We start from the raw sequence: 461,373 nt of genomic DNA, 5'->3' as shown, positions 1-461,373 counted from the left end.
TGCTATGCAAGGGGTGTAATACTCATGAAGCCATTCACCGCTATAATCGGCCTCTTCAGCCTTAGAAAAGTAATTAATGAGTTGTTCTGTCGTGGGATTGAAAAGCTGACACCACTTAGCATACCCATCTTTATCTTCAGCAAGTCCATCATAATGACCACTCTCAATCACCTCAATATGTTCTACTTGCCTGGCCTGAATAACCAGCGAAGAAGATAATAAAACAAAAATCAATGTTATTTTTATTCCCATTTTGCTGTGCTCGCTTCGGTTGTGTTTTTCCTTCCAATATCAGGATGTCGGTGAACCTCAGTCATGGGCACTTGAAATTGACGAGTCAGCTCTGACACCAGCCATTTAAGGGATCGATTTTGTTCATCAGTGACAGATTCGAAAACTTTTTTATTCTCAGGCCCAACAGCCATTCCAACGATTTCAATGCCTATACTGTCAGTATTATTTGGGAACCGGTCAGGGAAGTTCTTCCCTCTCTCTATATTGGATATTTCTTGAGAAATCTCTCTTTCCCAAAATCTTTGGGTATGTAATGCCAATAAGCGCACTTCAGTCGGTTGGCATACTTTTTGTAAAAAACATTTTGACTGCACCAGACCAACATGCCAGGTCATTTTGAATAACGAAGCCGTTTGATAAACCTTGCCATCCTTGTCGATCAAAAAATGTGCACCGTTGGCCGATTTGTTGCCATAACTGTTAAAGGTGCTTTGAGCTGTCGGACTGGCAGTTTGATGCACCACAATACCATTAACGCTATCGAGGCTTCCCCGCTCAATCGTTTTAAATATTTTCCGCTCAATGCGATCATCATAAATATAACCATCTTCATCGATATACATTTTATACTCCTTTATAAATGTACTAAATAATCGCGTTAGCTTTAATGTCATAACCCATCGCTACCACACCCAGTTTATTTCCTTCTGCACTCTGTGGTACGTATTCGAATTTCACTCTTGAAAAACTGAGACCTACTTTCTCTATTGGTATTGGCATGTGGACCATGCCAATCGGCTCGATACAAGTAATAATCAGTTCTTGCAATGTTATTTTTAAGAAGTCTAATGGAGAACCACCGGCTTTTCTGACGGTCAGAATAGCCTCCGGGATATGTTTTCCCGCCAGGCAATATTGAATGAGAGTGGTCGAGGATTTATCAATGTAATGTTTGAAATATAAATCGTGTACGGTTGATTTACCTGCACCTCCGCCACTTCCCGAGTGCATATTCGCGGGCTGGGCGACTGACCAGTTCCATCTTAAAACCTCGATTTCCCCTTTATGAGAATAATCAAGTGATTCGCCCTCAATACCATTGATTTTGATAAACATATCCTGAGCCATACATCCTCCTTGTGGTGGGCATCCGGTTATAACGTGAATCTTTCCTCTGTTTGGGTGCTGCGCGCATAACCTGACAGGCCCCATAACGAAATGGGGACCCTATCAGTTATCTGTGGCAACGTCAGTCATGGTTTTGCCTGGAATATCAGAAGTTCTGGTGCGATCGCATTCAGGAGTGCGGTCGGGTTTTCCCGGCGGAAAAGGCGGTCATACTCACCCCGGCGAACACCAGAGCCAGACCTGTCATAAACAGCCCTGATAGCGAGGTACCCAGAAAGACCACCGATGCCAGCGCGCCAATCAATGGTACGCCCAGCGTAAAGCTGGACATGGCAAACACGCTGATGCGCCGCCCGTGTTCAGACGAGATGACAAAGCAGACTGAGGTGGCAACCGGGCCAATAAAGAACAGCAGCCAGAGAAGGCCGGAGCTGAAATGGATCGCCTCAACGGGGCCATCAAGTAAACGGGCAAAGAAAATCAGTGGAATGGTGGCAATCAGCATTTGCCAGGGGGCCAGTGATAGCGGCGTTGCCGTCCACTTATGGTGCTTCACATGGATAATCACCAGTGACCACGAGATGGCACCGGTAATCAGAAACGCACAGCCCATCACGGCGCCAGGTGCGGACCAGTTCATTTCCAGCGGAGAGCAGATCAGCCCGATACCCACCAGCCCGGTTAACAGCGCAATGATCTGAATGAAAGATGGCGTATGGCGCAACAGCAGCCAGGAAGAGAGGATCCCCCACAGCGGCGTGGTATACGCCAGCAGTACTGCATGGCTGGTATCAGTGTATTGCATGGCGATCATCCCTAATCCGGTGAAGACCACCATCTGGAAAATGCCGATGCTAAGGATCACGGGCATATCGCTTTTGGCCGGCAGTTTCAGCTCTTTTTTAACCGCGACAAACAGAAACAGACAGGCTCCGGCGCTGCCGAAACGGATCGCCGCAAGCCATAACGGCGGCACATCGTTAAGCGCCATCTTGGTGGCAGGCCAGCTAAGCCCCCATAAAACCACCATCACCAGCAGCCACAAAACCGTGGTTTTCATTGAATGCTGCCCGGCATTCTGTACGGCTGTTTTCACGTTACTCATCATCATCACTCACTGTGCATCGATGTGATGATTTTATTTTCCCGTTACAGGAAAAGCTGTTCTAATTACCCGCCATAACGCTGAAAAAAGAAACGGTTTCCGTCAAAAACACAATTTGCAGGTAAAATATGCCCCAAGACACGATTGAACTGGATGAAACCAGTCTGCGCATACTGGATCTGTTGCAGCAAAATGCGGATATCAGCAACGCTGAGCTGGCGGAACGCGTGGGCCTGTCCACCTCCCCCTGCTGGCGCAGAGTCACGGAAATGAAGGAAAAAGGCGTATTAAGAGGCGCGGTGATGCTGGCCGATCCGCTGAGCCTTGGCCTGGCGGTGAACGTCTTTGTGCATGTCTCGCTGAAGCAGCAGGATAAAGTGTCACTGCGGCATTTCACCGATGCCATCAGCGAACGCCCGGAGGTCATGGAGTGCTATCTGATGACCGGGGAGTCGGATTTTCTGCTGCGGGTGGTGGTGGAAAATCTGCAAAAATATCAGTTGCTGATGATGGATTGCCTGACGCAGATAGAGAGCGTATCCAGTATTCGTTCCAGCTTCGCCTTAAGCCAGGTGAAATACACCACCGCCCTGCCAACGCAGCATCTCAGAACGTCACCAGGGCGATCGGCGGCGTCTTCTCGTTAAGGGGGCTTGATAACCTGGTCGCGCATAAGTCAGAGGTTCCCCAGTACCAAGAAAGTCGAATTTTCTTCGTACTGACGTTAAAATGGGCGGAAAATCGCCCCTTTTAACGTCCTGTTTTATTCCGTGAGACGAAATGTTTTACGCCACTCACTCGGGCTGACGCCGAATTTTTCGCGAAACAATTGTCGAAAGGTCACAGCGGACTGAAATCCTACCTGCCCGGCCACCTGTTCTACAGGCATCGCCAGCGTTTCAAGGAGTTCCTGGCTACGATAGAGTCGCGCCACGGTTAGCCATTCGACCACGGACATACCGGTGGCTTTATTAAAATGCCGGGTTAACGTCCTGCGGCTCATTGACGCCCTGTTAGCCAAAGAATCAAGATCGTGGGGTAACTGAAGGTTCCTTTGCATATAGTCGAGTAGCATATTCATTCTGTTATCTGTCGTATTGTGCGGGATTGACTGTTCAATGAACTGAGCCTGGCCACCGTCACGATGCGGAGGCGTCACCATTCTCCTTGCGATCTGATTCGCGATCTGGCTTCCCAAACGCTGCCGAATAACGTGCAGGCAACAGTCCAACGCGGCAGCGGTCCCTGCAGAAGTGATCAGGCCGTCGTCTTCCACATAAAGCGCATTCACATTCAAATGAACGTTCGGGAATAATGTGCGGAAAATCGCTTCATATTCCCAGTGTGTCGCGGCCTGGCGCCCATCAAGCAGCCCGGCATAAGCCAGTACAAACGTCCCCAGACATAATCCCACAATCTGGCTGCCCCCTGCTCTCGCCTTGACCAGGGCATCAAGCAACGGCTGCGGCGGGCGTTGCTCAACCTGGTTCCAGAAAGGCACGATAACAATATCCACCTGCGCCAGCGCATCAAACCCGTGGTCCGCCTGGATTGCGGTTGCTTCTTTTGACCAGATGAGTCCCGGCGTCTCGGCACAGATAAGGCGTGTAAACAGCGTGTCATCTGTCGTGGCATCCCCAAACAGAATCAGTGGAACTGACACGTGAAAGGTGCTGAACCCTTCAGTAACAACAATCGCAACCGATGCCACAGACATACAACACTCCCGGACTGATTTGAGGATATTAGAACGTGACTGACTCTCCGTCTGCAGGTGCGCTGACAAAATCCTCCAGATGATTAATCCGTGCATACTCCAGCAACGCCTGGCGAGTCACCAGGCAATGATTGATGGCTTCCATATGGGTAGCAACAATCTGGGCTTCTGGCAGCACAAGATGGGCTTTCAGGACATCTTCTTTACCGAAGATAATCGAACCATATCCCAGAACATGCGCCCAGCCCGTGTTCATTATCACCACGCCGGGCAGATATTTACGCATATTATCCTCAACGGCATCGATCCAGATGGAGTCACCCACCAGATAAAGTGATTTCTCATCCGGGTGCTGAAACACAATCCCACTGGACTCTCCCAGCCGCTCTGCTAATTGAGGGTTGGCATAAGCTTCATCAGACCCATGCTGGCAGCGGGTCTTGATGAGCGATATGTCGCCAAACTGACTGGTTTCAGCCAGCACCACCAGGTTACTGAACCCTTGCGATCGCAGAAGCTGTTCATCACTGTCATTTTGCACAAAAATCAGCTTCTCTTTTGGAATGAGCGCCACGGCCGCTTCGTCCCAATGATCCTGATGCGTATGCGTGACAATGATGGCGTCAACGTCCAGCAATACTGGCACATCGAAGGGCAGCTCAACCATCGGATTACGGATTTCTGAGCGGACAGTACCTGGAAACCCCGGCCATGCCTCTTTTTTGGATAGCATGGGATCGATTAGAAACGTCTTTCCTGCATAAACAATCCGTTGAGTCGCATTGCGTACCTGAGTAATTTTCATCGTTATTTACCTTAATGTTATGCCTGTTGGCAGTGTCGGTGCTTAACCTGGCCCGAAAAAAATTATCGATGATATCAGGACAGTCAGCGATCCCCCTTCAGGCCATATTGCGATGGGATCGGGTCAACACCACTGTCAAACCACTGATCTAACGACAAACACACACCGTGTTTCAGGTGGTGTCAAAAAAATAACAATGATTCTATAAAAGAAAATGATTATCATAATCATTAGTATTGAACTTTAGCTACGCCACCCTGTCTCGGGGCCATCTGGCCCGTGACTGACCGATAAAAAAATGGCCACGCTTTTTGTTATTCCCTATTTCGCACAAGGAAAAACCATGTCTTCCCGCACCTTCTCATCCCACACCAGGGGAAAGGGCTCGCCTCTGCGCGTGCCGGGCCAAAAAACGACGTTGTCCGTTTCACTGCTGGCGCTGATGATCCATGCGCTGGTTAACCCGGCCATGGCGCAGGAAGCCGCCTCCCCGCAGGAAATGGTGGTGGATGCCACGGCAGATGACACCGCCGCCAGCGAGAAGCAGGATTACACGGTCAAAACCACCCGCGCCGGCACCAAAATGCTGATGACCCCGCGCGATGTCCCGCAGTCATTAAGCGTCGTCACCGAGCAGCGGATGCTGGATCAGAATCTGCAAACCGTGGGCGAGGTGCTGGATAACACCACCGGGATCGCCACCCAGCTGGTCGATAGCGAACGCTCCTCCTACTTCTCTCGCGGTTTCCAGATCACCAATTACACCTTCGATGATATCCCTACGTCAGCGGCAGATAACTGGAACTACGGCGATGCCGGAGAAGACACCGCCATCTATGACCGCATCGAAGTCGTGCGCGGTGCAACCGGGCTGATGAGCGGTGCGGGCAGCCCGTCGGCGTCGGTCAATATGGTACGCAAACATGCCGACAGCAAGACCGTGACCGGCAATCTGAGCGCCAGCTATGGCCGCTGGAACACCCAGCGTTACGTGGCCGACCTCTCTGCCCCGCTGAATGAAGAAGGCACCGTGCGTGGCCGCGTTATCGCCGGTTATCAGGATCAGGACGGCTGGCTGGATCGCTACCATAAAAGCAAAAAGTTCCTCTACGGCGTGCTGGATGCCGATGTGACCGACAACACCACGGTGTCGCTCGGCTACGACTATCAGGAGAGCAACACCGGCAACCCGACCTGGGGTGGATTGCCGACCTGGTACAGCAACGGTTCGCGCACCCATTACAGCCGCAACCTCAATCCGTCAGCCGACTGGACGCGTTACAGCCTCGACTCGCGTAAGGTTTTTGCCAACGTCAAACATGACTTTGATAATGGCTGGACCTTCCGCGTCAATGCCACGCACGCTGAGCAGACTTTTGCTGACAAGCTGCTGTATGTGATGGAGTTCCCCGATGCAGTGACCGGGACCGGGGTCAGCGGCTATGGCAGTCTGGATCGCGGTAAGCGCACGCAGGAATCCATTGATACCTATGCCAGCGGTCCGTTTGAACTGCTGGGGCGTAACCATGAGTTGATGGCAGGCGTCAGCTACAGCCGCCAGCATAACCAGACCTACAGCGTGGACGGTGCGCTGGATTATGCGCAGATGGGCAGTTTTGATAATAACTGGAACGGCAACGTTCAGGAGCCCGAATGGGGTGACTGGTATCTGAATGCCGATGACGTGATCCGCCAGAAATCGGCCTACACCGCCGCGCGCTTCTCGCTGGCCGACCCACTGTCGCTGATCCTCGGCGCACGTTACACCCAGTGGAGCACCGTTGGCAGCAGTGGCAACATGAACAAAAATAACATCACGCCATACGGTGGCCTGGTGTATGACATCGATGACACCTGGTCGGCTTACGCCAGCTACACCTCGATCTTCCAGCCACAGACCTACCGCAGTACTGATGGTGCTTATCTGTCGCCAGTGACCGGGAAAAACTATGAAACCGGCCTGAAGTCTGACTGGTTTGATGGGCGTCTGACCGCCACCTTTGCGGTATTCCGTATTGAGCAGGAGAACGTGGGTCAGGAACTCAGCGGCACGTTTGTGAATGGCTCCAGCGAGCAGGCGTATGTTGCGGCTAAAGGCGCGGTCAGTAAAGGCGCGGAGTTTGAGCTGAACGGTGCCGTCACCGACAACCTGCAAATGACCTTCGGGGCAACGCGCTATGTGGCGCGAGATACCTCCGGCCGCTTTAACAGCAATATGCCGCAGACCTCATTTAAACTCTTCTCCCGCTACCGTTTACCGATGTTGCAGGACCTGACCATCGGCGGCGGGCTTAACTGGCAGAACCGCACCTTCCAGGACGCCACCGGCCCGGATGGTGAAGTGCAGCGCGTCTACCAGGGCAGCTATCCACTGGCCAACCTGTTTGCCCGCTACCAGTTCACCAAACAATTGGCGGTACAGGCCAACGTCGATAACCTCTTTGACCGCTCTTATTACTCATGGGGCAGCGATTATGTGGTTTACGGCGAACCGCGTAGCTACTCGGTCAACCTGTCGTACGCCTTCTGATAAAAAAAGCCCCGGCACGATGCCGGGGCTGATCATACAGACAAGGCGATTACTGCATAAATGTCTGGTAATTCTCCGGTGTAACCAGCCGGAACGGGATCATCACTTCATCCTGCACCTTCTCTCCCCTGGCAACACTGGCCGCCATATCTACCGCCTGATACGCCTGGGCTTTAGCATCCTGGAAAACCGTTACTGAAAGCAGCCCGCTTTTAATCGACTGCAAACCGTTAGGGCCGCCATCGGTTCCCCCCACCAGAATGTCCTTACCGATTTTGATGCCATTGCTTTTCAGCGCCATCGCGGCGCCAATCGCCATTTCATCTGCATTAGAAGAAAGGATATCGATTTTACGTCCGGAGAGTATCCAGTTGTTCATCAGATTCATGCCATCCTCGCGCATCCATTTGGCGGTATCTTCCACCACCACATGCATGTTCGGATGCTGAGCAATCACCTCTTTGGCGCCCTGTGTGCGAAAACGCGTGGCATCATTACTGAGCAGTCCTTTCATAATGGCAACATTCACCTCCTTTTTATCCTTCACCTTTTCCGCCAGATACTGCATTTGCAGGCGTCCTGCCTCAATTTCATCACTACCGGTATAGCTGATCCCGTTGCCCAGTGTCGAATCACCCGGTTTACGGTTCAGATAAATGAGTGGGATTTTTGCCGCGCGCGCCGCTTCAGAGATGTTTTTTGTGCCCTGGGTATCCACCGGGTTCACGATAATCACGCTAACCTTCTGGTTAATAAAACTCTGCACCTGGGTAAGCTGTTTATCTACCGCACCCTGAGCATCTTCATACTGCACACTGAGTTCGGGATGTGTTTTCGCCCGCTCGCTGATATAACCACGCAGGCGTGAGAGAAAAACATCATCCATTTGCGCCATGCTTACGCCAACGCGTGTTTCGGAAAAAGCGGGAGGGACAACAGTTAACAATGCGATAAAGGCAATGAGTGCTTTTTTCATATTATTTTCCATACTTGTAGGGTCAGGATTTTATAATAAGCCAAAGTAAATTGGCTTATTTACGGGTCATCCCTGCCATCGGTATACGGCTCATCATTATCGAAATACAGGCTGGGGAATTTATTATTCATGCCGATTGCACATTACGTTACAGCGTAATCCAGCGCTGTTCGCGGGAAGATCGCACCGCGGTATCAATGATCTTCTGAATTTCCCAGGCATCGCGGAAATCCGGGCCACTGACGGCTTGCCCCGCGACTGCACGCAAAAACTCTGCGATTTCGATGGTCTTGAGATCGTTAAAGCCCAACTGATGACCCGGTGCGGGGCAAAACGCACCATAAGGAGCATGTTGAGGCCCGGCCTCAATTTTCTGGAAGCCACGATGTTTACCTTCGCTGTTGGTGCTGTAAAAATGCAGCTCATTGAAGCGTTCTTGGGTAAAATGCAGCGCCCCTCGGGTGCCATAAATCTCAAATCCCAGCTGCATATTGCGTCCGGTGGCGACCCAGCTGGCTTCAATGCTGCCTTTACATCCACGAGCGAATTCCACGGTGAGCCGTGCAATATCGTCTACTTCCACCTGCCGCAGCCCTTGTGCACCATTCAGAATCGGCCGCTGTTTAATCACCGTTTCCAGGTCAGCTTGCACAGCCACCACCGGGCCAAGCAGATAGCGCGCCATCGCCACAATATGGCTGCCGAGGTCAGCCACTGCACCGGCACCGCCTGCCGGATCAAGACGCCATGACCACGGCGTTAACGGTGACGCCATAAAGTCTTCCGCATGGAGCCCCCGGAAGCTGACGATATCCCCCAGTTCACCACTATCAATCATGGTGCGCGCCAGCTTAATCATTGGGTTTTTCAAATAGTTAAAACCGACCTGCGTCACCACCCCCTGCGCTTCGGCTGCCTGCGTCATGATGCGCGCATCGTCGCTGTTTGGGGCGATAGGCTTTTCACAATGCACATGTTTACCCGCTTTTATCGCGGCCAGCGCCTGCTCCAGATGGAAACGGTTTGGCGTGGTAATCGATATCACGTCAATATCCGGGTCGTTAATCAGCGACTGCCAGTCATCTGTCGCACGTCGGAAACCAAACCGTCTGGCGGCATTTTCAGCCGCTTCCTTATCAATATCGGCCACCGCAATCAGTTCTGGCGTCACTTCATCCGGTAAAATCGCGGCGGCGGCGCGGTAGGCCAGCGCGTGTGACAACCCCATAAACCCGGTACCAATAATGCCAATGCCAATTTTTTTCATCGGTTCATTCTCCTGAGGGAACATTAATCAACGCTGACCGGCAGCCCGGTTTCAGCAGAACGCTGCGCACACTCGGCAAGTTTCAGCGCCCGCACACCGTCATACGGCGTCACCGGGATCGCCTGATTGCCCTGCACTACCTGAATAAAGGTGTCCATTTCATGGCGGTAGGCATCTGCGTAACGTTCAAGGAAGAAATTCACCAGCGGCACCCGGGCTTCGGTCACCTCGCCCGTATAACGCCGTACGCTGGTGGCACGCATATTGTCGTTCAGCAACATACCGGCTGAACCGTACACCTCCAGCCGCTGATCGTGGCCGTACACCGCCTGGCGGCTACAGTTGATATGGCACTGCTTGCCTGAGGCGGTAGTCATCTGCACCATGCAGGTGTCGAAATCATTAAACTCCGCCAGCGCCGGATTCAGCAGACGGCTGCCTGTGGCATAGACACTCACAGGCTCTTCTCCGAGCAGCCAGCGTGCCATATCAAAATCGTGGATCACCATGTCACGGAAAATACCGCCGGAGTGGCGCAGATAGTCGACAGGAGCAAAACCAGGATCGCGGCTGGTAATGATCACCTGCTGCAACTCACCCACTTCGCCACGGGCAATTGCCTGACGGATTTGCTGTGCACTGGCATCGAAACGGCGGTTAAATGCCACCATTACAGGCACTTTAAGCTGGGCAAGTTCATCGCAGGCGCGCTGTGCGCGGGAGAGGTCCAGATCCACTGGTTTTTCACATAACACGGCCTTGCCATTGCGTGCGGCTGCCAGCATTAAATCAACGTGCGTATCAGTCGGTGTTGCAATAACCACCGCATCGATATCGTTATCATTAATTAACGCCAACGGATCTTTCACCGCGCGCGCGCCTGTTAATTTCGCCAGTTGAACAGCATTGTCTAAATAAGGATCGGCAATCGCAATCAGCGTTGCCTGCGGGTTAGCAGCAATATTGGCGGCATGGATTTTCCCAATGCGGCCCGCACCTAATACGGCTATTTTTAGCATGTGATATTCCTGTAGGGTAACGTTGTTTATTCTCTTTATTATTTACGGTTAAATCGCATCTGCTTTATTAATTTTTCGGTGATTCACAATCAGATTTTCTTCCAGCGTGCCATTAAAGTAATGAATAATATTATTCACCGCCGATACCGACATGCGCATGGCCGCTTCCTGCGTTAATCCCGCCGAATGAGGGCTGAGGATCAGACGATCGCTTCCCAGCAGCAGGGGAGAATCCGGCGCGGGGGGTTCCTGACTAAATACATCCAGCCCTGCCCCCGCCAGCGTTTCATTTTTTAACGCCTCAACCAGCGCTCGTTCATCGATAATTCCGCCGCGTGCCGTGTTGATCACAATGGCATTCGGTTTCAGCAGTGCCAGCTCGGTGCGTCCCAGCAGCGGCTTACTGTCGCTCAAAGGCAGATGTACCGTCAGGGCATCGGCCATTTTCAAACCGTCGGTCAGCTCTTCCGCGCGCTGAACATTGAGCGCACTAAAGGTTTCTGCGGCAACAAACGGGTCCCATGCCACCACGTGCATATTAAAACAGCCCGCCAGCCGCGCCACTTCGCGACCAATACGACCAAAGCCCAATACCAGCAGCGTGCGGCCGGATAACTCAATGGCAGAGAAGCTGTTGCGGCAGTTCCAGTTCCCACTGCGGATGCCAGCATCATACACGCGCACCTGTTTCGCCACCGCCAGCAGCAGAGCCAGGGTGTGTTCCGCCACCGACAGCGAGTTAACATCGCCCACGATAGTCAACGGAATACCGCGCTGGTTCAGTGCGGTCACATCGACCGCGTCATAACCCACACCGTGACGTGACACCACCTGCAAGTTGACGCCCTGTGCAATTTCTTTGGCGGTCAGCGGCTGGGTGCGTAACAGCAGCGCATCGGCTTGGGCGATAAACGGTGCGTAGCTGGCCGTGCTCACTTCCTCCACCAGATCCCAGGTAAACCCGGGGGTATTTTTCAGGATGGTGAGTCCTGCTTCGTGGATCTTTCCGGCAATCAGGACATGGGGCATCTCAATATCCTCCTTCAGGCTGGTCCATTGTGGCGCTTGCCGCCCCTGTTAGCTGGCGAAACTGCCCGACACTGGCGGTAGCCGCTGAACGCAGCAGTTGCACATCATTCGATACCGTGACGAGGTCAAATCCCCACTGCGCCGCCCGTGCAGCATATTCCGGGCTGCCGTTGTGCAACCCGGCCCGAATCCCGGCGCGGTGCGCGCAGTCGAGGATCTGTTTCAGGGTGCTGACGATCTCCTCTTCTTCGCGATCAAACCCGGTGCGGTACTTGCGACCGGTCAGCCCCAGGGTTAAATCAGCAGGGCCAATATAGATGCCATCCAGCCCCGGCGTATTCACGATCGCCTCGATGTTTTTCACTGCGTCAGCCGTTTCGATCATCGCAAAGCACAGCACTTCGTTATCCGCATGCTGGCCGTAGTCCTGCCCGGCGGAAAAGGTCACACGCGTTGGGCCAAAGCTGCGCGCACCCAGCGGTGGGTAACGCACGCAGGAGACCAGCTGCCGCGCCTCCTCCGCGTTATTGATCATCGGGCAAATAATGCCGTAAGCCCCGGCATCCAGCGCTTTCATAATGTCACCGGGCGACAGCCAGGGAACGCGGACCATCGGCGTAACGCCGCTGGCGCGCATCGCCTGCAACATAGTGGTGGCGGTTTCATAGCCCACCAGCCCGTGCTGGATATCAATCGTCACAGAGTCATAACCCTGCGCCGCCATGATTTCAGCGGTAAACGGACTGGCGACCGACAGCCAGCCGTTGAGCACCGTGTGCCCCTCTGACCATAAGCGTTTTACGTTGTTGGCAATCATTGCGGTTTCCTTACAGGACCACCTGCGTCAGTTTGACAGTCATATATTCGTAAATCCCTTCGCTGCCCCCTTCACTGCCCATTCCGCTGGCTTTGATGCCACCGAAGGGCACATCGGCGGAGGCCAGTGCAAAGCTGTTAATGCCGACCATGCCCGCCTGTAACTGCTCAGACACGCGGCGAATGCGTGCCGCATCGCGGGTAAAGGCATAAGCGGAGAGCGCATAATCGCTGCGATTCACCCGCTCCAGCACCTCGGCTTCATCGCTGAAAGTGGTGATGGCGGCAATCGGGCCAAAGTTCTCTTCTGCCAGCGCCAGCGCATCGTCCGACACATCGGCCAGCACCGTTGGGGCAAAATAGAATCCCGGAGCATCCGTTAAACGGTGGCCGCCCGTGACCACGCGAGCCCCCTTCTGCCGCGCATCCTCAACGATTTTTTCAATCGCGTTCAGGCGGCGCTGGTTAATCAGCGGCCCCATCTCACTGCCCTGATCCTGACCGTAGCCAACCTTGATCGCGACGGCACGCCTGGCAAAGCCCTCAATAAAGGCCTCCGCTACCGAGTGATGGACATAGAAACGATCCGGCGTTACGCAGACCTGGCCACAGTTGGCAAACTTGGTCGGCACCGCCATATCCAGTGCTTTTTCGATATCAGCATCGTCAAAGACGATCATCGGCGCGTTGCCGCCCAGCTCCATGCTCAGGCGCTTAATGGTGGCCGCAGAGTCGCGGATCATCTGCTGACCAATAGCGGTCGATCCGGTCAGCGTCACTTTGCGCACAACCGGGGAATCAATCAGTGGCTGGTAAGTATTGGCGGTGACACCCACCACCATATTCACCACGCCTGCCGGCATCGCCGCCTTTTGCAGGCAGGTCATGATCAGGCTGGCACAGCCCGGCACTTCGCTGGAGGGGCGCAGCACCACGCTGCAACCCGCCGCAAGTGCAGGCGCAACCTTGCGCGCAATCAGTACCACCGGGAAGTTCCACGCGGTAAAGGCCGCCACCACGCCAACGCCCTGATGGGACACTTCACAGCGCCCACCCGACACACGACTTTCCACTATGCGACCATACACGCGGCGCGCCTCCTCGGCGTACCAGGTGAACTGATCAATCGCCAACGTCCATTCACGGCTGGCCTGCGCCAGCGGCTTACCGCTTTCCAGAGAGATAATCAGCGCGGCCTGTTCACGCACCTGTTCCATCTCAGTTGCCACCCGGTGCAGTGCGCTGGCACGGTCCCAGGCGGAAAGTTGTTGCCACAGCGGCAGTGCAGCCTGAGCACTGGCGATGGCATCCAGTGTGTCCTGTTGTGAAGCCCCCCGGATCTCCCCGAGCTTTTCATTACGGCCGGGATCGGTCACCACGATGGTTTCAGCTCCCTGGCCCTGACGCCAGACGCCATTAATAAACTGCCCATAGTTTTCGTACATCTTGCGCTTCCTGTTTGCTGAAGGTGTTGCAATTACTACAACCTCGCAATAAAAATTGCAAAGACTTTATTCTGCACAATTCCTGTTGCCGCGCATCGGTGGATTGGTTTTTATTTCATTGAAAAATAACAACTTAATTTGGATATAAAACGTTTTACTCACCCTAAAAGAGCCGATGGAATGAAAAATCCAAATGTTGATTATCTGAAACAGATCACGCTTTTCGCTATTGGCATTGCAACGGAAATTGAATTGCAATTTTAGTTGCGTTAGCCTGATGGCAGGATAAGCAGATGTGAATGTAAGGGCATGACGTTATGGCGAGTCGCAAAGAAACCTCCCGCAAGGATTCTCCTCCTCCTCATCGTAATTACGAGCAGGTGGTGAATGACATTACTGAGCGCTACCCGCAGCTGTCCGATCGTTTTCAGCAGGTTGCCCGCTTTATTACCCAAAACCCTAACGCCGTGGCGCTGGAGTCCATCAACGCCATCGCGGCAAAGTGCGAACTGCACCCTTCCACGCTGGTGCGTTTTGCTCAGCAGTTTGGTTACAGCGGGTTCAAACAGATGCAGTCGGTGTTCCAGACGCGGCTGGCAACCACCGCACCTGGCTACAACGAGCGTATCGTCGCGCTGGAAAACGACCTGCAAAAGAACGATCAGCAAGGCAGCCTTGGCTTCTTGCAGAACCTGGTGGTGCGCGATATCGCCACATTACAGGGGATGCTGGAAGGGATTGCCGCCAGCGATCTGGACCGCAGTGCACAGCTGCTCAGTCGGGCAGAAACCATCTTTATTGCCGGGCAGCTGCGCTCCGAACCGGTGGCGATCCTGCTGCGTTATCTCCTGACCATGCTGAACCGTAAGGTGATCCTGCTGGATACGCCGGGTGGGCTGGCGCCGCATATGGCGATGAACATGACGCATCGCGATGTGCTGGTGGCCGTCTCCTTCCGTCATTACGCCCAGGAAGTGGTGAAGATCAGCGAGATCGCCGAGCAGAAAGACGTGCCGACCATCGCCATCACCGACAGCGTGCTGTCACCGCTGGCACGAAATGCGAACGTGCTGTTTACCATTCCTGAAGAGGAATACAGCTTCTCGCGCTCGCTGGCCGCCCCGGTGTGCCTGGTGCAATGCATCGCGCTGGCGCTGGCCGCCGCCCTGCACCCGGAAGAAGAGCAACCCCGTATTGAAACACTAACCGAACGTACTCAGCGGTCGGCGTTGAAATAAACTGACCCTCTCTGCGGAAGGCGGCCTTCGTGCTCCTTCCGGCCGGGATCAGCACGATCTTTTTTTGCAAAAAAAATTGCTTAAATATAATTATAGCAACGTAAATTCCAAAACCAGCCTGTTTTCCAGGCCCTACAGCAGGTAGAAATTATGTCGACGACGCGTTGTACCACCGCGCAGGCTGTGGTTCGTTACCTCAGCAACCAGTTTATTGAAGTTGATGGCGAGGAAGTCCCGCTGTTTCCCGGGGTATTCGGCATCTTTGGCCACGGCAACGTCACCTGTCTGGGTGAAGCGCTGGAAAGCGTGCAGGATGTGCTGCCGACGTGGCGCGGCCAGAATGAACAATCCATGGCCTTTGCCGCTGCGGGGTTTGCCAAAGCCCGTCTGCGCCAGCAGATCATGGTGGTGACCGCCTCAATTGGCCCCGGCACAACCAACCTGCTGACCGCCGCCGGAGTGGCGCACGTCAGTCGCCTGCCGTTTTTGATGATCTGCGGTGATGCTTTCGCCCGTCGTCATCCCGACCCGGTGATGCAGCAGATTGAACACTTCAACGACCCGACGCAGACCGTCAATGATGCGTTTAAAGCGGTGACCCGCTACTGGGATCGCATCACCTGGCCTGAACAGATCCTCTCCTCCCTGCCGCAGGCGGTCGCCACCATGCTCGACCCCGGCGACTGCGGCCCGGCATTTATCGGCCTGTGCCAGGACGTGCAGGAGATAGCGTATGATTATCCTGACGCGTTCTTCGCCCGCCGGGTGCATGTGATCCCGCGTCCACGCCCGGATCAGCAGCGGCTGCAACAGGCCGTAGAGCTGCTCTCGCAGGCAAAACGCCCGCTGATTATCTCCGGCGGCGGTGTGCGCTATTCCCGTGCGGAAGCCGAACTGGAAGCCTTCGCACTGGCGCGGGGGATCCCGGTAGTGGAAACCATCGCCGGAAAAGGCACCTTCAGTCATGATCACCCGCTGAATATCGGCCCGGTGGGGATTCTTGGCTCCACCTCGGCCAACGCGCTGGCGGCAAAAGCTGACGTGGTGATTGCCATCGGTACTCGCCTGATGGACTTCGTGACCGGTTCCTGGACGGTATTTGCCGATGATGCTCGCTTTATCGCGCTGAATGCCGCCCGCTTCGATGCCAATAAGCACCTTTCTCTGCCGCTGGTGGCGGATGCGCGTGAAGGTCTGCGCGAACTGCATGCCGCACTGGGCAACTACCGCGCCGACGCGGGCTGGCTGGAAAGCGGTCAGACTGCCTTTGCAGCCTGGAATCAGCTGATTGCCGAACGCCAGCAGCGCACGGTGAAGGAAGGCGTCCCGAGCTATGCGCAGGTAGTGGGCGTGGTGAATGAGCGTGCGGCCGCAGAAGATTACGTGATCAGTGCGGCGGGTGGCCTGCCGGGTGAGTTGGTGAAAGGCTGGAAAGTGAAAAATCCCGGTACCTTTGACTGTGAGTTTGGTTTCTCCTGTATGGGTTACGAGATCTCCGCAGGTTGGGGCGTCGCCATGATGGAGCAGCCACGTGATGTGTTTGTGCTGATCGGTGACGGCACCTACATGATGATGAATTCCGACGTCTATTCCAGCGTGCTCTCCGGCCACAAAATGATCCTGCTGGTCTGCGATAACGGCGGCTATGCGGTGATCAACCGCCTGCAAAATGCCAAAGGCGGCGCCTCCTTTAATAACCTGCTGAAAGACTGCCGGGTGACCGAACCCTTCCACGTTGATTTCGTTGCTCATGCGCAGGCAATGGGCGCACTGGCGCGTAAAGTCAGCAGCCTGGACGAACTCTCCGATGCCGTGGACTGGGCGAAATCCAATGACCGCACCACGGTGATCTGCATTGACACGCATCCGCACCAGTGGACGCCGGGCGATGCCTGGTGGGATGTCGGCGTGCCCGAAGTCAGCGCACGGGAAAGCGTTAACGAAGCGCGCCGTGAACACGAAGCCGGACGTAAAAAACAGCGTATTGGTATTTAACTGATTCAGGAAGCGACAACATGAAGCTGCACGCTCAACTTGGTATTGCCCCGATTGCCTGGTCCAACGACGATCTGCCGCAGTTAGGCGGAGACACCCCGCTCTCCGTCTGCCTTGCGGAGAGCCACCAGGCCGGATTCTCCGGCGTGGAAACCGGCGGAAAATTCCCGCGCACCAGCGCTGAACTGCTGCCACAGCTGGCGGAACACCAGCTGCAACTGGTGTCGGGCTGGTATTCCGGCACCCTGCTGGATAACGACCTCGCCAGCGAGATTCAGAAGGTCACCCCGCAACTTGAGCTGTTTAAAACCTGCGGTGCCGCCTGCCTGGTGTACGGTGAAACCGCTGGCACCATTCAGAACCAGCAGCATATCCCGCTGAGTCAACGCCGCAGGCTGAGCGATGACGAGATCAAGGAATATGGTGCGCGACTGACCCTGTTTGCCCGCTACTGTGAAGATTTCGGCGTTCCGCTGGCCTTCCATCACCATATGGGTACCGCGATTGAAGATGAGCGCGATATTGATTTGCTGATGGCCGCCACCGGGCCGGAGGTCGGGCTGCTGTTTGACTCCGGGCATCTGGTGTTTGCTGGGGTTGACCCGCTCAGCATCCTGAAAAAACACGGCCAGCGCATTAACCATGTGCACACCAAAGATATTCGCGCCGATGTTCGCGCCTCGCTGGACTGGAACCGTGACTCCTTCCTGGATGCGGTGCTGAAAGGGGTTTACACCGTTCCCGGCGACGGCTGCATTAATTTTGACGCGCTGATTGCCGAGCTGGCACGCATCGGCTATCAGGGATGGTTCGTGGTCGAAGCCGAGCAGGACCCCGCCCTTGCCCCGCCGCTGGAGTACGCCATCATCGGCTTTAACAGCCTGAAGAAATCACTTAACGCTGCCGGTTATCACCTGCATGCAGGAGAAAACGTATGACTCATTCGCTTAATGGGCATATTGCCGTAATCACGAGCGGCTACGACAACACGCCTGCCCCGGCCAATCCGCTGTAACCTTCAGTTGCAGCCAGCTCCGCGCTGGCTGCCGTTAATGGAGCCTGACGTTTCGTTATGATGAATGTTGATAAAATGAAAGATATCACCGAGTTTTATCAGGAACTGCTGATGGTAATTCATGCTGCCATCGGCAGCTCGCTTTCCCGCCAGGAGGAGGAGAAAAAAGCGATGATCAACCGCTGGCTGGCAAAAGCAGGCCGCGCACGCCACTGTCGGGCGCACCGTAAAAACGAAATCATCATCATGTTCGACGAGGTCGAAACGCATTCACTCAAGACCCTTGAACGCCGGGTCAGAACATTGCATGAGAACTGCGTGGTTATACTGGAAGAGATTGGCTGACGCGGTTGATCAGTTTTTTTTAGAGAAAAAAATCCTGACAGTACCGACTGCAACGATGGTTAAAAGACTACTTAAAAACCAATAATCCGGCACAACAAAATAATAAAAAACAAACAAGAAAATAACCACCATATTCACGATAAAATCAGATGCCGTATCCTTTAAGAAATATAACAATATTTTCATTTTTATTTATTTCCTTTTTTGCGGGCCGTTAAAATAGAAAAAATAAAAATGGAAATAAAAAATGAAAAAACAACCAGAAGAATAACCAACGAATCAAAAGATGTTTTAAACCCTAAAAACCCCACTTCATCTAATAGGTGAATAAAAAAATCGGCAGTCGAAAACCTAAATGATAATTCAAATGCAACTATAGAAACAATAGCAAAAATAACGAAAAATAATATAACCTTCAAAATCCATTTTCTCAAAAAAAAATCCCTCGTGATACAGTTAGTGTTAAAGCATTTTTATCATGGTAAAGGAAAACCAGCAATGAGTATATCATCAACATTACAATCCCGGAGCACATCAGAAAGAGATGCTGCATTAGCGCTTGAGAAAGCAGTTAAGGGAGTAAATCGCAGTAGTCATGTGACCTTAGAGGATGTTAAACGTGGAGTAGAAAGGGCTTCATGGTATAGCTCATGCCTTTTCGATAAATATGCCAATGTATGCTCTGAACTAAAAAAATAAGATGCCAGGCTTATCAAGTCAGCTTTTGAAATATACAAAAGAAAAGATATTATTGCAGATATGATGGAAATGTATATCGGCGAAGAACTTAAAAACATAGGGAGTGACAAGGTAAAATTACTTGATATAAAACTAACAAAAGCGCTCGCATGGTATTCCAGCGGAAAACTAACCAAGACAGCAATGGCCAGCAGTCTGTCAATGCTAATCATTAACTCCGCAGGGTTTAAATATGACATTAGCATTAAAATAAAAAAATACTCACTTGTCATAGTTACCGCGGCTTCTTTTTATGGAAAAGTTCAGATGGCCGCACAGAGCGCGAGAAGATTAAGAGAATTATCACCTTCCCTGTATAATGCTTTATATATAAACAACATGGAAATGCTCTACTTCCTTGTGAGTGATAAAATAGACAGGGCATTAATAAAGTCAATGGGTTTACGCGGAGAAGACAGATTTATCTCTATAATTAAATATTTGATAAGTTCATAACTGCGGTCGCTATTCCCGTTTCCCAACCCGCGCCTTATCAGCGCGGTAACAATCGATGCGATGAATCCTTATAACCGACGTGAACACAGTGTGACAGGATGGTGTTATCCGCGCCAATGCGCCCTGTCACCGTCATTAAGGAGTGCCTGTGTCTGCTATCGAATCCCTGGCCGAAGCCACTGAATTTTATGTTAACTCCCCGGAACACTTCGATCCGCTGCCGCGACCGTCACAGCCTGCGCATATCATTACCAGTGATGCTGAAGCGATTGCTGTCGCGGAACGGCTGGCGCAGCAGTTTGCACCGGGGGCTGCCCGCCGCGACCGTGACGGTATTTTACCGGTGGCCGAGCTGGACGCGTTCTCCCAAAGCGGCCTGTGGGGCATCAATATTCCACGGGAATACGGCGGCGCAGGTGTTTCCTATGCCACGGTCGCGAAGGTGATTGCCATTATCTCCGCTGCGGACTCGGCGCTGGGGCAGATCCCGCAAAATCACCTGGCGGGTGTTGCCCATCTGCTGGAGGACGGAACGGAAAGCCAGAAGCAGACGCTGCTGGCAGGCGTGTTATCGGGACTACGCTGGGGCAACGCGTTCTCCGAAAAAGGCACCGCCACGGTGGCCGATTTCAAAACAACAGTGCGTCCGCATAACGGTGAACTGGTGGTGAATGGCGAGAAGTTCTACGCCACGGGCGCGTTGCTGGCGCATCTGGTGCATACCGTGGCGGTAGATGAAGAAGGTCGCGCCAATCTGGTGGTACTGGATCGCGATGCTGCGGGCCTGACAGTGATCAACAACTGGTCGAGCTTTGGCCAGCGCACTACTGCGTCCGGCACCGTGCTGCTGGACAATGTTCATGCACCGCAGGAACGACTGATTCCCGTCTGGCAGGCATTTGAACGCCCAACTGCCGCTGGCCCGATTTCTCAAATTATTCAGGCGGCGGTGGATACGGGGATTGCACGCGGTACGCTGGCCGATACACTGGCCTTTGTGCGCGAGAAATCACGCCCGTGGATCGACAGCGGCCAGGAACGCGCCAGCGATGATCCCTTTACCATTGCTGCCATCGGCGACCTGCAAATCCGTCTGCATGCCGCCGAAGCGCTGCTGTGGCGCGCCGGAGAGCTGATCGACGTTGCTGTCACCACACCCAGTGAAGAAACGGTGGCCGCCGCTACCGTCGCCACAGCCGAAGCCAAAGTGCTGTCCACCGAGATCGCCATTCTTGCGGGTAACAAGCTGTTTGAACTGGCCGGCACGCGCTCCACGCTGGCGGAATATCAGCTTGACCGCCACTGGCGCAATGCCCGCACGCACACGCTGCACGATCCAGTGCGCTGGAAGTATTTCCATGTCGGGAACTACTATCTGAACGGCGTTAACCCACCGCGCCATGCGTGGAGTTAATGCAGAAAAAAGCCCGCATCAGCGCTGAGGTATCCCCACAAAAATGAATGGCTTCCCGTCTGGCGTCAGGCCTGGGGCTGGCGGTGGTTTATGCCATTGCCCGGGCACACGGAGGCACCGCACGCTGCCTGCGCAGTCGGCTTGGCGGAACCTGTATGCAGATTATGCTTCCGGCGAGTGGGAAATAGAGATGCAGGCCAACGGGGTCACCTCCCTGGCCTGAATCAGCGACTACCAGTTGCCGTAAGGGTATTTTTTTCCTTTGATAAAATCTTTTATGTCTTCGTCGTAACCATAAGAAAAATCGCTTTTAGTTATTCCTTTGCAAATATCTAATTTATCCCCGGATAACGTCTTCAGCACTGACGGCGTTATACGGTAGTTATGCTCGAAACCGATACCATTCACCCAGACGGCCACCTTCCCTTCTGGGGCCAGCCCAATCTGTACACTGTCGTAATACGCAGCCTTACCAAGATAGTCCTTGTGTACGCTGGGTTTGCGCATTTTATCCACTATGTCCCAGGGGAAAGTCAGATGGGTTTCATAGACCTTTTTATCAATCACTGAATCCCAGCAAAAAATAATATGCTTAGGCGGTTTTTCAACGTGATTCCAGTGTCCACCTGGTGCCCGCGAACTGTCGTTCCACTCATCGATAACATCATCCATATCTGGGGTGCTGTTAAGCGTATTAAACTGGTAAACCGTACCGGCGGCATCCTGGACTACGACAAAGGTCACCAGGGCAGGCAACGCTTTGGGCGTGAAAAAGTTGAATTTCCACTCTTTTGGCTCCGTGTTTTGAGTCGCCTTGTTGGGTTCTCCTGCCCCCTGGCAGGCCGTCAGGATCAATAGCGAAAGCAGCCCTGCGATACGTTTTATTTCCATATTTAGTTCCCGTCCTTGCGCTAAAAATTACCAGACACCATACGGATACACTTTGTCCTTAATAAATTCTTTTGTATTTTCTCCGTATTCATAACCGTTTGAAAAACGTGTTATCCCTTTGCAAATCTCTAATTTTTCCCCGGAGAGCGTTTTCAGGACAGACGGGGTGACACGATAATTAGGCTCAAATCCTACCCCCCTTAGCCAGATAGCCACCTTCCCCTCCGGCGCCAGCCCAATCTGGATATTGTCGTAATACGCCGTTTTGCCAAGATAGTTTTTATATACGCTCGGCCTGTGCATTTTATCTACTACTTCCCAGGGGAAAGTCAGATGGGTTTCATAGACCTTTTTATCAATCACAGAGTCCCAGCAAAAAATAATATGCTTGGGCGGTTTTTCAACGTGATTCCAGTGTCCGCCAGGTGCCCGCGAAATGTCGTTCCACTCACCGATGACCTTATCCAGATCCGGGGTGTTGTTGAGCGTATTAAATTGATAAACGGTGCCAACCGCATCCTGGACCACGACAAAGGTCACCAGGGCAGGCAACGCTTTGGGTGTAAAAAAGTTAAATTTCCACTCTTTTGGTTCCGTGTTTTGAGTCGCTTTGTTGAGTTGTCCTGCTCCCTGGCAGGCCGTCAGGATCAATAGCGAAAGCAGCCCGGCAATACGTTTTATTTCCATATTCTGTTCCCGTCCATATCGTAAATCGTCCGTTGCCAGCGTTCATCCGGCCGGTTAGTAAAAGTCACCAGTTTCGCGGGCTTCACCGCCCCGGTGATCCTTCCCTGAGTGTCCCGTATCACGCTGTTCCAGTTGGCCGAGCAGTGAAGGTATTTTCCCGCCAGCGCAGTAATTTGCCCGGTGGTATACTCGCTGACCAATTGACCATTGCGGACAGCGCGGCCCATCATAATCGCTTTTTTATACAACTCTTTTAGTTCGGTCGGTAATGAAAGGTTGTCATCTTTAGGTAGTATGGGTTCAAACACCACCCCCGCATCCTGCGCGGCGTCGATCATCACCCGTAGCGCCACCTTTGACCAGTCATTGCGCGTCGGGCGCTCAAGAATTAGCGCGGCACCGCTGCGTTTTTGCAGCATACCATAGCGGTCGGCGGGCATTCGGTCGTCATGCCAGGCTCTGAGTTTAATCACGTTACCCTCAAGCAGCGGCGCTATGGCCGGATAACGCGTCATGATCCCCAACTGTGCCCTGGCATGACGATACGTTGCGGTCTCCTTATCAGAAACACAAGCCTGAACCGTTTCAAACTGCGGGCGCGTAAGGAAGCAGGCTTCGTACTCGTCGGGATTATACCCGCCGCCAATATCCGAGTGCGCCCCGGGCAACACCAGCTCCGGCCACGCGGGCTTTACGCTGTTCAGCGCAAAGTTAAAACGGCACTCGTGCTGTGCGGTGATATGGAAGACCTTCTCCGCCACGCCGGGACGCAGCGCGATATTCACCTCTCCGGTATCCGCGCTGTGCGGGTTAAAACCGTTAACCGGCGTACCGATCCCCGCCACGGTATCAAATATCCCCAGAAAACGGGTTTTACCGCCGGGTTTACCAGTGAGTTTAACTTCACCCACTCCGGCTTTAATCGCTGCCACAATGGCATCATCCTGCTCGAACACCCGGTTGGCAAAATGCCGCGCCGCCGCTGCCCCCCGGCTAAAACCGAAAATATCAAACTGTAATTCTTTGATAATACAATCTTTGGCTTCAGGGAATCTGAAAAGATAATCCTCGATACCCGTTACCAGCAACGCCACCGCCTTATCGGTTTTACTGGCTACGCCAGTGTTACCTCTACCGGTTCCCATCCCGTAAGAGCTGTCACCCTTTCCGCTTTCTGTACCAATTCCTTCGATATAAATGGCACTCTGTCCATGTCCGGTATCGGTGGTAATTTTCTGGTTATACAGCGTATTCAGCCAATACACATTGGTGTAATAACCAAGATAACTTCCTGCGGCAATACCGCTATGACTCCGTTTCAGCCTTACGCACTGAGATAACGTAGATTCGGCATCCCCGTCACTCATGCCATAATGCTCGCCTGCACAGGCATTCTGACGGTCAGCACTGTTATCCGCATTATTCCCCGTCCCATCAAAAAACACCCCGATCGTCAGCGTGATTTCGCGCCTCCTTGTCTTCGCGGACTGGGCGTGTTGTTGCGGTACGTCTGCCTGAGAGGGAGCAAACAGGGGGATATCAATCGGCGCAACGGGTTTTCGTTGCGTTACGCTGGCGGGTTCTTTGCCGTAACCGTCAGGAATGGAGGAAATAAATGTCGCCCCGCAGGGGCAGGAACTGACGCTGTCGAGCGTACCGGCCAGCGGCATCCCGCCCACCCTGATTTTGCCCGGCCCGCTGATGATGCTGTACGTCATACCGGGGTTCTTACCGCAGGAGACCAGACTGCCCTCCCGCGGAAGCTCCGCGCCACGCAGAAAGACGGTCGAGTGACCGCTCAGTATTTCCCCACCGCAGCTGGTTTTATCGCCGACGCGAAGAAAATAGCCCTTTGCCATATGCTGTCCTTAGCCCGTTTACGTTGAACATAAAATGTGCGAAGGACAACTTAACCAAAAGTTTTCTGAGAAGAAATACGCGTACCGCTAACACAGACGTCTTTTTTTTACGATTTATCGCCTGTAACGCTGTCCCGCACCAAACAGCCTTTCGCGCAGGGTCAGCGGCTGCGCAGGTCGGGGTGCAACGCGTCCGCGGGCTTTCAGCTCCGGTATCACATAGCGGGCAAAATCCTCAAAGCTGCCGGGACTGATGGCATAGCCGATGTTAAAACCGTCCACGCCCGATGCCGCGGCAAACTGTTCCAACTGGTCGGCCACCGACTGCGGGCCGCCCACCAGCGTGGGATGCAGCCCCCCAATCCCGATGTAGTGTGCCGCTTCACGCAGTGTCCACTGTCGGCCACCGTCAATACGCGTCAGGCTGGCGAGCGCCGAGCGGCAGGCGTCAGTTTCGATATATTCCAGCGGGCGATCAGGATCGTAGTCGGCCCAGTCCACCCCCGTCCAGGCGGAGAACAGCGCCAGCGCCGCTTCTTTACTGATGTAACGCTGAAAATCGGCATAGCGTGCCTGGGCCTGTGTGTCATCCGGCCCGGTCACCACGGTGACGGCGGCAATAAAGCGCAGGGCATCGGGATGCCGCCCCTGCTCCACCGCCAGCTGGCGAATGGTGGCAATATCATGACGAATGGCCTCCGGCGTCAGCCCGGCCATAAAGATCACCTCGGCGTTGGCGGCGGCAAACAGGCTACCGCGTGCGGAGGTACCCGCCTGAAACAGCACCGGGGTACGCTGCGGGCTGGGTTCGCTGAGATGCGCATCCGGCACCTGGTAGTAACGGCCCTGGTGACGAATGGGGTGAACTTTATGCGGATGGCTGTAAACCCCGGCCTGCTTGTCACGGACGACGGCATCCTCCTCCCACGAGCCTTCCCACAGTTTGCAGGCAACATCGACAAACTCCTGCGCACGATCGTAGCGCTCGTCATGAGGGATCTGCTGCGTCAGGCCGAGATTGCGCGCGGCGGAGTCCAACATTGAGGTGACAATATTCCACGCCACCCGCCCGTTGCTGAGATGGTCCAGGGTGGTGAATTTCCGCGCCAGCAGATAAGGATGTTCGTAGGTGGTGGAAACGGTCACGCCAAAACCCAGATGCCGGGTGGCGGCCGCCAGCGCGGAGACCAGCAGCAGCGGATCGTTAACCGGCATCTGGGCGGCACCGCGCAGCGCCGCATGGGGCTGCTGCTGATAAACATCCAGCTGCCCCAGCGCATCCGCAAGAAACAGCGCATCGAACCCCGCCTCGTCCAGCAGCTGCGCGATCTCCACCCAGTAGCGGATATCGGTGTAGCGTGATGCCTGATCCTCTGGATGACGCCACAGCCCGGCAGAGATATGCCCGACCACATTCATCATAAAACCAAACAGGATCAGCGGCGGCTTCGGAGCACTCATCATACCCCTCCGCGCTGGCGACGGTTCAGCGCTCCGGCGGCCAGCACCACGAAGATCAGCACCCCGGTCGCCACCTGCTGCCAGTAAAAGTTCCAGCCGATCAACAGTAACCCGTTGGCGACAAAGCTGAGCAGGACAACGCCAAGCAAGGTGCCCGGCACGCTGGGCCGCCGCGAGCGGGAGAAGGTGCTGCCAATAAAGGCCGCGCCGATGGCATTCAACAGATAGGCATTGCCCGACAACGACACCCAGGCTTTCACATTCGATGCCAGCATCAGTCCCACCAGACCAGCGGTGACGGCGCTGATCACAAAGGCCAGCGTGATCAGCCGTTTGGTATGGATACCCGAATAGTGCGCCACGCTACTCTGGCTGCCGAAGACGTTCAGCGCCCGGCCATGACGGCTGCGCTGCAACAGCAGATGTAAACCTGTCGCCAGCAGCGCAACGACCCACAGCGGCAGCGGAATACCCAGCCAGCTGCCGTGGCTGATCGCCGAGAAGCCCGGTGGCAGCACCTGGCTCAGCAGGTAGATCGGCTGACCGCCGTTCGATGCCAACTGCTGCACGCTCTGACCGATAAACAGCGTACCCAGCGTGGCCAGAAAGGGTTCCACTCCGAGTACCGCAATCAGAAATGCGTTAAACAATCCCACGCAAAGTGCCGCCAGCAACGCCGCGCCAATCGCCAGCGGCAGCCCGACCTGATGCAGCACCAGCGTCACCAGTACCAGGCAGGAAAAATCGATCGCGGTACCGACAGAGAGATCGACCGCGCCCATCGAAGCCACCACCGTCATCGCCAGGGCGACAATCGCCAGCGGTGCAACGTTATTCAGCAGCACGCTTTCGATATTGCTCAGGGTGAAGAAACCGGGTGCCGTCAGGCTGAACAGCAGCAGTAACAGGGCAAAGGCCAGCAGCATCAACAGGCTGAGCAGGTTGCCGCCTGCCCTTGCCGCCACAGGACGTACAGTTAACTCAGACACGGATTTTTCTCCTTTGCTGGCGCTGGCGCAGCAGTGCGGTCAGTGAGACCACCGAGAGGATCAGCACCCCTTCCACACCGTTAATCCAGTAGCTGGACACATTAATTAACTGGAAACCGTTGGCAATCAGGCTGAGGAACAGCACGCTGACCAGGGTTCCGGCCACGGTCGGCACCAGACGCCGTGAAAACACCACGCCCAGCAGCACAGCGGCAATCACCATCAGCAGGTTATCGCCCGCCCCCGGCGAACTGCCGCTGAGCACGGTCACTGAACCGAAAGCGGCTAATGCCGACGCTACGCCACAAAGCACATAGCTGGCAGCGATATAGCGCCACACGACCAGGCCATTTGCTCGCGCCGCCAGGGGATGGCTGCCCACTGCCTGTAAGCGCAGCCCGAAGCGGGTGCTGTGTGTCAACAGAATTGCCAGCAGCGCCAGCAGGGCAAAGGCCCAGGCCAGCCAGGGCAACGTCAGCGGCCCGGCGGCCAGCAGAGCATCAAACAGCGGCCCACTGACCGGAATGGTGGAGTTCTGCGTCAGCACCATCTCAAGCCCGATGGCGATATTCATGGTGGTCAGCGTTGCCAGCAGCGGCAGAATACGCAGCCACACTACCGCCAGTGCATTCAGCGCCCCAAGAGCGGCACCGCTTAACAGCGCCAGGCCCAGCGCCACTGCCAGGGAATGGCCTGCCGCCAGCTGCGTGGCAAACACCGCCGCACTCAGCCCCATATTGGCCGCCACCGACAGGTCAATGCCGCCAGTGAGTGAGTGGCTGCCGCCGCCGGTCAGCACCAGCGTCAGACCAAAGGCCAGCGTTCCGGTCACGGCGGCCTGTTGCAGCACGTTACCCAGATTACCGACGGTGAGAAAAATCGGTGACAACACGGCAAACACGGCCAGCACCGCAATAATGATCAGCAGTGCACCGCCCTGCAGCCACTGAGCGGCCTGCCCGGATGCCGGTGCCGCAGAGGCAGGCGGGGTCAGCACGGCGTCTTGTGACGTGAGTTCTGTCATGCGGCAGCTCCTTTCGTCAGGTCCTGCGCTGCACCCGAAGCCCAGGCGAGGATGTCATGATGGTCGGCGGAAGCAGTGTCCAGCGTTTTGACCAGTTGCCCGCGTGCAAGTACCAGAATACGGTCACACAAGGACTGCAGCTCCAGCAGGTCCGTTGAGAAGACGATCACCAGTGCCCCCTGCGCAACCAGCTGTTGCAGCGCCTGATAGATCTCGGTTTTTGCGCCAATATCGACCCCGACCGTCGGTTCATCAAGCAGGTAGAGCTGTGCATCGGTATTCAGCCATTTCGCCAGCACCACCTTCTGCTGGTTGCCCCCGGAGAGCGACCGCAGCGGTGCCTCCGCACCCGGCGTGCGGATACCGAGTTGCTGAATATTGCCCGCGACCAGCGCCCTCTCGCGCCCGCGATCGATAAACAGCCGCCGGACCAGGCTTTTCAGTGAAGTCAGCGCAATATTCTCCCGCACGCTTAAATCAGGTGCGATGCCGTTGGCACGGCGATCTTCCGGTACAAACGCAATGCCCTGCTGCACCGCCTGATGGGGTGAACGTGGCAACAGGGGCCGATCGTTCAAGGTGATGCTGCCGCTCAGGCCACTCTCCAGCCCAAACAGTGAGCGCACCAGCGCTTTACCGCCGGACCCCAGCAGCCCGGTGACGCCGATAATCTCGCCGCGTTGCGCACTGAAGCTGACATCACTGAAACGCCCCGGAGCCGACAGATTGTCCACGCGCAGTAGCGTCTGTTCACGACGCGTTGACGTCGGCCGGGACTGGGTTTGCAGCGCATCGCCGAGCATATCGTGGATCAGCTTCGGGCCGGTGACCTCGCTGACCTGATGCTGTGCCACGTTTTGCCCGTCACGTAATACGCTGACCTGCTGGCACAACTCGGTGATTTCATCGAGGTAGTGTGAAACGTACAGCACCGCCAGCCCCTGGCCGCGCAGCGTGCGGATAGCGCGAAACAGTGCGTCCACTTCATGACGGGCCAGCGCCGCCGTGGGTTCGTCAAACACCAGTACGCGCGGCGAATGCCGCAGCGCACGGGTGATCTGCACAATTTGTTGTTCTGCCACGCTGAGGTCGGCAATCAGGCTGTCCGGATTGATCTCCAACGCGAAATGCTGGCGGATCGCCCGGCGCGCAATATGGCGCAGGCGACGACGATTCAGCAGCCGCACGCCGGGATAAATCGGCTCCTCGCCCAGCAGCAGCGTTTCCGCCACCGTCAGGCTGGGGGCCAGCAGGCGCTCCTGATGCACAATCTCAATGCCCAGCGCCTGCGCCCTGCCCGGCGAATCAATGCGCACCGGCTGACCGTCGAAGCGGATCTCTCCGCCATCGGCGGGTTGCAGTCCGCCGAGGATCTTGATGAGCGTCGATTTTCCCGCCCCGTTATGGCCAATGAGGCCGTGAATCTCCCCCGGCGCGAGGCTGAGAGACACCCCGCGCAGGGCCGGTACGCCGTCAAAGGCTTTATCAATCTGATGCAGCGCTAACAGCGGCGGTTTATTTGGCATCGCTCTGACCCAGCGTTTTCTGCACCTCGGCGGCGTTCTCTTTGGTCACTACCAGCGAAGGCACATAGGTTGCTGGCGGCAGGTTGCGATCCCCCGCCAGATAACGTGCGGCGTTTTGTACGGCGGTTTTACCAATCAGGTAAGGCTGCTGGGCCACCACAGCCGCTGCGCTGGATTTTGGGTCTTTCACCAGCGACACCACATCCGGGCTGCCGTCGACGGCATAGGTTTTAATCTCACTGCGCCCGGCGGCATCCACTGCCTGCGTGGCACCAATCTGTGGTACATCCCAGGCGGCCCAGATCGCCTGTACCGAGCCTTTTGGATATTTATTTAACAGCTGGCTGATTTGTGAATAAGCATCCTGCACGGTATTCGGGATCACATCGCGCAATTCCGGTTCAATGATTTTAATTTTCGGATACCATTTCAGTACCGCTTTTAACTGGTCGTAACGCATTGCCACCACCGGCACGCCATAAAAGCCGTTAAATACCAGGATATTTCCTTCGCCGCGCAGATCGTTAACCAGTTTCAGCGCCAGCTGTTCACCAATATAAAAGTTATCTGAGGTGGTGACGTTAATACTGGAGGGGCTGGCGGTGTCCACAGTAAACAGCGGAATACCCGCGGCGCGGATTTTTTTCAGCCAGGGTTCAAGGACCGACGCGGTGCCGAGGGTTTCAATAATGGCATCCGGCTTTTGTGCGATAAGCGTTTGAATCTGAGAGATTTGCTGCGCCTCTTTACGCCCGCCATCCAGCGCAATTGGCGTGCCTCCCAGGCGTTTCACTTCATCAATCTGACCCTGATAGGCCTTCAGATCCCAGTAGTGATCGGTGCCCGCCACGGTAATGCCTATACGTTTCCCTTTTAATGACGGCACATCGGCATCATTATTTTCTGCCTGTGCCGGCAAGGCCATGAATATCGCCGAAGCGACCAGCGCGGCCAGTGAGGCTTTAATCAGTGAGAAGGTTTTTGTCTTATTATTCTTAGCCATTTTTGTAGTATTCCTGTCAGATGAATTAATGCCAAAGTAGCACAGTCATCTGAGAGGAATAATGCCGATTTCGACTAAGAATCCGGCATCTTTGGTTATTAAGAAAAACTGAACTAAAGATGATGTAGGGGTCGATCATCTTTTCCGATCGACCCGTGCTGCAGATTTGCACCCAACGGGCTGACCGAAACAGATGATCGACCACGACAAATAATGGATCAACGGTGATTCAATCGCCGCGATAACCGGTCGCCGCACAGCTGTAATACCGTCACCAGCGCCACCAGCACCACAATCACCGTCAGCATCACCTGCGAGTCAAAGCGTTGGTAACCGTAACGATACGCCAGATCCCCTAACCCGCCGGCGCCAATCGCCCCGGCCATCGCTGAGGCATTGATCATCGTGACCAGCGTAATGGTAAATCCGCTGACAATCCCCGGACGCGCCTCCGGCAGCAGCACGTGCCAGATAATATGCCGCCGATGAAAACCCATCGCCTGTGCCGCTTCCACCAGCCCTTTATCCACTTCACGCAGGCTAACCTCCGCGATGCGGGCAAAAAATGGCGTGGCCGCCAGCGTCAGCGGCACCACGGCAGCCCACACGCCATACGAGGTGCCAACCACCATGCGGGTAAAAGGGATCAAGGCGACCATCAGGATCAGAAACGGCACCGAACGGAACAGATTCACCACCCAGCCCAGCAGGCGGTTGAGCAGCGGGTTGGCAAACAGGTTATTGCGGTCGGTGATCACCAGCACCACCGCCAGCGGCAGGCCCAGTAGCAGCGCCGCCAGTGAAGACACCCCGACCATCATTAACGTATCCAGCAATCCCTGCCATAAACGATCAATCTGCAGTGACATAGCCCAGTACCTCCACACGGTCGGCTAACGATTCAAGTGAGCTGGCGTCAAACGGCGCAGGCCCGGCCGGTTTCAGTAAGATCATCTGACCAATCTGCCGATCCTGCACCCACTCCAGCGCACTCTGTATCAACTGCGTTTCACTGCCCACGAGGGCGATAATCGCCGCCAGCTGCGGCAGCGCGCCCTCTCCGGTCCAGGTCAGGCGCAGCAGCGCCCGGTCATTCGCACTGCTGAGTTGCGGACGCAGACGATCGGCCAGCGCGGCAGGCAGCGCATACTGTTGCGGGCTGAGCAATATCTGCGTTGTCGGTTGCTGCGGATCGCCGTAAACCTGCCAGACCGGGCCTTGCTCAATCACCTGGCCCTGCTCCAGCACTGCCACCTGATGACAGAGATCGTGGATCACGTTCATCTCATGGGTTATCAGCACAATAGTGATGCCCTGCTGCTGGTTAATCTCGCGCAGCAGCGCCAGAATCGAGGCGGTGGTTTCCGGGTCGAGCGCCGAGGTGGCCTCGTCGCACAGCAGCAACTGGGGTTCATGCACCAGCGCACGGGCAATCCCCACGCGCTGCTTCTGCCCGCCGGAAAGTTGGGCGGGCCAGGCATGCTGGCGATCCTCCAGCCCGACCAGTTTGAGCAGCGCATCCACTTTTTGCTGGCGCACCCGCGCGTCAACCCCGGCGACTTTTAACGGCAGCTCAATGTTCTCGCGCACCGTTTTCGCCGACAGCAGGTTGAAATGCTGAAAGATCATCCCTGTACCCCGCCGCCAGTTGACCAGTTCGCTGTCGCTCAGACGGCCGATATCCACCCCATCCACCACCACGCTGCCTGCCGTCGGGTTTTCCAGCCGGTTAAGGCAGCGGATCAGTGAGGATTTCCCGGCACCGCTGCGGCCAATAATGCCGAAAATGGTGCCACGCGGAATATGCAGATTGATGTTATGCAGGGCATCGGTTTGCTGCCCGGCATAGCGCTTAAACAGGCCGTCGATGGCCACATGCGCCGCCCCCGACGAATGGGAAACGGCGGCGCTCTGCTCGGCACTGTCCGGCCAGGTCAGGCTGACCATGATTATTGCTTCCAGCCTGGCTGATAGAGCTTGCCGTAGAATTTATCCAGGCTGGCGCGTACCGCCGGGGAATGCTGATAGATATCAACAAACTTTTTCAGACGCGGGTCATCCTGGTGGCCGTCGCGGATAACAAACTGGATCACATACTCCGGGTTTTCCAGCCCGTCGAACAGCAGGGCATTATTCGGATCAATCACCCCGGAGGCGCGCAGATAGTGCGGATAGCCCTGTGCCAGGTCCACTTCTTCCAGTGAACGCGAGAGCTGCACGGCTTCCACTTCAATAATCTTCAGATGCTTCGGGTTCTTGACGATGTCATCAACGGTCGACTTCAGTCCCGCGCCCGGTTTGAGGGTAATCAGCCCGGATTTTTGCAGCAGTAGCAGGCCGCGCCCGCCGTTAATCGGGTCATTCGCAATCGCCACGGTGCCACCATCGGGGATCTGGCTGATAGCGGTATGTTTTTTAGAGTAAAGGCCGACATTATTGATGATCGCCGGGGCGTATTTCACCAGGTGGAAACCGCCCTGCTGATTGGCGTTATCCAGGAACGGCTGATGCTGGAACAGGTTCACATCAATGTCGCCGTTTTCCAGGCTGACGTTGGGCGCCGTCCAGTCGCTGAACTCGATCAGATCCACCGTCAGCCCCTGCTTTTTCGCCTCTTCAACGGCGGTTTCCAGCGGCGGTGCAAACGCAGCGGTGGTGCCGACTTTCAGCGGCCCGCTGTAGTCGGCGGCATGGGCGCTCGCGGTAGTGCTTAACAGTGCCGTCAGCACCAGGGTGTTCAGTAATTTCATTTTTTTATCCTTATGTTCCCGGAGGGTTCAGGCATCACGACGCCAGCGCGCCGCCGGGTGGCGAGCGGGCAGACGATCGTGGCTGAACAGTTTGTGACGCAATGTGCCTGGCTGATACGCGGTCTTATAGCGGCCTCGCTGCTGTAATTCCGGCACCACCAGATCAATAAAATCGATATAACTCTGTGGATTGACGATGCGCGTCAGGTTAAAACCGTCGATGCCCGCCTCATCCATCCAGCGGATCAGTGCGTCGGCTACCTGTGACGGATTGCCGACAATCAGCGGGTAACGCCCGCCCAGGGCGTGCTGCTCCAGCAGGCGACGACGCGTCCAGCCGCTAAAGGTTTTACTTACCGACTCAATGGCGCGCCCCGATCCGCTGTGGATCGGTTCGTCTAACGAAAAGGCCGCGAGATCAAGACCGATCGAACTGGAGAAATGGGCGATCCCCGCTTCCGGGCTGGCATAGCGCAGATACTCCTGATGTTTTTCCTGCGCCTCTTTCTCGCTGGGTGCCACGATCACCGATACCCCCATAAACACTTTCAGATCGTCGGCTTCGCGCCCGGCCCCGACCGCGGCCTGACGCAACCGATCGACCTGGCTGCGCATGGCGGCCGGAGTGCTGCCATTAACAAAGCTGCACTCCGCGTGGCGGGCGGCAAAGCGAATGCCGCGATCGGAGCTTCCTGCCTGGAACAGCAGCGGCGTGCGCTGTGGGGAAGGCGAACTGAGGTGATAGCCTTCCACCTGGTAATACTCGCCGTGATGACGCACCGGGTAGATTTTGGCCGCATCGGCATATAACCGCCGCTGACGATCCGCCACCACGGCATCGTCCTGCCAGCTCCCTTCCCACAGCTGATAGCTGACATCAAGAAACTCGTCAGCCTGATCGTAGCGCTGATCGTGCCCGAGCAGCTGAATCTGCCCCATCGCCCGCGCAGCGCTGTCGAGGTAACCGGTGACGATATTCCAGCCCACCCGCCCCCCGGTCAGGTGGTCGAGGGTGGAGAAACGGCGGGCAAATGGATACGGCGCTTCATAGCTCAGGTTGGCGGTGAGACCAAAACCGAGATGTTCGGTCACGCTGGCCATGCCGGAGACCAGCATCAGCGGATCGTTGACCGGAAGCTGGATGGATTCGCTGGCCGTCAGGCCAATCCCCTGCTGGTAAACGTCGTACACACCGAGAATATCGGCGATGAACAGCCCGTCGAACAGCCCGCGCTCCAGAGTGCGCGCCAGATCCAGCCAGTAGCGCAGATCGTTAAATTCGGTGGAGCGGTCAAGCGGATGAGTCCACATGCCGTGATGAATATGCCCTACGCAGTTCATATTGAAGGCGTTAAGCAGGATTTTTTTCGGTTGGCTCATAGGGTTCCCCGGCGTGGCGGTAGCACATCGTTCAGCACGTAGTTGCCAATGGCCGGATATTTCCAGCGCACCGGATCGTGCAATGTATGGGTGCGGGCGTTGCGCCAGTGGCGATCCAGATTGTGCTCGCGCAGCGCCGAGCGCGTGCCGGAGAGCTCAAACAACAGGTTGGACGCTTCCAGCGCTCGTTCAGTGGTCCAGGCTTTTACTGTCGCTACCGCAATCGAGGCCTCGGCCACCGTGCGCTCACTAACCTGATGGCGTGCGGCATCTACCGCATCGCCAGCGTCGGCCAGCAGTGCGTCTCCGGCCTGTAAACGCGGGGCCAGTTGTCCAACCCGGTCAATGGTCAGCGGGTCCTGCCCGGCATGATCGACCCCGGCATCCGGCCACGGACGCGCACGGGTATTGATAAAGTTCAGCATGTCGTTAAAGGCGGCGCGGGCAATGCCCTGTTCAATCGCCGCATGGAGGATTTGTGCGAACGGCCCAAGGCGGGTGGGCCGATCAAAGGCGCTCTGGAACGGGATAATATCCTCAGCATCCACCGCCACCGTGGCAAACTGCACCGACCCGCTGCCAGTAGTGCGCTGACCAAAGCCCGACCAGTCGTCGGTCACGGTGATGCCGGGCTGATGGCGCGGCACAAACACCAGTTGCTCTTTACCGTCTTCCCCGCGCGCGGCGGTGGGAATGCGGTCGGCAAACAGTGCCCCCGTAGCGTAAAACTTCTGGCCGTTAAGCTGCCAGCCGTCACCCTGCGGCAATACCGAGGTGCTGCGCTGGTGGGCGGCGGCAGAACTGAACTCGGCCAGTGCATTGCCAAGATGCACGCCATCGAGCACTTCCTGATAAAAACGCTGTTGCTGCGCGGCGTTGCCGTTCAGGCGCAGCACTTCCAGCGCATAAAAGTGGTTCTGCGGCACCTGACCAATCGCGGCATCTGCTTCGCTGATCATGGCGATCACCTGCGCCAGCACGGCGGTGGACACATCTGCTCCACCCAATTCCCCGGGCACGGTGATCGCCCCCAGCCCGGAGGAAAACAGCGCCCGCAGAGGCGCGACAGGCAGTTCACGCTCGCGGTCACGGCGTGCGGCACCGCTGCGGAAATCCTGCGCCAGCTGCTGCGCAACGTCTATCGCCTGCGCGGCGCTGGTGATACGGCTGGCCTGCTGTTTTGGTTTCACCTGGCTGAGAGGCATAAAGGGCTCCTTAAATCCAGGCATGACGCACCGGAAGCTGACCGTTGAGGTAGTAATTACCGATGGCGTGAAACTTCCAGCGGAGCGGATCGTGCAGGGTATGGGTGCGTGCATTGCGCCAGTGGCGGTCAAGGCCATGCTCGCTGAGCGTGGCGCGACTGCCGCCCCACTCCAGCAGCTTTTCGCTGGCCTTAAGCGCAATCTCGGTGGTCAGTACTTTGGCTTCGGCTACCGCAATAGAAGCCAGCGCGGCGGTCCGGGCATCCAGTTGGGCGGGGTCGATGTTATCCAGCGTGCTGGCCGCGCGGCGCAGCAGGGATTCCGCCGCGACCAGTTCAATAAACACCCGGCCCACATCGGCCTGTAAATGGGGATCGTCAGCGTTTCGCTCTACCCCGGCATCCACCCACGGGCGCGAATGGCGGCGAATAAATTCGCAGCCCTCATCAAAGGCCCCCCGGCCAATTCCGGCATCGATGGCCGCCTGTAACAGCTGCGAGACCGGGCCACGCAGTGACGGTTTGTCGCCCGCTGGCATCGGGATCACCAGTGCGGCATCCACCCGCACCGCATCGAGATGGATTGTTCCGCTGGCGGTGGTGCGCTGACCCATGCCGGACCAGTCATCGACAATCTCCAGACCGACCGATTTGCGCGGCATAAAGGCCATCACCGCCTGCCCGTCATCATTCAATGCGGTGGTAACGATAATGTCGGCGAACAGTGCGCCGGTGGAGTAGAACTTGCTGCCGGTCAGACGCAGGCCATCCGGCCCCTGGACCAGGCGAGCCGTCACTTCACGGGTATGCCGGGTATTTTTTTCCGGGCCGCCGTTGCCGAGGCGCTGCCCCTGCACCACGGCGCTGAAAATAGTCTGCTGTTGGGCGGGCGTGCCTTCATCAAGCAGCAACTGGATGAGGGCGAAATGGTTTTGCGGGATCTGCCCCAGCGAGGGGTCCACGGCCGAGATAATGCGGAACACCTCTGCCAGCGTGCGGTACGACAGTCCGCCGCCACCAAAAGCGCGGGGCACAGAAATACTGCCCAGTCCGCTGCGGCTGAACAGCGCCAACGCTTCCAGCGGATAGATGCGGTCCCGGTCGCGGGCCACCACATCTATCCGGGCGAGATCGGCAACCGCCTGTGCGGCCTGGATCGCCTGTTCGTGACTGAGGATCACTGCCGCTGTTTTATTCTGGCCGGTAGTACTCGCTGATTGGCTCATGATGTCCCTTAATTAACAGGCAAATAAATGCCAGATGGCGCAGGCCATCAGCAAAGAGATTTTTCAGATTTCATTAATATAATCAGAGCGATAATATGAAGTAAAGCGTCGTACTTATGACAAATATGACGTTGGATTGCTGATATTTAGCTATAGCGGTTTTATTTAAAAATAATAATGGGCGCGGTTAATTTATAACGGTGTTAATTATTGGCAATATAAAATTGCCGAACTCTATGGGCGATCACGGTGGGATCCCCGGTTATATTCCCTGGCTGAACGTTCGGCGTCAGGTCCGGGGCCAGTTTGAGCACGCCGGATCGGCAAAAAACGCATCCATGCGGGCCTCGGCACGCGACGTCCTGTCGCGTGACGTCCGGCTTACCTCAAGCTGGCCCCATCCCCGCAGAACCGTTACTCGCTGTGAGTTTAAAACCTCCACGGCATCGCGATCTAATGTAGGGGTCGATCATCTTTTCCGATCAACCCGTGCTGATGACGGGCATCAGGCGGCAATCTGGACGTTTTCCCCGATGATGGTATTATCCCTGCGCCGCCAAAACTTCAATGGAGTCAAGCATGTCCACACTGCGTTTACTGTTATCGGATTCCTGGGACCCGTGGTTTAACCTGGCCGTGGAAGAGTCTATTTTCCGCCAGATGCCAGCGACGCAGCGGGTGCTGTTTTTGTGGCGCAATGCCGAAACGGTGGTGATTGGCCGTTCGCAGAATCCGTGGAAAGAGTGCAATACGCGGCGTATGGAAGAAGACGGCATCCGCCTGGCGCGACGCAGCAGCGGCGGTGGCGCGGTGTTTCATGATCTCGGTAACTGCTGCTTTACTTTTATGGCCGGGAAGCCGGAATACGATAAAAGCGTGTCCACCGGGATTATTCTGCGGGCGCTGGCGTCGTTGGGTATTCAGGCTGAAGCCTCAGGACGAAACGATCTGGTGGTGAATACCGCCGACGGCGTGCGTAAAATCTCCGGTTCTGCCTACCATGAAACCCACGATCGCGGTTTTCATCACGGTACTATTCTGCGCGATGCGGACCTCTCGCGCCTGGCCGATTACCTCAACCCTGACATCAAGAAATTGCAGGCCAAAGGCATTACTTCCGTGCGCTCGCGCGTGGCGAATCTGGAAGAGCTGGTGCCGGGGATTACCTTTGAAGCGATTTGCAGCGCAGTAACGGCGGCGTTTTTCGACCATTTTGGCGAAGAATGCCAGCCCGAACATATCTCCCCGACCTCCCTGCCCGACCTGCCAGGTTTTGAGGCGCAGTTTGCCAAACAGAGCAGCTGGCAGTGGAATTTTGGCCAGGCACCGCAGTTCCAGCACCTGCTGGATACCCGTTTTAGCTGGGGTGGCGTGGAAATCCACGTCGATGTTGAGCGCGGCAAGGTCAGCCGCTGCCAGATTTTCAGCGACAGCCTGAACCTGGCGCCGCTGGAGAAACTGGCGGAACTGCTGCCCGGCACCGAATATCGCCCGGAGGCGCTGGCCGCTAAGGTGGCACGGCTGAGGGAGGCGTTCCCTCAGCAAGAGGTGGAGCTGACGGAGCTGGAGCAGTGGCTGGCGGAGAGTGTGCGATGATGACCGCATTGGCAGGCCAGTTGACAAAAGCAGAAGATCAGCCCGAAGTCATTATCCTGCCTACTGGCATTGCAATAAGTAAATGGTAAGTGGAAAACACATCATGTTTAAAATTATTCTGGTCATAATTATTGTATTAGTACTCTTTCCTTTTTGGATTTTGGCGTTCTTCCTTGTCAAGAACAGTGTTCTGCCAACTTGGGAAAGTGGGAATCTGTCTGATTGGATGAGCACTATATGTAATTTAGTTATGGCATTGTCCGCAGTCTATGCGGCTTTCAAAGCAAAAAAATGGTTCAAAGAAAAAACACTTCTCAATACTTTGGATTCCGCCCATGTTTTTGCTCTAAAATTCGACAGTTTGTTATAGGAAATAAATGAAGAAATATTCAACGATGTACTAATACGAGCAGACCTCCATTTTAGATCTAAAAAACATAGAGATAGCCAAAAAACAGCAGAATTGTTAGCGACACTTAAATTAGAGGAGGAAAAATCAGCATCAACGCAATTATCTTATTACGCTAAAATTAACAACACCAAGATAAGACTTGAACGATATAACATATTAACCAGTGAACATCTCAATCGTCTTTTTGATGAAATAATGAAAGCAAGAAAAGAATATTTAAATGAACATAATGATTACATTTCTGATTTAACCAAAGTTGTATTGTCGGGAGATCAAAATCCTGACTCTATTTCGACGGACAAACTAAATATGAAAATGAATAAACTTGCTGCGTTATTCGAAAATGAACTCGTAAAAATAGATATTAATAGTGATTATACTTTCAAAATGTAGAAAGGTATAAGCTCATCCTTTAATCTAGCTCACAAGCGCGGAGCAGCATAATGCACAGCGCACAAAGGTTGACCTCTGAGGTTTCCCCACAAAACATGACCCGCATTCCCCGTAATTGACGAGCTTATTTTTACACCAGCCAGTGATGCTTACCTGAGCCGTGACGATGGCCCAGCTCAATACAACCTCAATCCCAAATCAATCCGCTGACATCGTCATGCCGTGGCGGTTTTAAAACTTACAGCGAGCAACCGTTCTTTGGGGATGGGGCCAGTTTTAGGTAAGCCGGACGTCACGCGGCAGGGACGCCGCGTGCCGAGGCCCGCAGGGATGCGGATTTTGCCGATCCGGCGTGCTCAAACTGGCCTCAGACCGGAAGCCAAACTGTCAGCCACAAAAAATGACAGGAACGCCCTCATAGGTCGACCTTCTTCGATCCACCTTTTTCCCGACAGTCATGTCAACGGCACTGGCCGACCCTAAAAAACGTCGGTAGCAACAGATGATGAATTCCGCATAAGCTAATGATTTAAAATTGTTTAGTCTCCCGCCTCGTTTCTCCTATGCTTCGCCTCTTCCTTATTTTTTCACGGCTGATGATAACGTCGGCCGTGTCCGTCTTCAACCTGACGACGCCACCGATGAACAACACACAGTATGGATATCCGTTCACTTCCTTTTGATCAGAACATCAACGGCTGGGCGGCGCAGTTGCCCCCCCTTCCGCGCCTGCCCGCGCTGAACCGTTCCATTCAGGCAGACTGGCTGGTGATCGGTGCCGGCTACGCCGGGCTGGCTTTCGCCCGACGTATTGCCGAGCTGCGCCCGCATCAGCAGGTGGTGGTGATTGATGCCGTTGATATTGCGGATAATGCGTCTGCACGCAACTCCGGCTTTATGATCGATTTACCGCACAATGTCGGCAGTTCAACGGAAGAGCTGGCGCACGCGCAGACCTATCGCCGCCTGCTGCAGTTTGGCGTCAGCCAGCTAAAAAAAACCGTCCAGACCCATAACATTGACTGTCACTGGAGCAATACGGGCAAATATCACTGCGCCGTTACTCCCCAGTTTGACAGGCTGATTGATGCCTACTGCGCCGAACTGAACCGGCTTGATGAACCCCATAAGGTGATGGAAAAAGCTGAGCTTGCTTCACTGCTGGGCACCGATTTTTATCGCCGCGCGGTTTACACGCCTAACTGCATTCTCGTCAACCCCGCCGCGCTGGTGCGGGGCCTGGCGACATCGTTGCCTGACAACGTCACGATCTACCCCAACACCCCGGCGCTGAACATCGATACCCACAGCGGTATTCGCGTGCAAACGCCGCACGGTGACATTCAGGCATCGCAGTTGATGCTGGGCATGAACGGGGCGATTCGCGGCTTGTTGCCGGGCAAAAGTAACGTCTTCGCCATGGCAACCTTCGCCACCCTGACAGAACCCCTCACTACCGCGCAGCGCCAGCGCCTGGGGGATATTCAGCCCTGGGGCCTGACGCCGATGAATGCGCTGGCGGGTGCCACCTTACGTTACACCCACGATCACCGTTTCCTGATCCGTGAACACGTCAATTTCACCCCAGGCCTGACCACCAGTGCGCGTGAAACCGGCCTGCATGCTCGCCGTCATCAAGCGTTGTTCAATCGACTCTATCCGCAACTCAGTGATGTTGCGATGAACTGGAGCTGGTCGGGAATGATTGGGATTACGGGGAATGGCGCCCCGGTCTGGGGCAAGGTCGCGCCCCATATTTATGCGTCGGCAGGGTGTAACGGTGCGGGGATCTCCAAACAGAGTGCCTTTGGGCACCTGCTGGCGGAATACGCCTTGCAGCAGGACCATCCGCTGCTCAGCGACATGGCCTCAGTGGGTCTTGCCAACTGGCTGCCGCCGCGCCCGGTTCTGGATATCGGCGTAAAAGGTTATCTGGCACGCGAGCGCTGGAAAGCGCGCAGTGAATGTTAATGCCAACATCATCATCAGCGGGTTTCGGCCCCTTCTTAAGGTTATCTTATGACGCACTCATTTAATCGACGGGATTTTATTAAAGCATCGCTGGCCGCCAGCGTCGTGGCCAGTGGCTTATCGCTGACGCTCACGGCCCGTGCGGCAGAGACTACGGTCAAAAAAGGCGGACACCTCAAACTGGGCATCGACGGGGCCGCCACCACGGATCAACTGGATCCGGCAAGCTGGATCAGTGCTTATATGATGGTGGTGGGCTGTGCCTGGGGCGATACGCTCATTCGCACCGATGCCAAAACGGGCAAAGCGCTGCCCGGACTGGCAGAATCCTGGGAGGCCAGCGATAAATCAACGCGCTGGCTGTTTACCCTGCGCAAGGGCGTGCTGTTCCATAACGGCCAGTCGTTAACGGCAGACGATGTGGTAAAGACGATTGAACGTCACCGCGATGCCAAATTCCGCTCTGGCGTTATTGCCTATCTCTCCGCGATTAAAAGCGTCACCGCACAGGGCGATAAAATTGAGATCGTCCTGAGCGAGAGTAACGTCGATTTCCCGCTGGTGCTGTCATTGTGGAATTTACAAATTCAGCCGGACGGCGGCTTTGACAATCCGAACGCCGGTATTGGCACCGGTCCTTACCGTCTGGTGAAGTTTGAGCCGGGCGTGTATGCGCAGCTGGAGAAAAACCCACACGACTGGGATGCCGAACGTGGTCATGTCGACAGTGCGGAAGTGATTGCCATTAATGATGCTTCGGCACGTGTTGCGGCCCTTTCCACCGGTAAGGTCCATTTTATCAGCAGCCTGAACCCGAAAATTGTTGCGCTGCTGCAACGCGGCCCCGTCACGCTGTATAACACGCCAGGGCGCGGACATTACACCCTGCCGATGATGGTTGACCAGGCGCCGTTCAGCAATAATGACCTGCGCCTGGCGCTGAAATATGCCATCGACCGCGAGCAAATTTTACAGCGTGTGCTGGGCGGCTACGGTTCACTCGGCAATGATTTCCCGGTCAATGCAGCCTATCCGCTGTTCCCGTCAGAGATCCCGCAGCGCACTTATGATCCTGATAAAGCGGCGTTTCATTTTAAAAAGTCCGGTTATAGCGGCCCGATTGTTCTCGATACCGCTGAAGGCGTCTTCCCGGGTGCTGTCGATGCCGCCACGCTATTTCAGTTAAGCGCACAGAAAGCCGGGATTAAGCTGGATATTCGCCGCCAGCCCGACGACGGTTACTGGAACAATGTCTGGCGCAGCAAGCCGTTTTGCGTCTCTTCCTGGGGCACACGACTTACTCAGGATTTAATTTATTCGCTGGAGCTGGGCCCGACGTCAGCCAGTAATGAAACCCATTTTGCCAACCCGCAATTTGCCAGCCTGCTGAAACTGGCGCGTGGCGAAGAGGATGAAGCTAAACGTCGCGCGCTCTATCACGATATCGCGCTGATTGTCCGCGATGAGGGCGGCACCCTGCTGCCGGTGTTTAATAACTATCTGAACGCCAGTAGCAACCGTCTGCAAGGTTATGTGGAGGATGTTGGCAACGATCTCTCCAATGGCCATGTGATTTCACGCGTGTGGCTGACGAGTTAAGGGAAACGTATGCTGTTTGACCGCTTGCACGGCATCCGGATCCCGGGGTTCAGCCATCCACTGGCACAGGCGCTTGGCCAGCGGGTGCTCATTGCCCTGCTGCTACTGTGGAGTGTGTCCGTACTAATATTTCTGTCTATCAATGCCTTACCCGGCGACTTTGCGGCGGCCTCTGCCGGGCAAAATGCCTCCCCGGAAGCCATGGCGGCCATTCGTCAAAGCCTTGGGCTGGATCAGCCGATGGTAATACGCTATTTCAGCTGGGTAACACAGCTGTTGCAGGGAGATTTGGGCATTTCCTGGGGCAGTCATCAGCCGGTCGGCACCTTGCTCTGGCCCCGTCTAATCAACTCATTGTCACTGGCCGGCGGCGCGATGCTGCTGGCAGTGCCAGTAGCACTGGGTGGTGGACTTCTGGCAGTGAGATACCTGCATCGCTTACCCGATCGGGTGCTGCAGTGGCTGAGTTTAGTGACGTTGTCACTACCAGAGTTCTTTATTGGCTACCTGCTGATTGAAGCCGTGGTAGTGCAGGCCGGGCTGACCACATTCCCTTCAACGCTTTACGATGATATGACCTTTTCTCAGCGCTTTTCCGCCATGATCCTGCCAATGTGCACGCTGGCGCTGTCGGTGCTGGCTCATCTGTTAAGGTCGACGCGCAGCGCGCTGTTGCAGTTAACCGATACACCGTGGATGGAGACGGCTCGGCTCAAGGGGCTTGCTCCTCTGCGCATTCTGCTGAAGCATGCCGCCCCCAATGCCATTGCGCCGGTGGTGACGGTGATTGCTATCAATCTGGCCGCACTGATTGTCGGTGCCATGATTGTTGAGGTGATCTTCGTCTATCCCGGCATGGGCCAATATATGGTCGATGCGGTAACGGTACGCGATATCCCGGTGGTACAGGCCTGTGGCCTGGTCTTTGCCAGCCTTTATATTGTGATCAACTTACTGGTGGATGGCATTGTCCTTTTCACCAATCCCCGCCTGAGGTATCCACGATGAAGACGCCAGGCTCACTGCCGGGCACGGTGATAGCGATCTTTGTGCTCGCCCTGTTACTGACGGCGGCACTGATTGCCCCCTGGCTGGCACCGTATGACGGGTCGGCGATTACTGGCGATCTGTGGCAACCGATGAGCGCTCAGCACTGGCTGGGTACCGATAATCTTGGGCGCGATCTCTTTTCCCGTCTGCTGTACGGCACGCGCTTAACGCTGCTGTTTGCCTTCGCCATTGCTCTGCTGGCGATGATAGCAGGCACCTTAATCAGTTTTCTCGCGGTCAGTCTCGGTGGACGCATGGAGCAGGTAATTTCGCGCATCAACGATCTGTTTATGTCTCTGCCGTCGCTGATCCTTTCACTGGTGGCGCTGGCCGTATTACCCCAGGAGAACCTCACGCTGATTGTGGTACTGGCGGCGATTGAAGCCACCCGCGTCTATCGTCTGGGGTATGCGCTGGCGAAACAGATTTCAGCGATGGAGTATATGGAAGCGACGTTACTGGCTGGCGAGTCTCACCGCTGGCGCATCTTTCATGAAATGTTACCCAATGCCTGGGTGCCACTGCTCACCGAGTTCGGCGTGCGTTTTGGCTACTGCGTGCTGTTTGTTTCCACGCTCTCCTTCCTTGGGCTGGGGGTTCAGCCGCCAGCCGCCGACTGGGGCAGCATTGTGCGTGAAAATCGTGACGGCATACTGTTTGGCGTCAGCGCCGCATTCTATCCGGCCATCGCCATTGCCCTGTTGGTGATTTCCACCAATCTGGTAGTCGATGCGCTGAGTCGTTACTGGCAACGCCAGGCAGGTGGACAATGATGCACGCACCGTTGCTTAAACTTGAAGGTCTGCAGGTCACCCATCAGGGCCGTACCGTGATTGACAACATCTCGTTCAGCCTGGCGCGCGGCGAAGTGCTGGGGTTAATTGGCGAATCCGGTGCCGGTAAATCGACGCTCGGTCTGGCGATTATGGGGTACTACCGCGGGGAGTTAACCCCGGTTGCTGGCACCCTGACTTACGAGCAGCAGCGTCTGGATGCGCGCGATACGGTGCGACTGGCGCGCCTGCGCGGCAAGCATATTGGCTATGTGGCACAGTCGGCCAGCGCGGCGTTTAATCCGGCGCTGACGCTGGGTGAACAAATTGTCGAAGCCGCCTGTTATCACGGATTACTGACCGCTGACCAGGCCCGTCAGCGCATGCTGCAACTGCTGACGCTGCTCGATTTACCGCAGCCCGCACAGTTTGCCAGACGCTATCCGCATCAGGTTTCCGGCGGTCAGCTACAGCGCGCCATGACGGTGATGGCACTCTGCCCCGATCCTGACATTGTGGTGTTCGATGAACCCACCACCGCGCTGGATGTGACCACTCAGCGGGACGTTCTCAAGGCGATCCGCCACGCGGTGCGCCAGACGCATACGGCAGCGTTGTATATTTCGCATGATATCGCCGTGGTCAATCAGATCGCCGACCATCTGCTGGTGTTACGTGACGGGAAAATGATTGAGGCCGGTACACCAGCCCAACTGGTCTCTGCGGCGGTGCATCCCTACACCCGGGCGTTGTTAGCAGCGACACATCCCTCACCGCCCGCCCCCGTGAGTACAACGCCAGCATTGTTACAGGTCAGCGCGTTAACGGTGGGATACGGCGAAGGCGCACCGGTGATCAACGATCTCTCGCTCAGCTTACAGCGTGGGCGTACGCTGGCGCTGGTCGGCGAATCCGGGTCGGGAAAATCGACGCTGGCCCGCACGCTGGCGGGGTTGCAGCAGCCCTCGACGGGGATTCTCTCCTTTGCGGGATCGCCTCTTGATTTCAACTGTCGCCGACGCACTGTGCAACAATTGCAGAAAATTCAGTATCTTTATCAGCATCCCGATACCTCGCTGAATCCGCGCCAGCGGGTACGCGATCTGATCGGACGTCCGCTGGCACGAACGCAGGGTTTACGCGGTGCGGCACGCACTGCCCGTATCGATCAGCTCCTGCGCCAGGTTGAGCTTGATCCGGCATTCGCCAGTCGCTTTCCGGCGCAGCTTTCAGGGGGGCAGAAACAGCGCGTCGCCATTGCCCGTGCCCTTGCCTGTCAACCGGACATCTTAATCTGTGATGAACCGACTTCTGCGCTGGATCCCCTGGTGGCACAAGAGATCCTCGCTCTGTTTCGTCGCTTGCAGCAGGACCAGGGCCTGACGCTGCTGTTTATCACCCATGATATGGCGATTGTTCGCGCCATCGCCCATCAGGTTGCCGTGATGTATCGCGGTAACATTGTGCGTCAGGGCGACCGGGAGCAGGTGCTGAATCCCCCTTTCGATAGTTATACCGGGCAGCTGTTGCGCGCTGAACCTTCGGCACATCCGGGTTGGCTGGATGAGACGGAAGATGACTGTTTTACGACGACATTAAAGGATGCTGTGCTATGAAAAATGAAGCGATCGTTCAGCGTGCCCGCACGCTGTTTAATGAGGCGCTGGTCTGGGATGGTCACTCCGGTTTTATGCCGGACCCGGCTGCTGATTTAAATAATCTTCAGCGATGGCGCAATGCAGGCGTCCACTATCTTTCGGTGGATGTCGGATTTGATGTTTTGCCCTGGACGCAGACGGTTGAAAATCTGGCGGTTTTCAGGCACTGGATCCTCGATCACAGCGATGATTATCTGCTGGTCGAGCGCCCTGAAGATATTCTCCGCGCCCGTCGCGAAGGTCGGCTGGGGATTACCTTTGATATCGAGGGCATGAACGCCCTGAATGGCCGCGTAGAGATGGTGGAATTTTATCATCGGCTGGGTGTTCGCCAGATGTTATTCGCCTATAACCGCAATAATCTGGCCGGAGGCGGCTGTCACGATGAGGATATCGGGCTGACTGCTTTTGGCCGCGAAGTGATTGATGAAATGAACCGGCTCGGGATGTTTGTCGACGTTTCGCATTGCAGTTATCGCACCAGCATGGAAGCAATGGAATATTCGCAGCAGCCAGTGATTTTCTCACATTCCAATCCTCGCCAGCTCACGCCACACGGTCGCAATATCACCGATGAACAGATCCTTGCCTGCGTCAAAACCGGCGGCCTGATTGGCGTTAACGGCATCGGCGGCTTTTTAGGCTGTGACCAGCCGGATGCTGCCCGTTTCGCCGACCATATCGACTATCTGTTGAATCTGGCCGGGCCTCGTCACGTCGGCATTGCACTAGACTACGCCTTTCCGGTAGGCAGCTTCAGTGTGGAAGAGATACTCGCTAATCATGCTGAATACTGGCCAGCGGAAGAGTACCAGGGTGGACATGGTTATGTCGCCCCGGAGGCATTGTTTGACGTCACTGCGGAGTTACTGGCACGCGGTCACAGCGAGAAAAGCGTGAAAGCGGTACTGGGGGAGAACTTCCTGCGTCTGGCCCACGAGATCTGGAAATAAGATCACAAGGCCCACGGACAGGTCCTGATACGCTTATCGGGCCTGTCCGTTTTGACTTAATGTCTTCTGTCGATTTTTTGCACGATCTTATCACCGCACCACTGGATCCCGCAGACCAGTACAATCAGCACGACAATTACCGCCATCATCACGGAGGTTTCAAAGCGCTGATAGCCGTAGCGGATAGCCAGATCGCCCAGCCCGCCCGCACCGATGGCTCCGGCCATGGCCGAGGCACCGACTAGCGCCACCAGCGTCACCACAAAGCCGGACAGCAGACCGGGTAACGCTTCCGGGATCAACACATCCCAGACAATCCGCAGTTTGCTGGCACCCATCGCCCGCACCGCATCAATCAGCCCGCGATCAACATCTCGCAGTGACACTTCCGCCACACGCGCAAAGTACGGCGTCGCGGTGATCGAAAGCGGTACGATGGCCGCCCAGGTTCCCAGCGACGTGCCGACTAAAAAGCGGGTGAAGGGGATCAACGCCACCAGTAAGATGATAAACGGCAGAGAGCGGAAACTGTTGACGATCAGGCCAAGTGAGCGATTGATGCCCCGGTGCTGGGCAATACCGCCGGGGCTGGTCATCACCAGAATTAACCCCAACGGCAGACCCGCGATCAGCGAGAATAGCCCGGAAACGGCGGTCATCAGCACCGTTTCGCCAACAGCATTAATCAGTAGGTCAATCATTACTGGCGACATAGCCCATTATCTCCACCTGAGCCTGCTGCTGACGCAGCCAGGCAATAACCTGTTGTTGATCCGCACGATTCTGCGCGGGAACGGAGATAAAGAAACGTACCACCGCATAGTGCTGAATGTGGTCAACGCCACCCTGCAATAAACGAAACTTTCCAGGAAATTCCGCCGCAAAACGGGTGATCAACTCCCCTTCGGCTTTCTCTCCGGCAAAGTGCACGCTGAAGATGGCATCGCCATCCGGCTCACTATTCAGGCTGGCGCTGAGATTCTCCGGTAACTGCGGCAGTAATCCGCGTAATAACGTGCGGGTGAGTTCAGACTGCGGATGGGCAAACACCTGCCACACCGGGCCTTGTTCAATAATTTCGCCACCATCAATTACCGCTACCCGGTGCGCCACCGACTTGATCACTTCCATCTCGTGGGTAATGAGCAAAATGGTGATGCCCAGTTGCTGATTCAGCGATTTCAGCAATGCCAGAATGGATCGCGTTGTCTCCGGGTCCAGCGCGGAGGTGGCTTCATCACACAGCAGTAATGCCGGGTTGGCCGCCAGCGCGCGCGCAATCCCGACACGCTGCTTTTGCCCACCCGATAACGCGGCGGGATAGTGATCGGCTTTGTCTTCCAGACCCACCAGTTTCAACAACTCCGCCACCCGCCGTGTGCGTTGGGCTTTGTCCATTCCGGCGATTTTGAGAGGTAACGCGACGTTTTGCGCAGCGGTTTTGGCCGACAAAAGATTGAAGTGCTGAAACACCATACCCACCCGGCTACGTACCGACTGGAGCTGTTTCTCATTTAAATTATTAATCGCCCGGCCTTCAATTTCAATCACGCCCGCATCGGGGCGTTCCAGGCCATTCAGGCAGCGGATCAGCGTGGACTTTCCTGCACCACTGCGGCCAATAATGCCGAGAATTTCGCCTTTGTTCACCATCAGAGAGACGTCGCGCAGCGCATGGGTTTCCCCAAACTGGCGTGATACGCCTTGCAGGCGCACCACGCTCAGGTTGTCACGGCTGGCGTGCACTCTCTCCTGCTCCGCCTCAGCAACATCCCGCATGACGGCGTTGAAAGGCACCTCAGTGCCTGCAAATAACGTCATGATATTGTCCTTACCAGGCGGTAATGCCCGTGCCTTTATAGACATGATCAAAGACTTTTTTAACGTCATCATTCTGATACGACGCCACCAGTGTTTTCACCCACGGTGCATTCACGTTCTCTTTTTTTACGGCAATAAAATTATTGTACGGGTTACCTTTAACGTTTTCCTGAGCAATACGATCTTCTTTTGTCAGGCCGCTTTTTAATGCCCAGTCAGTATTGACTACGGCAGCATCCAGATCAGGCACGGAACGGCCAATAATACCGGAATCGAGTTCTTTAATTTTAATATGGTGCGGGTTCTCAGTGATATCGGCAATGGTGGCAAAAATCCCGGCCCCCGGTTTTAATTTTATGACCCCTTCACGCTGTAAAAGATTCAGACCACGCGCTTCGTTCGCCGGATCATTTGGCACACCAATGACTGCCCCGTCTTTCAGTTCGCTCAATGATTTGACCTTTTTAGAATAAAGACCAATCGGCCAGACGGCGGTGTCACCCACGCGTACCACATCGTAATGATTGACCTTGATCTGGTTATCGAGGAAGGGCTGATGCTGGAAAGCATTGGCATCGACTTCGCCGTTTTGTAGCGCTTCATTGGGCTGGTTGTAGTCATTGAAGACCACGGTTTTCACCGTCAATCCTTTGCTGGCAGCCTGTTTGATCACTTCACGCCAGACGTCTTCATCTTCACCGCTGATGATGCCGACTTTGACCGTGGTTTTGTCCGCGGCCTGCGCCAGGGAGAACGGTGCCAGCGCCGCGCCCGCTAACAGGAAAACGCCCGCAGTGGTAAACAGAGTACGGTGTAATTTATTTTTGGCATACGCCAGGCATGTGTGCATAAGAGTGTCCTGAAATAAGTTATTTGCTGCCGTTTTTGGCAGATAGCGGCAGTATACTGAGTTATTTATTTTTGCATTATGCTTTATAAGCAAATGCTATTTATAAAATGTCGCAACGCTATTTAATAGTATTTAAATTTGTTTTTAATCGATGGGGTTTAATAATGGTTATGCAGCTAACTATATTTATTGAGTGTGAGGCGAGGGTTCGTCTACTCAGGTAAAAAAGGTCGACCGGAAAAGAGGGTCGACCTCTACGGGATTGTGCTCATTTCGGGATTTGTTGTAGTGGCCGACCTTTTTTCCGGTCGGCCACTGTTTAGGTCGCCATTTGTTTAGGTCGGCCAGCGCCACAGCCCAGGATATTAAACGCCCATCACCACCACACATTGCCCTGCCCGCACCGATGACCCCGGTTCCACGCGGATGGACTCAATCACCCCACTGACTGGCGCCAGCAGCGGGATCTCCATTTTCATCGCTTCGATAATCACCAGCACATCACCTTGCGTGACACTGTCACCCACTGCGCACTTCACCTGCCACAGATTGCCAGCGATCGCGCTCTCTACAGCGAGTTTTCCCTCAGGCAGTACTGCGTCCTCGGTCACCTCCACCACCACTTCCTGGCTGTCAAAATGCGCCTGACCGCTGGCGATCCAGCGCTCGCGCTCGGCATTAAACGCCGAATGCTGATGCTGACGGAAATCGCTGATGCCCGTCGCCTGCTCCGCCAGGAACTGCTGATAATCGGCCAGCGCCAGCTCGGTCTGCTCAATACGCAGCGGGTAGCGACCCAGCGGGAAATCACGGCGGATGCGCAGCAGCTCTTCCGATGACACCGGGTAAAACTTAATCTGATCAAAGAAGCGCAGCAGCCAGGGTTTGCCACCAAAGTCGGCGACCTCGCGGTAGCGGTTCCACATCTGCAACGTTCGCCCAACAAACTGATAGCCCCCCGGCCCTTCCATACCGTATACGCACAGATAGGCCCCGCCGATACCCACCGAGTTCTCCGCCGTCCAGGTGCGTGCCGGGTTGTATTTGGTGGTGACCAGGCGATGACGCGGATCGAGCGGCGTAGCCACCGGTGCACCGAGGTACACATCCCCCAGCCCCATCACAAGGTAGTTGGCGGCAAACACCGTGTTGAATACGGCATCGATGTCCGGCAGATCGTTAATGCGGCGGATGAACTCCAGATTGCTCGGGCACCAGGGCGCGTCACGGCGTACCGTGGTCATGTATTTATCAATCGCCAGCTGACAGGCCGGATCATCCCAGGAGAGCGGCAGCCAGACCACGCGGGAAGGTACGCGCAAATCCTCCTGACTGCTTACCGACTGCCACAAGTCCCGAACTATCGTCAGCAGTTCCTCCTGCGGCAGTACGTCCGGCTGATAGTGGATTTGCAGTGAGCGGATACCGGGCGTCAGGTCGATCATCGCCGGATGGGTAAGCGCCTCCAGCGCCTGCATCAGCGCATGACCGCGAAAACGCAGCACCAGGTCCAGCTCCGGGGCACCAATCTCCAGCAGCAGATGAGTATCCCCGGAGAGCCGGGCTACCAGGCGACGATCGCCCTCGCCGATATCCAGCACCACCGGGGAGAGCAGCGCTGAGGCCTGCCAGACCGCTTCCACCGGGGCGAGCTGTTGCAGTTCGGTATGACGTGCAGCGTTCAGCTGGCGCGCTGTGGTGATATTTACCGGAACAAAGCGCAGACGGTCGCCCGCTTTAAGCTGGCCCACCTGCCACAGGTCGGCCTCGATGATGGTGACCGGGCAGACAAAACCGCCGAGGCTTGGGCCATCCGGGCCGAGAATAACCGGCATATCCCCGGTAAAGTCGACCGCGCCCACCGCATACGGGTTGTCGTGAATATTGGAGGGATGCAGCCCGGCCTCGCCGCCGCTGTCACGCACCCACTCCGGTTTCGGGCCAATCAGGCGCACCCCGGTGCGGCTGGAGTTAAAGTGTACTTCCCAGTCGGTGGCAAAGAAGGTGTCGATATAGCCAGGGGTGAAATATTCCGGTGCCGCATGGGGTCCGTAGATCACTCGCAGCGTACGGATGGCGGGCAGCGCCGGGGTCAGTGCCGCAGGCAGCGTTACACCTGCCGAGCTATCGCTGAGTTCGGCAAGGTGCAGCACGTCCCCGGTGCGCAAAGCCCGGCCCGCGTGGCCACCAAACTGGCCAAGGGTAAAGGTACTTTTGCTGCCCAGATAATCCGGCACCGCGATGCCGCCGCGCAGGCAGAGGTAGCTGCGTACTCCGGCTCCGTCGATGGCGCCCAGCGTTAAGGTAGCACCCGCCGGGATCAGGAAACTCTGGTTCATCGGCAGCGCCTTGCCATCCAGCGTAATCGGCAGCGTTGCACCACACACCACCGCCACGCTGGCGGTGTTAAAGCGCAGCGTCGGGCCGCTCAGGGTGATCTCGAGCGCAGCCGCATCGGCGGCGTTGTTCAGCAGGCGATTGCCGAAGCGCAATGCACGATCATCCATCGGCCCGGACGGCGGCACACCAACCGCCCAGTACCCCAGGCGACCGGGGAAATCCTGCACCGTAGTCTGGGTTCCGGCGCTCATCACCTCAACGGTGGTGGCCTGATAGTGCAAGGCATCCAGAAAGCGCGTCCAGGGTTCTCCGCTGGCAAATGGCGCGGCGTGCAGGATCTGTTGCAGGTACTGACGGTTGACCTCCACGCCGTACAGACGCGTATCGTTCAGTGCGCTGTCCAGCGCGGCGATGGCCTGTTCGCGGGTGGCGCAGCAGGTGATGATTTTCGCCAGCAGCGGATCGAAGAACGCCGGAACGTCGCAGCCGGACTCCACCCAGGTATCAATACGCAGTGCTTCGCCGTCGGCAGGCGGGAAACTGACGTCGGTGAGCAGCCCAGGTGAAGGCTGGAACTGGCGGCCCGGATCTTCCGCATAGACACGGGCCTGAATGGCATGACCTGAAGGTGACAATGTCACGGAAAGTTCCTTCAGCGGCGGCAGCGTGCCTGCGGCCAGCGCAATCATCCAGTGCACCAGATCCACGCCCCAAACCTGTTCGGTCACGCCGTGCTCCACCTGTAACCGGGTATTCACCTCCAGGAACCAGAACTGTTGTAAAGCGCTGTCGTAGACAAACTCCACCGTGCCTGCGCTGCGGTAGTTCACCGCTTTTGCCAGTTTGATGGCGGCGCTGCACAGCGCTTCCGCCATGCCGTCAGGCAGGTTCGGTGCCGGGGTTTCTTCAATCACTTTCTGGTTGCGGCGCTGCACGGAGCAGTCGCGCACGCCGAGGGCAATCACTTCGCCCTCTCCGTCACCGAAAATCTGCACTTCCAGATGGCGCGCACGTGCGATGTATTTTTCGATAAACACGCCGGAATCGCTGAAGTTGTTCTGACCAAGACGCTTCACCGCATCAAATGCCTGACTCAACCCGTCAGCATCGTGACAAACGCGCATACCGATGCCGCCTCCGCCAGCAGTGCTTTTTAGCATCACCGGGTAACCCACCTGCTGCGCGGCCGTCAGCGCGGCGTCAACATCCGCCAGCAGATCGGTGCCTTCCAGCAGCGGGATTTGCTGCTGTTTCGCCAGTGCGCGTGCCGTATGTTTTAAGCCGAACAGCCTGAGTTGTTGTGTCGTGGGGCCAACAAAGGCAATGCCTGCCGCGTCACAGGCCTCGGCAAAGGCCGCGTTTTCCGAAAGAAAACCGTAGCCGGGATGGATCGCCTGCGCGCCACTTTCCTTTGCTGCGGCAATGATTTTTTCCACTACCAGATAGGTTTGCGCCGCCGGACCATCGCCCAGGCTGATGGCCTCATCGGCATCGCGAATATGCAGGCTGGTGGCATCCGCTTCGGAGAAGACCGCCACGCCAGTAACGTCCATCGCACGCAGCGTACGCAAAATACGGCACGCAATCGCGCCACGATTAGCAATCAGCAGTTTTGTAAACATAGAGGCAGACTCACATCAGGGCGGGCCGTCCCGCCAGAATCCTGGCCGCCTGAGGTCGTCCTCAGGGGAAAATGCGTTATCTCAGCTGCGTGTCAGCAATCAGTTCCACACCAGTACTTCGGCGGCGGTGGGGTTCCAGCCGTTACAGGGGTTATTCAGCTGCGGGCAGTTGGAGATCAGGACAATCACGTCGCATTCGGCGCGCAGCTCCACGTATTTCCCGGCGGCAGAGATCCCGTCTTCAAACGTCAGGCCGCCCTCAGGCGTCACCGGTACATTCATAAAGAAGTTAATGTTGGCAGTGATATCGCGCTTGTTCAGCCGCCCGTCGTGCAGGCAGGCGCAGAGGAAGTTATCGCGGCAGCTGTGCATATAGCGCGTATCGGCGTGATAGCGCACGGTGTTACTTTCCTGCGCACAGGCTCCGCCAAGCGTATCGTGGCGGCCACAGGTGTCGGCAACAAGGGTCAGCAGCGGGTTGCCGAGGTTGGAATAAAGCACGCTGCCGCAGGTCAGATAGGCATTGTTTTGACGGCGTAACGTGCGCTGGGCGTCATAGCGCTCACGCGGGCTGGCGGCGCGGTAAAACAGCGTATCCACCGCCTGGTTACCTTCCAGATCGTGCAGGCGCACCGTCTGGCCTTTTTTTACCTCAAACAGGAACGGCTCTCCCGCCGGGATCGTGTGGCGATAGACCGCATCGGCAGGGTTTTTGTCACTGGTGGTTAACGTCATCGGGTGGCTCCTTATACGACAAAGCGCTCAATATTCTGGAAGGCGCGCAGATTTTCCGGGCGCGAGGTTTTGCACAGCGTCAGCCCTGCCGGATCGCTGGCAGGCATCAGCGCAAGCCGTACCGGACGTGGCGTGTATTCCTGGTTTGGGTCCATCGGGTGCGGCAGCGCAGTCAGCACCACCAGGATATCCATCGGCGCATACAGCTCTACCACGCTGCCGGGGGCGGAGTGCTGCGGATGGAAGGTGAATGCGCCCTGCTCATCTACCGTCACTTTGCTGAACAGATTGAGCACCATGTGCAGATCTTCGAGGTTGAGATTCCATTTACCCATCTCGATCAGCAGGTTATCCATCCCGTTGCGATGGAAACCATTGCGCCGTTCCTGATAGCGCCCCTGACCGTATTTTTCCGCCACTTCCTCCGCGTTCAACACGCCACCGAAGCTGTCGTGCCAGCCACAGGTGTCAGTGACGATGGCCGCCAGCACGCGGCCCATATCGGAGTAGAGGCAGTGCCCTGCGCCCAGCCGCGCGGTGTGTTGCCCTTTCAACGTGTCCGGCAGGTTCAGCCGCTCGCTTTTCTCATGGGCGTTAAACAGCATCAGGCTGACATTGGCGCCCCCCTCGATGTCCGTCAAACGCAGGCTCTGCCCCTGTTTCACCACAAACGAGGTATGACCGCCGCCGGGTAACGTTTCTTCATAGGGATGTGTCATGTGAAATCTCCGGGTTAAATGATTGTGCTGCCAGTGCCGGGTACGGGATCACCACACCCGGCTGCTGACGCTGCCGCAGGCGAGTTTCATTCAGCGGCAAATCGTAGGTCACGCGCGCTCCCCATGCGTTGGGCTCATGGGGGTCGATGCGGACTTTGTCGAACACCAGCAGGCGGGTGCCGAGGTTGAAGCCTTCTGACAGGTCGTGGGTGACCATAAACACCGTCAGCTGAGTTTCCTGCCACAGCGAGAGCAGCAGACTGTGCATATCCTTGCGAATGCCGGGATCGAGCGCGCCGAACGGTTCATCCAGCAACAGAATGCGCGGGCGCATAATAAAGGCCTGGGCGATCGCCAGCCGCTGTTGCATGCCGCCGGAGAGCTGGGCCGGATACTTCTCCAGTGCATGCCCCAGTCCAACCCGCTCCAGCATCTCAGCGGCCTGTTCACGTGCCGCTTTTTTACGCCGTCCAAACAGACGCCCGAGAAACGCTGCCTGCGGCAGTTCCAGCCCGATGGCGACGTTATCCAGCACATTCAGATGGGGGAACACGGAGTAGCGCTGAAACACGACGCCACGGCTGGCGTCCGGCTCTGGCGTCAGCGGCTGGCCTTCCAGCAGGATGGTGCCTCGACTCGGTTTCTCCTGGCCCAGTAGCAGGCGCAGAAACGTCGATTTCCCGCAGCCAGAGGCCCCGACCATGGTGCAGAACTCCCCTTCGTTAATGCTCAGGTTGAGGTTCTCCAGCACCACGTGGTTGCCGTACTCCTGCCAGATATGGTTGATATCGATAAAACTCATGATTTTTCTCCCTGTGCCCAGGGGAAGCACAGCCGGTTAAGGTGGCGCAGCCCGAGGTCCATCAGCCACGCCAGCAGCGTGATCCAGATGACGTACGGCAGAATGACGTCCATTGCCATGTACCTGCGCACCAGGAAGATGCGGTAGCCCAGCCCGGCGGTGGATGAGATGGCTTCTGCGGAGATCAGGAACAGCCAGGCCGATCCCAGCAGCAGGCGCAGTGAGGTCAGCAGCCGGGTTAACAGCTGCGGTAAGACCACCCGCAGCACCACTGTCCAGCTGTTGGCCCCGAGGGTCTGCGCCTTAATCAGGATCTCCACCGGAATTTCCCGCGCCCGCTGCTCAAGGTCACGCGCGAGCATGGGTGTAATCCCAATGACGATCAGCATAATTTTCGACAGTTCATCGAGGCCGAAGACGATAAACAGCACCGGGAGGATGGCCAGCGGCGGGACCATTGAGAACACCGTCATAAACGACGACAGCGGCGATCGCCACATCGGGAAAACCCCGGACGCAATACCGAAGCACAGCCCCAGCAGTGAGGCGATGCCCAGCCCGATCAGCAGCCTGCCGAGACTGACGGCGGTGTCCATCCACAACAGGTATTCGCCACTGCGTTTGTCCGGGGTAAACGCCATGCGCCACACCGCATCGGCCATCTGCCCCAGTCCCGGTAACAGCTTGTCGTGGGGGTTGGCCTCCAGTCGCACAGTTGAACCGATAAAGTACGCGGCGATCACCAGTACAAAGGGCAGCAGAATCAGCATCAGGTGCAGGCCCTTTTCAGGGTGTCGATTAATTTGCCGCATCGTTTGGCCTCCTCAGAGTGATGTTCACAGCGTACCGGCAGCCGCCATCTTCAGATAGCTGTCGTCGAAGCGCAGTTTGATATTGCTGTTGTCGCCCAGGGTCACGTTGCCGGGGAAGCTCATGCCGATGAAATCCGCACTCTGCGCGCCATCGCCGAGCAGGCCTTTTTCAAAGGAGAAGTTCGCCACACGCTGCATGGTTTTCGCCAGTTCGGCATCGGTGACAAACTTCAGGTTGTCGGCCGGGGTGTAAAACAGATGGGTGGTTTTGAGCTGGGCCTGATAGCCGCTGAGATCGGTACCGGAGGCGACGGCCATCGCGCTCAGCGCGTCTTTATCGCCCGCTTTCATCTGCGCCATCATTTCATACCAGGCACCCGTCAGTGCTTTACCCAGTGCCGGGTTATCTTTCAGTACTGCGCTGTTCACCACCATCATGTCGATCAGCTCGCCGGGCACCTGTGAAGACTCAAACACTTCGCTGGTGTTGGGGGTGTTTTTGATCACCGACAGCTGCGGGTTCCAGGCGACAGCGGCCTGCACGCCCTTGGTGGCGAAAGCAGAGACAATATCGGCATCCGAGGTGTTAACCACCGTAACGTCTTTTTCCTGCAATCCGGCTTTTTCCAGGCCGCGTACCAGCAGGTAATGCGATACCGACAGCTCAGGCAGATAGACCTTCATGCCTTTCAGGTCGTTCAGCGTTTTGCCTTTCCCCTTCAGCACCACACCGTCGTTGCCTTCGGAATAGCTGCCCAGGATCAGCGCGGTGGAGTCCACGCCACCGGCGGCGGGAATGGTCAGCGCATCCATATTGGTCATCGTGCAGCCGTCAAACTGTCCGGCGGTGTACTGATTGATGGATTCGATATAGTCGTTGAGCTGAGTGACGTGGATTTTAATGCCGTATTTCACCGCCCACTTATCGATGATGCCGGAAGAGGCAATCTGGCCCCATGGCATCCAGCCTGCGTAAATGGTCCAGCAGACATTGAACTCTTTCTTAGGGGCGGCCTGGGTAGGAACGCTAACCAGCGCGGTGACGCTGAGAAGGCAAATGCTGAGGATGTGGGAAAATTTCATTGTAACCTCGGTGTTGGCGGATAATACGGGGCAGCGCTACACCAGTGGTGTTGCTGTCTCCCGGGCTTTTATCCCGCCGTGTAACCCCAACCGAGGTCGCCAGCTCTCGGACCAGTCATCCACGTCGTGGACCGGAACCCTAGCCTGCTATTGTGTTCAGTGATCGGTATAACGCTGCTGCTTGGAAAAGATAAAGCAAGAGTTATGCCAGGAGGGTTTTCACTGCAAAACAAGAGGTTATTAATAACGCGTGAACGCTCACGTTCGTTTATGGGGCATCATTTTCTGGCAGACTGCATCAGAAGTGTGCATCCCGATACTGACACCCGGTCATCACTTCCCGTTAAAACAATGCATTGTCGGTAACGGTTTGCCTGTCTACCCTTGCAGTACGCTGTTTTATTCATCATAAGGTGCTGAGAACCATGACACAGTCTGAATCTGTCCGCAGAAAGGCGCTGATTGCCGGTGCCGTCGGCAACTTTATCGAGTGGTATGAGTTTGCCGTGTATGGCTTTCTCGCCACGGTGATTGCCCGTAACTTTTTTACCTTACAGGGCGAATCTGAACTGACCGGGATCATCCTCACCTGGGCCTCCTTCGCTATTGCCTTTTTCTTCCGGCCGCTGGGGGCGATTGTTTTTGGTCGCATCGGCGACAGAATTGGCCGGAAACCCACGCTGATCGCGGTGCTGATACTGATGACGCTGGCGACAGCGGCGATAGGCCTGGTGCCTGTTTATGCCTCTGTCGGTCTGGCTGCTCCACTGATTATTACTCTATTGCGCATTCTTCAGGGCCTGTTTGCCGGGGGTGAGTACGGCGGCGCCGTGTCACTGATGACCGAGTTTGCGCCAAAAGGGAAAAGAGGGTTATACGGTGCATGGCAGTCGTTGACCGTGGCCTTTGGCCTGCTGGCCGGGGCGGCGATGGTGGCGGTGCTGACGGCCACCCTGAGCAGTGAGGCGCTGCACAGCTGGGGCTGGCGCATTCCCTTCCTGACGGCGCTGCCGCTGGGGCTGGTGGCGCTCTGGCTGCGGATGCAGCTGGAAGAAACGCCCACCTTCAGCAAGGCCAGCATTGAGCACCGCGCGCCAGACGGCGGGCTGGTGTTCCGGGTGATCCTGCTGGGTATTGGCCGGGTAATGGTGTGGTCAGCGGCGGGCTACACCTATCTGGTGGTGATGCCAACCTATTTACAGTCAGTGTTGCATACCGGGCTGAATCAGGCGCTGGTGATTGCCGTGCTCTCCAATATCGGCTTTGCCCTGACGATTTTACCCGCCGGGATACTCAGCGATCGCCTCGGTCGTCGTAACGTGATGGTGTTTGCCAGCGTGATGTTACTGATTTTCGCCTGGCCTTTGCTGAAGGTATTGCAGATGCCCGATATCGGCTTGTGGGTGAAGTGCCTGGTGGTGCTGTTTGCCGGAGGGCTGGTGGGACTGCTGGCCGGGCCGGGGCCTGCGATGTTGTCTGAGATGTTCCCAACTCGGGTGCGCTATACCGGACTGGGGCTGGCCTATTCGCTCTCCAATGCAATCTTCTCCGGTTGCGCCGGGTTGATTATCAGCGGCTTGATCAAGCAGACCGGCAACAACGACATCCCGGCATTTTATGTGATGGCGACTGCGGTGATCAGCATCGCTGCGCTGATGACACTGCGGGGGGACGATCACCGGCGAGAGCTGGATGAGTGACTGATGGGCAGATTTTTTTGATGGCGCCACGGAAGGAACTCCGGGGGTGCCATCCAGCCCATCTCTCCTCTGGAAATATCATGATAATGACGCTGACCGGTTTCAAACGTTTTACTGATTACTTATCTTTAAGAAACCACCTGAATAGTTTTTTCTTTTCAAACAAAACACATAGCAGGATAAAACCATAGCCAGCCAACCCTGAAATGAACATCAATAATACCCGGAGAGGGTTAGTTTCGTACCAGGCATAAAACATCAATATAAAAATAAAAGTCATAACGGCAAGTGAAAACGTAACTTTCAAGAAAGATGAGACGAAAATAAACGGCATAACAGCATATTGCATATAAAACTTAACAAATCCCAAAGTCACACCTCGGCTTCGCGGCCGATAATGTTCCATATACCACTGATACCCCAGTTGATGGACGACAACGACAACCAGGCAGCCAGTCAGTGAGAAAAGAATTTTAAAAGCGAGGATTTTGTTTTTTCCAGTGACTAAATTCATATTTCCATTTCCATTTTTTCTCACCCTGCCCTCAGTCCGATAATGCCGCCGCCGGGACAATATGCACGCCTTTCCGTGGTGTCAGCGCCGCGTCCAGCAGCGCACGCGCAATATTCTGTGCTGGATTCAGGCGCATCCGTTTTGGCAGCAGCGGCCCCGCCACCCGCAGGAAGCTCATCATCAGTGCCTCCATCGTCCGCGCTTCCTCACGCTCTCCGCCAATCAGGCCCGGGCGCACCAGCGTCAGTGAATCAAACCCGAGCTGCGCAAGATCGCGCTCCAGCTCCCCTTTGACCCGATTGTAAAAAAAGCGCGACGCGATAGAAGCACCGGTAGCCGAGTTCAGTACACAGGTCTGAACACCCTGCGCTTTTGCCTGACGCGCAATCGCCAGCGGGTAATGGTAATCAACCCGCTTAAATGCCTCACGCGTTTGTGCCTTTTTCATGGTGGTACCTAACGTGCAGACCATTGCATCGGCCTGCCACCAGGGTTCGTTCCACGGCAGGCTGTCAAAATTGACCACCGGGGCCAGCAGTTTAGGATGTGCAGGCAGCGCCCGCCGTACCGGAGCCACTACCGATGTGACGCGTTCATCTTGCAGTGCCAGGCGTAAAACCTGTCCGCCTACCAGTCCCGTTGCTCCTGCCAGCAATAACTTCATTTTATGCTTCCCCGGCCAGACGTCCGATAGCCGGATCCACCGGCGTATCGCCGTCGGTCAGTTCGATAAGCTTGTGCGACACCTGCGGCTGTTCAACCAGCGCCACCAGCGCGGCGGCGACGTTATCGCGCGATATATTCCCGTAAGGGATCGCCAGCCCGGCATTCACGCGGCCCGTTCCGGCCTCGTCAGTCAGCGTGCCAGGGCGCAGGATCACCCAGTCAAGGTCGCTGGCGGCCAGATGGACATCGGCCTGTTTCTTCACTGCCATGTAATATTCAAAGGTCTCTGAAATTGTCTTAGCGCGCCCGGCTTCAGGAAAAGCGGACACCAGCAGAAAACGTGAAACGCCCGCCTGCTGCGCCGCCGCCACGGCCAGCTCCAGTCCTTTACCATCAATGGCCTGCGTGGTTTCCTTCCCTCCTTTCCCCCCCGCACCGGCGGTAAATATCACGCTGTCGCAGCCGCGCAGTAACTCGCTGAGCCCGGCCACGGTCAGCCGTGTCAGGTCCCCCGGCGCGCTTTGGGCACCGAGCTTTTGCAGTTCTTCACCCTGTTCGGGATGGCGGTGAAGTGCCACCGGCTGATGCCCGCGCTGTGCCAGCTGGCTGACCAGACGGCGGCCCACATTGCCTGCCGCACCAATAATAAATACCTTACTCATTGCGATCTCCAGATCATGAACCAGCCTCAATCTTAGCTGATTGATTGTGACTCGCCTCGCACTTCGCAGCAATGCCACAGGAAAGTATAAAAGTAATCGATTACATTGTGCGTGAGATTAATTGTAATCGATTACTTTATGAAGGGGTCTGACGATGGTTTCTTCCGTTGAGCATGCAGGCGTTGCGGGCAGTAAACAGGTTTTACTGGTGCCACGCCTGGCATTAATGATGTTTTTACAGTTCTTTATCTGGGGCACCTGGTCGGTGACGCTGGGCCTGGTGATGACCCAACATAACCTTGGGACGATCATTGGCGATGCCTTCTCCGCCGGGCCGATTGCCTCGATCCTCTCGCCGTTTGTCCTGGGGATGATCGTTGACCGTTTCTTCCCCTCGCAGAAAGTGATGGCGCTGCTGCATCTGGCGGGTGCTGTGATCCTGTGGTTTGTGCCCGGCGCGCTGGAAGCACAAAACGGTTCGCTGCTGATTGTGCTGCTGTTCGCTTATACGCTGTGCTACATGCCGACGCTGGCACTCACCAACAATATTGCGTTTCACAGTCTGAGCAACAGTGAGAAAAGTTTCCCTGTGGTGCGTGTGTTCGGCACCATCGGCTGGATTGTTGCCGGGATCTGCATTGGCGTCAGTGGGATTTCCGCCAGCGTGATGATCTTCCAGCTGGCTGCCGCCTGTTCGGTGCTGCTGGCTGCCTACAGCCTGACGCTGCCGCACACCCCTGCTCCGGCCAAAGGCCTGCCGTTCCGGGTACGGGACCTGTTCTGTGCGGATGCCTTCAGCCTGCTGAAGCAGAGTCACTTCCTGATTTTCGCTCTCTGCGCCACGCTGATCTCTATCCCGCTGGGCACCTATTACGCCTTTACCGCCACCTTCCTTGCCGATGTCGGTATCCAGGATGTCAGCAGCGCGATGTCCTTCGGTCAGATGTCGGAAATCGTCTTTATGCTGATTATCCCGCTGCTGTTCCGCCGGCTGGGGGTGAAATACATGCTGCTGATCGGCATGGTGGCGTGGTTCGTGCGCTACATGCTGTTTGCTTATGGCGTGAGCGATGAAGCGCGCTGGCTGTTGTACGCCGGGATCCTGCTGCACGGGGTCTGCTACGACTTCTTCTTTGTCATCGGTTTTATCTACACCGACCGCGTGGCCGGCACCCAGGTGAAAGGCCAGGCGCAGAGCCTGATTGTGATGTTCACCTACGGCATCGGCATGCTGCTGGGTTCGCAAATCTCCGGCGCGCTGTACAACCATCTGTTCACGGCGGGGAGCCCGCATGCACTGAGTGACTGGACGACGTTCTGGTTAATCCCGGCCGTTGCCGCGCTGGTGATCGCCGTGATCTTCCTGTTCTCGTTCCGCTACAAAGAACAGCGTTAATTTTTACCCTTCAGGAGAATGCAATGAAGACATTAAAAGGCCCGGGTTTGTTCCTGTCACAGTTTATCGGCCAGGATGCGCCCTTTAATACGCTGGATAACCTCGCACAGTGGGCGGCGGATTTAGGTTTCAAGGCGTTGCAGATCCCCTGTAATCACCCGCACATTTTCGATGTGGAAAAAGCGGCGAACAGCCAGAGCTATTGCGATGATATTCGTGAACGCCTGGCGGCATACGGGCTGACGATCAGCGAGCTGTCCACCCATCTGGAAGGTCAGCTGATTGCCGTGCACCCCGCCTATGACGAAGCGTTTAACGATTTTGCCCCGGAGGCGGTTCGTCATGATCCCCGCGCCCGCCAGCAGTGGGCCACTGGGGTACTGATGCAGGCGGCGCAGGCGTCTGCCCGCCTGGGGCTGACGGCGCACGCCACCTTTTCCGGGGCGCTGGCCTGGCCCTATTTCTATCCGTGGCCACCGCGTAAAGCCGCACTGATTGATACCGCGTTCAGCGAGCTGGCCGTGCGCTGGAAGCCGATCCTCGACGTTTTCGACCATCACGGAGTGGACGTCTGCTACGAGCTGCATCCGTCAGAAGATCTGCACGATGGCATCAGTTTTGAGCGTTTCCTCGCCGCAGTGGACCACCATCCGCGCTGCAATATCCTGTTTGATCCCAGCCATATGCTGCTGCAACAGATGGATTATCTGGCCTTTATCGATATTTATCACAGCAGAATTAAAGCTTTTCACGTCAAGGATGCGGAGTTTACCCCATCAGGGCGCAGCGGCGTTTATGGCGGCTACCAGACATGGATTGAGCGCGCCGGGCGCTTCCGTTCACCTGGCGACGGGCAGATCGATTTCAAGGCCATTTTCAGCAAACTGGCGCAGTACGGCTATGACGGCTGGGCGGTGCTGGAGTGGGAGTGCTGCCTGAAAGACGCCGCCACGGGCGCCCGCGAAGGGGCCCAGTTTATTGCTCAGAATATTATTCCGGTCGCCGACCGCGCGTTTGATGATTTCGCCGCTACCGGCGAGTCCGATACCGCCATTCGTTCGATGCTGGGCATCACAGGAGTCAACTCACATGATTAAAGTGGGCATTGTCGGGTCGGGCTTCATTGGCCCGGCGCATATTGAGGCGATCCGTCGCCTTGGTTTCGTTGAGGTGGTCGCACTGTGCGACAGTTCACTGGTGGTAGCGCAGGAGAAAGCACAGCAGTACAACGTGCCTTTTGCCTATGGCGATGTGGCCGAACTGCTCCAGCATCCGGGGCTGTCGGTGGTGCACAACTGCACGCCAAACCATCTGCATGCGGCAATCAACCGGCAGATTCTGCTGGCGGGAAAACACGTCTTCTCCGAGAAGCCACTCTGTATGACGGCCGCCGAAGCACACGAACTGGTGACGCTGGCAGAACAGGCGGGCGTGGTGCATGCGGTGAGTTTTGTCTATCGACAGTTCGCGATGGTGCAGCAGGCGGCCAGTATGATCCGTCATCAGCAGGCTGGGCGTATTTTTGCGGTTCACGGCAGCTATTTACAGGACTGGATGCTGCATGACACGGACTTTAACTGGCGCATTCTGCCGGATAAAGGCGGCGTGTCGCGCACCGTGGCGGATATTGGTTCGCACTGGTGCGATACCCTGCAATTTGTCACCGGGCGTAAAATCAGCGCCGTTATGGCGGATTTCGCCATCGTTCATCCAAGCCGGAAAGCCAGCCTTAGCGGCGGCAGCACCTTCACCTCGGGCAAGGCAGCGGAAGACTATCAGAAGGTGGCGGTGGAAACCGAAGATTTTGCTTCTGTCCTGCTGCGTTTCGACGACGGCAGCAAAGGCAGCATGACGGTATCGCAGGTCAGCGCCGGACGTAAAAATCGCCTGGCGTTTGAGATCAACGCCAGCAAACTCTCCCTGGGCTGGGATCAGGAAGCCCCGCAAACGTTATGGCTTGGCCAGCGCGACGGGCCGAATCAGCGTCTGTCGGACGACCCCTCTTTGCTGAACACGGATGTCGCCGCGACGGCGCATTTCCCCGGTGGGCATATCGAAGGCTGGCCAGATGCCTTTAAAAACATGATGCTTAACTTCTACCGTTACATTCAGGCGGGCAAGCAGCCGGGCACCGATGTCGGCAACTTTGCCACCTTCCACGATGGCGCGAATATCATGTTCATTATTGACGCGATGGTTCAAAGCCATCAACAGCAGCGCTGGATCACCGTCCAGGACTGACGCTCTCCCGGTCACGGTTTCCCGTGGCCGTTCATCCGTTGAATTCAGCCCTTTCCCGAAGTGTGTTACCCTGTTTTTTCAATAGTCAACATGGTCAACATGGTCAGCAGGAAGGCTTATCAGGATGTCGATCCAAAAAATTGCCCGCCTCGCCGGGGTGTCTGTCGCCACGGTATCACGCGTGATGAACAACCTCGGCTCGGTGAAACCGCAGAATCGGGAGCGCGTGCTCAACGCAATCAAAGAGAGTAACTATCAGCCGAATCTGCTCGCCAGACAACTGCGTACTGCACGCAGTAATATGCTGCTGGTGATGGTGTCGAATATTGCCAACCCGTTCTGTGCCGACGTGGTAAAGGGCATTGAAGCCGAAGCGGAGCGCAACGGCTACCGCATTTTGTTGTGCAACTCCGGCTCCGATATCGCCCGCTCCCAGTCCAGCCTGAGACTGCTTTCCGGCAAGATGGTTGACGGCGTGATCACGATGGATGCCCTTTCCGCCCTGCCTGAGCTGACCACCCTGATTGGTGATTCACCGTGGGTGCAGTGTGCGGAGTACGACGAGGCATCTGCGGTATCGAGCGTGGGCATTGATGATCATCAGGCATCCCGCTTTGTCGCCGGAGAGTTTATCCGCCGCGAACGTCAGCATCTGGCGATGATTAATCACGATCTTACGTATAAATACGCTAAACAGCGTGAACAGGGCTACCGCGCGGTGCTGGAAGAACAGCATCTCGCGCCTCCCGCCGTGGAATACGCCAGTGAGTTAAGCTATCAGGCAGGGAAAGAGGCCATGACTCGCCTGCTGCAACAGTCACCGCGTCCTGATGCGGTGTTCGCCGTCTCCGATACGCTGGCCGCCGGGGCTATCCGTGCGCTGGATGAAGCCGGTCTGCGGGTGCCGCAGGATGTGGCGGTAATGGGATTTGATGGCACGGAGCTGGGGCATATGACCTCGCCGCCGTTGTCGACGATTGAGCTGCCCTCACAGGACATTGGCCGTGAGGCGGTGAGTTTGCTGCTGAAGAAGATTAATGACCCGCTAAGCCCGGCGCAGAAGACCACGTTGCAGTGGCGGTATGTGGCGCGGGGATCGTAAGCGGGAATGCGTCTGCCTGTCTGCCTGTCTGCCTGTCTGCCTGTCTGCCTGTCTGCCGTTGCAGGGGCTGGCCTTCTGTTTCGGTCAGCCCGAAAGGCCAGGTCAACGTCTTAAGGTCAAGGTCAACGGCGTTTCGCTTTCCCACTTCGTGGGCGAAGCGACCTAAGGGCGGCAGTCGCCCCGCCCTTAGGGATCCGGGCTTGCGGCAGGCGCATCGCCCGCGTAGCGGGTGCCTTCGCAAGCGTTGCTCACCCACGGACCGCTCGTGGCGGTACATCCCTGTCCCGGCACGACCTTTCACCGCCGTCCTGGCGGTGAATCCTGGTTCACATCGCTTCCTCAGCGCTGCTTAATTGCCGCTCAAACATCAACAGCCAGGTCAAAATCAAAAAAAAGACAACAGACCAAATACAAAAACCCTTTTTGGTCTTATTTAGTTTTTTGTCTTTTTTAATTTTTAGATTTTGACCTGGGTTTTGACGTTGAGTCGGCAATTAAGCCTCGCCGAAGGAGAGCGGATTTCCAGGACGAGCCAACAGGACGTTGGCGAGAGGGAGTGCCGGGACAGGGATGTCACGTCACACCCGCTCCGGCCGGAAAGTCGATTGACTGAGGGAACCCGCTGTAAGCGGGCGATGCGCCTGCCGCAAGCCCGGGTCCCCAGGGGGGTGGCGATTGACCACCCTGGGTCGCTCAGCCCGCGCAGCGGGAAAGCGAAACGCCCTTGACCTGGAACTTGACCTTAAGACGTTGACGTTGACCTTAAGACGGTAGCTATAAATAATAAAAACTACTTCTCCAGCGGAGACAGCGCCCCCACCAGATACTGATTCGCCTGACGGATAATCGACTGCGGATCCTTCGGCAAATCATGCTCTACAATAAACCAGCGCGTATCGGCTTTCACCGCTGCGGGCAGTACCTCGTTCCACGCCAGCAGACCTTCCCCCGCCGGGGCAAAATTCATCTCGTCGTTACGAATGCCGATACCGGCATTATCCTTGGCATGAATGGCGTAAATACGCCCCTGATATTTCTTCAGCAGACGCACTGGATCCTGACCGCCGCGTGATACCCATGCCACATCGAGTTCAATTTGCAGGTTTGCTGGTGTGCTGTTATCAAATAGAATTTCCAGCGCGGTCTTACCACCATACTTTTTCATTTCGAAGTCATGGTTATGGTAAGCCAGCACCATGCCCTGCTTTCTCACCTGACTGCCGAGCGCATCCAGCTCGTGCGCCAGCTTTTTCCAGCCTGCGGCAGAGTCCGGGCGATCCGGGATTTGCAGGTACGGCACCACCAGCACCTTATTGCCCACCGCTTTATTAAACGCGATGATTTCAGCGGCGTTGCTGCGCAAATCGGCGAGCTGAACATGGTCAGATGTGACCTTAAGCTGATATTTCTCCAGCAGCGTTTTCATCTCATCGGCGCTGACGCCCTGCGTCCCCACCAGCTCCACCGCGCTGAACCCTGATGTCTGCGCCACCGCAAATTGCTGCTCCAGCGTACCCACGTTTCTCAACGTGTACATTTGCAGCGCGAGATGCTTTTTGGCTGCGGCGTCATCGGCCAGCACAGGATGAATCGCGCCCAGCGTCAGTGCGCCAATGAATAACGTAGAAGTCACTGCTTTTACCAGCTTCATAACGGTTCCTTAGTGGTCAGTAATCGGAATGTCAGTCTCTTTTCTTTGTGTAATCGATTACTTTATCTATTAACCATTTTGTAATCGATTACTTATGCTAACGAGTATTCTCATAACAGAGCAAGTGGCACCGGTTGCAGACCGCTAAATTAGACGGGATTTATGAAGCAGATCACAGATAATGCGGAGCCAAACCCTGTTCAGCTCCGCATTCAACAGCAGATTAGAGGTGTTTCTTCAGCAGATCGGCCAGCGCCGTCATACCTTTGATGATCTTCTCATCACTGTGGGTGGAATAGCTGAAGCGGGCAAAATTGTCACGCTGCACGGTCGGGAAGAACGTTGCGCCCGGCACCCAGACCACTTTGGCTTCCGGCACCGCGTGTTCCAGCATAAATTTCGCCGTATCAAACCCGTCCGGGAACTCCATCCAGGTAAACAGGCCACCGTCAGGATCGGTCCAGCTGATCCCCTGCGGGAATTCGCTTCTGACCACCGAGAGCATGGTTTCCTTTTTACGCAAATACTGCGCTTTGATGGTCTGGATATGGTCATCAATATTGTGTCTTTCCAGATACATCGACACCGCCGCCATATTCAGCGTGCTGCACTGCGTATCGGCGGCCAGCTTCAGCAGCCCCAGCTTTTCAGTGATCTCAGCAGAAGCCACCGACCAGCCCAGGCGCAGACCCGGTGCGAGGATCTTCGAGAAGCTACCGAAGTAGATCACCCGTCCTTCCGTATCCATGCTTTTCAGCGTGGCGACTTTGTCGCCCTGGTAACGCACTTCGCGGTACGGCGAATCTTCGAGGATAATAAAGTCATACTGATTCGCCAGCTGGATCAGATGCTGACGGCGTGCCAGTGACAGGGTGATCCCGGTTGGGTTATGGAAGTCCGGCACGGTATACAGCAGCTTAATCCGCTGCCCGGCCTTGAGTTTTTCTTCCAGCACCTCGGTCATCAGCCCCTGCTCATCCATCGGGATGGCCAGATAATCTGGCTGGCAGGTATTAAAGGCGATCAGCGCCCCTAGGAAGGTGGGTGCTTCGGTAGCCACCAGGTCGCCAGGGTTGATCAGCAGTCTGGCCGCCAGATCCAGCCCCTGCTGGCTTCCCTGCAGGATCAGAACATTGTCTTCTTCACAAACGATGCCGTCTGCTGCCATACGCTGCGCGATCTGCTGACGCAGCCTGGGCATCCCGGTGGAATGGGTGTATTGCAGAGATACTTCGCCAGGCCCTGACAGCAGTTCAGCAAAAATATCCTGCAATGCCTTTGCCGGGAACAGGCTCGAATCCGGGTAACCGCCGCCGAATGAAATAATCGACGGATCTGCACCGAACTGGAGCAGTTGCCTGATTGCCGAAGGCTTCACGCCCTCCATTCTGTCAGCGTAACGCGTGGTCATGTTCCGTATTCTCTTTATTGGTATTGGGCTGGAAATCACGTTATGAGAAATTGGCATAAGCTGTCAATTAATTAACTTTTTATTTCAATCTGATGCCGGCGTTTAACACGCAATATTCCAAAAGTTTAGCCGTGACCGGCATCAGGATCGCTTTCCAGCTTCTGCCTGCGTCTTAAATGCGGGAACAGCGTCATCCAAAGCCCCACCACCACCAGCGTGCCGACACCGCCCAGCACCGCAGCGGGAACTGCCCCCATCAGCGCGGCCAGCATCCCGGACTCAAACTCGCCAAGCTGGTTTGAGGTGTTAATAAAGATACTGTTCACCGCATTGACGCGGCCACGCATATCATCAGGGGTATCCAGCTGCACCAGCGCCCCACGGATCACCATGCTGACCATATCAAACCCACCCAGCGCGGCCAGTGCCAGCAGCGAGAGCCATAGCTGGCTGGAGAGTGCAAAAATCAGCGTGGCGACGCCAAATCCAGCCACCGAACCAAACATGATCATGCCGACGTTTTTCTCCAGCTTGTTACGGCTGAGCCAGATACCGACCAGCAGCGCACCCACTGACGGCGCACCGCGCAGCATTCCCAGTCCCCAGGGGCCGGTATGCAGAATATCTTTGGCGAAAATCGGCAGCAGCGCGGTCGCACCACCCAGCAGCACGGCAAAAAGATCGAGGGAAATCACCCCCAGCACATCGCGCCGCTCACGGATAAACTTCACCCCGGCAAACAGCGTCTTGATATTGGCGGGCAGGCGCGGCTGCGGCGCACGAATAAAGCGGATGTAAGCAATCATCACAATCGACAGCAGATAGAACGCAGCGGCCACGCTGTACACCACATCCGGCCCGGCAACATACAGCAGCCCGCCCAGCGTAGGACCAATAATCACCGCACTTTGCCCGCTAACGGCCGCCGCCGCCGTGGCGCGTGCCAGCATCGCAGGCGGCACCAGCGAAGGCAGCATTGACTGCATCGCCGGGCCTTCAATGGCTTTTGCCACAGAGATCAGGAACACCAGCCCCCACAGCGCGTTTTTATCCGACCACTGATAGAACGTCAGCAGGATCAGCGCCAGCAGCGCGCCCCACTCCAGCACCTGCCCGAACAGCACAATCCGGCGACGGTCGTACTGATCCGCCAGATGCCCGGCCGGTAATGCCAGCAGCACCGAGGGCAGAAACTGCATCAGACCGATCATCCCCAGCGCCATTGCACTGTTAGTGATGGCATAGATTTGCCAGCTCACCGCCACCGAGAACATCTGGAAACCGAATGAGGAGAAGGTTCGTGCCAGCCAGAAGCGCACGAACGAAGGATGGCGCAGCAACGATTCATTGCTGTCCAGTTGGAGGTGATTCGACGTCATTAACTATCCCTACCTGCAAGTGCTCCAGCCAGCGCAGGACTGGCAGACAGCTTTATTCGTTTTATTGTTATCCCGGTGAAGCCCGGGTATCAACTTGATTATGCCAGAGAAATCCGGCGCGACATGGCGTTAATTGTTACAGACTTAGTACATTTTGTTATTCAAATTATTTGACAGTTATCGACAATAAATTCCGATTTTAGTTTATTATTAGCAGGCGTAGTATTTATCACATCGAGACAGAACGTCTCAACTTACATAAAATACTCTGAGGAATTAACCATGAAATCCATCAAAACTTTCGTAGCAGTTGCCGCTCTTTCACTGATCTCTTTCGGTAGCTTTGCACAGAGCGTGACCGCCACTGGCTCTACCCTGTCGGCCGCTGAAGCGCAGATTGCCGCTCAGGCACAGCAGACAGGCAGCAGCTACAAAATCATCGAGGCCAACTTCAACAACGGCGTGCATATGACCGCCGAACTGACTAAATAAGTCACGCACCACTGAATTAAGCCCATAAAAAAGCCCCTTTCGGGGCTTTTTGTCGTTATTAAGGTGACACTGTCACGCTTTCGTTACCACCAGTTTCTGCAACACCTTCAGTTGGGCCACGGCTTCCTGCATGGCATCAATACCGGAGGTCATCTCGCTCAGTTTGTCCAGATTTTCGCTGATGCTTTTACGCTCATTGGCCGTCTGGCTGCTCATCTCCGCAATGGCGTTAGCCGCGTCGATACTCTCCTGCGCCATCTGCCTGGCACTTTCTACCGTATCCACCGCGACCTTTCTGATGTGCAAAATGGTACTGACGGCATCGCTGATGCTGTGTGAGGTGGCATCAGCCTGATCTTTCGATGACTGTGCCAGACGGCGCACTTCGCTTGCCACCACGGCAAAACCGCGCCCAGCTTCCCCGGCGCGTGCGGCTTCCACTGCGGCATTCAGCGCCAGAATATTGGTCTGGAAGGCAATATTGCTGATGCCGCTGTTAATCGTGGTAATGCCGGAAGAGATGGTTTCCAGCTCATCCAGCCCGGCGCTGAGCTGGTGCTGGGCCTGCTGGCTGTGCAGCGCGGCATCACTGATGGAGCGGATATTATTTTCCGCCGCCTTCAGCGCATCGCTCTGACTGCGGGTGGCATTTTCCAGCAACGGTAGCGATTTCATCAACGGGTCCAGCTTTTGCTGATACTCCACCACCTGGTTCACAATGCGCGTTTGCAACGTATTCAGCGCTTCCCAGCGACGCAGCGCGCGCTGGGCATAATGGCTGGCGTACGCGGCATACTGCACCGGGAAGTTACGCATCGCATCGGACGGACGGTTAAAGAACGCCAGTGCCGACAGCGTCTGGTTAATCGGAACACCGAGGATTTCACCGAAACTGGAGAACCCGGCAGACGGGATCCCGCTGAAGAAGTGCGACTGCGGCAGGCGGGCCTGATTACCGACGCGGCGCAGAACGCAGTCGTTCAGCAGCATGGCTGCGGGCTGGCCGTATTGTGCGGTGAACGTCTCCCAGTCGGTGCGCGTGGCGCTGGCAAAATCGGTCTCTTTCAACAGATGCAGACGGTCACCAAACTCCAGATCGCAGAAGAACTGAATGCGGTCCGGCAAGATTTTAGCGATGGAGCGAATAAAGAACTCCTCCTCCACTTTTACGGCAAACGTCAGCCCCTGAAGACGGGCCTGTAAATCAGCGGGAGCGCACTGCAAACGTGCGCACAGGGCTTCAATCACATTATGCTGACGGCCCTGGGCATCAAACAGCGACGAGAGGGTGCGTGCCACGGGATCGGCTTCGGCCACCAGCCAGCTCTGCTGAGTGGGCTCAAAGTTCTGGCTTTTAAACGGCGCAAACGACTTTCCTTCCGCCATCTGGCAAAAGACGATCACCGCCTTGCCCTGCAATATCCGCCCGCCATTGCCAATCCAGGTGCCGTCGAAATCCAGCGTTCCGCCCGCAGAGCCGCCAATCGCCAGGCACGGGAAACGCCCTGACGCGTACCAGGCCTGCATCAGGAACCCTTCGGAAGCGGATAAGCCATCACAGAAAATGAGCGCAAAGGTACGATCGGCCGAGAGCGGCATATTCACCACAACCCGCTCCAGCTCGTGCTGGATCGCGCTCACGCGCTGCTGGGCGGTCTGCGTATCCTGCACATGCAGGTCGACTTCATGCACTTCATGCCGGGCGATCAGAGATTCCGGCAGCCAGAGCCAGCTCCCCTGCTGGCTTGCGCCATCACAATAGGTGCTCTGCCCGCGACCGCTGCACAATGCACCGTTGGAAGAGAGGGTCACCACGCTGCGGCGCGTACCGTTAAGGCTCTGCCACGCCTGACTGACACGGCTGAATTCCGCAAAAGGGGGAACAAAACTTAACAGCAGACCCGCGCTGTTACGGCTCAACCCCAGCGCATTCATACTCACCGGGGGTTGGCTGGAATCAAAGACACCCGCGCGCGGCTGACTGCCGCTTCTTTTCAGCCGGGCGGCCGTGTTCCAGAAAGAAGATTGACTCATTGTTGCCTACTTAAGTGCTGACGATAGTTTATTGATCTACGTAATCCGTCACAGGTGATGCGGCAGAACGGCGATGTTACCTCCGCTGCCATGCGGGGGAGTTATCGGCACAAGGAGGGAAAAGTCTTAACGGCAAGGGTAACAAAGGATGACAGGACGGCAGCCTCGCCGCCGCCCCGTTGAGGTGGGATCAGGGGCGTGCAGCGCTACCGTCCGGCAGACGCGCATTGGTCCAGTCCGGCAGGCCACCGCTCACCGGATATCGTTTCGCTTTTTCTTCATCAATATCAATGCCCAGCCCCGGACGGTCGCTGAGATAAGCGTAACCGCGATCGATTTCCGGGCATCCCGGGAACACCTCCGTCAACGCATCATTCATCGGGGTATATTCCTGAATTCCCAGATTGGTCACGCTCATATCCAGGTGCATATTGGCCGCCACGCCAACCGGAGAAATATCGCCAGGGCCGTGCCATGCGGTGCGCACGCCGTGCAGCTCGGCGTAGGTCGCCAGCTTTTTCGCCGGGGTAATGCCGCCAATGGTGCTGACGTGACAGCGAATAAAGTCGATCAGTTGCTGCTGGATCAGCGGCTTCCACTCATTGATATTTGTGAAGAGTTCACCCATCGAAATCGGCGTACTGCTCTGTGCCCGGATCATTTTCAGCCAGTCGAGATTTTCCGGTGCCACCGGATCTTCCAGGAAGAACAGCTGATATGGCTCAAGGCTTTTCGCCATCTGCACAGAGGCAATCGGCGCGATACGCTCGTGCACATCATGAATAAATTCAACGCCGAAACCCAGCTTATTGCGCAAATGGTCAAACAGACGCGGCACCGCGCGCGCGTAGGCATCGGGGTCGAAGTAGATCCCCGGCGTCTGGCTGCGTGGTGACACCTTCGGCTGAATATTCCGTGCTTTGGCCAGCTTCCCGGCAATCAGCCGCAGATCGTCGGTACCTGCGCCGCCGTACATTCCCATCTGGCAACGCACATATTGGTAGCCCTCTTCCATCCGCGCCCGTATGTTGTCTTCCACTTCCACCTCGTCAGCCCCGTCGCAATGACGGTAGAGCGGAATGGCATCACGACATTTTCCGCCGAGCAGTTGATACACCGGCAGACCCGCGACTTTGCCTTTAATGTCCCACAGCGCCATATCAATCCCGGACAGCGCGTTGTTCATCACCGGACCACTACGCCAGTAGCCGCTGACCGCCGCCGACTGCCAGATATCTTCAATACGCAGCGGATCTTTGCCCAGCAAGAATGGACGCATGTAGTTTTCGATAGCGGCTTCCACGGCGAATATGCGCTGGGTAAAGGTGGCGCAGCCCAGTCCGTACAGGCCAGGCTGGTTGGTTTCAACTTTGACCACGACCAGATCGATGCCGCCCGGTGCGGTCAGCAGGGTTCTGATATTGGTTATTTTCAACGTTTCCATAAATGTCTCCAAATCACCGCAATGATGTATGATGTCCTACAAGTGTAAGATTTAAAAAAGCCCCGGCTAAGAGGCTTTATGCGGGCGCTTATTTCTCGCCGGATTTCACTCCCTCGATGGCGTTGACGTTATGCGCCATCGCACTGTTCAGCGTATCGCTGGCGGTGGCCGCATCGCGGTTTTTCAGCGCCATAAACACTTTAATGTGCGCTTCCACGCTCTCCAGTGTAATGCCCAGCACCCGGTTCAGCTCTTCCAGGTAGTGGATGTAGATGTTTTTTAGCGACTCCATCACATGGATAAACACCTTGTTATGGGACGCTTTTACAATGGCCAGGTGAAAATCGTAGTCAGCCTGCGAGTATTTTTTGTAGTCGTCTTTACTCACCAGCATCCGATTCAGCGCCTGTTCCAGTCGCTGAATATCTTCATCGTTGGCATTCACCACCGCCAGATCCATACAGCGAAACTCGACGGTTTGGCGGAAAACCCGCATATCATCAAACTCTTCCTGTGACAGATGCAGGATCGGCTGATTGTCGCTGAATGCCCCGTAGCGCGCCACGTCCCGCGTGACATAGGTGCCCTTCCCCTGATGGGTGATGACCACGCCGAGGTCGCGTAACTTCTGCACGGCACTGCGCACGCTGACGCGGCTAACGTTAAAGGTGGCGGTCAGCTCTGCCTCTGATGGCAATTTGCAGCCCGGTTCCCACACGCCATCCTGAATATTTTGCTTCATCTGTTCGTAAATCAAATTCACGACATTGTGCTTTTGCACGCTTTCCAGAGTCACCGGCTTCCTCTCTTCATAACCTGTCCTACAAGCTGGATCTAGTTTTAACATTGTCCCACCATAATTGGCAAGGCGTTGGTGATAAATAATTAAGCCGCTGTTTTTAATGAATTTAGGTTGTTTTAGGCTAAAAAGTTACGCCGATGTTGTGACATGGCCGACATTTTTATTATCAGTTTATTGCCGATTTCCGCGCCATCACGTAGATCTTATCCCACAACTTGTTAGTCATGTTACATATAACGTTATCCGGAGCCATTATGTCTTCCCTCTTCTCTCTTCACGGTAAAACAGCACTGATCACTGGATCAACCCGCGGCCTTGGGCTGGCGTATGCCCAGGGACTCGCGGCGGCCGGGGCATCAGTGATCGTTAATGGCACACAGCAAGAGCATCTGCAAAACGCCCTCGACACGCTGGCGTCTCAGGGTGCTCAGGCCAGAGGTTTTCTGTTTAATGTGGCCGATGAAACCGCCGTCGAAGCGATGTTCAGTCAGCTCGACCAGGAGCAGGTCGCGGTGGATATCGTGATCAATAACGCCGGGATTCAGTTTCGTAAACCGATGCTGGAACTGGCACTCAGCGACTGGCAGCGCGTGCTGGATATCAATCTCACCAGCGCCTTTATTGTCTCACGCGCAGCGGCCACGCGAATGGTGGCGCGCAACCAGGGCGGCAAGATTATCAATATCGGATCGCTCACCAGCGAAGCGGCCCGCGCCACCGTCGCCCCTTACACCGCGGCCAAGGGCGGCATCAAGCTGCTGACAAAATCAATGGCGGCGGAGTGGGCGCAATACAACATCCAGACCAATGGCATTGGCCCGGGCTACATCCTCACCGATATGAATCAGGCGCTGGTGGAGAACAAAGAGTTTGACCAGTGGGTGCGCAGCAGTAATCCATCTGGCCGCTGGGGCCTGCCGGAAGAGTTGATCGGCACCGCCGTGTACCTCTCCTCTTCCGCGTCCAACTACGTTAACGGCCAGATGATTTACGTCGATGGCGGCTGGCTCGCCACACTGTAGCGGCACCTTACCCGGAGTTGAGCGTTAAGACTCAACCCATCCTTACAACAGAGGTCAGCAATATGAATCAGGCAATTGCAGGGGCATTACCCACCCGTCGCTGGGGGAAACTGATCCCCATTGCGTTTATTACCTACAGCCTCGCCTATCTCGACCGTGCCAATTACGGCTTCGGTGCGGCGGCGGGTCTGGCGGAGGATCTGAATATCACGCCGGGTATCTCTTCCCTGCTCGGCGCACTGTTTTTTCTCGGCTACTTTTTCTTCCAGGTGCCCGGTGGCATTTATGCGGAAAAACACTCCGCCAAACGGCTGATCTTCTGGAGCCTGATCCTCTGGGGGGCACTTGCTACCGCCACTGGGATGGTGCACAGCGTGTTAGCGCTGGCAGTAATCCGCTTCCTGCTGGGCGTGGCCGAAAGCGTGGTCATGCCCGCCATGCTGATTTTTCTCAGTCACTGGTTTACCCGCGAAGAGCGCTCAAAAGCCAACACTTTCTTATTCCTCGGTAACCCGATCACGGTGCTGTGGATGTCCATTCTCTCCGGCTATCTGGTTAACGCCTTTGGCTGGCGTGGGATGTTTATTATCGAAGGCGTACCCGCCATTCTATGGGCCGGGATCTGGTGGCTGGTATACGCCGACCGTCCGCGCGATGCAAAATGGCTGAATGATGCGGAAAAACGCGCCATCGAACAGGCGCTGGCGGCTGAGCAACAGGCAATCAAGCCGGTGAAAAACTACCGTGAAGCCTTCCGTTCACCGAAGGTGCTGGCACTGGCGTTTATTCACTTCTTCTGGAACATCGGCATGTACGGCTTCATTATGTGGCTGCCGTCAATGTTGAAAACCGCCTCCGGCATGGGCATTGTCGCCACGGGCTGGCTCTCCGCAGCCCCTTACCTGCTGGCCGTACCGCTGATGCTCACTGCCTCGTGGTTCTCGGATAAATATCAGCAACGTAAAGCGATTGTGCTGGTGTTTCTCGGCCTGGGTGCCGTGTGCTTTATCGCCTCATTCACGCTGGGTGCCACCCACTTCTGGCTCTCCTGGGGACTGCTGGTGATTGCCGGGGGGGCGATGTACACCCCGTACGGTCCATTCTTTGCGGCGATTCCTGAGATGATCCCACGTAACGTGGTCGCCGGAGCGATGTCCTTTGTGGTCTGTTTTGGCGCACTCGGCTCCTTCGTGGGTGCCTGGATCGTCGGCTACCTCAATGGCCTGACCGGAAGCCCGGCGGCCTCCTACATCTTTATGGGCGGTTCGCTGGTCGTCGCCGTGCTGCTGGCGGCACTGACCACGTTCAGTAGCCTCTCCCCGTCATCAGGCGCTGCCCTGCCTGCCGCGAAGGGGGCTGAATGACTGTCAAACCCACCCGTTCACGCCTGTCGATCCTGCTGATGCTGTTTGTGGTCACGGCAATAAACTACATGGACCGCGCCAATTTGTCGGTGGCCGGTTCCCATATTCAGGGCGAGTTCGCCCTGACACCCACTCAGCTTGGTCTGCTGTTTTCAATGTTTACCTGGTTCTACGCCATGAGCCAGATCCCGGTGGGTTATATTCTTGACCGCGTCGGATCGCGCATTCTCTACGGTAGCGCTATTGTGCTGTGGAGCCTGTTCACCTTCGTGATGGGGTTTGCTTCGCATCATCTGTTTGCCACCGCCAGCGCCTCATTCGCCATGCTGCTGGTTTGCCGGGCGCTGATCGGCGTAGCGGAAGCGCCGTCGTTCCCTTCCAATACCAAGATCATTGCCACCTGGTTCCCGGACCATGAACGCGCCCGTGCCACCGCGTTCTACTCCAGTGCGCAATATATTGGCCTGGCGCTGCTGACGCCCCTGCTCTCCTTTATTGTCGCGGAATACGGCTGGGAAATGTCATTTTATCTCTCCGGCGCTATCGGCATTGTGTTCGGCATCTACTGGCTGATTGCCTATCGCGACCCGCAGCACAGCAAAACGGTGAATCAGGCTGAGCTGGATTACATTCGCGATGGCGGCGGCTATGGTTCACAGAATCAGCAGGGCAGCAGCGGCAAGGTGAACTGGGCCAGCGTGAAGCATATCCTGCGCCAGCGCACAGTATGGGGACTGTTTATCGCACAGTTCGCCGCCTCATCCACCCTCTACTTCTTCCTCACCTGGTTTATCGTTTATCTGGAGAAAGGGCTGGGACTGTCAATTGCTAAGGCCGGGATCGGCGCGATGTTCCCCTATCTGATGGCGATGGCAGGTGTACTGTGCGGCGGCACCTTAAGCGATATGCTGCTGAAAAAAGGCTACTCGCGCACCTTTGCCCGCAAGCTGCCGGTCATGTCCGGTTTACTGGTGACCACCTCCATCGCACTGGTCAACTTCTTCCAGGACAGCCCGACGATTGCTATTGCCATTTTGTCAGTGGCGTTCTTCGCCAACGCCTTCTCTAACCTCGGTTGGGTGGTGTGCAGTGATGTTATCCCGCGCCATCTGATTGGCACGCTCGGCGGTTTCCTCAATATCTTTGGCAACCTGTCGGGGATTATCAGCCCGATTGTGATCGGAGTGATCCTCGAACGCACCCATAACTTCCAGTACGCCATGTGGTACATCGCCGCCGTGGCGCTGATGGGCTTCCTGGCGTACCTGTTCCTGGTCGGCAAAATCGACGTGATTGCGTTGCCGGATGACGACACACCATCCACTAAACCGGTCAACACACTGAGGGAAAATCATGCAGAACAGTAAAGCGATCCTGGCCAGCGTCGTCAGCGCGGCGCATCAAGTCAGTAATGAAACCCGTTCACTGACGTGGGACGATCATCAGGTGCTGGTGAAGGTTGAACGCGGCGGCATTTGTGGTTCCGATATCCACTATTACCAACACGGCCGCGCAGGCATGTCGGTCCTCAAACAGCCGCTGATCATGGGGCATGAGTTTGTCGGCCGCATTGAACAGGCCCCCTTAGACAGTGGCCTGCACGCCGGGCAATGTGTGGCGATCAATCCGTCGCAGCCCTGCAATCGCTGCGTGCTGTGCCTGGAGGGTAAGCAGAACCTGTGCCGCACGATGAAATTTATGGGCAGCGCGCAGTTCTTCCCGCATGTGAACGGCGGCTTTGCCAGCTATGTGGCGGTCAGCCCCGCACAGTGCATCCCTTTCTCCGACCATGTGGATCCTAAAGTGGTGGCTTTTGCCGAACCGCTGGCAGTCGCGCTGCATGCCATTCATCAGGCCGGCGATCTGGTGGGAAAAAAAGTGCTGGTGACCGGCTCTGGCCCCATCGGCTGCCTGGTGATTGCGGCGGCTTTTGCCGCTGGCGCCGGAGAAATTGTTGCCACCGATATGAGCGCCCGCTGCCGCGAGCTGGCACTGGAGATGGGCGCAACGCGCGCCATTGACCCGACGGATACCGCCTTGACGGCAGGCTGGCAGGAGGATGGCGGCTATTTCGATCTGTGCTTCGAGGCCTCTGGCGCCCCGGCGGCGATTGCTTCCACCGTCGGTTTCACGCGCCCTAAAGGGCGCATTGTGCAGTTGGGCATGGGGGCAGCCTCGCTGGACTTCCCGCTCGGCCCGCTGCTGGTGAAGGAGATTATGCTGGCAGGATCGTTCCGCTTTATCGATGAGTTCCGCCTGGCGGTGCAATGGCTGGAGAGCGGCCGTATCAATCCCCTGCCCCTGCTCTCTGCCGAGTTCCCACAGCAGCAAATTGTCGAGGCGCTGGAGATGGCCGCCGATAAATCCCGGGCGGCTAAAGTTCAGGTGGTATTTGCCTGATGCCACGGGCGGCCCTCACCACTTCACCAATAGACATGTTGGGTTCTTATCTGACGTATTGACGCATTCTAATGGGATTGGCGGGAAATGGGATGGAGAAAGTTGTTGACTAGGTAGAACGATCGTTCTACTCTCATCTCATGAATAAGAAGCCAACAGATACCCGAGAAAAAATTCTCACTACCGCCGAGCATTTGATCTATCGGAACGGGATTCATGCCACAGGGATGGACCTCCTGGTCAAGACCTCAGGCGTAGCAAGAAAAAGTATTTACCGCCATTTCGCGACCAAGGATGACGTGGCAGCAGCCGCGTTGAAAGAACGAGATGAACGCTGGATGCACTGGTTCAGAACGGAATCGGATAAAGGTGATACTCCTCAGGAACGCATTTTGATGATGTTCGGTGTGCTCAGGGGCTGGTTTGAGTCGGAAGGTTTTCGTGGCTGTGCATTTATCAATACCGCCGGAGAAGTGGGTGATCATCACCACCCCGTTCGTCAGATAGCAAAACTGCATAAACAAAAACTACTGGATTACACGCTCGAACTCACTGAGCAATTAAACATTGAGCAACCCGCCGTTCTGGCCAGGCAGTTGCTGATTCTTATAGAGGGCGCTATCACTATGTCCTATGTGATGGGCGATTGCAGCGCCGCCGACAGTGCAAGGGACGTTGCGAAACATTTGCTGGAACAGGTCTCTCCTTAGTTCCTGAGTACCTAAAACGGTTTCTACTGATCTATCCATATTTACGGGAGGCTTTATCATGTCCGATACACACACTCGCCCGCCACTTCCTCCGTTCACATGCGAATCCGCGACGGAGAAAGTTCGGCTCGCCGAAGATGGCTGGAACAGTCGCGATGCCGAAAAAGTATCGCTGGCGTACTCACTGGAAACCCAATGGCGTAATCGAACCGAGTTCGCAAATAATCGTGAAGAAGCCAAAGCATTCCTCACTCGTAAGTGGAAAAAAGAACTTGAGTATCGTCTCATTAAAGAGTTGTGGGCATTTGATAGCAACCGAATCGCTGTCCGGTACGCTTATGAATGGCGTGATGATTCAGGTAACTGGTTCCGTTCTTACGGGAATGAAAACTGGGAATTTGAAGCAGATGGCCTGATGCTCCGTCGCTTCGCCTGTATCAATGACATGCCGATTAAGGAAAGTGAACGCAAGTTCCACTGGCCTCTGGGACGTCGCCCGGATGACCATCCGGGTCTGTCAGCGTTGGGTCTGTAAATTCGAAAAGCCCACGACGACTGTCTTCGCCGGGGCTTTTTCTCAACTCAAAAGGCATATCAATTAAACCTGTCACATATGCCCTCTGCATTGATGGGCAGCCAAGTGCCATGGGCGGACACGACTTACATACCGGAGCGATAGCAAATAAGCTTTTGTCACAACCCCCGAGAGTTTCAATTTCATACGGGCAAAAAACATTATATTCTTATCAATCCTCTGGCACCGCCCAGTCGCTTAGCTACGGCACCGTCCATCGCTATGCTATTGATTAACAATCACGAGGTTGATCATGCAGCATCTTGTCAGATTTGATCGTATAGCCGCCGTATTACCTGTTAAATTATCCCTCAGCCAGACTTTTGAATTTTTCTTTTAAGATAATATTCACTCGCAAGATAAAGAGTGACAGCAATGAAGGTTATGCTCCCGCCCAGTAACGTGTATCGGGTTGGCAGTTCGCTGACAAATAGCCAGACCCAGAAGGGGCCCAGCACGATGTCGACCTGGGCAATCAAGCTCGCCTCTGCCGAGGCGACATACCGGCTTCCAACCATAAACAGCAGATAACTCAAACTTTGAGTGGCAAGCGCAAAAACCAGCAGCCATCCCATATCCTTCAGACCAGGAAGGGGAAGACCGCGAGGCATCATGATAAAACAGAATGCGCCACAAAGTGCGCAGGCCAGGGCAGTTACGGCTGGCAGGTTCATCTCTGGCCACTTGCCTGACATCACTATGCTTGCAGCAAAGCCCGCCGTCATCGTCAGAGCCAACAGATTACCCTGGATGTCGCCCGGCCCCACCGCAGAGGTGGCCATCAGGATGACACCCGACAGGCTCACCACCGCAGCCAGTAGCGCACGTTTTGTGATTTTTTCCCGGAGCATGAGCCAGCCAAACCCCATAGCAAAGAAAGGAATGGTGGCATAGACCGTCATCACACCGGCCACGCTGGTCAGTTTCAACGCCGCCACGTAACAAAACATTGATGAAGCCATAACCGCAGCGGTTATCAAGCCTGGTAACCCTAAATCGCGCCGGAATGAAAAGTGGCGCAGGTTACCGCACACCGCCAGTAACAGGCCAAGTGACAGGAAAGCAAACAGGGAGCGCCAGGCGACCATAGCCCAGGTGTTCATATCGAGTTGTCTCACGAAAATACCTGCCGTGCTCCACAGAATGGCTGATGAAAACACCATAATGAGTCCCGACGCGCGCGGTGTAATGGCTTTCCAGGGTGGCATGGTCTTTCCTCTGTCTGTGCAACGGTGAATGCTTATTTTGCCTCATTTACGGACATGAGAGCAGCAACGCTTTATAACCGCAATCTGACTCCGTGCGAACGCCTGAAAGCCTGGCTTATGAGACACAGGGAATATATTGAACATCATCCTGATATGCCTCTTGAATGCGGTTCTGGCAACCCGTCAATCCAGAAACCTTAAAACGACGGATGATACTCATGACACATGCCCTTCAGGGGGCTTCGCGCGCATCCAGACGCAATTGCAAAAAGGTCAGGTCCAGCCATCTGCCAAATTTGCTCCCGACCTCAGAAACACGGCCTGCTTCGGAGAAGCCCAGTTTTTTGTGTAGCGCGATGGATGCCGTGTTTTCAGACTCAATCCCTGCCACCATGACATGCTTACCCTGCTCTGTCGCCAGTCTGACGAGTTCCTGCATCAGCACTGTGCCTGCCCCCTTTCCACGGGCACTTTTATGAACATAGACAGAGTGCTCAACGGTATGTCTGTAACCGTCCCAGGGACGCCAGTCACCATATGAAGCATATCCCTGCACGATATCGGTTTCATCCACCACCACGACGACAGGAAAACCGGCATCATGCCGGTCATTAAGCCACTTAATCCGGTTTAGCGGATCGACGGTTTTTTCATTCCAGATCGCGGTGGTGTTCAGTACCGCGTCGTTATAAATTTCCGCGATCATTTCAGCGTCACTTTCTCGGGCAGAACGAATAAGCATGGTAGACACCCCTCTTGTCATTCACTAAAGTAGATGAATCGTACACTATTGTAGTTATCCACTATGTCAGATGAAATGTCCAATAAAGAAGACAGCCTTAATGCACGCATCGGTCAGAAAGTGCGGCAGGAAAGAGAAATCAGAGGATGGTCGCTCACGGAGCTGGCTGAGAGTTCCGGCGTCTCGCGCGCCATGATCCATAAAATAGAACGCGGAGAAAGCAGCCCCACAGCGACGCTGCTGGCACGACTTTCAGGCGCATTCGATATGTCAATGTCGCATCTCATTGCCCTGACAGAAGTACGTCCGGGTACGCTGGTCACGTTTGAAAATCAGCCTGTCTGGCAGGATCCCGAAACCGGTTATGTTCGCCGCCACGTATCACCGGGTCATATTCCTGTCGACCTGGTCAGCATCGATCTTCCGGCCCATACTGCGGTGCCCATGCCGGCCATTGCCTACCTTTCCCGGCATCAGCTCATATGGGTGCTCGAAGGCAGGCTGACGTTTGAAGAAGGCACGCATACATTTAAAATGTCCACGGGGGATTGTCTGGAGGTAGGCGATCCGGCTGATTGTGTTTTCAAAAATGAGACTGATGAGATATGCCGATATGCGGTGGTGGTGCTAAAGCCTGCCTGAACAGAACCCATTGAGCACCACAGCGGTTTAATGACACACTCATCAAATTCATACCGTAAACAGAGGCAGGGAAAGTATGAGGGAGCTTGCACCCGTTGGCATCACCGGCATGCCGTCACGGACGGCAGAGTATCTTTGCCGACAGATCGCACGCCTGGTGAGAGGAGGAAGCCTGACCCCGGAGACCTGCCAGCGTATCTATACTTTTTGTGGAATCAGACCGTCAGATGCTCAGTGGCGTCAGTTTCTTATTCCGGTTCTTTCCTGTCTGGGATTATTGTCGCTGGTTGCCGGAGCGGTGTTCTTTGTTGCCTGGAACTGGGCCTGGCTGCCGAAAATGGCGAAATTTGCCCTGGCCGAGCTGTTGATCGTCGCGCTGGCGGCGGTGGTCTGGTGGCGCTGGTACAGCACGCTGGCACGCAGCGCATTGCTGGCGACAGGGTTAAGCTTCGGCGCCCTGTTTGCACTGTATGGACAGATTTATCAGACCGGTGCTGACAGCTGGGAGCTATTCCGGGCCTGGTTATGCGTTCTTCTGCCGCTGGCGCTGATTGCCCGGCAAAACAGCCTGTGGTTTTGCAGCTGGCTGGTCGCTAACCTGGCGTTCCAGCTCTATTACAACACGCTGCCGACGTCACTGCTGGATCTCGCCGTGTCTGACAGTTTCACCAGGCTCCCGTCGGTTATGCTCCACGGGTATCTGGCGGTGCTGGCAGCCTGCCTGATTGTCAGGGAAGCGCTGGCCTGGCGGGCGATAACGCATCACCCCGAGAGCTGGCTGGCAAGCCGCTGGTTCTCGCGAGTCATGGCGGGATTTTTACTGCTGCTGCTGACCGGCATCGTGGCCGGGAACCTCTCTGACTGGGGCGGCGATATTCCCCTTCCTTATATCACGGGCGGCTGGGTGATCGCCCTGCTGGCAGGTTATTACCTGTACCGTTACCGCTATCAGGATCTCTGCATACTGACGCTGGGCATCGCCAGCCTGACCGTTGTTGGCTGTGCGCTAATCATGCAGTTATTTCTTTCAGCCTACGATACGGGTGATCTGTTTTTGACCGGCGCCCTGATGGCATTCTGGGTGGTGGTAAATGGTTCGATCCTGCTGAAGTGGCAACGCAAACTGGTTGATAAAGGGCCGATCGATCGGGTTCCGGCCAGGCTGACCTTACTGACAGACACGTTGCGTCAGCAGGGTTTGCTGAGCGCCTTGCAGGTTGAAGAAATTCAGCAACACGGTCACGCGTCCGACCTGCCCTGGTATCTGAGGCTGGCGCTAAGCGTCGGAGGCTGGGTCGCAGCGGTCATCATTCTGTTACTGATGATACTGATGCTCTATGTCGCTGATCTGCTCGAAGACCCGAATGCTGCCACCCTTATTATTCCTTCGCTGCTGCTCGCCGCCATTGCGCATGTCCTGTTAAGCAGTCAGCGTGACGGTCATAATCACCTCGGACTGGCATGGGCGATTGCGGCAACGTGCGGGCTGATATCCGGCGTTCTGCTGCAAATTCAGAGCAATGATGTCAGCTTTATTATGCTGAGTTCACTCACTGCATTGCCGATCCTGGCCGCGATGGCGGTGGCTATGCCCAACCGCACTTATCGGTTTATGGCCATCACTGCCCTGACCTTTTTTCTGGTGCTGGCGGGCCATTCTCTGGCCCGGCTTTACCTGTCCCCGACGGGGGGACACCTTGCTGTGTCCGTACTGGTGGCGGCGGTCGTATTTTTGTGGCTGTGGACTGTCAGTCATCAGTTGAGGTTACAGGCAGGAACGTATGCTGAGGCGTTACATCCGCTGCTGTATGGCATCCCGGGGGGGCTGATATTGCTGAGTTTCCTCGGGATAAACGCGGCCTATCTCACGGATTTCTTCTGGGAAGAATCGCAATTTTCCACGCTTCAGTCTGCAACAGGCACAGGGATCGCGGCAGGTTTAGTGTTGAGTGCGCTCTTTCAGAAAAAAAGCAGCCGGCTGCTATTTTCGATCATCACACTGCCCGCTGCGCTTATCTGCGGGGCTGCCGCCCTCTATGCACCGGGTATTGGGCTGGGACTGTGGTTAATTCTGATGGCGCGTTATCAGGGAAGTCTGGGGTTACTGGTGGTAAGTGGCGGTTTCATGGTGCTGTATGTTATTGGCTGGTATTACTTCCTGGAGGTCATTCTGCTGCAGAAATCCCTGCTGCTGCTGGTCAGCGGTCTGGTTTTACTGGGGCTGGCGTGGGGAGTCAAAAAAGTATTACCCGCACAGATCGGAGGTGCAAGTGAGAATGCATAAACAGAGCCGATGGCTGGTTGGCGCTCTGGTAGCGCTGGCGCTGGTGGCCGTCAATGTCAGCATCTGGCAAAAAGAGCAGTTGCTGAAGCAAGGCGTGATCATGATTTTACCCCTTGCCCCGGTTGACCCGCGCTCCCTGATGCAGGGTGATTACATGGCGCTCAATTATGCCCTTACCCGCCCTCTGGAGCTGACGTTATATCAACAGGCTGAGTCCTGCGGTGCGACCCTGTCAGCGCCATGCCTGCCGACCAGCGGAACCCTGATTGTTGACCTTGATGCTCAGCGTCATGCGACTCAGGCCCGCTTTGATCAGGGTGAGCCTTTGCAGCCGAATCAGCTTCGGGTGAAATACCATCAGCATGACGGCTCGCTGACCGTCGGCACCAATGCCTGGTTCTTTCAGGAAGGCCATGGCGAGCGTTTTGCGCAGGCACGTTACGGAGCATTCCGGGTGGGGAGTGATGGTACGGCACTCCTGACGGATCTGCTTGATGAGCAGGGTAAGGCGATTCAGCCTTAACGATGCGAGACACTCACTGGCCTGCCCACAAAAAAACTGACGGCCGCCTTAATGTCCTTCGACTATGCAGAGGATGTCGTGCCTGAAGCCTGTTTTTTGATCAAACCTCGCGCCGAAAAATTCAAGCGGGTACGCCGCATGAAATATAGCCACTCAGACGTAGAGAAAATTATGCCGAAAATTATTGACGACAACTGGGTTAGGGAATCTACGATATCAGCAATATTTAGTAGTATAGTGGGTTCATTGCTGGTTTTAATCTATCTTTCCTGGGGAAATAGCAGCACATCCGCATCGGGTCTCATTTTAACTTATTTGTTCATCGTCATGACAAGTATTATTGGGACCACGATAGGTTCATTAATAATCGGCATGCCATTAGCCATGATTGCAAAGCGATTTTATCCTGATGCTTCCTTAAAGGGGAGCTTTTTTATCGTGTTCTCTACCCTCTTCATGTGGCTGGTTGTACTGGCATGGCCAGTTACCCGGATATTTGAAACGCCTTATTCGGATGTTTTGCTTTTAAGCCCCTATGCTTTCTGTTCAGCTGCCGCACTGACTTATCTGGTTTACTGGAATTGATACGCATGGCATAAATCAGGTTCGAGGTACAAGGACCGTTAAAAAAATAGGCTAGTAGCGTCGTTTTTCGTCCAGATAAAAATAAATAGTTACCTGATGTTTACAAGGCACTTTTACTGTCCATTTTTCGCTCAACGCTGCCCTTTGTCATCACGGGCAGCTCAGTGCCAGGAGCGGACGTTATGCTAATCAGTGATGAGATGATCTGGCCGGATATTACGTTTAGCCAGTTTCTTTTGCAGAATGATCACGATGATTGGGAACCCTGATGCGGAAATTGCACATACCGCCAACAACGTATTCAGATTTTGGGGTGCGATGCCGTAATCGGGTAATAGAAAAGCAGACAGGAAAAATGCGACGGTGGTAATCAGATACATTATCGATGTCTGTAATGAAGAAAATCCAGCGCGTTGCCTGTCATCAGGATACTGAATAGACACTGCCGAAGATGAAACCAGACGGCTGTATGATGCACCGAGAAATAAAGTAATAAACAACGCCGCATGCTGATAGCCCATGAATGGTAATAACAGACTCAATATAAAGACTATCGTTGACCCTGTCGCCAGAATCAAAGCAGAAAAACGCAAGGTTAACACGCCTGTCATTTTTGTGGACAAGTAACCTGTAACCCCCCCGCCGAAGAACAACCAGGGCAAAAGGTCTTGCGAAGCGCCCAACTGCTGTGTCAGTAAGGGCACCATAACTGGAATAACCAGCATTGGACTAAACTGTACAAGCGCATTACTGGAGGCGAACAGCAAAGTATCCACATCGATAGGTTGCGCGTGGAGCCTGTCTAAAGAGACGGGTTCGTGGGGGATGATGGATACAATCAATGGCAACGCCAACAAACACAGAATGCTTATTAACCACAAAGCGACATGCCAACCATAATGCGTACACAAGAATAATATAGTGGGCATTCCTACAATGCTTACCATCGAAAATGACGCAATTACCGTCGCCAACATTTTCCCGCGCACGTTAGTCGGCGCGTTATTTATCAAGATACTGATACCCACCCCCATTGTCGTACCGCCAACCAATCCTGCACAGAATCGTAGCGTAAGCAGAAGACTAAAACTGGAGGTAAATGTCGCAAAAAGCGTCAGTAGGCCTAAGAGTGCCATATTGGCGATTAAAAAATGTTTCTTATTGAAACGATCAATCCAGTAAAAGGCGATTACTCCCGAAATGACAGCACCCGATGTGTACATACCGGATACATAGCCGGAGAATGATACGGGAACGGCGAAATCTGCCGCCATAAAAGCAAAAACAGGATTGAACATCATATATTCCAGCGCATTCGTGAACTGGATAAAAGCCATTACAAAGGCTATCCGCATAAGGGCTTTATGATTAAACATCTGTGTGACCTGTGGCATAGCAAGCAACCTGTAGTTGAAAGATATCCGAGTTTAACTGCTATCATTGTTGTTCATTAGATGGTAAAAATGGCATTGATTGTTATCATATGTGGGATAGTTAATGCGTTCAGCTCTTGATTTTAATACCCTGAAAGTGTTCATTACTGTGGTTGAAAGAGAAAGTTTTGTTAGGGCAGCGAAAGTCCTTGAAATGCCGACATCAAATGTGAGTCGTTGTATTTCTCAGTTAGAAGAAAAACTGAATCTTCAGCTCATTGAACGCAGTACCCGACATATGAAACTCACCCAGGCGGGGCACTTACTCTATATCCGGGCAAAACCATTACTGGAGGCCCTGGAGCAAACTGAGACAGAATTAACCTTGAGGCAGATGCAATTCAAGGGTCCACTACGTCTCTGTATCCCCAATGAAGTCGGTCCTGCATTACTGGGTTCTGTTATTGCCGATTTTGCCTGCCAGTATCCGGACCTGGAGATCAGCTGCGTCACAAATTTGTCAGGTTTCGAATCCCTGCGAGATGATCTGGATTTAGCGATCATTATTACCCGTGGTCAGATGGATGACAGTGACTACATAGCCCGTCATCTGGTGACTATCCCTTGCACCATTGTCGCAGCCCCCTCCGTCATTCAGCGTTATGGCACCCCTACCCAGATCCAGCAATTTGAAGAATTACCCTGTATTACAACAGTAAGTGCACTGAAGGGTGCACCCTGGCAGTTTGTCAATAAAAAGGGGGGATTCGAGACAATCAAGGTTAAAGCGCATTATCGGGTAAACAGTGGAGAGATGGCAGGACGAGCGGCGGTATCAGGTGTCGGTTTTGCCATTCTATCGAAACAAGCCTGCCAGCCCTACATTAACGATGGACGGTTAATTGAGATTGCGTGTGAACAATCGGCAGCCCCATTGCAATTGTTTGCACTTTATTCAGATCGACGTTACTTGCCCGCTAAAACACGAGCGCTCATTGATTACATGCATCAGAAATTGAGTGATATATCATGACCAGTTCATTATTTAACAGTCCCGGTGCGATTGCACTCATGCAGTTTGATGATGGCAGAGCTATCGAGTTCAGAATGAGCGGTAGATAAAGGGTCGGTAGGCAGGATGAATATGGTCTGTCACCTTCGTTAAAGAAGATTTTGCGACCGCACCGTAAAGTTTCTCAAGCTCATGACTGTCCGTAATTCGCATGTTTTCATCAACCATCTCATTCACCTCCGCTGTTTTCTGCTAAAAGCAGAACTTGTACTCTCAAAGGACTCGTGGCCGGGCATTATGAACGCTTGTTATGTTTACTTTTGACTGTAGTTGTAGATATCAGGCCGGGCAATCGCCCACGCGTAGTTTTTCTGATCGCGCTGACTGATATGAAGAGTGAACCGTTAGCGCTCAGGCATAACTTCCGCTCCTCGCTCTCCGCTGCCCTTCAAGCCTTACCCTCGGCATCCAGGTGACAGGAGCGGCCGTTGTCGCTATAAGTGATGAATTACGGGATCAGGCTGTGCAGAGAAAAAACAATAAGCAACATTCCGCCGGCAATGTTGACGTATTTTTTGAGCATTGTTGGGTTGGCTTTTTTAACTGAAAAGATCAGTGTTTGACTGACGGCGTAAAGCCAAATGCACATAACCACGACATGTACTGACGCCAGTGTCAGATAGTTGCAAACGCCTCCCTGTATCCCTGCGAACTGCGAAACGACAGTCAGATAGAAAATAATGGCTTTAGGATTCAAAACATTGGCTATCCAGGCCTCTCTTAACGTCACAGAATGCTTTGCATCAGCAAACCCTCCTGGATTTGCCCTTATGCCGTTGCGAATGAGCATCACCCCTAACCAAAGCAGATAGGCGGTACCAAAAACGTTCAACACAGCAAAAGTTTCTGGAGACGAGATGAGCACAGCGGTTATCCCAAGGCCTATTAGAACTGCATGGGTGTAAATGCCCAAAGCCGTTCCGGCAAGAGTCCTGAACAATCCTCTTTGACCGCCTGCCAGGGCACCACTCATAACAAGAGTGAAGCTTGCTCCGGGGGACAGTGCAACAGGGAGTAACGCTGGCATAAAGCCAAGAAGGTTTATATCCATAGATTTTTGTTAGTCATTGACGCTCTAGTGTATTGCCCGTCAAGGCGCTTTGGAGATGTTATATTTCAACCTATCCTTGGCGTATTGGGTGCTCAGTTGGCACTGCTCTGTGCCAAAGCATGATCTTGCGGCCTGCGATAGCGGCCAGACGGCAAATGTTTAACGCCCTTCAATAGCCCTTCTTCAGATATCACCACGGCTAACCTCGACATCTTATCCTACTCTAAGTAGCAACCAGAACCTTTGCTTCTCGCTCACCGCGGACCTTAATGTTTCCGAGACCGTTCACCGTGTCAGGAGCGGGTGTTGCTTACATTGCGATAGGCTAATTTATGGGAAGCCTCCAGGCTGTGTTTCATAAGGATTCATGTATAATCTTTACCAAAACAAGGAGATGAGAATGTATATCAAATCTGGGGCGTTGTTAATCGTAGCACTCATCCCATTGACATCGGTTGCAGCAAAAGGAGATTTTGATTTTTCGGTCTCAGGGGAAAATACTTCCTTCGACTCTGGATGTGTAGAGTCCATTCAATATGTTGAGACGGATGAAGTGGATAATGAGAATATAATCATGAAATTCACCGATGAATGTGGGAAGAAATTATCGATCCTGACCCGACAGAACATCGGCAAGCAGATGACCATCGCCTATAACGGTAACAAACTTACATCCGCTGTGATTGCCTCGCGCCTGAGCACTCGTTTCAGAATCTCTGCAAAGGAAATACCAAGGGTCCTGTTGATGAAAATATTTAATGATTATGAAACAGTTATTAATTGACTGGGACAGAGTGGAAAACAAATAATTGAGCTCACGACCTTCCTCACTCAACGAATACTCTACTTTAGGCGGAACATCACCCGCATCGAAAAACGTATTCTTTGGCCATGCATGAACCGCGTGGCCAGAAGAGAGGTAAGTTGTGACGGATATCACATGCATTTTCAGCCCTGAGGGGCGCCTGGGGTATCTGAGGGTACATCCGGCACCTCAAGCACCTCGCCGGTGGTGTAGAAATGTCCGCCGGCGATGTAGTGCAGGCTTCGCCAGTCTGAAGAGGCGTGCTCAAACTGCCAGTGTCCGTCCCTGAAAATGCGCGTGTCAGCCCACGCAGCCTTGATTTCGCCAATAAACAAATCATAGGCCTGCTGGTTATGCTCTTCGGGGATAAGCTCGCAGTAAAGCCAGGCGGCGCACCCTGCAACCAGTGGCGCATCTACGTCAGGAAGGTGAAAAAGCGTCACGCCTGAACGGGCCAGTTTGTCCTTATCGCTGAACAGGGATTGTGAGCCCAGATGATGTACCAGCGGAGCCTGTGATGCGATCGGTACCTGAATCATAAAGTGCCCGCTCTGCTCAATCAGCGCGCGGGTGAAGGTCGCCTTATCAAGGACAACGGTCAATCGCGCAGGCCCATAATCCAGCGCACAAACCCATGACGCAGCCATGACATTTTCCGTTCCGTCATGCTGCGCCGAAACCAGCGTTGTCGGGCCATGATTAATCAGACGATATGCCTTTGCCAGTTCAACAGGCTGGATGTAATCGTTCATTTTCAGACGGTCTCCTCAGGATTCACTGTTGCTGTAGATAATCGGCCAGGCTGTTATGCCCTGACATGATGAGATGCATAACGACGTCTTCCATCTTTTGCGTTTCATCGCGCGAGCGGGCTTCAAAACTGGCCTGCCACACGATCACCGTTTCCTCTTTTCCCGTCAGCGGAGTCAGGCTCACCGTACGTAAGGCTGAGCTGGCCAGTGCCAGCTTCAGCACATGGCTACCGACGAGTCCGGTAGTGCTTGCAGGCTGCATCAGTGATGCTTGATGGAATCGATATCAGGGTGCGACGTGGGTGTGGTAAATCTTGCTGACCACGGTCCAGCTGCCATTCACCTTCAGGAGATTGAAAAAGTCGGTGAAGCGAAAGCCTGAAATGTCATCGGTATCAATGCGTGCGCTGGCTGCGGTTCCGACGATATCCACGCGTACGATAGCGGCCTTCGCCTCAGGAGAGGGACGGAAATCGCGGTCAATAACGTCGAACAACCCCTGAATGGGGCCACCGGTGAGGTTACCGTCACCATCAGCGCCAAAAATGGTGGCCTGTTCACTAAAGGCGGGCTTCATGATCTCGCTCTTAGCCTGTTTACCGCCTTCGTTGTACTGATTAAGTACAGCCACAATGGCGTTGTAATCCTGCACGTAAGTTATTTCGCTCATCTTCTTTCTCCGTAGTGATAAACCGGGTATCCGTTCAGATACCCGTCTTTTGCCTGATGCATCGCTGCAGCAGATAAAGGAGCACCAGAATCAGCACGGTGACGTTCACGTGCCGGCCCTCTTTTTGTAGTGCCCACTAAGTAATGTTATTATTGTATAGTGATCACTATGCAAAGTGTCAAGCAATAGATTGAGAACCCAGAAATGAAAACGCCAGGTGTAAACACAGCCAGCGGAAAGCCCAAGGGCAGACCGAGAAGTTTTGATCGTGATAAAGCCCTGCTCCGCGCACTGGATATCTTCTGGCGAAAAGGATTTGAGCCAGCATCGGTCGCCGAGCTATGCGAAGCGATGGAGATCAATCCGCCCAGCCTCTACTCCGCCTTCGGTAACAAAGCGAAACTGTTTATGGAAGCCGTGAGCTATTACGAAAAGGTTTACTGGAAAGCGACCTGGGAACGGCTTGAAGAGGTAGAGAATATTCACCAGGCCATTGATAATTTCTTCAGTGAATCGGCCGATATTCTGCTGTCACCCTCCGCGCCGTGTGGTTGCATGGTGGTGCTTGCGGCCATCAATGTTTCGCAGGAGTCCGCCGATGTTGTTAAGGCGGTCAGCGTGCTCAGGCAGGAAGGCAAAGATCTCTTCGATAAGCGACTCACCAGGGCTGTACGGGAAAAGCAGCTGCCGGCAGACACCAATACCGCCGCGCTGGCGACCGTTCTCAACACATTGCTGGAAGGGATGTCAATTGAAGCTAAAGACGGCGCGACGCTGCGGAGCCTCAAAACAACCGGACAGTATGCCACCGGGCTGCTGCCGGCTAACAAAAGATGATCGCACAAAATGCTACTCACAAAACTAGACGACTGGTCAGTTTTTAATTTACAGTAACCGTACTATGAAAAAACAAGCGACTAACGTGCGTCAGCACATCATTGATGTGGCCAGAACGCTGATTACTCACAAAGGCTACAGCGCCGTCGGCCTGGCTGAAATTGTTAAAGCCGCCGGGATCCCCAAAGGATCGTTTTATTACTACTTCCAGTCCAAGGAAGAGTTTGCTCAGGCGCTGTTAGAGCACTATTTCAGCAACTACCTTATTCAGGTGGATGAACAACTGCGTGGTGCCGAACTCGCCCGCGAGCGGCTGCTGCGTTATTTTTCCTTCTGGAAAACGACACAGGGTGCCGACCTGCCGGAAAGTAAGTGCCTTGTCGTTAAGCTTGGCGCAGAAGTGTGCGACCAATATGACAGCATGCGAAGTGTACTGGCGAGAGGAACCCTCGACATCGTGGCGAGAATTTCGGCATGCATTCTTCAGGGCCAGCAGGATGGCTCATTATCTGGTGATGATGATGCAGAAGATCTCGCTGAAGAGCTCTACCAGCTCTGGCTGGGTGCTTCACTAATGGCAAAAATTCACGACCCGGATACGTCATTCGACAAAGCAATGAATGCGACCAAGCGGCTGCTCAGATAGCCGCATTTTTTTTACCAATTAACTAGACGACTGGTCAACTACTTGGAGTATTTATGACTGATAACACCACCCGTACCGATTTATTTTCACCCGTTGCCATGGGGAAACTTCAGCTGTCGAATCGTATTGTCATGGCGCCGGTAACCCGCAGCCGTTATGGCGAAGAGGGTATTCCTGATGAACTGCATGCGACTTACTATGCGCAGCGTGCCAGCGCTGGCCTGATTATTTCAGAAGCGACCAACATCTCTGCTCAGGGCCGTGGCTATGCGGCTACGCCTGGGATCTGGAGTGAAGAACAGGTTGCAGGCTGGAAGAAAGTCACCGATGCCGTTCATGCTGAAGGCGGAAAAATTGTCTGCCAGCTCTGGCATGTGGGCCGTTTCTCCAGCGTTGAGCTACAGCCTGATGGGCAACGTCCGGTGGCCCCGTCGGCCATCAAAGCTGAAGGTCAGACCTACACCGTTAACGGCTTTGTTCCGGTTTCCACGCCGCGCGCGCTCGAAACAGACGAAATTCCCGGCATTATCGAGCAGTACAAGCATGCGGCAGAAAACGCCCTGCGCGCCGGGTTTGACGGTGTTGAAGTGCACTCTGCCAACAGTTACCTGCTCGATCAGTTCCTGCGCGATTCCACTAACCACCGTACCGATGCCTGGGGCGGCTCAATTGAAAACCGTGCCCGTCTGACGCTGGAAGTGACGAAAGCTATCGTCAACATCTGGGGCAATGAGCGCGTTGGCATCCGCCTGTCACCGGTGACCCCTGATGCGGGTAACACGCCACCGGACAGTAACGTGATGGCGATGTATGGCTATCTGATCCAGCAGCTGAATCGCTTTAATCTGGCGTATCTGCACTTTGTTGAGGGGGCAACGGCAACCTCGCGTGAAGTACCTGTTGATGTGGATATGGATGCGCTGAGCGCCCAGTTCGACGGCCCGTTCATCGGTAACAACAACTATGACCTGGAGATGGCCATCAGTCGTCGTCATGCCGGGATCATTGATGCCGTCGCCTTCGGCCGCCTGTTTATTTCCAACCCGGACCTGGTGAAGCGCCTGCGTTATGGTGCCGAACTGACCATCGCGCCGAAAGAAGCCTATTACGGCGGTGGCGCGAAGGGCTACACCGACTGGCCAGAAGCGAATCATTGATAAACATTGATGGCGGGTATTCGTCCCGCCCCTGAACGTCATCGTCAATGATCTTATCGTTTCGCCAGCTAAGCAATAAATGGTAAAGGTGATATTAAGAAAAGTTCCTGATTTTCTCGATGCCCTACTGTGGCGCTACAGCGTTATTCCTGAACCCTGTGCGCCATGCTTGCTTAGCGTCAGCAAAGTTTTCCCGTAGCATCCCCCCTACCCGCGCGTGCCAGCATGCTCTCAGCCCGCCCGTCGCAATCCACGAAGTAGCAGGTTCAGCGCGGTAATGCCTTGTGTCAGCCGCGTATTGCTCTCATCACCCTCGGCAATCCAGAATGCCGCTTCTGCCAGGCTACCGTAAATCAGCGAAGCCAGTCCCTCAGGGTCGACGTCGTCTACGACACCTTGCTGAATCAGATTGCGAATCAGGCCGCGCATGGATTCCACGCAATGACGCTGCGATTCAGGTGAAGAACCGCCCAGCACCGCTTTGGCATCACGCAGCACAATGCGCTGAAATTCAGGTTCCAGCGCCATCTCAAGGTAAGCCCGACAGCGGTTGCAAAAGCCCTCCCACGGATCATTGGCATGAGTGGAAATCGCGTGCAGACGCTGATCCATCTCATCATCAATCTGCTCCACCACTGCCACCAGCAATCCTTTCTTGTCACCAAAGTGATGATAAAGCGCGCCACGGGTCAACCCTGCCTGCGCAGTCAGATCATCCATTGAGGTATCAGCGTAGCCATATTCACAAAAAACCCTTCGGGCAGTGGCTAACAATGTGGCTCTTGTCTCTTCCATCTCAGCACGGGTGCGGCGAACCATAATTTACTCCTTACATACGACATGAATGATTATTTACAAACACCCCGTATGAATATAGGATTGGATTCATACGCGTTGTATGTATTGTCGCTGTGTCACCTCGTTGTGGCAAGCAAATGCTACCGGAGATGATGATGGCTAATCTGTATCGAGACCTTTTTACTGCCTCTGGCACGGCACATTTTGCCGTTGCGGGCCTGTTAGCGCGCATCCCGTTGCCGATGGCCGGCATCGGAATTATCACGCTATTTTCGCAGCAGTACGGAGGCTATGCGCTGGCGGGAGCCATTTCCGCGACCTTTGTTCTGACCTACGCCCTGCTGTCACCGCAGATCTCAAGATACGTGGATCGCTATGGGCAGCACCGCGTTTTGCCTGCGGCTACGGCTATCAGTGTCGCGGGTTTTGTTCTCCTCATCGCCTGTTCCTTGTGGAGTGTAGCCAGCTGGGCTCTGTTTTTTGGTGCATTTCTGGCGGGGTTTATGCCCAGTATATCGGCCATGGTACGGGCACGCTGGACGGCGCTGTACCGGGGCCAGCCGCGTTTGCAGACAGCCTATTCGCTTGAAACGGTGCTCGATGAGCTGACGTTTATTGTTGGCCCGCCCCTCTCGATTGGCCTTTCCATCGCGCTGTTTCCCCAGGCGGGTCTGCTGCTCACGGCACTGTTGCTGTTTTCAGGCGTGTTTGCACTGGTGATACAGCGCGGAACGGAACCTCCGATCATGGCGGTCTCCTGCTGCAAAACGGGCTCAGGTTCGGTCATCCGGATGACCAGCGTGCGGCTGTTGGCGCTGCTGATGGTGGCGATGGGCGTTATCGTCGGCACGATTGATATCGTGAGTGTCGCCTGGGCCGAAGCGCTGGGGCACCCGGCGGCGGCCAGCCTGGTGTTATCAGCCTATGCCGTGGGTTCGTGTGTGTCCGGGTTGCTGTATGGCTCACTCAAGCTGAAAACCCCCCTCCATCGGCTGTTGTGGCTGGGCGGGCTGGCCACTGCAACAACCACTGTCCCACTGATACTGGTCACCCATCTTACCGCGCTGGCGGCCGCCGTCCTGGTGGCGGGCCTCTTTTTCGCCCCAACCCTGATCGTGGCCATGTCGCTCGTTGAACGTCAGGTTTCTGAAAGTCAGTTAACAGAAGGCATGACCTGGCTGCTGGCCGGGCTGAATGTGGGCGTTGCGCTGGGCGCCGCCCTCGCGGGTCAGGTGGTTGATAACAGTGGATCACCCGCTGGATTCTACGTCGCCGTAGGTGCCGGAGTCCTTGTACTGCTCATGGCACTGTTAAGTCATTTAACCCTGCACAAGCAGGATAATCGCGCCTGAGTTCGGTGCATTCTTTAGGATCTGAATGATGAATACATTTTCTACCATGGACTCTGTTCGCCACACCTGGACGGCAGTGATCGCGGTCGGTCTGGCGACGTTCTCTGTTGTCACAACAGAAATGCTGCCGGTGGGGTTGCTGACATCCATTGCCGGCACACTCAGCATTACGACAGGAAGCGCAGGTCTGATGATTTCCCTGCCAGCACTGCTGGCCGCTTTGTTCGCGCCATTCGTCGTCATTGCATCGGGTGGAATAGATCGCCGATGGATACTGTGTGGCCTGCTGGCATTGCTGGTTGTGGCAAACCTTGCCTCCGCGCTGGCCCCTGACCTGATCGTCATGCTCGCAGCCCGGATGCTGGTTGGCTTCTGCATGGGGGGAATATGGGCAATCGCCGGCGGGCTTGCCTCGCGTCTGGTCCCGGAGAAGGCGATTGGCCTGGCCACCTCCATTATCTTCGGCGGTGTTGCTGCTGCATCAGTATTGGGCGTGCCCCTGGGGGCATTTATTGGCGATATCATCGGCTGGCGCTGGGCATTTGGCATCATGGCCATTTTCAGCGCACTGGTGCTGGCATTCCATCTTGCGGTCATTCCGGCGTTGCCCGTTACGGGTTCGGCTAACCTTAGCCATTTCATCGCCCTGCTTGGCAACCGCAAAATACAAACCGGTCTGTTCCTGACGTTATTACTCGTAACAAGCCATTTCGTGGCCTTTACCTTTGTACGCCCACTACTGATCTCAGTGTCAGGATTTGATACCCAGTGGATAGGTGCCATCTTGTTGGCCTACGGTATCGCCGGTATTGGCGGTAATTTTCTGGCAGGTATCACCGCAGCGCGCTATACGGCATTCACCCTGACTGCGATTGCGACAGGGCTGGTGTTAACGCCGTTACTGTTCATTGTCGCCGGGCAATCGGTCACAGGGGGTAGCAGTGTCCTCATCTTCTGGGGGCTGGCTTACGGTGGGCTTTCGGTGGGACTAATGACCTGGATGATGAAAGCCGCACCCCGTGCCGTGGAGATCGCCGCTGCGCTTTATGTCGGGGTTTTCAATACAGGAATTGCGCTGGGGTCGTGGAGCGGGGGCCAGATCGTCGACAGGTTGGCCCTGACAGATACACTCTGGCTGGCCTGTGGCTTAGCGACTGTCGCCTTAATTTTGGCAGTCGCTGCTGGCATGAATAGAGGGGAGACACGATGAGAGTGACCCCCCATTCATTTTCCGGTCAGGCAATACGGTATCCCTCACCCGCCTTAAACACCCTGGCAAATCCCGTACTGTCTAAGTGCATTCCGGCGATAAGCAGATTTTCTCTTACCGCCTGAGCCATGATTTTTTCCCGTGTTTCTCTGGCCTGAAGGGGGTCACAGTCAAAGACAATTGAAACGTCGGGGCGTGCTGACTGGATATGGGGGAAATGGACGATGTCTCCCCAAATCAATAAGCATTCATCGCCTGAAGTGATGCGAAAACCCGTATGCCCTGGCGTGTGACCCGGCAACCATTCCGGAAGAATGCCCTCAGCCACCTCGCCCTTACCAATCAGGCGCACTTTACGGGCATAGGCGTCTAACGTTCGGCGGGCCAGATCAAAATTGCGCTGCCCACGTTCATTCGCCATTTTTCGTTTTTCATCATCCTGCCAGTATCTCGCTTCAAGCGGATGGAGATGAAGTTCTGCCTGATTAAATACCGGTTGCCCTTCAGCATCCAACAGACCCCCAATATGGTCAGGATGACCGTGCGTCAGTAATACGGTATCCACGTCATCGGGGCTGACGCCAGCAGTAGCAAGCGTCTCTTTAAGCTGCCCGCCGACGTTGTTCAGACCTCCCGCACCAGCATCGACCAGGAGGGTCCGTCCCCTGCCCTGAATAAGGTACCCGTTGATATGGATATTGCCGGGTTCAGCGATCCGGGCGTTATGCTGAATAGCCGCCGCTTCTGCGGTCTCAATACCTGACAGTAACTCCAGGCTCGCTGACATCGTGCCATCGCTGAGGGCTGTCACCCAAAAATCCCCAATCTGACGGCATGGTAATGACGGATTGCTCATAGTGACCTCGGCATGAATAAATAACAGGTGCTCATTAGCCTGCTTAGTGACTTTTACTCATCCTACAAGCCGCCAGTTCGGTAATAAATCGATATTTACTCAACCATTAGTGACATTATATCACTGACAGTTCATCACCCTTTTTGGAGAAGGTCATATTCATGCGCAGAAAAATTCCCAGCAGTGCTTCACTTCAGGCATTTGAGGCCGCCGCCAGGCACGGTAATTTTGCGCGGGCCGCAGAGGAATTGTCATTAACGGAAGGCGCCATCAGCCGTCAGATTGCCCGCCTGGAGTCTCTGCTCGATTGCAGACTGTTTGACCGTACGGGAACCCGGGTAAAGCTCAATCCAGTGGGGGCTCGCTATGCCCATCACGTGCGGCAAATACTGGAACGGCTCGAACGCGATACTCAGTACGTTATGGGAATGCCCGAAGGCAGCAGAACGCTGGAAATTGCCGTCCTGCCGACGTTTTGCAGCCGCTGGCTTATCCCCCGCCTCAGTGGCTTCCAGTCTTTATACCCGGACATCACCTTGAATATCGCGGCCAGAACCGATCCCTTCATTCTCACCGGGAGTGGCTTTGACGCAGCCATTCATTTTGAGCATCCGGCATGGGCAGGCATGCGTATGAACGTTCTCTTTGAGGAGAAACTGGTGCCGGCGTGCCATCCCGACCTGTTAACAGACGAGGATATCTTTAGTCAGTTGAATACTCTGCCCCGGATTCACCGACGGCAGAATCCGGAAGCGTGGCCTCATTATGCCGGGCAAAGCGGGATCGTCCTTGATAACCCGGCTCAGGGTGTCCGCTATGACCTTCATGAAATGGCGATAGCGGCTGTATTAGCAGGACAAGGGGTCGCCATGGTGCCTCGCATCTATATCGAAAAAGAGCTTAACAGCGGGTCGCTTGTTGCGCCCTGGCCGCAATCAGAACAACTGAGAAAGACATTTTGTTTAGTCAAATCGGTTGAAACCGCAGTCAATGAATCTGCATTGCACGATTTTGAGCACTGGTTGCAGGCAGAATCATTGCTGATGACATAATGGTGGGCAGCTTTGTGCCGGGAGTAGACATAATCTCACATCAAAAAGAGAGGGGCGGCACAGGACAATAGTTGAAAAGATGTGTTACTAATTCGGCATAACACATTGATAGTATAGACTTTATAAAATATGTGGGTTACGTGGCAATTCATCAGAATGTATTGAGCATCTTTGCGCTTATGTTGGTCAATTAATGGCACAATCCGTCTGAAATGCTCACTTGCACAGTGCAATTCAAGCGCTGCACGATCCGGCCATTCCTCTATAAAAATGAAATGCCCCGGATCCTTTTCATCGATATACAGATCATAAGCGATGCAAAGAGGTTCCTTTTTTGTGGCCGATATTAGCTCACGGTACAAAGGCATAACTTTTTCAACCCCATCAGGTTTTATAAAATCTTCGGCAATGACTTTCAGCATTACAACCTCTAAAGATAAAAAGAATATACATAAAATGGCGAAAAAAATGTTTTGGAAAAATAGCTCAGCGCTGCGCCTGAGAAATATCAAAAATCATTATCCAACATAACTGTTTCTATCCATCCTTGTGTTCGCTTCTCGCTGATAGCCGCCAGTCCCATCCTACCACTATATCAGGCGTTTTCTTAACACCGACCCACCGGAAAGATGTCAATCCCACAGGAGATCGCCGTCGTGGTTTAAAAACCACCGCGAGCACCAAGCTGGCCTTAGCCCGGTTGCCAATGATGTCAGCAACACCTGCCGTTGACCTGAGTCAGTGTGCAGACCATCACGCACAGATTGGCCCATTTTGTTATGGTTCCGACGAGCAAACATGCGTGGTATCTGCCTTTATGCATAGCCCTCTTTCCGTAATGGCATACGTGGATTACGCTGAGAGTAAAACCCCAACGGAGTCACATCATGCCACTCTTTATTGCGTTACTGGTTGCCCTGCTCACTCCCGGCACCCACGCTATTGCCGCCCGTGACAACAGCGCCTGCCAGCAAAGCTGCTATGTGCAGAACAGCCGCTGCGATCGGGATAAAAACAGTGGCTGTAGCGGCGCATTGCAACGCTGCGTGCAGGCGTGCCAGAACACAAAGTAACCTTTCTGGAGGGCTGACTTAGAGTAAACGGCTGCGTTGGCGGTATTGTTCAAATTCTGGATAACGTGATAATGAACGATCCTTGAGTCGCATATTCCTGATAAAGAAAATGCACCATCCTGCCAGGACGATAAAAGGTAACCCGTGCATTGCCAGTAATGAGAACGACAGATAAATAAAAATCTCACCCAGATAGTTTGGATTCCGGCTGTAGGCGAATAACCCCTCTGTAATTAACCCTTTCTTTAATTTTAACGTATAAAACTTCTGTGCATCACTGACATAGTGTAAATAAATACCCGTAATGTAGAGTGCCAACACCAGGCAAACCAGCCACGGTGGCGCGATAACATGACGGCTGATGAGCAGATACGGCGTGGCATAATAAGCCGCCAGAGGGACAAAAATGAATAACCATCCTGCCCATGCAGGAGGGATCTGCCTGGCAAAACGCTGATCGGGAAACGTCGCTTCCTTCACCAGCCATAAGACTGAATAGGTTCCGTGCAATGCCAGATAAATATACGCGGTCATTGAATCATTCTGGTAAAACCACATCAGAAAAATAATCACGGGTATGACCAGAGCTTTATGTAAGTTAATAAAAAAAAGAGTGTTCATCAGATAGATCCTATCAAAGGATGGAATAAAACGGCTGAGATAAAGCCTTAATCTTGTCGGCGACAAGATGAAATTTACACTCTATCTTGTCACTGTCAAGATATTCTGATTAAATGGCATCCTACTGACCAGGGGGTAATGATGACGTTATCGAAGGCGAAGAAGGCATACCACCACGGTGATTTACGCACCACCCTGATGAATGCCGCACTGGAGATTGTTGAAAAGGAAGGCGTTGAGATGCTCTCTCTGCGCGCATGTGCACGAAAAGCAGACGTGTCACATGCCGCACCTGCTCACCATTTTGGCAATATGACGGGCCTGCTTCATGAACTGGCAGCAGAAGGCTATCACCGCTTAACCCGGCACATGCGCGAACCTGCACAGCATCGGGCGGATGATGCTCTGTTGAATGCCGGGGTGGGCTATATTCGATTTGCCGTCAATCACCCCGGGCTTTTTCGCGTCATGACCCGGATGAAAGCCAGTGAGGGCGCTTCACAGAAACTCCTTGATGAAAGCACTCAGGCGTTAGAATTACTGCGCTCTGCCCTGCAGGCATCCTATCTGGCAGAACACAATGTGCCGCTGAGCGAATCTCTTCTCGCCATCAGAACCGATCTTGCCTGGTGCACGGTTCACGGCTATGCGCATCTGCATATTGAAGGGATGAGCGAAAAGCTGGCATCCGGGCAGCCTGAAATCCTGCTTCAACAGCTCAGAATTGCCTTACTCGCTAAAGCGGAATAACCGGCCTTTACCCCGCTAGCCATGTTCTTTACTGAGCGGGATCACCAGCGGTGTACCGTAGAATGGATCATCGATAATGCGGCAGTTCAGGTCAAACACGTTTTTTACCAACGCTTCACTGAGGATCGCCTGCGGCGCCCCTGCCGCCACCACGCCGCGCTGATGCACAGCGACCAGATGGTCTGCATAACGACAGGCCAGATTGAGGTCGTGGAGTACCATCACAATCGTTTTATTCTGCTGGCGATTCAGGTCACGCAGCAGATCCAGCACCTCAATCTGGTGGGCAACATCAAGAAAGGTCGTCGGCTCATCCAGCAGCAAAATATCGGTGCCCTGAGCCAGCGTCATGGCAATCCACACCCGCTGGCGCTGCCCACCCGACAGCGCCTCAACCGGGCGATCGGCCAGCCCCGCAACATGGGTAGCGTGCAGAGCGGCATTAACCTCGGCTTCATCCCGGGCTGACCACTGCTGCAACCAGTTCTGCCAGGGGTAACGCCCCAGGCTCACCAGCTGGCGCACGTTAATGCCTTCCGGGGCTACCGGGTTCTGCGGCAGGATCGCCAGCTCACGGGCCACCGCAACGGTCGACTGCTGCTGAATATCCTGACCGTTGACGCGGACCGATCCGGACTGCGGCTTCAGAAGGCGCGCGAATGATCGCAGCAACGTGCTTTTTCCGCTGCCGTTGCTGCCGATCAGCACCGTGATTTTCCCCTGCGGCAGGTCAATATCCAGACCGTCAATAATGGTCTGATTATGGTAACTCAGGGTCAGATCGCGGGCGGCAATGGCCGTCATAGTTCAGCTTCCTTAGTGACGTTGGGTGATCAGCAGAGTTAAAAAGAACGGTGTGCCGAGTACCGCGACAAAAATCCCGGCAGGCAGATCGGCGGGCAGAAACAGCACGCGGCCGATCAGATCGGCCAGTATCAGCACCATGGCACCGACCATCGCACTCATCAGCGCCTGCCCGGCAAATCCGGCGGCAACCAGACGCTTGCCGATATGCGGGGCAATCAGCCCGACAAACGCCATCGCCCCGCCCCAGGCAATCGCCACGCCCGCCAGCGCCACGCTCACCAGTAACAGCCCGCCGCGCTGCCACTGCACGCGCACGCCAATGCCGCCTGCCAGCCCCTCATCCAGCTGTTGCACCATTACCTGACGGGCCAGCCAGATCAATAAGGGCAGGATCGCCAGCAGCCACTGCGCCAGGGCAACGGCCTGCGACCAGGTGGCACCGTATACGCTGCCGGTCAGCCAGACGTAGGCCGATAGCGTGGTGGTCAGCGGGCTGAACACCAGGATCAGCGTGGTCACCGCCCCGAGCAGCGCCGACACACCCACGCCGATCAGCACCAGTCGCAGCGGTGATGCCCCCTGCTTCCAGGCCAGCAGCCAGACGCTGGCGGTGGCCAGCCCGGCACCCGCAATAACCGCCAGCGGCAACAGACTGTCGCCCAGCGTCATACTGAAGAAGGCCAGGTAGATCACGGCGGCCGTCCCGGCACCGCTGGTGATCCCCAGGAGATCGGGCGAGGCTAACGGATTGCGAATAATGTTTTGCAGGATCAGACCCGATACCGCCAGTGCCCCACCCACCAGCCCCGCCAGTACGATGCGCGGCAGGCGGAGCTGCTGCACAATAAATGTCAGCCCGCCGGAGTCATCGCTAAACAGCAAGCGCAACACGGTTGTGGGTGACATTGTCACTTTTCCCTGCGTCAGCGACAGCAGCATCACCAGCAGCAGAATACCCAACGCCAGCAACAGTCGTGACACGGTGTTCAGATTGATCTGGCGTGAAAAAGCGCCCCAGCGTAGCGCGATAATTTTATCCATAGCGCCCTCCACGCCGCGCCAGCCAGATAAAGAAAGGCGCACCAAACAGCGCGGTCATCACCCCCACCGGCACCTCCTGGGGCAGGATCACCACGCGGGCCAGGATATCGGCCAACAGCAACAGTAATCCGCCTCCCAGCGCGCAGCCTGGCAACAGCCAGCGATGATCGATGGAGAGGCCTTTGCGTACCATATGCGGCACCACCAGGCCGATAAAACCAATGCTGCCGGCCAGCGCCACGGCGCTCCCTGCCAGCAGCACAATCAGCCCCGCCAGCAGCAGGCGAACAGGCCCGGCACGCTGGCCCAGCGCGGTGGCTATATCGTCCCCGGCATTCAGCACGTTCACCTGCCCGGCAAACAGGAGCGTCACCGCCAGCCCAACAGCGCTGAGCGTCAGGATCGGCCATGCAGCAGCCAGTTCACGCTCACTGAGCGATCCGGCCAGCCAGAACAGCAGCGTATCCAGCCCCTGCTGGTCGATCACCAGCATCGCCTGGCTAAAAGCGGTAAACAACGCGGTGATCGATGCCCCGGCCAGCACAATGCGCAGCGGATTAAGACGTCCACGCCCGGCCGTACCGATCAGCCACACCAGCGTTCCCGCCACGGCAGCGCCGGCAAAGGCGCACCAGACCAACGCGTTGAGGGAAGCCAGTGAGAATACGGCGCTGCACAGGATAATACAGAAGGTGGCTCCGGCATTGATGCCGAACAGGCCAGGTGACGCCAGTGGGTTGCGCGTCAGCGCCTGCATCAGCGCGCCCGCAACGGCCAGACTGGCCCCCACGGCCAGCGCCATCAGCGTACGCGGCAATCGGGAGGTGGTCACCAGAATATGCTGGAGGTTCATACTATCGTGCCGGGTCAGCGCCGCCAGCACCTGCGGCAGTGATATCCAGTTGGCCCCGGCCATCAGGCTGAGCAACACGGCCATCAGGAGCAGCAGCGCCAGGATGCACAGTTTTATCGCTGGCGTCATGTTGGCTGCCCCACAATCAGCAGGCGTTCGATATCTTCCAGCACCGCATTCGCGGCGATAATCCCGCCGGAGAGTACCCAGGTCACGCTGTCCACCTGCCACACCTGGTGGTGTTGCGGCGCCTGCATCTGTTTCCAGAGTGGATGACTGACCAGCGCACGGTAGTTATCCCGCACCACGGACTTTTCCGCGTGCAGCATGACAAAAAACAGATCGGCATTGACCACCGGCAGGCTTTCGCGGCCGCTGAGTTTGATCGACACACCTGTTGCCTGGCGTGCGGCCTCATTCCAGTGAAAGCCGAGTTCGCTGAGGATCATGCCGGGAAAACTCTGCGGCAGATAGCTACGCAGATGGTCCGCACGGATATCCAGCACGGAGACCGTCAGCGGCCAGCGTGCTGCATAGTGCTGTTCCAGTAACTGACGCAGGCGATTAACGCGCTGTTGCCAGCGGAGTAGCAACGCGGCAGCTATCTGCTGACGATTGACCGCCCGGCCCACCGCCTCAACGGTCTGCTTAAATTCGTAGACGTTATCGAGCATCACCAGCGGCGCGATCTGCTTCAGCAGCGGCGCGATCGCCTGGTGGCGAAAGCGCGAGGCAATAATCACATCTGGCCGCAGCAGCACGATATCTTCAAGGCTGGGCTGGGTTTCCAGCCCGACGTGCGGCACACCGTTTAATGCCGTGCGCAGATAGCGGTAGGTGGGCTTTTCACTCCAGGAATCCACCACGGCGCAGGGGGTAATCCCCAGCGCCACGAGGGCATCGGTCGCCCCCTGAAACAGGGTGATCACGCGCAAGGATGCGGTGCCCTGCGCCCTGAGCGGCAACAGCGCACTGGCGGCCAATATGCCAAGGCCTAGTCGCAGCACCCTGCGGCGGTCATTATGGGTGACATCAGAAATCAACGTTGTATCCCAGCGTCACCGTACGGCCACGGCCGGAGAAGTAGCGGTCCGGCTCCACCAGGGCACTCTGCGAATAATAGGTGATGTACTGCTTATCAAACAGGTTAGAGATTGCCAGGTTGACCCGTCCACGCGGCAGTTTATAGCCTACGGCGGCATCCACCAGCGCGTAACCGCTGAAGTCTTTATCCTCTTCATCAAACTCGCGGCTTAACGCCCAGTTGGCCTGAATAAAGGAGCTCCACTGCGGCGTCCAGTTCGCCGACCAGCTGGCAATAATGCGGTCCGGTGAAACATTCAGACCATCGAGTTTGGCATCCAGGCTACCGTTTTCATCACTGTCATAGCGGCCGCGCATATGCGAATAGCTGAGTTTCAGGCGGTGATCATCATTGACCGCATAACCCAGGGTGCCTTCGAAGCCGTCGATTTCGGTTTTCTCACGGCGCGTTACGTAGACATCCCCCACGCGGTCAACACGGCTACCCAGCTTTGAGCGGGACTGGTAGTAGCTCAGTTCAAAATCAAACGGCTGCTGATCGATACGGAAACCGTATTCGGTATTCTCGGTCACAATCGGTTGCAGGTTCAGGAAGGTCCCTGCACTCATCCCCGGCTGGTTAATGCCGCGCAGCACACGGCCGACATCCGGCATGGCAAAGCCCTGAGAGTAGTTGGCAAACAGGCTGAGTGGCTCAACGGGCGTCCATACCGCGCCAACGTTATACAGCGTTTTATCGAAACTCGGTTTCCCGCCGCCGACCGTCACACTGTTGGCGCTGGCGATGGTCTGGTAGCTGTCGATATCCAGGCGTGCATATTCATAGCGCACGCCACCGGACAGTTTGAGTGAGTCCACGGGGGCGACTTCAAGCTGCACAAACGGCGACAGATCGGTGTATTTAATTTCCGGTACATAGGTGCGATGCGTGCCCCACAGATCCTGCTTCGACTGGTCGAACAGCGTATCGAAGCCCAGGGTGACTTTCAGGTAGTCGTCCCAGATATCGTCTTTGGTCAGCGCCATTTTGGTGCCGTACTTGGTGGTGACCGCGCGCGACTGATCGTACAGGGTGCCCACCGGGGCAATGTTGGCATCCTGGAAGGAGCCGGACAGCGTTGATCCGAACAGGGCTTCATACTGCTGGTAATACGCCAGCGCCGACAGTTTCATACCGGCCAGATTGTAGTTGTCGTAGGTTATCGCCGTGCTCCAGACCTCATTATGTGGCGCTTCGCCTTCCGGCGTGCCCTTGATCGAGGTGGTCGGGATGCCGCGTTCGCGGTCGCCGGTGACGCTGAGATAATCATTTTTGCCTTTGAGCTGGTAGTAGCTGGCGCTGAGCTGAATGCGCTGATCGTCATCCAGCCAGTAACCGACTTTGCCTAACAGATCATAAGCGCGGGAGTTCATCAGATCGCCCTGGGTGTTATCCACTCCCACCGGGCGGTTATTGCCATCCAGATACAGCCCCTGATCTTCATAGCTTACCGAGAACAGGTAATCGAGATAATCTTCGCGCCCGTCAACGCCATAGGTGGTTTTGTACCCCATGGTGTCGCCTTTGAGCTGCGAAGTCGGAGACGAGGCCTCCACGCCAAAATGCTGATTAAAGGTACCCGGCTCCGGCCGTTTGGTGATCAGGTTAATCACCCCACCCGCGGCGCCGATGCCGTTGCTGGCGTTGGCACCGTGGATCACCTCAATGCGTTCGATCATTGAGGCATCAATGGTGTGCATTTCGCGCCCGGTAGGACGCAGCGGGTTCGACTGGGGAATACCATCAATCATCACCAGCGGGATGCGGCCGCGCAGGGTTTCGCCGCTGCCGCTCATTTTCTGACGGCTGGGGGAAAACGACGGTAACAGGTTGCTTAAAATCTGTGAGGTATCAGAGGTGATCTGCCGCTGCTGTTCAATCTGCTGTTGGGTAATGATGGTGATGACCTGCGGGGAATCTTTCTTCTCACTGGCGGTACGGCTGGCGCTGACCACCATATCTCCCCCGCTATCGGCTGTTTCTTCAGCATAAAGTGGCCCTGCCATTAATAACGGCATCAGCGAACATAGCGCCCTGACTTTCATCTCACGATCCTTTTTACCTGGAGGAAAACCCGCATTGATGCAGGTTAAATGTGCCAAAGGGCACCAGTGGGAATGCGAATGCGATTATTATCATTATCATTTACGGTAACAATAGGCATAATTAGACATTCTTCCTTACATATTCCTTACACCAAAAGTGAAAAGCTGCTTTAATTTGACTTAACAGACTGATGAAAAACAGAAAATATCGGTTTTCGCCTCTGCTGATGCGTCTCTGAACGAACGCTGTTTTTTGCCGATAAATGTGACGCAGATCACCTTCAACCGTCTCAAAAAAACAGCTCAGGCGCGTAAACAGGTCCAAAAAATGCCGTGCGAATTTCCAGAACACGTATTTATGAATTTTTTTCATCACTTCTATACACCAGACGTTATCAATCGTATGGCGATAATCCCCTATGATGGACAGATATCAATGTAGAGGAAAAATGATGATCGAGATTATTAAACACGGCAGTAAACCTGCAGCAGCTGGCCCGGCTGACTATTTCACCGGTAAGGTCGAGATTAATGCGCCATTCAGTGCCACTGAACCGGCCCGCGTGGGCGGTGCGACCGTGACGTTTTCCGCCGGGGCGCGCACGGCGTGGCACACTCACCCGCTGGGGCAAACGCTGATTGTCACCGCAGGCCAGGGCTGGGTGCAGGAGTGGGATAAGGAAGCACAGGCGATTACCACCGGGGATATCGTCTGGATCCACCCGGGTGTGAAGCACTGGCACGGTGCAGGAGCGGATACCACCATGACGCATATTGCGATTGCTGAGGCGCAGGACGGTAAAGCGGTCGACTGGCTGGAGCATGTGAGTGAGGCGCAGTATCAGCGCTAATGGCTGACTTTGATGGCTGACCTTCTCCGGTCAGCCCCGCCCGACCTGAACACAAGCCCCCTACCCGTGAATGCCGTCAGGCGCTACACTGCCTGCCTTCCCCCTGAGATGTGCCGAGGAATCGCGTGTTAAAAGATAATTTCAACGATCTTATTTCCCTGATGGTGGTGGCGCGCGAACGCAGTTTCACCAAAGCGGCCGCGAAACTCGGGGTCTCTCAGTCGGCGCTCAGCCACTCAATTCGGGCGCTGGAAGAGCGACTTGCCCTGCGCTTGCTCACGCGCACCACTCGCAGTGTGGCCCCCACCGAAGCCGGTGAGCGCTTGATTAATTCCATTGGCCCGCGTTTGACAGAAATAGAGTCTGAGCTGATCGCCATTACAGAAATGCGCGACAAACCCGCCGGTAATATTCGACTGACGGCCGGAGAGCACGCGGCGCAATCCACCATCTGGCCTGCCCTGCAACCGTTTCTGCACCAGTACCCCGATGTGAATGTGGAAATCACCGTCGATAATACCCTGACGGATATTGTCAGCGGCCGCTACGATGCCGGAGTGCGTTTAGGTGAGCAGGTGGCGAAAGATATGATCGCAGTGCGTATCGGGCCTGACTGGAGTATGGCGGTGGTCGGTTCACCGGATTATTTCGCCCGCTATGGTCGCCCGCAAATACCGCAGGATTTGCAGCAGCACAACTGTATTAATATGCGCCTGCCGACCATGGGCGGGTTATATGCGTGGGAATTTAAGAAGGATCAGCGGGAAATACGCGTGCGGGTTGAAGGGCAGCTGATTGTGAATTCGCTGGTGCCACGCATTGATGCCGCCCTCTCCGGCCTGGGACTGGCCTGCTTACCGGAAGATACCGTCGCCGATCACCTTGCCAGCGGCACACTTGAGCGTGTGCTGCTCGACTGGAGCGAACCCTTTGCGGGCTATTATCTCTATTATCCCAGCCGTAAGCAGCATACAGCGGCTTTTTCGCGCATGATTGAGGCACTGCGCTATCCGCGCCAGCACGCGTTTGCCGCCCCCGCTGCCCCCTCCCTTTAAACACGCAGTTTCCGCTTTTACTGCCTCTTACAGCAGTAAACTGTGACCTCCCCCGCGATAAATGACCGGTTTTGGCTAAAACCGGAAAAAATCCCCGCGTTGATGTTCAGTTTTCCGGTTTTCTTTCCCTGACGATAATCACTCCATCAGGCTGCGGCTGCCGCCGTAGCTCAACTATCCCTGTAGGGGTAAAGGAGAGCGTGATGGAAACTTCGGGTAAAATTAACGTCGGTGTACTGGGCTGCGGGCCGATCTCGCAGGCGGGTCATTTTGAATCCTGTATCAAAGCCAGTAACGCCCGGTTGTATGCCATTTGCGACAGCGCCGATGACCTGCGCCAGCGCATGGCCGCGATGTGGGCGCCGGAAGTGGCGTATGCCGATTATCAGCAGATGCTGGATGATGAAAAGGTCGATGCGATTATTATCGCCACCGCCGATGCGTTCCACGTGCCCCTGGCGATTAAAGCGTTAAAAGCAGGCAAACACGTATTGTGTGAAAAACCCCTCGGGATCACGGTAGAAGAGAGCGAAGAGCTGGTACAGATTGCGCAGACCAGCGGCAAATTATTGCAGGTCGGCCATATGAAACGCTTCGATGGCGGCATTCAGGCGGCGCGTGATTTCGTTCAGCAGGAGATGGGCCAGGCGGTGGCGTATAAAGGCTGGTATGGCGATAACAGCCACCGTTACACTGTCACCGATGCAGTGCAGCCAAAAATGATTACCAGCGCGGCAAAACGCAAACCCAGCGTCGATCCGAAAGCGGACCTGCAACAATACTACCTGCTGGCACACGGCAGCCATCTGGTGGATACCGCATTTTACATTAATGGCACCATCACCGATGTAGAAGCGCGTTTCCTGCATCGCGGCGGGGTCCACTGCTGGTTTATTGATATCGGTTTTGCCAACGGCGCGCTGGGCCAGCTTGATCTGAGCGTTGGTGTACGCATGGACTGGCATGAAGGTTTCCAGCTTTATGGCGAAAACGGCAGCGTGCTGGCAAAAACCTATAACCCGTGGCTGTTCAAATCCAGCGATGTCGATATTTTCCATGAAAAAACGGCATGCTGGCAGCGCCCGTTAGCCGCCGATGGTCATTTTTATCGCCGCCAGCTGGAGGCCTTTGCCCACGCTATCCTGACTGAACAACCGGTGACCGGTACCAGCGTGGAGGAAGGTCTGCATGTGGTTCAGGTGCTGGCCGCTATCCAGCAGTCGGTACGCGAAGGTCGCAGTGTATCGGTCACCAGCGCGCGGGGGTCTGTCTGATGTATAGCGGCATATTCTCGAAAACGTTCGCCACCGCCAGCGTGGATGAAAACTTCGCCCTGATAAAACAGTGTGGCTTTCAGGCCACCCAGTTTAACTACGCCAGCGCCGGGCTGCCCTCCCTGCCCACGGCCGTCCCGGAAAACATCCTCAACGAGATCAACGCAGCACGCGTTAAACATCAGATAAAAATGGAAGCCATCTCAGCGACCTTTAATCTGACGCATCCCGACGCGGCGGTGATTGCACGGGGGATGGCATCACTGGAGACCATTGCGGCATCGGCCGCCCGTCTGCACTGCCCGCTGTTAACACTGTGCAGCGGCACGCTGGACGCCGATGACCAGTGGCGCGCGCACCCGGAGAACAACAGCCCCGCCGCCTGGCGCACACTGTTACGCTCGATGGAACAGGCGCTGGCGATAGCCGACCAGTACCAGGTCAACCTCGGTATTGAGCCGGAGCTGGCCAATATTGTGAATTCCGCTGCCCGGGCGCGTCAGCTGATCGATGAACTTCAGCACCCGCGCCTGAAAATTATTTTTGACCCGGCAAACCTGTTTGAACAGGCAGATGCGGCCCAGCAGCAGCGCGTGATGGGTGAGGCCCTGGATCTGCTCGCCCCGGCCATTGCCATTGCCCATGCTAAAGACCGTGATGCCCGCGGTGAGTTTGTTACCGCCGGGCACGGGGTACTCGATTATCCCTGGTATATCAACGCGCTGCATACCGCCGGGTTTGACGGCTGTGTGGTCACGCACGGCCTGCCAGCGGACGATGCCGCTGGCGTCAGTGCTCTGCTGGCGCGCCTGATACCGCAGACGGGAGGGGTTCATGCTTAGTACCTTTACGCATCAGGGGCTGGCGCTAACTTACAGCGATAATCGTGCGGCGGGCCCGGTGCTGGTGTTCCAGCACGGTCTGACCGGGGACCACCAGCAGACACGTCAAAGTTATACAGCCGAAGACTGCCGCCTGATCACTCTCGAATGCCGCAGTCATGGCGGTTCTGCGCAGGGGGATGAAGCGCAACTGGGCATTATCCCGTTCGCCAGCGATCTGAGCGCGTTGCTCGATCACCTGGAGATTGAACAGGCGCATTTTGCCGGTATTTCAATGGGGGCGGCCATCGTTGCCCGGTTGGCCGCACAGCAGCCGCAGCGCGTGAGCAGCCTGACGCTGGTGCGCCCGGCCTGGCATCAGCGGCGCAGCCCCGCCAATATGGTGCCGTTTGCCCTCGTGGCCGATTATTTGCACTATTTCCCGGTGCACACCGGCCTTGAGGCCTTCCGTCAGTGCGGCCTGTTCACCACCCTGGCTGCCCTGTCCCCTGATAATGCCAGCGCGCTGGAGGCGCTGTTCAGCAAGGAAGTGGACCCGCAGTTACTGCGGCGTCTGGTGTTGTGCGATCCGGGTTTCGACAGCGAAGCACTGCGTGCCCTGCCGGTTTCACGTCGAGTGGTAGGCTGCGCGGAGGATGAGATCCACCCGCTGGCACTGGCGCAGGCGGTGGCTGCCGATCTGCACGTTTCATGTGATGAAATCACAGCCAAATCCCGCGATAAAGCAGCCTATTTCGCCGAACTGACCGCCATCCTTCAGCAGCAGATACACGCATAACCCTCAGATTACTCAATCCACAGCTGGCTGAAGTCTGGCCAGCCTAACGTACTGAGATCGCGCCAGGTAAAGGCAGAGTCCGATTCGTAATCCAGCCAGTGATGGAACAGCGGCAACAGCCAGCGCTGCTGGGTGATGCGCATAAACCAGCGGGCGATGGCGGGCATAAAGCGCTCGTTCTCGTGCTGGCTGTATTGCTGGATCAGCAGATGCAGGCTCTGCGTCATCTCCTGCGGCAGATGTTTTAACACCGGGTCCGGGATCATCCAGCTCAGGGCCGAATAAATATCGTCGAAGTCGATCATAAAGTTGCTCAGCCACAGATCGGCCCCTTCCACTTTCCCGCTCATAAACTCCAGCCAGCTGACCTGTTTGATCTGGCAGCTGATGCCATGCTGCTGAAGGATAGCGACAATGCCACGCGCCAGCTCACTCAGCTCCGGTTGTTCAAAAGTGGCCAGCACCAGCGGGCGATTATTGCCAAAGGAGGGGTTCGGCTGGCCGTAATCGATAATACGGTGGTTCCAGTCCGGCAGCATCCCGGTGGCATAAGCCAGCGCCGTTGAGTAGTTTGGCGTCAGCTGGCTGCGGCGCAGAATATCCAGCGGTTGCAGCACCTCATTGAGAAAACGCCGCCAGTGCATATCCGCGCAGTGACCTTCACTGTCAATCAGAAGGAAACAGCCGCCCTGCTCCAGCTTGCGTTCGGTGGGCTTATTGATCGACTCGGCCTGATGCGTATGCAGCAGCGTGATAAAGCTCATGTTCAGCTCCTGCGTATCGAAGCGATAGACATTCACCTCGTCGATCATCGGCCTGCTCTGGTGGTAGTGACTGTTGCGCCGCAGACAGAGAACGGTATCGCTATGCTCGCTGATGCAAAACGGGCCGCTGCACAACCACTGACCATTACGCGTTTTGAATAGCCGCGCGGCCAGTACCGAAAGCAGACCGGGGAAGTTTTCCAGTGGCCGCTGTAGCAGAAAGCTTAGTTTTAATTCACCATCGAGTGAAATCTCGCTGATATCGCTAAACAGAGCGCGAAATTGCGCCGAATGGCGGGCATGTTCAAGGCAGCGGCGTACCTCATCCGCATTGATTTTACTGCCGTCTGAAAAGTGCAGGTTTTTACGCAGAAAAAACTGCCACTGAGTAAAGCTGTCGTTGTGCAACCAGTAGTGCGCCAGGTCCGGCACCACCGCACGCTGAAAGGGATCGTAACGCGTCAGGCCGCTAAAGCACTGGCGGATCAGGTGGCGCTCGGTGCGACGCTGCGGCAGCAGCGGATTCAGCCCGTCAATCGCCCGGTAATACGGGATTTTAAGCTGCACTTCATCGTTGGTGATAAAGGTGCCGAAATTATCGCGGATCAGATCTTTGATCTTCGGACTGCTGCCGCCGACCATTTTCAGCGCTTTATCGAACTGGCTGTGCTCCAGTAAGTCGCTGAGATTGTGCTGTTGCAGCGCCTGCGGGGTGATCAAAAAGCGTAACGAAGAGCGTTTTCCCCGACCGCGCTGGGGCTGCCAGTCTATCCACCCTGATTCCCGCATCCGACTTAACAGAATGCGCGCATTACGCGGCGTACTGCTCAGGGCATGTGCCACTTCATCCACCTGCAAATGCGCAACATCATGCGCGGCGTAAAGCATATAGAGTCGCTGAAAATGCTCACCCAGTGCGGCCATCATCTTACCTGTTTTGCTGTTTTTTCCTATTTTAGGGCAAGACATGTTGCCTGACTGTGATCGTATTCATATTCATTTCCGGTTTTAACGAAAACCGGAAATGAATTTATCCGTGGCGCTGTGTTTTTAAGCGACAGCAAAAAATCAATGATGAAGATAAGGCGGGTCAGCCTGTTGGCCCGAATTAATCGACTCTGTGAACAAGGACATGATGATGACCACAACCCCACGTACCCACTGCCTGCAACAGCTGCCTACTGACCGCCTCCTGGCTGAAATGTCGGTATGGTCAGCCGACCTCGCCCATCTGGCCGATGACATCACTCGCGTCGATGAACTGGCGGATATCTACCATGTTGACGTTGCTGACGGCCACTTTACCCCCTCAATGCTGTTTTTCCCGGACCTGGTGGCGGCGCTGCGCAAGGTCACCACCAAACCGCTGCATGTTCACCTGATGGTATCCGACGCGATCCTGCTGGAGCAGATCGACCAGTTTGCCGAGGCCGGTGCCGATATCATCTCGATTCAGGGGGAAAATCAGCCCATCGAACAGGCGCTGGCGCGGATTGAGCACCACGGCTGTGCCGCCGGGATGGTGTTGCAACTGCATACCCCGGTCAGCGATTTAACGCCGTATCTCTCCCGCCTGGCGTTTGTCACCCTGCTCGGCACGCGCATGGGAGTCAAAGGTCAGGGACTGGCCGATGAGGCTTACGACCGGCTGCAACAGGCACGCCGTCTGATCCAGGATTCCCCTGCGCAGCAACACATCTTCCTCGCGGCCGATGGTGCCATCCGTGAACATACCGTGCCGGAACTGCGTCGCAGCGGAGCGGATACCGTGGTCATGGGATCGCTGGCGTTTAATGCCCCCGACTACCCGGCCACCATGAACTGGATACGCACCCTGCCGTAAGTCACCCGATCTTATTGCTGTACCCCCTACTGACCGACCGAGAGGCTGCATAATGATTAACACACTTATAAATGAAACATTAATCTGCCTTGATTTACACGCCACCCGCAAAGAGCAGGTGTTCAGCGAGATGGCTGAACTGCTGTTCCGTGCCGGCAATATTACGGATAAAGCGCAGTTTATTGCCGATGTGCAGGCGCGCGAAGCCATTGCGAACACCGGGTTTGAAGATGGGATTGCCATTCCTCATGCAAAAAGTGCCGCGGTGAAACATCCCGCCGTCGCTATCGGCATCAGCCGTCAGGGCATCGACTATGGTGCTGAAGACGGCCAGCCCAGCCGCCTGTTCTTTATGATCGCCTCGCCTGAGCAGGGTGCCGACCACCATATCGAAGTGCTGGCGGCATTCTCCGGGAAGTTTATTGAGGACGGTTTCAGTGAACGTCTGCTGGCCGCCGACAGCCCGGCGGCCGTCATGGCGCTGCTGACCGCCCCCACGCAGACGTCTGCGTCCACGGTTACCGCAACCAAAGGCTTGCTGATCGGCGTTACCGGCTGCCCGACCGGGATCGCGCACACTTACCTGGCGGCGGAAGCGCTGGAACAGGGAGCACGTGAACTGGGTTACCAGATTATTGTCGAAACCAACGGCTCCATCGGCGTGCGTAACAGCCCGACGGCTCAGCAAATTGCCGAGGCCGACGCCATTCTGGTGTGCAGTGATAAACAGGTGGAGATGGCGCGTTTTGCCGGGAAGAAGCTGATTCAAACCCCGGTCAAAGCCCCGATTAAAGCTGCGCAGCAGGTGATCCGCCAGGGGCTGGAAGCCCCGTTGTATCAGGCTGATAAATCTTCCAGCAGCAGCAGCGCGGCTGCGCAGCCTTCAGGACGCAGCGATATCTACCGTTTTCTGATGAACGGCGTGTCGCATATGATCCCCTTTGTGGTCACCGGTGGGCTGATGATCGCCCTGTCGCTGGCTATTGGCGGCCAGCCCGGCCCTTCCGGCATGAGTATTCCTGAAGGCAGTATCTGGCAGTCGGTGCTGGATGTCGGCGTGGTGGCCTTCAAACTGATGATCCCGATCCTTTCCGCCTATATCGCTTACGCTATCGGCGACCGCTCCGCGCTGGCTCCCGGCTTTATCGGCGGCTGGATTGCCAATACCGGCAGTTTCTACGGCGCAGAAGCGGGAACCGGGTTTATCGGTGCGATCCTCGCCGGGCTGATTGTGGGCTATGTGGTGCGCTGGCTGGCTACACGCCGTTACCCCAAAATGGTACAACCGCTCGTACCGATCCTCATCGTGCCCCTGACGGGTACGCTGTTTATTGCCGGGCTATTTATTTTTGTGATTGGCGCACCGATTTCCAGCGCCATGACCGGAATGAATCATCTGCTGGTGTCGCTGAATGGCAGTAGCCTGGTGCTGCTGGGTATTGTGATCGGCGGCATGGCCGGGTTTGATATGGGCGGGCCGGTGAATAAAGTCGCCTTCCTGTTCTGCCTGAGCATGCTGACGGCAGGCCATGCGGAGTATATGGGCGCAATTACCTGCGCCATTCCGGTAGCCCCGCTGGGGATGGGTCTGGCCACGTTCCTGTCCCGTAAGCTGTCGCTGTTTGCCGGTGAAGAGAATGAAGCAGGTAAAGCCTCGTTTGCGATGGGTCTGGTGGGTATTTCTGAAGGGGCCATTCCGTTTGCGGCACGCGACCCGCTTAGCGTGATCCCGGCTAACGTGATCGGCAGTATGGCGGCAGCGGTGATGGCGTTCCAGTTGGGCATCACCAATCAGGTTGCGCACGGCGGGCCAATTGTGGTCCTGCTGGGCGCGATGAACAAACCGTCACTGGCCCTGCTGACCATGTTTACCGATGCTCTGCTGACGGCGGTGATTGCCATTGCGGTGAAATATATGCGCGTGAAGGCGGCACAGAATAAGCGCGCCGTCACCACCGCCTCCATGCAAAAATCCGCCACCCACTAACCCCCCCGACAGAGCGAGCCGGACGGCTCGCTCTGCATGGTCAGCCCTGTTTATCAACGCTGAATGCGATGTCTTTCGTTGCGTCAAGCACCTGCAAACGCGAGGTCAGCGCTTCCCGAATAGAGTGATACGCCTTGCTGCCCAGCGCCAGACGAAACGGCGGGTTATCGAGATCCGCTGCGGCAATAATCGCCTCCACGGTTTTTTTCGCATCACCATTAATCGCAATGCTGCCATCGGCAATCCCCCGCCGCACGGCTCCTGCGGGTGTGTTGTCGTAGCACGCCATCGGTTCAGCGATATCAATCCCGGTGACAAACGGTGTATCGGTCGGCCCCGGTTCGGCTAGCAGGAAATCGATACCGAACGGCGCAACCTCCTGCGCGACGGACTCAATAAACCCTTCAATCCCCCATTTACTGGCGTGATAAAGGCTGAAATTAGGCCAGGCGATTTGCCCACCCTCCGAAGAAATTTGCACAATCCGCCCTCCTCCCTGTTGGCGCAGAAACGGCAATGCGGTGCGGATCAGCTGCACTGAACTGGTGAGGTTGGTGGCGATTTGCCGTGCGATCTGCGCGTCACTGACCTCCTCCGCTGCGCCAAACAGCCCGTAGCCTGCGTTACTGACCAGCACATCGATACGCCCGGCGCGGTCGAAGGCCTGCTGTATCACCGTGCGCATCGTGGCGGTATCCGTGACATCCAGCAGCACGACCGAGAGCTGTTCTCCCCAGCGGGCTAACAGATCGTCCAGCGGGCCGTGCCTGCGCAGGGTGGCAATCACCCGATCGCCCCGCTGCAGCAGGCGTTCTGTCATCAGACGCCCCAGGCCTGTCGAGGTGCCGGTAATAAACCATGTTTTGTTGCTCATCGCTGCTCTCCATCAATGTTGTTTACTCACCCGCACAGCTTATGGCACGCTGACTGGCATGATAAGACTCAACAATTGGCATGAAGAGGTGAAATGAAATCACCAATACGAACCCCCTCGATCTCTGACCTGAAAGCCTTTATCGCCGTGGCAGAGCAACGCAGTTTTCGCCGGGCGGCAGAATTATCAGGCGTCACGCGCTCAACCCTGAGTCATGCTATTCGCGGGCTGGAAGAGCGCCTTGGCGTGCGCCTGCTGCACCGCACCACGCGCAGCGTGGCATTGACCGATGCCGGAGAAAAGCTGCTGCGGCGCATTACACCCCACCTCAACGGGCTGGAGCAGGCGCTTGAGGAGGTAGCGGATGCTCAGGGACAATTACTGGGAACGCTGCGGATTAACGGCGGTGAAGAGGCGATTCAGCAGCTACTGATGACCGTCATCCCGGAGTATCAGGCTCGTTATCCGGGTGTGGAGCTGGATCTGGTGGTGGATGGCAGGCTGGTGGACATTGTGGCACAGGGGTTTGATGCCGGGATCCGGCTGGCGGAGGATGTGGCCGCCGATATGATCGCCGTGCGTTTTGGTGAGGATATCCGGTTTGTTGCCGTGGCCTCACCCGCCTATCTGGCGCAGCATCCGGCCCCCGGCGTGCCCGATGATCTGGCGCAGCATCGCTGCATTCGCCAGCGTCTGCCCGGCGGAAGGCGTTATCGCTGGGAATTTTCGCGCCACGGCCAGCAGGTTGCGCTGGATGTTCCCGGCACGCTGACGCTAAACAGCTCAGCCCTGATGGCCGGGGCCGCTCTCCAGGGGCTGGGGATCGCCTATGTGCCAGAAAGCCATGTGCGGGAAGCGCTCAATCAGGGAATGCTGGTCAGGGTACTGGAGGCATGGTGCCCGCCAGTCCCTGGTTTATGCCTCTATTTCCCGGCGAATCGCCATATGCCCGTCAGCCTGAGGGCGCTGGTGGATATGATCAAACGCCAGAGTCCGGTTACACCAGATACTGTTTAAACCAGGCGATGGTTCTCTCCCACGCCAGATCTGCCGCCGCTTTGTCATAACGCGGCGTCGAATCATTATGAAAACCGTGGTTCACGCCTTTATACACATAGCCTTCGTAGACTTTATGATGCTCTTTCAGCGCAGCTTCATAAGCCGGCCAGCCCTCGGTAATCCGTGTATCCAGCTCCGCATAATGCAGTAGCAGCGGCGCTTTGATTTTGGCCACATCTTCCGCTTTCGGCTGGCGACCATAAAACGGCACGGCAGCGCCCAGTTCGGGATAGGCCACGGCCGCCGCATTCGCCACCCCGCCGCCATAACAGAAGCCGGTTATGCCCACTTTGCCGCTGGCACCATCGTGCTGCATCAGAAACTCAATCGCCGCAAAAAAGTCGTTCATCAGCTTTGTCGGGTCAATCTGCTGTTGCAGCTCGCGCCCTTTCTCATCATTGCCCGGATAGCCGCCAACCGAACTCAATCCGTCCGGGGCCAGCGCAATAAAGCCGGCTTTCGCCACCCGCCGCGCCACATCCTCGATATACGGGTTCAGCCCGCGATTTTCATGCACCACCACCACTGCAGGCACCTTCCCCGTGACTTTCGCCGGACGGACGAGGTAACCCTTCACGCTCCCGTGTCCCTGCGGGGACGGGTAGTGAATATACTCCGCGAGAATATCGGGATCGGTAAACTCAACCTGCTGCGCATAGGCATAATTCGGCGTCAGTAAGGTGCCGAGTGCCGCCGCCGACAGGCCACCGACAACAAACTTCGCCGCGATATCCAGAAACTCACGTTTCGTGATTTTACCGTGTACATAGAAGTCAAAATATTCGAGCAGTTCAGGAGGGAAATCTTTTGCCGTCATACGTGTCATTAGCCAGGCTCCGTACGGTGCATAAAACGTGGGGCCGACGTTGCTGGTCGGCCCGGTTTGGCAGGATAGCGCGTGAGTTACAGTTCCACGCTGTGACCCTGAATATCAGGAATAGCCTTAATCAGCCCCTGTTGCAAGTACCACTCAGCAACATGCTGAATATGCTGGCGCTGCTCTGCCCCTACTGACGACAGCGGAACAGTATTGACCTCGCCCAGCCGATCGCCCAGCCCTTCGCCCAGACGGCCCATCTGTTGTGCCCAGATTTTCCCGGCTTCATGCGGGTGCGCTTTGGCCCAGACATTCTGCTCTTTCATCACCTGCCAGACGATCTTCACCACGTCCGGATGCTGGCGGTTAAACTGCTCAGTGACAAAGTAACCCACGGCGTTCTCCGATCCCAGCTGTTTGCCATTGGTCAGCAGACGCCCTTCGTAGCTCTGACGCGCCAGCGACAGGAACGGGTCCCACACCGCCCAGGCATCCACATGACCGCCGACAAAGGCACTGCCGCTGTCCGTCGGCGTCAGGTACTCTTTCTGTACTTCGCTCTCTTTGATCCCGGCCGTCTGCAACGCGCGTGACAGCAGATACTCTCCCGTGCCACCCTTGTTCACCGCCACTTTTTTACCGCGCAGGTCCGCCAGCGTTTTCAGCGTGGAATCGTTGCGCACCACAATGCCTTCTCCATCAGGCGACATCGCCTGATAACCAAAGAACACCAGCGGCAGCCCGGCGGCAATGGCGGTGACAAAGGCCGTGGAGCTGCCGGTGGTCATATCAATGGCATTGGCATTCATTGCTTCATAGGCGGGTGCCGCTGATGAGAACGGCCCTGCCCATTCCAGTTTTACGTTGTGCGCAGCCAGCGCTTTTTCCAGGCTGCCATTCTCTTTCGCCAGCGCCAGGTCGGTCGGTGCCCGTAAAAAACCTATTCTCAGTGTGATCTCGTCTGCGGCCTGCGCCGTCATTGTTACGCCTAACGCCGCAGCGACCAGCCAGCGCAGCACTCCCTTATTCATGCCTGTACTCCATTGTCGAGCGCAACGTTTATCCGCAGCGCCTGGGTGATAAATCGGGCGGCCAACAGATCGTCGGCCTGCTGTTGCTGCTCAGCCAGCAGTTCCGGGGTCACCCGGTGAATGCCCCACGGGCGGGATCGAATAGTCGAGAGCCAGCTGGTGACGCTGAGTGAGCCGGGAAGATGCCGATGGATCAGCTCCGCGGCCTGCTGACTGTTGCTGGCGATCCAGCGGTCATTCTCGGCCAGTACCGTCAGCAGGATTTCCGCCTGCTGCGCAGACTGATGCAGCCAGCGTTCACGGCACCAGAACAGGGAACGGTTGCGGATCACCTCGCCCACCTGAACAAGGCAGCGCACCTTTTTAGCATCCTGTGCCGCGGTTAGCCAGGGATCGATAGCCGCCCACAAATCCACCCGTCCCTCGCGCAGCGCACGGGCAGACTCACTGCCGTTAAGGTCAACCAGCTGGATATCGTCCAGTGTCAGCCCGTTCTGCAACAGCAGCCGGGCGAGGAAATGGTCGGTAAACGATCCTTTCATGCAGGCGATGCGCGCGCCTTTGAGATCGCTGGCGCTCTGACGCGGCCCGTCTTTCATCCCGAGCAGCGCGCAGTTTGCCGTCCGGTCGGGTGAGGCCGCCAGATAGGCCACGTCCAGACCGTTGCCCTGTGCCAGCAGCGGCGGCGTGGACCCGGTGCCGACGACATCCAGCCGTTGTTCTGCCAGAAAAGTGGCACTGTCGCCCCCATGCAGATAATCCGTCCAGACCACGCCGCCCTGCGCTGCCAGCGCCGTTTCCAGCACGCCGCGATAGCGCAGAATAAACAGTGAAAGATTGTTCGGGTGACTGCCGATACGTAACGTCATCCACGATCCTCCTGCTGCCCCACCGGGCTGTCCCACAGATTGCTCCAGGTGAAAGTATTACCGGAATCATTGGCCACGTGCGTCACCGTGGGCGCGTCCAGCGACAGACGCGGTAACACCAGCTGGCTGAAGCGTTGTGCTTCCTCCACCAGCGGGAAACCGGACAGGATAAACACCTCCACGCCGGCCTGTTGATAGTCGCGCAGTACGCGTTCAACGGTTTCCGGGCTGCCGACAATCGCGGTACCCGGCCCCGGACGGACCAGACCGATGCCAGCCCACAGATTCGGGTAAATCTCCAGCTCACGCGGGTTTTCCGGGCGGGCGTTATTGTGCAGTGCGCTCATGCGTGCCTGACCGACAGAATCCGATCCGGCGGCCAGCGCGTGGCAGGCAGCAATCGCTTTATCGTCCATTGAACGGTACAGCTCCTCCACCGCCTGCCACGCGGCTTCATCCGTTTCCCGCAGGATCACATACAGACGAATGCCAAAGCGCAGCGTGCGCTGATGCTGAAGCGCTTTCTGTTTCACGGCGGCAATTTTCTCTGCGGCCTGCGGCGGCGTTTCACCCCAGGAGAGATAGGTATCAATATGTTTTGCCGCAACGTCCTGCGCTGCCTCCGATGAACCGCCGAACCATAGCGCAGGCGGTGGGTAGCCACCGTTGCCCAGCGCCAGACGGGCGTTGCTGATATGCAGGTGTTCACCTTCGAAATCCACCGTCTGTTCTGCCAGCAACGGCTTCAGCACGGTAAGAAACTCATCGCTTAACTGGTAGCGCTGGTCGTGTTCAAGATGCAGACCATACGCACCCAGGGTATTTTTATCGCCGCTCACCACATTGAGCAGCACGCGTCCCTGGGAGAACTGGTTGAACGTCACCGCCATTTTGGCCAGCAGCGTGGGGGAAACCAGCCCAGGTTGGATCGCGATCAGGAACTTCATCCGTTGCGTCAGCGGGATCAACGAAGCCCCGACAATCCAGGGGTCGTGCGCGCCGGTGGCCAGCAGCGCGCCGGTAAACCCCAGATTATCCACCGCCTGCGCCACTTCCTGAAACCAGGCATAGTCGATTTTGCGACTGCCGGAGGCGGTCCAGGGCTGCGGCCCGTCGGGGGCGGTGAGATACCAGTAGATTTCCATTAAGGCTTCCTTCTTTTTTTGCCTGAAGTAAACGACAGCAATAACAAAGCCGCACAGACAGAACAAAGAAGAAATCGGGGAAAGTTCAGCGTTAAAAAGCATTTAGAAAAAAAGCGGCTCTGCGGCCGCTTCTGTTTCCGGGTATTTCCTGGTGTTGACGTCAGACTATTTCAGCACAGCCAGCAGCTGGTCAGCCCCTTTATCAATGCCCACTTTAGCGGCCGACAGGGAACCAAAGCTGGCCCCGACATTCATTGCATTGGGATACTGTTTCGTCACCCAGGCCTGTAATAACTGGTTATTGTCGGCCTGATAGATCTCAACGGCATAACTGACTGAACCGTTCATCAGCCCTTCCCGCCCACGCACCGCCTGCACAATATTGTACGGCCCACCCGCCAGATCGAACTTGGTGAACGTTCCCAGCACCGGCGTGGTGGTCTCGGCTCCGGTAAGCGTCAGCTTAATGCGCAGCGCCTGTGGCGAGGGATGCTGGCTGGGTGAAAACCGGGTTTTCAGCACCTCGTTGCAGCGCTGGTACAGATAATCGGCCAGCTCCTGACGATCGGCCTGGCTGAGATCGCCAAACTGATTATCCGCGCCCTGATAGACGATGACCGGATCCACCGTCACTGTGGTGTATTTTTTCCAGTCGACCTGGCCTGCGGTGCGCCACGGCTGACGATAGGCATCCTCACCGCTGTTAGGCCGCAGCTGTTCAGCAGACGATAACCCGGCATAACGTGGCGGCTGCGTGCCCGCACAGCCTGCCAGTATTAGCGAGAGGAGTAATAAAGACGATGTAAAAACCTGGCGTTGAGTGAACATAAGAATACCCTTTTTTATAAGTGAACCGTACTGTACGGTATAGTTATGCCCTGGCAGGATTTTTCTGTCAATAAAATGTACACTCGGGTTTATTTTTCGCGGGAGAGCCGATGAAAGTCCGAACTGAAGCACGCCGTGAGGCAATCGTGGAAGCTGCCGCACAGCTTTTCCAGGAGATGGGTTACGAGCGCGCATCCATGAATGAGCTGTCAAAGCGCCTTGGCGGCTCCAAAGCCACGCTGTATAACTATTTTCCCTCGAAAGAGGAGCTGTTCAGCGCGGTGATCCGCACCTATGCCACGCAGCATTTGACGGACGCCGCCAATGTACTTAACGATGCGGTGGCGAAAAGCGTCACGCTGGAAGAGAAACTACAGCGCTTTGGCGAGCAGATGTTGCAGGTGATGACCACGGATAATACCGCTCTGTCGGTTTATCGTATGGTGGTGGGAGAAGCCGGGCATTCCGATATGGGCATGCTGTTTTATGAATCTGGCCCACGTGAGAGCGTGGAAAAACTGGCGCGGTTGTTCTCGTCAGCGATGGATAACGGCGCGCTGCGCCTCGGCGATCCGCAGGTACGCGCCTTGCAGTTTCTGGCACTGCTGACCGCTGAAATTGAAATCCGTATTTATCAGCGCACCGCTCCGCCAATGAGCGAGAAGCGGGTACGTGAAATGACAGCCTGCGCGGTCCGGATGTTTATGGCCGGGGCTGGAAAATAATCTTCTCAATACGATGGTGAGGTTACTTGCATGAGCCAATTACCGGTTGTCACGATCCAATATTGTTCCCAGTGCAACTGGATGCTGCGCGCCAGTTGGATGGCGCAGGAACTGCTGCATACCTTCAGTACCGATCTCGGTGCGGTTACCCTCATCCCCGGTACCGGCGGCGTGTATGAGATCACGGTAAATCAGCAGGTGATCTGGAACCGTAAAACCGATGACGGCTTTCCGGATGCCGCCGAGATCAAACGCCGCCTGCGCGCCGTCTGTTTCCCGGAGCGGGATTTGGGGCATATTGATCAGCACGCAAAATAAAGGGCTGACCGAAAAAGAAGGTCAGCCCCTACGCAATCCTGTACGGGGCGACCCTTTTTTCTGGTCGCCCGTGCTGGTGTTCAGCGTTTGCTTTACATCAGAAATCGACGTTCACACCTAACTGGAAGTTACGTCCTGGCTGGACGGCCAGTGAGCGATCGTTGATATCCACCTGAGTTTCCCCGGTCATATTACGGCTGCTGAGATAATCCCAATATTTACGATCGGTCAGGTTATATACTCCACCGCTTAGCTTCACGTTCTTCGTCACTTTCACCCAGGCCGTCATATCCACCATGCCGTAACCCGGCACGCGCGTATATTCCGTGGTGGCGTCCGTCAGCGCACCTCCGCTGTTCAGGTAGCTGTTGCGGTTGGTGCTCTGCGCCTGCTTCCCTTTAACAAAAGTCGCGGTGATCGCCGTACCAAAGCGCTGCGCCGGATCGTCAAACGCCACGCCAACCACGGCTTTCATCGGGGCCACGCTGTCGAGGTCAACATACTTGTCGCCATCATAGCGGGATTTGGCCTGGCCCTTGCTGTAGCCCAACGCAAAGGTGGTACTCAGGCCGTTAACCTGATCAAACCAGGTGCCATAGTTGATTTTGGTGCTGACTTCTCCGCCCCAGATATAGGCTTTATCACGGTTTTCTGCCTGATAGATAGTGGCTATATTCGCAGGAACATTGACGAATTTGTCCGGTGCCGTAGCGCGAGAATAACGGGTCGACGCAATAAAGTTTTTATAGGTGTTATAGAACATCGCACCATGCAGCGTTACGCCTTCCGTTGCCTGGCCCTTCACGCCCCATTCAACGTTGTTACTGGTTTCCGTTTCCAGATCGGTATTGCCCAGCAAGGCATACTGACGGTTTCCGGCGTAGCTGGAACCGAGGTTCCATGAACCATACAGCTGGCTGGCGTTCGGGAACTGCGCGCCGCGCTTGTACTGCACGTAGGTCATCAGTTGCGGGGTAATATCATAGTTAAAGCTGATGGACGGCAGCAGCTGCGTATCGCTGTTGGTTTTTCCGTACAGCTTCTCTGCATCGGCAGGCGTCAGCACATCCGTGCCCGCGGCCATATTACCGAGGTTCTGCGGTTTGGTTTCCTGATGCGCCACACGCACGCCCGGCACCACAGAGAACGCATGACCATCAAGGTCAAACAGGATACTGTCCTGCACAAACGCGCCCAGCACCAGGGTACGGCTGTCACCCTCAGGTTTGGTGGTCATGCTGGTGCCGCTCTGTGCCGGAGACTGGCTGAACGGGCGTTCGGTTTCTGAAAGTCGCCCGTTGATCCCGGCCAGCAGATCGTGGCGACCCAGCGCCTTCGCCAGTTGGGCTTCGTAGCCGTACGTTTCCACGTTGTAATCAGAGTACACGCGCTGCATGGCACCCGCAGTGCCTAATGGCATCAGCGTATTGTCGTGTGCTTCAGTGTGCTGGTAATAAATTTTATTACTCAGGCTGTCGACCCAGTCGTTACCCGGTGTCCACTCATCTTTCAGGCTGACACCCCAGCGGCGGGTGTTGCTTTGCTGGTTCGCATCGCCCAGTAAGGTATTGCCGTCAGTAGCCCAGCTGTCATAGCGGCTGTGATTCACTTTGCTGTAAAAATCGACCGTTCCGGTCAGCTTGTGCTCATCGTTCGGCTGCCAGATACCGGAAGTCAGCAACGCGTCGGAGTGCCAGTTTTCCGGGTAAGCGTCAAGTTCATCGCTATTATTACGGGTCTGCTGACCATCACGGCGGCTGTACACCATCAGACCACGCAGGGTTTCATCCCCGGCGGCAGCGGTGATGCCGTTATGCCAGCTGCGGCTGGAGGAGTCGTAATCGCTCTGGAAGCCAAACGCAGTGTGTTTGCCCGGCGTCAGATAATCATCGGCTGATTTCGGCAGGAAGGAGACGGTACCGCCCAGTGCGGTATTCGCACGTGACGTTATCGTTGCGCCAGATTCAATCTCGACGCGACCGTAGAGATAAGGGTCAATATAGTCACGGCCGATGCCGAAGGTGTTCACCCCGGCACGGCTGGCGTAGCTGCGCCCGGTGGCTTCTGGCTGCGGGATGCCATCGACGTCAAGCGCCACGCGGTTACCTTCCAGACCACGGATGTTATAGCCGGTGTAGCCGCCCCGGTCGAAGCCGCTTTTGCCTGAGGAAGAACCACTGCTGCTGCCTACCGCGCCGATCAGCGGCTGGTAACGCATGATGGTGCCGAAGTTATTGCCACCACGCTGCTGCATTTCAGCAGCATTAAGGGTAACTGAACTTCCTGCCACTTTCTTCACTTCTGGCGACAAGACGGTCATCACCGCATCATCCTGCGGCGTGTTTTTCGGGAGCGTGTTTGCGGACGATTCATCGGTCTGCTCAGCCGCGGTAAGCGGCGTGGAGACGGCTGCGGTGAACAGTGTCCCCACGACGAGAGACGTGTGCAGTAATCCCTGGTGGGATGAAAACTTAATCATGCGAAATACCTGCGATGTTATTATGGGTATTCGCTCAACAACGGCTTCAGGAATAGCAATTAGCAAAGCCCTGTGGCAGGGCAAACAACGTTTATAATTTGCGACATAATATACAAATGATAATCATTATCAACATTAATGTTGCATAAGATTACCGTTTCCTGCGTCATTATTTCTTTTGTCTTACAAATGTAGGGGATGACCTTTTTTTTGGTCGACCCGAAAAACAACGTCAACGTCAAGGTCAACGTCAAGGTCAACGTCAAGGGCGTTTCGCTTTCCCGCTGCGCGGGCTGAGCGACCCAGGGCGGCCAGTCGCCGCCGCCCTGGGAACCCGGGCTTGCGGCAGGCGCATCGCCCGCTTAACGCGGGTTCCCTCAGTCAAGCGGCTTTCCTGCCGGACCGGGCGTGACGGGACATCCCTGTCCCGGCTCACCCTCTCGCCGACGTCCTGTTGGCTCGTCCTGGAAATCCGCCCTCCTTCGGCGAAGCTTAATTGCCGCTCAAAAGGTCAACATCCACGTCAAAAGAACAATCAAAGACGGACTAAAAATAAACCAAATACCAAAGAGCCATTTTTGGTATTTGTTGGTTTTATTTAATCTTGTAGGTTTTTGGTTTTGATGTTGAGGCGGCAATTAAGCTGCGCTGAGGAAGTGATGTGAACCAGGATGAACCGCCAGGACGGCGGTGAAAGCTCGGGCCGGCACAGGGAAGTGCCGTCACGAGCGGTCCGTCGGTGAACGGAACTGACGAAGGTACCCGTGAAACGGGCGCGGCGCCTGCCGCAAGCCCGGGGTCAAGGGGCGGCGGCGACTGGCCGCCCCTTGTCGCTTCGCCCGCACAGCGGGAAAGCGAAACGCCCTTGACCTTAAGACCTTGACCTTAAGACGTTGACCTTGACCTTAAAGCAGAGCGCAAAAAACTCAGGATTCAGCAAAATCCGTCAATACCTGCCCTTCCATCCGGTAGCGCACCCACTCATCCTGCGGCGCAGCCCCAATGCTTTTATAAAAATCGATGGCAGGCTGATTCCAGTCCAGCACGCTCCATTCCAGGCGGCCGCAGCCGCGCGCCACCGCAAGTTGTGCAATATAGCGCAGCAGCGTTTTACCGGCTTTCTGACCGCGAAAACGCGGGCTGACATACAGATCCTCCAGGTAAATACCGTTTTTCCCCAGCCACGTAGAGTAGCTGGTAAAGAACACCGCGTAGCCCGCTGCAACACCATCCACTTCACAGATCAGCGCTTCACTGGTGGAATCATCAGCAAACAGTGACGTTTCAATATCCTGCTGACTGGCGACCACTTCGTGCAGCGCTTTCTCATATTCAGCCAGTTCGGCGATCATCGCGAGGATCAGTTTGGCGTCCTGGCGTTCGGCGCGGCGGATAACGGTATTCATAATCATTCCCTGGAGCAGACAGTTGATGGTCGCCAGCATAACCGCTAATCTCTGCTGAATGAAGTGCATTATCCTCAGCGAATAGTGAATACCATGCATCTTAATCTTCGTTCCCTCGACCTGAATCTGCTGCTGGTGTTTGATGCGGTGTACCGCCATCAATCGGTGACGCGTGCTGCCAGCGAACTGGCACTCAGCAACTCGGCGATAAGCCATGCACTGGGCCGCCTGCGCCGCTACTGCGACGATGAGCTGTTCTACCGCGTCGGCCATCAGATGCAGCCTACCCTGTTCGCCAGCGACCTGGCCGTGACGGTACACGACAGCCTGCATCTGCTGAATCAGGGCGTACAGAAACGCCCGCGCTTTGACCCGGCCAGCAGTCAGCACAGCTTTACCTTTGCCGTGACCGATTTTACCGCCTTCAGCCTGTTCCCGCGGCTGATCGGTCACTTACAGCACGTGGCTCCGGGGCTGCGTTTTCAACTGGTTCACAGCCAGCAGAAAGTGGCCCTGCATGAGCTGATGTCGGGCCGCGTGGATTTTGCGCTGGGATTCAGTGAGAATCACGACCGAAAATGGCCGGAAATTGATGAGCTGGACTGGCTGGAGGATGAGTATGTCACCATAGCCAATCCGGCGTTTTTTCCCGCTGACCCGCCGCTGACGCAGCAGCAGTATATCGCTGCACGTCATCTGGTGATCACCCCGTGGAATGAGGAATCCGGGTATATCGATAGTGAACTGGCCGCCATCGGTCTGAAGCGCGAGGTGGCGCTCAGGATGCCCTCAATGCTGGGCGCGCCGTTTATTATTGCCCAAAGCCCGCTGCTGCTGACGCTACCGCGCCACGCCGCGCAGACGCTGAATGCCAGCGCGGACTATGTGATCCACCCCCTGCCGTTCCGCATCCCTCCGTTCAGGGTGAAGGTCTACAGCTGGCAGAAAAACAGCCAGCGCGAGGCCTGCCACTGGCTGCTGGCGCGTCTGCGTGAGCTGAAAACGGCTTAACCCGCCTCGCGCAGATGCTCGCGGGCCTGGCTGTAACGGTTCGGCCGCGCCGGAATATCCAGGCGCTCACGCAGCGTACTGCTGTCATCCTGATGCCAGTAACCCCGCGCTTCGAGGATCGGCAGCACATAGCGCACCACATCCTCCAGCGCTTCATTCAGTACCGGGCCACAGATAATAAAGCCGCTGGCTCCGCCCTGTTCCACCCAGCGAATAAAGGTATCGGCCACCTGTTCCGGAGTGCCGAAGAACTCGCCTTTTGGCAGTGTGGTACGGAAAGCCACTTCGCGCAGCGTCAGCTTTTCTTCTACCGCCAGGCGTTTGATCTGATCGGTGGTGGAGCGGAAACTGTTCTCCCCCAGGTTACCCAGCTCAGGGAACGGGCCGTCAGGATCGTACTGGCTGAAGTCGTGATGGTCGAAGAAGCGGCCAAGGTAGTTCAGCGCCTGCTCCAGTGATAACAACGACAGCAGATAGCGGTATTTCTCTTCCGCTTCCTGCGCTGTGGCACCGACAATCGGGCTGATGCCGGGGAAGATCCCCACCGGTTCGCGCCCCTGCTGCTTCACCTGTTGATTCAACTGGGCCGCATAGGTTTGCGCCTCTTCCAGCGAACGCGCATTGGTAAACACGGCGTCCGCCGAGGCCGCCGCCAGACGAATACCTGATTCTGAAGCGCCCGCCTGGAAGATCACCGGCTGGCCCTGCGAGGAGCGCTGAATATTCAGCGGACCTTCTACCGAGAAGTGTTCGCCCTGATGATTGAGTTTATGCAGTTTCTGCGCGTCAAAGAACTCGCCGCTCTGCTGGTCACGAATAAACGCGCCCTCTTCCCAGGAGTCCCACAAGCCCTGCACCACCTCGATATACTCACGGGCAATCTGATAACGCTGCCCGTGTTCAGGGTGATCTTTACCAAAGTTACGCGCCGATCCCGCCAGCGGTGAGGTCACCACATTCCAGCCCGCACGACCGTTACTTAACAGATCGAGTGATGCCAGCTGCCGTGCCACGGTAAAGGGATCGCTGTAAGAGGTCGAGATGGTTCCCGCCAGCCCGATACGCCGGGTCACCGCCGCCAGTGACGACAGCAGTGCAACCGGCTCAAAGCGGTTCAGAAAGTGCGGCAGTGATTTTTCGTTAATGTGCAGACCGTCGGCAACGAACAGAAAATCCAGACCGGCCTCTTCCGCCTGATGTGCTAACTGGTGATACCAGTTGACGTTAACACTGGCGTCGGCGGGAACGCTGCGGTGCCGCCAGGCATTCATAAAGCCGCCTGCGCCCTGTAACATCAGGCCGAGTTTAATCCGTTGTGGGGTTTTCTGGCTCATGTGTGCTGCTCCCTGTTCGATGGAATATGACCTCAGATTTTCATAAAACCCCGATGGAATTAAATACCAATATCGGCTTTGTAATGCCGCTTTGTGGCAAACCCCGTGACGGTGGGTCGCGCGTGTGGAAAGAGGTTCCCATTTTCCTGACCCGGCCAGAGGCGTATGATGCTGCACTTTGGTTATACAAATGTTGTTTGCCTGCACCTTATTCGGATACCTTCGCTATGATCGTTCGCCCCCATCAACACTGGTTCCCGCGCCTTTTCTCCTGGCACGGTGCGGTGTTATCAAAAATTCTGTTCCGCCTCAGCCTGAATCTGATGATGGCCATCTTCGCGGTGATCTGCTTTCAGTGGTATGAAACGCTGGGCATTCGTCTGACGACAGCACCTTTCAGCCTGCTGGGCGTGGCGATTGCTATCTTCCTCGGGTTTCGCAACAGCGCCAGCTATGGCCGTTTTGTTGAAGCGCGCACCCTGTGGGGCGGGCTGCTGGTGGCGCAGCGTTCGCTGCTGCGCCAGGCGAAGGGGGCTTTGCGCCGCGACCCGGCAGCGGTACGCGAGTTTGGCGGCTTGCTGATGGCCTTTAGCTGGAGCCTGAAACATCAGCTACGCGGCACCGATGCCAGTGACGATATCCGCCGTCTGGCACCGAAAAGTGTGCAGGATGAGGTGCTGGCCAGCCCGTTTCGCGCCAACCGTCTGCTGCTCTGTATGGGACGCTGGCTGGCGGATAGACGGGAAGAAGGGGCGATTTCCGACCTGCTGTATAACGGTATGGACGGCAACCTCAATGAACTGGCGCATATTCTTAGCGGCTGCGAACGCATCAGTACCACACCGATTCCTTTTGCCTACAGCCTGATTGTGCACCGTACCGTATATCTGTTCTGTACCCTGCTGCCGTTCGCGCTGGTGGCAGACCTGCACTACATGACACCGCTGGTGTCGGTGTTTATCTCTTACACCTTTCTGTCGCTGGAATCGCTGGCTGAAGAGCTGGAAGATCCGTTCGGCACGGCGGCTAACGATCTGCCGCTGGATGCTATCTGTAACACCATTGAACGCATCCTCAGCGAAATGAACGATTTGACGCCGCTGCCCGCCGCCCATCAGCCGGACGCACGTTTCAATCTCATTTGATGGCTTTCCATCATCAAAGCGTTTTCCCCTGCCATTCTGGCTATTTATAGTGAAAGGATTGCCGCCGGGCATGACCCGGCGGTGGCCCTACTCTCTATAATAATCAGGAGCCTCCATGTTTCCGTCACAGTTACCTCAACCGCGTATCCTTGACCCCAAGGCTGTCCCTGTCCTGCGCTGGGGCATTATCGGACCTGGCTGGATTGCTGAACGTTTTGCCAAAGCGCTAAAAGAAGGCACCTCGCAACGGCTGGTGGCGATCGCGTCACGATCACAGGAACGCGCCGCTGCATTTGCCGATAAAATGGGTATCCCACAGGCCTTTGGTAGCGCTGCTGAACTGCTGGCACAGCCGGATATCGATGCGGTGTATATCGCCACGCCGCATAATCATCACTACCCGGACGGGCTGCAGGCATTGCAGGCCGGCAAGCATGTACTCATTGAGAAACCGCTGGCACTCAACGCGCAACAAGGCCAGGCGCTGGCCGAGCTGGCGCAGGCGAAAGGATTGCTGTGTATGGAGGCAATGTGGTGTGATTTCCTGCCAAAATACGATGTGATCAGCCAGTTGCTGGAAGATGGCGTGTTGGGGGACCTGCATACGCTGCTGGCCGACCACGGCGAGTTTTTCACATCCGATCACCGTATTTTTAATGCCGACCTCGCCGGTGGCCCGATGCTGGATCTTGGCAGCTACCTGATTGGCTTCAGCATCAAGGTCGCCGGTGCGCCTGCCTCGATTTATGCCGCCGGGCAGCAGGTCCCTGGCGGGGTTAACGGCCAGGCATCGATGCTGCTGACGCATCACAACGGCATGCATTCCGTGCTGAATACCACCCTGTTCAGCAACACACCGGGAGGCGCAGTGATTGCCGGACGCGATGCGTCACTGAATATTGCCGGATCATTCTATGCGCCGGGGCCATTTACACTGACGGCCAGCCAGGGTGGCAACGTGCTGCATTTCGACGAACCGCGCAACCGTTATGACCAGCTGTTCCACGAGGCGGTACATTTTGCCTGGTGTGTCGGTCAGGGGAAAACCGAGTCGCCGGTACGTCCGTTGTCGGCCTCGCTGGCAACGTTAAGTGCGATGGATGAAGTGCGGCGACAGATTGGCCAGGTGTTCAATGAGGAGTAGCCGTTAACCCGACGTGGCCGACCTTTTGTTTCGGTCGGCCTGTCAGGTGCCTGCTTCGGCATGGGACGACCGAAAAAAGGGTCGTCCCCGACGATAAAGCGATAGGTTACAACCTCTGAACCTGACAAAAACGCCTCGTCTCCAGCGATTTCACCGCGGCCTCAGCAATTGCCTGCGCCTGCAAACCATCCTGTAACCCCGGCACAGACACTGACTCACCGTTCAGCGAACGCACAAACGCATCCAGATGCAGGTAATACGTCTCTTTCACCCGGTTAAACCAGTCGGCATACAGCGCAGGACGGGTAATGCCCTCAGTGGTATATAACGTGGCGCCCGCAGGGCTTTGCGCACCGGACTCTGACATCCCTTTCGCCCCCAACAGCGTAATCCGCTCCTCGTAGCCGTAGCCAGTACGACGTGTGTTATCGAGCTGTGCCAGTGCCCCGCTGTGCATCTTCATGATCAGCACCGAGGTATCCACATCGCCAAACTGAGCGATCTCCGGCATCGCCAACGCCGAACCCAGCGCACCAATGGTGTCGACTTCATCCCCGGTGAGCCAGCGCAGCAGATCGAAGAAATGGATCGCCTGGTCGCGCATCTGCCCGCCCGAGGTTTGCAGATAGCTTAGCGGGGGCAATTCAGACGCGCGGCACACCATCTGAATCAGTTCGGCTTTGCCCAACAACCCTTGCTGAAAATGCTGTTTCAACTGATTGTGGCTGGGATCAAAGCGCCGGTTAAATCCGACAGTGACGGCAGCCTGATAACGTGACACCTCATCCACGACTCTGCGTGCTTTATCCAGCGACAGATCGATCGGCTTTTCGCAGTACACCGCCTTGCCTGCGGCCACGGCGGCCGTCAGAAACTCGGCATGAGACGGCGTGGAAGTGGCGATCAGCACGCTATCTATCGCATCGCTGTTGATAGAGTCCAGCACGCTGCCCACCCGGGCCCCGTAGCGGGTGGCAATCTCATCCGCACGAGCGCTGTCCTGATCCGCCACCATTACCAGCTCACTATCCGGATGTGCCGCCAGGTTTTTTGCATGGACCTGACCAATGAATCCTGTGCCCAGCAGGGCAAACTGTCTTTTCTGTGCCATTGTTGCGACGCCTGTATCGGTTGAATGTTAACGTTTCGTTGCCAGGATAGCGTTCGCGAATATACTTGCTGAAACGACATTTTGATGGAAAGCCATCATGCGGAGTAAAGAGTGAAGAAGATCACGCTGGAAGCGGTGGCCAAACAAGCTGGCGTGGGCGTCGCCACCGTTGACAGAGTCATGAACGAACGCGGAGGCGTTTCCCCTGCCACCACCCGACGGGTATTGCAGGCAGCAAAGGACGCGGGGCTGAAGCGCCTGCTACCGGACGAACATCGCCAGCCGTGGAAAATTGAGCTGCTCCTCAGCAGTAGCGATGCCTTTTTTTTCCACCAGCTTTCTCAGGATTTCAGCCAGCTCGCCGGGCACCTCGGTTACGGCCACATCACACTGCACCGCACGCTGATTGCCGAAGCAGAACCCGAAAAATTGGCGGCGCAGATCCTCAAGGCTGCCGCACAGCGCGATGGCATCATCATTTTTGCCCATGAGCATCCGGCCATTTTTGCCGCGCTGGAACAGTGCCAACAGCAGCAAGTTCCGGTGATTACCCTGGTCACCGATCTGCCCGGCGCGCCGCGTTTGTGTCATGTGGGCATTAACCAGCGCCAGGCCGGGCGCACCGCCGGGTTACTGATGGGCAATATGCTGAATTCGCCTGGCGATATCATCATTATCAGCGGGCGTTTTGACTATCTGGCACACCGCCAGCGGGTGGAAGGTTTTAGCGAAGTGATCGCCAGCAAATTTCCGCATCTGCGCGTCCACAAAGTGCTGGCGGCGCTCGACGAGCGTCAGCAGGTCGGCCGCCTGCTGGAGGAGCAGATCTATCAGAACCGTAAGTTGCACGGCATCTATAACACCGGGCTGGGCAACAGGGAGATCGCTGACGTCCTGGCGCGCCATCGTCTGCTGAAAAAATCGGTATTTATCACCCACGAACTCTACCCCACCACGCGTCAATTGCTGGCGGAAGAGGCGGTGGTACTGACGCTGGATCAAAATACCCGGGAACATGCACAGCGCGCGCTGACACTGATGCTGGAAAAACTGGAATGGCAAAAGAGGCCTGATGAATATCAGGACGGGAAAGTCGAGTTTATGCTTTATACGCGGGAGAATATGTCACCAGGGCCGGAATAACCGGCCCTGACGGGAATCACACTTCTTTGATGATCAACTGCATCAGCGTACTGCGAATTTCTTCACACACACGGCGCACGTTGTACTGATATTTAGGTGTGGCGATTTCATCAATTTCACTGCCCACCTTGTCCTGGATTTCACGATATTTTTCCAGTTGACCATTCGCTCGCAGGAAACGTTGGTTGTATTGCTCGAATACCGTGACGTTATAAGCCTGCATCACCTGCAATTCTTTGCGGCACTGTTCGACGCGTGCGTCAAAGCTGGACAGAGACTTCTGCTCAGACACGACAGGTGGCGGTGGTGGATTATGAGATGGAGCACGTTCAGGAGGCATGGCACAACCCGTTGCCAGCAATGCGGCAATCAATACCGGTGCAAATTTCGTCATTATATCACCCGAGTTAGGGTCCTGATTTTGGCAGGATATAGTTACGTTCTCAGGGAATAGTAGCAAATTATATCGCGTGATTACCACTTAGCTGTTTAGCACACATAAAATTTTATTTTTAATACCTTGGCGATATTTTAACCTGACGCTAACGCCAGTGGCACCGACAGGCAAGTCCCGATACCGCCAAACCGGCAGCCTGTCAGCCTGGCAGTCCCCCGCCCGCGTAACTGGCGTACCCGGTCAGCCCGTGCCCTGACTCAGCGCACGGAATAGCGTCAGCAACGTGGCAATCTCCCCCTCACCCGTCTGCACGCTATCGTCGGTCATCATACAAAGTGAACTGGTGCGCCGTTGCCCGCTGGTGAGTGGCAGGCGTTGCAGTTCACCGCTCTCCAGCCACGGTGTGATTTGCACTTCCGGCAGCCAGCCGTAACCCACCTGATGCAACACCGCTTCCAGCGCCGCCTCAATGCTGGTGAATGTCCAGTTTTCTGCCGCCGCAGGCTGGCCATCCTGCTGCTGCTGGCGGTCAAGGATTTCAATCAGCGGATAGCCGGCCAGCACCGAACGCGTAAGAGGAGCCGGGAGGGCTAACAGAGGATGATCGCGCTGGGCGACGGCAACGAAATCAATATTCAGCAGACCTTCGGCCTGACGCTGACCACAGCTTTCTCGCGTCAGGATCAGAATATCGGCCTGGCGCTGCGCACGTTGCTGTGCGCTTTCACCGCGTAACACTTCAGTCAGGTGCACCTGCGTGGCCGGATACTGTTGCTGGAACTGACGCAGCACATTAAACAAGGGCCCGCGTGGGAAAATACTGTCCACGATCAGGTCTATGCGCGCCCGACTGCCCGCTTTTAACGAGGCAGCACGGTTCTCCAGCTGCTGGAATGCGCTGAGGAGTGGTCGCGCCTGTGCCAGCAGAATCTGTCCTTCCGGCGTTAACTCTGCCCGCCGACCTACCGGTGTGAGCAGTGTGATCCCCAGTCGCTCCTGCATCAGCCCCAGCTGATAGCTGATCGCCGACTGGCTGCGGTTCACCTGCATGCCAGCGCGCGCAAAGCTGCCGCACGCCACCACTTCCTCTAATAACGCCCATTGCTCAAGACTGGTTTTGCTCAACATGGCTAACTCATCGAATTTTTCCATTAATTTGACGCAAAATTAGCGTTATTCATCGAAAAAATCCAGCGTTACAGTAGTGGCATACCTAATTGAGGAGAACAATGATGGCGCGTTTTAATCAGCATGATCTGAGTGAATTTGTCGGTAAACATCTGGTGTATACCTACGACAACGGCTGGAATTATGAAATCTACGTGAAAAATGGCACAACGCTGGATTATCGTATCCACAGTGGGATTGTTGCTAATCGCTGGGTGAAAGATCAGCAGGCATATATTGTTCGCGTGGCCGCAGAGGTATACAAAATTTCCTGGACTGAGCCAACCGGAACCGATGTCAGCCTGATCGTAAATCTGGCAGATAAGATTTTCCACGGCACCATTTTCTTCCCACGCTGGGTGATCAATAACCCTGAGCATACCGTCTGTTTCCAGAACGATCATATTGCGCAGATGGCGCGCTATCGTGATGCAGGCCCGGCTTACCCAACAGAAGTGATTGATGAGTTTGCTACGCTGACGTTTATTCGTGACTGCGGGGAGAATAACGAAACGGTGATTAACTGTCCGGCCAGTGAATTGCCAGCAGATTTTCCTGCAGGTCTGTAGGGGGATCTTTTTTCCGGTCAGCCATCAGTACCGGCCTGACCTTAACGCACATAAACAACACGGGGCGACCGGAAAAAAGGTCGCCCCGACAGGGTTCATGACGCGATAGTGGTTACTTCGCGAGAATATTATTCACCGCAGCAGCGTGGCCCACTTTGTCTTTAGAACCGGAGATCACCTGAATGACGGTAAATTTATTATCAGCGGCCGATAACAGCGTGGCCTGCTGGACATCCTTGCCGTCCATTTTGTCGGTTGCTTCAATGTGATAAACCTCAAGGCCTTTCACCTTCTCCGTCTTCTCACTGATCACCGTATAGTCCGGCGAAGCCTGCTTCTGTTTGTCTTTGATGGATTTCATGCCATCAATAAAATCAGCATCGGTTGCACCACGGGCCACAACCGGGATGGCATCTTCACCGATCAGCAGCACGCGTTTTTCCGCTTTGCTGACGTACATATTACCCGGGCCGCCGCCAGGGACAGGCTGCATCTCATAACCTTTGAGATTAAATGCCAGGTGCCCGCCAAGTAAGGAGACTTTCTCTGCCGCCGCCGCATTGGCCACGGGTGCTTTAGCTTCTGCCGCTACAGCCATATTTGCTGCACTGCTTAATGCCATCGCCATACACAGTGATCCTGCCAGAGTCATTGATTTTGATAATTTCATTATTCGAGCTTCCTTCTTCAAATTAAGATTCATTGTATTAATATTGTTATTCAATCAACCATCAGATTACTCTCGATCCTTATTTTTATTCTCTTTACCCTGATATCGCAGGACAAATGACAGTGTGATGAAGATAAAAAAAGGGCGACCCGTGGCCGCCCTTAAATAATATCCGTAACAGAAATTACATCTGTACCAGATTTTTGATTTTCACATCGGGATTAACATCCGCAGCGTAATCTACGCCGTCCAGACCGAAGCCGAACAGGTGCATAAACTCGGTTTTGTAGCCAGCGAAGTCAGAAACCTCGTTCAGGGTTTCGTCGGTCACGGTCTGCCACAGACGGGCGACTTCATCCTGCACTTCTGGCTGCAACTCTTTGTAGTCAGCGCGCAGACGGCCAGCGTCATCCAGAATCGGTGAGGCGTTGTACAGGCTGTCTTTAAACAGACCGTACACCTGCTCGATGCAACCTTCGTGGGTGCCCTTCTCTTTCATCACTTTAAACAGCAGTGACAGATACAGTGGCATCACAGGAATCGCAGAGCTTGCCTGGGTCACAACCGCTTTCAGTACAGAAACACGTGCGTCACCGTTACCGTGAGCGGCCAGGGTGTCACGAATGGTCAGAACGCGCTTGTCCAGATCCTTTTTCGCTTCGCCGATAGAACCGTTCCAGTAGATGTCGTGGGTGATTTTCTCGCCCAGGTAGGTGAACGCAGTGGTCTTCGCGCCATCCGCCAGCACACCGGCTTCCAGCAGCGCATCAATCCACATCTGCCAGTCTTCGCCGCCCATTACCGCGACGGTACCGTCGATCTCTTCCTGGGAAGCAGGCTCCAGCGACACGTCAGTCAGCGTTTCTTTATCGGTGTTCAGGCCACGCGTGGTCAGCGGTTTACCGATCGGTTTCAGGGTTGAGTTGAACACTTCACCGGTTTTCGGATGGGTACGACGTGGCGCAGCCAGGCTGTAAACCACCAGATCAACCTGACCCAGATCTTCTTTGATCAGTTCAATGGTTTTCTGCTTAACCGCATCGGAATATGCGTCGCCATTGATGCTTTTTGCATACAGGCCTTTTTCAGTCGCGAACTCTTCAAATGCAGCAGAGTTGTACCAGCCAGCGGTGGCCGGTTTGGTCTCTTCGCCTGCACGCTCGAAGAACACACCCAGTGTGTCAGCGCCGCAACCAAATGCCGCAGAGATACGGGCAGCAAGGCCGTAACCGGTAGAGGCACCAATCACCAGCACTTTTTTCGGACCGGAGGCAATCGCGCCCTGAGCGGTGACGTACTCGATCTGTTTTTCTACGTTAGCTTTACAGCCTTCTGGATGGGCAGTAACACAGATGAAGCCACGGATGCGTGGTTTAATAATCATATTGACCTCAGTAATTGTAACTATACCCGTCATACTTCACGTTGCCGGGTATATTTCATCGTCTTTTTCATGAAATTAGCGCGTTAGAATACCGCGTATGCCGGTTCAGGCAAAGTGCCGAAACATTCTTATCGTTATCCCGTCACGTTATCACCACGCTTTGCTCAGGGAGTGAGCACCCTCTGAGCCTGCGCGAGGTAGTGCGCCATTTCGCTTTCCGGCACCATACCGCCGCCTGTTGCCCACACCAGATGTGTGGCACGGGCAAGCGATGAGGCGCTGATGCCCTGCTTTGCCAGGTGCTGCGGTTCAGCGCTGATGCGCCACGGCCCGCACATTCCGGCCAGTGCCGAAGGTTCTAATGCCAGCGACTCATGCTGCTGCAATAACCCCAACAGAGCGTACATTTCCTCGTCGCTCAGCGTATAAAAGGCGCTGAGCAGCCGCGCCATGGCACGCCCGACAAAACCGGAAGCGCGCCCCACGGCCAGGCCATCGGCTGCCGTGCGATTATCAATGCCCAGATCCTGCACCGAGATCGCATCGTGCAGCCCGGTGTGGACCCCCAGCAGCATGCAGGGAGAATGCGTCGGTTCGGCAAAAACACAATGCACGTGATCGCCAAAAGCCAGCTTCAGGCCGAAGGCCACGCCACCGGGGCCGCCCCCCACGCCACAGGGCAGATAAACAAACAGCGGATGGTCGGCATCCACGGTTATATTCTCAGCGGCAAACTGCTGTTTCAGCCGTTCTCCGGCCACCGCATAGCCGAGAAACAGATTGTGCGAGTTCTCATCATCAATAAAGAAGCAGTGCGGATCGGATGCCGCCTGACGACGCCCTTCGGCCACCGCCACGCCGTAGTCCTGCTGGTATTCCACCACGTTCACGCCATGATCGCGCAGTTTCTGCTTCTTCCAGGCACGCGCGTCGGCCGACATATGCACGGTGACATCAAACCCCAGGCTGGCACTGATGATGCCAATCGACAGACCAAGATTGCCGGTTGAACCAACGGCAATCCGCTGCTGGCGGAAAAGTGCACGACAGTCAGGCGATGCAAGACGACGGTAATCTTCGTCCAGCGTCAAGAGTCCGGCGGATAGCGCCAACTGCTCGGCATGGGCCAGCACTTCATAAATGCCGCCGCGCGCTTTTATCGACCCCGATACCGGCAGATGGCTGTCTTTTTTCAGCCACAGTTTACCTGCAAGCACTTGCCCGTAACGAGCATCCAGCATCGGCTGCAGCCGTGGAAGCGCACAGATATCAGACTCGATAATCCCCTGCCGCGCTCGCGTTTCCGGAAATGCCTCCATCAGCCAGGGGGCAAAACGCTGTAATCGTGCGCTGGCATCGGCAACCTGTTCACGTGTCAATCCGACATGGGGATAGCCTTCGGTCAGCGATGTGGTGGCGGGATTGAACCAGGTGAGCGGTTGTAAGGCGCATAGCGTGTTAAGCAGTGGAAAGTTCCGTTTGAGATGTTCGACGTCTGGTAACATGGTGACTTCTCCTGTCTTTCAACATAATCGGGGATACGACCGGCGATTGCCGCAGGCATGCGCGTTAAAACCCAAAGTTTGATCGCATTCAAATTTCTGAAAAATATAAAGAAAATTCTGATATGCATTTTATCTGCATAATTACCGCCTGCCAACGGGCAGCGTAACAGGCCAATGCGATATGACCTGCTAACTATGCATTTACACCCTGAAAAATGCCTCATCAACATAGAATTTCACAATGTTTTAAAAACTTGGAAACCTTTTTTTGATGTTAAGTTAGGGGCAACTCAGTGAGATGCACTGAGCCATCCACGGTATTACAGTATTTATAACTAAGCGCCACCCGCCCGCTATGTCATACGCCAAACGGACAGGCGCTAAACAAAAAAGGTTTGTTATGGAAAAGCTCTCTTACGTTTCTGAAGGCAGCAAAACGGCCTGGTCAACTTACTTACAACAGATCGATCGTGTCGCACCTTATCTCGGTGACCTGTCGCGCTGGGTGGATACCCTGCGTCACCCTAAACGTTCCCTGATTGTTGATATTCCCCTGCAAATGGACGATGGCAGCATTCGCCACTTTGAAGGCTTCCGCGTGCAGCACAACCTGTCGCGCGGCCCGGGCAAAGGCGGTGTGCGTTACCATCCTAACGTCGATTTGAACGAAGTGATGGCGCTCTCTGCCTGGATGACGATCAAATGTGCAGCGGTCAACCTGCCGTACGGCGGGGCGAAAGGCGGGATTCGTGTTGATCCGTTTAGCCTGTCAGAAGGTGAGCTTGAACGCCTGACTCGCCGCTATACCAGCGAAATTGGTCTGATTATCGGCCCGCAAAAAGATATTCCTGCGCCAGACGTGGGCACCAATGCCAAAGTGATGGCATGGATGATGGATACCTATTCCATGAACCAGGGCACCACGATCACGGGCGTGGTCACGGGCAAACCGATTCACCTTGGCGGTTCTCTGGGCCGTGAAAAAGCGACCGGACGCGGGGTGTTTATTACCGGGCGCGAAGTGGCACGCCGCAGCGGTATCGAGATTGAAGGGGCGAAAGTCGCCGTGCAGGGCTTCGGTAACGTGGGTAGCGAAGCGGCGCGGCTGTTTAATGAGGCAGGCGCCCGCGTGATCGTTATTCAGGATCATACCGCCACCCTGTATAACCCGGCGGGGATTGACCTGGTGGCACTGAGCGAATGGCAGTTGGCCAACAAGAAGATTGCCGGGTTCAGCGGTGCGCAGGTGATTGATGATGAGGCCTTCTGGGACGTTGAAATGGATATCCTGATCCCGGCAGCGCTGGAAGGTCAGATCACCCGTCAGCGCGCGGAAAAACTGCACTGCCGTCTGGTGCTGGAAGGCGCTAACGGCCCCACCTTCCCGGAAGCCGATGATGTGCTGGCGGAACGTGGCATTACCGTGGTGCCGGACGTGGTCTGTAACGCAGGCGGCGTGACCGTCAGTTACTTTGAGTGGGTTCAGGATATGGCCAGCTTCTTCTGGAGCGAAGACGAAATCAATGAGCGCATGGATAAAATCATGACCGAAGCGATGGTCCATGTCTGGGATAAATCCCGCGAGAAAACGTGCAGCCTGCGCACAGCAGCCTATATTGTGGCCTGCGAACGCATCCTGATGGCGCGTAAAGATCGCGGTATCTACCCTGGATGATCCTCACCGGGGTGGTGCTTACCACCCCGTTTTCTACCCGCCTGACGCGACATTCTCCTCGCGAACATCTTGCTATCTTTCCGCCGTCACGGCAGGCTGTTAGCCCCTTTTCATGGATGCTGAACTGACTATGACGCGCAAACCTGCCCCTAAACTCCCGGTACGTAAAGTCACGGCCAAAGAGGTCGCCCTGCGCGCCGGGGTATCAAAATGGACCGTTTCGCGTGCCTTCACCGACGGCGCGTCAATTTCGCCAAAGACGCTGGAGCGGGTGATGTCAGCGGCCAGCGAGCTGGGCTGGCGGCCCAATCTGCTGGCACGCAGTTTGTCGAAAAAACGCTCCGGCATCATCGGTGTGGTGGTGGATGAGATGCACAACCCAAACCTGATCCCGTTGCTGGATGAAGTTACGCATCAGCTGCAGACGCATGGCTGCGTGGCACTGTTGCTGAACATCAGCAGCAGTCAGCGCGACGAAGCGATCCTGACACTGGCCGATCAGCTTCAGGTCGATGGTCTGTTGTTTATGGGCACCCTGCTGAGTGACGAGATTATCCGTCTGGCGAAAGATATTTATCAGGTTCCTCTGGTGCAGATTGGCCGCAGCAGCGCCGACCCTTACATCCAGGTGGTGACAACCGATGGTTATCGTGCCGGGCGTGAAATCGCCGACCTGTTGCATGCCGAAGGCTACCAGCATTTTGCCTATATGAAGGGGCCAGATACTGACTCCAGCCAGCTGTTGCGCTATGACGGTTATCGCGACCGCCTGGTCGAACTGGGTGTGGATGCTGCCAGTATTGCCCTCTTCGATGCGCGGCATTATCAGCGCGACAGCGGTTACCGGACCTTTGCGCAGGCGCTGCAAGTGGGATCGCCGATTGATGCCCTGTTCTGTGAGAATGACATTCTGGCAATCGGTGCCATTGAAGCGATGCGCGCATTAACGCCCGCACGACACGTGGGCATTGTCGGTTTTGACGGCATTGAACTGGCCGCTTCGCCCAGCTTTTCCCTGACCACCTGCGGCCAGCCGTTTTCGCGCCTGGTGCCGGATGCCATCCGACGGCTGACCACTCCCTGGGACGAAGAACACAATCAGCTCTATCCCGGCGAATTGCAGTTGCGCCAGTCTCATCGTCGCCCCTGATATCTGTCAGTAGATGATAATTTCTATCAAATCTATCATTTACTGACTTTTCCCTCTGATAATTTTGACACACTTCAAAGAATTTATATTTCACCGTGACAATAAATGGAATTTAAATTCCTTTTCACTTAGTCTCCCCCCCTCTGCAACTGACAATTTCGCCTCAGAGCGTGAATCAACCCGTTAAATGAAGATAGTTTTTTATCATTTACACTGATAGCTCTGAGCGCACTGCTTTCGCTGATACGCTCAGCTCAAGATGAAGGATGACCAATGAAGAAGGCTCTGCATGGCGTTTCCGTTTTACACAGCAACGCGGTCACACAGTTACGTATCGCGCATGAAACGGGTTTTGATGCCCTGGAGCTGCTGCCGGAACATTTATTCCGTTATCTGGAACACGGCGGCACGCTGGAAAAATACAAGCAACTGATGCAGCAGTATCAGATTGAGATTAGCTGCATCAATGCCCTGAAGCGCATTGGCCGCCACCAGCCGCAGGAGCGTCGCGAGATGCTGGATGAAGCCGATAAGATCTGTCGTGCTGCCCAGGCGCTGGGTTGCCCGGTGGTGCAGGTGATGGCGCTGAACGAAATTGATGATCTTTCCGTTGCCGACCGCACACGCATTCTGACAGAGAATATCCGGGATATTGCGGCCATTGGCGCGCAGTACGGGATTAAATTCCAGATCGAAGTGGTGGCTTTTACTCCGTTCAACAGCCTGAAACAGGGCCTGGAAATCATTCAGGCCGTGGGCGCTGACAACGTGGGTGTGGTAGTCGACTTCTGGCATCTGTATGCCGGTGGCGATACCACGCCGGAAGAGGTTGCCGCCATGGATGTGAACCTGATTTATGGTGTGCATTTCTGCGATGGTCGTCGTTTGCACCCGGGTGAAGCCTGGGACGAACGCGTACAGCGCAACTATCAGCCAGGTGAAGGCGAAGTGGATATCGCCCGCTGGGTCGCGGCAGTGAAACAGAGTGGCTACAACGGCGTATGGTGCCCGGAACTGCTTAGCCCGACACACTGGGAAGATGATTTATGGCAGATTGCTCAGGACTCCATGAGCAGCCTGACCGCGTATACGCAGGACGTCTGACGCAACAGCAGCTCAAAGTATGAAGAATAGTTAGCCGAAATAATTTGAGTTGCAACAAGGCGGCAAGGCTGTAAGTCCCCGGGAGCATAGATAACTCTATGACCGGGCGCGCAGACGCAGCCAACGCCGTTGCAGCTGAAAGTATGAAGAATAGTTAGCCGAAATAATTTGAGTTGCAACAAGGCGGCAAGGCTGTAAGTCCCCGGGAGCATAGATAACTATGTGACCGGGGCGCGCAGCCGCAGCCAACGCCGTTGCAGCTCAAAGTATGAAGGCTAGAAGGATAAATTGAAGTAGGGTTGGCAGGATGACTAGGCAGGCACCGTAGGGCGCCTGCCCTTTTTTTAGGCTTCTTTGATACCGGCTTCCACTTCTGCCTGCTGATAACGCTGCTTAAAGGCCTCGTTCTCTTCGACCAGACGCAGTGCCGCTTCCACCAGTTCGTTTTGCACCAGAGTGGTTGCACCCTCGCTGGTTTTCCAGTGAATGTACATCACGCACAATGCCGCAACCTGGAGCTTATCGCCCTCGTCATTGCTGCCATCAAACTGATACTCGGCCAGCGACCAGTGATACACCGGCACGACAAACGGCATATCGCCGCTTTCATCCAGCTCCGGCAGCGTGGCAAACAGTTCAACCATCTCTGGCGTCGCTTCATAGTTCTGGCGGCCGATGGCATCCATCTGGCGACCGTGGGCGCGGGTTTTATTGGCCTGTTTCTGCTTCAGTTTGGCGCGTTTATTACGCTTATCTTGTTTAGTGCTCACACTGTTTCTCTGTCAGATAAAATTCTGGCGGCAGGATAACATATTTGCTCAGGATTTCCCGATCATCAGCGAGACCAGGCCTGCGGCAATCAGCGGACCAACCGGAACGCCACGGAATAACGAAACGCCAATAATAGTCCCAATCAGCAACCCCCCGACCACGGTAGGCTGGCTGCTCATTAATGCCACGCCGCGCCCGCCAACCCAGGAAACAAAAATGCCCACCGCAATCGCCAGCAGTGATTTCCAGTTCAGGAAGGAGTGCATCAGGGTGGTGGAAGGCAGCGTTCCGCTGGCAATGGGTGCCATGACGCCGATGGTCAGAATAATGATCCCGACCGTTACCCCCTGCTTTTCAATCCACGGGAACGTCTGTTGCAGCGGCGTCATGCGAATGGCGACCAACACTAACAGGGCAATGGTGACAGTGAGGTTGTGGCTGAAATAACTCAAAGCGGCAAGAAACAGCAGAATAACGAGGGTCAGATCGAACATTTTTCTCTTCCTGAAATAACAGTTACATAACATCTTGTGCTAACAGCATAAGCATTTTCCGTATCGACTCTACTGTTTTTTTCCCGTGACCGCGCTGGCATGACGGCCAAAATAGCGATGAAACGCCACGCTGAAGTTATTCGCATGGCGATAACCCACCTGCCAGCCCGCCTGCGCCACCTGATACCCCTGCTCCAGCAGGCGGTGCGCCTGTTCCATGCGCAGCTGTAACAGCATCTGTCCCGGCGTCGTATGAAAACGCTGATGAAAACCCTGCTTAAGTTTGTAATCGCTTAACCCTACCGCCATCGCCAGCGTGCTGAGGGAGAACGGCTCGGCCAGATGCGCCAGCATCCATTCCCGTGCCTGCTCCAGCCGCCGATCGTCCTGGGGGTGCAGCGGCCGGTTCCCCGCAGACAGGAGCAAATGCCGGTAAAGCGCCAGCAGATTCAGCGCATGGATCTGCTGCATCAGCGGATCCTGACGGCTGGCTTCCAGCTGTGCCAGTAGCGTTTCCGTTGCCGGGTTAAACGGCGTCCAGGCGTGGTGGGCCAGTATGGGCTGCCGGAACAGGCGTTCACACACCTCTTCACCAAAATAGTGTTTCACGCCGCTGGCCCCAATCAGCAGACGCAGCTGACTGACCGTTTCGCATGCACGATAGTGCCGCTCGCCCACGCTGCCGTTGAAGCTGGTCATGGTCAGATAGTGCTGGCTGAAGCGGGTTTCCTGCCCTTCCCGCCCCTGATAAACCGAATGGCCTGCCAGGCCGAAGGTCAGCACCAGCATCGGCTGTGCATGAGGATTGCAGGTTTCTTCAATCAGCGGCCGCTGAGGTTGATACAACGAGCGCACCAGCGTCATGCCATCCGCAAGCGTGGTGAAATGCGAACGACAGTCACCGACCGTTGGCGGTAATGCGCGGATGGCACCCGTGACCTGCGCATCAGCGGCGCTGACGCGATAGCTTTGTGTGCCCTGAAAAGGCTGGATCATCAGGTTCACCGTTTCCCAGAGTAAAATCACCGCCTCGCAGACAAACGAGGATAATAAGCATTCTCATTTATAGATAGCATAGTTGGCGTTTCTGCGCTATCGACAACAATGAGGATCACCATGAGTACAGGTTACTGGGGGCTGTTACTTGCCCTGCCCGGCATCGCTGCTGCCGCCACCGATACCACTATTCACACCGCCGCCGATGAGATGGTAGTGACCGCCACCAAAACGGCCCTGCCTGCCGTCGAGGTGCCTGCCTCACTGTCCGTACTGTATGGCGAGGATCTGGAGGCACAACGGGTGGAGGAGATAAGCCAGCTGGCGGCACGCACGCCTGGCCTGGTGTTTCAACCCTGGGGACAGTCGGGTACCAACCTGCCCGTGATGCGCGGCCTGAGCGGCAGTGCGACCGGCTTCTCCTCCTCCGTATTACTGACCGAAGACGGTGTGCCGCAGCTGACCAATCAGGGGTTTGATAATGCCTTTATGGACGTGGAGCGCGTGGAGATCCTGCGTGGGCCACAATCCTCGCTCTATGGCCGTAACGCCGAGGCCGGGGTGATCAATGTGGTGACCCGCACCCCGGACAACCTGCAACGCGGCAGGATCGACGCGATCTATGGCAGTCGTAACCGTCAGCAGCTGCGCGGGAGTTTCAGCACGCCGCTGGTTGAGGATCGGCTGTATATGGCCGTTGCCGGGGAGTGGAAATCCCAGGATGGCGACATTGATAATGCCCTGCGCGGCGGCAAAGCCGATGACCGTGAGCGTGATAACCAGCGGCTGCAACTGCGCTGGACGCCCACCGATGCCGACGATCTCCGGCTGCGTTACAGCCATCAGAACTATCACGACGGCGGTTCACAGTGGGGCCCGGTCGCCAGCCGTGACCGGGTGGTCAACAGCGGCACCGATTCCTGGAACCATTCCCGTGCCAGCGTGATCTCCCTCGACTATCGCCATCTGCTGGAGAACGGCTGGCAGTTTCGTTCCATCAGTGCGCAGAGCGACTTCTGGGATCGGGTGCAGCAGGACACCGACTTTATCGCTGCCGACCGTCTGCACCTGCAACGCGACTACCATCTGACCACCCGTTCGCAGGAGTTCCGCTTGCAGGGCGAAGGCGACCGCCACCGCTGGCTGGCCGGGCTCTATTTTGACGCCGACGATCATCATTTCCGCTATCAGCAGAAACTGCCGCTGATGCTGACTGAGCAACGCATTGCGCAGCGCGGTAACACGCAGGCGTTGTTTGGCGAATGGACACAGACGCTGAGCGGGCCGTGGAGCCTGACGCTGGGCGGTCGCGCCGAACGCAGCGCTGTCAGCGTCACGCCTTCAACAGTGGACAAACGCGAAGCCAGCTGGCACAGCCTGTCACCGAAAATCGCCCTGCAATACCAGTGGCGGCCGGACGTACAAACGTACGCCAGCTACAGCCAGGGTTTCCGTGCCGGGGGGTTTAACCTGTTCTCCCCGGCCACGCAGTATGCCTCCTACAACCCGGAGAAAGTGAAATCCTGGGAGCTGGGGATCAAAGGGCTGTCCGACGATAAACGCCTGCGCTACAGCAGCTCCATCTATCTGATGGATATCAGCGATATGCAGGTGCAGCAGATCGTTCAGGCGGGCGTGGTGTACATCGGCAATGCCGCCAAAGCCCGCTCGACGGGCTGGGAGCTGGAGGCAGATTACGCCTTGCTGCCAGAGCTGCGCGTGCAGGGCTCGCTGGGCCTTAACCATACGCGCTTTGACCGTTATCAGGACGGCGCGAATAACTATGCCGGGAACCATAACCCCTTCGCCCCGGATGCCACCGCCAGCCTTGGTCTGCGTTACGACCACAAGAGCGGCGCTTACAGCCAGCTGCAATGGCACGGCGTAGGCCGCAGCTTCCTCGATGCCGCTAATCAATATCAGCAGGCAGGCTACGGTGTTCTGGATATGACCATCGGCTATGCCTGGCGCGACCTCGATGTGTCGCTGTACGTCGATAATCTGACGGACAAAGAGTACGACGCAGTGGGCTACATCAACGGCACCGTACGTGTTTACAGCCCGGCGCGTGAAATGGGCCTCAAAGTGAGCTATCAACTATGAATACTGTACTCAAACACCTGGACCGGCTGGCTGCCAGTAGCGTGATGGCCGATGCGTTAGCGGTGGCCCTCGACCATCGCCTGTTCCATCATTTGCAACAGCCGCAAACGGCGGCACAGCTGGCTGCCCGGCTGAGCTGGCACCCGGACCCCACGGCCCCGCTGCTGGAGCTGCTGTGGAGTGACGGGTGGCTGAACCGCGAAGGCGATCGTTATCGGGTAACGGAGGCGGTACACGCGTTGCTCTGCCCGCAGGGGGATAGCTATGTGGGTGATGCCTGGCGTTATCGTCTGCGTTCACTGCGTGCTTTAGGCCAGCAGCTTCCGGCGCGGGTCACTCAACCGCTGCCCGGCTTCAGCGCACAACTGGCGCAGGATGCGGCCTGGGCCGAAGCCGCCAGCACGCAGATTGCTCAGGAACAGCGTGCGCTGACGGCGGATACGGCCTGCGCCATTGCCGCCACGCTACCGCACTTTACCCGCCCGGCAACCCTGCTGGATATGGGGGGTGGCCCCGGTCTGGTGAGCGCCGCGCTGGGGCAGCGCTATCCTCAGTTGCACGGCGTGGTACAGGACCTGCCATTAACCGCCGCCGTTGCCCAAAAGAATCTCAGCGCCGCCGGGCTGGATGGCCGCTTTAGCGCGCGCAGTGAGCTGACAGCAGAGGAGCGTTTCGACATTATCTGGTGCTCGTCGTTCCTGCATTTTGTCGCTGATCCACTGGAAACATTACGCCAGCTGCGGGCACGGCTGCGCCCCGGTGGCGTGTTGATCGCCGCCCATGCCGAAATTGGCCCACAGCCCGACCAGGCGCGCGAAGTGCTGCCCTTCTTCCTGCCGCTGATACTGCGCGGGAAACATGTGTTCCATCACGGCGAGATGACGCAGATGCTGGCTGGTGCCGGATTCAGCGGTATCCGCTGCCAGTCGTATCCGTTCCCGATGGCACCGCTGATGGTGCATGTGGCGTTTCAGGACGCCGCACCATGAGGCGCGCTGGATTACAGCTGCTGTTTTTCTGGTTTAATTTCAGCCTGACGCTGCCCGTCACCTGGCTGATGCTCGGGCTGCCGCTGATCCTGCACCAGCAGGGCTGGAGCGGCAGTGAACTGGGGCTGTTTCAGCTGGCCGCCCTGCCCGCCGTGATCAAGCTGTGGCTGGCCTTTCCGGTGCAGCGCAGCCGTCTGTTTCGCCAGCGCTATAAAGACTGGGGCAGCCTCCTTTGGCTGTTGCTGGCGGCACTGTTTGCGCTGCTGAGCCAGATATCGTTGCAGCAGGATAAAACCGTGCTGTTTATGCTGCTGCTCGCGGGCAGCCTGCTGTTGGCCTGGTGCGATGTGCCGGTGAATGCGCTGGCCATCGCGCTGTTTCATGACGGCGAGCAACCCCGGGCGGGCAGCGTACGTGCGGCGGCGCTGTTTGCCGGTGCGGTGGGGGGCAGCGGCGTTATGCTGCTGCTATGGCAGCACTATGGCTGGGCGCTTCCCTGCTGGCTGATGAGTGCGGCGGCATTGAGCAGCGCACTGCTATTACGTCTGCTGCCGGAACCGGCCCGGGGTGACCATCCTGCCGTGGCGGTACGGGGGTTCCTGCACCAGCCTGGCGGTAAAAGCTGGTTGCCGATCTGCCTGCTGGCCTTTCCCTTCCTCGGCTGCGGCTGGCTGTGGCTGAAACCCCTGCTGCTGGATGCCGGGCTACCGCTGCAACAGGTGATCCTTTGGGTCGGTGTTGGTGGCAGTGCACTGGGAGCGGTGGTGAGTTTACTCAGCGCCCGCTGGCTGACGCGCCGCAATGCGGCGGCGGCACTGCCGGGCTGGCTGGCCTTTGCCAGCCTCTCGCTGGCCGTGATGGCGCTGGGTGTGATTGGGCAACTGCCTGCCCGTTATCTGCTGGCAATTTCAACGCTGATGGCGGCGGCGATTGGCGGACTGTCAGCACTGATGTTTATGCTGATGATGGCATTCAGCCGTGCGGAAAATCGGGCGGTGGATTACGGTTTGCAGGCCAGTCTGTTTACGCTGTCGCGCCTGACGGTGCCGCTGTTCAGCGGGCTGCTGCTGGACCGGTTGGGCGCTGGAGCCATGCTCTCCACGCTAGCGCTGCTGACGCTGCTGGTGGCGATATATGCCTGGCACCAGCGCCAGGCCATCGGTCAGCGCCTGTTAGTGTAGGAGATCGAGAGCGGCCTGCAAACTGACCTGCGGGCCACTCAGTACCGCCAGCGTGCTGTTCACGCGTTTCTCTGCTCCGCTCATCGACGCCTGCGCCAGTACAATACAGCCCAGTGCGCATTCCGGTCGTTGCTGAATATAATCGGCAATTTGCTGATGATAACCGTCGATGTCGCCCTGGTTAAACCAGGCCCAGGCACGGGGCACCAGCTCGACATACAGACGATCGCCGGGGATAAACGCGCTGAACAACTGCCTGGTCGACTCCAGCGTCGACTGAGCGGTACACAGCACCAGGATCGTGCCGTGATAACGAGAGGCGATTTTGGCCAGCGTGGCATCCACACGCAGTACGGGTTTACTGAACTCGGCTTCCCACACCGCCACACCCAATGTGGTACAGGTGACAATGACCGCATCGCCCTGCTGGCACAACTCTTCAATCGCACGGCGCGTAGCGGCCACAATTTCGGGAGTCACGCCCTGTTCGCCCTGCGTCTGTGCAAACAACTCACTCTCTACACGATGCAGCAGTTCAACCTCGTCGTAATCCAGCGTGGTTAACGCCTGCTCAAACACCTCGATATTGCTTCTGGCTGCATGCAGGCAGGCAATGATGGTCATAACCGCATCTCTTTTAAGGGGCAGAAGGTTACTTTGGCAAAAATAACAGAAATTGCCAGCGAAACTATTCACACCCGAACGAAAGTTTCACTATCACAGCACCATAAGCGTGCACTGCATCATTATCGCGCCGCCAATCGCTGCAACCTTTGTTTCATTCTTTCATTGGTGGCCCGCAGGGCGGCATGCAGTGTGCTTTGAGAGGCTGGTATGGAAATTGCTTCCTGTACATATAGATCGAGAGGAGGAACGGATGAAAGCAATTATCATAGGTGCCGGTATTGGTGGGATGTGTACAGCGATTGCGCTGAAGCGCTGCGGGATCGACAGCGAAGTGTATGAAGCGGTGAAAGAGATTAAGCCGGTCGGCGCGGCTATTTCCATCTGGCCCAACGGTGTGAAATGCCTTAACTATCTTGGGATGAAAGATGCCCTGCGCGCCATTGGCGGCCCGATGCATTATATGGCGTATAAAGATTATCAGAGCGCGGAAACCCTGACGCAGTTCAGCCTTGATGCGCTGGTACAGGATTCTGGCGAGCGCCCTTACCCGGTGGCGCGTTCCGAACTCCAGTCGATGCTACTGAATACCTGGGGCTTTGATAACGTGCAGTTCGGTAAACGCGTGAGTCGCGTTGAACAACAAAGTGACGGCGTCACGGCTTTCTTTGAAGATGGCAGTGAAGCACAGGGGGATCTGCTGATTGCCTGTGATGGCACCCACTCGGTAGTGCGCGAGTCCGTGCTGGGTTACGCCACCGAGCGCCGATATGCGGGGTATGTGAACTGGAACGGGCTGGTCGAGATTGATGAGTCCCTGGCCCCGGCCAACCAGTGGACGACCTTTGTGGGTGAAGGTAAACGTGTTTCGCTGATGCCAATTGCGGGGAATCGCTTTTACTTCTTCTTCGACGTGCCGTTGCCGAAGGGGTTAGCGGAAGATCGCATCAGTCTGCGCGATGATTTATCCCGTTACTTCGCAGGCTGGGCAGCGCCGGTGCAGCAGCTTATTGCGCAGCTGAATCCGGAAACCACCAACCGCGTGGAGATCCACGACATTGAGCCCTTCGCTCAGTTGGTTAAAGGCCGTGTGGCGCTGCTGGGGGATGCGGCACACAGTACCACGCCGGATATCGGCCAGGGCGGCTGTGCGGCGATGGAAGATGCGGTGGTTCTGGCGATGACGCTGCACAGTAACTCGCTGGGGATTGAGGATGCCCTGCTGCGTTATCAGCATAAGCGAGCCGATCGGGTGAAGGATCTGGTGCTGAAAGCACGTAAGCGCTGCGATGTGACCCATGCGAAGGACCCGGCGTTAACCGCGGAGTGGTACGCCGGGCTGAGGCAGGAATCCGGGGAACGCATTATCAGTGGGATGTGTGAGACGATTCAGGGTGGGCCATTAGCGTAGGAGGAGTTTTGGGCTGGCGGGGCCAGGCGCTTGGTCAGGGCCAGGTCTACGATCAGGTCTACGGCCAGGTCAAGGTCAAGGGCGTTTCGCTTTCCCGCTGCGCGGGCTGAGCGACAAGGGGCGGCCAGTCGCCGCCGCCCCTTGACCCCGGGCTTGCGGCAGGCGCATCGCCCGCTAAAGCGGGTTCTCTCAGTCGATCGGTTTTCCCGCCGGACCGGGCGTGACGGGACATCCCTGTCCCGGCTCACCCTCTCGCCGACGTCCTGTCGGCTCGTCCTGGAAATCCGCCCTCCTTCGGCGAGGCTTAATTGCCGCTCAAAAGGTCAACGGCCAGGTCAAAAGAACAATCAAAGACGGACTAAAAATAAACCAAACGCCAACGAACCATTCTTGGCTTTTGTTGGTGTTTTAATTTCTTAGATTTTTGTTTTGATGTTGAGGCGGCAATTAAGCTGCGCTGAGGAAGTGATGTGAACCAGGATGAACCGCCAGGACGGCGGTGAAAGCTCGGGCCGGCACAAGGATGTGCCGTCACGAGCGGTCCGTCGGTGAGCAACGCTTGCGAAGGCACCCGCTGAAAGCGGGCGCGGCGCCTGCCGCAAGCCCGGATTCCAAAGGGCGGGGCGACTGCCGCCCTTTGGTCGCTTCGCCCGCGATAGCGGGAAAGCGAAACGCCCTTGACGTTGACGTTGACGTTGACGTTGACGTTGACGTTGACGTTGACCTTAAGACATTGACCTGGCCCTGGGCTTAGCCCAGAACCGGGGCCCCCTCATGCCAGATAAAACACCGACGTTAACTCTGCACTCACTGGACTATGATCCGCATTCGACGGCATCAACTCACACATCGATTGCCACCAGCGCTGGCACACCTCCGTCTCAGCCACAGCATTCCAACGTTCTTCTGACTCCACCTCCACCACCGCAAACAGCAGATTGCGCGGCGCATCCAGAAAAATACTGTAATGGTGCGCGCCGTGATCCTTCAGCGTCTGCGCCAGCTCCGGCCAGATCGGATTATGTCGCTGCTGATACTCCTGGTGCTTATCAGGATGCACCTGCATCACAAACGCTTTACGCAACATGGTTATGCTTCGCCTCCAGCGCCGCGCGCCAGGGTTGCACACCGAAACGTTCACCCAGCGCCACCAGTTCTTCAGTCGTTATGCTCTGCTTCATACCGCCCATCGACAGCACTTTCACCACCACTTCGGATGACTTCTCAGCGGTATCAATCAGGCCAAAGGTTTCGTCGAGGGTCGGTCCCGCACCAAAAATACCGTGGAACGGCCACATCACCAACGTATGTGACTGCATTTTCTCAGCCGTTGCACGGCCAATCCCATCGGTGCCCGGCACCATCCACGGCACAATCCCTACACCATCCGGGAACACCACCAGACACTCGGTGCTGCCTTCCCATAACAGGCGAGTGAAGCTGGCTGAATCCAAATCCACCACATAGCTTAACGCCATAAAGTGGGTGGCATGGCAGTGCATAATCACACGATCCGCGCCGTTGGTCAGTTGCTTACGCACACTGTGCGACTGGAAGTGTGATGCCAGCTCAGAGGTAGGAACACCACCGTTGGTCAGGCCCCAGTGGATGGTAAAGGCGCGGCCATCTTCGCTGACGCGCAGCAGTACCAGACAGTCAGCCGGATCGAGCTGCACATTGCGGAAAAACTTGCCCGAACCGGTCACCAGGAACCAGTCATTGGCCAGCTGAGGTGCAGGCTGGCTCAGTTCCAGCGTACGCGGCTGACGGTCAAAGTCTGCCGCAAACGGCTGAACTTCTTCGTCCAGCAGGCGCAGCGAGACGTTACCGCCGTTACGTTCATCCCAGCCCTTCAGCCACATATCCGTAGTCGCTTTGACCATTCCCTGGACAAACCAGGCGTTGATAATTTTTTGCATGTCATACCCTTAACGTTGGCTGAGAATCTGTTGTTCGTAATGACGGACGTCGTTTAACCAGCTGGCACCGGCCGGGACATCGTGGCGCAGACACCAGGTTTCCCACACGGCCTGCCAGGGCAGGGATTTTTGCTCTTCCAGCAGCGCCAGACGCGCCGTGTAATCCCCGTCGTTTTCCAGCGTTTTCAGCATATCGACCGGTTCCAGCAGTGCACGCAGCAGCGCTTTTTTGGCATTGCGCGTGCCGATCACCCAGGCCGCAATACGGTTGATGGAGGCATCAAAGAAGTCGAGGCCGATGTGCACCTTATCAAACAGACGCTGACGCACGATTTCGCTGGCAATCGCCTGGGTTTCATCATCCAGCAGCACCACGTGGTCGCTGTCCCAGCGTACCGGGCGGCTGACATGCAGCAGCAGGCGTGGAACATACAGCATCGCGGTAGAGATCTTATCGGAGATCACTTCGGTCGGATGGAAGTGACCGGCATCCAGCGTCAGCGCGATCTGGCGGCTGGCGGCATAACCGAGGCAAAACTCGTTCGAACCCACGGTGTAGCTCTCGGCGCCAATGCCGAACAGCTTGCTTTCGACGGCATCAATATGGTGAGCCGGGTTGAGTTTTTCGCCGATCACTTCATCCAGGGATTCCATCAGGCGCTGACGTGGCGCAAGGCGATCCACGGTCAGATCTTTCATGCCATCCGGCACCCAAATATTCATCACTGAGGGCGTACCGAGCTGCTCCCCCAGGTAAGCCGACACCTTGCGGCTCGCCTGACAGTGCTCAATCCAGAACTGACGGATTTCGGCATTGTTGTGCGCCAGGGTAAAGCCATCAGCACTCAGCTCATGCGAAAAGCAGCTGGGATTAAAATCCAGCCCCAGCTGGCGATCGCGCGCCCACGCGACCCACCCGGCAAAATGCTGTGGTTTGATTTCATTGCGTTTGACGGCCTGCTCGCTTTCCAGATAGATCGCGTGCAGGTTGAGACGTTTCGGGCCGGGGATCAGCGCCATCGCCTGGTCAAGGTCCGAACGCAACTCTTCCACATTACGTGCGCGGCCAGGATAGTTGCCCGTGGCCTGAATACCGCCCGTCAGTGCGCCCTGCGGGTTTTCAAAACCGCGCACATCGTCGCCCTGCCAGCAGTGCATGGAAACGGGAAGTTGGTCGAGCTGTGACAGTGCGGCTTCTACATCCACACCGATATCGGCGAAACGCTGTTTCGCCAGGACGAAAGCCTGCTCGATGGCCTGGGTCATATACATAGCTCCTTTGCTGAAGAGGTGAGTGACACGAAACGCGCCAGATTGCGGCGAAACACATCACTCCCGTGAGAGTCAAAACGGATAAGAGGGAAATGCTGGCCAAGCTGCTGGCGGAAAGCCGTGACATCGGCCACCGCACCGGCGGTAATCAGCTGGCAGCCGATATTGCCCAACGTGGAGGCCTCCACCGGGCCAGCGAACACCGGAATGCCACAGGCATCGGCACATAGCTGATTAAGAAATGGATTCTGGCAGCCGCCGCCGACAATATGCAGCTGGCTGAAGCGCGCACCGCGCAGCTGTTCCAGCTCCTGCAACACCTGGCGGTAGCAGAAGGCCAGGCTGTCAAAGATACAACGCGCCAGCTCAGAAGGGGTGGTCGGCACCGGCATTCGCTGCCCGGCGCAGGCATCCTGAATTTCACGTACCATGCTGGGTGGGTTAATAAAGCGATCGTCATTCGGGTTAATCAGCCACTGACAGGCTGGCTGCTGCTCCGCATCCGCAATCAACTGACAGAGATCGGTGATGGCCAGCTCGCTACACACACGCTGGAGCAGCCAAAGACCCATAATGTTTTTCAACACCCGGAAGCGCCCTTCGGCCCCGCCTTCGTTGGTGATATTGGCATCCTGGGCAGCCTGACAGGTAAAGGGCAGACGGCTTTCAAAGCCCATTAATGACCAGGTGCCGGAACTGAGGTAAGCCGCATTGTCACCCGCCAGCGGCGTCGCCAGTACGGCACTGGCGGTGTCGTGGGTGGCGACGGCCACCACGGGGATCACCTTGCCTGACGGGCTGGTCCAGCCCCCGACGCGTTTACCTGGCTGTGACGGTTTGCCAAACCATGACGGGTTCGCCCCGCTCCAGCGCAGCAGATCCGCGTCCCACTCACCGCTGGTGATGTTCAGCATTTGCGTGGTGGTGGCGTTGGTGTATTCCCAGTTAAGTTCACCCGTCAGGCGGTAATGCAGGTAGTCAGGGATCATCAGTGCATGTGCCACCTGCGCCAGTTCTGGCGCGGCATCACGGCACAGTGCACGCAGTTGATACAGGGTGTTAAACGGCAGGAACTGGATGCCGGTGCGCTGATAAATACGGTCATGGCCGAGTTCACGGCAGGCCTGTGCCATCACGCCCTGGGTACGGTCATCGCGATAGGCCACGGGTAGACCCACCCGGTTCCCCTGCGCATCCAGCAGCACATAGTCGACCGCCCAGGTATCAATCCCGATGCTTTCGGGCACGATGCCCTGGCGGTCGATTTTTTCCAGTGCGTCAGTAATAAACTGTTCCAGTGCATCAAGATCCCAGCACTGATGGTCATCAACGGTGACCAGCTGGTTTACGCAGCGGCTGACTTCATTCAGCGTCATCGCACCGCTTTCTGAGTCGTGACGGGCCAGCATAACGCGGCCGCTGGACGCGCCAAGATCGATGGCGACAAAGTGACGAAGGCTCATGTGTTCGCTTCCTGATGATTCAATGTCACCAGTGTAAAAGAGCCTGATTTTGCCACCTTCTCGCTACTGCCAGCCGGATCTGACCGCTGGCAGCCTGGCAAAGATGAACGTGAAGCAGATCACAATTTGATTGATGGCACGCAGAATCACGGGATGTGACCCTGCCCTCATTTCTCACTCTTTCCCCCACTTTCTTAAAAATATCACCGGGATAGTCGCTTTCGCTGTCAAAAATTCAAGGTGGGTTTCCGTCGCGCTGCGTAGACTCTGTTGCTGATATGTTAAAGAGGAAACGATCATGACCGTGTTACACAGCGCTGATTTCTTCCCGACAGGGCATTTCCCGGTCGCCATTGAACCCCGTGCGCCACAAGGGGTGTTCCCGGAGCATTATCATGATGATTTTCATGAAATTGTCATTGTTGAACAGGGTGCAGGTATTCATGTCTTTAACGGCCAGTCACAGCCTTTATGCAGCGGCTGCGTCTGCTTTGTACGCAGTCATGATCGCCATCTGTATGAGCAAACGGAAAATCTGTGCCTGACCAACGTGCTCTATCGCGGGCCGGAATCCTTTCGTTTTCTCTCCGGCCTGCAGCATCTGCTACCGCAGGAGCAGGACGGAAACTACCCCTCGCACTGGCGTATCGGCAACAAAGTGCTGGCCCAGGCCAGGCAGTTAATCGAGCAGTTAGAGCAGCCACCGCTCAGTGACAGCCTGGCCTGCCAGGCAGAGCAGGAGATGCATTTTATGCGTCTGCTGTTGCTGTTACGCCAGGGGGGCAGCGCCAGCAACGACGATCAGGACAGTCGCCTGCGTGGTCTGCTGGACTGGCTGGCGGATCACTACAGTGAGGATGTGGACTGGGAAAATCTTGCCGACCGTTTTTCGCTGTCGCTGCGCACGCTCCACCGCCAGTTGAAACAGCAGACCGGCAGCACACCTCAACGTTACCTTAATCGGCTGCGATTGCTGGAAGCACGCCACCTGCTGCGTCACAGTGAAATGCGGGTGACAGATATTGCGTTTCACTGCGGTTTTGGTGACAGCAATCACTTTTCTACGCTGTTCAAGCGTGAATTTGGCCTTTCTCCACGTACACTGCGACAAAATGACTGATGAGGTGACCCGTGACCGCTCCCCTGCGACTGGCAAAAGCTGACTACTTCCCTTCTGAACAGATGCCTGTCGCGGTGGCTGAACGCACCTCTCAACCCTCATTCCCGCCTCACGTCCACGAATTCAATGAGATTGTGCTGGTCTGGCGCGGTAATGGCCTGCACGTGATGAATGACCGCCCCTGGCTGATCACCTGCGGTGATATTTTCTATCTGAATGCCAATGACTGCCACAGCTATGAATCGGTCAATGAACTGGCGCTGGATAATATTCTTTACTGCCCGGAGCGTTTTCAACTGAGCCTCGACTGGCAGCAACTTATTCCCCCGCGTGAATCCGCCGCCTGGCGTTTAACCACACGCGGCATGGCGTTGGCGCGTGGCGTGATCCAGCAGCTTGAACAGGAAAGCAGGAAGAGTGATGTGCTGTCACGTCAGCTGACGGAGGCGCTGTTTTTACAGCTGGCCTTAGTGTTGCAACGCCATCGTTATGCGTCCGATCGGGCCTGGCAGATGCCGGAGGGAGAACAGCTCGATCTGCTGATGGCCGCGATTCAGGGGCAGATTGCTGTCCCCTTTGACCTTGCCACCTTTTGTGGCCAGCACCAATTGTCAGAGCGTGCGCTGAAACAACTCTTCCGTCAGCAAACTGGCATGACTATCGGGCACTATTTACGTCAGTTGCAGCTATGCCAGGCGAAGCACCTGTTGCGTACCAGCGAATGTCTGATCGGTGAAGTGGCCGCACGTTGCGGCTTTGATGACAGTAATTACTTTTCCGTGGTGTTCACCCGTGATACCGGGCTGACCCCCAGCGCCTGGCGCCAGCGATTTGTGCGTCCTTCCGCTTTGCACGTTCGGCCGGAAAAGGCCTGATTGCAATAATGCGGGAGGGTTGACCTTTGAGGCATAAGGCCAGGGGCTTGGGCTTGAGCCAAGGCCAGGTCAAGCCCAGGTCAAGGTCTTAAGGTCAAGGGCGTTTCGCTTTCCCACTTCGTGGGCGAAGCGACCTAAGGGCGGCAGTCGCCCCGCCCTTAGGAATCCGGGCTGCGGCAGGCGCATCGCCCGCTTGACGCGGGTTCCCTCAGTCGGTCGGCTTTCCTGCCGGACTGGTTGTGACGGGACATCCCTGTCCCGGCACGCCCTCTCGCCAACGTCCTGTTGGCTCGTCCTGGAAATCCCCCCTCCTTCGGCGAGGCTTAATTGCCGCTCAAAAGGTCAACGGCCGGGTCAAAATAAAAAGAAAAACCAATCAAATAGACCAGACACAAAAAGCCTTTTTGGTTTTATTTAATCTTTTAGATTTTGGTTTTGATGTTGAGGCGGCAATTAAGCTGCGCTGAGGAAGTGATGTGAACCAGGATGAACCGCCAGGATGGCGGTGAAAGCTCGGGCCGGCACAGGGAAGTGCCGTCACGAGCGGTCCGTCGGTGAACGGAACTGACGAAGGCACCCGCAAAGCGGGCGCGGCGCCTGCCGCAAGCCCGGGGTCAAGGGGCGGCGGCGACTGGCCGCCCCTTGTCGCTTCGCCCGCGCAGTGGGAAAGCGAAACGCCCTTGACCTTGACCTTAAACTGACAGCAAGCCAGAGAGTCCCGGGGCTCTCTACCAGATCAGGAAACCATACCCAGACCAACAATGTTGGCCGCAATAATAATCACGAAGCATCCCACGCTAAGGACCCGCACCGGCTTACGCCCCACGTTATTCCACTCTTTCAGAACCAGACCCACCAGACCACCACACAAGACGTAGAAGCTCATGTGCAGCATCCAACTGACGAAGTCATACTGCGCCGGAATACGTGCATGGCCCCAGGCATAGAAGAAGAACTGCAGATACCACATGATGCCGCCGAGCAGTGACAGACAAACGTTGGCAATCAGCAATGATTTCGCCACAGAGAAGTCCGCTTTCACTGACAGGTTTGATTTGGTCGCCAGACGGATAAAACAGAAACCAAGGTTAACCAGCGCCCCGCCGCCCATAATCACCACGTAGCTCGGTAACGCCACGTACAGCGGATCGATACCCAGCGCCGCTGCCGCTTCATGCATCGGTTTGGCGGCGTCCATGGCAAAGGACATACCGGCTGAGAAAATCCCACACATCACCGCCAGTACCAGCCCTTTTTTCAGGTTGAACTCTTCCGCAGTGATGCCCATTGCCCGTTCTTTTAACAACCCGGCACGGGAGACGATCGCCACGCCTGCAAGAGCAACCAGCACGCCCAGCAGCGTCAATCGTCCTCCGGCAGAACTGAACAGCTCCACAAAGCGCCCCTGAAGCAGCGGCGTCATTAACGTTCCGACCACCAAAGTGATGCCGATGGCAATACCAATGCCCATCGACATACCGAGATAACGCATGGTCAGACCGTAGTTAATGTTACCAATCCCCCACATCGCGCCGAACAGGAAGACAGGCATCAACTGTTCAAGCGAGAACGCGCTGTAGTAGGCCCAGAAGTTGGGCAGCAGGATCGCACTGACGGCCCAGGGGAGCACGATCCACGACATGATCCCCCCCACCGACCACATGGTTTCCCATGACCAGTTGCGCACTTTTTTGAACGGTGCATAAAAGCAGGCAGCACTTGCGGCCCCGACCAGATGCCACAAAATACCGGAGACAATGGCTTCACTCATTTTTTAATCCTTCGTTGTTGTTTGCCCTGATGACGAAGGAGTCTACGGAGAAGGTCAGGTGCTCAACCTTAGGCTGGTTGCCCCTCTGGCACCAAACCTGGCAAAATTGAGCACCTTCTCCCCTCCGCTGTCACAAATCAATCATCTGATTCGCTGCAACGTGCTAAATCGTGATTTTTTCCTAAGCCACTCATATTCATCACTAAATATAAATAATGCCAGCGCAGGCATGGGGTTCTTGCCGTTTTTGCCAGCCAGCTCTCATTGATGGCAGCCACATCAAGGTGATTCACCGCCAGCTGTAGCACCTTCTCAGACCTGCAACAGTTTTTGCGCTGTTAATTAACAACCCTATAAAAAGTGTGTCACGGAGAATCAGCCATGAACCCAGTTCAGCAACACATGTATATCAATGGTGAGTTTGTCGAAAATCGCGCCGATCGCTGGATAGAAGTGATCAATCCGGCAACAGAAGCCGTGCTGTCGCGCATTCCTGAAGGCAGCGCAGAAGATGCGCAGCGCGCTATTGATGCGGCAGCGGCGGCTCAGCCCGCCTGGGAAGCGCTGCCCGCTATCGAACGCGGTAACTGGTTGCAAAAAATCGCCCAGGGTGTGCGCCAGCGTGCCGCAGAGCTGACCGCCACCATCGTTGCCGAAGGGGGAAAAACCCAGGAGCTCGCCGAAACGGAAGTGTTCTTTACCGCGGACTATCTGGACTACATGGCCGGATGGGCGCGCCGCTACGAAGGTGAGATCGTGCAGAGCGATCGCCCGCAGGAGAACATCCTGGTATTTAAGAAAGCGATTGGCGTCACGACAGGGATTCTGCCGTGGAACTTCCCGTTTTTCCTGATTGCCCGTAAAGCCGCGCCGGCCCTGTTAACGGGCAACACCATCGTGGTCAAACCGAGTGAACTGACCCCGAACAACGCGATTATCTTTGCGCAGATTGTTGATGAGATTGGTCTGCCTGCCGGGGTGTTTAACCTGGTTACCGGCTACGGCCCGGTGGTCGGTCACGAACTGGCCGCAAACCCGAAGGTCGGACTGGTCAGCCTGACCGGCAGCGTGGGTGCCGGGATCGCCACCATGCAGGCGGCGGCAAAGAACATTACCAGGGTCTCGCTGGAGTTGGGTGGCAAAGCCCCGGCCATCATTATGAACGACGCCGATCTCGATCTGGCGGTAAAAGCGATTGTGGCATCACGCATGATCAATACCGGGCAGGTGTGTAACTGCGCAGAACGCCTCTACGTGCAGGATGGGGTATATGACGAGGTGGTTGAACGTCTCAGTGCTGCCTTTAAGCAGGTCACCTGGGGCGACCCGGCCAGCCAAAAAGGTCTGGACATGGGGCCACTGATCACGGCGGCAGCACTGCAACGCGTGGAACAAAAAGTGGCGGATGCGGTGGCTGCCGGGGCAAAGGTGGTGACAGGCGGCAAGCGTTCAGGCAACACCGGTTTCTTCTTCGAACCCACCTTGCTGACCCATGTCGGGCAAAAGATGAATATCATGCAGGAAGAGACCTTTGGCCCGGTGCTGCCGGTGATGAAGTTCAGCACGCTGGATGAAGCCATTGCGCTGGCCAACGACAGTGAATATGGTCTCACCTCCTCCATTTTTACCCAGAATCTGAACACCGCGATGCTGGCCCTGAAGCAGCTTAAGTTTGGTGAAACCTATATCAACCGCGAGCACTTCGAAGCCATGCAGGGCTTCCACGCGGGCTGGCGTAAGTCCGGCATCGGTGGGGCCGATGGCCGTCATGGTCTGGAGGAATATCTGCAAACCCACGTCGCGTATCTGCAATACCAGTAACCCATATTGCTGGCGTATTCACCGTAGGGGGCGATCGTTTTTTCCGATCGCCCTCTGTCCTTATCTATCCTGCACATATCGTTATCACAACTACTCGTTAAGCCCGCTTCATGCATTTTGTTATGTTTTTCCCATAGCGCTTATTACCTGGGGAAATAACATGAATAAAGCATTACTGAGCGGACTGATTGCCGGGATCGTTATTGGCTCGACCTTTTCCGCCACCGCCGCTGAAACCGCACCAAAAACCATCAATATCGGCTACCAAAAAGCCAATATCTTCGCGTTGCTGAAGTATCGCGGCACGCTGGACGAGCAGTTTAAAAAACAGGGTATCGCCGTACGCTGGGTTGAATTCCCAGCCGGGCCCCAGATGCTGGAAGGCCTGAACGTCGGCAGCATCGACCTCGCGGCTACCGGTGATGCCCCGCCGACCTTTGCTCAGGCAGCCCAGGCCGATCTGGTTTATCTCGCCCACTCCCCGGCAAACCCGAAAACAGAAGCGATTGTGGTACCGGAGAACTCACCGATCAAAACCGTCGCGGACCTGAAAGGCAAGCGCGTGGCGCTGAACAAAGGCTCTGACGTAAACTATCTACTGGTCAGCGCCCTCGAAGATGCCGGCCTGAACTATAAAGACATTACCCCGGTTTATCTGCCTCCGGCCGATGCCCGCGCCGCATTCCAGCGCGGCGCGGTGGACGCCTGGGTGATTTGGGACCCGTACTACGCCGAAGTGGAAACCAACGCCAAAGCGCGTCTGGTGAAAGATGCCGAAGGTCTGGTACCGCACTACACCTTCTATCTCGCCAGCCGCAAGTTTGCCGATACCTATCCGCAGACGGCGAAACAGGTGGTCGATGAGCTGGGAACCCTGAGTACCTGGGCTAACGCCCACCCGGATGACGCCGCGAAGATCCTTTCAACCTCGACCGGCCTGCCTCAGCCCATCTGGCAGCGTGCACTGGCGAGAATGCCCTACGGTGCAGAGCGCATGACACCGGAAGTGTTTAAGCAGCAGCAGGCACTGGCGGATAAGTTTACCCAGATTGGATTATTGCCAGTGAAGGTGGATGTCAGTTCGGCGACATGGTCGCTGGATAAGAAATAATTTCGGCCTGAATTCCACCCCATCCAAATCGCGGGTCGACCAGAAAAGGTCGACCCGCTGCTAAGAGTGAAGAGTGGGTAGGTTTGGGTGTTACTCCCCTTCGCCAATCTGCCAGATAAACGTCGGTTCCTTGCCGTTCACCTCCCAGTCGCCCACATTACGGATCTTATAAATCACCGGATTATGCGACGACACGGTACGCGCATTACGCCAGTGGCGATCCAGCGCTTTACTGATGCGAGTATCTGATGCCCCCAGTGCATTAAACAGCTCGGTTGCGGCACGCGGGATCAGCTCGGTGGCAATCACCTGCGCCTGTGCGGACTCCAGTTCCGCCAGCACATTGGCCTGCTGGATCAGCGCCTCGTCCCCGCTGTTATGGACCTCATAAGCACCTTGCAGCGCATGCGTTGCCTGCTGAGTTGCCGCTTCAACCGCATAGACCCAGCTGGAGATCTGCCCCACTACCTGCAACACCTGTACATCGTTTTTCACCTGCGTGGCATTGCCGTGGCTGTAGACGCGTTTACGGCTGGCAACGCCTGCCGCCGCATCGCGTTTCACGGCTCGGCCAATTCCCGCCAGCGTCGACAGTAAAACATGCTGATAAAACGCGGTCTGATAGCGAAAACGCTCGGTGAAATCATAGACATGCGCCTGCTCAACCTCTGCCTGATGAAAACGGGTGGTCCCACTGCCGCTCAGACGCTGGCCGAAGCCGTCCCAGTCATCTTCACGCTCTACGCCCTGCTGATGGGTATTCACCAGCGCAATCACATCACGACCGTTATCGTTGCGTTGGGCATAAACATCAATCCAGTCGGCATACAGCGTGCCGGTGCTGTAAAACTTCTCGCCGGAGATCAACCAGCCCTTCTCTGACGGGGTGACGCGGGTGATTACCTCACCCAACTTGAGATTGCCGATTTCCGTCCAGCCACTGCCCACCAGCTCGCCATCATGGAAGCGGCGGAACCAGCGCTGACGCTCTTCACTGTCAGGCTGATTCAGGCGATCTTCCACAAAAGCGAAATGGGCGCGCAGCGCCTGCGGCAGGTTAGAGTCGGCTTCCGCCAGCTCCGTCAGCAGCTGGAACAGCTGCGGCAAGGTGGCGCCAAAACCGCCCTCCGCCTGCGGGATACGCAGGGTGCCGAACCCGGCTTCTTTCAACCAACGTATCGGCTCCAGCGGAAGTGTACGCGTCACTTCACGTTCGGCAGCACCTGCAGCAATGCGGGCAAATACCGGGCGAAAACGGGCCGCCAGCGCGGCGTAATCAGCAACAGATTCAGACATAGGATTCTTCCTTTTCGGATGGGTCATCAATGTCCTGCTTCGTCGGTTCAAAACGGATCACCAGCAGGAAAATAATCGGGATAATCGCGGCCAGCGAGACAATCCAGAACATATTAGTGCCAAAAGAGGCCTGCAAAATGGGCAGGATAAACAGCGCCAGCGCACTGCCGACGCCGGACAGGGAGCGGCCAAAGCCGACGCCGGTGGCTCGGATATGCGTTGGATAAGAGAGTGCCGGGTAGATCATCATCTGCGCGCCAGGGCCGAAACCTTCAGCAAACAGCCACAGACCCAACATCAGGATGGCGAACACCACACCCATCGTGGCACTTGGGTGACCAATCAGCGCCAGCGAGATCAACGCGATAAATTGCAGGGCAAAACCGGCAATCGCCACATGACGTGATGGGAATTTCCATGCCAGACGCATGCCCAGCAGACCGCCGGTAAAGGCAAACAGCGCATTCAGCCCCAGTGAAGCAGAGATGGTTTCAAACACGCCTGCCCCCAGGAACTGCGCAAGAATTGACGGCAGGAAGAAGGCAATCGCGGTGTATTCAAACGAGATACAGATATTCATGACCGCCGTCACAATGGTGCGTTCGCGGTACGGTTTCTGAAACAGCACACGGAAACTCACCTTCGGGGGGGCCTTCTTCACGGGCTCTCTTTCATCGGGTTCGGCGGCATGCGCCGTAATGCCATAGGAGTCACGCAGAATACGCGCCGCCCCTTCCAGGTCACCCTGATTAGCGGCCCACAGCGGGGATTCATTCATAAACTTGCTGCGCACGGCGATGATCAAGAGCGCAGGCACCGCACCAAACAGCAGCGAGGCGCGCCACAGCCAGTCGGCGTGTTCGGCAGGCAGCAGGAAGTAGAGCGCAAAGATAATAAAGAAACAGGCGGACGAAGCGGCGTACCACATCGGGCACCAGGCCGCCAGCCGGGCGGCTTTGTTGCCTTTGCCCGCAAACTTCGAGAATTCAGCCAGATAGGCCATCGCCACGGGCAAATCGATGCCAACGCCAATGCCCATCAGGAAACGGGCACCGATCAGCACCCAAACGTTCGGCGCTAATCCGGCAGCAATCGCGGAGACCACAAAGAACAGCATATCGGCCATAAAGACGGAGTAGCGGCCATATTTATCGGTCAGCCAGCCACCCAGCAGGTTGCCCACTATGGTGCCGATCATGATCGATGACGTCACGAGCCCGGTGATCGCCGGCGTTAAGCCAAACTCTTTCACCACATCGTCAATGCCGTAGGAGAGCGTGGTCAGATCGTAGGCATCGAGAAACACGCCGCCCAGAGCCAGAAAGACTATCCAGCGTGCGTAACTATTTTTACTGGTACGGGTGTTAATCAGCTGCGCCACATCACTGACGGATCGAACCGGTGTTGAATGGGATGGCGATATTGCAATGCCATCGTCAATATTAATTGAACTCATAGTATCCCCATATACCTATTATTTTATTTGCAGGTTCACCCGTTATTTTCGGGTGCCACACTACTTTTATAGAGAGGAAACCTTGCAATAACAAACAAGGAAAAATTATTTGAATGTGCGACAAAGTCATAATGCACGTAAAATAAATCACTTAAATGTCATAATAAATGCAAATAGCACAATTAGCTTAGCAAGAAGCATGCCAAATTCATTAGAGTACGCGATTATTTTAAAAGGAGAACGACATGAAATGGAACAGAGATAAAGCATTAAAACACTTGCGAAGTCGTGCAAAACCAGCATCCCAAAATAGTTGTGCCGAATTTACCAAACAGGCAATAGAAGCAGGTGGAATCACTCTGCACCGAACCAATAATGCAAAAAACTTTAGCGCATCATTATCACGTGCAGGGTTTGCCGAGTTGCCTGCTGACTCAATAATAATTGCTGGTGATATTGTTGTTATTCAACCACATAGTGAAGATGACCTGATCGGTCACATGGCCATGTTCGATGGTTCAATCTGGATTTCAGATTTCAGGCAGCGCGCAATGTATCCCGACCTCGCCTATCGACAAGCTCAACCTTTATTTACCCTTTACAGAATGCCTTGATGTTAAAAAAGCCCGGACTATTCCGGGCTGAACATTTTATTTTTCCGAAACAGGCACCAGCACACCCTGCACCAGCGGATCGGTGGTTTCCTTTAACCACTGCTGCACACGGGGATCGGCAAACGCTTTTTTCAGCTTGATAATATTTTCATCGTTTAAATAAGGCGTACCAATCACCAACTGTGAGGAAAAGGTTTGTGGCGCAGGCGGGAATAATATGCCTTTGTCGCGAGAAACTTTTCCTGCATCAAACTGGGAAACATACCCAATCGCCGCACCCACAGAATTTAATGCCCGTGGAATAGTTAACAGGCCCAGCTCCTTAAAATTAAATTTTTTCGGATTTCCTTTAAAATCCCTACACTATAAAGAATAGCATTTTTTGCCTTGCACGTGATAAGGCCTAGTTATTAACGTACTCAGCACTTAAAAGGAGACGTCTATGACATGGAACAGAGACCGGGCATTACAACATTTAAGAAGCCGTGCTAATGCAGAATCCCAAAATCGTTGCGCTGAATTTACCAGGCACGCAATCGAAGCTGGTGGCCTCACTCTCAATCGAACAAGTAATGCAAAAAATTATGGCACGTCATTATCTCGTGCAGGGTTTCGTGAATTACCTCCTGGTTCAACGATAAATGCTGGTGATATTGTGGTTATCCAACCTTATAGTGGAGGAAACCCAGCCGGGCATATGGCAATGTTTGATGGCTCAATATGGATCTCAGATTTCAGGCAGCGCACAATGTATCCCGGCCCTGGCTATCGGCATTCTCAACCTTCTTTTAAAATTTACAGGATGCCTTGATGCGTATTGGGATGATTTTAATTGCTTCTTTTCTCTCAGCGTGCTGTGTTGCAAATAGACAGGATTCACACACTCAAGCATACGATTTTTATAAATCCTACCTCACATCATTCTCTTCATCAGCCTCTGAAAATCGACCTCAGTGGCTCAATCAGTATGTCTCCACAGATACGTTAAATCGTCTTGAAAACATTGCCAAAATTCCTGAGCAGGAAATCGTTAATTCTGACTATTTTACCTACACTCAGGACTATGACCCTGCATGGATCCCAGCTCTGAAGGTGGGAAAACCACAGGCAATGATGAGCAGTGAAGTGGTTGATGTTTGGCTGGGAGTCGAAGATGATCAATCGCTTCATCTCCAGGCCTGGTTGCGAGAAGAAAATGGACGTTGGAAGATTTACCGCGTACGCGATATTACTGACAATTTTGAACATCGTATATTCAGTTACAGCAAATAACACATCATTAATAAAGCCCGGACGATTCCGGGCTGAACATTTTATTTTTCCGAAACAGGCACCAACACACCCTGTACCAGCGGATCGGTGGTTTCCTTTAACCACTGCTGCACACGGGGATCGGCAAACGCTTTTTTCAGCTTGATAATATTTTCATCGTTTAAATAAGGCGTTCCAATCACCAACTGTGAGGCAAAGGTTTGTGGCGCAGGCGGGAATAATATGCCTTTGTCGCGCGAAACTTTTCCTGCATCAAACTGGGAAACATACCCAATCGCCGCATCCACAGAATTTAATGCCCGTGGCATGGTTAACAGATCGAGTTCTTTAAAATTAAACTTATGTGGATTCTCTTTAATATCTTTTAATTTCGCCGTACGCGGTTCTACCGCCGGATCCAAACCAATCAGACCAATACGCTGTAACAGCCACAGCGCCTGCCCCTGATTAGCACCGTCATTCGGTACCACGATTTCCGCGCCTTGCGGCAGGTCAGCAATGGTCTTGTAACGGTCAGAGTAGATGCCGAATGCCCACTGGAATACCGGCAGGGTCGAGGTCAGTTCAAACTTGTTGGCATCCACCACCTGCTTCAGCCACCACTGGTGCTGATAGATGGTTGCCGCATACTGGCCTTCCGCCACCGCACGGTCAGCCTGCACCGGGTCCTGCAACCCTACCGCTTCCAGCTTGATGCCATAATCTGGCGCAATATTCTGCGCGACATATTCGATCAGGCGCTGCTCTCCGGCCATCGCCGGTTCAAAATGCACTTTCAGCGTGGTGCCGAAAGTCACGCTGTGACGCTGCTGGGCAGTGAAGTACCAGCCCAGTCCGGCGATCAGCACAATAGCCACGATGGCGACCTGCCACGGCCAGGTTTTCTTCTTTTTCAGTTCAAAATTCTGCTGCGTCATGATGAGTGTGTACCCTGTGAGTGTTGAAGTGCGGCAACCACGCGGTCGCCAATAAACTGAATCAGTTGGATGGTCACAATCAGCACCACAATGGTGGCGATCATGATGTGGTTATCAAAACGCTGGTAGCCATACACCACGGCCAGATAGCCGATGCCCCCGGCACCAATGGTGCCCGCAATGGCGGAGTATTCGATCATCGAGATGACGTTCAGGGTGATCGCAGCGACGATGGCGGGGAGCGCCTCACTGAGCTGCGCCCCGGTGATCACCTGCCAGCGCGAACCGCCGGACACCAGTCCGACCGCTGTCACTTCCGGCGGCAGTTCACGCAGTGCGTTCTCCACCAGGCGGGCGAAAAACGGCGTCCCGGCAACAATCATTGGGATCACAGCCGCCGGAATGCCGATGGTGGTACCGGTCAGCCAGAAGGTGAACGGAATAATCGCCGCCATCAGCACCAGAAACGGCAGTGAACGACCAATATTTACCAACCCGCTCAGGCTACGGTTCAGCCCCGCTTGCGGAAATAGTCCGGCGCGCGAGGTGTTAAACAACACCACGCCCAGCGTTCCGCCGAGAGTGACAACAAACAGCATCACAATGCCGACCATCAGCCAGGTTTCACCGTAGGCAGGCAGCATCAGTTCATGGATCTGGTTCCAGGGGGTATCCTGGCTGGTAACGTCAACGGGTTTCATCCGGCCTCCTGCAAGCGCGGGCGCGCCTCGATGATTTGTGCCTTCATGCCCAGCTGTGCCAGAGCAGTAATCAGCGCCTCTGGTGACAGCGGGCGCTGGTTAAAACGCACCGCAATCTGCATCCGTCCGGCGAGTTGCCCCGCCACCTCTTCCACATGCGCCGCCAGCAGATCAACCTGCACGTTGTGCTGCACGCTGAGCCGGCTGATCCAGTCGGTGGCCAGCGGCGGCGCGCAGGTCAGACGCAGCAGCAGGTCGCCGCTGGCGGTAACCGGACGCAGCGGGAACAGCTGTGCGGCCAGCGCCGAATCCGGGGTGCTGAGCAACTGCTGTAATGGCCCCTGCTGCACCAGTTGACCGTCGCGGATTTCTGCCACGGCATCGGCGGTGCTGCGCACCACGTCCATCTCGTGGGTAATCAGGATGATCGACAACCCAAACTGCTGACGAAGTTGTTTCAGCAACAGCAGAATGGCATCGGTGGCCTGTGGGTCCAGCCCGGAGGTCGCTTCATCGGCCAGCAATACGGAGGGTTTCAGCGCCAGGGCGCGGGCAATACCGACGCGTTGACGCTGACCGCCGGAGAGCTGAGCCGGGTAGTACCCCGCTTTGTCCGACAACCCCACGCTGTCCAGCAGCTGACCAACGTGGCGTTTGATTTCCCCAGGCACCACACCCAGCCACTCCAGCGGCAGCGCGACGTTTTCCCAGGCGGTTTTGCGTTGCAGCAGCGCGGACGACTGAAAGACGGTGCCAATGGCACGCCGTTCACGCCGCAGCGCGACACCGGACAGGCGAGAGAGATCTTCGCCGTTGACCCGGATACTGCCGGAGCTGGGCCGCTCCAGCAGGCTGATGCACTTTGCCAGCGTCGACTTCCCGGCACCGCTCGGGCCAACCACTGCCGTGATCGACGCGGCGGGCACCGTCAGTGAAATGCCTTTCAGCACTTCAACCGTGCGGCCCCCTGCCGCCGTGTAGTGTTTACGCAGGCCGTCGATTTCAATCATGGAGTGACCTCATCTTCTGCCACGACCGCAGTCTGTGATTCCCGGCGGTAGCCCGCGCCCGGATGTGGTTCGGCCAGACGAGCGCCCTGGTGAAAGAGTTTTTCGCGCAGGGTGCCGGGCTGGTACTCTTTCTTGTACACGCCACGTTTTTGCAGTTCCGGGATCAGGTGTTCCACCACATCGCTGAAGGTTTCATGCGTTACCGCATACGCGAGGTTAAATCCGTCAACATCCGTTTCTTCCACCCAGCTTTGCAGCTCATCGGCCACAGTTTGCGCACTGCCGACCAGCAACGGACCAAAGCCGCCAATGCCCACCCAGTCCGCCAGCGCCTGCACCGTCCACTGGCGATCAGGGTCGGCGGTAGAGAAGGTTTCTACAGCTGACTGAATCGCATTGGTGTGCAGGTGTTTTAGCACCTGATCGGGCTGATACTGGCCGAAATCGATGCCCGTCCAGCCGGAGATCAGCGCCAGCGCGCCCTCGTAACTGACGTAGCTTTTGTACTCCTGCCATTTGGCCTGTGCCGCCTGGTCCGTCTCATCGACGATCACCGTTTGCAGGTTGAAAATCAGGATGCTGCGCGGGTCGCGTCCGGCTTCGGCTGCGCGGCGGCGAATATCCGCCACGGTTTTCTTCAGCAGCACTTTGGACGGTGCGGCGACAAACACGCATTCAGCATGTTCGGCAGCAAACTGTTTGCCACGGCTGGACGCACCGGCCTGATACAGCACGGGGGTGCGCTGCGGCGAAGGCTCACACAGGTGGATGCCCGGCACCTGGAAGAAGGTGCCCTGATGGTTAATTGGATGAATTTTGCTCGGGTCGCTGAAGATGCGGCGCTCACGATCGCGCAGGATTGCTCCCTCTTCCCAGCTCCCTTCCAGCAGTTTGTAGATCACCTGAAGATATTCATCGGCATAGTCATAGCGGGCATCGTGATCGGTCTGCGACTGATGGCCGATGTTGCGTGCGCCGCTCTCCAGATAGGAGGTAACGATGTTCCAGCCAATGCGCCCTTTGGTCAGGTGATCGAGCGTTGAGATACGGCGGGCAAACGGATACGGATGTTCAAACGACAGCGAGGCAGTGAGGCCAAACCCGAGATGTTCGGTCACCAGCGCCATCGGGGTGATCAGCGCCAGCGGATCGTTGACCGGCACCTGGGTGGCATTACGAATCGCGGCCTGGTTATCGCCGTTCAACACGTCGTAAACCCCCAGCACATCCGCAATAAACAGACCATCGAACTTGCCGCGCTCCAGCAGACGCGCCAGATCGGTCCAGTAGCTTAAATCTTTGTACTGCCAGGAGCGGTCACGCGGGTGCGCCCACAGGCCCGGCGACTGGTGACCGACACAGTTCATATCAAAGGCATTCAGGCGAATTTCACGTTGTTGAGACATAGATAGCACACTCCAGATTCCAGACAGCCGACACCCGTCATACTTCAAGCTGCAGGTGCGTTGGCTGCGCCCGATCACCCCAGTCACATAGTTATCTATGCTCCTGGGGACTCTCGGGCTTGCCGCCTTCCTTCAGCTCGAATTATTTAGGGTCTCGAATTATTTAGGTTATTTTTTTCGGTGAGTTAACGCGTCAGACGGGACATCGCTCCGCATCCAGCCCCAGCAGCTGCCGGGCAACGCTTTCCGCATGTTCTGCCACCTGCGGCAACCCCATTAGTTCACCGAAGCGGGCGCGCGCCGCCGGGCCGGCAACATAAAGATGTGGATTGGCGCTACCGTCAGCACGTTCCGTCTGCGAACGCGCATTAACCTGGATCCCCAGCGCCAGCGGATCGGCCTGTATTACGCCCGTCGCGGCCAGCTGATGCAGCAACACATCGCTTTGCAGTAGCCCGCCGTGCGCAGGTCCGGTGGTGATAATCAGCCGATCCACGTTCAGGCTCTGCGCTTCACCGCTGCGCGGTTGCAGCCGCAGGGTGATGTCGGCACCTGCTGCGGTAACCGCTGCCAGACGCGCAGCCTGAACCGTTAACTGGCCGCGCTGCTGCAGCTGTTCCAGTACCGCGCTGACCTGTGGCGCAATGCGATAGCGATGCACATCCCACCACGGGCGCAGATGCCGCAGGAACCGGCGTTGTTCATTGAGGGACAGTTGCTGCCACAGGCGCTGTCCGTTAACGCGAATATCATCGAGGACCAGCTGCCATGGCAGTTGCTGCAGAGCGGCAGCAGCCACTTCCTGGCGAATACGGTGCAGCCACGCGCGCGCCGAGGCGTGTTGCGGCTGCTGGTAGTCCAGTGGACGCGGTTCAAACGGGCCACTGAGGTTCGGGCGAGGCAGCAGCCCCCGGCGCGAAAACGCCACAATAGGCCCGCGATGTCCGTGACGGTGTAACGTTGCCACCACATCCGACATACTCAGGCCACTGCCCATAATGGCGACCCGTTCATCAGGGGCAATCGTGGTCAGCGCATCATGACGCCAGGGATCGGCAATCAGCCCCGGATGCCCTTCCAGCGCCAGTGCCACCGCACGCGGCAGCGCCGGAGGTGGATGACTGATCGCCAGTACCACATCATCGGCCTGAAGCTTTTTACCCAACGCGGTACGCAGCGTTCCCTGCTCCAGCGCCACCCCCCGGTCACAGAGATGGTGCAGTTTGACCGGAGAGTGCAGCTGTGCGCGGGCAAACTGTTCGGCGATATACGCGCCAAACTGACCGCGCTGTGGATAAACCTTGCCATCGTGCCAGCGTGCGTCCGGGTCCGTCTGGTAAGCCGGTGAGGCGCGGAACCAGCGATCAAAATCCCCCTGTTCCGCCCCCGAAAGCTGCATGCGGTCAGCGGGGACATTAATGCGGTGCGCCGGATCGCGGGTACCATAGGCCACTCCGCGTGCCAGCTGTGAACGCGGCTCCACCACCGTTACCGTCAGCCCGGCGTCACCGAGCCTTGCCAGATGGATGGCCACTGCGGTTCCGGTAAAGCCGCCGCCGACGATAACGATATGACGCTCAGCCATGACTGTGCTCTCGCTGCTGTTGACGTTCCAGCTCACGCACCAGAGGAATCACCTCGCGGCCAAAGAATTCGACCTCCTCCTGAAAATGCAGAAACCCCAGCAACATCAGACTGACCCCGGCCTCTTTCAGCGCGATGATACGTTGAGCAATCTGCAACGGCGTGCCGATCAGGTTGGTTTTGAAGCCATCGTTATACTGCACCAGATCTTCCAGCGTCGATTTCGCCCAGTTACCTTCGCCTTCGGGTGAAGCGCTACCCGCATTTTTGACCTCATGCTGGAAGCCTTTTACCGCATCCGGGTTGGCATGGTCGAGGATCGCCTGTAGCGCCTGCTGGGCTTCCTGCTCTGTATCACGGGCGATGACGAAGCCGTTAACACCGATTTTGACCTGATGCTGGTTCTCTTCCGCTTTCTGGCGGATATCATCTACCTGCTGGCGGATACCTTCGACGGTGTTGCCGTTGGTGAAGTACCAGTCAGATACCCGTGCCGCCATATCCCGGGCGGCGCGTGAACTCCCCCCCTGGAATATTTCCGGCAATGGATCGAGCGGTTTTGGCTTCATCGAATAGTCGCGATAGCGATAGAAATCGCCGGAAAAGTTGAAGACATCCTGTTGCCAGATACCACGCAGGCAGCGAATAAACTCTTCTGAACGCAGATAGCGCTCTTCATGATCCAGCCACGGCTCACCAATCGCCTTGAACTCCCCACGAAACCAGCCGCTGACCACATTCACGGCAATACGCGCATTCGACAGATGACTGATCGTCGCAATTTGTTTCGCAGCCAGCGTGGGATTCCACGGTCCGGGCAGCAAGGCGGCGATGACTTTCAGTTTTTCAGTCGCGCCGAGCAATGCCTGCGAGAAGCTGACCGACTCATGCTGATTATCTGCACCGTATCCGGCCGTAAAACGTATCTGCGTCAGCGCATAGTCAAAACCGGCTTTTTCCGCGATTTGTGCCAGCTTGCGGTTATAGTCAAAATCCCAGCCAGTACGCTGGGGAATGTTACTGATCACCAGCCCGCCAGAAACGTTAGGCACCCAGTAAGCAAACTGTATTGGTTGATGACTCATCGTTCTCTCCTCAGCTGGCGCTGCTGTTTTTCGCCGGACGGCGGTCGCCGCCGATCGTTTCACCAAATGGACCGGTATTGACCGTACGCTGACGTTTTTCCGCATTCGATGCCAGTGGCAGCAGCGGCATCACCAGTTCGGCAAAACGGTGGGCTTCTTCCAGATGCGGATAGCCCGACAGAATAAAGTTCTCAATGCCCAGCGCCTGATATTCGCGGATGCGGTCCGCCACCTGCTGCGGACTGCCCACCAGCGCCGTGCCTGCACCGCCACGGACCAGGCCAACACCGGCCCACAGGTTCGGGCCAATCACTAAGTCATCACGCGAACCGCTGTGCAGCGCACTCATGCGGGCCTGGCCGGTGGAGTCCATACGGGCAAAAATCTTTTGAGCCGCAGCGATGGTGTCTTCATCCAGATGAGAAATCAGACGGTCAGCGGCAGCCCAGGCCTCTTCTTCCGTTTCCCGCACAATGACGTGCAGACGGATGCCGTAGCTCAACTGGCGGCCTCGCTCTTCTGCACGTTTCCGTACTACCGCCAGCTTTTCAGCCACCTGCGCCACGGGCTCACCCCATGTGAGGTAGGTATCGATCTGGCTGGCGGCAACATCAATCGCCTCATCGGAAGATCCCCCAAAGTAGAGCGGCGGACCATCTTCCTGCACGGGCGGGAACAGGATCTCCGCCCCTTCCACGCGAATATGGTCGCCGTGGAAATCGACCTTTTCACCCTTCAGCAGGCGTGAATAGACTTCAAGGAATTCGCGCGTCACCTGGTAGCGGTCCGCATGGCTGAGGAAGATGCCGTCACCTTTATTCTCAACCGGATCCCCCCCGGTCACCACGTTGATCAGCAAGCGCCCCTCGGACAGTCGGTCCAGCGTGGCGGCCATTCGTGCGGCAAGGCTGGGTGGTTGCAGGCCTGGACGCACTGCAACCAGGTAGCGCAGTCGTTTGGTGATCGGTGCCAGCGCAGCAGCGACCAGCCAGGAGTCTTCACAGCTTTTTCCGGTCGGGATCAGCACGCCGTAATAGCCGAGGTTGTCGGCGGCCAGCGCCACCTGTTGCAGATACGGCAGGTCGACGGGACGCCCGCCTTCGGTGGTGCCGAGATAGCGGCCGTCTCCGTGGGTCGGGAGAAACCAAAATACGTTGATATTGTCCTGTGCTGACTCGCTCATTATCTGTTTCCTATATAACTATATCTGAATTTATTCGATACAAAGTTACGCTTTGGTTATAAAACAATTAGCAGGAAGTGTGCCAACTGTTATCGGTGTAAAAATCGTTATTTATCATTGCATTGCCGTTGATAAAAATCGTCCCTCTCTGCTGCAAATGCAGCAGTCACTGACGGAAGTCTGTTGCATTTGCAGCAATCATGCCGGTTACCCCCTCGCCCCGGATGGCGCGCCAGGATACTCTTTTCCTCTCTTCTCTCGTCAGGAATACAGCATGTCGCATCCCGGCCCGTTACTGATTGATCCCGCCTCCATTGCGTTTCAAAGCGTACTGGATCGGCTGGCACCCACCGACGCCACGGTGCTGATTGTTGGTGAAACCGGCACCGGCAAAGAAGTGGTGGCGCGCTATCTGCACCATCACAGCCTGCGTCAGTCACAGCCCTTTGTGGCGGTGAACTGCGGGGCCTTGACCGAGAGCCTGGCGGAGTCAGAACTGTTCGGCCATGAGAAAGGGGCATTTACCGGGGCGACTGAACGTCATCAGGGCTGGTTTGAAGCGGCTGAGGGCGGCACGCTGTTGCTGGATGAGATCGGTGAGCTGAGCCTGCCGTTGCAGGTCAAACTGCTGCGTGTTTTGCAGGAGCGGGAGGTCACGCGCGTGGGTTCACGCCGCCCGGTGAAGGTCAACGTTCGGGTGATTGCTGCCACGCATGTCGACCTTGCCCATGCCATTCGCGAGCGCCGTTTCCGTGAAGACCTGTTTTATCGTCTTAATGTGGCAGCGGTGACGTTGCCCCCGCTGCGTCAGCGACGCGAAGATATTCCCCTGCTGGCCGACCACTTTCTGACGCTGTATGCCCGCCGTCTGGGGCGTCCGCAACTACGGCTGAGTGAAGAGAGCATCACCACGTTGATGGATTATGCCTGGCCGGGCAATGTGCGCGAGCTGGAAAATACCCTGCATAACGCCGTACTGCTGAGTAAAGAGTCGCTGATCTCGCCGCATCAGCTCAGGCTGAACACCGAAAGACTCGAACCGCACCCCGTCAGCGAACAGGCGCTGGATACGTTTCTGCGCCAGCAGTTACAGGGCGATGGCGGCCCCTTGTATCAACGGGTACTGGATGCGCTGGTGCGTAATGCATTTGAACTGAGCGGCGAAAATCAGCTTCAGGCCGCTGCGCTACTGGGGATCAGCCGTAATACCCTGCGCACTCACTTAGGCCATCTTGGCCTGATTAAAGCCCGCCGTAGCCTGGTCAGCACAGCAAGACACGATGCCTCACGCCAGGGCCACCAGGATCGTGAACTGCGTATCGGCTATCAGAAGTTTGGCAATCTCGGCATCCTGAAAGCGCGCCAGAGCCTGGAAGCTGAATTTACCCAGCGGGGGATCAGCGTGCTGTGGAGCGAGTTTCCCGCCGGGCCACAGCTGTTACATGCGCTGGATAATCGCGAAATTGACTTTGGTACCACGGGTGAAGTGCCGCCTGTTTTTGCCCAGGCGGGCAACAGCCCGCTGCTGTACGTTGCCTGGGAACCTGCGGCACCGCAGAGCGTCGCCCTGCTGGTGACACCGGACAGCCCAATCCAGACGATTGCCGATCTGCGCGGTAAGCGCATTGCGGTGAATAAAGGGTCTAATGTGCATTACCTGCTGGTGCAGATGCTGGATGAAGCAGGTATGACGTTGAATGATGTCCGTGTGCTGTACGCACCGCCCAAATATCCTCTGACCCCCAGCGATCATCATGCCGTTGATGCCTGGATGATGTGGGACCCGCTGCTGAGCGATGCGGAACTGAGCGGTCAGCTGCGCGTGATTGCCGATGGACGCGGGCGGGTGAACAACCATCAGTTCTATCTGGCGCATCGTGATTTTGCCGCCCACTCCGCAGATTTGTTGCATCAGCTGCTGGCGGCGCTGGTACAAACCGGCAGCTACATTGATGCCCATCGCCCGGAGGCGGCCGCCCTGCTCTCTGCTGAGCTCGGCCTCTCCCCGCAGGCGGTGTCACATGCTTTACAGCGCCGCAGCCATCAAACCCGCCGCATGGATTTGTCGGTGATCCGCGCCCAGCAGGCGATTGCTGACCGTTTCTTTGCGCTGGGGTTACTGCCGAAAGCGGTGCATGTACGTGATGCCGTGTGGCGTGGATAAGGCCAATGATTAGCAAAGCTTACTTGTCACAAAATTTGTCTGAATAATTTCAACTTTCTGATAATGTTTCCAATGGTAACCGATAGCTTTATGTAAGGTTATCGTTATAAATCAGAAAGATAATAATCGCCATTTCGGCGAGAAAACATCAAATAAACTGATAAATTAGTCACGCCAGGCTAATGAGTTTTTTCCGCCACCCTGCGAGTTATTCCTAAATACTTCCTGACAATAGTTTACCTTTGGAATTTATCCCCCTGTTGGAGTAAAGTTTATTCGCCGTAGCCTGTCAGATCGCCATTGCCCGAAATGATATGCGGTTGCGTAATAACACCAGGGAATCGTTCCTCCATAGCAGAATTATAGAATTGGCTGTTATTAGCCCTCTTTTGCCTTAATTTTATTTAAGAAGATTAAATTTTACATCCTTGCTATTGAGTGGTTCCTGGAAATTTAAAAATCCGAGGGGGTTGTCGGTGAAAACAAATATCCTGTCGATTACTTATCTACGGGCCATTGCCTGTATGCTGGTAGTCGTTTGTCATGCTGAAAGTTTTTCTGCCAAATTGAGTCCGGCTTATTTTTCCGGTCTGTTTGGTTACGGCGGCGCCGTGGGGAAACTCGGCGTATACCTGTTCTTTATGATCAGCGGTTACCTGATGGCCTGCGTGCACTGGGAGGACTTTGGTAAGGGCAAGATGGGGTTGTTTGTCAAAAAACGTCTCGTGCGTATTTTGCCAATGTACTATCTGTTCACCCTGCTGACGATTGTGGCCTGGGTGATTAATCCGGGTTGGTTCCCGTCGACGGTATTAACGCCGCTGGATGATATTCTCTCCTTGCTGTTTATTCCCTCTGTATATATTAAAGAACTGGACACACTGACACCGGTATTATCGGTAGGCTGGACATTGTGTTATGAAATGCTGTTCTATCTGGTATTTGCGATTGGTATGTTATTCAATCGCCGCAGTGGAATGTGGTTTATTTTCATCACTATTTTCGCCTTCATTGCGATCGGATCATTCGGCGATTCACAGCGGCCCTATTTCCAGTTCTATACCGATGAGATCATGCTTTATTTCCTCAGCGGCATTGTCTGTTTTATGCTGCAAAAACGATTCAGTCAACGTTATGCCCATAATGTTTTATCTCTTGCCGTGATTACTGGATTACTGGCGGTATCGACGCTGTGGTTGCAAGGCTATCCCCAGTTACTGCTGCTGTCGCTCAGTTTCTTTATGCTCACCGGGATGGAATTCGCCTCGCAACGTCAGACCCACTTTACGCGTGTCGTCACCGGCATTGGCCTGGCTTCTTACTCTATCTATCTCTGCCACCGTCTGTTTATGGGCGCACTGCAGAAAGTGCTGCATGTGCTGTTACCCACCCCCAGTACCGCCACGATGTATCTGGCGATGGTGATCCTCAGCGTGGCGTCTGCCGTTGTCGGTTATCTGATTTACTGGATGATTGAGAAGCGCGCCACAATGACCTTCCGCGTCAAAACCAGCTAAAGCAAAAGGGCCGGATAATCCGGCCCTTTTTCCGCTTAACGCCCTACCCGGTACTGACTTTTAAACAATGCCACCGCACTGAACACCGCCAGCAGCATCAGATAATAGCTCGGTGCCAGACTGGACCCCGTCATGCTAATCAACAGCGTACAAATCAGCGGGGCAAAACCACCAAACACCGTCACCGCAACGTTGTAGCTGATGGCCATGCCGCTTGCGCGGGTCGACATCGGGAACAGGTCAGCCATCATCGACGGCACGGTAGAGAAGTAGACCGATTTCAGTAAGGCCATCCAGCCAACCAGCAGGATCAACGTTGTCGGCGTGGTGTTATCTGCCACCATCTTAAAGGCAGGATAAATGGTCAGCGCCAGCAGAATAAGCGATCCCCACATCAGCGGCACGCGCCCCACTTTCTCGGCCCACAGCCCCATCAGCGGCGTGACCACCGTCAGAATAATCCCGGCGACCAGCGTGGCGGTAAAGGCCACTGAACCTGGCAGATGCAGCGTTTTCGTTGCATACGTTGGCACATAGTTCAGCATGTAGTTAACGCCCGTTGAGATCACCATCAGCCCGATGGCCAGCAGCAGCAATGTTTTCTGGCGCCCCATCAGGTCCTTCAGCGGGGCATGTGATTTGGGCTGGGCAACAAAGCTGGCTGGCTCATGCACATGACGGCGAATATACAGACCCACCGGACCAATCAGCAGACCAAACGCGAACGGAATGCGCCATCCCCAGTCCTGGATCTGCGCCTCTGTCAGCCAGGCGGTCAGCCCCAGGCCAAACGCCGACGCCATCAGGGTACTGGCACCCTGGGTAGCAAACTGCCAGCTGGCGATAAATGCGCGACGTTCCGGGAAATGCTCCACCAGGAAAGCCGTCGAACTGCCGAATTCCCCACCGGCGGAGAAACCCTGAATCAGACGCGCCAGCAGGATCATGATCGGTGCCAGCAGGCCAATGCTTTCATATGACGGCATCACGGTAATCATCAGACCACCCAACATCATCAGGGTGATCGACATCAGCAACGCTTTTTTACGTCCGACTCTGTCCGCATACGCCCCCAGCACAACGGCCCCCAGAGGACGGATCAGGAACGCGACACCAAAGCTGCCGAAGGTCAGCAGCATGGAGACTGAGGCGTCCTCCGTCGGGAAAAAGGCGTGGGAAATATAGTTGGCAAAAAAACCGTATACCGCGATATCAAACCACTCCAGCGCGTTACCGACGCAGGTGGCAAACAGGGTTTTATACAGGTTCGGTGTGACCGCCTGTTGTTGCTGTACGATAGTGCTCACTGGCCTTCCCCCTGTGCGCGATGCGCACGATGACGGGCCAGCAACGTGCCGCCCTGTTCGCCTAAATCCCAGAACAGCCGGGTCATGATTTGTAATCCTTCGCGGGCAATGGATTTCAGCATATGTTCATCCACCGCATGCTGGCCGCAGGCCGGATAGGAGTGCGGGATCCACAACGTCGGTAATCCCAGCGCGTGGGCGAAGACATCATTCGGCAGTGAACCGCCAAGATTCGGCAGCAGCGCCGGTTTTTTGCCACTGGTGTTGGCAATCACCTCCAGTGCCCAGTCCACCAGCGGGTCGCTCGGGTCAAGACGTGTCGCCGGGGAACCGCGCAGCACCTCCACCGTCACCTGCGGAAAACCGTGCGCATCCAGATGGTTGCGCAGATGCGTGGCAATATTTTGCCAGTCGGTGTCCACCACAAAACGCAGCTGGCAGACGGCGGTCGCTTTGCCGGGAATGGCATTCATTGGTCGTGCCGGATTTCCGGCGAGGAATGAGAGTACCTCAAGAGTGTTCCAGCCATAGAGGCGCTCTGTTGGCGTCAGACCGGCTTCGCCCCAGTTCGGGTCAATCTGCGGGCCATTTTCATCGCCCACTTCAATGTCGCTGAGGATCGCTTTCACCGCCGCGCTGATCGCGGGCGGCTTCAGCGCTGACACCTGCAACTGGCCGTGCTGATTGACCAGGCAGGCCAGCGCACTGGCCAGTTGGGTGCCGGGGTTGGTCAGCAGGCCGCCCCAGTTGCCTGAGTGGTAGTCACGGTCGCGGGCCTGAATGCTGAGGCGGAAGTTCACCGCTCCCCGTGAGCCAAGGAACAGCGTGGGACGCACGGCGTTCAGGCGCGGGCCATCGGAGGCGATAAAGATATCGGCTTTCAACTGCTCGCCGTGGCGCTGGCAAAGCTCCATCAGGCCTGGGGAGCTGATCTCTTCGCCCATTTCAAACAGGAATTTACAGTTAAAGCCCAGCGTGCCGCCGCGCGCGGCTGCAACCTGCTCCAGCGCGGCGATATTCACCGAGTGCTGGCCTTTATTATCCGCGCTGCCACGTCCGTACCAGCGGTCGCCCTCTTCCACCAGTTCCCAGGGCGTCAGGCCGCTGCGCCAGTTTTCATCATCACCAAACACCACATCACCGTGGCCGTAGCAGAGCACGGTCGGCAGTTCCGGGTCTTCTATGCGGGTTGCCAACAGGAAAGGCCGTAACGGTGCCTGCGGGTTCGCCAGCTGTTCCGTGGTGAAGCCCAGCGCCTGCATCACTGGCGCCATCTCTTCATCAAGATAGCGCTGGATCACCTCATCGCGATCGTCACGCTGGCTTTCGCTGCGCAGGGCGACGCGGCGTGCCAGCACCTGTTTGAATTTGCCACTGTCAAAGTACGCCGTGGCCTGCGCTACCGCCTGTTCACCTGTCATATGTCGGTCCGTTTTTATTGTGTTTACTTTTTGTGTTTGCCCCTCCGTTTTAAGCTAGAATCGCTCTTTGCCACAATCATCAAATAATCAAGTTAGCGTTGCTTTAAAAGCAATGCTGTTCTGCACGATCAGTGAACATGCACCATAACGAGGCAGCCCGATGCACAGCAGTGAAATTCGCTATTTTCTTGCCGTCGCCAACAGTGGATCGCTGAGTGCCGCCAGTCAGCAGCTGTTTGTTGCCGTGTCGGCAATCAGCCGCCAGATCCAGCGTCTGGAGGCGCGGGTCGGCGCTCCGCTGTTTGAACGGCATGCACGGGGCATGGTGCTGAATGATGCCGGGCAGATTTTCGAAAACCACGTGCGCAAGAGCATGATGGATATGGAACATGCCATCGCCGAGATCAAAGGACTGAAAGCCATTCGCCGCACCGCGCTGCGGGTGGCCTGCACCGACGGCATGGCGTTCAGCCTGCTGCCTGTGCTGTGCACCCAGTTTCGTCAGTTGCATCCCGGCGTCAGTTTTCATCTGACGGTCGCCAGTGCCCTGGAGGTGGCCGAAATCATGCGGCGTGGCGAATGTGACGTGGCGTTTCAGTTCAGTCTTCACCCGGAACGCGGCGTGGAGGTGGTGGCCGCCTGGCCCGCCCCGGTGTTGCTGGTGATGCATGAAAGTCACCCGCTGGCGCAACAGCAGATACAGCTCAGTGACCTGATGGCGTACCCGCTGGCATTACCGGATGCGGGAACCACGGTACGCCAGCTGTTTGACCTCTCCTGCCGTATGAGCGGGACGTTTGTTGAACCTGTGCTGACCTGCAATAACTTCAGCACGCTGTATACGTTCCTGTTACAGACCCCTACGGCAATCACCATTTGCAGCCAGTTCACGGTGATGTACCAGGCGGTTGAACACGGATTGATGCTGAAATCAGTGGGTGCTGAGCAGCTCAGCCAGCGCTCATTGCAGGTACAGACCGCGATTGGCCGTAAACCGGGGACGGCGCTGACGCTGTTTCTGGAGTTTGTGCGCGGTGAGTTGAAGCAGAAGGATGAGAGTATCCGGGCGGCGTTTGATTTTTAGGGGGTATGGGGTGACCGGAAACAGGGTCGCACCCTGAGGGCTTCCCAGTCATTTTTGTCGCTGACAGTTTAGCTTCAGGTCCGGGGCCAGTTTGAGCACGCCGGATCGGCAACGGCCGCATCCCTGCGCGCCTCGGCACGCGGCGTCCCTGCCGCGTGACGTCCGGCTTACCTCAAACTGGCCCCATCCCCGCAAAAACTGTGCTCGCTGTGGGTTTTAAAATAGCGACAACATGATAATTTCTGTGGATTAATTTGAATTTGGTTTTGACCTGGGTTTTGACGTTGAGGCGGCATTCAGCAGCGCTGAGGAAGCGCAGTGAACCAGGACGAACCGCCAGGACGGCGGTGAGAGGGAGAGCCGGCACAGGGAGGTGCCGTCACGACCGTTCCGTCGGTGAGCGGCGCTTGCGAAGGCACCCGCTGAAAGCGGGCGATGCGCCTGCCGCAAAGCCCGGGTCCCCAGGGCGGCGGCGACTGGCCGCCCTGGGTCGCTCAGCCCGCGCAGCGGGTAAGCGAAACGCCCTTGACGTTGACGTTGACCTTGACGTTGACCTGGACAATCGCGCAGATCAGCATCACTGCGTTTTATTTCACATCCACCTGATAGAAGATGTGTTTGCCAAACGGGTCCACTTCATAACCCGTCACTTCTTTGCGTACCGGTTCAAAGATGGTCGAGTGGGCAATCATCACCGCTGGCGCCTGATCGTGCATAATCTGCTGCGCTTCGCGGTACATCACTACCCGCTTGTCGTGATCCTGTTCGGCACGCGCCTTGGTAATCAGCTGATCAAACGGCGCATAGCACCACTTCGCTGAGTTGGAACCGCCGTTGGCAGAGGTGCAGCTGAACAGCGGGCCGAAGAAGTTATCCGGGTCGCCCGTTGCCGTGGTCCAGCCCATCAGTGCCGCCTGATGTTCGCCGTTTTTCACCCTTGAGAGATATTCGCCCCACTCAAAGCTGACGATATTGGCTTTGATGCCGACCTTCGCCCAGTCCGCCTGGATCATCTCCGCCATACGCCGTGCATTCGGGTTGTAAGGCCGCTGAACCGGCATCGCCCACAGGTCAATGGTGGTACCCGGTGCAATGCCCGCCTCTTTCAGCAAAGCCTTCGCCTGATCTGGCGCATAGTCGTAATCTTTCAGATCTTTATCCGCGCTCCATACGCCCGGCGGCAGCAGGTTTTTTGCTGCGGTGCCCGTCCCCTGGAATACCGCCTCGATAATCGCAGATTTGTTAATCGCCATGCTGAGTGCCTGACGCACTTTGACATTATCCAGCGGGGCTTTTTGCGTATTGAACGCGAGGAATCCGGTGTTCAGCCCTGCTTTTTGCATCATGGTGATATTCGGGTTTTCCTCCAGGCGCTTCAGATCGGCCGGATTCGGGAACGGCATCACCTGACACTCGTTTTTCTCCAGCTTGGCCGCGCGCACTGAGGCATCCGGCGTAATGGTGAAGATTAGACGGTCCAGCTTCGCCTTACCCTGCCAGTATTGCGGGAACGCACGGTACAGGATGCGCGAATCTTTCTGGTACTGCGCCAGTTCAAAGGGCCCGGTGCCGATCGGCTCACGATCCACTTTTTCCGGCGTGCCCGCTTTCAGCATCGCATCAGCATATTCAGCCGAGAGAATCGAGGCAAAGTACCAGCCGAGATCGGCGAGGAATGGCGCCTCCGCATGAGCAAGCGTAAAGCGCACGGTGTGATCGTCAATCTTATCGATGCCTTTCAGCAAGGTGCCGAACTCCAGGCTTTCGAAGTTGGTGTAACTGCCGTTAGACACCTTGTGATAAGGGTTGGCGGGATCTTTCTGGCGCATAAACGAGAAGATGACATCGTCGGCGTTAAAATCACGCGTTGGTTTGTAGTTTTTATTACTATGGAATTTCACGCCCTTACGCAGATGGAAGGTGTAAACCGTGCCGTCCGGGCTGATATCCCAGCTTTCGGCCAGCGAGGGGATCAACTGGGTGGTGCCGGGGGTAAAATCAACAAGCCGGTTATAAATCGGCACCGCGCTGGCATCCACGCTGGTGCCTGAGGTGTACAGCTGCGGGTTAAAGTTTTCTGGCGATCCCTCAGAGCAGAACACCAGCGTTTTTGCCGAAACCGCTGAAGTGACGGTCAGCGCCAGAGCCGCCAGAACCGTGCGTAATACCGCTTTCTTCATCTCCATCCTCGCTTTTTATTTGACATTATCAGGGGGTGGTGCGTAAACCTGTAAATAACCTGTTCATGAATAACATGATTTTGCACATTACCGAAATCATACCGCTCGAGACAAATAAGGAAAGCTTATGACTGATTTACTGGCACGTCAGCTGACTCAACGTTTTTACCGCTATCTGGCGGTCACCAGCCAGAGTGACGCCGCGTCCACCGTGCTGCCCAGCACGCCTGAACAACATGATATGGCACGGCTGCTGGCGGATGAACTGCGTCAGCTGGGGTTACACAACGTGGTGATTGATGAATTCGCCACCGTGACCGCCGTGAAACCCGGTAATCGCCCTGGCGCCCCGCGCATCGGTTTTATTACGCATATTGATACCGTGGATGTCGGCCTCTCGCCGCATATTCACCCGCAGACCCTGCGCTTCGAGGGCGAAGATCTGTGCCTGAATGCAGAACAGGATATCTGGCTGCGCCAGGCGCAACACCCGGAGATCGCCGCTTATCACGGGCAGGACATTATTTTCAGCGATGGTACCAGCGTGCTGGGTGCCGACAATAAAGCCGCCGTGACGGTGGTGATGACGCTGATGGAAAACCTGAACGATGCGCAGCCGCACGGCGATATTGTGGTGGCGTTTGTGCCGGATGAAGAGATCGGCCTGCGCGGCGCGAAAGCACTGGATCTGAAGACGCGCTTTGATGTGGACTTTGCTTATACCATCGACTGCTGCGAACTGGGCGAAGTGGTGTATGAGAACTTCAATGCCGCCGCCGCTGAGATCATCCTGACGGGCGTTACCGCCCACCCGATGTCAGGCAAAGGCGTACTGGTGAACCCGCTGCTGATGGCCTGGGACTTTATCGGCCACTTTGATCGCCAGCAGACGCCGGAACATACTGCCGGACGTGAAGGTTACACCTGGTTTAATGATATGCAGGCCAACGCCAGCGAAACGCGCCTGAAGGCCTCGATTCGTGATTTCGATCTGGCAAGCTTTGAGCAACGTAAACAGCAGATGCATCAGGTGGCGGAAATCATTCGCCAGGCGTATCCAACGGGCAAGGTGGAGGTCAGTATTTCGGATACCTACAGCAATATCAGCAACGCGATTGGCGCCGATAAGCGCCCGATTGACCTGATTTTTGCCGCGATGAAACAGCTGGATATTGAACCGAAGGTGATCCCGATGCGCGGCGGCACGGATGGTGCAGCGCTGTCTGCAAAAGGGTTATTAACGCCGAACTTCTTTACTGGCGCGCATAATTTCCACTCAAAGTTTGAGTTCCTGCCGATCCCGTCCTTTGTGAAGTCTTACCAGCTGGCTGAGAAAATCTGCCTGCTGGCAGCGGAGTAATTTCTAGTGGGCTTACCGGGAAATACGACCTTCCGTGGGGCTGAAGGATCACCTTGTTTTTTGTGGCTGACAGTTTGGCTTCAGGTCTGAGGCCAGTTTGAGCACGCCGGATCGGCAAAGTCCGCATCCCTGCGGGCCTCGGCACGCGACGTCCTGTCGCGTGACGTCCGGCTTACCTCAAACTGGCCCCATCCCCGCAGCACCGTTGCACGCTGTCGGTTTTAAAACCGGCAACCCGATGTGCCGTCAACAACCGGTGCGTCGGTGAACGAAGCTGACGAAGGGATTCGCTGCAAGTGTACGATGTGCCTGACGCAAGCCCTCGACCGCTCAGCCCACTTCGGGTGAAAGCGAAACACCCTTGACGTTGACCTGCACCCGCGAGTACGCCTCACTCCTCATAAACATACACACGCAGACGATGCCCGTCCGGGTCACAGGCGGTAAAGGTATACCCGAAATCCAGCGTTGCTGGCGGGTCGAGGATCTCAACGCCCCACGCCTGCCATTGGCTGAAGAGACTATCCACTTCGTCACGACTCTCTGCGGTAAACACAATCTCCGACTGGCTGGCTCCGGCACTCACCGGCGGCATCACCCCGGAGGCTATCCACAGCCCGAGACGACCGCAGGAAGGCAGGATAAACATCGCAAAGGTGGGTGAAAATTCGACGGCATCAACGTTCAGTATCCGCTGGTAAAAAGCGGCGCTGTTAGCCGGGCTGGCAACATACAGAATGGTGAAATCAAGTGCTTTCATTTGGGGTTTCCCGTTTAGTGACTGGACGGGAACAGACTAGGCGATGCGACTGACAGTTTTTGTCAGTAGCCAAATCCCTGAGCAGAAATATTATGGCGTTCCCGCCACGCTTTCATCAGCTGTGTGCGGGCGTGTGGATACCGCTGCGCGGTGACCTGCAGGTGGGTGAAACGATCAAGGCGAAAATGGCGGTAATCATCGCGTGTTTCGCACCAGGCCACGAGCACCTGCACAGAGTCAAAAAAACCAATCGCAATGGGCCAGACTCTGCGCCGGGAGCTAACGTCTTTCAGATCAAGGTAGTCGATTTCTATGATGTTCTGGCGGCTGATAGCCTGACGTAATGCGCCAACATCAATACTGATAGCCAACTCCGCCTTCGCCGGGCCGACCATCAGCGGCGATAACTCCAGCTGCGAACGCAGTTCGGGTGGCAAAACGTCGGCAATCTTGCTTAATGCAGAGTGCGCCGCTGCGGCGAGTTCGTTATCGGTCCGGCGCGCAACCCAACGGGAACCGAGTACCAGCGCCGCAATTTCCGCGGTGTTAAACATTAACGGCGGCAGGGTAAAGCCGGGTCTTAATACATAGCCCAATCCGGGTTCACCCACGATATCCGCCCCTTGTTGCTGCAAAGTGGCAATATCACGGTAAAGCGTTCGCGTACTGACACGCAATTCGCTGGCAAGTTGTTCAGCCGTAATGGGGAAACGGTGGTTACGCAAAAGTTGCAGCAGATCGAGCAGACGTTGAGCACGTGACATAGTGGTTATCGGCGGTTCGGGGAGGATGTCAGGGACGGCCAGCAGGGCTGGCCGCCGGAGTGGCGTAACGTTATTTCACTGCCACATCAATACCTGGGAAGAACTTCGCGGCCAGTTTGGTGACGGTGCCGTCGTTCTGCACTTTCACAATCGCGGCATCCAGCGCTTCTTTCAATTTGGCATCGTCTTTACGCAGACCAAAACCAATGCCGACGCCCAGTACTACCTGATCTTCCACGGCCTTACCGGCAAAGCTAAATTCTTTACCCTGCGGTTTTTCCAGGAAGCCAGACTGCCCGGCAGCCGACATCACCAGCGTACCGTCAAGGCGGCCCGCGACCATGTCGTTGTAAACCTGGTTCTGATCCTGGTAAGGCGTCACAGTCACACCCTGTGGCTCCCAGTGCTTCTTGGCGAAGGTTTCCTGAACGGAGCCCTGCAGCACACCAATGCTCTTGCCTTTCAGGCTGTCAACGGTTGGCAGCAGGCCGGAGCCGGTTTTCGCAATCAGCATGCTCGGGATACGGTAAATAGGATTGGTGAAACCGATGCTTTTCATACGCGCTTCGGTGATGTTCATCGCCGAGTTGATGGCATCGAATTTCTTCGCGGCCAGCGCCGGGATCAGGGCATCAAAACTGCTTTCCACCCAGCTGCATTTGAAATTTCCCACCTGGCAAATCGCTTTGCCCAGTTCGATATCAAACCCTTCCAGCTCGCCTGAGGCGTTGCGGCTTTCAAACGGTGGGTACTGTGACTCCAGACCGTAACGCAGTGTGTCCTGCGCCAGCGCTGACATGGACGTCAGCAACCCTACTGCCACAAACAACGCATTCAGTTTTTTCATTCATTTACCCTCAGAGTGGTGCTGTTAGCGAGGCTTGACCTGACAGAGTGCGCGCGCGCCCGCCTGCAAGGTGGCTTCGTCTTTTGCGAAAGAAAGACGGATTAATTTATTGTCGGTGCCATCGGTATAAAACGCCGACAGCGGAATGGTGGCCACACCGTGATCAACAATCAAACGTTTTACCATTTCACTGTCAGTCTCGTCACTGAAATCTGCATAACTGGCTAACATAAAGAACGATCCGGCCGAAGGCAGCAGCGTAAACGGTGAATCTTTCAGCAGGCTGGCCAGCGTATCGCGTTTACGCTGGTAAAATTCCCCCAGGCCCAGATAGTTAGCGGGCTGATGCAGATAGTCGGCAAACGCCACCTGCATGGGGGTGTCGGCGGAGAACATCATAAACTGATGCACTTTGACCACTTCATCCATCAACTCAGCCGGGGCCAGCAGATAACCGACGCGCCAGCCGGTCACATGGAAGGTTTTTCCAAAGGATGAAACAATCACACTGCGCTGCGCCAGCTCAGAGTGGGTTGCCATTCCGTGGTGTTGACGGCCATCAAACAGAATATGCTCATAGACTTCATCCGACAGCACCACGATATCCGTGTTGCGGGTCAGTAATGCCAGACGGTCAAGATCGTCACGGCTGAGGACCTGTGAACTCGGGTTATGCGGGGTATTGATAATGATCATGCGCGTTTTCGGCGTGATCGCCGCACTGACTTCCTCCCAGTTGATGGCGAAATCAGGTACCTGTAATTTCAGGCCGATGGGCGTTGCACCTTGCAGACGCACAATAGGCGCATAGCTGTCGAACGCTGGTTCGAAGAAAATCACTTCATCACCCGGATGAACCAACCCGGCAATGGCCGAGTAGAGCCCTTCGCTGGCGCTGGCGGTGATCAGCACTTCGCTGGCAACGTCATACTTCTGGCCGTACAGCGTTTCAACTTTGTTTGCCAGCACCTCACGCAGCGCGGCCAGGCCGGTCATCGGGGCGTACTGGTTATGACCCTGCTGCATGGCGCGGGTCACACCGTTCACCAACTGAGGATCACACGGGAAGTTAGGGGCGCCCTGCGACAGGTTAATCGCGTTGTACTGTGCAGAGAGCTGGCCGATCACCGAAAAAATCGTGGTACCGACATCGGGTAATTTAGAACGTTGCTGCACCGAAGAGGTGATGGTCATGGAAGCTCCAGGTCAGGACATTAGCCAAACAGGGTAAAATTCGTTAGCCCTATTCAACGCGGCGGCACTTGAGGCGACAAGCGAATTGTTGTCATAATAGCCATGACGTTTAATCATAGCTCAGAGAACCCCATGCCTCAGCGCCCGCTGCCGTTAAATGCCATCCATGCTTTTATTGTGACCGCCCGTCATCTCAATCTGACGCGTGCCGCCAGCGAACTCTGTATTACCCAGGGTGCCGTGAGCCGTAAAATTGCCGCGCTGGAAGCCTGGCTGGGTTTTGCGCTATTTGACCGCCATGCACGCGGTCTGACGCTGACCCCGCAGGGCGCCAGCCTGCTGCCCGCGCTGCAAAGTGGCTATCAGCAGATGCACGAAGCGGCGCAACAGGCCAGCAGGCAGAATGCGATGATCCGTCTGAAAGCCCCGACCTGCGCGATGCGCTGGCTGGTGCCAAAGCTGGTGGCGCTGGAGAAAGCACGCCCGGAACTGCACGTCTCCCTGACCACGACCGTGGATCACAGCAGCCAGCTGGATAACTTTGATGCGGCCATTCTGTATGGCAGCAGCCCGCGCAACAGCGTGTTGTTGTTTGAAGAGGCGCTGACACCGGTCATGGCCGCCTCCCTGCTCCCCGACGGGCCTGCGACAGCGACATCCCTGGCAGACATGACGTTTTTGCATCCCACTGCCGACAACCGCGACTGGCAACTGTGGTTACAGGCACAGCAACAGCCGCTGGCGATGAAACGGAATCAGCATTTTTCGACGATGGATTTAGCGATTAGCGCAGCCATTCAGGGGTTTGGCGTGACCGTGGCCGATGTCACACTGATAGCGGAAGATCTCACGATGCAGCGCCTGGTCGCGCCCTTTGCGGGCAGTGTAAAAACGGGCGCGGTCTACAGCCTGATCCGTCGCCCGCCTTCAGTATCGCCACCGCTGCTGGATGAGCTGGTGGCGTGGTTATGTGAACAGCCTTAGAAAGACACCCACTCGTCAGCAGAGGCGGCGCGGGTTTTTGGCGCACCCAGGGCTTTCAGCGGGCTTTTCAACGCTGCCGGTGCAGCGGCAGAATGACTGGCAGGGGCACTGTTGGCGGAAAGGCGGAACTTCGACACCGACCGCGTCAGCTCTTCCGTCTGGCGCTCCAGCGCGCTGGCTGCCGCAGAAACCTGTTCAACCAGCGAGGCGTTCTGCTGGGTGACGCTGTCCATTTCTGAAATCGCGGTGCCCACCTGAGAAATGCCTTTGCTCTGCTCTTCGGAAGCTGACGCGATCTGCTTCATGATTTCGGTAACTTCAGCCACCGATGTCAGGATGTCGCCCATCGTGCTTCCGGCTTCACCGACCAGTTTTGAACCGGTATCGACGCGGGAAACAGAGTCCGCAATCAGCGTTTCGATCTCTTTCGCTGCACCGGCACTACGCTGTGCCAGGTTGCGCACTTCGCTGGCCACCACGGCAAAACCACGCCCCTGCTCTCCGGCGCGGGCGGCTTCTACCGCTGCATTCAGTGCAAGGATATTGGTCTGGAAGGCAATGCTGTTAATGACCGTGGTAATTTCGGCAATTTTCTTCGAGCTGCCGGCAATGCCCTGCATGGTGTTAACCACTTCATTGACCAGCTTGCCGCCTTTGCTGGCCGTTACAGAGGCAGTATCCGCCAGTGAGCTGGCCTGACGCGCGTTGTCGGCATTGAATTTCACCGTGGCGGTCAGTTGCTCCATGCTCGCTGCCGTCTGCTCCAGCGCCGAGGCCTGTTCTTCTGTTCGCGAGGAGAGATCATTGTTGCCGGAGGAGATTTCTGCCGCTCCGCGATGGATATTTTCCGTACCGCTGCGAATAGCGCTGACGGCGTCACGCAGGCTGTCCTGCATCGCCCGCAGCAGTGGCACCAGCTTGCCAACACAGTTACGGCCAAAGTCGTTGACCGGTTGGGTCAGATCCCCTTCGGCAATCACCCGGAAGTGTTCGCGGATGGTGTCCAGTGGGCGTACCAGCATCACCACCAGATAGCGGTCGGTAAACACCAGGATCAGCAATCCGGCAATCACCGCCAGTACCAGCACGGTTTTGGTGACGTGGGTCAGATGGTCGACCGTAACACGAGTCGCATCGAGTTTAGCCGCCGCCGCCACGTTGAATTTCTCCACGCTGGCGCCAAAATCACGGCTCAGGGCTGGCGTAATGCTGGCGGCATGGCGACGGTAGTCATCCGGTGAGCCCTGCTGCGCCAGTCGGACCTGCGGTTTAACACCGTCATCCAACAGTTTCTGCCAGCTGGCAATGGCGCCGGAAGCGTACTGCTGATCCAGCGGGCCCGGCGACTGTTGTTTGAACTCAGCCAAAAGCGTGGTCATGTTATCCAGTGCTTTCTGCACCGACGCCATGTCTTCCGGTTTTTTGGAATCTATTGCACGCGTTAAACGGGTGATCACGCGGAAATACTGATCGTTACCTTTGCTTAAGGTGCTCATCTGACCGACCAGATGGCGATCGACGGCATTGCCGTCACTCAGTTGATCCAGTGAATACACGCTGTACGTACCGACAGCGCCCCAGAGCAGGCAGAAAAAGCCTAAGATCCACAGCAAAACTGCGCGGATGGTATAATTTTTTAATAATTTCATAATGACTCCGTGACCTGGTGATACCGATAAAAGTGTTGTTATCTAGGGCTATCAGGCAAGTTATCGGCACGGAGACTTTAAAAAATTAAGAAATTAACACGATTTATATTGCTGCGTTTTATTCCTCATACTTTCCATGGTAAATCATAAGTTATTGCTATGATGCCGTTTTCTGACGATTTAGGTCATTTAAAATACAGCAGTAAAAATTAACTATCCCCTGAGCAACCCTAATTAATCGTGTCTGAGATGGACAAATGCCCGCATCAGCAGACGAAACACCTGCATTCTGCGTCGCATAAAGCGTTTTTCAGGGGCAATACAGGCCAGGCCGTGACGACCAAAGCGTAGCGTGATGTCACTCCAGGGATGCCAGGCGGGCCAGTCGGTTTCCCCGTTTATCTGATGCGAGAATACCGTCGCATCGCGGGCAAAACGCAGCCAGTATTCGCTGACACGTTGGGAAAAATCATGGTCTCCCTCAGTGAAAGATCGTGCGGTGTCAACGGGATCTAACTGGCCCAGCGTGTTGAGGACGTACGGAATTTCATTGCCATGCCAGGTGCCATGAGGATAGAGATCATGCGCGTTTTCAGAGACATAATCAAAATAGTAGCGCCAGCCCGGCACACCAGCACGGTGCTGCGCCAGGGCGACAATGTACCCCTGCGTGGTGAAGGTCATGTCACGAGCCACCTGCCTGCCGAGTTCGCCATCATCCCAGACGTCCGGGTACAGCAGCTTGATCAGTCGGAGCGCCAGCGGATGCTTGCGGCGCATATCGGCAATCACCTTAGCCGCATCCACACCAAAATAAGCCAGTACGCTGGCTTCATCACTGTTGCTGCCAATCATCAACGGCAGGCGCTGCTGTCTGGCTGCGGCAAACACGCTGAGCATCGGCTGCGGCAGCACGCGGTCGCCGTGAATCGCCACCGGCCCGATGTTTAGCGCGCGATCCAGCGGCCAGAATGATTCAGCGGGTAAGGCACGTAGCTGTTCCGCGCTGGCATCAGGGAGATTAAAATGACTTGCCAGCGCCTGCCCTTTTTTGAGTGCCTCTGCACGTGACACATCCGGTACACCGTAGGCACTCTGGACAATGCCTTTATGGAATAACCCCTCGGCCAGCGGTGAGGCAAACAGCGAGAGTACGCTGCGGGCACCGGAGGACTCCCCCATCAGCGTGACGTTTTTCGGGTTTCCACCAAAGGCACGGATATTGCGCTGCACCCACTGCAAGGCGGCAATCTGATCGAGTAAGGCGAAGTTATTGACCACTTCACCGTCGGCATATTCGCGGTCCAGCGCCGGGTGAGCAAAAAAGCCCAGTTGGCCCAGGCGATAGTTTATCGTCACGATCACCGCACCACGCTGCGCCAGCGGTTCCCCCAGATACGGGGTTAATCCACCGGAGCCGACGGCGTAGCCGCCACCGTGAATCCACACCATGACCGGCAGCGGTGTTGCCGGGGCGATATCCGGGGTCCAGACATTGAGGTACAGGCAGTCTTCATGAAAATGGCCGGGATCGCCGCCGCCTACCGCCAGGCAATACTCCCGGCTCTGCCAGCTGGCCGGTCCCCAGTCTGTGGCGTCTCTATCTCCCTGCCAGGCATTCAGTGGTTTCGGCGCTTTCCATCGCAGTTCGCCCACGGGCGGTGCCGCATAAGGGATCCCTTTGAAGACGAAAATCCCCTCTTCCACACTCCCACGCAGGCTGCCTTCCGCCGTCATAATCCGTAATGATCGTTCGTTTCTCATAGGTTTTTCCACATCATCTCTGGGTTAATTATTTGCAGACGAAGGGAGAAAGTCCATCACGGCTTTTGATTTGCAGATTATGCTGATATGACGCGTGTTTTACTCAGTGCGATGATCGACCCACCGCTTCATGCGCATGCCGCCTTTACCTTCAAGGATTACGTTATGTTTACCGCGATTAATAATGGATTTTCCCGTCTCAGCGATCACCCGGATTTGGGCAAGCTGGTTTTACGCGTTTCGCTCGGTGCACTGCTGCTGTTTCATGGTGTGTTTAAAGTGCAGCACGGCGTTGGCTGGATCGCCAGACTGCTTCATGCGCATGGCATCCCCGGCTTTGTGGCTTATGGCGCTTATCTTGGTGAGGTGGTGGCACCATTGATGATTATCATTGGCCTGATGACGCGTCCGGCGGCGTTCGTGATCGTCGTAAATCTGGCGGTGGCCACCCTGCTGGTGAAAACAGGCGCAGTGTGGGACCGCACTGGCGTGGGGGCCTGGGCACTGGAAGGGGAAGCGCTCTATTTCTTCGGCGCGCTGGCCGTGATGTTCCTGGGCGCGGGCCGTTTTACTGTGATCAGTAATAGTCAGTTGCAATAGTGTGCCTGGCGGGCTGGTGATCAGTTAATTTTCATGTTTTAAGGTCAAGGGCCAGGTCAAGGGCATTTCGCTTTCCCGCTACGCGGGCTGAGCGACCCAGGCTTGCGGCAGGCGCATCGCCCGCTAAAGCGGGTTCCCTCAGTCGATCGGTTTTCCCGCCGGACCGGGCGTGACGGGACATCCCTGTCCCGGCTCACCCTCTCGCCGACGTCCTGTCAGCTCGTCCTGGAAATCCGCCCTCCTTCGGCGAGGCTTAATTGCCGCTCAAAAGGTCAACGGCCGGGTCAAAATAAAAAGAAAAACCAATCAAACAGACCAGACACAAAAAGCCTTTTTGGTTTTATTTAATCTTTTAGATTTTGGTTTTGATGTTGAGGCGGCAATTAAGCTGCGCTGAGGAAGTGCCGTCACGAGTGGTCCGTCGGTGAACGGAACTGACGAAGGTACCCGTGAAACGGGCGCGGCGCCTGCCGCAAGCCCGGGGTCAAGGGGCGGCGGCGACTGGCCGCCCCTTGTCGCTTCGCCCGCGCAGCGGGAAAGCGAAACGCCCTTGACCTTAAGACGTTGACCTTAAGACCTTGACCTTAAGACCCTGGCCTTTCGGGTCGACCGCATACATCACGCCTCACGCTGATAACCATAACGGTATTTCGCCACCAGCATCAGAGTCGTCAGCACTGCCGGAATCGCCAGGAAAGAGAAAACATCCGTGATATTCCAGCCGAGCGACAGCATTTGTGCACCCGCGAACGCACTCAGGATGGCCCCGATACGCCCCACGCCGTGCATCCAACTGGAACCCGTGGCACGGGCATGGGTAGGATAGTAACTGGCTGACAGTGCATTCATGCCAGTATTCGCCCCGTTCAGACAAAAACCGCTGCAAAAGGCCACTGACCCCAGTACCCAGACATCCGCTGGCGCATAGCCAATGCACACCGTGGCAATTGAGCCAGTGAAATAGATCGCCGCCAACGCCAGATTGGCGTTAAAACGATCCATCATCCAGCCCGCAAACAACGACCCTACGGTGCCACCCGCCTGATACATCGCCGTAACCAGCGCCGCCTGCGTCACCGTCATACCGACATCCTTCACCAGCGACGGCAGCCAGGAACCAATCAGATAGACCAGAAACAGCCCCATAAAATAACTGCCCCATAGCATCATGCTGCCGAAGAAGTAACGGCGCGACAGCACCACTTTTACCGCACCTTCACTGGTGGCGGCTTCGCTGCGCGTGAAGATGCACGCTTCTCCTATACTGCCGGGATGCATCTTCTCAACGATTTGCCGGATCTGCGCCGCCGGGGCGTTACGGGTGATCATAAAACGCACGGATTCCGGCAGCCAGCGCAGCAGCAAGGGCACCATCAGCAGCGGCAGAATACCGCCCATCACCAGCACCGCATGCCAGCCTAAGTTCGGGATTAACCATGAGGCGGCGAACCCACCGCTGGCGGCACCAAAGGTAAAGCCGCAGAACACCACGGTGATGAGAAAGGCACGTTTTCGTTCGGGAGAGTATTCCGCTACCAGCGTGCCGACATTGGGCATGGCAGCGCCCAGCCCAAGCCCTGTGAGAAAGCGGAACAACATGATCTGGTCAAGGTTTTGCGAAAAGGCGGTGGCCAGCGTCCATAAGCCAAAGAAGAACACGCTGCAAATGATGATCACCCGGCGGCCAAAGCGATCGGCCAGCGGCCCGGCAAACATCGCGCCTAGCGCCAGCCCGATCAGCGCGGCACTGATGACGGCACCTAACTGATGGTTCGTCACTCCCCATGCGCTTTTCAACGCCGGGGCAATGAAACCCATCAGGGCAATATCCATACCATCCATTGCCACCACGGCAAAACTCAGGGCGATGATGCGTTTTTGATAACGACTCAACGACCCCTGATTAATCAACGTACGGATATCGATCGCTGCGGTACTGTCCACTTCGCGCTCCATAACAGGCCAGTGTTAACCCCGCCCGGATGACAACGTTGCAGAGGTTTACAGAAAAAGTGCCGGCTATCATAACGGATTGTTATGGAATTCTCCTGGGAAAATATGTCCGTTTTATCCTGAAATGTGACAGAAATGATCTCAATACGGTATTCAGGTATTCGCTCACTTTTTCAAAGGATTAATAATCTCTGCAATACCCTTTCGCTCTGTAGTCATACCAGAAGTAATGGATAACGTCGGAAAAGCGGTAAATGTTAATTAAATTTTGCAATAAGGTTAACAAAATACTCAGAGAAAACTTGCCAGTTTATCCGGGCCGTTATTATTCTGCGTAATGGACAAAAAATATCAGTTTAATCAGCGTATTCGTCTGCGCCATTTACATACCTTCGTCGCCGTTGCACAGCAAGGGACGCTGGGACGTGCCGCCGAAACGTTGTCACTCAGCCAGCCCGCTCTGTCGAAGACACTGAACGAGCTGGAGGATTTGGCGGGTGTGCGGCTGTTTGAACGCGGGCGTTTGGGTGCACAGCTAACCACAATGGGAGAACAGTTTCTCACGCACGCGGTACGTGTTCTTGATGCACTTAATCATGCCGGGCAGTCGTTTACATTACCGCACGAAAAATCCCCTGAAGTGATGCGCCTTGGCGTGCTGACCACTGTGGCGCTGGGAATGTTGCCGTCAATTCTCGATCGCTTTCACCAGCAACAGCCACAGGCGATTGTGCAAGTGGCAACGCTGCACAACAATGTACTGATCGCTGCGCTTAAAGCCGGAGAATTTGACGTTGGGATTGGGCGCATGGCCGATCCCGATTTGATGGCCGGGTTGACCTACGAACTGCTTTTTCTGGAGTCCTTGCGCCTGGTGGTACGGCCAGATCATCCACTATTAAGTGACAATGTCACGCTTTCTAAAGCGCTCTCCTGGCCCGTGGTCATTTCACCGGAGGGCACCGCCCCGCGTCGCATTGCCGAAGCCATGCTGAAAGAACAAGGTTGCACGTTGCCAGGCACCCTGGTGGAGACATCCTCAACGTCGCTGGCCCGCCAACTGGCGTTGCGTTACAACTATGTGTGGTTTGTGCCATCGGGCGCGATTAAAGAAGACTTGCTGCATAATGCGCTGGCTGCGCTGCCGATTGCCTCACATGGCCCCGGCGAAGCAGTCGGCATCATGACCCGCTCTGGTGCGCCTCTGACACTGAGTGCCGAGATCCTGCTGGCCACGATCCGAAAATCCCATTCAGGCTGACATATCATCGACTGCGTTTGGCATGACGTTCACGGTTTTCCAGCCGTGCCTGTTCATTCTTACGCAACCCAACGTAGCAGGCCCCCGTGCCGCCATCCTGTGACCGGGCGCAGCAAAATGCCTGTACATCCTCAAACTGCGGCAGCCAGCGCATCAGATAGCTGCGCACGATATTGGCATGTGAGGCATCATCACGCCCTTTTCCATGCACGATCAACACATTGCGCAGACCATCCTGTACGCACTGCAACATAAACAGATACAGGGCCTGACGGCACTGTTCGACGGTGTAACGAATGAGATTCAGCGTGGCCTGCGGCGGGTATTTTCCCTGAAAGAGTTTGTCCAGCACGCCCTGTTGAATTCCTTCCGCTTTGTATTCCAGCGGCGTGGTCAACGGGACGATATCCAGCAGGCCAGTGGTCAGCGGATTATCCAGCTGTGGATCGAGCACCTGGCGCACTTTATTTTGTGAAGAAGGTAACCATAAGGTGCTGGAACAGGCTTTCAGTGGCTTAACGTCTCCCATCGCCTGTTTAAACAGCTCCAGCTCATCAGCGTTGTTGCTCATCACGTTATCCCCGATCAATACGCGCCCTGCGCGCGTTTTCTGCATTTTTCTACAGCTGTGAGTTTAGCAAAAAACGGACAGGCTTCATCCGGGTTGTGTTTGTCCGCTTATTGATACGGATCATGGAGGTGGATTCTGTGGTGAGCTTAACTAAAAAATCGGATATCAAGCCTATTTGGCGGAGGTTAGCCTGCGAATCATCTGATTACAGATTGTTTTTCACACAACTTTTACAGAGATGACGATTATTAATAACGTCCACATATTTATTGTGCCTAAAACTGCTCAGATGAGTTCCCTTGTGTGCGGGAAAAATGGTAAATTGATGTCAGTCAATTATCATCGAGCGTACATTATGATTCCGGAAAAGCGAATTATCACTAGACGCATACAATCGGGTGGTTGCGCCATTCACTGCCAGGATTGCAGCATCAGTCAGCTTTGTATTCCCTTCACGCTTAACGAGCATGAGCTGGACCAGCTTGATAACATCATCGAGCGTAAAAAACCGATTCAGAAAGGACAAACGCTGTTTAAAGCGGGTGACGAACTGCGTTCACTGTACGCGATTCGCTCCGGGACCATTAAAAGCTACACCATCACCGAACAGGGTGATGAACAGATTACCGGCTTCCATCTGGCGGGTGACCTGGTCGGCTTTGATGCTATCAGCGGTAACCAGCACCCCAGCTTTGCTCAGGCGTTAGAAACCGCCATGGTTTGCGAAATTCCTTTCGAAACCCTCGACGACCTTTCCGGTAAAATGCCCAGCCTGCGTCAGCAGATGATGCGCCTGATGAGCGGCGAAATTAAGGGCGACCAGGAAATGATCCTGCTGTTGTCGAAGAAAAATGCGGAAGAACGTCTGGCCGCCTTTATTTACGGTCTGTCGCGCCGCTTCGGCCAGCGTGGTTTCTCACAGCGTGAATTCCGTCTGACCATGACCCGTGGTGATATTGGTAACTATCTTGGATTGACGGTAGAAACCATCAGCCGTCTGCTCGGTCGCTTCCAGAAAAGCGGCATGCTGGCGGTGAAAGGAAAATACATCACCATCGAAAATCATGAAATTCTGTCAGAACTGGCAGGCCAGAGCCGTGCCATCGCCTGACCCGTGCCGGATCGATATTTCTTATTTTATTGATCCGGCAACAACTTTTCCCCTTCTTCCTTTGCCTCGATTGGGCTATCTTTAAGCTGACACGCTCAGTGTAAGGAGAAACCGTTATGGCTCAATATCAAAACATTCTGGTGGCGATCGATCCACAACAGGACGACCAGCCCGCACTTCGTCGCGCTGTTTACCTTAATCAGCGGCTTGGCGGTAAGATTACCTGTTTTCTTCCCATTTACGACTTCTCCTATGAGATGACCACGCTGCTTTCACCCGATGAACGCGTCACCATGCGTAAAGGGGTGATCAGCCAACGCACTGAGTGGATCCGTGAACAGGCGCAGGCCTATCTTGCGGCCGGCGTGCAGATTGATATCAAGGTGATTTGGCATAATCGTCCGTTCGAAGCGATTATCCAGGAAGTGCTGAACAGCAAACACGATCTGGTGATTAAGATGGCCCACCAGCATGACCGCTTACAGGCGGTGGTGTTTACCCCAACCGACTGGCACCTGCTGCGCAAATGCCCGTGCCCGGTCTGGATGGTGAAAGATCAGGCCTGGCCAGAAGGCGGCAAGGCGGTAGTCGCAGTAAACCTCGCCAGCGAAGAGCCACATCACGATCCGTTAAACAGCAAGCTGGTCAGAGAAACGCTGGAGCTGGCCGAACGGGTTAACCATACCGAAGTGCATCTGGTCGGCGCTTACCCTGTTACACCAATCAATATCGCCATTGAGCTGCCAGACTTTGATCCGAGCGTTTATAACGATGCCATCCGTGGTCAGCATCTGGTGGCGATGAAGGCGCTGCGTCAGTCATTCTCCATTGATGAGAAGTTCACCCATGTGGAGAAAGGGCTGCCTGAAGAGGTGATACCAGAGCTGGCCGCACACCTTGATGCCGGTGTGGTGGTGCTCGGTACTATCGGCCGTACCGGGCTATCGGCAGCGTTCCTTGGGAATACCGCCGAGCAGGTTATTGACCACCTGCGCTGTGACCTGCTGGCGATCAAGCCTGACGGTTTCGCCTCTCCGGTCGAACTGGATGATGACGAAGACGATTAATGACCACGGGCGAGCCTGATCCCAGGCTCGCCCTCTCCCTTCCCTCCGCTATGATGACGTTGCCGTTTCCACCACGTCCTTTTTCAGGAACCACAGAATTAACGCCGTCAGCAGTGACCCTGCAGCAATAGCCAGCAGATACGCGGCCAGATTAGCGATCACATTCGGAATAAACATCACAAAAATACCGCCATGAGGTGCACGCGATGCACAACCCAGCGCCATCGATAACGCACCGGCCAGCCCAGAGCCCGCCACAATCGCCGGGATCACCCGTAGCGGATCGGACACCGCATAGGGAATAGCCCCTTCAGTAATAAACGACAGCCCCAGCACCCACGTCACTTTGCCCGTCTCACGTTCGCTGCGGCTGAATTTACGCCGGAACAGCACTGTGGCGAGCGCTATCCCCAGCGGCGGCACCATTCCGGCAGCCATACAAGCGGCAATCGGCCCGTAAATGCCGCTGGACATCAGGCCGATGGCAAACATACACACGGTTTTATTCAATGGCCCGCCCATATCAAAGGCTACCATCATGCCAAACAGCAGGCCAAGAATGGCCGAGTTGGTGTGCCCCAATGCATTGAGGAAGTCCGTCAACCAGCCAAGCAGTAATTTAATCGGCTCGCCAATCAGCCACACCATCAGCGCCCCGGTAATCAGCACGCTCAGTAACGGCACAATCAAAATCGGCTTCAGCCCGGCAATCACCTCTGGCAGACGAATGTAGCGGACAATCATCAGCGTGACGTAACCCGCTAAAAAACCCGCCAGCAGTGCGCCCAGAAAGCCCGACCCGGTGTGAATGGCCATCATGCCGCCCACCGCACCGGAGACAATCCCCATTTTCCCGCTGATGGACTGGCTGATTCCCAGTGACAGGATCGGCAGCATCAGGGCAAATGCCGATCCCCCGCCGATATCGGACAGCATTTTCGCCAGCGGGCTGAAGTTGGCATCACCCGGCGTGGCAGCGGTGATCCCAAATGAGAAACTGAGAGCAATCAGTATCCCTCCGGCAACCACGAATGGGATCATCAGATTGACCCCGGTAATAAGGTGGACATAGATGCTGGAATACCAGCTGTTGCCACTGACAACGGGCACCACATCACCCTCTTCGCTGGCAATCTCCAGCCGGTGTGGGGCTAATTCCCCGGCGGTGATGGCATTGAGCAGCCCTTCGGCGTCTCTTGCCGCCCGGGCTACCGGGACTTCGACGATGTTCTTGTTCTGAAAACGCGCCATATCAACTTTTTTATCGGCGGCGATCAGAACAATATCTGCGGCAGAAATATCATCAGGGCTGAGGATGTACTTGCTCTCAATAGCACCCTGAGTCTCCACTCGCAGGGAAAGGCCCAGCTTTCTGGCGGCTTTTTTCAAATTACTTTCGGCCAGATAAGTGTGGGCCACCCCGGTGGGACAGGCGGTGATGGCGATAATATTCATGGGTGTTCTCCGGTAACAATAAAATAACTGTCGGTTCCGGCCGGAGTCTTATCTAAACAGAGCCCGATGGGAAAAACACTACCAAACACTGTCCCACTGGCGGGACAAACCCTGTACTGTCACTCAACAGCACAGGCTATTTATCGCGGGTATTCACCCTGTAATGAGATTCATTAAAAAATAAAACAGCAAGAAGATGATTAATTAAATTTCCCATTAACATCGGGAATAAAAATCGCTACACTTCATCTATCTTTTCACTCTGCTATAGGTTGACTGTTGGTTTCTTTTTATCGCCTGTCGCAGCGTCGAATACCGGCATTTATCGCTATTATGGCGATCCTGCTGCTGTTCATTGCACCGGATGTCTCTAAAAGTCTGGAACATCAGCGTGTATCAACACCGGATGCCTCTGCCCGTGAAGATCACTCATCGATGGTGTCGATGCATCATGGAGACATGAGCGGCATGACGATGGATGAGATGGCTACCCTGCACTCAGCGCCACCGTCGATGGCAACAACGCCCCCGTCCGATTACGCTCAGCATCATGCGATGCCTGCCGGTATGGGTATGATGGATGACGTTGCCTGCGGTTATTGCCAGCTGCTGGCACATTTCCCCGTACTGCTCATCGTCTTTATCCCGCTAGTTTGGCTGCTGTACCGTCTGACGTTACGGATGCCACCCTCACGCTATGAATCCTGGCTCCCCTCCGCCTTCTTCCCGGGTATTGTACAACCGCGCGCACCGCCTGTTTTTTCATTCTCTTTCTAAGGTTGTTATTTTTATTTTAGTCACTGCTTACGCCTGAAATGAATATGCGACACTCGCAGGAATGTAATTTCAGCGCTTTCGGCCCGCGTGGAAGAAACGCTACAATGTCCACATCAGTCGGGCGGGTAACGTTGATGCCACTTGACGTTAAATTTTAGAAAACAGTAAAGGAGTACACATCATGTCATTATTCCCTCCGGGCAAAAAACGCCGGAATTTCTTTATCGCACAGGCCTGCCTGTGGGTGTGCGCCGCTATCGTGATGACCAAAGCGATCATCGGTGGTGCCATCGATGAATATAATATGCCCTTCTCTACCTGGCCGGTGGAGCTGTATGTTTCTGAGTTCTTTATGATCCTGATATACAGCTCGGTGTTTACCGTGCTGCTGTCTATCCCGCTGTGGTACTGGTTTATCGGCGAGCAGAACCCGGATAGCCGGGGCTAGATCACCGGCAAAAAAAAGAGCTGACCCGTATCAAGGGTCAGCTCTTGTTGTAGGGGGCCACGCTGGTTCTGACGCCCCACGGTTTGTTACAGCGCTTTCAGAATCGCTTCTACCGTTGCTTTCGCATCACCGAACAGCATCTGGGTGTTCTCTTTGAAGAACAGCGGGTTCTGCACACCGGCATAGCCGGTATTCATCGAACGCTTAAACACCACCACATTCTGCGCTTTCCACACCTCCAGCACGGGCATACCCGCGATTGGGCTGCGTGGGTCTTCCTGTGCCGCCGGGTTGACGGTGTCATTGGCGCCGATAACCAGTACGGTATCCGTATCGCTGAAATCATCGTTGATCTCATCCATTTCCAGCACGATGTCATACGGCACTTTGGCTTCGGCCAGCAGGACGTTCATGTGACCAGGCAGACGACCCGCTACCGGGTGAATACCGAAACGCACCTTGATGCCGCGCTCACGCAGTTTGGCGGTGATTTCTGCCACCGGATACTGAGCCTGCGCCACCGCCATGCCGTAGCCTGGGGTGATAACCACCGTGGTGGAGTTTTTCAGCAGTTCAGCGGTGCCCGCGGCATCGATTTCGCGATACTCGCCCATCTCTTCGCCTTCACCGGTTGAGCTGCTGTCAGTACCAAACCCGCCTGCAATCACGCTAAAGAATGAACGGTTCATCGCCTTACACATAATGTAAGAGAGGATGGCACCGCTCGAACCGACCAGCGCTCCGGTGACGATCAGCAGGTCGTTGCTGAGCATAAAGCCCGCCGCCGCTGCCGCCCAACCCGAGTAGGAGTTCAGCATGGAGACCACGACAGGCATATCCGCACCGCCGATAGACGCCACCAGATGCCAGCCGAACGCCAGAGCGATCAGCGTCATTACCACCAGCGCAAAGGCCTGGGTTCCGGTGCTGTCACTGCGCACAAACATAATCAACAGCGCCAGTGAAACCACCAGTGCCAGCAGGTTGAGCTTATGACGATGTGGCAACGCCAGCGGGCGGGAAGAAATTTTGCCGCACAGCTTACCAAAGGCCACGATAGAACCGGTAAAGGTCACCGCACCGATAAAGATACCGATGAAGATCTCGGTCAGATGGATGTTTTCCATCACCGGAAGCAGGCCCGGGCCGTGGTCCAGGTAGCTGTTAACACCGACCAACACGGCAGCCAGCCCCACAAAGCTGTGCAGCATGGCCACCAGCTCTGGCATTTCGGTCATTTCGACTTTCTTCGCCAGACGAATACCGATAGCACCACCGATCACCATCGCCAGCAGGATCCAGGCAACGTTGCCCGTATCCGGACCGAAGATGGTTACCACCAGCGCCAGCGCCATTCCGCTTACGCCAAAAATATTCCCCTGCTTCGAGGTCTCATGTTTAGACAACCCGGCAAGGCTGCAAATAAACAGGATCGCAGCGATGATATAAGCTGCTGTCACTAATCCGCCAGACATGGACTTCCCCTCAGTTTTTACGGAACATTTTCAGCATGCGCTGGGTGACGGTAAAGCCACCAAAGATATTGATGCTGGCAATCAGCACCGCAACGAAGGACAGGAAGCTGACCCAGCCGCCATGACCAATCTGCAACACGGCACCGACGACGATAATGCCTGAAATGGCATTGGTCACCGACATCAGCGGCGTATGCAGAGCATGACTGACGTTCCACACCACGTAGTAACCCACCACGCAGGAGAGCGCAAAGACGGTGAAGTGCGAAAGGAACTCAGGTGGAGCCACATTGGCCAGCCAGCCAAACAGCACAATCGCCAGCACCAGCAGCCCGTATTTACGCAGCGGTGAGACAGGTTTTTCCACCGGTTTTTCGATCGGGGTTTCCACTTTGGCCGCTTTCGGCGCAGCAGACACCTGAATTGGCGGTGCAGGCCAGGTGATTTCGCCATCACGGATCACGGTCACACCGCGGATCACCACATCGTCAAAGTCGATGGTGATTTCACCGTTCTTCTCTTTGCACAGCAGCTTCATCAGGTTCACCAGATTGGTGCCATAAAGCTGAGAAGACTGAGTCGGCAGACGACTTGGCAGATCGGTGTAACCGATGATTTTCACCCCGTTCGGGCTGGTGGTGATGGTATCGGCCACGGTCAACTCACAGTTACCGCCGTTTTGCGCAGCCAGATCGACGATCACGCTGCCCGGTTTCATGGAGGCAACCATTTCTGCGGTGATCAGCGTCGGTGCCGGTTTGCCCGGGATCAGCGCGGTGGTGACAATGATGTCCACTTCTTCCGCCTGAGCCGCAAACAGCGCCATTTCGGCCTTAATAAAGGCTTCCGACATGACTTTGGCATAACCATCACCGCTGCCCGCTTCTTCCTCAAAATCAAGTTCGAGGAACTCCGCGCCCATACTCTGGACCTGCTCTTTCACTTCAGGGCGAGTATCAAAGGCACGTACGATAGCGCCCAGGCTGCGGCCTGCGCCGATAGCGGCCAGACCGGCCACTCCGGCACCAATCACCATCACTTTCGCAGGTGGCACTTTACCGGCGGCGGTAATCTGCCCGGTAAAGAATCGGCCAAATTCATGCGCAGCCTCAACAATCGCACGATAACCGGCGATGTTTGCCATCGAACTGAGCGCATCAAGAGACTGCGCACGCGAGATACGCGGCACGGCATCCATAGACATCACGGTGACGTTACGCGCGGCCAGTTTTGCCAGCAGTTCCGGGTTTTGCGCAGGCCAGATAAAGCTCACCAGCGTGCTTCCGGCACGCGTCAGAGCAATCTCTTCGTCGGTCGGCGCATTCACTTTTAATACGATATCGGACTGCCAGACATTCACCGAATCGGTAATGGTTGCGCCAGCCGCTTCAAAGGCCGCGTCTTCAAAACTGGCGAGTTTACCCGCGCCGCTTTCTACAGCGACGCTAAAACCCAGAGCTAATAACTGTTCAACCGTTTTTGGTGTCGCAGCAGCACGGGCTTCGTTGGGCAACCGCTCTTTGGTAATACCAATAAGCATAATCTTCCCTTTTCTTCAGAGAGTACGATGGTTTGTTCTCATCGTCCCGGCCCTTATGACCGAAACGTAACAGGTTCAAACTGGTTATAACCTACTGAAAATAAGTGTTCCGATCCACCCACAGTCAGTGTCTGGTGATGACTAACCGATAAAAAAGCAGTACAGAACCCTCCAGCGATATATTGAGCCTGAATCAGGATGTAAAGAACGCATTATCTGCTACGATAAAATTTAACATTTACCGACAAACGTTATCAAAAAACATTGATTAACAATGTGTTAACGATATAAGTGTTAACAATTACCAGCTTAAGTGGTTAATGTTTGAAAAATGACACGATTCAGCCAGCTTTCTTCATTATTCTGAAAACGAGAATTGTACTGACATCAAATCCCCACAAAATGGCTGAGACAGCGAACATTATTACATGCAATAATCATCCGCTAATCTGTTACACATCAAGAGTCCAGCACGTTTTTGTACTCATTTTTTGCGTAAGGCGAAGGATTAATTTTTATGAAGCTGAAGAATACCATTCTGGCATCAGCCCTGTTGTCACTCACAGCATTGACCGCCCATGCGGCGCAGGAACTGACGCCGGAGAAAGCCGCTGCGCTGAAACCGTTTGATCGGATCACCATTAGCGGGCGTTTTAATGCCATCTACGAGGCCAGCGATGCCGTATCAAAACGTGCTGATGCGCTTGGTGCAGCCTCTTACTATATTCAGGGTATCAACGATACCAACGGCAACGGCGGCAACTGGAATGTGACGGCCGATCTCTATCATGCCGATGCGCCTGTTGCGCCGAAAAATAAAGATCGCATCATTAATGGCGTACGTGAGCTGACCAAAGCAGAAGCGTTTACTATTGAGCCTTACGACACCGTCAGTGCCAGCGGCTTTTTCCGCAGCCAACCTGATGTCAATGATGCCATTACCCGTGCAGCAAAAGAGAAAGGCGCAGAGTCTTTCTTTATCGTGCGTCAGATCGACACCAACAGCGGTGGCAATCAGATTATCACGGCTTACATCTATAAAGCCGATGCGCCTAAGCGTCAGGTGCAGTCTCCTAACCTGATCCCGGCGGATTCCGAAGCAGGTAAAGCCGCGCTGGCAGCGGGCGGTGCGGCAGCGAAAACGGTTGAACTACCGGGTGTGGCATCCAATGAAACCCCAAGCAACAAAGTGGGCCGTTTCTATGAAACCCAAAGCTCAACCGGTAAGCGTTACACCGTGACTCGCCCGGATGGCAAAAGTGTGCAGGAAGTGAATGCCATTACTGCGGCGCAGATGCAGCCGTACGATAGCGTGACCTTCACCGGCCACTACAGCACCCCGACTGAAGTGTCTGAAGAAGTGGGTCGCCGTGCGATCGCTAAAGGTGCCAAGTATTATCACGTCACCCGTCAGTGGTCGAATCAGAGCGGCGGTAACCTGACCGTCTCTGCGGATCTCTTTAAGTAACGTCTCTTTGCGGGGCAACTGCCTGGTTGCCCCGTCGTTATGAATAATTCCCGTCTCTTTTTGCATAGTAAGTCATTGCATCCTGCCGCCGCTATCCGTAAAATCCCCCGCCACTTTCAGGCGTTTCGTTGCTTTTTCCGGCCTCACATCCTGAGTTAAAACCAACATGGTCGTTACAACTGGTGTTTTATTCTGTAACCGGAGTTTTTCTTGGACAAAAAGTTAGGTCTCACCGCGCTGACGGCGCTGGTACTCAGTTCTATGTTAGGCGCGGGCGTGTTTAGCCTGCCACAAAATATGGCGGCGGTCGCCAGCCCGGCTGCCCTGCTGATTGGCTGGGCCATCACCGGTGTGGGGATCGTGCTACTGGCGCTGGCCATGCTGCTGCTGAGCCGCTTGAAACCCGAGTTAGATGGCGGCATTTTCACTTATGCAAAGGCGGGATTTGGCGAACTGATTGGCTTCTGTTCTGCCTGGGGTTACTGGCTGTGTGCCGTGATTGCCAATGTGTCCTACCTGGTGATCGTTTTCTCCGCCATGAGCTTCTTTACTGACTCTCCCGGCCATATCATTTTTGGCGATGGCAACACCTGGCAGGCCATGCTTGCAGCCTCAATCCTGCTGTGGCTGGTGCATGCGCTGGTGCTGCGCGGTGTGCAGACGGCGGCCAGCATTAATCTGATCGCAACGTTGGGCAAACTGCTGCCGTTGGGCTTATTTGTCCTGCTGGCCATTGCCGCGTTCCATTACGATCGTTTTCGCTTCGATTTCAGCGGCGTCGCACTGGGGAAACCGGTCTGGCAGCAGGTGAAAGACACCATGCTGATTACGCTGTGGGTATTTATCGGTATTGAAGGTGCGGTGGTCGTTTCATCGCGTGCGCGAAACCGTCGTGACGTGGGACGTGCCACGCTGCTGGCGGTCACGGCGGCGCTGGCGATCTACCTGCTGGTGACGCTGCTGTCACTCGGGATCGTCCCGCGTGCCGAACTGGCTGAAATGCGCAATCCCTCAATGGCCGGATTGATGACCGCCCTGATCGGCCCCTGGGGCAACCTGGTGATTGTCAGCGGCCTGATTGTTTCTGTCTGCGGAGCTTATCTGAGCTGGACCATCATGGCAGCGGAAGTGCCGCTGGTGGCGGCACAGCATGGCGCGTTCCCACGCGGTCTGAGTCGGCAGAATGTACGGGGCGCTCCTTCTGCATCGCTGTGGCTGACCAATGGCTGTGTGCAGGTGTGTCTGATCCTGATCTGGCTGACCGGCTCCGATTACAACACATTGCTGACCATTGCTTCTGAGATGATTCTGGTGCCCTATCTGCTGGTCGGTGCTTATCTGTTTAAGGTCGCGCGTGAATTAAATAAACCCGGGGCGATGATGGTGGCGCTGGGTGCCAGCGTCTATGGTGTGTGGCTGCTGTACGCGTCGGGCCCGATGCATCTGCTGCTGTCGGTAGTGCTTTACGCGCCGGGGATGGTGTTGTTTCTGTTTGCCCGCCGTGGCGGCCGCGCCGGGACGTCATTGCACCGCGTTGAAAAATCGATCATGGTGCTGCTGGTGATCACCGCCCTGCCTGCCGTCTGGATGCTGACCCGTTAAGGGTCAGTGTGTCAGCTGCGGGAGTATCACGCTAAGGCGATCGTCGAGCTGCTCAAGCTTGAGCGGCCTGGCGTACTCCTGGCGAATAGCAACCAGCTGTGATTCGGACAAGGGGTAAGGCATCAGGATATCAAACTGCCCAATGTGCTGCTGTTGCGCCAGGGTGATCAGACGGGCGATATTGATTTCATCGCTGACCTGGGTCGAGATGATTTGCAGCGCGAGGTCTTTCAGCGGTTCGGATGATGAAGGCGGGGTGGTGGCTGACTTGCGGGTAATCATGCCAAAAAACGGGATCACACCATAGATGGCGTCAACAAAGCTCCAGCGTTTTTTACAGGATGCGGAGAGGAAATCGATATAGTTGAGGCAGATACGATCACTGTACTCTGCTGCAGCCAGCTTCTCTTCTGACACTCTTATCTCCTTATCCATTTCGACGCAAGAACAGCCCTGACCGGGCTCGACACCGCACACCCTTTCAGGCGCGGGATATAATGACATATTCGACTGAGTTTGTACTACATTCCCCCTAACATTTAGCGCTGATTAATGGTCGTTGCGACCAGGAAAGGATAAGCTACGGTTTCCAATAGCCTGATACCCGGCCCTATGAACAAAATTGTATTTGTCGAAGATGATAAAGATGTTGGTGAACTGATTGCTGCCTATCTGGGCCGGCATGACATTGACGTTATTGTAGAAAGCCGTGGCGATCGCGCGGAAGAGACTATTGCTGCCGCGAATCCTGACCTGGTGATGCTGGACATTATGCTGCCAGGCAAAGATGGCATGACGCTGTGCCGCGATTTGCGTACGCGTCACAGCTGGTCAGGCCCTATCGTGCTGCTGACGTCGCTGGACAGCGATATGAATCATATTCTGTCGCTGGAGATGGGGGCAAACGACTATATTCTCAAGACCACGCCGCCTGCGGTGCTCCTTGCACGTCTGCGGCTGCATCTGCGCCAGGCAGGGATCAATAGCCAGCATGAAGAGATAGCCCCTGGGATTGCGGGTCAGAAAGCCCTGCGTTTTGGCACCTTAAGCATCGATCCGATTAACCGCCAGGTCACGCTTTCCGATGAGATTGTCGCCCTCTCCACCGCCGATTTCGATCTGCTCTGGGAGCTGGCAACCCATGCAGGCACCATTCTTAATCGTGATGCGCTGCTAAAAACGCTGCGCGGCGTCAGTTATGACGGTATGGACCGCAGCATTGATGTAGCGATTTCTCGCCTGCGTAAGAAGCTGCTGGACAGCGCCACCGAGCCTTACCGGATTAAAACCATCCGTAATAAAGGCTATCTGTTTGCGCCGCACGCCTGGGATGCACAATGAAAAAACTGTTTATTCAGTTTTACTTGCTGCTGTTTGTCTGTTTCCTGGTGATGGCAATGCTGGTTGGGCTGGTGTACAAATTTACCGCCGAGCGCGCCGGGCGTCAGTCGATGGACGATCTGATGAAAAGTTCGCTGTACCTGATGCGCAGTGAGCTGAGGGAGATCCCCCCGCGCGACTGGAATAAAACCATCGACAACCTCGACCTCAATTTGTCATTTAAGCTGCATATTGAGCCAATGAGCAAATACCAGCTCGACCCCGGGACGCTGCGCCGCCTGCGTTCGGGTGAGATCGTGGTGCTGGACGATGAATACACCTTCTTACAGCATATTCCGCGCAGCCACTATGTGCTGGCCGTCGGCCCAATCCCCTATCTGTTTTACCTGCATGAGATGCGCATTCTGGATATCGCGCTGCTGGCGTTTATCGGTATTTCACTGGCGTTGCCCGTGTTTATCTGGATGCGACCGCACTGGCAGGACATGTTAAAGCTGGAGAATGCCGCGCAACGCTTTGGTCAGGGGCACCTCGAGGAACGTATTCATTTCGACAGCACCTCCAGCCTGCTGCGCCTTGGCGTGGCATTTAACCAGATGGCCGATAATATCAACACGCTGGTCACCAGTAAGAAACAGCTGATTGACGGCATCGCGCATGAATTACGCACCCCGCTGGTTCGCCTGCGTTACCGCCTGGAAATGAGTGATAACCTGACGGAAGCCGAGTCTGCGGCGCTTAATCGCGATATCGGCCAGCTGGAGTCACTGATCGAGGAGCTGTTGACGTATGCCCGTCTGGACCGTCCGCAGGTTAACCTGAATTTGCAAACGCTCGATCTGGCCCAGTGGCTGCATGAACGACTGGACGATATCCGTTCGGTTAAGCCGGCGTTTGATATTGCCCTGGATACGCCGCAGCGCGAGAATATTGGCGTTGCCGATACCCGTCTGATGGAGCGCGTGCTCGATAATCTGGTGAATAATGCCCTGCGTTATGCCGATCAACGTCTGCGGGTCGGCCTGTGGTTTGATGGCGATATGGCGTTCTTGCAGGTTGAGGATGACGGTCCGGGGATCCCACTGGACGAACGTCAGCGGGTCTTTGAACCCTTTGTACGCCTTGATCCCAGCCGCGACCGCGCGACCGGAGGCTGTGGACTTGGCCTGGCCATTGTCCACTCGATCGCCCAGGCTTTTGGCGGCTATGTCATCATCGACAGCAGTCCGCTTGGGGGCGCCAGCGTGCGTTTTTGCTGGCCAGTGACCCCCACTCTGCACTCTTAAACTCTCAATAAGGAAATCTATGTCTTCTTCCTATGCTCACCTGACACGTACCTTCCAGCGCCTTTCCCGCTTCGGCCATCTGTCGGCCATTGCAGGCTGGGATATGATGACCATGATGCCCGCGGGCGGCAGCCGCGCGCGCGGTGAAGCGCTGGCGGAGCTGAGCGTCCTGCGCCATGAAATCCTCACCGCGAAAGAGGTGGGTGTCTGGCTGCAACAGGCACAGCAGGAAGATCTGGATGATGTGGCACAGGCCAACCTGGCTGAAATGCAGCGCGCCTGGCAGCAGGCCTCGTTGCTGCCGGCTTCATTGGTAGAAGCCAAGTCTATTGTGGGATCGCGCTGTGAACATGCCTGGCGCCAGCAGCGTCCGGCCAATGACTGGACCGGGTTTTCCGCCAATCTGAAAGAAGTGGTAAAGCTGAGCCGTGAGGAGGCTGAAATCCGCGCTCAGGCCAGTGGAAAATCGCGTTACGATGCCCTGCTGGATGTGTTCGAACCCGGTATGACCAGCGCCAAACTGGATAAAACCTTTGGTGACCTGAAGCAGTGGCTGCCGAATCTGTTACAGCAGATCGTTGAACAGCAGGCTGGCGAAATTGTCGATCGCCCTGAAGGGCCTTTCCCCCAGGCATCACAGCAACAGCTGGGTCTGGCGATTATGCAACAGTTGGGTTTTGATTTTAACGCCGGGCGCCTTGATATCAGTGCGCATCCCTTCTGTGGTGGCGTACCCGAGGATGTCCGTATCACCACGCGCTATAACGAAGCCGAGTTTATCAGCGCCATGATGGGAGTTATCCATGAAACCGGGCACGCGCGCTACGAGCAAAATCTGCCTAAGCAGTGGGCCAATCAACCCGTGGCGCTGGCGCGATCAACCGCCATTCACGAATCGCAAAGCCTGTTCTTTGAAAAGCAGCTCGGCCGCAGCCCTGAATTCCTCAGCCTGATCCGCCCGCAGGTACAGTTGCTGCTGGGCGACCGCCCGGAACTCAATGAAGCGAACTTTATTGCTCTGAACCAGCGTGTGAAGCCTGGGTTGATCCGCGTGGATGCCGATGAGGTCAGCTATCCGGCACACATTATTCTGCGCTATGAAATTGAACGTGCCCTCATTAGCGGCGAGATTGAAGTCGAGGATATCCCGGCGCTGTGGGACGAGAAAATGCTGGCCTGGCTGGGCCTGGATACGCGTGGCAATTACCGTGACGGTTGTATGCAGGATATTCACTGGACGGACGGTGCATTCGGTTACTTCCCAACGTATACACTGGGCGCGATGTATGCTGCACAGTTGTTCCAGGCCGTGAAGCGGGCGATCCCGCAGGTTGATGAACAGATCCGTCAGGGTGACCTCCAGCCGGTGTTTGACTGGTTACAGCAGAATATCTGGCAGCATGGCAGCCGTTTCAGCACCCGCCAGTTGATTGAAAATGCCACCGGGGAAGATCTGAATCCGCACTATTTCCGCCAGCACCTGGAAAGCCGTTATTTGAAGTAACCTGCCTGTGGGTCAGGCGTGCCTGACCCCTACACGTTCCTGCCCCTGGCCGAGGCATGCCTGACCCCTACACGTTTCTACCCCTGGTCGAGGCGTGCCTGACCCCTACACGTTTCTGCCCCTGGTCGAGGCATGCCTGACCCCTGCGCGTTTCTACCCCTGGTCGAGGCATGCCTCGACCTTTTTCTGCGTATCGCCCCTCTTGTACAATCGGTTACACGCCGATACCAATCACTCACGGAAAGCCCTCACTGATTCCCTTATAGTCTTTTCACCGGCCCCAGAGTGGGCTGACACCTGAACTAAAAACACCTTGAGGGTTTTGCAATGAAAAAATTATTTGCTCTGGTTGTCGCTGCTACAATGGGTCTGTCTTCTGTTGCTTTCGCGGCTGAAACAACGGCTGCTCCAGCTACCACCGCTGCACCGACTGTGGCTGCTGCTACCAACACCACCGCTGCTCCAGCACCAGTGAAAGCGTCTGTTAAGCATGTGAAAAAACACAAGAAAGCGGCTGTGCAGAAAGCCCAGGCCGCTAAAAAGCACCACAAAGCGAAAAAAGCAGCTGCACAGAAAGCTCAGGCGGCTAAAAAGCACCACAAAGCGGCTAAAAAACCTGTAGCTCAGAAAGCTCAGGCTGCTAAAAAACACCACAAAGCAGCAACCAAACCTGTAGCTCAGAAAGCTCAGGCTGCTAAAAAGCACCATAAAGCAGCAACCAAACCTGCTGCTCAGAAAGCCCAGGCTGCTAAAAAACACCACAAAGCAGTGAAGAAAGCCGCTCCTAAAGCGTAATGACTGACGGCCGGGGTATTATACCTCACGTACATTAGTTCACTCAAACACCCGGTTCTGCCGGGTGTTTCTTTAAGGAGTTTCGGATGATGGTTCGTCGCTATTTATTCGAAATCATTCTGGCTGTGATGATCTTATGTGGCCTGGTAGCCGCCAGCTTTTACCTGTAATCAGGGTTGCTGTAGCGTGCTGATATTCCAAATTAATCTCCCTTTTCCAGCACTATCCGTCTATAGTTACTGCACTAGCATAATCACTGATATCAACGTTTTTCCAGCCTGAGAAAAATATGCGTCTGACCGCTGTGTTATTGATAGGTTTCCTTACCGTGTCCTGTTACACCCATGCCGAAGATCCCGAGCGGAGCGACGCTGACACGCAAACACTGTTTTTTGGTAAAGATGACCGCCAGCCCGTCAGCGAGACAGCTTCTGTACCCTGGGAAGCCATTGGCCAGCTGGAAACTGAAAGCGGCAACCTGTGCAGCGCGACGCTGATTGCTCCTCATCTGGCGCTGACCGCCGGACACTGCCTGCTTGCCCCACCGGGAAAACCCGACAAAGCCGTTGCCCTGCGTTTTATCTCCAGTGATAACGGCAGCTGGCGTTATGAGATCCACGATATTGAAGCGCGTGTTGATCCGGCCCTGGGGAAAAAACTGAAGGCTGATGGTGATGGCTGGATTGTCCCGGCTTCCGCTGCGCCTTATGATTTTGGCTTGATTATTCTGCGTAATCCCCCTTCCGGGATTGTCCCTATTCCATTGTTTTCCGGGTCGCGCAAAGATCTCACTGCCGCGTTAAAAATGACAGGTCGCCGCGTCACACAGGCGGGTTATCCGGAAGACCATCTCGATACGCTCTACTCTCACAACGACTGTCTGATCACCGGTTGGGCGCAAAAAAATGTGCTTTCACATCAGTGTGATACGTTACCGGGTGACAGCGGTTCACCGTTATTGTTAAAGGTTGATGGCAACTGGCAGCTGATCGCGGTGCAGAGTTCGGCCCCGGCGCCCAAAGATCGTTATCTGGCGGATAACCGGGCCATTGCTGTGACCGCATTTCGTGACAGCCTGGAAGCACTGGCACAATAAGGATGACACGGTAAAAAATGCGCTGGCATAGCATCGCCGTTTTTATCGCTATTTAGTGGATATTTCTATTTAAGTCCCTCGTCGATAATGTCACTGACTTTTCAGTGTTCAAGGATGAGGTATGAAAAAAATAGCGTTGATGAGCCTGATTTTCTTCATCGCAGGCTGCACCAAAAACCAAAGTCTTCCGCAATCAGGTAATCCGCTCCAACGGACGGGTTATCTGGTTAACATACAACACCCTTCCCAAAGCCAGAATGAGCGTGTGCGATTTCTGATCCTGCATTACACCGCCGCCAATGATACTGACTCAATGCGTCTGCTCACCCAGGGTAATGTCAGTGCACATTATCTCGTGCCCTCTGCCAACAACCCGTTACTGAGAAAAAATACGATTTATCAATTGGTTGCCGAAGATAAGCGCGCATGGCATGCCGGTGTCAGCGCCTGGAATGGTCGCACGAACCTGAATGACAGCTCTATTGGCGTCGAAAATGTGAATCTGGGCTATGAACAGAATTTAATGGAGCGGGAATGGTATGCGTGGGATGCCAGGCAAATCAAACTGCTTGCCCGCCTCGCCAGCGATATCATCAAACGCTATGATATTACGCCGGATAACGTGCTCGGTCACAGCGATGTGGCCCCCACACGAAAAGTTGATCCTGGCCCACTCTTTCCGTGGAAACAGTTAGCCGATGAAGGTATCGGTGCCTGGCCGGACAGCAGCACCGTACAGCAGTTTCTGGCGGGCCGTGCACCCAGTGATACCGGTTCACCCGTTAAAATTCAGGCTTATCTGGCCCGTTATGGTTATTCAATCCCACAAACGGGCGTCATGGATGCCACTACCCGACAGGTCATTGCGGTGTTTCAGATGCACTTTCGTCCGTCTGATTACAGCGGCATCGCCGATGCAGAAACCGAGGCCATTGCCGCTGCGCTGGTGGAAAAATATCGCGGCGATACGCAACGTATCGCTTCCCAGCAGGAGAGTAATACCGATTTATAACGTTGTCCCTGCCAGCATGAACCGGCTGGCAGGGTAATGATTACTCAACACCTCGTTACAACGTCACTTGCTCCATCGCCTGTAGGATACGTTTTTCCGAGATAGGGAAAGGCGTCCCTAACTGTTGAGCAAAGAAGCTGACACGCAGCTCTTCAATCATCCAGCGGATATCCTGCACATCCTCATCATCTTTACGTTCCGGCGGCAGCTTGTTGAACCACTGTGTCCACGCCTGCTGAACGGATTCGACTTTAAGCATACGCGCACGATCGCTGTGCGGATCAACCGCCAGCTTTTCCATACGGCGTTCAATCGCCTGTAAATAACGTAAGGTATCAGCCAGGCGCTTCCAGCCGTTGCCCGTCACGAAGCCGCGATACACCAGGCCACTCATTTGCGCTTTGATATCCGACAGCGCCAGCGCCATCGTGATATCGACGCGCCCTTTCAGACGTTTATTGATATTGAATACCGAGGTCAGGATCTGCTCGACCTTTTTGGCGATGGCTACTACTGTGTCGTTCAGTTCAGCACGCACTTTATCATGCAGCTTCGCGTATCCCTGTTCCTGCCAGCTTGGGCCACCCGACTCAGCGATCAGTTTATCGACCCCACAGGCAATACAGTCATCAATTAAATCCAGCACCTTACCGTAAGGGTTAAAATACAGCCCCAGCTTGGCTTTATTCGGTAATTTTTCGTGCAGATACTTAATCGGTGAGGGAATATTCAGCAGCAGTAAACGCCGCTGCCCGCGCCACATCGCTTTTTGCTGTTCGTGCTGAGAGTCAAACAGGCGGATCGCCACGCTGTCTTTCTCATCCACCAGCGCAGGCCAGGCTTTCACACTGTAATTGCCGCGCTTCTGCTCGAAATGGTCCGGCAGATCGCCAAAGCTCCAGATATGCAGCCCATTCTGTTCCAGTCCGTCATCGGCCACTTTAGACAGCGTTTCCTGAACCTTACCTTTGAGCTGGAGTTTCAGCGCAGAGAGATCTTTGCCTTCGGCCAGTTTGTGGTTATTTTCGTCAATAATGCGGAAGGTAATTTTAAGATGATCGGGCACCTGTTCCCATTGCCAGGCTTCGCGATCCAGCGTGACGCCCGACATGCGGCGGAACTCACGTTCCATCGACTCCAGCAGCGGCAGCTCCAGCGGCGTGGCTCGTCCGAGAAATGCTTCAGCGTAATTGGGCGCCGGGACAAAGTTACGACGCAGCGGTTTAGGCAGTGATTTGATCAGCGCAATCACCAGTTCCCGACGCACGCCCGGGATCTGCCACTCAAAGCCCTTCTCTTCAACCTGATTGAGCAGCGGCAGCGGAACATAAACCGTGACGCCATCCGCGTCGGCACCCGGTTCAAACTGATAGCTCAGACGCAGCTTCAGGTTGCCCTGATGCCAGAAGTTCGGATAGTCGAGCTTACTGACGTTCTCCGCGCCCTGCTTGATCAACATCTCGCGGGCGAAATTAAGGCGGTCCGGCTCTTCGCGACTGACGGTTCGCCACCAGCTGTCAAAATGCCGGGCAGAGACCACCTCGTGGCTGATGCGCTGGTCGTAAAAATCAAACAGCGTTTCGTCGTCAACCAGAATGTCGCGGCGGCGGGATTTGTGCTCCAGCTCTTCCACTTCCGTGCGCAGCTTGAGGTTGGCCTTGAAGAACGCATGGCGCGTTTGCCAGTCGCCTTCGACCAGCGCATGACGGATAAACAGCTCACGCGACAGCACCGGATCAATCTGGCCGTAATTCACCTTGCGCGCCGCGACAATCGGCAGCCCGTAAAGCGTCACTTTTTCATTGGCCATCACCGCGCCCTGGCCTTTTTCCCAGTGCGGTTCACTGTAGCTGCGTTTGAGCAGATGCTGTGCCACCGGCTCTATCCACTCCGGCTCAATACGGGCAGCAATGCGCCCCCACAGGCGGCTGGTTTCTACCAGTTCGGCCACCATCGTCCACTTGGGCGGCTTCTTAAACAGGCCAGAGCCAGGGAAAATGGCGAAACGCGCATTACGCGCACCGGTAAACTCCTGTTTATCAGCGTCTTTCTGGCCAATATGAGACAGTAATCCGGTGAGTAGCGCAGTATGGATCTCGCGAATTTCAGCGGGAGCACTGTTCACTGGCAGCCCCAGTTCACGCACCACCTGACGCAGTTGCGTGTAGATGTCCTGCCATTCGCGCACCCGCAGGTAGTTCAGGTAGTCCGTTTTACACTGACGACGGAAATGGCTGGAAGACAGCGCTTTCTGCTGCTCCTGCACGTAGTTCCACAGGTTAACAAAGGCGATGAAATCAGAGTCTTTATCGGCAAATCGCTGGTGCTTTTCGTCTGATGCCTGCTTTTTCTCGGCCGGACGTTCACGCGGGTCCTGAATCGACAGCGCGGCGGTAATGATCATCACTTCACGCACGCAGCCATATTTCTGGGCTTCCAGCACCATTTTTGCCAGACGCGGGTCAACCGGGAGTTGGGCCAGCGCACGACCCGACGTCGTCAGCTGATAGTGCTGGCTCTCATTCAGAGTGATCGCACCCAGCTCTTCCAGCAGGCGCACACCGTCCTGAATATTGCGTTGGTCAGGGGCTTCCACAAACGGGAAGGCGGCAATATCACCCAGCCCCAGCGCAGTCATTTGCAGGATGACGGAGGCCAGGTTGGTACGCAGAATTTCCGGATCGGTGAAGGCCGGACGGCTGAGGAAATCATTTTCATCATACAGACGAATACAGATCCCTTCGGATACGCGCCCGCAACGCCCTTTACGCTGATTGGCTGACGCCTGTGATATCGGCTCAATCGGCAAACGCTGCACTTTAGTACGGAAGCTATAGCGGCTAATACGCGCCGTACCCGGGTCAATCACATATTTAATGCCCGGCACCGTCAGTGACGTTTCGGCTACGTTAGTGGCCAGCACAATGCGCCGTCCAACGTGGGACTGGAACACACGGTTCTGTTCTGCATTCGACAGACGCGCGTAGAGCGGTAATACCTCAGTGTGCGGCAGGTCGCGTTTCATCAGGGCATCAGCGGTGTCGCGAATTTCGCGTTCGCCGCTCATGAAAATCAGGATATCGCCACGACTCTCTCTGCCCAGTTCATCCACCGCATCAAAAATAGCCTGAAGCTGATCGCGGTCAGTATCGTCAGCATCTTCCACCACCGGGCGGTAGCGTACTTCCACCGGGTAAGTGCGGCCAGAAACTTCAATCACGGGTGCGTTGTGGAAATGTCGGGAAAAACGCTGCGGGTCGATGGTCGCTGACGTGATGATCACTTTCAGATCAGGGCGTTTTGGCAGCAGCTCGCGCAGATAGCCCAACAGAAAATCGATATTCAGGCTGCGCTCGTGCGCTTCATCGATGATGATGGTGTCGTACTGCATCAGCAGGCGATCCTGCTGAATTTCAGCCAGCAGTATGCCGTCGGTCATCAGTTTGACCTGCGTGGTGTCGCCAACCTGATCGTTGAATCGCACCTTGTAACCCACACAGCCACCCAGCGAGGTTTCCAGTTCGGCGGCGATACGATCGGCCACGGTACGCGCTGCCAGGCGGCGCGGCTGGGTGTGACCAATCAGCCCGCGAATACCGCGTCCCAGCTCCATGCAAATCTTCGGCAACTGCGTGGTTTTACCTGAACCGGTTTCCCCCGCCACAATCACCACCTGGTGATCGCGGATCGCGTCAGCAATATCCTGTTTCTTCTGGCTAACGGGTAAATTTTCCGGGTAGCGGATAGTTGGCCTGGCGGCAAGACGTGCACTGACCCGCAATTCTGAGGCCGCAATATCACCACTCAGTTCCTCAATCAGCGCATTCAGCGCCGTTGGATTTTTAATTTTTTTTGCCCCCTGAAGGCGGCGCTGCAGACGCTGGCGGTCGCGCAGCATCAGCGAATCCAGCCGCGAATAAAGAGGCGTCAGGGCAGATTGTGGCGTATCAGACATGGTAGTAAAGCTCGCTTTGTCGCCGTGACATTGGGCGACATGGATTAAACAGGGGATAAGAATTTTGCGTAGTGTAACACAGACAAGCACTTAGGGTTTTAATTGCCCGGCGCGTCTTATTCAATATTTTCGAACATTGATATCGAAAACTCGCACTTACACTGTCGGCAATTTATCCGTAAAGTGTTCCTTATTGAGCGGTATGTGATCCGCGTGACAAAACAGGAAAAAAGAACCATGAGCAAAGTATTAGTACTGAAATCAAGTATTCTTGCTGGTTATTCACAGTCTGGCCAGCTGGCAGACCACCTGGTTTCCGAATGGAAAGCGGCCCACCCTGGCGATGAAGTGACCGAGCGCGATCTGGCCGCTAACCCAATCCCGGTACTGGACGGTGAGCTGGTTGGCGCACTGCGTCCATCCGATGCCGCACTGACCCCGCGTCAGCAGGAAGCGCTGGATCTGTCCAACGAACTGATTGCTGAACTGCAGGCCCATGACACCATCGTGATCACGGCGCCAATGTACAACTTCAATATCCCCACTCAGCTGAAGAACTACTTCGACCTGGTGGCCCGTGCTGGCGTGACGTTCCGTTACACCGAACAGGGTCCTGAAGGCCTGATCAAAGGCAAAAAAGTCGTGGTTCTGTCAAGCCGTGGTGGTATCCATAAAGACACCCCAAGCGACCTGCTGACCCCTTACCTGACCCTGTTCCTTGGCTTCCTGGGTCTGACTGACGTGCAGTTCGTGTTTGCGGAAGGTATCGGTTACGGTCCTGAAGTGGCAGCGAAAGCCGCCAGCGATGCGAAAGCGGTGATTTCTCAGATCGTGACGGCCTGATTACCCGAAAAAACAGGTTGAGCTAACCCTCCTCAACCTGCGCGGTGGCACTGTGTCGGTGCCGCCGCTACTTCTTCAACCACTGACCGTTTATTCCTCGTACATATTCCCCTGATTTCGCTCTCTCAACCAGTTTGGAACCCGCAATACTGGCAACGTCGCGCGTGGTCATATTATTTTGCTGCGCCAGCAGCTGATATTGACGTGTACGCCCCTCATTAATCTGTTTAACCAGCGTGAGGGTTTCCGCATCCTGCTGAACCGCCGCAATGTAGCCATTCAGCGTTTCACCCACACGTCCCTGTTGGCGGGCTTCATCCAGCGTCAGCGCCATCACAGCAGGTGACAGCAGCAAACAACCCAGCAATATACCGCAGTTAAGTCGTTTCATATGCCCCGTCCTCAGAACAGACCACTCTGGGTTTTTAATAACGCTTCAACGTCCTTATCCACTTTGATATGAATTTCATGCTCGATTTTTACATTCATATTAATGGTGATCGGCTCTTTTGGGGCGGCCACTTCAATGCGCGGGATACACCCGCAAAGCAGCATCGTTCCACCCGTTATCCAAAGGCTACTGAGGGGTTTCATCACTGTTTTCCTTTTGCGACGGCAAGGTGGCATTCTGTTCCACCCAAGATTGCAGGTTATCGCCAAAGCGCAGACTGCGCCACAGTTGGAACAAATTTTCCTGCTGGCTGTAGTTCAGCGATACGCGTTGATTTCTGTTGCTGAAACGGCTGGTGCCATCGACTTTAGCGGTCATGTTCATCACGCCTAAATTATCGAGATCGATTGTTGCCCAGCTTCGGGAGATTTCCATATAACGCAGCCAGTCGATGGCAGCCCCGGCGGCAAAATTATTACGACTGATGGCATCGGCCATGTCTTTATCCATACGCACGGTGAGTGGCCCGCTGTTAGCAACCCAGCCCTCTTTCACCAGCCAGTGTGAATTATTCAGCCACAGCGGCAACGCACCATTGATGTAGCCCGACATGGCCAGCTGTTTAAGCTTCATGGTGGTGACCAGTTCGGACAAGCTCAGATGCGTGACATGGATCGTGGCTGCCTCCGTTTGTGGCATCTGCAAGCTGGCCATACTCAACTGCCCGCCGAGCAGCTCAAGGTTCACGTTACTCAGTGTGAGCGGCTGCCTGTCACTCCAGGGATACCAGCCCTGAAGATCGGCCGTGACATTGTGCATCGCAAACTGGTTGTTAATCTTTTTTATCCGTAATGATACGGGCCCGTGAGCGCCGAAATACCAGCGATGAGATTCCAGGCGGAAAGGTAGCGAGAAGTCGATACCCTCAAATTCATTATCCGGCAGTAGCACGCTGCCATTGCTCACCAGCCAGTGACCACCGGCTTTCAGCCCCTGATCGCTGGCCGCAGAGAAAGCCACCTGAGCTTTTAACATGCCCCCCTGAATCGCCAGTTTCAGCTCCGGACTGATCAGCGGCTGAAACACGTTTAATGGCTGTTCCGGCCACCACATTTGACCACGCAGACGTTCTCCATCCCAGCGGCCCCGTACCTGAACCGGGCCAATTTTCTTCGCCTGCAAACTCCCCTTGTACAGAAACGCCTCCGGGTCGCGCCCTTTGACAGTCAGTGTCAGGGTCGATGGGGGCAAATAGCCGCCGCTACTGAAGTGCGTCTCCCTGGCGTTCAGGCTTAATTGCCCGTTGAATGAGGGTGACTCAGGGTCACGTTGCCAGCGAACAGGCTGGTCCAGCGTTAATCGTGGGGCATCCATCGTGACGCTGCCATAGGCAAGATGATCAAACCCGGTCGACAGCGAGGTTAATTCAATCAACCGATCCTGCCAGCGTCCCTGACCTTTGACATCCCATTTTGCGTTCAGCGGGGCCAGATAACCATCCCCCCAGTAACGCCATAACCACGTGCCTTTGTCCGGCCAGAAGTCACTGGCCCGTCCGTCCAGATGCAGGCGAAACCGCCCCATTTCGCGATCATGAGCACTGAGGATCGCCTGTAGGCGCCCATCAATACCGGCAGAAGAAAGCGAGACGCCCGCCAGCGGCCAGCGTGCTTCATCCACTTCCAGGGTGGAGAGCAACCGCCCTTTCATACGCAGTAATGCACCCGGCCGCATCACTATCTGTGGGTCAAGCATCGGCCCACGTAACTCTCCCGGCAAGCCGGCAAAGAATTGCAGGCTGTCGAGTTTGGTCTCTCCTGTCAGCCGGAACGGCAGCTGACTGTTCTGCCAGTCCAGATTTCCCGGTCCCAGCGTTAATACCACATTACCTTTCCCGCCACGTCCCTCGGTCAGCATATTAAAGCGGCCGTTTAGTTCCGTGGCGGGTAACCCCTGCTGCCAGCCTTTTGCCGTCAGCGCGAAACCACCAGAAAGCGGTTGCACCGCCCAGGGCCAGTTCCACTGCCCCTGTTGCACCACGATGTTCTCACGAGTGATGTTCCAGGGCAGCGTTAACAGCGGTTGTTTTTGATCCTTCGCGGTCACGACCAACGTGCCGACCTGCTGCTGCCAGTCAAGGCGCAGATGCAGCGGTTCAGGGACACTATCCAGCGCCAAATCGCCCTGTAATGCACCACCTTCAGGTAAGGAGTCAGGGATGCGCGGTAACGTCAGCGTGCCGCTCAGGCTCACGGGCTTCGGCACGCCAGGTGCCTGAATGTTCAATGATGTGAGCGTCAGCTGCTGTCCGTTGAGTTCGGCATCCAGTGACAGGTTTTTTCCCTGATAGTGCAGGTGCTGACGTTGAGGGTCGAGATTAAGCTGAAGCTGCCCGGCCCAGTTCTGCCAGGGCGTAATTGTGAGTTGCCGGAGAGTGACGTTGGCGGCGGGAAGCATCTGCTGCCATTCTGCCAACGTACGTGGTGCATCGTGATTGTCGGCACTGGTAAGGTTAGCTGCGCATGAAGTATCCACGGTGGCGTCATCGACAATCAGTTGCCAGCGGCTCTGGTGGTAACTGAGCGCCACGCCTTTTACGCTCGCCAGCTCGCAGTCTCCCACCCGATAATGCACACCCGGCAGGCGTAACGCGCCCTGATGCCAGCCGGGGTTACCGTCAAGGACGACGGAAGTTTTTGCGGGCAGCCATAGGCCGGCCAGTCGCGGCAGCCACTGGGTAACAGTAAGAAGTATGCCGGTCAGCAGCAGGATAACTGCCATCAGCACAGCAAGCGCTATTTTCCAGCCCCGATTCATGGCGGTGACATCCTGTTCATTCCGTGATTATCCCTGAATGATGGCATGGAATCCCTGAAGGGTGAAGTTTTTCGCCTGTAATCAATCGATTCGCTGCTTTTAACACCAGCTAAACAGCGGTCCTCTCCCGCGTAGGGATAAATTATTGTTACACTGCTTTATCACTGACGCACGGCGAAAGGAAAAGGCGATGAAACTTGCGGTATATAGCACCAAGCAGTATGACCGGAAATACCTCACACAGGTCAATGAGGACTTTGGTTTTGAACTGGAGTTTTTCGACTTTTTGTTGAGTGAACGTACGGCGAAAAACGCCGTGGGCTGCGATGGCGTTTGCATTTTCGTCAACGATGACGGCAGCCGCAAGGTGTTAGAGGAGCTGGCCGAACTGGGCGTGAAGTTTGTTGCGCTGCGCTGCGCGGGTTTCAATAACGTCGATCTCGACGCGGCGCGTGAACTGGGTATTCAGGTGGTACGTGTTCCTGCCTACTCACCGGAAGCGGTGGCTGAACATGCGGTCGGCATGATGATGACCCTGAACCGCCGTATTCATCGCGCCTACCAGCGTACGCGTGATGCGAACTTCTCCCTCGAAGGGCTGATTGGTTTCAACATGCACGGACGTACCGCCGGGGTGATCGGCACCGGGAAAATTGGTATCGCTGCGATGCGTATTCTGAAAGGCTTCGGTATGCGTCTGCTGGCGTTCGACCCTTATCCAAGCCCGCAGGCACTGGAACTGGGTGCGGAATATGTCGACATTAAAACGCTGTTTAGCCAGTCCGATGTCATCACCCTGCACTGTCCACTGACGGCGGATAATCATCACCTGCTGAACAGCAGTGCGTTTGCACAGATGAAAGATGGCGTCATGGTGATCAACACCAGCCGGGGTGCTCTGATTGATTCCCAGGCAGCCATTGAGGCGCTGAAGCAGCAAAAAATCGGCGCACTGGGCATGGATGTTTACGAAAACGAACGTGATTTGTTCTTTGAGGATAAATCTAACGACGTGATCCAGGATGATGTGTTCCGTCGTTTATCAGCCTGCCATAACGTCCTGTTTACCGGCCACCAGGCTTTCCTGACTGCGGAGGCCCTGACCAGTATTTCTGAGACCACGCTGGAAAATCTGCGCCGCCTTGAGAAAGGTGAACCTTGTGACAATGTGCTGACCGTGTAATCCACACGCGTACCCTGCACAACCCCGGCATAGCCAACCTCCCCGGCTATGCCTTTTCGCCTTTTATCCTGTAGAAAAAAAAGAGCTCGGTGGTGCTGGCATCGTTTTTTTTTCGCGCCATTAGTATGTTGTAACTAATGCGGGGTGAAGTAAGCCGTAACGCCCACGTATTACTGGCCGTCAAGACCACGAATAGGTTTAACGGAGGACCAGGCACGGCACGACGGGCAATGCCAGTAAAGCGCATGAGCCGTAAAGCCGCACTTGTGGCACCGATAACGAGGTTTGGTTCGGATCTGCTCGCCGACCATATCGCGCAGCACCATCAGGCTATCTTTCGCACGGCCATCCTCGGCTTCCTGCAAGTTGAAATCCATCAGCCGATGGAAAACACGCATCGTTGGATGGCGCTGAAGCTGGCGGGTAATATAAGTTTGTGCAACCTCGGCGCCCTCTTCACGGTCAAGGATCCCCGCCAGGTAGAGTTCGGCTGCAGCACCGGTATTTTCTTCCACGCAGCGTTTAAGGTATTCGGACCAGGCCTGAGGCTGATTAAGATGTTCATAACAGCCTTCCAGCATCTCAAGCGTTTCACTGACCAACTCTTTATCCTGTTCGATTACCCGCTGCAAATGCACCACGGCTTTGGCAAACTCATTCTTCGCCATATGGATGCGGCCCATCATAATGGAGACGCGGGCACTGTTGCGGTCGGCTGACTCCCCTTTCTTCAGCAGATTCATGGCACGATCGAGATCATCACTGCTGATAGCCTGCAAGGCCAGCTCACAGTAGAAATGCGCGATTTCCATCTTCAGGCGATCTTTGCCCTGTTTCACCAGTCGTTCAGCCACTTCAATGGCATTCGGCCAGTCACTGGTGGCCTGGTGGATAATCAGCAGTTGCTGCAAGGCGCTGATGCGGAAATCCGTTTCGTCCACCAGCTGACCGAACATCTGTTCAGCGCGATCGTAGAACCCCGCAGCCATATAATCGCGGCCCAGCTGTTGGATCGCCAGCAGGCGCTGGTCGTAAGTGAGGGAGGCGCTTTCCATCAGTGCCTGGTGAATGCGTATAGCGCGATCGACTTCACCTCGGGAGCGGAACAGATTGCCCAGTGTCAGGTGCGCTTCCACCGTGCCACTGTCCTCTTTTAACATATCGAGAAACAGGTCGACGGCTTTGTCCTGCTGGTTAGAGAGCAGGAAGTTCACCCCGGTCACATAGTCACGCGACAGGCGGCTGGCTTCCTGTTGCTTATCCTGTTGCGCACTTCTGCGCCCCATATACCAGCCATAGGCGGCAGCAATGGGAAGTAACAGAAACAGCAGTTCTAACATAAATGATTATTCCTTGACGGCAGGTGCCTGTGACGCTGTCACGGATGGCTCTGTCTGCCCCAGTTGCTGCTGAAGACGTTTAAGTTTACGTTGCGTATGTGCCAGTGATACCCGCACACGCAGCCAGAACAATCCACAAATCGCCCAGCCCAGTAAAAATCCAGCGGCAAACAGTGAAGCCAGCAACGTTGAAACACGGAACTCACCCTGCGCCAGCAGATAGTTAAACTTCACTACCTGGTCGTTGTGCGCGCCCAGCGTGACTGAAATGACGAAAATCGCCAGGACCACTAAAAAAATCAGCAAATATTTCACAGTTCATCCCATACCCTGGTGTTAACCAGATGAATTATGCCAAAAAAATCGGTCTGATGCTTGCATTGATGTCACGTGTTATTCCTCGCCCCATCACTTTTCCCTGCGCTTCCTGCCATCAGGCAGCCATAAAAGAGCCGAACAAAAGATATGGGGACAGGATACCGTCTTTACAATCAGGAGGCCTCATTTTCCCGCTGCGCTATCTCCTGCTGCTCCTGCGGAGGCACCGTTAGAGGCCCACAGAACCGCTGAGCCAGCCAGGTTGCGAGGGTAATGAATAACCAGCTGATAAGCGTAGCGAAAACCAAATCACGCGGCCAGTGCATCCCCAGCACCAGGCGGCTACCCATTACCGCTATCGCCCAGCTCATCAGCAACACGATAGTGACGTAGCGCCTGCGTGGCCACAGCAGTCCCACGCCGAGCAACGCCCAACTGGCGGCAAACATGGTATGCCCCGAGGGGAAAGCAAAACCGGTTTCAAATGCCCAGTGTTTTTTTAGCCAGTCAGGTAACTGGCTATTCTCCGCAACGGCGGCGCTGACCATCTCACTGCGCTGTTTGCGTTTCTGGTCATAGAATTGCTGCTCATTAATACCGTACGTTTTCTCCAGCCACAGAACATAGGGGCGCGGCTCCTGTACATGTTCTTTAATCAGGCTTTTGGTGTACTGCCCGGAGAGCAGCGTGGCAATAATGATCCCCAGAAGAAATACCGCGGGTTTCCAGCGAAAGCGCAGGCACCAGAGGAACCAGCCGCAAAGAATAGCACTGGTCAGCGTCCCCCAGGGGCTGGTGACTGTTTCGGTAAACCAGAAGAGCAGCTTGTGCCCCCATCCCATTGACACAGGCTGCCAGTGCCAGCCTGACAGCATCACCCCGAGTGGCATCATCAACAATACCAGCATGCCCAGGGTGGTACGTTTGAGGATCTCTGCCATTTATCTTCCTTTCGAACCGTTATGTTCACGAGTTTGTTATAAGATTATCTTAAAAAATAATAACATAAGGATTGTTATAGTGATAATTCTGCGTTATTAAAACAATCGCTCTAACGTGTTAACTGCCACGCGATATGTTGTGGCAAAATAGGCACAATTGTTTGCGTCAGGCAACTGACACAGCGATATCTGATGATAGCGCAACACCTGAAGTTTCTGGAGAGTCACATGCAGCTTAAACGGGTAGCAGAAGCCAATCTGCCCACGCCTTGGGGGGATTTCCTCATGGTTGGTTTTGAAGAACTCGCCACCGGGCACGATCATGTCGCCCTGGTGTTTGGCGATATTTCCGACAGCAAACCTGTGCTGTCACGCGTCCATTCTGAGTGTTTGACGGGCGATGCATTGTTCAGCCTGCGTTGCGATTGCGGGTTCCAGCTTGAAGCCGCCCTGGCGCAGATTGCTGAGCAGGGGCGCGGTATTCTGCTGTATCACCGTCAGGAAGGCCGTAATATCGGTCTGCTGAACAAGATCCGCGCTTATGCGCTGCAGGATAAAGGCTTTGATACGGTTGAAGCCAACAACCAGTTAGGTTTTGCGGCTGATGAGCGCGACTTCACCCTCTGCGCCGATATGTTCAAATTGCTGGGCATCCACGAAGTCCGCCTGCTGACCAATAACCCGCGCAAGGTTGAGATCCTCACTGAGGCGGGTATCAATATTGTTGAGCGCGTACCACTGATTGTGGGAAGAAACCCTAGCAATGCGCATTACCTGGATACGAAAGCCGCGAAAATGGGCCATCTGTTATCCAAATAGCCCTTCCGGGTTGACACTCTGGCGACCGGCATCATGCAGGTCGCCAGGGAAACACAGCGTGGGTTATTGCAACATATTGCGGATCACATAATGCAAGATGCCGTCATTCTGGTAGTACGTCAGCTCATTACCGGTATCGATACGGCAACGCGCTTCCATCACTTCCTGACGCCCATCAATGCGCGTCAACGTCACCTTCACCACGCATCCCGGTGTTAACTGCTTCAGATCCTGCACATCAATCTGCTCATCCCCGGTCAGCCCCAGCGTTTTACGCGTGACGCCTGATGGAAACTCCAGCGGCAAGATCCCCATACCAATAAGATTCGAGCGGTGAATACGTTCAAAGGATTCGGCAATCACCACCCTAACCCCTTGCAGACGTGGACCTTTCGCGGCCCAGTCGCGGCTGGAGCCCGAGCCGTACTCTTTCCCGGCGATCACCGCCAGCGGAATGCCAGCCTGCTGATAACGCATGGCGGCATCATAGATCGCCATCTGCTCATCGCCAGGAATGTAACGCGTCATTCCCCCTTCCACGCCCGGTACCATTTCGTTACGAATACGGATATTGGCAAAGGTGCCGCGCATCATCACTTCATGGTTACCACGGCGTGAGCCATAAGAGTTGAAATCCGTTCGCTCGACGCCGTGCTCCAGCAGGTAACGTCCGGCCGGACTGTCGGCTTTAATGCTCCCTGCCGGTGAGATATGGTCTGTGGTCACCGAATCACCGAGCATCGCCAGAATGCGTGCACCCTGAATGTCCTGAACTGGCTTCGGTTCTCTTTCCATATCATCGAAGAAAGGCGACAGCCGGATGTAGGTCGAACTGCCATCCCAGTCATAGGTCGCGGCTTCACTGACCTTGATCTGCTGCCATTCCGGGGTGCCCTCGAAGACTTCGGCATACTCTTTATGGAACATATCGGTAGAAACCATCTGCACGGCTTCGGCGATCTCTTCCGGCGAAGGCCAGATATCCTTGAGATACACTGGATGACCTGCTGCATCTTCGCCAAGTGGCTCCGTTTGCAGATTCAGGGTCATATTACCTGCCAGCGCATAGGCCACGACCAGCGGCGGTGACGCCAGCCAGTTGGTCTTCACATAGGGATGGATGCGTCCTTCGAAGTTTCGGTTTCCCGACAGCACCGCGCCGACGGTCAGATCGCCCTGTTTGATCGCGGATTCGATCTCATCCGGCAGCGGGCCGGAGTTACCGATACACGTCGTGCAACCATAACCGACCAGGTTAAAACCGAGTTTATCGAGATAAGGCGTCAGGCGCGCAGCGGCAAGATAGTCAGACACCACTTTGGAACCTGGCGCAAGAGACGCCTTTACCCAGGGCTTAGGAGCAAGCCCCAGATCCACCGCTTTTTTCGCCAGCAGACCCGCCGCCATTAATACACTGGGGTTGGAGGTATTGGTACAGGAGGTGATCGCGGCAATCACCACCGCGCCGTCATCCAGCTGATACTGTTGATGGGTTTTACTGTCCAGGTAGCTGACGGTTTTGTGGGCTTTCTGCGCGTGATTCACTTCCAGTTCATTACTGGCGCGGAAGGCCGCCGGGACGTCGCCCAGTGCGACACGGTCCTGCGGGCGCTTCGGCCCGGCCAGGCTGGATTCGACTTCCCCCATATCCAACGCCAGCGTGCTGGTAAAGACCGGTTCATCACCGGTATTGCGCCATAATCCCTGCGCTTTACTGTAAGCCTCAACAAGCGCTACCTGCTGCGTGCTGCGCCCGGTCAGTTTCATATAGCCCAGCGTTACGGCATCCACCGGGAAGAACCCGCAGGTCGCACCGTACTCCGGGGCCATATTGGCAATGGTGGCACGGTCGGCCAGCGGCAGATCATCCAGCCCGTCGCCGTAGAATTCAACAAATTTACCCACTACGCCGTGCTTACGCAGCATCTGCGTTACGGTCAGCACCAGGTCAGTGGCGGTGATACCCGCTTTCAGCTTACCGGTCAGTTTGAACCCGACCACATCCGGGATCAGCATTGACACCGGCTGTCCCAGCATCGCGGCTTCCGCTTCAATCCCGCCAACGCCCCAACCCAGCACGCCCAGCGCATTAATCATTGTGGTGTGTGAATCGGTCCCCACCAGCGTATCGGGGTAAGCCACCTCTTTTCCATCTTGTTCTTCATGCCAGACGGCCTGACCCAGGTACTCCAGATTAACCTGGTGACAAATACCCGTCCCCGGTGGCACCACGCTAAAACGATTAAAGGCCTTCTGCCCCCAGCGCAGGAAGACGTAACGTTCATGGTTACGCTCCATTTCCAGACGCACGTTTTCTTCAAACGCATCGTCATCACCAAAGTGGTCAACCGTTACCGAGTGGTCAATGACCAGATCAACCGGCGACAGCGGGTTCACCCGGGCGACATCGCCACCCAGCCGTTTCACCGCCTCACGCATGGCGGCAAGATCAACCACAGCAGGCACGCCGGTAAAGTCCTGCATCAGGACACGTGCCGGGCGATAGGCAATTTCGCGGTCAGCATGCGCATTTTTCAGCCAGCCGGCCAGTGCATGGATGTCCTCATCGGTTACAGAGTCACCGTCCTGCCAGCGCAGTAGGTTTTCCAGCAACACTTTCATTGATTTCGGCAGGCGTGAAATATCGCCCAGTTCAGCCTCAGCCAGGTGAAGACTGTAATACTGGTAACGTTGCTCGTGGACAGACAGTACATCCTGACTGAGTTGGCGTAGGGTCGTCGACATTGCTCCTCCATTGCGTATTATTTTAACATTTACCTTAAGTCACCGGAGCCGTGCTGCGGGGATAAAAGGTAAAACCTTAGTAAGCACAAGGTTTGTTTAAACATAGCACAAGCGAATCGCAACGATTTGATAACAACACTAATTGACAACAGCTGAAACAAACTGAAATTAAAATACAAAAACGCCCCGCTGTACTGGCCAGCGAGGCGTTATTTGTTATTACGCGGGTGATGATTAAATAGTGCGATTAACGCACCATCATTCCAATCCATACCGCGCTGGTCCAGAACAATGCTGAGAATGTCCAGGTGCTGAACCAGGTAATTTGGGTTAAGTTCATGTTTATACTCCTGCAGGCCATCTCTGACCAAAACGTACCACATTAAACACTCTGCATTTAAAGCGAGGGTTTTACCGTTAAATGATGGGTTTAGCATCAAAAATGGGCGTCAAGATGCCCTGGCCAGTGAGTCGGCCTGAATGATAATTAACGCTGTTTGAATTTTGATTCTCAGCAAAACGCCGAGTGAATTTTAATAACTGCTTTATTTAACTTTCTTCTCTTCGAACATTGACTCAATAAAATTGCGCTGCAGGTCATTCAAATCCCATGATGCCGGAATGGCGTCCTGAGCCTTGTTCTTGCCCTTACAGAAACGATCGTTCGTTTTGCGGACTTGCTGTGCTTTTTGCTCTGGCTGTCTCAGGTACATTGTTATCCCCATATACGCCATACGAATAAGCCAACCACTCCCCAAAACAGGGCTGAAGCAGCGAATACCGTCATCCAGGCTTTGCGTTTCAGATTGCTGTTACGCTCAACCTTGATGGTTTTGTCCCCGAAGCCGGGTTGTACAGATAATCTAGTAGCCATAGTTTTTGATAATCACTCTCATTAAAACGATTGTTTGAACCAATCAGAAATTAGGATGAATCCTAAACATTCTCTGTTGCAAAATCCAGTAATTTTTATTGAACAAAACGATTAACAGGATTAATCATCCATGAAGAAGATTAATTAAAAATGCTCACTCAACTCAGTCTCATTAATTATCACTTAACACAAATTAAGAACACCGAGTTCCATTACAGGTCCATTCTAAATTAGAGTTTTCTTTACTCCTCCTTTCGTTGCAGCTGTTCTCACCTGCTTTTAACTAGAGTATGAGAATCATCCTAACTGAGCGCAAAGGGGGACAATGAAAACTGTGTACTGTTTCTCATTTAAGAAATAACAATAGGAGAACATGTGATACATCTTTCATTTACGAAAAAATAATCAAAGGACATTAACGAATGGGGTGCCAGCTGGCATCAATGGAAAAAAAAAGAGCCGCAAAGCGGCTCCGGACAGGTTTTTTCATCACCTGAGTGATTATTTTGCGGGCAATTTTATATCTTTAAACATCGCTTCAATATCTTCATTCGAACGCAAACCTACAGCAGTATCAACAACATCGCGCGTCAGATGTGGGGCAAAACGTTGAATAAAGTCATACATATAGCTGCGCAGGAATGTGCTGCGACGGAAACCGATTTTGGTCGTACTGAAGCTGAATACATCGGTTGCTTCGATACGCACCAGGTCCGGATCGGACACCGGATCGACCGCCATGCTGGCAATCACCCCAACGCCCAGTCCCAGCCGGACGTAGGTTTTGATCACGTCGGCATCGGTCGCAGTAAAGACAATACGCGGGGTCAGCCCGGCACGGTTGAATGCGGTATCCAGTTCTGAGCGGCCCGTAAAGCCGAAGGTGTAGGTCACTAATGGGTATTCTGCAAGTTCCTCAATGGAGACTTTGCTCTTCGCTGCGAGGGGATGATCGGGCGTGACGACGATGGCACGGTTCCAGTGGTAACACGGTAACATGATCAAATCGTCGTAAAGGTGCAGCGCTTCGGTGGCAATCGCGAAGTCGGCATTGCCTTTTGAAACCGCCTCTGCGATCTGCGTAGGCGATCCCTGATGCATATGCAGGGAGACGCGCGGATAGCGCTCAATAAACCCTTTAATCACATTGGGCAAAGCGTAACGTGCCTGCGTATGCGTAGTGGCAACGTACAGAGAACCCTTATCTGGCCAGGTGTGCTCTCCGGCGACAGATTTAATCGCATCCACTTTCGATAACACTTCTCGTGCAATGCGGATGATCTCCTGCCCGGCAGGCGTCACCTGAGTCAGATGTTTGCCACTACGGGCAAAAATCTGAATGCCAAGCTCATCTTCCAGCATACGTACTTGCTTACTGATGCCCGGTTGCGAGGTATACAGCCCTTCGGCCGTTGAAGAGACGTTGAGATTGTGATTCACCACTTCAACGATGTAGCGCAGCTGCTGCAATTTCATTTTTCGTTCCATCCAGGGTTTGAAACAATGCGCCGAAAACCGAGCAACAGTGTTCAACTCTGTGGCTGGCGCTCTAATCAGGCAATCGCTCTAATGCAATTAGATAATAAGAAAGGGGTTATCTATAACAACTATATCAAAAATGTGGGATATGTATAGCACAGCCAGGGGAATTCATCAGCGGGAACAGAAGAAAAGAAGGTGCGGGGGCAGCGATGACAGGCCGCCCCCGACGGGGATAATTCACGCAACGTTACTTCTTGGTGACTTCCCATTTACCATCAACAAAGAAAGCAGACCAGCCAGTGGCTTTTCCGTCTTTTTCTGTGCTGACGTACTGCTGTTTTGTTTTGCGACTGAAACGCACGACGGCTTTGTTACCTTCTTCATCGGTCGCTGGCGCATCGGCCAGGTAACGCAGTTTTTCCGGCAAACGGTCGCGGAAGCGTTGCAGCTCTTCCACCTGCGGCGCGCGGGTCTCACGCGATTTAGGGAACGTATTGGCCGCGAGGAATACACCAGCAGCACCATCACGTAGAACGAAATAAGCGTCTGACTTCTCACACGGCAACTCAGGTAACGGCACCGGATCTTCTTTCGGTGGCGCGACTTCGCCGCTGCGCAGAATTTTACGCGTATTTTTGCAATCGTCATTGGTGCAGGACATGTACTTACCAAAGCGACCCATTTTCAGGTGCATTTCGGAACCACATTTCTCACACTCAACGATCGGACCGTCATAACCCTTGATGCGGAACTCGCCCTGCTCGATCTCATAACCATCACATTCTGGGTTGTTACCACAGACGTGCAGCTTACGCTGAGGGTCGATCAGATAGCTGTCCATCGCAGTGCCACATTTCTGACAGCGGCGACGGGCGCGCAGTGCGTTCGTTTCCGCGTCATCACCTTCGAGAATATTCAGTACTTCATTCTCAGGAATCAGGTTAATGGTCTGCTTACAACGCTCTTTCGGCGGCAACGCATAGCCAGAGCACCCGAGGAATACCCCGGTGCTGGCAGTACGGATACCCATCTGGCGGCTACAGGTTGGGCAGTCAATTGAAGTCAGGACCATCTGATTAGGCTGCATACCGCCTTCTTCAGGATCTTTCTCTGCCTGCGCCAGTTGATCGCTGAACTCACTGAAGAACTTATCCAGCACGGCTTTCCACTGGGCCTCATTCTTCGCGACTTTGTCGAGGTTGTCTTCCATGTGCGCGGTGAAGTCATAGTTCATCAGCTCACGGAAGTTCTCTTCCAGACGGTCGGTAACGATCTCACCCATTTTTTCCGCATAGAATCGACGGCTTTCTACCTTCACATATCCACGATCCTGAATGGTCGAGATAATAGAGGCATAGGTAGAAGGACGGCCGATACCGCGTTTTTCCAGCTCACGAACCAGCGAGGCTTCGCTGAAGCGGGCCGGTGGTTTGGTGAAGTGCTGGCTTGGCACCAGTTGCTGGAGACTGAGCTCACTCCCCACTTCCACAGCAGGCAGCACGCGATCTTCATCACCTTTACGCAGCGCAGCCATCACACGCGTCCAGCCGTCAAAGCGCAACGTGCGCCCTTTCGCCTTCAGTTTGAAATCGCCCGCTTCCACCGTCAGCGTGGTGGAATCGTATTGCGCCGGCATCATCTGGCAGGCAACAAATTGACGCCAGATCAGCTGATACAGCTTCTGCGCGTCGGTTTCCATATCTTTTAGCTGCTCAGACTGCACTTTCACATCCGATGGACGGATGGCTTCATGCGCTTCCTGGGAATTCTCTTTGCTGCTGTAGACGTTGGCGGCTTTCGGCAGGTATTTCGCGCCGAACTCATCTTCGATGTAGCCGCGCACCATGCCGACAGCATCCTGGCTCAGGTTGGTTGAGTCAGTACGCATATAGGTGATATGACCGGCTTCATACAGACGCTGGGCCATCATCATGGTTTTCTTCACGCCAAAGCCAAGACGGGTACTGGCCGCCTGCTGCAGCGTAGAGGTAATAAACGGTGCGCCGGGCTTGCTGCTGGTGGGCTTATCTTCACGATCGGCAACCACATAGCGGGCTTTCTCCAGCAGGCTGACAGCGGCGTAGGTCTGCTCGCGGTTTACCGGACGGAACGGTTTATCGCCCTGATGCGTCACCTGCATCGGCAAATCCACCCCTTTCGGCGTGGTCAGGTCCGCATTCAGATCCCAGTATTCTTCCGGAACAAACGCTTTGATTTCGCGCTCACGCTCAACCACCAGTCGAACGGCGACCGACTGAACACGGCCAGCGGAAAGACCACGTGCCACTTTTTTCCACAGCAGTGGAGACACCATGTAACCCACAACGCGGTCCATAAAGCGGCGCGCCTGCTGGGCATTAACACGGTCAATATTCAGTTCACCCGGCTTTTCAAATGCCTGGCGAATCGCATTCTTGGTGATTTCGTTAAACACCACGCGGCTGTAGCGCGATTCATCGCCACCGATCACTTCCCGCAGGTGCCAGGCAATGGCTTCCCCTTCGCGGTCAAGGTCCGTTGCGAGATAGATATGGTCAGCTTTCTCAGCCAGCGCCTTGAGTTCAGCGACAACTTTTTCCTTGCCCGGCAGGATCTGATAATTCGCATCCCAGCCGTGATAAGGGTCGACGCCCATACGGTTAACTAACGCCGTCTTTTCGTCTTTTTTGACCTTTTTGGTTGTTTTACTGGTTGTAGAGTCAGCGCTCTTTTTAACTGTTGATCCACTGGTCGGCAAATCACGGATATGGCCTACGCTGGATTTCACCACGAAGTCATTACCGAGATATTTATTGATCGTTTTGGCTTTTGCCGGGGACTCAACTATTACGAGAGCTTTTCCCATAGTTACCTTTACCTGATTAAAACATCCGAGAGTAAGTGTGCCGTTTTGCACTCGTCACATCGCGCACTAACGATAGGGTTATCGGGATAACAGATTCAACCCGGTTAACTTTTTATCCATTCCAACATAATAACGCACGTTGCAACCAGTTGATTAACGGTACTTTTTACCACCTGTTAAGCGAATCTCTAACAGAGCGTAAAGTCTGTTTTACGCCCGGAACCCGAAACGCCCACACTCTACCTGATAAAATCTGTTACGCAACTTAATTAGCATCAAGCCCCCATTTACGCCAGGAAAGGCAGCAAAAAGAGATAAATTTGTGCTATTCGCCGCAACGCCCGGGCACCACGAAGCACAGCATTTGTTCACTGAGACGACTGCCTTATAAAGGAAGAAAAAAACGATTTGCCTGCGGATATGATATTTGGATAATCAACCGATTGATAAAAGCGAGATTTTTCCGCTTGAACCCCTTTCTGGCGTTGATTACATTGACCCACCGGTCTACCGCCGCTGCTGCAAAAAAAAAGTGACCGGAGGCAGAGAATCGCTTCTCTTTTACGGATATCGCTGCGCTATCGATGTCCTGTTCAACACAAATGGAAACCACATGACCACCTTGATTTATCAGGATGAAAAATCCCACAAATTCTGGACCATTGTACAAAAACAACAGGAACTCCATCTCAGTTGGGGACGTGTGGGAACTCAGGGGCAAAGCCAGATAAAAAGCTTTGATGATGATGAACAGGCCAGAAAAGCGTGCGAGAAGCTAATTAAAGAGAAGAGCCGCAAAGGCTATCTGGCAGCAGGTGAAGATAAACAACAGAGCATCGCTTCTGCTGGCAGTGCAGCCTCAGTCCAGGCCGTGCCACCCGCAGCCGTGGCGCCAGCCAGTCCGAAAAAAACACCGTCCGCCGCGCCAACGGCTGACGAGCCTCTCACCGCTTCCCCCGTAGCCGCTCGCCTCAGCGCCGTCGTCAACCCTGCGGCACCGCTGTGGCTGACAGAAGATGATGCCATTACGCTGCCGCAGAAGCTGTCGGTACTGGCCCTCAGTCACCGTGACAGGCCACTCCCGGCCATCGGTAAAGTCGAAGAACCCGCAGAACAGTTACGTCGTCTGAAGGTCCTGAGCCAGGAAACCAAAAAGAACGGCGGCATGATCCTGGACGGCAGTCGCTGCGATAGCAGCTGGCAGCAGGCGTTCGCCATCGCGCAGGCCTGCCTCGCCGAGGCAAAACCGCTGCCGCAGGACTCCCCGATGGCCGCTGCGGCCCTGATGAAAATCAATCAGACCTATGCGGGGCGCGACACTTCGCTGCTGATCGATGCCATCGTGGCCAGCTATGGCCTGGAGTATGCCGTCGAGATGATCATCGCCAGCCTGCAGATTGGTCTCGACCGGGATTACCGCTCGCGCAACATCTCGTTTTATCCGGCGGACAACCCACCTGCGGGTTACCAGCAGAATATCGTTGATTATGAAATGCGTCTGCGCTGGCACCTCTCTGCGGCACAGCCAGACCTGTGGCAACGCTGCGCAGACCGCCTGGTCGCCGCCCTGCCGCTGATCCCACTCTGGCGTCAGCCGCTGGTGTCATTGCTGCTGCCTGAGCGGCCCGAACTGGCCGATGAAATCACCCTGCGTTCAGGACGCAACCGGGATCTGACGGCGCTGGAGTGGCTGAAAATGACCGCGACGGATGAGGATACCCTGCATGTACTGGAGTATTACCAGGCGTTAGAACTGTTTGATAGCTGGTATTACGGCGAAATACTGACCAGCACTGTGCTGCTGGAGCAGGGTGTGCGCGCGCTACCGCGCCTGGCGCCCTATGCTCACGGCGATCGCTGTGGCGAAGTGCTGATGCACGTCAACCATCCGCAGGCACTCATGATGTTAATTGACGCTGCCGGTAAGGGAAAACGCAGCTATGAGCGCGCAGCAAAAGCCAGTAAACGCTTCCCTCACGCCGCGTTCGCGGCCCTGGTTCGTCTGCTGAACGGTAAAGAGGATGCGCTGTGGCGTAGTCAGCTTCATGCCCTGCTGCACACTCAACCGCAGCTGGCTGCTGAGGTTGCCCCCTGGCTCTCCGCAGAGGAACGCGCTTTGGTGGAGAGCAGTCTTGCGCAGCTGAACGTTAAAACCGACTGCGCCAGCGCGGAGATGTTACCGGCGATCCTCGTGTCACCGCCGTGGACCGTCAAAAAACAGGTCGGCACCATTCCGCAGTTGACGTTATCGGTGCAGCCTGTCGCGCCACAGTTCGACGGCGTGCCAGAAGACCAGCTGTCGATGTGGTCGAATCATCGTAAGCTCAAGGTTGAGGGTCTGAAGACAGAAGAGATCCTCGCGCGTTTTGGCTTCAATTCATGGAACCAGTCATTGCCAGACACAGCGGTGCAGGCCTATGACGAGGATAATTACAGTCAGCTTATTGCCGACTGGGCGACCAACCACTCGCATTACGCCAGTGACTGGAATCTCACTATTTTACCCGGGTTGCCGCGTGAAAAAGGCCTCAACCTGTGGAATGCGCTCAGTACGGAGCATCACACCGGTATTGCGCTGGTCATGGCACATTTCGGCCTGGACGGGCTGCCCGGCTTTATCAACAGTGTTGGCCGCCAGCCGCAGGAAGCGCTACCCGTCGCACTCTGCGTGGGTAGCACCGACCTCGCACCGCTGGTTTCACGGGCGTTTTCCAAACTGAAAACCCTGCGTGCAGAGGCGCGTAACTGGCTGCTGAAGTATCCGGAACATGCGGTAGCTGGCCTGCTGCCGGTGGCTTTCGGCAAAGCCGGAGAAGCGCAGGATCACGCGCGTCTGGCGCTGCGTCTGCTGCTGGATAACGGCTATCAGGAACTGCTGGAAGCGGTGGCTGGACGCTATGCGCAACCCGAGGTGCTGGCAGCGGTCAATGCCCTGGTGCAGCTTGACCCACTGGACGATTTCCCGGCGAAGCGCCCTGCATTGCCGGACTTCTGGCAACCCGTGCTGTGGACACGTCCTCTGCTCCATAACGGTAAAGCCCTGCCGGAGGATGCCCTGATGCACCTCGGCACCATGCTACGATTCCCGACGGAAAATGGCCTGTATCCGGGGCTGGTCCAGGTCAAAGAAGCCTGTACGCCGGACTCACTGGCGGCGTTTGCCTGGGATCTGTACACCGCGTGGATGGCCGCTTCAGCGCCATCAAAAGAGGGCTGGGCGTTCAGCACGCTCGGGCTGTTCGGCAACGATGATATCGCCCGTCAGTTAACCCCGCTGATCCGCAGCTGGCCGGGTGAATCCCAGCATAAACGTGCCGTTGCGGGTCTGGATATTCTGGCGGATATTGGCTCGGATATCGCGCTGATGCAGCTGAACGGTATTGCGCAGAAGCTGAAGTTCAAAGCGCTGCAGGAGCGGGCGCGTGAAAAAATCAGCCAGATTGCCGAAAAACGCGAACTGAGTGTCGCAGAGCTGGAAGACCGCCTGGCACCAGATCTGGGGCTGGATGACAATGGCTCATTGCTGCTTGATTTCGGTCCGCGCCAGTTCAGCGTCAGTTTTGATGAATCACTCAAACCTTTCGTACGCGACAGCAGCGGCAGCCGCCTGAAAGACCTGCCAAAGCCGAACAAGAATGACGATGCTGCGCTGGCGACAGATGCGGTCAATCGCTTCAAATTACTGAAAAAAGATGCGCGCACCATCGCCAGCCAGCAGATCGCCCGTCTGGAAAGCGCAATGTGCCTGCGCCGTCGCTGGACAGAAGCCCAGTTCATCCAGTTCCTGGTGGGTCATCCGCTGGTCGGTCACCTGACCCGCCGCCTGGTGTGGGGTGCCTATGATGCCGATAACCAGTTGCTGAGCTGCTTCCGCGTCGCGGAAGACAACAGTTACAGCACCGCAGACGATGACCTGTTCACACTGCCGCATAACGCTGTTGAAATCGGTATTCCGCATATTCTGGAAATGCCGCCCGAAGATGCCGCTGCCTTTGGTCAGCTGTTTGCCGATTATGAACTGCTACCGCCCTTCCGCCAGTTGGATCGTAACCGCTATCTGCTGACCGCTGAAGAGCGTGAAGCCACCGATTTACAACGCTGGCAGGGCAGGCTCTGCCCAAGTGGACGTCTGGCCGGACTGACCAGCAAAGGCTGGCTGCGTGGCGTGCCACAGGATGCGGGATGGATCTGCTGGATGTTAAAACCCCTGGGGGACCTGACGCTGGTGCTGGAAATGGGTGAAGGCCTGGGCGTTGGCATGGCACCGGATGAATTTAACAAGGAGCAGTCGCTGGCAAGCATCTGGCTGTGGCACGGCGATGCCCACCAGTATGGCTGGGGCCAGCAGCACCCGCAAAAGCATCCGTTCTCACAACTGCATCCGATTACCGCCAGCGAAATGCTGAGTGATATTGATGCGCTGTTTGATTAATGCCTGAACCCGTTTGTTAAGGAAAGACCATGTCTGATGTATTGCAGCGGCCCCCGGCCGCGGTACTTTACGCTGCGGAACTGGCGCGGCTGAAACAGGATGACAGTGGCCCCCTGCCCCCCGGCTGGCAACTCAGTCTGCCGGCAGCACGGGCATTTATCCTGGGCGATGATGCCCGGGATATCAGTGCAAAAGTCGTCACGTCGATCGCCAGCGTTGAGCGCATGCTGGTGACGCTGGCCACCGGGCGCGGTCTGATGCTGGTCGGTGAACCCGGCACCGCAAAATCGCTGCTGTCAGAGCTGCTGGCAACCGCCATCAGCGGTGATGCCGGGCTGACCATTCAGGGCGGCGCATCGGTGACAGAAGATCAGATTAAATACGCCTGGAACTATGCCTTACTGATTAACCAGGGGCCATCAACTGATGCCCTGGTCCCGGCCCCGCTTTATCAGGGCATGCGTGAGGGTAAAATCGTACGTTTCGAAGAGATCACCCGCGCACCGCTCGAAGTGCAGGACTGCCTGCTGGGGATGCTGTCTGACCGCGTGATGACCGTGCCGGAACTGAGCGGTGATGACAGCCAGCTGTATGCCCGTGAAGGCTTCAATATTATCGCCACCGCCAACACCCGCGATCGTGGCGTTAACGAGATGAGTGCCGCGCTGAAACGCCGCTTTGACTTCGAAACCGTGTTCCCGATTATGAATTTCGAGCAGGAGCTGGCGCTGGTCTCTTCTGCGTCTGCACGTCTGCTGACGCACAGCGGCATCCCGCATAAAGTGCCGGATGACGTGCTGGAACTGCTGGTGCAAACCTTCCGCGATCTGCGCAGCGGTGGAGAGAAAAAAAGCGCGATGGACAGCCTGAACGCCATTATGTCGACGGCTGAAGCGGTCAATGTGGCACATGCGGTGGGCGTGCGCGCCTGGTTCCTGCAACAGCGCGCCGGTGAACCGGCTGACCTGGTTGACTGCATTGGTGGCACCATCGTCAAAGATAATGAAGACGATCGCGCACGCCTGCAACGCTACTTTGAGCAGCGCGTCGGTAACCGTAAAGAAGCGCACTGGCAGGCGTATTACCAGGCGCGTCACCGGCTGCCATGACCCTCCCGGCAACAGATCGTCCTCCAGTCACGATGCCCCCGGCCGGTGAACCGCTCATCCTCGGCATCCGCCACCACAGCCCGGCCTGCGCCAGGTGGGTTAAGCACAGCATCGAACAGCTACGCCCGGCCTGGGTATTGATTGAAGGCCCGGCGGATTTTAACCCTCGACTCGATGAACTGCGGCTGGCGCATCAGTTGCCGATCGCCATTTACGGTTACTGCCAGTTTCAGGATCACGATACGCCCGGTATCGGTGCCTGGACACCGTTTGCCGAATGGTCACCTGAATGGCAGGCACTGCTGGCCGCACAACGGCTGAAGGCCGAAACGCGTTTTATCGATGTGCCGATCTGGGCGCAGACAACCGACGATGACGAAGACGACAGCGACAGCCAGCACTATCATCAGCGCCAGCAGGCGATGATGGCGGCCTGCGGGATGGAGAGCAGCGATGCGTTATGGGACCATCTGTTCGAAGATGACGATCAGCATAACGAACTCCCCCGCACGCTGGATCGGTGGTTTCAGCAACTGCGTGACGGTTGCCCTGGCAGCCCGCAGGATCGGCAGCGCGAAGCTTATATGGCTCGCTGGATCGCCTGGGCGATGGCACAGGATAACGGCCCGGTGCTGGTGGTCTGCGGAGGCTGGCATGCTCCAGTCCTTGCCCGTCTGTGGCGCAGCGTTTCAGATACCAGGGAACCCGGGCTGCCTGACCCACCCCTTACCGGTGCCGTCACCGGCAGCTATCTGACCCCCTACAGTGAAAAGCGGCTGGATGTGCTGGCAGGCTATCTCTCCGGGATGCCCGCGCCGGTGTGGCAGCACTGGTGTTGGCAATACGGGCTGCAACAGGCCGGGCAGCTTCTGCTGGAAACCGTTCTGACCCATCTGCGCCGCCAGCATCTGCCCGCCTCAACCGCGGATATGACTAATGTCGTCTCCATGGCGCGGGGGCTGGCGGCACTGCGCGGGCACCGGCTACCGCTGCGCAACGACTGGCTGGATGCGCTGGCGGGCAGTCTGATCAAAGAAGCCCTGCATACACCATTACCGTGGAGCTATCGCGGTCAGTTACAGGCGGGCACGGATCCGATTCTGATCACCCTGGTAGACGTGCTGGCAGGACATCGCTTTGGCGAACTGGCCGCCGACACACCACAACCCCCCTTACCCCAGGATGTGATACGCGAGCTTGCGCACGCCAGCATTACGCTCCCGTCCACCCTGACCCTTAACCGCTTTGATGCGGAAGGATTAGGGCAAAGTCAGGTGCTGCATCGCCTTGCGGTGCTGGATATCCCCGGCATTCTCTGCCAGCAGGGCCACACGCTGGCGCTTTCCGGTGACGGTGAAGAGCAGTGGACGCTGACCCGGCCGTTGCAGCAACATGCCGCCCTGATCGAAGCCGCACGCTATGGCGCCACGCTGATCGAGGCCGCGCGCAACCGTCTGGAATCCGCGATGGCCGGGGCCGATGACATTGCGTCACTGGCCGCCTGGCTGCAACGCGCCGCCCTCGCCGGGCTGTCCACATTCAGCCTGCAACTGCTCTCCCGGCTGGAGCAGCAGATCGCGCTGGAGAGTCAGTTTGAGCAGATGGGCCCCGCGATGGAGATCCTCTACGCGCTGTGGCGCCACGACACCTTCAACGGAATGCGCGACGCCGCCATCCTGCACACCACTCTACGGGCAGCGATAGACCGCACATTGTGGCTGGCGGAGTCGACCGGGCTGATTGATGCCACGCAGATCAATGCCCATCTGCACAGCTGGCAGGCACTGTGCCATATTTTGCGCGATGAGCAGAGTCACCCGCAGCCCGATCGCGCTCTGGTGCTGTTGCCGCGTGCGCTTGCCGTGCTGGAACGCCGCTGCCGTGCAGCGGAGGCGAGTGCGCTCAGTCGCGGCGCGGCGCTGGGTGCGTTAATTCGTCTTGAACATCCCAGCGCCGATGCAGAGGCGGCACTGGCGCTGCTGGCGGCACTGCCTCCGGCACGGCTGGGCGAGGCGCTGCACGGACTCATCGCGCTGGCACGCCACCAGTTGGCATCACATCCGGCCTTTGTGGCCGGGTTTAATCAGCAACTGATGCAGCTGGCGGACGATCAGTTTATCGCCGCCCTGCCCGATCTGCGTGCCGCACTGGCGTGGCTACCGCCGCGCGAACGGGCAGCGCTTGCACGTCAGGTGCTGGCGCATTACCAGCTCTCCCACTTGCCAGAACATCTGTTACAAACGCCGCTGCCGGATGCCTGTGCACCTGCCGATTTTCTTCGTCATCAGCAGCAGGAGCAGCGCGCCGTCGATGCGCTCCGCGCCTGGGGCATACTGTGAGGACCCCGGATGCCTGAACTCTCCGATATGTTAACCAGCACTGAGCTACAACGCTGGCGGCTGATGCTCGGTGAGGCTGCGGAAAGCAGTCTCGGCGGGCTTGATGAACATGCCCGCGCGGTGGATAACGCCCTGGAGTGGCTGTACGGTCGCGATCCGCAGCGCCTGCAACGCGGTGAGCGCCACGGCGGCAGCGAGGGATCGCAGCTCACCACCCCGCAATGGATCAACGCCATCCATCAACTGTTCCCTGCAGAGGTGATTGAACGGCTGGAAAGTGACGCCGTATTGCGCTTCGGCATCGATGATGTGGTCACCAACATTGAGGTACTGGAACGCATCGCCCCCTCTGAGGGCCTGCTGCGCGCGGTGTTGCACACCAAACACCTGATGAATCCACAGGTGTTACAGGCCGCCCGACGTCTGGTGCGTCAGGTGGTGGAACAGATTATGGCGCGGCTGGCGACTGAGGTCCGGCAGGCGTTTTCCGGCACCCGCGACCGCCGACGCCGATCGCCGGTGGCCATTGCCCGTAACTTCGATTTTAAAGGCACACTGCGTGATAACCTGCACCGCTGGGACCCACAGCGCGGACGGCTGTTTATTGAATCCCCGGTCTTTATGAGTCGGGTAAAACGCCACAGCGAGAAATGGCAGCTCATTTTGCTGGTCGATCAGAGCGGATCGATGGTGGATTCGGTGATCCACTCCGCCGTGATGGCCGCCTGTCTCTGGCAGCTACCAGGGATCCGTACCCATCTGGTGGCATTCGACACCAGCGTAGTGGATCTGACGGCTGACGTGCAGGACCCGGTTGACCTGCTGATGAAAGTTCAGTTGGGTGGCGGCACCGATATTGGTAAAGCCGTGCAGTATGCGCGGCAGCTGATCGAACAGCCGCAAAAAAGCGCGATTGTACTGGTCAGCGATTTCTTCGAAGGCGGATCCCCCTCACTGTTGATCAACCAGGTCAGGCAGTGTGTGCAGAGCGGCAGCAAAGTGCTGGGACTGGCCGCACTCGACAGTAAAGCCGCCCCCAGCTATGACCGTGATATGGCCCAACGGCTGGTCAATGCCGGGGCACAGATTGCAGCCATGACGCCGGGTGAACTGGCGGCCTGGCTGGCGGAGAACCTGCAATCATGAGTGAGATGCTACGCAGCGAGCTGCTCGAACTGACCCCGCAGGCGTTAATCGCCCTCAGCAATGCGGGTTTCGTTAAACGCAGCCAGAAAGAGATCGCCGCCGGAAATCTGCCCTCGTTCAGCGATAAGGACGGCGTGCTGACAGCGCAGTTTAGCGATGGCATCCAGACCAGGTTGAGCCAGGGTCAGGCATTGAAAGAAGCACAGTGTAGCTGTGGGGCCAGCAACATGTGCCGCCATCGGGTTATGCTGGTGCTCGGCTATCAACAACGGTGTGCCACTGAAGCGCCAGTCCCCGCCGCCTCTGTCCGCTGGCAGCCCGGCGAGTGGCTGGCGGAACTACGCTCACTGCCTGCAGCAACGCTAAAACGCGCACAGCAGCTGGCTGATAAAGGGCTGGTGATAGAACTCCAGTGCGAACCCGGAAAGGTGCCCGCAGCGAAACTGCCGATGAGCGATGTGCGTTTTTTTTCACGCAGCAGCATGCAGTTTGCCCGTTGCGACTGCGTTGAAGGCACGCTGTGCGAACATATCATTCTCGCGGTGCAGGCCTTTGCCGCGGCCGAAGCACAGCATCCGGGTTTTGAACACCTCGTCTGGCAATTACAGGGCGAACGGCAGGATGATGTGACTGACCTGGCGGAGAGTGAAGGCAATCTGGCAGAGCTTTGTCACCTGAGCCACCAGCTATGGAGCCGTGGGCTCAGCCAGCCTTCTGTCACCTTTGCTCCGCTACTGACTCAGGCACAACGCAGCGCTCAGCAGGCCAACTGGCGTTGGGTGACACTGTCACTCCAGCAAATGACTGAAGGGATCGACCACTTTCACCAACGTGCATCCCATTATCGTGCCGGGCCGTTTCTCAGTCAGTTATCCGGGTTAACGGCTCGCGTGCTGGCTGCCCGCGAGATGGCACGCGTGGCCTCGGAGGGCAAAACGCCCGCACAGCCCTGGCGCAACATTGTTGGCCTCGGGATTCAGGATCGGGTCAAACTCGACCATCTGCGGCTGGTATCACTCGGCATGGATTGCTGGCAGGACGACCAGCATTACGCGGTACGCATCTGGTTTACCGATCCGGATACGGGCAGCGTTCTGCATCTGTCCCGCCAGTGGCCGCTGGCTGAACAGCAAAATGCACCTGGCTGGCAGCGCCGTATTGCGGGTTTCCAGGCTTCAATCCTGGCAGGTGGGCAAATCATCTCGCAGGCGGCACAGCGCGATGCGCGCGGGGAATTACACCTGGCGGCGCGCGATCGTCTGACTAGCGTCGCGCCCCTGACGCCCTCGGCATGGGAGATGCCCGAGTTTCCCCTTTGCCAGCCGGGTGTCGAAGCCCTGCGGCACCATCTGCAACAACGCCCGCCCGCTTTCACCCGACCACTTAGCCACAGTGATAGCCTGTTTATCCTGCCGCTGGGTGAATGTCTGGATATCCGCTGGGATGCCGGGCGACAAACGCTGGAAGCTGATGTTATCAGCGGTGCAGGTGAAGAAAATGTTCTGCGGTTATCACTGAGTGCATCGCCTTCGGCCCCACGCGCCATTGACTGTCTGACGGCCCTGCTGCAACAGCAGGATGATCCGCCCTGCAAGGTCTCCGGTCGGGTATCGGTGGTGGACGGTGTTCTGGTGCTGGAACCGCTGGTGATCATGACGCGCCAGCGTGCCTGGGTGCTGAATGCCGGGAACCCGCCATCTCAGGCGCTGCCCGCCAGCGCATCTCCTCCGGCATTACCGCTGCCTCTGGCCCTGCTACAGCAGTGCCAGCAGATGCTGATCCAGTGGCTACACAACGGGTTGTGCCACCAGGAACAGCGTGCCTGTCGTGAAGCGGAAACGCTGGCGCAGGCGCTGAATGGATGTGGCTTTGAACGGCTGGCACGTCTGCTGCGTCATCTGCCTGCATTACTGGCGGGTACGGATCATGAGCGGCTGGTGAATACGCTGAACGCGATTGTGTTGCTGCGGGATGAACTGGAACAACAGTGTCTGCTGACGCCGCAGGACGCGAACGCCCGTTAAACAGTATCACGCCCGCTAACGCGGGCGTGATGAGGATTACAGCAGTGGTTTATCACCACGCTGCCAGAGGCGCAGCAGCAAACGTTCAACGCTACCCGTCGCGCTATCAGTAAAGCGGCTCATCACCCCTTTGCGGCGCGCATAACGCACCCCAATCACTTGGTGTTTCTCCATCTGAGCGATGATCAGGTCATCACTGGTGCTGATGGCATCAACCAGACCTTTATCCAGCGCTTGCGTCCCGTACCAGTGCTCCCCGGTCGCGACACTGTCAATATCCAGCGAAGGACGCATCTGGTGTACAAACTGCTTAAACAGCAGGTGCGTTTCATTCAGGTCCTCACGGAATTTCTCGCGTCCCTGCTCGGTATTCTCACCAAACAGCGTCAGCGTACGTTTGTATTCCCCGGCCGTGTGCAGCTCAACGTCAATCTCATTGCGCTTCAGCAGACGGTTAAAGTTAGGGATTTGCGCCACCACGCCAATGGATCCGATGATCGAGAACGGAGCGGCAACGATACGATCCGCCACACAGGCCATCATATAACCGCCGCTCGCCGCCACTTTATCAACGGCCACCGTCAGCGGGATTTTCTTCTCACGCAGGCGCTGAAGCTGAGAGGCTGCCAGGCCGTAACCATGCACCACGCCGCCTGGGCTTTCCAGACGCAGCAGGACTTCATCCCCGGCCGTCGCCACCGCCATGACCGCCGACACCTCCTCACGCAGCGAGGAGACTTCACCGGCATCCATGCTGCCTTTGAAATCGATCACATACAGCGTGGGTTTCGTCGCTGCCGGTGGACGCCCCAGCTTCGCCTGCTGTTTGGCGGTTTTTGCCTCCAGCTTCTCTTTTTTCTTCTGCTCTTTGTGCCACAGTTTTTGCTGTAACGGCTTCATCTTCGCCAGCCGCATCGTATCCTGCATTTCCGTGTAGCGTTCATCCAGGTGGGTCAGTTTTAGCTGGCCGCTCTGGGCGCGTTTCCGCATGGCAAGATTAGCGATCACCACGGCGATGGCCACAATCGCCACCACAACGGTGACGGTTTTTGCCAGAAAAAGTCCATAATAAGAGAGTAAGTCCACTCAAACCGCCTTGATTTACATTATGTTAGAGATTGACTTATTGTAGCGGAGTCGCGCTCAGGAGTCGCCTGCTGACGTGACTTCACCGTAAATCCGGGCAGCGCGATTGAACTCATCACCGTTTTCAGGCATAAATCACTTTATTCAATCCGTGCAAAGGCTTACGCCAACCAGGATCATCAGCCCGCGGATATCATCCCCATCGCCAGAGGATCTTTACGTGCATTATCAACCGAAAAGCGATCTGCTTAATCACCGAATTATTCTTGTGACCGGCGCCAGCGATGGCATCGGGCGCGAGGCCGCCCTCTCCTATGCCCGCTACGGCGCGCAGGTGGTGCTACTGGGCCGCAATGCCGAAAAACTGCAACGGGTCTGTGATGAAGTGAATCAGCACAGCAAAGCCCCGGCGTTGTGGTTTACTCTCGATCTGGAAACTGCGACGCCGGAAAGCTGCCATCAGCTGGCACAGTCGGTAGCAGCAGAGGTGCCGCGCCTGGACGGCGTGCTGCATAACGCCGGGTTGTTAGGTGACGTCGTACCGATGGATCAGCAGGACCCGGCGACCTGGCAGCAGGTAATGCGCGTCAATATCGACGGCACGTTTTTCCTGACCCAGGCCCTGCTGCCGCTGCTGCTGAAGTCCGATGCTGCTTCGCTGGTGTTCACCTCTTCCAGCGTTGGCCGCCAGGGGCGTGCAGGCTGGGGTGCCTATTCGGTGTCGAAGTTTGCCACCGAAGGCATGATGCAGGTGCTTGCCGAAGAGTACGATGCACGCCAGCTACGGGTGAACTGCATAAATCCCGGAGGCACTCGCACCAAAATGCGCGCCAGTGCCTTCCCACAGGAAGATGCCAATAAGCTGAAAACCCCTGCCGACATTATGCCGCTTTATCTCTGGCTGATGGGTGATGACAGTAAACGTAAAACCGGGATCAGCTTTGATGCGCAGCCTGGACGTAAACCAGGAGCAGCAGAATAATGGCCGCAGAAGATCGTCATCAACAGCGCCAGCAGCGACTGAAAGAGCAGGTGGACGCGCGCATTGCGGCGGCGACCGATGTTCGCGGTATTCTGATGGTATTTACTGGTAACGGTAAAGGAAAAACCACGGCGGCGTTTGGCACCGCCACGCGTGCCGTCGGGCATCAGAAGCGTGTCGGCGTCATCCAGTTTATCAAAGGCGAATGGCCCAACGGTGAGCGTAACCTGCTGGAGCCTCATGGCGTAGAGTTTCAGGTGATGTCCACCGGATTTACCTGGGACACGCAAAACCGTGAAACGGACACCGCCGCCTGCCTGAGCGTGTGGCAGCATGGCAAACGCATGTTGCAGGATCCCACGCTGGACCTGGTGGTGCTGGATGAACTGACCTATATGGTGAGTTTTGACTATCTGCCGCTGGAAGAGGTGCTTGAGGCATTGCAACAACGCCCTGTTCATCAGAGTGTGATTATCACTGGCCGCGGCTGTCATCGGGAGATTCTGGAGCAGGCGGATACCGTCAGTGAAATGCGCCCGGTTAAGCATGCCTTTGATGCCGGGATCCAGGCACAGCAGGGCATAGACTGGTAAGCGCTATAACGCAAAAGGGACCCGAAGGTCCCTTTTGACATCACACACTGCATCACGCAACGTTAGCCTTGCTGACGCTTAGACGAGCGGCGATTGCTGCCCGGCTTGCTGGCTTTGGTGGTCGTGGTGGTATGACGCTTAACCGCACGGCGGATCTGGTTCGCTTTAGTACGGCGGCGATCTTTTTCCACCGCGACTTTGGTAACCGTTTCCGGCGCCAGACCCACCAGCTCACGCAGGTAGTTGGTCGGCTGGAGTTCCAGCTCTGTCCAGCCGCCACGCGGCAGACCTTTCGGCAGGTCGATATCGCCATAGCGGATACGGATCAGACGGCTCACCTGCACACCGACCGCTTCCCACAGACGACGAACTTCACGGTTGCGCCCTTCGGTCAGCGTGACGTTGTACCACTGGTTAATCCCTTCCCCGCCCGTAAACTTCAGGGTTTTAAAGGCTGCCGGGCCGTCTTCTAACTGCACGCCACGGCTCAGCTGTTTGATCTTCTCGTCATCGACGGCACCAAATACGCGGACGGCATATTCGCGCTCAACTTCACGGCTCGGGTGCATCAGGCGGTTTGCCAGTTCACCATCGGTAGTGAACAACAGCAGACCACAGGTGTTCACATCCAGACGGCCAACGGCCACCCAGCGTGCACCGCGCAGCTTCGGCAGACGGTCAAATACCGTTGGACGGCCTTCCGGGTCATTACGGGTACAAAGCTCGCCTTCCGGCTTGTAATACGCCAGTACGCGGCAGACTTCGGCAATGGATTCACTGACAGGAACAATATGGCCGTCAACACGGATCTTCATTGAGGCACTTGGCTCAACACGGTCACCCAGTGTGGCCAGCTTGCCATCAACGCTGACGCGTCCGGCAGAGATCAGGGTTTCGATTTCACGACGGGAACCGTGCCCGGCGCGTGCTAAAACTTTTTGTAATTTCTCGCTCATGGAGCTACCTCTGTGTCGCCTTCCCAGGCGTCATGGTGAAAACAGAATTTCTTTTGTTTTCAATAACTTAAAGTGTGTATCGCGTGTCATTATACAGCCTTTTTACTGCGGTGTAACCTTCTTACACCGCGCAGGCCCAAAAAAAGCCCTACACCTCGTCCCCATAACCCGTGCGACCCATTGAAAGAGTGAGCATTGTTGGACTACACCAGCCGCTTTCCTTGTTTGTCGATCAGTTTTTCACCCCCTTCCTTGCTGAATTCGCCCTGCTGCGGGTCTGGCAATATTTCAAGAACGATTTCTGACGGCCTGCATAACCGCGTGCCAATCGGTGTGACAACAATCGGGCGATTAATCAGGATCGGATATGTCAGCATGGATGCAATCAATTCATCATCGCTGAAGCGCTCTTCGGCTAATCCCAGTTGCTCGTAAGGTTCCACGTTCTGACGAAGCAATGCACGGGGGCTAATCTGCATTGCAGTGATCAACTGTACGAGCTTATCGCGATCGGGCGGTGTCTCCAGATAGAGAATAATTGTTGGTTCAACACCGCTATTACGAATCAGCGCCAGCGTGTTACGTGATGTTCCACAGGCCGGATTATGGTAGAGGGTAATATCTGTCATGTTCATTCTCATCTCATTGGGTCAGCGCCAGACGCAAAGCCAGCGCACTCAGGGTGACAAGCAACACGGGCAGTGTCATCACCACGCCAACCCGGAAGTAGTAACCCCAGCTAATCTTGATGTTTTTCTGGTCGAGTACATGCAACCAAAGTAACGTCGCCAGACTTCCAATCGGTGTAATTTTCGGCCCCAGATCGCAGCCAATAATGTTGGCGTAAATCATAGCTTCTTTGATGACACCTTCCGCCGCGCTTGCGTCGATTGAGAGCGCGCCGATCAAAACAGTGGGCATATTGTTCATCACTGATGAAAGCATCGCCGTGACCAGCCCAGTACCAAAGGTGGCACTCCACAACCCCCCGTTTGCGAAGGTATTTAACAGTGAGGTGAGATACTGGGTGAGGCCCGCATTTTTCAGACCGTAGACAACCAAGTACATCCCCGGTGAGAAAATAACAATCTGCCACGGTGCACCGCGTAGCACTTTCCCGGTGTTAATGGCATGGCCGCGTTTAGCCACAACAAACAGAATGAGCGCACCAGACGCAGCTATAGCACTCACGGGAATGCCGAGCGGCTCAAGCAGGAAGAAGCCAACCAACAGCAGAACCAACACCAGCCAGCCCATTTTGAATGTCGCTGGGTCTTTGATGGCATTCGCAGGAGATTTCAACAGTGAAAGATCGTAGGTAGCGGGAATGTCTTTACGGAAGAAAAGATGAAGGACAATCAGCGTGGCAATGATAGCGGCGAGATCAACCGGCACCATGACTGACGCATAGTCACTAAACCCCAGTTGGAAAAAATCTGCAGAAACGATATTAACGAGATTGGAGACTATCAGCGGCACACTGGCTGTGTCAGCGATAAACCCGGCTGCCATAACGAAAGCCAGTGTTGTTCCTTTGCTAAAACCTAATGCCAGCAGCATAGCGATAACAATGGGTGTCAGAATGAGCGCAGCACCATCATTAGCAAATAGCGCGGCCACCGCAGCACCTAACAGCACAATATACGTAAAAAGCAACCGCCCTCGCCCGTTACCCCATTTGGCAACATGCAACGCACACCATTCAAAAAATCCTGATTCGTCCAACAGCAGGCTGATGATGATTACTGCGATAAATGCAGCCGTTGCGTTCCAGACGATATGCCAGACAGCCGGAATGTCATTCAACTGAATGACTCCGGTCACCAACGCAAGCACTGCACCTATTGACGCTGTCCAGCCAATGCTAAGCCCGCGAGGCTGCCAGATAACCAACACGATGGTCAGGATAAATATTGCGCCTGCGAGTAACATTGAAATCTCCCACCTCGAAAAAATACATACGTTTTTGTGAATGCGTTTTTGCGATCAGCTGCACACATTAGCGTTAGCGTTTTTGAGTGATTCACGTACTTCCTCACGCTGACTGCTCCATGCGGTATCAATAATCGAGGCAGCCCATGCCGGCATATGAGGTGAAAGACGATAATGAACCCATTTGCCCTCACGGCGATCCAGCACTAATCCTGCATCACGTAACAGGGCAATATGCCTGGAAATTTTCGGCTGCGACTGGTTTGTCACTGCGCAAAGGTCGCACACACACAACTCTCCCGCTTCCCGTAACAGCAAAATAATGGTTGTCCGCGTTTCGTCGGCAAGCAATTTGAAAAGTTGAACAGGATGCATAATCAAACGTTCCAGTGAAAACAAGACAAATATGATAATTCATATATGTTAAAAGTAAAAGTGGATTTCAATCACTGGAAAATTTCCTATGCCAGCATTTCCAGCCCTTGATGCTGAACACGTTGATCTGTTCTTCTCAGGGAAAAATGCTGGCAGTGACGCAGTTTGCGGCGGGTCGCCGTCGTTCAACGCCGTCAATCAGGCAAAGATTTGATTGCTCCCCGTGCCATTGGTCATCAAACCCAAAGGACGCAGTGCGTGACCGCGCCATTTTCATTACATTTAAAAGACTTAACAGTTACCCACCTGAATGAAAGTATAAATACTTATCATTTAGCGTATTTTTCATTCATTCGTTAAAAAATGAATTAACCGAAATAACAGCAGGTTACTGCCTTACACTCCCCTTATTTGTTGAACCTTTCAGCCCGCACCAGGCCTGGCGCCAGCCCGAAAATCCCGTATCTACGCGTGAACACCAGCCCGCCACTCCAGTTTTTTTGATTTTTTTAGTTTCAAATACCAGACTGAAACTATTTTACATTATATCATGCTGCCATAATCACTATCAGCCGAGGATACAGGAGAATAAATACCAAATATTCAGTTAATTTACACAGCAGGTTGGGTTAATTCTGGATTATCCGGCATATTAAGATTAAGGCTCAGATATTAATTTGCTCAACTTATAAGTTTGTGTAGAATTCACTCAGGCAGAAGAGCGCCATATAAATAGATAGTTAAATAGATATTATAAATACACGTTTAACGTGAACATAAAAACTTCGTTTTTCTTTTCGTTGTTAGCAGTAAACGGGAGTGAATGCTCCTGAAAAAATACGCTGAGTCACACTCGGCATCGGCATTACACGTCATTACTCCTCACCAGGGATTTTACTGACGTGTCCGACAAAATGTGATTATTATGAAAATTAAAAACACCCTGCCGGCGTTGGCATTGCTAATGCTGACCGGCTGCTCTGTAGGCAAATATGACTACAGCAGCGAAGCTATGAAACGCGTAGATATGAACTTTACCGGCATTCCGACCATTCTCGGCATCGGCGCGCTGGGCACCAGTATCCCTATCACCCCGGAGTACAGCCTGACTGCAGCGCATGTGGCAAAGCTTTCCGTACAGAAAGTGAAGGCCTATCACCCTTACTGCGACCTGGCGATCATCTACCACAAGAACGACATCAAAACGCTGCCGAAATTTCGCGACGGTGCCATTGGCGAGTCAGTGAAAATGTACGGTTACAGCTTTATTTCCGCCATGCCCGTTGAATCAGCAGGCGTCAATCTGGCTCTGACGGGAATCCGCAATGAATGGAATAAACGACCTTGCGTAGCGATGGCATCCAATGCTGGCGTGGTAAAAGGCATGTCGGGGGGGGCGGTTTATAATAGCGATGACACCATTGGTGGCGTCATTGTTGGCTTTACTAGCGAAATAAAAAGACCGCGTAAATCTCCAGTTCCGCTTAAGGATGTTTCACTGTATATCCCGTATAAGGATTTTAAAGAGTGGCTGGGCAAATCAACATCGTAATAACAATGAATGAGAATAAATAACAGGCCCATTCTCAGCGGCCTGTTATTTAACGCTTAGAGAAAGGGTTGAATATCGCCCACACCCTCGCGGATCACTTCCGGGGTATTTTCCGTTAAATCAATGACGGTGGTTGGCTGCTGCCCGAGATACCCGCCATGAATAATCAAGTCCACCAGCTTGCCAATTTCATCCTGGATCGCTTCCGGATCGGACTCGGTAAAGTCATTTCCCGGCAGCATCAGTGACGTCGACATCATCGGCTCATTCAGTGCTTCCAGCAGTTCCAGCGCAATCGGGTTTGAGGGGACACGCAGACCGATCGTCTTACGTTTCTCGCTCATCAGACGGCGTGGCACCTCTTTGGTTGCCTTCAGAATAAACGTGTAGTTCCCCGGCGTGTTGTTCTTGATCAGGCGAAATGCGGTGTTGTCTACGTGCGCATAGGTCGACAGCTCTGAGAGATCACGACACATCAGGGTAAAGTTATGGTTCCCATCCAGCTGACGAATGCGACAGATACGCTCCATCGCACTTTTATCTTCCAGCTTACAGCCCAGTGCATAGCCAGAATCCGTCGGATAGACAATCACACTGCCCTTGTTGAGCATTTCAACCGCCTGCTTGATCAGACGCGGCTGGGGATTATCCGGATGAATATAGAAAAATTGACTCATTACACACCTCTTGTTTGCGCTTCACTGCCACAAACCTGATTGACAATTTCAGGAAAACGGTGCCATACCGCTTCGACACCGCCCGGCAGCCACAATTTTTTTCCCAGTTCAATCCAGGGACAGGCCTGATGGAAGTCAGAACCCTGCGAGGCCGCTAACTGGTAGTCCTGCGCATAGCGTGCCAGCTGCTGACGCTCATTGGGCGCCTGCTGACACTGAGCCACTTCCATCGCCTCGCCGCCCTGCTCACTGAAGTGAGCCAGCAGACGTTTCAGCCATTTTGCCGACAGACCGTAGCGGCCGGGATGGGCTACCACGGCACGGCCACCTGAATGATGAATGGCATCAATAGCTTGTTTAATTGTACACCACTGTGGCGGGGCATAACCGGTTTTGCCACGTGCCAGATAATTTTTGAATACCTGCTGCATGGTGTCCGCTTTACCGGCGTTAATCAGAAAGCGGGCAAAATGCCCGCGCGTCACGGCACCGCCTTCTGCCAGCGCCAGCGCACCCGCTAATGCACCGGGGATATGCGCTTTTTCCAGCCGTTCAGCGATCAGTTCCGCACGCGCCAGACGGCGCTGCCCCTGTTCAGCCAGGAAGGCCACCATCTGTGGGTGGTCAATATCAATACCCAGGCCAACGATATGGATTTCATGGTTCTCCCACAGCGTTGAGATCTCCACGCCATTGATCAACTGCAACGGCAACGCATGACGTGCAATCGCTTCACGCGCGGGTTTAATGCCCTCCGTTGTATCGTGGTCGGTGATGGCCAGCACGCCCACGCGCTGTTCCACCGCACGCATAACCAGTTGCTCCGGGGTCAGTAACCCGTCGGAAGCCCGCGTGTGGCTGTGAAGATCGTAGATAGGGAAAGCGCTGAGTGAGGCGGCAACTGCGGTCAAAACGACTCCGGGAAAGACAGAAAAATATCGCAGCATGATACCGACATTTTGCCCTAAGGGAAAAAGAGTATTGACTTTTCCCCCTCGAACCAGTTAACTAGTACGCAAGTTCACAAGCAAGGTATCTGTATCATGACGTATTCATTCTCTCTGATGACTGGTTGGTGGCGTACTTCTCCCTGAAAGGGCGAGGTTGTCATGCACGGTCAATACGTAGTGCAGATACTCAAGCCCGCCTGATGCGGGCTTTTTTTTGAGCAAAAAACAGAGAACATCACATGCAAAATGCCAAACCTACAGTGAAGTTGATTACCGGCAACGCACCTTACCGCGAAGATCCGGCCGCTGTTTTTCATCAGCTGTGTGCCGCCCGTTCCGAGACTCTGCTGCTGGAATCTGCGGACGTTGACAGCAAGCGCAACCTGAAAAGCCTGCTGATTGTGGATAGCGCCCTGCGCATTAGCGCCCTCGATAACCGGGTACAGGTGCAGGCACTGTCTGAGAATGGTCGCGCACTCCTGCCGCTGCTGGATGCCGCGCTGCCCGAATCGGTTGAGAACAGCGTGCGCCCGGATGGCCGCGAACTGGTGTTCCCGATTAATCACGCTTTCCTCGATGAGGACGCCAATCTTCGTGCGCTGTCGGTCTTTGATGCATTACGCCTGATCCCACAGCTGGTTAATGCCCCGGCAGAAGAGCGTGAAGCCGTGTTGCTCGGCGGCCTGTTTGCTTATGATCTGGTGGCAGGTTTTGAGTCACTGCCGGAATTAAAGAATGAACAGCGCTGCCCGGATTACTGCTTCTATCTGGCAGAAACGCTGCTGGTGATTGACCATCAGACGCAAAGCGCGCGACTGCAGGCCAGCCTTTTCACCCATTCACCTTCAGAATTTATGCGCCTGCAAAGCCGCATTGAGCAGTTGCACGGTCAGATGCTGCAGCCTGCCAGCGCACTGCCGGTGAAGACCGTCGAAAGCATGACGCTCAGCGTCAGCCAGAGCGATGAGGATTACTGCCAGGTGGTGCGCCAGATGCAGGATGCGATCCGCATCGGCGAAATCTTCCAGGTGGTGCCATCCCGTCGCTTCTCACTGCCCTGCCCGTCCCCGCTGGCCGCCTATGACACGCTGAAGAACAGTAACCCAAGCCCGTATATGTTCTTTATGCAGGATCGCGAGTTCAGCCTGTTTGGCGCTTCGCCGGAAAGCTCACTCAAGTATGACGCCACCAGCAACCAGATTGAAATCTACCCGATTGCCGGCACCCGCCCACGCGGCCGCCATGCGGATGGCTCACTGGATCGCGACCTCGACAGCCGCATCGAGCTGGAAATGCGCACTGACCATAAAGAGATGGCCGAGCATCTGATGCTGGTTGACCTCGCCCGTAACGATCTGGCGCGTATCTGTGAGCCGGGAACGCGTTATGTGGCAGACCTGACCAAAGTTGACCGTTACACCTTTGTCATGCATCTGGTCTCCCGCGTGGTCGGCCAGCTGCGTGCGGATATTGACGTGCTGCACGCTTACCGTGCCTGCATGAACATGGGCACGCTGAGCGGCGCACCGAAAGTCCGCGCTATGCAGCTGATTGCAAAAGCCGAAGGCACCCGTCGCGGCAGCTACGGTGGCGCCGTTGGTTACTTCACCGCCAGCGGCGATCTGGATACCTGCATTGTGATTCGCTCTGCCTACGTCGAAGACGGCGTAGCAACGGTTCAGGCCGGTGCCGGGGTGGTTCTGGATTCCAATCCGCAGGCGGAAGCGGATGAAAGCCGTAATAAGGCGCGCGCGGTTCTGCGTGCCATCGCGACAGCGCACCACAGCAAGGAGATGTTCTGATGGCCGATATTCTGCTGCTCGATAACTTCGACTCATTTACCTACAACCTCGTCGACCAGTTACGTGCCTTTGGCCATAACGTGGTGATTTACCGTAACAACGTCCCGGCGGACCAGCTGATTGCCCGTTTGCAGCAGATGGAAAACCCGGTCCTGATGCTTTCTCCCGGTCCGGGCGCACCGTCAGAAGCGGGCTGTATGCCAGCGCTGTTACAGGCCTTACGCGGCCAGTTGCCGATTATCGGTATCTGCCTCGGCCATCAGGCGATTGTTGAAGCCTATGGCGGTCACGTGGGTCAGGCGGGCGAAATCCTGCACGGCAAAGCCTCTGCGATTGATCATGACGATCAGGGCATGTTTGCCGGGCTGAACAACCCGTTACCGGTAGCACGCTACCACTCGCTGGTCGGCAGCAATATTCCCGATGGATTAACGGTTAACGCCACCTATAACGGCATGGTGATGGCCGTCCGTGATGACGCCAACCGTGTCTGTGGCTTCCAGTTCCATCCGGAATCTATTCTTACCAGCCAGGGCGCACGCCTGCTGGAACAAACTCTTGCCTGGGCGCTGGCGTGATCAAGGAGACAGCAATGAACATTATTCTGGAAAAATTATACCAGGCCGAGATCCTGACGCAGGCAGAAAGCCACCAGCTGTTTTCGGCGATTATTACCGGGCAGCTGGAGCCAACCCAGCTGGCGGGAGCGCTGATCGCCATGAAAATCCGTGGTGAACGTCCTCAGGAGATTGCCGGGGCAGCCACCGCCTTGTTAGAAGACGCTAAACCTTTCCCGCGCCCGGACTATCCGTTTGCGGATATTGTCGGGACCGGCGGTGACGGCAGTAACAGCATTAATATTTCCACCGCCAGCGCATTTGTTGCCGCCGCGTGCGGATTGAAGGTGGCGAAGCACGGTAACCGCAGTGTTTCCAGTAAATCGGGTTCGTCAGATTTGCTGGCCGCTTTCGGTATCAGCCTGGATTTACCCGCAGTGCAGGCACGCCAGGCACTGGATGATTTAAACGTGTGTTTCCTGTTTGCCCCTCAGTATCACAGCGGTTTTCGCCATGCGATGCCGGTGCGTAAAGAACTGAAGACGCGTACCATCTTTAACGTGCTCGGCCCGTTGATTAACCCGGCACGTCCGCCGCTGGCAGTGATCGGTGTTTACAGCCCGGAGCTGGTGCTGCCGATTGCTCAGACGTTGAAAGTGCTGGGTTACCAGCGTGCGGCAGTCGTGCATGGCGGGGGGATGGATGAAGTGGCTCTGCACAGCGCCACTCATGTGGCCGAACTGCGTGACGGCGAGATCACCAGCTATCAGTTAACGGCTGAAGATTTTGGCCTGAGCTACCATCCGCAAGAGGCGCTGGCCGGGGGTTCACCGGAAGAAAACCGTGACATTTTAACCCGTTTACTCCAGGGTAATGGCGAGCTGGCGCACGAAGAAGCCGTCGCGGCAAACGTCGCCCTGTTGCTGAAAATTTTTGGTCATGAAGACTTACGACACAATGCCCAACAGGCGCTGAAAACCATTCGCAGCGGCAAAGCCTACGAGCACGTGGTCGCACTGGCAGCAAGAGGATAATCATGCAGGAAACCGTACTCACTAAAATCGTTCAGGATAAAGCAATCTGGCTGGCAGAACGTCAGCAGCAGCAGCCGCTGGCCACCTTTCAGAACGACATCACACCCTCCACGCGCAGCTTTTACGATGCGCTGAAAGGTGCGCGCACCGTCTTTATTCTGGAATGTAAGAAGGCTTCGCCCTCAAAGGGCGTGATCCGTGAAGACTTTGACCCGGCGGTGATTGCCGGCGTGTATAAGCATTATGCCTCTGCCATTTCGGTGCTGACGGATGAGAAATACTTCCAGGGAAGCTTCGATTTTCTGCCGATCGTCAGCAGTATTGTCACCCAGCCGGTACTGTGCAAAGACTTTATTATTGACCCGTATCAGATCTACCTGGCGCGCCATTACCAGGCCGATGCCATCCTGCTGATGCTCTCCGTGCTGAACGACGATCAGTATCGCCAGCTGGCTGCCGTGGCGCACAGCCTGAACATGGGCGTCCTGACGGAAGTGATCAGCGATGAAGAGCTGGAACGCGCCACCGCGCTGGGTGCCAAAGTGGTCGGCATTAATAACCGTGACCTGCGCGATCTCTCCATCGATCTGGACCGCACCCGCCGCCTGGCACCGAAAGTGGCGCATGGCGTCACGGTGATCAGCGAGTCCGGCATCAACAATTATGCGCAAGTGCGCGAACTGAGCCACTTTGCTAACGGCTTCCTGATTGGCTCGGCGCTGATGTCAGAAGATGACCTGGCTGCCGCCGTGCGTCGGGTGATTATCGGCGATAACAAAGTCTGCGGCCTGACGCGTGCCGAAGATGCCCGCAACGCGCTGGAGGCAGGTGCACTGTATGGCGGCCTGATCTTCGCCGAGGGTTCCCCTCGCCAGCTCAGTATCGAACAGGCTCAGCAGATTATCCCTGCCGCTGCACTGAAGTATGTCGGCGTGTTCCGTAATAATGTCATCAGTGACGTTGTCACCTGTGCGCAGCAGCTGAATCTCTCCGCCGTACAGTTGCACGGCGACGAAGACCGCGACTACGTCAGCCAGTTACGCAGCCAGCTACCGGAAACGGTAAAAATCTGGAAAGCGTTCAGCATCAGCGACAGCCTGCCTGACCGTGACTGGGCTGGCGTTGACCGCTACGTCTTCGACCACGGAAACGGGGGCAGCGGTCAGGCGTTTGACTGGTCACTGCTTGCCAACCAGTCGCTGGACAATGTGCTGCTGGCCGGTGGTCTGGGTGCAGAAAATTGCGTACAGGCGGCACAGCTTGGCTGTGCGGGCCTCGACTTTAACTCCGGCGTGGAAAGTGCCCCTGGAGTGAAAGATGCCGGTAAAATTGCTTCCGTGTTTCAGACACTGAAAGCCTACTGATAAAGAGAAACGACATGACCCGATTAAATCCGTATTTTGGTGAGTTTGGCGGCATGTATGTGCCGCAGATCCTGATGCCTGCACTGCTCCAACTGGAAGATGCCTTTATCAGCGCTCAGAGCGACCCGGCGTTCCAGGCGGAATTTACTGACCTGCTGAAAAACTATGCTGGCCGCCCTACCGCACTTACGCTGTGCAAAAACCTGACGGCAGGCACCAAAACCCGCCTGTATCTGAAGCGTGAAGACCTGCTGCACGGCGGCGCGCACAAAACTAACCAGGTGTTGGGCCAGGCACTGCTGGCGAAACGCATGGGGAAAAAGGAGATTATCGCTGAGACGGGTGCCGGTCAGCATGGCGTGGCGTCTGCACTTGCCAGCGCACTGCTTGGCCTGAAATGCCGCATCTATATGGGCGCGAAAGATATCGAACGCCAGTCTCCTAACGTATTCCGTATGAAGCTGATGGGTGCGGAAGTGATCCCGGTTCACAGCGGTTCCTCAACGCTGAAAGATGCCTGTAACGAAGCGCTGCGCGACTGGTCGGGCAGCTATGAAACCGCTCACTATATGCTGGGTACCGCAGCGGGCCCGCATCCGTTCCCGACCATCGTGCGTGAGTTCCAGCGCATGATTGGTGAAGAGACCAAAGCGCAGATTCTGGAAAAAGAGGGTCGCCTGCCGGATGCGTTGATTGCCTGTGTGGGTGGCGGCTCTAACGCCATCGGTATGTTTGCTGATTTTATTGATGACACCAGCGTTGGCCTGATTGGCGTTGAACCGGCGGGGCACGGGATTGAAAGCGGCGAGCACGGCGCGCCACTGAAGCATGGCCGCGTGGGCATCTATTTCGGGATGAAAGCCCCCATGATGCAAACCCACGATGGCCAGATTGAAGAGTCTTACTCTATTTCTGCCGGTCTCGACTTCCCGTCCGTCGGCCCTCAGCACGCCTATCTCAACAGCATTGGCCGCGCTGATTACGTTTCTATTACGGATGACGAAGCGCTGGATGCCTTTAAAACACTGTGCCGCAGCGAAGGGATTATCCCTGCGCTGGAATCGTCACACGCGCTGGCCCATGCCCTGAAAATGATGCGTGAAAACCCTGAGAAAGAGCAACTGCTGGTGGTGAATCTTTCCGGCCGTGGTGACAAAGACATCTTCACCGTGCATGACATCTTTACCGCTAAGGGAGAAATCTGATGGAACGTTACGACCTCTGTTTTAAACGCCTGGCAGAACGTAAAGAAGGCGCTTTCGTGCCTTTCGTTACCCTCGGTGACCCGAATCCTGAGCTGTCATTGCAGATTATTGATGCGCTGGTGGCCGGAGGCGCGGACGCCCTTGAACTCGGCATCCCCTTCTCTGATCCGCTGGCAGATGGCCCGACCATTCAGAATGCCAATCTGCGCGCCTTCGCCTCCGGTGTGACGCCATCACAATGCTTCGAGATGCTGGCCGCCATTCGTCAGAAATACCCGGAACTGCCGATTGGCCTGCTGATGTACGCGAACCTGGTGTTCTCAAACGGCATCGATAATTTCTATGCACGCTGCCAGCAGGCGGGTGTTGATTCCGTGCTGATTGCGGATGTACCGGTGGAGGAGTCCGCCCCCTTCCGTCAGGCGGCCATGCGTCATAACGTCGCCCCGATCTTTATCTGCCCACCGAACGCCAGTGACGATCTGCTGCGTGAAATCGCCTCACACGGGCGCGGTTATACCTACCTGCTGTCACGTGCTGGCGTCACCGGCTCCGAAACCCGTGCCAATCTGCCGTTGAAACATCTGGTCGATAAGCTGCGCGAATACCACGCCGCGCCTGCCTTACAGGGCTTTGGCATTTCTGAACCTTCACAGGTTAAAGAAGCGATCGCGTCCGGTGCCGCCGGGGCGATTTCAGGCTCGGCAATTGTCAAAATCATTGAGCGGAACGCCTCCCACCCCGACGTGATGCTGAAAGAGCTGACTGCCTTTGCCAGCTCACTGAAGGCCGCCACCCGCAGCTAATCTCTGTTAATGCCTTATTCCTGTGATAAGGCATTATTTTCTTTCTGTTTGTCACAATCCTGATTTGCTTTCTTTCCTTCTGTGAACAACTATTATTGTGAACCGCAATCACGCGGATGACTGCCTTTTGATGATGACAGGGAGAGATGCAATGAAATTGTTTAAAGTCTTATCGGGTATGGTTATTGCCGCTGTTGTGGCACTGTCCGTCAGCGCCTGCGCGCCTACGGCAACCAAAGAAGGTACTGGCGGGTATATTGACGATACGGTAGTAACGACTAAGGTGAAAGCCGGGTTGCTGAATGATAAATCACTGAAGTCCACGGAAATCAACGTTGAGACCTTTAAAGGCCGCGTGCAGTTAAGTGGTTTTGTCAGTTCACCGCAGGCGGCAAACCGCGCCGTACAGGTCACACGTGGTGTGGCGGGTGTGAAATCGGTGGTAAACAATATGCAGATTAAGTAACGAACTGTATAAAAGAAAAAGGCGCGAACTTCGCGCCTTTCTTGTTTCTGGCCCAGACAGGCTTAGAAACGGTAACCCGCCCCGAAGAAGAACACGAACGGATTAATGTGTGTATCAATACTCTGATGACCTGCCGTCTGAGAGTCGAAACTGACTTTAGTATTAATATCCATGTACCACAGTGACGCATTCAGCATCCAGTCAGGCGTTAATTGATAATCCAGGCCTAACTGCCCCGCCACGCCCCAGGAGTTTTTCACTTTCAGGTTACTCAGCCCTGCCGCTCGCCCGGTGTCGTTAAAGTCCGTGTCATAGAACATGGTGTAGTTAACACCGATACCGGCATAAGGCTGCCATTTGCTGGTATTGCCCATGAAGTACCACTGTGCCATTAACGTTGGCGGCAGTTGATGAACCGTTGCCAGTGTTCCGGTGGCCTGGAGTCCAACGTGATGTTTGAACGGTGTGGCACCCAGCAACTCAATACCAATGTTGTCCGTCGCCATATAGGTAAAAGTCAGACCAAGCTGGGTATTGTTATCAATATCGAACTCCCCCAGCCCCATCACATTATCTGAGCCACCGGTCGGGCGCACAGTCGCTGAACCGGCGCGCATAAAGAAGTCCCCGGCTTCGTGGGCGGAGGCAACAGCAGGCAGTAGGGTAACAAGAGCCAGTGCCAGTGCTTTCAGTTTCATAACCATTCCTTTTGTCGAATTGTTGTCAGCATGTGGCCTGCTACGAGGCCTTAGTGCGAAATCACGAACATATTTACGCTTATTTACGCAAAAGGTCATGTGAATCAATCCGTATAAACTTGATAAAAAACATAGGGTTGATTTAGATCAATTTTGCCCAATTAACCCCGGGATTAATCTTAGTGATCCAGAGAGGGAAAATGAGAGATGTCGCAACGTCAGCTCAGACGCAGGGAAATGTCACGCAGCAGCGCGTGAAAGCTGCGGTAATACCTTCTTAAATCGAAAGTTATGTCAATCTGAGTGCCAGCACCCCATGAGAGCATGTACAATCGCCGGGTCTATAACACCGGCCTTTCAAGGAGAGTACATGTCTATCACGGCGGGTTCGCTATACCGTGACACGGGGAATTTTTTCCGTCATCAGTTGGTTACCATTACACTGATGGCGCTACTGACCTCATTTATCACCATGATGCTCGGCAAGGCTTTTACGCCTGATGCCGATCAAATGCAGATCCTGGGTGACGGTGCTGCAGGTTCGGCCGGCAGCCTGATGGAAATGATTCAAAACATGTCGCCGGAACAACAAAAGGTGCTGCTAAAAGCCTCCGCTGCGGGGACTTTTGCTTCACTGGTAGGGAATGTGCTGCTGCTGGGCGGCATGCTGTGCCTGATCCCGATGGTATCATCCGGTCAGCGTGTCAGTGCACTGCGGGCCATTGGTGCTTCAGCTCCGCTATTACCGCGCCTGCTGCTGCTGACGTTCCTGATGACGTTAGTGATCCAGCTTGGCTTTATGGTGCTGGTGGTGCCGGGTGTATTGCTGGCCGTGACGCTGGCGTTGTCACCAATCATCATGAACACAGAGAAAATCGGCGTTTTTGCGGCCATGCGCACCAGCGTTCGCCTCGGATGGAGCCAGATGAAACTGGTGGCACCGGCTGTTGTTCTGTGGATTGTGGCGAAACTGGTTGTGCTGCTGCTGGCATCTTCATTGCTGTGGTTGCCACCTGACGTCGCCTCCGTCCTGTTGAACGCCATTAGCAATCTGATTTCAGCCATACTGATTATCTATTTGTCACGCCTGTATATGCTGTTACGTTAATTCATCGGGAATGCCTCGACAGAGTCATTCCCGATTCATAATATTCCGGTTTAGTCTGTTATTTGGAAGCCGCTATGAAGCAGTTACTCGACTTTCTTCCGCTTGTAGTGTTTTTTGTTTTCTACAAGTTGTACGACATTTTTGTTGCCTCTGGTGCACTGATCGTTGCCTCAGGTCTGGCGCTGGTCGCCAGCTGGCTGCTGTATCGCAAGCTGGAAAAAATGTCGCTGATCACCTTCGCACTGGTGGCTATTTTTGGCACCCTGACGATTGCGTTGCATAACCCGGACTTTATCAAATGGAAAGTCACCATTATTTACGGTCTGTTTGCTGTCGCACTGCTGTTCAGCCAGTGGTTTATGAAACAACCTCTTATCCAGAAAATGCTGGGCAAGGAGATTCAACTGCCAGAATTTGCCTGGCGACGTCTGAATATCGCCTGGGCGCTCTTTTTCCTTGCCTGCGGACTGGCCAATATCTACGTGGCGTTCTGGCTTTCCCAGGACATCTGGATGAACTTTAAAGTCTTCGGTCTGAGTGCGTTAACGCTGCTGTTCACATTATTAAGCGGTGTCTATATTTACCGTCTGATGCCACAACAAGAAGAAAAATAAGCGTTAAATGCCCGACGGAACCCCCGATCGGGCAAGTGGGTTATTTTGAAATCAGCAATGTCAGGAACATAACAATGAGCGAAGAACTAAGAACACCGCAGGGTGAGATGGTGCTGCGCACCCTCGCCATGCCAGCAGACACCAATGCCAACGGTGATATATTCGGTGGCTGGCTGATGTCGCAGATGGATATGGGCGGCGCTATTCTGGCCAAAGAGATTGCCGGGGGACGTGTGGTCACCGTGCGCGCTGACGGGATGACCTTTCTGAAGCCGGTCGCGGTGGGTGATGTCGTCACCTGCCATGCACGCTGCATTCGCACCGGCACCAGCTCCATCACCATTAATATTGAAGTGTGGATAAAGAAAGTGTCGTCAGAACCCATCGGGCAACGCTACTGCACCACCGAAGCCGTGTTTATTTACGTCGCCGTCGACCCGGACGGAAAACCGCGCTCCCTGCCGGATGATAAAATCAATTTCACGCTAGATATCCAGCAGTAACTCACTTTAAAAATTGATTTTTGGCAGAACACTTTAATTAGCGAGTAGATTTTGCATTAAAGCAAGGCGGCAATTGAGCTAATCCCCGGGAGCTTACATCAGTAAGTGACCGGGGTTAGCGAGAGCAGCCAACGCCGCTATGGTACAAAAGATGCTGGCTAATTTTATTCGATGCTGGTGCCGCCGTTAATCTTGAAGACAATATTCATCGTAATGTCCTTGCCGGGCTTGCCTGCTTCATAGCGCCATTTGCGCATCGCCAGCTTCACCTCCCGCTCAAACATGTTACGAGGTTCGGCAGACAGGATACGAATGTTATCGACCTGTCCTGAGCTATCGACGTCAAACTGCACGCGTACACGCCCTTCCACACGCAGCGCAAAGGCGCGTGACGGATAGGACGGCTTACCGACGGTCAGCGCCCGTGGGCCTGTTGAAACGGCCGTAGACGGCGCCTGAGAGGTCTTCGGTGCCGTGGATGGCTTTGTCTGCTCGGTCGGCCGGGTTTCCACCGGGGCAGCAGGACGCGGTTTCACTTCCTGCTTCGGCTTCACCACTTCTTTCTTCACCGGCTTCGGTTTAGGTTTAGGTTTCGGTTTCGGTTCCGGTTTCGGGATCGGCACGGGTTCAGGCTTGGGTGGCTCCGGGGCAGGTTCAGGCTCCACTACCGGCTCTGGTTCAGGTTCAACAACAGGGGGGGCGGGTTGCGGTTCCGGCTGCACCTCAGGTGCCACCATCGACACGCTAATCGGCTGAGACGCTTTGGGCATTTCGACCACCTGATGAAATGAGGCGTACAGCAGTGCCCCGATCACCGAACCATGCAGTACGATCGAGATCAGCAATGGCAAAGGTGAGCGGCGAGGTAGATCAGTTGTTAGCGTCGTCATAATCTTTCTGGTCAAAATGTGAAGGGGTGATTTTAAATGCAAATAGCAATCAATTTCAATAACCGCTCACGATCAATCGCGGATTTACGCTTTTAAGGGCAACAACCTGACCTTTATCAAGGGCAAATTATCTTTCATTTGCACAAATGTTAACGATCACTTAACGTGATGCCGAATCTCATCCCCGACAGGAGTTCTGAAGGTGCTCTACGTAATTTACGCTAAAGATAATGCTGACTCACTGGATAAACGCACCGCTGTGCGCCCTGCTCACCTTGCACGCCTGCAGTTACTGCGTGATGAAGGTCGTCTGATTATTGCTGGCCCAATGCCTGCGGTGGACAGTAATGAACCTGGCGTGGCGGGTTTTACCGGGTCGACGATTATCGCCGAGTTTCCTTCACTGGAAGCAGCACAATCCTGGGCTCAGGATGACCCTTATATCGCTGCTGGCGTGTACAAAAAGGTGGATGTTAAGCCTTTCAAACGCGCGTTTTAATCTCGGCCGGCGGTTCGGTGAACCGCCGGAAGCACGGCGAGCATCAGTGATGCTGAGTAATAAACAGAATTGAACGACGCTGCAGTTGGCTGACCAGATGTCGGAAAGAGTGCATGCGGCCATAACGACGTGACTGCCCTTCTAACCAACGTGCCCGGCGACGCTGAACCTGGCGACTCATGCGCCAGCGCGCAACTTCATTTCTGCTTCGTCTCATTACACCCTCAGTCTGTTGCTCTGTGTACGGTAAAAACTCGCGACGCATTATAGACCTTTCTTTTCCCTCACAAGGTCCGATGTCTTTAGGCTGATGATGGTTTAAAGGTTCCCAGCGTTGTCATCTGCACGTAAACTCCAAAGACTTTCGCGTGAACAGGACTTTCACTTAATGACCACTTTTTACACCGTGATGAGCTGGCTGCTGGTATTTGGTTACTGGTTACTGATTGCCAGTGTGACCTTGCGCATTCTGATGAAGCGCCGCGCGGTGCCCTCTGCCATGGCATGGCTGCTGATTATCTATATCCTGCCGCTGGTAGGTATTATCGCTTATCTCTCATTCGGTGAACTTCATCTGGGGAAACGCCGTGCAGAGCGTGCGCGCACTATGTGGCCTTCCACGGCACGTTGGCTCGCCGAATTGAAATCCAGTCATCATATTTTTGCTGAAACCAACAGTGACGTTGCCCGTTCACTGTTTCAGCTGTGTGAGAACCGTCAGGGGATCGCCGGGGTAAAAGGCAATCAGCTGCAACTGCTGACCAGCACTGACGATACCCTGCGCACGCTGGTGCGTGATATCCAGCTGGCACGCCATAACATTGAAATGGTGTTCTATATCTGGCAGCCCGGCGGACAGGCCGATGAAGTGGCGGAAGCACTGATGGCAGCGGCACGCCGGGGTGTTCACTGTCGTTTAATGCTCGATTCCGCAGGCAGCGTCGACTTTTTCCGCAGTCCGTGGGCAGCCATGATGCGCAACGCCGGGGTCGATGTGGTGGAAGCGCTGAAAGTCAGCCTGCTGCGTGTTTTCCTGCGCCGTATGGACCTGCGTCAGCACCGGAAAGTCGTGTTAATCGATAACTATATTGCCTACACCGGCAGCATGAACCTGGTCGATCCGCGTTACTTTAAACAGGATGCGGGCGTCGGCCAGTGGGTGGATTTGATGGCGCGGATGGAAGGCCCGGTCGCCACCACAATGGGAATTATCTACTCCTGCGACTGGGAAATTGAAACCGGTAAGCGTATTTTACCGCCACCGCCCGATGATAATGTGATGCCGTTTGAAGCCGAGAGCGGCCACACCATTCAGGTGATCGCCTCAGGCCCCGGTTTCCCGGAAGATATGATCCATCAGGCGCTGCTCACTGCGGTCTACTCTGCGCGCGAACAGCTGATCATGACCACGCCCTATTTCGTACCCAGTGACGATTTGCTGCATGCGATCTGTACGGCCGCGTACCGGGGCGTTGAAGTCAGCATTATTGTGCCACGGCACAATGACTCCGTACTGGTCGGCTGGGCCAGCCGAGCCTTCTTTGGCGAACTGCTGGACGCCGGTGTGAAAATCTATCAGTTCGAAGGCGGTCTGCTGCATACCAAAAGTATTCTGGTGGATGGGCAACTTAGCCTGGTGGGGACGGTAAACCTGGATATGCGCAGTCTGTGGTTGAATTTCGAGATTACTCTGGTGATCGATGATGATGGCTTTGGCAGCGATCTGGCACGCGTGCAGGATGATTATATCGCCCGTTCACGTCTGGTTGACGGAAAACGCTGGTCACGCCGTGCTTACTGGCAGCGCATCGTTGAACGACTGTTTTACTTCTTCAGTCCATTGCTGTAAAACGAGCGAAAATGCACAACCCCCCGGGGCACGACAGGACATATTATGGATTTGAACAACCGCCTTACCGAAGACGAGACGCTGGAACAGGCTTACGATATTTTCCTTGAGCTGGCGGTCGATAATCTCGATCCTGCCGACGTCATTCTGTTCAACCTCCAGTTTGAAGAACGCGGCGGCGCAGAGCTGTATGATCCTGCTGAAGACTGGGCAGAACATGTCGATTTCGACCTGAACCCTGACTTTTTCGCTGAAGTCGTGATTGGACTGGGCGAAGAAGACGGCGAACCGATTACCGACGTGTTTGCCCGCGTGCTTCTCTGCCGCGAGAAAGACCATAAACTCTGCCATATTTTGTGGAAAGAGTAAGCCCTCTTACGGCTATCAGGCCCGGTTAATCCGGGCCTTCTTTATTTTTATCGCCCAGTCTCCCCCCGCACCCTTTGCAGAAATGCGCATCATCCTCATGGCCCGTCTGCTTACACACGGTGCAGTGACGCCGGTGACGATTACGCTGCATTACCTCCGTCATATACGAGCTCATCACCCCAGTCGGTATAGCGATCAGTGAATAACCGAGCAAGATCAGTATTGATGAGATCATCCGGCCCAGCGGTGTATGTGGCGTAATGTCTCCATAACCGACCGTGGTCATTGTCACCACCGCCCAGTAGACGGCAACCGGCAGGCTGGTAAAGCCGTTCTCCGGCCCTTCAATGACATACATCAATCCGCCAAAAACGCAGAGCAATATCATTACCCCGCCGAAGAACAGCGAGAGCTTTTTCCGCGCACTGACCAGACTGTCCCACAGCACATTGGCAGAGCCCATATAGCGCAGTAGCTTTATCAGCCGAAGCAGGCGCAACACACGCAGCAGCCTTATCGCCATCATGTAACGTAGGGCGATATCCGGCCAGAGCCAGAAGATATACAACGGCAGCGTGGTGATCAGATCGACAATGCCAAAAAAACTGAAAACATACCGCATGGGGCGTTCCGTGGTCAGTAACCGCAGCACATATTCCAGACTGAAAAGCAGGGTAAAAGCATACTCAAGCAGGAGAAACACCGAGGCTTCTTTCAACTGCAGGGTTATTTTGTGTGGTTCCGCCGACTCAATAAACAGCGTCATCACACTGACCAGTGTCGTAATAACCCAGAAAATTTCAAACCGGCGACCCGCCGGGCTGCTCACATCAAACAAAAAAATATAGAGGCGCTGACGCCAGCTCCGATCCTGTTTAGCCATCTGCATGCCCTCCGGCCATCCTTTGCGAATCTGTATTACTAGAAGGGGCCAGACGGAAGATCAAGCAATATGCGGATAAACAAAAAAAACCCGCATTGAAAGCTCAATGCGGGAAGATAACGAGAGGGTTGTGACGAACGGTCAGAGCGGATCTACTTTCAGGCAGGAGACAGCGTGACGGAAACTGCCCTCCAGCAATGGCCGTGTTTTCGCGCACTCCGGCCCGGCAATCGGGCAACGTGTGCGGAACACGCACCCGGATGGCGGGTTGATCGGTGATGGCAGTTCCCCTTCCAGCAGTTGAATCACCTTCTGCTTTTCCAGATCGGGGTCGGGAATGGGTACCGCTGACATCAGCGCCCGCGTATAAGGATGCTGCGGATTCTGATACACCTCATCATAGGTGCCCAGCTCCACGGCATGCCCGAGATACATCACCAGCACGCGGTCAGAAATATGTTTTACGACAGCCAGATCGTGCGCGATAAAGATCAGCGACAGCCCCATCTCACGCTGCAACTTTTGCAGCAAATTCACCACCTGCGCCTGAATAGAAACATCCAGTGCCGATACCGGTTCATCACAGATAATCAGTTTTGGTTCGAGGATCAACGCGCGTGCAATACCGATACGCTGACACTGTCCGCCCGAAAACTCATGAGGATAACGGTTGATCAGGTTAGGCAGCAGCCCCACCTTCAGCATCATCTCTTTCACGCGGTCTTTCACTTCCTGGCGCGGCATACGCGGGTGATAGGTGCGCAGCGGCTCCGCAATAATCTCTCCGATATTCATACGCGGATTCAGCGATGCCAGCGGGTCCTGGAAGATCATCTGGATATCGCTGCGCGCGGCACGCCATTCGTCTGCACTCTGCCCTAACAGATCGCGCCCCAGCCAGGCCACCCTGCCGTCTGTCGCTTTCACCAACCCGATAATCGCGCGCGCCAGCGTGGATTTACCGCAACCGGACTCACCCACCACGCCCAGGGTTTCTCCCTCGTACAAACGCAGGCTGACGCCATCAACGGCTTTCAGCGTTTTTGGCGGCTGCCAGAACCACTGACGTCCGTCTTTGATATCAAAATGCACCTTCAAATCGGCGATTTCGAGCAACACTTTTTTCTCAGCAACCGTTGTCATACCAACGCCTCCACGGGCTTAAAGCAGGCACGCAGCCGTCCATCACCGAACGCCTCAAGAGGCGGCGCGCTGGCACAGATATCCATCGCATGCGGACAGCGTGGCTGGAACGGGCAGCCTTTCGGCAGACGTGACAGATTTGGCGGATTACCAGGAATGGTCATCAGTGTGTCGCCCTCATCAGCATCCAGACGCGGGACTGCATTCAACAGGCCAATGGAGTAAGGGTGTGACGGATGATAGAAGACGTCACGCGCTTTTCCATACTCCATCGTACGCCCTGCGTACATCACCATCACCTGGTCACAGATCCCTGCAACCACACCCAGATCGTGGGTGATCATAATAATCGCGGTGTTAAATTCGCGCTTCAGTTCGTTCAGCAGGGTCATAATCTGCGCCTGCACCGTCACATCAAGCGCGGTCGTCGGCTCATCCGCAATCAGCAGCTTTGGCCGACACAGCAGCGCCATGGCGATCATCACACGCTGACGCATTCCCCCTGAGAATTCGTGGGGAAACATTTTCATGCGTTTGCGGGCTTCCGGCATTTTTACCGCATCGAGCATACGGACTGACTCTTCAAACGCCTGTGCCCCGCTCATGCCTTTATGCAGTTGCAGCACTTCCATCAGTTGCTCACCGACACGCATATACGGGTTCAGCGAGGTCATCGGGTCCTGGAAGATCATCGCAATTTGTTCGGCACGCAGCTTGTTGAGCTGTTTTTCCGGCAGATTAAGGATCTCACTACCGTTGAAACGTGCTGAACCACCGATGCGGCCGTTGCTGGCCAGCAGCCCCATCAGGGCAAATGCGGTCTGCGATTTTCCCGATCCGGACTCGCCGACAATGCCAAGGGTTTCACCCGCACTCAGGCTGAAATTCAAATCGTTCACTGCCGTGACATCGCCATCGGGAGTGCTGAACGTCACACGCAGATCTTTCACATCCAGCAGCCGTTCGCTTCCCTGGGTCTTTGCCATTGCTGGCTGAAGTTCAATTACGCTCATAGGGAAACTCCTTAACGGTCTTTCGGGTCGAGGGCATCACGCAGGCCATCGCCAATAAAGTTGAAACAAAACAGGGTAATCACCAGGAAACCGGCCGGATAAAGCAGCAGCCAGGGTGAAACCTCCATCGAGTTAGCACCGTCGCTGAGCAACGCACCCCAGCTGCTCAGCGGTTCCTGCGTGCCGAGACCGAGGAAGCTCAGGAAGGATTCAAACAGGATCATGCTCGGCACCAGCAGTGAGGCATACACCACGACCACGCCCAGTACATTGGGAACGATATGGCGCAGCACGATATTCAGCGTCGACACGCCGCCCACTTCCGCCGCTTCAATAAACTCTTTACGTTTCAGGCTCAGGGTCTGTCCACGCACAATACGTGCCATATCCAACCACGACACCATACCGATGGCGACGAAAATCAGCAGAATATTTTGACCAAAGAAGGTGACCAGCAGGATAACGAAGAACATAAACGGGAAGGAGTTGAGGATCTCCAGAACACGCATCATCACGGAGTCGATTTTACCGCCCAGGTAGCCCGCCAGTGTGCCGTAAAGTGTTCCCAGCACCACCGCCACCAGCGCCGCAGCAATCCCCACCATTAAGGAGATACGCCCGCCAATGGCGACACGCACCAGCAGATCACGCCCTGACGAATCGGTGCCCATATAGTGGCCCGAACTCATGTCTGGTGCCGCTGACATCATTGCCCAGTCGGTGTCGTCATAAGTAAACGCAGACAACATCGGAGCGAAAATGACAAACAGGGCGACCAGCAGCAGCACAAACAGGCTGGCGACCGCCGCACGGTTATGGATAAAACGGCGGCGCGCGTCCTGCCACAGGCTGCGTCCTTCGATCTCTAGCTTTTCACTGAAGTTATCCAGAGCTTCGCTGTTTTTCTTAACAAAAATCATCTCCAGCTCCTGGATCAGTAACGAATTTTTGGATCGATGACCGCATACAGCACGTCAACAATCGCATTGAACAGAATGGTCAGCGCCCCGACCAGGATCGTCAGGCTTAATACCAACGAATAATCTCGATTCAGCGCGCCGTTAACAAATAGCTGACCAATACCTGGCAGACCATAAATGGTTTCAATCACCATTGAACCGGTAATGATGCCGACAAAGGCCGGGCCAAGGTAAGACAGGACAGGCAACAGCGCGGGTTTCAGCGCGTGGCGCAAAACGATGCGGTGCATCGGCAGCCCTTTGGCGCGTGCGGTGCGAATAAAGTTGGAGTGCAGCACTTCGATCATCGAACCACGAGTAATACGCGCGATGCTGGCAATATAGGCCAGCGACAGCGCCACCATCGGCAGGATCATAAATTTCAGCGCCCCGCCATTCCAGCCTCCTCCGGGCAACCACTTCAAGGTAATGGAGAACAGCAACACCAGGAGCGGCGCGACCACGAAACTGGGGATGACGATCCCGGTCATTGCCACGCCCATAACGGCATAATCCCATTTGGTGTTTTGTTTCAGCGCGGCAATCACGCCAGCACTGACGCCCAGTACCAGGGCAAACAGAAACGCAGCCGCCCCCAGTTTGGCCGACACAGGGAATGACCCGGCCACCAGATCGTTGACCGTATAATCTTTGTATTTAAACGATGGACCAAAATCCCCGTGTGCAAGCTGCTTCAGATAACTGAAGTACTGCGTCAGGATCGGATCGTTTAAATGATATTTGGCTTCAATATTTGCCATGACTTCAGGTGACAGCGTGCGCTCGCCGGTAAACGGACTTCCGGGAGCCAGACGCATCATAAAAAAGGAGATGGTGATCAGAATAAATAACGTCGGGATCGCTTCAAGAAAACGACGAAAAATAAATTTTAACATTGCCCTACCTGCCCGGCTTACTGCCTCAGCACTGCTCTATAAAAGATCTGCCGGGGAGAGTTCCCCCTCCCCGGGAACGACCATTAATGTTTAATGATGTACAAGTTTTTATCGTAGACGTTATCCAGCGGATCTTTACCGGTATAGCCGCCGACGTAAGGTTTCACCAGACGGGCATTGACGTAGTAATAGACCGGCACGATGACGGAATCCTTATCGAGGATTTTCTCAGCATCGGCATAACGGGTAGCGCGGGTCGCTTCGTCCGGTGATGCCAGCGCGTCATCCATCGCCTTATCGAAGGCCTCACTCTTATAGTGGGAGGTGTTGTTGCTGCTGTTTGACTGCATGGTGCCTAAGAAGGTGGTCGGTTCGTTGTAGTCAGCGCACCAGCCTGCACGAGCTACATCAAAGTTGCCCTGGTGACGGGTGTCGAGGAAGGTTTTCCACTCCTGATTCTCCAGTTTAACGTTCACACCCAGGTTTTTCTTCCAGATCGACGCAGCAGCAATAGCCAGCTTCTTATGCAGATCGGAGGTGTTATACAGCAGGTTGAAGGTCAGTGGTTTATCCGCTGTGTAACCGGCTTCAGCCAGTAATTTTTTCGCTTCTTCGTTACGTTTTTCCTGCGACCAGCCAAACCACTCTGGTGGCGTCAGCTTAATACCTTCGGTGTAAGGCGGAGTGTAGCTGTAGGCAGGCAGATCGCCCTGTCCTTTCACTTTGTTAACGATAATGTCGCGATCAATACCCAGTTTCAGAGCAGCACGAACGCGAGGATCGTTGAACGGAGCTTTCTGGTTATTGATTTCGTAGTAGTAAGTACAGAGATAAGGGTCAACATGCACTTCGGTCGGGATATCTTTTTTCAGCTTCTGGAATAACTCAATCGGCATGTTGTTGTAGGTCATATCGCTGCCGCCGCTGCGGTAGCGGTTAACATCGGTCACTTCAGAAGAGATCGGCAAGAAGGTGACTTTATCCAGTTTGGTTTCTGCGTTGTCCCAGTAATCGGTATTACGTACCAGAACAATACGTTCGTTCACTACCCACTCGGAGAGTTTGAAGGCGCCGTTGCCCACCCAGTTAGCGGGCTGAGTCCACTTATCACCAAATTTGTCTACTGCCGCTTTATTCACCGGAGACATGGAAGGATGGATCAGCAGCTTATAGAAATAAGGTACGGGTTCGCTCAATGTAACTTCCAGCGTATGCGCATCGATCGCCTTCACGCCCAGCGTGTCCGGGCTTTTTTTACCCGTAATGATATCGTCGATGTTCTCAAGATGGCCGTACTGCAGGTAACTGGCGTAAGGAGAAGCTGTTTTCGGATCGGAGAGGCGCTGCCAGCTGTAAACGAAGTCCTGTGCCGTTACCGGCTCACCATTGGACCATTTAGCATTATTGCGCAGGTGGAATGTCCACACCTTGCCATCTTTATTGTCCCAGCTCTCGGCCACGCCTGGAATCGGGTGCCCCTGCGGGTCACTGATAACCAGACCTTCAAGCAGGTCGCGGTTGACGTTAGATTCAGGCACGCCTTCTATTTTATGCGGGTCCAGCGACTGTAATTCAGCACCGTTACCTTTAACCAACTCCTGCTTAGCAGCCAGTTCGACTCCTGCTGGCACGGAGGCTGCAAACGCCTGCTGTGCTGTCATTGATCCCAGAGCCGCCATCACGCCAGCGGCGATCAGACTCTTCTTCGTGATGTTGATCATTTTTTACCTACTCCAGTTTTTATTAATACCAACGAGTGACAGGCACCGCGGTTACCCTATTTTCGGGAAAACTTAACCGGGCAGCGGAACGAGGCCGCCCGGCTTGTTTTTTTATACTTTGTACTGCTGAGAACTGCTGCTATCACCTTTCAACGCCCGGCGTTGCCGCACGTTGTTGTGTTCGTTCATTCATGGGATCTGAAACGCTTCAGAACGCTCCCCTTCGGATTGCATTTCCAGTGCCACTTTTTATCAAAGCCACTAAAAAATTATCAGAAGGACTCCATTTCCGCTAAAGCTAAATAGCAAAAATGTTAACCATTTCTCTTTTATCATGATCAAAAGCAGGGGCAAAGCGTTATTTATTATTGAAAAATAACAGCTAACTTGATGATAAATGGGAATAAAAACGAGTTACACCGTGAGAGTTTTCAAAAAAAGAACTTTTTTTGAGTGATTTTTAAACAAATATCGTAAAAATATGAGCAATAATTACATTAAAACTACCAACTAACGAAAAAGCAGCATTAACAACCATAAAAATACAAAATCGCACTATGTTGTAATGTTAAAAAAATCACACCCCCTACAATTGCATGGATAATCATATTGTTTTCAGTAATTACATTAATAATCGATGCACCAATGTAAGAGAAATGAATAAATGCACCAAAATAATCCACCAAAATGGTGTATTGCACTTTTATAGTGCATTGCAATGTAGGGATGTTTAAAAAAAGCGCATTAAATGCGCTTTATATTCACCAATTCAGAATTTTAACCGGGTTAATTTGTGAGCCCCGGAAACAGTGCGCGAATGCCTGTGACGACAAATTCAATCCCCAGCGCCATCAATAGTAAGCCCATAATACGTGTGACGACATTTATACCCGTTTGACCCAGTACTCTGACCATCAAAGGGGCTGCGCGGAATAACAGCCAACAGCAAAAAGCAAACAACGCAATCGCCAGGGTAAAGCCCAGTAAGTTTTGCCAGCTATGGTAGCGGGTGCTCCAGACAATGGTTGAACTGATAGCGCCTGGCCCGGCCATCAGCGGCAGCGCCAGCGGCACGACGCCAATACTTTCACGGTTAGCGCTTTCTGACTTCTCCTGCTTGTTCTGTTTGTCCTCGCCCAGCTTCCCACTGATCATCGACATCGCGATAGTGACCACCAGAATGCCGCCCGCGATACGAAAAGAATCAATAGAAATGCCAAAAATATGCAGGATGCCGTCTCCGAGAAACAGCGCCGTCCACAGAATGATCGCCACTGACAGATTGGCCGTCAGATTGGTTTTATTCCTCGCTGCCGGAATCTGGTAGCTGGTCATACTGATAAACACCGGAATGATCCCAATGGGGTTGACCAGTGCAAACAGACCAACGAAAAATTTGATATAGCCAGAGAGATCTAAAAGTGCAGGATTCACATGCGCTCCTGTGGGGGACGGTTGATGGCGGCTAATGTAATGGAAATTGCCGATAATGACTATCCCCTCAAGGCTGGAATATCACACCAAATTATCAGCATAAACCCAGCGATTCTGACTACCTTGACATCACATTTCAGCACAATAAAAAACAAAAATGCGCAGTTTTTTTTCGTAACAGACGACTTTGCTTTAGACCGGATTATTCCTACAGCTGAATGGTATCAGCTTACATAATTAATGATCTAAATCATGTTTTCACCCCTGCACAACCGCTATGCTCAAGGACATCAAAGGGAAGTGATAACGTACCGAAAGGGGTCTGTAATGACCTGTACCACAGACTCTTTTAGTAAACCTATTAGAACGTTTTTAGCCATTCGGCAAGCCCTGACGGGCAGTGTTCTCCGACATGACTATAATTGCTAATTCTGACTTGTTTACTAATAGAGTTTAACTTTCAGGAGAGCCACATGGCCGTTACTAATATCGCTGAACTTAATGCACTGGTTGAACGTGTTAAACAAGCACAGCGTGAATATGCCAACTTCACCCAAGAACAAGTAGACAAAATCTTCCGCGCCGCCGCGCTTGCCGCAGCAGATGCCCGTATCCCACTGGCTAAAATGGCCGTTGCCGAATCTGGCATGGGTATCGTTGAAGATAAAGTGATCAAAAACCACTTCGCTTCCGAATACATCTATAACGCCTACAAAGACGAAAAAACCTGCGGTATTCTCGCCACCGATGACACCTTCGGTACGATCACTATCGCAGAGCCCACCGGCATAATCTGCGGTATCGTCCCAACGACTAACCCAACCTCGACCGCTATCTTTAAAGCACTGATCAGTCTGAAGACCCGTAATGGGATCATCTTTTCGCCGCACCCACGTGCTAAAAACGCCACGAATAAAGCCGCAGATATTGTTCTGCAGGCCGCCATTGCTGCGGGTGCTCCAAAAGATATTATCGGCTGGATTGATGTCCCTTCTGTTGAGCTGTCCAATCAGTTGATGCATCACCCGGATATCAACCTGATTCTGGCAACCGGCGGTCCGGGTATGGTGAAAGCGGCCTACAGCTCTGGTAAACCTGCCATCGGCGTTGGTGCAGGTAACACCCCTGTCGTGATCGATGAAACTGCGGATATCAAACGTGCCGTAGCCTCTATTCTGATGTCAAAAACCTTCGATAACGGCGTTATCTGCGCCTCTGAGCAATCCGTTATTGTTGTCGACAGTGCTTATGAAGCCGTTCGTGAACGCTTCGCCAGCCACGGCGGTTATATGTTGCAGGGCAAAGAGCTGAAAGCCGTTCAGGACATCATTCTGAAAAATGGCGCACTGAATGCTGCCATCGTTGGACAGCCTGCGGTGAAAATTGCGGAAATGGCCGGCATCACCGTTCCGGGCACCACCAAGATTCTGATTGGTGAAGTGAAACTGGTCGATGAGTCAGAGCCTTTTGCCCACGAAAAACTGTCTCCGACCCTGGCCATGTACCGTGCCAAAGATTTCAATGACGCGGTAAGCAAAGCAGAAAAACTGGTGGCAATGGGCGGTATCGGTCATACCTCTTGCCTGTACACCGATCAGGATAATGAACGTGAACGCGTGAACTACTTCGGCGATAAAATGAAGACCGCGCGTATTCTGATTAACACCCCTGCTTCTCAGGGGGGCATCGGTGACCTGTACAACTTCAAACTCGCCCCATCACTGACACTGGGCTGCGGCTCATGGGGTGGTAACTCGATTTCTGAAAACGTCGGACCAAAACATCTGATCAACAAGAAAACCGTGGCCAAGCGAGCAGAGAATATGTTGTGGCACAAGCTTCCTAAGTCTATTTACTTCCGCCGCGGTTCACTGCCTATTGCTCTGGACGAAGTGGCCACCGATGGGGCGAAACGCGCCTTTATCGTGACCGACCGCTTCCTGTTTAACAACGGCTATGCAGACCAGGTCGTTAACGTGTTGAAAGCACGTGGCGTTGAAACTGAAGTGTTCTTCGAAGTGGAAGCCGACCCGACGCTGAGTATCGTACGCAAAGGTGCTGAGCAGATGCTTTCGTTCAAACCTGACGTCATTATCGCCCTGGGCGGTGGTTCACCGATGGATGCAGCGAAAATCATGTGGGTCATGTACGAACACCCTGAAACCTCTTTCGAAGAACTGGCACTGCGCTTTATGGATATCCGTAAACGTATCTACAAGTTCCCGAAAATGGGCGTGAAAGCGAAAATGATCGCGGTGACCACCACCTCAGGGACCGGCTCAGAAGTGACACCGTTTGCGGTTGTTACCGACGATGCTACAGGCCAGAAATACCCACTGGCAGACTATGCGCTGACCCCGGACATGGCGATTGTCGATGCCAATCTGGTGATGGATATGCCGAAATCCCTGTGCGCCTTCGGTGGACTGGATGCCGTGACCCACGCACTGGAAGCCTACGTTTCTGTGCTGGCTAACGAATACTCTGACGGCCAGGCGCTTCAGGCGTTAAAACTGCTGCAGGAAAACCTGCCAGCCAGTTACAACGAAGGGGCGAAAAATCCGGTAGCACGTGAGCGCGTTCACAACGCCGCGACCATTGCAGGTATCGCCTTTGCCAACGCCTTCCTTGGGGTTTGTCACTCAATGGCTCATAAACTGGGTTCTGAATTCCACATCCCACACGGTCTGGCGAACTCGCTGTTGATTTGCAACGTCATCCGCTATAACGCTAACGACAACCCGACTAAACAGACCGCGTTCAGTCAGTATGACCGTCCTCAGGCGCGTCGTCGTTACGCCGAAATCGCCGATCACCTGCGTCTCAGCGCACCGGGCGACCGTACTGCGCAGAAAATCGAAAAACTGCTGGTCTGGCTGGATGGCATGAAAGCGGAACTGGGCATTCCTAAATCCATCCGCGAAGCGGGCGTCCAGGAAGCAGACTTCCTGGCAAAAGTCGACAAACTGGCCGATGATGCTTTCGATGACCAGTGTACCGGCGCTAACCCACGTTATCCGCTCATTGCTGAGTTGAAACAGATTATGCTGGATAGCTTCTACGGCCGTGACTTTGTTGAGCCCTTCGCCAATTTGGCCGAAGCGGTAACAGCGACTGATTCTGCCGCCGACGTTAAGAAAACAGAACGTAAAGTGAAACGTTAAATCCATCGTGACACAAAAAAACCCGCCATCTGGCGGGTTTTTTTATACATAAAGGGGCATAAAATAGTAAGCAATACTTATAAACGGAATAACGCGTACTACCTAAACCTTTAACGTAAAAGAATACTGTCAGACACTGTCTTCAGAATGACGATGTCCATAGATAGCCACCAAAGAGCCACTGTCCAGCGCTTCATAGTAGTGTTTACGACACACTGAAACGTAACGCTCATTGCCGCCAATCTCTACCTGAGCCCCTTCTTTAAAGGGCTTTCCTGTTTCATTAAGACGCAATACCATGCTGGCTTTCCTGCCACAGTGGCAGATGGTTTTTAATTCAACCAGTTTATCTGACCAGGCCAGCAGATACTGACTGCCGATAAATAACTCGCCGCGAAAATCTGTACGCAAACCATAACAAAGTACAGGTATATCTAAATTATCAACAACATCAGATAATGCTTTCACCTGATCGCGTGTCAAAAACTGACTTTCATCCACAAGCACACAGTGAATCGGTTCGATCTGATGCTCTGCGTTTATCTCACTAAACAGCGACGTGCTGTTATTATACAATTTAGCCGGAGAAGAAAGCCCAATACGTGAACTCACCCGGGCTGCACCAAAGCGATTATCAATCTCTGCGGTATACACCAGCGTGCGCATGCCGCGCTCATGATAGTTATATGAGGACTGCAGCAATGCCGTTGACTTACCGGCGTTCATGGCCGAGTAATAGAAATAAAGTTGAGCCATGAGCTCCGCTCCGAATGTCACTTAAGATGGCCGGAGTGTAACATAAACACGGTTGTTCACGCCCTGCCACATGTAATAACCAGGGGGTAAATAGTAGCAAAGTGGTATGTATCGCACAGTCCGTGCAGGGTTTAACAATTAACAAATGTTAACGAGAGAGTGTTCCATCTGTGCAATCATCGACTAAAAAGCGCATTATTTAGCTAGCACATCATATTTTGGCTCTCATTTTTTAACTCAACATTATGCTTTATTAGCTCATTCAGCTTTCTTACAAAATTAACTATTGCAGTTCCGAATGGCGAACACTATTATTATCAGGCAGAAACATCCCTATCAATATAATTTAGAGAATTGGACAATGAGCGAAGCACTTAAAATTCTGAACAACATCCGTACACTGCGTGCTCAGGCAAGAGAATGTAGCCTGGAAACTCTGGAAGAAATGCTGGAAAAACTGGAAGTTGTCGTGAATGAACGTCGCGATGAAGATAACCAGGCGCAGGCAGAAGTTGAAGAACGTACACGTAAACTTCAGCAATACCGCGATATGCTGATCGCTGATGGTATTGATCCAAATGAATTACTGTCTACTCTGGCCGCGGCTAAAGCACCAGGTAAAGCTAAACGCGCTGCGCGTCCTGCTAAATATTCTTACATCGATGAGAATGGCGAAAGCAAAACCTGGACAGGTCAGGGTCGTACTCCAGCAGTTATCAAAAAAGCCATTGAAGAGCAAGGCAAAAAGCTGGAAGACTTTCTTCTGTAATTCTGCTCAGGGTCCTTTTCTACTACCCCATAATTAAATGGGGTTTTTTTGGTCCTATTTTTAGTCGTTATCACCGGGCACGGATAAAAAAAGGAAGCCGATGGCTTCCTTTTTCTTTAGTTACGCAAACCCAAATTAAACCGGGTAAAAGCCTTTGTACCAGTCGACAAAGCTCGCCACACCCTCTTCTACCGACGTTTTCGGCTTAAAGCCGATAACCTGATATAAAGCCGTGGTATCGGCACTGGTTTCCATCACATCACCGGGCTGCATCGGTAACATATTTTTCTCAGCCACCTGCCCCAGTGCTTTTTCCAGCGCTTCAATATACGCCATCAGCGTCACAGGCTGACTGTTGCCGATATTATATACTCGGTAAGGTGCAGAGCTGGTTGCCGGGCTGCCGGTTTCCACCGTCCAGTCTTTATCTGCGTGCGGAATGACGTCCTGCAGGCGTACAACCGCCTCGGCAATATCATCAATATAGGTAAAGTCGCGGCGCATCTGTCCGTGGTTATAAACGTCGATTTTTTCACCCGCAAGAATAGCGCGGGTAAACTTAAACAGCGCCATATCCGGACGTCCCCAGGGACCATATACTGTAAAGAAGCGCAGCCCCGTGGTGGGAATACCGTAGAGATGAGAATAGGTATGCGACATCAGCTCATTCGCCTTCTTGGTCGCCGCATACAGCGATACAGGATGGTCAACGGAGTCATCCGTCGAGAATGGCATTTTACGATTGAGGCCATAGACTGAACTGGAAGAAGCATACAGCAGATGTTCCACTTTATTGTGGCGGCACCCTTCCAGAATATTAAGATGGCCAATGAGGTTAGCGTCTGCGTAGGCCAGTGGGTTTTCCAGTGAGTAACGGACACCTGCCTGTGCGGCAAGGTGGATAACGCGTTGGAAGCGCTGGTTGCGGAACAGTTCGGCTATCCCTTCACGGTCGGCAAGATCGCCTTTCACAAAGGTGAATTCGGGGTGAGTATTAATCAAATCAAGACGTGCCATCTTGAGATTAACATCATAATAATCATTCAGGTTGTCGAGCCCGACAACCTGGTGACCGGCGGCAAGCAGACGTTGCGTGACATGAAAGCCAATGAAGCCTGCTGCGCCGGTGACCAGATATTTCATACTACCCTCGTTTAATTATGCAATTTGTAGAGATGCTCCGCGGCCGATTGCATAATAAACAAAACCGCGTTTGCTGATTCTTTCTGGATCATACAGGTTACGACCATCAAAAATCACGGGTTCTTTCAGAGCATTTTTAATCACATCAAAATCAGGCGCACGGAAGTTTTGCCATTCAGTACAGATAACCAGGCCATCTGCTCCCTGAAGTGCCGCTTCTTTGGTTCCCATCAGCTTCAGATCGCTGCGGTGGCCATAGATGCGCTGTGCTTCGTCCATGGCTTCTGGATCAAAGGCCTGAACCGTTGCCCCTGCCTGCCATAATGCTTCCATCAGAACACGACTGGAGGCTTCACGCATGTCATCGGTGTTTGGCTTAAATGACAGCCCCCACACGGCAAAGGTTTTGCCCTGCAAATTTTCACCAAAATGACGCTTGATAAAGGTTGGCAGCTTATTTTTCTGCGAATCGTTAACGTCTTCCACGGCTTTCAACAGACGTGGCGTGTAGCCAATCTGCTCAGCGGTGCGAATCAGTGCCTGCACATCTTTCGGGAAGCAGGAACCACCGTAACCGCAGCCCGGATAGATGAACGAGTAGCCAATGCGCGAATCAGAACCAATTCCCTGACGGACTTTTTCAACATCTGCACCCAGGCGCTCGGCGAGGTTGGAGATTTCGTTCATAAAGCTGATTTTAGTCGCCAGCATGCAGTTTGCTGCATACTTGGTCAGTTCAGCACTACGAATATCCATCAAGATCATACGATCGTGATTACGATTGAACGGCTCGTACAGCTCACGCAGCAGCTCGACAACGTCATCATTGTCCGTACCGATAACGATACGTTCCGGGCGCATACAGTCGCTGACTGCCGCACCTTCTTTCAGGAATTCAGGGTTAGAGACCACATCAAAGGTCAGCGAAACGCCGCGCCCTTTCAGGGTTTCTTCCATGACCTGACGCACACGGTCAGCCGTACCGACTGGAACGGTTGACTTGTCCAGCACCACTTTGTGGTCTTTCATGTGCTGCGCGATAGTACGCGCAACCGCTGTAACATATTTCAGGTCAGCCGAACCATCTTCATCCGGAGGCGTACCAACAGCGATAAACTGCATAACACCATGGTTGACGCCATCTTCGGCGTTCGTGGAGAACTTCAGGCGACCCGCCTCATAGTTCTGCATAACCAGCGGCGTCAGGCCCGGTTCAAATATAGGAATGATCCCTTTCTTCAGATTCTCGACTTTGTTCTCGTCGACATCGATGCAAAGAACGTCATGTCCGACTTCGGCCAGAACTGCAGCCTGAACCAGACCAACATAGCCGATACCAAATACGGTGACTTTCATTGAATTGTCCCGGTTAGAAATTAAACTTACTTTTTATTACCGACGGTGGTTTCCAGCCAGGCTTTAAAATCGCTGCCCAGTGTGTTGTGACGCACACCGTACTCAACGAAAGCCTGCATGTAGCCCAGTTTGTTACCACAGTCGTGGCTCACACCTTTCAGGTGGTAAGCTTCTACGGTCTCTTTCTCCATCAGCATAGCGATAGAATCCGTCAACTGGATTTCATCACCCGCACCTGGAGGGGTTTTCGCCAGCAGTGGCCAGATATCCGCAGACAGAATGTAGCGACCTACAACCGCGAGGTTGGAAGGTGCTTTGTCCGCTTTTGGCTTCTCGACCACACCGACCATCGGGGCGCTGTCGCCTGGCTTCAGCTCTGCGCCCTGGCAATCAACAACGCCATAGGCCGTTACGTCCGCTACCGGCTCAACCATAATCTGGCTATGACCGGTTTCGTCGAAGCGCTTCATCATCTCTGCCAGGTTTTCTTTAGACAGGTCAGATTCGTATTCGTCGATAATCACATCGGGCAGGATCACCGCAACAGGCTCATTACCAATCACCGGCCAGGCACACATGACAGCGTGGCCCAGGCCTTTTGCCAGACCCTGACGGACCTGCATGATGGTGACGTGCGGAGGGCAGATGGACTGGATCTCTTCCAACAGCTGACGCTTAACACGTTTTTCCAGCATCGCTTCCAGCTCAAAACTGGTGTCGAAGTGGTTTTCGATGGAGTTTTTGGAAGAGTGCGTAACCAGCACAATTTCATTAATTCCTGCGGCGATACATTCGTTTACGACATACTGAATCAGCGGCTTATCAACCAGCGGCAGCATCTCTTTTGGAATCGCTTTTGTGGCAGGTAACATACGCGTTCCCAAACCAGCAACCGGGATAACCGCTTTTTTTACTTTGGACTTATAGGCAGACATCAAAGTACCTCTCTTTAGGCCGTTCAAGTTATTACTTGATATGTCGAGTTAAAAAACGAAGTGAGTATACCAGTTGAACCCACGCGGATTTATCCTGGTTAGACCATTTCAGCGCAAATTAAGACTATTACCCAAGTGTAAAGCTTATCTCTGGCCCTGTCTGCCAGGGCCAGATGAAAATAGTCACGGGGTGGTCATTCTGTAGACAACATCAGGCGCAGCCGCCCTCCGGCGCCCCATACCTGACATTGCCAGGCATCACAACGCTGGCTAATTTGATTAAGATGTGTACCGCCGAGCGTGCCAAGAGGGACACCGTTGCTCAACTGAATTTGATGAGGATGAACATTGAGAGTGGCGTTTAAACCAGCAGAAACCAGAATCAGGTTCTTTAAACCCTGGTGGTAATAGCCAACCAGCAACGGAAATTGCCCTTTCAGGTTGGCCTGACGCAATAAAAGATTGACCTGTTTAAGTAATGCACCCAGTTCGGGTAAACGCGGTCCCTGCCCTGACAACTGTTCCTGCAACAGGCCATTAAACAGTGCCCGCAATAACAAGGCAGCCAGCACCCCGTTGTCGCCTGCCCGGGTGACATCCAGACAGTAGAAAGCCAGATCTTTCTCTGACAACGCTGCGACATCCAGCACCAGTCCTGGCTGTTCGGCCATGGTGAGCTGACGATAGTTCACCCGGCAGTGGGCAATCGTCTGTTGCACGGGGGGTTGCAGTTCTTTCAACAGTTTTGCGGCAGCCTTAGGATCGCTGACCAGCGCGTCCCAGTCCTGAAACAATTGCTCATCCTCTTCCACTTTAGAGGTAAACATTGAGGGATAGAGGCATTCAAAAACAGCTTCGCGCAGGCGCCCAAGGTCTTTTACAGGCTTAAGCAGGACATCTTGCACGCCCAGACGCAGAACATGCGCAATGTCCGACATGTTCTCCGTGGCTGAGATAACGAGGATAGGCAGTGTTCCGCCCTTGCTACGCACATGCTCAACCAGTTGAATGCCGCCCATGCGCGGCATGGCGAGGTCACAAATCATCAGGTCGGGAAGCGAATGCGTCATGGTTTCAAGAGCATGGACGCCGTCATCCGCCAGAGTGACAATAGCGCCCAATGCAGTGAGGAAATTATCCAGCAGGGACCGGAAAACGACTTCGTCCTCGACGATGAGAATATGTTTTCCGCTTAATGGCTTTTCCATTGTGTCCCCCTGCATGACAGATACCTCAATAGTGGTCTATAAACGCCTTTTGCGCCTCTCAGAATTGCCTGAAGTAGCATGCTTAATCGACCACGCTATTGTCTGTCACGCACCAGCGGTAACAGTTCGTCCATTTTTTTCTCAACGGATAATCTCCCCGCTTCAATCGCTTCCTCTGCCCGGTGAAAATCCAGAGTGGAGATTTGCGGACAGAGTGGTTGTATCAGTACATCAGGAGGATCCCCAGCCATGCGATTACGCTTAAGCCGGTTTTCCAGAACCTGAATAGAGGTGGACATGATCTCCATCGCGCCGGGCGTATACTGCATTTTACGCGACGTGATGCGCCCGATACGCTGGCGCAGTCTACCGCTCCAACTGTTTGGTGCAGGTAAGTGAGTATCGCCATCCGATTCTGGCGTTACGGAGAAAAGTTCCTGCTGCATAAGATGTGCATCATGCTGAAGGTCGACCGCAATAACGATATCTGCTCCCAACGCGCGCGTCAGAGAGATAGGAACAGGATTGACGACCGCACCATCCACCAGCCAGTAGCCATTCCAGCTCACCGGCGCCAGTAAGCCTGGCATACTACAGGAAGCACGTACGGCCTGATGCAGATCGCCTTCCGTCAGCCACAGCTCGCGCCCGGTGCTGAGGTTCGTCGCTACGGCACCAAAAGGCAGGTCGCACTGCTGGATAGTGTCGCAGTTGATCAAACTACGGACATGACTGAAGACGCGTTCACCACGGATTAACCCGCCACGCTGCCAGGAGAAATCCATCAGGCGAATGACCTGCCAGTAGCTGAAAGAACGCACCCAGCGTTCCATCAGCGGCAGGCGCTGAGTGGCATAGGCAGCGCCCACCAGCGCGCCAACGGAGCATCCTGCTACCACGTCAATTCGAATTCCGGCACGTTCAAGGGCATTAATTACACCAATGTGCGCCCATCCTTTGGCTGCTCCCGATCCCAGCGCAAGCCCGATTTTTACCTGTCTCATTCCACCTCTGGCCAGTGCTCAACGAACAAAATGGCATCACCGCGTCTGCCCGGTTATCATGACGCCTGAAAATCTTCTTACCTGTTATAAAACTTCCGGAGTCAACGTGTCTGAACATTGTCCGTGCGGTAGCGGATTGCAGTATAGCCTATGTTGCGAATCGTATCTAAACGGGAACGCTCTCCCTGACACACCAGAAAGCCTGATGCGCTCGCGCTATAGTGCTTATGTGAAGCATGATACGGCTTATCTGGTGGCAACCTGGCATCCGTCGTGCCACGCAGAACGATTCTCAGCCAGTATTGAAGAGAGCTATGCTCACACTCAATGGCGGGGATTAACCGTTATTAGCAGTGAAATATTGCCGGATAAACCCCAGGGTTATGTGACATTTTTTGCCCGATTGACGGAAAATGGGCGTGAAAGTTTTATTCATGAACGTTCGCGCTTTCTTCGTGAGGAACAACGCTGGTACTATATTGACGGAACTTTCCCGCCAATCGGGCGTAATGACCGGTGCCCTTGTGGCTCTGGCAAAAAATACAAGAAATGCTGTGGTCAGTCGTGACCCGGATTTCCCTTTTGTATCGACAGGATTACCATCGCAATGCAAGCGCAAACACTGCAACGTAAAGTTCTACGCACTATCTGCCCTGATGCTAAAGGGTTGATCGCGAAAATCACCAATATTTGCTACAAACACGAACTGAACATTGTGCAAAACAATGAGTTTGTTGATCACCGCACCGGGCGCTTCTTTATGCGCACTGAGCTGGAAGGCATCTTTAACGACAGTACGCTGCTGGCGGATCTCGACAGCGCCCTGCCCGTTGGCTCCGTGCGTGAGCTGCAACCTGCCGGCCGTCGCCGAATTGTTATTCTGGTGACGAAAGAAGCGCACTGCCTGGGCGACCTGCTGATGAAAAGCGCCTACGGTGGTCTGGATGTCGAAATTGCCGCCGTGATTGGTAACCATGACACGCTGCGCACGCTGGTTGAGCGTTTTGACATTCCCTTCGTTCTGGTCAGCCATGAAGGCTTAACCCGCGAAGAGCATGATAATAATATGGCTGCGGAAATTGACCGCTATCAGCCTGATTATGTTGTGCTGGCAAAATATATGCGCGTGCTGACGCCGGGCTTTGTGCAGCGTTATCCAAATCAGATTATCAATATCCACCACTCATTCTTGCCCGCCTTTATCGGTGCGCGTCCTTATCATCAGGCCTATGAGCGCGGTGTGAAGATCATTGGTGCAACGGCGCACTACGTGAATGACAATCTGGATGAAGGCCCGATCATTATGCAGGACGTGATCCATGTTGATCACACCTACACTGCTGAAGATATGATGCGTGCGGGTCGTGACGTTGAGAAAAATGCCCTGAGCCGTGCCCTCTATCAGGTACTGGCTCAGCGCGTGTTTGTTTACGGCAATCGCACCATCATTTTGTGAGCCGGATGATGCTGTTTTGTCTGACAAAACAGCATCCCGGGCAAAAAAACGGCAAACACGCTGTTTTATGCAAAACGGGGCTTTACAGCATCACTTCATTTGATATGATGCGCCCCGCTTAACAAGCACAGTAATCAGGCCAGTGGTGGGGTTCCCGAGCGGCCAAAGGGAGCAGACTGTAAATCTGCCGTCATCGACTTCGAAGGTTCGAATCCTTCCCCCACCACCATTTCTGGAGCGCGCAGCGACGCTGTTACGCTTCCCCAGCAAAGATACTGAACTTGTTAACACGCTTCCCCTGGTGGGGTTCCCGAGCGGCCAAAGGGAGCAGACTGTAAATCTGCCGTCATCGACTTCGAAGGTTCGAATCCTTCCCCCACCACCATCTTCAGATACCTAAACACTTCCAAACTTGTTCCACACTTTCATATTCCCATTGGGGAAGAATGAGAAGCTTCGACCGAAGGTTTGCGTCGAACGCAGTGAGACAACGCCATTTATGGCGGCCCGAAGGGTGAGGAGCGACGCGACGAATAATCCTTCCCCCACCACCATCTTCAGATACCTAAACACCTCCAAACTTGTTCCACACTTTCATATCCCCTTTATCAATCGCAGCAATATTTCTTTCTGCTGGCAAAACCTGCTACCATTCCGCCCACTTTTTCCACGCAAAATGGCCTGTGCTATGAAATTTCTTTCTTTTAATATCAATGGGCTGCGTGCACGCCCTCATCAGTTACAAGCAATCGTTGAGCAGCATCAGCCGGATGTCATCGGCCTGCAAGAAACGAAAGTTCACGACGATATGTTCCCCCTCGAAGAGGTCGCTAAACTCGGCTACCACGTGTTTTACCACGGGCAGAAAGGCCACTACGGCGTAGCGCTGATGACCAAAGCAGAGCCACTGGCCGTGCGCCGTGGCTTTGACGGTGATGATGAAGATGCTCAGCGTCGTATGATCATGGCCGATATCCCGACCGCATCCGGCATTGTGACCGTGCTGAATGGTTATTTCCCTCAGGGCGAAAGCCGTGACCATGCGACCAAATTCCCGGCAAAAGAGAAATTCTATCGCGACCTGCAAAGCTATCTCGAGCAGCAAAGCACCGACAATCAGATTCTGATCATGGGCGATATGAATATCAGCAGCACCGACCTGGATATCGGCATCGGTGAAGAGAACCGCAAGCGCTGGTTACGCACCGGCAAGTGCTCTTTCCTGCCGGAAGAACGTGAATGGATGGATCGTCTGATGAACTGGGGGCTGGTTGATACATGGCGTGCGCAGAATCCGGACGCTAACGACCGTTTCTCATGGTTCGACTACCGTTCTAAGGGTTTTGATGACAACCGCGGATTGCGTATTGATCTGGTGCTGGCCAGCAAACCACTGGCGGAGCGCTGCATCGCAACCGGGATTGATTATGATATTCGTGGGATGGAAAAACCGTCAGACCATGCGCCGATTTGGGCAGAGTTTTCACTGTAATTCATCGTACTGATGTCATGTTGCAGGGCGGCGGTCCATCGCCCTGCAACATCAACAATGATGCCTGTTACTTCACAATACGCCAGATAAGATTGTTTGTTCCCAGCGATTGCTCATCACGCACACACTGCAACAGCACCCCTTCACTTTTCAGTACTGCCCCCTCGGTATAGCTCTGGTTCTCATAGATACAGCAGCGTTGACACGGAGGTTGACTGTTGCGGATACCCTGAGTCCAGACTTCCGGTGGCATATCGACCACGACGTCAGCATTTCCGCCACCGTTATTGCCATTATTATTACCATGACCGTTACTGATGTAACGTTCAGCCATCGTTGGGGCGCTGATAGCAAGCAGCAGTAACATAGCCAGACGCAATTTCATCACTCGCTCTCCTTCTCTTTTGCCGCCTTACGGCGCGGTTTTTTCGCTTTGTTCGTCGACGGTGCCGGTAAGCCCCGGAAGGCATGCGCAGCGGGTTGCTGCCGCGCCTGATGGATAAGACTGTGCAATGTCTCTACCAGCGGGAACATAAAGTCCTGATAGCGGCACTGCTTCTCACTGATTTTAGTCAGCGTTGACTCCCACTGCGCGGTCATATCCGGCCGCGCGGCCATCTCCGGCAGTGAATGGATTAACGCGCGTCCCGCCGGGCTGGAGTGGATATAACGCCCTTTCTTAAATAAGAACGTGCGTTTAAACAACAGCTCGATAATGCCGGCGCGCGTAGCTTCCGTTCCTAAACCATCGGTCGCACGTAGCACTTTCTTGAGATCTTTATCCTGAACAAAGCGTGCAATGCCCGTCATCGCCGACAGTAAAGTGGCATCGGTGAAGGGGCGCGGCGGCTGGGTTTGCTTATCGATCACTTCCCCGCGCTCGCACAGCAGCTCATCGCCCTTCGCCACCACGGGCAGCGGCGTGCCATCGTTCTCTTCATCACGCTCTTTGCTGCCCAGCAGCGCACGCCAGCCCGCTTCAGCAAGGAAACGCGCCTTCGCCACAAACTTGCCGCCTGCGATATCCAGCTCGATCACGCACTTACGATAGACCGCATCCGGGCAGAACTGCATCAGATACTGGGTGGCGATCAGCCGGTAGATCTGCTGTTCGTTCTCCGTCAAAGAGACCCGGCTGCTGCGTGCTGTGGGGACAATGGCGTGGTGAGCATCTACCTTTTTATCATCCCAGCAGCGATTTTTTTGATCGCTGTTGAAATCAGCGGGTGGTGTCAGATCGGGCTGATGGGCATGGATGGCATTCAGTACCGCCTGACGCCCGGCAAAGTGCTCGTCGGGCAGATAGCGGCTGTCAGAACGCGGGTAAGTGATCAGTTTATGGGTTTCATACAGACGCTGACAGGTATCGAGAACAACCTGCGCGCTCAGCCCAAAACGTTTACCCGCTTCAATCTGTAATGCCGACAATGAGAACGGCAACGGTGCAGTATCGTTCTCACGCTTGTCGTTATAGCTGGTGACCAGCGCGGGCTGGCCATCAATACGCGCCACTACATGGTCCGCCAGCGGGCGATGCAGCAAACGCCCCTCTTCATCCTGATAAGGCTCACAGGAGTCACTGGGCTGCCACAACGCGACAAATCGTTCATCCTTTGGCGTGACGATATGCGCTTTCACTTCAAAAAAATCTTTCGCCACGAAGTTTTCAATTTCTTCATCACGGCGGACCACCAGCCCGAGCACCGGTGTCTGAACACGCCCCACGGACAGTACGCCATCGTAGCCTGCATTACGCCCCAGCAGGGTATAGGCGCGCGTCATATTGATGCCGTACAGCCAGTCGGCGCGTGAACGCGCCAGCGCAGAAACGCACAGAGGAATAAATTCGCGGTTTTCGCGTAGTCGCGTAATGGCTCTTTCCACCGCCTGCGGGTTGAGATCGTTAATCAGGCAGCGTTGTACCTTTGCCCGCTTTTCTACCGGCATGGTGAGGTAGTCCAGCACTTCATCGACCAGGAGCTGACCTTCACGGTCCGGGTCCCCCGCATGAACCACTTCACTGGCCTGCTCCAGCAAGCCTTTAATCACATTGAGCTGTTTGGCGACGGATGGTCGCGGCTTCAACTGCCACTTCTCCGGCACAATAGGCAGATCCGCCAGCGACCAGCGGGCGAACCGGCTGTTATAACTGTCAGGTTGCGCCTGTTCTAACAGATGCCCCACGCACCAGGTCACCACCTGGTCGGGGCCACAGGCAATATAACCATCACCACGGCGATGTGGTTTCGGCAGGACATCCGCAATAGCACGGGCAAGGCTGGGTTTTTCGGCAATAAACAAACGCATCCGGGGGTGAATTCCTGCTCAGGGTTTGACTTCAATAACGGCCCTTCCGGCCTGCGCCGTCAGGAGTTCGCCAATCGGTGTTAGCGAAATAGCATGTGCGGTCGCCATCGCCTCAACGACGGCTTCCGCGCCCGGTAAAACGGCGAGTAACAGGCCACCCGAGGTTTGCGGGTCGCACAACAGATGACGCTGCATATCGCTCATGGGCCCCACCAACTGACCGTAGCTGGCAAAGTTACGCCCGGTGCCACCAGGCACACATCCCAGGGAAATATACTCTTCAACGCCCGGCAAACGCGGGATCGCGTGGAACCACAGATCGGCATGCAATCCGGCACCCTGACACATCTCGCTCAGATGTCCCAGTAAACCAAAGCCGGTCACATCCGTCATGGCACTGACCCCCGCTTCAGCCGCGAAGGCCGCACCGATCTGATTAAGCTGGCACATGGTGGCCGTCGCAAGGCCCTGATGCTCCTGACGCAGCAACGATTTCTTCTCTGCGGTGGTCAGGATACCAATCCCTAAGGGTTTGGTGAGATAAAGGCAGCAGCCCGGCAAGGCTTCGCTGTTACGTTTTACCTGGTCGGTATTGACGATGCCCGTGACAGCCAGGCCGAAGATTGGCTCCGGCGCATCAATAGAGTGCCCCCCCGCCAGGCTGATCCCCGCCTGTTCACAGACGCTGCGCCCACCTTCTATCACTCTACGCGCAATTTCCGGTGCCAGTACGTTAACCGGCCAGCCCAGAATGGCAATCGCCATAATCGGTTTGCCGCCCATCGCCCAGATATCACTGATGGCGTTAGTCGCAGCAATACGTCCGAAATCGTAGGGATCGTCGACGATTGGCATGAAAAAATCGGTGGTGCTGACCACTGAGGTGCCGTTACCCAGGTCGTACACGGCCGCATCATCGCGGGTTTCATTTCCCACCAGCAAATTGGGATCTTTGCGCAGCGGGTGATCGCTCTGCAGAATACGATCCAGCACCGCCGGGGAAATTTTACATCCGCAGCCTGCTCCATGGCTGTACTGCGTCAGACGAATCGTGTTCTCGTTCATCTGCATCACTCAGAAATAGCTGACGAATGGCGCGCTGTCTGGCGACTGGATAGTGGTAGAGGATTTCAACTGCGGCGTACCCAGATAGAGGAAACCGACTATCGCATCCTGTGCACGGCAACCAAATGCCTGGCGTACCGCTTCGTCTTCTGTCCAGGCACCACTGCGCCAGATGCCGTTAAAACCCTGTGCCGCTGCGGCCATCTGCATTGCCATCACGGCGCAGCCAGCAGAAACCACCTGCTCCCAGTGCGGGACTTTGGGATGCTCTTCACAGTGAGCCACCACGGTAATAATCATCGGAGCACGGAACGGCGCCTGCTGCGCTTTTTCAATGGCTTTATCATCCAGCTGTGCATCACGCGAGACGTTTTCCAGCAGCGCACTGAAGCGATCGCGCCCTTCATTTTCAATGATGATAAAACGCCACGGCTGTAAGGTGCCGTGATCGGGAGCACGCATACCTGCCTGCAGAATGTTTTCCAGCGCTTCACCTGTCGGAGCTGGCGCAGCCAGACGGGATGCAGAGCGGCGGTTAACCAGTAATTCCAGAGCGTCCATAACTTCCTCCTGATAATAATTTGTATCCCGCAGAAACTAGCACAGGATGATGTTTTGTTACAGCATTGCGCTTTTTCCTGCTGACAATTACGCCACTGCTAATTAGGATGTGAGCTATTACGGCCCGGTTTAGCGGTTACGCTGTCATCGACATCACGCGTATCGGGTATTTCATTGCGATTATGGAGAGTTTATGCGCGTCTTGTGGCGAATTATCGCTAATTTTTTTAAGTGGACTTGGCGGGTGCTGAATTTCGTACGCGAATTTATTCTCAACCTTTTCCTTATTCTACTGATCCTGGTGGGCGCGGGTCTCTGGTTCCAGTTTAACAGCGCCAGTACGCCTGCCGATGTTCAGAAAGGCGCACTGACCGTCGACCTCAGCGGTGTGGTGGTCGACAAACCGTCTGTCAGCAACACCATGAGTAAACTGGGCCGCCAGCTGCTGGGTGCCAGTAGCGATCGCCTGAAAGAAAACTCACTGTTTGACGTGGTGGATGCGATTCGCCAGGCCAAAGGCGATGCCAAAATTACCGGCATGGTACTGGATCTGCGCAATTTTGCGGGCGCTGACCAGCCGTCACTGCAATATATTGGTAAGGCACTGCGCGAGTTCCGCGACAGCGGCAAACCGATCTACGCTACCGGCGACAGCTACAGCCAGGCACAATATTATCTCGCCAGCTTTGCGAATAAGATTTACCTCTCCCCACAGGGTACGGTCGATCTGCATGGCTTTGCCACCAATGGTCTCTACTACAAAACGCTGCTGGATAAACTGAAAGTCAGTTCCCATGTCTTCCGCGTCGGGACCTATAAATCAGCGGTTGAGCCTTTCCTGCGTGATGATATGTCACCTGCGGCACGCGATGCCGACAGCCGCTGGGTCGGTGAGCTGTGGCAAAACTATGTGAATACGCTGGCGGCCAACCGTCAGATCACCGCAGATCAGGTCTTCCCGGGTGCACAGGGCGTGCTGGATGGCCTGCAGAAAGTCGGTGGCGATACCGCTCAGTATGCCAAAGACGCCAAACTGGTGGATGAACTGGCCTCTCCGTCCACCGTGGATCAGCAACTGGTGAAAACATTCGGCTGGGATAAACAGGCGAAAGACTATAACGGCACCAGTATTTATGACTATCCGCTGAAAAATGCCCCGACCACCGATGGCAACATCGCGGTGATCATGGCTAATGGCGCGATTATGGATGGCGAAGAGACACCAGGCAGCGTGGGCGGTGACACCACTGCAATGGAAATCCGTGATGCCCGCCTTGATCCGAAAATCAAAGCTATCGTCTTCCGCGTGAACAGCCCGGGCGGCAGCGTGACGGCCTCTGAAACTATCCGTGAGGAGCTGGCAGCTGCGAAGGCAGCCGGTAAGCCGGTAGTCGTTTCGATGGGCGGTATGGCAGCCTCAGGCGGTTACTGGGTCTCTACACCGGCTAACTACATCATTGCCAGCCCGAATACGCTGACCGGCTCCATCGGCATTTTCGGCGTGATCAACACCGTTGAGAACTCGCTGGATGCTATTGGCGTGCACACGGACGGCGTAGCGACCTCACCGCTGGCTGATATTGCCAGCACCAAGGCGCTGCCGACGGAAGTGCAGCAGTTGATGCAGTTAAGCATCGAGAACGGCTATAAAAACTTCCTTAACCTGGTGGCAACGTCACGCAACAAAACACCGGAACAGATTGACCAGATTGCACAGGGCCATGTCTGGACCGGCAGTGACGCGAAAGCGAACGGACTGGTCGATGCCCTGGGTGACTTTGACGATGCCGTCGCCAAAGCTGCAGAGCTGGCTAAACTCACGCAGCCGCAGCTCAGCTGGTATCAGAATGACCCCAGCCTGATTGAGGTGCTGTTCAGCCAGGTCGATGCCTCTGCACATGCGGCGTTACCTGAAACGCTGAAAGCCTGGCTGCCCGCTCCAATGATGGATGTGATGAATGCCATGAAGGATCAGCCAGGACTGATGAACGATCTGAATGATCCTCAGAACCGTTACGCATTCTGTCTGAGCTGCGGTAACGTCAAATAGCGGTGACCGCGATCACTATTCAGCCCGACGCCATCTGGTCGGGCTGCTTTTCCTCTCCTTTCCCCTTATACTGCGCTTTTTTGGCAAGTCTTGAGTTTACTAATGCAAAAGAAATCCATTTACGTCGCCTATACGGGCGGTACGATCGGTATGCAGCGCTCTGAACACGGCTTTATTCCGGTCTCCGGCCATCTGCAACGTCAGCTGGCCAATATGCCGGAGTTTCACCGCCCGGAGATGCCTGATTTCACCATCCATGAATACCAGCCGCTGATTGACTCCTCGGATATGACTCCGCAGGACTGGCAATCGATTGCGGATGACATTCGTCAGAATTATGACAATTACGATGGCTTTGTCATTTTGCACGGCACCGACACCATGGCCTTTACGGCCTCTGCGCTGTCGTTCATGCTGGAAAACCTGGCCAAGCCGGTGATTGTGACAGGCTCACAGATCCCACTGGAGCAACTGCGCTCCGACGGCCAGCAAAATCTGCTGAACTCACTGTTTGTCGCCGCAAATTATCCGATTAACGAAGTGACGTTATTCTTCAATAACACGCTTTATCGCGGTAACCGCACCACCAAAGCGCACGCTGACGGTTTCAATGCGTTTGATTCGCCAAACCTCGCCCCGCTGCTGGAAGCCGGTATCCATATTCGTCGTCTGAATACCCCTGCCGCACCTGCAGGCCAGGGAGCGCTGATCGTGCATCCGATTACACCGCAGCCGATTGGCGTGGTGACAATCTATCCGGGCATTTCTGCTGCCGTGGTGCGTAACTTCCTGCAACAGCCGGTAAAAGCACTGATCCTGCGTTCTTATGGCGTCGGGAATGCTCCGCAGAACAAAGAGTTCCTGCAGGAGCTGAAAGAGGCTTCCGATCGCGGCATTGTGGTCGTTAACCTCACGCAGTGCATGTCCGGTAAGGTCAATATGGGGGGTTACGCCACCGGAAACGCTCTGGCCCTGGCTGGCGTGGTGAGTGGTGCCGACCTGACCGTTGAGGCTACACTGACCAAACTGCACTTCCTTCTGAGCCAGGACCTGACCAGCGACGAAATTCGTCAGCTGATGAAACAAAACCTGCGTGGTGAACTCACCCCGGACTAATCCAACGGAGTAACTGATGCGTGACCGCCAGGCGTTGTTGTTGATTGATCTGCAAAATGACTTTTGTTCTGGTGGCGCGCTGGCTGTCAGTGACGGCGATCAGACGATTGCGGTGGGAAACCGCCTCGCTGCCGAGTTCCACCAGCGCGGTGAGCCGGTGATTGCCACGCTGGACTGGCATCCGGCTGGGCACGGTAGTTTTGCCAGCAGCGCTGGCACGCAGCCTGGGACCCTCGGTGAGCTTCACGGCCTGCCGCAAGTGTGGTGGCCGGATCATTGCGTGCAGCACAGCCACGGCGCGCAGTTGCACCCTCAGCTTAACCAGGCGCTGCTGACACTGCAGGTATGCAAAGGCGAGAATCCGGATATCGACAGCTACAGTGCGTTTTATGATAACGGCCAGCGTCACCAGACGCCGTTACATGCCTGGCTCCAGGCGAACGGCATCACGGCGCTGACGGTCATGGGGCTGGCAACAGATTACTGTGTTAAATACAGCGTGCTGGATGCACTGGCGCTGGGCTATCAGGTCACTCTGGTGAGCGCCGGATGCCGTGGGGTCAATTTGCAGGCTGATGACAGCCAGAAAGCCCTGGCCGAAATGGCCCTGGCGGGCGCGAAAATTATCTAAAGGCTACAAAATGACCGGGCGGGACTGAGGCCCACCCGGTCATACCACCAGGACGAATTATTCCGGAAGGAATAATTTACTGGAGTTTTATTCGCGTGATCGCATCGTCGCTGATCCCGAACTCTTCTTTGAGCTGTTTCTTACTTTTCATCACGATTTCCCCGCCTTTCGCGACACTCATATGTTGCGGGTTTTCATTGTGACGCGCCTGCCACAGCAAGACTAATTGTAAGCTGTTCTCTTTCTGCTCCGGCGTCAGTGCCACGCCATCAGCCCACTTGCCAGTCTCTACCGCCGTCACCAGTCGCTGATACACGTCTGGTGTCATACTGGCAATCATTTCATCCAGTTCCATCGCGACTCCTAGCCCTGAGTACTGTTGCCGTCTTCGTCAGTAAAACTCAACGAAGCGGAGTTGACGCAGAAGCGCTCACCCGTCGGCTGTGGGCCATCCGGGAACACATGACCAAGGTGAGAATCACAGCTTCCGCACCGGATTTCAATGCGTTGCATGCCATGAGTGTCATCTTCCAGATAGCGAATCGCATCATCACTGTAGGGCTCATAGAAGCTGGGCCAGCCGCAGCCTGAATCATATTTTGATCCGGACAGAAACAACGGTGCCTTGCAAACCAGGCAGTGATAAATGCCTTCGTGCTTGTTATGCAGCAATTTGCCGGAGTACGGCGGTTCTGTGCCGCGCTGCTGTGTCACGTAGCGCTGCATCTCGGTTAACACATTTTCGGGTGAGAAAGGTGTATCATCTTTAGCCATGTTAGACTCTCTGGCAGTGTTATTCTGAAATTATCGGCTAGTATTCTAACAAATACTTAACAAGAGCAGGTGAATTTTTCGTATCGGGTGCACAAGGTGATCCAGTCAGCGTTGAATTTGTGACGCAGATCACCCTTTGGATCCATCACCCCTTTATATCCGGGCAACTTGCCCCAAGATCAATGGTGTTCATGCGTCAAGAAATAGGTTTTGTGTTGAATAATTCCTGGTCGACAGTTTGATTTGTCGCAACAATTGACACGATTCCGCTTGACGCCTGGTATGGTTTTTGTAATTTTACAGCCAACCTTTTATTCACTATCAACAAGCTGGTGGAATATATGACTATCAAAGTAGGTATCAACGGTTTTGGCCGTATCGGTCGCATCGTTTTCCGTGCTGCTCAGGAACGTTCTGATGTAGAAATCGTTGCAATCAACGATCTGCTGGACGCAGAGTACATGGCTTACATGCTGAAATACGACTCAACTCACGGTCGTTTCAAAGGCACCGTGGAAGTCAAAGACGGCCATCTGGTTGTTAACGGCAAAACCATCCGTGTTACCGCTGAGCGTGACCCGGCTAACCTGAAGTGGGATGCAGTAGGCGTCGATGTGGTTGCAGAAGCGACCGGTATCTTCCTGACTGACGAAACTGCACGCAAACACATCGAAGCTGGCGCGAAGAAAGTTGTACTGACTGGCCCATCTAAAGATGACACCCCAATGTTCGTTATGGGTGTAAACCACAAGTCATATGCTGGCCAGGATATCGTTTCTAACGCGTCCTGTACCACCAACTGCCTGGCACCACTGGCTAAAGTGATCAACGACAACTTCGGTATCGTTGAAGCACTGATGACCACTGTTCACGCAACTACCGCGACTCAGAAAACCGTTGATGGCCCGTCTCACAAAGACTGGCGCGGCGGCCGCGGCGCATCTCAGAACATCATCCCTTCTTCTACCGGTGCTGCTAAAGCGGTAGGTAAAGTGATTCCTGAGCTGAACGGCAAACTGACCGGCATGGCGTTCCGCGTTCCTACTCCTAACGTTTCTGTTGTTGACCTGACTGCACGTCTGGCTAAACCAGCATCTTACAAAGAAATTTGTGCTGTGATTAAAGCGGCTGCCGAAGGCGAGATGAAAGGCGTTCTGGGTTACACCGAAGACGAAGTGGTTTCTACCGATTTCAACGGTGAAACACTGACTTCTATCTTCGATGCGAAAGCGGGTATCGCACTGAGCGACACTTTCGTTAAACTGGTTTCCTGGTACGATAACGAAACTGGTTACTCCAACAAGGTCCTGGACCTGGTTGCTCACATCGCTAAATAAGCGATGTGAATGAGACTGAGGGCGACGGAAGTCGCCCTTTTTTTATGGTTAAATTTCAGAAGGCTGACTCATGAACGAGAAACTCTTTTCACTGCCCGTGATTAACCAGATTACCCCTTACCTCTCTCAGCGTCAGGTTGGCGAATTACCCGTTGTCGTCGTGGCGCATCCTAAAGTGCGTGCTGCCGTGACGTTACAGGGTGCCCAGCTGATTGCCTGGCAACCTGCCGGTGAAAAACCGGTGATCTGGTTAAGCGATAAAACCGCCTGGAATGTGGGTAAAGCTATCCGCGGTGGTGTGCCGATCTGCTGGCCGTGGTTTGGCCCGGCTGGCGAACCTGCGCATGGCTTTGCCCGTATCCTGCCGTGGACGCTGACCGCTCACGATGAAAATGAAAACAGCGTGATGCTGACCTTCGAATTAAAAAGCAGTGAACAAACGAAGAAATTCTGGCCGCACGATTTTACGCTGTTTGCCCGTTTCCGCTTCAGCGATCGCTGTGAGATTGAACTGGAAGCCCACGGTGACTTCGATGCCACCGCCGCACTGCACAGCTACTTTGAAGTGGCTGACATCGCCGGTGTTGAAGTCAGCGGCCTAGGTCCGAGTTATATCGACAAGGTCAACAACGAAGTCACCGGCACCTCAGCGGAAGGTAAGCAAACCTACCCGCAACGCATTGACCGCATCTATACCCAACCGGCAGATTGCAGCGTGATTGACGATAAGACGGGTCAGCGTGTAATTGAGGTTTACCACCATCATCAAAGTGACGTTGTCACATGGAATCCCGGCGCGGAGCTGTCATGCAGTATGAGTGATATGGCTAACGAAGGTTTTAAGACCATGGTGTGCGTGGAAACGGCCCATGTCAGTCAGCCGATGAAAAGCGCGGGTGAACAACCTGCCCGCCTGGCGACCACCTTCCGGGTGCGCAGTAAGCGTTAAGAATAGACCGGAGTGACCCTTTTCGGGCCGCCCCTGCTCTGCCTGCCCCGGACTCAGACCACATCCAGCGGTTGCTTTGTTTCTGGCGGTGGGAATGCCTGATTGATCAGTGCCAGTTCCTCGCTGGTCAGTACCACCCCGAGCGCCGCAGCATTGTCATCAACATGCGCAATGCTGCTCGCTTTCGGGATCGCCATCACTCCTTCTTTACGGATCACCCACGCCAGCAGCAGCTGCGCCATGCTGATGCCCTTTTGTTGTGCAATTCGGGTCAGCGTCGGGTGACTCATCAGCTCTGTGCGTAATCGACCCGCCTGCGCCAGGGGGCAATAAGCCATCAGCGGCATCGCCAGCTGCTGACAGTCAGGCAGCAAATCATACTCAATTCCACGGGATGCCAGATGGTAAAGCACCTGGTTAGTAGCGCACTGCGCGCCGCCTTCTTCAGCAAGTAACTCGTGGAGATCATCGCTGTCAAAATTAGACACCCCCCAGCGGCGAATTTTTCCCTGTTGTTGCAGTGTTTGCATCGCACGTAACGTCTCTTCCAGCGGAATATTTCCCCGCCAGTGCAGAAGATAGAGATCGAGATAATCGGTGTTCAAGCGTGTCAGGCTGCGCTCACAGGCATCAACAGCATCCACCTCACTGGCATTCCACGGATAAACTTTGGAGACCAGATACGCCTGGTCACGACGCCCGCGCAAGGCCTCACCCACCACCCTTTCAGCGCCGCCATCGGCATACATCTCGGCGGTATCGATCAGCTTCAGACCCCGCTCCAGCCCGGCTTGCAAAGCAGCGACCTCCTGATGATGTTGAGCAGCGTCTTCCCCCATAAACCATGTACCCTGACCTATCGCAGGCAGCTCGGTGCCATCGGCAAACGTGACGACTCGGTTCATCTTTCTCTCCATGCACTTTTTTAGGGCGCCACCATGATAAAAAAGGGCGCAGAGCGCCCTTTTTTAGTGCAGAGTGATGGCATCAGAAGGTATAGCTTACCCCGGTCCACAACAACATCTGTGAATCTCTGTCCACCATCGGGCTGTCTTTAATTTCATCAGCAAGACGGCTGTAACGACCTGAAAGGGTCGCATTCCAGTTCTGACTGATGGCCCAGCCTGCGGTCAACTCAACGTACGGGCTCCAGCTGCTGTCCGGATCGTAACGATCCAGCCCGCTGCGGCGGGATTCCGCTGACGAGATACCATAATAATACCCGTTCTGGTTTGAGCTGTTCCATAACGCGCCGATACCCGGTGTCAGGTTAAACTGGCCGAATTCAAAGCGATACAGGTAGGTCAGGTCCCAGATAATGCCGTTACTGTTGTCCAGCATGTCACCCACCAGCGTGGTGCGCACGATGCCCCAGTCGGCTGAGTGACGATACGCCAGGCCACCCATCAGGGTCATATGGCGCTTATTCAGCGATTTCATATCCCCGTCATCGACATCATCCGGATCATAGTTCTGCGGCGAACCCAGGACGGTCAGAGACAGCTGGTCCTGCTGGTCTTTCCACAGGAAATACCCGGCCTGAAGGCTACGGATATAGAAGCTGTCGCCCTCATAATTGATGATGGGAACCGGATAGTAACGGTCCTGACCGCTTTTATAAGGGCTCTGGCTATAGAGCAGCGACGCGCCCAACGTTAACGGATTGGCTTGTGCGAGAGGCGCAGCAAAACAGACAGGTAAAAGTGCAGTAAGCGCTGTAAGTTTGAATTGGTTCACAATTTATTCAGTCCATTAATATAACAATCGGTCATTAGTCTAAACAGTATGGTCGTATTGAGTCATACATTTACATTATTAGTAGCACATATAATCAATAACCCGAAAGAATGCGGTTGCAGATGCCAGTTGTTGAGGTTTACAAAAACCCGTCAGCCCGCATCCACTAAGGGGATGGTATAGCTGGTTTATAACTTTGTTATTGAAATTTCATTGAAAATGCTCAGCAAATCAGGAAATTTCCTAAATGCGATCTACGCTTATTTATAAGACGCTAAATTCCAACGAGCAGAGTGACCAGCATTTTTGTGTTTCCCGATAAAAAAAGTCAGGTTGGCATAAGGGTTGCTGTACTCACTGTAAGTTCCTTCAGGGGCTGACCAAACTTAGGCTCCTGGTACCTGTGCTAAAAACGAAAGGACGGGCATCGCCATGAATATATTCGATCACTACCGTCAGCGCTATGAAGCTGCCAAGGACGAAGAGTTCACACTGCAGGAATTTCTTACGGTTTGCCGGCAAGATCGCAGTGCATACGCCAATGCGGCGGAACGACTGTTAATGGCTATTGGTGAGCCAGTAATGGTGGATACCGCGCTGGAGCCACGCCTTTCCCGCCTGTTCTCTAATCGTGTTGTTGCGCGCTATCCTGCATTCGAAGAGTTTTATGGTATGGAGGATGCGATTGAGCAAATCGTTTCCTACCTGAAACATGCGGCACAGGGCCTGGAAGAGAAAAAACAGATCCTGTATCTGCTGGGCCCGGTCGGTGGCGGGAAATCCTCTCTGGCCGAACGTCTGAAATCACTGATGCAGCGTGTGCCCATCTATGTGCTCACGGCAGATGGCGAACGCAGCCCGGTGAATGACCATCCGCTGTGCCTGTTTAATCCGCAGGAAGATGCCAACATTCTTGAAAAAGAATACGGCGTTCCACGTCGTTACCTTGGCACCATCATGTCGCCGTGGGCCGCCAAACGCCTGCACGATTTCGGTGGTGATATCACCCGCTTCAAGGTCGTGAAGGTCTGGCCGTCGATTCTTGAACAGGTCGCGATTGCCAAAACCGAACCTGGCGATGAAAACAACCAGGATATTTCGGCGCTGGTGGGTAAAGTGGATATCCGTAAACTGGAAAACCACGCGCAAAACGATCCTGATGCTTATGGTTATTCCGGAGCGTTATGCCGGGCGAACCAGGGGATTATGGAGTTCGTTGAAATGTTTAAAGCGCCTATCAAGGTGCTGCATCCGCTGCTGACGGCCACCCAGGAAGGGAACTATAACGGGACTGAAGGGATCTCTGCCCTGCCGTTTAACGGGATAATCCTCGCGCACTCCAACGAATCTGAGTGGGTGACATTCCGTAACAACAAGAATAACGAGGCGTTCCTTGACCGTGTTTACATTGTCAAAGTGCCTTACTGCCTGCGCGTGTCGGAAGAGATCAAAATCTACGACAAGCTGCTGGTTAACAGTGAACTGACCCACGCACCTTGCGCGCCGGGTACGCTGGAAACACTGGCTCGCTTCTCGATTCTGTCGCGCCTGAAAGAGCCGGAAAACTCCAGTACCTATTCGAAAATGCGCGTCTACGACGGTGAAAGCCTGAAGGATACCGATCCTAAGTCGAAATCCTACCAGGAATACCGCGATTACGCAGGTGTGGACGAAGGGATGAACGGGTTATCTACCCGCTTCGCCTTCAAAATTCTCTCCCGTGTGTTCAACTTCGACCATGCTGAGGTCGCAGCTAACCCGGTGCACCTGTTCTATGTACTGGAACAGCAGATCGATCGTGAGCAGTTCCCGCAGGAACAGGCTGAGAAATACCTTGAACACCTGAAAGGCTACCTGATCCCGAAATATGCCGAGTTTATTGGTAAAGAAATTCAGACGGCGTACCTGGAATCTTACTCTGAATATGGTCAGAACATCTTCGACCGCTATGTGACCTACGCTGACTTCTGGATTCAGGATCAGGAGTATCGTGATCCGGATACCGGGCAGTTGTTTGACCGTGAGTCCCTGAACGCAGAGCTGGAAAAAATTGAGAAGCCGGCCGGGATCAGTAACCCGAAAGACTTCCGTAATGAGATCGTCAACTTTGTTCTGCGCGCCCGTGCTCATAATAATGGCCGTAATCCGAACTGGACCAGCTATGAGAAGCTGCGCACCGTGATCGAGAAGAAAATGTTCTCGAACACCGAAGAGCTGCTCCCGGTCATTTCGTTTAACGCTAAAACATCCACCGACGAACAGAAAAAACACGACGATTTTGTCGACCGTATGATGGAAAAAGGCTACACCCGCAAACAGGTTCGCCTGCTGTGCGAATGGTATTTGCGCGTAAGAAAATCGTCCTGATTCGGAAGTCGCATCCAGACGGGTCAGGGCTGATGCCCTGACCCGTCTGGCAACACTGTTTGGGGGAGCTATGGCCTATTTTATCGATCGGCGTCTTAACGGTAAAAACAAAAGCGCGGTCAATCGTCAGCGCTTTTTGCGCCGCTATAAATCGCAAATCAAACAGTCGATCTCCGAGGCCATTAATAAGCGTTCGGTTACCGACGTTGAGAGCGGTGAATCCGTCTCTATTCCAATTGAAGATATTAACGAACCGAGTTTCCATCAGGGACGCGGCGGCCAGCGCCATCGTGTTCATCCAGGTAATGACCACTTCGTCCAGAATGACCGCGTGGAGCGCCCACAGGGCGGTGGCGGAGGGAGCGGCAGTGGTCAGGGTAATGCCGGAAAGGATGGTGAAGGCCAGGATGAGTTTGTCTTCAATATCTCGAAAGATGAATATCTCGATTTGCTGTTTGAAGATCTCGCATTGCCGAATCTGAAAAAGAATCAGCATCGTCAGCTCAATGAGTATAAAACCCACCGTGCGGGCTATACCGCTAACGGTGTACCGGCCAATATCAGCGTGGTGCGCTCATTACAAAATTCGCTGGCGCGGCGTACCGCCATGACGGCGGGGAAACGGCGTCTGCTGGCCGAACTGGAAGAATCGCTGTTGCTGGTTGAAAACAGTGAGCCGGCTCAGTTGCTGGAAGAAGACCGGCTGCGGAAAGAAATTGAAGAGCTGCGTGCCCGTATCAAACGCGTGCCCTTTATTGATACCTTTGACCTGCGCTATAAAAACTTCGAAAAACGCCCGGAGCCATCCAGCCAGGCCGTGATGTTCTGTCTGATGGACGTGTCGGGTTCAATGGACCAGGCCACTAAAGATATGGCTAAACGTTTTTATATTCTGCTGTATCTGTTCCTCAGCAGGACCTATAAAAACGTCGATGTGGTGTATATACGTCACCACACTCAGGCAAAAGAAGTCGATGAGCAGGAATTTTTCTACTCACAGGAAACAGGTGGGACGATCGTGTCCAGCGCACTAAAACTGATGGATGAAGTCGTGAAAGAACGTTACGACCCGACCCAGTGGAATATCTATGCCGCACAGGCTTCCGATGGCGATAACTGGGCCGACGACTCACCGCTGTGTCACGAAATCCTGGCAAAAAATATTCTGCCCGTGGTGCGTTACTACAGCTATATCGAAATCACCCGGCGCGCTCACCAGACCTTGTGGCGTGAATATGAACATCTGCAATCGACCTTCGATAACTTTGCCATACAGCACATCCGTGAACCGGAAGATATCTATCCGGTGTTCCGTGCTCTGTTCCACAAACAGGCAGAAGAGAATTACTGATGTCTGTCCTCAGCCGACGTCTGCCGTCGGCTGAGAAATTTTGTATATAGTCCATTCCCCGCTTTTAACCCGTGTCATACTGCCCTCCTGCCAGGCTTTTATCTGGCTTTCACGCCTTTTTTTCGAGTCTGCATCGCTAATGCGTCAAATAAAGCCCATTTTGGTCGCACTCAGCGGCATTTACTTCTGGCTGTTTTGCGATATTTTATTCTGACTGACCTTTTCTTCTGTCCGTAAATGAATTGCGTACAGATTTTGTACCCTTCACACCGTGAAGTGGTTTTTTACTCATCACAGGAGAGATGCCCATTGGAAGCCAGCGCGATTTATAGTTTGTTCATTATTGGTTCTGTGCTGGTTGCGTCGAGCATTTTACTCAGCTCTTTTTCATCGAAACTGGGTATCCCGATTCTGGTTATCTTCCTGGCGCTCGGTATGCTGGCGGGTGTGGACGGTATTGGGGGGATCGCCTTTGACAACTACCCCGCGGCCTATCTGATCAGTAACCTGGCACTGGCAGTGATCCTGCTGGATGGCGGTATGCGCACCCAGGCCAGTTCGTTTAAAGTGGCGCTCGGTCCGGCGCTGTCGCTGGCAACGGTGGGCGTACTGATCACCGCGGGACTGACAGGTCTTGCCGCCGCCTGGCTGTTTGATCTCAACCTGATGAACGGTTTTCTGGTGGGGGCCATTATCGGTTCCACCGATGCCGCTGCGGTGTTTTCACTGCTGGGCGGTAAAGGCCTGAATGAGCGCGTCAGCGCCACGCTGGAAATTGAGTCCGGCAGTAACGACCCCATGGCCGTATTCCTGACCATCACCCTGATTGAGATGATTCAGCAGGGCCAGAGCGGATTAAGCTGGATGTTTGTGGTGCACCTGGTGCAGCAGTTTGGACTGGGCATTGTGCTTGGGCTCGGCGGCGGCTGGGCCTTACTGCAATTGATTAACCGTGTCTCTCTGGCCAGCGGTCTCTATCCACTGCTTGCCGTCAGCGGAGGCATTCTGGTCTTCGCCCTCACCACCGTTCTGGAAGGCAGTGGCATCCTCGCCGTCTACCTGTGCGGCTTTGTGCTCGGTAACCGCCCTATTCGCAACCGTCATGGCATTTTGCAAACCTTTGACGGCATGGCGTGGCTAAGTCAGATCGGCATGTTCCTTGTGCTCGGCCTGCTGGTCAATCCCATCGATCTCTGGCACATCGCTATTCCGGCCACGTTGTTATCACTCTGCCTGATTCTGGTCGCACGCCCGCTGTCGATAATGATTGGGCTGTTGCCGTTTCGCGGTTTCAATATTCGTGAAAGGATTTTTATTAGCTGGGTCGGGCTCAGAGGTGCAGTGCCGATTATTCTGGCCGTCTTCCCGATGATGGCCGGGCTGCCACATGCCTCCCTGTTCTTTAACATTGCTTTCTTTGTGGTGCTGGTGTCACTGATGGTTCAGGGCACGTCACTGGGCTGGGCAGCACGCAAAGCCAGGGTTGTCGTTCCGCCGATGGCTTCGCCTATTTCCCGCATCGGTCTGGATATTCACCCGGAGAATCCCTGGGAGCAGTTTGTTTATCAGCTCAGTGCCGACAAATGGTGTGTGGGTGCCGCGCTGCGTGACCTCAGAATGCCGCGAGAAACGCGTATTGCCGCGTTGTTCCGCGATAACCTGCTGTTACACCCGTCCGGCAGCACCCGCCTGAGAGAGAATGATGTGCTGTGCGTCATTGGCCGTGAGCGTGACCTGCCCGCACTCGGCAAGCTGTTCAGCCAGTCCCCGCCGGTGTCGCTGGATCAACGCTTCTTTGGTGACTTCATTTTGCAAGCCGATGCGCGCTTGCACGATGTCTCCGAGATTTACGGTATTGAACTGGATGCGGGCTCTGATACTCAGCAAACGCTGGGACAGCTGGTGCTGGGGATGATTGGCGGCGCACCCGTGGTCGGTGACCAGGTGGAATGGAAAAACATGGTCTGGACCGTGGCTGAGAAAGAGGCTAACGAGATCGTCAAAATCGGCGTCAGGGTTCAGGAAGAAAGGGAATAATTTTTCCTGATTTCATTCAGAACACGAATCCCACTCCACAAGATTTATCTGAAACCGTCATATTTAACCCTGGCGGTTTCAGATTCATCAAATAGTGATTTTTTGTTTATCGTATTGTCATATTTTTTATTTATATCTTTCATTTAGCATCAAAGCTTAAGATTAATCCCCTGTTTGATTTTTCATCTTCTTTTAGGATTATCCCGTATTAACTAACTCAAATAACTCCTGCATACTTATCACTTCATTATGTGACGGATATAGCGTGGTTATCTCATCTCCCACCGCTCCGCTGCCCTGAACACAGTTACGATAATGGCAATACCGACGTCAGTCTGATAAACCCAGAAGGTTTACTAAAGAGACTCCTGGACGCGTGCTTTATCCTCGTCAGGTCATTGATTTCTCATGATAAGAGAGCAGGCATTATGGCAAGTACTCTGGTACTGAATGAAAGTCGCCGGACATTCAGCGGCACACGAAAAAACATTATTGCGAAAGTTGCGTTAAGTTTCTCAGATTTACTCTCCATCAATCTGGCACTGTTTTTATCCGCAGCGACGCTGCAGGGTATTTGGGGTAATCTGGATATTTTTATCCCGCCGCAAGAAGTTGAAGTCCGCTTTATCGCGCAATTCATTATGTCAGTATTATGTACCGCATGGTTCTGGATGCGCCTGCGCCACTATACCTACCGCAAACCCTTCTGGTTTGAATTAAAAGACATTATTAAAACGCTGGTGATCTTTTCACTGTTAGACCTGGCACTGATTGCGTTTTCCAAATGGGATTTCTCCCGCATGCTCTGGAGTTTCACCTGGCTGTATGCCTTGATTCTGGTGCCTCTCCTGCGCTCATGCGTTAAGAATGCCATCCTGAAAGCGGGACAGTGGCAGAAACACACCATCATCATTGGTTCCGGTAAAAATGCCCGTGAAGCCTATGCCGCGCTGCAAAGCGAAGAGCTGCTGGGCTACGACGTGAAAGCCTTCGTTGCCCCGAGCGGTGAAAAGAACGGCGCTGATAGTTTCAATGGCATCCCGGTGATCACACACAAAGATATTGTCTGGGAGACTGTCGACCTCGATAACACCCAGTTTATTGTAGCGATGGAGAACGACCAGCGCGCCATTCGCGATAAATGGCTGAAACTGCTGTCGAAGAAAAAGTGCCGCTCAGTCTCCGTGGTGCCAACGCTACGTGGCGTGCCGCTGTACGGTACGGATATGTCCTTTATCTTTAGCCATGAAGTGATGCTGCTGCGCGTCAGCAATAATCTGGCGAAGCGCTCTTCACGCTTCCTCAAGCGCACCTTTGACGTTGTGGTGGCCTCACTGCTGTTGCTGTTCCTTGCTCCGGCATTTGGTTTGATCTGCTGGATGGTCAGCCGTGATGGCGGCAGCCCGATCTACGGTCACGAGCGTGTTGGTCAGGATGGGAAGAAGTTTAAATGCCTGAAATTCCGTTCGATGGTGATGAACTCGAAGGAAGTGTTGGAAACCCTGTTGGCCACCAGTGAAGAAGCACGCGCAGAGTGGGACAAAGACTTTAAACTGAAGAACGATCCCCGTGTCACCAAAATTGGCTCATTTCTGCGTAAGACCAGCCTGGATGAACTGCCGCAGCTGTGGAACGTCATTCGTGGTGAGATGAGTCTGGTGGGCCCACGTCCGGTGATTGAAGCAGAACTGGAGCGTTATGCCGGTGACGTGGATTACTACCTGATGGCTAAACCGGGTATGACAGGACTGTGGCAGGTGAGCGGTCGTAACGATATCGACTATGACACCCGTGTTTACTTCGACTCCTGGTATGTCAAAAACTGGGCGTTGTGGACCGATATCGCCATTCTGTTCAAAACAGCCGGTGTGGTACTGCGCCGCGACGGCGCGTACTAACCTGAGCTGAACAGTGCCAGCCATCGTCATTGCCGGCATCCGGCAATGACGATGGCCACATCCCCGAGCGCTTTTATCACTTTCTCCTTTTCTTTTCCCTCTGTTATCTCTACCCTGTCCGGCTTGCTTTAATCTGGACGCCACACCTGCTATGCAAAAATTTACGCTACTGTTACTCAGCCTGGTGCTGCTTGCACCGTTAGGCATTGACCTCTATTTGCCCACGCTGCCCGATATTGCTCTCGGTCTGAATACGCCCGTTTCTGCCATCCAGACAACGATCCCTTTGTTTTTACTGGTGATGGGCCTGGGGCAAATTATCGCCGGACCGCTGGTGGATAATCTGGGCCGTAAACCCATCGCGCTGATTGGTCTTCTGCTGTATGTCACCGGAAGCATCCTGGCCGCCACCGCCACCGGCTGGCCGCAGTTCCTCAGCGCCCGTGTCATTCAGGGCTGTGCCGTGTGCTGTACCGCCGTCGTGGCGTTCAGCGGCGTACGCGACCGTCTTAATGGTGAAGAAGCGGCGCGTGCTTATGGATTCTTAAACGGCGCGTTAAATATCGTCCCGGCCCTGGCACCGATGCTGGGTGGCTTCCTGGCCGATGCATTTGGCTGGCGGGCAAACTTTTGGTTCCTGACCGGTTATGCGCTGTTTATTGCCGTACTGGTGATGCTGTTCCTGCCGGAAACCCGCCCTGCTGATACGCAAAAGGTGAAAGGTTTACCCGTGCGTCAGTACTGGCAAATTCTGCGTCAGCCGCGTTTCCTCGCCTTTGCTTTTGCCAACGCGGGCGCACTGGGTATGGTGCTGACCTATGTTTCTCTGGCTCCGCAGGTTTTGATGACCGAAGGCAAACTCAGCGCACTGCAATTCTCCATCGCGTTTGGTGCTAACGGCTTCTGGATTATGCTGGTCAGCGTGCTGGTGAATAAGATGATCCGAAAACTGGGTCGCCCGATTTGTCTGGCAATTGGCGCACTGGCGATGACGATTGGTGCGATAACGTTAATGGGCGGCGTGATGCTGTTCCCGGCGGCCATGCAGACACACTGGGCGCTGTATATGCTGCCCGTTGCTATCTCCGTTGCCGGACTGGCCTTCACCGTGGGACCTGCAACCAGCTACGCCCTGGAGCCTTATCAGCAGCAGGCCGGTGTCGCCTCTGCACTGGCAGGTTTTATTCAGATGGCGGGAGGATCGTCGGCGGGTCTGTTAGTGATGGCGCTACCGATTGCGGAGAAATCCGCGCTGGCACTGATGATGGCGGCCGGTGCGCTGCTGGCACTGACCGCCTGGCGTATCAGTAAAAATGTGCGCGGTACGCTGACCTCGCTCTAAGATTATTCAACGATCACCGGCACCCGGGGGGCGAGCGCGCACATCAGCTCATAGCCAACGGTGCCGGCGGCGGCGGCCACATCATCAATTTTGACGTTGTTGCCCCACAGCTCAACCTGGCTGCCTATGCCCGCCTGAGGGCACGGGGTTAAATCGACAGTGATCATATCCATTGAGACCCGCCCGACCGTCTGCGTCATCACACCATCAACCAAAATCGGCGTTCCGGTCGGCGCATGACGGGGATAACCATCAGCATAGCCGCAAGCTACCACTCCGATACGCTGTTCACCTGATGCACGGTACTGGCCGCCGTATCCCACAGCAGAACCCGCCGTCAGATGCTGAATGCCGATCACTTCGCTGGTCAATGTCATCACGGGTTGCAAACCACTGCTGGCAATGTCCTGCCACTGGCCGCTGGGGGATGCGCCATACAGGATAATACCGGGGCGTACCCAGTCATGATGCGTTTGCGGATGCCACAACGTAGCCGCGGAGTTCGCCAGCGAACGCGCACAATTCAGCCCTTCAGCCGCCTGCTCAATGCGCTGCAAGGGTCCGGCAATACCTTCACTGGTTTCAGCGTCAGCAAAGTGGGCCATCAGCGTCATTTCACCAACGTTATCCAGGGAACGTAATTTTTGCCACGCGTTATGCACCTGATCGGGCTGGAAGCCCAGTCGGTTCATACCGCTGTTCATTTTGAGATAAATATCCAGTGGCGCCGAGAGCCTGGCTTTTGCCAGCGCCTGAATTTGCCAGTTACTGTGAACGCTGGTGGTCAGGCGATACTGGTCAATAATCGCCAGTTCATCCTGATGGAAGAAGCCCTCCAGCAGCAGGATCGGTTTTTTCCAGCCCTGTTCGCGTAACAGAATAGCCTCTTCCAGGTTGAGCAAGGCGAAACCATCCGTTTCCACCAGACTCTGCCAGACTCGCGCAATACCGTGTCCGTAGGCATTCGCCTTCACGACTGACCACAGGCGCGAACCACCCGCCGCCTGGCGCGCTACTGCCAGATTTTGCCTCAGCGCAGCGAGATTAATCGTTGCGAGAATAGGACGAGACATACTCTCTCCTTGTAAAAAAATACGATGAGTTAGCGAACATTGGCACTGTGCAGTGAGCGAGCCGGCGCCGGAATAAAACCTGGCAGATAGCGCATGACAGACAGATCGTCAGCGGAAATCGCGGGTGTCACACCGCTAATAATATCCGCAAGAAGCTGCCCTGAACCACAGGCCATTGTCCAGCCAAGAGTACCATGTCCGGTATTAAGGAACAGGTTTTTCAACGGGGTACGACCTACAATTGGCGTGCCGTCGGGTGTCATTGGGCGTAAACCACTCCAGAAAACCGACTGCTCAATATACCCACCTTGCGGGAAGAGATCGCCGACAACCATTTCCAGCGTGCGACGGCGTGCCGGTAACAGTTTGGTGTTAAATCCGACAATTTCTGCCATTCCCCCCACACGAATACGATCGTCAAAACGGGTGATCGCCACTTTATAGGTTTCATCCAGCACCGTTGAAATCGGTGCCGCAGCCGCATCTTTGATCGGTATCGTCAGTGAATACCCTTTTAGGGGGTAAACAGGCACCTTAACAATATCCTCTAACAGCGCCGTCGAGAATGACCCGAATGCCACCACATAAGCATCCGCAGTCACCATCTCGCCGCCACATTTGACGCCGCTGATGCGATTACCATCCTGTACCAGAGCATCGACAGAGGTATTGAAACGGAAGGTGACTCCCGCGTCTGCCGCCATCGCCGCCAGACGCTGGGTAAACAACTGGCAATCACCGGTTTCATCATTGGGCAAGCGTAAACCGCCCGTCAACTTGTGCTGGGTTGCCGCCAGTGCCGGTTCTGCCTGCAACAGCTGCGTGGCCTCCAGCAGCTCGTAGGGGACTCCGGCTTCTTTCAGGACCGCGATATCCTTCGCTGCACTGTCAAACTGCTGCGCGGTGCGGAATAACTGCAATGTTCCTCCCTGACGCCCTTCATAGGCAATGCCCGTTTCCTGGCGCAATGCTTTAAGGCAGTCACGGCTGTATTCCGCAATTCGCACCATGCGGCTTTTATTCTGCTGGTAATGGCGCATATCGCAGTTACGCAACATCTGCCACATCCATTCCAACTGGAAGCGGCTGCCATCAAGGCGGATCGCGAGTGGAGCATGGCGCTGGAACATCCATTTTACGGCTTTAAACGGCACACCCGGTGCCGCCCAGGGGGCGGCATATCCGGGTGATATCTGCCCTGCATTCGCCGCACTGGTTTCCAGTGCTACTGCGGGCTGACGATCGATTACCGTCACCTCATGTCCGGCCTGTGCCAGATACCACGCACTTGCCACACCCACCACGCCACTACCCAGAATGACAACTCGCATACCCACCTCATAGAGACACATTATAGAATTATGCACTGGACATTCGACATCAACATGGATGAAAACACCAGTGATAACACTCACATTACGCTGACATATTTCACATCTTTTTTACCCTCCAGGTAAATAAAAACAAGATGCCCAGCTTAATTCAGTCAAAACCTCTGGTTTAATACATTAAGTAGCAGATAATAATTTAATCACAGCATATATGTGCAAACACCAGAACAATCCCACCCTGTCATAACTTAATGCTATAAACAGGATATTATCCTGCAAAATGCATGTTTTTATGAATTTATTGTTACGTAAAAATCTTTTTTTAAACAGCACTGGATTTTGTATCGAAGATTTCAATTGTTTTAACGAGAGGGATACGAGACAGTGAACTATCATTGAGATATTGGCTTTAATTCCAGGCTTATCAGCGCCTCATTTGTGCGGGTGAGCCGAGATGAAAACGGACATTCTGCCGTAAGGTAATCCGGTTTTATAAAAAGGGGTGCGCTATGACCACGATCTTTGACGATCCGATTAAGGACAGCAAACGACTCGATGATGGACCAGACTGGACCTTCGACCTGCTTGATGTGTATCTCAAGGAGATCGACCGCGTCGCTAAATCCTACCGACTGGATACCTACCCGCATCAGATTGAGGTCATCACCTCCGAACAGATGATGGATGCTTATTCCAGTGTCGGGATGCCAATCAACTATGCACACTGGTCATTCGGTAAGAAATTTATCGAGACAGAACAGCGCTATAAGCACGGCCAGCAAGGTCTGGCCTATGAAATCGTCATCAACTCCAATCCGTGTATTGCCTATCTGATGGAAGAAAATACCATGACGATGCAGGCGCTGGTGATGGCGCATGCCTGTTATGGTCACAACTCCTTCTTCAAGAATAACTATCTGTTCCGCAGTTGGACGGATGCCAGCTCCATCGTCGACTACCTGATCTTCGCCCGTAACTACATTACGCAGTGTGAGGAGCGCTACGGAGTGGAAAACGTGGAACGGCTGCTCGACTCCTGCCATGCGCTGATGAATTATGGCGTTGACCGCTACAAACGTCCGCAAAAAATCTCCTTGCAGGAAGAGAAAGCGCGGCAACAGAGCCGTGAAGAGTACCTGCAAAGCCAGGTGAACATGCTGTGGCGCACCTTGCCACGGCGTGAGCGCGAGGAAGCGCAATTCGCCAACACGCGCTACCCATCCGAACCACAGGAAAACCTGCTGTACTTTATGGAGAAGAATGCGCCGCTGCTGGAACCCTGGCAGCGTGAATGTCTGCGCATTGTCAGAAAGGTCAGCCAGTATTTCTACCCGCAAAAACAGACTCAGGTGATGAATGAGGGATGGGCTACGTTCTGGCACTACACCATTCTTAATCACCTGTATGACGAAGGGAAAGTTTCTGAGCGCTTTATGCTGGAGTTCCTGCATAGCCACACCAATGTGGTCTTCCAACCCCCTTACAACAGCCAGTGGTATAACGGTATCAACCCGTATGCGCTTGGCTTTGCGATGTTCCAGGATATTAAGCGCATCTGCGAGGAGCCAACGGAAGAAGATCGTCACTGGTTCCCGGATATTGCCGGTTCTAACTGGCTGGATACCCTACACTTTGCGATGAAGGAGTTTAAGGACGAGAGTTTTATCAGCCAGTTCCTTTCACCGAAGATCATGCGCGATTTCCGCCTGTTCACGGTGATGGATGACGATCGCAATAATTTCCTCGAAATTGCGGCCATTCATGATGAAGCGGGCTACCGGGCGATCCGTCAGCAGCTCTCCGCTCAATATAATTTGAGCAATCTCGAACCGAATATACAGGTTTATGACGTGGATCTGCGTGGGGACCGATCGCTGACCTTACGCTATGTTCCGCATAACCGCGCACCGCTGGATAAGAGTCGTCGGGAAGTGTTGAAGCATGTACATCGTCTGTGGGGCTTTGACATCAATCTGGAACAACAGAACGATGATGGCACAGTGGAGATCCTCGAACGCTGCCCGCCCCGCCCGGGCACCACTATCTGATCTGAGGTCAGCCTCAATGTGAAGAGGGCGACCCGCCAATGGGTCGCCCTCTTTTTCTGTTTCTTCGGGCTGACCGCATAAAGAGGTCAGCCCTTTTTATCGACTTAACGGCGAGCAGGCGGCAGATCGGTTGGCATACTGGTCTGCATGGCATGCCAGATTTCCCCGCTGCGACGACCATAGTCGCGCACGCTGTCTACAATCAGGTCATATTGCTGGGTATGAAGGATATTCAGCAGTTGCTGATAGAAAGCCTGTGCCAGACGTCGCGCTTCCGGGTTGGAGAAATAGTGACGCCCAACGCGCGTATACAGCCCTTTCAATCCATTGATGATCAAACCGTAAATAGGGTTACCCGAGGCGAACGCCAGCCCACGGAAGATGCTGTAATCGAGATTGGTATAGGCTTCTGCCTGGTCGTCCACGTGGCTTGCGGTTTCCAGCACTTCACGCGCTTTATCCGGGTAAGTACGGATAGCACGACGAATAAAGATAGACGAAATATTGGTGCGAACTGACAGCAGGTTATCCACTAACTGCGGTACGCTGTCATGATCGAGACGGGCCAGTGTTTCCAGAATACTTAATCCGGAGGTTTCCCAGAAATTATTCACTTTGGTCGGTTTGCCGTGCTGAATGGTCAGCCAGCCATCGCGCGCCAGGCGCTGTAAGACTTCTCGTAGTGTGGTTCGGGTGACACCTATCAGTTCGGAGAGTTCGCGTTCAGCAGGCAGAATTGAACCTGGTGGGAAACGGTTATTCCAGATACTTTCAATGATGTACTCTTCCGCGAAACCCGCAGGGCTCTGCGCCTTAATAACCATAGCGTTCTTCTTCCGTTGCGTTCATTACGTCAAAAATTCGGCTCATCATACCAGAGGCACCAGGCATCACCTAGCCTGGCTGCCAGGGAAAAGACGATCGTCTGCAAAAAATATGACATTGCCGTCCTGGCAGCGAAACCACAATACAGCCTGTCCACAGACCTTCGTTTATCATCGGAAACATTATTTTAAGTCACTTTCCTGCTTAAATTTTTCCCTCCTGGCTGGATTGCAGACGCTTTTCGTTTACACTGCCGTCTAAATGTATTCCAGACGGATAAACTAATGTTGAGATACCTGAATAGCTGCTCCCGTGGCCGGGGCGCCTGGTTGCTGATGGCACTGACCGCTTTCGCTCTTGAGATGACCGCGCTCTATTTTCAGCATGTGATGCTGCTGAAGCCGTGTGTGATGTGTATTTATGAACGCTGTGCCCTGTTCGGCATTATGGGGGCGGGTATCGTCGGCGCTATCGCACCGAAATCACCTTTGCGCTGGGCCGCTATTCTGATCTGGTTATACAGCGCATGGGAAGGCCTGCGACTGGCGTGGGAACATACTATGATTCAGTTGCATCCCTCTCCGTTTGCGACCTGTGATTTTGCCGCCCGCTTTCCGTCCTGGCTGCCGCTGGATAAATGGTTACCTTCCGTGTTTGTCGCCAGCGGCGACTGTGCAGAGAAGTCCTGGTCATTTCTGACCCTGGGTATGCCGCAGTGGCTGGTCGGCATCTTTGCCGCATACCTGGTCGTTGGTGTGCTGGTACTGATAGGTCAGCCCTGCAAACCTAAAAGACGCGACCTGTTCTCACGTTAAAAAAAAGCTCCGCCTTCGCGGAGCTTTTCTGCTTATCATACCCACTCTGAACGTCTATTTACCGTACCAGTGCGGGCGGTTGATAATATGCTCTTCCCAGTCAACCACTTCACTTTCATGCACGGCAATATGCCGTACCGAAATACGCGCAGCATGCATAGCTGCACGTGAACCACTTCGCAGTGGATGCCAGGGCGGCAGAGTTTTCCCTTCAGCCAGCACACGGTACGCGCAACTTGGCGGTAACCATTGAAAGGTGGGCAGATTTTCGCGCGTCAGCTTAATACAGTCCTCTTCCAGTTCGAAGCGGCGCTCATAGTTACGGCATTGGCAGCTTTTGATATTCAGCTGATTACAGGCAACGTTGGTGAAATAGATTTCATCGGTGTCGGCGTCCTGTAACTTATTCAGGCAACACTGGCCACAGCCATCACATAAGGACTCCCATTCCTCGTCGCTCATTTGTTCCAGCGTTTTACGCTGCCAGAAAGGGGTATCAGTCATGTTGGGTGTCCGGTAAAAGTAAAAGCCCGCACCTTATAGAGGGTTTAGGCTTCAGTTGCAAGTTTTACAGCACGCGCGTGGCAACACCGTGGCCGCCGAGCGACACTTCAAGACGATCGCCTGAGACCATCGGCCCCACACCTTCCGGTGTCCCGGTCAGGATCACATCGCCCGCGCGCAGGGTAAAGAACTGGCTCATATACGCAATCAACGGCAAGATTTTATGGATCATGTCAGCAGTCGTTCCCTGCTGGCGGACCTCTCCGTTGACGATCAATTTTAGCTCGACATCCTGAGGGTCGTGTTTGAATTCACTCACCGGAATAAAACCGGACAGCGGGCAGGAATTATCGAATCCCTTGGCTTTTTCCCAAGGCTGTCCGGCTTTCTTACAGCCTGCCTGAACATCGCGTAAGGTTAAATCCAACGCAACACCATACCCGGCAATCGCCTGCGCGACGTGTTCTTCGGTCGCATGCTTGAGTGTCGCGCCAATCAGTATCGCCAGCTCGACCTCGTGATGCACGGCACCGAGGTTTTTGGGAATAGAGAGCGGCTGGCGGATATCACACAGCGCAGTTTCCGGTTTAATAAACAGTACGGGTTCCGTTGGTGTCGCGCTGCCCATCTCTTTGATGTGATTTGCGTAGTTACTCCCGACGCAAACCACTTTGCTGACCGGAAAATCTAACAATGCGCCCTGCCAGTTATGGTGTTGATACATGCTTTTCCCCTGCTTCGTTAGAGTGGCTGCGCCGACATCATGCCGCCGCATATCTGCTGACTGTTCTTTTTACTGCGCTGCGATGGCATCGGCCATCATGCCAATACTGATAGCGAAATAATAAGACCGATTCCAGTGCATCAACGTTCGGAAATTGTCATAAACCATGAATGAACGACCGTCACCGTCCTGTGGCGTGATGATCCAGGCGCGCTGGCTGCTGCTGTTCTGTTCGGGATGCAGTACCTGTACGCCTGACTGCTGCCACTGCGACGAGGTTTTGGCCTGTGCCGTTTTTAATCCCGCCAGTTGCGCATTAAAATCAGCCGGCAACGTCACTTCCACGCCCCACCCCTGCCCGGCTCGCCAGCCTTCACGTTGTAAATAGTTCGCTGTGGAGGCAAAGACATCATCCAGATTGTTCCAGATATCAATTTTGCCGTCACCATCACCATCCTTTCCGTAATTCAGGAAGGAGCTGGGCATAAACTGGCTCTGACCCATCGCCCCTGCCCACGATCCTTTCAGCTCAGCGGCTGTCATCTGTTGGCGTTGGATGATTCGTAGCGCTGCCATCAGTTCTTTCGTGAAGAAGGCTTCTCTCCGGCCTTCAAAGGCCAGCGTGGCCAGAGCAGAGACCACCTCCTCCTTGCCCTGAATCCTGCCGAAGTGACTCTCAAGCGCCCACAGCGCGACAATATATTGTGTCTGAACGCCGGAGGCATCGGCTATCGGTTGCAGCTGGTTGTGGTATTGCTGCCAATATTCCCGGGCCTGAGCGATCTTTTCTGGCGTGATCACGCGGGTCAGATAATCGTTGAGGGTGACTTTGTTTTCCAGCTGTCCGCGATCGGATTTAATGACCCGGTCAACAAAATGCACGCCGGTAAACGCCGTCTCGATAGTCGCATCATCATAACCCTGCTGACGGGCCTGTGCTTTGAGCTGCTCAACGAAAGCAGGAAATTGTGCCGGGTCGCGGCCCTGCTGTGCCAGCGTGGTGTCTGACGTGTTTGTGCTGTTACCGGAGTTTAGGAAGGCGGCGTGGCTGGCAGAGCTCCCCACCAGAAAGAGAGAAAATACGAAGAAATTTCGGGCTGAGAGCTTCATGCGGGCATCCTTTTATCGCTATCTACACCGGTAATTTAAAATAAAAAGCGATCCCTGACCGGCGAAGATATATTTGCAGATGATTCCGAATTAATCTTTTTTAACATCGTTAAGATGCATCTTAAGCAGACTTTCCAGCGGCGGAGGCAATTGTAAATAAAACCCCTCATCGCGCAGCGCGGTTTTCACTTTTTCAATATCCGCCCCCACCAACTTCTTGCTGCCGTCCAACGGAAGCAACATCGCCAGTTTCGGCTTGCCAAAGCCCTTCAGCAACGCTTCAGGGACGCGTGAGAAATCGTCTTTTTTTTCAACATAAAGATAAGTCTGGTCACGCTGGGGACTTCTGTAGATCACACAAAACATATTTTTTACTCGAATTAACCTGGATGGTGACTTGCCTGAATATTACAGTAACTATAACATGCTTGCAGAACTTCGGAATATTGCCTGTCTTGATTTAACGCCTGAAAGTGGCGTTGATTTAGCCAGGATAGGAAATAACAGGACTGAGCGGGACAGATGTCACAATCGCCAATCGAGTTAAAGGGCAGCAGTTTTACGCTGTCAGTCGTTCATTTGCATCACACCGACCCTGAAACGGTGCGTAAAGCCATTCAGGAAAAAGTCAGTCAGGCTCCAGCTTTTCTGAAAAATGCCCCGGTGGTGATCAACGTATCCTCGTTAACCCGAGAGGTGAACTGGCGACAAATGCAGCAGGCAATCGCCGAAACGGGTCTGCACATTGTGGGTATCAGCGGCTGCAAAGATGAGCAGTTGAAACGCATGATTGCCCGGTCCGGCCTGCCGGTGTTGAGCGAAGGCAAAGAACAGAAGTTCAGCGCTGAGAGTGCACCGCCTGTGGCCATTCCTGTCGAACAGCCCGCCATAAAAACCCGGCTTATCAGTACCCCGGTGCGTTCCGGTCAGCAGATTTATGCCAAAAACTGCGACCTGATCGTCACCAGCAGCGTCAGCGCGGGTGCCGAGCTGATTGCCGATGGCAATATCCACATTTATGGCATGATGCGCGGCCGCGCGCTGGCTGGCGCGTCTGGCGACAAGCAGTCTCAGATTTTTTGCACCAGTTTATCTGCAGAGTTGGTATCCATTGCTGGAAATTACTGGCTTATGGATCAAATCCCTGCTGAATTTTTCGGAAAAGCGTCTCGTCTTTGTCTCAAGGACGGCGCATTGACTATACAGACACTGAACTGAGCCAGGCTCTCGAGCCCTTTCTTTTCTTAAGGAAATTATTTTATGGCACGCATTATTGTTGTTACATCGGGTAAGGGAGGCGTGGGTAAAACCACGTCCAGCGCGGCCATCGCTACCGGTTTGGCGCAGAAAGGGAAAAAAACTGTCGTTATCGACTTTGATATCGGCCTGCGTAATCTGGATTTAATCATGGGCTGTGAGCGCCGCGTGGTGTATGACTTCGTTAACGTCATCCAGGGTGATGCCACGCTGAACCAGGCGTTAATCAAAGACAAACGCACTGAAAATCTGTTTATCCTGCCAGCCTCTCAGACGCGTGATAAAGATGCGCTGACCCGCGAAGGCGTGGAAAAAGTGCTGGATGACCTGGCGACCATGGATTTTGAGTTCATTGTCTGTGATTCACCGGCGGGCATCGAAACCGGTGCGCTGATGGCGCTCTATTTCGCCGATGAAGCGATTATTACCACCAACCCGGAAGTCTCTTCTGTACGTGACTCCGACCGTATTCTCGGCATTCTGTCCTCTAAATCACGCCGCGCTGAAAGAGGCCAGGATGCAATTAAAGAACACCTGCTGCTGACCCGCTACAATCCGGGACGCGTGAATCGTGGTGATATGCTGAGCATGGAAGACGTGCTTGAGATTCTGCGTATTCCTCTGGCCGGCGTTATCCCGGAAGATCAGTCAGTACTGCGTGCCTCGAACCAGGGTGAGCCCGTGATCCTGGATGCCGAATCCGACGCAGGTAAAGCCTATGCTGATACTGTTGACCGCCTGCTCGGAGAAGAACGCCCCTTCCGCTTCATTGAAGAAGAGAAGAAGGGTTTCCTGAAACGCCTGTTTGGGGGATAAACCATGGCCTTACTCGATTTCTTTTTATCCCGTAAAAAGAGCACAGCCAATATTGCCAAGGAACGGCTACAGATTATTGTGGCGGAGCGCAGAAGGGGCGATAGCGAGCCCCACTATCTGCCACAGTTGAAAAGGGATATTCTGGAAGTGATCTGTAAATACGTGAAAATTGATCCGGAGATGCTGACTGTGAAGCTGGATCAAAAAGATGATGATATTTCTATTCTCGAACTGAACGTAACGTTACCGGAAACGGAAACGGAAGAAGCACCGAAATGATCTTCTCCTGCTCATGATTTTCCCCTGCTATGGTGCAGGGGAAAATTGCAGGATTTAGTGTGCCGCTAAAATGTCAGCAATCCCGTCTTCAAGTAATGTCCCCCGCCAGCCATCTACCAACTCCGGTTTACCGGCCTGTGGCTTCAATTTCCAGTGCCAGTTCAGCAACTGATTAATCTGACGACGCGATGCCAGCAACTCCTGGCTGACGCCATGCTGCTCCGCCGTTTCTGCCACCAGGGCTTTCAGACTTTTGAACACCTGCTTGTAGTTCGGGTAATCGATGAGATTCGGCACCGCTTCCGGCAGCTCATCTTCCCCGAGCGCATTCGCTTCAGCGACCATCGCCACCAGCGCCTTACCGTGGAAACGGATCTCCTGCCCCGGCAACCCCAGATGATCAAGCTCGCCAAGGGAACCCGGCATATAGCGTGCGACCTTCCACAGGTTCTCTTCACGCACCACAAAATTCACTGCCATATCTTTTTCGCGGGCCAGCGTCAGACGCCATGCCGCCAGCAGGCGCAATGCAGCAAGCTGACGCGGACGCAGTTGCCACGCATTGGCGATCTCACGATACGCTTCCTGCGGGTCAACCACGGTGGTACGGCGCTGGCACAGCAGACGACACTCATCCAGTGCAGCGGCCATTTGCCCGGCGTCTTCCGTTTCTGCCACCAGCTTGACGGCAATCGGTAGCAGATAGAAAACATCGGCTGCAGCATAAACGCACTGCTTTTCCGTCAATGGACGCGCGAGCCAGTCAGTGCGTGATTCGCTTTTATCCAGCGCGATCCCGGTGAAGGACTCTACGATGGTTGCAAAACCGCAGGAGAGCGGGCGGCCGCTGAACGCGGCGAGGATCTGTGTATCAATCATCGGCTGCGGCAACACCCCAAACTCATGCTGGAAGACTTCAAGATCTTCACTGCCGGCATGCAGATATTTGACGACCTGCTGGTCCATCAGGAGGTCACGGAACGGCGTCCAGTCGGTAATCGGCAAAGGGTCAATCAGCGAGATGGTTTCACCGTCAAACAGTTGTATCAGACCCAGTCGCGGGTAATAGGTGCGGGTGCGAACAAATTCAGTATCCAGCGCCAGAGCAGGAACCTGGCGGGCACGCAGACAAACCTCAGCCAGCGCGTCATTAGTGGTGATCATGATGTAATTCAAAATAGCGTTCTCTCGCCACTGGCGGATGATGCCGGTGGTCAACTGTAATGGCGCAATAAAAATGCCGGGTAACCCGGCATGATAGATATCGGCAAAAAGCAACGCCCCTCAGTCTAAGGGGGGTTGGGCTTTTATCGCTTCCTCGCGCAGTTCACGGCGCAGGATTTTGCCGACGTTGGTTTTCGGAAGCTCATCCCGAAACTCAACAATTCTGGGTATTTTATAGCCTGTCAGATGCCGCTTGCAGTGGGTGATAAGCTCTTCTTTGGTCAGTGAATCATCTTTTTTCACCACACAAACTTTCACCGTTTCGCCCGCCACATCATTTGGAACACCGATGGCGGCGGCTTCACGTACTTTCGGGTGCAGCATCAGGACATCTTCAATCTCATTAGGATAAACATTGAAACCGGAAACCAGAATCATATCCTTTTTACGATCGATAATACGCAGGAAACCTTCGTGATCAACGGTAACAATATCACCGCTGCGAAGCCATCCATTTTTTAAAACTTCATCGGTCGCATCCGGGTGCTGCCAGTAGCCCAGCATGACCTGCGGCCCTTTTATGCACAACTCACCCGGCTCCCCTTCTGGCACTTCATTACCGTTATCATCCACCAGCATAATATCAGTAGAGGGAACCGGCAGGCCAATGCTGCCGTTGTGGCACTGAATATCATACGGGTTCACTGAAACCAGCGGGGAACATTCGGTCAGACCGTATCCTTCCAGCAGATAGTGACCTGTCAGCTTTTCCCAGCGTTCGGCAACCGCTTTTTGTACCGCCATCCCGCCGCCTGCGGATAACGTCAGCGTGGAGAAATCCAGCTTATTAAAGGCATCATCATTGAGCAGCGCATTAAACAAAGTATTCACCCCCGTAATAGCGGTGAAAGGATGTTTACTCAGTTCTTTGACCAGCCCCGGAATATCACGCGGATTGGTGATAAGCAGGTTAGCCCCCCCCAGTTCGATAAACAGCAGGCAGTTCACTGTGAGGGCGAAGATATGATACAGCGGCAATGCCGTTACCACGGTTTCTTCACCCGCTTTCAACAGCGAGCCGTAGGTGGCTTTTGTTTGTTCGAGGTTTGCCTGCATATTCCGGTGGGTCAGCATTGCCCCTTTCGCCACCCCGGTGGTCCCACCGGTATATTGCAGGAAAGCGAGATCGTCATTAATGATCGTCGGTTTGACATACTCCATCTGCGCACCGTTTTGCAGCGCCTGACGGAAAGATATCGCACCGGGAAGATAGTATTTCGGCACCATCTTTTTAATGTACTTCACCACGAAGTTAACCAATGTCCCCTTCGCAGGGGAAAGCTGGTCACCCAGGCGGGTGAGGATCACATGCTTCACTGTTGTCTTCGCCACCACTTTTTCCAGCGTATGGGCGAAGTTAGAGACAATCACAATAGCGCTGGCACCGCTGTCATTGAGCTGATGTTCCAGTTCTCGCGGGGTATAAAGCGGATTGACGTTAACCACGATCATTCCGGCACGAAGAATGCCAAACAGCGCGATCGGATATTGCAGCAGATTGGGCATCATCAGTGCGATACGGTCGCCTTTCTTTAGCCCTAATCCCTGTTGTAAATAGGCCGCAAAGGCCCGACTGCGGTCATCGAGCTGCTGGAAAGTAAGACTCTTCCCCATATTGATAAACGCCGTTTGCGTAGCGTAACGCAATACCGCGTGTTCAAACAGATCGATTAAAGAGCCATAACGATCAGGATTAATCTCCGCCGGAACATCCGCCGGATAACGGTTTAACCAAACCTTATGCAAGGAATCACCTCGAAAATGATAATTTGTCGTCATCGCAGCCTCAACCTTTCAGCGCCTGTTAACATTATTTTAACTCAGCGTACCAGTTTGCTCAGGTCTCTATTGAGAGGTTGCGAAGCCCATCACTAAATTTCTCTCATCCTGAGAGAATCAATTAAAAAAGGCCTATCCGCTGATATCCAGCGGATCTGCCGTGTCTCTTTTATACGATACGAATTATGGGGTAAGAATGGTCTGCACCTGAGCGGGACCGGGATTGTAGTAACCCCAGGGAGCGGGGCCCCAGTAGCCTCCGCGATGGCGGCCATAGCCTGGACCGTACCAGATCCACGGATCAATTGGCTGCGGCGGGGTAACGATCTGCTGGGACATATGCCAGCGCTGATAGCCTGTGACCTTGATGACCACAAAGTTATACTGCGCATCACCAATTTTGCCTTTCTCAGTCCCGCTAATAGTGCCGACAACGGTGACCATCTGCTGATTAAAATCGACCGGATCGACAAAGCCGTTCACATCGGCAAAAATGCGGCCAATAGACGGTGAACCCAGCGTCGGCCTGGCGCCTTCATCGAGGGGCATTGCGGCAATCTCCAGGCGTGTCATCCCGTTACGATTGTCCACCTTGAGGACCTTACCGCCAAAACGTGACTCCTGGCCAATAAACAGCTCAGGAGCATTCAGCACTCGCGCCAGATCCTGTTGCGGGGTCTCTGAATGCCCTTTTATCGAATCAGGCACGGTAACACAGCCGCTTAATACCAGCGACGCTAAGAACAGAACACTGCACTGCCAGACACTGGATTTACGCATAGAAACTCCCCCATTGTTATGCTACTTCGACTGCTACCGATTCAAATAGTTGCTGCCACTACTCGCGGCCCGGTAATTTTTTCCATGTCACTTCATTACGCAGATAGGTCGGTTCAGCATGTTCGGGGGCGACGGTCATACCGGCTGCCAGCGCCTGTTGTGCCAGCGGCAGCATATCTTCGGCGCAGGGCAGCGTCACGTCTGATAACGTCAATGCCAGCGCGCTGTTTTCTGCCAGCTGCGGCCAGGCTTGCCAGCCGGTGCCCACACAGGCCCACTGCCCGCTCAGCGCTGCCATCCGCGCCGCTGCGGCATCGGGTTTCAGCACGGCTTCTGTTTCTTCACCCTGCCAGTTGCCCTGCTCATCACGCTGATATTCGGCCCAATACACTTCGCCCATCCGCGCATCAATCGCCGCCAGAACACGGCTGGCACCGTGCAGACGCCAGGCGCTCTGCGCCATGGTTTTCAGTGTCGACACGCCGATTAACGGCAAGTTTGCCCCCAGCGCTAACCCCTGAGCAATGCCGATGCCAATACGCACACCGGTAAAACTTCCGGGCCCCCGGCCAAAGGCCAGCGCATCCAGGTCCTTCAGCGCAACGCCGCCTTCCTGCAAAATCTGCTGCACCAGCGGCAGAATACGTTGCGTATGTTCCCGGGCACAAAGTTCAAAATGTGCCAGCAACCGATCTTCATTCAGTAGTGCGACCGAACAGGCTTCCGTTGCCGTATCAATGGCTAAAATTCGCGTGGACATACCAACCTCAGGGGAGAAAATTTTCGGCGCGCATCATAGCACATCGCCGTTAGATTAATGACTGCTGCGTCGTTGACTGGAGAAAGTCCACGGCTTTTTGCAGATCGCGCGTGCGCGGCGTTGGCGGCAGGCTGTTAAGAAATACCGCCCCGTAAGGGCGCATCACCAGACGATTATCACAGATCACCAGCACGCCACGGTCGTCAACGTCACGAATCAAACGTCCCACACCCTGTTTAAGCGCGATCACCGCATCGGGCAGTTGGACGTCGTCAAACGGTTCACCGCCCCGGACTTTACAGTCTTCCATGCGGGCTTTCAGCAACGGATCCTCTGGCGAGGTAAACGGCAGCTTATCGATAATCACCAGTGATAATGCATCGCCACGCACATCCACCCCTTCCCAGAAACTGTTCGTCGCCACCAGCAGCGCATTGCCTGCCGCAACAAACTGCTTGAGGATCTGTCCCTTGCTGGTTTCCCCCTGGAGCAAAACCGGAAGCGTCATCGAGGCACGGAACTCGGCCGCCAGCTCACGCATCACCTGATGTGACGTACAGAGGAAGAAGCAACGGCCATTATTGGCTTCAATCAGCGGTTTCATCATTCTGGCCAACTGGCGGGCACCGCCAGGCTGATTGGGTGAAGGCAGGTTACGCGGCACACAGAGGAGCGCCTGGCGGGCGAAATCAAACGGGCTGTTGAGGATCAACGTCTCCGCCTTCCCCACGCCAAGCCGTTCAACAAAGTGTGTCATCTGTTCATTCACCGCCAGCGTCGCTGAGGTAAATATCCAGCTCGCCGGGCGTTCATCCATCACTTCACGGAAACGGTCGGAAACGGAGAGCGGGGTCAACGCCAGTACAAAATTACGCGCGTTACATTCATACCAGTAGCTGAAACCGGGCTGCGTGGTGTCTTTCAGGCGTTTCAGGCGCCCGCGATAAAGTGACGCACGTTCGAATGCCGCATCCAATAACGCAGAGCGCCCCAGTGAGAGTTTCGCCACGTCGTAACACAGTTCAAGTGCATCATCCAACAGCAGCAGGGCACGCTGGATCTGCGGGTTGCTCAGCAGCTCTCGCAGGTTACCGCGAAAACCGGGATCGCCTAATGACAGACGAAAATCCTGAGTGCTTTGCGCCAGGCGATCGGCCGACTTCTGGAGCTGCTGCATATCACGGACTTCGGTGCGGTAGGCAATGGTGATGTCTTTCGCCAGATCGAGCAGTTGGCGGCTGGAAAGTTGTTGCCCGAAATACTGGCTGGCGATATCCGGAACCTGATGTGCTTCATCGAAAATCATCACGTCGGCATCGGGGATCAGCTCGGCAAAGCCACTCTCCTTCACCACCATATCGGCCAGGAACAGATGATGATTGACCACCACCACATCAGCATCCATCGCTTTACGTCGCGCTTTCACCACAAAACAGTCTTTATACTGCGGGCAGTCACTGCCCAGACAGTTATCGTTGGTGCTGGTGACCAGCGGCCAGATGGTGCTGTCTTCCGCTACGCCACCGCAGGTGCTGATATCACCATCCACCGTTTCGTTTGACCAGCCGCGGAGATGAACGAGATCGCTCATTGCCTGCACCGCCAGCTCGCCCCCGGCCATCGACTGCTGCTCCAGTCGCTCCAGGCAGAGATAGTTGGACCGCCCTTTCAGCAGCGCCATGATGCCTTTGAATTTGAGCGCCTTTGCCACCGTTGGCAGATCGCGGCTGTAGAGCTGATCCTGCAACGCTTTTGATCCGGTCGAGACGATCACTTTTTTTCCCGAACGCAGCGCCGGGGCCAGATAGGCATAGGTTTTCCCCGTACCGGTTCCGGCTTCCACGACCAGCTCACTTTTGCTGTCAATGGCACGCGCTACCGCAGCCGCCATCTCGCGCTGAGGTTCACGTGGCCTGAAGCCGGGAATCGCCTGCGCCAGAGCGCCATCTGCTGCAAAATCGTCTACCACATACCCTCACCACCTGGTTAAAACGACAGTGATTATGGCAGTATCCGCCAGCGCACTCCACCCTTTAGATGACAGGCACCGCTAATCTGTGCCAGTCTGTCGCGGTTTTGAGTGCATTTAAAAGGAGCCAGCATGACCATTGAACGTATTGATCCTGAACATCGTATGTCCGAAGCCGTTATACATAAAGATACGGTGTATTACACCAGCGTGCCGGAAAATCTGGATGACGATGCTGAAGCGCAGACGGCGAATGCCCTGGCGGTGATCGATAAACTACTGACTCGCGTCGGTTCAGACAAAAGTAAGATTCTGGATGCCACCATTTTTCTGGTGAATAAATCGGATTTTGCGGCGATGAATCGCGCGTGGGATGCGTGGGTGTCTCCAGGTAACGCACCGGTGCGCTGCACCGTGCAGGCCAACCTGATGAACCCGAAATATCTGGTCGAAATTAAAGTGATTGCTGCCAGGTAATGCTTTCCCCCTGCCGGGCTGGCAGGGGTTAACCACTTATTCGTCGTACTCTTCTTCTTCGTCGTCGTGGTTGTTGTCACCCATGTAATCTTCTTCATCTTCATCGAACATCACCGGAACATTGCCGCCAGTGTGGTTCTCACGGATTTCAGCTGCCACCAGGCCAATCGCCTCGCCGCTGCTCATTCCCTCTGACATCAGCTTATGAATGCGTTCAACCGCGTCCTGCTGCTGTTCGTGTGATAACGCGGGTAATCCTGTAGACATAGTGACTCCTGGGGTGATTTGCGGTGCGGATTATTCCACGGGCGACAAAGAGATGCCAGCAGCATAAAAATATGTCACGCTTGGCGTCTCATTGAAATTTTCTCTGCTGAAGAACCATGTCGCCTGTTTATCATCTTCTCAAGTATACGCCAGATGCCGTTGAGCATCATTTTGCCCGCCTGTCCCATCGGCCCTGGGCGATGCTGCTGCATTCCGGTTTCGCCGATCACAGTGATAACCGATTCGATATTATGGTCGCTGACCCCCGGGTGACGCTGACCACGCGCGGTATCCAGACCGTGATTGAACAGGATAGCACCTGCTGCGTCAGCGAAGACGACCCGCTGGCGCTGCTCCAGCAGCAGTTAACAGCCTGCGGATTACAGGCGCAGCAGCAGGATGACCTGCCTTTTCAGGGTGGCGCACTTGGCCTGTTTGGTTACGATCTGGGCCGCCGTTTTGAGCGGATACCCACGACGGCCGATCAACAGCTGACCACACCGGATATGGCGGTGGGCATCTATGACTGGGCGTTAATCGCCGATCATCACAAGAAGACGCTAACGCTGGTGGTTCAGGGCGACCTCGCAGCGCGTCTGGCGTGGCTGGATGCTCAGCAGGCAACACCCGCCGTCCCCTTCCAGCTCACCAGCGCGTGGCAGGCGAATATGACGCGTGAGCAATACGGCGAAAAATTTCGTCAGGTCCAGCAGTGGTTACTGTCCGGTGACTGCTATCAGGTCAATCTGGCGCAGCGCTTCGCCGCCCGTTATTGCGGTGATGAATGGCAGGCCTTTTTACTGCTGTGCCGTGCTAACCGCGCGCCGTTTAGCGCCTTTATCCGTCTGCCAGGCAGCGTGCTCCTCAGCCTTTCTCCGGAACGGTTTATTAAACTGCGCCACCGGCAGATTGAAACCCGCCCGATTAAAGGCACGCTGCCCCGCCTCGCGGACCCGGTGGCAGATCGCCTGCAAGGCGAGAAGCTGGCGCAGTCTCCGAAGGATCGCAGCGAGAATCTGATGATTGTGGATCTGCTGCGCAATGATATCGGTCGGGTAGCAACGCCGGGCAGTGTCAACGTCCCTGAGTTATTTGTCGTCGAGCCTTTCCCGGCAGTCCATCATCTTGTCAGCACCATTACCGCCGTGCTGAAGCCTGAACTGACCGCCTGTGATTTACTGCGCGCCTGTTTCCCCGGCGGCTCCATTACCGGCGCACCAAAAGTACGGGCGATGGAAATTATTGAAACGCTGGAACCTCAACGGCGTAATGCCTGGTGTGGCAGTATCGGCTATATCAGCGTCTGCGGGCGGATGGATACCAGCATCACCATTCGCACCCTGATTGCTGAAGACAGTACGCTATATTGTGCTGCCGGCGGCGGTATTGTCGCCGACAGCGATGAAGCCTCTGAGTATCAGGAGACGTTTGATAAAGTGAATCGCATTTTGCCCTGCCTGGAGTCACCGCCTGATGAACGCTGAGCATCCATCACTCACGCGCTTTCTGACGCGTTTCATGCTGCAACCGCCAGAGGCAGGCAAGCAAAATTTGCCTCGTCGACAGGCTGCAGTCCTGGTGCCGATTATTGCGCATCCTGAACCGACGTTACTGCTGACACGTCGCGCCGCGTCACTGCGCAAGCATGCGGGCCAGGTGGCTTTCCCCGGAGGCATGATGGACAGCAGCGATGCTTCTCTGGTGGCTACCGCCCTGCGTGAAGCGCAGGAAGAAGTCGCCATACCGCCCGATGCTGTGCGGGTTATTGGCGTGCTGCCCCCGGTGACCAGCAGCACCGGTTTTCAGGTCACGCCAGTGGTTGGCGTGCTGCCGCCGGGTCTTAACTGGCATGCAAATGAAGATGAAGTGGAATCGGTATTTGAGATGCCGTTGCGTGAAGCGCTGCGTCTCGGGCGTTATGCGCCGTTGGATATCCAGCGCTCAGGACAGATGCACCGCGTCTGGCTTTCATGGTTCGATGACTACTTTATCTGGGGTATGACCGCCGGAATTATTCGCCAGTTGAGCCTGCAAGTGGCTAAATAACGATAAACAGGCTAAAATACAGCCATTAGTTGCTTCAAAAAGCGCCTTTACATTATTTTTCACCAGATTATTGCCACATGGCGATCCAAATCACTGCAATACGGCGTTTTTTCATTTATATTTCACGCAAATTGTGGGTACCCGAAATCTTCTCCCACTGCGTGATTAAAAATCCTCCAAGGAGCGTACAACGTGATTAGCGTTTTCGACATGTTTAAGATCGGCATTGGCCCGTCAAGTTCTCATACGGTTGGCCCAATGAAAGCCGGCAAACAGTTCGTCGACGATCTGGTGAACAATCGCCAGCTCTCTTCGGTGACGCGTATTGCTGTCGATGTCTATGGTTCTCTGTCCCTGACGGGCAAAGGCCACCATACCGATATCGCCATTATTATGGGGCTGTCTGGCGCCTCGCCGGAAAGCGTTGATATCGATGCTATCCCTGCCTTTATCCGTGATGTCGAAGAGCGCCAGCGCCTGCTGCTGGCCAGCGGTGCCCACGAAGTTGATTTCCCACGTGAAGGCGGCATGGTGTTCCGCAGCGATAACCTGTCGCTGCATGAGAATGGCATGACCATTCACGCTTTTGCTGGCGACCTGCGTATCTACAGCAAAACCTACTATTCTGTTGGCGGCGGCTTTATTGTTGACGAAGAGAACTTCGGTAAATCGGTGGTGAATGAAGTCGCCGTTCCTTATCCGTTCAACTCGGCAAAAGAGATGCTGGCCCACTGCCAGATGACCGGACTGTCGCTCTCCGGCATGATCATGAAGAACGAACAGGCCGTGCACAGCCGTGCCGATATCGAGCGCTATTTCACCGATATCTGGCAGACGATGCGTGAATGTATCGATCGCGGGTTGAACACTGAAGGCGTGCTGCCAGGCCCACTGCGTGTACCGCGCCGTGCTTCGGCGCTGCGCCGCCTGCTGGTGTCCTCTGATAAAATGTCCAGCGACCCGATGATTGTCATCGACTGGGTCAATATGTTTGCTCTCGCCGTGAATGAAGAGAATGCGGCCGGTGGCCGTGTTGTGACGGCACCGACTAACGGCGCATGCGGCATCGTCCCTGCGGTACTGGCTTACTATGACCACTTTATTGAGCCTGTCACCCCTGAAATCTTTACCCGTTACTTTATGGCCTCTGGCGCCATTGGCATTCTGTATAAAATGAACGCCTCTATCTCCGGCGCGGAAGTCGGTTGCCAGGGTGAAGTGGGCGTTGCCTGCTCCATGGCGGCGGCGGGTCTGGCAGAACTGCTGGGGGCTAGCCCGGAGCAGGTCTGTGTGGCGGCGGAAATCGGCATGGAGCACAATCTGGGGCTGACCTGTGACCCGGTTGCCGGACAGGTGCAGGTGCCGTGCATTGAACGTAATGCGATTGCCTCGGTAAAAGCGATTAACTCCGCCCGTATGGCGATGCGCCGTACCAGCGAAGCGCGCGTCTCACTCGATAAAGTGATCGAGACCATGTACGAGACGGGCAAGGATATGAATGCTAAATACCGCGAGACATCGCGCGGTGGACTGGCGATAAAAGTCCAGTGTGATTGATTCATCAACGCCACCTCCCCGGTGGCGTTTCTTTTTGCGCCATTCAGCAAAAATAGTTTAGCTCCCGGCTATCGCCAACAGCAGGAAATAGCTAAAGTGTTTTGGCGTGTCTTGTGAGAGTAAGTTCCTGTTTTTGAGCCATTCAGCTTTTCTCTTCAACACTACTAAACTTAATGCCTCAGTTGCCGATAATTGGTATTCGGTCTCTATATACGCGTCTTGATCTAAGGGTGGTTACTGATGCAAATGTCCCAGGAAGTATTCGGACAGTTTCGCCGTAAGCGGTTACTCATCGCTGCGGTTGTTGCCGCGTTGGTGCTCATTCTCACATTAACCTTCCGTTTTATGGAAGAGAAAGGCCGAATAGAGCAGCAGTCGCGCACATTTGCCGATAATGCCATCCAGCGTTTTGATCGCATGTTTTCGCCACTGGATGTGGCGGCGAATAACACCATTGGTCTGGTAGGGCTCACCTGTGGTGAAATCCGTTTCCCACTGATTGAGAAACTGGCGTCATTACAGACGGTCAGATCCATTTTACTGGTCGATGAAGACCGGATTTATTGTTCGAGCATTTATGGCAGTTCGGATATTCCATTTACTGATAACTACCCTGAACTGGCGGTGAATAACCAGCGAATGCTGCTGGCGGTGGATGAGCATCTGATTAAGGGGTCTCCGGTATTATTGTTCTGGACACCGCGTTCGCTGGATAACCGTTCAGGTATTATTCAGATCATCAACATTGAGCTGATGACCAACTATCTGTTGGAGCCAACGCTCCCCTGGGTAGAACGCGCCATTTTCAATGTCGGAGGGAAGAGTCTCGAATACGGCAACCCAATGATCGAAACGGCGGTGCCATCGGAAGATGAAGTCAGCTACGAAGAATCGTCGTTACGTTACCCGTTCTCTATTACACTTTTTGGGCCATCCCCTTCCCGTCTGGCATTGATGACGGTACCTTCGCAACTGCCACTGGCGCTGCTGTTAAGTTTACTGATGGGATACATTGTCTGGCTGGCAACCGCCAACCGCATGAGTTTGTCCTGGCAAATCAGCTATGGCATTACCGCACGTGAGTTTATGGTTTACTGTCAGCCGCTGATCAACGCTCGCAGCGGCGCCTGCGACGGTATTGAACTGCTGTTACGCTGGCATAATCCCCGTCAGGGATGGATACCGCCGGATGTGTTTATCCCGCTGGCTGAACGGCAGAATCTGATTGCTCCGCTGACACGTTTTGTTATCAGCGAGGTGGTTCGCCATCTGCCCGATTTGCCTGGCTGTAAGTCGTTCCATATTGCTATCAACGTTGCAGCTAGTCACTTCCACGATCGGGCGATTATTGATGATTTACAGCGTCTGTGGTGGCCGGCAAACCCGAAACCTCAGCTTATCGTTGAGCTGACAGAGCGTGATTCACTGCCGGTTGTCGATCAGCGCGTCGTCTCCCATCTGCATAAGATTGGGGTCAAACTGGCTATTGATGACTTTGGTACGGGGCACAGTTCGCTCTCCTACCTGAAGACACTCAGCCCGGACGTGCTCAAAATCGATAAGGTGTTCACAGCGGCGATTGGAACAGATGCGATTAATGCGACGGTGACCGACATGGTGATCTCGCTGGCGCAACGGCTGAATATCAGCCTGGTAGCCGAAGGGGTGGAAACCGCAGAGCAGGCGGCTTATCTACGTGAGAAAGGCGTGGATGTGTTGCAGGGTTACTTCTATGCCCGCCCGATGCCATTAGGGGATTTCCCTGACTGGTTGGTGAATCATGAAGAAACACTGGATGCCTGATCGAAAACGGGCAGACCTTTGCAGGTTCTGCCCGTAACAATATTGTTAAGGGGCGCCCGGTGAAGACCTGGCGCCCTTTTTTTATTGTTCGTCTTCGTCGTGCTCATCGCGCTGTTTCGTCACACGAACCAGGTCAATGCGATAATCAGTGGCTTCGATAATCTGGAAGCGCAGTGGCAGTAGCTCAATGACTTCACCAGGCTTAGGTAACTGCCCTTTCTGCTCAATCAACAGACCCGCCAGCGATGCATGATCGTCTTCCGGCCTTACCAGTTCCTGCGTATCCAGCAACTGCTGCAGCGAGTGCAGATCCGTACCGCCTTTCACCAGCCATCCATCACCATCTGCGATAATATCCGGGGTTTCATCTTCGTCCGGGAATTCACCCGCAATCGCTTCCAGCACATCCAGCGGCGTAATCAGCCCCTGCACCACACCGAACTCATTCGTCACGACCACAAAGCTGCCTTTGGCGCGGCGCAGCACGCCCAGCAGATTCAGCGGGTCAAGCGTCTCCGGCACGATAATCGGCGGTGTGCCCGAGGCAAAGCTGGCAACATCAATACCATGATCGAGGGCAACCAGCAGCTCTTTGGCACGCACCACGCCGATGATTTCATCCAGCTCTCCACGACAGACCGGGAATAAGCTGTGCGGCGTGTCCAGAAGCTGGAGGCGAATTTCGTCCATCGGGCGCGTTGCATCCACCCAGGAAATCTCACCGCGTGGCGTCATAATGCTGCGTACAGAGCGTGAAGCCAGCGTCAGTACGCCATTGATCATGTAACGCTCTTCGTCTTTAAACGCTTCCTGCGGCATGATGGCGGCAACTTCGCTGCTCTCACTGCTGTGATTTTCGCTCTGGCGGCGGCCACCCATCAGGCGCTGAATCGCCTCAGCGGTACGCTCACGCATTGGTCGTCTTTCCTGATGGCGCATAAAGTTATGGCGCGCAATCTGGTTGAACAACTCGATCAGGATTGAGAAGCCGATCGCAGCATACAGGTAACCTTTCGGTATATGGAAACCAAAGCCTTCTGCCACCAGGCTGAGACCAATCATCAACAGGAAGCTCAGACACAGCACCACTACCGTCGGGTGCGCGTTGACGAAGTTTGTCAGCGGCTTAGAGGCCAGCAACATCACCCCCATCGCGATCACCACGGCCGTCATCATAATCGCCAGATTGTTTACCATCCCGACCGCTGTGATCACGGCATCAAGCGAGAACACGGCATCAAGAATAACGATCTGCACTACCACCGCCCAGAAACTGGCATAACCTTTATTCCCGCCGGCGTTCATGTCGCGGTTTTCCAGCCGTTCATGGAGTTCCATCGTGGCTTTGAACAACAGGAAAAGTCCCCCGAGCAGCAGAATAAGGTCGCGTCCGGAGAAGCTGAACTCGCCAATGCTAAACAGCGGGGTGGTTAACGTCACAATCCATGAAATCAGCGACAGCAGTCCCAGACGCATAATCAGCGCCAGCGACAGGCCAATAAGACGCGCTTTATCGCGCTGCTTCGGTGGCAGTTTGTCGGCAAGGATGGCAATAAAGACCAGGTTATCAATACCCAGTACGATCTCAAGAACGATGAGCGTGAAGAGACCTGCCCAGATTGAGGGGTCTAAGAGAAATTCCATGACAGACTCCGGAAAAAGGAACGGCAATACGCAGCAGACGTTCGAATGAGCGTGCAGCAGGGATGACAACAAGAGGAATGTACGGTTACGTCAGGAGACGTTAAAAGCGGTACCGGAAAGCCCGGCGGCATCATTGAGCGACTTCGGTGACAGTCCATAGGGAGGGCTGAGGCCCGTTACTCCTGTATTGAAAAAGGATCCCTACTCTATCAGGTGAAACATGCGCGTCAAAATAATTTCTTACACTCCCGCGGCGTGCTGCACATTTCTGGATAATGTTTCATCAACGTTCCAGAAATCGCGATTAACGTCTAAATAGCTGAGCACCGTCACATAATTTATTTTTTCGCGTACTAAAATAATTCCCGTTACTACGCTGTGTGTTTAAAGGCGCTGATACATTCTCACCGCGCTGCACTAAAAGTTGGACCTCAATCATACTGGATGCAACAGGATTCAGGTGAACCTCGCGCGGCTTGCAGACAAAGCCGTTGCCAACTGATACAGGAGGTAGCAAGTGACTATTGCTATTATGATTGGCACGCACGGCTGGGCAGCAGAGCAACTGCTGAAAACCGCCGAAATGCTGTTAGGGGAACAGGAAAATGTCGGCTGGATCGACTTTGTCCCCGGGGAAAATGCCGAAACGCTGATGGAGAAATACCAGGCGCGGCTGGCTGAGATGGACAGTACGCAGGGTGTGCTGTTTCTGGTTGATACATGGGGAGGCAGCCCGTTTAACGCCGCCAGCCGCCTTGTTGTCGATAAACCAGGTTATGACGTTGTCGCCGGGGTCAATATTCCGATGCTGGTCGAAGTGCTGATGGCACGTGACGATAACTCCACGTTCGATGAACTGGTCGCACTGGCCGTTGAAACCGGGCGCGAGGGCGTCAAAGCACTGAAAGCCAAAATTCCTGAAGCGACACCTGCCGCTATAACGAAAGCCCCTGCCGCTCCGCAGGCTCCTCTTCAGCCCGGTGAGCATATGAAAATCGGGCTGGCACGCATCGATGACCGCCTGATCCACGGGCAAGTTGCTACACGCTGGACCAAAGAAACCAACGTCACACGTATTATTGTCGTCAGTGATGAAGTCGCCGCTGACAACGTCCGTAAAACGCTCCTCACCCAGGTTGCCCCACCCGGTGTCACCGCGCATGTGGTTGATGTCGCTAAGATGATCCGTGTGTGGAATAACCCGAAATACGGCAAAGACAAAGTCATGCTGTTATTCACCAATCCCACCGACGTTGTCCGCCTGGTCGAAGAAGGTGTCACCATCCCCTCAGTGAACATCGGAGGTATGGCATTCCGTCAGGGTAAAACCCAGGTGAACAATGCCGTTTCGGTTGATGCGAAAGATATTGAGGCGTTTAAAAAGCTGAACGATCGCGGTATCGAACTGGAAGTGCGCAAAGTGTCCAGCGATCAGAAACTGAAAATGATGGACCTGATCGGCAAAATAGCTCAGTAGCCCGTGGCCTGATGTTTCAGGTTGAACTCCGTTCTGGCATTAAAGAGGAAAAGTGTAATGGAGATTACCACGCTGCAAATTGTTCTGATTTTTATCGTCGCCTGTATTGCAGGTATGGGATCAATCCTCGATGAATTTCAGTTCCACCGGCCATTAGTGGCCTGTACGTTAATTGGCGCCGTTCTCGGCGATATGAAAACAGGCATTATCATCGGTGGTACGCTGGAGATGATCGCGCTGGGCTGGATGAATATCGGTGCCGCCGTGGCCCCGGATGCCGCACTGGCGTCTATCATCTCGACCATTCTGGTTATTGCGGGTGGGCAGAGCGTGGGTGCTGGTATTGCCCTTGCTATCCCGCTGGCAGCAGCTGGTCAGGTGCTGACCATCATCGTGCGTACCATCACCGTTGCCTTCCAGCATGCGGCCGATAAGGCAGCCGAAAAAGGTAATTTAACCGCTATCTCATGGATCCACGTCTCTGCGCTGGTATTGCAGGCGATGCGTATCGCCATCCCGGCACTGATTGTTGGCGTCTCTGTTGGCACCCACATCGTGCAGGAACTGCTGAACTCGATCCCAGACGTGGTCACTAACGGCCTGAATATTGCCGGTGGCATGATCGTGGTGGTGGGTTACGCGATGGTGATTAACATGATGCGTGCCGGTTATCTGATGCCGTTCTTCTACCTCGGTTTCGTGACCGCGGCATTCACCAGCTTCAACCTGGTTGCGCTGGGCGTGATTGGTGTGGTGATGGCCATCCTGTACATCCAGCTGGCACCGAAATATAACCGTGTTGCTGGTGCGCAGGCCTCAGGCCCGGCGAATAATGACCTTGATAACGAACTCGATTAAGGAAAGGTGAGAGAAATGGTTGATACAACTACCACTACGCAGAAGAAATTAACACCAGGCGACATCCGCGGTGTGTTCTTACGCTCAAACCTGTTCCAGGGTTCGTGGAACTTCGAACGTATGCAGGCGCTGGGATTCTGTTATTCCATGGTGCCGGTGATCCGCCGTCTGTATCCGGAGAACAACGACGACCGTAAACAGGCGATCAAACGCCATCTGGAATTCTTTAATACCCATCCCTACGTTGCCGCACCCGTGCTCGGCGTAACGATGGCGATGGAAGAGCAGCGTGCGAACGGTGCCGCCATCGATGATGCCGCGATTAACGGTATCAAGGTGGGCCTGATGGGGCCGCTGGCCGGCGTGGGTGACCCGATCTTCTGGGGAACCGTGCGCCCGGTATTTGCGGCACTGGGTGCGGGTATCGCCATGAGTGGCAGCCTGCTGGGCCCACTGCTGTTCTTCGTACTGTTTAACCTGGTGCGTTTACTGGTACGTTATTACGGCGTGGCTTATGGCTACCGCAAAGGGGTGGATATCGTCAGTGATATGGGCGGCGGCTTCCTGCAAAAACTGACTGAGGGGGCGTCCATTCTCGGCCTCTTTGTGATGGGGGCGCTGGTCAACAAATGGACCCACGTTAACGTGCCGCTGGTTGTATCGAGGATCACTGACCAGACCGGAAAAACTACGGTCACCACTGTGCAATCCATTCTTGATCAGTTGATGCCGGGCTTAATTCCGCTGCTGTTGACCTTCGGGTGTATGTGGCTGCTGCGTCGCAAAGTCAACGCATTGTGGATTATCATGGGCTTCTTCGTGATTGGTATTTTCGGTTACTGGGTCGGCCTGCTGGGCGTATAACAACGTATCACTCAACTCTACATCATTCGAGTCCCCTCCTGGGGACTTGAAGTATGACGAGTTCATCACATATTCTCTCAGGGGCCAGCACAGTCTGGCCCTTTTTTTGGACGCTGATATGTTTTTGACTGATTACCTGATTATTCTGTTTATTGTTTTGATTTTTCTTTATGGGCTTTACGACGAACTGATCATGGACCGTTTGCAGGGTCCAACGCGGCTGAAAGTCCTGTTGCAACGGCGTAATAAGCTCGACAGCCTGATTTTCATCGTCCTGCTGGGTATTCTCTTATACAAGAATGTGAGTGACCAGGGTCCGCAGATCACCACTCTGTTGCTCATGGCGCTGGGTGCGTTGACGGCGTGGTTATTCTGGATACGCGCACCGAAGCTGCTGCTAAAGCAGCATGGTTTTTTCTACGCTAACGTTTTTATCCCCTGGGGGCGTATCAGCGCCATCAACCTGTCTGAAGATGGCGTGCTGGTGATTGCACTGGAAAACCGTCGTTTACTGATCCATGTGCGTCAGCTCGATGATTTGGAGAAGATTTATCAGGTTATGCTGGAGAGTCGCTAACATCCATCGCGATGGCAGAAGCGCTGTCGCGCTGCCACAGACGCAGGGTGAAATCTGTCTCACAGGAGAACTGTTCGGTGGTGGCAAGAATTCCCCACACTTCAGGGCGCGCACGCCAGGCGAAAGGCGTCATCTGCAACAAGGCGCCAGACTCTTCGCTGTTCAATGTCATGGGATAGCTTAGCTGCTGCTCTTCGACCAGCGTAAAGCCAGGCATCTCTTCAGGCGTGGTATCGTGCAACTGCACATCCTGGTAAATCAGCGCTTTAAACTGCATCAGATGGCGTGGACCGGGCGTCACTGTCAACACGTAGCCCTGAGGTCTGACTACGCGCGCCAGCTCCTCAGCCTTGCAGGGTGCGTAGATGCGCAGCACGGCATCAAACTGATTATCACTGAACGGCAGACGATGGCTGGAAGCCACGCAGAACTCAACGTTGCCATAACGCTTTGCCCCGGCACGAACGGCAATCTTCGCCACATCCAGACCGTAGACTTTCGCCTCCCCCTGCGCTTCCAGGCGGTTGGCCACTTCATGGGTGTAATACCCCTCCCCACAGCCAATATCCAGCACGCTGACAGGCGGCTGTGGCAAAACACGCACCAGTAAATCACAGACCTGTTGTTGCAGCGGCTGGTAGTGCCCGGCATCCAGGAAGTTGCGTCTTGCCTGCATCATGTCAGCGCTGTCACCCGGCTGTTTAGAGCGTTTATGCTGTACCGGCAACAAATTGACGTAGCCCTCTTTCGCCTGATCAAACTGATGATGATTTGAGCAGCTGTAAATACGCTGATTAAACAGCAGCGGTTGCTGGCAGAGAGGACACTGGTACGACATAACAACACTCCATAAACAGATGACGCGGCAGTTTACTGCAAACCCCGATGAAAATCCCGCAGACAATGACGCAAAAAAGCCCCGTCATTTCTGACGAGGCTTTAGTATTCAGATTTCAGCCTGGATTACACGCAGGGCGGCAATGACAGGCTCAGATCGAAAATTAGATAGCGGTGACGTTCACAGCAGCAGGGCCTTTCTGGCCGTCCTGAATTTCGAACTCAACGTTCTGGCCTTCAGCCAGAGTTTTGAAGCCATTACCCTGGATTGCAGAGAAATGTACGAATACATCTTTGCTGCCGTCAGCAGGAGTGATGAAACCAAAACCTTTAGACTCGTTGAACCACTTAACCTGACCTTTAATCTTTGCCATTTTGCAAATTCCTTAGAGTGTTTATTCGCCCGTGGGCTTTACTTACAGAAAAACCAGAGACATAACTGCATGAGGCACTAAATTAAAGATCGGCAAGGAAGTGGAATTCAACGTCAACGTCTTTACTCAGAACTTCTTTACTGAAGATGCCATACATAAACAGAACTGTACCTCGTTTTACCCGAATGTTTTATCACATATCCGTTAATTAATGGCAAGTCATTTTTAAACAGAGATAGTGATGTCGCACACATTTGAAACGATAGCCGATACAGATTGCACGTACATGCATGACGCTTCATCAACGATGAACACCTCATTCCCCTGCTGACCCCTTTCACTGCCTGCTCAGGCTGAGCGATATTTTAAACCGCAGATGCCATGAAGTCTATGCTGATAAGGTGTAAACCTTATATTTTGCGCGAAAATTATTGCATAAATATGGCAAAGCATTGACGAAAGTTATCGTTGATAAACACACAATAACGGGAGTAAGGCCACCTCCACTTGTACAAAAATCCGGCATTAGCGCCAGTGTATATTTGTATTGCACCAAAATCATGAAAGTCGCTAACTCATTGCCCCATTTAAAAGCATTGATCTGACCCCGCGTATTATCACAATCAAATCACTCTATTTGCATTATTAGATCCGGGTTCTTAATTTTCACTGCGATATAAGAAAACAGGGTTAAGGTCAATCCGAATCGATATTATCCAGCAGCATTTTACCTCCGATTATCCACGGCTTAAAACGGGTCAAATCCAGCCCTGCGGACAGCATTGCCTGCTCCAGTACCTGAGGGGGGTCATCCAGTGATTCATCGGCAAGCTCAAATACCCCCCAGTGGATCGGGATCGTCACAGGCTCACCTATTGCCTGATGGAGCGAGACGGCCTGGTCAGGGTCCATATGCTGAGACTGCATGAACCATTTTGGTGCATAAGCACCGACCGGCAAGGCAGCAAGTGTAAACGGCCCTAACCGTCTTGGGATCTCCAGTAACCCCTCCCAATAACCGCTGTCGCCGCTAAACCAGAAATTAAGCGTCTGACTTTTTATGACCCAGCCGCACCACAATGAACGATTTCGGTCCCACAGCGTACGCATACTCCAGTGGCGTGCAGGCACTGCGTGAAAGGTTAACCCGTACGCCTGAGTCTGCTGCCACCAGTCGAGCGGCACGACCTGACGTGCACCGCGATGCTTAAACCACGTTTCCAATCCTAGCGGCACCACAAAGGTGACCTGCGGAAAACGACGTAGAATTTTTTTTATCGTTGGACGATCAAGGTGGTCGTAATGATTGTGGGAGATCAGCACCACATCCAGCCGGGGTAAATCCTCAATCGCCAGCGCAGACGGCGTTTGACGCTGTGGACCATAAAAACTAAGGGGGGAAGCGCGTAATGAGAGCGCAGGATCGATCAGGGTATAATGTCCGGCGGTACGTAGCAGCATGCAGGCATGACCCAGCCACCAGACGGCATCCTGTTCACCGCTAAGATCGGCGGGCTGCCACCATTGCCTGATGAACTGTTCATAGCCTTGCGCCGGGGGCCGGGGTAATCCCTGCTGCTTACGTTCTTGCCGCCAGCGTTTGAGATCGCCGTTCTGGCGCAAATCTGGCTCCAGGTTACGAAACCCCTCCGGGGTATGGTGAGGTTTTTCAGGGTCGTACCAGGGATTCTGCCAGGCCATTGACGGCTCCTTGATGAAATTAACGCTCCGGAATCAGACGGGTAAAATCTTTGTTCTCAGCGGTATCCGTGGTTTTTTCTGCCTGCTCTTTACCCGCAACCGAATCGGTCAGACGGCGCAGCAACACATTTTGTTTTTTCTGCTCTTCCAGCAGTGCTTCCAGCAACTGAATTTGCTGATTTGCCCTGACGCTGGCCCGATTAACAAAAAACCAGACTACCAGCCCAATAATGACCAGGACAGTCACCACACCCATTGATGCGATATCCATCGCACCTGTCGTCATTTCGTTCATACATGCCTCAAAACTGAAAATGGGCTACCGAAGTACGTTAGCGCCGCCGAGATGATTTTACCTGCTCGGGCGTTAATTGATAGCTGCATCACAAAATACTCAACGTACTGCGACAGAAATGTTCCGCGCTTTCAGTATCCTCTTATCGTTTTTAGTACCAGTAACCTGCATGGTGCTATGCTTAGCGCGGGCAGTGAGGACACCGCCTGAACAATAATAAGGGGATACACATGAAATTTTTGCTACGGATCGTTGCATTGCTGGTCATCATCTGGCTGGCAATGCTATTGACAGGCTATGGCGTTCTGACAGGCAGCAACAAAAATGTCGCGGGAATGGGGCTTCAGTGCCAGTATCTGACAGCACGCGGCATGGTGATTGCGCAGTATCTGCATACTGATAGCGGGATCATCGGCGTGACAGACTGTCCTCTGCTGAGGAAGAGCTCGGAAGTGGTCGACAACTGACAGACAATCGGGCCAGCGCACTGCTGGCCCATTCCGTATCAGAAAGGATAGTCGTGGTAGCCCATCTGCTCGGAGATGTTTTTCGCCGCCTGATGCAGCATCGCGACGTATCCTTTTTTATGTTCTTCTGAGAAACGAATGGTCGGGAATGAAATACTCAGACCAGCAATCACCACGCCGAAGCGATCAAAGACTGGCACCGCAATACAGCGTAGACCTTCTTCCTGCTCTTCATTATCCTCACCAAAGCCCTGAGAACGCACCTGGTCCAGCGCAGGTAACAGTGCTGCAGCGCTGTCGAGCGTCCTTGACGTGCTGCGGGTAAACTCGACACCCGTCAGAATCTCCTCGACTTCTGCGCGGTCTCGCCAGGCCAGCAGCACTTTACCAATTGCCGTGCTGTGGAGTGGATTACGACGACCAATACGGGAATACATACGCAGGTTGTATAATGAATCCACCTTATGGATGTAAACAATACTGTCTTCTTCCAGGGCCCCAAGGTGGATCGTTTCTTTCGTCTGACGCGAAATATCACGCATCTGTACATCGGCACTGCGGATCAGATCGACATTCTGTAATGCTTTTGCGCCCAGCTCGAACAGTTTAAGGGTCAGCGCATACTTCTCAGACTCCCCTTCCTGTGAGACGTAGCCCAGGGTTTTCATGGTCTGCAGAAAACGGTAAACGGTACTTTTCGACATCATCACCCGCTGCGAAAGCTCGGTGATACCATTTTCACGTTCCTCGCCCAGCGCCTGCAAAATGCCAAACACTTTCATGACCGAAGAGACGGAGTCTGGTTGTTTATCTGAATCGGCACTGATCATGTTTTACCTTTAAGTGTTTTATAAAAAATGGAACGCTATTTCCATTATACGGCCCGCACCCTGAGTGTGCAACGACCTGCGCGTGATGACGGACACATCCGGTGATAGTTTTCAGCCAGTTACAGACTGGAAAAAATCGTAAAAACCATTAGCATGGTGATATTCGCCCCTCTGACTATTTCATCACCATGCCGCCTGAATCACCGACTGACGGTTTACCGTTACCCCAACGCTACGGGGCCATTGTGGCCATTGCGCTCGGCATTACTGTCGCTGTGCTTGATGGTGCCATTGCCAACGTTGCACTACCGACCATCGCTCGCGAGCTTCATGCCAGCCCGGCACAGTCCATCTGGATTGTGAATGCCTACCAGCTGGCGATTATTGTCTCGTTGCTGTCGCTCTCTTTTCTGGGTGATATGCTGGGTTATCGCCGCGTTTACCAGTGCGGCCTGGTGCTGTTTACCTGCACGTCATTATTCTGCGCCCTCTCAGACTCGCTGAGCATGTTAACCTTCGCCCGCGTGTTGCAAGGGTTCGGCGGCGCAGCGCTGATGAGCGTCAACACCGCACTGATACGTATTATCTATCCCCAGCGCCACCTCGGGCGCGGTATGGGAATTAATTCGCTGATTGTCGCCGTCTCCAGCGCCGCGGGGCCAACGGTGGCCGCTGCGATACTGTCTTTCGCCTCCTGGCAGTGGCTGTTTCTGATCAATATCCCGGTCGGCATTGCCGCACTGTATCTCGCCCTGCGTTTCCTGCCAGACAATCAGCAGAAGTCTCAGGGGCAGCGTTTTGACGTCGCCAGCGGTGTGATGAACGCTCTCACCTTCGGCCTGCTTATCTCGCTGCTGAGTGGGTTCGCCCAGGGAGTGGATGGCAGGCTACTGTTGGCAGAGCTGTTGTTGCTCCTGGTTGTTGGCACCCTGTTTATTCGCCGTCAGCTTAGAATGACATTTCCGCTGCTGCCGGTGGATCTTTTCCGCATCCCGGTCTTTGCATTGTCAATTGGCACATCGGTCTGTTCTTTCTGTGCGCAGATGCTGGCGATGGTTTCACTGCCGTTCTTTTTGCAAAGCGCACTGGGGCGGAGCGAGGTCGCCACGGGGCTGCTGCTAACGCCGTGGCCGCTGGCCACCATGGTGATGGCACCGATTGCTGGCAGGCTGATTGAACGCGTTCACGCCGGGCTATTGGGCGCTATTGGGCTGGCAATGTTTGCCAGCGGGTTATTTGTTCTGGCTTTGTTGCCTGCCAGCCCGGCTGACGGCGATATTATCTGGCGAATGATACTGTGCGGTGCCGGATTTGGTCTGTTCCAGTCGCCCAACAACCACACCATTATCTCTTCTGCCCCGCGCCATCGTAGCGGGGGTGCCAGCGGGATGCTGGGTACGGCAAGACTGCTGGGTCAGGCCAGCGGTGCTGCGCTGGTGGCACTGATGTTTAACCTCTTTGCCACCCAGGGTACTCATCTTTCGCTGCTACTGGCAGGCAGCTTCGCCACCGTCGCCGCGCTGGTCAGCGCTCTGCGCATCACTCAACCACGTAACGTTTGAGCATAAAAAAACCCGCCAGAAGGCGGGTTTTTAATTGAGCAGTGTGGGTGGTTACTTCAGGTATTCACCACTACGCAGCGCTTCAATACGTTTGTCCAGCGGCGGGTGAGACATAAAAAGCTCACTCAGCGACTTAGACTTCCCGTTGATGCAGAACGCCATCATGCTGCTGGCTTCCTGTGGCTCATAACTGGTTTTAAGGCGTTGCAGCGCGGCAATCATCTTCTCACGGCCGGCCAGACGTGCAGCCCCCGCGTCCGCATGGAACTCACGGTGACGTGAGAACCACATGGTGATGATGCTGGCAACAATACCAAAGACCAGCTCCAGTACCATTGAAACCACAAAATACACCATCGGGTTACCGTTGCTGCCCCCTTCTTCATCGCGGTTGCCAGACATAAAGCCTGCCGCCAGCTGCGCTAAAATACGCGAGATGAAGATCACAAAGGTGTTCACAATACCCTGAATCAGCGTCATGGTGACCATGTCACCGTTAGCGATATGGCTAATTTCATGTGCCAGCACCGCTTCTGCTTCATCACGGCTCATGTTCTGCAACAGGCCGGTTGATACCGCGACCAGTGAAGCATCACGACGCGCACCCGTTGCAAAAGCATTGATATCGGGCGCATGGTACACAGCCACCTGCGGCATCGCGATGCCTGCCTGCTGTGCCTGGCGGCCTACGGTTTCCATCAGCCAGCGTTCGGTTTCATTACGCGGCTGTTCAATCACTTCACCGCCGACGGAACGTAACGCCATCCATTTCGACATCAGCAGTGAAACAAACGCACCGCCGAAGCCAAACAGACCCGCCATGATCATCAGGCCCATAACACTGCTTGACTGGATCCCTGTCAGGCTGAGGATCAGCCCGAACACCACCATAACCCCAAGGTTGGTTAACAGGAAAAGAGCAATACGCATCATAAAATTTATTCTTCCTCAGTTATTCCGCTATTCGCGTAACACCATCGTAAGGTCAATACTGTGCATTTCAAGCACTCTTAATCTTTAAGTGCTTAAAAAGACATAACTTTACACTTTGTCTTACTTTTTACGCACCACGCCAGGAGGGAATAAAAAAGGCACAGCGAATGCTGTGCCTGTTGGGCTTATTTCGCCGCGGCTGGGGTCGCTGGCGGCTGCTGTTTTTCCAGCTGCGCCAGGTCTTCAGCAATCTTCACCGTTTCATCGAGATACGGGTCAGGCTCTTTATAATCTTTCGGCAAATCGTCCAGTTTTACCAGGGCCTTTTTGCCTTCTGCTTTCAGACGTGCATTGATGCGTTCCAGACGCAGCGCATCATCTTCCCGGTTCTCTTTTTCACGCTCGGCCAGATTGAGCGAGATGATATTGCGCTTCTCTTTATTCGCATTGAAACGAGCAATATCTTTGATGATGTACTGGAACTCTGCATCTTTCGCGATGCGATCCTGATGTTGCTGGATCAGTTTCGGTTCCAGCGGCTTGAGGTCACCCATTTTCACGTAGGTCGCGGCTTTAACGCTGTCCCACGGCAAGGCATTGTCCTCAAACTTCTCGCCGGTTTCCACCGCTTCCACGCCGGTCGGCATCAGCAGATCAGGGGTCACCCCTTTCCGTTGTGTGCTGCCGCCGTTGATACGATAGAACTTCTGAATGGTGTACTGTACAGATCCCAACGCTGGCCACTCAGGGCGCAACATCTGATCGTAGATACGGTTCAGTGAGCGATACTGCTGCACGGTGCCTTTACCGAACGTCGGTTCACCGACAATCAGCGCACGGCCATAATCCTGCATTGCAGCGGCAAAGATTTCAGACGCTGAAGCACTGAAGCGGTCAACCAGCACCACCAGCGCACCTTTGTAATAGGTCACACCGTCGTTGTCGCTATCCTGACGAATTTTGCCGTTATTATCACGCACCTGCACAACAGGGCCGCCCGGGATAAACAGACCAGAAAGCGATACCGCTTCCGTCAGAGCCCCACCGCCGTTAGTACGCAGGTCGATAACAATACTGTCAACATTCTGCTTTTGCAGTTTCTGCAACTGCACTTTCACGTCATCGGTCAGACCAACATAGAAGCCGGGGATATCCAGCACGCCGACTTTCTGTTTGCCAACGTTATGCACGGTCATTTTCACCGCGCGATCTTCCAGACGGATTTTTTCACGCGTCAGCGTGACGGTACGGGTTTTGGTTCCTTTACCGGCAGGCAGGATCTCCAGGCGAACTTTGCTGCCTTTTGGCCCTTTAATCTGCGCAACCACATCGTCCAGACGCCAGCCGATCACATCGACCACCGGCTTACCTGGCTGGCCAACACCGACAATGCGATCGCCAACGGTGATCGTTTTGCTCTTGGCTGCAGGGCCACCCGCCACCATGGAATTGATCACGGTGTAGTCATCATCCATTTGCAGCACCGCACCAATACCTTCCAGAGACAGGCTCATTTCGGTATTGAACTGCTCGGTGTTACGTGGAGAGAGGTAGTTGGTATGCGGATCAATTTCGTGCGCAAATGCCGTCATTGCCAGCTGGAAGACGTCCTCGCTATTGCTTTGCGCCAGACGGCGTACCGCGAACTGATAACGTTTAGTCAGAACTTCACGGATCTCTTTCTCATCTTTACCGGCCAGCTTGAGGCTCAGCTCATCATATTTGACCTTCGCGTCCCACAGGGCGTTGAGCTCTGCGGTGCTTTTAGGCCATGGCGCTTTGCTGCGGTCGATATCAATGGTGTCATTGCCGGTGAAAACCATCGGCTTATTCAGCACGGAGAGTGCGTACTGATAACGTTCAAAACGGCGTTTCTGTGTCAGATTGTAGAGATCATAAAACGCCGAAAGCTGGCCGGTTTTTAACTCGTCGCCCAGCGTCGTTTTCTTGTCCGCATATTGCGTAATATCCGACTCCAGCAACACATTGTGGCTGTAGTCGAGCAAGTTCAGATAGCGCTCAAAGATTTTAACGGAAAAATCTTTGTCGAGATCGAACTGGCGATAATGGGAACGGGTGAAACGGGAGGTCACACGCTCACTGACAGTGGCATGCTGTGCTTCCTGATGTAACTGCGGGATTTGATCGGCGCGCGAGATATTGTCAGCCGCAAAAACATTGCCTGCGATAAACAGGCCCGCAATGATGGTGCTTTTAAAAAGAGTGTTCATGCCCTGATTAGCCTCCGTATCAGAACTGCAAGTGTTCTGCGCGTACTATCATTGCCAGGCCGGAAGCTAACTGCACCCGAACGCCATCTTTTGAAATTTCCAAAATAGTGGCATCCATTGCACTTTTACCTGCGGTAACTTTAATGCTCTGGCCAACTTGCAACGCTGATGTGTCGGTAACCGGTTTGCGTGGCTCCGGCTGAGTTTCTACACGAGGTGCGGAAGAGCCTGATTCGACCTGAGGACGAGCGGGTTTGCTGCGCACTTTACGTGGCTGCTCACCTTCTGCCGCAGGTTTACGAACAGGTTTGCGCGGACGACGCGGTGTGGTTTCTTCACCCGCTTCACGCTTTTTCGCCTGCTGCTGTTCGCGTTGTGCCTGCACACGCGCTTTGGCTTCTTCAAGCTGTTTACGCGCATGTTCAACATGCTGTTCGTCCAGTTGGCCACAGGCATTACCATCAAGGTCAACACGCGCTGCGCCAGCTTTGATGCCATAAAGATAGCGCCAGCTGGAAGTGTAAAGACGCAGTGCTGAACGAAGCTGAGTTTTGCTCAAGTTCATTTCGCCCTGCACGCGGTCGACTAAATCCTGAAAGATGCCGATTTTAAGTGGTCGTGCTTCCCCTTCTGCGCTAAAGCATTGTGGAAAACGCTCTGCCAGAAAGGCGATGACTTCTTTGGTGCTATTCAACTTAGGTTGATTTTCCATGAAATTTCCTGATTACAACGGGTTTGCCAATCAGCGCGGGCATGAACAGGCGTCATTATAATGACACCATCAGCAATTGCTACGTGATCCAGCGCTTTAGGTGCGTTTCATGTGAATAAATTTTTCCACATCCGATCCGGCAAGCACCTCGCAAAGCCCGTCCGTCAACGCTTTTAGCCCCGCTTCATCCTCACTGTCAAAGCGGTTATATTCCACACTATCAATGTCCAAAACACCAATAACACTGCCATTAACCACCAGCGGCAACACAATTTCTGCATTACTGGCGGCATCACAAGCGATATGTCCGGGGAATGCGTGCACGTCATCAACGCGCTGAACGGTATTCTCTGCCACGGCCGTTCCACAGACACCACGCCCCACAGGAATACGCACACAGGCGATTTTCCCCTGGAATGGCCCCAGAACCAGCGTTTTTTCTTCCGTTAACAAATAAAAACCTGCCCAGTTAACCCCATCAAGACGTTCGTATAAAAGCGCGCTACAATTGCCCATCACCGCCAGAAAGCTGGTTTCGCCACTGAGTAAGGCACGCATATCACGATTGAGGTCGGTATAAAATTCTGCTTTTGTCATTGTTTAACCATTGTAGAAACGAAGACGACACCGTCAGGCTGCATCGCCCGAAAAATTAAGCATTAAAAAACCAGCGGATCAGATGAATCATTCTGTTAGTTACTATAACCTTAGAATTATCCGAATACTGAAGCATGGCTATACTGAGTCTTGCTCTCATGGCGTTAATCAGCCTAACCCTGCCCTGCACCTGCGCTGTTTGGGCTAAAGCACGATCGGGAATATGAAAATACACGCCATCAGTCATGCTCTGCCACAGGCACGTTATCAGCGATGTCCCCAATGTGATACCCTTTTTTCCTTACCAGATGTGAAATCACGCCAGTCAGCACACTGCCCGCGTTGCAATGCGCTTATCCTTAATGGACGTGACTGGTCAATGACGCGTCTGGCGGCCATGGCCGTCACCATGATGTTGCTGATGCCGTTCGCATTTAATGAATCGTTAATGTCGGTGCGTCTGCTGGGAACCAATATTTATGCCAGCCTGCTGGGCGGCATCATGCAGATGGCGCAACAGGGCGATGTGATCACCGCTGCGATGGTGGCGTTTTGTACCATTGGTGCACCGGTGACGCTGGTCGCCTCCATTGCTTATCTCTATTTTGGTGAAAAACTGGGCATGAACCTGCGCCCGGTGCTCCTGATGCTCGACCGCTTAAAAGAGTGGGTGATGCTGGATATTTATCTGGTGGGTGTCGCCATTGCCTCCATCAAGGTTCAGGACTATGCGGCGATTACGCCAGGCATTGGGCTGATTGCTTTCATTATATTGACGCTACTGAGCCTGCTGACGTTAATTCACCTGAATGTTGAACAGCTGTGGCATCGTTTTTATCCGCAGCCAAACCCCAATGTCCCCCTCGTACAATTGCAGGTTTGTCTGAGCTGCCACCACACCGGGGTCGCCGATGATCGTGGACGTTGCACACGCTGCCACACTCCACTGCGTTTTCGCCGCCACTTCAGCCTGCAAAAATCCTGGGCATCACTGATTGCCTCCATCGTGTTGCTGATCCCGGCAAACCTGCTGCCGATCTCAATCATCTATTTGAACGGCGCGCGTCAGGAAGACACGATTCTTTCCGGGATACTTTCGCTGGCCTCCGGTAATATTCCGGTGGCCGCCGTGGTGTTTATTGCCAGTATTCTGGTGCCCTTCACTAAGGTCATCGTGTTACTGACGCTGTTAATCAGCATTCACTTTAATTGCGAACAGGGGCTGAAAACCCGCATACGCCTGTTGCGCGTGGTGAAATGGGTTGGCCGCTGGTCAATGCTCGATCTCTTCGTTATTTCGTTAACCATGTCGCTGGTCAATCGCGACCAGCTTCTGGCTTTTACAATGGGACCCGCTGCGTTCTACTTCGGATCGGCGGTCATACTTACTATCCTTGCCGTTGAGTGGCTGGATAGCCGTTTACTTTGGGATGCTCATGCAACAGGAAACGCCGACTACACCGACTAGCGCACGCATCAAAAATCGGCGCAAAATATCGCCGTTCTGGTTGCTGCCCTTTATTGCGCTGCTGATTGCCGGCTGGCTGATCTGGACCAATTACCAGGAGCGCGGCACCACGGTCACCATCGATTTCGCTACCGCCGACGGTATTGTGCCCGGCCGCACGCCAGTGCGTTACCAGGGGGTGGAAGTCGGTCTGGTGCAGGGCATCAGCATGACTGACGATCTGCGCACCATTAAGATCAAGGCCAGTATTAAAAGCGATATGAAGGATGCGCTGCGTGAAGATACGCAGTTCTGGCTGGTCACGCCCAAAGCCTCACTGGCCGGTGTTTCCGGCCTGGATGCGCTGGTTGGCGGGAACTACATCGGGATGATGCCCGGTAAAGGCGAACCGCGCGAGAACTTTGTTGCGCTGGATACTCAGCCGAAATACCGCGTCAATACGGGTGAAATGATGATCCACTTGCATGCCCCGGATCTCGGTGCATTGAACAGCGGATCGCTGGTCTATTTCCGCAAAATCCCGGTCGGACGCGTCTACGACTATAGCCTGAATTCGGGCAACAAGGGCGTGACCATCGACGTACTGATTGAACGGCGTTTCACTAATCTGGTGAAAAAAGAGAGCCGCTTCTGGAATGTTTCAGGCGTGAAAGCTGATGTCGGCCTCAGCGGTGCAAAAGTGCAGCTGGAAAGCCTGGCCGCGCTGGTCAATGGCGCTATTGCTTTCGATTCACCAGAAACATCGGAGGCCGCGAAATCCGACGACACCTATGCCCTCTACCCTGACCTGGCGCAAAGCCAGCGCGGCGTGATGATTTCGCTCGATCTGCCAGATGGTAAGAATTTGAAAGAAGGCAGTACTCCGCTGATGTATCAGGGACTGGAGGTCGGCACGCTGACAAAAATGACGCTGCTGGACAGCGGCAAAGTCAGCGGTGAACTGACCCTCGACCCGTCCGTGACCAGCCTGATGCGCACGGGAACCCGCATTGAAATGCGTAGCCCGAAAATTAGCCTGAGCGATACCAGCCTCAGCAGCCTGCTGACAGGCAATACGCTTGAGCTGATCCCGGGTGACGGTGAGCCACAAAATCATTATACGGTCTTGCCAAGCAATGAATCGCTGTTACAGCAACCCAACGCGCTTGAGCTGACGCTCAATGCCCCGGAAAGCTACGGCATTGATGCCGGGCAGCCGCTGATGCTGCACGGAATGCGCATTGGACAGGTGATCAAGCGTACCCTGAATGAAAAAGGCGTAACCTTTAATGTTGCCGTGGCGGCCGAGTACCGCCATCTGGTGCATGGTGACAGCAAATTTATCATTAACAGCCGCCTGGATGTGAAGCTCGGCATAGACGGAATGGAAGTGCTGGGCGCCAGCGCCCGCGAGTGGGTCGACGGGGGCATTCGCCTCGATCCGGGTAACAAAGGCGCGGTGAAAACCCGTTATCCGCTGTATGCCAACAGCGAGAAAGCGGAGGAAGGCATTCTCGGTGACACTCTGCCCACCACCCTCACCCTGACCGCCAGCAGTCTGCCCGACATCCAGGCAGGTTCTGTGGTGCTTTTCCGTAAGTTCCAGGTGGGTGAGATTGTCAGCGTGAACCCGCGCTCCGATGCTTTCGACGTCAACGTACATATCAAGCCGGAGTACCGACGCCTGCTGACACAAAGCAGCGTCTTCTGGGCCGAAGGCGGTGCACGCGTGCAGTTGAACGGTAGCGGCCTGACCGTGCAGGCCTCACCGTTGAATCGTGCACTGAAGGGCGCCATCAGCTTTGATAATTTATCCGGTGCGGGCGTCGGTTTAACCCGTCAGGATAAACGCGTTCTGTATGACTCAGAGACCACAGCCCGCGCCGTGGGCAGCCAGATCACCCTGCGGACTTATGATGCCAGTAAGCTGTCAGCGGGTATGCCGATTCGTTATCTCGGCATCACCATTGGGCAGTTAGAATCACTGGCACTGGGGGCCGATAATAATCAGGTGATCGCCAAAGCGGTGCTCTACCCTGAATACGTGCAGGATTTCGCCCGTCTTGGCACCCGCTTCTCCGTGGTATCGCCGCAGATTTCGGCTGCCGGCGTTAACCACCTGGAAACCTTGCTTCAGCCTTATATCAACGTAGACCCAGGCAAAGGCCGTGCTCAGCGCACCTTTGAGCTCCAGGAATCCACCATCACCGATGCGCGTTATCTTGACGGACTGAATGTGGTGATGGACGCACCGGAAGGCGGTTCACTGTCGGTCGGTACGCCAGTGCTGTTCCGCGGCGTGGAAGTCGGTACGGTGACAGGGACATCACTGGGAGCAATGGCCGACCGCGTACAGATTACGCTGCGCATCAGTAAGAAATATCAACACCTCGTGCGTAATAACTCGGTGTTCTGGCTGGCATCGGGCTACAACCTGAAATTTGGGCTGATCGGTGGGGTGGTGAAAACCGGAACCTTCCAGCAGTTCATTCAGGGTGGTATCGCCTTCGCCACACCACCAACCGTGCCGCTGGCTCCGCAAGCCTCTTCCGGTAAACACTTCCTGCTGGAGGAAGAGGAACCGAAAGAGTGGCGCAAATGGGGTACCGCACTGCCACAGTAGTGGTGTAAACAGGGCAAAACACAGCGGGGCCTTATGTCGCAACATAAGGCCCCGCTCTTTATCCGCGACATTTTATAGGAAAAAAACAGATTTTTTTGGCTTCTTATTTTTTACCACTGTCATGACCATGCTAAACTGCAAGCACTTATTTCCCCTGGATTCAGCCTGTGTCTCACTCTTCCCGCGTCTATTTTCCGCAAGCCTTTCTCGATCAAATGCAGCAGTTACTGCCAGATAACACCGAATACGAACGTTTTCTCGCCATCAGTGAGCAACCTCTTCGCCGCAGCCTTCGCGTCAATACGTTAAAAATCAGCGTGGCGGACTTTCTCCTACAGGTGGCGCCGTATCAGTGGGCATTAACGCCGATTCCCTGGTGTGCAGAAGGATTCTGGATCAGCCGTGACGATGCCGACACGCTGCCGCTGGGCAGCACCGCTGAACACCTCGCCGGGCTGTTCTACATCCAGGAAGCCAGCTCGATGCTACCGGTCAGTGCACTGTTTTCCGGTGATACCTCTCCTGAGCGGATTATGGATATGGCGGCAGCGCCAGGTTCAAAAACCACGCAGATTGCTGCCAGGATGAAGAATCATGGCGCCATCCTTGCCAATGAATTCTCCGCCAGCCGCGTGAAAGTGCTGCACGCTAACCTTAGCCGCTGCGGCGTGAGCAATACCGCAATGACCCATTTCGATGGACGCGTCTTCGGCCCGGCGCTACCCGAGTGCTTTGACGCTATTCTGCTGGATGCCCCCTGCTCGGGTGAAGGTGTCATCCGCAAAGATGCGGACGCCCTGCGTAACTGGTCTGAAGCCAGCACCGCCGAGATTGCCGCCACGCAGCAAGATTTGATCAACAGTGCGTTTCATGCCCTGCGCCCGGGTGGCACGCTGGTTTACTCCACCTGCACCCTGAACCGCAGTGAAAATCAGCAGGTCATTACCTGGTTGCAGGAACACTACCAGAATGCCGTAGAGATTGAACCCCTGAACTCGCTGTTCGAGGGAGCGGAAAAGGCGGCCACGCCGGAGGGTTTCCTCCATGTGTTCCCGCACATTTTCGACAGCGAAGGCTTCTTTGTTGCACGTCTGCGCAAAACGGCAAGCGTGCCTCCTCTGCCGGTGCCCGGCTATAAAGTGGGGAAACCGCCCTTCAGCCCGCTCAATCGTAAACAGCAGGAAGAGGTGATCGCCGCGGCGGCAAAATCGGGACTGCGCTGGGAAGATGACATGGCGCTGTGGCAGCGTGACAAAGAGCTGTGGCTGTTCCCGCGCGCGATAGAAGCATTGCTGGGCCGCGTACGTTTCTCTCGAATCGGCCTGAAGCTGGCAGAAACATTCCCGAAAGGTTACCGCTGGCAGCATGAAGCCGCTATCGCGTTGGCTGATCCGGCGGCACCTCATGCTGTTGAATTGAGCAGCAGTGAAGCGGAAGAGTGGTATCGTGGGCGGGATATCTATCCTGAGCGTGAACTGCCAGGTGATGAGCTGATCATTTGTTATCAGCAGCAGCCGATTGGTATGGCCAAAAAGGTCGGTAGCCGCATTAAAAATAGCTACCCCCGAGAACTGGTACGCGACGGCAAGCTGTTCAGCGTGTAACTCACTGGCGGTTTTTCGGAGCCGCCATTGACGTTATGGCACGGCCAATTGGCACGATATTGAGGCATGGTTTATCGCAATTGCTTTAAAATGATGTCTTTCTGACCTTCACGGATTTCACAGAGATGAGCAAACGCAGGCAGTTTTATCTGACGCTGGCCCTGATTACCACAGGCAGTTTATTAATTATTGAGGTGCTGGCGCGACTGGTACATTTGATTATCGTGGGATAGGCGAGATAAGCAGACAGGAATACAAGGGCCATCACAGCCCCGATAACAGAATTATTTCAGTGCGCGCGGATTTTTACGCAGTGAACCACTCCAGCTAAAATCTTTCACTTCGCTCTCTTTTGCCGCAGACGGTTTACGCGGTTTCTTAGCCAGTACCACTTTGCTGCTTTCGCGCACAACGCGCTCTTTCATCACTAACCGCTTGGCCTCTTTGAGGATTTCTTTCTCTTCTTTCTTACTGGCGACGTGACTGAGTTTATCGGTCAACGTTTTAACCCGCTGCTCCACCAATACTTTTTCATCATCCGTAAACTGGTCGATGGAAATTTCTTTCTCGCTTTTCATGCAACAGGCTCCTGGCCAGTCATCAGTGTTACGGTTATCCGCAGCACCGGGCCACCTGACATCGTAGAGTGCCGGGCGATGATGCACAAGCCATGATGGCAGAAAGTGGGGTTGAATCGTCCTTATTTCATCATGAAACCCTCATGCTACGATATTTTGCGTGATTTCTTGCGGGTAAAAACCGTCAGGGGCTGCCTTTATGCGAGCAACACGCATTGCTCTGCCCTGCGGTTAAATGTAAACATAGTATAAAAATGATCATCAAGGGCTCGGCTCCGGCTGAGAGCCACGGAATCACCATCATGTCTGACAACGATGTTTACACTTCTTCCATGCTGTTTCGCATTCGGGGCGACATTGTGGCCACCGCTGAGGATGCACACGGTGAGGTCACCGTGATCGATAACAAGGTCTACCGCCTTCTGAGCTTTGACCGGGTTTTCGAGCAAAGCAAAATGCAGAAAAGCAACCCGATGATCCCCGTACATAAATACATTTGTGCCATGTTGATGGCTACGGCGCTGACTCCCGCGAACCGCATTCTGGTGCTGGGTCTGGGTGGCGGATGCCTGATACGACCGCTGTTTGCAGGTAACCCACAGATCGTCATTGATGCCGTGGAGCTGCGTCAGGTGGTGCTGGATGTTGCCCTGGCGCATTTTCACCTGCCGGTAACCCCAGATATTCACTATCGGGTGGAAGATGCCGCCGATTTCATGGCGCAGGCAGACCCTGCCCGCTACTCACTGATTTTTTCTGACCTGTATTCCGCCAGCGCCATTGTGCCACTGCAGTCTTCACGTGAGTTTTTGCGTCAGTGCGCGCAAACGTTACAGCCCAACGGTTGGCTGGTACTGAACCATCCTCAGGCCCCGGATGAAGACTCCGCGTTTTCCGATGCACTCACAACTCTGTTTCGCACTGTGCTCTATTGCACCACGCCCAGTGGCAATGTGGTGATCTATGCCAGCGTCGGGCATTGCAGCACGCCGCTGACGCAACTGCGCGCCATGATGAAAGCCAGCGGCGAAGGGTATCAATCTGATTTCTCCCTGCTGGCTCATAAAATTTATCGCTGGCCTGGCCAACAGACCTGATACCGTTGCTTAGACTTCATTTCCTTTAAATTTTCCGGCGAACATTGCTGGTAACCGGAGCGTGGTCTATTTTTAGCGATCAAAGGGAATACGTTCATTACCGAGACCATAAACAGAGACAATAAAATGATCATTCAGGGCATTAGTAAGGGATTCTTTATCTTTATACTGGCGGCAACCACGCTGGCTTTTTTTCACATCCTGGGGCCTTATTTTTCGGCGATCCTCTGGGCCGCCATTCTGGCGATTATTTTCCATCCACTTAAAACCAAAATCAGAAAACATCTTGGCGATAAAAACGGCCTGGCATCGCTGCTGACGTTGTTGGTGATCTGCCTGATTGTATTTATCCCACTGGCCGTGGTCGCCTCCTCACTGGCGGTAGAGTTCAACGCCCTCTACAACCGTTTGCAGGGTAACCAGACCGAGCTCACCACGGTGGCAGCAAGCGTTATCAATCATTTACCCGACTGGTTGCGTCACTTCCTGCAAGAAAACAACATGAACGATGCCAGTGCCATTCAGGAAAAACTCTCTGGTGTGGCGATGAAAGGCGGCCAGTTCTTTGCGGGTAGCCTGATGATGATTGGTAAAAGCACCTTCAGCTTTGCCATCGGCTTTGGTGTGATGCTGTATCTGCTGTTCTTCCTTCTGAAAGATGGAGCCTATCTTGTCGGCCTGGCGCTGGATGCCATTCCGCTGTCGCAGTTTGTTAAACAACATCTGTTTGTGAAGTTTGCGGCAGTATCACGCGCAACGGTTAAAGGCACCATCGTCGTAGCTGCAGTACAGGGTGCGCTGGGGGGTATTGCATTCTGGTTTGCGGATATTCAGGGCAGTATTTTATGGGGGTCGCTGATGGCCTTCCTGTCACTGATCCCGGCGGTTGGTTCAGCGATTATCTGGCTGCCTGTGGTGCTGTATTTCTTCTTCACCGGTGCGATGGTGAAGGGCCTGGCACTGACGTTCTTCTTTGTGGTGGTCATCGGTCTTATCGATAACATCCTGCGCCCACTGCTGGTGGGGAAAGACACCAAGATGCCGGACTACCTGATTCTCATTTCGACCCTCGGTGGCATGGAAATCTATGGTCTCAATGGCTTCGTGATTGGTCCCTTGATTGCCGCGCTGTTTATCTCCTGCTGGAACCTGTTGTCCGGTAAGGACCATAAAGGCAATACCGATGGGATTGATCCTGACTTTATCGAGGAAGGACAGACACATCAGGAAGGCCTGGAAAAAGAGAACGAATCATAAAATTACGGGGCTGATACAGGCCCCGTTTTTTATAGAGAAAAGCCCCACTTTGACGTTAAATCAAAATGAGGCCGATCCTAATGCAAGACAAGATCTGGTTAGCCTCTTACCTGCCGGAAGGCAATAAGGAGACGGAACCAGCACCCTCCTGACTCAATTGCTAATCAGTCGGATCAACGTTCCATCATGGTCCACCAGCGCCCCCATTCTCAATCCCCAGGGCTGTTCGCGGGGTGGATGAATACGCGGGAAATCTTCGCACTTCTCCTCAATACCGGCGTCCTGCAACACCGCATAAAACCCATCGAGATCATCCAGCCGCAGACAGCAGCTAAACCAGCTACTGTAAGGATCAAGATCCCTGTGCGGGAAGAACTCCAGCGTCAGATCCCCACGCAGCATAATCAACCAGTGCTCATCTTTATATTGCGTGTTAAAACCAATCTGACGATAAAAATGTTCTGTCTCAGTGAAATTCCGCGAGGGCAGATTAGGCGTGGCGCGATCGGTCATCCGAGGCTCCTTAAGAGGCAGTGAGCATCATTCCCCTGCAACATCATTGCTGGGGCAAAATGTTGACTTACTCAGCGTTGGTGGGATTTTCTTTATAGACACGATTTCCGTACCACACCACCGCCGCCCCAATCAGCATCGCAACGATGACATACGGGATCTTGTCCTCTTCCGTGCCCCCTATCCCGCCTGCCGAGAGAAAATACAGCCCGGCAATCAGCGCAAGGATCACCTTCTTCACTTTGTTTATGGGTTTCATACAGATACTGCGTACCGCCCATGCACCCAACATCAATCCCAGCAGCCCCAACATGGTTCCCATTGCAATACCCTTTTGTACATGTGATTTATTGATATCGGGCATCGGAACCCGTGGCAGCGTAACGCCGCAGTGCAAGTTGCCCATGTAGCGGCAAGCCGTTGAAGATACTGCGTTATGTTAGGGGGAAAAGCAAACGGAGGTGGGGATGTTGGGATTGGGGGCACGGTTATAGCGTCGATACAAAATCGCTTCCAAAAAAAGACCAAAGACGATTCCTGTCTTTGGTCCAGGGAAATGGCTCTTTTCAGAGCCGTGCGCTAAAAGTTGGCATTATTGCAGGCGATTCGCCTTGCACTTTAAAAGATAGACCAGTTGTGGGGGTTTACCAGCCAGTTGTAAACAACGTAATAACTGATTGTTAGCATTGTGATCACGGCGGCAGAAACGGGCGGGCTGCGCTTTTCAGCGAGAGTGGAATGGGAAATAACTGGCGCACCGAAAGGTATGCGCCAGCGTCGTGCAATCAGTTACAGAGCTTTTCGGCGCGCGCGATAATCGGGGCCAGGCTCTTCTTCTGGCCCGGGTTGGCCGGGTCGTCAGCCAGAATCTTACTGATTGGGAATCCGGCCTTTATCTGGCCCGCTTTGACTTTGGCTTCCGCGGCATCATTCAGCGGATATTGCACCAGCGTGCCATCGTTAATGGCGAGCAGCACGTTGCCTTTTTCACAGCTTAACATCATCTCTTCACGCACAAACGGCCAGTTCTCTTTGCCCATATCGAAACGGCTCACGGTTTCGATGCCAGCCATTGCACTGCTGCTGATGCCGAGTGCGACGCAAAATAATGCCAACTTTTTCATCTTGTTAGTACCTCAAACGATAAAACATAAACTGAATCGGGATAAGCGAAAACAGGTGTTGATCAGGCGGGTTCGAGTGTGGCAAAAATGCCCACCACCAGCAGTACCGCCGCCGCCAGAGCGATCTCCACCAGCGTGCTGGTGATAAACGACTGCTGTGCCCCTGCCCCGCTATGCTGAAAACGCGGTACCAGCCAGTAGCGGTTAAACAGAGCAATGCCCATCATTACGCCAACCAACAGGAATTTCAGCACCAGCAGCTGGCTGTACAGGCGGAAACTGGCAGGCGGCCAGCCGAGCAGCAGCAACGCATTGATCACTCCGCTGATGACCACCAGCATGACGGCCAGATGACCGTAGCGTGAAAAACGCATCATGGTGCTAATGGCATCGTAACGATGCTCGGGGCTCCGCGCTGCGCGCATCAGGTAAACGACAGGAAGCAGGCCACCCGCCCAGAATGCCGCGCTCAGCAGATGCACTGTCTGATTGGCGCGCTGGAATACACCGCTCCAGCCATCCAGCATCGCAGCATGTCCGGTAAAGGCCAGCCCGCTGAGCTGCAATATGGCTAACAGCAGCACCGTCTGCTGGCACCCTTGCCCACTCAGTCGTCTGCGAAACAACAGCACCAGACAACACAATACGGCCAGCGCCAGTTGCCACTGCCATGCGCGGCCAAACTGCGTCTGTAGCACCGCCAGCCAGATATCGCCTTCAAGCGTATCCTGCCAGCCGTCCCCCATCTGTCCTGTCTGTGCCGCCAGCAGCAGTAGCGCACTCAGCAACGTCAGCCAGGTACTCACCCGGATTAACGGCATCAGCCGCCGGGTAAGATCGGCGCGATAACGTGCCGGAGCCAGCAACGTCGTGGTGACTCCGGCCCCGACCAGCGACATCAGTGCGCAGAAATGCAGCCAGCGGCACAGAATATAGAAGCCCGTGAGTGACATATCACTTCACGCTGAAGGTGTAGTTCCCTTTGGTCTTATGCCCGTCTACTGACAGCACATGCCATGTCACCTTGTACTCACCACTGCTCAGCGGCTGTTTAAACTGTACCCGCAGGGTATTGTGCTGTTTCGGGTCAAGGGCGGCTTTGATCTGATCGACCGGCTTGTTGTCGGTACGGCTGACGACCACGCCGCTAAATGCTGGCTCGATATCCTCGCTGAAGGAGATGGTCAGTGACTCAGGCCATTCGCTACCGGCGGGATTAACCGCGGTATACTGGCTTTTAAGGTGGGCATGAGCGGAAACCTGTTGGGTAAACAGTGCGGCGAGTAAGAAGCCGGAAACCCTGAAGAAATGTCGCATATGTCGCAATGATCCTTAGCAAATCGCAGCGCCTTGCTGCCTGAGGGCGAAAGAATACTCCGCTTAAAAACGGGTGTCGAGGTGATAGCGACTATCAATTGGCCGTCAGACTTGCTAATCCGTGCCTTCTGCATTATTTTCTGCCACACACTAAGGGGGGAACACCATGAGCTACAATCTGGCCACATTGCCGCAGACAGATAAAGACAAAATCAACGTTGATCTGGCCGCTGCCGGGGTGGCGTTTAAAGAACGCTATAACATGCCGGTTATTGCCGAAATGGTGCTGCGTGAGCAACCGCCAGCGCTACAGGAGTGGTTCCGTGAGCGTCTGACTCACTACCGCCAGGCCTCCCTGTCACTCTCGCGTCTGCCGTACGAACCTAAACAAAAATAGTGGCTTGTTTTTTGCTCCCGCTTCGGTTGAGATGAAGGCCTTACTTTACTCTTCAGGGTGGTTTTTTTATGTCCAGCTGGACTATCGCGGCAGCACAGTCAGGTTCCCGTCCGGGCGATATCGCCTGGAATATTCAACACCACCTCGAATTCATCCAGCAGGCCGCGTCGCTGCGCGTTGACCTGCTGATGTTCCCTGAACTTTCGCTGACCGGTTATGAGCTTCCGCTGATGGCTGAACTTGCGCTCTCGCTGGACGACGAACGGCTGCAACCCTTTGCCCACGCGGCGCAGCAGCATCAGATGGGCATCAGCATCGGTCTGCCATTAAAGGCGGACAATAATGTTCGCCTCTCCGCACTGACATTCCTGCCGGACGGTACGCGCATCGCCTACAGTAAGCGCAATTTGTACGGTCAGGAAAAAGAGATTTTCGCGGCAGGTAATACGGTGCCGTTATTTGGATATCAGCGTCATCAGGTGGCGCTGGCCATTTGTGCCGATATCAGCGTGGAAGCCTTTGCCCGTGATGCCTCCGTTCGCGGTGCCGATCTCTATGCCACCAGCGTGCTGGTTTCCGAACAGGGATATGAAACCGACTGCAGCTACCTCGCCCGCTGGTCGCGTGATTATCAAATGGCAGTGGTGATGGCGAATCACGCCTGGCCCACGGGCGGCTACCAGTGTGCGGGTAAAAGTGCCTTCTGGGACCCGACCGGACGCCAGGTCATTCGCGGGGGCGAAGGCGAGCAACTGATTATTGCCCGTCGTAGCGGTAATCATTGGCAAGGAGAGGCGCATTCGTTACCCTGCCCGTCAGTTCTGTAAACGGGAGAATCTATGTTACGCGTGATAGACACGGAAACCTGCGGCCTGCAGGGTGGTATTGTCGAAGTGGCATCGGTGGATGTGATTGACGGACAGATCGTCAATCCAATGAGCGACCTGATCTCACCCGACCGCCCTATCAGCCATCAAGCCATGGCCATCCATAAAATTACCGAGGCCATGGTGCGGGGGAAACCCACCATTGAGCAGGCGATCGGCCGCTATCACGGCAGCCCTTATTATGTGGCACACAATGCCAGCTTTGACCGCCGTATGCTGCCGGAGATGCCCGGTGAATGGATCTGCACAATGGCGCTTTCGCGCCGCCTGTGGCCGGGCCTGAAATACAGTAATCTGGCGCTGCGCGAATCCTTACAGCTGGAGGTGACGCCGCCGGAAAATTTACATGCCCACCGTGCGCTATATGACTGCTACATCACTGCGGCGCTGCTGATCCGTATTATGTCGTTCAGCGGCTGGGATGCGCCAGAGATGATCCGTCGGATGCAGGTGCAGGGATCGTTTAATACCTTCCCGTTCGGTAAGTATCGCGGGCAGAAAGTGGATGATGTGGCGAAGAAAGATCCGGGATATTTAAAGTGGATGCTAAAAAATATCACGGATCTGAAGCCCGACTTACGCAGTGCCATGCAGCGGGCGTTGAGTGCGACGGATTAAGCCGCGGGTGTGGTCAGCAGGCCGCTGGCCAGCCCGATAAGAAATGCATACTCCAGCGCCACCCCTTCATAGGCTTTAAAACGGCCTGACTTTCCGCCATGACCAGAGTCCATATCCGTTTGCAGCAACAGCAGATGATTATCGGTTTTCAGCTCACGTAGCTTAGCCACCCATTTTGCCGGCTCCCAGTACTGAACCTGGGAGTCATGCAGACCGGTGGTGATCAACAGATGCGGATAATCCTGCGCCTTAATGTTGTCATACGGGCTGTACTGTTTGATGTAGTGATAATACTGCTCCTCAGCCGGATTGCCCCACTCGTCATACTCGCCAGTGGTAAGCGGAATGGTTTCATCCAGCATCGTCGTCACCACATCCACGAACGGCACCTGCGCGACGACCCCCTTGAAACGCTCCGGGGCCATATTAATGACGGTGCCCATCAGCAACCCACCGGCACTTCCGCCCATCGCATAGAGTTTTTCCGCATCGCCGTACTTTTTCTCCACCAGCGCATCGGTGATATCGATAAAGTCATGGAAGGTGTTCATTTTATTCAGCAGACGTCCATCGTCGTACCACTGCTGACCCATCTCACCGCCGCCACGAATATGCGTCAGGGCAAAGACAAACCCGCGATCCAACAGGCTGAGACGACTGGCGCTGAAATCAGCATCCATACTGCTGCCGTAAGAACCATAACCGTAAACCAGCAACGGGTTGGTTCCCGGCTGGTAGCTGTCTTTACGGTACACCAGTGAAACGGGGACCTCGACGCCATCACGCATGGTGATCCAGTGGCGTTCGCTGCGATAGCGAGCCGCATCAAACCCTTTCACTTCCGTCTGCTTAAGGACTTCACGCTCACCTGTGTCCAGGTCCAGTTCAAACAGCGTATCCGGCGTGGTCATGGATGAGTAGCCGTAGCGGACTTTGCTGCTGTCCGGCGTCGGATTATGACCAATCCAGGTCACATAGGCCGGATCGTCGAAGGCAATGCTGGTGCTCTCACCGCTTTGCCAGTTTATCTGACGCAGGCTGGTCAGCCCCTGCTGACGCTCTTCCACCACCAGCCAGTCGCGGAACAGCGTATAGCCTTCCAGCACAGTCGTATCCCGTGGCGCAATCAGCGGCTGCCACTGCTGCTCATCTGCACTGTCGCTGCGGTACAACCCGAAGTTCTTGCCATCCCGGTTGGAACGCACATAGAACTGCCCCTGATAATGGTCCACGCTGTACTCATGATCTTTACGCCGCGCAGAGAACAGCTGGGGCTGAGCATCGGCATCAGCGGCATCCAGCAACAGGATCTCACTGGTGGTGCTGCTGCCGAGAGCAATCGCCACAAACTCTTCGGACGTGGTTTTGTAAACGCTGACGTAGAAGGTGTCATCTTCCTCTTCATACACCAACTGATCCTGCTGCTGCGGCGTGCCCAGCGTATGCCGCCATACCTGATACGGCAGCAGCGTCTTTTTATCTTTCAGCACATAGTAGAGGGTTCGCGAATCACTGGCCCACGTCATCGCGGAGGAGACGCCTTCCAGCACTTCCGGGTACCACTCGCCGTTCTCAAGGTTGCACAGACGAATGCCGTACACCCGGCGTGACAGGAAGTCTTCTGCCACGGCCATTTTCTGGTTATCCGGGCTGATCGCCACGCCGCCCAGGGTATAAAACTCATGGTCAGCAGCACGCTGATTGCCATCCAGCAGCGTATCCCAGTGGTCCGGCGTCTTCGTGTCGGCGGGCTGACGGGCGTAAATCGTGTATTCATTCCCCTCTTCATAGCGGCTCTGATAACGATATCCCCGCTTCACATAAGGCACCGAATGGTCACGGGCAGGAATGCGGTCGATGATCTCCTGCAACAGCTCCGCCTGTAAGGCCTGCTGCGGCAGCAACTGTTGCTGACAGTAGTCGTTCTCAGCCCGCAGATACGCAAGCACCTCTGGCGCTTCGCGCTCGTCGTCGCGCAGCCAGTAATAATTATCGATACGGGTATCACCGTGCAGGGTCATCTGATGGGGAATTTTATTCGCTTTAGGAGGTGTCATAGTCTCTTCGCAGTTGCTGTGCCTGTGTGTAAGGTTGGCAGCAACCAGACTGATTAACAAGCCGTTATCAGTGCAACAACGTGCTTTTCAGGGGATTTTTTTGCGCGGGTGACAGTGTTCACCCGCGAAGGATTAACTGATCTATCAGGCAGGGAGCTTCTGCTTCTCGGCACGAATGTCGGTTTCAATCGACTGACGCACGTCCTGTGGGATTTTCAAGGCATCGCCCAGCGCCTGCAAATAGCTGCGCTCCATAAAGTGGTCAACATCGATGACAAGGTTGCTGAGGAAATAGACCTCCAGCGCTTCTTCTTCGTTTTTCACATCGGCCGCCAGCTTCTGCGGATCAAGCGGAGAGTCAATGGCACGCTGCACCAGCTGCTCGCCCTGCGCACCTAAACCAGACTGGCGAATATGTTCATCAATGGCTTTACGCTCATCGTTGTCGATATGGCCGTCACTTTTGGCCGCAAAGACCAGCGCTTCAATCAGACGCTCGGCGCGACGGTCGACCGGGGAGCTCTGCTGACCAAACTCAGGCTGATCCTGATGGGTTTCACTGACACGCTGTTTGTACTTATTCCACAACAGGGCACCCGCAGCAGCACCGCCGCCGATGATTACGGCGTTCTTCCCGTACTTCATCAACAGGTTGCGGGAAGATTTACTGGCAATCAGCAATCCCGCCAGGCCACCGAGTGCACCGGGGGCCAGCATTTTGCTCAGCCCTTCTCCGCCAGAGGAGGATTTGCCTGCCTTGCCTAATACCGTCTGAATCTGTTGCAGCCAGTTGCTCATAGTCAGTCCTTCATTACCCGAAAACACCACAATAAAGCAGCACACGTCAGGAAACGTCAAACGATGAAAAGGCTGTAAAATTTCCCGTTGTTTCCAGCGGCAGATGGACAGATATCCTGCAGTCAGTCGTGGATAAGTTGTTGGATGGTTGCATTGCCTCTACCCTGAAAAGGAAATTACGCAGAGGAGAATCGATACAAATGGCATTTTCGGCGAACCCATTGTTTATCAATACCATCCTGCTCGGTGGCAGCAGTGAAGAGAAACTGCGTGCAGCTGCAGCGGCGGGTTTCAGTCAGGTGGAATTGTGGCAGCAGGATGTGAGTGAAGCCGTGGGCGATGCCGCCGCGCTGGCCGATCTCTGCCAGCAGCTTTCCCTCGGGCTGACGGATTACCAGGTGCTGCTGGATTTTGATGGGGCGCCAGAGAGCCTGCGTGAGGATAAACGGCATGAAGCCTTACAGATGATGGCAACGGCGCAACGCCTTGGCGCATCAACGCTGTTGGTGCCGGCATCCACTCATCCGCACTGTTGCACAGAACGTATCGAAGCGGATTTACGCTGGCTGGTGCAGCAGGCGGCAGATCATGGCCTGCGCGTAGCGTATGAGGCGATGGCCTGGAGCCAGCATATTAATAACACCGCCCAGGCATGGCAGCTTATCCAGCAAATTGACGCACCCAATCTGGGGCTGGTGGTGGATGCTTTTCATATTTTTGTACGCCAGAGAACGCTGGCAGACCTGGCCGGTATTCCGGCAGAGAAGATTTTTCTGGTGCAGTTGTCCGATCTGAATGAGCAGCCGGATGCAAAGCATCTGGTCGATACGGCCCGGCATCACCGATTGTTACCCGGTGAGGGCCAATACCCACTGAAGGCGCTGTTAGCGCATTTGCAGCAGATCGGTTACGAGGGGCCAATAGGCCTGGAAGTATTTAACGATCAACGCCACGCTGCTGACCCGCTGGAAACGGCACAGGCAGCGATGGCGTCATTGCGCAGTGTGCTGAGCACATAATGATCTGAACGGCTGATCAGAAAAAAGATCAGCCACAGCAGGGGCGGGTTACACCGCGCGCAGTTTGCCTTCATCAGATGCGTCGCTGTTATCAGCCGCACTGCTCTCTTCAGGCAGTTTACCGGTGCGGAGGATCTGTTGCAGCGCGTCTTTATTTTCCGCCATAAACAGCCCCAGCGCTTCACCCTGCTGTTCTTCCATTTCCAGCGGGCTGGCGGTCAGCCAGTCGGCAAAGACTTCCGCCAGGTCGAGCATTTTGTCGTAAGCATCGGCTTCTTTCTTGCTGGCAAATGTCATCTTTTCCTCACCTTTTCTGACGACAACGTATTTGATTTCAACAGCCATGATTTCCGTCCTGTTTAACTGTATTTTTATACAGTGTAGCAGCGTCGCTTTTTTCACTCAAGCGTAAAGTGCGGATGATTACGCAAACGTTTTCGTTTATACTTCGCGCGTTTTTTTCAATCCATTCAGGTAGAGATTATGACAACTCTTGGAACTGCGCTGCGCCCTAATGCAACCCGTGTAATGCTGCTGGGATCCGGTGAACTGGGCAAAGAAGTAGCGCTGGAGTGCCAGCGTCTGGGTGTGGAAGTGATCGCCGTGGATCGCTATGCCGATGCCCCTGCGATGCACGTTGCCCACCGCAGCCATGTGATCAATATGCTGGATGGCGCGGCCCTGGCCGCACTGGTCGCGCAGGAAAAGCCGGACTTCGTGGTGCCGGAAATTGAAGCGATCGCCACCGATATGCTGATCGAACTGGAAAAACAGGGACAGCACGTAGTGCCGACCGCACGCGCCGCGAAACTGACCATGAACCGTGAAGGTATTCGCCGCCTTGCTGCGGAAGATCTGGCGTTGCCGACGTCATCCTACCGCTTTGCCGACAGCCGCGAGGCTTTCCTGGCCGCCGCTGATGAGATCGGTTTCCCGTGCATCGTAAAACCCGTGATGAGTTCTTCCGGTAAAGGGCAGAGTTTTATTCGTGAAGCCGCACAGCTGGATGCTGCATGGGAATATGCACAACAGGGTGGCCGTGCCGGTGCCGGTCGGGTGATCGTTGAAGGCGTGGTGAAGTTTGATTTCGAAATCACCCTGCTGACCATCAATGCTGTCGACGGCATTCACTTCTGCGCGCCTATCGGACATCGTCAGGAAGATGGCGACTATCGCGAATCCTGGCAGCCGCAGCAGATGAGCGAGCTCGCACTGAAACGTGCGCAGGAGATTGCTGAAAAAGTGGTGAATGCACTGGGTGGACGCGGTCTGTTTGGCGTTGAGCTGTTTGTTTGCGGTGATGAGGTGGTGTTCAGTGAAGTGTCGCCACGCCCGCATGATACCGGCATGGTCACGCTGATTTCTCAGGACGTCTCCGAGTTCGCGCTGCATGTGCGCGCGTTCCTCGGTCTGCCCATTGGCGGCATCCGTCAGTACGGTCCGGCGGCATCAGCAGTGATCCTGCCAGAGCTGGACAGCAACAATGTGCAGTTCGCCAACCTGTCTGCTGCACTGGGCGCCGGGCTGCAACTGCGCCTGTTTGGCAAGCCAGAAATTCAGGGCAAACGCCGTCTTGGTGTGGCACTGGCAACGGGCAATGACGTGGAAGAGGCGGTGCAGCGTGCCATCAGTGCCGCTGCCAGCGTAAAAGTCAGCGGCTGACAGACCTGCGGATTATTCAAGGGGCGGAATTCCGCCCCTTGTGGTTTTATCGCGCCCCGGCAACGGCTTCCTGCGCCAGGCGGGTAATACTGTCATAATCCCCCGCTTCCAGCGCATCCGCTGGCACCAGCCACGACCCACCAATACATAGCACACTTTTCAGCGCCAGGTAGTCGCGGTAGTTAGCCGGCGAGATGCCGCCCGTCGGGCAAAAACGTACCTGTGGGAAAGGCCCGCCAATCGCCTGTAAGGCTTTCACGCCGCCGTTAGCTTCCGCCGGGAAGAATTTAAACTCACGCAGACCATAATCAAGACCGGTCATCAATTCAGACACGGTGCTGATTCCCGGGATCAACGGCACTGAGCCGTCTACAGCGGCTCTGAGCAACGGCTCGGTCAGGCCCGGGCTGATGATAAACTGCGCGCCCGCATCGGTGACTTCTTTCAACTGCTGCGCGTTCAACACGGTGCCTGCCCCAACAATCGCTTCAGGCACTTCTCTCACCATGGCCTTCAGGGCATCCATCGCGCAGGGCGTGCGCAGCGTCACTTCCAGCACACGCACACCACCCGCTACCAATGCTTTCGCCATCGGAACAGCATGCTCAAGCTTGTTCACCACGATCACCGGCACAACCGGGCCTGTTTTCAGAATCTGTTCAGCGCTTGTTTTCCAGTTACTCATCAACGACGTTCTCCTGTCTGGCCTGCCTTCCGTCCTGGTGGATCGTAGCAGGCAAAAGTGACGCTCGCGGCGTCAGGAAGTGATTATGCGATCTACCATACAGGAGAAGCACCGCGAGCGTCTACGCGATCGTTGTGTTTTTAAAATGCAGGTTCATTTTTTATGAAGCCGTATTTTGCCCACAAAAAAGCCCGCCGAAGCGGGCTTAACCTGTCAGGACAGATTACTCGAATTCATTCCACGAGCGACCATCACGGGTGATCATGGCCACGGAAGCCACAGGCCCCCATGTTCCCGCCTGATAAGGCTTAGGTGCTTCTTTATCGGAAGACCAGGCATCCATAATGGAGTCAACCCATTTCCAGGCTTCCTCAACTTCGTCACGACGCACGAACAGGGCCTGGATACCGCGCATGGTTTCCAGCAGCAGGCGCTCATAGGCATCCGCCAGATGCGACTGATTGAAGGTTTCTGAGAAGCTCAGATCCAGTTTGGTGGTTTGCAGGTTATGTTTGTGATCCAGCCCTGGCACTTTGTTCAGGATCTGAATATCCATGCCTTCATCCGGCTGCAGACGAATGGTCAGTTTGTTCTGTGGCAGTTCCTGCCAGGTGTCTTTAAACAGGTTCAGTGCCGGGTTTTTGAAATACACCACCACTTCTGAACACTTGGTTGGCAGACGCTTGCCGGTACGCAGATAGAACGGAACACCAGCCCAGCGCCAGTCGTCGATGTCCACGCGGATGGAGACAAAGCTTTCGGTGGTGCTGGATTTGTTAGCCCCCTCTTCTTCCAGATAGCCAGGGACTTTTTTGCCCTGTACAAAACCGGAGGTGTACTGACCGCGTACGGTTTTTTCACGCACGTTGGTGTGATCGATACGACGAAGGGAGCGCAGAACTTTCACTTTTTCGTCGCGAATGCGATCCGCAGAGAGATCGGCTGGCGGCGACATGGCCACCATGGTCAGCACCTGTAACAGATGGTTCTGGATCATATCACGCATCTGGCCCGCTTTATCGAAGTAACCCCAACGGCCCTCGATCCCCACTTCTTCCGCCACGGTGATCTGCACGTGATCGATGGTACGGTTATCCCAGTTAGAGGCAAACAGGGAGTTAGCAAAACGCAGCGCCAGCAGGTTGAGTACCGTCTCTTTACCGAGATAGTGGTCAATGCGGAACACCTGGTTCTCTTCGAAGTATTCACCCACCTGGTCGTTAATCTCGCGCGATGTTGCCAGAGACGTACCCAGTGGTTTTTCCATCACAACGCGTGCAGGTTGCGCATTCAGCTTCGCTTCACCCAGGCCCTTACAGATGGCTCCGAAGGTGCTTGGCGGCATCGCGAAGTAGTTAATGGTGACGCGTTTTTTCTGGTCGAGCATTTTTCCCAGACGAGGGAAATGGCTGCGGTCATCCACATCCAGGTTGCAGAAATCGAGACGGCTGCTGAGTTTATCCCACAGCGCTTCGTCGATCTTCTCCTTCATAAAGGTTTCCAGTGCCTCACGCACCACCTTGGTATAAGCAGCCTTATCCCATTCCGCACGGCCAACGCCGATAATGCGTGAATCTTCATGGATCTGACCGGCTTTTTCCAATTGATACAGAGAGGGCAACAGTTTCCGGCGCGCAAGATCGCCTTTGGCACCGAAAATTACCAGATCGCATGCCTGGGCTGTTTGTGTAACCGCCATTTCATTCTCCTCGTTGCAGGATTAGCCTGTCCCTGAGATTCCGTAGTCGGACAGACTCTTATTGTAATTTTGTTTCAATACAATGTACTGCTTTTGCCTGCTCCTCGTAAACCAGGGGAGGCCACTGCGGCACAATGTATTCAATCAATGCTTAATTTAGTGGCAACCTTCGGAGGCCTACCATCAGATTGTGCGTAATTTTTCGTCATTTTTGTTACTGTTCTTACCATTCTGAAAATCAGACACAGCTCAAACTCTGGCAAAAAATGTAAATTAATGTCGTTATGCTACTGCCACCGAGGCTGTAGCGCATTGTATATTCTCTACAAAATGACATCGATTTCTCCTTTGATTGAAATCGTCAGAATGTATGAACGGGTAGCACTATGAATATGCTGGAAAAAATTCAATCACAGCTGGAAAATCTGAGCAAATCAGAGCGCAAAGTTGCCGAAGTCATTCTCGATTCTCCCACCACTGCCATGCACTCAAGCATTGCCCTGCTGGCTCGCGCGGCGGGCGTAAGCGAACCGACGGTGAATCGCTTTTGCCACCGGCTGAAAACCAAAGGTTTCCCTGACTTCAAATTGCAGCTGGCACAAAGCCTGGCCAGCGGAACGCCCTATGTCAGCCGTAACGTTGAACAGGACGACAGCGTTGAGTCTTACTCAGGGAAAATTTTCGAGTCCGCGATGGCCGGGCTGGATCGGGTGAAACAAAGTCTGGATGTCGGTGCCGTTAACCGTGCCGTCGATCTGCTGACCCAGTCAAAGAAAATTGCCTTCTTCGGTCTGGGGGCTTCTGCTGCCGTGGCACACGATGCAATGAATAAATTTTTCCGCTTCAATGTGCCGGTGATCTATTCCGATGACATTGTGATGCAGCGCATGAGCTGCATGAACAGCGGTGAAGGCGATGTGATGGTGCTGATCTCCCATACCGGCCGCACCAAAAATATGGTTGAGCTGGCGATGATGGCGCGGGAAAACGATGCCACGGTACTGGCCATCACCTCTCCCGGGTCGCCACTGGCGCGCGAGGCCACGCTGGCCCTGACGCTGGATGTTCCTGAAGATACCGATATTTATATGCCGATGGTGTCGCGCCTGGCGCAATTAACGCTGATTGATGTGCTGGCCACCGGCTTCACCCTGCGGCGCGGAGCAAAATTCCGCGATAATCTTAAGCGGGTTAAAGAGGCGCTCAGAGAATCCCGATTCGACAAAGACAGCCCTGATTCTGTGCTGAAAGCGCATTGAGTGAGCCATTTTTATCGCGTCATCGCGTGGGGGACATTCATCTGGCCCCACGCTGGCTGCTATGAAACAAAAAAATGTCCTACCCTCAGAATGTAATCAACAGAGCAGATTGATACTGCCACTGTGTCGATGTATCCGCTCCCCCCACAGCGATAAGAACAGGTAATAATTTACTCATTTCACCTAATAATAAGATACGTATCTCAAAAAACCGCTTATCGGCATTATTGAGCAAAACTTAAATCTTTTTTTCAAACCATAAGAAATACGTATGATCGATTAAAACCATCGTGACCATATAAACAGCTAAATCTAAAAATAACGATAAAAATCAACTTACTGATAATGAATTGGATTCAAAAGTCACGTTAATAAATATCATCTATTTACCTCGTGGACAATCGCAAATCCCTACCTATAATTCATAAAAATTAATCGACCAATTGGTAAAAACAACTTATTGCCCGTCATGGCATGAAAATGCTTTTAAAAAAATTCAGTTTATTCATTTTCGTTAATCACTACATTTTGGCTCTGACAAAAAAATACAAACTGAGCACAATGCATTAACAGCACATTTTTAGTACTAAAATTTCACCTGTGGAAATAAATACAAAATGAAAAAGATACTGAATAATATCAACCTGCCTGCAAAATTCATGCTCCTTGCTTTCTTTGCACTGATACTTTTTGCTGTACCTACCGCCTTATTTATTGATGAGGGAAATCAGCAGATCAGTGCAAAAGAGTTAGAACTACAGGGCATCCCCGTTGAAAAACAGATGCTGGTACTGCTGAATCTTATGCAGCGCCATCGTGCAGAAGCCGCCATCGCTATCGCTCAAAACACGCCCGATGCACCGGCAAGGCTGGCATTGAAAGAACAGATCAACGTATTAAGCGATGCCATTCAGGGCACATTGCGCTCCTCGGCCAGTGAAAGTGCTGCCCTGCAAAGTTTTAGCAGGCTGACCGGCCTTTGGCGTCAACTACAAACTGATATAGATAACCGAAATTTAACCCTGGCAACCAGTTTAACGCACCATGCCCAGCTGATACGTACATTGCTCGATACCAATATGCAGGTCGTCGATTTCTACGGATTATCACTGGATCCTGATTTAAATACTTATCAGTTTATCATCAGCACCTTTAACCGGTTGCCGGAATTGACTGAAACACTCGGGCAGATCCGTGCCCGGGGTACCTCATTACTGGCAAGTAAGGAAGGTATTAACGACAGCGACTATGCCCGCATGGAGTTTCAGATACTGAATGGCAGAAATGCCCTGCGTCTTTATAATGACAATCTGCTGAAATCATTCGAGACCGATCATTCTTTGCGCACAAAATTCAGTACTCGCACGAGCAATGCTTTTAAACAAACCGATGAAGCATTGAAAATGGCAGAAGCTGTCTTTGTGAATCGTAGTCTGAATAATCTCAAACCGACCGAATTTGTTGCTGTTTTCACCAATGCTATCAATCAGTACTCTACCTTCGCCAATGAAGCAGCGGATGAATTAGATAACATGCTGTCGGCGCAGATAAGTGAACATAGATATAATCAATATGAACTGTTAGGCGTGCTGGCAACGATTATGCTTATCGTTGTGACACTGGCGATTTATATCATCCGTTCCATCACTGATCCGCTGCGTGATGTGGCACACGTTGCCAGAGAGGTTGCCTCGGGTAATTTGACGTCTCAGGTTCAGGTTAACGGCACCAATGAAATGGCGGCGCTAATTCACTCCTTAATGCAAATGCGTCACCGCCTCTCGGAACTGGTTGCCGATATAAAAAATAATGCGACAACCATCGCCACCTCCTCTGAAGAGATAGCACAGGGAAATGGCGATCTCTCAGCACGCACAGAAGAACAGGCCGCCTCTCTCGCTCAAACTGCTGCCAGCATGGAACAACTTTCATCGATTATTTTGCAGAATGCGGATAACACCCGCCACGCTGCCGGCATGGCCAGTTCAGCAACCGATGCTGCGCTGCTGGGCGGGGAAGCCATGGAGTCCGTTCTGGAGTCAATGCAAAAGATCAGCTCCAGTGCCGGTCAGATTGAAGAAATTATCCGTGTGATCGACAGTATCGCGTTTCAGACCAACATTCTGGCACTGAACGCTGCCGTTGAGGCCGCACGTGCGGGTGAACATGGAAAAGGGTTCGCGGTTGTGGCGGCCGAAGTCAGAGCGCTGGCTCAGCGCTCCGCCAGTGCAGCTAAAGAGGTCAAGCAGTTGATCACCCACTCGGTTGAAAATGCTCGTCAGGGTATTTCTATGGCGCAGGATGCAGGGGACAAAGTGAAGCAAAGTGTCTCAGCGATTGAGCAGACGGCCCAGTTGGTTAACGACATTGCCTCCTCCTCACAGGAACAGAGTGCGGGTGTTGCGCAGATCAATATTGCGGTCAATCAGATGGATCAGGTCACCCAGCAGAACGCCGTTCTGGTTGAACAATCAGCGTCGTCGGCAGACGAGCTTGCCGCGCGTGCGAATCAATTACGCGAGCTGGTGGCGGTGTTCCGCACGGAGGAGAATCGGCTTTAGTCACATCAACACCTTTAGGCGCGCTCTTCTTTATCCTCGCGCGGCGTCAAGGTTATAGCAGGTTCCTGCACCACCAAGGTCATTCTTAAGGGAATGTCTTACGATAGGAGTGACTTTGGCGGGTTGTGTCAGTATTGTATCAGTCGAGGCCTTCACACTACGCCAGCCTTATTCGAATGCAGAAGAAGGCTGGCGTACGAGAATGAATAACTAAACCGTACATCTGAATAGATAATCATCTTTAGACCTCTTAAGTGAATACTCTACACATCACTTTAGGTCTCCCTAGCTAAGGAAACTCTATGTCTCGTCGTCTCAGAAGAACCAAGATTGTAACCACCTTGGGCCCCGCTACCGATCGCGATAATAACCTCGAAAAAGTCATCGCTGCCGGCGCCAACGTCGTTCGTCTTAACTTCTCACATGGCACGCCAGAAGATCACCAAATGCGCGCCGACAAAGTGCGCGAGATTGCCGCTAAACTGGGACGGCATGTCGCGATTCTGGGTGACCTTCAGGGGCCGAAAATCCGCGTGTCTACCTTTAAAGAAGGCAAGGTTTTCCTGAATATTGGGGAAAAATTCCTGCTGGATGCCAGCATGGGCAAAGGCGAAGGCGACAGAGAGAAAGTGGGGATCGATTATAAAGGTCTGCCTGCCGATGTGGTACCGGGCGATATCCTGCTGCTGGATGATGGCCGTGTACAGTTGAAGGTACTGGAAGTCCAGGGCATGAAAGTCTTCACCGAAGTGACCGTTGGTGGGCCACTGTCGAACAATAAAGGCATCAACAAACTCGGTGGGGGCCTGTCAGCTGAAGCGCTCACGGAAAAAGACAAAGCCGATATCCTGACCGCCGCCAAAATTGGCGTCGACTATCTGGCCGTGTCCTTCCCGCGCTGTGGTGAAGATCTCAACTATGCACGTCGTCTGGCACGTGAAGCCGGCTGTGATGCAAAAATCGTCTCCAAAGTGGAACGTGCTGAAGCCGTTGCCAGCCAGGAAGCGATGGATGACATCATTCTTGCCTCGGATGTCGTGATGGTGGCCAGGGGCGATCTGGGCGTTGAGATTGGTGATCCGGAGCTGGTCGGTATTCAGAAGGCCCTGATCCGTCGTGCTCGCCAGTTAAACCGTTCTGTGATCACTGCCACCCAGATGATGGAATCGATGATCACTAACCCGATGCCGACGCGTGCAGAGGTCATGGACGTGGCTAACGCCGTGCTCGACGGCACCGATGCCGTCATGCTGTCTGCAGAAACGGCAGCAGGCCAGTACCCGGCAGAAACCGTTTCAGCGATGGCGAAAGTCTGCCTGGGCGCAGAAAAAATCCCAAGCATTAACGTCTCCAAACACCGTCTTGATGTGCAGTTCGATAACATCGAAGAAGCCATTGCGATGTCGGCGATGTATGCAGCGAACCATCTGCAGGGCGTCACGGCCATTATCACCATGACCGAGTCAGGCCGTACTGCGCTGATGACCTCACGTATCACCTCAGGTCTGCCAATTTTCGCGATGTCGCGCCATGAGCGCACGCTGAATCTGACCGCGCTGTATCGTGGTGTCACCCCGGTCTTCTTCGACAGCAATAATGATGGCGTTGTCGCTGCGCATGACGCTATCAATCTGCTGCGTGAAAAAGGCTTCCTGATGTCAGGTGACCTGGTTATCGTTACCCAGGGCGATGTGATGAGCACCACCGGAACCACCAATACCAGCCGTGTGCTGCGCGTTGAGTAATTCCGCCTGAATATATTGGGCCACAAGGCCCAATATATTCCACTCCCACTTCGTGCTCGCTTTAGACTCACTCTGCAAAGCGTATTACCCCTCAACTCTCCATCATGTGATGCCGTTAAATGGCCACCTACCTCACCTTCATATTTATGCATTGTGATCGGGCGAGAATGCGTTATGTTAGCGCGGTTCCGAAAGCTGACACGCTGCTGCATTACACCACCCCCTGGAGGGAGCCAGAATGGCGTCATTTGTTCCACTGTCGAACCTGACCCGTCGACACCTGATATTCCCATTGTCATTAGTCCTCTTCGAGTTTGCGACCTATATCGCCCACGATATGATTCAGCCCGGTATGTTGCTGGTCACTCAGGAATTTAACGTTGGGCCAGAATGGGTATCAGCCTCTCTGACGGCCTATCTGATTGGCGGCATTGTGTTGCAGTGGTTGCTGGGCCCCCTGTCGGACAAGCTGGGTCGGCGCCCGGTGATGCTCGCCGGAGTTACCTTCTTCATGCTGACCTGTATGGCGACCCATTGGGTGCAGAGCATCGAGCAATTTATCCTGCTGCGTTTCCTGCAGGGAATCAGCCTGTGCTTCATTGGCGCCGTGGGGTATGCCGCGATACAGGAAGCCTTCGATGAAGCTCTTAGCGTGCGTATCATGGCGTTAATGGCCAACGTTGCGCTGCTGGCTCCGCTCGCGGGTCCGCTGGCCGGGGCTGCATTTCTGGAAATCAGTGACTGGCGTACCATGTTCTGGCTGTTTGGTGCCGTCACGGCCATTGCCCTTCTGGGCCTGTGGCGTACCATGCCGGAAACGGCCGGTGACCCGCAGATGTCGCTGTCACTTCCCTCTCTGGGCAAAGGGTATCTGGCCCTGCTGAAAGACCGTCAGGTGATGAGTGGTTCACTGGCAATAGGCCTGGTGACCATCCCGTGCCTGGCCTGGGTGGCGCTGTCGCCCGTGATCCTGATCCACGATGAGGGGCTGACACGGCTGGATTACGCACTGTTGCAGCTTCCCGTATTCGTCGCCATGATTGCCGGGAACCTGACCCTGGGCAAGCTTGCCTCTCGCGTGCCTATCGATCAACCGCTGCGCCTGGGCGCCTGGCCGATTTTACTGGGCCTTGGGATCGCCGCACTGGCCTCCGTTATCGACAAGCACAGCTACCTGTGGCTGACTGCCGGGCTCAGTCTCTACGGTTTTGGCACCGGACTGGTGAACGCGGGTCTGTACCGTTTGACGTTGTTTTCCAGCCAGGCAGGCAAAGGCAGTGTCGCCGCAATGCTCGGCATGGTGAGTATTCTGGTGTTTGCGTTGGGGATTGAGCTGGCGAAGTTTGCTTACTTTAGCGACGGTGCCCGCGCTTTCAGCCTGGCGAATCTGGCCTGCGGTCTGGTGTGGTGCGTGTTAGTACGGGCATTTCTGCGGGAATGGAAGCGTCGTTCCTCACTAAACTGATCGGCCAGGGGACAACAACATAGCGCGTTGTCCCCAGCCAGTATTACTTCTTTGGATAAAGTTCTTTGCGATCGTAAGGTTCTTTCTCACCGGGTTTGCGTGTTTTCAGCAACTTGAGTATCCAGGTGTACTGCTCCGGATGCGGACGCACAAAATCTTCCACTTCTTTATTCAACCGGCGAGCCTGTGAAGCATCATCAGAATCCGGCAGATCGTCCATCGGCGGACGTAGATAAATATCCAGACAGTGGCGTTTGCTGTCATACACCGGGAAGAGCGGTACCACTTTCGCCCGGCAGACTTTCATCATACGCCCTACCGCGGGTAGCGTAGCTTTGTAAGTATCGAAGAAATCAACGAATTCACTCTGCTCTGCACCGTGATCCTGATCCGGCAGATAATAGCCCCAGTATCCCTGACGGATAGACAGGACAAACGGTTTGATGCCGTCGTTACGCGCATGCATACGACCGCCAAAACGGCGTCTTACCCGGTTCCAGACGTAATCCATTACCGGATTGCTCTGGTTATGGAACATCGCCGCCATCGGCTGCCCTTCAGACGCCAGCACCATCGCCGGCAGGTCGACGGCCCAGGCGTGGGGTACCAGGAAAATGACATTCTGCCCGTTATTCTGCAAATCATCGATAATCTCACGTCCGTGCCAGCGAATACGCTTCTTTGCGTTCTTCGGCCGCAGGGCGAGTTCGGCCATCATCGCCATCGACTGCGGGGCAACGGCAAACATCTCGTCGATTATCGCTTCGCGTTCTTGCTCTGACTTATCCGTCATGCAGTACAACAGGTTAATCTGTGCACGACGGCGCGCACTGCGGGCAAATTTCCCTGCCAGACGACCTAATGCACCCAGTAACGGGTCACGCAGACGTGGGGTCACCAGCGTCAGACTGGCAAATGCGCCAACACCCAGCCAGCTTCCCCAATAGCGTGGCAATAAGAAACTTTTGTTAAACGTGGGAATGAACTCAATTTGATTATTTTTTCTGTTTTCCATGCACTGGCCTCGAACAATAACGGGCTTATGATAGTGCTGACGGAAGATTTTGCAAAGTTATTGCCGTGAATGCGCCTGTTTAGGCTAAAAAAAAGCCGATGGCATCCACCATCGGCTTTTTTATGTGCAGCAATCTTACTTGAAGCGAAGTTGAGGCACGACTTCGCGCACTTTCGCCAGGTAATCGCGACGGTCTTTACCGGTCAACCCTTCCATACGCGGAAGTTTGGCCGTCAACGGGTTCACTGCCTGATTGTTAATCCAGATTTCAAAGTGCAGGTGTGGCCCCGTAGAACGCCCCGTATTACCGGAAAGCGCGATGCGATCGCCACGCTTCACTTTCTGACCGGGTTTCACCAGCAGCTTCTTCAGATGCATATAGCGCGTCATATACTGACGTCCATGGCGAACGGCAACGTAGTTACCCGCCCCACCGCTGCGTTTAGCAACGATAACCTCACCATCACCGACAGCCAGCACTGGCGTCCCCACTGGCAGAGCAAAGTCCACGCCTTTGTGTGGCGCAACACGCCCGGTTACCGGATTTAAACGACGCGGGTTAAAGTTCGATGACACGCGATACTGTTTCACGGTTGGGAAACGCATAAAACCACGCGCCAGGCCGGAACCGTTACGGTCATAGAACTTACCGTCTGCCCCACGGATCGCGTAATAATCTTTGTCACCACTGTTCAGGCGCACGCCAGCCAGTTCACTCTGCTCGCTTTTACCATTCAGCATTTCGCGCGACATCAGTACGGAGAACTTGTCGCCGTTACGCAGCTTGCGGAAATCCATCTGCCATTGCAGGGATTTAATCACCGCGCTGATTTCACTGCTGGACAGCCCCGCTTTCCTGGCACTGCTGACAAAACTGCCGTTGACCACACCGCTTAATACGCTGTTTTGCCACTCTCCCTTCTGAATGGCAGAAGAGGGTTTGAAGCCGTCACCGGAGCGGTCGTAAGTGCGCGTTTCACGGCGGGACACTTCCCAGGTAATGCGCTGTAAATCACCATTGTCGTTCAGCGACCATGAGAGTTGCTGCCCGACTTGCAGGTTGCGCAAATCTTTATCGCTTTTCACCAGCATGTTGATTTCCGACATATCAATGCCGTACTGGTTTAACACGCTGCTGAGGGTATCACCTGTTGAAACAACGTAATCGTGCGTGCCGCTTTCATCCGGAACGTCTTCATCGATTTCATCTTTCGGGGCATCGTCAGCCGGGGATGGGGTGTCCTGATCTATCGGCTCACTGGCTTCAGGAAGCAAGGTACGTAGTTGATTTTTATCGAGCTCGACGGTTTTAACAATCGGGCTTTCGTTACCCGGATGATAAACGTAAGGCCGCCACAGCGTGACGGCCAGCGTTACAACGGTCAGCGACCCCAACATAATGCGGTGGGGCCGGGGTAAATTATTAAACGCCATGGCGACAGCGCGGGATATCTGCTGCACTTAAATGTTCCTCTATTCTCCTTTCAGGCAGCTCTCATACTGGCTGGACAACTGTGAGAGGAATGTCACATAGCTGTCTTTACCTGGGGTGATGTCCGTCCCGAGTGGATCCAGTGTGCCCGAACGCACGGTGGTCCCTCTGGCAACGGCCTCTATCACGGCTGGCCTGAATTGTGGTTCAGCAAAAACGCAGGCTGCTTTTTGCTCAACCAACTGTGTTCGTATTTGATGTAAACGCTGCGCACCGGGTTGGATCTCAGGGTTGACGGTAAAATGACCTAATGGGGTCAGACCGAAGTGTTTTTCAAAGTAAGTGTAAGCATCATGAAAAACGAAATACCCTTTGCCTTTAACCGGGGCCAACTGTTTACTGATTTTCGCATCGGCTGACGCCAATTCTGCCTCAAAGTGCTGCAGGTTTGCGTCTAGTTTGTCCTTGCTTTGCGGCATAAGTTCCAACAATTTTCCATGGATTGCAATCGCCGTTTGCTTTGAGATCTCCGGAGACATCCACAGATGCATATTATACTCACCATGATGGTGGTGATCGTGGCTGTCAGCAGCCTCATGCGAATGCCCCGCATGTGCTTCATGCTCTTCTTCTTCTTCGTCTTCGCCGCCCTTCAGCAGCAAGCCTTTCACACCCGGGAGGGCACTCATTTCGACGTTCTTTTGTGCGGGCAAACTGGCGGCAGATTTGGTCATAAACGCTTCCATTTCCGGACCAACCCAGACCACTAAATCCGCGCTTTTTAAGCGTTTAATGTCGGAAGGACGCAAGGCATAATCATGCTCTGAGGCACCATCGGGCAGCAAAACATTCACCGGTGTGACGCCATCTGCAATCGCGGCAGCGATAAATCCAACAGGTTTAACGGAGGCAACAACGTCTGCATGGGCAGGAAGCACAAGCGAAGCGGCAATGCTCATGCCTGCGAGCATTGATAAGGCACGTGTTTTTTTGTGTAACATAATGATTCAATCCATCGTGAAGAGCTGATGGATTGTGATATTATAACATTCGTAATTTTCTGCAACCAGTAATCGACATGTCATCTTTGATCACCCTTGAAAAAATTTCTGTGAGCTTTGGACAGCGCCGTGTCCTGTCCGATGTGTCACTTTCGCTGCAACCTGGCCGAATTCTGACCCTGCTCGGGCCGAACGGGGCCGGTAAATCAACGCTGGTGCGCGTGGTGCTCGGGCTGATTGCCCCCACCGCCGGTACCCTGCTGCGCCCGGCGCAACTGCGTATTGGTTACGTGCCGCAAAAAATCCATCTTGATGTCACCCTGCCCCTCACGGTTGCGCGCTTTATGCGTCTGCGACCTGGGGTAAAGTCAGACGATATTCTGCCCGCGCTGAAACGCGTGCAGGCGGCTCATCTGCTGGAATACCCGCTACAAAAACTCTCCGGTGGCGAAATGCAGCGTGTGCTGCTGGCACGAGCACTGCTCAACCAGCCGCAGCTACTGGTGCTTGATGAACCCACGCAGGGCGTTGACGTCAACGGTCAGGTGGCGCTGTATGACCTGATCGACCAGCTGCGCCGCGAACTCAACTGCGGCGTGCTGATGGTCTCCCACGACCTGCATCTGGTGATGGCGAAAACCGACGAGGTCTTGTGCCTCAATCACCATATCTGCTGTTCGGGTACGCCAGAAGCGGTGTCCAAACACCCTGAATTTATCTCGATGTTCGGCCAACGCGGTGCTGAACAGCTGGCGATTTATCGCCACCATCACAACCATCGTCACGATCTCCAGGGACGAATTATTTTGCGCAAAGGGACCGGCCGTCATGATTGAATTATTATTACCCGGCTGGTTAGCAGGCGTATTACTGGCGCTGGCAGCCGGGCCGCTGGGTTCCTTTGTGGTGTGGCGTCGCATGTCCTATTTTGGCGACACGCTGGCACATGCCTCCTTGCTGGGCGTAGCTTTTGGCCTGCTGCTTAATGTCAGTCCGTTTTATGCAGTGATCGTAGTCACTCTGCTGTTGTCGCTGGTGCTGGTGTGGCTGGAGCGTCGTCCGCATCTGGCGATTGATACCCTGCTGGGCATTATGGCGCACAGTGCGCTGTCGCTGGGCATGGTGGTGGTCAGCCTGATGTCTGACGTGCGTGTGGATCTGATGGCCTATCTGTTTGGTGACCTGCTGGCCGTGACACCAACCGATCTGTGGACGATTGTCGCGGGTGTGGCGGTGGTTCTGCTTCTGCTGGCGTGGCAATGGCGTGCCCTGCTGTCAATCACCATCAGCCCTGAGCTGGCGCAGGTGGATGGCGTCAATATTCAGCGGACCAAAATGATTCTGATGCTGATCACGGCGCTGACGATTGGGGTAGCGATGAAATTTGTCGGGGCGTTGATCATCACCTCACTGCTGATTATCCCTGCCGCCACCGCCCGTCGTTTTGCCCGCTCACCGGAGCAGATGGCGGCACTGGCGGTGGTCATTGGCATTCTGGCCGTGACCATCGGTCTGACCTTCTCTGCCTTCTACGATACGCCAGCCGGCCCTTCTGTGGTGCTGGGGGCAGCGGTGATGTTCATGCTGAGTATGGTGAAGAAACCGGCGGTGTAACCCGCCGTTTTTGCACGGGCAAGGAGGCATCCCTCACCCCTACTTACTGTGATTCTGGTCGGTCGATGCCGAAGTGCTTGTAAGCATGCTGGGTGGCCATACGGCCACGCGGCGTGCGTTGAATAAAGCCCTGCTGGATCAGATACGGTTCCAGCACGTCCTCGATGGTTTCGCGCTCTTCACCGATTGCCGCCGCCAGGTTATCCAGCCCGACCGGGCCACCCATAAATTTATCGATAATCGCCAGCAGTAGTTTGCGGTCCATATAGTCGAAACCTTCGGTATCCACACTCAGCATATCCAGTGCTTTTGAGGTCACGTCCCCGCTCATACTGCCGTTCGCACGCACCTCGGCAAAGTCACGCACGCGGCGCAGCAGTCGGTTAGCGATACGCGGCGTACCGCGAGCACGGCGGGCGATTTCCAGCGCGCCATCCTCACTCAATGGCAAACCGAGGCAGGATGCACTGCGGGCAACGATATGCTGTAAGTCTTCTACCCGGTAAAACTCCAGACGTTGCACGATGCCGAAACGGTCACGCAACGGTGACGTCAGTGAGCCCGCGCGCGTGGTGGCGCCAATCAGGGTAAACGGCGGCAGGTCGAGTTTAATCGAACGCGCGCCCGGGCCTTCCCCGATCATAATATCCAGCTGATAGTCTTCCATCGCCGGGTACAGCACTTCTTCCACCACGGGCGACAGTCGGTGGATCTCATCAATAAACAGGACATCATGAGGTTCGAGGTTGGTCAGCATCGCCGCCAGATCGCCTGCTTTCTCCAGCACCGGGCCGGATGTGGTACGCAGGTTAACGCCCATCTCGTTAGCAACAATATTTGCCAGCGTGGTTTTTCCCAGGCCCGGCGGGCCAAAGATCAACAGATGGTCGAGCGCATCACCGCGATTCTTAGCGGCTTCGATGAAGATTTCCATCTGTTCACGCACCACCGGCTGACCAACGTACTCTGCCAGCATTTTCGGGCGGATAGCGCGGTCGATAACTTCTTCTTCGGTGATGACCCCGGCGGAGACAAGGCGGTCGGCTTCAATCATGCTCTACCTCAAATCAAATAGCGGCGCGCAGGGCTTCGCGAATCAATGTTTCGCAGTCGGCGTTCGGTTTACCCACTTTGCTGACCATGCGGCTGGCTTCCTGAGGTTTATACCCCAGCGCCACCAGGGCAGAAACGGCTTCGCTTTCGGCATCGTTGGCGGCTTCTGTCGGCATTTCACTGGTCAGTGCAAACGGTGCATCGGTGGCAAACAGATCGCCGTGCATCCCTTTGAAGCGGTCTTTCATTTCCACCACTAAGCGCTCAGCGGTTTTCTTACCCACGCCTGGCAGTTTCACCAGCACAGCAATCTCTTCACGTTCAACGGCGGTGACGAACTGCTGCGCTGACATACCGGACAAAATGGCCAGTGCCAGCTTAGGCCCGATGCCGTTAACCTTGATCAGTTCACGGAACAGCGCCCGCTCCGGCTTGCTGTTAAAACCAAACAGCAACTGCGCATCTTCGCGCACCACAAAGTGAGTAAAGATAATCGCTTCATGGTTGATGTCGGGAAGCTCATAAAAACAGGTCATTGGCATTTGCACCTCATAACCCACGCCGCTGGCTTCCAGTAACACCACGGGCGGCTGTTTTTCCAGGATAATGCCTCTCAGACGACCTATCACATTCGCTTCCTTCTGATAACAATTTAGAGGGGAGTTTATAGCATAAAAAAGGCTGGATGAATATCCAGCCTGTTGAGATTAGCGGGCCATTGTCCATTAACTCAGACGACCACGAGCGAGGTTAAGCTTGCCCTCACCGATACGATTGACGTTCTGGCTCAGGTGACAATGCGTGATGGCAATCGCCAGCGCATCGGCGGCATCCGCCTGGGGGTTCGCTGGCAGTTTGAGCAAGGTACGCACCATATGCTGTACCTGGCTTTTCTCTGCACTACCGATGCCCACAACGGTCTGCTTCACCTGCCGCGCCGCATACTCAAACACCGGCAGATCCTGGTTCACGGCAGCAACAATGGCCGCACCGCGCGCCTGGCCCAGTTTCAGGGCTGAGTCGGCGTTCTTTGCCATAAAGACCTGCTCAATCGCGAAAAACTCAGGCTGAAACTGAGTAATAATCTCGCTAACACCCGCATAAATCAGCTTCAGGCGCGACGGCAGGTCAGCCACACTGGTGCGGATACATCCACTGCCCAGATACGTTAACTGCCGCCCCACCTGCCGAATCACACCGTAACCGGTGATGCGCGAACCGGGGTCGATCCCCAAAATAATAGCCATTACGCGCTCACCCGATGTGATGGACGGAGTGTCACAGGGTTTCCGCCACCTCGTCAGAAATTTCACCGTTATGGTAAACCTCCTGCACGTCGTCGCAGTCTTCCAGCATATCGATCAAACGCAGCAGTTTTGGTGCGGTCTCCACATCCATATCGGCTTTGGTCGATGGGATCATGGTGACTTCGGCACTTTCTGCCTTCAGACCCGCCGCGTCCAGCGCGTCTTTAACGGCCCCCAGGCTTTCCCATGCGGTGAATACGTCGATGGTGCCATCGTCCCAGGTCATCACATCGTCAGCACCGGCTTCCAGCGCCGCATCCATCACCTGGTCTTCTTCCAGGCCCGGTGCGAAGGTGATCACGCCTTTTTTGGTGAACAGGTAGGCCACAGAACCATCCGTCCCAAGGTTACCACCGGTTTTGGTGAAGGCATGACGCACTTCTGACACGGTACGGTTACGGTTATCACTCAGGCACTCCACCATCACAGCGGTGCCACCTGGGCCGTAACCTTCATAAATGATGGTTTCCATATTGCTGTCATCATCACCGCCCACGCCGCGTGCAATCGCACGGTTCATGGTGTCACGGGTCATGTTGTTTGACAGTGCTTTGTCCATCGCCGCACGCAGACGCGGGTTGGAGTTAGCATCACCACCGCCCAGTTTGGCAGCAGTCACCAGCTCACGAATGATTTTGGTGAAGATTTTACCGCGTTTGGAATCCTGAGCAGCCTTGCGGTGCTTGGTATTCGCCCATTTACTATGTCCCGCCATTTACACTGAGTCTCCAGATTGCCTATTGCACAGGCTATCTTGCTTGCTATTTTGCACCCGGGCAGTGCTCGCAATCCTCACATACATAAGTATGCTGCGGTTGCTCCGCGCTGGCCGTGCGCAAACTATCTGCGCCGATAACGCCTGGACATCAAGCTAAGTTCAAAAGATAAAAATTAAACAAAATTACAGTACGAATTCTTCAATTGCCTGGCGGTTACTCCAGGACTTGGTGAGCGCGGCGGCGGCCGGGGCATCCAGCCACTGAAAGGCCAGATGCTCGCTCAATGTGATGCTGCACTCCGCAGGGAGCATGAGGCTAAACCAGTGTTCCCGATTATGGGTGGTGCCCGGTGCGTAACGATGAAGAAAGTGCGTAAAGATTTCGAATTCTATATGACGCTGGCAGTCCACTAATGTGAGCTGCCCGGCGTTTATATCAATGCCAATCTCTTCCATCACTTCCCGCTGTGCGGTCTGCGCCAGGCTTTCGCCCGGCTCCTGGCTGCCGGTCACCGACTGCCAGAAATCCACATCATCGCGTCGCTGCAACATCAGCACCCGCCGGGTATCCTGGGCATAAATCACCACCAGAACCGACACCGGATGCTTATACGCCATCAGTTATTCTCTGACGGCTGATCTTTCACTTTCTTGACCACTTCAATGCCCAGCTCGGCCAGTGAGGCCGGGTTAGCAAAGTTTGGCGCTTCGGTCATCAGACAGGCCGCAGCGGTGGTTTTCGGGAAGGCAATCACGTCACGAATGTTATCCGTGCCGGTCAGCAGCATGACAAGGCGATCAAGACCAAAGGCCAGACCCGCATGCGGTGGCGTACCGTATTTCAGCGCATCCAGCAGGAAGCCAAACTTCTCACGCTGTTCGTGCTCTTCAATACCCAGAATGCCGAACACCGTCTGCTGCATCTGACCGTTGTGAATACGCACGGAACCGCCACCCACTTCATAGCCATTGATGACCATATCGTAGGCGTTAGCAATCGCGGTTTCCGGTGCGTTCTTCAGTTCTTCCGGCGTCATCTCTTTCGGCGCGGTAAACGGATGGTGCATCGCGGTCAGACCGCCTTCGCCATCGTCTTCAAACATCGGGAAGTCCACGACCCACAGCGGCGCCCAGGAGGCCTCGTTGGTGATCTTAAGGTCACGACCCAGTTTCAGACGCAAAGCACCCAGGGCATCGGCCACGACTTTCGCGCTGCCCGCACCGAAGAAGATCATATCGCCATCGGCGGCGCCGTTACGTGCCAGAATCTCTTCAACGATTTCTGCATTAAGGAATTTCGCTACCGGGCTGGTGATCCCTTCCAGGCCTTTAACACGCTCGTTGACCTTGATGTAAGCCAGGCCCTTCGCGCCATAAATTTCGATAAATTTGCCGTAGTCGTCAATCTGCTTACGGCTCAGCGTCGCGCCACCCGGCACACGCAGTGTCGCAACACGGCCTTTGGCATCGTTAGCCGGGCCAGCAAAGACGTTGAACTCAACGTTTTTCACCAGGTCTGCGACGTCAACCAGCTCCATTGGGTTACGAAGGTCTGGCTTATCGGAACCAAAACGACGCATCGCTTCGGCGAAGGTCATGGTTGGGAAGTCACCCAGTTCAACAGACTTCACATCAACCCACAGATTGCGGACCAGACGTTCCATGATTTCACGCACCTGAGCGGCGGTCATGAACGAGGTTTCAACGTCGATCTGGGTAAATTCAGGCTGACGGTCAGCACGCAGATCCTCGTCACGGAAACATTTGACGATCTGATAGTAACGGTCAAAACCGGACATCATCAGCAGCTGTTTGAACAGCTGTGGCGACTGTGGCAAGGCGTAGAATTTGCCTTTATGCACGCGGCTTGGCACCAGATAGTCACGGGCACCTTCCGGCGTGGCTTTGGTCAGCATCGGGGTTTCGATATCGAGGAAACCGTGCTCATCCATAAAGCGGCGCACAAAGCTGGTAATTTTCGCACGAGCTTTCAGGCGGTTCGCCATATCAGGGCGACGCAGGTCAAGATAGCGATACTTCAGACGCGCTTCTTCGCTGTTCGCCATATTGGAGTCTAACGGCAGCGGTTCTGAGCGGTTGATGATGGTCAGGTCGGTGGCGAACACTTCGATCTCACCGGTGGCCATATCTTTGTTTTTGTTCTTCTCATCACGCGGACGCACGGTGCCGGTGATCTGGATGCAGAACTCGTTACGCAGTTCAGACGCCAGATCGAAAGCCGCCTGACGGTCCGGGTCGAAGAACACCTGCACGATGCCTTCACGGTCACGCATATCAATAAAGATCAGGCTGCCCAGATCGCGACGGCGATTAACCCAACCGCACAGTGTCACTTGCTGGCCTACATGAGACAGATTGATCTGCCCACAATACTCAGTACGCATAACGATATCCTTTTAACTTCAGCGCTGCTGCCGCAGCTTTATAATCACTATCCTGCTCTGAGGAGCGCTGCTGCCGCGAAAAATGGCTGCCATTATAATGGAAAATGGCTCACAGGATAAGTGCTGTCATCAGGGGAAAGTGGCAGAAAAACGCTGCGATGTGCTGCCACCGGACGCTGTGGTTAACAAAACATCATCACCACGACATAACCGCTAACAAATCTCAGCGCTTTACCCACATTATTTTCATCGCCTCGTTTAACTGTTCCTTTGTATTCTCAATGGTTTTCCCCCTTATCCCGGAGAAACGCATGCTCAATCTCAATCCCCAGACCACCGCACTGGTGCTGATCGACTTACAGGAAGGCATTCTGCCGTTTGGCAAGGCACCACACGCGGCCAGTGATGTCGTGCCACGTGCCGCGAAACTGGCCGACCACTTTCGTGCACACAACGCCCCGGTCGTGCTGGTACGTGTAGGCTGGTCAGCGGATTTTGCCGATGCGCCAAAACAACCGGTTGATGCCGCCCATGCCGGAGGCGCACTGCCGGATAACTGGTGGGTCTACCCTGAAGCGCTGGGTGTTCAGGAGAGCGATCTGCACGTCATCAAACGCCAGTGGGGGGCATTCCACGGTACCGATCTGGAACTGCAACTGCGCCGTCGTGGCATTGACACCCTTGTGCTGGGTGGCATCGCCACCAACATTGGCGTTGAGTCCACCGCACGTAACGCCTGGGAACTGGGTTTCAATCTGGTGATTGCCGAAGATATCTGTAGCACCGCCAGCACTGAGCAGCATCAGGCCAGCGTCGAGTGGATCTTCCCACGTATTGCCCGCGTGCGTCAGTCAGATGACGTCATCGCCGCGCTGTCTTAACCTGCGCATGACCGGAGGGAACCGGTCTTTCTCCCCACTGCCTGCCTTGCACTCCCCTGTATCCACACGGTAAAGTTGCCCGCAACTGACTGAATGTGGATAAACAATGAAGCCGTTGTATCTTGGCCTGCCACAGTGGCAGCACCCGCAATGGAAAAAACTGGGGATGACCACCCTGGAAGATTATGCCCGTCACTTTAACTGTGTCGAAGGCAATACCACGCTGTATGCACTGCCGCGCCCGGAAGTGGTACAGCGCTGGCGGGCAATGACGCACGATGACTTCCGCTTCTGTTTTAAATTTCCGGCGACCATCAGCCATCAGGCCGCGCTGCGCCAGTGCGGCGATCTCAGCGCAGAGTTTTTTGATCTGCTCTCTCCGCTGGCCGATCGCATCGGACAGTTCTGGTTACAGCTTCCCGCGGCTTTTTCGCCTGCTGACCTGCCTGCTCTCTGGCAGTTTCTCGATAACCTGCCCACGGAATTCCGCTACGGTGTGGAAGTGCGGCATCCGGAGTTTTTTGCCAAAGGCGAGGCCGAGCAGGCGCTGAATCGCGGATTGCATCAGCGCCGCGTCAACCGGGTGATCCTCGATACCCGCGGCGTGCACAGTGCCCATCCTTCAACGGCCGCGATTATTGAGGCACAACGCAAAAAACCTAAACTGCCAGTCCATGCGGTGATGACCGCAGACGCCCCGATGATCCGTTTTATCGGCGGCGACAACGTCGAGGCTAACCTGAGCTGGTTCAACGCCTGGCGAGATCGGTTACCGCAGTGGTGCGAAACGGCCCAGCCGTGGCTGTTTATACATACCCCGGATGTCGGCTTCGCGCCGGATTTGGTGCGCGCGCTGTGGCCCGGATTACAGCAGGTGCTCCCGCATATCGGTGATGCCCCTGAATGGCCGCAGCAGGAGATGTTATTCTGAACCGGTTCATGCTGATGCCTGGCGACAGTGTCAGCATTGTTCGATACCCTACTCAATAAGATCATTATTACATCATGGAGTGAGTCATGGTCAGTGCGCTTTACGTGGTACTTGGTACGCTTTTTATCCTGAAGTTTTTACTCGACGTGGTGCGCTTACGTCGTCAGTACCGGGTCTCGATCGGTGATGGTGGGGTGTCTGATTTACAGCTGGCCATTCGCATCCACGGTAATGCGGTCGAAAATATCCCCATCGCACTCTTTCTGCTGGTAATGATGGAGATGAACGGTGCCGATATCTGGATGCTGCATCTGCTCGGGCTGTTTTTCTTTTTCGGCCGTCTGATGCATGCGTATGGTTTACGCAGCCGCACCGTGCTGTGGCGCCGTAACGGCATGCTCCTGACGCTGCTTTCGCTCTTCGGCATGGTGGTCGTCAATCTGCTGTTCCTGCCCTGGGACCTGGTTCTCGGCACTTCCTGACCGTTCTACTGGCAGAAAAGGTGCAGCCCGCCGCGCTTTCTGCCAGAATATGCCCTTTCCGTTAGCTTCCCCGGACTTACCACTATGTCTAACCGCGATACGCTGTTCTCCGCGCCAATTGCCAAGCTGGGCGACTGGACGTTTGATGAGCGCGTGGCTGAAGTCTTCCCCGACATGATTCAGCGTTCTGTGCCCGGCTATTCCAACATTATTTCCATGATTGGCATGTTAGCCGAGCGCTTTGTCCAGCCCGACTCCCGTGTTTACGATCTCGGCTGTTCGCTGGGCGCGGCCACGCTGTCAGTGCGCCGCAATATTACTGCCGCTGGCTGCAAGATTATTGCTGTTGATAACTCACCCGCCATGGTTGAGCGCTGCCGCCGCCACATTGATGCCTTCCGTGCCGATACGCCGGTCGAGGTGATTGAAGCGGACATCCGCCAGATCCCGATTGAGAATGCCTCCCTGGTGGTACTGAACTTCACGTTACAGTTTCTGGCACCGGAAGAGCGGCAGCAGTTGCTGAATACCATTTATCAGGGACTGAAACCCGGCGGTGCGCTGGTGCTGTCTGAAAAGTTCAGCTTTGCTGACTCTGACGTGGGTGAACTGCTGTTCAACATGCATCACGACTTTAAACGTGCGAACGGTTACAGCGAACTGGAGATCAGCCAGAAGCGCAGCATGTTGGAAAATGTCATGCTGACCGACAGCGTGGAAACCCATAAACAGCGTCTGCACAATGCGGGTTTCCAGCATGCAGAGCTGTGGTTCCAGTGTTTTAACTTTGGCTCTCTGGTGGCCTTAAAAGCAGGTCATCCCTGATGGATTTCGGAAATTTTTATCAACTGATTGCCAAAAGCCCGCTGTCTCACTGGCTGGAAACCCTGCCTGCGCAGATCGCGGCCTGGCAACGCGAGTCACTGCACGGCCACTTTAAAAACTGGGACCGTTCCGTTGAACACCTGCCCGCACTGACCCCGGAGACGCTGGATTTACTGCACAGCGTCACCGCCGACAGCAGCCATCTTTCCGCACGTCAGCGTGACGGCATTGAAAAACTGCTGCGTAATCTGATGCCATGGCGTAAAGGGCCGTTCTCACTGTACGGCGTGACTATCGATACAGAATGGCGTTCTGACTGGAAGTGGGAGCGGGTGCTGCCGCATATTTCCTCACTGGCCGGACGTACGGTGCTGGATGTCGGTTGTGGCAGCGGCTACCACATGTGGCGCATGCTGGGCGCGGGTGCCAACCTCGTGGTCGGCATCGACCCGATGCAGCTGTTCCTGTGCCAGTTTGAAGCCGTGCGTAAACTGCTGGGCAACGATCAGCGTGCGCACCTGCTGCCGCTGGGCATCGAGCAACTGCCCGAGCTGAAGGCGTTCGACACCGTATTTTCAATGGGCGTGCTGTATCATCGCCGCTCCCCGCTCGACCACCTTTTCCAGTTGAAAAATCAGCTGGTCAGCGGCGGCGAACTGGTGCTGGAAACCCTGGTGGTCGAAGGCGATGACCTGCAGGTACTGGTGCCGGGTGAACGCTATGCGCAGATGCGTAACGTCTACTTCATCCCGTCAACCGGGGCGCTGAAAAACTGGCTGGAGAAGTGTGGATTTGTTGACGTCCGTATTGCTGATTACTCGGTCACCAGCACGGATGAACAGCGTCGTACCAGCTGGATGACCAGCGAGTCCCTGGCCGAGTTCCTCGACCCGAACGACCCAACGAAAACCGTCGAAGGTTATCCTGCCCCCCTGCGTGCCGTGTTGGTAGCGACCAAACCATAATCCCGACAGGGTTGGCCGTCTTACGGCTGACCCTGCCTCCCCCTCGTCGTTGCCCTGCCTCCTCACCGCTCTGAGTGAAATCCTGATCTGTGTCAATGAGAATGATAATTCTTATTAAATCACTCTTTTTGATCAAATGGCCTAATACTTACGGGTTAGTGTGGGATCAGTTGTGCGTTAAATTCACCTGAAAGGAGTATCTGGTATGAGTAAATTTGTTTTTTCATCACCACGGAAATACATTCAGGGCGCGGGTCAGCTAGCCCACCTGGGCGAGCATCTGGCCGAACTGGGCAGCAATGCGTTCCTCGTTGCTGACAAGATTGTCTGGGGGCTGATCGGAAAAGACGTTAAAGCCTCCCTGATCGCGAACAAGGTCGAATTCCACTACGAAGAGTTTAACGGTGAAGCCTCCAGCAATGAGATCACCCGCCTGGCTAAACTGGCGAAAGCCAACGGGACAAGTATTGTGGTCGGCCTCGGTGGCGGTAAAACCCTGGACACTGTAAAAGCGGTTGCCGATGAGTTGAAACACCCCGTTGCCGTCGTGCCCACTATCGCCTCTACCGATGCCCCCTGCAGTGCGCTGTCAGTGATCTACTCGGATACCGGCGTGTTCGAAAGCTACCGTTTCTACAGTAAAAACCCGGATCTGGTGCTGGTGGATACGCAGGTCTGCGTGCGCGCGCCGGTGCGTCTGTTTGCCTCCGGTATTGCGGATGGCCTGGCGACCTATGTTGAAGCGCAGGCGGTGAAACGTTCACACAGCAAATCGATGGTCAACGGTGACCCGACCATTGCCGGAATGGCGATCGCCGAAGCCTGTGAAAAAACACTCCTGACCTGGGGGCTGAGTGCCTATCAGGCCGTGGAGAAACAGCTGGTGACACCCGCGGTGGAAGCCGTGGTGGAAGCCAATACGCTGCTTTCAGGGCTGGGGTTCGAAAACGCCGGTCTGGCCGGTGCCCACGCTATCCACAACGGTTTTACTGCGATTGAGGGCGATATTCACCACCTGACGCACGGTGAAAAAGTGGCTTACGGCACCCTGACCCAGATGGTGCTGGAGCAGCGGCCTGATGAGGAGATCGCACGCTACGTGCGTTTCTACCGAGCCATCAAGATGCCGACCACGCTGAAGGAGCTGCATCTGGACAACGTAAGCTGGGACGATCTGGTGAAAATCGGCGCGCTGGCCAATAACGAAGGGGACACGTTGAAAAACCTGAACCCGGGACTGAGCGCTGAGGATGTGGCGAACGCCATTCTGGCCGTAGATGCCTTTAGTCTGTCAGTGAAATAACCGTATTGTAGTGAAGGCCGATCCGGGCGATCGGCCTTATTTTTCTGCCGCGGTTTATTCCCAATATTCGTAGCGGTAAGCGGCAGTAATATTGCGCCGGATAATCCCGGAGGGGAACACTTCCATTTCACGCGTATAGCTCAACGTACAGTTCCCCTGGTCATCCCACAGCTGGCACTCCTCCAGCGTTGTCATACTGCTCATCGCTGTATCCGAGCGGCTGCTCAGACGTAACTCACGCTGATCCCGGTCGTAGTCCAGCGTCATTTTTTCTCGATCAGACGCCAAAGCCACCAGCAGGTTCTGTTTGTTCCAGCGGTAGGTGAATTTACCGTTACTGTTGCTATCCGATCCCCGCGCAATACTGCTAATCAGCCGCGACTGGCGGTCGAAATGGTGGGTGGTTTCCGTGAAGCCTTTTTCACCATTGAGGACGAACGTATCCGCCGAGCTAATGATATTACCGCGGCTTCCCGTCCGATAATGTGTGGTGCCACGTTTATCATTGATCACCACCCGCTGGCCGTTACGTAATTCAGCAACGGTCATTTCATAGCTTGAAAGCCAACCATCCCTGACATGTTCAATACTCTGCACCAGTGAGATCTGGAGCTTGCCTTCCTGTTTATCGAAGCGCAAATCGGCACGTTTCAGCGTTCCGCAGCGATCAAACTCGCCAATCATGCGTTTTTGCTGATTAACATCCTTACCAAATTCGCCGAGGACAAACTGTTTAACCGGGCCTCTGGCCGTTCCCCCCAACATCACAATGCTGTTATTACTGGCCACCTGCTGAAAGCCCGGCGTGCAGTCTGTTGCCGCCTGTGCAGCCGGAGTCAGCAAAAAGGCCAGCGTCATCATCAGCGTACAACCCGAAAACGGAATCTTCATCACAGCTCTTATGGCAGATTAAGGAGATGACTCAGTGTAGTTTTTTTTGGGTACAACACGCATTACAAACCCGCACCAGGAGCAAAAAAAACCCCAACAAAAGGCGCTGGGGTCTGGTACTTGCAAACACCACGTCTGAGAACGGCGTGCTGCGCGGCAAAATCGGCACGTTACCGCCAGGCGGCAACGGATTTAGGCAACGTGAAGCGGTGCGCCGAGCGACATCACGCTTTTCATCGCGGCAACCACATCACCATCAACGCAGGTGCGGGTAAATTCGTCATTTTCAGCATCCGAACACATAGACACACCGGCTTTACGGTAACGCATCGATGAGGCAATACGTTGGCTGGCGGAGCTGTGCAACTCAAGCAGGCCAGCATCGATAAACTTTTGCACATTGCTCAGGCGCACACCCGCACCGGCCATCACTTTTACGCCCTTCGCCATGCGGGTAAGCTCCCTCAAGAGGGGTAAGCCGCTTTCTGCACTCTGCTGCTGTCCGGAAGTGAGGATGCGCGACACGCCTAAATCAGTCAGTTGCTTAAGTGCCATGACCGGGCTGTGGCACAAATCGAAGGCACGATGAAAGGTCACCTCCATACCCTGACACAGCTGCATGACGTGCTGCATGCGCGGCAGATCAATATGCCCGTCCACATCCAGCAACCCGATCACCAGCCCCGGAAAGCCCTGTTCCCGGATAAACGCAATATCTGACTTCATCTGCTCAAATTCGATATCGCTGTAACAAAAATCTCCCCCTCTGGGGCGCACAATCGGATGGACCGGGATCGCAACGCGACGACGAGCTGACATCAATGTCCCCGCCGATGGTGTTAATCCCCCTTCCGTTGGCGCAGCACATAACTCCACGCGATCGGCTCCCGCTCGTTCCGCCGTCACGGCACATTCCACTCCGTAGCAGCATATTTCCAGTTTTCGCATCCCATCCTCCGGTTATCACTGCTGTCTGGTTGTTTATTTTCATGCCGATGATTAGTCTGATCGACATTACTGGTATTTATCTTAACGGGAATCATCAGCATGGCATTCAATTTTGACCAACGGATAGACCGCCGTCACAGCGATAGCCTGAAATGGCAAAAATATGGTGATCGGGATATCCTTCCGTTGTGGATCGCAGACACGGATTTTCGCGTAGCTGATTGTATTACTGAAGCATTACAGACTCGTATCTCACACGGCATCTTCGGCTATGGTGTCCCGCCGCAGGCCTTTATTGAGGTCGTCATTGAGCGCATGAACACACGTTTTGGCTGGAAAATTCAACCCGAGTGGCTGGTCTTTCTACCGGGCGTCGTTACCGGGCTGAATCTGTGCGTACGCGCGTTTACCGAGCCACATCAGGGCACCATTGCGCCCATACCAATTTATCCCCCTTTCCGCCTGGCAGCAAAGCTGGCCGGACGCGCGCAGGTCAGCGCCCCGTTACAGCTTCAGAATCAGCGCTGGGTGCTGGATCTGGATGCTCTGGAACCTGAGCTTAAGGGCAACGAAAAACTGCTGCTGTTGTGTAACCCGCAGAACCCGGGCGGTACCGTTTATCGCCGTGAGGAACTGGAGGCACAACTGCGCTTTGCCCAGCGACATGACCTGATAGTGTGTTCTGATGAAATTCACTGCGACCTGCTGCTGGAGCCGGGCGCTGAACATATCCCGTTTGCCAGCCTGAGTGAAGATGCCGCCCAGCGCTCCATTACCCTGCTGTCTCCGTCGAAAAGCTTCAACATTGCTGGCCTCGGTGCGTCTGTGGCCATCATTCCTGACCGCGAACTGCGTGACCGTTTTAATCGGGAACGTAAAGGGATGGTGCCGGATGTCGATGTTCTGTCCTATGTCGCCGCGACGGCCGCCTGGCAGGACGGGCAACCGTGGCTGGATGCGCAGGTGGAGTACCTGCGCAGCAACCGTGACGCACTGACACAGCACGTGAATGCGCTACCGGGACTGAGCATGGTGGCACCAGAGGGCAGCTATCTGGGCTGGATTGATGCCAGCAAACTGAAAGTCGCCAGCCCGGCCCTGTTCTTTGAAAAACATGGGCTGGGCTTTTCACCGGGGCGTGACTTCGGTGACGATAAGTTTATCCGTTTCAACTTCGGCTGCCAGCGTGCGATGTTAGACGAAGCCTTGCGCCGCATGACGCTGGCGCTGGCTATCGGCCGCTAGATTTAACGGTCCACTTCACTGGCGACGATCTCTTTCAAGCTCCACGGATGGAACTTGATGGTCACCTGCCCGTCAGTTACCGCCAGCGTTGGGTTAGGCAGGCGTTCGCCGTCACCCTTTGGTGCACTGGTTTTAATCGAAATTCCCTGCTGTGTCAGGCCTTCGTCACCCATCAACGCCAGAGCACGTGCGCCGAGCGTCTCTTCGTCGCCGCGCAGAACCACTTCGACATGTTCCCAGCCTTCATGGCGATAAAGCCGCTGCCCTGGCCAGGGGAGTTCCACCACGCCGATCTTCCACGGGCCCACGTCCAGCGGTATAGCCAGCTCAAACAGGGCGACGGGACGTCCGGCAATCTCTTTTTCCGAAAACAGCGAACCGCAACGCAGAAACCCCTGTTTCCACCGCGCTGCGGTGGTGTTCTGGTGACATCTGACCGCAATGTGATCAACCTCAAGAACATCAAGATCAAGGCTTAATCGCTCAGCCAATTGGTAAAGGGATTGTAAAAAACGCGGTAAATCATTAGCTAAATCGCTTAATTCTTCTGCATTGTTTATGGATAACATCTCAAAACCCTTCATTTACAGTAATTTCACTTATCATTTTCACTTAAAGCATATGATTTTACAGACCAGATAATGGAATAGAAACTTAGCATTTCATCGGAATTATTCATATAAATTGCCCGCTTAGAAAACATTTCATCCAGCATCTGGTGGTTCAGTACCAGTGATTTTTTTAGAAAATGGCCTTTAACTTTATGTTTTAGTTTAGTTAAATTTATACAATGCGACAATTCCTAAATCATCAGGGGTGCATTGTAGGCTATTCTGCTTTCTTATAGATTTATCCCGACCATCAACACAAGGAAAAGCTTAATGCTTATGTTATTACTTGTCGCCGTGCTGATCGCGATGATGGGATTGGCGATTGTACGCCACTGGAAGGTACGGAACGGAAAAACGACGGTGGCAAGTCCCCACCGCCCGCAACGTCGCCGCTAATCTGACTTTCCGTGGAAGACAGCCTCACAGCACTGTTTTCCCGCGCGCAAAACACAAGTTATCCAGGGGCTCAGGTTCCTGGATAACTTGTTCCTAAATGCAGTATACTTTTCCCCTTCTTTTTTAGGCGCTGCCACCCTGGGTGAATGTCCCCCTGAATGCGGCGGCGTCGAGACCATGGCCTGCACCTCTGCGTGTGGGTTTAAAAAAATTAAGGTAACTCGGTGAATATTCAGGCCCTTCTCTCAGAAAAAGTCAGTCAGGCGATGATCGCAGTGGGAGCACCCGCAGATTGCGAGCCTCAGGTGCGTCAGTCGGCAAAAGTGCAGTTTGGTGATTATCAGGCCAACGGCATGATGGCCGTGGCCAAAACCCTGGGTATGCCGCCACGACAACTGGCCGAAAAAGTGCTGGAGCAGCTGGATCTCACGGGGATTGCCAAAAAAGTTGAGATCGCCGGGCCGGGCTTTATCAATATCTTCCTGGCACCTGAATGGCTGTCTGCACAGATCGACAGCGTGCTGGCCGCCCCGAAACTGGGTGTGGCCGCTGTGGAGCCGCAGACCGTGGTAGTTGACTACTCTGCACCGAACGTGGCGAAAGAGATGCACGTGGGTCACGTGCGCTCCACCATCATCGGGGATGCGGCAGTGCGTACGCTGGAGTTCCTCGGCCATAACGTTATCCGTGCCAACCACGTTGGCGACTGGGGCACCCAGTTCGGTATGTTGATTGCGTTCCTTGAGAAACAGCAGAACGAGAATCACGAAGAGATCGCGCTGGCAGACCTGGAAGTCTTCTACCGTGAAGCCAAACGTACCTACGATGAAGACCCGGCCTTTGCCGAGCGCGCACGCGGTTATGTCGTTAAGCTGCAGGGCGGCGATGAATACTGCCGCAAGATGTGGAAGCGACTGGTCGACATCACCATGGCACAGAATCAGCTGATTTATGACCGTATGAACGTCACCCTGACGCGCGACGATGTGATGGGTGAAAGCCTGTATAACGATATGCTGCCGGGCATCGTTGCTGACCTGAAAGCCAAAGGTCTGGCGGTAGAGAGCGAAGGCGCCACCGTTGTGTTCCTTGATGAGTATAAAAACAAGGAAGGCGAACCGATGGGCGTGATCATCCAGAAAAAGGATGGCGGCTACCTTTACACCACAACGGATATTGCCTGCGCGAAATATCGCTACGAGACGCTGAAAGCGGACCGTGTGCTGTATTACATCGATTCACGTCAGCATCAGCACCTGATGCAGGCCTGGACTATCGTGCGCAAAGCGGGCTATGTACCGGCGTCCCTGCCACTGGAACACCACATGTTCGGCATGATGCTGGGTAAAGACGGTAAGCCGTTTAAAACCCGTGCTGGTGGCACCATCAAGCTGTCCGACCTGCTGGATGAAGCCATTGAACGCGCAACGGCGCTGGTTGCCGGTAAAAACCCGGATATGCCTGCCGATGAGCTGAAAGCACTGGCCAACATCGTCGGTATCGGTGCCGTCAAATACGCCGACCTGTCGAAAAGCCGCACCACCGACTACATCTTCGACTGGGACAACATGCTGGCGTTTGAAGGTAACACCGCACCGTATATGCAGTATGCCTACACGCGTGTGCTGTCCGTCTTCCGCAAAGCAGGCATCGATGAGCACGGCATCAGCGGCGCGACCGCGATCGCTGAAGATCGTGAAGCCGCGCTGGCAGTACGCCTGTTGCAGTTTGAAGAAACCATTACTCAGGTTGCGCGCGACGGGATGCCACACGTGATGTGTGCGTATCTTTACGATCTGGCGGGTCTGTTCTCAGGCTTCTACGAACACTGCCCTATCCTGACCGCCGACGATGACGCAACAAAACAGAGCCGTCTGCGTCTGGCGCTGTTAACGGCGAAAACTCTGAAGCAGGGGCTGGATACGCTGGGGATTGAAACCGTAGAGCGGATGTAAGTCTTTTCGGGCGAGGCGTGCCTCGCCCCTACGTAAACTGGTGAACCTTTCGGGCGAGGCGTGCCACGCCCCTACGGGGATCGGTGGAGCCTGGCCCCGACATAAATCCTCGTAGGGGTCGGGCATGCCCGACCCTTCTGCTCTGATGATTACTGGTAATTCACCATCACTTCATTACTCAGCACATGCAGCACCGGAAACACCCGCCCTTTACCTTCTACCTGATAAATAAAGCGTAATGTCTCTCCGGCGGCCACATTGGTCAGGCCCTGAGTACTGCCGCTGCCCCCTTCCACAGGCACGCAACGACTTTCTGAACACAGACGAACCTGCAGCCCGGCGGGTGCGGGAGCCGTCAGCGTATAGCGCCATATTACCGTACTCATGACGCCGGTCACCGGTTCTGATGGCGTGAGCGGGCGTGATGACGCCTGCACTCCACGATTAGAGAGTGACGGACCTGTGGCGCTGGCATGCCAGCCGCCCTCAGCCGCCATCGACAGGCCGGGCAACGTCAGCAGCAACCACAGCATCACTTTCATCAATGGCCACCAATCGTTGACGTCATACGAATATTGCGGTTGTCCGTCAGTTCCATATTGGAAATCACCATCAGCTGCGGCAGCGAACGACGCAGGAAGCGCGCCAGCAGTGCACGCAGCGGATGGTTCACCAGCAGCACCGGCGGTGCACCCAACCCTTCCTGATGCTGCAATGCCGTCTGCGCCTGCGCCAGCAGACGGTCAGCCAGACCCGGCTCCAGACCGCCACCGCCCTGCAAGGCCTGCAACAGCAGACGTTCCAGCGTGGTATCCAGCCCGATAACCTGCACTTCGCCATTGCCCGGGAACCATTGCTGCGTAATGGCACGGCCTAACGCCACACGGACCACTGAGGTCAGCTCCTGCGGATCGGTCTGCACCGCCGCATGCTCCGCCAGCGTCTCAATAATCGTCCGCATATCGCGGATAGAGACACGTTCAGCCAGCAGGTTCTGCAACACTTTATGCAGGGTGGTCAAGGTAATCACGCCAGGGATCAGATCTTCAGTGAGCTTCGGCATCTCCTGGGTCACGCGATCCAGCAACTGCTGCGCTTCCTGGCGACCGAACAACTCACTGGCGTACTGACCAATCAGATGGTTAAGGTGGGTGGCCACCACGGTACTGGCTTCCACCACGGTGAAGCCCTGAATCTGCGCCTGCTCTTTCAGCGCACTGTCAATCCAGATCGCTTCCAGCCCGAAGGCCGGGTCAACGGTCACTTCACCCGGCAGCGAACCCGCTGCCGTCCCCGGGTTGATCGCCATCCAGCGGCCCGGATAAGCATCACCACTGCCGATCTCTACCCCTTTCATCAGAATACGGTAGCGTGCCGGGGTCAGATCCATGTTGTCACGAATATGAACCACCGGTGGCAGGAAGCCCATTTCCTGGGCGAATTTCTTACGGATACTGCGGATGCGGCCGAGCAACTCGCCATCCTGTGCACTGTCCACCATTGGGATCAGGCGATAGCCCACTTCCATCCCCAGCGAATCTTCCAGCTGCACATCACCCCAGGTGGCTTCGACGCTGGCCGCACTTTCCGGCTGTTTGGTCATGGACATCTGCGGGGCCGCAGCGCTTTTCGGCTTCATCTCTTTACCGCGTATCCACCAGGCCAGGCCTAGCAGCGCAGCAGTAAACAGCAGGAACACCAGATTGGGCATGCCCGGTACCAGTCCCAGCAGGCCGAGAACACCGGCACTCAGCATCATCACGCGCGGATTATTAAACAGCTGGCTGACCATCTGCTCGCCGACGTCCTGATCGGTGCCGACGCGGGTGACGATAACACCCGCCGCGGTGGAGATCACCAACGCGGGGATCTGAGCAACCAGACCGTCACCGATGGTCAGCAGCGTATAGGTTTCGGCTGCATGACCGGCATCCATACCGTGCTGGAGAATCCCCACCAGCAGGCCGCCGATCACGTTGATAATCATGATCATGATACCGGCGACGGCATCACCACGAACAAACTTACTGGCACCGTCCATTGACCCGTAGAAGTCGGCTTCCTGGGTCACATCAGAACGGCGTTTTTTCGCTTCCTCTTCACCAATCAGCCCGGCATTCAGGTCGGCATCGATCGCCATCTGTTTACCCGGCATCCCGTCGAGGACAAAGCGCGCCCCCACTTCCGCAATACGCCCGGCACCCTTGGTGATAACCATAAAGTTGATAATCACGAGGATGACAAACACCACGATACCGATGGCGAAGTTACCGCCAACGAGGAAGTGGCCAAAAGCTTCAACAACCTGACCCGCAGCAGCCGCACCGGTATGGCCGTCCATCAAAATAACACGCGTCGAGGCCACGTTCAGAGCCAGACGTAGTAATGTGGAGAACAGCAGAATGGTCGGGAAGGCGGCGAAATCCAGCGTGCGCTGGGTAAACATCGCCACCAACAGCACCATAATCGACAGGGCAATGTTAAAGGTAAACAACAGATCGAGGATAAACGGTGGTAACGGCAGCACCATCATCGACAGGATCAGCAAGATCAGTATCGGTCCGGCAAGGACTTTCCACTGTGTATCTTTCATGTTGCCCGGTAAGCGCAGTTTAGCGGCCAGATTAGCCATTAGATTTTTGTTCTCCAGCAAAGTCCAGCGCGTCCGGCACTGGCAATTTAACAGGTCTCTTCGGGATCAGCCCCCCTTCCACTTTCCAGCGGCGGAGTTGCCAGACCCAGGCCAGCACTTCAGCAACCGCTGCGTACAATGTCCCGGGAATATGCTGACCAATTTCACTGTGGCGATAGAGCGCACGTGCCAGCGGTGGCGCTTCTAAAATCGGGATACGGTGCTCTTTCCCCATTTCACGAATACGCAGGGCAATCTCCCCTGCGCCTTTTGCCAGCACTTTCGGTGCACTCATTTTTTTCTCGTCGTACTGCAACGCGACCGCATAGTGGGTCGGGTTGGTCACAATCACGTCAGCCTTCGGAACATCAGACATCATGCGGCGGCGTGCGGCAGCGCGCATTTGCTGGCGGATGCGCCCTTTAACATGCGGGTCACCCTCCTGCTGCTTATGTTCGTCGGTAATATCCTGACGCGACATGCGTAAATTTTTAAAATAGCTGAAGAGCTGGAAGAAGACGTCAAAGCCCACCATCGGCGACAACCCCAACACAATGAGGATGCTGCACATGGCAATCATATTCAGCGAGCCCGCCAGGGCTGTCACGGGTGATTCGCTGATCAAATGCAGCATCTCAGCCCAGTGGTTATGGATATATATCCAGGCGACCACGCCAACCAGCACCGCTTTCAGCACGGCTTTCAACAGTTCAGCGGCTGACTGGGCAGAAATCATCTTTCCCAACCCTTTAATCGGGTTCATTTTGCCGACGTCAAACTTGATGGCTTTCCCGCTGATGACCAGGCCACCCAGCAACATCGGTGCCGCAATCGCCATCACCACCAGACCAAACATCATCGGCAGAATAGCCATCACCGCCTGCATCAGCAGATCGCTGATCTGACGCAGCATCTGACTGGTATCACTGACCACGGAATGATTGAAGACCAGCCCATCCGCGACCAGTGCACCCAGCTTGCGTCCCATCCATTCACCACCCGCCCATAAAATACTCAGGCCAGTCACCAGCATCAAAATAGACGTCAGTTCGCGCGAACGCGGGATTTGCCCTTCTTCTCGTGCTTTTTCAAGTCGATGGGCCGTGGGGGACTCTGTTTTTTCCTCATCGCTATCCTGAGACACGGTAGCAAACCTTCAATACGGAATGACTGAGGGTAGAATGCCAAATTCGCGCAGGGGTAATGCCACGAGTAAACGTGTAAATAGGGGGTTATTTACGGAATGGAGAAAAGACAGTGCCCGCACAGGATGGCGGGACACCGTTTTAAAGCAGGGGCAGAAAGGCTCTGCCCCTGTTATCAGAAGCCGAGGCTGTCCAACAGATCGTCAACCTGATCCTGGCTTGCCACCACATTGGGGGCCGCCGCATTAATCTGCGGGCCGTTCAACAGGCTGTCAGCATCTTTCTTCACACGCATGCTCTGGTCTGGAATGTTTTCCATGAGGACCGACAACAGCTGTCGCTCAATTTCCTGGATCACATCCATCATACGTTTAATCACCTGCCCGGTCAGGTCCTGGAAATCCTGAGCCATCATGATTTCCATCAGCTGAGCATTGGTGAAGCCAGTATGTTCCGGTACCGCGTCGAGATAACCACGCGTATCCGAAACCAGAGAGCGGGCATCTGACAGTTCGATAGGATTCTCGAACCATTCGTCCCAGCGAACTTTCAACGCCTTCGCCCCATTCTCCATCACTGTCTGACGAGGCTGTGCAGCCTCGACGCAGTTTAAGGCACGTTCTGCCGCCTGGCCGGTCATTTGAATCACATAATCAAGGCGATCGCGGGCATCTGGGATCGCCTCTGCCGCTTCTGCGATGGCCTGATCAAGACCTAACTCACGCAGACTGTCGCGCAGCATGCGCGTCAGTGAACCAATTTTAGAGATAATGTCCTGCGCTGAAGCTGCATCAACATTTGGTTTCGGAATAGCGTTCATCTCAGCTCCTTACATACCCAGTTTTTCGAAGATCTTACCTAACTTCTCTTCCAGGGTAGCCGCTGTGAATGGTTTAACCACATAGCCGCTGGCACCCGCCTGCGCAGCCGCAATAATGTTCTCTTTCTTGGCTTCTGCCGTCACCATCAGTACGGGTAACTTACTCAGCGCACCGTCTGCACGGATGGTTTGCAACAGTTGCAAACCATCCATATTCGGCATGTTCCAGTCAGACACCACGAAGTCGAAACCGCCTGCACGCAGCTTGTTCAGCGCGTCCACACCATCCTCTGCTTCTTCAACGTTGTTGAAACCCAACTCTTTCAGCAGGTTACGGACGATACGACGCATTGTGTTGAAGTCGTCGACCACCAGAAACCGCATATTTTTATCTACCATACTTACTCCCGTAATGTGTAGCCCGCGAGGACCGCGTTAGATACGCAACGCCTGTCCGGCGCTAATTTTTGCCAGCATGTGCTGGCTGATTTGGTGAAGATCCACCACCTCACTGGCTCCCCCGAGGGCAATAGCCTCTCGTGGCATGCCAAATACGACACAGCTCGCTTCGTTCTGGGCAATGGTCCAGGCACCGGCTTTATTCATCGCCAGCAGTCCGGCAGCACCATCGTTACCCATGCCGGTCAGGATAACGCCGACGGCGTTACGACCGGCAAACTGCGCCACTGAGTTAAACAACACATCGACCGACGGTTTGTGACGATTAACCGGCGGTCCATCATTCAGTTTGACCTGATAGTTCGCGCCGCTGCGCGTCAGTTCCATATGCATCGCTCCCGGTGCGATGTAAGCATGTCCGGGCAGGATGCGCTCACCGTCTTCCGCTTCTTTCACCGTAATCTGGCACAGCTTGTTCAGACGTTCGGCAAACGATTTGGTGAATCCCGGTGGCATATGCTGCGTAATCAACAGCGCCGGGCTGGTCGCCGGCAACGGTTGCAGCACATGTCGAATCGCTTCGGTTCCGCCGGTAGAGGCACCAATGGCAATCAGTTTTTCACTGCTCAGCAACGGTCCGGCTTTCAGCATCACCGGGGCCGGCTGTGGCCCACGCGTATGCAGACGAGCACGGGAAGCGGCGCGTACCTTGTCAGCAATCATCTGACTGTAGGCCAGCATCCCTTCGCGAATACCCAACGAGGGTTTAGTCACAAAGTCGACAGCCCCCAGTTCCAGCGCCCGTAGCGTAATTTCAGAGCCTTTCCCGGTCAGTGAGGAAACCATCACCACCGGCATCGGGCGCAGACGCATCAGCTTTTCCAGAAAATCGAGGCCATCCATGCGCGGCATCTCGACATCCAGCGTCAACACATCCGGGTTAAACTGTTTAATTAAATCCCGCGCGACCAATGGGTCCGGCGCCGAGGCCACCATCTCCATATCGGAATGACTGTTGATAATTTCGGTCATCAACTGGCGCATTAACGCTGAATCATCAACGCATAAAACTCTGATTTTACTCATTATCTTTCCTTAGTCAGTCCATAGACCGTCTGGCCACGCAGATAAAATTCTTTGCTAATCTGGCTGAAGTTTTCTGAGTGACCGGCAAACAGTAAGCCGCCAGGTTTCAGTAACGGAACAAAGCGTCGTAAAATCTTCTCCTGCGTTTCTTTATCGAAGTAGATCATCACGTTACGGCAAAAAATCACATCAAACTGTCCCGGTAACGCCCAGTCGTTGGCCAGCAGATTAAGCTGGGCAAAGGTGACCATATTGGCCAGCTCCGGGCGCGCACGCACCATGCCCTCATGAGGACCGGTGCCACGCAGGAAATAGCGTTGCAGCTGCTGAGGCGAAAGCGTACGCAGCTCTTCCTGGCGGTACACACCCGCCAGCGCTTTTTCCAGCACCTGCGTATCAATGTCGCTGGCGTGGATCTGGAATTTACCCGGACCGGTACCCAGCGTTTCGGCCAGCGTCATGGCGATTGAGTAAGGCTCTTCCCCTGTCGAGGCGGCCGCACACCATACGCTGTAATTGCCAGTACGGCGTTTCGCATGCTCTGCCAGGATCGGAAAGTGATGCGCCTCGCGGAAAAAGGCGGTCAGGTTAGTGGTCAGGGCATTCACAAACGCCTGCCATTCAGCGCTGTTAGGATCATTTTCCAGCAACGCCATATAACGACCAAAATCATCGATATTCAGCGTGCGCAGCCTGCGGACCAGGCGGTTATAAACCATTTCCCGCTTATGATCGGCGAGCACTATGCCAGCTCGCTGATAAATCAGCTGACTGATACGCTTAAAATGCGTATCGGATAACGGCAAGCGCTGTACCATCTGCGACAGCAGCGTTGCGTTTTCCGGTGGAGCTAACAACGTCGATTTCTTCATGTAGCCATCCTGCAAAGCGCGGATAAAGATATTAATAGGGTGTCTCGTTCCCGCCAGCCTGAAGGCCTGAGGATCGCTCTTTACTCTGTACGCTCATCCAGCGCGAAACGGCTGACTGCCGCCGTCAGATATTCTGCCTGTGATTCCAGTGCGCCTGTTGCCGCTGCGCCCTCTTCGACCAGCGCGGCGTTCTGCTGGGTCACCTGGTCCATCTGGCTGACAGCCAGTGCAACCTGTTCAATACCGCGTCGCTGCTCATCGCTGGCGGCGGCGATTTCGCCCATAATCCCGTTGACCCGGTTCACCGACTGGACAATCTCATCCATCGTTTCCCCGGCGGAGGCCACCTGCTTCGCCCCCTGATCGACCCGGCTTACCGACTCTTCAATCAAGGACTTAATCTCTTTTGCAGCCTGTGCACTGCGTTGAGCCAGGTTACGCACTTCCCCCGCTACCACGGCAAAACCACGTCCCTGTTCCCCGGCTCGGGCGGCTTCTACCGCGGCGTTCAGGGCCAGGATGTTAGTCTGGAAAGCGATGCCATCAATCACGCTGGTGATATCAGCGATTTTCTTCGAACTGCCCGCAATCGCGTTCATCGTCGTGACTACATTGCCCGTCAGCGAACCGCCTTTATGGGCGGTGCCTGAGGCTTCACGGGCAAGATCTGACGCCTGACGCGCGTTATCGGCGTTAGCCGAGACCGTCGCCGTCAGCTGTTCCATACTGGCCGCCGTCTGCGCCAGCGATGCCGCCTGCTGTTCAGTGCGGGCTGACAGGTCATCGTTTCCGGCCGCAATTTCTTGAATGCCGGTCTGCATAGCACGACTACCATCGCGTACATCACGCACGGTGGACGCCAGCGCCTGCTGCATATGCTGGAGGCTGGTAAAGAGCTGGCCCAGCTCATTGCTACCGCCGGTCTCCACTTTTCCGTTCAGATCGCCTGAAGCGATACGTTCAAAATGGCTACGCATGCGGGCCAGGGGGGCAATCAGTCCCTGCTTCGCCCACCACAGTCCGGCCAGCGTCACCAGCAGTGACAGCGCGACCGCGACCACGAAAATCACCTTCGACTGTGAGTAGAAGCCTTTACTGGCGTCCCCTGCATGGTCACGCAACGCATCAATATGTTTCATCCAGAGGCTGTACTGCACCTGGAATTTATCCTGTTTACCCTGAGTGGGTGAATCGAGAAACGCCTGCAATTGATTGTTTTGCAGGTAAGCGATCAACTGCGCCAGCTCGCTGTAATAAACGTCATAGGTGGCAACGATCTCTTTTTCTAACGCCTGCCCTTCCGGTGTCACGGCGGGGATGGCTTTGAATGTTTTAAACGCTTTGTCGGCCAGATCGAGGTCGCTTTGCGCTTTGGTCATCAGGCTGACGACCTGTTCGCGGGGCAGATTAAGTGCTGCACGCGTTCCTGCACGGCTTAATGTCACCCGGGCACTGAGCAGTGCCGCCCAGCTTTCACCCAGCGCATCACGCTGGTCACCGCTAATCTCGACCTGATGAATGTTGTTTGCATCCAGACGAAACGAGTTGAAGGACAACCCACTGGCAATAATCTGCATCAGGCAAAAAAGTCCGAGCAGAGCGATAATCGTGCCAGAAATACGTAAACGACTTAACATTGCACACTCCCCGGGAAGGTCACCTGATACAGGCAACAAAAAAATCTTTTTATCGGGCCGCCCGTTTAACGGGCTGGCCCTTTATCACATCACTTCATGTAAACGGCTTAAAAGGTTTCCCAGTTATCGTCTGAGTTGCCCGGCGGCAGCGCTTTACGCGCGGCTGGCGGCGGTGTCAGCAGAGGAGAAACCTTGCCCCTGTTGTTATTAACGGCCGCGATGACATTTTCTTTACGGATTCGGAACACAGCAACGGCCTGAGTCAGACGACTTGCCTGATCTTCGAGCGATGCAGCGGCAGAAGCAGACTGTTCTACCAGTGCAGCGTTCTGCTGGGTGACACGGTCCATTTCGTTCACGGCGGTGCCCACCTGGTCAATACCACGGCTCTGCTCGTCGCTCGCGGAGGCGATCTCCCCCATGATATCGGTCACGCGGGTCACCGCGCTGACGATGTCATTCATGGTTTCCCCGGCGCTTTCTACCAGCACAGAGCCGGTATCCACACGGGCGACAGAGTCCTCAATCAACCCTTTAATTTCTTTCGCTGCCTGCGCACTGCGCTGGGCCAGGTTACGCACTTCACCCGCTACCACGGCAAAACCACGCCCCTGTTCACCGGCGCGTGCGGCTTCCACTGCGGCGTTCAGTGCCAGGATATTGGTCTGGAAGGCAATACCGTCAATCACGCTGATAATGTCGGCAATCTTCTTCGAACTGCCGGCGATGTCGTTCATGGTTTTCACCACACCATCCACCACCTTGCCGCCCTTCTGCGCGGTTTCTGACGCGCTGAGCGCCAGTTGCGATGCCTGACGGGCATTCTCGGCGTTCTGTTTCACCGTTGACGTTAACTGCTCCATACTGGCCGCGGTTTCCTGCAACGCGGAGGCCTGCTCTTCGGTACGCGAGGAGAGATCATTATTCCCCGCCGCGATTTCGCTGGCCCCGGTGTAGATAGCATCTGAGCCATCACGCACAACGCTCACGGTCTTGATCAGTTCCTGCTGCATATGCTGGAGGCTGATCGCCAGTTGTGCCATTTCATTACGCCCTTCCACATCGATTTGCTGCGTCAGATCGCCGCTGGCAATATGACGAATATGGTCGATGCTGGATTTCAGCGGACGTAACAGGATCTGATGAATACCTGTCCAGACGGTCGCGATGATCACCACAGAGATGAGCAAAATCGCCAGCAACACCCAGATAGCGCGCTGATAGGCACTCTCATTCTGTGCCGAACCCGCTGCGAGCATTGAGTCGGTATGGGCTAACCAGACGTCATAGGCTTTTTCGAAACCGTTCTGGAAACCGGTGGTGGGCTGGTCAACGAAACCTTTAAAGTCTCCGCTGGTCAGCATCTGGATCAGCTCGACTAACGCGCCGTGCAGGATCTTGTAGTTCTCGTTCACACCTTGCACATGCGGCAGGTTGAGCACATCCGGTGGCAGCTCTTTGTTATATTCACTGAACTGCTGTTCTGCGGTTGCCAGCTGCGTTTTTGCCAGCGCGACGAGGTCAGTGACGGTGGAACCGCTGCCCTGCCCTTTATCGTCCAGCAAATAGCGCGTTGCTGCGCGATTGAGTGTATTACGTGTTTGTACCAGCGCTATCCATGCAGAGGTGAGATTGGCCTGTTCCCGGCGAATCTGTTGTGTCAGGCTGAAGTTTTCTTTATCCCCTTTCAGAGACTGGAAAAATAAGCCACCAGAAATCAACTGCAATGAACCAAAAATGACCAGGACCAACACCAGGCTGGTCACGACTTTCATACGCTTAAACATACCTTTCCCCAATTGGATAGCTACTGCTGAGAGATTTATCGGCAATTACACGGGGATCTTTATCAGCGAATGCAGATAAACGGGGAAAGAAGCGGGCGGGTCATGACCCGCCCCTACAAAATGTACGGGTCGGGCATGCCCGACCCGTATTAACAACGGTCATCAATCGGGTATGCCCGACCTGCTGTTCAGGTTGATCAGATTATCAGAAGGTTTCCCAGTGACTGTCGCCGGAAGAAGGCGCGGTCAGCTTAGGCTGTTTTGCTGTAGCGGTCAGCGCTGGCCGTTTCAGCACCACGGAGGGTGCACTGCTCTGACGGCTGATGCGGAACACCGCCACCGCCTGCGTCAGACGGCTTGCCTGATCCTCCAGTGACGCAGCCGCCGATGCAGACTGTTCCACCAGCGCCGCGTTCTGCTGGGTAACGCGGTCCATTTCGTTCACGGCGGTGCCGACCTGGTCAATGCCCCGGCTCTGCTCGTCGCTCGCGGAGGCGATTTCACCCATGATATCGGTCACGCGGGTCACCGCGCTGACGATGTCATTCATGGTTTCCCCGGCGCTTTCTACCAGCACAGAGCCGGTATCCACACGGGACACCGAGTCCTCAATCAGCCCTTTAATTTCTTTCGCTGCCTGCGCACTGCGCTGCGCCAGGTTACGCACTTCCCCGGCCACCACGGCAAAACCACGCCCCTGTTCACCAGCACGCGCCGCTTCCACTGCCGCATTCAGTGCCAGGATATTGGTCTGGAAGGCAATACCGTCAATCACGCTGATAATGTCGGCAATCTTCTTCGAACTGCCGGCGATATCATTCATGGTTTTCACCACGCCATCCACCACTTTGCCACCCTTCTGCGCGGTTTCTGACGCGCTGAGTGCCAGCTGAGAGGCCTGACGGGCGTTTTCGGCGTTCTGTTTCACCGTTGACGTTAACTGCTCCATACTGGCCGCGGTTTCCTGCAATGCCGAAGCCTGCTGCTCAGTACGGGATGAGAGGTCGTTGTTACCGGCAGCGATTTCGCTGGCCCCAGTGTAGATGGCATCCGATCCGTCGCGCACCACGCTGACGGTTTTGACCAGCTCGTCCTGCATATGTTGCAGGCTGGAAGCCAGCTGCGCCATTTCGTTACGCCCTTCCACCGCGATCGGACGTGTCAAATCACCACTGGCGATACGACGAATATGGTCAATGCTGGTCTGTAGCGGACGCAACAAAATATGGCGGATACCGGTCCAGACGCTGAAAATGATCAGCAGGGAGAGGATCAGCACACTGCCGAGGACCCACACCGCCTGACCGTATGCGCGCAGATTTTCATCTGCCCCGGCTGCCGCCTGTGCATCATTTTTCGTCAGCCACGTGTTATAGGCATGAGCGAATCCGTCCTGATAACCCTGGGTTGGCTGGTCGAAGAATTCGTTAATTTTTCCGGCATTCATCAACTGGATGAGTTCGCTCAGTGCGTCATGCAAAATCTGATAATTCTGCTGAATGGCCTGCACGTTCTCGGCGGTTTTCCCTTCTTCTGACAGGCGGGAGTTCCACAGCGCATAGTTCTGTTCAGCAAGGGTTAACTGCCCCTGCGCATCGGCCAGCAGCTGTTTAACGCCATCGCTGATGCCTTCACGGTTAGCATCCAGCGTGTAACGGATACCCGAACGATTGAGGGTGTTACGCGCCTGAATCAGCGCGATCCAGGACTGGTTGAGGGCAGACTGTTGCAGACGAAGCTGTTGGGAGACGGCGAAGTTATCCTTATCGCCTTTGAGAGCCTGGAAGAACAAACCGCCAGTGATTAACTGCAATGAACCAAAAAACACCAGAACCAGAATCAGGCTGGTGACGACCTTCATACGCTTAAACATAATGTTCCTTATTAGCCAGTTGACGCTGCTGTTATCGGCAGGGGCATTCAGATCTTTATGTTGCAAAGACATCAGAAAACCAGTCAGTCATATGGCTGTCGAGTTAATCATCACGATGAAACGTTTTATTATCGTTGCGGAGATAAACTATTAACATGTTTGGCGATTTGCATGACGGGCGCTGCAAAAAGAGGATCGCCCCCTGGGGAGGCTGAAATGGGTAAGGTCAGGAGGTATTGTCATGAGGGGGAGTGGCCGACCCTCTGTTTCGGTCGGCCAGCACGGGGCAATCGAAAAATCACCCCGGTAAAATCAGAACGTTTCCCAGTTTGAATCAGACACGGGTGCGGCTACGGCAGGTGCCTTGCGCGCTGGAGTGCCCTTCAATGCCGGTCGCTTCAACGGTGCCGGTGCCACACTGCCCTGACGGGCAATACGGAACACGGCAACAGCCTGCGTCAGACGGCTGGCCTGATCTTCCAATGAGGCCGCCGCCGAAGCAGACTCTTCCACCAGTGCGGCGTTCTGCTGCGTCACACGATCCATCTCTGTCACTGCCGTGCCGACCTGATCAATACCGCGACTCTGTTCATCACTGGCTGAGGCAATCTCACCCATAATGTCAGTCACACGGCTCACTGCATTGACGATATCCGTCATGGTTTCCCCGGCGGTACCCACCAGCGCAGAGCCGCTGTCCACCCGAGAAACAGAATCTTCAATCAGCCCTTTAATTTCTTTCGCTGCCTGCGCACTGCGCTGGGCCAGATTACGCACTTCTCCTGCCACCACGGCAAAACCACGGCCCTGTTCACCGGCACGTGCCGCTTCCACTGCCGCGTTCAGTGCAAGGATATTGGTCTGGAAGGCAATACCGTCAATCACGCTGATAATGTCGGCAATCTTCTTCGAACTGCCGGCGATGTCATTCATGGTTTTCACCACGCCGTCCACCACTTTACCGCCCTTCTGCGCGGTTTCTGATGCGCTGAGCGCCAGCTGAGAGGCCTGACGGGCGTTCTCGGCATTCTGTTTCACGGTCGCCGTCAACTGCTCCATGCTGGCCGCCGTTTCCTGCAACGCGGAGGCCTGCTGCTCAGTGCGCGATGACAGGTCATTGTTTCCGGCAGCGATTTCGCTGGCACCGGTGTAAATAGCATCAGAACCGTCACGCACCACGCTGACCGTTTTCACCAGCGACTGCTGCATATCATGCAGACTGGACGCCAGCTGGGCCATCTCATTGCGCCCTTCTGACACAATTTTCTGCGTCAGATCGCCCGATGCGATACTGCGGATGTGGGCAATCGTCGCCTGCAACGGACGAATCAAAATATTACGCAGACCAAACCAGCACAGCACTATCAGTGCGATCACCAGCGCCATCACGGCGCCGATGGTCCACAGCATATGCTCATAGGCTTCCTGGTTCTGCACGGCACCCTGTGCGCTCAGCTGGTTCTGCACCTTACGCCATTCGGTATATACCGCCTGCATGGCAATCTGCTTCTTTTCAATGTTCTGTTTGAACATCGCATCCAGCTGTTTGTTTTCCATCTGCTGCGTCATCGCGACAAGCGCAGTGACGTAATCGCTGTAGCGCTGCTTAAGACGTTCGGTCAGATCAACATCCACACCTGGTGTTGCGGGCGTCGCCAGGAAGGCATCATAAGATTGTTGTGCGGTAACCAGCTGCTGTTTTGCCTGCGCACTGAGCGTAGACAGAGAGGCGCTGCTGCCGCTGTTCGCCGCTTCACTCTGAATGCGCAACATCCCGCGGTTCAGGGTGATACGTGTCTGGTTTAGCGTGACCCACGCATCGGTAAATAATGAGACGTTATCATTCGCCGTTTGAGAAACCGCAAAACTATTTTTGTCGTGTGTGAGCGCGTTGATAAACAAGCCGCCCGCCGCCAGTTGTAAAAATCCGAAGATAAATAGCACCAGAATCAGGCTGGTGACGACTTTAATACGCGTGAACATAAGTGAACCCTTGGTGAAATAAATGGAATAACAGTGGATGTATCGGTTACCAGGCGGGGATCTTTATGTTGCTGGGAGTTTAGTAACTAAAAGAGGCGAATCACCGATTCGCCTCTTTTTATAACACGCGGAAAAACACGCTATTACGCGCTACGCAGCGTATCCATCAGCGCCATCTCTTCACTGCTTAACAGCTTCTCGATGTCGACCAGAATCAGCATACGCTCACCCAGTGCACCCAGACCTGTCAGATACTCTGTCGACATGGTGACCGCGAATTCCGGGGAAGGACGAATTTGGTCCTGCGTCAGAGACAGCACGTCAGACACGCCGTCAACGACGATACCCACCACGCGCTGTTCCAGATTCAGAACGATCACCACGGTATTGTCGTTGTACTCGACATCGGGCTGCGCGAACTTGATGCGCAGATCGATAATCGGAACAATAACGCCACGCAGGTTAGTCACACCTTTAATAAACGCCGGGGTGTTGGCGATACGCGTCACCTGGTCGTACCCACGGATTTCCTGAACTTTCAGGATATCAATTCCGTACTCTTCGTCACCCAGCGTAAACACCAGGAACTCCTGACCCACGGTTTCGCCGGCGAGTTTAGTGACAGTGGCCATTCCAGTCATAATTCTACCCTTAATCAGTTATTGTCAGGCTGCGGCTCCCGCCACACGCTTTTCACGGTTCAGAGACTGCAGTGCTGAGACATCGACGATCAGCGCTACACTGCCATCGCCAAGGATGGTGGCAGCAGAGATGCCCGGCACTTTGCGATAGTTGCTTTCCAGGTTTTTCACTACCACCTGGTGCTGACCAATCAGTTGATCAACCAGCAGCGCGTAACGTTTTCCGGCGCTTTGCAGGATGACAACAATCCCCTGCGTGGCTTCGGTTTTGGCCCCCTGGACCTCAAAGACGTTCCACAGCTCAACCAGTGGCAGGTACTCGCCACGCACTTCCAGCACGCGTTCGCCGCCTGCCAGTGCTTTCAGGTCGTCTGCCAGCGGTTGCAGTGATTCCATGACCGCATTCAGCGGCAGGATAAACACTTCGTTCGCCACGCGCACTGACATCCCATCGAGGATAGCCAGCGTCAGTGGCAGCAGGATACGGATTGTGGTGCCCTTGCCCTGTTTAGACGAAATTTCAACGTGTCCACCCATTTCCTGGATATTACGTTTCACCACGTCCATACCAACGCCACGGCCGGAAACATCCGTCACCTGCTCAGCGGTTGAGAAGCCTGGGGCGAAGATCAGCATGCCGACTTCTTCGTCGCTCATGGATTCGCTGACCGGCAGGCCAGAAGACAAGGCTTTCGCCAGAATACGTTCACGGTTGAGACCGGCACCATCATCGGTGACTTCGATGCAGATGTTGCCGCCCTGATGTTCCGCAGACAGCGTCAGGTTACCGATCGCATGTTTGCCTACCGCCTGGCGTTTGTCAGGGGTTTCGATACCGTGGTCAAGGCTGTTACGCACCAGGTGCGTTAACGGGTCAATGATACGTTCGATCAGGCTCTTATCCAGTTCGGTCGAGCTGCCCATCAGGGTCAGTTCAACTTCTTTACCCAGCTTACTGGCCAGGTCACGCACCAGGCGTGGGAAGCGGCTGAAGACGTATTCCATCGGCATCATACGAATCGACATCACCGACTCTTGCAAGTCACGGGCGTTACGTTCCAACTGCCCCATGCTGTTGAGCAGGTCGCCGTGGTTAACCGGGTCAAGTTCACCGGAGCGCTGGGCCAGCATTGACTGGGTAATCACCAGTTCGCCAACCAGGTTGATCAACTGATCGACCTTCTCTACCGCCACACGGATACTGGTGGATTCGTTAACTTTTGGATTAGCGACTTTTTTCGCCGGCTCACGCTTCAACTGCACAATGTCGCTGACACTGGCCAGTTCAGGCTCTGCAGCGACGTCAGCTTCAGCATCCGCCACGGCCTCAACCACAGGCGCTTCCGTCATGGCGCTGGCAATATCCACCACATCAGCCTGCGGGAAGTGGATCTGCGACTCGTCGATAACGAAGCACAACACGGCAACGATATCGTCTTTACCAACAGAGGAGTCGAGTGTGGCTTCCAGTGAATCATCACCTTTTACCGCATCGGAAACCGTGCCCAGGTTACCCAGCTCTTCCAGCATCAGATCGGCTTCGTTGGTTTTCAACCCGGTCAGTTTAATGCGCAGACCGCTGGCCACTACGGAAGGCGTACCGCCCGCTGCAACAGGTGCGATGTCGGTGACCGGTGCTTCGCCTTTGGCTTCCAGCGCGAGCTGACGTAAGGCCTGACAAATGTATGCAAACGTCGCGGCGTCGGGTTCCGAGGCGGTTTTATACGCATCTAGCTGTTCCTGCATAATATCTTTGGTTTCCAAAAACAGGTTGATGATATCGGTACTGAGCTGCATTTCGCCGCGGCGCGCACCGTCGAGAATATTTTCCAGAATATGCGTGGTTTCCTGTAAAACAGTGAAACCAAAAGTACCCGCCCCGCCTTTAATCGAATGGGCAGCCCGGAAGATAGCATTAAGCTGTTCCGAATCTGGTTCCTGCGGGTCAAGACCCAACAGGTGTTGTTCCATGTCCGCCAACAATTCGTCGGCTTCATCAAAGAACGTCTGGTAAAAGTCGCTGATATCCATGCTCACGGTATCACCTCGGCTGTGAGTCGCGATCGGTCTGGGTCGTCGGTGCCGGAGCAGCAGGTAACGAAGTTACCGGCGCCTGGGTACTGACAGACTCAGCCTGTGGGTGTTGAGGGTCTTGGTTTTTGGTGGCTGTGGAAGGAACTTCCGGCGCCGCTATCTCTTTAAGGCTACTTGCATCGTTAATCTGCACCGCATCACTTTCGGCGTTTTCACGCTCGATCTGCGTTTCGGTGTCATGATTTAACACCAGCAGACTGATACGTCGATTCACCGAATCGTTTCCGCCGCGATTCTTTAGTTTCATGGTGTCAGACATGCCCACCACGCGCAGCATCTTGCCACCGTCCAGTCCTCCCAGTACCAGCTCACGCCGTGATGCATTGGCGCGGTCGGCAGAGAGTTCCCAGTTACTGTAGCCACGGTCGCCCCCGGCATACTGGAAATCATCGGTATGGCCCGCCAGGCTGATCCGGTTCGGAATATCATTCAGAATCGGGGCAATAGCGCGCAAAATATCGCGCATATAAGGTTCAACCTCAGCGCTACCGGTTTTAAACATGGGTCGATTCTGGCTGTCGATGATCTGAATACGCAGCCCCTCTTCCACCATGTTAATAATCAGGTGCGGACGCAGAGCACGCAGTCGCGGGTCAGCTTCAATCAGCTGGTCCAGCTTCTCCCGCAGGCGGTTCAGACGAATCTCTTCCAGCTTGCGTTTCTGCGCATCCATATCCACCACTTTATGGACTTCACCGATTTTTTCCGTCGGGTCCTGGCCACCGCCAGGAATCGGGCTTGAGCTATCGCTGCTGCGCTGCCCGCCGGTTAACGCCACTTTCAGCGGCGTTTTAAAGTAATCGGCAATCTGAATCAATTGTTGAGGACTCGAGATTGAAATCAGCCACATCACCATAAAAAAGGCCATCATTGCCGTCATAAAGTCGGCGTAGGCGATTTTCCATGAACCGTGCGAGCCGGCATGCTTATTCGACTTTTTCCGCTTTACCAGCACAATGGGGTGATTGTTATGCTTCATGCGTCTTGGTCCGAAGTCTGCTTATTGGATTTAGCATTACGCACATGCTCTTCCAGCTCGGTAAACGACGGTCGGTCGGTTGAGTACAACGTCTTACGACCAAACTCCACCGCAATCTGCGGGGCATAACCGTTGAGGCTGGAAAGCAGCGTGACTTTAATGCACTGCATCATCTTGGTGTTCTCTGCACACTTCTGGCGTAATACACCCGCCAGTGGAGAGATAAAACCGTACGCTAACAAAATACCGAGGAAGGTTCCCACCATCGCGTTGGCGATCAGCGCACCCAGTTCCGCCGCAGGTCGGTCTGCAGAAGCCAGGGTATGAATAACCCCCATTACCGCTGCAACGATACCGAATGCCGGAAGTGAGTCACCCATCGTCGCCAGTGCCGTTGCCGGGACATCACACTCGTGTTCGTAGGTTTCAATCTCTTCGTCCATCAACGCTTCGATCTCAAAGGCATTCATATTGCCGCTGACCATCAGGCGTAAATAGTCGGTAATAAAATCCACTAATCTTTTATCGGCAAGAATGCGCGGGTAATTAGCAAAAATCTCACTTTCCTGCGGATTTTCGATATCGCGCTCCAGCGACAGCATCCCCTGCTGGCGCGATTTAGCCATCAGGCGATACAGCAGCGCCATCAAATCCATATAAACGGCTTTATTGTATTTCGCGCCACGCATCAGCAACGGTAGCGATTTCAATGTCGCTTTAATCGCCTTACCGTTGTTACCAACGATAAACGCACCGACACCGGAACCGACAATAATCAGCACTTCTGAGGGTTGGTATAATGCGCCAAGATGGCCGCCAACCATTGCGAAGCCGCCTAACACCGACCCGAGGACAAGGATGTAACCCAATATAATCAGCACAAATAATCCTTACGCTGCAAACGTGTGGGTGGAAGGGAGCCAGAATAAACAGGGGGAACACCAGACGTGGGGCAAAAAAAAAGCAGCGGTCAAAGACCGCTGCTGGATTCACTCCACGTGGCGAACACTATTAAACGGCTTGTTTAACCTGTTCATCCAGCAGTTGTGAATTGTTATCGGCAACTTCTGCGATAAGTTTACGTCTTTTTACCGCTCGAGATGGCGGTTGGCACAGGCTGCAAGTGAAGCTACCCACGGGCTGATGCGCATGGTTAATAAAGCTTCCGCCGCAGCATTTGCAACCGGTTAATTCCAGCATGCCACTTTCAACAAACCGGACCAGGGTCCAGGCGCGTGTCAGCGCCAACAGCGGGCCCTCGTCCTGTTGCGGGCACTGTTCGAGATAGAGACGGTAAGCTTTGATCACCGCTTCCACACCCGTACACAACCCGCTTTTCACCATAAACTGCCAGGCATTACAAAACATGGAAGCATGGATATTCTGCTCCCAGGTCATGAACCAATCGGTAGAAAACGGCAGCATGCCTTTTGGCGGTGGGCTACCGCGCAACTCTTTATACAACTTAATTAAGCGACCGCGACTCAGCTGCGTTTCGCTTTCTAACATTTGTAAGCGTGCACCCAGAGTGATGAGTTCCATCGCCAGCTGAATATCGCGCGCTTCCTGAACAATACTTTTCTCAGCCATTAGCTCGCCACTCTCTTTTTCGGTGTCTCATCATCTTTCGAGACATCACGTAATAAACGACTAGATAACAAGATGCCTGTATGGATCTGTTGTAAGTCGTCCACGCGAGATTCCTGAGTGAGACGGCTGATTGACTTGTGATCGTTGAAACGGAACTGACACACCAATTGATTGGTTTCGGCCAGCTTAACCATTTCGGGCAATGTTAATCCTGCAAGCGCATCGGCCATTGGCTCATCGATGCCCAGACGGAACATTGCTGAAGCTTTTTCCTGGTTAATTAAACGTTGTGCGAGCAATAAATATGACAAGTTGATGTCGTAAATATGTTTGAGTAATTCTGATGTACCCATTTTTTTTCCATCCTGACTGACACTACTTTTAACGTGTGCGGCTGAGGCCGCTACCATGGTTGCTGGTTGGTAAATCTAAAGATGGCAAAAAATTTAGTGGCAAACGCCAAACGTATAAATAAGCTGTCTTGTTTTTCGGCAAACCAAGCCAGGAAATAATCATGAATTCATTTTGCCAGTGGCCTTTCCTGAGCCCTCTCTTCCCTGACCCCGTCCGTGACTTCTTGTTACATTCTTTTAAGACTATTCCGAAAACAAGGCAACTCTATCCCCTCTATTCGTGGGATACAACGAGAAGCCAGCCGAATTTTAGATAAAGTGTGACGTAGATCACACTTTTAAGGCAAATACTTCCCAAAAACCCATCAGCAATACTGTTGATTAGCTCACTAACTAACCATTTCGGTCATTTTTTGTAAATTTCACACCGTGAGTAACCATCACCAGTCCAAAAGCGGACTAATTGGTATATTAAAGCGAACCGGCTGAGACGAAGCGGCAAACACCGAGCATTAATCTCGCAATAAATAAAATAAACAGGATTTAATGCCAGAAAAGACAGTGAAGCAGACGAGTATGGTTAGTTACTCACGGTGAATATCTGACCGCTACATGAAGTCAAAAATGTGACATAGCGCAGGTTTTTTACAGGAAGTGATAATGCTTTGTAAGCAGTCAACCCCTTACGTTCAGCCTGTGACAGCAGATGTAAACAAGCGTTACATAAGTGATATGAATGTTTTGGCGGGAGTTTTAGGAATTACCTTATGAGTATCGACAAAAGACCAACTTTCTTTAGTGAAAAGTGGATTTTTTTTAGTTTCTATGGGCCGGATGGGTGTTTTTTCCACAATTAACCGCATAAATAGCAATGTGGTGATCGGGAATGGTTAAGCGGGGGCCATAAAATCAGGGGGCATCGCCCCCTGTTACGAACCGTTCTTATTTAGGCTGGACCGTCTTATCAGGCGAGTTTGGGAAAGGCGGCCACATTACTCTCCTTTTCCTGCACCCGCCCTTCCTGCGGCAACGCCCGCAGATCTTTCAGGTAGCTCTCACGCCAGTGGGTGATGTCGTTTTGGCGCAGTACAGTCATCATGTCGTTGTAGCGCGATATTCGCTCCGTCCGCGACATGGTCATCGCCTGATTCAGTGCGGCAGCAACCTCATCCCGATCGTAAGGATTGACGATCAGGGCTGATGTGAGTTCATTGGCCGCCCCGGCGAAGCGTGACAGCACCAGCACGCCGGGATCATCCGGGTCCTGTGCCGCCACATATTCTTTCGCCACCAGGTTCATGCCATCACGCAACGGCGTCACGAGGCCGATATCCGTCAGACGGAATATCTTCATCAGCAGTCGGCGGTCAAAATGCTGGTTCAGGTAGTAGAGAGGCGTCCAGCCCAGCGTGCCATACTTACCATTGATGCGCCCTGCTTCCGTTTCCAGCTGGTGGCGAATATCCTGATAGGCCTGCACATCACCGCGCGAAGTCGGCGCAATCTGTGAGTAGCGGATTTTCCCATGATGCTGTGGGTAGTTTTCCAGCAGCGCCTCATAGGCGAGAAAACGCTCCGGCAATCCTTTCGAATAGTCGAGCCGCTCACAGGCAATGATGTTCTGCGCATCACCTAAATCTTTTTTCATGGCCACCATTTTCGGTGGTAGCGGGCCTTCAGCCATCTCTTTGATACTGTCTGGCTCAATCCCTATCGGATAAACTTCGGTGGAGAACCGGTTACCAAACGCACGATGCGATTTCCCCTGGGTGGACAGCGGAGTCAGCAGTGACACACACTCCAGAAATGCGATGCGGTCGCTTTCTGTCTGGAAGCCCAGCAGATCGTAATCGCACATCATCTCCAGCAAATCGGCATGAGGGGGCAGCGCGTTGAAGATTTCCGGCGTTGGGAACGGGATATGCAGGAAGAAACCAATGCGATTATTAATGCCCAGCTTACGCAGCTCAGCGGCAAACGGCAGCAGATGGTAATCATGGATCCACAGCACATCGTCTTCTTTCAATAGCGGCTTTAAACGCTGCGCCAGCTGAGTGTTCACGCGACGATAACCCTCCCACGCTTCGCGCTGGAAATTCACCAGGTCAAGGCGGTAATGAAAGGCAGGCCACAGTACGGCATTCGAGAACTGAAGGTAATAAAGGTCATAATCGTTCTGGTTCAGACCAAAGGAGGCATAAGTGATGCCATCCTGCTCAAGCATGTTGAGTTCGTCATCATCCTCACCGATTTCATTAATGTCTCCATTCCAGCCATACCAGACGCCTCCTGTGGATTTCAGCGCATCGACAATCCCGACGGTGAGCCCCCCTGCACTGGCCTTACTGCCATCCGGAATGGCAATACGGTTAGATACAACAACTAAGCGACTCATAACCTTAACTCCTTTCTGACGTTAAAACGTCTTCATCTAGTTTTGATCGTGCCTGTTCCAGCCAGACATAAACGGCAGCAACATCACTGAGATGTCCCCGCGCGTTGCTGGGGCCGGCACCGACTTTAATGGAAATGCCGTCCAGGGCATTGACCGTGGTAAACCCTGCCTCATCGGTCAAATCATCTCCGAGAAACACCGGGACACGCCCGGCGAACGGAGGCTGCTGCATAAAATCATCAATGGCGGCGCCTTTGTTTACGCCCCGGGGTTTCAGCTCCACCACACACTTGCCGGGTTGCTGCACCAGTTCCGGGAAGCGCGCAACACAGGCTTCCGCCAACTGTTCCACCGCCTGCTGATGCTCTGCTGCCTGGCGATAGTGCAGGGCAAACGCCATGCCTTTACTTTCCAGCGTGGTGCCTGGCAGTGCGGCGAGCGCCGAGGTCAGTTCACGATTGAGCGTCCTGACGGTGTCGGGGTCGAGAGAGATGCGCGTGATATGCCCTTCGCTGTCACGTCGTTCCGCGCCGTGTACGCCAGCCATCGGCAACACGAGCGGAGACGCCAGCGCATCCAGTTGATCAATTGGCCGACCGGAGATCAGTGCCACGGCCCCCTCGCAGCGATGTGCCAGCCGTTTGAGATCGTCCAGCGCCTGCGCCGGAATAGAAACCTCATCGGGCCGCGGCTTAATCGCTGCCAGGGTGCCGTCCACATCAAAGAAAAAGGCGTAGCGGGTATCTGCCTGGAGTGGGGGAACGAAATCTGTTTGCGTTGTCACACATTCCTCCTGAGTTAGGGTTTCAGAAGATGCTGCTGACAATGAGGGGGACAGCGTAGCCTGACGAACGGGGTAAACGGGACCTGTCGTCAGACGTGGTCGAGGGCAGGAAATCTCATGCGTCGGCCCTCAGTGCAGACAACATCAGACTAAAGTATAGCGGGGTTTCCAGATCCCGCCAGAAATCAGGCGCTAACAGGCTGCTGCCACAGAGAATTCACATCTAACTCCGGCCAGCGGTTTACCTCTTCGGGTCCCACGATGTTGTCTTCACAGTGCAGACTGGCCAGGTCAATGACGTGCGGCGTCAGTCGTTTTCCGCTATTCAGTGAGAAGAAAACGCAGACTTTGGGTTGCAGCAGCGAATGGTCTCCGGGTTCAATCACCACCCCAAGACGCCCTGACGACAGGCGCACCAGTGAGCCAACGGGATAGATGCCCACCGCTTTGACAAAGGCATACAGCAGTTTGCGGTCGAAGTGCCCAGGCCAGTTCGCCATCTGGTGCATCGCACTGGCCGGGTTCCAGCCTGCTTTATAAGGACGTTCGGAAGTGACGGCATCGTAGACATCACAGATGGCCGCCATACGCGATAACAACGAGATGCCATTGGCGCGCAGCCCGTGCGGATAACCGCTGCCATTCACTTTCTCGTGATGGTGTAATGCCACATCCTGCAAATCGTCATCGGCTCCGCTCAGACGCAGGATCTCCGCCCCCGCCACCGGATGGAATTTCATGATATCGAACTCTTCATCCGTCAGCTTGCCAGGTTTGTTGAGGATCGCCAGCGGTATCGCCGCTTTGCCCACATCATGCAGCAGCCCCGCCATCCCGGCGCGTTTCGCCTGCGCCTCGTCCAGCTCCAGCTGTGATGCCAGCGACAGCATCAGTGCACAGACAGCCACGGAGTGAAGATACGTGTAATCATCATGGGATTTCAGACGCACCACGCTGAGCAATGCCGCCGGATGGCGGTTGAGCGATCCGGCGATATCATTCACCAGCGGGACGGTACTCTCAGCATCAATGGTTTTACCCAACCGCGCATCGCTGAACATCGCCATCACCGGGCCTTTTGCCGCGAGGCAGATTTTATTTGCCTGTGCCATTTCACTCTGCATCGTCACGATGGCATCTTCAGCAACAGACTGCGGTTCGTAAACAGCGGGAACCTCTGCAATCGGTTGTGTCAACGGTGCCCCTTCGCGGATTTTCACCTCAGGGCCTCGGCCACGGGACAGATCGATCCACACCTCACGAACATCGCTTTGCTGGATGGCATGGATGTGTACGGCGTCAGACAGCAGCATCTCATTATGTACCAACGGGTGCTTAAGCCAGAACACATCCAGCTTGTATAAATACATCCCCGTTTGCAGTTCATTCACCGCAATACTGATGATCATCCGGCCTCCCCCTGACAATGTGAATTCCATTCCTTCATTACTATCGGCAGATCAACAAAAAATCTGCAGGGCTGGCGGACAAATCAGCGGGAATTTTACCGGAGATTACGCCAGATGTGTCCCTGCTCACAGCCGATCGCCCTGTGCGAGAGTGCAGAATTAAGAATAGGATTCTTCCACCAAAATACCGGGGTTTTATTGACAGAAATTGAACTAAGTATGGGTAACCACAGAATCAGCATCAGACCTGTCTGGAATATCAGGCAGCGGGTTCATCCTGCCAACACATTCCACACCAATGCGCTACATTGCCTTAATTACCCGGCCATCAGTCAGACTGAAGCGCCAGCATGCAGAATAAGGGGCGATAATGTTAAACATGATGATCAAACGAAAGCGTGAACGCCGTCACACGGAAGACCGCTATCTGGCCCTGGTGCTGGCCACCAGCGCCGGGCTACTCAATGCCATGGCACTGGGCGCGTTCGGCGTCTTCCCTTCGCACATGTCCGGTAACACCTCCCAGCTCTCGACTGAAATCTCCCGCGTTGATATCCGCGACCTGACCTTTCTCCTCGCCATCATTACTGCTTTTGTGACCGGCTGCGTCACCGCCCGCATGATGGTGATCGTCGGTATCAGAAATAATATCCGCACCATCTTCAGCCTTATCCTGCTGACTGAAGGGGTATTGTTGATGATGATGTCGGCGTTTGAACTGTTGTTCTACTCTTCCGGCAATAACCGTGAGGTGCTGGTGTTTCTCGGCTTTTTAATGGGGATCCACAACGCCACCTCTACGCAGCTATCAAATGGCCGTGTGCGCTCAACGCATATCACCGGCACGCTGACGGACGCTGGCATTGCGCTGGGTTCTTTGCTGGCAACCCTGTTTCGTCGCGACCCGTCAAAAGAGGTCAACGTTCAGCGCAAACAGTTTATTACCCACCTGATCACCATCCTCTCATTCCTGTCGGGCGGCATCGCCGGCTTGCTGCTATTTAACCAGTTTGGCTTTAGTTCAATGATTGCGGTGGGGGGCTTTCTGGTGGTGATCGCCCTCAGTTCGATTGCCATCGCTGTACAGATGGCCCGACGCTAACGCCGTTTCCTTTCCTGATAATGTCCTTTTGCCTCCTGCCTGACGCAGCAGCTTTCAGAGCTGCGTCATAAAATAACAATTTGATCTGACCCGGTGTGACATTTTCGTTGCGGAAATAAACACACTACATAACTATAGGTAGAACGTTCTACTAAAACGTTCTACTGATTTTAATTACGCACACTCATACTTAAAACTCTGTCCCAGCAGGAGACACCATGCGTTTTTTTACCGGGTTCGTTAAATCGCTTTCAAAACTGTCGATGATAGGCCGCGCGCTGATGCTGCCCATTTCACTGCTGCCCGCAGCAGGGTTGTTACTGGCCTTCGGGGATAAATTCCATCTGCCGCTGATGATGAATGCCGGTGGGGTCATCTTCGATAACTTACCGCTACTGTTTGCGGTCGGTTCGGCTGTCGGTCTGGCTTCTGAATCCGGTATCGCGGCGCTGGCCGCCACCGTTTCCGTGCTGATTACCAATATGACGATTGGTACCGTGATGCACATTACACCGGAAATGGCCGCCAGTGGCGGTAAGTACGCGATGGTGATCGGCATCCCGACATTACAGATGGGGGTGTTCGGCGGCCTGATATGCGGCGTCCTCGCGGCATGGTGCTTCAACCGTTTTCACACCTTACAACTGCCTGAATTTCTCGGTTTCTTCTCCGGCAAGCGTTTTGTCGCTATCGCCACCGCGTTCCTCTCTTTCCTGCTCGGCCTGGTCTTGCCGTATATCTGGCAACATATCCAGGCGGGCATTGATGCCCTGTCGATTGTGGTCAATGGGGATAATCAGGCGCTGTCGACCTTTATCTTTGGTCTGGTTGAGCGTGCGCTGATCCCACTGGGACTGCACCATATCTGGTATCCGTCTTTCTGGTACTCCTTTGGGGACTACACCACCCAGGCCGGGCAGCTTATCCACGGCGATCAGACCATCTGGTTCAAGATGCTGGAAGAAGGCACCAAGTCCTTTAGCAGCGACAGCTATCAGAACGCCGGTAAGTTTATGCAGGGGGAATTCCCGCTGATGCTGTTCGCTCTGCCCGCCGCCTGTCTGGCGATGTACCATGAAGCGAATACCAAAAACAAAAAAATTGCCGCCGGTATTCTGTTCTCTGCCGCCCTGACCTGCTTCCTGACCGGCATTACCGAACCGGTAGAATTTACCTTTATCTTCGTCGCCCCGATCCTCTATGTGTTTAACGCCGTTATGGCGGGCCTTTCTTATATGTGTATGTACCTGCTGCACGCACATATCGCCAAATCGTTCTCGGCCGGGCTGATTGACTATATCTCATTCGGTATTCTGCCTTCCTTTAATGGCTTCCAGACCAACTTCCTCAGCGCCGTGATCGTCGGTGTGCCGATGGCAGTGATCTACTACGTGGTGTTCCGTTTTGTTATCCGCCGTCTGGACGTTAAAACACCGGGCCGCGCCGATATCACCGCTAACGCCGGAGATAAAAGCGATATCGAGCTGGCGACAGAGATCGTCGGTCTGCTGGGAGGCAACAAAAATATTGGCAGCGTGGGTGCCTGTATCACACGACTGCGACTGGAAGTTGAAGACAGCGAACTGGTTGATAAAGACGGGCTGTATCATCTGGGCGCACGCGGCGTGGTGTTCGTCGGGGATAACGGCATTCAGGTTATCTTTGGTGCCCGGGCGCAGTTTATCGCTCAGCAAATGACGCAGCTGACCGGGCGGTAACTGGCACAAATCGTCGTCTCCTGTATGCTACGGGAGACGCGTTTTTTACAAGGATTGCAATGAAGAAGGTCAGCATCATTGATGTGGCAAAACTGGCGGGAGTTTCCGTCTCCACGGTGTCGCTGGTACTCCGTCAAAAAGGGAAGATTTCAGCGCAAACCATTGAAAAGGTAAAAGAGGCCATCACTGAACTGGGCTACGTACATAACGTTGCCGCCGCTAACCTGCGCTCTAATACCTCAAATCTGATTGGTCTGATCGTGCGTGACTTTAGTGATACCTTTAACCTTAAGGTGATCACCAGCATTGTACAGGCGCTGGAGCAGCAGGGTTATATGGTGTTTCTTGCTCATCCTCAGGATGATGAAGATCGCCTGGTCCAGTGTCTGTTGTCCTTCAGCCGCCAGGGGGTGGCAGGTGTTATTTATCTCACGAATGATGCCACGCGGCTCACCTTACCGGGTCCCATTCGCCACTGCTCACTGCCGCTGGTCACCGTTTCTCAGGCGATGATCGAAGGTCAGTACGATCTGGTGATGCGGGACAACCGCCAGGCCGCGGCCCAGGCCACACGCTATCTGATTGAGCGTGGGCATCGTAATATTGCGTATATTGGCGGGGAAGAGCGCTGTCAGATCCGCGCTCAGCGTCTGGCCGGTTACCGCATGGCGTTGCAGCATTACGGCTTACCTTATAAAGAAGAATTGACGCCTTCCTGCCTGGAAGAGACGAATGCGGCCCGCCTGGCCACCCGGCGCTTGCTGGAAAGCAATAATAAGATCACCGCCCTGCTGTGCCACTCATCACATGCCATTATTGGCTGCCTGAACGGCATCCATCAGGTGGGTCGTACCGTCGGGAAAGATGTATTTCTGACTCAGCAGGTGTCGCTGCTAGGCTTTGAAGATATGTTGCAGATTAACCTCAGCTCCCCCTCCTTTACTTACGTCTCTTCTGCCAGTGATGAAACAGGCCGACAGGCCGCTGCGCTGATCCTGCGTAAAATCCAGCAAAGCGACCTGCCGCCTCAGCGTATTGTCGTTTCGGGCGAACTGGTGCTCAGAGAATCCGGCTGATCGCGCCTACCCCTGTCCGGTATTCACCCGCTTGCCGATATTTTTCCATGGTCATTGAGAGCACACTAACCGCCCTCGGGATCCATACCAGCTCAGATCAACAATTAGAATGTAAATTCCATGTAGTGCGATAAAAACACTTATTTGAAAAATTCAATCCGTTAAATGGGCCGTTTTGATCGTATTTCCACTGAAAAAAAACGGTTTACCCCCTCCCCAACGCGCCGATTTTGTCATAATACCCATCCAACGCCATTTTTCATATCACTGATTAAATTCAGTTTTTACTTTTCACCCGCCACCATTTCATAACCAGGGGTAATGAAACCTGTTTATCTCACACCAAAATCACCGCTCAGTGCAACAATCGCTTAAATAGTTTTAACCCGCTCACAGATTTCGAAATATTCAATTCAATACGTACCGAATAGAACATACATTCCACTGAGTTAACAAATAAAACGAGATGGGAATCGCAGTCCCATCGTGACAGGCCGCTCTGTGGCCAGCTTTGAAAAGGGTTAAAAAATGGATACCAGGCAAACGCGTTATAATATGAAGTACGTAATGCTCTGTTGCACGGTGGCGGCATTTGGTGGGCTGCTTTTGGGGTATGACTCCTCGGTGATCTCCGGTGCTATCGAACCACTGAGTGACTATTTCCAACTCTCCCCCAGCGAAACCGGCTGGGCGGTGTCAAACATTCTGCTCGGCAGCCTGATCGGTTGTTTCATCGCCCCTAAACTCAGCGATAAGCTGGGCCGCAAAAACTCACTGGCGATCACCGCCTTTATCTTCACCGTGTCGGTGGCAGGCACCGTGGTGGCGCACAACTTCACTACCTTCGTGATTATGCGCATGCTGGGCGGGCTGGCGATTGGGCTGGCATCGGTGATCTCCCCTATCTATCTGGCCGAGCTGTCACCGTCAAAGTTTCGCGGACGCACCTCAGCGCTCTACGCTGTCTGCTGTGTTGGCGGCCAGTCCGTCGTGCTGTTAACCAACTTCTTTATTAATAAATCCATGGCGCCGGAAGCGATGATCGATATGGGCTGGCGCTACATCCTCGCCACGGCGCTGATCCCCTGCGCGCTGTTCCTGTTCTGCATTCTGTTTATTCCTGAGTCACCGCGCTGGAACGTGCTGAAAGGACGCGATAAAGCCGCCCTGGACACACTGACTAAAATCTCGAATAAAGAACATGCTGAAACCGTGTTTAGTGAGATCAAACGCTCCTTCAGCCACCAGGCGGCGAATCAGCATAAAACCAAATTCCGTCTTGATAAAACCACGGTGCCTTTACTGGTGATCGGTATCGGCCTGGCCATTGGTAATCAGATTAGCGGTATTAACGTGATCCAGTACTTTGGCCCGTCCCTGCTGAAAAACGTCTCGTCCAGCACCGACAGTGCGCTGCTGGTGACCTTCTGGCTGTCCGTTTGTCAACTGGTCGGGGTGTTGATCGGGATGTCATTGATTGACCGGGTGGGACGCCGCAAGCTGCTGCTGATGGGTGCCATCGCCTCCAGCGTGTTTCTGACCTACTCGTTTGTCGCCTTCTATTATCAGTTGCCTGGCCTGCTGGCCGTGGTCGGTCTGTTCGCTTACATGGTGTTCTTCGGTATTTCATGGGGCCAGATCGTCTGGACCGTGCTGGGTGAGATTTTCCCGACGGAAATCCGTTCGGTGTGCGTCGGTATCTCCATCTGCATGATGTCGATGGCTAACTTTATCATCAGCACCACCTTCCCGATTTTAAACAGCAACGCCTTCTTGCTGGACGTGTTCCACGGTGGCTTCCCGCTGCTGCTGTTCGCGATTTTCTCGCTGGGTATGTACTTCTTTACCTTCCGCTATCTGCCAGAGACGGCTGGCGTGTCGCTGGAGAAAATTCACGGTCTGGTCCTGAAACAGTTCAATGTCAACGTAGATGAATCAGAACTGCTGGGCACTAAGGCAGGTGATAAAAACACCGAGTCGTTTAATGTCCCGATGGGGCACTGATTACCCTGGCGGTCCGCATTCTGCGGACCGCCAGCCTCACTCAGAACCAGATTTCACTCTGCACGCCAAAACTCCAGTTCCCTCCTGCACTAAATCCGGCGCTGCCAAAATCATCATTCACTGCATACCGATCCAGATCCTTCGACCAGTTCATATACGTCACGAAGAAACGGATTTCCGGCCGCGCCTTAATATCAAACACCTCCCCCACCTTAAAGGTCGGGGCAAACGTCAGCTTGTAAAAGTCCCCTTTCACAGCCTGGTATTGATTCAGCGCGCCATCACTGCGATAGCTTCTGCCATTAGGGTCGAGATCCATATACTGCCAGGACGCTTCATACAGCAGCGCAACGTTGAGGCTGATAGCCTGTGAAGCACGCAGATTGAACGTTGCCCAGTCATAGCGATCCCCCTCGCGATAACGGTCTTCACTGTGCTGGGCAATCACTGACGGTGCCAGTTCCCAGCGTTCACTCAGCGGCACAATACCGTAAGAGGCGAAGCGCAGAGACTGTGCATTACGCGTCAAATCTCCATCACTTCCCGGTTGCCGTGCTTCAGCCCCCAGGCCGCGACCATATTGCAACGCACTCTCTGATGTGCCGGGCAGCAGACCATAAAAACGCTGTTTATCATGCCAGGCCAGCATGGTATAGGCACCATTTTTGGCCGTGTTATCGCTGCGGGTGGCATAGCTGCCGGTGGTCGAGGTGTTGTCTTGCAGGTCATCGTTGCCTTGCGCACTCATTCCCGTCAGCATCCATTGCAGATTGCCCCAGTAGTTGTTGGCCGTCAGCATCACGTTCTGCACATCGTTGTCGTTGTAACGGTCGCTGCCGAGATCGCCAAAATTACGCGCATACAGTGAGAAATTACTGTGGAAGCCCGGCGTCCACTGCACGTCATTTATCCCACCGCCCGTGCCCCCCAGAAAGACAATATCGCTGTCGGTAAAGTGGATATCGAAATTATCGCGATCGAAGCGTTTACCGGCCCACAGCGTGGCATTTTTTAGCGGGCCACCGAAATCGGCAAGGCTACCCATTTCCACATACAGCTGACGAATATTCAGATGGTGGCTGTCATTATCCTGTACCCACGGATCGGGATTATTCGCGCCGTCGGCCAGCATGGTTTTAAATCTGGCCCAGGAGCCATCGTTAAACGTCAGGTTCTTAATGAAACTCAGCTCAACATAGTTGTCTTTCTCGTTGCCCAGACGGCCAATATGCGCGTCGCCGCCGATAGAACTGGCGGGAGAAACTCCCGGCCCACCGTGAGCACCGCGTCCGCTGCCGCTCAGCAATGCGCCGGAACGGGCATAGCCGGAAAACTCAAACCCATTGTCTTTCTCAGTGGCCGCTACCGCTGGGGCAGCAGGCGATGCTGCCGGCTGTGCCGCTGCCAGCTGACGCTCTGCACGCACGGCGCGCGCCTCAGCCTGGGCCATTTTTTCACTCGCCTGCTGCGCGCTGAGGCGTGCACTGCTGGCCTCTGCTTCCGTTTTTTCCAGCCGCTGCTCCAGCAGTGCCAGGCGTTGTTCTATGGTCAATCCTGTGGCGCCTTGGGCCATCGGGCAGCTCAATAGCGCGCAGCAGAGCGCCACGTAAAGAGGACTTTTACGCATTATCCGTTCCTGTTTGAAGGTGATCAGTGCTGCGGGGTTGGCAGCGAATCCGGGTCTGAAGGTGAGGTCTCAGTGGCAGACGAGGCTTTACGGCGCGCTAATTCCGCGCGGATATTCTCGTAGTCGTTGTCCAGTCGGTAATATTTCCCCATCCAGATCATCGACAGAATAATCAGCACCAGCGGGATATACAGATAGCAGGTTTTAATCGCCAGCAGCGCCTCTGTGCTCTGCGCATGGTTGGCATGGTAGCCGCCCAGTGACAACAGGATACCCGTTATCGCTCCGGCGCCCGCCATCGCCACTTTGCCGAGGAAGCCGTTCACGGAGGTGAGTATCCCGGCGGTATTAATCCCGGTTTTCCATTCACCGTAATCCACCGGATCGGCCTGCATAGAGAAGTAGATAGCGGTTCGCTGCCCGGCGCCAATGGAGAGGATGGTGGCCCCCACCAGCAGACCCGTGACATGCGTATCTGCCACGATCATCACCAGCATTCCCAGTACATTGATGGCACTGGACAGCAGATAGACGTGACATTTTTTCATCCGCGCAGCGAGTAACGGCACGGTCAACGTCCCCAGCAACGGTACAAACGTGGAGATCCCGGCAGCCACTGCTGTGATATTGACGTCCCCCACGTAGTAGTTAAAGAAATAGACCAGCGCCCCGGTCTGGAAGAAGAAAGCCCCCCACATCAGGAAGATATTCACGGCAAATACCGCCCACGGTCGGTTACTTTTCAGCCCCTGCCAGGCACGCGGTAGCGTCATACGCTCCTGTTGAACCTGAATTCGCTCCTCCACGCTGCGAAAACTGAGCAGCAGGAAAAAGGCCGCAATGCCGCCAAAAATCATCGCCGTATACAGAAAACCCTGCGCCTGATCCCCCTGCCCGAGGCTTTTCACCAGCGGCAACGTCAGCACCGCGACCAGCGTGGATCCCAGCGATCCCATCACAATGCGCACCGCCGACAGCGTGGTGCGCTCCCGGGAATCACTGGTGATAAACGGCAGCATTGCGCTGTAGGGAATATTCACGAACGTATAAAGGAATGACAGACACAGATAGGTGACGAAGGCATAGAATAAACGCCCGGTCGTGGAGAGCTCCGGCGAATAAAAGGCCAGCATACACAGCAGCCCGAACGGGATCGCCCCCAGTAATAAATAGGGGCGACAACGTCCCCAGCGGGTTGTCGTGTTATCAATCACCAGCCCCATCAGCACATCGGCGACGCCATCCACCAGCCGCGTCACCAGGAACATCAGCCCGGCATAATAAGCAGGCAACCCCATAATATCGGTATAGAAAAACATCAGGTACAACGAAATTAACTGCCAGACCAGGTTACAGGATAGATCGGCTACCCCGTAGCCCAGCCGCTGACGCCATAGAGCAAAAAGTGAAGTTGGCATAATCATCTCTCAGAATTTATAGGTTATTTGTTGTTCAGAGTTCAAAGTGACGAATCAGCCATGCCGGGGTACAACTCCAGGCATGGCAGTAGCTGTTAATTAATTTGCTGCCGTAGGGTGAATAGTCGGGATTATCCGGGTCATATAACTCCCAGAAGGTCTCCGCCCCGGCCTGCACCATGCCGCCCCAATAGCGTTTAATTTCAGCAACAGCCTGCTCACGTTCACCGTGAGTGAGCAGCGCTTCAATAAAGTGGTGCATCATATAAGGCGTGTGCATTTTTATCACCGGGGGATGACGCTGTAAGCGGGCTAACAGCTGCCGACGAAATGCCACGTCACCCACTTCGCCGAGGATCAACCAGACTTGCGCAGCCCAGGAAACCTGCCGCGCTTCCCCGCTGACAAAAAAGCCCTGCTCGTCATCCCACAGATGGGTCAGTGCCGCCTGGCTGACGCGTTCAAGCGTGGTTTCCAGCCAGGCGATGTTGGCGTTATCACAGCGCCGGGCCAGCTGTATCCCTTTACGCAGGGCATAGATCAGCACGCCCTGTGCGGCAGCCTGTTTGTTGAGCTGTTCATGCCAGTCGATAAACGCCCACCAGTCTTCGCTATCACGCAGAATATGGCGATCGTCCAGACGTTGCAGCGACAGCTCAATCTGGCGCCGCGCCGTCGGCCACAGATCGTCCAGCGTTGCCCGGTCACCCGTTGCAGCCACGTAGTCTTCCAGCGTGGCGACAAACAGCAGCGCATAATCGAACAGGAAAGTATCGTCGGCGATCACCTGCGGCTGCATAAACAGATTGGAGGAGACCATACCGTCTTCGCGCGTTACCCCGGCGAACAGGTAGAGGCAGCGTTTAACCAGGTCGTTGTGCGCATAGGTGGGATAGTTGACCAGCGCCTGTAAGCGCAGGTCGCCCAGCCACAGCCGTCGATCGCGCTTCGGGCCATCTTCGAAGACATCCTGCATACAGTTTTTGAGCGTACGCACGCTGATCTCATCGATCTCCCGCAATAAGGGATCGGCAATCTGTACCTGTTGCAGGGTACTGTCACTGGCGGAGCTGACGGTGTCGAGATGGAAAGTGGGGAAACGCAGACCGTATTTCGGTGACGTCGAAACCACCCGCACTTTGACATAGCGACAGCAGTAGCGGCGCGGCAGGGTCATCTCCACGGGCAGAACATCCAGATAACTGTCCTCCTGTTGCAGCCAGCTGCGACTGAGCCAGCCATCGTATTGGGAGAACGGCTCTGCGACCTCCGCACTGATTTCGCCGAAGATAAATTGCAGGTGCGCGGGGGCATCCGGCGGACTGCCTGCCGACTCACAGCGCAGCGAGAGATACCCCACGCAATGCTGACCAAAATCCACAATAAATTCATCACCGCTGGCAAACGTTTGTTGGCTCAGTTGCTCTGGTGTAAAGCGCGCTTCACTGCGCCAGCCGTGAAGAGTCAGCGCATCGGGTATCATGGTGACGACAGAAATCGGCATGACCCGCTGACGATAAAGCGCCGGCCGCATGGCATCGGCCTGGGTAAGAAACGCCGCATGAGTGCGGGTGCGTAATTCGCTATGTTTTTGCATGGCTGCGACCACAAAAGACTCCTTTAACCGGTTCAAGAGTCAGCGAGTGTAGAGCCACGGTTGGCGGGCGATCTATTCTGAAACCGCCAGGTAAAACGCGGGACTGGCGCTGCGGGAAAGGTGTCCCCGATAGCGATCACAAAATGATAAACCCGACTCGCCCACCGTTGAGAAATCCCTTAAGTTGAACGGATATCAGTGAGTGAGATGTGTGAAAGATGAATAACCTGCGGCTTGACCAGTATTTCAGCTCGGCGCGTGACCAGTTTTCCCTCTATACCAGTGACCCGGAAGATAACAATTGTGAGCACCGCCATGAGTTTAATGAGCTGGTGATCGTTGAGAGCGGGCATGGTCTGCATGTGATTAACGGCAAACCTCATTTTATCCAGGAGGGCGACGTTTTCTTTGTTAAGGATGGTGACTGCCATTTCTATGATGAGCTGGGCACACTACGCCTGATCAATGTGCTGATCAACCGCCAGCAGCCGTTTCAGTGGCTGAACAATGTCGGGGCGTTACTGGCGCGTTTTGATGCAACCCAGCCGGGCAGTTATCACTGGCTGCTGCCGCAAACCAAAGCGCAGTGTAAACAGATGATCGGACAGCTTTTTAGCGGTCAACAAACCCGCCACGAGGAGACGAACAGCGGCTGGCGGGAAGCCTGCTTCTTTCAGTTGCTGATGAATATGGCCTGCCAGCAGGATGAACACACCAAAAGCCAGACCAAATACAAGTTGCACAAACTGCTGGGTTTCCTGCAACAACACTGTTTTGAAGAGATTGACTGGGAGGCATTAAGCGATCGGTTCTATCTGAGTAAGCGCACACTGCAACGCCAGATTAAAGAGACCACCGGGCTCACGCCTGACAATTACATTAAACGTTTGCGGCTGGTTTCGGCGCGGGAAAAGATCATCAATACGGAGGAGAGCATTACCTATATTGCCTATCTGTGTGGCTTTGCCAACAGCAATCACTTCTCCACCTGCTATAAGCAGGTGTTTGGGCAAACACCCAGCCAGCAGCGCTCAATGCGCTAACCCGCTTCGCCCATCACTGGTTATAATCTTTTTCTTAGCATCCTATGTGGCTGCTTAACCAGAGGAGAAACCTGTGATCAAATTCAGCGTACTTTATCCACGTCAGGCCGATGCCCATTTCGACCATGATTATTACCGCGATGTGCACCTGCCGCTGATCAAATCACGGATGGGTGAACGTTGTCTGAGCTATGAAATTGATACGCCGCTGGATAACAACGCGCCGTTTATTGCGGCCTGCCATATTTACTGTGCGGATATCGAGACGTTTGAACAGGTGATTGCTGAACATGGCGAGGAGTTTGTCGCTGATGTGGCGAATTTTTCTAACATTGAGTCAGTGAAGCTGGTTTCCGACGTTTTGCGCGTCGAATAAGCGATAAAAAGGGGGCCAGCAGATCGCTGGCCCCGTTAAATCAGGAAAGGATTTTCTTCTCGGCCAGATCCAGCGCGAAGTAGCTGAAGATAATATCGGCACCGGCGCGTTTGATGGCACCCAGGCTTTCGAGCGTCACGTCAAGCTCATTGATCGCCCCCGCCTGCGCACCAAATTTAATCATCGCGTACTCACCGCTGACCTGATAAGCCGCCAGCGGCAATTGCGTACGCTCACGCACGTCGCGCAGGATATCCAGATAGGCGCCTGCCGGTTTCACCATCAGCGCATCAGCACCTTCACTTTCGTCAAGCAGTGACTCACGAATCGCTTCACGGCGATTCATCGGGTTCATCTGGTAGGTTTTACGATCGCCTTTCAGCGATGTACCTGCCGCTTCACGGAACGGGCCGTAGAAAGAAGAAGCAAACTTGGTGGAGTAAGACATGATGGCAGTGTCAGTAAAGCCTGCAGCATCCAGCGCGTGGCGAATCGCTGCCACCTGCCCGTCCATTGCCGCCGAAGGCGCGATAAAATCCGCACCCGCCGCCGCGGCAACCACGGCCTGCTTGCCGAGGTTAATCAGCGTGGCATCATTATCCACGCCGTGGTCGTGCAGCACGCCGCAGTGGCCGTGGCTGGTATATTCACAGAAGCAGGTATCGGACATCACGATCATTTCCGGCACGGTCTGCTTGCAGATACGTGACATACGCGCCACCAGTCCGTTCTCATTCCAGGTATCACTGCCGTCCGCATCCGTATGATGCGAAATCCCAAAGGTCATGATCGACCGCACTCCCGCTTTCGCAATGCGTTCAATTTCATACGCCAGACGTTTTTCAGGAATACGCATCACGCCTGGCATGGCGGCAATGGGTTTGTAGTCATCAAGACCTTCCTCAACGAAGATCGGCAGAGCCAGATCATTCAAACTGAGGGTATTTTCCTGGAACAAAGTGCGAAGAGAAGCAGACTGACGCAAGCGTCTTGGGCGCTGGACTGGAGAATAGCTGGACAAAACAACCTCGGTTTAGCGGGTCACGCAACGGTAATATTCACCGATGGTGATAAACATGAATAGTGTGCTAACACTATACCTCCGGGCGCGTGATGACAATCCTTGCGCCGTTACCCGGCACAGAATGATTCATTTTATTGACCCCGCATCGCCGTAAACCCGAAAAGATCGGGCACGATGGCGCGGTGTGATTCACGGTTCTTACACTGACTAAAGGAAAATATGATGTCTGAAGACGCCAAACTGACGTTTGTCACCCTGCTGGGCAGCCTGCGTAAAGCCTCACTGAATGCCGTTGTGGCACGCAACCTGCCTGCGCTGGCTCCGGTTGGGGTTGAGATTCACGCACTCGGTTCGATTGCCGACTTACCGCACTATGACGCCGATATTCAGGATGAAGGCATCCCGGCAGCAGTACTGGAAATGGGTAAAGCGATTGCCGCCGCCGATGGCGTGGTGATCGTGACGCCGGAATATAACTATTCGGTGCCGGGCGCGCTAAAAAACGCCATCGACTGGCTGTCCCGCCTTCCGGAGAATCCGTTTGCCAACAAACCGGTGGCGATCCAGAGTGCCTCGCCGGGGATGATTGGCGGCGCACGTGCGCAGTATCATCTGCGTCAGAGCATGGTCTTTCTTAACGCCCAGGTGCTGAATAAACCGGAAATTATGATCGGCCAGGCCACCAGCCGTATTGATGCCGCGAGCGATACCATCACCGATGAAAGCACCCGCCAGCATCTGACCGCACAGCTGGCAGCGCTGGCGCAGGCAGCACGTCGCTAATCGCTGTCCCCTCTTTTCGTTACGCACACGCTTTTCCTGGCAAAACCAGGAAAAGCTCTATCCTGTATAGAGCACATTGGCACAATGAAGTATCGCAAGCGGAGAAAAGATGGGATTTATTGGATGGACCGCGGCCACAGGCGGGTTGTTATTATTGATGTCGCTCGCCTCTGGCTGGATAAGCCGGGGCCCGGTGACGGCTTTTGCTCTCTATTTAATCGCCGGGGTCCTGTGTGGCCCCTGGGTACTGAATCTGCTACAGATTGATATTGCTGCCCACGCCCACCTCGCAAAAAATCTGACTGAAATCGCGATGGCCGCCTCACTGTTTATCACCGGACTGAAACTGCGTCTGCCGCTGAACAGTCCCGGATGGCGGATGGGGCTGCGACTGGCTTTCCCCGGGATGTTACTCACGGTGGCAGGCGTCACGCTGGCAGCACACTGGCTGGCCGGATTCTCATGGCCGCTGGCGCTGGCGTTTGGTGCTATCGTGGCCCCCACCGATCCGGTGCTCGCCAGCCTGATCTCCGTGAATGATGCGCGCGATGACGATAATCTGCGCGTCTCGCTCTCCAGTGAAGCCGGGCTGAATGATGGCACAGCCCTGCCATTGCTGATGCTGGCAGTATTGCTGCTCACCGGCAGCGGCGAGCTATCCTGGACGTTATTCAGCCACTGGGCGCTGGTGGATGTTCTCTGGGCGGTGGTGGGGGGAAGCCTGATCGGCTTTGTGCTCGGTCGGCTGATTGGGCAGTATGCCTCGCACCTGCGCCATACCCATCAGGATGTCGCCCCCAATGATTTTCTCGCGCTGGCGCTGATTGCGCTCAGCTATGCGATTGCACAGTCGCTGGATGCCTCCGGCTTTCTGTCAGCCTTTGCTGCCGGGGTCGGTTTACGCCGCGCCGAGATGCGCGTGGTGCGGCACTTTCCAACGGAAGCGTTTCAGGAGAGTGATTACCATCCGCCTGCGGAGGAGCTGGTCAATCCTAATGCTCGCCACCAGGGGGAACAGACCAACCCGGTCGGTTCAGCCGGACTGGTGGTCAGCGATGCGCTGTCGTTTGGCGATACGATTGAACGCCTGTTTGCCGCGGCCATTATTATTGTTCTGGGTGTCACACTGGCGCAGCACTGGAACGTCACCGGCATCCTGCTGGCCGCCCTGCTGTTTTTCGCCATCCGCCCGCTCTCGGTCTGGATTGCCACGCTGGGTGTTGATACTCCGCCGTTACAACGCGCCACCATCGGCTGGCTGGGCATACGCGGCATTGGCAGTATCAACTATATTGCCTGGGCCTATACGCATGGGCTTGATGGCCCGGAGGCCGCACGCATGGCGGATATGGCATTCACGCTTATCGTTGCCAGCGTGGTGGTGCATGGCATTTCCGTCACACCGTTACTGAACTGGCGTCAGTCACACCTTCGCCGCGACTAACGCCTGATTCAGGCCTGTTCATTGCCTGGCTGCTTAAATGCCGCTGGCCGGGCAAGATAGACCTTCAGAATATCGTGCTTGACCATAATGCGCAGGATACCAACAAACACCAGGAACTCTGAGAGCACCAGTGAACTGGCCGCGCCGATGGCACCATATTGCCATGCCAGCAGGCAGCAGATCGGGATGTTAATCAGCCCGACAATAAACATCACATGCATACGCTGTTTCGCCAGGCCGTACGGGATAAGGATTTGCAGTCCGGCCGGGTAACTGATATTGCCAAAAATAAAGCCGCACACCACCACGCGCAGCACATTGGCTGAGTCATGAAACGCCGCCCCCAACAGGATCCGCACCACATAATCCGCAAAAAAGAAGGTGAACACCACGATAAACAGACTGATCAGAAACGACAGAGTGATGCTTTTCCGCGTTGCGGCAATCGCGGCAGCACGATCTTTATGAAACAGGTGACTGACGCGCGGAAAAAACGCATTGCCTATCTGTTCCGGCACTGAGTTAGCGGCTTTCTTCAGGCGGTCGGCACCGTTATACAGCCCCACCATATAGGTGCTGGTCATACTGGCGAGGATCAGCACGTTAATGTTATTGAATAAATTGGCACCAAAGATCGCCAAAAACACATGCAGGCTGTCTTTGATGCGTTGCATTATTTCGCGTGGTTCAAAGCGGTAGAAACCAATAACCCGCATCTGCACTACCAGACTCAGGGTGATGATGGCAGTAATAAAGGCCACTACACCCGGGATCAACGCCGCCAGCCAGGTGTCTTCTGGCGTCTTCACCAGCAGAAACGTCAGGGGGATGGAACAGAACTGCCCGACGGTGGAAATAATCGAGGTTTTACCCAGTTTTTCAAACCCCTGCATCAGCCAGCCAAAAGAGAGCAACTGGCCAAACAACACCGTAGAGTTCGCCAGCACGATATAGAACAGCGCGTGCCACGCCGGGTTAAACCAGGTCAGCAGCAGCAGGATCGCCAGCGTTGAGCAGCCCAGGATCAACTTAGCATTAAACGTCGACCAGAATAGCTGCGTCACTCGCTGCTTATCGTCGCGATGTTGAGCAATGTCCTTGGTGGTGTAGACATTGAACCCCCAGTCGGAAATCGTGCTGCAGTACATCACGCACGCCAGACCCAGCGCCAGCAGCCCCATATGCTCAACGCCAAGAATGCGCGCCAGATACGGCAGGGTAACCAGCGGGAAGATAAAGGACGTCCCGCGATAGGCCAGCAATGACAGCACGTTAATTAACAGACTTTTATCGATTACTTTAGCCATCAGTCTCTGACCTTATGTGAGATTCCATTCATGCTTTACGCAGACTCCGCTTTATCCTGATCAGATGAGAATATAATTCGGGTTGTCTTAACAGCAGCCAGTTGACCGCACCTTCCGGCTTTAGTGTTTTCCCGAAATAATAAATCGCATTCATGACATAATCGGGCACCCGCTGTCCACTGGCCAGGGAGAGATGGATCATTAATCTGAAGGAGTGAATAAGATAAAGACGACGAAGCTCGGCCTTTTCACTCACACCATCGGTCAGTTTAACTAATTTTTCATACGAGCCGAGAAAGGCGTCATAACGTTGGCGAAAAAAACTGTCACTTTTATGACTGTTGGTCAGTGAGCCACTGCGAATACGTTGCCGATAGTAAAGGTGCCGACTCACCCAGGCAATACGACAGCGCATAAATGCCTCTACGGTAAAACTATGATCTTCATGCAGCCGGGTAATGTATTTCAAATGAAACCGGTCTATGATCTCTTTTTTAAGAACGTAATTCCAGGTAGCCGATGTATACGCGCCACTATTAAGCAGACCCTGGAAAATATCCTGCGCACGCAACAAGCCAAATTGGTGGTGCTGTACTTTGGGGTAGATACGTTCCGGATCATTGTCTTCAAACATGAGTGAATTAAAACAGAAGAGTTCCAGCTCTGGATAAAGCGTAGTAATCTGGCTTAATTCCTCATAAAACCCCTCACAAACGACATCATCAGGATCACAGCAGAAGATGTATTTACCCTGTGCCAGCGCAATGCCGTAGTCGCGCGCCTGACCCAATCCGCCATTAGGGATGGTGAAGATACGGACCTGCTCTTCGCGGGCATAGTGTTGTTCTATTCGTTCCAGGGTGTCATCCGTCGAACCGTCATTAATGATAATTAATTCATTCGGCGCAGGGATTTGCGCCAGTAAAGAATCAATGCACTCGACAATATAATTCGCCACGTTATACGCAGGGATAATCACCGACAGATTTTTTTGTGTCATCACATTTGTCTCACCGTTTTGGGAACCTGTTTAATTAACACCAGAAAACGATAAAGATCAACGCACCTTCAGGGCGGGACAAGGGTTTAGGAAAATACCTGGAACATTATTAGAATCACATAAGAAAAACCCAAACAAAACGTAAACAAGATACGGGGAATCATTAATTAATCTATTTATAAACGATTCATAAACAGCTAATCAATTAAGTCACATATTAAAATATTCATTAATAAATAATTAATGAATTACTCATGGGTCCATTCCGTAAAAAAATGCCATTGCAACAGTATCAACCTCCTGTAAACCTTGATGCTCTTCAGGATAAATCTCAGGCACTCACTGTTTCATGGAGTAACGCTGAAATGAGGATTATCTTAGCAACGAATCAATACACCGTGTTTTTCTTACCCTGTTTCCTATTAAAATCGTCATGTTAGCCCTATAAAGGCCATGACGTCGTCGGGCACCAGACCAAACTGATGAAAGGGTTGTTTACACTTTCTACCGTCAGGTGACGTCAAAAACGCTCAGGCAGAAAGATGACAAAACCGATCGCAACACTACGTAAAGCAGACAAATCTGATTGAAACACCCTTAAACCCCATTAACTAAACCCTCCATAGCGAGGAGGCGAATTTGTGTTAAGGCTCATACTGACATTATTATCGGTAAAGAGACGCTTCCGGATAAGCTTTTCGCCACACCTCTCATCCTTCAAATGCCCTGTCAGTGAGGCATCAGCCTCGCGCCAACGCCCGCATTAACGCAAAACTGATAAATTTGTTTTATTACTTAACACAAACTGAACAAATAATCGTTTGAAAAATCAATCTCGCGTCAAATCCCCGAGGCACTGAAGCCGCGCACGTTGTCATTTATGCTAGCCTCAATTAAGCGCTTTCGGCCACACCCAAGAGCAACCTGGATGATTAAAATCATGAAGATCTCTGACAATTTTCGTCAGCATTTCATTAAAGATGTGCTGATCCCTTTGATTGTCGTTTTACTTATCACCTTTAGTGCTGGCATTTTTACCTTGAACTGGGCGAGCGCACGCACCAATAACGACGCAGCCATTCAGCAGCAGCAAATTATTCAGACCACGATGTCGCAAAGCCTGAGCGATATGCTCAAACAACAACGCAGTCTGACGCAGTGGCAGCCGTTGGCCGATCGCCTGGCGCAGGGTACGCACGACCTGCAATGGCTCAATGAGAATGTCGGTGCCTGGCTCTCCACCATGTTTGATCATCAAGTCATCTCCCTGCTGGATGCTTCGGGCAATCCGGTTTATCTGTGGGAGAATGGACGTAATGCGCCGGTGGAGCAGTTCGGCCATATTGCCTGGCCCGTGCGTCCGTTTCAGCAAAGTCTGCTGCATGCGAACAGCCCAAACAGCGGACGCCGTGATCGGGTGGGCTTCGCGCTGATCGATAATGCCCCGGCGATTGTCGCTATCGGGCAGATCAGCGGAGATGCCGCCGACAGCGGTCAATATTCCATGCTGAGTATTCGCCGTCTCGACAGCGCCTGGCTGGAGACACTGGCCCAGCGGAGCCTGTTGCACGGCCTGCATTTTACCGACGGTCTTACGCCCGTCACCGAGAGCGGCCATTATGCGCTGACCTCTCTCGACGGGGTCCCGATTGGCAACCTGCAATGGCAGGCTGACCGCCCCGGATCACGTATGCTGAAGGTGATTACACCGCTGGTGCTGCTGGTGTCGCTGGTGATCACCCTGATTTGTATTCTGATGATACGTCGGCTGTGGGTGTCATCGATGCGCCTCTCAGACTCCCTCCTCCAGCTGGGTGCCAGCGAAGCGCAGGCACAGCATCTGGCATTTCATGATGTGCTGACCGGTCTGCCTAATCGGGCACTGGTGGAAGAACGCATGACCCAGGCTCTGGTGCGCGTCTCCCGGCAGAAGGATAAGGTGGCGGTGCTGCTGCTCGATCTCGATCGTTTTAAAATCATCAATGACACCTATGGGCATCAGGCCGGTGATGAACTGATTATTGAGGTCGCCCATCGTCTGAACGGACTGGTGCGTCATATCGACACCGTGGGTCGCCTGGGGGGTGATGAATTTGTCATTATTCAAAAAGACATCACCTCAACGCAGGAGGCCACTGCGCTATGCCAGCGAATTCTCGACGTGATGAGACATCCCTTTACTCTACTGGGAAATGAAACCTGGGTGGGTATCAGCATTGGCGTGGTACTGGCGCCTGACGATGCTACGGAACGGATGGAGATAATGCGCAAAGCGGATATCGCGCTGTATGAAGCGAAAAATCAGGGACGCGGACAGTACCGCCTGTTTGAAAGGTCGATGGATGAGTCCCTCAAAACTCGCCAACAGATCGGCGCTGACCTGCGGCATGCGTTGAAGACCAGGCAGGATCTTAACGTCTATTACCAGCCTTTGATGGATATCAGCGGGCAAAAAGTCGTGGGACTGGAAGCGCTGATGCGCTGGCAACATCCGGTTCACGGCATGATCTCGCCTACGGAGTTTATCCCGATAGCGGAAGATATTGGGCTGATCACCCAGCTCGGAGAGTGGGTGCTGCGTGAAGCCTGCCGCGTTGCCCGCCTGTGGCCGGATTTAACCCTTGCTGTCAATGTGTCCCCGTTGCAGTTTCGATCGCTGGGCTTTGTCGAGCGCATCAAGGCTATCGTCAGGAAAGAGCAGATTTCCCCGTCAAACATCGAGCTGGAGATCACCGAAGGCGTGCTGATTGACGATGAAAAAATGGCGAAGGCGATTATCGATGAGCTGCGCGAAGCCGGGTTCCGCATTGCCCTTGATGACTTCGGCACGGGTTATTCCAGCCTCAACTACCTCAGTCATTTTGCCGTGGACAAAATCAAAATTGACCGCTCGTTCACCCAGTCGCTCGGCGTGACCAGTAATTCCAGCGCCATCATCGAATCCGTGGTGAAGTTGGGCCATGCAATGGGATTGATCGTAACCGCTGAAGGCGTGGAAACATCCGGGCAGATGAATGCGCTGGCCCGCGCGGGCTGTAACCAGCTGCAGGGTTTTCTGTTCTCTGAAGCAGTGCCCAAAGAGCAGATCCCACAGTTAATTAATCAGCGTCACGCCAGCTAGTGGTTGATGAAGGAAGGAAGCAAACGGAGATGGCCGGGGGGGCCCCGGCCAGGACACTCAGAAGAAACCCAGCGGTTGAATGCTGTAACTGATCAGCAGGTTTTTGGTCTGCTGGTAGTGATCGAGCATCATTTTATGCGTCTCGCGGCCAATACCCGATTTCTTATACCCACCAAACGCAGCATGTGCCGGATAGAGGTGGTAACAGTTGGTCCACACGCGCCCGGCCTTAATCGCCCGCCCTACGCGGTAAGCACGGTTGATATCACGCGTCCAGACCCCCGCGCCAAGGCCGTAAATAGAATCATTGGCAATCGCAATCGCCTCAGCCTCATCTTTAAAGGTGGTAATCCCGACCACCGGTCCGAAGATCTCCTCCTGGAAGACACGCATGCTGTTGTCCCCCTTGAGTAAGGTTGGCTGAATGTAGTAACCGGTGGCAAGATCGCCCTCCAGTTTTTCCACCCCGCCGCCCGCCAAAATTTCAGCGCCCTCTTTCTGAGCAATCTCCAGGTAAGAGAGGATTTTATCGAACTGCTGCTGTGAAGCCTGCGCACCAACCATGGTATCGGTATCCATCGGGTCACCGCGTTTGATGGTTTTCACCCGTTTCATCACCGCGGCCATAAAGGGTTCGTAAATCGACTCCTGTACCAGAGCACGTGACGGACAGGTACAGACCTCGCCCTGGTTGAGGAAGCCCAGCACCACCCCTTCTGCGGCTTTCTCAATAAAGGACGGTTCGGCCTGCATAATGTCTTCAAAGAAGATGTTCGGCGATTTACCGCCCAACTCCACGGTGGACGGGATCAGGTTTTTCGCCGCCAGTTCAAGAATATGTCCGCCTGTGGCGGTTGAGCCGGTAAAAGCGACTTTGGCGATACGCGGGTTGGACGCCAGCGCTTCACCCGCTTCGCGGCCAAATCCGTGGATCACATTCAGCACGCCTTTGGGCAGCAGGTCGCCTATCAGTTCAACAAACAAGGTGATCGACAATGGCGTCTGCTCAGCCGGTTTCAGCACCACGCAGTTGCCCGCCGCCAGCGCGGGTGCCAGTTTCCACGCCGCCATCAGCAAGGGGAAATTCCACGGGATGATTTGCGCCACCACGCCCAGCGGTTCATGGAAATGGTAGGCCGCAGTAAATTCATCAATCTCTGCCGCTGTGCCCTCCTGAGCGCGCAGGCATCCGGCGAAATAGCGGAAATGATCCACCGCCAGCGGCAGGTCAGCGGCCAGCGTCTCACGGACTGGTTTGCCGTTATCCCAGGTTTCATTCACGGCCAGGGTTTCCAGATGCTGTTCCAGACGATCGGCAATTTTCAACAACGTCAGAGAGCGCGACTGCACCGATGTTTTTCCCCAGGCATCGGCAGCGGCGTGCGCCGCATCCAGAGCTTTTTCAACGTCGTCTTTGTCAGACCGGGGAAATTCGCCAATCACCGATCCATTGACCGGGGAGGTATTCGTGAAGTAAGCACCGTTCACGGGCGCGGAGAATTCCCCGTTGATGTAATTGCCATACTGCGGCTTCAGGGTAATCAGTGACTCTTTACTGCCCGGATATGCATAGCGCATCATCGCTCTCCTGTAGAAAGATATCGCCGTAGCGACTTCGCCGTTAACAATAAAATAACTCATTATTAACATTATCGACAAAAGTGAGCTTGTCAGATTGCCCGGCAATAAACTGTGACGGCATCGAAAGGAAATCAGGATTTTAGCAAGGCGGTGTGAGGTAGCGCACAGGGTGTTCATCATGGCCGAAAGAGCACGACTGCCGTCGGGATGAGGCTATCCCGGCGGCTTTAGCGGGTCAGGCGCGCTTTGCCACTGGCAGGCCCTGCTGCCAAAAATCGCGCAGTAACTGACGCGGCCACTCCGGCTCCGCTCGCGCAGGCACCAGGTGGTCGATCTCGGTATCTTTCAGACTGTTTTTGAGACAGGCCGTCATGATCTCTGCGGTGAATTCCGGGTGAAACTGCACCGATAATGCCTGCGCCGAGTAGCGAATAATCTGGCAACCGTCCTGCGCGGATGCCGCCAGCACCTGGGCACCCGGCGGCGGCGTCAGCACCGACTGACGGTGCGACAGCCAGGCCGAGAACTGCGTTGGCAACGATGCCAGAAGCGGATCGTGATGGCTCTCCGCGCGCGCTTCCAGTGCCGTCAGGCCGCGTTCCCAACCATAAGGGTTATCGCCGACTTCACCGCCCAGCGCATAAGACATCAGCTGATGTCCGTAACAGACACCCAGCAGCGGTAACTGTTCTGCCACCGCATGGCGTACCCAGGCGGCGGTACGCTCACTCCATTCAGCATGATCGGTGACCATCGCCCAGGAGCCACTGAGAATGGCCGCAGAAATCGTCTCCAGCGCCGGTAAAGGTTCGCCCAGGTCCGGGCGCACCACAATATAGTCCTCCACGGACAGATTCAGCGCATCAACGAACCATTGCTTCTGCTCCCCGACAAGGGTGCTGACCGCCTGCGGCGGTATTTCAAGCTGGATAATGGCTAACGGAAGTCTCACGGTCATCTTGCTCAATCCTCGAATCTCGGCGGAGTCGCTCACCCCGGTGATTATCATGGCAGCTTGTCACGAACCTGTCTCATAACATTTTCTGGCATTCTTTAAACAAAGCATCGGGTTAAGCCCTTCGATTTTCGCCTGGTTTGCGCCACAGGCTGCTAAAAAAACTACGGAGTTCAGCGCCTCATTTGGTGCATTTCATGCCATGATTATCGTGACTACTTCGTTTGCTAAGGACTGTGCAGTGGCTCTGCGTCATTTTTTGCTGATTTTGCTGGTGGTGTCCATTTGGGCATTTAATAACATCGCCATTAAATGGGGGCTGCTCGACCTGCCGCCTCTGTTGATGATTACCATGCGCTTTGTGGTGGTGGCATTAATCCTGGTGCCTTTTACCCGCGTCACCCGTCAGCAGCTGCTTTATCTTGTGCCGCTCGGCTTTACGTTCGGCTTTATGCATTTCGCCCTGCTGTTTGTCAGCCTGAGCTATACCGATGCCGGAACGGCGGCGGTGATCGTGCAGTTGGGTACGCCGATCGCCATGTTGCTGGCGATGGTGTTGCTGAAAGAAAAACTGCGGTTGGTGCAACTGTTGGGCATTGCTCTGTCACTCAGCGGCGTTGTGGTGCTGGCCGGCAGCCCGACCATCCCCAACGGGTGGGTGCTGCTGCTGCTGTTACTTAGCGCCTTCGGCTGGGCCATCAGCAATATGATCGTGAAAAAATCCCCGGCCATCAGCCCGCTGACGCTGACCGGCTGGCTCTCCTTTTTTGCCATCCCGCTGGTGGGATGTGCCTCCTGGGTGGTCGAATCTGACCAACTCAATCTGCTGCTACACTCTTCATGGCGGGGTTGGTTTGGCATTCTTTTCAGTGCGATTGGCTCCTCCATTGTGGCCTACTCGCTGTGGTACAGCCTGCTGAAGCATTACAACGTCAACCTGATTATGCCGTACTCACTGCTGACGCCGGTGCTGGCGGTGATTATGGGCGTGGTGGTACTGGGCGACAGCATGAACAGTTTTAAGGCGATGGGTGGCGTGCTGGTGATTGTCGGCACGGCGATTGCGGTGATTAACCTGCGTAACCTGAAAATGCATGCACGCTTGCCGCGCTTTCGTTATGACCGCCACAGGAAAAACCGTACCCGGCCCTGAAACCCTGTAAGGAGAGTCAGATGGATAACCGCCTGAGCGATGCGCTATGGCAACAGCTGTGGCACGGACTGCGTAACAACAGTTCACCGCTGCCCTCACTCACGATCCGCGGCGATCGGGCGCTGGTATCGGCTTATCCGGTCAGCGAGCTCGCCGCCACCAGTATCGGGCTGGCCGCTCAGGCCGCAGCCAGCCTGACGGGAAACCCGTCTTCGCTGGAGGTGGACGGGATGCTGGCTTCACGCTGGTTCCAGCATGCCCTTCGCCCGGTCAATCGTCAGATGCCGCCACTGTGGGATCCCTTCGCCGGGGATTACGCCACAGAGAACGGCTGGATCCGCCTGCACACCAACGCCCCGCATCACCGGGCCGCGATGGAAAAGGTGCTGGGGAAACACGCCGAACGTCAGACGCTGGCGGCAGCCGTCGCGCAATGGACAGGCAGCGATCTTGAGCAGGCCGTGGTGGATGCCGGAGGCTGCGCCGCTGCCCTGCGCAGTTTCAGCGAATGGCAGCAGCATGCTCAGGGCCAGAGCGTCAGCCGGGAAGCGCTTATCGAACAAACCCTTCAGGCCTGTGGCCCGGCACCAACCTGGCGTCTGCTTCCCGCCCGTCCGCTGCTCGGCGTACGCGTACTCGACCTGACGCGCATCATTGCCGGGCCGGTGGCCACTCGCTTTCTCGCCGGGCTGGGCGCAGAGGTCCTGCGCATTGACCCACCCGGCTGGCAGGAGCCGTCGCTGGAAGAAGAGATCAGCCTGGGAAAACGCTGCGCACGGCTTGACCTGAAATCCAGCGAAGAGCGACAACAGTTTGAAAAATTGCTCAGCCAGAGCGATGTACTGGTGCACGGTTACCGCGCCGATGCGCTCAGCAATCTGGGCTATGACACGGAAACGCTGCAACGTATCAGGCCGGGGCTGGTCGATGTCAGCCTGAATGCCTGGGGCTGGACCGGGCCGTGGCGCAATCGCCGTGGATTTGACAGTCTGGTACAGATGGCCTGCGGCATCGCCGAGCGCGGCCGCCTGTGGCAGGGCAGCGATGCGCCGGTGCCGTTACCCGTGCAGGCACTGGACCACGCCACCGGCTATATGATGGCAGCCGCCGTACTGGAAGGATTACGCCAGCGCCTGCTGCATAACACCGGGTTTACTGCCCGTCTGTCACTGGCGCGCACCGCCTGCCTGCTGACGGATGCGCCCTATCCACAGGATGCGCAGCCCGCAGGGCTTGGACCGCGACAGGTTCAGGACGACGATGCCGAAGCCGTTATTTCTCAATGGGGGGTAGCTTACCGTCTGCGTTCACCCTTCTGGCTGCCGGGGATGCCGCTGAACTGGTCAAAAACCCCTTCACCGTTCGGTTCGGCAGCGGCGGAGTGGGCCAGCACGGGTCAGGCATGCCTGACCCCTACATGATTATTACCCTCGCCGTAGGGTCGGGGCATGCCTGACCCCTACAGGGTTATCACCCTCACCGTAGGGTCGGGGCATGAATGCCTGACCCCTGCATGGTTATTACCCTCGCCGTAGGGTCGGGCATGAATGCCTGACCCCTGCATGGTTATCACCCTCTCCGTAGGGTCGAGGCACGCCTCGACCGGGATCACGATGCCCGACGCTTACGCCTGCTCGTCTTCCAGTTCATCACGCATCGCCTGCAACGCTTCGCGGCTGAGAGCGGCGAGGGTACGGTAAAATGCGCTGCCCGCATGTGCCTCCACTTTTCCGAGGAAAGCACCGACCCACGGCATCAGGAACTCATCAAACAGCTGGATCTGCGCCTGGTACTCATCGACCTCAGACTGATCTTCCAGCCAGGACGATGCCAGCAGCAAGGCACCAATATGATCGGCAGGCGCATCAGTTAGCGGCATCCCACGCTGGCTGAGAAACGCCCGCACTTCGGCTTCCTGCGGGCCATTTTCCCACTGAGAACCGTACGGTGACACCTTGCATTCCGGGCCTACAAACAGCGCATTATAGTCAGACGCCAGCAGCGCGGGATCGCAGTTCTGCTGTAAGCGGGTTAACAGTTCGTCCTGCTCCAGCGGCCAGTGCTGCTGCAGTTTGCCTTCGCGCAGCAGGGTAAACAGAGGGACCAGCAGCGGGTCCTGAGGCTGACGATTATACAGCGAGCCCAGGATGCGGCAGATGATGGAAAACTCATTCATGTGTTTCAGTTCCGTTAAAGGTAATATGTGACACCGTCACAAATCAGCGAATTCAGCAATTTCCCTGCCGGTGCGCTGTTGTAAAAAGTCCAGCAGGCGGCGTGGCGTGACATTTAACACGCGATCCTCTGGAAAATCCACCTCGCGCATAATGCGCAGGCAGTGGTCGAAGTGACCAAGGGTAAACGCGGTATGCGAATCCGACCCCAGCGCCAGACGGCCACCGGCATCACGCACAGCGGCGGCTACGGCACGACAGTTAGGTTCACTGCCCACGCGGGAGGTGGTAAACGAGGAGTTATTCAGCTCCAGTGCAACATCATACTTCGCTGCCGCTTCGGCAACGGCCCGAATATCGATGGGATATTTCGGGTTGCCCGGATGACTGATGATATGCACCAGTCCGTTCGCCATCGTGGCGATCATCGCTTCGGTATTGCTCGCTTTATCCTGCGGGGCCAGCACCGGTTCGTGAAAACCGGCTACGATAATATCAATCGAGTCGAGCATCGGCCCGCTGCAATCAATCTCACCCTGATTATTTTTGATGTTCGCTTCTATCCCGCGCAGTATGCCCACGCCATCAATCACCCGTGGCCAGACCTTCATATTTACGAAGTGCCAGTAGTGCGGCGCATCGGCCATATCCGGGCCGTGGTCGGTGATCGCCAGCAGTTTGACGCCACAGGTTTGTGCCTGTAACACGTAGTCACGCAGCGTACTGTAGGCATGAGTGCTGGCCACAGTGTGCATATGCAGGTCAACTGGATACATCGGTTTTCTCCTTTATATTAATAGCCGCGGCTGATATCAACGCGCCCTTCTGGCATCTCGCCATTCTCACGTCGCAGTATAGCCTGTGCAATGTAGTCCATAGCTTCGTCTGGTAAGGTTACAGCCGCATTATGGGGCGTAATCGCAATATCAGGATGCGACCAGAAAGCATGTTCGGCCGGCAGCGGTTCGTGATTAAACACGTCCAGTGCGGCAGCGCTCACCTCGCCCGCTTCCATTGCGGCGAGCAGATCGGCTTCCACCAGATGCGCACCGCGTGCAAGATTCAGCAAAAACGCGCCGGGTTTGAGCTGGCTGAGCAACTGGCGATTGAGGATCCCTTCGGTCTGTGGCGTATTGGGCAGCAGATTGATCAGTACCTGCGTAGAAGAGAGGAAGTCGCCTAACTGCTGCTCGCCATGGAAACTGCTAACCCCGTCGATCTGTTTCGGTGAGCGGCTCCAGCAACTGACCGGAAAATCCCATGCCAGCAGGCTTTGCGCGACGCTGCGGCCCAATACGCCAGCACCGAGGATGCCGACAGAGAACTCATCGCGCTTACGGTTACGCAGGTGATGCCAGAGCGTTTCGGTTTTCTGTTTCTGATATTCAGGAAAACGGCGGAACCAGCCGAGCACGTGATACACCGCGTACTCCTGCATCTGACGCCCCATTCCGGTATCTTCCAGGCGGAACAGCGGCACGCCCGGGGCCAGCATCTCAGGGTGCTCACGCAGCTGCCCCAGGATATCGTCAACGCCCGCGCCCAGCGCAAACGCCCCCTTCAGCTCGCGCCCCTGAAGCATTTCAACGGGTGGCTGGCGCACCAGCGCATAGTCGGCCGGGCCGTTGTCTCCCACCTGCCATTGACGAATGCGGGCATGAGGCAGACGTTGCTGCAAACCGTTGATCCAGGTCTCTGCCTTGAAAAAGGGGTGATAAAAAATGATATCCACGTTTTTTCTCCTGTTTTTTGCTTAAGCTCGTGGAAAATGCGACGGCTGGCAAGTGAAACTTTAGCCGGGCGTCCGTCCGGTGGCCTGCACAGTGTGAAATTATCAGGCCATGATCCGCGCGTAACCCGCTTAACAGCGGATGAAGTCTTCCCACTGCCGTTTTAAGCAGCAAAGTGATTTAAAACTGACTAAACGCACGCATATTTCGGGAATCAGTGTTGACCGCAACCGCAGTTTTCCCTACATTAGCGCCCGTCAGCAACCCGGTTGTGACAACAATATGGTGAGGTGTCCGAGTGGCTGAAGGAGCACGCCTGGAAAGTGTGTATACGGCAACGTATCGAGGGTTCGAACCCCTCTCTCACCACCATA

412 protein-coding genes, 3 tRNA genes, 1 other RNA gene, 4 pseudogenes, 1 riboswitch and 1 other annotated feature (1 of these 422 only partly in view) are annotated in these 461,373 nt (G+C 54.7%); of the genes and pseudogenes, 187 read left to right on the top strand and 233 right to left on the bottom strand.

Annotated elements, in window-relative coordinates:
- The 4 genes from HHI26_RS02105 to HHI26_RS02090 all read right to left on the bottom strand — a co-directional run.
- Positions 1-252, bottom strand: the 5' portion of a protein-coding gene (locus HHI26_RS02105; RefSeq protein WP_133846576.1) for a hypothetical protein. It extends 144 nt beyond the left edge of the window; the window shows 252 of its 396 coding nt (coding positions 1-252); its start codon is at positions 250-252; its stop codon lies beyond the left edge, outside the window.
- Positions 243-857 (bottom strand): peptidoglycan recognition family protein, encoded by a 615-nt coding sequence (locus HHI26_RS02100; RefSeq protein WP_133846577.1) that lies wholly within the window; start codon positions 855-857, stop codon positions 243-245. Before HHI26_RS02100 ends, HHI26_RS02105 begins: the two co-directional genes overlap by 10 nt.
- A 22-nt stretch (positions 858-879) precedes the next feature.
- The gene (locus tag HHI26_RS02095) at positions 880-1,362 is read right to left on the bottom strand and encodes a type VI secretion system tube protein Hcp (protein ID WP_133846578.1); all 483 of its coding nucleotides are present in this window, start codon (positions 1,360-1,362) and stop codon (positions 880-882) included.
- Positions 1,363-1,531: 169 nt separating this feature from the next.
- Positions 1,532-2,458, bottom strand: a complete 927-nt coding sequence (locus HHI26_RS02090) for an EamA family transporter (protein ID WP_197931279.1) — start codon at positions 2,456-2,458, stop codon at positions 1,532-1,534.
- A gap of 137 nt (positions 2,459-2,595) precedes the next feature.
- On the opposite strand from HHI26_RS02090, the gene HHI26_RS02085 reads away from it, so the two are divergent.
- Positions 2,596-3,114, top strand: a complete 519-nt coding sequence (locus HHI26_RS02085; RefSeq protein WP_133846580.1) for an Lrp/AsnC family transcriptional regulator — start codon at positions 2,596-2,598, stop codon at positions 3,112-3,114.
- A 116-nt stretch (positions 3,115-3,230) separates the two neighbouring features.
- On the opposite strand, the gene HHI26_RS02080 is transcribed toward HHI26_RS02085, so the two are convergent.
- Positions 3,231-4,184, bottom strand: a complete 954-nt coding sequence (locus HHI26_RS02080) for a helix-turn-helix domain-containing protein (RefSeq protein ID WP_171148508.1) — start codon at positions 4,182-4,184, stop codon at positions 3,231-3,233.
- A gap of 28 nt (positions 4,185-4,212) precedes the next feature.
- Positions 4,213-4,989, bottom strand: coding sequence for an MBL fold metallo-hydrolase (locus tag HHI26_RS02075; RefSeq protein ID WP_133846582.1), 777 nt, complete (start codon positions 4,987-4,989; stop codon positions 4,213-4,215).
- A 343-nt stretch (positions 4,990-5,332) separates the two neighbouring features.
- On the opposite strand from HHI26_RS02075, the gene fhuE reads away from it, so the two are divergent.
- Entirely contained in the window at positions 5,333-7,519 is a 2,187-nt protein-coding gene (fhuE, locus tag HHI26_RS02070) for a ferric-rhodotorulic acid/ferric-coprogen receptor FhuE (RefSeq protein WP_159336674.1), read from the top strand.
- A gap of 49 nt (positions 7,520-7,568) precedes the next feature.
- Here the strand turns inward: fhuE and HHI26_RS02065 are convergent, their stop codons facing one another.
- The 6 genes from HHI26_RS02065 to HHI26_RS02040 form a co-directional block, all read right to left on the bottom strand.
- Positions 7,569-8,495, bottom strand: coding sequence for a sugar ABC transporter substrate-binding protein (locus HHI26_RS02065; protein WP_133846584.1), 927 nt, complete (start codon positions 8,493-8,495; stop codon positions 7,569-7,571).
- 148 nt (positions 8,496-8,643) lie between these two features.
- Entirely contained in the window at positions 8,644-9,762 is a 1,119-nt protein-coding gene (locus tag HHI26_RS02060; protein WP_171148507.1) for a Gfo/Idh/MocA family oxidoreductase, read from the bottom strand.
- Between the two features lie 23 nt (positions 9,763-9,785).
- The gene (gene iolG / locus HHI26_RS02055; protein ID WP_133846586.1) at positions 9,786-10,781 is read right to left on the bottom strand and encodes an inositol 2-dehydrogenase; all 996 of its coding nucleotides are present in this window, start codon (positions 10,779-10,781) and stop codon (positions 9,786-9,788) included.
- Positions 10,782-10,829: 48 nt separating this feature from the next.
- Positions 10,830-11,810, bottom strand: coding sequence for a hydroxyacid dehydrogenase (locus tag HHI26_RS02050; RefSeq protein ID WP_171148506.1), 981 nt, complete (start codon positions 11,808-11,810; stop codon positions 10,830-10,832).
- A gap of 1 nt (position 11,811) precedes the next feature.
- Complete coding sequence (locus HHI26_RS02045) at positions 11,812-12,627, bottom strand: aldolase/citrate lyase family protein (RefSeq protein ID WP_159336670.1); 816 nt, start codon at positions 12,625-12,627, stop codon at positions 11,812-11,814.
- Positions 12,628-12,637: 10 nt separating this feature from the next.
- Positions 12,638-14,071: an NAD-dependent succinate-semialdehyde dehydrogenase gene (locus HHI26_RS02040; RefSeq protein ID WP_171148505.1), complete on the bottom strand. Its 1,434-nt coding sequence runs from the start codon at positions 14,069-14,071 to the stop codon at positions 12,638-12,640.
- Between the two features lie 317 nt (positions 14,072-14,388).
- Between HHI26_RS02040 and HHI26_RS02035 the strand changes: the two genes are divergently transcribed.
- The 4 genes from HHI26_RS02035 (at position 14,389) to HHI26_RS02020 (ending at position 18,664) form a co-directional block, all read left to right on the top strand.
- Positions 14,389-15,309, top strand: a complete 921-nt coding sequence (locus HHI26_RS02035) for a MurR/RpiR family transcriptional regulator (RefSeq protein ID WP_159336668.1) — start codon at positions 14,389-14,391, stop codon at positions 15,307-15,309.
- A 150-nt stretch (positions 15,310-15,459) separates the two neighbouring features.
- Positions 15,460-17,304, top strand: coding sequence for a 3D-(3,5/4)-trihydroxycyclohexane-1,2-dione acylhydrolase (decyclizing) (gene iolD / locus HHI26_RS02030; protein ID WP_171148504.1), 1,845 nt, complete (start codon positions 15,460-15,462; stop codon positions 17,302-17,304).
- A gap of 26 nt (positions 17,305-17,330) precedes the next feature.
- Positions 17,331-18,242: a myo-inosose-2 dehydratase gene (iolE, locus tag HHI26_RS02025; protein ID WP_205945397.1), complete on the top strand. Its 912-nt coding sequence runs from the start codon at positions 17,331-17,333 to the stop codon at positions 18,240-18,242.
- A gap of 134 nt (positions 18,243-18,376) precedes the next feature.
- Positions 18,377-18,664 carry a hypothetical protein gene (locus HHI26_RS02020; protein WP_133846592.1) on the top strand — a complete coding sequence of 96 codons (288 nt, stop codon included), beginning with the start codon at positions 18,377-18,379 and terminating at the stop codon, positions 18,662-18,664.
- A 188-nt stretch (positions 18,665-18,852) separates the two neighbouring features.
- Here HHI26_RS02020 and HHI26_RS02015 read toward each other — a convergent pair whose 3' ends face one another.
- Complete coding sequence (locus HHI26_RS02015; protein WP_171148502.1) at positions 18,853-19,098, bottom strand: hypothetical protein; 246 nt, start codon at positions 19,096-19,098, stop codon at positions 18,853-18,855.
- Between the two features lie 325 nt (positions 19,099-19,423).
- On the opposite strand from HHI26_RS02015, the gene HHI26_RS25410 reads away from it, so the two are divergent.
- The 3 genes from HHI26_RS25410 (at position 19,424) to HHI26_RS02000 (ending at position 21,460) form a co-directional block, all read left to right on the top strand.
- Positions 19,424-19,858, top strand: a complete 435-nt coding sequence (locus tag HHI26_RS25410) for a hypothetical protein (RefSeq protein ID WP_241008197.1) — start codon at positions 19,424-19,426, stop codon at positions 19,856-19,858.
- A gap of 217 nt (positions 19,859-20,075) precedes the next feature.
- Complete coding sequence (locus tag HHI26_RS02005; protein ID WP_241008216.1) at positions 20,076-21,272, top strand: SfnB family sulfur acquisition oxidoreductase; 1,197 nt, start codon at positions 20,076-20,078, stop codon at positions 21,270-21,272.
- A gap of 47 nt (positions 21,273-21,319) precedes the next feature.
- Entirely contained in the window at positions 21,320-21,460 is a 141-nt protein-coding gene (locus HHI26_RS02000) for a hypothetical protein (protein ID WP_241008196.1), read from the top strand.
- A gap of 43 nt (positions 21,461-21,503) precedes the next feature.
- Here the strand turns inward: HHI26_RS02000 and HHI26_RS01995 are convergent, their stop codons facing one another.
- The 14 genes from HHI26_RS01995 to HHI26_RS01930 form a co-directional block, all read right to left on the bottom strand.
- Positions 21,504-22,163 (bottom strand): DUF2931 family protein, encoded by a 660-nt coding sequence (locus tag HHI26_RS01995; RefSeq protein ID WP_171148500.1) that lies wholly within the window; start codon positions 22,161-22,163, stop codon positions 21,504-21,506.
- 27 nt (positions 22,164-22,190) lie between these two features.
- Positions 22,191-22,850: a DUF2931 family protein gene (locus HHI26_RS01990; RefSeq protein WP_171148499.1), complete on the bottom strand. Its 660-nt coding sequence runs from the start codon at positions 22,848-22,850 to the stop codon at positions 22,191-22,193.
- Complete coding sequence (locus tag HHI26_RS01985) at positions 22,841-24,709, bottom strand: DUF2235 domain-containing protein (RefSeq protein WP_171148498.1); 1,869 nt, start codon at positions 24,707-24,709, stop codon at positions 22,841-22,843. Before HHI26_RS01985 ends, HHI26_RS01990 begins: the two co-directional genes overlap by 10 nt.
- 114 nt (positions 24,710-24,823) lie before the next feature.
- The gene (locus HHI26_RS01980) at positions 24,824-26,173 is read right to left on the bottom strand and encodes an LLM class flavin-dependent oxidoreductase (RefSeq protein WP_241008195.1); all 1,350 of its coding nucleotides are present in this window, start codon (positions 26,171-26,173) and stop codon (positions 24,824-24,826) included.
- Positions 26,170-27,159, bottom strand: a complete 990-nt coding sequence (locus HHI26_RS01975) for an ABC transporter permease (protein ID WP_212812691.1) — start codon at positions 27,157-27,159, stop codon at positions 26,170-26,172. Before HHI26_RS01975 ends, HHI26_RS01980 begins: the two co-directional genes overlap by 4 nt.
- Positions 27,152-28,183 carry an ABC transporter permease gene (locus HHI26_RS01970; protein ID WP_171148497.1) on the bottom strand — a complete coding sequence of 344 codons (1,032 nt, stop codon included), beginning with the start codon at positions 28,181-28,183 and terminating at the stop codon, positions 27,152-27,154. The genes HHI26_RS01975 and HHI26_RS01970 overlap by 8 nt, the downstream gene beginning before the upstream one ends.
- On the bottom strand, positions 28,180-29,709 hold the full coding sequence (locus HHI26_RS01965; protein WP_171148496.1) for a sugar ABC transporter ATP-binding protein: 1,530 nt from the start codon (positions 29,707-29,709) through the stop codon (positions 28,180-28,182). Before HHI26_RS01965 ends, HHI26_RS01970 begins: the two co-directional genes overlap by 4 nt.
- Complete coding sequence (locus HHI26_RS01960; RefSeq protein ID WP_171148495.1) at positions 29,699-30,712, bottom strand: sugar ABC transporter substrate-binding protein; 1,014 nt, start codon at positions 30,710-30,712, stop codon at positions 29,699-29,701. Before HHI26_RS01960 ends, HHI26_RS01965 begins: the two co-directional genes overlap by 11 nt.
- 218 nt (positions 30,713-30,930) lie before the next feature.
- Positions 30,931-31,581, bottom strand: a complete 651-nt coding sequence (locus HHI26_RS01955) for a methionine ABC transporter permease (protein WP_171148494.1) — start codon at positions 31,579-31,581, stop codon at positions 30,931-30,933.
- On the bottom strand, positions 31,565-32,659 hold the full coding sequence (locus tag HHI26_RS01950) for an ATP-binding cassette domain-containing protein (protein WP_171148493.1): 1,095 nt from the start codon (positions 32,657-32,659) through the stop codon (positions 31,565-31,567). Before HHI26_RS01950 ends, HHI26_RS01955 begins: the two co-directional genes overlap by 17 nt.
- A gap of 2 nt (positions 32,660-32,661) precedes the next feature.
- A complete protein-coding gene (locus tag HHI26_RS01945; protein WP_171148492.1) occupies positions 32,662-33,462 on the bottom strand; it encodes a MetQ/NlpA family ABC transporter substrate-binding protein in 801 nt (266 codons plus the stop codon).
- 27 nt (positions 33,463-33,489) lie between these two features.
- The gene (locus HHI26_RS01940) at positions 33,490-34,842 is read right to left on the bottom strand and encodes an LLM class flavin-dependent oxidoreductase (RefSeq protein ID WP_171148491.1); all 1,353 of its coding nucleotides are present in this window, start codon (positions 34,840-34,842) and stop codon (positions 33,490-33,492) included.
- Positions 34,839-36,047, bottom strand: a complete 1,209-nt coding sequence (locus tag HHI26_RS01935; RefSeq protein ID WP_171148490.1) for an SfnB family sulfur acquisition oxidoreductase — start codon at positions 36,045-36,047, stop codon at positions 34,839-34,841. Before HHI26_RS01935 ends, HHI26_RS01940 begins: the two co-directional genes overlap by 4 nt.
- Positions 36,048-36,057: 10 nt before the next feature.
- The gene (locus HHI26_RS01930) at positions 36,058-37,272 is read right to left on the bottom strand and encodes an SfnB family sulfur acquisition oxidoreductase (protein WP_171148489.1); all 1,215 of its coding nucleotides are present in this window, start codon (positions 37,270-37,272) and stop codon (positions 36,058-36,060) included.
- A gap of 579 nt (positions 37,273-37,851) precedes the next feature.
- On the opposite strand from HHI26_RS01930, the gene HHI26_RS01925 reads away from it, so the two are divergent.
- The 8 genes from HHI26_RS01925 (at position 37,852) to HHI26_RS01890 (ending at position 47,677) form a co-directional block, all read left to right on the top strand.
- Entirely contained in the window at positions 37,852-38,868 is a 1,017-nt protein-coding gene (locus HHI26_RS01925) for a lipoate--protein ligase A (protein WP_171148488.1), read from the top strand.
- Between the two features lie 463 nt (positions 38,869-39,331).
- On the top strand, positions 39,332-39,673 hold the full coding sequence (locus HHI26_RS01920) for a hypothetical protein (RefSeq protein ID WP_171148487.1): 342 nt from the start codon (positions 39,332-39,334) through the stop codon (positions 39,671-39,673).
- Between the two features lie 657 nt (positions 39,674-40,330).
- Entirely contained in the window at positions 40,331-41,644 is a 1,314-nt protein-coding gene (locus HHI26_RS01915; protein WP_171148486.1) for an FAD-binding oxidoreductase, read from the top strand.
- Between the two features lie 48 nt (positions 41,645-41,692).
- Complete coding sequence (locus tag HHI26_RS01910; protein WP_133842068.1) at positions 41,693-43,243, top strand: ABC transporter substrate-binding protein; 1,551 nt, start codon at positions 41,693-41,695, stop codon at positions 43,241-43,243.
- A 9-nt stretch (positions 43,244-43,252) separates the two neighbouring features.
- Positions 43,253-44,251: an ABC transporter permease gene (locus HHI26_RS01905; protein ID WP_171148485.1), complete on the top strand. Its 999-nt coding sequence runs from the start codon at positions 43,253-43,255 to the stop codon at positions 44,249-44,251.
- The gene (locus HHI26_RS01900) at positions 44,248-45,066 is read left to right on the top strand and encodes an ABC transporter permease (protein ID WP_171148484.1); all 819 of its coding nucleotides are present in this window, start codon (positions 44,248-44,250) and stop codon (positions 45,064-45,066) included. Before HHI26_RS01905 ends, HHI26_RS01900 begins: the two co-directional genes overlap by 4 nt.
- A complete protein-coding gene (locus HHI26_RS01895) occupies positions 45,063-46,682 on the top strand; it encodes an ABC transporter ATP-binding protein (protein WP_171148483.1) in 1,620 nt (539 codons plus the stop codon). The genes HHI26_RS01900 and HHI26_RS01895 overlap by 4 nt, the downstream gene beginning before the upstream one ends.
- Positions 46,679-47,677, top strand: coding sequence for a membrane dipeptidase (locus tag HHI26_RS01890; protein ID WP_133842064.1), 999 nt, complete (start codon positions 46,679-46,681; stop codon positions 47,675-47,677). The genes HHI26_RS01895 and HHI26_RS01890 overlap by 4 nt, the downstream gene beginning before the upstream one ends.
- Positions 47,678-47,733: 56 nt before the next feature.
- Here the strand turns inward: HHI26_RS01890 and HHI26_RS01885 are convergent, their stop codons facing one another.
- The 9 genes from HHI26_RS01885 to HHI26_RS01845 all read right to left on the bottom strand — a co-directional run bounded on the left by HHI26_RS01885 (position 47,734) and on the right by HHI26_RS01845 (position 58,461).
- A complete protein-coding gene (locus tag HHI26_RS01885; RefSeq protein WP_133842063.1) occupies positions 47,734-48,390 on the bottom strand; it encodes a methionine ABC transporter permease in 657 nt (218 codons plus the stop codon).
- Positions 48,371-49,456 (bottom strand): ATP-binding cassette domain-containing protein, encoded by a 1,086-nt coding sequence (locus tag HHI26_RS01880; protein WP_241008214.1) that lies wholly within the window; start codon positions 49,454-49,456, stop codon positions 48,371-48,373. Before HHI26_RS01880 ends, HHI26_RS01885 begins: the two co-directional genes overlap by 20 nt.
- 52 nt (positions 49,457-49,508) lie before the next feature.
- A complete protein-coding gene (locus HHI26_RS01875) occupies positions 49,509-50,348 on the bottom strand; it encodes a MetQ/NlpA family ABC transporter substrate-binding protein (protein WP_171148481.1) in 840 nt (279 codons plus the stop codon).
- Between the two features lie 365 nt (positions 50,349-50,713).
- Complete coding sequence (gene uca / locus HHI26_RS01870; RefSeq protein ID WP_171148480.1) at positions 50,714-54,310, bottom strand: urea carboxylase; 3,597 nt, start codon at positions 54,308-54,310, stop codon at positions 50,714-50,716.
- 99 nt (positions 54,311-54,409) lie between these two features.
- Positions 54,410-55,045: an urea amidolyase associated protein UAAP2 gene (locus HHI26_RS01865; protein WP_133842059.1), complete on the bottom strand. Its 636-nt coding sequence runs from the start codon at positions 55,043-55,045 to the stop codon at positions 54,410-54,412.
- A gap of 11 nt (positions 55,046-55,056) precedes the next feature.
- The gene (locus HHI26_RS01860) at positions 55,057-55,764 is read right to left on the bottom strand and encodes an urea amidolyase associated protein UAAP1 (protein ID WP_133842058.1); all 708 of its coding nucleotides are present in this window, start codon (positions 55,762-55,764) and stop codon (positions 55,057-55,059) included.
- On the bottom strand, positions 55,748-56,566 hold the full coding sequence (locus HHI26_RS01855; protein WP_133842057.1) for an ABC transporter ATP-binding protein: 819 nt from the start codon (positions 56,564-56,566) through the stop codon (positions 55,748-55,750). The genes HHI26_RS01860 and HHI26_RS01855 overlap by 17 nt, the downstream gene beginning before the upstream one ends.
- The gene (locus HHI26_RS01850) at positions 56,563-57,378 is read right to left on the bottom strand and encodes an ABC transporter permease subunit (protein WP_171148479.1); all 816 of its coding nucleotides are present in this window, start codon (positions 57,376-57,378) and stop codon (positions 56,563-56,565) included. Before HHI26_RS01850 ends, HHI26_RS01855 begins: the two co-directional genes overlap by 4 nt.
- A 24-nt stretch (positions 57,379-57,402) precedes the next feature.
- Entirely contained in the window at positions 57,403-58,461 is a 1,059-nt protein-coding gene (locus HHI26_RS01845) for a putative urea ABC transporter substrate-binding protein (RefSeq protein WP_171148478.1), read from the bottom strand.
- A 55-nt stretch (positions 58,462-58,516) separates the two neighbouring features.
- A riboswitch (guanidine-I (ykkC/yxkD leader) is annotated at positions 58,517-58,615 on the bottom strand.
- Positions 58,616-58,886: 271 nt separating this feature from the next.
- Here HHI26_RS01845 and HHI26_RS01840 point away from each other — a divergent pair.
- A complete protein-coding gene (locus HHI26_RS01840) occupies positions 58,887-60,161 on the top strand; it encodes an MFS transporter (RefSeq protein ID WP_171148477.1) in 1,275 nt (424 codons plus the stop codon).
- 118 nt (positions 60,162-60,279) lie between these two features.
- Here the strand turns inward: HHI26_RS01840 and HHI26_RS01835 are convergent, their stop codons facing one another.
- From HHI26_RS01835 to HHI26_RS01825, 3 genes are read right to left on the bottom strand one after another with little or no spacing between them, the layout of a single operon-like run.
- Positions 60,280-60,675, bottom strand: coding sequence for a hypothetical protein (locus tag HHI26_RS01835; RefSeq protein WP_133842053.1), 396 nt, complete (start codon positions 60,673-60,675; stop codon positions 60,280-60,282).
- A gap of 31 nt (positions 60,676-60,706) precedes the next feature.
- Entirely contained in the window at positions 60,707-61,339 is a 633-nt protein-coding gene (locus HHI26_RS01830; protein WP_133842052.1) for an NAD-dependent dehydratase, read from the bottom strand.
- 1 nt (position 61,340) lies between these two features.
- A complete protein-coding gene (locus HHI26_RS01825) occupies positions 61,341-62,003 on the bottom strand; it encodes an NAD(P)H-binding protein (RefSeq protein WP_133842051.1) in 663 nt (220 codons plus the stop codon).
- A 154-nt stretch (positions 62,004-62,157) separates the two neighbouring features.
- On the opposite strand from HHI26_RS01825, the gene HHI26_RS01820 reads away from it, so the two are divergent.
- The 4 genes from HHI26_RS01820 to HHI26_RS01805 all read left to right on the top strand — a co-directional run bounded on the left by HHI26_RS01820 (position 62,158) and on the right by HHI26_RS01805 (position 66,742).
- Positions 62,158-63,399, top strand: a complete 1,242-nt coding sequence (locus HHI26_RS01820; protein ID WP_159336653.1) for an MFS transporter — start codon at positions 62,158-62,160, stop codon at positions 63,397-63,399.
- A gap of 23 nt (positions 63,400-63,422) precedes the next feature.
- Positions 63,423-64,496, top strand: a complete 1,074-nt coding sequence (locus tag HHI26_RS01815; RefSeq protein WP_133842049.1) for a sugar phosphate isomerase/epimerase — start codon at positions 63,423-63,425, stop codon at positions 64,494-64,496.
- A complete protein-coding gene (locus HHI26_RS01810) occupies positions 64,489-65,640 on the top strand; it encodes a Gfo/Idh/MocA family oxidoreductase (RefSeq protein WP_171148476.1) in 1,152 nt (383 codons plus the stop codon). Before HHI26_RS01815 ends, HHI26_RS01810 begins: the two co-directional genes overlap by 8 nt.
- Before the next feature lie 124 nt (positions 65,641-65,764).
- Entirely contained in the window at positions 65,765-66,742 is a 978-nt protein-coding gene (locus HHI26_RS01805; protein WP_133842047.1) for a LacI family DNA-binding transcriptional regulator, read from the top strand.
- 790 nt (positions 66,743-67,532) lie between these two features.
- Here the strand turns inward: HHI26_RS01805 and HHI26_RS01800 are convergent.
- The 3 genes from HHI26_RS01800 to HHI26_RS01790 form a co-directional block, all read right to left on the bottom strand.
- Entirely contained in the window at positions 67,533-68,279 is a 747-nt protein-coding gene (locus HHI26_RS01800) for a sugar phosphate isomerase/epimerase (protein WP_238337022.1), read from the bottom strand.
- Between the two features lie 337 nt (positions 68,280-68,616).
- On the bottom strand, positions 68,617-69,804 hold the full coding sequence (locus tag HHI26_RS01795) for a PLP-dependent aminotransferase family protein (protein WP_133842045.1): 1,188 nt from the start codon (positions 69,802-69,804) through the stop codon (positions 68,617-68,619).
- Positions 69,805-69,929: 125 nt separating this feature from the next.
- A complete protein-coding gene (locus HHI26_RS01790; RefSeq protein WP_133842044.1) occupies positions 69,930-71,183 on the bottom strand; it encodes an MFS transporter in 1,254 nt (417 codons plus the stop codon).
- A gap of 282 nt (positions 71,184-71,465) precedes the next feature.
- On the opposite strand from HHI26_RS01790, the gene HHI26_RS01785 reads away from it, so the two are divergent.
- Complete coding sequence (locus HHI26_RS01785; protein ID WP_133842043.1) at positions 71,466-71,675, top strand: YdgH/BhsA/McbA-like domain containing protein; 210 nt, start codon at positions 71,466-71,468, stop codon at positions 71,673-71,675.
- A 72-nt stretch (positions 71,676-71,747) separates the two neighbouring features.
- Here the strand turns inward: HHI26_RS01785 and HHI26_RS01780 are convergent, their stop codons facing one another.
- From HHI26_RS01780 to HHI26_RS01770, 3 genes are all read right to left on the bottom strand, one after another.
- Positions 71,748-73,709, bottom strand: a complete 1,962-nt coding sequence (locus tag HHI26_RS01780; protein WP_171148475.1) for a methyl-accepting chemotaxis protein — start codon at positions 73,707-73,709, stop codon at positions 71,748-71,750.
- Between the two features lie 190 nt (positions 73,710-73,899).
- On the bottom strand, positions 73,900-75,153 hold the full coding sequence (locus HHI26_RS01775) for an enolase C-terminal domain-like protein (RefSeq protein ID WP_133842041.1): 1,254 nt from the start codon (positions 75,151-75,153) through the stop codon (positions 73,900-73,902).
- An 88-nt stretch (positions 75,154-75,241) separates the two neighbouring features.
- On the bottom strand, positions 75,242-75,949 hold the full coding sequence (locus HHI26_RS01770) for a FadR/GntR family transcriptional regulator (RefSeq protein WP_171148474.1): 708 nt from the start codon (positions 75,947-75,949) through the stop codon (positions 75,242-75,244).
- 260 nt (positions 75,950-76,209) lie between these two features.
- On the opposite strand from HHI26_RS01770, the gene HHI26_RS01765 reads away from it, so the two are divergent.
- From HHI26_RS01765 to HHI26_RS01740, 6 genes are all read left to right on the top strand, one after another.
- Positions 76,210-76,977, top strand: a complete 768-nt coding sequence (locus HHI26_RS01765) for an SDR family oxidoreductase (RefSeq protein WP_133842039.1) — start codon at positions 76,210-76,212, stop codon at positions 76,975-76,977.
- A 62-nt stretch (positions 76,978-77,039) separates the two neighbouring features.
- Positions 77,040-78,341, top strand: a complete 1,302-nt coding sequence (locus tag HHI26_RS01760) for an MFS transporter (protein WP_171148473.1) — start codon at positions 77,040-77,042, stop codon at positions 78,339-78,341.
- On the top strand, positions 78,338-79,708 hold the full coding sequence (locus HHI26_RS01755) for an MFS transporter (protein WP_171148472.1): 1,371 nt from the start codon (positions 78,338-78,340) through the stop codon (positions 79,706-79,708). Before HHI26_RS01760 ends, HHI26_RS01755 begins: the two co-directional genes overlap by 4 nt.
- Positions 79,695-80,741: an L-idonate 5-dehydrogenase gene (gene idnD, locus HHI26_RS01750; protein ID WP_171148471.1), complete on the top strand. Its 1,047-nt coding sequence runs from the start codon at positions 79,695-79,697 to the stop codon at positions 80,739-80,741. The genes HHI26_RS01755 and idnD overlap by 14 nt, the downstream gene beginning before the upstream one ends.
- Positions 80,742-80,881: 140 nt before the next feature.
- Positions 80,882-81,451 (top strand): TetR/AcrR family transcriptional regulator, encoded by a 570-nt coding sequence (locus tag HHI26_RS01745; protein WP_171148470.1) that lies wholly within the window; start codon positions 80,882-80,884, stop codon positions 81,449-81,451.
- A gap of 58 nt (positions 81,452-81,509) precedes the next feature.
- Positions 81,510-81,986: a DUF1348 family protein gene (locus HHI26_RS01740; protein ID WP_133842034.1), complete on the top strand. Its 477-nt coding sequence runs from the start codon at positions 81,510-81,512 to the stop codon at positions 81,984-81,986.
- Between the two features lie 350 nt (positions 81,987-82,336).
- Here HHI26_RS01740 and HHI26_RS01735 read toward each other — a convergent pair whose 3' ends face one another.
- Entirely contained in the window at positions 82,337-83,233 is an 897-nt protein-coding gene (locus HHI26_RS01735; protein WP_171148469.1) for a DMT family transporter, read from the bottom strand.
- A gap of 232 nt (positions 83,234-83,465) precedes the next feature.
- Positions 83,466-83,975: a GNAT family N-acetyltransferase gene (locus HHI26_RS01730; RefSeq protein WP_133842032.1), complete on the bottom strand. Its 510-nt coding sequence runs from the start codon at positions 83,973-83,975 to the stop codon at positions 83,466-83,468.
- A 63-nt stretch (positions 83,976-84,038) separates the two neighbouring features.
- On the opposite strand from HHI26_RS01730, the gene HHI26_RS01725 reads away from it, so the two are divergent.
- The 4 genes from HHI26_RS01725 (at position 84,039) to HHI26_RS01710 (ending at position 88,009) form a co-directional block, all read left to right on the top strand.
- Positions 84,039-84,617: an XRE family transcriptional regulator gene (locus tag HHI26_RS01725; RefSeq protein ID WP_171148468.1), complete on the top strand. Its 579-nt coding sequence runs from the start codon at positions 84,039-84,041 to the stop codon at positions 84,615-84,617.
- A 76-nt stretch (positions 84,618-84,693) separates the two neighbouring features.
- The gene (locus tag HHI26_RS01720; RefSeq protein WP_171148467.1) at positions 84,694-86,901 is read left to right on the top strand and encodes a DUF2157 domain-containing protein; all 2,208 of its coding nucleotides are present in this window, start codon (positions 84,694-84,696) and stop codon (positions 86,899-86,901) included.
- Entirely contained in the window at positions 86,894-87,424 is a 531-nt protein-coding gene (locus HHI26_RS01715) for a GDYXXLXY domain-containing protein (RefSeq protein WP_159336642.1), read from the top strand. The genes HHI26_RS01720 and HHI26_RS01715 overlap by 8 nt, the downstream gene beginning before the upstream one ends.
- A gap of 51 nt (positions 87,425-87,475) precedes the next feature.
- A complete protein-coding gene (locus tag HHI26_RS01710; protein WP_241008194.1) occupies positions 87,476-88,009 on the top strand; it encodes a hypothetical protein in 534 nt (177 codons plus the stop codon).
- A 185-nt stretch (positions 88,010-88,194) separates the two neighbouring features.
- Here HHI26_RS01710 and HHI26_RS01705 read toward each other — a convergent pair whose 3' ends face one another.
- On the bottom strand, positions 88,195-89,403 hold the full coding sequence (locus HHI26_RS01705; protein WP_171148466.1) for an MFS transporter: 1,209 nt from the start codon (positions 89,401-89,403) through the stop codon (positions 88,195-88,197).
- Positions 89,404-89,506: 103 nt separating this feature from the next.
- On the opposite strand from HHI26_RS01705, the gene HHI26_RS01700 reads away from it, so the two are divergent.
- Positions 89,507-90,415: a LysR family transcriptional regulator gene (locus tag HHI26_RS01700; RefSeq protein ID WP_171148465.1), complete on the top strand. Its 909-nt coding sequence runs from the start codon at positions 89,507-89,509 to the stop codon at positions 90,413-90,415.
- 487 nt (positions 90,416-90,902) lie between these two features.
- On the opposite strand, the gene HHI26_RS01695 is transcribed toward HHI26_RS01700, so the two are convergent.
- Positions 90,903-91,505, bottom strand: coding sequence for a LysE family translocator (locus tag HHI26_RS01695; RefSeq protein ID WP_159336640.1), 603 nt, complete (start codon positions 91,503-91,505; stop codon positions 90,903-90,905).
- Between the two features lie 400 nt (positions 91,506-91,905).
- Here HHI26_RS01695 and HHI26_RS01690 point away from each other — a divergent pair, with 400 nt between their 5' ends.
- Positions 91,906-92,289: an Insecticidal toxin complex protein tccz gene (locus HHI26_RS01690; protein ID WP_171148464.1), complete on the top strand. Its 384-nt coding sequence runs from the start codon at positions 91,906-91,908 to the stop codon at positions 92,287-92,289.
- A 164-nt stretch (positions 92,290-92,453) separates the two neighbouring features.
- On the opposite strand, the gene HHI26_RS01685 is transcribed toward HHI26_RS01690, so the two are convergent.
- The 3 genes from HHI26_RS01685 to HHI26_RS01675 are packed head-to-tail and all read right to left on the bottom strand — an operon-like array spanning position 92,454 to position 93,732.
- Positions 92,454-93,062 carry a flavin reductase family protein gene (locus tag HHI26_RS01685; RefSeq protein WP_171148463.1) on the bottom strand — a complete coding sequence of 203 codons (609 nt, stop codon included), beginning with the start codon at positions 93,060-93,062 and terminating at the stop codon, positions 92,454-92,456.
- 22 nt (positions 93,063-93,084) lie between these two features.
- Complete coding sequence (locus tag HHI26_RS01680) at positions 93,085-93,324, bottom strand: hypothetical protein (RefSeq protein WP_171148462.1); 240 nt, start codon at positions 93,322-93,324, stop codon at positions 93,085-93,087.
- 24 nt (positions 93,325-93,348) lie between these two features.
- A complete protein-coding gene (locus tag HHI26_RS01675; RefSeq protein WP_171148461.1) occupies positions 93,349-93,732 on the bottom strand; it encodes a nuclear transport factor 2 family protein in 384 nt (127 codons plus the stop codon).
- 204 nt (positions 93,733-93,936) lie between these two features.
- On the opposite strand from HHI26_RS01675, the gene HHI26_RS01670 reads away from it, so the two are divergent.
- From HHI26_RS01670 to HHI26_RS01660, 3 genes are all read left to right on the top strand, one after another.
- Positions 93,937-94,569, top strand: coding sequence for a TetR/AcrR family transcriptional regulator (locus HHI26_RS01670; protein WP_171148460.1), 633 nt, complete (start codon positions 93,937-93,939; stop codon positions 94,567-94,569).
- A 64-nt stretch (positions 94,570-94,633) separates the two neighbouring features.
- The gene (locus tag HHI26_RS01665; protein WP_171148459.1) at positions 94,634-95,215 is read left to right on the top strand and encodes a TetR/AcrR family transcriptional regulator; all 582 of its coding nucleotides are present in this window, start codon (positions 94,634-94,636) and stop codon (positions 95,213-95,215) included.
- Positions 95,216-95,268: 53 nt separating this feature from the next.
- The gene (locus HHI26_RS01660; RefSeq protein WP_171148458.1) at positions 95,269-96,372 is read left to right on the top strand and encodes an alkene reductase; all 1,104 of its coding nucleotides are present in this window, start codon (positions 95,269-95,271) and stop codon (positions 96,370-96,372) included.
- Between the two features lie 231 nt (positions 96,373-96,603).
- Here HHI26_RS01660 and HHI26_RS01655 read toward each other — a convergent pair whose 3' ends face one another.
- Entirely contained in the window at positions 96,604-97,191 is a 588-nt protein-coding gene (locus HHI26_RS01655; protein WP_133842017.1) for a TetR/AcrR family transcriptional regulator, read from the bottom strand.
- A 134-nt stretch (positions 97,192-97,325) separates the two neighbouring features.
- On the opposite strand from HHI26_RS01655, the gene HHI26_RS01650 reads away from it, so the two are divergent.
- The gene (locus tag HHI26_RS01650; RefSeq protein WP_171148457.1) at positions 97,326-98,522 is read left to right on the top strand and encodes an MFS transporter; all 1,197 of its coding nucleotides are present in this window, start codon (positions 97,326-97,328) and stop codon (positions 98,520-98,522) included.
- A 28-nt stretch (positions 98,523-98,550) separates the two neighbouring features.
- Positions 98,551-99,732, top strand: a complete 1,182-nt coding sequence (locus tag HHI26_RS01645; RefSeq protein ID WP_159336726.1) for an MFS transporter — start codon at positions 98,551-98,553, stop codon at positions 99,730-99,732.
- 25 nt (positions 99,733-99,757) lie between these two features.
- On the opposite strand, the gene HHI26_RS01640 is transcribed toward HHI26_RS01645, so the two are convergent.
- On the bottom strand, positions 99,758-100,588 hold the full coding sequence (locus HHI26_RS01640; RefSeq protein ID WP_167864915.1) for an MBL fold metallo-hydrolase: 831 nt from the start codon (positions 100,586-100,588) through the stop codon (positions 99,758-99,760).
- Between the two features lie 161 nt (positions 100,589-100,749).
- On the opposite strand from HHI26_RS01640, the gene HHI26_RS01635 reads away from it, so the two are divergent.
- Entirely contained in the window at positions 100,750-101,640 is an 891-nt protein-coding gene (locus HHI26_RS01635) for a LysR substrate-binding domain-containing protein (protein ID WP_133842014.1), read from the top strand.
- A 146-nt stretch (positions 101,641-101,786) separates the two neighbouring features.
- Here the strand turns inward: HHI26_RS01635 and HHI26_RS01630 are convergent.
- Positions 101,787-102,062: pseudogene (locus HHI26_RS01630) on the bottom strand (putative quinol monooxygenase); the annotation flags it as partial.
- Positions 102,063-102,527: 465 nt separating this feature from the next.
- Here HHI26_RS01630 and HHI26_RS01625 point away from each other — a divergent pair.
- A complete protein-coding gene (locus HHI26_RS01625) occupies positions 102,528-102,713 on the top strand; it encodes a hypothetical protein (RefSeq protein ID WP_171148455.1) in 186 nt (61 codons plus the stop codon).
- Between the two features lie 18 nt (positions 102,714-102,731).
- Here the strand turns inward: HHI26_RS01625 and HHI26_RS01620 are convergent, their stop codons facing one another.
- Complete coding sequence (locus HHI26_RS01620) at positions 102,732-103,334, bottom strand: DUF1295 domain-containing protein (protein WP_171148454.1); 603 nt, start codon at positions 103,332-103,334, stop codon at positions 102,732-102,734.
- A 138-nt stretch (positions 103,335-103,472) separates the two neighbouring features.
- Here HHI26_RS01620 and HHI26_RS01615 point away from each other — a divergent pair, with 138 nt between their 5' ends.
- The gene (locus tag HHI26_RS01615; protein ID WP_171148453.1) at positions 103,473-104,084 is read left to right on the top strand and encodes a TetR/AcrR family transcriptional regulator; all 612 of its coding nucleotides are present in this window, start codon (positions 103,473-103,475) and stop codon (positions 104,082-104,084) included.
- Between the two features lie 15 nt (positions 104,085-104,099).
- Here HHI26_RS01615 and HHI26_RS01610 read toward each other — a convergent pair whose 3' ends face one another.
- The 5 genes from HHI26_RS01610 to HHI26_RS01590 are packed head-to-tail and all read right to left on the bottom strand — an operon-like array spanning position 104,100 to position 109,914.
- On the bottom strand, positions 104,100-104,888 hold the full coding sequence (locus HHI26_RS01610) for an ABC transporter ATP-binding protein (protein WP_171148452.1): 789 nt from the start codon (positions 104,886-104,888) through the stop codon (positions 104,100-104,102).
- 12 nt (positions 104,889-104,900) lie between these two features.
- Complete coding sequence (locus HHI26_RS01605) at positions 104,901-105,932, bottom strand: iron ABC transporter permease (protein WP_171148451.1); 1,032 nt, start codon at positions 105,930-105,932, stop codon at positions 104,901-104,903.
- Positions 105,925-106,914 (bottom strand): iron ABC transporter permease, encoded by a 990-nt coding sequence (locus HHI26_RS01600; protein WP_159336623.1) that lies wholly within the window; start codon positions 106,912-106,914, stop codon positions 105,925-105,927. The genes HHI26_RS01605 and HHI26_RS01600 overlap by 8 nt, the downstream gene beginning before the upstream one ends.
- The gene (locus HHI26_RS01595) at positions 106,911-107,828 is read right to left on the bottom strand and encodes an iron-siderophore ABC transporter substrate-binding protein (RefSeq protein WP_171148450.1); all 918 of its coding nucleotides are present in this window, start codon (positions 107,826-107,828) and stop codon (positions 106,911-106,913) included. The genes HHI26_RS01600 and HHI26_RS01595 overlap by 4 nt, the downstream gene beginning before the upstream one ends.
- Positions 107,818-109,914, bottom strand: a complete 2,097-nt coding sequence (locus HHI26_RS01590) for a TonB-dependent receptor (protein ID WP_171148449.1) — start codon at positions 109,912-109,914, stop codon at positions 107,818-107,820. The genes HHI26_RS01595 and HHI26_RS01590 overlap by 11 nt, the downstream gene beginning before the upstream one ends.
- Positions 109,915-110,369: 455 nt before the next feature.
- Here HHI26_RS01590 and HHI26_RS01585 point away from each other — a divergent pair, with 455 nt between their 5' ends.
- From HHI26_RS01585 to HHI26_RS01565, 5 genes are all read left to right on the top strand, one after another.
- Positions 110,370-110,765 carry a cupin domain-containing protein gene (locus HHI26_RS01585; RefSeq protein ID WP_197931322.1) on the top strand — a complete coding sequence of 132 codons (396 nt, stop codon included), beginning with the start codon at positions 110,370-110,372 and terminating at the stop codon, positions 110,763-110,765.
- Between the two features lie 125 nt (positions 110,766-110,890).
- The gene (locus HHI26_RS01580) at positions 110,891-111,820 is read left to right on the top strand and encodes a LysR family transcriptional regulator (protein WP_133842009.1); all 930 of its coding nucleotides are present in this window, start codon (positions 110,891-110,893) and stop codon (positions 111,818-111,820) included.
- Between the two features lie 203 nt (positions 111,821-112,023).
- Positions 112,024-113,094, top strand: coding sequence for a Gfo/Idh/MocA family oxidoreductase (locus HHI26_RS01575; RefSeq protein WP_159336620.1), 1,071 nt, complete (start codon positions 112,024-112,026; stop codon positions 113,092-113,094).
- Complete coding sequence (locus HHI26_RS01570; protein ID WP_171148448.1) at positions 113,094-113,936, top strand: sugar phosphate isomerase/epimerase family protein; 843 nt, start codon at positions 113,094-113,096, stop codon at positions 113,934-113,936. Before HHI26_RS01575 ends, HHI26_RS01570 begins: the two co-directional genes overlap by 1 nt.
- A complete protein-coding gene (locus HHI26_RS01565; RefSeq protein WP_171148447.1) occupies positions 113,929-114,714 on the top strand; it encodes an alpha/beta fold hydrolase in 786 nt (261 codons plus the stop codon). Before HHI26_RS01570 ends, HHI26_RS01565 begins: the two co-directional genes overlap by 8 nt.
- An 8-nt stretch (positions 114,715-114,722) precedes the next feature.
- Here the strand turns inward: HHI26_RS01565 and HHI26_RS01560 are convergent, their stop codons facing one another.
- Positions 114,723-116,405 (bottom strand): SgrR family transcriptional regulator, encoded by a 1,683-nt coding sequence (locus tag HHI26_RS01560; RefSeq protein WP_171148446.1) that lies wholly within the window; start codon positions 116,403-116,405, stop codon positions 114,723-114,725.
- Between the two features lie 211 nt (positions 116,406-116,616).
- On the opposite strand from HHI26_RS01560, the gene HHI26_RS01555 reads away from it, so the two are divergent.
- The gene (locus HHI26_RS01555) at positions 116,617-117,321 is read left to right on the top strand and encodes a ribulose-phosphate 3-epimerase (protein ID WP_197931320.1); all 705 of its coding nucleotides are present in this window, start codon (positions 116,617-116,619) and stop codon (positions 117,319-117,321) included.
- Positions 117,322-117,373: 52 nt separating this feature from the next.
- Positions 117,374-119,308: a fructose-specific PTS transporter subunit EIIC gene (locus HHI26_RS01550; protein ID WP_171148445.1), complete on the top strand. Its 1,935-nt coding sequence runs from the start codon at positions 117,374-117,376 to the stop codon at positions 119,306-119,308.
- Between the two features lie 40 nt (positions 119,309-119,348).
- Here the strand turns inward: HHI26_RS01550 and HHI26_RS01545 are convergent, their stop codons facing one another.
- The gene (locus tag HHI26_RS01545; protein ID WP_159336615.1) at positions 119,349-120,182 is read right to left on the bottom strand and encodes an SDR family oxidoreductase; all 834 of its coding nucleotides are present in this window, start codon (positions 120,180-120,182) and stop codon (positions 119,349-119,351) included.
- A 93-nt stretch (positions 120,183-120,275) separates the two neighbouring features.
- On the opposite strand from HHI26_RS01545, the gene HHI26_RS01540 reads away from it, so the two are divergent.
- Entirely contained in the window at positions 120,276-121,199 is a 924-nt protein-coding gene (locus HHI26_RS01540) for a LysR family transcriptional regulator (protein ID WP_159336614.1), read from the top strand.
- Here the strand turns inward: HHI26_RS01540 and yghX are convergent.
- The 5 genes from yghX to HHI26_RS01515 all read right to left on the bottom strand — a co-directional run bounded on the left by yghX (position 121,180) and on the right by HHI26_RS01515 (position 125,931).
- Entirely contained in the window at positions 121,180-122,067 is an 888-nt protein-coding gene (gene yghX / locus HHI26_RS01535; protein WP_133842001.1) for a YghX family hydrolase, read from the bottom strand. The genes HHI26_RS01540 and yghX overlap by 20 nt on opposite strands.
- A 77-nt stretch (positions 122,068-122,144) precedes the next feature.
- Positions 122,145-123,089, bottom strand: a complete 945-nt coding sequence (locus HHI26_RS01530; protein WP_133842000.1) for an aliphatic sulfonate ABC transporter substrate-binding protein — start codon at positions 123,087-123,089, stop codon at positions 122,145-122,147.
- Positions 123,086-123,958, bottom strand: a complete 873-nt coding sequence (locus HHI26_RS01525) for an ABC transporter substrate-binding protein (RefSeq protein ID WP_171148444.1) — start codon at positions 123,956-123,958, stop codon at positions 123,086-123,088. Before HHI26_RS01525 ends, HHI26_RS01530 begins: the two co-directional genes overlap by 4 nt.
- Positions 123,955-125,103: an LLM class flavin-dependent oxidoreductase gene (locus tag HHI26_RS01520; RefSeq protein ID WP_171148443.1), complete on the bottom strand. Its 1,149-nt coding sequence runs from the start codon at positions 125,101-125,103 to the stop codon at positions 123,955-123,957. Before HHI26_RS01520 ends, HHI26_RS01525 begins: the two co-directional genes overlap by 4 nt.
- A gap of 165 nt (positions 125,104-125,268) precedes the next feature.
- On the bottom strand, positions 125,269-125,931 hold the full coding sequence (locus HHI26_RS01515) for a DUF3313 domain-containing protein (protein WP_133841997.1): 663 nt from the start codon (positions 125,929-125,931) through the stop codon (positions 125,269-125,271).
- A 110-nt stretch (positions 125,932-126,041) separates the two neighbouring features.
- Between HHI26_RS01515 and HHI26_RS01510 the strand changes: the two genes are divergently transcribed.
- Entirely contained in the window at positions 126,042-126,656 is a 615-nt protein-coding gene (locus HHI26_RS01510; protein WP_133841996.1) for a TetR/AcrR family transcriptional regulator, read from the top strand.
- 30 nt (positions 126,657-126,686) lie between these two features.
- On the top strand, positions 126,687-126,974 hold the full coding sequence (locus tag HHI26_RS01505) for a SelT/SelW/SelH family protein (protein ID WP_133841995.1): 288 nt from the start codon (positions 126,687-126,689) through the stop codon (positions 126,972-126,974).
- 97 nt (positions 126,975-127,071) lie between these two features.
- On the opposite strand, the gene HHI26_RS01500 is transcribed toward HHI26_RS01505, so the two are convergent.
- Together HHI26_RS01500 and HHI26_RS01495 are read right to left on the bottom strand one after the other, a co-directional pair.
- Entirely contained in the window at positions 127,072-129,453 is a 2,382-nt protein-coding gene (locus HHI26_RS01500) for a TonB-dependent receptor (RefSeq protein WP_171148442.1), read from the bottom strand.
- 926 nt (positions 129,454-130,379) lie between these two features.
- Complete coding sequence (locus HHI26_RS01495; protein ID WP_133841993.1) at positions 130,380-130,859, bottom strand: GNAT family N-acetyltransferase; 480 nt, start codon at positions 130,857-130,859, stop codon at positions 130,380-130,382.
- 93 nt (positions 130,860-130,952) lie between these two features.
- On the opposite strand from HHI26_RS01495, the gene HHI26_RS01490 reads away from it, so the two are divergent.
- On the top strand, positions 130,953-131,870 hold the full coding sequence (locus HHI26_RS01490) for a LysR family transcriptional regulator (RefSeq protein WP_171148441.1): 918 nt from the start codon (positions 130,953-130,955) through the stop codon (positions 131,868-131,870).
- On the opposite strand, the gene HHI26_RS01485 is transcribed toward HHI26_RS01490, so the two are convergent.
- A complete protein-coding gene (locus HHI26_RS01485) occupies positions 131,867-133,204 on the bottom strand; it encodes an LLM class flavin-dependent oxidoreductase (RefSeq protein WP_133841992.1) in 1,338 nt (445 codons plus the stop codon). The genes HHI26_RS01490 and HHI26_RS01485 overlap by 4 nt on opposite strands.
- 227 nt (positions 133,205-133,431) lie before the next feature.
- Here HHI26_RS01485 and HHI26_RS01480 point away from each other — a divergent pair, with 227 nt between their 5' ends.
- Together HHI26_RS01480 and HHI26_RS01475 are read left to right on the top strand one after the other, a co-directional pair.
- Positions 133,432-134,349, top strand: coding sequence for a bestrophin family ion channel (locus HHI26_RS01480; protein WP_133842155.1), 918 nt, complete (start codon positions 133,432-133,434; stop codon positions 134,347-134,349).
- A 115-nt stretch (positions 134,350-134,464) separates the two neighbouring features.
- Positions 134,465-135,493 (top strand): Gfo/Idh/MocA family oxidoreductase, encoded by a 1,029-nt coding sequence (locus HHI26_RS01475; RefSeq protein WP_133841991.1) that lies wholly within the window; start codon positions 134,465-134,467, stop codon positions 135,491-135,493.
- A gap of 106 nt (positions 135,494-135,599) precedes the next feature.
- Here HHI26_RS01475 and HHI26_RS01470 read toward each other — a convergent pair whose 3' ends face one another.
- Positions 135,600-136,604, bottom strand: a complete 1,005-nt coding sequence (locus HHI26_RS01470) for a Gfo/Idh/MocA family oxidoreductase (RefSeq protein WP_171148440.1) — start codon at positions 136,602-136,604, stop codon at positions 135,600-135,602.
- Positions 136,605-136,715: 111 nt separating this feature from the next.
- On the opposite strand from HHI26_RS01470, the gene HHI26_RS01465 reads away from it, so the two are divergent.
- Positions 136,716-137,747: a LacI family DNA-binding transcriptional regulator gene (locus tag HHI26_RS01465; protein ID WP_133841989.1), complete on the top strand. Its 1,032-nt coding sequence runs from the start codon at positions 136,716-136,718 to the stop codon at positions 137,745-137,747.
- A gap of 16 nt (positions 137,748-137,763) precedes the next feature.
- Here the strand turns inward: HHI26_RS01465 and HHI26_RS01460 are convergent, their stop codons facing one another.
- The gene (locus tag HHI26_RS01460) at positions 137,764-138,141 is read right to left on the bottom strand and encodes a hypothetical protein (RefSeq protein ID WP_133841988.1); all 378 of its coding nucleotides are present in this window, start codon (positions 138,139-138,141) and stop codon (positions 137,764-137,766) included.
- Positions 138,142-138,384: 243 nt separating this feature from the next.
- Positions 138,385-139,269 carry a LysR family transcriptional regulator gene (locus HHI26_RS01455; protein WP_241008212.1) on the bottom strand — a complete coding sequence of 295 codons (885 nt, stop codon included), beginning with the start codon at positions 139,267-139,269 and terminating at the stop codon, positions 138,385-138,387.
- A gap of 104 nt (positions 139,270-139,373) precedes the next feature.
- Between HHI26_RS01455 and HHI26_RS01450 the strand changes: the two genes are divergently transcribed.
- The gene (locus HHI26_RS01450) at positions 139,374-139,880 is read left to right on the top strand and encodes a phenolic acid decarboxylase (RefSeq protein ID WP_166653692.1); all 507 of its coding nucleotides are present in this window, start codon (positions 139,374-139,376) and stop codon (positions 139,878-139,880) included.
- 112 nt (positions 139,881-139,992) lie between these two features.
- Here the strand turns inward: HHI26_RS01450 and HHI26_RS01445 are convergent, their stop codons facing one another.
- From HHI26_RS01445 to HHI26_RS01435, 3 genes are all read right to left on the bottom strand, one after another.
- Complete coding sequence (locus HHI26_RS01445) at positions 139,993-140,550, bottom strand: hypothetical protein (RefSeq protein ID WP_171148438.1); 558 nt, start codon at positions 140,548-140,550, stop codon at positions 139,993-139,995.
- 184 nt (positions 140,551-140,734) lie between these two features.
- Entirely contained in the window at positions 140,735-141,934 is a 1,200-nt protein-coding gene (fabV, locus tag HHI26_RS01440) for an enoyl-ACP reductase FabV (protein WP_133841986.1), read from the bottom strand.
- A 164-nt stretch (positions 141,935-142,098) separates the two neighbouring features.
- Positions 142,099-143,439, bottom strand: a complete 1,341-nt coding sequence (locus HHI26_RS01435) for a D-serine ammonia-lyase (protein WP_133841985.1) — start codon at positions 143,437-143,439, stop codon at positions 142,099-142,101.
- Between the two features lie 400 nt (positions 143,440-143,839).
- Here HHI26_RS01435 and HHI26_RS01430 point away from each other — a divergent pair, with 400 nt between their 5' ends.
- From HHI26_RS01430 to HHI26_RS01420, 3 genes are all read left to right on the top strand, one after another.
- Positions 143,840-145,114: a Glu/Leu/Phe/Val dehydrogenase gene (locus tag HHI26_RS01430; RefSeq protein ID WP_159336605.1), complete on the top strand. Its 1,275-nt coding sequence runs from the start codon at positions 143,840-143,842 to the stop codon at positions 145,112-145,114.
- Between the two features lie 130 nt (positions 145,115-145,244).
- Positions 145,245-146,264, top strand: coding sequence for a LacI family DNA-binding transcriptional regulator (locus HHI26_RS01425; RefSeq protein WP_171148437.1), 1,020 nt, complete (start codon positions 145,245-145,247; stop codon positions 146,262-146,264).
- Positions 146,265-146,537: 273 nt separating this feature from the next.
- The gene (locus tag HHI26_RS01420) at positions 146,538-147,368 is read left to right on the top strand and encodes a sugar phosphate isomerase/epimerase family protein (protein WP_133841982.1); all 831 of its coding nucleotides are present in this window, start codon (positions 146,538-146,540) and stop codon (positions 147,366-147,368) included.
- A 344-nt stretch (positions 147,369-147,712) separates the two neighbouring features.
- Here the strand turns inward: HHI26_RS01420 and HHI26_RS01415 are convergent, their stop codons facing one another.
- From HHI26_RS01415 to HHI26_RS01405, 3 genes are all read right to left on the bottom strand, one after another.
- Positions 147,713-148,138, bottom strand: coding sequence for a hypothetical protein (locus tag HHI26_RS01415; protein WP_171148436.1), 426 nt, complete (start codon positions 148,136-148,138; stop codon positions 147,713-147,715).
- Between the two features lie 48 nt (positions 148,139-148,186).
- Complete coding sequence (locus tag HHI26_RS01410) at positions 148,187-148,633, bottom strand: DUF441 domain-containing protein (protein ID WP_133841980.1); 447 nt, start codon at positions 148,631-148,633, stop codon at positions 148,187-148,189.
- 69 nt (positions 148,634-148,702) lie between these two features.
- Positions 148,703-149,629, bottom strand: a complete 927-nt coding sequence (locus HHI26_RS01405; protein ID WP_167863832.1) for an AraC family transcriptional regulator — start codon at positions 149,627-149,629, stop codon at positions 148,703-148,705.
- Between the two features lie 120 nt (positions 149,630-149,749).
- Here HHI26_RS01405 and HHI26_RS01400 point away from each other — a divergent pair, with 120 nt between their 5' ends.
- Genes HHI26_RS01400 through HHI26_RS01390 form a run of 3 tightly spaced genes read left to right on the top strand, consistent with a single transcriptional unit; the run spans position 149,750 to position 153,902 of the window.
- Entirely contained in the window at positions 149,750-151,732 is a 1,983-nt protein-coding gene (locus HHI26_RS01400) for a TonB-dependent receptor (protein WP_171148435.1), read from the top strand.
- Positions 151,729-152,721: a methyltransferase gene (locus HHI26_RS01395; RefSeq protein WP_171148434.1), complete on the top strand. Its 993-nt coding sequence runs from the start codon at positions 151,729-151,731 to the stop codon at positions 152,719-152,721. The genes HHI26_RS01400 and HHI26_RS01395 overlap by 4 nt, the downstream gene beginning before the upstream one ends.
- Positions 152,718-153,902 (top strand): MFS transporter, encoded by a 1,185-nt coding sequence (locus HHI26_RS01390; RefSeq protein WP_133841976.1) that lies wholly within the window; start codon positions 152,718-152,720, stop codon positions 153,900-153,902. Before HHI26_RS01395 ends, HHI26_RS01390 begins: the two co-directional genes overlap by 4 nt.
- Here HHI26_RS01390 and HHI26_RS01385 read toward each other — a convergent pair.
- Positions 153,894-154,526, bottom strand: coding sequence for a hypothetical protein (locus HHI26_RS01385; protein ID WP_171148433.1), 633 nt, complete (start codon positions 154,524-154,526; stop codon positions 153,894-153,896). The two genes, HHI26_RS01390 and HHI26_RS01385, sit on opposite strands and share 9 nt — an antisense overlap.
- A 253-nt stretch (positions 154,527-154,779) precedes the next feature.
- Between HHI26_RS01385 and hpxO the strand changes: the two genes are divergently transcribed.
- The gene (gene hpxO, locus HHI26_RS01380) at positions 154,780-155,937 is read left to right on the top strand and encodes an FAD-dependent urate hydroxylase HpxO (RefSeq protein WP_133841974.1); all 1,158 of its coding nucleotides are present in this window, start codon (positions 154,780-154,782) and stop codon (positions 155,935-155,937) included.
- 772 nt (positions 155,938-156,709) lie between these two features.
- Here the strand turns inward: hpxO and rhaM are convergent.
- Genes rhaM through rhaB form a run of 4 tightly spaced genes read right to left on the bottom strand, consistent with a single transcriptional unit; the run spans position 156,710 to position 160,591 of the window.
- Positions 156,710-157,024, bottom strand: a complete 315-nt coding sequence (gene rhaM / locus HHI26_RS01375; RefSeq protein ID WP_159336599.1) for an L-rhamnose mutarotase — start codon at positions 157,022-157,024, stop codon at positions 156,710-156,712.
- Entirely contained in the window at positions 157,014-157,856 is an 843-nt protein-coding gene (rhaD, locus tag HHI26_RS01370; RefSeq protein ID WP_133841972.1) for a rhamnulose-1-phosphate aldolase, read from the bottom strand. Before rhaD ends, rhaM begins: the two co-directional genes overlap by 11 nt.
- Before the next feature lie 9 nt (positions 157,857-157,865).
- Complete coding sequence (locus HHI26_RS01365; protein WP_133841971.1) at positions 157,866-159,122, bottom strand: L-rhamnose isomerase; 1,257 nt, start codon at positions 159,120-159,122, stop codon at positions 157,866-157,868.
- Complete coding sequence (rhaB, locus tag HHI26_RS01360) at positions 159,119-160,591, bottom strand: rhamnulokinase (protein WP_133841970.1); 1,473 nt, start codon at positions 160,589-160,591, stop codon at positions 159,119-159,121. The genes HHI26_RS01365 and rhaB overlap by 4 nt, the downstream gene beginning before the upstream one ends.
- 298 nt (positions 160,592-160,889) lie before the next feature.
- Here rhaB and rhaS point away from each other — a divergent pair, with 298 nt between their 5' ends.
- The 3 genes from rhaS to HHI26_RS01345 all read left to right on the top strand — a co-directional run bounded on the left by rhaS (position 160,890) and on the right by HHI26_RS01345 (position 163,053).
- Positions 160,890-161,711: an HTH-type transcriptional activator RhaS gene (gene rhaS, locus HHI26_RS01355; RefSeq protein WP_133841969.1), complete on the top strand. Its 822-nt coding sequence runs from the start codon at positions 160,890-160,892 to the stop codon at positions 161,709-161,711.
- Between the two features lie 11 nt (positions 161,712-161,722).
- Positions 161,723-162,586 carry an HTH-type transcriptional activator RhaR gene (gene rhaR, locus HHI26_RS01350; RefSeq protein ID WP_133841968.1) on the top strand — a complete coding sequence of 288 codons (864 nt, stop codon included), beginning with the start codon at positions 161,723-161,725 and terminating at the stop codon, positions 162,584-162,586.
- A 239-nt stretch (positions 162,587-162,825) separates the two neighbouring features.
- Positions 162,826-163,053: a hypothetical protein gene (locus HHI26_RS01345; protein ID WP_171148432.1), complete on the top strand. Its 228-nt coding sequence runs from the start codon at positions 162,826-162,828 to the stop codon at positions 163,051-163,053.
- Positions 163,054-163,322: 269 nt separating this feature from the next.
- On the opposite strand, the gene rhaT is transcribed toward HHI26_RS01345, so the two are convergent.
- Positions 163,323-164,357, bottom strand: coding sequence for an L-rhamnose/proton symporter RhaT (rhaT, locus tag HHI26_RS01340; protein WP_133841967.1), 1,035 nt, complete (start codon positions 164,355-164,357; stop codon positions 163,323-163,325).
- A 137-nt stretch (positions 164,358-164,494) separates the two neighbouring features.
- Positions 164,495-164,665, bottom strand: a complete 171-nt coding sequence (locus HHI26_RS01335) for a hypothetical protein (protein ID WP_166653691.1) — start codon at positions 164,663-164,665, stop codon at positions 164,495-164,497.
- A gap of 73 nt (positions 164,666-164,738) precedes the next feature.
- Here HHI26_RS01335 and aldA point away from each other — a divergent pair, with 73 nt between their 5' ends.
- Both aldA and HHI26_RS01325 read left to right on the top strand, forming a co-directional pair.
- The gene (aldA, locus tag HHI26_RS01330) at positions 164,739-166,178 is read left to right on the top strand and encodes an aldehyde dehydrogenase (RefSeq protein WP_171148431.1); all 1,440 of its coding nucleotides are present in this window, start codon (positions 164,739-164,741) and stop codon (positions 166,176-166,178) included.
- Positions 166,179-166,338: 160 nt separating this feature from the next.
- Entirely contained in the window at positions 166,339-167,289 is a 951-nt protein-coding gene (locus HHI26_RS01325) for a sulfonate ABC transporter substrate-binding protein (protein ID WP_167863823.1), read from the top strand.
- A gap of 90 nt (positions 167,290-167,379) precedes the next feature.
- Here the strand turns inward: HHI26_RS01325 and HHI26_RS01320 are convergent, their stop codons facing one another.
- Positions 167,380-168,585 carry an acyl-CoA dehydrogenase family protein gene (locus HHI26_RS01320; RefSeq protein ID WP_133841964.1) on the bottom strand — a complete coding sequence of 402 codons (1,206 nt, stop codon included), beginning with the start codon at positions 168,583-168,585 and terminating at the stop codon, positions 167,380-167,382.
- A complete protein-coding gene (locus HHI26_RS01315) occupies positions 168,578-170,041 on the bottom strand; it encodes an MFS transporter (protein ID WP_133841963.1) in 1,464 nt (487 codons plus the stop codon). Before HHI26_RS01315 ends, HHI26_RS01320 begins: the two co-directional genes overlap by 8 nt.
- 245 nt (positions 170,042-170,286) lie before the next feature.
- On the opposite strand from HHI26_RS01315, the gene HHI26_RS01310 reads away from it, so the two are divergent.
- Positions 170,287-170,655, top strand: coding sequence for a hypothetical protein (locus HHI26_RS01310; protein ID WP_159336590.1), 369 nt, complete (start codon positions 170,287-170,289; stop codon positions 170,653-170,655).
- 36 nt (positions 170,656-170,691) lie between these two features.
- Here HHI26_RS01310 and HHI26_RS01305 read toward each other — a convergent pair.
- Positions 170,692-171,003, bottom strand: a pseudogene (locus tag HHI26_RS01305) (metal ABC transporter substrate-binding protein); the annotation flags it as partial.
- 94 nt (positions 171,004-171,097) lie between these two features.
- On the opposite strand from HHI26_RS01305, the gene HHI26_RS01300 reads away from it, so the two are divergent.
- Positions 171,098-171,466 (top strand): CHAP domain-containing protein, encoded by a 369-nt coding sequence (locus HHI26_RS01300; protein ID WP_171148430.1) that lies wholly within the window; start codon positions 171,098-171,100, stop codon positions 171,464-171,466.
- Complete coding sequence (locus HHI26_RS01295) at positions 171,466-171,927, top strand: YbjP/YqhG family protein (RefSeq protein WP_159336588.1); 462 nt, start codon at positions 171,466-171,468, stop codon at positions 171,925-171,927. The genes HHI26_RS01300 and HHI26_RS01295 overlap by 1 nt, the downstream gene beginning before the upstream one ends.
- A gap of 41 nt (positions 171,928-171,968) precedes the next feature.
- Here the strand turns inward: HHI26_RS01295 and HHI26_RS01290 are convergent, their stop codons facing one another.
- The 7 genes from HHI26_RS01290 to ssuD all read right to left on the bottom strand — a co-directional run bounded on the left by HHI26_RS01290 (position 171,969) and on the right by ssuD (position 179,813).
- A complete protein-coding gene (locus HHI26_RS01290) occupies positions 171,969-172,844 on the bottom strand; it encodes a MetQ/NlpA family ABC transporter substrate-binding protein (protein ID WP_133841960.1) in 876 nt (291 codons plus the stop codon).
- Entirely contained in the window at positions 172,841-173,545 is a 705-nt protein-coding gene (locus HHI26_RS01285; protein ID WP_171148429.1) for a methionine ABC transporter permease, read from the bottom strand. Before HHI26_RS01285 ends, HHI26_RS01290 begins: the two co-directional genes overlap by 4 nt.
- Complete coding sequence (locus HHI26_RS01280) at positions 173,542-174,555, bottom strand: methionine ABC transporter ATP-binding protein (RefSeq protein WP_133841958.1); 1,014 nt, start codon at positions 174,553-174,555, stop codon at positions 173,542-173,544. Before HHI26_RS01280 ends, HHI26_RS01285 begins: the two co-directional genes overlap by 4 nt.
- On the bottom strand, positions 174,552-175,961 hold the full coding sequence (locus tag HHI26_RS01275; protein ID WP_171148428.1) for an LLM class flavin-dependent oxidoreductase: 1,410 nt from the start codon (positions 175,959-175,961) through the stop codon (positions 174,552-174,554). The genes HHI26_RS01280 and HHI26_RS01275 overlap by 4 nt, the downstream gene beginning before the upstream one ends.
- Before the next feature lie 193 nt (positions 175,962-176,154).
- Positions 176,155-177,546 carry an FAD-dependent oxidoreductase gene (locus HHI26_RS01270; protein WP_171148427.1) on the bottom strand — a complete coding sequence of 464 codons (1,392 nt, stop codon included), beginning with the start codon at positions 177,544-177,546 and terminating at the stop codon, positions 176,155-176,157.
- Complete coding sequence (gene sfnG, locus HHI26_RS01265) at positions 177,539-178,630, bottom strand: dimethylsulfone monooxygenase SfnG (RefSeq protein WP_133841955.1); 1,092 nt, start codon at positions 178,628-178,630, stop codon at positions 177,539-177,541. Before sfnG ends, HHI26_RS01270 begins: the two co-directional genes overlap by 8 nt.
- Before the next feature lie 10 nt (positions 178,631-178,640).
- Positions 178,641-179,813 carry an FMNH2-dependent alkanesulfonate monooxygenase gene (gene ssuD / locus HHI26_RS01260; RefSeq protein ID WP_167863815.1) on the bottom strand — a complete coding sequence of 391 codons (1,173 nt, stop codon included), beginning with the start codon at positions 179,811-179,813 and terminating at the stop codon, positions 178,641-178,643.
- Between the two features lie 274 nt (positions 179,814-180,087).
- Here ssuD and HHI26_RS01255 point away from each other — a divergent pair, with 274 nt between their 5' ends.
- Positions 180,088-181,977, top strand: coding sequence for a sigma-54-dependent Fis family transcriptional regulator (locus HHI26_RS01255; protein WP_171148683.1), 1,890 nt, complete (start codon positions 180,088-180,090; stop codon positions 181,975-181,977).
- A gap of 476 nt (positions 181,978-182,453) precedes the next feature.
- Positions 182,454-183,494 (top strand): acyltransferase, encoded by a 1,041-nt coding sequence (locus HHI26_RS01250; RefSeq protein ID WP_133841953.1) that lies wholly within the window; start codon positions 182,454-182,456, stop codon positions 183,492-183,494.
- 35 nt (positions 183,495-183,529) lie between these two features.
- On the opposite strand, the gene HHI26_RS01245 is transcribed toward HHI26_RS01250, so the two are convergent.
- A complete protein-coding gene (locus HHI26_RS01245; protein ID WP_171148426.1) occupies positions 183,530-184,801 on the bottom strand; it encodes an MFS transporter in 1,272 nt (423 codons plus the stop codon).
- Entirely contained in the window at positions 184,798-186,222 is a 1,425-nt protein-coding gene (locus HHI26_RS01240) for a M20 family metallopeptidase (RefSeq protein WP_171148425.1), read from the bottom strand. The genes HHI26_RS01245 and HHI26_RS01240 overlap by 4 nt, the downstream gene beginning before the upstream one ends.
- A 160-nt stretch (positions 186,223-186,382) precedes the next feature.
- Here HHI26_RS01240 and HHI26_RS01235 point away from each other — a divergent pair, with 160 nt between their 5' ends.
- Positions 186,383-187,306 (top strand): LysR family transcriptional regulator, encoded by a 924-nt coding sequence (locus HHI26_RS01235; RefSeq protein WP_171148424.1) that lies wholly within the window; start codon positions 186,383-186,385, stop codon positions 187,304-187,306.
- Positions 187,307-187,893: 587 nt separating this feature from the next.
- On the opposite strand, the gene HHI26_RS01230 is transcribed toward HHI26_RS01235, so the two are convergent.
- Entirely contained in the window at positions 187,894-189,486 is a 1,593-nt protein-coding gene (locus tag HHI26_RS01230) for an ABC transporter substrate-binding protein (protein WP_133841949.1), read from the bottom strand.
- Between the two features lie 127 nt (positions 189,487-189,613).
- Here HHI26_RS01230 and pepT point away from each other — a divergent pair, with 127 nt between their 5' ends.
- Positions 189,614-190,846, top strand: coding sequence for a peptidase T (pepT, locus tag HHI26_RS01225; protein ID WP_167863813.1), 1,233 nt, complete (start codon positions 189,614-189,616; stop codon positions 190,844-190,846).
- A 391-nt stretch (positions 190,847-191,237) separates the two neighbouring features.
- Here pepT and HHI26_RS01220 read toward each other — a convergent pair whose 3' ends face one another.
- From HHI26_RS01220 to HHI26_RS01205, 4 genes are all read right to left on the bottom strand, one after another.
- On the bottom strand, positions 191,238-191,606 hold the full coding sequence (locus HHI26_RS01220; protein ID WP_171148423.1) for a VOC family protein: 369 nt from the start codon (positions 191,604-191,606) through the stop codon (positions 191,238-191,240).
- Between the two features lie 62 nt (positions 191,607-191,668).
- Positions 191,669-192,370 (bottom strand): YafY family protein, encoded by a 702-nt coding sequence (locus HHI26_RS01215; RefSeq protein WP_171148422.1) that lies wholly within the window; start codon positions 192,368-192,370, stop codon positions 191,669-191,671.
- A 70-nt stretch (positions 192,371-192,440) separates the two neighbouring features.
- On the bottom strand, positions 192,441-193,217 hold the full coding sequence (locus HHI26_RS01210) for a transporter substrate-binding domain-containing protein (protein WP_159336576.1): 777 nt from the start codon (positions 193,215-193,217) through the stop codon (positions 192,441-192,443).
- A gap of 24 nt (positions 193,218-193,241) precedes the next feature.
- Entirely contained in the window at positions 193,242-194,411 is a 1,170-nt protein-coding gene (locus HHI26_RS01205) for a pyridoxal phosphate-dependent aminotransferase (protein WP_171148421.1), read from the bottom strand.
- A 132-nt stretch (positions 194,412-194,543) separates the two neighbouring features.
- On the opposite strand from HHI26_RS01205, the gene HHI26_RS01200 reads away from it, so the two are divergent.
- Positions 194,544-195,395: a LysR family transcriptional regulator gene (locus HHI26_RS01200; RefSeq protein WP_133841943.1), complete on the top strand. Its 852-nt coding sequence runs from the start codon at positions 194,544-194,546 to the stop codon at positions 195,393-195,395.
- Here HHI26_RS01200 and HHI26_RS01195 read toward each other — a convergent pair.
- Both HHI26_RS01195 and HHI26_RS01190 read right to left on the bottom strand, forming a co-directional pair.
- Complete coding sequence (locus HHI26_RS01195; protein WP_171148420.1) at positions 195,392-197,044, bottom strand: methyl-accepting chemotaxis protein; 1,653 nt, start codon at positions 197,042-197,044, stop codon at positions 195,392-195,394. The two genes, HHI26_RS01200 and HHI26_RS01195, sit on opposite strands and share 4 nt — an antisense overlap.
- 234 nt (positions 197,045-197,278) lie before the next feature.
- Positions 197,279-198,808 carry a carboxylesterase/lipase family protein gene (locus HHI26_RS01190; protein ID WP_171148419.1) on the bottom strand — a complete coding sequence of 510 codons (1,530 nt, stop codon included), beginning with the start codon at positions 198,806-198,808 and terminating at the stop codon, positions 197,279-197,281.
- 165 nt (positions 198,809-198,973) lie between these two features.
- Between HHI26_RS01190 and HHI26_RS01185 the strand changes: the two genes are divergently transcribed.
- Positions 198,974-199,408, top strand: coding sequence for a DoxX family protein (locus HHI26_RS01185; protein WP_159336720.1), 435 nt, complete (start codon positions 198,974-198,976; stop codon positions 199,406-199,408).
- Positions 199,409-199,577: 169 nt separating this feature from the next.
- Positions 199,578-199,805, top strand: a complete 228-nt coding sequence (locus tag HHI26_RS01180) for a hypothetical protein (RefSeq protein ID WP_171148418.1) — start codon at positions 199,578-199,580, stop codon at positions 199,803-199,805.
- Between the two features lie 221 nt (positions 199,806-200,026).
- On the opposite strand, the gene HHI26_RS01175 is transcribed toward HHI26_RS01180, so the two are convergent.
- Positions 200,027-201,352: an aromatic acid/H+ symport family MFS transporter gene (locus HHI26_RS01175; RefSeq protein ID WP_133841940.1), complete on the bottom strand. Its 1,326-nt coding sequence runs from the start codon at positions 201,350-201,352 to the stop codon at positions 200,027-200,029.
- Positions 201,353-201,698: 346 nt separating this feature from the next.
- On the opposite strand from HHI26_RS01175, the gene HHI26_RS01170 reads away from it, so the two are divergent.
- Positions 201,699-202,622 (top strand): LysR substrate-binding domain-containing protein, encoded by a 924-nt coding sequence (locus tag HHI26_RS01170; protein WP_133841939.1) that lies wholly within the window; start codon positions 201,699-201,701, stop codon positions 202,620-202,622.
- Positions 202,623-202,626: 4 nt separating this feature from the next.
- Here HHI26_RS01170 and smrA read toward each other — a convergent pair whose 3' ends face one another.
- Positions 202,627-203,193 (bottom strand): DNA endonuclease SmrA, encoded by a 567-nt coding sequence (smrA, locus tag HHI26_RS01165; protein WP_133841938.1) that lies wholly within the window; start codon positions 203,191-203,193, stop codon positions 202,627-202,629.
- A 355-nt stretch (positions 203,194-203,548) separates the two neighbouring features.
- Between smrA and HHI26_RS01160 the strand changes: the two genes are divergently transcribed.
- Positions 203,549-204,304: an FNR family transcription factor gene (locus HHI26_RS01160; RefSeq protein ID WP_133841937.1), complete on the top strand. Its 756-nt coding sequence runs from the start codon at positions 203,549-203,551 to the stop codon at positions 204,302-204,304.
- Positions 204,305-204,420: 116 nt separating this feature from the next.
- Positions 204,421-205,371: a universal stress protein UspE gene (uspE, locus tag HHI26_RS01155; RefSeq protein ID WP_133841936.1), complete on the top strand. Its 951-nt coding sequence runs from the start codon at positions 204,421-204,423 to the stop codon at positions 205,369-205,371.
- A gap of 48 nt (positions 205,372-205,419) precedes the next feature.
- Here uspE and HHI26_RS01150 read toward each other — a convergent pair whose 3' ends face one another.
- Complete coding sequence (locus HHI26_RS01150) at positions 205,420-206,826, bottom strand: fructose-specific PTS transporter subunit EIIC (RefSeq protein WP_133841935.1); 1,407 nt, start codon at positions 206,824-206,826, stop codon at positions 205,420-205,422.
- A gap of 279 nt (positions 206,827-207,105) precedes the next feature.
- Between HHI26_RS01150 and HHI26_RS01145 the strand changes: the two genes are divergently transcribed.
- Positions 207,106-207,603, top strand: a complete 498-nt coding sequence (locus HHI26_RS01145) for a DUF2946 domain-containing protein (protein WP_238337017.1) — start codon at positions 207,106-207,108, stop codon at positions 207,601-207,603.
- A 181-nt stretch (positions 207,604-207,784) separates the two neighbouring features.
- A complete protein-coding gene (locus tag HHI26_RS01140) occupies positions 207,785-208,051 on the top strand; it encodes a DUF2534 family protein (RefSeq protein ID WP_133841934.1) in 267 nt (88 codons plus the stop codon).
- Positions 208,052-208,137: 86 nt separating this feature from the next.
- Here HHI26_RS01140 and pntB read toward each other — a convergent pair whose 3' ends face one another.
- A complete protein-coding gene (pntB, locus tag HHI26_RS01135; RefSeq protein ID WP_133841933.1) occupies positions 208,138-209,526 on the bottom strand; it encodes a Re/Si-specific NAD(P)(+) transhydrogenase subunit beta in 1,389 nt (462 codons plus the stop codon).
- 10 nt (positions 209,527-209,536) lie between these two features.
- Positions 209,537-211,066: a Re/Si-specific NAD(P)(+) transhydrogenase subunit alpha gene (pntA, locus tag HHI26_RS01130; RefSeq protein ID WP_167863807.1), complete on the bottom strand. Its 1,530-nt coding sequence runs from the start codon at positions 211,064-211,066 to the stop codon at positions 209,537-209,539.
- Between the two features lie 517 nt (positions 211,067-211,583).
- On the opposite strand from pntA, the gene ydgH reads away from it, so the two are divergent.
- Positions 211,584-212,534 (top strand): DUF1471 family protein YdgH, encoded by a 951-nt coding sequence (gene ydgH / locus HHI26_RS01125; protein WP_133841931.1) that lies wholly within the window; start codon positions 211,584-211,586, stop codon positions 212,532-212,534.
- Positions 212,535-212,744: 210 nt separating this feature from the next.
- Positions 212,745-214,136: an amino acid permease gene (locus HHI26_RS01120; RefSeq protein ID WP_159336569.1), complete on the top strand. Its 1,392-nt coding sequence runs from the start codon at positions 212,745-212,747 to the stop codon at positions 214,134-214,136.
- A 3-nt stretch (positions 214,137-214,139) separates the two neighbouring features.
- Here HHI26_RS01120 and HHI26_RS01115 read toward each other — a convergent pair whose 3' ends face one another.
- Positions 214,140-214,571 carry a hypothetical protein gene (locus HHI26_RS01115; protein ID WP_171148417.1) on the bottom strand — a complete coding sequence of 144 codons (432 nt, stop codon included), beginning with the start codon at positions 214,569-214,571 and terminating at the stop codon, positions 214,140-214,142.
- Between the two features lie 177 nt (positions 214,572-214,748).
- Between HHI26_RS01115 and rstA the strand changes: the two genes are divergently transcribed.
- The 6 genes from rstA to HHI26_RS01085 all read left to right on the top strand — a co-directional run bounded on the left by rstA (position 214,749) and on the right by HHI26_RS01085 (position 221,170).
- The gene (gene rstA / locus HHI26_RS01110) at positions 214,749-215,477 is read left to right on the top strand and encodes a two-component system response regulator RstA (protein ID WP_133841928.1); all 729 of its coding nucleotides are present in this window, start codon (positions 214,749-214,751) and stop codon (positions 215,475-215,477) included.
- Complete coding sequence (gene rstB / locus HHI26_RS01105) at positions 215,474-216,763, top strand: two-component system sensor histidine kinase RstB (protein WP_171148416.1); 1,290 nt, start codon at positions 215,474-215,476, stop codon at positions 216,761-216,763. Before rstA ends, rstB begins: the two co-directional genes overlap by 4 nt.
- A 19-nt stretch (positions 216,764-216,782) precedes the next feature.
- The gene (locus HHI26_RS01100) at positions 216,783-218,267 is read left to right on the top strand and encodes a carboxypeptidase M32 (protein WP_167863806.1); all 1,485 of its coding nucleotides are present in this window, start codon (positions 216,783-216,785) and stop codon (positions 218,265-218,267) included.
- A 327-nt stretch (positions 218,268-218,594) separates the two neighbouring features.
- Positions 218,595-219,062: an acid resistance repetitive basic protein Asr gene (asr, locus tag HHI26_RS01095; protein WP_171148415.1), complete on the top strand. Its 468-nt coding sequence runs from the start codon at positions 218,595-218,597 to the stop codon at positions 219,060-219,062.
- Positions 219,063-219,351: 289 nt separating this feature from the next.
- Entirely contained in the window at positions 219,352-220,158 is an 807-nt protein-coding gene (locus HHI26_RS01090; protein ID WP_159336566.1) for a serine protease, read from the top strand.
- A 121-nt stretch (positions 220,159-220,279) separates the two neighbouring features.
- Complete coding sequence (locus HHI26_RS01085; protein ID WP_171148414.1) at positions 220,280-221,170, top strand: N-acetylmuramoyl-L-alanine amidase; 891 nt, start codon at positions 220,280-220,282, stop codon at positions 221,168-221,170.
- A gap of 55 nt (positions 221,171-221,225) precedes the next feature.
- Here the strand turns inward: HHI26_RS01085 and hrpA are convergent, their stop codons facing one another.
- Complete coding sequence (gene hrpA, locus HHI26_RS01080; protein WP_171148413.1) at positions 221,226-225,125, bottom strand: ATP-dependent RNA helicase HrpA; 3,900 nt, start codon at positions 225,123-225,125, stop codon at positions 221,226-221,228.
- A gap of 237 nt (positions 225,126-225,362) precedes the next feature.
- On the opposite strand from hrpA, the gene HHI26_RS01075 reads away from it, so the two are divergent.
- Positions 225,363-225,968, top strand: a complete 606-nt coding sequence (locus tag HHI26_RS01075; protein ID WP_133841921.1) for an FMN-dependent NADH-azoreductase — start codon at positions 225,363-225,365, stop codon at positions 225,966-225,968.
- A 67-nt stretch (positions 225,969-226,035) separates the two neighbouring features.
- Here the strand turns inward: HHI26_RS01075 and HHI26_RS01070 are convergent, their stop codons facing one another.
- Genes HHI26_RS01070 through HHI26_RS01060 form a run of 3 tightly spaced genes read right to left on the bottom strand, consistent with a single transcriptional unit; the run spans position 226,036 to position 229,176 of the window.
- A complete protein-coding gene (locus tag HHI26_RS01070) occupies positions 226,036-226,359 on the bottom strand; it encodes a YdbL family protein (protein ID WP_133841920.1) in 324 nt (107 codons plus the stop codon).
- Between the two features lie 11 nt (positions 226,360-226,370).
- A complete protein-coding gene (locus tag HHI26_RS01065) occupies positions 226,371-226,562 on the bottom strand; it encodes a YnbE family lipoprotein (protein WP_133841919.1) in 192 nt (63 codons plus the stop codon).
- The gene (locus tag HHI26_RS01060) at positions 226,546-229,176 is read right to left on the bottom strand and encodes a YdbH family protein (protein WP_159336562.1); all 2,631 of its coding nucleotides are present in this window, start codon (positions 229,174-229,176) and stop codon (positions 226,546-226,548) included. The genes HHI26_RS01065 and HHI26_RS01060 overlap by 17 nt, the downstream gene beginning before the upstream one ends.
- 190 nt (positions 229,177-229,366) lie before the next feature.
- On the opposite strand from HHI26_RS01060, the gene HHI26_RS01055 reads away from it, so the two are divergent.
- A complete protein-coding gene (locus HHI26_RS01055; protein WP_133841917.1) occupies positions 229,367-230,359 on the top strand; it encodes a 2-hydroxyacid dehydrogenase in 993 nt (330 codons plus the stop codon).
- 170 nt (positions 230,360-230,529) lie between these two features.
- Here HHI26_RS01055 and lapB read toward each other — a convergent pair whose 3' ends face one another.
- From lapB to pgpB, 3 genes are all read right to left on the bottom strand, one after another.
- Complete coding sequence (gene lapB / locus HHI26_RS01050; protein WP_133841916.1) at positions 230,530-231,699, bottom strand: lipopolysaccharide assembly protein LapB; 1,170 nt, start codon at positions 231,697-231,699, stop codon at positions 230,530-230,532.
- A 6-nt stretch (positions 231,700-231,705) separates the two neighbouring features.
- Entirely contained in the window at positions 231,706-232,014 is a 309-nt protein-coding gene (locus tag HHI26_RS01045) for a LapA family protein (protein ID WP_133841915.1), read from the bottom strand.
- Between the two features lie 176 nt (positions 232,015-232,190).
- Positions 232,191-232,958, bottom strand: a complete 768-nt coding sequence (gene pgpB / locus HHI26_RS01040) for a phosphatidylglycerophosphatase B (protein ID WP_133841914.1) — start codon at positions 232,956-232,958, stop codon at positions 232,191-232,193.
- Between the two features lie 228 nt (positions 232,959-233,186).
- On the opposite strand from pgpB, the gene ribA reads away from it, so the two are divergent.
- Positions 233,187-233,777 carry a GTP cyclohydrolase II gene (gene ribA / locus HHI26_RS01035; RefSeq protein ID WP_159336561.1) on the top strand — a complete coding sequence of 197 codons (591 nt, stop codon included), beginning with the start codon at positions 233,187-233,189 and terminating at the stop codon, positions 233,775-233,777.
- A gap of 63 nt (positions 233,778-233,840) precedes the next feature.
- Here ribA and acnA read toward each other — a convergent pair whose 3' ends face one another.
- From acnA to topA, 5 genes are all read right to left on the bottom strand, one after another.
- Positions 233,841-236,522, bottom strand: coding sequence for an aconitate hydratase AcnA (gene acnA, locus HHI26_RS01030; protein WP_171148412.1), 2,682 nt, complete (start codon positions 236,520-236,522; stop codon positions 233,841-233,843).
- A gap of 545 nt (positions 236,523-237,067) precedes the next feature.
- Entirely contained in the window at positions 237,068-237,235 is a 168-nt protein-coding gene (locus tag HHI26_RS01025) for an AraC family transcriptional regulator (protein ID WP_133841911.1), read from the bottom strand.
- Positions 237,236-237,237: 2 nt separating this feature from the next.
- Entirely contained in the window at positions 237,238-237,396 is a 159-nt protein-coding gene (locus HHI26_RS01020) for a YmiA family putative membrane protein (RefSeq protein ID WP_133841910.1), read from the bottom strand.
- Between the two features lie 501 nt (positions 237,397-237,897).
- Complete coding sequence (cysB, locus tag HHI26_RS01015; protein ID WP_062743153.1) at positions 237,898-238,872, bottom strand: HTH-type transcriptional regulator CysB; 975 nt, start codon at positions 238,870-238,872, stop codon at positions 237,898-237,900.
- Positions 238,873-239,125: 253 nt separating this feature from the next.
- Positions 239,126-241,723 carry a type I DNA topoisomerase gene (gene topA, locus HHI26_RS01010; protein WP_133841908.1) on the bottom strand — a complete coding sequence of 866 codons (2,598 nt, stop codon included), beginning with the start codon at positions 241,721-241,723 and terminating at the stop codon, positions 239,126-239,128.
- Between the two features lie 613 nt (positions 241,724-242,336).
- Between topA and HHI26_RS01005 the strand changes: the two genes are divergently transcribed.
- The 5 genes from HHI26_RS01005 to HHI26_RS00985 are packed head-to-tail and all read left to right on the top strand — an operon-like array spanning position 242,337 to position 252,773.
- A complete protein-coding gene (locus HHI26_RS01005; RefSeq protein ID WP_171148411.1) occupies positions 242,337-246,155 on the top strand; it encodes a WGR and DUF4132 domain-containing protein in 3,819 nt (1,272 codons plus the stop codon).
- Positions 246,156-246,184: 29 nt separating this feature from the next.
- Positions 246,185-247,264, top strand: coding sequence for an AAA family ATPase (locus tag HHI26_RS01000; protein ID WP_133841906.1), 1,080 nt, complete (start codon positions 246,185-246,187; stop codon positions 247,262-247,264).
- A gap of 32 nt (positions 247,265-247,296) precedes the next feature.
- Entirely contained in the window at positions 247,297-249,603 is a 2,307-nt protein-coding gene (locus HHI26_RS00995; RefSeq protein WP_171148682.1) for a DUF5682 family protein, read from the top strand.
- Between the two features lie 9 nt (positions 249,604-249,612).
- Positions 249,613-250,749, top strand: a complete 1,137-nt coding sequence (locus HHI26_RS00990) for a VWA domain-containing protein (RefSeq protein WP_133841905.1) — start codon at positions 249,613-249,615, stop codon at positions 250,747-250,749.
- Between the two features lie 5 nt (positions 250,750-250,754).
- Positions 250,755-252,773, top strand: a complete 2,019-nt coding sequence (locus HHI26_RS00985) for an SWIM zinc finger family protein (protein WP_171148681.1) — start codon at positions 250,755-250,757, stop codon at positions 252,771-252,773.
- Positions 252,774-252,809: 36 nt separating this feature from the next.
- Here HHI26_RS00985 and sohB read toward each other — a convergent pair whose 3' ends face one another.
- On the bottom strand, positions 252,810-253,859 hold the full coding sequence (gene sohB / locus HHI26_RS00980) for a protease SohB (RefSeq protein ID WP_133841904.1): 1,050 nt from the start codon (positions 253,857-253,859) through the stop codon (positions 252,810-252,812).
- 220 nt (positions 253,860-254,079) lie between these two features.
- Here sohB and HHI26_RS00975 point away from each other — a divergent pair, with 220 nt between their 5' ends.
- Positions 254,080-254,841 (top strand): YciK family oxidoreductase, encoded by a 762-nt coding sequence (locus HHI26_RS00975; protein WP_133841903.1) that lies wholly within the window; start codon positions 254,080-254,082, stop codon positions 254,839-254,841.
- On the top strand, positions 254,841-255,434 hold the full coding sequence (gene cobO, locus HHI26_RS00970) for a cob(I)yrinic acid a,c-diamide adenosyltransferase (protein ID WP_133841902.1): 594 nt from the start codon (positions 254,841-254,843) through the stop codon (positions 255,432-255,434). The genes HHI26_RS00975 and cobO overlap by 1 nt, the downstream gene beginning before the upstream one ends.
- Positions 255,435-255,496: 62 nt before the next feature.
- On the opposite strand, the gene rluB is transcribed toward cobO, so the two are convergent.
- The 4 genes from rluB to HHI26_RS00950 form a co-directional block, all read right to left on the bottom strand.
- On the bottom strand, positions 255,497-256,390 hold the full coding sequence (gene rluB, locus HHI26_RS00965; protein ID WP_159336557.1) for a 23S rRNA pseudouridine(2605) synthase RluB: 894 nt from the start codon (positions 256,388-256,390) through the stop codon (positions 255,497-255,499).
- A gap of 203 nt (positions 256,391-256,593) precedes the next feature.
- Positions 256,594-257,019, bottom strand: coding sequence for a glutaredoxin-dependent arsenate reductase (gene arsC, locus HHI26_RS00960; protein ID WP_133842147.1), 426 nt, complete (start codon positions 257,017-257,019; stop codon positions 256,594-256,596).
- Between the two features lie 13 nt (positions 257,020-257,032).
- The gene (locus HHI26_RS00955) at positions 257,033-258,322 is read right to left on the bottom strand and encodes an arsenic transporter (protein ID WP_171148410.1); all 1,290 of its coding nucleotides are present in this window, start codon (positions 258,320-258,322) and stop codon (positions 257,033-257,035) included.
- A 54-nt stretch (positions 258,323-258,376) separates the two neighbouring features.
- Positions 258,377-258,700, bottom strand: coding sequence for a metalloregulator ArsR/SmtB family transcription factor (locus tag HHI26_RS00950; protein WP_272952604.1), 324 nt, complete (start codon positions 258,698-258,700; stop codon positions 258,377-258,379).
- A gap of 922 nt (positions 258,701-259,622) precedes the next feature.
- Between HHI26_RS00950 and HHI26_RS00945 the strand changes: the two genes are divergently transcribed.
- Positions 259,623-260,249: a serine protease gene (locus tag HHI26_RS00945; protein ID WP_159336556.1), complete on the top strand. Its 627-nt coding sequence runs from the start codon at positions 259,623-259,625 to the stop codon at positions 260,247-260,249.
- Between the two features lie 56 nt (positions 260,250-260,305).
- On the opposite strand, the gene HHI26_RS00940 is transcribed toward HHI26_RS00945, so the two are convergent.
- Positions 260,306-260,926 carry an L-threonylcarbamoyladenylate synthase gene (locus HHI26_RS00940; RefSeq protein WP_133841897.1) on the bottom strand — a complete coding sequence of 207 codons (621 nt, stop codon included), beginning with the start codon at positions 260,924-260,926 and terminating at the stop codon, positions 260,306-260,308.
- Positions 260,926-261,837, bottom strand: a complete 912-nt coding sequence (locus tag HHI26_RS00935) for a PHP domain-containing protein (RefSeq protein ID WP_167863801.1) — start codon at positions 261,835-261,837, stop codon at positions 260,926-260,928. Before HHI26_RS00935 ends, HHI26_RS00940 begins: the two co-directional genes overlap by 1 nt.
- Positions 261,838-261,993: 156 nt before the next feature.
- Positions 261,994-262,092, top strand: a sequence feature (Trp leader region).
- Between the two features lie 23 nt (positions 262,093-262,115).
- Here HHI26_RS00935 and HHI26_RS00930 point away from each other — a divergent pair.
- From HHI26_RS00930 to HHI26_RS00900, 6 genes and pseudogenes are all read left to right on the top strand, one after another.
- On the top strand, positions 262,116-263,678 hold the full coding sequence (locus HHI26_RS00930; protein WP_133841895.1) for an anthranilate synthase component 1: 1,563 nt from the start codon (positions 262,116-262,118) through the stop codon (positions 263,676-263,678).
- A pseudogene (trpD, locus tag HHI26_RS25405) lies at positions 263,678-265,269 on the top strand (bifunctional anthranilate synthase glutamate amidotransferase component TrpG/anthranilate phosphoribosyltransferase TrpD). Before HHI26_RS00930 ends, trpD begins: the two are co-directional and overlap by 1 nt.
- A gap of 2 nt (positions 265,270-265,271) precedes the next feature.
- Positions 265,272-266,633 carry a bifunctional indole-3-glycerol-phosphate synthase TrpC/phosphoribosylanthranilate isomerase TrpF gene (gene trpCF, locus HHI26_RS00915; RefSeq protein WP_133841892.1) on the top strand — a complete coding sequence of 454 codons (1,362 nt, stop codon included), beginning with the start codon at positions 265,272-265,274 and terminating at the stop codon, positions 266,631-266,633.
- 14 nt (positions 266,634-266,647) lie between these two features.
- A complete protein-coding gene (gene trpB / locus HHI26_RS00910) occupies positions 266,648-267,838 on the top strand; it encodes a tryptophan synthase subunit beta (protein WP_133841891.1) in 1,191 nt (396 codons plus the stop codon).
- Positions 267,838-268,644 (top strand): tryptophan synthase subunit alpha, encoded by an 807-nt coding sequence (gene trpA / locus HHI26_RS00905; RefSeq protein WP_133841890.1) that lies wholly within the window; start codon positions 267,838-267,840, stop codon positions 268,642-268,644. Before trpB ends, trpA begins: the two co-directional genes overlap by 1 nt.
- 151 nt (positions 268,645-268,795) lie before the next feature.
- Entirely contained in the window at positions 268,796-269,110 is a 315-nt protein-coding gene (locus HHI26_RS00900; RefSeq protein ID WP_133841889.1) for a BON domain-containing protein, read from the top strand.
- Between the two features lie 62 nt (positions 269,111-269,172).
- Here HHI26_RS00900 and ompW read toward each other — a convergent pair whose 3' ends face one another.
- Positions 269,173-269,808: an outer membrane protein OmpW gene (gene ompW, locus HHI26_RS00895; protein ID WP_133841888.1), complete on the bottom strand. Its 636-nt coding sequence runs from the start codon at positions 269,806-269,808 to the stop codon at positions 269,173-269,175.
- Positions 269,809-270,178: 370 nt separating this feature from the next.
- On the opposite strand from ompW, the gene HHI26_RS00890 reads away from it, so the two are divergent.
- The 3 genes from HHI26_RS00890 (at position 270,179) to yciA (ending at position 272,033) form a co-directional block, all read left to right on the top strand.
- Positions 270,179-270,916, top strand: a complete 738-nt coding sequence (locus HHI26_RS00890; protein ID WP_133841887.1) for a YciC family protein — start codon at positions 270,179-270,181, stop codon at positions 270,914-270,916.
- Positions 270,917-270,990: 74 nt separating this feature from the next.
- Positions 270,991-271,530: a septation protein A gene (locus tag HHI26_RS00885; protein WP_159336551.1), complete on the top strand. Its 540-nt coding sequence runs from the start codon at positions 270,991-270,993 to the stop codon at positions 271,528-271,530.
- A 74-nt stretch (positions 271,531-271,604) separates the two neighbouring features.
- Positions 271,605-272,033 carry an acyl-CoA thioester hydrolase YciA gene (gene yciA, locus HHI26_RS00880; RefSeq protein WP_133841885.1) on the top strand — a complete coding sequence of 143 codons (429 nt, stop codon included), beginning with the start codon at positions 271,605-271,607 and terminating at the stop codon, positions 272,031-272,033.
- A 164-nt stretch (positions 272,034-272,197) separates the two neighbouring features.
- On the opposite strand, the gene tonB is transcribed toward yciA, so the two are convergent.
- Entirely contained in the window at positions 272,198-272,923 is a 726-nt protein-coding gene (gene tonB / locus HHI26_RS00875) for a TonB system transport protein TonB (RefSeq protein ID WP_197931265.1), read from the bottom strand.
- A 202-nt stretch (positions 272,924-273,125) separates the two neighbouring features.
- Here tonB and HHI26_RS00870 point away from each other — a divergent pair, with 202 nt between their 5' ends.
- Positions 273,126-273,422 (top strand): YciI family protein, encoded by a 297-nt coding sequence (locus HHI26_RS00870; protein WP_133841884.1) that lies wholly within the window; start codon positions 273,126-273,128, stop codon positions 273,420-273,422.
- 43 nt (positions 273,423-273,465) lie between these two features.
- Here HHI26_RS00870 and HHI26_RS00865 read toward each other — a convergent pair whose 3' ends face one another.
- Positions 273,466-273,639, bottom strand: a complete 174-nt coding sequence (locus HHI26_RS00865) for a YciY family protein (RefSeq protein ID WP_133841883.1) — start codon at positions 273,637-273,639, stop codon at positions 273,466-273,468.
- Between the two features lie 171 nt (positions 273,640-273,810).
- On the opposite strand from HHI26_RS00865, the gene cls reads away from it, so the two are divergent.
- Together cls and HHI26_RS00855 are read left to right on the top strand one after the other, a co-directional pair.
- Positions 273,811-275,271: a cardiolipin synthase gene (cls, locus tag HHI26_RS00860; RefSeq protein ID WP_133841882.1), complete on the top strand. Its 1,461-nt coding sequence runs from the start codon at positions 273,811-273,813 to the stop codon at positions 275,269-275,271.
- Positions 275,272-275,316: 45 nt separating this feature from the next.
- A complete protein-coding gene (locus HHI26_RS00855; protein WP_048915935.1) occupies positions 275,317-275,640 on the top strand; it encodes an HI1450 family dsDNA-mimic protein in 324 nt (107 codons plus the stop codon).
- Positions 275,641-275,665: 25 nt separating this feature from the next.
- Here the strand turns inward: HHI26_RS00855 and HHI26_RS00850 are convergent, their stop codons facing one another.
- The 7 genes from HHI26_RS00850 to HHI26_RS00820 form a co-directional block, all read right to left on the bottom strand.
- Positions 275,666-276,523: an ion transporter gene (locus HHI26_RS00850; RefSeq protein ID WP_133841881.1), complete on the bottom strand. Its 858-nt coding sequence runs from the start codon at positions 276,521-276,523 to the stop codon at positions 275,666-275,668.
- Positions 276,524-276,664: 141 nt separating this feature from the next.
- Positions 276,665-277,666: a murein tripeptide/oligopeptide ABC transporter ATP binding protein OppF gene (gene oppF, locus HHI26_RS00845; RefSeq protein WP_133841880.1), complete on the bottom strand. Its 1,002-nt coding sequence runs from the start codon at positions 277,664-277,666 to the stop codon at positions 276,665-276,667.
- A complete protein-coding gene (locus HHI26_RS00840) occupies positions 277,663-278,679 on the bottom strand; it encodes an ABC transporter ATP-binding protein (RefSeq protein WP_133841879.1) in 1,017 nt (338 codons plus the stop codon). Before HHI26_RS00840 ends, oppF begins: the two co-directional genes overlap by 4 nt.
- A gap of 11 nt (positions 278,680-278,690) precedes the next feature.
- A complete protein-coding gene (oppC, locus tag HHI26_RS00835) occupies positions 278,691-279,599 on the bottom strand; it encodes an oligopeptide ABC transporter permease OppC (protein ID WP_133841878.1) in 909 nt (302 codons plus the stop codon).
- A 14-nt stretch (positions 279,600-279,613) separates the two neighbouring features.
- Positions 279,614-280,534 carry an oligopeptide ABC transporter permease OppB gene (gene oppB, locus HHI26_RS00830; protein WP_062743122.1) on the bottom strand — a complete coding sequence of 307 codons (921 nt, stop codon included), beginning with the start codon at positions 280,532-280,534 and terminating at the stop codon, positions 279,614-279,616.
- An 83-nt stretch (positions 280,535-280,617) separates the two neighbouring features.
- Positions 280,618-282,255, bottom strand: coding sequence for an oligopeptide ABC transporter substrate-binding protein OppA (gene oppA, locus HHI26_RS00825; protein ID WP_133841877.1), 1,638 nt, complete (start codon positions 282,253-282,255; stop codon positions 280,618-280,620).
- A gap of 786 nt (positions 282,256-283,041) precedes the next feature.
- Positions 283,042-283,689: a YchE family NAAT transporter gene (locus HHI26_RS00820; RefSeq protein WP_133841876.1), complete on the bottom strand. Its 648-nt coding sequence runs from the start codon at positions 283,687-283,689 to the stop codon at positions 283,042-283,044.
- Positions 283,690-283,713: 24 nt separating this feature from the next.
- Here HHI26_RS00820 and HHI26_RS00815 point away from each other — a divergent pair, with 24 nt between their 5' ends.
- Together HHI26_RS00815 and adhE are read left to right on the top strand one after the other, a co-directional pair.
- Complete coding sequence (locus tag HHI26_RS00815; RefSeq protein ID WP_159336550.1) at positions 283,714-283,926, top strand: hypothetical protein; 213 nt, start codon at positions 283,714-283,716, stop codon at positions 283,924-283,926.
- Positions 283,927-284,162: 236 nt separating this feature from the next.
- On the top strand, positions 284,163-286,853 hold the full coding sequence (adhE, locus tag HHI26_RS00810; RefSeq protein ID WP_133841875.1) for a bifunctional acetaldehyde-CoA/alcohol dehydrogenase: 2,691 nt from the start codon (positions 284,163-284,165) through the stop codon (positions 286,851-286,853).
- A gap of 129 nt (positions 286,854-286,982) precedes the next feature.
- Here adhE and tdk read toward each other — a convergent pair whose 3' ends face one another.
- The gene (tdk, locus tag HHI26_RS00805; RefSeq protein WP_133842145.1) at positions 286,983-287,609 is read right to left on the bottom strand and encodes a thymidine kinase; all 627 of its coding nucleotides are present in this window, start codon (positions 287,607-287,609) and stop codon (positions 286,983-286,985) included.
- Positions 287,610-287,970: 361 nt separating this feature from the next.
- Here tdk and hns point away from each other — a divergent pair, with 361 nt between their 5' ends.
- Positions 287,971-288,378, top strand: coding sequence for a histone-like nucleoid-structuring protein H-NS (gene hns / locus HHI26_RS00800; protein ID WP_133842144.1), 408 nt, complete (start codon positions 287,971-287,973; stop codon positions 288,376-288,378).
- Between the two features lie 135 nt (positions 288,379-288,513).
- On the opposite strand, the gene HHI26_RS00795 is transcribed toward hns, so the two are convergent.
- The 5 genes from HHI26_RS00795 to rssA form a co-directional block, all read right to left on the bottom strand.
- Entirely contained in the window at positions 288,514-289,521 is a 1,008-nt protein-coding gene (locus HHI26_RS00795) for an NAD-dependent epimerase (RefSeq protein ID WP_133841874.1), read from the bottom strand.
- A 15-nt stretch (positions 289,522-289,536) separates the two neighbouring features.
- Positions 289,537-290,877, bottom strand: a complete 1,341-nt coding sequence (locus HHI26_RS00790; protein WP_133841873.1) for a UDP-glucose/GDP-mannose dehydrogenase family protein — start codon at positions 290,875-290,877, stop codon at positions 289,537-289,539.
- Between the two features lie 26 nt (positions 290,878-290,903).
- The gene (gene galU, locus HHI26_RS00785) at positions 290,904-291,812 is read right to left on the bottom strand and encodes a UTP--glucose-1-phosphate uridylyltransferase GalU (RefSeq protein ID WP_133841872.1); all 909 of its coding nucleotides are present in this window, start codon (positions 291,810-291,812) and stop codon (positions 290,904-290,906) included.
- A 194-nt stretch (positions 291,813-292,006) separates the two neighbouring features.
- Complete coding sequence (rssB, locus tag HHI26_RS00780) at positions 292,007-293,020, bottom strand: two-component system response regulator RssB (protein ID WP_133841871.1); 1,014 nt, start codon at positions 293,018-293,020, stop codon at positions 292,007-292,009.
- Positions 293,021-293,115: 95 nt separating this feature from the next.
- Positions 293,116-294,024, bottom strand: a complete 909-nt coding sequence (gene rssA, locus HHI26_RS00775; RefSeq protein WP_159336549.1) for a patatin-like phospholipase RssA — start codon at positions 294,022-294,024, stop codon at positions 293,116-293,118.
- Positions 294,025-294,130: 106 nt separating this feature from the next.
- Here rssA and HHI26_RS00770 point away from each other — a divergent pair, with 106 nt between their 5' ends.
- The 6 genes from HHI26_RS00770 to xthA all read left to right on the top strand — a co-directional run bounded on the left by HHI26_RS00770 (position 294,131) and on the right by xthA (position 296,972).
- On the top strand, positions 294,131-294,592 hold the full coding sequence (locus tag HHI26_RS00770; protein WP_171148408.1) for a YchJ family protein: 462 nt from the start codon (positions 294,131-294,133) through the stop codon (positions 294,590-294,592).
- Positions 294,593-294,631: 39 nt separating this feature from the next.
- On the top strand, positions 294,632-295,480 hold the full coding sequence (gene purU, locus HHI26_RS00765) for a formyltetrahydrofolate deformylase (RefSeq protein ID WP_133841868.1): 849 nt from the start codon (positions 294,632-294,634) through the stop codon (positions 295,478-295,480).
- 144 nt (positions 295,481-295,624) lie between these two features.
- A tRNA-Tyr gene (locus tag HHI26_RS00760) sits at positions 295,625-295,709 on the top strand.
- Positions 295,710-295,780: 71 nt separating this feature from the next.
- A tRNA-Tyr gene (locus tag HHI26_RS00755) sits at positions 295,781-295,865 on the top strand.
- 40 nt (positions 295,866-295,905) lie between these two features.
- Positions 295,906-296,034: non-coding RNA, RtT sRNA (locus HHI26_RS00750), on the top strand.
- Between the two features lie 134 nt (positions 296,035-296,168).
- Entirely contained in the window at positions 296,169-296,972 is an 804-nt protein-coding gene (xthA, locus tag HHI26_RS00745) for an exodeoxyribonuclease III (RefSeq protein ID WP_133841867.1), read from the top strand.
- A 67-nt stretch (positions 296,973-297,039) separates the two neighbouring features.
- Here xthA and HHI26_RS00740 read toward each other — a convergent pair whose 3' ends face one another.
- Genes HHI26_RS00740 through HHI26_RS00725 form a run of 4 tightly spaced genes read right to left on the bottom strand, consistent with a single transcriptional unit; the run spans position 297,040 to position 300,905 of the window.
- Complete coding sequence (locus HHI26_RS00740) at positions 297,040-297,357, bottom strand: YnjH family protein (protein ID WP_171148680.1); 318 nt, start codon at positions 297,355-297,357, stop codon at positions 297,040-297,042.
- Positions 297,357-299,279, bottom strand: a complete 1,923-nt coding sequence (locus tag HHI26_RS00735) for a DNA topoisomerase III (RefSeq protein WP_171148407.1) — start codon at positions 299,277-299,279, stop codon at positions 297,357-297,359. Before HHI26_RS00735 ends, HHI26_RS00740 begins: the two co-directional genes overlap by 1 nt.
- 18 nt (positions 299,280-299,297) lie before the next feature.
- Positions 299,298-300,344: a selenide, water dikinase SelD gene (selD, locus tag HHI26_RS00730; protein ID WP_171148406.1), complete on the bottom strand. Its 1,047-nt coding sequence runs from the start codon at positions 300,342-300,344 to the stop codon at positions 299,298-299,300.
- Positions 300,345-300,353: 9 nt separating this feature from the next.
- The gene (locus HHI26_RS00725) at positions 300,354-300,905 is read right to left on the bottom strand and encodes an NAD(P)H nitroreductase (RefSeq protein ID WP_133841865.1); all 552 of its coding nucleotides are present in this window, start codon (positions 300,903-300,905) and stop codon (positions 300,354-300,356) included.
- 193 nt (positions 300,906-301,098) lie between these two features.
- Between HHI26_RS00725 and sppA the strand changes: the two genes are divergently transcribed.
- The 3 genes from sppA (at position 301,099) to pncA (ending at position 304,702) form a co-directional block, all read left to right on the top strand.
- Positions 301,099-302,955, top strand: coding sequence for a signal peptide peptidase SppA (gene sppA, locus HHI26_RS00720; protein ID WP_133841864.1), 1,857 nt, complete (start codon positions 301,099-301,101; stop codon positions 302,953-302,955).
- Positions 302,956-303,057: 102 nt separating this feature from the next.
- A complete protein-coding gene (ansA, locus tag HHI26_RS00715) occupies positions 303,058-304,071 on the top strand; it encodes an asparaginase (RefSeq protein ID WP_133841863.1) in 1,014 nt (337 codons plus the stop codon).
- A 16-nt stretch (positions 304,072-304,087) separates the two neighbouring features.
- Positions 304,088-304,702 (top strand): bifunctional nicotinamidase/pyrazinamidase, encoded by a 615-nt coding sequence (pncA, locus tag HHI26_RS00710; protein ID WP_133841862.1) that lies wholly within the window; start codon positions 304,088-304,090, stop codon positions 304,700-304,702.
- A gap of 76 nt (positions 304,703-304,778) precedes the next feature.
- Here pncA and HHI26_RS00705 read toward each other — a convergent pair whose 3' ends face one another.
- Both HHI26_RS00705 and msrB read right to left on the bottom strand, forming a co-directional pair.
- A complete protein-coding gene (locus tag HHI26_RS00705; RefSeq protein WP_133841861.1) occupies positions 304,779-305,057 on the bottom strand; it encodes a DUF1315 family protein in 279 nt (92 codons plus the stop codon).
- An 8-nt stretch (positions 305,058-305,065) separates the two neighbouring features.
- Positions 305,066-305,476, bottom strand: a complete 411-nt coding sequence (gene msrB, locus HHI26_RS00700; protein WP_171148405.1) for a peptide-methionine (R)-S-oxide reductase MsrB — start codon at positions 305,474-305,476, stop codon at positions 305,066-305,068.
- Positions 305,477-305,817: 341 nt separating this feature from the next.
- Between msrB and gapA the strand changes: the two genes are divergently transcribed.
- Positions 305,818-306,813: a glyceraldehyde-3-phosphate dehydrogenase gene (gene gapA / locus HHI26_RS00695; protein ID WP_166653688.1), complete on the top strand. Its 996-nt coding sequence runs from the start codon at positions 305,818-305,820 to the stop codon at positions 306,811-306,813.
- Positions 306,814-306,883: 70 nt separating this feature from the next.
- Positions 306,884-307,762, top strand: a complete 879-nt coding sequence (locus HHI26_RS00690; protein WP_171148404.1) for a D-hexose-6-phosphate mutarotase — start codon at positions 306,884-306,886, stop codon at positions 307,760-307,762.
- 53 nt (positions 307,763-307,815) lie between these two features.
- Here HHI26_RS00690 and HHI26_RS00685 read toward each other — a convergent pair whose 3' ends face one another.
- Both HHI26_RS00685 and HHI26_RS00680 read right to left on the bottom strand, forming a co-directional pair.
- The gene (locus HHI26_RS00685; protein ID WP_133841857.1) at positions 307,816-308,667 is read right to left on the bottom strand and encodes an aldo/keto reductase; all 852 of its coding nucleotides are present in this window, start codon (positions 308,665-308,667) and stop codon (positions 307,816-307,818) included.
- Between the two features lie 82 nt (positions 308,668-308,749).
- Positions 308,750-309,499, bottom strand: coding sequence for a MipA/OmpV family protein (locus HHI26_RS00680; RefSeq protein ID WP_133841856.1), 750 nt, complete (start codon positions 309,497-309,499; stop codon positions 308,750-308,752).
- 432 nt (positions 309,500-309,931) lie between these two features.
- On the opposite strand from HHI26_RS00680, the gene yeaG reads away from it, so the two are divergent.
- The 5 genes from yeaG (at position 309,932) to HHI26_RS00655 (ending at position 318,494) form a co-directional block, all read left to right on the top strand.
- Positions 309,932-311,866 (top strand): protein kinase YeaG, encoded by a 1,935-nt coding sequence (gene yeaG, locus HHI26_RS00675; protein ID WP_133841855.1) that lies wholly within the window; start codon positions 309,932-309,934, stop codon positions 311,864-311,866.
- 70 nt (positions 311,867-311,936) lie between these two features.
- The gene (locus HHI26_RS00670; RefSeq protein ID WP_133841854.1) at positions 311,937-313,217 is read left to right on the top strand and encodes a YeaH/YhbH family protein; all 1,281 of its coding nucleotides are present in this window, start codon (positions 311,937-311,939) and stop codon (positions 313,215-313,217) included.
- Between the two features lie 309 nt (positions 313,218-313,526).
- Positions 313,527-315,254, top strand: coding sequence for a potassium/proton antiporter (locus tag HHI26_RS00665; RefSeq protein ID WP_133841853.1), 1,728 nt, complete (start codon positions 313,527-313,529; stop codon positions 315,252-315,254).
- A 428-nt stretch (positions 315,255-315,682) separates the two neighbouring features.
- The gene (gene wbaP, locus HHI26_RS00660; protein WP_133841852.1) at positions 315,683-317,152 is read left to right on the top strand and encodes an undecaprenyl-phosphate galactose phosphotransferase WbaP; all 1,470 of its coding nucleotides are present in this window, start codon (positions 315,683-315,685) and stop codon (positions 317,150-317,152) included.
- A gap of 151 nt (positions 317,153-317,303) precedes the next feature.
- Complete coding sequence (locus HHI26_RS00655; protein WP_159336545.1) at positions 317,304-318,494, top strand: multidrug effflux MFS transporter; 1,191 nt, start codon at positions 317,304-317,306, stop codon at positions 318,492-318,494.
- A 2-nt stretch (positions 318,495-318,496) separates the two neighbouring features.
- On the opposite strand, the gene dadX is transcribed toward HHI26_RS00655, so the two are convergent.
- Together dadX and HHI26_RS00645 are read right to left on the bottom strand one after the other, a co-directional pair.
- Positions 318,497-319,567 (bottom strand): catabolic alanine racemase DadX, encoded by a 1,071-nt coding sequence (gene dadX, locus HHI26_RS00650; protein WP_171148402.1) that lies wholly within the window; start codon positions 319,565-319,567, stop codon positions 318,497-318,499.
- A 29-nt stretch (positions 319,568-319,596) separates the two neighbouring features.
- Positions 319,597-320,898, bottom strand: coding sequence for a D-amino acid dehydrogenase (locus HHI26_RS00645; RefSeq protein ID WP_133841849.1), 1,302 nt, complete (start codon positions 320,896-320,898; stop codon positions 319,597-319,599).
- A 509-nt stretch (positions 320,899-321,407) separates the two neighbouring features.
- Here HHI26_RS00645 and HHI26_RS00640 point away from each other — a divergent pair.
- Positions 321,408-322,946: a SpoVR family protein gene (locus HHI26_RS00640; RefSeq protein ID WP_133841848.1), complete on the top strand. Its 1,539-nt coding sequence runs from the start codon at positions 321,408-321,410 to the stop codon at positions 322,944-322,946.
- 104 nt (positions 322,947-323,050) lie between these two features.
- On the opposite strand, the gene fadR is transcribed toward HHI26_RS00640, so the two are convergent.
- A complete protein-coding gene (gene fadR / locus HHI26_RS00635) occupies positions 323,051-323,770 on the bottom strand; it encodes a fatty acid metabolism transcriptional regulator FadR (RefSeq protein WP_133841847.1) in 720 nt (239 codons plus the stop codon).
- 285 nt (positions 323,771-324,055) lie between these two features.
- Here fadR and dsbB point away from each other — a divergent pair, with 285 nt between their 5' ends.
- Positions 324,056-324,586 carry a disulfide bond formation protein DsbB gene (dsbB, locus tag HHI26_RS00630; protein ID WP_133841846.1) on the top strand — a complete coding sequence of 177 codons (531 nt, stop codon included), beginning with the start codon at positions 324,056-324,058 and terminating at the stop codon, positions 324,584-324,586.
- A gap of 54 nt (positions 324,587-324,640) precedes the next feature.
- Here the strand turns inward: dsbB and HHI26_RS00625 are convergent, their stop codons facing one another.
- The 4 genes from HHI26_RS00625 to HHI26_RS00610 form a co-directional block, all read right to left on the bottom strand.
- Positions 324,641-325,090 carry a YcgN family cysteine cluster protein gene (locus HHI26_RS00625; RefSeq protein WP_133841845.1) on the bottom strand — a complete coding sequence of 150 codons (450 nt, stop codon included), beginning with the start codon at positions 325,088-325,090 and terminating at the stop codon, positions 324,641-324,643.
- 64 nt (positions 325,091-325,154) lie between these two features.
- Positions 325,155-325,814 (bottom strand): fumarylacetoacetate hydrolase family protein, encoded by a 660-nt coding sequence (locus HHI26_RS00620; protein WP_133841844.1) that lies wholly within the window; start codon positions 325,812-325,814, stop codon positions 325,155-325,157.
- Between the two features lie 69 nt (positions 325,815-325,883).
- Positions 325,884-326,924, bottom strand: coding sequence for a lytic murein transglycosylase (locus HHI26_RS00615; protein ID WP_159336544.1), 1,041 nt, complete (start codon positions 326,922-326,924; stop codon positions 325,884-325,886).
- 90 nt (positions 326,925-327,014) lie between these two features.
- The gene (locus HHI26_RS00610) at positions 327,015-327,290 is read right to left on the bottom strand and encodes a YcgL domain-containing protein (RefSeq protein ID WP_133841842.1); all 276 of its coding nucleotides are present in this window, start codon (positions 327,288-327,290) and stop codon (positions 327,015-327,017) included.
- Positions 327,291-327,446: 156 nt separating this feature from the next.
- Here HHI26_RS00610 and minC point away from each other — a divergent pair, with 156 nt between their 5' ends.
- Genes minC through minE form a run of 3 tightly spaced genes read left to right on the top strand, consistent with a single transcriptional unit; the run spans position 327,447 to position 329,276 of the window.
- Complete coding sequence (gene minC, locus HHI26_RS00605; protein ID WP_133841841.1) at positions 327,447-328,142, top strand: septum site-determining protein MinC; 696 nt, start codon at positions 327,447-327,449, stop codon at positions 328,140-328,142.
- A gap of 42 nt (positions 328,143-328,184) precedes the next feature.
- A complete protein-coding gene (gene minD, locus HHI26_RS00600) occupies positions 328,185-328,997 on the top strand; it encodes a septum site-determining protein MinD (protein ID WP_062746173.1) in 813 nt (270 codons plus the stop codon).
- 3 nt (positions 328,998-329,000) lie between these two features.
- Positions 329,001-329,276, top strand: coding sequence for a cell division topological specificity factor MinE (minE, locus tag HHI26_RS00595; protein WP_133841840.1), 276 nt, complete (start codon positions 329,001-329,003; stop codon positions 329,274-329,276).
- Positions 329,277-329,330: 54 nt separating this feature from the next.
- Here minE and rnd read toward each other — a convergent pair whose 3' ends face one another.
- From rnd to HHI26_RS00570, 5 genes are all read right to left on the bottom strand, one after another.
- Positions 329,331-330,440, bottom strand: a complete 1,110-nt coding sequence (gene rnd, locus HHI26_RS00590; protein ID WP_133842141.1) for a ribonuclease D — start codon at positions 330,438-330,440, stop codon at positions 329,331-329,333.
- Between the two features lie 120 nt (positions 330,441-330,560).
- Positions 330,561-332,246 (bottom strand): long-chain-fatty-acid--CoA ligase FadD, encoded by a 1,686-nt coding sequence (gene fadD / locus HHI26_RS00585; protein ID WP_133841839.1) that lies wholly within the window; start codon positions 332,244-332,246, stop codon positions 330,561-330,563.
- Between the two features lie 216 nt (positions 332,247-332,462).
- Complete coding sequence (locus tag HHI26_RS00580) at positions 332,463-333,059, bottom strand: Slp family lipoprotein (protein ID WP_133841838.1); 597 nt, start codon at positions 333,057-333,059, stop codon at positions 332,463-332,465.
- A gap of 58 nt (positions 333,060-333,117) precedes the next feature.
- On the bottom strand, positions 333,118-333,819 hold the full coding sequence (gene tsaB, locus HHI26_RS00575) for a tRNA (adenosine(37)-N6)-threonylcarbamoyltransferase complex dimerization subunit type 1 TsaB (protein ID WP_171148401.1): 702 nt from the start codon (positions 333,817-333,819) through the stop codon (positions 333,118-333,120).
- 49 nt (positions 333,820-333,868) lie between these two features.
- A complete protein-coding gene (locus HHI26_RS00570) occupies positions 333,869-335,788 on the bottom strand; it encodes an ATP-dependent DNA helicase (RefSeq protein ID WP_159336542.1) in 1,920 nt (639 codons plus the stop codon).
- Between the two features lie 132 nt (positions 335,789-335,920).
- Between HHI26_RS00570 and HHI26_RS00565 the strand changes: the two genes are divergently transcribed.
- Positions 335,921-336,265: a RidA family protein gene (locus HHI26_RS00565; protein WP_171148400.1), complete on the top strand. Its 345-nt coding sequence runs from the start codon at positions 335,921-335,923 to the stop codon at positions 336,263-336,265.
- A 36-nt stretch (positions 336,266-336,301) separates the two neighbouring features.
- On the opposite strand, the gene HHI26_RS00560 is transcribed toward HHI26_RS00565, so the two are convergent.
- The gene (locus tag HHI26_RS00560; RefSeq protein WP_133841834.1) at positions 336,302-336,532 is read right to left on the bottom strand and encodes a YoaH family protein; all 231 of its coding nucleotides are present in this window, start codon (positions 336,530-336,532) and stop codon (positions 336,302-336,304) included.
- A gap of 116 nt (positions 336,533-336,648) precedes the next feature.
- Between HHI26_RS00560 and pabB the strand changes: the two genes are divergently transcribed.
- From pabB to HHI26_RS00540, 4 genes are all read left to right on the top strand, one after another.
- On the top strand, positions 336,649-338,016 hold the full coding sequence (gene pabB, locus HHI26_RS00555; protein WP_159336540.1) for an aminodeoxychorismate synthase component 1: 1,368 nt from the start codon (positions 336,649-336,651) through the stop codon (positions 338,014-338,016).
- Positions 338,006-338,578, top strand: coding sequence for a CoA pyrophosphatase (locus tag HHI26_RS00550; protein WP_171148399.1), 573 nt, complete (start codon positions 338,006-338,008; stop codon positions 338,576-338,578). Before pabB ends, HHI26_RS00550 begins: the two co-directional genes overlap by 11 nt.
- 192 nt (positions 338,579-338,770) lie before the next feature.
- On the top strand, positions 338,771-340,135 hold the full coding sequence (locus HHI26_RS00545; RefSeq protein ID WP_133841831.1) for an L-serine ammonia-lyase: 1,365 nt from the start codon (positions 338,771-338,773) through the stop codon (positions 340,133-340,135).
- A gap of 240 nt (positions 340,136-340,375) precedes the next feature.
- On the top strand, positions 340,376-341,938 hold the full coding sequence (locus tag HHI26_RS00540; RefSeq protein WP_133841830.1) for an EAL domain-containing protein: 1,563 nt from the start codon (positions 340,376-340,378) through the stop codon (positions 341,936-341,938).
- Positions 341,939-342,019: 81 nt separating this feature from the next.
- On the opposite strand, the gene HHI26_RS00535 is transcribed toward HHI26_RS00540, so the two are convergent.
- Complete coding sequence (locus HHI26_RS00535; RefSeq protein WP_133841829.1) at positions 342,020-343,582, bottom strand: TerC family protein; 1,563 nt, start codon at positions 343,580-343,582, stop codon at positions 342,020-342,022.
- Between the two features lie 517 nt (positions 343,583-344,099).
- On the opposite strand from HHI26_RS00535, the gene manX reads away from it, so the two are divergent.
- The 4 genes from manX to HHI26_RS00515 all read left to right on the top strand — a co-directional run bounded on the left by manX (position 344,100) and on the right by HHI26_RS00515 (position 347,358).
- Complete coding sequence (gene manX, locus HHI26_RS00530; protein ID WP_171148398.1) at positions 344,100-345,059, top strand: PTS mannose transporter subunit IIAB; 960 nt, start codon at positions 344,100-344,102, stop codon at positions 345,057-345,059.
- A gap of 57 nt (positions 345,060-345,116) precedes the next feature.
- Positions 345,117-345,917, top strand: coding sequence for a PTS mannose/fructose/sorbose transporter subunit IIC (locus HHI26_RS00525; RefSeq protein WP_133841827.1), 801 nt, complete (start codon positions 345,117-345,119; stop codon positions 345,915-345,917).
- A 15-nt stretch (positions 345,918-345,932) separates the two neighbouring features.
- Positions 345,933-346,781: a PTS mannose transporter subunit IID gene (locus HHI26_RS00520; protein WP_133841826.1), complete on the top strand. Its 849-nt coding sequence runs from the start codon at positions 345,933-345,935 to the stop codon at positions 346,779-346,781.
- 118 nt (positions 346,782-346,899) lie between these two features.
- Positions 346,900-347,358, top strand: a complete 459-nt coding sequence (locus HHI26_RS00515) for a DUF986 family protein (protein ID WP_133841825.1) — start codon at positions 346,900-346,902, stop codon at positions 347,356-347,358.
- On the opposite strand, the gene rlmA is transcribed toward HHI26_RS00515, so the two are convergent.
- The 5 genes and pseudogenes from rlmA to HHI26_RS00490 all read right to left on the bottom strand — a co-directional run bounded on the left by rlmA (position 347,339) and on the right by HHI26_RS00490 (position 350,565).
- A complete protein-coding gene (gene rlmA / locus HHI26_RS00510; RefSeq protein WP_133841824.1) occupies positions 347,339-348,196 on the bottom strand; it encodes a 23S rRNA (guanine(745)-N(1))-methyltransferase in 858 nt (285 codons plus the stop codon). The two genes, HHI26_RS00515 and rlmA, sit on opposite strands and share 20 nt — an antisense overlap.
- A 163-nt stretch (positions 348,197-348,359) precedes the next feature.
- Entirely contained in the window at positions 348,360-348,569 is a 210-nt protein-coding gene (gene cspE, locus HHI26_RS00505; protein ID WP_001062678.1) for a transcription antiterminator/RNA stability regulator CspE, read from the bottom strand.
- A gap of 85 nt (positions 348,570-348,654) precedes the next feature.
- A pseudogene (locus HHI26_RS00500) lies at positions 348,655-348,726 on the bottom strand (DUF2627 domain-containing protein); the annotation flags it as partial.
- A 539-nt stretch (positions 348,727-349,265) separates the two neighbouring features.
- On the bottom strand, positions 349,266-350,270 hold the full coding sequence (locus HHI26_RS00495) for an MBL fold metallo-hydrolase (RefSeq protein ID WP_171148397.1): 1,005 nt from the start codon (positions 350,268-350,270) through the stop codon (positions 349,266-349,268).
- Positions 350,271-350,289: 19 nt separating this feature from the next.
- Entirely contained in the window at positions 350,290-350,565 is a 276-nt protein-coding gene (locus HHI26_RS00490; RefSeq protein ID WP_133841822.1) for a YebO family protein, read from the bottom strand.
- A 230-nt stretch (positions 350,566-350,795) separates the two neighbouring features.
- Here HHI26_RS00490 and HHI26_RS00485 point away from each other — a divergent pair, with 230 nt between their 5' ends.
- A complete protein-coding gene (locus tag HHI26_RS00485) occupies positions 350,796-351,032 on the top strand; it encodes a YobH family protein (protein ID WP_133841821.1) in 237 nt (78 codons plus the stop codon).
- Between the two features lie 38 nt (positions 351,033-351,070).
- On the opposite strand, the gene kdgR is transcribed toward HHI26_RS00485, so the two are convergent.
- Entirely contained in the window at positions 351,071-351,862 is a 792-nt protein-coding gene (gene kdgR / locus HHI26_RS00480) for a DNA-binding transcriptional regulator KdgR (RefSeq protein WP_133841820.1), read from the bottom strand.
- Positions 351,863-352,050: 188 nt separating this feature from the next.
- Here kdgR and HHI26_RS00475 point away from each other — a divergent pair, with 188 nt between their 5' ends.
- A complete protein-coding gene (locus HHI26_RS00475; protein ID WP_171148396.1) occupies positions 352,051-353,424 on the top strand; it encodes an MFS transporter in 1,374 nt (457 codons plus the stop codon).
- A gap of 51 nt (positions 353,425-353,475) precedes the next feature.
- Here the strand turns inward: HHI26_RS00475 and htpX are convergent, their stop codons facing one another.
- The 4 genes from htpX to HHI26_RS00455 form a co-directional block, all read right to left on the bottom strand.
- A complete protein-coding gene (gene htpX / locus HHI26_RS00470; protein WP_133841818.1) occupies positions 353,476-354,357 on the bottom strand; it encodes a protease HtpX in 882 nt (293 codons plus the stop codon).
- 185 nt (positions 354,358-354,542) lie between these two features.
- Entirely contained in the window at positions 354,543-356,588 is a 2,046-nt protein-coding gene (prc, locus tag HHI26_RS00465) for a carboxy terminal-processing peptidase (RefSeq protein WP_167863786.1), read from the bottom strand.
- A 19-nt stretch (positions 356,589-356,607) separates the two neighbouring features.
- Positions 356,608-357,300 carry an RNA chaperone ProQ gene (gene proQ, locus HHI26_RS00460; protein WP_133841816.1) on the bottom strand — a complete coding sequence of 231 codons (693 nt, stop codon included), beginning with the start codon at positions 357,298-357,300 and terminating at the stop codon, positions 356,608-356,610.
- 96 nt (positions 357,301-357,396) lie between these two features.
- Positions 357,397-357,897, bottom strand: coding sequence for a GAF domain-containing protein (locus HHI26_RS00455; protein WP_133841815.1), 501 nt, complete (start codon positions 357,895-357,897; stop codon positions 357,397-357,399).
- Between the two features lie 223 nt (positions 357,898-358,120).
- Here HHI26_RS00455 and yebS point away from each other — a divergent pair, with 223 nt between their 5' ends.
- The 3 genes from yebS (at position 358,121) to rsmF (ending at position 363,571) form a co-directional block, all read left to right on the top strand.
- Complete coding sequence (gene yebS, locus HHI26_RS00450; protein WP_133841814.1) at positions 358,121-359,365, top strand: membrane integrity lipid transport subunit YebS; 1,245 nt, start codon at positions 358,121-358,123, stop codon at positions 359,363-359,365.
- Positions 359,334-361,967, top strand: coding sequence for a PqiB family protein (locus HHI26_RS00445; RefSeq protein WP_159336532.1), 2,634 nt, complete (start codon positions 359,334-359,336; stop codon positions 361,965-361,967). The genes yebS and HHI26_RS00445 overlap by 32 nt, the downstream gene beginning before the upstream one ends.
- 167 nt (positions 361,968-362,134) lie before the next feature.
- On the top strand, positions 362,135-363,571 hold the full coding sequence (gene rsmF / locus HHI26_RS00440) for a 16S rRNA (cytosine(1407)-C(5))-methyltransferase RsmF (RefSeq protein WP_171148395.1): 1,437 nt from the start codon (positions 362,135-362,137) through the stop codon (positions 363,569-363,571).
- A gap of 284 nt (positions 363,572-363,855) precedes the next feature.
- Here rsmF and HHI26_RS00435 read toward each other — a convergent pair whose 3' ends face one another.
- Positions 363,856-364,149: a hypothetical protein gene (locus HHI26_RS00435; RefSeq protein WP_133841811.1), complete on the bottom strand. Its 294-nt coding sequence runs from the start codon at positions 364,147-364,149 to the stop codon at positions 363,856-363,858.
- A 302-nt stretch (positions 364,150-364,451) separates the two neighbouring features.
- Between HHI26_RS00435 and HHI26_RS00430 the strand changes: the two genes are divergently transcribed.
- Entirely contained in the window at positions 364,452-365,246 is a 795-nt protein-coding gene (locus HHI26_RS00430; RefSeq protein ID WP_159336531.1) for a spermidine synthase, read from the top strand.
- Between the two features lie 126 nt (positions 365,247-365,372).
- Positions 365,373-366,503, top strand: a complete 1,131-nt coding sequence (locus HHI26_RS00425) for an AI-2E family transporter (RefSeq protein ID WP_133841809.1) — start codon at positions 365,373-365,375, stop codon at positions 366,501-366,503.
- A gap of 153 nt (positions 366,504-366,656) precedes the next feature.
- Here the strand turns inward: HHI26_RS00425 and HHI26_RS00420 are convergent, their stop codons facing one another.
- The 5 genes from HHI26_RS00420 to copC form a co-directional block, all read right to left on the bottom strand.
- Positions 366,657-367,016 carry a bleomycin resistance protein gene (locus HHI26_RS00420; protein ID WP_171148394.1) on the bottom strand — a complete coding sequence of 120 codons (360 nt, stop codon included), beginning with the start codon at positions 367,014-367,016 and terminating at the stop codon, positions 366,657-366,659.
- 67 nt (positions 367,017-367,083) lie between these two features.
- A complete protein-coding gene (locus tag HHI26_RS00415; protein WP_241008193.1) occupies positions 367,084-367,338 on the bottom strand; it encodes a hypothetical protein in 255 nt (84 codons plus the stop codon).
- Between the two features lie 463 nt (positions 367,339-367,801).
- A complete protein-coding gene (locus HHI26_RS00410; RefSeq protein WP_133841807.1) occupies positions 367,802-368,140 on the bottom strand; it encodes a YebY family protein in 339 nt (112 codons plus the stop codon).
- Between the two features lie 62 nt (positions 368,141-368,202).
- Positions 368,203-369,093: a copper homeostasis membrane protein CopD gene (gene copD, locus HHI26_RS00405; RefSeq protein ID WP_171148393.1), complete on the bottom strand. Its 891-nt coding sequence runs from the start codon at positions 369,091-369,093 to the stop codon at positions 368,203-368,205.
- A gap of 1 nt (position 369,094) precedes the next feature.
- Positions 369,095-369,457 (bottom strand): copper homeostasis periplasmic binding protein CopC, encoded by a 363-nt coding sequence (gene copC, locus HHI26_RS00400; protein ID WP_133841805.1) that lies wholly within the window; start codon positions 369,455-369,457, stop codon positions 369,095-369,097.
- Between the two features lie 166 nt (positions 369,458-369,623).
- Here copC and HHI26_RS00395 point away from each other — a divergent pair, with 166 nt between their 5' ends.
- The 3 genes from HHI26_RS00395 (at position 369,624) to exoX (ending at position 371,359) form a co-directional block, all read left to right on the top strand.
- Positions 369,624-369,854: a DNA polymerase III subunit theta gene (locus HHI26_RS00395; protein WP_133841804.1), complete on the top strand. Its 231-nt coding sequence runs from the start codon at positions 369,624-369,626 to the stop codon at positions 369,852-369,854.
- 68 nt (positions 369,855-369,922) lie between these two features.
- The gene (locus HHI26_RS00390) at positions 369,923-370,681 is read left to right on the top strand and encodes a carbon-nitrogen hydrolase family protein (RefSeq protein ID WP_171148392.1); all 759 of its coding nucleotides are present in this window, start codon (positions 369,923-369,925) and stop codon (positions 370,679-370,681) included.
- A 12-nt stretch (positions 370,682-370,693) separates the two neighbouring features.
- Positions 370,694-371,359, top strand: coding sequence for an exodeoxyribonuclease X (gene exoX / locus HHI26_RS00385; protein WP_133841802.1), 666 nt, complete (start codon positions 370,694-370,696; stop codon positions 371,357-371,359).
- Here the strand turns inward: exoX and HHI26_RS00380 are convergent.
- On the bottom strand, positions 371,356-373,416 hold the full coding sequence (locus tag HHI26_RS00380) for a prolyl oligopeptidase family serine peptidase (protein ID WP_167863772.1): 2,061 nt from the start codon (positions 373,414-373,416) through the stop codon (positions 371,356-371,358). The genes exoX and HHI26_RS00380 overlap by 4 nt on opposite strands.
- A gap of 144 nt (positions 373,417-373,560) precedes the next feature.
- Positions 373,561-374,214 carry a DUF533 domain-containing protein gene (locus HHI26_RS00375; RefSeq protein ID WP_159336498.1) on the bottom strand — a complete coding sequence of 218 codons (654 nt, stop codon included), beginning with the start codon at positions 374,212-374,214 and terminating at the stop codon, positions 373,561-373,563.
- A 200-nt stretch (positions 374,215-374,414) separates the two neighbouring features.
- Here HHI26_RS00375 and HHI26_RS00370 point away from each other — a divergent pair, with 200 nt between their 5' ends.
- A complete protein-coding gene (locus HHI26_RS00370) occupies positions 374,415-375,233 on the top strand; it encodes a sugar phosphate isomerase/epimerase family protein (RefSeq protein WP_133841799.1) in 819 nt (272 codons plus the stop codon).
- 48 nt (positions 375,234-375,281) lie between these two features.
- Here HHI26_RS00370 and HHI26_RS00365 read toward each other — a convergent pair whose 3' ends face one another.
- On the bottom strand, positions 375,282-375,578 hold the full coding sequence (locus tag HHI26_RS00365; RefSeq protein WP_133841798.1) for a YebG family protein: 297 nt from the start codon (positions 375,576-375,578) through the stop codon (positions 375,282-375,284).
- 138 nt (positions 375,579-375,716) lie between these two features.
- On the opposite strand from HHI26_RS00365, the gene purT reads away from it, so the two are divergent.
- Entirely contained in the window at positions 375,717-376,895 is a 1,179-nt protein-coding gene (purT, locus tag HHI26_RS00360) for a formate-dependent phosphoribosylglycinamide formyltransferase (protein ID WP_133841797.1), read from the top strand.
- A 46-nt stretch (positions 376,896-376,941) separates the two neighbouring features.
- Here purT and HHI26_RS00355 read toward each other — a convergent pair whose 3' ends face one another.
- Entirely contained in the window at positions 376,942-377,580 is a 639-nt protein-coding gene (locus tag HHI26_RS00355; protein ID WP_171148391.1) for a bifunctional 4-hydroxy-2-oxoglutarate aldolase/2-dehydro-3-deoxy-phosphogluconate aldolase, read from the bottom strand.
- A gap of 223 nt (positions 377,581-377,803) precedes the next feature.
- The gene (zwf, locus tag HHI26_RS00350) at positions 377,804-379,279 is read right to left on the bottom strand and encodes a glucose-6-phosphate dehydrogenase (RefSeq protein WP_133841795.1); all 1,476 of its coding nucleotides are present in this window, start codon (positions 379,277-379,279) and stop codon (positions 377,804-377,806) included.
- Positions 379,280-379,665: 386 nt separating this feature from the next.
- On the opposite strand from zwf, the gene HHI26_RS00345 reads away from it, so the two are divergent.
- The 4 genes from HHI26_RS00345 to HHI26_RS00330 all read left to right on the top strand — a co-directional run bounded on the left by HHI26_RS00345 (position 379,666) and on the right by HHI26_RS00330 (position 386,309).
- Positions 379,666-380,538 (top strand): MurR/RpiR family transcriptional regulator, encoded by an 873-nt coding sequence (locus HHI26_RS00345; RefSeq protein ID WP_159336495.1) that lies wholly within the window; start codon positions 379,666-379,668, stop codon positions 380,536-380,538.
- Positions 380,539-381,155: 617 nt separating this feature from the next.
- Entirely contained in the window at positions 381,156-383,099 is a 1,944-nt protein-coding gene (locus HHI26_RS00340; RefSeq protein ID WP_133841793.1) for a methyl-accepting chemotaxis protein, read from the top strand.
- 302 nt (positions 383,100-383,401) lie between these two features.
- Positions 383,402-384,844: a pyruvate kinase gene (gene pyk, locus HHI26_RS00335; RefSeq protein ID WP_133841792.1), complete on the top strand. Its 1,443-nt coding sequence runs from the start codon at positions 383,402-383,404 to the stop codon at positions 384,842-384,844.
- A 238-nt stretch (positions 384,845-385,082) separates the two neighbouring features.
- Positions 385,083-386,309: an MFS transporter gene (locus HHI26_RS00330; protein ID WP_133841791.1), complete on the top strand. Its 1,227-nt coding sequence runs from the start codon at positions 385,083-385,085 to the stop codon at positions 386,307-386,309.
- A gap of 43 nt (positions 386,310-386,352) precedes the next feature.
- On the opposite strand, the gene lpxM is transcribed toward HHI26_RS00330, so the two are convergent.
- The 3 genes from lpxM to znuA form a co-directional block, all read right to left on the bottom strand.
- Positions 386,353-387,324 carry a lauroyl-Kdo(2)-lipid IV(A) myristoyltransferase gene (lpxM, locus tag HHI26_RS00325; protein WP_133841790.1) on the bottom strand — a complete coding sequence of 324 codons (972 nt, stop codon included), beginning with the start codon at positions 387,322-387,324 and terminating at the stop codon, positions 386,353-386,355.
- A gap of 135 nt (positions 387,325-387,459) precedes the next feature.
- Positions 387,460-388,785, bottom strand: a complete 1,326-nt coding sequence (mepM, locus tag HHI26_RS00320) for a murein DD-endopeptidase MepM (protein ID WP_133841789.1) — start codon at positions 388,783-388,785, stop codon at positions 387,460-387,462.
- A gap of 12 nt (positions 388,786-388,797) precedes the next feature.
- Positions 388,798-389,757 carry a zinc ABC transporter substrate-binding protein ZnuA gene (gene znuA, locus HHI26_RS00315; RefSeq protein ID WP_133841788.1) on the bottom strand — a complete coding sequence of 320 codons (960 nt, stop codon included), beginning with the start codon at positions 389,755-389,757 and terminating at the stop codon, positions 388,798-388,800.
- A gap of 77 nt (positions 389,758-389,834) precedes the next feature.
- Between znuA and znuC the strand changes: the two genes are divergently transcribed.
- Both znuC and znuB read left to right on the top strand, forming a co-directional pair.
- A complete protein-coding gene (gene znuC, locus HHI26_RS00310) occupies positions 389,835-390,593 on the top strand; it encodes a zinc ABC transporter ATP-binding protein ZnuC (RefSeq protein ID WP_133841787.1) in 759 nt (252 codons plus the stop codon).
- On the top strand, positions 390,586-391,371 hold the full coding sequence (znuB, locus tag HHI26_RS00305; protein WP_133841786.1) for a zinc ABC transporter permease subunit ZnuB: 786 nt from the start codon (positions 390,586-390,588) through the stop codon (positions 391,369-391,371). Before znuC ends, znuB begins: the two co-directional genes overlap by 8 nt.
- A gap of 43 nt (positions 391,372-391,414) precedes the next feature.
- Here znuB and ruvB read toward each other — a convergent pair whose 3' ends face one another.
- From ruvB to aspS, 6 genes are all read right to left on the bottom strand, one after another.
- A complete protein-coding gene (gene ruvB / locus HHI26_RS00300) occupies positions 391,415-392,425 on the bottom strand; it encodes a Holliday junction branch migration DNA helicase RuvB (protein ID WP_133841785.1) in 1,011 nt (336 codons plus the stop codon).
- A 13-nt stretch (positions 392,426-392,438) separates the two neighbouring features.
- Positions 392,439-393,053 carry a Holliday junction branch migration protein RuvA gene (gene ruvA / locus HHI26_RS00295; protein ID WP_133841784.1) on the bottom strand — a complete coding sequence of 205 codons (615 nt, stop codon included), beginning with the start codon at positions 393,051-393,053 and terminating at the stop codon, positions 392,439-392,441.
- Between the two features lie 96 nt (positions 393,054-393,149).
- Positions 393,150-393,671, bottom strand: coding sequence for a crossover junction endodeoxyribonuclease RuvC (gene ruvC, locus HHI26_RS00290; protein WP_133841783.1), 522 nt, complete (start codon positions 393,669-393,671; stop codon positions 393,150-393,152).
- A gap of 31 nt (positions 393,672-393,702) precedes the next feature.
- Positions 393,703-394,446, bottom strand: a complete 744-nt coding sequence (locus HHI26_RS00285) for a YebC/PmpR family DNA-binding transcriptional regulator (protein WP_133841782.1) — start codon at positions 394,444-394,446, stop codon at positions 393,703-393,705.
- A 186-nt stretch (positions 394,447-394,632) separates the two neighbouring features.
- Complete coding sequence (gene nudB, locus HHI26_RS00280; RefSeq protein WP_133841781.1) at positions 394,633-395,067, bottom strand: dihydroneopterin triphosphate diphosphatase; 435 nt, start codon at positions 395,065-395,067, stop codon at positions 394,633-394,635.
- Complete coding sequence (gene aspS / locus HHI26_RS00275) at positions 395,067-396,854, bottom strand: aspartate--tRNA ligase (protein ID WP_171148390.1); 1,788 nt, start codon at positions 396,852-396,854, stop codon at positions 395,067-395,069. The genes nudB and aspS overlap by 1 nt, the downstream gene beginning before the upstream one ends.
- A 311-nt stretch (positions 396,855-397,165) precedes the next feature.
- Here aspS and HHI26_RS00270 point away from each other — a divergent pair, with 311 nt between their 5' ends.
- From HHI26_RS00270 to HHI26_RS00245, 6 genes are all read left to right on the top strand, one after another.
- Positions 397,166-397,735 carry a hydrolase gene (locus HHI26_RS00270; RefSeq protein ID WP_159336490.1) on the top strand — a complete coding sequence of 190 codons (570 nt, stop codon included), beginning with the start codon at positions 397,166-397,168 and terminating at the stop codon, positions 397,733-397,735.
- A gap of 106 nt (positions 397,736-397,841) precedes the next feature.
- Positions 397,842-398,666, top strand: coding sequence for a DUF72 domain-containing protein (locus HHI26_RS00265; RefSeq protein WP_133841778.1), 825 nt, complete (start codon positions 397,842-397,844; stop codon positions 398,664-398,666).
- An 86-nt stretch (positions 398,667-398,752) separates the two neighbouring features.
- Complete coding sequence (locus tag HHI26_RS00260; protein WP_133841777.1) at positions 398,753-399,148, top strand: MAPEG family protein; 396 nt, start codon at positions 398,753-398,755, stop codon at positions 399,146-399,148.
- A gap of 84 nt (positions 399,149-399,232) precedes the next feature.
- Complete coding sequence (cmoA, locus tag HHI26_RS00255; protein WP_133841776.1) at positions 399,233-399,973, top strand: carboxy-S-adenosyl-L-methionine synthase CmoA; 741 nt, start codon at positions 399,233-399,235, stop codon at positions 399,971-399,973.
- Positions 399,970-400,938, top strand: coding sequence for a tRNA 5-methoxyuridine(34)/uridine 5-oxyacetic acid(34) synthase CmoB (gene cmoB / locus HHI26_RS00250; protein WP_133841775.1), 969 nt, complete (start codon positions 399,970-399,972; stop codon positions 400,936-400,938). Before cmoA ends, cmoB begins: the two co-directional genes overlap by 4 nt.
- Positions 400,939-401,143: 205 nt before the next feature.
- Positions 401,144-402,241 (top strand): glycerol dehydrogenase, encoded by a 1,098-nt coding sequence (locus HHI26_RS00245; RefSeq protein WP_133841774.1) that lies wholly within the window; start codon positions 401,144-401,146, stop codon positions 402,239-402,241.
- 54 nt (positions 402,242-402,295) lie between these two features.
- On the opposite strand, the gene HHI26_RS00240 is transcribed toward HHI26_RS00245, so the two are convergent.
- Together HHI26_RS00240 and cutC are read right to left on the bottom strand one after the other, a co-directional pair.
- Entirely contained in the window at positions 402,296-403,132 is an 837-nt protein-coding gene (locus HHI26_RS00240; protein WP_171148389.1) for a hypothetical protein, read from the bottom strand.
- 192 nt (positions 403,133-403,324) lie between these two features.
- Positions 403,325-404,080 (bottom strand): copper homeostasis protein CutC, encoded by a 756-nt coding sequence (gene cutC, locus HHI26_RS00235; protein ID WP_133841772.1) that lies wholly within the window; start codon positions 404,078-404,080, stop codon positions 403,325-403,327.
- 99 nt (positions 404,081-404,179) lie between these two features.
- On the opposite strand from cutC, the gene HHI26_RS00230 reads away from it, so the two are divergent.
- On the top strand, positions 404,180-405,325 hold the full coding sequence (locus HHI26_RS00230) for a PatB family C-S lyase (RefSeq protein ID WP_133841771.1): 1,146 nt from the start codon (positions 404,180-404,182) through the stop codon (positions 405,323-405,325).
- A 2-nt stretch (positions 405,326-405,327) separates the two neighbouring features.
- On the opposite strand, the gene HHI26_RS00225 is transcribed toward HHI26_RS00230, so the two are convergent.
- On the bottom strand, positions 405,328-405,894 hold the full coding sequence (locus HHI26_RS00225) for a VOC family protein (protein ID WP_171148388.1): 567 nt from the start codon (positions 405,892-405,894) through the stop codon (positions 405,328-405,330).
- A gap of 662 nt (positions 405,895-406,556) precedes the next feature.
- On the opposite strand from HHI26_RS00225, the gene argS reads away from it, so the two are divergent.
- Positions 406,557-408,287 (top strand): arginine--tRNA ligase, encoded by a 1,731-nt coding sequence (gene argS, locus HHI26_RS00220; RefSeq protein ID WP_133841769.1) that lies wholly within the window; start codon positions 406,557-406,559, stop codon positions 408,285-408,287.
- Positions 408,288-408,436: 149 nt separating this feature from the next.
- Here the strand turns inward: argS and HHI26_RS00215 are convergent, their stop codons facing one another.
- The 20 genes from HHI26_RS00215 to HHI26_RS00120 all read right to left on the bottom strand — a co-directional run bounded on the left by HHI26_RS00215 (position 408,437) and on the right by HHI26_RS00120 (position 432,766).
- Entirely contained in the window at positions 408,437-408,829 is a 393-nt protein-coding gene (locus HHI26_RS00215; RefSeq protein ID WP_133841768.1) for a flagellar protein FlhE, read from the bottom strand.
- Positions 408,829-410,919, bottom strand: coding sequence for a flagellar biosynthesis protein FlhA (gene flhA / locus HHI26_RS00210; RefSeq protein ID WP_133841767.1), 2,091 nt, complete (start codon positions 410,917-410,919; stop codon positions 408,829-408,831). The genes HHI26_RS00215 and flhA overlap by 1 nt, the downstream gene beginning before the upstream one ends.
- Entirely contained in the window at positions 410,912-412,063 is a 1,152-nt protein-coding gene (gene flhB / locus HHI26_RS00205; protein ID WP_171148387.1) for a flagellar biosynthesis protein FlhB, read from the bottom strand. Before flhB ends, flhA begins: the two co-directional genes overlap by 8 nt.
- Before the next feature lie 176 nt (positions 412,064-412,239).
- Positions 412,240-412,884 (bottom strand): protein phosphatase CheZ, encoded by a 645-nt coding sequence (cheZ, locus tag HHI26_RS00200; RefSeq protein ID WP_133841765.1) that lies wholly within the window; start codon positions 412,882-412,884, stop codon positions 412,240-412,242.
- Positions 412,885-412,893: 9 nt separating this feature from the next.
- Complete coding sequence (gene cheY, locus HHI26_RS00195; protein WP_133841764.1) at positions 412,894-413,283, bottom strand: chemotaxis response regulator CheY; 390 nt, start codon at positions 413,281-413,283, stop codon at positions 412,894-412,896.
- 36 nt (positions 413,284-413,319) lie between these two features.
- Positions 413,320-414,369 carry a chemotaxis response regulator protein-glutamate methylesterase gene (locus HHI26_RS00190; protein WP_062746328.1) on the bottom strand — a complete coding sequence of 350 codons (1,050 nt, stop codon included), beginning with the start codon at positions 414,367-414,369 and terminating at the stop codon, positions 413,320-413,322.
- Positions 414,369-415,241 (bottom strand): protein-glutamate O-methyltransferase CheR, encoded by an 873-nt coding sequence (cheR, locus tag HHI26_RS00185; RefSeq protein WP_133841763.1) that lies wholly within the window; start codon positions 415,239-415,241, stop codon positions 414,369-414,371. Before cheR ends, HHI26_RS00190 begins: the two co-directional genes overlap by 1 nt.
- 80 nt (positions 415,242-415,321) lie before the next feature.
- Complete coding sequence (locus HHI26_RS00180) at positions 415,322-416,878, bottom strand: methyl-accepting chemotaxis protein (RefSeq protein WP_159336487.1); 1,557 nt, start codon at positions 416,876-416,878, stop codon at positions 415,322-415,324.
- 107 nt (positions 416,879-416,985) lie between these two features.
- The gene (locus HHI26_RS00175) at positions 416,986-418,665 is read right to left on the bottom strand and encodes a methyl-accepting chemotaxis protein (RefSeq protein WP_133841761.1); all 1,680 of its coding nucleotides are present in this window, start codon (positions 418,663-418,665) and stop codon (positions 416,986-416,988) included.
- Between the two features lie 205 nt (positions 418,666-418,870).
- Positions 418,871-420,538 carry a methyl-accepting chemotaxis protein gene (locus HHI26_RS00170; protein WP_133842138.1) on the bottom strand — a complete coding sequence of 556 codons (1,668 nt, stop codon included), beginning with the start codon at positions 420,536-420,538 and terminating at the stop codon, positions 418,871-418,873.
- Positions 420,539-420,850: 312 nt separating this feature from the next.
- Complete coding sequence (locus tag HHI26_RS00165; RefSeq protein WP_171148386.1) at positions 420,851-422,521, bottom strand: methyl-accepting chemotaxis protein; 1,671 nt, start codon at positions 422,519-422,521, stop codon at positions 420,851-420,853.
- Between the two features lie 143 nt (positions 422,522-422,664).
- Positions 422,665-423,162, bottom strand: coding sequence for a chemotaxis protein CheW (gene cheW, locus HHI26_RS00160; RefSeq protein WP_133841759.1), 498 nt, complete (start codon positions 423,160-423,162; stop codon positions 422,665-422,667).
- 24 nt (positions 423,163-423,186) lie between these two features.
- Positions 423,187-425,193 carry a chemotaxis protein CheA gene (gene cheA / locus HHI26_RS00155; protein ID WP_133842137.1) on the bottom strand — a complete coding sequence of 669 codons (2,007 nt, stop codon included), beginning with the start codon at positions 425,191-425,193 and terminating at the stop codon, positions 423,187-423,189.
- 10 nt (positions 425,194-425,203) lie between these two features.
- Positions 425,204-426,235 carry a flagellar motor protein MotB gene (gene motB / locus HHI26_RS00150; protein ID WP_133841758.1) on the bottom strand — a complete coding sequence of 344 codons (1,032 nt, stop codon included), beginning with the start codon at positions 426,233-426,235 and terminating at the stop codon, positions 425,204-425,206.
- Positions 426,232-427,116: a flagellar motor stator protein MotA gene (gene motA, locus HHI26_RS00145; RefSeq protein WP_133841757.1), complete on the bottom strand. Its 885-nt coding sequence runs from the start codon at positions 427,114-427,116 to the stop codon at positions 426,232-426,234. The genes motB and motA overlap by 4 nt, the downstream gene beginning before the upstream one ends.
- A gap of 130 nt (positions 427,117-427,246) precedes the next feature.
- Positions 427,247-427,825 carry a flagellar transcriptional regulator FlhC gene (gene flhC, locus HHI26_RS00140; RefSeq protein WP_133841756.1) on the bottom strand — a complete coding sequence of 193 codons (579 nt, stop codon included), beginning with the start codon at positions 427,823-427,825 and terminating at the stop codon, positions 427,247-427,249.
- Positions 427,825-428,178, bottom strand: coding sequence for a flagellar transcriptional regulator FlhD (flhD, locus tag HHI26_RS00135; RefSeq protein ID WP_133841755.1), 354 nt, complete (start codon positions 428,176-428,178; stop codon positions 427,825-427,827). Before flhD ends, flhC begins: the two co-directional genes overlap by 1 nt.
- 964 nt (positions 428,179-429,142) lie before the next feature.
- Positions 429,143-430,573: an alpha,alpha-trehalose-phosphate synthase gene (gene otsA / locus HHI26_RS00130; RefSeq protein WP_133841754.1), complete on the bottom strand. Its 1,431-nt coding sequence runs from the start codon at positions 430,571-430,573 to the stop codon at positions 429,143-429,145.
- 4 nt (positions 430,574-430,577) lie between these two features.
- On the bottom strand, positions 430,578-431,357 hold the full coding sequence (gene otsB, locus HHI26_RS00125; protein WP_171148385.1) for a trehalose-phosphatase: 780 nt from the start codon (positions 431,355-431,357) through the stop codon (positions 430,578-430,580).
- Positions 431,358-431,542: 185 nt separating this feature from the next.
- Positions 431,543-432,766, bottom strand: a complete 1,224-nt coding sequence (locus HHI26_RS00120) for an HD-GYP domain-containing protein (protein WP_171148384.1) — start codon at positions 432,764-432,766, stop codon at positions 431,543-431,545.
- A gap of 370 nt (positions 432,767-433,136) precedes the next feature.
- On the opposite strand from HHI26_RS00120, the gene HHI26_RS00115 reads away from it, so the two are divergent.
- From HHI26_RS00115 to HHI26_RS00100, 4 genes are all read left to right on the top strand, one after another.
- Positions 433,137-433,868, top strand: coding sequence for a YoaK family protein (locus HHI26_RS00115; protein ID WP_133841751.1), 732 nt, complete (start codon positions 433,137-433,139; stop codon positions 433,866-433,868).
- Positions 433,869-434,086: 218 nt separating this feature from the next.
- A complete protein-coding gene (locus tag HHI26_RS00110; protein ID WP_133841750.1) occupies positions 434,087-435,586 on the top strand; it encodes a PTS transporter subunit EIIC in 1,500 nt (499 codons plus the stop codon).
- Positions 435,587-435,645: 59 nt separating this feature from the next.
- Positions 435,646-436,662, top strand: coding sequence for a Mal regulon transcriptional regulator MalI (gene malI, locus HHI26_RS00105; RefSeq protein WP_133841749.1), 1,017 nt, complete (start codon positions 435,646-435,648; stop codon positions 436,660-436,662).
- Between the two features lie 528 nt (positions 436,663-437,190).
- Positions 437,191-438,666: a sugar porter family MFS transporter gene (locus tag HHI26_RS00100; RefSeq protein ID WP_133841748.1), complete on the top strand. Its 1,476-nt coding sequence runs from the start codon at positions 437,191-437,193 to the stop codon at positions 438,664-438,666.
- A gap of 40 nt (positions 438,667-438,706) precedes the next feature.
- On the opposite strand, the gene HHI26_RS00095 is transcribed toward HHI26_RS00100, so the two are convergent.
- Genes HHI26_RS00095 through HHI26_RS00085 form a run of 3 tightly spaced genes read right to left on the bottom strand, consistent with a single transcriptional unit; the run spans position 438,707 to position 443,308 of the window.
- Positions 438,707-440,293 (bottom strand): carbohydrate porin, encoded by a 1,587-nt coding sequence (locus HHI26_RS00095; protein WP_171148383.1) that lies wholly within the window; start codon positions 440,291-440,293, stop codon positions 438,707-438,709.
- A gap of 23 nt (positions 440,294-440,316) precedes the next feature.
- Entirely contained in the window at positions 440,317-441,711 is a 1,395-nt protein-coding gene (locus HHI26_RS00090; protein WP_171148382.1) for a glycoside-pentoside-hexuronide (GPH):cation symporter, read from the bottom strand.
- Between the two features lie 34 nt (positions 441,712-441,745).
- A complete protein-coding gene (locus HHI26_RS00085) occupies positions 441,746-443,308 on the bottom strand; it encodes a sugar hydrolase (protein ID WP_171148678.1) in 1,563 nt (520 codons plus the stop codon).
- Positions 443,309-443,526: 218 nt separating this feature from the next.
- On the opposite strand from HHI26_RS00085, the gene HHI26_RS00080 reads away from it, so the two are divergent.
- Both HHI26_RS00080 and HHI26_RS00075 read left to right on the top strand, forming a co-directional pair.
- On the top strand, positions 443,527-444,351 hold the full coding sequence (locus HHI26_RS00080) for a helix-turn-helix domain-containing protein (RefSeq protein WP_133841745.1): 825 nt from the start codon (positions 443,527-443,529) through the stop codon (positions 444,349-444,351).
- Positions 444,352-444,424: 73 nt separating this feature from the next.
- Positions 444,425-444,727, top strand: coding sequence for an EthD family reductase (locus HHI26_RS00075; RefSeq protein ID WP_133841744.1), 303 nt, complete (start codon positions 444,425-444,427; stop codon positions 444,725-444,727).
- Between the two features lie 40 nt (positions 444,728-444,767).
- Here the strand turns inward: HHI26_RS00075 and hemB are convergent, their stop codons facing one another.
- Complete coding sequence (hemB, locus tag HHI26_RS00070; protein WP_159336470.1) at positions 444,768-445,748, bottom strand: porphobilinogen synthase; 981 nt, start codon at positions 445,746-445,748, stop codon at positions 444,768-444,770.
- Between the two features lie 225 nt (positions 445,749-445,973).
- On the opposite strand from hemB, the gene HHI26_RS00065 reads away from it, so the two are divergent.
- Positions 445,974-446,534 carry an NAD(P)H-dependent oxidoreductase gene (locus HHI26_RS00065; protein WP_133842135.1) on the top strand — a complete coding sequence of 187 codons (561 nt, stop codon included), beginning with the start codon at positions 445,974-445,976 and terminating at the stop codon, positions 446,532-446,534.
- 109 nt (positions 446,535-446,643) lie between these two features.
- A complete protein-coding gene (locus HHI26_RS00060) occupies positions 446,644-447,978 on the top strand; it encodes a sodium:proton antiporter (protein WP_159336469.1) in 1,335 nt (444 codons plus the stop codon).
- Between the two features lie 8 nt (positions 447,979-447,986).
- Here HHI26_RS00060 and HHI26_RS00055 read toward each other — a convergent pair whose 3' ends face one another.
- A complete protein-coding gene (locus tag HHI26_RS00055) occupies positions 447,987-449,285 on the bottom strand; it encodes a flippase (RefSeq protein WP_133841741.1) in 1,299 nt (432 codons plus the stop codon).
- A 28-nt stretch (positions 449,286-449,313) separates the two neighbouring features.
- On the bottom strand, positions 449,314-450,285 hold the full coding sequence (locus HHI26_RS00050) for a glycosyltransferase (RefSeq protein ID WP_159336709.1): 972 nt from the start codon (positions 450,283-450,285) through the stop codon (positions 449,314-449,316).
- Positions 450,286-451,225: 940 nt separating this feature from the next.
- Between HHI26_RS00050 and HHI26_RS00045 the strand changes: the two genes are divergently transcribed.
- Complete coding sequence (locus HHI26_RS00045) at positions 451,226-453,406, top strand: EAL domain-containing protein (RefSeq protein WP_241008192.1); 2,181 nt, start codon at positions 451,226-451,228, stop codon at positions 453,404-453,406.
- A 57-nt stretch (positions 453,407-453,463) separates the two neighbouring features.
- Here the strand turns inward: HHI26_RS00045 and HHI26_RS00040 are convergent, their stop codons facing one another.
- Together HHI26_RS00040 and HHI26_RS00035 are read right to left on the bottom strand one after the other, a co-directional pair.
- Positions 453,464-454,984: an aldehyde dehydrogenase family protein gene (locus tag HHI26_RS00040; RefSeq protein WP_167863853.1), complete on the bottom strand. Its 1,521-nt coding sequence runs from the start codon at positions 454,982-454,984 to the stop codon at positions 453,464-453,466.
- A gap of 238 nt (positions 454,985-455,222) precedes the next feature.
- Complete coding sequence (locus tag HHI26_RS00035) at positions 455,223-455,945, bottom strand: glutamine amidotransferase (protein ID WP_171148380.1); 723 nt, start codon at positions 455,943-455,945, stop codon at positions 455,223-455,225.
- A gap of 238 nt (positions 455,946-456,183) precedes the next feature.
- Here HHI26_RS00035 and HHI26_RS00030 point away from each other — a divergent pair, with 238 nt between their 5' ends.
- Both HHI26_RS00030 and HHI26_RS00025 read left to right on the top strand, forming a co-directional pair.
- Complete coding sequence (locus HHI26_RS00030) at positions 456,184-457,095, top strand: EamA family transporter (RefSeq protein ID WP_133841738.1); 912 nt, start codon at positions 456,184-456,186, stop codon at positions 457,093-457,095.
- 20 nt (positions 457,096-457,115) lie between these two features.
- Positions 457,116-458,516, top strand: a complete 1,401-nt coding sequence (locus HHI26_RS00025) for a CoA transferase (RefSeq protein ID WP_171148379.1) — start codon at positions 457,116-457,118, stop codon at positions 458,514-458,516.
- A gap of 203 nt (positions 458,517-458,719) precedes the next feature.
- Here the strand turns inward: HHI26_RS00025 and HHI26_RS00020 are convergent, their stop codons facing one another.
- Genes HHI26_RS00020 through ghrA form a run of 3 tightly spaced genes read right to left on the bottom strand, consistent with a single transcriptional unit; the run spans position 458,720 to position 461,001 of the window.
- Positions 458,720-459,271 (bottom strand): molecular chaperone, encoded by a 552-nt coding sequence (locus HHI26_RS00020; RefSeq protein WP_171148378.1) that lies wholly within the window; start codon positions 459,269-459,271, stop codon positions 458,720-458,722.
- A 36-nt stretch (positions 459,272-459,307) separates the two neighbouring features.
- A complete protein-coding gene (locus HHI26_RS00015) occupies positions 459,308-460,045 on the bottom strand; it encodes a phosphatase (RefSeq protein WP_133841735.1) in 738 nt (245 codons plus the stop codon).
- Between the two features lie 17 nt (positions 460,046-460,062).
- Positions 460,063-461,001, bottom strand: a complete 939-nt coding sequence (ghrA, locus tag HHI26_RS00010) for a glyoxylate/hydroxypyruvate reductase GhrA (protein WP_133841734.1) — start codon at positions 460,999-461,001, stop codon at positions 460,063-460,065.
- 282 nt (positions 461,002-461,283) lie between these two features.
- Between ghrA and HHI26_RS00005 the strand changes: the two genes are divergently transcribed.
- A tRNA-Ser gene (locus tag HHI26_RS00005) sits at positions 461,284-461,371 on the top strand.
- Positions 461,372-461,373: the final 2 nt, after the last annotated feature.

This window comes from Erwinia sp. JH02, from assembly GCF_013074405.1.
GTDB lineage: Bacteria > Pseudomonadota > Gammaproteobacteria > Enterobacterales > Enterobacteriaceae > Erwinia > Erwinia rhapontici.
Note: the sequence above shows the minus strand (reverse complement) of the source record. Positions and strands in the feature narration are given on the sequence as shown.

Excerpts from the sequence above, each read along its gene's own strand:
- HHI26_RS00410 (WP_133841807.1), bottom strand. The coding sequence starts at position 368,140 with ATGAAAAAGTTGGCATTATTTTGCGTCGCACTCGGCATCAGCAGCAGT.
- HHI26_RS00445 (WP_159336532.1), top strand. The coding sequence starts at position 359,334 with ATGCAACAGGAAACGCCGACTACACCGACTAGCGCACGCATCAAAAAT.
- HHI26_RS00055 (WP_133841741.1), bottom strand. The coding sequence starts at position 449,285 with ATGGCTAAAGTAATCGATAAAAGTCTGTTAATTAACGTGCTGTCATTG.
- HHI26_RS01605 (WP_171148451.1), bottom strand. The coding sequence starts at position 105,932 with ATGGATAAAATTATCGCGCTACGCTGGGGCGCTTTTTCACGCCAGATC.
- HHI26_RS02060 (WP_171148507.1), bottom strand. The coding sequence starts at position 9,762 with ATGAAAAAAATTGGCATTGGCATTATTGGTACCGGGTTTATGGGGTTG.
- HHI26_RS01310 (WP_159336590.1), top strand. The coding sequence starts at position 170,287 with ATGAAATGGAACAGAGATAAAGCATTAAAACACTTGCGAAGTCGTGCA.
- HHI26_RS01760 (WP_171148473.1), top strand. The coding sequence starts at position 77,040 with ATGAATCAGGCAATTGCAGGGGCATTACCCACCCGTCGCTGGGGGAAA.
- HHI26_RS01995 (WP_171148500.1), bottom strand. The coding sequence starts at position 22,163 with ATGGAAATAAAACGTATCGCAGGGCTGCTTTCGCTATTGATCCTGACG.
- HHI26_RS01860 (WP_133842058.1), bottom strand. The coding sequence starts at position 55,764 with ATGACACATCCCTATGAAGAAACGTTACCCGGCGGCGGTCATACCTCG.
- HHI26_RS01965 (WP_171148496.1), bottom strand. The coding sequence starts at position 29,709 with ATGCCAAATAAACCGCCGCTGTTAGCGCTGCATCAGATTGATAAAGCC.
- cobO (WP_133841902.1), top strand. The coding sequence starts at position 254,841 with ATGGCCGCAGAAGATCGTCATCAACAGCGCCAGCAGCGACTGAAAGAG.
- HHI26_RS00340 (WP_133841793.1), top strand. The coding sequence starts at position 381,156 with ATGAAAAAGATACTGAATAATATCAACCTGCCTGCAAAATTCATGCTC.
- HHI26_RS01890 (WP_133842064.1), top strand. The coding sequence starts at position 46,679 with ATGAAAAATGAAGCGATCGTTCAGCGTGCCCGCACGCTGTTTAATGAG.
- oppF (WP_133841880.1), bottom strand. The coding sequence starts at position 277,666 with ATGACAACGGTTGCTGAGAAAAAAGTGTTGCTCGAAATCGCCGATTTG.
- HHI26_RS01270 (WP_171148427.1), bottom strand. The coding sequence starts at position 177,546 with ATGGCTGAGCGTCATATCGTTATCGTCGGCGGCGGCTTTACCGGAACC.
- HHI26_RS00170 (WP_133842138.1), bottom strand. The coding sequence starts at position 420,538 with ATGTTTAAGCGTATGAAGGTCGTCACCAGCCTGATTCTGGTTCTGGTG.
- HHI26_RS01410 (WP_133841980.1), bottom strand. The coding sequence starts at position 148,633 with ATGTTCGATCTGACCCTCGTTATTCTGCTGTTTCTTGCCGCTTTGAGT.
- HHI26_RS00655 (WP_159336545.1), top strand. The coding sequence starts at position 317,304 with ATGCAAAAATTTACGCTACTGTTACTCAGCCTGGTGCTGCTTGCACCG.
- HHI26_RS00670 (WP_133841854.1), top strand. The coding sequence starts at position 311,937 with ATGGCCTATTTTATCGATCGGCGTCTTAACGGTAAAAACAAAAGCGCG.
- HHI26_RS00515 (WP_133841825.1), top strand. The coding sequence starts at position 346,900 with ATGTTTTTGACTGATTACCTGATTATTCTGTTTATTGTTTTGATTTTT.
- HHI26_RS25410 (WP_241008197.1), top strand. The coding sequence starts at position 19,424 with ATGATGGAAATGTATATCGGCGAAGAACTTAAAAACATAGGGAGTGAC.
- HHI26_RS00865 (WP_133841883.1), bottom strand. The coding sequence starts at position 273,639 with ATGAGACGAAGCAGAAATGAAGTTGCGCGCTGGCGCATGAGTCGCCAG.
- HHI26_RS01845 (WP_171148478.1), bottom strand. The coding sequence starts at position 58,461 with ATGAAATTTTCCCACATCCTCAGCATTTGCCTTCTCAGCGTCACCGCG.
- HHI26_RS00520 (WP_133841826.1), top strand. The coding sequence starts at position 345,933 with ATGGTTGATACAACTACCACTACGCAGAAGAAATTAACACCAGGCGAC.
- rstB (WP_171148416.1), top strand. The coding sequence starts at position 215,474 with ATGAAAAAACTGTTTATTCAGTTTTACTTGCTGCTGTTTGTCTGTTTC.
- HHI26_RS00580 (WP_133841838.1), bottom strand. The coding sequence starts at position 333,059 with ATGCGTAAATCCAGTGTCTGGCAGTGCAGTGTTCTGTTCTTAGCGTCG.
- adhE (WP_133841875.1), top strand. The coding sequence starts at position 284,163 with ATGGCCGTTACTAATATCGCTGAACTTAATGCACTGGTTGAACGTGTT.
- HHI26_RS00890 (WP_133841887.1), top strand. The coding sequence starts at position 270,179 with ATGTCTATCACGGCGGGTTCGCTATACCGTGACACGGGGAATTTTTTC.
- rlmA (WP_133841824.1), bottom strand. The coding sequence starts at position 348,196 with ATGTCGTACCAGTGTCCTCTCTGCCAGCAACCGCTGCTGTTTAATCAG.
- HHI26_RS01610 (WP_171148452.1), bottom strand. The coding sequence starts at position 104,888 with ATGACGGCCATTGCCGCCCGCGATCTGACCCTGAGTTACCATAATCAG.
- HHI26_RS01945 (WP_171148492.1), bottom strand. The coding sequence starts at position 33,462 with ATGAAATTACTGAACACCCTGGTGCTGACGGCACTGTTAAGCACTACC.
- proQ (WP_133841816.1), bottom strand. The coding sequence starts at position 357,300 with ATGGAAAATCAACCTAAGTTGAATAGCACCAAAGAAGTCATCGCCTTT.
- iolD (WP_171148504.1), top strand. The coding sequence starts at position 15,460 with ATGTCGACGACGCGTTGTACCACCGCGCAGGCTGTGGTTCGTTACCTC.
- minE (WP_133841840.1), top strand. The coding sequence starts at position 329,001 with ATGGCCTTACTCGATTTCTTTTTATCCCGTAAAAAGAGCACAGCCAAT.
- HHI26_RS00900 (WP_133841889.1), top strand. The coding sequence starts at position 268,796 with ATGAAATTGTTTAAAGTCTTATCGGGTATGGTTATTGCCGCTGTTGTG.
- HHI26_RS01865 (WP_133842059.1), bottom strand. The coding sequence starts at position 55,045 with ATGACGTTAACCACCAGTGACAAAAACCCTGCCGATGCGGTCTATCGC.
- HHI26_RS02095 (WP_133846578.1), bottom strand. The coding sequence starts at position 1,362 with ATGGCTCAGGATATGTTTATCAAAATCAATGGTATTGAGGGCGAATCA.
- HHI26_RS01855 (WP_133842057.1), bottom strand. The coding sequence starts at position 56,566 with ATGAGTTTTATCGATATCAACCATATCTGGCAGGAGTACGGCAACCAC.
- HHI26_RS00040 (WP_167863853.1), bottom strand. The coding sequence starts at position 454,984 with ATGCGCTATGCATATCCGGGCAGTAAAGAGTCACTGATTACCCTGAAG.
- purT (WP_133841797.1), top strand. The coding sequence starts at position 375,717 with ATGACAACTCTTGGAACTGCGCTGCGCCCTAATGCAACCCGTGTAATG.
- rhaB (WP_133841970.1), bottom strand. The coding sequence starts at position 160,591 with ATGAGCCTTCGTCACTTTGTCGCCATCGATCTTGGCGCGTCCAGCGGC.
- HHI26_RS02065 (WP_133846584.1), bottom strand. The coding sequence starts at position 8,495 with ATGAAAAAAGCACTCATTGCCTTTATCGCATTGTTAACTGTTGTCCCT.
- rhaD (WP_133841972.1), bottom strand. The coding sequence starts at position 157,856 with ATGCAAAAAATTATCAACGCCTGGTTTGTCCAGGGAATGGTCAAAGCG.
- HHI26_RS00265 (WP_133841778.1), top strand. The coding sequence starts at position 397,842 with ATGAAGCCGTTGTATCTTGGCCTGCCACAGTGGCAGCACCCGCAATGG.
- HHI26_RS01005 (WP_171148411.1), top strand. The coding sequence starts at position 242,337 with ATGACCACCTTGATTTATCAGGATGAAAAATCCCACAAATTCTGGACC.
- HHI26_RS00540 (WP_133841830.1), top strand. The coding sequence starts at position 340,376 with ATGCAAATGTCCCAGGAAGTATTCGGACAGTTTCGCCGTAAGCGGTTA.
- HHI26_RS00560 (WP_133841834.1), bottom strand. The coding sequence starts at position 336,532 with ATGTCTACAGGATTACCCGCGTTATCACACGAACAGCAGCAGGACGCG.
- HHI26_RS00740 (WP_171148680.1), bottom strand. The coding sequence starts at position 297,357 with ATGAAATTGCGTCTGGCTATGTTACTGCTGCTTGCTATCAGCGCCCCA.
- cutC (WP_133841772.1), bottom strand. The coding sequence starts at position 404,080 with ATGCGAAAACTGGAAATATGCTGCTACGGAGTGGAATGTGCCGTGACG.
- HHI26_RS01550 (WP_171148445.1), top strand. The coding sequence starts at position 117,374 with ATGATTAACACACTTATAAATGAAACATTAATCTGCCTTGATTTACAC.
- flhC (WP_133841756.1), bottom strand. The coding sequence starts at position 427,825 with ATGGCTGAGAAAAGTATTGTTCAGGAAGCGCGCGATATTCAGCTGGCG.
- HHI26_RS00020 (WP_171148378.1), bottom strand. The coding sequence starts at position 459,271 with ATGAATGAGTTTTCCATCATCTGCCGCATCCTGGGCTCGCTGTATAAT.
- HHI26_RS01825 (WP_133842051.1), bottom strand. The coding sequence starts at position 62,003 with ATGAGTAAGGTATTTATTATTGGTGCGGCAGGCAATGTGGGCCGCCGT.
- cmoA (WP_133841776.1), top strand. The coding sequence starts at position 399,233 with ATGTCTAACCGCGATACGCTGTTCTCCGCGCCAATTGCCAAGCTGGGC.
- cheR (WP_133841763.1), bottom strand. The coding sequence starts at position 415,241 with ATGAAGAAATCGACGTTGTTAGCTCCACCGGAAAACGCAACGCTGCTG.
- HHI26_RS01300 (WP_171148430.1), top strand. The coding sequence starts at position 171,098 with ATGACATGGAACAGAGACCGGGCATTACAACATTTAAGAAGCCGTGCT.
- HHI26_RS01765 (WP_133842039.1), top strand. The coding sequence starts at position 76,210 with ATGTCTTCCCTCTTCTCTCTTCACGGTAAAACAGCACTGATCACTGGA.
- ssuD (WP_167863815.1), bottom strand. The coding sequence starts at position 179,813 with ATGAGCGAGTCAGCACAGGACAATATCAACGTATTTTGGTTTCTCCCG.
- HHI26_RS00420 (WP_171148394.1), bottom strand. The coding sequence starts at position 367,016 with ATGACCGATCGCGCCACGCCTAATCTGCCCTCGCGGAATTTCACTGAG.
- nudB (WP_133841781.1), bottom strand. The coding sequence starts at position 395,067 with ATGGCGTATAAGCATCCGGTGTCGGTTCTGGTGGTGATTTATGCCCAG.
- HHI26_RS00050 (WP_159336709.1), bottom strand. The coding sequence starts at position 450,285 with ATGACACAAAAAAATCTGTCGGTGATTATCCCTGCGTATAACGTGGCG.
- lapB (WP_133841916.1), bottom strand. The coding sequence starts at position 231,699 with ATGTTAGAACTGCTGTTTCTGTTACTTCCCATTGCTGCCGCCTATGGC.
- HHI26_RS00110 (WP_133841750.1), top strand. The coding sequence starts at position 434,087 with ATGCGTTTTTTTACCGGGTTCGTTAAATCGCTTTCAAAACTGTCGATG.
- HHI26_RS01285 (WP_171148429.1), bottom strand. The coding sequence starts at position 173,545 with ATGAAACCCGTTGACGTTACCAGCCAGGATACCCCCTGGAACCAGATC.
- HHI26_RS02050 (WP_171148506.1), bottom strand. The coding sequence starts at position 11,810 with ATGCCCCATGTCCTGATTGCCGGAAAGATCCACGAAGCAGGACTCACC.
- HHI26_RS01985 (WP_171148498.1), bottom strand. The coding sequence starts at position 24,709 with ATGGCAAAGGGCTATTTTCTTCGCGTCGGCGATAAAACCAGCTGCGGT.
- HHI26_RS01275 (WP_171148428.1), bottom strand. The coding sequence starts at position 175,961 with ATGTCTCAACAACGTGAAATTCGCCTGAATGCCTTTGATATGAACTGT.
- rssB (WP_133841871.1), bottom strand. The coding sequence starts at position 293,020 with ATGGAAAAGCCATTAAGCGGAAAACATATTCTCATCGTCGAGGACGAA.
- HHI26_RS01730 (WP_133842032.1), bottom strand. The coding sequence starts at position 83,975 with ATGCTTATTCGTTCTGCCCGAGAAAGTGACGCTGAAATGATCGCGGAA.
- HHI26_RS00115 (WP_133841751.1), top strand. The coding sequence starts at position 433,137 with ATGTTAAACATGATGATCAAACGAAAGCGTGAACGCCGTCACACGGAA.
- HHI26_RS01645 (WP_159336726.1), top strand. The coding sequence starts at position 98,551 with ATGAATACATTTTCTACCATGGACTCTGTTCGCCACACCTGGACGGCA.
- HHI26_RS00225 (WP_171148388.1), bottom strand. The coding sequence starts at position 405,894 with ATGTTATCCATAAACAATGCAGAAGAATTAAGCGATTTAGCTAATGAT.
- HHI26_RS01910 (WP_133842068.1), top strand. The coding sequence starts at position 41,693 with ATGACGCACTCATTTAATCGACGGGATTTTATTAAAGCATCGCTGGCC.
- HHI26_RS00045 (WP_241008192.1), top strand. The coding sequence starts at position 451,226 with ATGAAGATCTCTGACAATTTTCGTCAGCATTTCATTAAAGATGTGCTG.
- HHI26_RS01675 (WP_171148461.1), bottom strand. The coding sequence starts at position 93,732 with ATGAGCGAAATAACTTACGTGCAGGATTACAACGCCATTGTGGCTGTA.
- HHI26_RS02040 (WP_171148505.1), bottom strand. The coding sequence starts at position 14,071 with ATGTACGAAAACTATGGGCAGTTTATTAATGGCGTCTGGCGTCAGGGC.
- HHI26_RS00065 (WP_133842135.1), top strand. The coding sequence starts at position 445,974 with ATGTCTGAAGACGCCAAACTGACGTTTGTCACCCTGCTGGGCAGCCTG.
- topA (WP_133841908.1), bottom strand. The coding sequence starts at position 241,723 with ATGGGAAAAGCTCTCGTAATAGTTGAGTCCCCGGCAAAAGCCAAAACG.
- yghX (WP_133842001.1), bottom strand. The coding sequence starts at position 122,067 with ATGACACGTATGACGGCAAAAGATTTCCCTCCTGAACTGCTCGAATAT.
- HHI26_RS00435 (WP_133841811.1), bottom strand. The coding sequence starts at position 364,149 with ATGAAAAGCGAGAAAGAAATTTCCATCGACCAGTTTACGGATGATGAA.
- HHI26_RS01650 (WP_171148457.1), top strand. The coding sequence starts at position 97,326 with ATGGCTAATCTGTATCGAGACCTTTTTACTGCCTCTGGCACGGCACAT.
- HHI26_RS02000 (WP_241008196.1), top strand. The coding sequence starts at position 21,320 with ATGGCTTCCCGTCTGGCGTCAGGCCTGGGGCTGGCGGTGGTTTATGCC.
- fadR (WP_133841847.1), bottom strand. The coding sequence starts at position 323,770 with ATGGTTATTAAGGCGCAGAGCCCTGCGGGTTTCGCGGAAGAGTACATC.
- HHI26_RS02045 (WP_159336670.1), bottom strand. The coding sequence starts at position 12,627 with ATGATTGCCAACAACGTAAAACGCTTATGGTCAGAGGGGCACACGGTG.
- HHI26_RS01090 (WP_159336566.1), top strand. The coding sequence starts at position 219,352 with ATGCGTCTGACCGCTGTGTTATTGATAGGTTTCCTTACCGTGTCCTGT.
- znuB (WP_133841786.1), top strand. The coding sequence starts at position 390,586 with ATGATTGAATTATTATTACCCGGCTGGTTAGCAGGCGTATTACTGGCG.
- HHI26_RS01295 (WP_159336588.1), top strand. The coding sequence starts at position 171,466 with ATGCGTATTGGGATGATTTTAATTGCTTCTTTTCTCTCAGCGTGCTGT.
- acnA (WP_171148412.1), bottom strand. The coding sequence starts at position 236,522 with ATGTCGACGACCCTACGCCAACTCAGTCAGGATGTACTGTCTGTCCAC.
- HHI26_RS01430 (WP_159336605.1), top strand. The coding sequence starts at position 143,840 with ATGGAAAAGCTCTCTTACGTTTCTGAAGGCAGCAAAACGGCCTGGTCA.
- otsA (WP_133841754.1), bottom strand. The coding sequence starts at position 430,573 with ATGAGTCGCTTAGTTGTTGTATCTAACCGTATTGCCATTCCGGATGGC.
- HHI26_RS00180 (WP_159336487.1), bottom strand. The coding sequence starts at position 416,878 with ATGTTAAGTCGTTTACGTATTTCTGGCACGATTATCGCTCTGCTCGGA.
- HHI26_RS01240 (WP_171148425.1), bottom strand. The coding sequence starts at position 186,222 with ATGACAGGTGAACAGGCGGTAGCGCAGGCCACGGCGTACTTTGACAGT.
- HHI26_RS00565 (WP_171148400.1), top strand. The coding sequence starts at position 335,921 with ATGACCATTGAACGTATTGATCCTGAACATCGTATGTCCGAAGCCGTT.
- zwf (WP_133841795.1), bottom strand. The coding sequence starts at position 379,279 with ATGGCGGTTACACAAACAGCCCAGGCATGCGATCTGGTAATTTTCGGT.
- HHI26_RS01525 (WP_171148444.1), bottom strand. The coding sequence starts at position 123,958 with ATGACGTTACGTATCGGCAGTCACCCGAACAATCTTTCACTGTTTATT.
- HHI26_RS01210 (WP_159336576.1), bottom strand. The coding sequence starts at position 193,217 with ATGAAAAAACTGAATGCGTTGTTTGTGGCAGTAGGGTTGCTGACGTCC.
- HHI26_RS01775 (WP_133842041.1), bottom strand. The coding sequence starts at position 75,153 with ATGGAAACGTTGAAAATAACCAATATCAGAACCCTGCTGACCGCACCG.
- HHI26_RS01980 (WP_241008195.1), bottom strand. The coding sequence starts at position 26,173 with ATGATGAGTGCTCCGAAGCCGCCGCTGATCCTGTTTGGTTTTATGATG.
- HHI26_RS01065 (WP_133841919.1), bottom strand. The coding sequence starts at position 226,562 with ATGAAACCCCTCAGTAGCCTTTGGATAACGGGTGGAACGATGCTGCTT.
- HHI26_RS00395 (WP_133841804.1), top strand. The coding sequence starts at position 369,624 with ATGAGCTACAATCTGGCCACATTGCCGCAGACAGATAAAGACAAAATC.
- HHI26_RS00855 (WP_048915935.1), top strand. The coding sequence starts at position 275,317 with ATGGATTTGAACAACCGCCTTACCGAAGACGAGACGCTGGAACAGGCT.
- HHI26_RS00430 (WP_159336531.1), top strand. The coding sequence starts at position 364,452 with ATGTCTGACAACGATGTTTACACTTCTTCCATGCTGTTTCGCATTCGG.
- HHI26_RS01070 (WP_133841920.1), bottom strand. The coding sequence starts at position 226,359 with ATGAAACGACTTAACTGCGGTATATTGCTGGGTTGTTTGCTGCTGTCA.
- HHI26_RS01875 (WP_171148481.1), bottom strand. The coding sequence starts at position 50,348 with ATGCACACATGCCTGGCGTATGCCAAAAATAAATTACACCGTACTCTG.
- HHI26_RS00375 (WP_159336498.1), bottom strand. The coding sequence starts at position 374,214 with ATGAGCAACTGGCTGCAACAGATTCAGACGGTATTAGGCAAGGCAGGC.
- tdk (WP_133842145.1), bottom strand. The coding sequence starts at position 287,609 with ATGGCTCAACTTTATTTCTATTACTCGGCCATGAACGCCGGTAAGTCA.
- HHI26_RS00080 (WP_133841745.1), top strand. The coding sequence starts at position 443,527 with ATGAATAACCTGCGGCTTGACCAGTATTTCAGCTCGGCGCGTGACCAG.
- HHI26_RS00945 (WP_159336556.1), top strand. The coding sequence starts at position 259,623 with ATGAAAATTAAAAACACCCTGCCGGCGTTGGCATTGCTAATGCTGACC.
- HHI26_RS00100 (WP_133841748.1), top strand. The coding sequence starts at position 437,191 with ATGGATACCAGGCAAACGCGTTATAATATGAAGTACGTAATGCTCTGT.
- HHI26_RS01785 (WP_133842043.1), top strand. The coding sequence starts at position 71,466 with ATGAAATCCATCAAAACTTTCGTAGCAGTTGCCGCTCTTTCACTGATC.
- HHI26_RS01420 (WP_133841982.1), top strand. The coding sequence starts at position 146,538 with ATGAAGAAGGCTCTGCATGGCGTTTCCGTTTTACACAGCAACGCGGTC.
- HHI26_RS00415 (WP_241008193.1), bottom strand. The coding sequence starts at position 367,338 with ATGGGAACCATGTTGGGGCTGCTGGGATTGATGTTGGGTGCATGGGCG.
- yciA (WP_133841885.1), top strand. The coding sequence starts at position 271,605 with ATGAGCGAAGAACTAAGAACACCGCAGGGTGAGATGGTGCTGCGCACC.
- HHI26_RS01960 (WP_171148495.1), bottom strand. The coding sequence starts at position 30,712 with ATGGCTAAGAATAATAAGACAAAAACCTTCTCACTGATTAAAGCCTCA.
- kdgR (WP_133841820.1), bottom strand. The coding sequence starts at position 351,862 with ATGATCAGTGCCGATTCAGATAAACAACCAGACTCCGTCTCTTCGGTC.
- flhD (WP_133841755.1), bottom strand. The coding sequence starts at position 428,178 with ATGGGTACATCAGAATTACTCAAACATATTTACGACATCAACTTGTCA.
- HHI26_RS00725 (WP_133841865.1), bottom strand. The coding sequence starts at position 300,905 with ATGGACGCTCTGGAATTACTGGTTAACCGCCGCTCTGCATCCCGTCTG.
- HHI26_RS01405 (WP_167863832.1), bottom strand. The coding sequence starts at position 149,629 with ATGATCCAGCCTTTTCAGGGCACACAAAGCTATCGCGTCAGCGCCGCT.
- HHI26_RS01835 (WP_133842053.1), bottom strand. The coding sequence starts at position 60,675 with ATGAATTTAGTCACTGGAAAAAACAAAATCCTCGCTTTTAAAATTCTT.
- galU (WP_133841872.1), bottom strand. The coding sequence starts at position 291,812 with ATGTCTGCCTATAAGTCCAAAGTAAAAAAAGCGGTTATCCCGGTTGCT.
- HHI26_RS01710 (WP_241008194.1), top strand. The coding sequence starts at position 87,476 with ATGTCCTTCGACTATGCAGAGGATGTCGTGCCTGAAGCCTGTTTTTTG.
- HHI26_RS00390 (WP_171148392.1), top strand. The coding sequence starts at position 369,923 with ATGTCCAGCTGGACTATCGCGGCAGCACAGTCAGGTTCCCGTCCGGGC.
- HHI26_RS00735 (WP_171148407.1), bottom strand. The coding sequence starts at position 299,279 with ATGCGTTTGTTTATTGCCGAAAAACCCAGCCTTGCCCGTGCTATTGCG.
- HHI26_RS01280 (WP_133841958.1), bottom strand. The coding sequence starts at position 174,555 with ATGATTGAAATCGACGGCCTGCGTAAACACTACACGGCGGCAGGGGGC.
- HHI26_RS00620 (WP_133841844.1), bottom strand. The coding sequence starts at position 325,814 with ATGTATCAACACCATAACTGGCAGGGCGCATTGTTAGATTTTCCGGTC.
- HHI26_RS01325 (WP_167863823.1), top strand. The coding sequence starts at position 166,339 with ATGAATAAAGCATTACTGAGCGGACTGATTGCCGGGATCGTTATTGGC.
- minC (WP_133841841.1), top strand. The coding sequence starts at position 327,447 with ATGTCACAATCGCCAATCGAGTTAAAGGGCAGCAGTTTTACGCTGTCA.
- HHI26_RS00990 (WP_133841905.1), top strand. The coding sequence starts at position 249,613 with ATGCCTGAACTCTCCGATATGTTAACCAGCACTGAGCTACAACGCTGG.
- flhA (WP_133841767.1), bottom strand. The coding sequence starts at position 410,919 with ATGGCTAATCTGGCCGCTAAACTGCGCTTACCGGGCAACATGAAAGAT.
- HHI26_RS01635 (WP_133842014.1), top strand. The coding sequence starts at position 100,750 with ATGCGCAGAAAAATTCCCAGCAGTGCTTCACTTCAGGCATTTGAGGCC.
- HHI26_RS01560 (WP_171148446.1), bottom strand. The coding sequence starts at position 116,405 with ATGATGGCCGCACTGGGTGAGCATTTTCAGCGACTCTATATGCTTTAC.
- rnd (WP_133842141.1), bottom strand. The coding sequence starts at position 330,440 with ATGATCACCACTAATGACGCGCTGGCTGAGGTTTGTCTGCGTGCCCGC.
- sfnG (WP_133841955.1), bottom strand. The coding sequence starts at position 178,630 with ATGAGTCATCAACCAATACAGTTTGCTTACTGGGTGCCTAACGTTTCT.
- dadX (WP_171148402.1), bottom strand. The coding sequence starts at position 319,567 with ATGTCTCGTCCTATTCTCGCAACGATTAATCTCGCTGCGCTGAGGCAA.
- cheY (WP_133841764.1), bottom strand. The coding sequence starts at position 413,283 with ATGGTAGATAAAAATATGCGGTTTCTGGTGGTCGACGACTTCAACACA.
- HHI26_RS00550 (WP_171148399.1), top strand. The coding sequence starts at position 338,006 with ATGAACGCTGAGCATCCATCACTCACGCGCTTTCTGACGCGTTTCATG.
- HHI26_RS01600 (WP_159336623.1), bottom strand. The coding sequence starts at position 106,914 with ATGACGCCAGCGATAAAACTGTGCATCCTGGCGCTGCTGCTCCTGATG.
- HHI26_RS01555 (WP_197931320.1), top strand. The coding sequence starts at position 116,617 with ATGACCACAACCCCACGTACCCACTGCCTGCAACAGCTGCCTACTGAC.
- HHI26_RS01435 (WP_133841985.1), bottom strand. The coding sequence starts at position 143,439 with ATGTTACCAGACGTCGAACATCTCAAACGGAACTTTCCACTGCTTAAC.
- fhuE (WP_159336674.1), top strand. The coding sequence starts at position 5,333 with ATGTCTTCCCGCACCTTCTCATCCCACACCAGGGGAAAGGGCTCGCCT.
- pntA (WP_167863807.1), bottom strand. The coding sequence starts at position 211,066 with ATGCTTATTGGTATTACCAAAGAGCGGTTGCCCAACGAAGCCCGTGCT.
- HHI26_RS01935 (WP_171148490.1), bottom strand. The coding sequence starts at position 36,047 with ATGCCTCTCAGCCAGGTGAAACCAAAACAGCAGGCCAGCCGTATCACC.
- HHI26_RS01100 (WP_167863806.1), top strand. The coding sequence starts at position 216,783 with ATGTCTTCTTCCTATGCTCACCTGACACGTACCTTCCAGCGCCTTTCC.
- HHI26_RS00850 (WP_133841881.1), bottom strand. The coding sequence starts at position 276,523 with ATGGCTAAACAGGATCGGAGCTGGCGTCAGCGCCTCTATATTTTTTTG.
- HHI26_RS01200 (WP_133841943.1), top strand. The coding sequence starts at position 194,544 with ATGCCTCAGCGCCCGCTGCCGTTAAATGCCATCCATGCTTTTATTGTG.
- HHI26_RS01470 (WP_171148440.1), bottom strand. The coding sequence starts at position 136,604 with ATGGCACAGAAAAGACAGTTTGCCCTGCTGGGCACAGGATTCATTGGT.
- HHI26_RS02080 (WP_171148508.1), bottom strand. The coding sequence starts at position 4,184 with ATGTCTGTGGCATCGGTTGCGATTGTTGTTACTGAAGGGTTCAGCACC.
- HHI26_RS01655 (WP_133842017.1), bottom strand. The coding sequence starts at position 97,191 with ATGGTTCGCCGCACCCGTGCTGAGATGGAAGAGACAAGAGCCACATTG.
- HHI26_RS01850 (WP_171148479.1), bottom strand. The coding sequence starts at position 57,378 with ATGCGGCAAATTAATCGACACCCTGAAAAGGGCCTGCACCTGATGCTG.
- cysB (WP_062743153.1), bottom strand. The coding sequence starts at position 238,872 with ATGAAATTGCAGCAGCTGCGCTACATCGTTGAAGTGGTGAATCACAAT.
- HHI26_RS00475 (WP_171148396.1), top strand. The coding sequence starts at position 352,051 with ATGCCGCCTGAATCACCGACTGACGGTTTACCGTTACCCCAACGCTAC.
- HHI26_RS01970 (WP_171148497.1), bottom strand. The coding sequence starts at position 28,183 with ATGACAGAACTCACGTCACAAGACGCCGTGCTGACCCCGCCTGCCTCT.
- HHI26_RS01715 (WP_159336642.1), top strand. The coding sequence starts at position 86,894 with ATGCATAAACAGAGCCGATGGCTGGTTGGCGCTCTGGTAGCGCTGGCG.
- ribA (WP_159336561.1), top strand. The coding sequence starts at position 233,187 with ATGCAGCTTAAACGGGTAGCAGAAGCCAATCTGCCCACGCCTTGGGGG.
- oppA (WP_133841877.1), bottom strand. The coding sequence starts at position 282,255 with ATGATCAACATCACGAAGAAGAGTCTGATCGCCGCTGGCGTGATGGCG.
- HHI26_RS00790 (WP_133841873.1), bottom strand. The coding sequence starts at position 290,877 with ATGAAAGTCACCGTATTTGGTATCGGCTATGTTGGTCTGGTTCAGGCT.
- HHI26_RS01925 (WP_171148488.1), top strand. The coding sequence starts at position 37,852 with ATGTCCACACTGCGTTTACTGTTATCGGATTCCTGGGACCCGTGGTTT.
- HHI26_RS01400 (WP_171148435.1), top strand. The coding sequence starts at position 149,750 with ATGAGTACAGGTTACTGGGGGCTGTTACTTGCCCTGCCCGGCATCGCT.
- HHI26_RS01900 (WP_171148484.1), top strand. The coding sequence starts at position 44,248 with ATGAAGACGCCAGGCTCACTGCCGGGCACGGTGATAGCGATCTTTGTG.
- HHI26_RS02035 (WP_159336668.1), top strand. The coding sequence starts at position 14,389 with ATGGCGAGTCGCAAAGAAACCTCCCGCAAGGATTCTCCTCCTCCTCAT.
- znuA (WP_133841788.1), bottom strand. The coding sequence starts at position 389,757 with ATGTTACACAAAAAAACACGTGCCTTATCAATGCTCGCAGGCATGAGC.
- HHI26_RS00885 (WP_159336551.1), top strand. The coding sequence starts at position 270,991 with ATGAAGCAGTTACTCGACTTTCTTCCGCTTGTAGTGTTTTTTGTTTTC.
- HHI26_RS01475 (WP_133841991.1), top strand. The coding sequence starts at position 134,465 with ATGTTTCCGTCACAGTTACCTCAACCGCGTATCCTTGACCCCAAGGCT.
- HHI26_RS01255 (WP_171148683.1), top strand. The coding sequence starts at position 180,088 with ATGTCGCATCCCGGCCCGTTACTGATTGATCCCGCCTCCATTGCGTTT.
- HHI26_RS01490 (WP_171148441.1), top strand. The coding sequence starts at position 130,953 with ATGCATCTTAATCTTCGTTCCCTCGACCTGAATCTGCTGCTGGTGTTT.
- ruvC (WP_133841783.1), bottom strand. The coding sequence starts at position 393,671 with ATGGCTATTATTTTGGGGATCGACCCCGGTTCGCGCATCACCGGTTAC.
- HHI26_RS00060 (WP_159336469.1), top strand. The coding sequence starts at position 446,644 with ATGGGATTTATTGGATGGACCGCGGCCACAGGCGGGTTGTTATTATTG.
- HHI26_RS01290 (WP_133841960.1), bottom strand. The coding sequence starts at position 172,844 with ATGACGCAGCAGAATTTTGAACTGAAAAAGAAGAAAACCTGGCCGTGG.
- HHI26_RS01570 (WP_171148448.1), top strand. The coding sequence starts at position 113,094 with ATGTATAGCGGCATATTCTCGAAAACGTTCGCCACCGCCAGCGTGGAT.
- HHI26_RS01230 (WP_133841949.1), bottom strand. The coding sequence starts at position 189,486 with ATGAAGAAAGCGGTATTACGCACGGTTCTGGCGGCTCTGGCGCTGACC.
- HHI26_RS01235 (WP_171148424.1), top strand. The coding sequence starts at position 186,383 with ATGCACAGCAGTGAAATTCGCTATTTTCTTGCCGTCGCCAACAGTGGA.
- rhaT (WP_133841967.1), bottom strand. The coding sequence starts at position 164,357 with ATGAGTGAAGCCATTGTCTCCGGTATTTTGTGGCATCTGGTCGGGGCC.
- HHI26_RS01950 (WP_171148493.1), bottom strand. The coding sequence starts at position 32,659 with ATGGTCAGCCTGACCTGGCCGGACAGTGCCGAGCAGAGCGCCGCCGTT.
- HHI26_RS01390 (WP_133841976.1), top strand. The coding sequence starts at position 152,718 with ATGAGGCGCGCTGGATTACAGCTGCTGTTTTTCTGGTTTAATTTCAGC.
- HHI26_RS01780 (WP_171148475.1), bottom strand. The coding sequence starts at position 73,709 with ATGAGTCAATCTTCTTTCTGGAACACGGCCGCCCGGCTGAAAAGAAGC.
- HHI26_RS01575 (WP_159336620.1), top strand. The coding sequence starts at position 112,024 with ATGGAAACTTCGGGTAAAATTAACGTCGGTGTACTGGGCTGCGGGCCG.
- HHI26_RS00165 (WP_171148386.1), bottom strand. The coding sequence starts at position 422,521 with ATGTTCACGCGTATTAAAGTCGTCACCAGCCTGATTCTGGTGCTATTT.
- gapA (WP_166653688.1), top strand. The coding sequence starts at position 305,818 with ATGACTATCAAAGTAGGTATCAACGGTTTTGGCCGTATCGGTCGCATC.
- HHI26_RS00285 (WP_133841782.1), bottom strand. The coding sequence starts at position 394,446 with ATGGCGGGACATAGTAAATGGGCGAATACCAAGCACCGCAAGGCTGCT.
- HHI26_RS01725 (WP_171148468.1), top strand. The coding sequence starts at position 84,039 with ATGTCAGATGAAATGTCCAATAAAGAAGACAGCCTTAATGCACGCATC.
- iolG (WP_133846586.1), bottom strand. The coding sequence starts at position 10,781 with ATGCTAAAAATAGCCGTATTAGGTGCGGGCCGCATTGGGAAAATCCAT.
- dsbB (WP_133841846.1), top strand. The coding sequence starts at position 324,056 with ATGTTGAGATACCTGAATAGCTGCTCCCGTGGCCGGGGCGCCTGGTTG.
- HHI26_RS01815 (WP_133842049.1), top strand. The coding sequence starts at position 63,423 with ATGAAGACATTAAAAGGCCCGGGTTTGTTCCTGTCACAGTTTATCGGC.
- asr (WP_171148415.1), top strand. The coding sequence starts at position 218,595 with ATGAAAAAATTATTTGCTCTGGTTGTCGCTGCTACAATGGGTCTGTCT.
- HHI26_RS01540 (WP_159336614.1), top strand. The coding sequence starts at position 120,276 with ATGAAATCACCAATACGAACCCCCTCGATCTCTGACCTGAAAGCCTTT.
- HHI26_RS01810 (WP_171148476.1), top strand. The coding sequence starts at position 64,489 with ATGATTAAAGTGGGCATTGTCGGGTCGGGCTTCATTGGCCCGGCGCAT.
- uca (WP_171148480.1), bottom strand. The coding sequence starts at position 54,310 with ATGTTTACAAAACTGCTGATTGCTAATCGTGGCGCGATTGCGTGCCGT.
- HHI26_RS00485 (WP_133841821.1), top strand. The coding sequence starts at position 350,796 with ATGAAATTTTTGCTACGGATCGTTGCATTGCTGGTCATCATCTGGCTG.
- HHI26_RS00230 (WP_133841771.1), top strand. The coding sequence starts at position 404,180 with ATGGCATTCAATTTTGACCAACGGATAGACCGCCGTCACAGCGATAGC.
- rluB (WP_159336557.1), bottom strand. The coding sequence starts at position 256,390 with ATGAGCGAGAAATTACAAAAAGTTTTAGCACGCGCCGGGCACGGTTCC.
- xthA (WP_133841867.1), top strand. The coding sequence starts at position 296,169 with ATGAAATTTCTTTCTTTTAATATCAATGGGCTGCGTGCACGCCCTCAT.
- HHI26_RS01990 (WP_171148499.1), bottom strand. The coding sequence starts at position 22,850 with ATGGAAATAAAACGTATTGCCGGGCTGCTTTCGCTATTGATCCTGACG.
- HHI26_RS02075 (WP_133846582.1), bottom strand. The coding sequence starts at position 4,989 with ATGAAAATTACTCAGGTACGCAATGCGACTCAACGGATTGTTTATGCA.
- HHI26_RS01800 (WP_238337022.1), bottom strand. The coding sequence starts at position 68,279 with ATGTACACGTTGAGAAACGTGGGTACGCTGGAGCAGCAATTTGCGGTG.
- oppB (WP_062743122.1), bottom strand. The coding sequence starts at position 280,534 with ATGTTAAAATTTATTTTTCGTCGTTTTCTTGAAGCGATCCCGACGTTA.
- sppA (WP_133841864.1), top strand. The coding sequence starts at position 301,099 with ATGCGCGTCTTGTGGCGAATTATCGCTAATTTTTTTAAGTGGACTTGG.
- HHI26_RS00240 (WP_171148389.1), bottom strand. The coding sequence starts at position 403,132 with ATGAAGATTCCGTTTTCGGGTTGTACGCTGATGATGACGCTGGCCTTT.
- HHI26_RS01640 (WP_167864915.1), bottom strand. The coding sequence starts at position 100,588 with ATGAGCAATCCGTCATTACCATGCCGTCAGATTGGGGATTTTTGGGTG.
- yeaG (WP_133841855.1), top strand. The coding sequence starts at position 309,932 with ATGAATATATTCGATCACTACCGTCAGCGCTATGAAGCTGCCAAGGAC.
- HHI26_RS01885 (WP_133842063.1), bottom strand. The coding sequence starts at position 48,390 with ATGTCGCCAGTAATGATTGACCTACTGATTAATGCTGTTGGCGAAACG.
- HHI26_RS00270 (WP_159336490.1), top strand. The coding sequence starts at position 397,166 with ATGCTCAATCTCAATCCCCAGACCACCGCACTGGTGCTGATCGACTTA.
- lpxM (WP_133841790.1), bottom strand. The coding sequence starts at position 387,324 with ATGGAAAACAGAAAAAATAATCAAATTGAGTTCATTCCCACGTTTAAC.
- trpA (WP_133841890.1), top strand. The coding sequence starts at position 267,838 with ATGGAACGTTACGACCTCTGTTTTAAACGCCTGGCAGAACGTAAAGAA.
- HHI26_RS01930 (WP_171148489.1), bottom strand. The coding sequence starts at position 37,272 with ATGAGCCAATCAGCGAGTACTACCGGCCAGAATAAAACAGCGGCAGTG.
- HHI26_RS00490 (WP_133841822.1), bottom strand. The coding sequence starts at position 350,565 with ATGAACGAAATGACGACAGGTGCGATGGATATCGCATCAATGGGTGTG.
- uspE (WP_133841936.1), top strand. The coding sequence starts at position 204,421 with ATGGCTCAATATCAAAACATTCTGGTGGCGATCGATCCACAACAGGAC.
- HHI26_RS01700 (WP_171148465.1), top strand. The coding sequence starts at position 89,507 with ATGCGTTCAGCTCTTGATTTTAATACCCTGAAAGTGTTCATTACTGTG.
- HHI26_RS00815 (WP_159336550.1), top strand. The coding sequence starts at position 283,714 with ATGGCGGCTAATGTAATGGAAATTGCCGATAATGACTATCCCCTCAAG.
- HHI26_RS00625 (WP_133841845.1), bottom strand. The coding sequence starts at position 325,090 with ATGACTGATACCCCTTTCTGGCAGCGTAAAACGCTGGAACAAATGAGC.
- arsC (WP_133842147.1), bottom strand. The coding sequence starts at position 257,019 with ATGACAGATATTACCCTCTACCATAATCCGGCCTGTGGAACATCACGT.
- HHI26_RS01425 (WP_171148437.1), top strand. The coding sequence starts at position 145,245 with ATGACGCGCAAACCTGCCCCTAAACTCCCGGTACGTAAAGTCACGGCC.
- HHI26_RS00455 (WP_133841815.1), bottom strand. The coding sequence starts at position 357,897 with ATGACAAAAGCAGAATTTTATACCGACCTCAATCGTGATATGCGTGCC.
- cheW (WP_133841759.1), bottom strand. The coding sequence starts at position 423,162 with ATGACTGGAATGGCCACTGTCACTAAACTCGCCGGCGAAACCGTGGGT.
- HHI26_RS00705 (WP_133841861.1), bottom strand. The coding sequence starts at position 305,057 with ATGGAACTGGATGAAATGATTGCCAGTATGACACCAGACGTGTATCAG.
- HHI26_RS01025 (WP_133841911.1), bottom strand. The coding sequence starts at position 237,235 with ATGTACCTGAGACAGCCAGAGCAAAAAGCACAGCAAGTCCGCAAAACG.
- HHI26_RS01790 (WP_133842044.1), bottom strand. The coding sequence starts at position 71,183 with ATGACGTCGAATCACCTCCAACTGGACAGCAATGAATCGTTGCTGCGC.
- HHI26_RS01060 (WP_159336562.1), bottom strand. The coding sequence starts at position 229,176 with ATGAATCGGGGCTGGAAAATAGCGCTTGCTGTGCTGATGGCAGTTATC.
- HHI26_RS01895 (WP_171148483.1), top strand. The coding sequence starts at position 45,063 with ATGATGCACGCACCGTTGCTTAAACTTGAAGGTCTGCAGGTCACCCAT.
- HHI26_RS01665 (WP_171148459.1), top strand. The coding sequence starts at position 94,634 with ATGAAAAAACAAGCGACTAACGTGCGTCAGCACATCATTGATGTGGCC.
- HHI26_RS00365 (WP_133841798.1), bottom strand. The coding sequence starts at position 375,578 with ATGGCTGTTGAAATCAAATACGTTGTCGTCAGAAAAGGTGAGGAAAAG.
- HHI26_RS00120 (WP_171148384.1), bottom strand. The coding sequence starts at position 432,766 with ATGATCATCAGTATTGCGGTGAATGAACTGCAAACGGGGATGTATTTA.
- HHI26_RS01695 (WP_159336640.1), bottom strand. The coding sequence starts at position 91,505 with ATGGATATAAACCTTCTTGGCTTTATGCCAGCGTTACTCCCTGTTGCA.
- HHI26_RS00345 (WP_159336495.1), top strand. The coding sequence starts at position 379,666 with ATGAATATGCTGGAAAAAATTCAATCACAGCTGGAAAATCTGAGCAAA.
- idnD (WP_171148471.1), top strand. The coding sequence starts at position 79,695 with ATGCAGAACAGTAAAGCGATCCTGGCCAGCGTCGTCAGCGCGGCGCAT.
- HHI26_RS01545 (WP_159336615.1), bottom strand. The coding sequence starts at position 120,182 with ATGAGCAACAAAACATGGTTTATTACCGGCACCTCGACAGGCCTGGGG.
- HHI26_RS01445 (WP_171148438.1), bottom strand. The coding sequence starts at position 140,550 with ATGAAATTATCAAAATCAATGACTCTGGCAGGATCACTGTGTATGGCG.
- pabB (WP_159336540.1), top strand. The coding sequence starts at position 336,649 with ATGTCGCCTGTTTATCATCTTCTCAAGTATACGCCAGATGCCGTTGAG.
- HHI26_RS01720 (WP_171148467.1), top strand. The coding sequence starts at position 84,694 with ATGAGGGAGCTTGCACCCGTTGGCATCACCGGCATGCCGTCACGGACG.
- HHI26_RS00615 (WP_159336544.1), bottom strand. The coding sequence starts at position 326,924 with ATGAAGCTCTCAGCCCGAAATTTCTTCGTATTTTCTCTCTTTCTGGTG.
- HHI26_RS01215 (WP_171148422.1), bottom strand. The coding sequence starts at position 192,370 with ATGTCACGTGCTCAACGTCTGCTCGATCTGCTGCAACTTTTGCGTAAC.
- HHI26_RS00795 (WP_133841874.1), bottom strand. The coding sequence starts at position 289,521 with ATGAAATATCTGGTCACCGGCGCAGCAGGCTTCATTGGCTTTCATGTC.
- HHI26_RS00940 (WP_133841897.1), bottom strand. The coding sequence starts at position 260,926 with ATGAGTCAATTTTTCTATATTCATCCGGATAATCCCCAGCCGCGTCTG.
- HHI26_RS01820 (WP_159336653.1), top strand. The coding sequence starts at position 62,158 with ATGGTTTCTTCCGTTGAGCATGCAGGCGTTGCGGGCAGTAAACAGGTT.
- HHI26_RS01185 (WP_159336720.1), top strand. The coding sequence starts at position 198,974 with ATGTTTACCGCGATTAATAATGGATTTTCCCGTCTCAGCGATCACCCG.
- HHI26_RS01625 (WP_171148455.1), top strand. The coding sequence starts at position 102,528 with ATGCCACTCTTTATTGCGTTACTGGTTGCCCTGCTCACTCCCGGCACC.
- HHI26_RS00995 (WP_171148682.1), top strand. The coding sequence starts at position 247,297 with ATGCCCCCGGCCGGTGAACCGCTCATCCTCGGCATCCGCCACCACAGC.
- HHI26_RS00985 (WP_171148681.1), top strand. The coding sequence starts at position 250,755 with ATGCTACGCAGCGAGCTGCTCGAACTGACCCCGCAGGCGTTAATCGCC.
- HHI26_RS01685 (WP_171148463.1), bottom strand. The coding sequence starts at position 93,062 with ATGAACGATTACATCCAGCCTGTTGAACTGGCAAAGGCATATCGTCTG.
- pntB (WP_133841933.1), bottom strand. The coding sequence starts at position 209,526 with ATGTCTGGCGGATTAGTGACAGCAGCTTATATCATCGCTGCGATCCTG.
- HHI26_RS00930 (WP_133841895.1), top strand. The coding sequence starts at position 262,116 with ATGCAAAATGCCAAACCTACAGTGAAGTTGATTACCGGCAACGCACCT.
- HHI26_RS00330 (WP_133841791.1), top strand. The coding sequence starts at position 385,083 with ATGGCGTCATTTGTTCCACTGTCGAACCTGACCCGTCGACACCTGATA.
- HHI26_RS00085 (WP_171148678.1), bottom strand. The coding sequence starts at position 443,308 with ATGCAAAAACATAGCGAATTACGCACCCGCACTCATGCGGCGTTTCTT.
- prc (WP_167863786.1), bottom strand. The coding sequence starts at position 356,588 with ATGAACACTCTTTTTAAAAGCACCATCATTGCGGGCCTGTTTATCGCA.
- msrB (WP_171148405.1), bottom strand. The coding sequence starts at position 305,476 with ATGGCTAAAGATGATACACCTTTCTCACCCGAAAATGTGTTAACCGAG.
- HHI26_RS00090 (WP_171148382.1), bottom strand. The coding sequence starts at position 441,711 with ATGCCAACTTCACTTTTTGCTCTATGGCGTCAGCGGCTGGGCTACGGG.
- HHI26_RS01220 (WP_171148423.1), bottom strand. The coding sequence starts at position 191,606 with ATGAAAGCACTTGATTTCACCATTCTGTATGTTGCCAGCCCGGCTAAC.
- HHI26_RS01940 (WP_171148491.1), bottom strand. The coding sequence starts at position 34,842 with ATGAGCCAACCGAAAAAAATCCTGCTTAACGCCTTCAATATGAACTGC.
- HHI26_RS02100 (WP_133846577.1), bottom strand. The coding sequence starts at position 857 with ATGTATATCGATGAAGATGGTTATATTTATGATGATCGCATTGAGCGG.
- HHI26_RS00525 (WP_133841827.1), top strand. The coding sequence starts at position 345,117 with ATGGAGATTACCACGCTGCAAATTGTTCTGATTTTTATCGTCGCCTGT.
- HHI26_RS01495 (WP_133841993.1), bottom strand. The coding sequence starts at position 130,859 with ATGAATACCGTTATCCGCCGCGCCGAACGCCAGGACGCCAAACTGATC.
- HHI26_RS01055 (WP_133841917.1), top strand. The coding sequence starts at position 229,367 with ATGAAACTTGCGGTATATAGCACCAAGCAGTATGACCGGAAATACCTC.
- pyk (WP_133841792.1), top strand. The coding sequence starts at position 383,402 with ATGTCTCGTCGTCTCAGAAGAACCAAGATTGTAACCACCTTGGGCCCC.
- HHI26_RS01740 (WP_133842034.1), top strand. The coding sequence starts at position 81,510 with ATGTCCGATACACACACTCGCCCGCCACTTCCTCCGTTCACATGCGAA.
- HHI26_RS01510 (WP_133841996.1), top strand. The coding sequence starts at position 126,042 with ATGAAAGTCCGAACTGAAGCACGCCGTGAGGCAATCGTGGAAGCTGCC.
- HHI26_RS00535 (WP_133841829.1), bottom strand. The coding sequence starts at position 343,582 with ATGGAATTTCTCTTAGACCCCTCAATCTGGGCAGGTCTCTTCACGCTC.
- tsaB (WP_171148401.1), bottom strand. The coding sequence starts at position 333,819 with ATGTCCACGCGAATTTTAGCCATTGATACGGCAACGGAAGCCTGTTCG.
- HHI26_RS01840 (WP_171148477.1), top strand. The coding sequence starts at position 58,887 with ATGACACAGTCTGAATCTGTCCGCAGAAAGGCGCTGATTGCCGGTGCC.
- HHI26_RS01745 (WP_171148470.1), top strand. The coding sequence starts at position 80,882 with ATGAATAAGAAGCCAACAGATACCCGAGAAAAAATTCTCACTACCGCC.
- HHI26_RS01755 (WP_171148472.1), top strand. The coding sequence starts at position 78,338 with ATGACTGTCAAACCCACCCGTTCACGCCTGTCGATCCTGCTGATGCTG.
- ompW (WP_133841888.1), bottom strand. The coding sequence starts at position 269,808 with ATGAAACTGAAAGCACTGGCACTGGCTCTTGTTACCCTACTGCCTGCT.
- HHI26_RS00025 (WP_171148379.1), top strand. The coding sequence starts at position 457,116 with ATGGATAACCGCCTGAGCGATGCGCTATGGCAACAGCTGTGGCACGGA.
- HHI26_RS01565 (WP_171148447.1), top strand. The coding sequence starts at position 113,929 with ATGCTTAGTACCTTTACGCATCAGGGGCTGGCGCTAACTTACAGCGAT.
- HHI26_RS00245 (WP_133841774.1), top strand. The coding sequence starts at position 401,144 with ATGAGTAAATTTGTTTTTTCATCACCACGGAAATACATTCAGGGCGCG.
- aspS (WP_171148390.1), bottom strand. The coding sequence starts at position 396,854 with ATGCGTACTGAGTATTGTGGGCAGATCAATCTGTCTCATGTAGGCCAG.
- HHI26_RS01085 (WP_171148414.1), top strand. The coding sequence starts at position 220,280 with ATGAAAAAAATAGCGTTGATGAGCCTGATTTTCTTCATCGCAGGCTGC.
- selD (WP_171148406.1), bottom strand. The coding sequence starts at position 300,344 with ATGAACGAGAACACGATTCGTCTGACGCAGTACAGCCATGGAGCAGGC.
- HHI26_RS01195 (WP_171148420.1), bottom strand. The coding sequence starts at position 197,044 with ATGAAATTATTAAAAAATTATACCATCCGCGCAGTTTTGCTGTGGATC.
- HHI26_RS01000 (WP_133841906.1), top strand. The coding sequence starts at position 246,185 with ATGTCTGATGTATTGCAGCGGCCCCCGGCCGCGGTACTTTACGCTGCG.
- pepT (WP_167863813.1), top strand. The coding sequence starts at position 189,614 with ATGACTGATTTACTGGCACGTCAGCTGACTCAACGTTTTTACCGCTAT.
- wbaP (WP_133841852.1), top strand. The coding sequence starts at position 315,683 with ATGGCAAGTACTCTGGTACTGAATGAAAGTCGCCGGACATTCAGCGGC.
- cheZ (WP_133841765.1), bottom strand. The coding sequence starts at position 412,884 with ATGAACGCTATTCCGAAACCAAATGTTGATGCAGCTTCAGCGCAGGAC.
- rssA (WP_159336549.1), bottom strand. The coding sequence starts at position 294,024 with ATGAGACAGGTAAAAATCGGGCTTGCGCTGGGATCGGGAGCAGCCAAA.
- HHI26_RS01170 (WP_133841939.1), top strand. The coding sequence starts at position 201,699 with ATGGACAAAAAATATCAGTTTAATCAGCGTATTCGTCTGCGCCATTTA.
- HHI26_RS01705 (WP_171148466.1), bottom strand. The coding sequence starts at position 89,403 with ATGCCACAGGTCACACAGATGTTTAATCATAAAGCCCTTATGCGGATA.
- HHI26_RS01460 (WP_133841988.1), bottom strand. The coding sequence starts at position 138,141 with ATGACGAAATTTGCACCGGTATTGATTGCCGCATTGCTGGCAACGGGT.
- HHI26_RS00640 (WP_133841848.1), top strand. The coding sequence starts at position 321,408 with ATGACCACGATCTTTGACGATCCGATTAAGGACAGCAAACGACTCGAT.
- HHI26_RS01395 (WP_171148434.1), top strand. The coding sequence starts at position 151,729 with ATGAATACTGTACTCAAACACCTGGACCGGCTGGCTGCCAGTAGCGTG.
- minD (WP_062746173.1), top strand. The coding sequence starts at position 328,185 with ATGGCACGCATTATTGTTGTTACATCGGGTAAGGGAGGCGTGGGTAAA.
- HHI26_RS01735 (WP_171148469.1), bottom strand. The coding sequence starts at position 83,233 with ATGCCACCCTGGAAAGCCATTACACCGCGCGCGTCGGGACTCATTATG.
- ruvB (WP_133841785.1), bottom strand. The coding sequence starts at position 392,425 with ATGATTGAAGCCGACCGCCTTGTCTCCGCCGGGGTCATCACCGAAGAA.
- exoX (WP_133841802.1), top strand. The coding sequence starts at position 370,694 with ATGTTACGCGTGATAGACACGGAAACCTGCGGCCTGCAGGGTGGTATT.
- HHI26_RS01880 (WP_241008214.1), bottom strand. The coding sequence starts at position 49,456 with ATGCGGGATGTTGCTGAGGCGGAGCAGGAGAGAGTGCACGCCAGCCGT.
- rhaM (WP_159336599.1), bottom strand. The coding sequence starts at position 157,024 with ATGTTGCGTAAAGCGTTTGTGATGCAGGTGCATCCTGATAAGCACCAG.
- HHI26_RS01365 (WP_133841971.1), bottom strand. The coding sequence starts at position 159,122 with ATGACCCAGGCCATCGAGCAGGCTTTCGTCCTGGCGAAACAGCGTTTC.
- HHI26_RS02020 (WP_133846592.1), top strand. The coding sequence starts at position 18,377 with ATGATGAATGTTGATAAAATGAAAGATATCACCGAGTTTTATCAGGAA.
- HHI26_RS01680 (WP_171148462.1), bottom strand. The coding sequence starts at position 93,324 with ATGCAGCCTGCAAGCACTACCGGACTCGTCGGTAGCCATGTGCTGAAG.
- cspE (WP_001062678.1), bottom strand. The coding sequence starts at position 348,569 with ATGGCAAAGATTAAAGGTCAGGTTAAGTGGTTCAACGAGTCTAAAGGT.
- HHI26_RS01190 (WP_171148419.1), bottom strand. The coding sequence starts at position 198,808 with ATGAGAAACGAACGATCATTACGGATTATGACGGCGGAAGGCAGCCTG.
- HHI26_RS01160 (WP_133841937.1), top strand. The coding sequence starts at position 203,549 with ATGATTCCGGAAAAGCGAATTATCACTAGACGCATACAATCGGGTGGT.
- HHI26_RS00380 (WP_167863772.1), bottom strand. The coding sequence starts at position 373,416 with ATGACACCTCCTAAAGCGAATAAAATTCCCCATCAGATGACCCTGCAC.
- HHI26_RS01620 (WP_171148454.1), bottom strand. The coding sequence starts at position 103,334 with ATGAACACTCTTTTTTTTATTAACTTACATAAAGCTCTGGTCATACCC.
- HHI26_RS01115 (WP_171148417.1), bottom strand. The coding sequence starts at position 214,571 with ATGGATAAGGAGATAAGAGTGTCAGAAGAGAAGCTGGCTGCAGCAGAG.
- HHI26_RS00685 (WP_133841857.1), bottom strand. The coding sequence starts at position 308,667 with ATGAACCGAGTCGTCACGTTTGCCGATGGCACCGAGCTGCCTGCGATA.
- pgpB (WP_133841914.1), bottom strand. The coding sequence starts at position 232,958 with ATGGCAGAGATCCTCAAACGTACCACCCTGGGCATGCTGGTATTGTTG.
- HHI26_RS01830 (WP_133842052.1), bottom strand. The coding sequence starts at position 61,339 with ATGAAGTTATTGCTGGCAGGAGCAACGGGACTGGTAGGCGGACAGGTT.
- HHI26_RS00645 (WP_133841849.1), bottom strand. The coding sequence starts at position 320,898 with ATGCGAGTTGTCATTCTGGGTAGTGGCGTGGTGGGTGTGGCAAGTGCG.
- HHI26_RS01500 (WP_171148442.1), bottom strand. The coding sequence starts at position 129,453 with ATGATTAAGTTTTCATCCCACCAGGGATTACTGCACACGTCTCTCGTC.
- HHI26_RS00840 (WP_133841879.1), bottom strand. The coding sequence starts at position 278,679 with ATGAGCGTAATTGAACTTCAGCCAGCAATGGCAAAGACCCAGGGAAGC.
- HHI26_RS01505 (WP_133841995.1), top strand. The coding sequence starts at position 126,687 with ATGAGCCAATTACCGGTTGTCACGATCCAATATTGTTCCCAGTGCAAC.
- HHI26_RS01075 (WP_133841921.1), top strand. The coding sequence starts at position 225,363 with ATGAGCAAAGTATTAGTACTGAAATCAAGTATTCTTGCTGGTTATTCA.
- HHI26_RS01590 (WP_171148449.1), bottom strand. The coding sequence starts at position 109,914 with ATGAAAGTCAGGGCGCTATGTTCGCTGATGCCGTTATTAATGGCAGGG.
- HHI26_RS01020 (WP_133841910.1), bottom strand. The coding sequence starts at position 237,396 with ATGGCTACTAGATTATCTGTACAACCCGGCTTCGGGGACAAAACCATC.
- HHI26_RS00260 (WP_133841777.1), top strand. The coding sequence starts at position 398,753 with ATGGTCAGTGCGCTTTACGTGGTACTTGGTACGCTTTTTATCCTGAAG.
- HHI26_RS00425 (WP_133841809.1), top strand. The coding sequence starts at position 365,373 with ATGATCATTCAGGGCATTAGTAAGGGATTCTTTATCTTTATACTGGCG.
- HHI26_RS01915 (WP_171148486.1), top strand. The coding sequence starts at position 40,331 with ATGGATATCCGTTCACTTCCTTTTGATCAGAACATCAACGGCTGGGCG.
- HHI26_RS00015 (WP_133841735.1), bottom strand. The coding sequence starts at position 460,045 with ATGTATCCAGTTGACCTGCATATGCACACTGTGGCCAGCACTCATGCC.
- HHI26_RS01660 (WP_171148458.1), top strand. The coding sequence starts at position 95,269 with ATGACTGATAACACCACCCGTACCGATTTATTTTCACCCGTTGCCATG.
- HHI26_RS00215 (WP_133841768.1), bottom strand. The coding sequence starts at position 408,829 with ATGAAAGTGATGCTGTGGTTGCTGCTGACGTTGCCCGGCCTGTCGATG.
- rhaS (WP_133841969.1), top strand. The coding sequence starts at position 160,890 with ATGACCGTGTTACACAGCGCTGATTTCTTCCCGACAGGGCATTTCCCG.
- copC (WP_133841805.1), bottom strand. The coding sequence starts at position 369,457 with ATGCGACATTTCTTCAGGGTTTCCGGCTTCTTACTCGCCGCACTGTTT.
- HHI26_RS00190 (WP_062746328.1), bottom strand. The coding sequence starts at position 414,369 with ATGAGTAAAATCAGAGTTTTATGCGTTGATGATTCAGCGTTAATGCGC.
- HHI26_RS01150 (WP_133841935.1), bottom strand. The coding sequence starts at position 206,826 with ATGAATATTATCGCCATCACCGCCTGTCCCACCGGGGTGGCCCACACT.
- HHI26_RS01955 (WP_171148494.1), bottom strand. The coding sequence starts at position 31,581 with ATGTCACTGCAGATTGATCGTTTATGGCAGGGATTGCTGGATACGTTA.
- hns (WP_133842144.1), top strand. The coding sequence starts at position 287,971 with ATGAGCGAAGCACTTAAAATTCTGAACAACATCCGTACACTGCGTGCT.
- pncA (WP_133841862.1), top strand. The coding sequence starts at position 304,088 with ATGCGTGACCGCCAGGCGTTGTTGTTGATTGATCTGCAAAATGACTTT.
- malI (WP_133841749.1), top strand. The coding sequence starts at position 435,646 with ATGAAGAAGGTCAGCATCATTGATGTGGCAAAACTGGCGGGAGTTTCC.
- HHI26_RS01480 (WP_133842155.1), top strand. The coding sequence starts at position 133,432 with ATGATCGTTCGCCCCCATCAACACTGGTTCCCGCGCCTTTTCTCCTGG.
- hrpA (WP_171148413.1), bottom strand. The coding sequence starts at position 225,125 with ATGTCTGATACGCCACAATCTGCCCTGACGCCTCTTTATTCGCGGCTG.
- cheA (WP_133842137.1), bottom strand. The coding sequence starts at position 425,193 with ATGGATATCAGCGACTTTTACCAGACGTTCTTTGATGAAGCCGACGAA.
- HHI26_RS01205 (WP_171148421.1), bottom strand. The coding sequence starts at position 194,411 with ATGACCATCACCTCTTCGGTGCAGCAACGTTCTAAATTACCCGATGTC.
- HHI26_RS01385 (WP_171148433.1), bottom strand. The coding sequence starts at position 154,526 with ATGACCATCATTGCCTGCCTGCATGCAGCCAGAAGCAATATCGAGGTG.
- ydgH (WP_133841931.1), top strand. The coding sequence starts at position 211,584 with ATGAAGCTGAAGAATACCATTCTGGCATCAGCCCTGTTGTCACTCACA.
- HHI26_RS01805 (WP_133842047.1), top strand. The coding sequence starts at position 65,765 with ATGTCGATCCAAAAAATTGCCCGCCTCGCCGGGGTGTCTGTCGCCACG.
- fabV (WP_133841986.1), bottom strand. The coding sequence starts at position 141,934 with ATGATTATTAAACCACGCATCCGTGGCTTCATCTGTGTTACTGCCCAT.
- HHI26_RS01530 (WP_133842000.1), bottom strand. The coding sequence starts at position 123,089 with ATGAATAAGGGAGTGCTGCGCTGGCTGGTCGCTGCGGCGTTAGGCGTA.
- HHI26_RS01320 (WP_133841964.1), bottom strand. The coding sequence starts at position 168,585 with ATGTCTGAATCTGTTGCTGATTACGCCGCGCTGGCGGCCCGTTTTCGC.
- HHI26_RS01670 (WP_171148460.1), top strand. The coding sequence starts at position 93,937 with ATGAAAACGCCAGGTGTAAACACAGCCAGCGGAAAGCCCAAGGGCAGA.
- oppC (WP_133841878.1), bottom strand. The coding sequence starts at position 279,599 with ATGATTTTTGTTAAGAAAAACAGCGAAGCTCTGGATAACTTCAGTGAA.
- aldA (WP_171148431.1), top strand. The coding sequence starts at position 164,739 with ATGAACCCAGTTCAGCAACACATGTATATCAATGGTGAGTTTGTCGAA.
- HHI26_RS01795 (WP_133842045.1), bottom strand. The coding sequence starts at position 69,804 with ATGACCACGCGTTACGCTGACAGAATGGAGGGCGTGAAGCCTTCGGCA.
- znuC (WP_133841787.1), top strand. The coding sequence starts at position 389,835 with ATGTCATCTTTGATCACCCTTGAAAAAATTTCTGTGAGCTTTGGACAG.
- trpB (WP_133841891.1), top strand. The coding sequence starts at position 266,648 with ATGACCCGATTAAATCCGTATTTTGGTGAGTTTGGCGGCATGTATGTG.
- HHI26_RS01520 (WP_171148443.1), bottom strand. The coding sequence starts at position 125,103 with ATGGAAATCTACTGGTATCTCACCGCCCCCGACGGGCCGCAGCCCTGG.
- HHI26_RS01515 (WP_133841997.1), bottom strand. The coding sequence starts at position 125,931 with ATGTTCACTCAACGCCAGGTTTTTACATCGTCTTTATTACTCCTCTCG.
- rstA (WP_133841928.1), top strand. The coding sequence starts at position 214,749 with ATGAACAAAATTGTATTTGTCGAAGATGATAAAGATGTTGGTGAACTG.
- yebS (WP_133841814.1), top strand. The coding sequence starts at position 358,121 with ATGAAAATACACGCCATCAGTCATGCTCTGCCACAGGCACGTTATCAG.
- trpCF (WP_133841892.1), top strand. The coding sequence starts at position 265,272 with ATGCAGGAAACCGTACTCACTAAAATCGTTCAGGATAAAGCAATCTGG.
- HHI26_RS02085 (WP_133846580.1), top strand. The coding sequence starts at position 2,596 with ATGCCCCAAGACACGATTGAACTGGATGAAACCAGTCTGCGCATACTG.
- HHI26_RS00355 (WP_171148391.1), bottom strand. The coding sequence starts at position 377,580 with ATGAGTAACTGGAAAACAAGCGCTGAACAGATTCTGAAAACAGGCCCG.
- HHI26_RS01905 (WP_171148485.1), top strand. The coding sequence starts at position 43,253 with ATGCTGTTTGACCGCTTGCACGGCATCCGGATCCCGGGGTTCAGCCAT.
- hpxO (WP_133841974.1), top strand. The coding sequence starts at position 154,780 with ATGAAAGCAATTATCATAGGTGCCGGTATTGGTGGGATGTGTACAGCG.
- purU (WP_133841868.1), top strand. The coding sequence starts at position 294,632 with ATGCAAGCGCAAACACTGCAACGTAAAGTTCTACGCACTATCTGCCCT.
- motB (WP_133841758.1), bottom strand. The coding sequence starts at position 426,235 with ATGAAGCATAACAATCACCCCATTGTGCTGGTAAAGCGGAAAAAGTCG.
- HHI26_RS00035 (WP_171148380.1), bottom strand. The coding sequence starts at position 455,945 with ATGACCGTGAGACTTCCGTTAGCCATTATCCAGCTTGAAATACCGCCG.
- htpX (WP_133841818.1), bottom strand. The coding sequence starts at position 354,357 with ATGATGCGTATTGCTCTTTTCCTGTTAACCAACCTTGGGGTTATGGTG.
- HHI26_RS00955 (WP_171148410.1), bottom strand. The coding sequence starts at position 258,322 with ATGTTACTCGCAGGCGCAATATTTATCCTGACCATCGTGTTGGTTATC.
- HHI26_RS01450 (WP_166653692.1), top strand. The coding sequence starts at position 139,374 with ATGATGGCGCGTTTTAATCAGCATGATCTGAGTGAATTTGTCGGTAAA.
- HHI26_RS01615 (WP_171148453.1), top strand. The coding sequence starts at position 103,473 with ATGATGACGTTATCGAAGGCGAAGAAGGCATACCACCACGGTGATTTA.
- HHI26_RS01315 (WP_133841963.1), bottom strand. The coding sequence starts at position 170,041 with ATGAGTTCAATTAATATTGACGATGGCATTGCAATATCGCCATCCCAT.
- HHI26_RS00610 (WP_133841842.1), bottom strand. The coding sequence starts at position 327,290 with ATGTTTTGTGTGATCTACAGAAGTCCCCAGCGTGACCAGACTTATCTT.
- HHI26_RS00690 (WP_171148404.1), top strand. The coding sequence starts at position 306,884 with ATGAACGAGAAACTCTTTTCACTGCCCGTGATTAACCAGATTACCCCT.
- HHI26_RS00095 (WP_171148383.1), bottom strand. The coding sequence starts at position 440,293 with ATGCGTAAAAGTCCTCTTTACGTGGCGCTCTGCTGCGCGCTATTGAGC.
- HHI26_RS00370 (WP_133841799.1), top strand. The coding sequence starts at position 374,415 with ATGGCATTTTCGGCGAACCCATTGTTTATCAATACCATCCTGCTCGGT.
- HHI26_RS00175 (WP_133841761.1), bottom strand. The coding sequence starts at position 418,665 with ATGTTTAAGCGTATGAAAGTCGTGACCAGCCTGGTGTTGGTCCTGGTC.
- tonB (WP_197931265.1), bottom strand. The coding sequence starts at position 272,923 with ATGACGACGCTAACAACTGATCTACCTCGCCGCTCACCTTTGCCATTG.
- HHI26_RS01140 (WP_133841934.1), top strand. The coding sequence starts at position 207,785 with ATGTCATTATTCCCTCCGGGCAAAAAACGCCGGAATTTCTTTATCGCA.
- smrA (WP_133841938.1), bottom strand. The coding sequence starts at position 203,193 with ATGAGCAACAACGCTGATGAGCTGGAGCTGTTTAAACAGGCGATGGGA.
- HHI26_RS00495 (WP_171148397.1), bottom strand. The coding sequence starts at position 350,270 with ATGGCCTGGCAGAATCCCTGGTACGACCCTGAAAAACCTCACCATACC.
- ansA (WP_133841863.1), top strand. The coding sequence starts at position 303,058 with ATGCAAAAGAAATCCATTTACGTCGCCTATACGGGCGGTACGATCGGT.
- cls (WP_133841882.1), top strand. The coding sequence starts at position 273,811 with ATGACCACTTTTTACACCGTGATGAGCTGGCTGCTGGTATTTGGTTAC.
- HHI26_RS01690 (WP_171148464.1), top strand. The coding sequence starts at position 91,906 with ATGTATATCAAATCTGGGGCGTTGTTAATCGTAGCACTCATCCCATTG.
- copD (WP_171148393.1), bottom strand. The coding sequence starts at position 369,093 with ATGTCACTCACGGGCTTCTATATTCTGTGCCGCTGGCTGCATTTCTGC.
- HHI26_RS01485 (WP_133841992.1), bottom strand. The coding sequence starts at position 133,204 with ATGAGCCAGAAAACCCCACAACGGATTAAACTCGGCCTGATGTTACAG.